The organism is Microbacterium sp. LjRoot205 (assembly GCF_056175745.1).
Genome location: NZ_JBGFFH010000003.1, coordinates 56,027 through 406,750, shown reverse-complemented (window position 1 = coordinate 406,750; position 350,724 = coordinate 56,027). Strand labels below are relative to the sequence as shown.

Here is a 350,724-nt window from a genome sequence, read left to right as displayed (position 1 = left end):
GGCCACCAGGGCGAGTGACGTACAGGATCACGCCGATCGCCAGTCCGAGGATGCCGCCGAGCAGCAGCGCGAACGAGGTCATGTACAGCGTCTCGAGCGCGGCTTTCCAGAGCTCGGGCCACAGTTCGTTCAGACGATCCATCAGCTGGCCTCCTCTCGGGCGATCTCGGTGACTTCGACGCGTTCACCGATCGCCGCGAGCGCGGAGTCGACGGCCTTTTCGTCGCCGCGGATCGCGAGCGTGAGATGGCCGAATGCCCGACCACGGATGTCGTTGATCCCGCCGTACACGAGCTCGAAGTCGAGTCCGGCGGCAGCCAGGTCGAGAAAGACCTGCGCCTGCGATGAGTCGCCGTCGCGGAACGAGAAGGTGACGAGGCGGCCCCGGTGCCGCTCGCGCAGCACGCCGAGCTCGGCCGGTGAAGGGATTCCCTTCACGACCGTGCCGACGAAGCGCTGCGACGCGGGGTTCTGTGGGGCGGAGAAGACGTCGAACACGTCACCCTGCTCGATCACGCGACCGTTCTCCATGACTGCGACCTTGGTGGCGATGGTCTGGATGACGTCCATCTCGTGTGTGATGACTACGATGGTGACGCCCTGCTCCCGATTGACGCGTTTGAGGAGGTCCAGCACCTCGTGCGTCGTCTGCGGGTCGAGCGCGCTCGTCGCCTCGTCTGCGAGCAGGATCGCTGGGCGGGTGGCAAGAGCACGGGCGATGCCGACGCGTTGTTTCTGCCCGCCGGACAACTGCTCGGGGAAGGCCTTGGCCTTGTCGGCGAGCCCGACGAAGCCGAGGAGCTCAGTGACGCGAGCCTCGATGTCGGCCTTGGACCAGCCGGCGAGCTTGAGCGGATAGGCGACGTTGGCCCTGACGCTGCGCGAGGCGAACAGATTGAACTGCTGGAAGATCATGCCGATGCCGCCGCGAATCCGCCGCAGCTCTTTCTCTTTCAGCGACGTGATGTCTACGCCGTCGACGGAGATCGTCCCGCCTGTCGCCGGCTCGAGGGCGTTGATCAGGCGGACCAGCGTCGACTTGCCGGCACCGGAGTAACCGATGATGCCGAAGACGTCGCCTTTCTCGATCGACAGGGTTACGTCGTCGACGGCGATGATCTCGGGATCCCCCGGGGTGCGGGAGGGGTATGCCTTGGACACGTTGGTCAGGCTCACGATGGGCATTGTGCTGCTCCGGTGGGGTGTCGGGAGACGACGAATCGGGTGACGCGCGATGCGCCACCCGATTCTCGCATCAGTCGGCAGTGATCCTCCCGACAGGCCTATTTCTTGTCTGCGGCGTCCTTCTGAACCTTCGCGAGCGACTCGACCAGATCCGCCACCGGAACCTGGAGGGGAACCGCGACATCGCCCGATGACTCCTGAAGGCCCGCCTGCACGTCCTCGTTCGTCTGGAAGATCTCGACCAGCTTGAGGTACGTCTCGTTGTCGGCATCCTCGGCGCGGGCGGCGAAGATGTTCACGTACGGCAGCGCACTGGCATCCTCAGGGTCGTCCTGTGCGATCGCGTCATCGAACGACAGGCCTGCGTCCTCGACGAAGTCGTTGTTGATGATCGCCGCGGCCACGTCGGGCAGCGAGGTCGGGATCAACGCGGCCTCGAGCGCGGTGATCTTGACCTTCGACTTCTCGGTGTCGACCTGCGCCAGGTCGGAGTACGGGGTGCCGCCGTCCTTCAGCTCCACCAGACCGGCCTGCTGCAGCACGTTGAGCGCGCGCGCCTGATTGGACGCGTCGTCCGGAACGGCGACGGTCTCGCCCTTGGGGATGTCTTCGACATCGTCGTACTTCTGGGAGTACAGACCCAGCGGGTAGATCGCGGTGGAGCCGATCGGCGTCAGGTCAGAGCCCGAGGCGTTGTTGTACTCGGCGAGGTAGACGATGTGCTGGAACTGGTTGAGGTCGATCTCGCCTTCGGTGAGCGCGGGGTTCGGCTGCTCGTAGGAGCCGAAGTCGACGAGCTCGACCGTGATGCCCTCGTCAGCGGCCGCCTCGACGAAAGGAGCCCACTGGGCGTCACCCTTGCTGACGACTCCGACCTTGACGGTCTCGTTCTCGGAGTCGCCGCCGCCTGCGCCGGCGTCGGATGATGCGGTGGCGCAGCCTGCGAGTGCGACGAAGAGCGGGACCGCGGCGAGCGCGGCGATGACGGATGTGGTCCGACGGGATGCTGTGATGGACATGAGTGTTCGGGTTCCTCTCTTGGGGGACTCGAATACGTTAGGCAGGGCGACGCAGTGCGCGACAATCGAGCGTCACAGAGCGTCACAGCTCTCAGTCGTAGTCCTCGATGCCCTGCAGCCTGACCTGCTCCAGGTCGAGTCGCGCCGAGATGCGACGCACGACGAGGTCGTCGACGGTGCCGTCCCTGCGCAGTCCGAGCAGCACCTCGCGCTTGCGGTCGAGGAGGGCGAGCTTGAGACGCGTGTGCTCCTCATGGCGCAGCAGCGGCGAGCGCTGCATGACGTCGACGTCGACCGACGTCGCGAGCATCTGCAGTGTCCTCACCTCGCCCTCTGTGCCGTCGTCATCGTCGACGATGCGCGTCGCATCCGGCATCCGCACCGTCGTCGGCGCAGCATCCGCTCCTGCGTCCCCCGTCTCGGATATCGAGCCGCGGCCGAGGGGATCCGGCTCGTCGAGCATCACATCGAGCGCCTGCGCCTCGGCGTCGACGATGGCCTGTTCGCGGGCCAGGGCGCGCGCGTTCGAGAACTCGAGCATCTGATAGCCCTCGGCCCGCACCTTGTCGCGGATCTCCTGTCCGACGCCGTGCTCGACCGCGAGGTCATCGAGGGCTGCGAGTGCCGCGCCCGAAATGGTGCGCTCGGCCAGCTCGTACTCCTCGTCTTCGGCGTGGTCGACCGGGAATCGGGCCCAGCGCACGATGGCCGGAAGGAGCGGCCCCTGCACGAGCAGGCTCAGCAGGATCACCCCGGCGGTGACGAAGACGATCTCGTCACGCCCCGCGATCTCGCCTTCGGTCGCACTGGCGGCAGGCACGGACAGCGCGATCGCGAGCGAGACCGCACCTCGCATGCCTGCGACGGTCGACACCGCCATCGAACGCGCCCGCGCACCGCGCGACGGGCGAGCGGGGTTGCGTCGCTGGAACGGGGCGTTCATCACCTGGAAGAGGTAGCGCACCACGAGCAGCGTCATCCACACGGCCAGCGTGATCAGTACCAGACGGCCGATCGCCGCGGCCGAGATCTCGTGCGCGACGAACTGCACCTCGAGCCCGATGAGGACGAAGAGCGCGCCGTTGAGCAGGAAGACCCCGAAGGGCCAAGCCGCCGCGACCTGACGTCGAGACGAGGCGGTCGTCACCCGAGGCGACACATAGGCGACGATCAGGCCGGCGACCACGACGGCGAGGACGCCGGACGCATGCACGATCTCGGCCAGCAGGAACGCCGAGAACGGGATCAGCAGAAGTGTGACGTTGATGACGATCGTCGAGGAGGTGCGACGCAGCAGCAGGTATCCGAGCGCGGCGACCACGACACCGGCGGCGATGCCTCCGACGTACGAGGTGAGCACCGACATGGTCACCGACAGCGGCGTCACGTTGCCCCCGAGGGCCAGCGAGATGGCGATCGCGTAGAGCACCAGGGCGGTGCCGTCGTTCGTCAGGCTCTCCGCCTTGAGCTTCATGAACATGCGCGTCGGCAGCAGGCGTCCGAGGGCGGCGACGGCCGTGGCGTCCGGTGGGGCGACGGCAGCGCCGAGAATGAGGGCGGTCTCCCACGGCATCCCGAACAGCAGCCCGATGCCGGCGACGGCGAAGGCGGATGCCACGACGAGCAGCGTGCTCATCGGCAGGATGTAGCGGAAGTCGCGGCGGATCGACCGCAGCGAGGTGGTCAGGCTCTCCCAGAACAGCATCACCGGGAGGAACAGCAGCAGCACGGTCTCGGGCGGCAGCTGGATCTCGCGCAGCTGCGGCACGAAGCCGAGCAGCAGACCCAGGATGACGAGCACGAGCGGCAGTGCGAGCCGCACACGCGGCGCCAGCATCGTGCCAACGAGGATCGTCAGTCCGATCAGGACCGTGACCTCGAGTCCTTCCATCTGAACCTCCCGGGTACCGCAGGATCAAGCTGTGCGATCCCAGATGGCATCGAACCCCGCCCAGAGCACAGCGCATCGCACTGCCACCGTATTCCCGCTACGGCCGAATGGCGAGACCCCGAATCAGTCGAGTTCTTCGGTCAGCTCGAACCAGCGGAGTTCGAGCTGCTCGATCTCGGCCTGCTGATCGCTGATCGCCTTCATCTTGTCGCCGAGGCCCGCGAAGTCCGACTGGTCGTGTTCCGCGAGAGCGGACTTCGCCTTGTCGACCTGCTGGGTGAGCTTCTGGATGCGGCGCTCGAGCGAAGAGACCTCCTTCTGCGCCGAACGCAGGGCGGCGCCGTCGAGGCTGGAGGCCTTCTTCTCGGTGTTGACGGCAGTCTGAGACTTGCCGGGCGCCGAGGTCTGCAGCTGACGCAGCCGCAGGTATTCGTCGACGCCGCCGGGCAGATGCCGAAGGTGGCCGTCGAGGATCGCGAACTGCTGGTCGGTCACGCGCTCGAGGAAATACCGGTCATGGCTGACGACCAGCAGGGTTCCCGACCACGAGTCCAGAAGATCCTCGATGGCCGCGAGCATGTCGGTGTCGAGATCGTTGGTCGGCTCGTCGAGGATCAGCACGTTGGGCTGGTCGAGGAGCACGAGCAGCAGCTGCAGTCGACGCTGCTGGCCTCCCGAGAGATCCTTCACCGGGGTGGAGAGCTGGGCGGAGTCGAAGCCGAGCCGTTCGAGCAGCTGCCCGGGCGTGAGCTCCTGCGCCTTCGAGCCCGAGCCCATCGTGTACGAGGTGCGCAGCCGCGAGATCACTACTCGCACCGGCTCGCGCCGCACATCTTCGAGTTCGTCGAGGCGCTGGGTGAGCGTCTTGACCTTCACCGTCGATCCGCGCTTCACGCGGCCGACGGTCGGCTCGACGGTGCCGGCGATGAGACCCAGCAGCGTCGACTTGCCAGCGCCGTTGACGCCGAGGATGCCGGTGCGCTCCCCCGGCGCGATGCGCCATTCGACGTCACGCAGCACCTCTCGCGTGCCGCCGTCGACGGTCGGATAGGTGACTCCGACATCGAGCAGGTCGACGACGTCCTTGCCCAGGCGCGACACCGCGAGCGACTGCAGCGAGATCTTGTCGCGGATCTCGGGCACGTCGGCGATGAGCTCGTTGGCGGCGTCGATGCGGAACTTCGGCTTCGCGGTGCGAGCAGGGGCGCCTCGGCGCAGCCACGCGAGCTCCTTCTTCGCGAGGTTCTGTCGCTTGGCCTCGGTGGCGGCCGACATCCGGTCGCGTTCGACGCGCTGCAGAATGTATGCGGCGTACCCGCCCTCGAAGGGCTCGACGATGCGGTCGTGCACCTCCCAGGTCTCGGTCGAGATCTCGTCGAGGAACCATCGGTCGTGAGTCACGACCATGAGCGCTCCGGAGTTCGGGCTCCACCTCTTCTTGAGGTGCCCGGCCAACCAGGTGATGGCTTCGACGTCGAGATGGTTGGTGGGCTCGTCGAGCGCGATGACGTCCCAGTCGCCCGTCAGCAGCTTGGCGAGCGAGACGCGACGACGCTGACCACCGCTGAGAGAGCCGATCTCGGCATCCCACGGCAGATCCTTCAGCAGTCCCTCGATGACGTCACGGATGCGGGGGTCGCCCGCCCACTCGTATTCCGGGGTGTCGCCGACGACCGCGGCGCTGATCGTGAGGTCGTCGCTGAGGGTGTCGGCCTGGTCGAGGACGCCGATGGTAGTTCCGCCGCGCACCGTGACGCGGCCCGAGCTCGGCTCCTTGAGGCCTGCCAGCATCCCCAGGAGGCTCGACTTGCCGTCGCCGTTGCGGCCGACGATGCCGATGCGGTCACCTTCTTCGATGCCGAGGGTCACGGAGTCGAAGACGACCCTCGTCGGGTATTCGAGATGAAGGGCTTCTGCCCCGAGAAGATGTGCCATATCACTCCCCAGGGTAGTCGGGCACGCTGGGTGAGCCGGTCAGCTGAGCGCTGCGGTGACAGCGGGAGCATGGCGCGCCTCCATCTCGGCATCCCACACGCCCAGGAGCTGGAAGGTCGCGATGCGGAACGCGAGGGCGCGGATGATGTGCTGGCGCCCGTCTGCTCTGTCGTCTGCGAGCCTCAGCATGTCCGCCGGTGCGAGACGATGCCAGCACGCGGCATCGGCCAACACGATCGCGTCGGCGAAGCCGACCGGACGCCAGTAGGGAGCCCAGTCGATGATCACCGGGGGCTGCCCCCGTTCGAACATCACGTTGCCGAGAAGATCGCCGTGGATGATCTGGGCCGGGGCGGCGACGGGCCTGAAGGCGTCAGCGAGTCGCCGGAGTGTGTCGCCGGGCGGCAGGTCCTCTTCTTGCCAGGCGATCCTGTCCGACCGCGCCCAGGGGTCGCGCGCGGCATCGAGGAAGTCCGGACGATCGAGGTCGGCGACGGCTCGATGGAACGCGGCGGCGGCGGCGAGCACGTCGGCCACGCGGGTCTCATCCGTGTGACCGGGCAGCCACTCCCAGGCCTCCCAGCCGGCGACCGTCCACGCTCCGGATGCCGACGGGATCGGGCGCGGCGTGCGGAATGCCGAGGTGTGCGGCAGATGCGCGAGGACGTTCGCCTTCCACAGCGTCTCTCCGTCGCCGGCCGAGGGGCGCAGGACTGTGTCGGCCGCACGCCAGGTGAGACCGCGGCCTCCGTGGAGGTTCCGGAGTTCCTCGTGATCCGCGGCGGGGATCCCGAAGTCCGCGAGCACCGCGTTCGAGGGTGGCATCGCGGTCGTCATGATCCGAGGCTATGACAGCGCGTGCGGTGGCGGTGGGCCGAAGAGTTCGGGGAGGGACGCGGTGAATGCGTCGAAGTGGCTGTACCAGATGGCGTGCGCGGCCCCGGGGATGCTGCGGACATCAGCGCCGTTCGCCGCGAATCTGCGGGCGTCGTCGTCGCTGACCCATGCGCTCGGTTCTGCCCGCAGGACGATCGAGCCGGCCTCGGGGAACCAGGAGTGATCCGTGTCGCAGGAGATGGACGCTGTCGTCGCCGGGTCGAAAAGTGCGGCGGCGCGAGCCTCCACCTCGGCATCCTGCGCGGAGTAGAAGGGGCGGGATCTGAGCAGATCTTCCGGAGACAGGCGCGCTCTGCGGTCGCGCGCATACTGCGCCGTGAGAGCCGCGCGGTCGTGTCCCCCGGTCAGAGAGAGCGCCGCGTCGACATACACAGACAGGTCGGGCTGCAGCATCTCGGCCGCCGCGGCGAGGACCGTCGCTCCGTAGGAGTGGCCGATGGCTGCGAGCGGGCGCCCGGGGGCGAGGTGCCGGACCGTCTCGACCACCGAGGCCGCGGCACGCTCGATCGTGAGCTGCGGGTCGCGCTCCGACAGGCCGTGACCGGGCAGATCGAGAGCGATCACGCGGTGGCCGTTGGCTGTGAGCGGCGGGATCAGGCGCCACCAGCTCTCGGACGACCCCATCATTCCGTGCAGCAGGAGCACCGTGCCTGGGCCTGTTCCGGTGTCGATCGCGTGGAGGAGCATCCCGTCAGTGTTGCACGCTTCCGTTACTCTTCCGTGATCATATCCAGATCGGAATGTTTCGTATTAATCTTCGAATGTCGGTGGTCTCTGATCTACTTATGACATGACAGCACTGCTCGACGCGACGGACGCACAGATGGCGACACTCGCCGATCTCGTCGACGCGCTGCAGGTCGCGGAGGCGACCCTGAGCAGCATGAGCGCCGCACGCGACGGGCTGCTGGCGATCGCCGGGCGGCTGGCGATCGACATCGCCAAGCAGGGCGATCACCCCGACAGAGGCGACCACTCTCTTCGCACCGTGGCTGCCGAGATCGGTGCAGTGCAGCGCGTCAGCGATCGCACGATCGAGCGGCGGATGGCGGCCGCAGAGCTGCTGGTCGACCAGTTTCCGGCCGTGTGGGCGGCACAGGGGGCGGGACGGATCAGCCCGGCTCATTCCCGGGTGATCGTCGACGCGGGGTCGGGCATCGAGTCGCCCAGCGACCGTGAGAAGTACTCCGCGGTCATCCTCCCTATCGCCGAGGCGGAGTCGCCCAACCGTCTGCGTGCGTTGGCCCGGCGAGTCGCCGAGCGGTTCGCTCCGACGACCGTGTCGGAGAGACACCGTCGAGCGAGGTCGAAGCGGCGCGTCTGGGTGACGGACGGCGACGACGGAATGGCGGCTCTGCACACGCACGCGCCCGCCGCGCTCGTCCACGGCGTGTTCGACCGTCTCTCGCAGATGGCGCACGCACTGCGCAACGAGAACCTTCGCGCGAGGCGACAGGCAGCTCGCGACGGCAGCGAGTTCGAGCCGGACGATCGGACGGTCGATGAGATCCGTGCCGATCTGCTCGCCGATCTCGTGCTCAGCGGGCAGCCGACAGGTCACGACAGCGAAGACGGACTGCTCGGAGCCATCGACGCCCGGATCGAGATCACCGTTCCGGTGACGACGCTGATGGATGATGACGCGCACGCCGCGCCTGATGCCGATGCGGCACCGCCCGCCGAACTCGACGGACGGACCCCGATCGATGTCGACACGGCGCGCAAGATGGCGGGCCAGACGAAGGGGTGGGACCGGGTGCTGACGCATCCGATCAGCGGTCGAGTGCTCGCGGTCGACCGGTATCGACCGAGCCGTCACCTGCGCAGGCACCTGCGTGCGCGGGACCAGCGATGCCGCTTCCCCACCTGCGGGATCGTGGCTCGCAAGTGCGATCTCGACCACAATCATGCTGCCTCGACGGGTGGCGCGACCTGCGAGACGAACCTCGCGTCCTTCTGTCGCCGACATCATGTTCTGAAACACCACTGCCCCTGGCAAGTCGAGCAGAAGCCAGGCGGAGTCGTGGAGTGGACAAGTCCCACCGGCCGAATCTATGTCGACACTCCTCCTGCACCGAACACGGTGACCTTCACCGTGACGGAGGATGCTGTGCCCGCGCCGTTCTGAGGTGTGCGCTCATGCTGGTTCTGACCTGTGGAGAACTGCGACGCGGTTGAGCAAGATTTCACTACGGTGGCGCGGTGACCCCTCCTCGCTCATGGCCCTCGCCAACGCTCCCGACTCGACCGATATCAACAGCTGCCCCCGGGATGAGACGGCGATGACGACGCATCGGAGAAGTGCGGGTGTCGTGATCGTCGGGCTCACGCTGGGCCAGGTGCTCGGGTGCGCTCCGGCGTCTGCCCCTGCTCCCACGCCGACACCCGCCTTCGCCAGCGAAGAAGAGGCGTTCGCGGCGGCGGAAGAGGTGTACCGGGCGTACTTCGACGCCCTGAGCGCTCGGGTGCGTGGTGAATCAGAGCCAGACCCACAAGAGTTCCTCACATCCATCGCGCTCGAAAGTGACATCGACGCTCAAAGGTCACTGCGCGAGTGGGGGTTACGGGCTAGCGGAGAAGCAAAGATCTTGTCGTTCCGCGGCACCGAAACAGGCGGTGACGAGCCGACCACGACGGTTGAAGGGATCGTGTGCATAGACGTATCCAAGTTTCGAGTCGTTGACGCGGGCGGCATCGACGTAACGCCTCCTGACCGAGGCGACGTTGTTGCGCAGCGTGTGGAGTTCGCCGGCGACCGCAATCACCTACTGATCGCTCACGAGGATTCCGCGGACGAGGAAGCGTGTTGACCAGTGCAGTGACAGCGATGCTGACGCTCATGCTTATGCTGGCCGCACCAAGTGCCCCTGCCGAGCCCGCTTCGGCCTGCACCACGTCCTCGCAGATGATGGGCCTGTGCGGCTCCACGGATGGCTCGTCTCTTGCGATCTCGGGCACGCAACAGCAACCCAGCATCGATCCCGGTACGAGCTCGCGACAGAGCAACGGCGGGCCTGGCAGCCCCGGCAGCCCAGGCGGTCCATCCGGCCCCGGCACGCCCTCGGGGCCGAGCCAGGAGGCGATCGACCTCGCGGCGTGCATGGACGACTCGGGCACCACGCGATGCGCACCCCGCCCGAACCGGCCCGCAGCCCCGGCGACGGCCCCGCCGGCGACGGGCACTCCGACGATCACCATCTCCGACCTCGCGCGGTTCGCTCCGGCATCCGTCCTCGCCACCGCCGAACCCGGAAACGTCGGGATCGCTGGGATGCCGACCAACTTCACCGCCGCTGCGACACCGCAGATCCAAGGCGGCGAGCTGTTCGGCGTGCCACTGCGCGTGCGATTCGTCCCGGCTGCATACGACTACACCTACGGCGACGGAAGCTCGGCGACACTGACAACGCCGGGGCGGACGTGGGAGGCGCTCGGCCAAGCACAGTTCACACCGACCCCGACCAGCCACGTCTACCGCGAACCCGGCGCGTACCCGGCGCGGGTGGACATCCGATACGCCGCGCAGGTGGACCTCGGCGGCGGATGGATCGACGTTCCCGGGCAGCTCACCACCAGTGGCGCCACGCAGGAGATCCGCATCCTCGAAGCCCGCACCGCGCTCGTCGCCCACACCTGCGACGAGAACCCGGCCGGCGTCGGCTGTTGAAGGACGCACCACAGCAGCACGCCAATAAGAAAGACCCCATAGCCCCGAAGGTCCGAGCGGCCCTGTTCTGCCAGATGACTGATCGCTTTCTCGCACGACTCGACGATCTCGAGGAGGCTCGGCCTTCCGAGAGCGAATTCGCCTACGGCGCTCTGCTCCTCGAGAGGCAGCCGCCGACCGATCCCCTCCGGCCTAAACTAGACAGGTGCCATGGAGTCGCCGGGTGTTCTCGCTCTCACTAGGCGACCGCAAGGCAAAGCTGGTGCAGTCGAGAAGGCGACCCGGTCGCTTCGAGCTCAGCGTGGATGGAATTGCGCAGTCCGTCGTCTCGATCACCGAACCCACCTCCCTCGAGTACAGCTACACCCAACACATCGCCCGCGCAATGGATGCCGCCGCCGAGCCGGAAGCGCCGCTGTTCACCGTGCATCTGGGGGCCGGAGCACTCACGCTGGCACGCTACGTCCAGGCGGCGCGCGCCGGGTCACCTCAGCTGGTGGTGGAGTTCGAACCCGCGCTCTACGCCGCCGTCATCGACGCGCTGCCATTGCCTCCCGGGTCTGACATACGAGTCATCCTCGGTGACGCTCGGACGGTCGCGGACGCCGCTTTTCCGAATGAGAAGACATCGCCGGTGCAGTCATCTCCATCCCCCGGACTTGACGACGCAGTGAGTTATCGCACCGCGATCGACACCGACTGGGTGGAGGCGTGCTTCACCGTCGTCGATCTCTGGGATGCCGCCGTCATCCGGCATCGTGTGGCCAGCCAGGAGTTCTACCGCCGGGTCGCCGCGCGCTCCGCAGCAGCGGGCGTGGTCGCCGTGAACCTGCTCGACGGGCATCCGTTCGAATACTCACGACGACAGGCCGCGACCCTGAGCACCGTGTTCGATCACGTCGCTGTCGTGCTTGACACAGAGCCGGAAGATGCGGAAGGGCCACTCGGCAACGTCGTCATCTTCGCAAGCGATGAGCCGCTGGACAAGGTGACCGCCTCCGTTTTGCTCGACACACCGCGACCTCATCTCCTCCGCGATGGCCCTCTGACGTCGTGGATCGCTGAAGCGCGCATCATGACAGATGCCGACGGCACAGACTCTCCCGATCCCGACGACCCCCTCTGGGGCTAGCGCACCGTGTGCGGACGTCCTCCGACAGGACGTCCGCTTCCCGCCAGCGGCTCGCCCGCGCGAGGTGTGAAAAGTCGACCCGACATGGCGAAGAGCCGCCCGGACCCGAAGGTCCGGACGGCTCGTCGTTGTTCGAGCGGAATCGCTTACTGGTACGACTTCACGATCTCGAGGAGGCTCGGCACGTTGGCGTACGCCTCAGCGGCGTTCTCCTTCGTGACGATGATCGGGTCGAGCAGGTATGCCGGAACGATCTTCGCGCCGTTGTCGTACGACTCTTCGTCGTTGACATCGACGGTCTCGCCCGCCTGCAGCTGGCCGACCATCTTGATCGACTGCTCGACGAGCAGCGCGGTGTCCTTGTTGATCGTGGAGTACTGGATGCCCTCCATGATCGACTTCACCGACTCGACCTCGGAGTCCTGACCCGTGACGACCGGAACCGGCTTGCCGGCCTGCTGCACCGACGTGATGATGGCACGAGCAAGGGTGTCGTTCGGCGACAGCACACCGTCGACCACGGTGTCACCGCTGTACGACGAGGTCAGCAGCGTGTCCATGCGGTTCTGCGCGTTCTCCGGAAGCCAGCCCTCGGTCGCGGTCTGCGCGATCTCGGTCTGACCGGACACGACGACGAGGTTGCCGTTGTCGATCTCCGGCTGGAGCACGTCCATGGCGCCGTCGAAGAAGACCTTCGAGTTGGCGTCATCCGGCGAGCCCGAGAAGAGCTCGATGTTGTACGGAGCCTCGTGGCCCGCACGCTCGGCGAGTCCGTCGAGCAGAGCCTGGCCCTGCAACTGGCCGACCTTGAAGTTGTCGAACGCGACGTAGTAGTCGACGGCCTCGGTGTTCTCGATCAGACGGTCGTACGCGATCACGTACGCGCCGGCATCCTTGGCGGCCTGCACCTGGGTGGCGAGCTGCTTGCCATCCTTCGCGCCGATGATGATGACCTTGGCACCGTTGGTGACCATGGCCTGGATCTGGTTCTGCTGCTCGGCGACCGTGTTGCTCGCCGGAGCGTACTGCACGTCGGCCTTGAAGCCGGCCTCTTCGAGGCCGTCCGTGAAGAGCTGACCCGCGAGGACCCAGTTCTCACTGGTCTTGTCGGGAAGCGCGACACCGATCGGGGAGCCTGCTTCGAAGCCTGCTTCGGCCTCTTCGCCGGATCCCGTGTCGGTTCCGCCGCCGCGCTCACCGGAGCAGCCCGTGAGTGCGAAGGCAGCCGTCGCGACGAGCGCTGTCGCTGTGACGATGATCTTCTTCATGTGATCTCTTTCTGTGTGATGTGACGGATTCTGCGTGCGAGCACTGCGCGGAGATTCCGCTTACTCGGCCCTTGTCTTGTCGACGGGAGGGGCTTGGTAAGTCCTGTTGGGTTCGAACGTCTCGGTGGCCGGGTCCTGCTGGCGGCTCGAGCGACGCATCATGAAACCGATGAGAGACGGGCGGCCCTGCTGCTTGTTCCAGACGTCGATGCCGACCGCGAGCAGGAGCACGAGGCCCTTGATCATCGAGACGACGTCGGCACCCTGGCCGAGCAGAGCGAGACCGTTGTTGAGGAACGCCATGACAAGACCACCGATGATCGATCCGATCACGGTGCCGATGCCACCGGCGACGGCGGCGCCACCGATGAACACGGATGCGATGGCGTCGAGCTCCCAGCCGGTGCCGTCGTTCGGTCCGGACGCCTGCGAACGGGCGACGAAGATCATGCCGGCGAGGGCGGCCATCATCGACATGTTCATCATGACGAAGAAGTCGACCCAGCGGTCCTTCACACCCGAGAGGCGTGCGGCCTGACGGTTGCCACCCACTGCGTAGATGTGACGGCCGAACACGGTGTTGCGAGTGATGAACGAGTAGATGATGACCAGGGCGAGCAGGATCAGACCCGGAACCGGGAAGCTCGTGCCGGGGCGACCGGTCGCGAACATCCACGCCGCGGCGAGGACGACGACCGAGAGCAGCACGACCTTGACCACGCTGACCCACAGAGGCGCACTGTCGGAGCCCATCTTGTGCTGCTGGCGACGGGTGCGGATCTCCCAGAAGACCAGCCACGCCACGGCGACCAGGGCGAGGAGCATCGTCGGCACGTTGAAGTCGAGCGGAAGCCCGACCTCGGGCAGATAGCCGGTGCCGATCACCTGGAAGCCCTTGGGCACCGGAATCGTCTGAGCGTCACCGATCCACTGCTGCGCGCCGCGGAAGAAGAGCATGCCGGCGAGCGTCACGATGAACGCGGGCACCCCGACATATGCCACCCAGAATCCCTGCCAGGCACCCACGAGGGCACCCACACCGAGGCCCAGGAGGATCGCCGCCGGCCAAGGGAGGTTCCAGTCAGCCATCGACTTCGCGACGATGATGCCGGTGAACGCCGCCACCGAGCCGACCGACAGGTCGATGTGCCCCATGATGATGACCATCACCATGCCGATCGCGAGGATCAGGATGAACGAGTACTGGTTGATGACGTTGATCAGGTTGCCCGAGGTCAGCGTCGCGCCGTTCGGCCCGTTGCGGAGCAGCGTCAGGATCTCGAAGAGGGCGATGATGACGATGAGGCTGCCCAGGATGCCGAACTGGCGCAGCGACGAGGTGCCGTTGCTTCCGAACATCTTGCGGATGTCGCCGAAGTGGAAGCCGCGCTTCGTTGTCGTGAGGTCGGTGGTCATGCTGATGCTTTCTGAGTCGCGGAGGTCATGCTGCGCATGAGGGCCTCGGGTGTCGCCTGGTCGGCCGGGATGCAGTCGGTGACCCGACCTTCGAAGACTGTGTAGATGCGGTCGGAGATGCCGAGCAGTTCGGGCAGCTCGCTGGAGATGACGATGACTCCCTTGCCCTGCGAGGCGAGCTCGTTGATGATCGCGTAGATCTCGTACTTCGCACCCACGTCGATGCCGCGGGTGGGCTCGTCGAGGATCAGCAGGTCGGGGTCGGTGAACATCCACCGCGCCAGCACGACCTTCTGCTGGTTTCCTCCCGAGAGCTTGCCGACGCCCTCTTCGACGCTCGGCGTCTTGATGCGCAGCGCCTTGCGGTAGCGCTCGGCGACCGAGTACTCCTCGCGCTCGTCGACGACGCCGCGCTTCGAGATCTTCGACAGCTTGGCCGCCACGACCGACCGCTTGATGGTGTCGAGCAGGTTGAGGCCGAGCACCTTGCGGTCCTCGCTCACGTACGCCAGTCCGTGCTTGATGGCGGACGAGACGTCGGGGATCGAGATCTCCCGGCCGTCCTTGATGATCTGTCCGCCCTGGAAGTTGCCGTAGGAGCGGCCGAAGATGCTCATCATGAACTCGGTGCGGCCCGCGCCCATCAGCCCGGCGATGCCGACGACCTCGCCGCGGCGGACGTTGAGGTTCGATCCCTTGACGACCATGCGCTCGGAGACGGTCGGGTGCTGCACCCACCAGTCCTTGACCTCGAAGAACACCTCCCCGATCTCGGGGGTGCGGTCTGGGTATCGGCTCTCGAGCGAGCGTCCGACCATCCCGCGGATGATCCTGTCCTCGTTGATCTCACCGCGCGAGATGTCGAGCGTCTCGACCGTGCGACCGTCGCGGATGATCGTGATCTCGTCGGCGATCTGCTCGATCTCGTTGAGCTTGTGGCTGATCATGATCGACGCGATGCCCTTGGCCTTGAGGCCGAGGATCAGATCGAGCAGGTGCTGCGAGTCGTTCTCGTTCAGCGCCGCGGTGGGCTCATCGAGGATGAGGAGCTTGACGTCCTTGTTGAGGGCCTTGGCGATCTCGATCAGCTGCTGCTTGCCGACACCGAGCGTCTTGATGGCCACGTCGGGGTCTTCACGCAGGCCGACGCGAGCCAGCAGCTCGACCGTGCGCTGGCGCTGTGCGCGCCAGTCGATCTTGCCGAAGCTGCGGATCTCGTTGCCGAGGAAGATGTTCTCGGTGATCGAGAGCTCGGGGATCAGCGCGAGCTCCTGGTGGATGATCGCGATTCCGGCCTGCTCGCTCGCCGCGATGTCGCGGTAGCGCTGCTCCTCGCCGTAGAGCAGGATGTCCCCCTCGTACGTGCCGTAGGGGTACACGCCGGAGAGGACCTTCATCAAGGTCGACTTCCCGGCGCCGTTCTCCCCGCAGATCGCATGGATCTCGCCTGCGCGGACGGTGATGGACACGTCGGACAGCGCCTTGACACCCGGGAACTCCTTGGTGATGCTGCGCATCTCCAGGATGGGGCCTGACACGACCGGCAACGTTGCTGTGGTGCTCACAAGATCTTCCTCGCGACGGGCGGTCACCTTCGATGTGACCGTTCACATTGGATTACATAGTCTACGCTCGCCGAGACGCTGTCAAGACCACGAGCCAAATTGTGGCTCTATCGAGGTGCGGACGATTCCCTCGTGCGCAGGGTGGTCTGGAGCGGCCCGAACTCGGGCACCTGCTCACCCCGGATCTGCGCGAGCAGGATCCGCACCGCCCGACGCCCGAGCTCGGGGAAGTCCTGATGCACGGTGCTCAGAGTCGGCGCGACATGCGCGGCGACGGGGATGTCGTCGAAGCCGACGACGCTCACATCCTCGGGCACGCGGACGCCGGCATCCCGGAAGCCGTGCATCAGACCGATGGCCATCTGGTCGTTCGCGACGAACACGGCCGTGAAATCGCGGCGGCGCGACAGTTCCTTGCCCGCGAAGTAGCCGAAGTCGGCCGTCCAGTCGCCGCGGATGGGCGGGAAGGTCGGAAGATCGGCTTCGCGCAGCGCGTCCAGGTACCCGCGCATGCGCGACTCTGCCTCGATCCAGTCCTGGGGCCCTGCGATGTGGATGATGTCGCTGTGTCCGAGCCCGATCAGATGCTCGGTGGCGGCGCGGGCACCGGCGACCTGGTCTGCCGACAGTGTCACCCCGTCGGAGCCCGAGGCGGTCTGCAGCGACACGAACGGCATCTCGACCGCCATGCCCTTGAGCACATGGAAAGCCCGCACCTGCGGGGCGAGCACCACGATGCCGTCGACCTGCTCGCGCGCCAGCTGCCGCAGGGCGTTGCCGATCGCCTCCGGCGTCGTGGCCGAGAGGTTCAGCGTCGAGACCGAGTACCCCTCCTCGCGGGCGGCATCCTCGATCCCGACGATCGAGGACGTGGGCCCGAACTCCCCCACGGTCGCCGCGAGGATGCCCAGCATGTTGGACTTGCTGGTCACGAGCGCCCGCGCTGCGAGATTGGGCCGGTAGTCGAGCACCGCGATGGCGTCGAGCACCTTGGCCTTGGTCTCGGGGCGGATGCTGGCGTGATCGTTCAGCACCCTCGAGACCGTCTGGTGCGACACCCCCGCGAGTCGAGCGACGTCGCGGATGCTCGGCATCCGGGCACGCTCGGAGGCAGTCGACATCACAGACCTCCTTGTATGTGCACGGTCACATCGTCACTTCATTATGTACGCCAGGCGCGCCGAACGCACGTCGCCGACGTGAGGGGGCGGCGGGGCGGGTCAAGCGAGGATGCGCGCGCCCGGCACCGGGCCATGCACGTGCAGCGACTCGAGCCCGTGCTCGCGCAGCAGCGACTGCACTTCCTGCGCACCCTCGGGGCTCGCGCAGAGGAGTGCGACGGTGGGCCCTGAACCGGACACGATCCCCTGCAGCGCACCGGCATGGATGCCACGCAGGATCGTCGTCTCGAGTTCCGGCCGCTCGTGCAGGGCGGCTTCCTGCAGGTCGTTGTAGATGCTCTCGGACAGCAGATCCGGGTCTCCCGAGCGCAGCGCCTGCAGCACGGGCGCCGGAACCTCGAGCGACAGCGGCGGATCGTCGGCGAGCGCGCCCTCGGCATCACGCAGGGCATCGAGCCGCGCGTACACGACCGGCGTCGACAGGCCCTCGTCACTCGGGACGAGCACCCAGTCGAAGCGTCCCCTCGCCAATGCCGGGTTCAACTGGTCTCCCCGACCGGTGCCGACGGCGGTGCCGCCGTGCAGCGCGAAGGGCACATCGGCACCGAGGCGTGCTGCGAGCTCGTGCAGGCGCGCCGTCGAGAACCCGGTGCCCCACAGCGCATCGCAGGCCACGAGGGCGGCAGCGGCATCCGCTGACCCGCCTCCCATGCCTCCGGCGACCGGCACGCTCTTGCGGATCTCGAGCGCCACCCCGCCGCCGTACTCGGCTGCGGTCGCGAGCAGCTTCGCCGCCCGCATCGCGAGGTTGCGGTCGTCCAGCGGCACCGTGTCGGGATCGTCCACGCCCGACACCGTGATCGAGAAGTCGTCGGCGTGCCGGGCGATCACGTCCTCATAGAGCGACACCGCCTGGAACACGGTAGCCAGCGCGTGGTACCCGTCGTCGTGACGGCCGCCCACGCCCAGGTAGACGTTGATCTTGCCTGGCGCGCGCACGTGCACGGAATCGACGGGGGCGGCGAAGCTCATCTCGGTCTTCCCGTCACAGCTCCGTGGACGACGCCCACAGGTCGACGTCGATGGCGCCGGCCGCCTCATCGATGCGGCTGAGCTCGTCGGCCGTGAATGCCGGTCCGTTGACGGCGGCGATGTTCTCGTCGAGCTGCTCGGGGCGCGACGCCCCGACCAGTGCGGAGGCGACCACCGGGTTGCGCAGCGTCCACTGGATCGCCATCTGAGCCAGCGACTGCCCCCGCCCCTCGGCGATGGCGTTGAGCGACCGGAGCGTCTCCACAGCGGCATCCGACAGCGGAGCATCGGGCAGCGACCCGCGCTTCTGGGCCCGGGCTGCGGTGCCGTCACCGAGGTACTTGTCGGTGAGGAGCCCCTGCGCCAGCGGCGTGAAGGCGATCGCGCCGACGCCGGACTGCTCGAGCTTCTCGGTGAGCCCGTCTTCGACCCAGCGGTTGAGGATCGAATAGGCGGGCTGGTGGATGACGAGCGGGGTGCCGAGCTCGGTGGCGACGGCGACGGCCTCGGCCGTGCGCTCGGCGCTGTACGACGAGATGCCCACGTAGAGCGCCTTGCCCTGACGCACGAGTGTGTCGAGTGCTCCGATGGTCTCGGCGACCGGGGTCACCGGGTCTGCACGGTGCGAGTAGAAGATGTCGACGTGGTCGAGACCCATGCGCGTGAGCGACTGCTCGGCACTCGCGAGGATGTACTTGCGGCTCCCGAGGTCGCCGTACGGCCCCGGCCACATGTCCCAGCCCGCCTTCGACGAGATGATCAGCTCGTCGCGATAGGGGCGGAAGTCCTCGGCGAAGATGCGACCGAAGTTCTTCTCGGCGGAGCCGTAGGGCGGCCCGTAGTTGTTCGCGAGGTCGAAGTGGGTGATGCCCCGGTCGAACGCGTGACGCAGCAGTGCGCGCTGGTTGTCGAGCGGGATGTTGTCGCCGAAGTTCCACCACAGGCCCAGCGAGATCGGCGGCAGGTAGAGCCCCGAGGAGCCGACCTGGCGGTACTCGAACTGCTGGTAGCGGCTCTCGTCGGCAGCGTACGGCCGGTGGAGCTCAGGGACATTGGGACGGAAGCGGGGAGACTCGGTCACCGTGCCAGGTTAGCCGGTGATGACGGTGTCTTCGATCTGGGCGACGTGCCGCGCAATACGGTGATAGTCGTCGACCGTGAGATCCTCGCCGCGGGCGGTCGGCGCGACTCCTGCCGCGATCAGGATCTCGGATGCCGCGGCCGAGCTGCCGAAGAGCTCGGACAGCGCCTGACGCAGCATCTTGCGGCGCTGGTTGAAGGCGGCATCCACGATCTTGAAGGTGAGTCGGCGTTCATCCTCCGTGCCGCGCTCGCCCTCCGACCGGTCGAAGCCGACGAGGAGGCTGTCGACGTTGGGCACCGGCCAGAAGACCTGACGGGACACGGTGCCCGAGAGCCTCCATTCGCCGTACCAGGCCGCCTTGACGCTCGGGGTGCCGTAGATCTTCGACCCTGGCTTGGCCGCGATGCGCTCGGCGACCTCGGCCTGCACCATCACGACGCCGCGCTTCAGGTACGAGAAGTTCTCGAGGAAGTGCAGCAGCACGGGGACGGAGACGTTGTAGGGGAGATTCGCGACCAGCACGGTGGGTTCGCCGGGCAGCTCGGTGATGCGCAGCGCGTCGGCATCGACGACCGTGAGCCTCTCGGCGGGAACGCCGTGCTCGACCGCGGTCTGGGCGAGTCGGGCTGCGAGCCGGTGGTCGATCTCGACGGCGGTGACGGATGCCCCGGTCTCGAGGATCGCGAGGGTGAGCGAACCGAGCCCCGGCCCGACCTCGACGACCCGCTCCCCCGGCTGCACGCGGGCGGCGTGCACGATCTTGCGCACGGTGTTCGCATCGACGACGAAGTTCTGTCCGAGCTTCTTGGTCGGGGTGACGTCGAGCTCAGCGGCGAGGCGGCGGATCTCGGTGGCGCCGAGCAGGGTGACTGTCATTGCTCCATTGTCCCCCACCCCTCACCGGTGTCCGAACCCGCCAGTAGTCTTCTGTGGTGCCCTCCCTCGGTGAACTGATCGCGCCCCGTCGGATGGGCAGGGATTTCCGCTGGCTGCTCGCATCGTCGTGGACGAGCAACGTCGGAGACGGCGTCGCTCTGGCGGCCGCTCCCCTGCTCATCGCCTCGATGACGTCATCGCCGATCCTCGTCGCCGCCGGCGCGATCATGCAGTTCCTTCCGTGGCTGCTGTTCGGGCTGCACGCCGGTGCGATCGCCGACCGGTTCGACCGCCGACGCCTCGTGATGTTCGCCAACGCGGCGCGGGCCGTGGTGCTCGCAGGTCTCTGCGCGTTCCTGCTCACCGGCACGGCGAACATCTGGATCGTGCTCGCTGTGGCCTTCCTCTACGGCACGGCAGAGGTCTTCGTCGACACGGCGGGAAGCACGCTGCTGCCGATGCTCGTGAAGCCCGCCGATCTGGGCATCGGCAACGCGCGTCTGCAGGCCGGGTACCTCGTCGCGAACCAGTTCGCGGGTCCTCCGCTGGGAGCCTTCCTCTTCGCCGCGGGCACGGCGTGGCCCTTCCTGCTCGAGGTCCTCTGCGTGCTCCTCGCGGTCGTGCTGATCTCGCGCATGGCCCGCACGCCGGTTCCGCCCCGGGCGACGGGCGACGCCGAGAAGACGCACGTGCACACCGACATCGCCGAGGGCCTGCGGTGGCTCTGGCAGAACCCGCCGGTGCGGATGCTCGTGCTCATCATCCTGGTCTTCAACGTGACCTGGGCGGCCCCCTGGGGCGTGCTCGTGCTCTACGCCACCGAGCACCTGAACATGGGCGCCGTCGGCTATGGAGCGCTGACCACGGCGTCCGCCGCCGGTGGCATCCTCGCCACGCTGTGCTTCGGGTGGCTCGAACGACACGTGTCGTTCGCGACGCTCATGCGCGTCGTGCTTTCTCTCGAAGTGCTGATGCACCTCGCCTTCGCGCTCACCAGCACCGGGTGGGTCGCGCTCGTGATCATGTTCGTCTTCGGCGCCTACGCGTTCATCTGGGGCACGATCTCGACGACCGTCCGTCAGCGCCTCGTGCCGCCCGAGCTGCAGGGCCGGGTCGCCTCGGTCAATATGGTCGGCGTGTTCGGCGGCATGGTGATCGGACAGGCACTGGGCGGCGTGATCGCGCAGTTCTGGGGTCTCACCGCTCCGTGGTGGTTCGCGTTCGTCGGCGCTGCGCTCACACTGCTGTTCGTGTGGAAGCCGATCTCGCAGATCGTGTCGGCGAAGCCGGTCTCCGACACGCAGGCGATCGAGACTCAGTCGAACGAGCCGTAGACCCGCAGGGTGTTCGCGGCGAGCTGGGCAGAGAGCTCGTCGACCTCGATGCCGAGCTCGGCTGCCATGAAGCGCACCGTGATTGGCACGAGATACGGGGCGTTCGGCCGGCCGCGCAGCGGCGTCGGGGTGAGGAACGGCGCGTCGGTCTCGACCAGGATGCGATCCAGCGGTGTCACCTTCAGCGCGTCGCGCAGATTCTGCGCGTTCTTGAACGTGACGTTGCCCGCGAACGACAGGTGATATCCGGCATCCGCACAGATCCGGGCCATCTCGTCGTCACCCGAGAAGCAGTGGAACACGGTCCGGTCGGGGGCACCCACCCGCGTCAGCGTCTCGAGGACCGCGTCATGCGCGTCGCGGTCATGGATCTGCATCGCGATGCCATGCTTCTTGGCGAGCGCGATGTGCGCCTCGAAGGACTCGAACTGCGGTGCTCGGCGCTCGGGCTCGGTGCGGAAGAAGTCGAGCCCCGTCTCGCCGATCGCCCGCGTGCGGGGGTGCGCGGCGAGCTCGTCGATCACCGCGATGGCCTCATCGAGGCGCCCATCTTCGGCGTAGGCAGGCGCGTCGTTCGGGTGGATCGCGACAGCCGCGAGCACACGGGAGTCCGATTCCGCCGCCTCGACCGCCCACCGAGAAGACTCGATGTCACCCGACGCCTGCACCACCCCGGCGATGCCCACGGCCTGGGCCCGATTCAGCTGCTCGGTCAGCGACAGCGGCTCATCGCCGTCGAGGATCTCGAGATGCGCGTGGTTGTCGTACACGGGCACGGACAGCGGCTCGGGGGCCGCCGGATACCGCAGGTTCTTGCGTCCCTCGCCGTCTCGCTGCTGCACGTACGTCATGCTCAGGCGTTGGACTCCACACGCGGGAACAGCGGGCTGAGGCCGTTGACGCTGGTTCCGGGGCGCAGCGCTCCCCAGGCTCCGGCCTCACGGATCGGCTGATCCTGCAGACGTCCGAGGCTCTCGGCAGCGCCGAGGGCGACCCAGAGCTTCTCCGTCGACTGCGGCATCACCGGCGAGAGCAGCACCGCGAGCGCACGCAGGCCCTCGGCGCAGGTGTAGAGCACCGTGCCCAGACGGCCGCGCTGAGCCTCGTCTCCGCTGTTCGCCTGCTTGGCCAGCGCCCACGGCTCGTTCGCGGTGATGTAGCCGTTCAGCGCATCGACGATCGTCCAGATCGACGAGATGGCCTCGTCGATGCGGAACTGCTCGATCGCGGCATCCGCGTTCGACGCCGCATCCGCGACGATCCTCTGGATCTCGAGATCCTTCTCGGTGTAGTCGGCGGGGGGCGGCACGATGCCCTCGAAGTACTTCTCGATCATCGCCGTGGTGCGCGAGGCAAGGTTGCCGAAGCCGTTCGCGAGCTCGGCCTGGTAACGGGCCGAGAGGTCCTCCCACGAGAACGACCCGTCCTGACCGAACGCGATCGCGGAGAGGAAGTAATAGCGGTACGCGTCGGAGCCGAAGACATCGGTGATCTCGGTCGGTGCGATGCCGGTGAGCTTCGACTTCGACATCTTCTCGCCGCCGACCAGCAGCCAGCCGTGCGCGAACACGCCCTTGGGCACGTCGAGCCCGGCGGCCATCAGCAGCGCGGGCCAGATCACCGCGTGGAAGCGCAGGATGTCCTTTCCGACCACGTGATAGGCGGGCCAGCGGCGGTCGAACGTCTCCGGATCGGAGCCGTACCCGACGGCGGTGGCGTAGTTGAGCAGCGCGTCGACCCACACGTAGATGACGTGCGACTCGTCCCACGGCAGCGGGATGCCCCAGTCGAACGTCGAGCGCGAGATCGAGAGGTCCTTCAGCCCCTGGCTGACGAAGGAGACGACCTCGTTGCGCGCGGAGTCGGGGCGCACGAAGTCGGGCTGCGTCTTGTAGAGCTCGAGCAGGCGGTCCTGGAACTCGCTGAGCTTGAAGAAGTAGTTCTTCTCCTGCAGGAGTTCGAGGGGCTTCGAGTGGATCACGCACACCTTCAGACCCTCGAACGGACCTGTGCCGTCGACGATCTCGGACTCGGGCTTGAACTCCTCGCAGCCGACGCAGTACAGCGCCTCGTACTCGCCCGCGTAGATGTACCCGCGGTCGTACAGACGCTGGAAGAACGTCTGCACATTGGTCTCGTGGCGCTCCTGCGTGGTGCGGATGAAGTCGTCGTTCGCGACATCGAGGGTCTTCAGCAGCGGGAACCACGCCTCGGTGACGAGCTTGTCGACCCACTCCTGCGGGGTGACGTTGTTCGCCGCCGCCGCGCGGAGCATCTTCTGGCCGTGCTCGTCGGTGCCCGTGAGCATCCACGTGTCATCGCCGCCCTGACGGTGCCAGCGCGCGAGCGCGTCGACCGCCACCGAGGTGTACCCGTGACCGATGTGAGGCACATCGGAGGGGTAGTAGATGGGCGTGGTGATGTAGAACGATTCGCCTGCGGGCATGGGGACAATTCTAGGTGGGATGCAGGGGGTCGTTACGCTCAGGCGACCGAGACCTCGATGCGATGCCACCCCTGAGCGCCGTCGGGCACGACGTCGGCCGGATCCGAGGTCTGCGTCTCGCCGTCGGCGCTGATCGCCCGGCACTCGATCGTGTGCGCTCCGCTCTCGGCCGACCAGTCGAGGCGCCACTGCACCCAGGTGTCGTCGGAGATCGCGGTGGCGAGCTCGGCCCGACGCCATGCGCCCTCGTCGATCCGCACCTCGACGCCCTCGACTCCCACATGCTGCTGCCATGCCATGCCGGCGATCACGGCGTCACCCGCCTCGATCCGAGTCCCGCGACGGGGCACGTCGATGCGCGACTGCAGGTTGATCGGTCCGCGCTCCGACCACCCGCGGTCGGTCCAGTACGCGGTCGCCCGGTCGAACCGCGTGACCTCGAGGTCGGTCACCCACTTGGTCGCAGAGACATAGCCGTAGAGCCCCGGCACCACCATGCGCACCGGAAAACCGTGCTCGATGGGCAGCGGATCACCGTTCATGCCGACCGCGAGCAGGGCGTCGCGGTCGTCGGTGAGAGCCTCGAGGGGTGTCGAGGCCGTGAATCCGTCGGACGAGGTCGACAGCACCATGTCGGCGTCCGGGTCGACGCCCGCCCGCGCGAGGAGCTCGCGCACCGGATGCCCGAGCCACAGGGCGTTGCCGATCAGGTCTCCGCCCACCTCGTTCGACACGCACGCGAGCGTCACATGCGACTCCTGCATCGGCAGGGCGAGCAGTTCGTCCCACGTGACCACGATCTCTCGGTCGACCATCCCATGGATGCGGATCGACCAATCGGCCGGGTCGATGCGCGGCACGATCAGAGCGGTGTCGATGCGGTAGAACTGCGCATTCGGGGTGACGACGGGCGCAAGCCCCTGGATGTCGAGTTCTGCGGCGACCGGCACTGCCGGCGCCGGCGTGGCGGCCTTCGGCAGGCGCAGTGTGGACCGCACCGCCTCGATGGACCGGGTCACGCCGCGGGCCGCGTTGCCGATGGCGAGCGCCACGATGCCGGTGGCTGCGACGCCGACGGTCCACAGGAGGAACTGTCGGCGCTCCTCATGCTCGGCGCGGAGATACGGCACCGGGTGCACCTTGCGCATGAGCAGCCGCAGCGCGACGACCGCCGTCACTCCCGCGACGAGGCCGGGGAGCCAGGCGAACGGTCCCGCACCAGGACGGATCATCGCGGCCACCAGAGCGAGCACGCCGAGAGCAGCGAGGATCGTCGACCCCACTCCCGCCCGGCGGGATTCCAGGATGCCGGCGAGCGCCGCCAGTCCTGCCAGCACGATGGCGATCCCGGTGAGGAGCGCGACCTTGTCGCCGGTGCCGAACAGCGCGATCGCGGTGTCCTTCGCCCAGCTGGGCGCGAGGTCGATGAGCCCGCTGCCGATCACGGCGAACGGACTCGCGCTCGGTTCGACGATGGCGGCCACCAGCTCCGCCAGGCCGACCGCGACGACCGCCGCACTCAGCCCGGCGGCCGCCGATCGGAGCCTGTCACYGCGCGTCGTACGGGTTGCATGGCTCATGATCCGAGGGTAACCCCGGGGCAGAGCCCCGGGGTCGTCCGGCTCAGAGCCCGTTACGACGCGCGACCTCGCCGAGCCAGGCGAGCGACGGCTTCGGCGAGCGCTCGAACGTCTCGTGGTCGAAGCCGATCAGGCCGAAGGTCGGACGGAATCCGCTCGCCCACTCGTAGTTGTCGAGTGCACTCCAGTGCTGGTACGCCTTCACCTCGATGCCGTCGGAGATCGCCCGGTGCAGACCCTCGAGCGCGCCCTGCGTGTAGGCGATGCGACGAGTGTCGTCGGCGGTCGCGATGCCGTTCTCGGTCACGAGCACCGGCACTCCACCGCTGCGCTCCCAGGCGCTGCGCACGCCCATCTCGAGCGCCTCGGGGAAGAACTCCCACCCGGTGAGCGTCGTCTCGACATCGTCGGCGACCGGCCGCGGCCCCTCGGGTCCGATGAAGGTGCGCGTGTAGGCCTGCACGCCGACGAAGTCGTCGCCCGCCGACTGGTCGAGGTACCAGTGATCACGCGGGTCGCCGTACTCGGCGAGCATCTCGTCTGCGCCGGGCTCGCCGGTGGAGTGGAAGGCCTGCGTGGCGATCGTCCATCCGGCCTGCACGCCCGAGACGGAGTGCAGGATCTCGGTCGCACGGTGGTGCGCGTCGAGCAGCGTGTCGGCGACAGCGAGGTCGGGGTTCGGCAGTCCGAACGCGACGAGGTTGGCCGCATCCTCTCCCCCGGCGAGCATCGCCGCGATGTTCGGCTCGTTGATCGTGCAGACGTAGGTCACGCCCTCGAGGATCGGCAGCACCGTCTCGACGTAGCGCGAGAACAGGTCGACCGCGTCGTCCGCACGCCAGAAGCCGTCCTTCTGGAACCACTGCGGCACGGTGAAGTGCATCAGGGTCACCGTGGGGTCGAGCCCGTTCTCGCGAGCCGTGTCGATCATGCGGCGATAGTGATCGAGCATCGCCCGCGAGACGAACCCGCGCTCGGGCTCGATGCGGGCCCACTCCATAGAGAAGCGGTACGAGTTCAGACCGGCATCCGCCAGCAGCCGCATGTCCTCCGGGTACCGGTGGAAGTGATCGGCGGCGTCGCCCGAGGGCTCCACCATGGGCGAGCCGGGAGCATGCTCCATGGCCCACCAGTTGCTGGTCGTGTTGTTCCCCTCCACCTGATGGGCTGCGGTCGCAGCACCCCAGAGAAAGCCGTCAGGGAATGTGAGCACGAGTGCTCCTTTCGTCTTGCGATGGTCTTCGGTCAGCGTTCGGCCCGCGCCGGGTTCGGCACCGCATCCAGCAGCTGGACCGTGTACGGGTCCTCCGGATGCTGAAGCACCTGAGATGTCTCGCCGCGTTCGACGACGCGGCCGCTGTTGAGCACGAGGATGTTCTCGGTGACGAGACGCGCGCTGAGCAGGTCGTGCGTGATGTAGAGCATGCTGATGCCCCACCGTTCGCGCAGATCCTCGAGCAGCGCGAGCACACCGGCTCGGAGCGACACGTCGAGCATCGACACGGGCTCGTCGGCGATCAGCACCTGCGGATCACTGGCCAGCGCCCGGGCGATGACGACACGCTGACGCTGGCCGCCCGAGAGCTGGTGCGGCAGCTTCGCCGCGAACTGCTCGACCGGCGTCAGCCCCACCGTCTCGAGCAGCTCGAGCACGCGAGCCCTCGCCTCCTGCCCTCGCAGCGGCGTGTAGTTGCGGATCGGCCGGCTGAGCGCGTACTCGACCGTGTGCAGCGGATTCAGCGCGGCATACGGATCCTGGAACACCATCTGCACGTCCTTGCGCAGATCGCGGAGGCCCTTGCGGCCCAGCGTCGCGACGTCGACGTCACCGAAGCGCACGGTGCCCTCGGTCTGCTTCTCGACCCCGGTGATGAGCTTCGCGATCGTCGACTTGCCCGACCCCGACGCACCCACGAGCGCCAGCGCCTCACCGGGCTCGAGACGGAACGACACGTCGTCGACCGCCGTCACGGGCTTCTCCCCCCGACGGGGGGCCGGGTAGCGCTTGGAGACGCCCTCGACCACGATCGCGGCATCGGCTCGTCGGGTGTCGCGCTGCGACACCGTGGGCAGGGTCTCGGTCAGATCGGTGCGCGAGTGCCCCTCGCGACGCCGGGTGCCGAGGTCGACGAAACCGGGGATCGAGATCGACTCGGCCCGAGGGTCGGCGTAGTGGCTCAGCAGCATCCGCGTGTACTCGTCCTGCGGCCGGTGCAGGATGTCGAGGCTCGGCGCGTCTTCGACGATCCGCCCCTCGTGCATGACCATCACGCGGTCAGTGGCCTCGAGCACGATGCCGAGGTCGTGACTGATGAGGATCGCGGTGAAGTGCTCGGAGCGCTGCAGGTCGCGGATCGTGTCCATGACCGCGTGCTGCACGAGCACGTCGAGCGCGGTGGTCGGCTCGTCGAACACCATGAGCTGCGGCTCGAGCGAGAGAGCCAGGGCGATCGACGCGCGCTGGCGCATTCCGCCCGACAGCTCTCCCGGGTACCGCGACAGCACGAGAGGGTCGAGACCCACCTTGCCGACCAGTTCCTTCGCCCTCGCATCCCGGGCGTCTCGGGCCACATGCCCGTGCGCGGCGAAGATGTCGCGGAAGTGGTTGCCGATCGTGCGGACGGGGTTCAGCGCGTTCATGCCCGACTGCAGCACCATCGCGAACCCGCCCTGACGCTGTCGACGCAGCTCCTCGGCGTCGAGGTCGCGGATGTCGCGGCCGTCGAACAGGATCCGCCCGTCACTGATGCGAGCCGGCGGCTTCTGCAGCCGTGTCAGCGCGAAACCGAGCGTGGACTTGCCCGAGCCCGACTCGCCGACGAGGCCGACGAACTCGCCCCGACGCAGCGTGAACGACACGTTCTCGACGGCGGTGACCGGCGTCGCACCCGGGGAGGCGTACTCGACGGACAGGCCCTGGACATCGAGCAGGACGTCGTTCGTGGTCGCGGGGGTGTTCGCTTCCATGGCGCTCATCGTCCCTTCCCCTCTCGCAGGCGCGGATTGGAGATGCCGTCCACGCCGAAGTTGATCAGTGTCAGGCTCAGAGCGAGCAGGGCGATGCAGAGACCGGGGGCGAACAGCAGCAGCCACTGTCCGGTGAGCAGGGAGTTGGAGTTCTGCGCCCAGTAGAGCATCGTCCCCCAGCTGACGATGCTGGAGTCGCCGAGCCCGAGGAACTCGAGTCCGGCCTCGGCGAGGATCGCCGCAGTCGCTGCTCCGAAGAGCGTGCCGGCGATGATCGACGTCATGTTCGGCAGGATCTCGCGGAACACGATGCGCGCCCGGCTGTCACCCGAGAACTGCGCCGAGGTGACGAAGTCGTTGCCTCGCAGCGACTGGGTCTGGCTGCGCAGCACGCGCGCGCCCCACGCCCACCCGGTGACGACGATGACCGCGATGATCATCAGGATGCCGCCGTTCTGCAGGTACGCGGCGATCACGATCATGAGCGGGAGACCGGGGATCACGAGGAAGAGGTTGACGATGAAGCCGACCACCTCCCCCAGGAAACCGCGCATGTAGCCCCAGCTGAGACCGATCAGCACGGCGACGATCGTCGAGAGGATGCCGGCGGCCATGCCGACCAGCAGACTGACCTGCGAACCGTAGATCAGCTGGCTCAGCACGTCCTCGCCTGCAGCGGTGGTGCCGAGCCAGTGCGCGGCCGATGCATCGGCGTTGCGCTCGAACGTGTTGACCTTGGGGCCGTACGGGGCGAGCAGCGGTGCGAACACCGCGACCACGACGAACAGCCCGAGGATGATGAGGCCCAGTCGGGCCTTGCCGTTGGACCAGAGGGTGCCCACCATCCGGGCGAACGAGCGCCACGGGCTGGGAGCCGCGATCCGGTCGGAGGGAACCTTGACATTCATGGTGGAGGTCATCGGCGGGTCCTTGGATCCAGCACGCCGTACAGGATGTCGACGAGGAAGTTGGCGATGAGCACGCTGACGGTGATCATCAGGAAGAGCGCCTGCATGAGCGGGTAGTCCTGCCCGATCACGGCGTTGAAGAGCAGATAGCCGATGCCCGGGTATCCGAACACCTGCTCCACGAGGATCGATCCGCCGACCACACCGCCGAGCGTGAGCCCGAAGCCGGTGAGGTTCGGCAGGATCGCGTTGCGCGCGGCGTAGCGGAGGGCGATCGTGCGACCGTGCAGACCGTTCGCCTCGGCGAAGGTCACGTAGTCCTCACCCAGCGTGTTGATCATCGCGTTGCGCATGCCGATGATCCACCCGCCGAGCGAGGTCAGCAGGATGGTCAGCGCGGGGAGAACCGCATGCTGCGCGAGGTCGACGATGAAGTCCCAGGTGAACCCGGGCGTGGTCGTCGCCGCATACGCTCCCGTCGTCGGGAACCAGTGCAGCACGTAGCCGAAGAAGAACAGCAGCAGCAGCGCCGTCCAGAAGTACGGGAAGGTGCTGAGGAACGACCCCGTCAGAGTCGGCAGGCTGTCGAGCCATGTGCCGCGGCGCCAGGCCGCGGCGGTGCCGATCAGGGTGCCGATCACGAACGCGAGGATCGTGACGATGCCGACGAGGCCGATCGTGTAGGGCAGTGCGGTCGAGACCATGCTCGAGACGCTCTGCGGATAGAACGTGTACGAGACACCGAAGTCGAGTCGTGCGACCTGACCGAGGTACGCCACGTACTGATCCCAGATCGATCCGGTCGGCACGCCGAGCTGGGCCTCGATCGCGGCCCGCGTCGCATCCGACACCGGACCGTTCTGCGAGAGCTTCGCGATCGCGGCGTCTGCCGGCGAACCGGGCATGAGGCGCGGAAGGAAGAAGTTCAGCGTGATCGCTGCCCACAGCGTGAGCACGAACAGGCCGACCTTCTGGAGGACGTACTTCATCGGTCATCCTCCTTGACGCGCTCGAGCCGGGTGAAGATGCCCAGCGGCGCCGAGTCGTAGTTCTGCGGAATCATGTACGGGTCGTCCTCTGTGGGCCAGCCGGTGAACTTGGAGTCGTTGAAGAGGCCCCAGATCCCGCCGTAGTAGAGGCCGATGACGGGCAGGTCGTCGTAGACGATGCCCTGCAGCTCCTCGACGATCTCGGTCTGGCGGGCGGGGTCGACGGTCTCGCGGTACTCCTTGAGCAGGGCGTCGGCCTCGTCCGAGCGGTACCGCTCGAAGTTGTTCGCGGTCGCCTCGCCGGACGGCACGTAGAACTCGCTCGAGAGCAGGTTGTTGAACGCCTGGTAGACGTTGCCGTTGCCCATGCCGCCGATGGCCATCTCGAAGTCGCCGTTGCTGATGGCGCTCTGATATCCCGCCGGCTGCGGGAGCTTGAGAGTCACCTTGACGCCGACGTCTGCGAGCTGGCTCTGCACGGTCTGCGCCGCGCGGGTCCAGTCCGAGAAGCCGTTGGCGGTCGTCAGCGCGAACTCGAGCTGCGTGCCGTCGGCGCCCACGAGCCGGTCACCGTCGAGGGTGTACCCCGCCTCGGCGAACGCGGCGAGTGCGGCATCCGTGTCCTGGGTGATCATGCCCTGGTCGGGGATGCTCGGATCGAGGTACTCCTCCTGGTTGGGGAGGATGAGCCCGGTCTGCCCGGCGGGTTCCATGTACCCCTCGGATGCGGTCTCGGCGATCTCCTCGCGATCGAGCGAGAGGGCGATGCCGCGGCGCACGTTCACGTCGTCGAACGGAGCGACCTCGAGGTTCGGCATGAGCGCGATGACTCCACCCGGCGGGAACCACCAGGCGTTGTGCTCGCTGGCCGCACCCCAGGTGCCCTCGACGTCGGAGATGAACGAGTAGGCCCAGTCGTAGCCGCGGGTGACGGTGTCGAGCTGCGAGTTCGTGGACGGCAGGATGATGTGCTCGATCTCGATCTTGTCGGCCTGCCAGTAGTCGGGGTTCTTGTCGACCGAGTACTGCTGGTCGTTGTAGTTGCCGAGCACGAACGGTCCGGTGCCGACCGGGTTCTCGTTGCGGTAGGTACCCGGATCCTTCACGTCGGCCCAGAGGTGCTCGGGCACGATCATGGTCTGACCGAGGATCGGCAGCGACGGGGCGTCGTCTGTCTGAAGGTGCATGATGACGTCGTCGCCGTCGACCTCGACGGTCTCGAGGTGCTGCCAGGCGCCCTTGATGTCGAGCGAGGGATTGTCCTTCAGCAACTGGAAGGTGAACGCCACGTCATCGGGCGTCAGCTTCTCGCCGTCGCTCCATTCGACGTCGTCGCGGATCGTCATCACGACCGTGCGGGCGTCGGGCTGCGACCATTCGCTCGCGAGCCACGGGTTCTCGGTTCCGTCGAGCGGGTTCACCAGGATCAGAGGCTCGTAGATCCACCTCGACGCCGTGCGCGTGTTGGTGAGGTACGGATTGAAGTTCCGCGTGAAGAACGGGTTCCCCTTGTCCGCATTGATGAGCATCGTGTCGTCGCCGATCGATGGATCGGGCTGCGAACTGATCTGGATGCTGCAACCGCTGAGCACGACGGCTGCTGCCGCCAGTCCCACGATCGCGGCTCTCCGCCAGCGCCGGAGCATGTGCGTCTTCGCCACACTGCCACCTCATGTCGTCTGTGTCATGAAGGGGGTCCCGGGGGTCGGGGCGCCCCGCGGCCGAAGCCGCATGAGTGATTGTAAGCGCATACATTTTGCGAGCGCAAGCCCTCGACCACCGCACAACGAGGGCGACTTCCCCGCCGTGACGAGGATTGGAGCGGTGCCAAACCTGTCTTTATCGCGGTGAATCGCGCAGCGAGCGCACCATGCTCCGCAGCGCCCGGAGCGCAGCCGCCTGCTCGTCGTCGGTCATGCCCGCGAGCATCCGCACCTCGACGGATCGCACCGCGGCCGTGGCCTGCGCCAGACTGCTCCTCCCCCGCGGCGTGAGCGTCGTCGGCAGCGCCTTGCCCACCGGAGCCTCGGGCGGTCTCGTGACGAATCCATCCCGCTCGAGCGCCTGCAGCAGCACGTTCATGGACTGCCGCGTCACGAACGCTCCGCGGGCCAGCTCGGAGTTCGAGAGGCCGGGCCGCTGGGCGAGCAGTTCGAGACACGAGTAGTGCGTGATGGTCATGCCGAGCGGACGCAGCACCTCCTCCATCGCCGAACGCAGCGCACTGGAGGCCTCCTTCAGGAGGTATCCGAGCGATGTGTCGAGGTCGATGCCGCCGCCGTCTTGACTCATGTCAGTATTCTGACATACATTGATCCGTGTCAGATAACTGACATCACAGGAAAGAGCACATCATGCCCGTCACCGGACCCGACTTCATCTCCCTCCAGACTCGCGACCTCGCCGCGTCGCAGGCGTTCTACGAGCAGTACCTCGGCCTCGTCCGCTCGCCGACGGGGCCGCCGCATGCCGTCGTCTTCGAGACCGCACCGATCGCGTTCGCACTGCGCGATATCGCCCCCGGCACAGACCTCGACGGCGTCGACCAGCCGGGGATCGGCGCCGCGATCTGGCTGCATGCCAGCGACGTGCAGGCGATCCACGACGCTCTCGCCGCCGCAGGGCACACGATCGTCGCGGATCCGATCGACGGCCCGTTCGGCCGCACCTTCACGTTCGCCGACCCCGACGGCTACCGCATCACGCTGCACGATCGCGCCTGAGCGGGTCGTCGGACCGCTCAGGCGGGGCGCTGCGAGCTCTCGCGGACGAGGATCTGCAGCGGCAGGCGCACCGTCATCGGCTCGGCATCCGGCTGCTCCAGTCGTCTGGCGAGCAGCTGCACGGCGGCGCGGCCGAGGTCGATCATCGGCTGACGCACCGTGGTCAGTGTCGGCCGCGAGAGCGCGGCAGCCTCGATGCCGTCGAATCCGGTGACCCGCACGTCGTCGGGAACCCGGATGCCGGCCGAGCGGAACGCATCGATCGCCCCGAGAGCCATCTGGTCGTTCGCCGCGACCAACGCGGCCGGTGCGCCGCGGGCGATCAGCTCCTCGGCGGCGCGGCGTCCCGATGCGCGCGTGAAGTCACCGCGCAGCACCGTCACATCATCCGCCGCGATGCCCGCCTCGGCTATGGCGGCAGCGAAGCCCTCCCAGCGCTGAGCACCGTCGGGCGAGTCCTCGGGGCCTGCGAGGAAGGCGAGGCCTCCCGGGTCGGCCTGCGCGAGCACCAGACGCGTGAGCTCCGACATCGCCTCGGCGTTGCTGACGGTCACGTGGTCGTAGCTGTCGCCCCGCGCCGGCCCCGAGAGCACGACCACCGGGATCCGCTGGGCGAGCCGAGCGAGCACGTCGTCCGGCACGCTCTGCGCCAGCACCATCAGCCCGTCGACCCGGCCGGCGATGTCGCGCACCGTCTCGCGGGCGGGGTCTCCCCGCCCGACGCCGATCATCAGCACGAACCCCTGCTTCCAGGCCTCCAGCTCGGCACCGCGCAGCACCTCGTCGAGGAAGAGCATGGTCGGATGCGGCGCCCCCGCGTCGGCAGAGGCCTGCTCGACCGTGAAAGGCGGCACCTCGGCCTGATCCCCGGCGAGCACATCGAGCACGGGAGCGTCCTCCGAGGCATCGAAGCCCGGGAAGTACAGCCCCAGCACGCCGGTGCGGCGTTCGGCCAGGCCGCGCGCGCTGCCGCTGGGCACATAGCCGAGGGCAGCCACCGAGTCGAGCACCCGCTCGCGGGTGACCGGACGCACCGCATCAGGCTGCCGCAGCACACGGGAGACCGTCGCGATCGACACGCCCGCGCGCTCTGCGACGTCGTAGACGGTCGCCTTCTTGGTCACGCTCGGTCCTCCTCCGGTTGCGTGTGCACCAGGGTACCCGGGGCGAGACTCACCGTCGGCGCGCGACGAGCGAGCCGTGGGGCCTGGCGCTGATCTCGGCCTGCTCCCGGCCGCGGGTCTCACTCGACACGACCGCGAAGCCTGCATCGGCGAGAAGCTCCGCGAGCGCGTCGGCAGACCAGAAGAATGCCGGAGCGACGGCGTGCGCGAACGACTCGCGCGGCTCGCCGTCGAAGAATCCGATGAGGATGCTGCCGCCGGGGGCCAGCACGCGACGGAACTCGGCGAGGATCTCGGGCAGGTCCGCCGGAGGCGTGTGGATCAGCGAGTACCAGGCGAGGATGCCGCCGACGGAACCGCCGTCGAGCGGCAGGTCGCGGAACGTCCCGAGATCGAAGGGGACATCGGGGTGCCGTGTCCGCGCGGTCGCGATGAACTCCGCCGACAGGTCGACTCCCCGCGCCTCGCGCCCGCCCGTGCCGAGGAACCCGGTCCAGTGCCCGGGCCCGCATCCGGCATCGAGCAGCCGTCCAGGGGTCGCGTCACGCCAGGCAGCGATGACCGCCGCATCACGTGGATCCATCTGCTCGATCGCGCCGGCCAGCTCGACGTACTCCGCGGCCCTCGCGTCGTAGGCGGAGCCGACCGCGGCGTCAGTGCCCTGCACCATCAGCTGCGGGCGGCGAGCGCTGCCTGATACAGGTCGCGCGACGACAGACCGGTGGCGGCGGCGACCTCGGCGCACGCCTCTTTCAGGCGCACCCCGGATGCGACGAGGCTCTGCACCTGCGCGAGCGCGTCTTCCGCAGACGCCTCACGATGCGGCGCCCCCTCGACGACGACGACGATCTCACCCTTGACCCCCGCCGTGGCCCACTCGACGAGCTCGGCCGAGGTGCCTCGACGTACCTCCTCGTAGAACTTGGTCAGTTCACGGCACACGGCGATGCGGCGGTCGGCACCGAACGCAGCGCCCATGTCGGCGAGCGACGACGCCAGCCTGGCGGGCGACTCGAAGAAGACCATGGTGCGGGGCTCTGCGGTGAGCGCCCGCAGGGTCGACCGCCGCTCCCCCGGCTTGCGGGGCAGGAACCCCTCGAAGGTGAAGCGATCGGTCGGGAGCCCGGAGATCGAGAGGGCCATCAGCACCGCACTGGGTCCGGGGATGGCCGTGACCGTCACGCCCTGCGCGACGGCTTCGGCCACGAGACCGTAGCCGGGATCGCTGATGGCCGGCATCCCCGCGTCGCTCACCACGACGACGTCGGTCTCGATGGCGAGGGTCGCGAGCTCTGCCGCCTTCTGCTTCTCGTTGTGATCGTGCAGCGCGATCAGCCGCGGACGGTTCGCGATCTGCAGAGCCTGCATCAGCTTCTGCGTGGTGCGGGTGTCCTCGGCGACGATGACCTCCGCGTTCTCCAGCACTTCGACGAGGCGACGCGAGACATCCCCCAGGTTTCCGATCGGTGTTGCGGCGAGGATGATCACCCGCCCAGCTTAGGCGGGCCCCATCGGCGGAGTGTCTAGGCTGGTGCGGTGACCGCGCCCCTGCCCCTGCTGCCTCCCCCCGAGCAGCGACCGACGCGCTACGAGCGACTGCGCGACCGCGTGCTGCAGGACCCCGACTGGGGGCGCATGATGCGCTGGTTCGCACCTCTCGTGGTGACCGCCCTGGCTGCGGTGCTGCGCCTGGTCAACCTCGGGCACCCGCACCAGCTCGCGTTCGACGAGACCTACTACGTCAAGGACGCCTGGTCGCTCTGGACTCTGGGATACGAGGGCACCTGGGGCAAGGACGCGAACGAGGCGTTCATCACGCTGCAGCAGCTGCCGCTGTCGGATGCCGGGGCGTTCATCGTGCATCCGCCTCTCGGCAAGTGGCTCATCGCCCTGGGGATGGCTGTCGGCGGCCCCGACAACACGGTGGGCTGGCGCATCGCGACGGCTCTTCTCGGCGCGGCCACCGTGCTGCTGACCTACCTGGTCGCCCGCAGACTGACCGGCTCGATCGTCGTGGCCACCGTCGCCGGCTCTCTGCTCGCCATCGACGGCCTCAGCATCGTGATGAGCCGCACCGCGCTGCTCGACGGCCCGCTGACGTTCTTCCTGATGCTCGGCGCGCTGTTCATCCTGATCGACCGCGACCGGTCGATACCTCTGCTCGAACGCAGCGCCCCCGACTCCCCCGAGCCGATGTGGGGCCCCGTGCTCTGGCGGCGTCCCTGGCTGATCGCCGCGGGTGTCGCGCTCGGCGCGGCCTGCGCCGTGAAGTGGTCGGGGCTCTACGCTCTGGCGGCGTTCGGCCTGTACACGGTGGTGACGGATGCTCTGGCGAGACGCCGCGCCGGAATCGTCCTCTGGCCGACCGCGGCGGCGTTCCGTCAGGGGCCGGTCTCCTTCGTGCTGCTGGTCCTGCCGGCGCTCGCCACCTACCTCGTGAGCTGGACGGGGTGGCTCGTCACAGCCGGCGGCTATGCCCGTCAGAGTGACCCGAACCCGCTGATCGCGCTGTGGAACTACCACGAGGCGATCCTGAACTTCCACGTCGGCCTCAGCAAGGGGCACCCCTACGCGAGTCCTGCGTGGGAGTGGCCGCTCCTGCTGCGGCCCACGGCGGTCTGGGTGGGCAGCGATCCGGGGCCCTGCGGTGTCGACCACTGCATCGCGGTGATCTCGACGATCCCCAACCCGATCATCTGGTACGCCGGTGTCGCCGCCGCCCTCTACCTGATCTACCGGCTCGTGCGCGGGTGGATCGAACGCACGCCGGTCGGCCCCGCGTTCACGTTCCCGCTGGTCGGGCTCGCGGCGACCTACGTACCCTGGCTGCTGTTCCCCGAGCGCACGATCTTCCAGTTCTACACGGTCGCCATGGCGCCGTTCCTCGTGATCGCGCTCGCCGTCGCGCTGCGTCAGATCGCGGGGCGACGAGACGATCCGCTGCATCGCCGCCAGTCAGGCGAGCGCACGGTGCTGATCTTCCTCGCCGTGGTGCTGCTCGTCTCGGTGTTCTTCTACCCGGTGTGGACCGGCATGAGCGTGCCCTACGACTTCTGGCTGCTCCACAACTGGCTGCCCGGCTGGATCTGACCTGTCAGCCGGCGTCGCCGGCGACGTGCTCGACCAGCGGCAGCACGCGCCCTGACAGGTGGGTGCGCATCGCGATCGATGACGCCGTGCGCGAGACCCCCGGCACGAGAGCCACCCGGTCGAGCACCTCCTGCAGCTGGGTCGCATCGCGAGCGACGAGTCGCAGCTGCATGTCGCTCGCACCGGTCACGGTGTGCATGTCGACGATCTCGGGCACCGCATCGGCGAGCGCCGTGGCGACATCGTCGTGACCCACCTTCTGGTCGATCTCGACGAGGCAGAACGCGACGACCCCGTAGCCGAAGCCCGCGGGGTCGATGCGTGGCACGATCGCCTCGATCACCCCGCCCTCATGCAGGCGCGCGAGACGGCTGGTCGCGGTGCCCCTGGCGACCCCCAGACGTCGCGCGCACTCGAGGATCGGCAGCTGCGGCGACTCGGTGAGCATGCGGATGAGCTCGGCGTCGAGGCGGTCGATGTGCACGGTCAGTCCACCACCGCGCTGTCGCGCTCGCTGGTGACACCGGGGCGGGAGGCGTTCCGTGTGAGTCGCGCGACGATCAGGAGCACGACGGTCAGGCCGATGGTGAGCAGCAGCTGCACGCGCGCGGCGCCGTCGATCATCGTGAGCGCGATGACACCGGCGAGGAGCGCCAGGCACAGCCACGACAACCAGGGGAAGCCCCACATCCGCATCGGCATGTCCTCCCCGGCCCGATCGGCACGGCGGCGAAGGATGATCTGCGACACGGCGGTCGCCGTCCAGATGACCAACAGCGTGGATCCTACGACGTTGAGGAGCGCGGGGAGCACCACGTCGGGGAACGCCCAGTTCAGTCCCACGGTGACGAAGCCGAACGCGACGGAGGCGAGCACGGCGACCACCGGCACGCCCTTCGACGTCGTGCGGGTCGCAGCGAGCGGAGCCAGACCGCGCTCCCCGAGCGAGTAGGCCATGCGAGATGCGCCGTAGATGTTCGCGTTCATCGCCGAGAGCAGCGCGATCACCACGATGAGGTCCATCACGAGCCCGACGCCGGGCAGCTGCAGGGTATCGAGCACGGCAGAGAACGGCCCGTCCTTGACGGCGGGGTCGTTCCACGGCAGCACCGACACGATGACGAAGATCGAGCCGACGTAGAAGATCAGGATGCGCACGAGCACCTCGCGCACGATCCGACGGATGTTGCGCGCGGGGTCGTCGGACTCGGCAGCCGCGATCGCGACGACCTCGGTGCCGCCGAACGCGAAGACCACGATCAGCAGCGCGGCGGCGATGCCGGTCAGTCCGTTCGGTGCGAAGCCGCCGTTGTCGACGAGGTTGGCGATGCCCGTCGCGGGAACACCGGGGATGAAGCCGACGATGGCGCACACGCCGACGACGAGGAACACGATGATCGCGGCGACCTTGATCGCGGCGAACCAGAACTCGAACGTGCCGTAGTTGCGCACCCCGAAGAGGTTCACCGCGGTCAGTGCCACCACGAAGACGAGCACCCACACCCAGGCCGGGATGCCGGGGATCCAGGCAGAGATGATCCCTCCGGCTCCGGTCGCCTCCGCCGCGATCACCACGACGAGCTGGATCCAGTAGAGCCAGCCGACGGCGCTGCCGGCGCTGCGTCCCATGGCCTTCTGCGCATACGAGCTGAAGGCACCGGAGCTCGGCCGGGCGGCGACCATCTCGGCGAGCATCGCCATGATCAGCACCACGATGCCACCCGCGACGAGGTACGAGATCAGCACAGCGGGGCCGGCGATGCTGATCGCCTGGCCCGAACCGACGAACAGCCCGGCGCCGATCGCGCCGCCGAGTCCCATCATCGAGATCTGCCGGCGGGTCAGCCCGGGGTGCAGACCTTTCGTCGTGGTCGTCGTGGTCGGAACCTCGGTCATGCGCGTGCCTCCTGCAGTGCGGTCTCAGCCTGGAGCGCTGACTGCACCCGGTCTATGTCCTCCATTGAACCCGATGAGATGCGGATCCCCTCACCGGCGAAGACCCGCGTGATCACCCCGCCCTCGTTCAGCAGGGACTCGAGTTCGTCGGTGCGGTCGCCCGCGGGGACCCAGACGAAGTTCGCCTGCGAGGTGACGGCGGGCCAGCCGGCGTCGACGAGCAGCGCGCACAGGCGATCGCGGTGCGCGACGACCTCGTCGATGCGCACCGCGAGCTCGTCCTCCGCATCAAGGGATGCGAGCGCTCCGACCTGGGCGAGGTCGGTCACCCCGAACGGCACGGCGACCTTGCGCTGACTGTCGGCCACCGCGAGCGGCGAGAGTGCGTAGCCGATGCGCAGACCGGCGAGGCCGTACGCCTTCGAGAAGGTGTGCAGCACCGCGACGTGCGGATACCGGTGGAAGAGCTCGACGCCCGCCCCGTGCGACCCCGTGCGGTCGAAGTGCACGTAGGCCTCGTCGATCACGACGAGCACGTCGCGGGGCACCGCCGCGACGAATGCCTCCAGCTCTGCCGCTCCGACGACCGTTCCGGTCGGGTTGTTCGGGTTGCACACGAAGATCAGCCTCGTGCGCGGGGTGATCGCGGCGAGCATGGCATCGAGATCGTGGGCATGCTCGGCGTTCAGCGGCACCGCGACAGGAGTCGCTCCGGCGATGCGCACGAGTGACGGGTAGGCCTCGAACGACCGCCACGCGAACATGACCTCGTCTCCCCCACCGGCCACCGCGTGGATGAGCTGAGAGGCGATCTCGACGGACCCGGCACCCACGGTGACGGCCGCCGGCTCGACGCCGTAGCGCTCCGCCAGGCGCTCGCGCAGAGCGGCGGCGCTCATGTCGGGATAGCGATGGATGGTCGCGAGGCGCTGCTGCACCGCCTCGACGACGGACGGGAGCGGCGGGTGCGGAGACTCGTTGGAGGAGAGCTTCGAGGCACCGGCCGGGGCGGAACGCCCCTGGCGGTAGGCAGGCACGGCGTCGAGTCCGGCACGGGTGGGAAGAGTCATCGTCTGAGCGTCCTTGCTGAGATGCGGTGGCGTCCGGGCGGCGCCTGCTGTCGCGCAACACTAGACCGGATGATGAGAGGTGGGCAATCGGTGCAGCATCCGGTGCGCAACGCGCGCAACTGGCGGGGTGGAATCGCGGAACCGGCGAGCAGACTGCACAGTCATACGCGGGGCGGCGGGCACCGCGCGGGAACACCCGCGCAACGCTCGCTGAGTGCTCACCGCGCGAGAGGAAGCTCGGCGGGATCGCTCACGGGGAGCCGGCACACGAACGATCGGCAGTCGAACGCCTGCTCGCCCGCACTCCCCTTGCCCTCGAACAGCTCGAAGCCGGCGTCCGCGAATGCCCCCGCCTGCTCCGGGGTGACGATCGCGACGACATCGGCGTCTGCCCGACGAGCGGCGGACGCGAGGGCACCCTGCGGCGCCTCGGTGACGACGACGACCTGCCTGGGGGCATCGACGAGCCCCGCGGCGACCCGCAGCAGACTGCCGTGCGCGAACGGCTGACCGATCGCCGAGCCGGCGTGCTCGCGCACTCGCGCTGCCGCGGCTTCGCGATAGCGGTCCCCTGCACCGAGCCGCCAGGCCGTGAGCGATGCGGCGGCGACCGCGGCCGCATCCGAAGGCAGGTCTCCGTCGGTCTGATCGGGCGCGGCCGCGATGCCGTGCTCAGCGAGCAGCGGATCGCCCTGGAGGCCGGAGAGGACCACATCGAGCAGGTCGCGACCCTCGACGGCCCACCGAGGATCGCCGGTCGCGGCGGCGAGCGAGAACAGCCCGTCGGCGAGCAGCGCGACATCAGCGGAGGTCGCGACGGCCTGCGACGCGACGCCGTCGAGAGACGCGCGCACCAGAGCGCCCGCCGTGTCGCGGTTCACCCGCAGCACGTATGCCGCGGCATCCTCCGCCTCGGCGACCCAGGTGGGCTCGCCGAGCCTCGACCCGGCGCGCGCCAGCGCCCCGATGGCGAGCCCGTTCCAGCCCGTGATGACCTTGCCGTCGACAGCCGGGGGCTCGAGTCCCGCCCGTTCGGTCACCGGTCGCAGGTAGTACCCGCCCTCGCTGCGCTGACCGTCGATCAACGACTCCGAATCCTGAGCGGCACCGAAACCGCCGCCCTCGCGGCGCAGAGTGCCCACGAGGAAGTCCGCGATACCGCGCGCGGTCGACTCGTCCCCCGCATCCAGTGCCACGAGCAGCAGCTGGGCGTTGTCGGTCAGCATCCGCTCGTAATGCGGCACGGTCCAGTCGCGCTGCGTCGCGTAGCGGAAGAAACCGCCGTCGGCATCGCGCAGATCGGATGCCGACATCGCGGCGAGCGCCCGATCGGCCGCGGCCGCGGCATCCGGAGCCTCCCGCCGCACCAGCGGCGTCTGCAGCAGGCCCAGGGTCGTCGCGACGGGGAACTTCGGGGCGCCGCCGAACCCGCCGAACTGCCGATCCTCGCGTGCAGCGATGGCCTCGGCCGCCCCGGCGAGCGCCGCGGCGTCAGGCAGATCCGAGGGCACGGCGGCCCCCGCTCTGGCGAGCGCATCGGTCACGGCATCCGCCGACTCCTCGGCCTGCACCCGGCGCAGGGTCCAGGCCTCGTTCACGGCCGCGAGGACATCGCGGAACGCGGGCAGCGGCTGTCGCGCCTCGGGCGGCCAGTAGGTGCCTGCATAGAACGTGCGGCCCCGCGGAGTCGTGAACACCGTCAGCGGCCACCCCAGGTTCTGCGTGAACGCCGACGCTGCGGCCATGTAGGCACCGTCGACGTCGGGGTGCTCCTCGCGGTCGACCTTGATCGCCACGAAGTCGCGGTTGATCAGGGCGGCCGTGTGCGGGTCGGCGAACGACTCCCTCGCCATCACGTGGCACCAATGGCATGTCGAATAGCCGATGGAGATCAGCAGCGGCACGTCGCGCCGCTGCGCTTCGGCGAAGGCCTCCGGCCCCCAGGGATACCACTCGACGGGGTTGTCCGCGTGCGCACGGAGGTAGGGGCTGAGCGTGTCGGCGAGCCGGTTCGTCATACGCCCACGCTACGCCGGTCGGGCCTCGACGAGACGGTCAGGAGACGAGCAGCTCCACGGGCCGGGAAGCGGCGTAGCCGACGAGAGGCAGCGCGCGGTCTGCGGCGAGCTCGATCCGTGCGCGGAGCACGTCGGATGCGATCACATAGCCGTCGAAGTCGGTGTCGCTGGCGTAGACGCCGAGCGGCAGCGTCAGCGCCTGGAAGAAGGCGAACAGCGGCCGCAGCTGGTGCTCGATGATCAGCGCGTGGCGCTCTCCTCCTCCGGTCGCCGCGAGCAGCACCGGCTTGCCGACGAGCTCGTACTGGCCGACGAAGTCGAACAGATGCTTGAACAGGCCGGTGAAGGACGCGCGGTAGACGGGGCTGCCCACGATCAGCAGGTCTGACGCCTCGATGGCCACGAGCTTCTCCTCGACGCTCGCCGGCAGCTGGTCGCGACGAAGCGCCCCCGCGAGCGACGGACCGATGTCGGTGAGCTCGATGACCTCGATCTCGACCTCGGCGCGCTCGGCGATCGCCCCCGCGATCGCACGGATGAGGGCCGTGGTCTTGCTGGGCTCGTGCAGAGAACCGGAGACGGCGACGACGCGGTAGGGAGCAGTCATGCCGTTGACGCTACTCACGACGACGCCCCGTGTCGCGCGAAGCGACACGGGGCGTCATCTGTCGAAACGGGACGCCTCAGTTGACGTCGTCGGGGTGCGAGCCGACACGGCCCGAGCCGTCGAGCGGGTCGAGCGCGTCGATCTTCGCGATCTCGGCGTCGGTCAGCTCGAAGCCGAAGACGTCGAGGTTCTCGCGCAGACGCTCTGCCCGCACCGACTTCGGGAAGACGATGAAGCCCTTCTGCAGGTGCCAGCGCAGAACGGCCTGGGCGGGGGTGACGCCGTGCGCCGCTGCAGCCTCGGCGATCGCCGGCGTGCCGAACAGGTCGTACTTGCCCTGGCCGAGCGGCCCCCACGATTCGATGCGGATGCCGTGCTCGGTCGCCCAGTCCACGACGTCGCGCTGCTGGTAGGCGGGGTGCAGTTCGATCTGGTTGACCGCCGGGGTGACGCCGGTCTCGGCCACGACGCGCTCGAGGTGCGGCACCAGGAAGTTCGAGACGCCGATGCTGCGCGTGAGGCCGGCGTCGCGCAGCTCGATGAGCTTGGCGAACGCGTGCACGTAGTCGTCCTTGGCCGGGGTCGGCCAATGCACGAGGTAGAGGTCGACCGCATCCAGGCCGAGCTTCTCGAGGCTCTCGCCGATCGCCGCACGCGGCTCCTCGCCGTGGTGCCGGTCGTTCCAGAGCTTGGTGGTGATGAACAGCTCGTCGCGGGCGATGCCGGATGCGGCGATGGCCGCGCCGACGCCCTCTTCGTTGCCGTAGATGGCGGCCGTGTCGATGTGGCGGTAGCCGATCTCGAGCGCCTCGCTCACGGCGCGCTCGGTCTCGTCGGCCGGAACCTTGAACACCCCGTAGCCGAGCTGCGGGATGGAATGGCCGTCGTTCAGTTCGAGTGCAGGAATCGTCATGGTCCCACCCTACGACCTGTGATGACAGGTGGCCCAGGGGGAACCGCGGCCATCCTCGTCGCAGCCCAGCCGACGAGTCGTTCGAGCGGCCCTCGTCCGAACAGGATCGACCACAGCGTCGTGGCGAGAAGGAGCACGATCGCTGTGGCGGCCCAGAACGCGTTGCTCGAGAAGAAGCCGCCGGGTCCTGCGATCAGCGCGACCGACGCGACGTGCACGCTGTAAGCCGACAGCGGCATCGATCCCAACGCCCCCAGCGGAAGCAGCACCGCGCGCAGCGGTCCGCTGAGCAGCACGCACAGCGCGATGACCGACAGGGCGAACCCGCCGGACCCCAGGATCTCGGCCGTTCCGCCGGAGTGCGGATCCACGGCGAAGATCGCCCGGACGACGGCCCCAGCCGGGTCCGCCGCGGCCAGCGCATCGGGGTAGGTGCTCCATCCTGCGGCGCCCTCTCCGCCTGTCATCCACGAGGAGGATCTGATGCCGCTGACACCTCCGACGAGGCCGAGCCCGTAGCCGACGAGCATGAGCCCCACGCCGACGCCGAACGTGATCGCCGCGGTCTCGAGCTTCTCGACGTGCAGGCGCCCGAGAGCCATGCCTGCGAAGACGAACGCGAGCCACGCCGTGATCGGATACGAGCCGTAGAGCACGAGGCTGATGCCCGCTCCGGCGGGGTACAGCGTGAGGGCGGCCAGCAGCGCGAGCACGGCCGGCGCCGCGAGCGCCAGGATGCCGGCGGCGATCAGCAGCTTCCAGGGCTGCCACCGGAGGAACGGGATGACGGCCACGTAGAGAAGGCCGTAGAGGGCGAGGATCACCGCGATCGGCGTGTTCAGCATCTCGAGCGCCAGACCGATCAGGAAGATCACCGCTCCGCGACCGACGAGCTGCAGGCGGATGCTCGGCATCCGCTCGGGGTCCGGAAGAGCGCTGCGCCCGGTCATCAAGGCGATCGAGATTCCGGCGAGCACCGCGAACAGGATCGACGAGCGCCCGTGCACCAGGTCGGTCCACGTCGACAGGTCGAACGGATCGAACGCCTCGGTCTCGCCGATGTGCGCGCCGGCCATGCCGAGGATCGCGAGGCCTCGGGCGACGTCGAGGCCGAGGATGCGCGGGGGCCGCCCGAACTCACGAAACCACCGCGTTGCAGGAAGGGGCTTCGACACAGTGCTCACGGATGAATCGTACGATGGGAGTTCTATGCCTTCCCCCGTGATCTTCTATCCTCCCGAGCTGCCCGTCAGCGCTGCGCGGGACGAGATCGCCGACGCCATCCGCGACAACCAGGTGGTCATCGTCGCCGGAGCCACCGGGTCGGGCAAGACGACTCAGCTTCCGAAGATCTGCCTCGACCTCGGGCGCGAGCGCATCGCGCACACGCAGCCCCGTCGACTGGCCGCCCGCACGATCGCCGAACGCGTCGCTGAGGAGCTGCAGGTCGAGCTCGGCACCCTCGTCGGTTACAAGGTGCGCTTCACCGACAAGGTGTCGGACGAGACGCGCATCGCGCTGATGACCGACGGCATCCTGCTCAACGAGATCCACCGCGACAGGCTGCTGCGTCGCTACGACACGATCATCATCGACGAGGCGCACGAGCGCTCGCTCAACGTCGACTTCCTGCTCGGCTACCTCGTGCGAATCCTCCCCGAGCGCCCCGATCTCAAGGTGATCATCACCTCGGCGACGATCGACCCCGAGAGCTTCGCCCGGCACTTCGCCTCGCCCGACGGCGTGCCTGCGCCGGTCATCGAGGTGTCGGGACGCACCTTCCCCGTCGAGATCCGCTATCGGGCCCAGACGGACGAGACGGAGAACGCCGAGGAGGCCGACGAGGTCACCGCTATCGTCGCCGCGCTGCGCGAGCTCGACCGCGAGGAACCGGGCGACGTGCTCGTGTTCCTGCCAGGCGAGGCCGAGATCAGGGACGCGGCGGATGCCGTGCGCGGCGCCTATTCGAAGGATCGCTCCCCCACCGAGGTGCTGCCGCTGTACGGCCGGTTGTCGGCCGCCGAGCAGCACCGGGTGTTCGAGAAGAGCCGCGTCGCCGGGGTGCGGCGCCGCGTCGTGCTCGCCACGAACGTCGCCGAGACCAGCCTCACGGTTCCCGGCATCCGCTATGTGATCGACACCGGCACCGCGCGCATCTCGCGCTACAGCAACCGGTCGAAGGTCCAGCGGCTGCCGATCGAGGCGATCTCGCAGGCATCCGCGAACCAGCGCTCCGGCCGTGCCGGGCGCACGAGCGACGGCATCGCGATCCGCCTGTACAGCGAAGAGGACTTCGAGAGTCGGGCGGAGTTCACGGAGCCCGAGATCCTGCGCACGTCGCTCGCCTCGGTCATCCTGCAGATGCTGTCGCTCGGGTTCGGCGACATCACGGCATTCCCGTTCCTCACTCCGCCGGACTCCCGCGGCGTGAAGGCCGCCGTCGATCTGCTCACCGAACTCGGCGCCGTGACCGGGAGCGGCGACACCCCTCGCCTCACCCGCATCGGCCGGGACATCTCGCGCATCCCGATCGACCCCCGCTTCGCCCGCATGCTCATCGAGGCCGGCCGGCCCGGCGGGGCGGATGTCACGCGCGACGTTCTCGCGATCGTCGCCGGCATGTCGATCCAGGACGTGCGCGAGCGTCCGTCGCAGGAGGCTCCCCAGAGCGTGCGCGACGAGGCCGACCGGATGCACGCGCGATTCGCCGACCCGACGAGCGACTTCCTCTCGATCCTGAACCTCTGGAACCACCTCAGAGAGCAGCAGCGCGAACTCGGCTCGAGCGCCTTCCGTCGACTCTGCCGGTCGGAGCACCTCAACTACGTCCGCGTACGCGAGTGGTTCGACGTGCATCGCCAGTTGCGGTCGCTGGTGAAGGACAAGGACTCAGGGCGCTCGGGCAGCGCGGATCCGGAGGCGATCCACCGCGCCCTGCTCGCGGGTCTGCTGTCGCAGATCGGCATCCTCGACGAGCGCAACACCGGCAAGGGCATCGATCCCAAGAAGAAGAGGATGGCGGAGTACCGCGGCGCCCGCGGCATCCGCTTCTCGATCTTCCCCGGCTCCGCGCTGCGCAAGAAGGCCCCGCAGGCGGTCATGGCCGCCGAGATCGTCGAGACCTCACGCACCTACGCCCGCACGGTCGCCGCGATCGATCCCGCCTGGGCCGAGGCGCTCGCGGGCGACCTCGCGAAGCGCCAGATCACCGAGCCGCACTGGTCGAAGGATGCGGGGGCCGCTGTCGCCTACGAGAAGGTGACGCTGTTCGGGGTCGAGATCATCCCCCGCCGTCGCGTGCAGTTCGCCCGCATCGACCGCGCAGCCTCGCGCGAGATGTTCGTGCGGCATGCGCTCGTCGAGGGCGAGTGGGACCCGACCCGCATCGACAAGCGGGTCAGCGCGTTCTGGCGCAGCAACGCCGAGCTGCGCAAGCGCCTCGAGAAGCTCGAGGAGCGCGAACGCCGCCGCGACATCCTCGCCGGCGACGAGGCGGTCTTCCGCTTCTACGACGAGCGCATCCCGGCCGACGTCTTCGACGTGCGCTCGTTCGAGAAGTGGTGGCGCGAGACCCTGGCCGCCACACCGAAGCTGCTCGTGATGCGCGAGGCGGACCTGCTCGACGACGAGAGCAGAGCGGATCAGAGCGAGTTCCCCACCCGATGGACCCAGGGCGATCAGGTGCTCGGACTCGCCTACCGCTTCGAACCGGGAGCCGCGGACGACGGCGTCAGCGTCGTGATCCCGCTCCCCCTTCTCGCGCAGATCGAGGATCGCGGGTTCGACTGGCAGGTACCCGGCCTGCGAGCGGAACTCGTCACCGGACTGCTCCGCGCGCTGCCGAAGGCGATCCGCCGCCATGTGGTGCCCGCGGCCGACTGGGCCGACAAGTTCGGGGTCGAGCTCGCCGGAGACGGGCCGGAGTCGCACGGCGGCCTCCCGAACCGCACGCTGAAAGAGGCGCTCGCACGCCTCATCCAGCCCCTCGCGAATCAGCTCGTGTCCGCGGCGGACTTCGAGGACGACCGGGTACCGGCGCACCTGCGCATGAACTTCCGTGCCGTCGACGAGCGCGGACGCGTCGCAGGATCGAACCGCGACCTCAGCACCCTGCAGGCGGAGCTCGCCGATCGGGCCCGCAGCAGCGTTGCCCGGTCGATCGCAGCCCCGCCCCGCCGACCGGGGCCCTCTAAGGGTCCGCAGCCGGCAGCGGCGGCCGCCGCTTCCATCGAGCAGGAAGGCCTCACCGCCTGGACGTTCGGCGAGCTCCCCGAGGTGCTCGACACCCGCGTCGCCGGCGGTGTCGTCCGCGGCTATCCGGCGATCGTCGATCAGGGCAAGACCGTCTCGGTGCGCGTGGAATCGACAGCCGACGCTGCGATCACGGCCACTCGCGCGGGCGTGCAGCGACTGGTGCTGCTCGGCGTGCCCTCGCCCTCGTCGTATGTGCAGCAGCACCTCACCAGCCAGGAGAAGCTCGCACTCGCCGCGTCGCCGTATCAGTCCGCGGCAGCCCTCATCGAAGACTGCCGTGCCGCCGTGGTGCAGAAGCTGATCGACCGCGAGGCTCCCGGCGGGATCGTGCGCACCCAGGTCGAGTTCGAGCGCGTGCGCGACGCCGTCTCGGCATCCCTCGTCGACGAGCTGTTCGCCTGCGTCTCGCTCGTCGCCCGCATCCTCACGAAGGCGCGTGACGTCGAGCGCGGCATCAGGTCGCAGAACTCGCTCGCTCTGCTCGGGCCGCTCAACGACATCCGCACGCAGCTCTCCGGCCTCCTGCACCCGGGCTTCGTCTCTGCCGCGGGCGTCGATCGCCTCGCGCACTTCCCCCGGTACCTCGACGGGATGCTCGACCGGCTGAAGACCCTGGCGAACGAACCGGGCAAGGACCGCACCCGCATGAGCGAGTTCGAGCGCATGGCGAAGGTGTTCGAGGATGCCGGTGGGACGATCCCGCTCGAGCCCGGAGCCCCCGCTGCGCTCGTCGAGACCCGCTGGCTGCTCGAGGAGTATCGCGTGAGCGTGTTCGCGCAGCGGCTCGGCACCGCCCAGCCCGTCTCGCCGCAGCGCATCATGAAGGTGCTGGCATCCCGGGGGTAGCCTGAGGGCATGGCTCGCGCGATCGTCTACACAGAGTTCGGTTCCCCTGATGTGCTGCACCTGATCGAGGTCCCCGATCCGATCGCGCTCGACGGCGAGGCCGTGGTGCGCATCGAAGCGGCAGGGGCCAACCCGATCGACGCCAAGCTGCGCAGCGCGAAGCGGCCATCGCCGCCGATCACCGAGCCCCGCGCCGTCGGCTTCGACGGCGCCGGGGTGATCGAGTCGCTCGGCGACGACGTCGACGGCTTCGCCGTGGGCGACCGCGTGGCCATCCGCGACACCCTCGGCACCTACGCGAGCCTGCTCGCCGTGCCGGTCGAGAAGATGGTGGCGCTGCCCGATGCGGTCACCGCGGCCGAGGGCGCCGGCATCGGCATCCCGGCCGGCACCGCCTATCAGGCCCTCCGCTCGCTCGGGCTCGCGGAAGGCGACGTGCTGCTCGTGCACGGCGGCTCCGGCTCGGTCGGCCAGGCGGCCGTGCAGTTCGCCGTCGCCTGGGGCGCCACCGTGATCGCCACCGCCAGCCCTGCTCGACACGATCAGCTGCGCGAACTCGGCGCCACACCCGTCGCCTACGGGGACGGGCTGCTCGAACGAGTGCGCGAGGCCGCTCCGGACGGCGTGACCGTCGTCCTCGACTGCGCAGGCACCGACGAGGCGATCGACGTCTCGCTCGAGCTCGTCGCAGACCGCGACCGCATCGCGACGATCGTGCGCGGCCCGGATGCCGCGTCGTTCGGCATCCGCGCCTTCTCCGGCGGCTCCCCCACCCCGCTCTCCGAGCAGGAGCTCGCGTGGCGGGCCGAGGCGCTGGGCGCGACCGTCGAGCTGCTGGCGGCCGGCGACTTCGTCATCGAGCTCGGACCCGAGCTGCCGCTCGCCGAGGCGGCGCAGGCCCATGAGCTCATGGAGTCCGGCACCGCCTCGGGCAAGATCGTGCTGATTCCGTAAAGCCTCAGGACCAGGCGCCGGCCGCAGTGGATGCTGTGGCCAGCGAAATCGAGTTCGCGGTGATCAGTCGGCGCGTGGCTTCGGCGGGCTGGTTCTGAGTCCTCGCCTGGTTCAGGCGGCAGCGACCGGGCGGCCGAGCGAGAGCATCAGTCGGTTCGCCCAGTTGAAGAACGCTGCCCCGTGGATGACGTCGGCGATCTCGAGATCGTCGAGGCCCGCCGCGCGCAGACGGGCGATCTCGTCGGCGCCGAACGCATTCGGGGTGTCGGTCAGCGCGACGGACGCCGCCACCACGGCGTTCCACCGCTCGCCGAGGTCGGCATCCACGCCCTCGTCGAGCAGGCGATCGACGTCGTCGACGCGCTTGCTGTGGTGCGCCGCGAAGCGCGAGTGCACCGAGGCGCAGAACACGCAGCCGTTGCGTCGGGATGCGGCCGTCGCCGAGAGCTCGCGCTCGGCGCGAGGCAGCCCTTCAGCGGCGTTGTAGAAGATGTCCTTGTCGACGAGCGTGCGCGCCTTGAGCACCTCGGGGTCGCGCGCGAGCAGACGGAAGTAGTCGTTCTTCGCGCGCGAGGCGTCGACGAGTCCGTCGTAGTGGCGCTCGGTCAGCTCCTCCTCGGCGAGTGGCGGGAGGTGAGGAGTCCAGCCGACCTCGGCCCGTGTGAACGCCTCGGGGTGCGGTGCGATGTCATGCAGCAGAGCGGTCATGCGGCGATTCCCTTCTGAAGTGCGGTCAGTCCTGTGACCACGCGCTGCTGGAACGCGAGGAACGACACCAGCTGCGACAGCGTCACGATGCCGTCGGCCGACCACCCCGCATCCACCAGCCGCTGGATGTCGTCCGCCGACGACTCCCGCGGACGGAACACGAGCAGGTGCGTGTGCGCGAGGGCCGCGGCGAGACGGTCGCCCAGCACTTCTGCGACCTCGGCCGACGGGGCGTAGCGCTCACCGTCGGTGTTCTCGGCCTGCAGCCCCGCCTCGGTGTAGGAGCCGAACGGCCCGGCGACCGCGGCATCCGTTGCCTCGGCGATCACGACCGCCGCGCGCTGCGGGTCCGCCGTCAGCGCCCGGTCTGCGTAGAACCTCCCTGTGGCGTCGTCGTCTCCGGCGAGGCGCGTGGCGAACGCGGCGATCAGCTCGCGCTCGGCCTGCGACACCTCCGTCGTCGAAACCGGCGCGAAGAGCGCATCGAAGCTCGCCTGCAGCTGCTCCCTGGTGACGGGGCGACGGCGCCGCAGCGCATCGAGCTCGGGCGTCACCCCCGCGATCTGATCGACGATGTCAGTGGTCATGCCTTCTCCTTGATGGTGTCGGTGCGGGTGTAGTCGAGAGCAGGGGCCACCTGCTCTGCGAACAGCTCGATCGAGCGCAGCACGTGCTCGTGCGGCGCGTCGACCGAGTGGACCTGGAATGCCACCTCGGTGGCTCTCGCGAGGGTCGAGTCGGAGGCGAGCGACTCGGCGACCTGCTCGGGGGTGCCGAGGTGGGTGTCGAGCGCGAGGATCAGCTCGTCGAGGTCGTCGCCGGGGATCGTCTGCCCCTGACGACGGAAGCCCTCGGCGGCACGGCGCAGGCCGACCTCCGCGAAGCGCAGGGCCTCGGCGCGGTCGTCTGCCACGAACACAGTGCGCGAGGCGGTGATGCGCGGAGCGGTGCCGTCGGGCAGAGCTTCGAGATACGCGTCGATGATCGGATCCTGCAGCGCCGAGAGCGGGGCGTTCAGCGCGTCCGTCGACCGCGGCTGGGTACGCGACAGCAGCAGGCCGTGTCCGTGGGTGCCGGCGCGGTGACCGCCTGGCGACGAGAACGTGGCCTGCCAGATGCGGTCGGCGAGGCTGCCGGCATCCGGATAGAGAGTGTTGTCCGCGCCGATGTCGCGCCCCGAGAGCGCGTCGAGGAGAAGTCGGAGCTTGCGGTCGTAGGTCGGCGCCTTGTCGCGCACGTCCTCGCCGAACGGGATGAACGACGCCGGCGTCCCTCCGCTTCCCAGCCCCAGATCGATGCGGCCGCCCGAGAGCAGATCGGCGACGACGGCATCCTCGGCGACGCGCACCGCATCTTCGAGCGGAAGCGTGACGACGCCGGTGCCCAGGCGGATGCGCGACGTCTGCGCGGCGACGTTCGCCAGGAACACGAGCGGTGAAGGGAGCCCGCCCTCCGCCGCACGGAAGTGATGCTGCGCCACCCAGGCACGTCCGACGCCGTGACGCTCGGCGTGCTGGATCTGCTCGGTGGCGAGCGCGTATCGCTCGGCAGGAGACGCGTCATCGAGCAGACGTGTGAAGAAGGCGATCGTGGGTCCGGTCATGCGGGCTGCTCCGTTCGTCCGGGGACGGCTGCGAGCAGCTCCCTGGTGTACTCGTGCTGAGGGTCGTGGAAGAGGTCCTCGGTGTTGCCCTCCTCGACGATGCGCCCGCGGCGCATGACCGAGACCGTGTGGCTGATCCGGCGCACGACGGCGAGATCGTGCGAGATGAACAGGTAGGTCAGGCCGAGTTCCGACTGCAGCGAGGTGAGCAGTTCGAGGATGCGCGCCTGCACCGTCACGTCGAGGGCCGAGACCGCCTCGTCGAGCACGACGATCTCGGGGTCGATGGCGAGAGCCCTCGCGATCGCCACCCGCTGCCGCTGACCGCCCGAGAGCTCGCCCGGCGTGCGTCGGGCGACGTCGCTCGGCAGCGACACCCTGTCGAGCAGCGCCAGCGAGCGCTCCCTGCGTTCGGCGCGCGAGCCGACGCCGAAGTTCTGCAGCGGCTCGGCGACGATGTCGACGATCTGCTGCCGCGGGTCCAACGACGCGAACGGGTTCTGGTAGACGAGCTGGATGCGGCGACGCAGGGCGCGCAGGCGCTGCCCCGACAGCCCGGTCACATCCTGTCCGTCGATCTCGATCGCACCGGCATCCGGCTGATGGAACCGCGTGACCAGTCGCGCGGTCGTGGTCTTGCCCGACCCCGACTCCCCGACCAGGGCGTGCGTCGTTCCCCTGCGCACCCGGAACGACACGTCGTCGACCGCGCGGAAGCGCTCACGCCCGGCGACCGCGAACTCCTTCACGAGTCCGGTCGCGGTGATCGCGAACGGGTTCTCCGCGGCCACCGCCGCAGCATCCCTCAGGAATGGCGGTGCCTCCGGCCGACGGAAACCGGTGGTGAATGCCGGAGCGTCGGCGAGCAGCTGCTTCGTGTACCCGTCTGAGGGTGCTGCGAGCACCTGCGCGCTCGCGCCCTGCTCGACGATGCGCCCGTCCTTGAGCACCACCAGTCGCTGCGCGCGGTCGGCGGCGACTCCGAGATCGTGGGTGACGAGCAGGATGCTCGTGCCCTCCTCGCGGCGCAGCTCGTCGAGCAGATCGAGCACCTTGCGCTGCACGGTGGCATCCAGTGCGCTGGTCGGCTCGTCGGCGATCAGCAGGCGGGGGCGCAGGGCGATCGCGGATGCGATGAGCACGCGCTGGCGCATGCCCCCGGAGAGCTCGTGCGGGTACTGGCGCACGCGCAGATCAGGGTCGTCGATGCCGACCCGCTCAAGCAGCTCGATCGCCCGCGCCCGGCGCGACCGACGGTCGCGGTGGCCGTGCAGCCGCAGCACCTCCTCGACCTGTGCGCCGATCGTGCGCACGGGATCGAGCGAGGTCACCGGGTCCTGCGGGACGAGACCGATCTCAGGACCGCGGATGCTGCGCAGCGCGCGATCCGACCAGCCCGAGATGTCGAGATCGCCGAGGCGCACCGCACCACCCTCGACCCTGCCGCCGGCCGGCAGCAGGCCGAGCAGGGCATGCGCGGTGGTGGACTTGCCCGACCCTGACTCGCCCACCAGCGCGAGCGCCTCCCCCTCGGCGATCTCGAACGAGACGCCGTGCACGACCTCACGCCGACCCTCCCTGGTGGCGTACGAGACCCTGAGGTCGTCGACGGCGAGAACGGTCATCGTGATCTCCTTCCGATGCGGTGCGAGATGCGGTTGGCGCTGAGCACGACCGCGACCACGACCAGACCGGGCAGCGCGGTCAGCCACCAGGCGGTGGCGGTGTAGTTGCGACCCTCGGCGATGAGCAGACCCCATTCGGGGGTGGGCGGCGGAGCCCCGTAGCCGAGGAAGCCGAGTGTCGAGATCGCCAGGATCGCGGTGCCGAACTGCAATGCGGCGAGCGCCACGATCGGGGTGAGCGAGTTCGGCAGCACATGCCGGCGGAGCACCGTGAGGAACGTGCCACCGCTGCCGTACGCCGCCTCGACGTACTCGCTGCGACGCACCCGCGCGACCTCCGACCGCATCAGACGGGCGAACGCCGCGACGCTGCCGAGACCGACGGCGATGGCCGCGTTCACCGTGCCGAAGCCGAGCAGGATGATCACCGAGAGCGACAGCAGCAGGCCGGGGATCGCCAGCAGCACGTCGACCACGCGCATCAGGATGTCGTCGACGACGCCGCCGACGGCTCCGGCGATCGCGCCGAGGATGGTGCCCAGCGCGAGGCCGAGAGTGACGGCGATGAGGGCGCCGGAGAGCGAGTGCACGGCGCCGTGCACGACGCGCCCGAACAGGTCGCGCCCCAGGGTGTCGGTGCCGAACCAGTGCGCCGCGCTCGGCGGCAGCAGCTTGTCTGCAGGGGTGCCGGTGAGCGGGTCACCCGGGGCGAACGCCCCGGGGATCACCGCCCAGAGCACTGCGAGAGCGATCACGGCGACAGCGAGGTACAGATCCCACTGTCGTGCCCCGAGTCGCCGAGGTCGGCTGCTCGGGACGGATGCCGTGGCACCCTGCTGCGGAGGCTCGACGGCGGGGTCGGCGGATGCGGCGATGGCTGCGACGGTCATGCCGAGACTCCTGTCTTCGAGAGGGCGCGCTGGCGGGGATCGATCAGCGGGGTGACGAGGTCGACGGCGAAGCTGATGAGAACGAAGCCGAGCGCCGACAGCAGCACGACGCCCTGCAGCACGGGGATGTCCTGGTTGGACACCGCCTGCTCGGTGAGCCTGCCGATGCCGGTGCGGCCGAACACGGTCTCGGTGACGACCGCTCCCCCGACCAGTTCGCCGAAGAGCACGCCGGCGATCGTGAGCGTCGGCAGCGCCGCGTTGCGCGCCACCGAACGGGTGAGGACCCACGATGGCGGTGCGCCCTTGGCGCGCACCACGGTGATGAAGGGCTGCGCCTGCACCTGGTCGATCGCTCGCACCAGCACCTGTGCGAGTGGCGCCGAGATCGGCACGGCGAGCGTGAGCACGGGCAGGATCAGCCCCGCGACCGGGTCGGCGCCGACGACCGGCACCCAGCCCAGGCCGAACGAGAAGACCTGGATGAGCAGGATGCCGAGCCAGAAGACCGGCACGGCGACGAACAGACCCGGCACCTGGCGGATGCCGTCGCGCAGCCAGCTGAACGGTGCGAGCGAGGAGAGTCCTGCGACGAGCACCGCGATCAGCAGCGCCACCACGAGTCCGAGCGACGCGAGCAGCAGGGTCGACGGCAGCGCCTCGGCGAGCATCGTCAGCACCGGGGTACCGAACTGCGTCGAGAAGCCGAAGTCGCCGCCGAGGAACCCGAGCCCCGCATGCAGGTACTGCTGCCACCACGGCAGGTCGGTGCCGTACGTGGCGCGGATCCCGTCGAGCTGCTCCGGCGACAGCCCGAGGCTGGGGTCGGAGAACTTGATCAGGATCGCGTCGCCCGGCAGCAGCTGCAGCAGGAAGAAGGTGGCCGTGAAGGCCGCGATCAGGACGATCGCGGCCTGCCCGGCCCGTCGGAGGACGAAGTTCATCGATGCACCGTGTCGCTCGGGCTCAGTGCTCGGAGAGCCAGACGCCCGAGAAGGTGGGGCGACCGACCGACTCGAAGTCCACGCCGTGCACATAGGTCGCGGTGCCGTAGACCTGCGGCTCCTCGAACAGCGGGATGACGTACGCCTGCTCGGCGATGTAGTCCTGCACGGCCTGCGAGGCCTCGGCGCGCTTCGCGGTGTCCGGCTCCGAGGCGACCGCCTCCAGCAGAGCGTCGAGCTCGGCGTCGTTCGAGATCAGCACGTCGCGGTTCTTCGTGTGGTACTGGCTCTTGATCACGTCGAAGTCCGCGCGTCCGACCATCGAGTGGTAGAACCCCGTCTTCAGCGGGTCACGCGTGTCCTCGGCATACGAACCCGCATCCGCCGGCTTCACCGTGAGCTCCACACCGACCTTCGCGAGCTGCTGGGCGACGAGTTCGAGCGTCTGCTTCGAGAGCGGCTGCGGAGCGGCCTCGTAGACGGTGATCGACAGACGCTCTCCGTCCTTCTCGCGGATGCCGTCGGATCCCTCCGTCCATCCGGCCTCGTCGAGCAGCTCCTCGGCCTTCTCCGGGGCGTAGGCGTAGTGCTCGGACTCGTCCTTGTAGCCGAGTGCCTCCTGCGACAGCACCGAAGTCGCGACCGGGTAGTTCTCGGTGAACAGGGTGTCGACGACCTCCTGAGCGTCGACGGCGGCGACAAGGGCCTGACGCACCTTGATGTCGGCCAGAAGCGGGTTCTCGGGGCGCAGCGCGATGGAGTTGTTCACTCCGCGGGTCTGCGGCGCGTAGAGCGTGAAGCCCGCGCTCTCGACACGATCCTCGTCGAAGGCCTGCACGTAGCGCACGTAGTCCGCCTGACCGGCGAGCAGTGAGCCGATGCGCACCGAGTCCTCGGGCGTCACGAGGACATGCACGGCGTCGACGTAGGGGCGCCCCTGGTTCTCGGCACTCTCGGGTGCCCACGCGTAGTCCTCGCGAGCGGTCAGAGTGAACTCGGTGCCCAGCTTCTCGTCGGTAACCGTGAAGGGCCCTGCGCCGACGATGGCCTCGGCGTTGCCCGCACCGAAGTCCTCGATCGTGCCGTCGAGCGTGTCGGAGGAGAGGAGTCCGGAGTTGATGGTGGAGGTCGCCTGCAGGAACCCCGGGGCCGGGGCCGAGAAGCGGAACGTGACGGTGTCGTCGTCGACGACCTCGCTCGACGCGTAGTTGTYGATCGCCTCCGAGACGGTGAGTCCGCGCTCCGGATCGCCCAGGCCGTAGGTGTCGAAGTTCTTCGCCACGGCTGCGGCATCCACCGGGGTGCCGTCCGAGAACGTCACATCCGGCTTCAGGTTGAACGTGTACTCGGTGGCGTCGGCGTTCACGGTCCAGTCCGACGCGATCCACGGCTCGATCTCGAGCGAGTCCGGGTTCTGCCAGGTGAGGCGGGCGGTGATGTTGTTGACCACGCCGCCATTCGGATAGAACCCCGCCTGCGGCGGATACAGGTTCGTGAACGTCTGGTGCTCGAGGTACGTGAGCGTGCCCCCGGTGATGGGGTCGCCGCCGGCGTCCGACTCGCCGGAGGGAGCCGGAGACGAGGCGCACGCCGCGAGGCTCGCGGCGAGGACGAGCGGAAGCGCGACTGCTGCTGCGCGGATGAGACGGCGGGTCATGCGGTCCTCCTGGGAAGGGATGCTGTGGTTCCTGGTGTGCGGGTGATGGTCACGCTAGGGACTCCCCGAGCCCCGCCGCGAATGGAGTCGTCACGCGCGGACGTGACCTGTCATGAGGCGTCATGACAGGTCACCGGGCGCAATCCGGCGTAATGATCCAGGGGGTCACCGGGTGGCGAGCGCGGACGAGGCTGCGTCTCGTCGGCCGACACCGAGACGGTCGCGCAAGGTGCCGGTGCTGCCCTCGTCCGCGCGCCTGAGCAGGCCACGGCGACGCAGCTCTGGCCCCGCAAGGCGCGTGAACGCCTCGAACTGCGCGGGCTGGAAGGCCGACAGCACGTTGAAGCCGTCCGCCGCACCCTCGTCGCGCCAGGTCTCGAAGTGATCGGCGATCGTGGAGGCATCGCCGACCACGAAGGCTGCGGGCACGGCGTGCGCCGCCACCAGATGGCGCCAGGTGAGCGCGTGCGAGCTGCCCTGCCCCTCGACGTGCAGTCCCGCGATGCGGGCGAGTCGGTCGATCAGCGCGGCGCCGGCGTCGCCCAGTCGCCGCGCATCATCCGCTGATACCTCGTCGTCGAAACCGGCCGCGCGCAGCCGGTCGTCCGGTGCCACCCCGAGCGCGTCGGCCAGTGCCGCGACCGATCGGTTCGTCGGGAAGGCCGCGCGCGACGGCTGATGCCCTTCGGCGAGGGGCACGAGGGCGAGCAACCGTTCGACGATGCGGTGCGCCTCGGCATCCGAGTCGGCGACGACGGGAAGCACGGGAGCGATCACCGCGAGCGCCTCGGGCGAGCGCCCGGCGGCGGCTGCGATGTCGCGCAGGTCACGCCGGGTGGCGATCGCATCCGCGAGGTTCGGGGCCGCGATCAGTGCCAGGTCTGCCTCGGTGGCCGCGAGCACACGCGACCGAGCAGACGTCCCCGCGTGCACGATCGGGATCTGCCCCTGCGGCGGCCTGGCCACGTTCAACGGACCGGAGACCCGCAGATGCTCCCCGTCCAGGTCGGCGCCACGGAGGCCGTCCGGGTCGATCAGCACGCCGCGCTCGGCATCCGCGATCCAGGCGTCGTCACTCCACGAGTCCCACAGGCGTCGCAGCGCCGCGACGAACTCCTCGGCGCGGTCGTATCGGGTCTCGTTGTCGGCGTGCGCGTCTCGGCCGTGGTTGCCCGCGGCGCGAGGCTCGGCGCCGGTGACGAGGTTGATGCCGGCGCGTCCACGGGTCAGCACGTCGAGGGAGGCGAGCGAGCGAGCGGTCGCGTAGGGGTCGGCGTAGGTCGTGTTCACGGTGGCGATGAGGCCGATGCGCGACGTGACGCCGGCGAGGAACAGCACCGCACTCACCGGGTCTATGCGCGCCAGCAGATACGGGTCGCGGAACTCGAGGTCGGGCCCGGTGGCCAGCCAGTCGCCGAAGAACAGGTAGTCGAGCCCGGCGTCCTCACCCTCGCGCGCGATGTGACGGAGGATGTCGGCATCCGACGAGGGGTCCCGGTGCGCTCCTGGCTGACGCCAACCCGACGGATAGGCGCCGAGAGTGCGCACCATGGCGCCGATGATGAGGGGTTCGGTCATGCTCCCGAAAATACGAGCGCCGTGGGCGGCCGCCAATCGCCGGGGAAGCTCGGAGACACGCAGCGCAATACGCCGACACATCCTCGCGGCGATCCAGCTGTCGGTGCGACCCTCTACGCTGAGACCATGACTGGTCTTCGTTGGGGAATCCTCGCGACCGGCGGCATCGCCGGCGCGTTCGCATCCGATCTGCGCACGGCAGGGCTCGACCTCGTCGCTGTCGGCTCGCGCTCGCAGGAGTCGGCCGACGCGTTCGCGGCCCGCTTCGACATCCCCCGCGCGCACCCCACGTACGAGGCCCTCGTCGCCGACCCGGACGTCGACATCATCTACGTCTCCACGCCGCACCCGCTGCACCACGAGAACGCCCGCCTCGCGCTCGAGGCCGGCAAGCACGTGCTGGTCGAGAAGGCCTTCACCCTCAACCGGGGCGAGGCCGAAGACCTGCAGCGCCTCGCCGCCGAACGCGGGCTGCTGGCGATGGAGGCCATGTGGACCCGGTATCTGCCGCACATGGTGCGCATCCGCGAGATCATCGCCGACGGAACGCTCGGAGAGATCCGCGCCGTCACCGCCGACCACACCCAGCTTCTGCCGGACGACCCCACCCACCGCCTGAACGCTCTCGAGCTCGGCGGCGGTGCACTGCTCGACCTCGGGATCTACCCGATCTCGTTCGTGTGGGACGTCCTGGGCGCCCCGACCGCCGTCCATGCCGTGGCCCGGCTCATCGAGACCGGAGCGGATGCCGAGGTCGCCACCGTCATGACCCACGAGGGCGGCGCGATCTCGACCACTCTCTCCTCGTCGCGAGCCGCCGGCCCGAACGCCGCGAGCATCGTCGGCACGAAGGCCCGCATCGACATCGATCGCGTCTGGTACACCCCGACGACCTTCCGCGTCGTGCTCCCCGACGGCACAGTCGTCGAGGAGTACGTGTCCGAGGTGGCCGGCCGCGGCATGCAGTATCAGGCGCATGCGGCCGAGCGCCTCGTCGCCGAGGGCGTGCTCGAGGGCGACATCCTGCCGATCGCCGAGAGTGTCGCGATCATGGGCACGCTCGACGACATCCGCGCCCAGATCGGGGTGCGCTACCCGCGCGAAGGAGTCAACCATGGCTGAAGCCAACGACGCCCGTGTCGCCGTCTATCTCGACTTCGACAACATCGTCATCTCCTGGTACGACCGCGTGCACGGACGCAACGCCTACGGCAAAGACCGTCAGCGGATCACCGAGAACCCGACCGATCCCGAGGTCACCGAGCGGCTCTCCCGCGCCATGATCGAGGTCGGGGCGATCATCGACTACGCGGCGTCCTTCGGCACACTCGTGCTCACGCGTGCCTACGCCGACTGGTCGTCGCCGGTGAACGCCGTGTACCGCTCGCAGCTCGTGGCCCGCGCCGTCGATCTCGTGCAGCTCTTCCCGGCCGCCGCCTATGCGAAGAACGGCGCTGACATCCGCCTCGCCGTCGACGCCGTCGAGGACATGTTCCGTCTGCCCGACCTCACGCACGTCGTGATCGTCGCCGGCGACAGCGACTACGTCCCCCTCGCGCAGCGCTGCAAGCGCCTCGGCCGCTACGTCATCGGCGTCGGCGTCGCGGGGTCCACGGCCAAGTCGCTCGCCGCGGCGTGCGATGAGTTCGAGGCATACGACTCGCTGCCCGGTGTGGTGCGCCCGAGCAAGACCGCTCCGGCCACCGTCGTCGCGGTGCCGGAAGCCACAGTCGAACCCGCCGTCGAGCCGGCCGCAGAGCCTGCCGCGAAGACGAGGACGAGGCAGCCTGCCAAGACCGCCAAGGCCAAGGCAGCCGCCGCCACGGCTGCGAGCGCGACTCCGGCCAAGGTCGACGAGCACGCAGAGGGCACTGAGCAGGGTGAGGCGACAGAGCTGCTGCATCGCGCGCTGCGCCTCGGGCATGACAAGGCCGACGCCGACGAATGGCTGCACAGCTCGGCCGTGAAGACGCACATGCGCCGCATGGACCCCTCCTTCAGCGAGAAGGCCCTCGGCTACCGGTCGTTCTCGGACTTCCTCAAGTCGCGCGAGAGCATCGCAGAGCTCGAGGAGACCGGGCACGAGCGTCTCGTGAAGCTGCGCGACTCGGCCTGACCCCGCACGACTCGACCGGCCTGTCACGCCACCGGACGGTCACTCCTCGAAGTCGTATTCCTGGAAGGCGGCGACCTCGGGCACCCAGCGCTCCGACACGAACGCGGTGTGCGCAGGGTGCGCGTCGTAGGCGCGGTACGCCGCTCGGTCCTGGAACACCATCGAGAACTGGTGCTCCAGGTCGCTCTTCGGGCTCACCTGGCGACGGATCGTGAAGTCCTCGACCCCGGGGATCGACGTGAGCACGGCTCTGGCGGTGGCGAGGAACTCGCGCTCCTCGGGGCTGCCCGCCTCGTGCACGAGGCGGAAGACGACGGTGTGCTGGATGGTCATGCGGTGTCTCCGGTCGTCTGGTTGCTGAAGGCGGCGTCGAAGGACGCGGTGGGCACGGGCCACAGCAGCGACCGCACGTAGGCGAGCGCCTGCGGGGCCCCGTGCAGGCGGTCCATTCCGGCATCCTCCCACTCGATCGAGATGGGGCCCGCATACCCGATCGCGTCCAGCGCGCGGAACGAGTCCTCCCATGGCACGTCGCCGTGACCGGTCGAGACGAAGTCCCACCCGCGCCGGGGATCCCCCCATGGCAGGTGCGAGCCGAGCACTCCCGCACGCCCGTTGTGCGGCCGCATCCGGGTGTCCTTGCAGTCGACGTGATAGATCCGGTCGGCGAAGTCGACGATGAACCCGACCGGGTCGATGTTCTGCCACATCATGTGCGACGGGTCCCAGTTGAACCCGAACGCCTCGCGGTGGTCGATCGCATCCAACGCCCGCACCGACGACCAGTAGTCATAGGCGATCTCGCCCGGATGCACCTCGTGCGCGAAGCGCACGCCCTCGCCGTCGAACACATCGAGGATCGGGTTCCAGCGGGCGGCGAAGTCGTCGAAACCGGCCTCGATGACGGATGCCGGCACCGGCGGGAACATCGCCAGATACGGCCAGATCGACGAGCCGGTGAACCCCACGACGGTGTCGACGCCGAGCTTGCGCGCCACTCGAGCCGCGCGTCTCATGTCCTCCGCCGCGCGGACGCGCACGCCCTCCCCCTCCCCGTCTCCCCACACGTAGTCGCGCAGGATCGCCCGGTGACGGAAGTCGATCGGCGCATCGCACACCGCCTGCCCCGCGAGATGATTCGAGATCGCGAAGATCTGCAGTCCGTGTCGGTCGAGGATCTCGAGGCGCGAGGCGACGTACGCGTCATCCTCGTCGGCCCGCCGCAGGTCGAGGTGATCGCCGGAGGCGGCGACCTCGAGGCCGTCGTACCCCCACTCCGCCGCGAGGCGCGCGACCTCCTCGAAGGGCAGATCTGCCCATTGGCCGGTGAACAGGGTGACCGGGTGCGTGGTCATGGACACTCCTTCGTATCGCGTGACGGTTCAGGCGCCGAGCACTCTCAGCGCCTGGATGCTGCGTGCGGCGAGTTCGTCCTGACTCTCCGCGAGTGGTCGCCACACGGACGCGGCGACCGCGATCGTCGCGTTCTCACCCGTGAAGCTCTCGAGCCCGAGCGGACCCCGATACCCCGCGTCGTCGAGGGCTCGCAGGATCTCCGGCCAATCGGTGTGATCGTCGCCGACCGCTCCCCGATCGCTGCCGCACACCTGCACGTGGGCGATCGCCGACCCCGCCGCGCGGATGGCCTGCGTCGGCTTCTTCTCCTCGATGTTCAGGTGATAGGTGTCGAGAGCGAGCCCCACGCCCGCACCGAGCAGCGGCGCGAGCGCGTCGAGGCTCTGCTCGACGGTGTTGAGCACGCTGGTCTCATAGCGGTTGAGCGGCTCGATGGCGAGGGTGACCCCGGCATCGGCGGCATCCGACGCCAGCGGTTCGAGGTTCTCGCGCAGCTCCCGCACCATCTGGGCGCGTTCATCCGCCGACATCCGCCAGGTCGCGCCCGTGGGGGCGTAGAAGGGGCCGGCGACCACGGCGGAGCCGAGCGTCGCCGCTGCGGCGATGCACGCTCGCAGGTAGTCCTGGGTCGCGCCGACGTCGCCCGCCTGCGCGAGCAGCGAGCGCCCCGGCCCCATGGCTCCGATGACGATGGCGCCGAGGCCGAGATCGTCGAGCACGTCGCGGGATCGCGCCGGATCCCAGTCCCCGATGCTCTCGAGCGGCAGTTCGAGCGCCTGATACCCCATGTCGGCGGCCTTGCGCGCGAGCGGTCCGAGCGTCGCGTCGGTGAGCGGAGACGTCCACACCCACGTGTTGACGGCGATCGTGCGAGGCATCCTGCTCCTTCGGGGATGACGCGAGTGCTCCCACCCTCCCATCCGCGGGACGCGGAGGGAAGGGCGGGAGCATCACAGAGGGTTACGGGATCTGACGTTCCTGCCACACCGTCGGGTAGCCGGGGAGGTTCTCCCCGCCGAACTTCGCGTAGTGCCCGTCAGGCATGCCCTCGTTGGCGGCGAGGTAGTCGTCGAGCTCTCCCTCGGTGATCGGCTTCTGCGGCAGCACCCACTCCTTCGGCACCTCTTCACCCGCGAAGATCATCTGCGCGGCGAGCAGGGGCGTGCGCCACTGGAAGTTCGAGTAGACCGGAGCGAGACCGGTGAGACCCGTGTCCTTCCACTTGCGGAGGAAGCTCATCTCGTCTTCACCGGTCATCACCGGGTAATCGGCGCCGGCGTCCTCGAAGGCCTCGATCGCGGCGACAGCGCCGTCACCGGCATCCATCCAGACGCCCTGGACATCGCCCTTGGCGAGCTCGTCGCTGATGATGCTCTTGATCTCTGCCGGGTCCGCACCTGTGAAGTAGTCCACCGCCTCGATACCCGCCTCGTCGAAGAGCTTCTCCGCCGCGGCCCACCGGTGCTCGAGCACGTCGACGCCGGGGAGGATGCGGAGCGCCACGACCTTGTCGCCCTCTTCGAGGTTGTCGATGAGGAACTCGGCGGTGTCGATGCCCCACGCGAATCCGCCGATCGGGTGGATGAACGTGACGGGGCAGTCGGTGTCGACGCCGCGGTCGAACACGATCACCGGCTTGCCGGTCTCGCATGCCCGCTCGACGGCCGGGGTCATCGCCGCGGTGCTGTTGGGCGAGATGAGGAAGACGTCGCAGTCGCCCTCCGAGATGAAGTAGTCGATGTCGGCGATCTGCGTGTCATCGGAGTCCTGCGCGTCGCGGGTCTCCATCTCGCTGATCGCGCCGGCCTCCTGCAGAGACTTCAGCTGCTCGTTCATCGTGATCCAGCCCGTCTGCCGCCACGGGTTCGAGATCGAGGCGTTCGCGAAGCACGCCTTCTTGGCCCCTTCGCTCGCGAACTCCGAGGTGTCGACCATCTCGGCGTTGATGTGCTGGAGGTACGGCTCGTCCGCCGGGCCCTGGGGCTCGACGCCCCGCTCCTCCATCTGCTTGTCGAAGAGCTCCTGGTCGAACCACTCGGTGGTCTCCGCCGACTCCTCCGGGTTCTCCGACTCCGCCGGCGCCACGGACGGGTCTGTCGTACACCCGGCGAGCGCGATGAGGCCGAAGAGAGCCACCCCTGCGGTGGCGATCTTCATTGATCGTCGCATTGCTAATCTCCTCTGGTTTCTGTGTGGATGGTGCTGGTTGTTGCGGGTTCTGCGGTCTGTGCGGGTTCTGCGGTCGGGAGATCGAGAGAGGTCTGCGGGCCTCGCTTGCGCCGTGCGCGGAAGGCCACGGCGGAGTATGCGACGGCGGCGATGATGATGATGCCCTGCACGGCGTCTCGCAGCGTCGACGGGACACCGGCGATGTTCAGCAGCATGAAGAGGGCCTCGAGAGCGAAGGCACCGGCAGCCGCCGCGACGATCCAGCCTCGACCGCCGCCCAGAACGACGCCACCGAGGACGACGGCCGTGATCGCGACGAATTCGTAGCCGCGGCCGACCGAGGGGTGCACCCCGGCGTATCCCACGAGCAGCACGGCCGAGAGCGTCGCCGACAGTGACGAGATCACGAAGGCGCGGGTGGTGACCCAGGCGCTGCGCGCACCGGCGAAGTCGACCGCCGTGGCGTTGTCGCCCACCGCGATGAGCAGCTTGCCGAGCGGGCGCTTGGTGATCCAGATGCCGAGGGCGAGCCAGCCGATGAGGATGAACACCGCCCACGGGATGAACTCGAGCAGCGGCACATCGCGGATGCCGCCGCGGCCGATCTCGCGGAAGCTGTCTGCCGGGTTTCCCGTGGCCGCTCCGCCCGTCCACCACATGACGCCGCCGAGAAGGGCGAGCATCATGCCGAGGGTGACGATGAAGGAGGGCACCTTGAGGAGCGTCGTGATGACCCCGTTGACGAGTCCGACGACCACTCCGAAGACGATCATGAGCAGCAGCACGGGAATCGTGCGCGAGTCGTCCTGCCCGACGAGGTTGCCGGCGATGATCACCTGGGCCGTGATCAGCGAGCCCTGCGACAGGTCGAACTCGCCCGCGATGATGACGAAGTACTGACCGATGGCGACGATCGCGATCGGGGCGACGCGCTGGATGAACCTCATGACCTGGCCCGGCTCGGCGAAGCTCGGGTTGAGGATCATGACCGCCACGAGCAGGATCACGAGCAGCAGGAACACCGCGCCCCGAGGGCTCACGAGTGTGCGCAGCGCGTTCATGCGCGTCCTCCTTCCGCCACGGGGTTCGTATCGGCGAGCTCCGATGCGGCGGCCGCCATCTCGGACTCGGCCGCCTTCGCGGCGTCGTCTCCCCCGGTTCTCGTGCCGCCTGCTCCGAAGCGCGGGCGGCGGCTGACGATCGAGCGCCGGCTGTAGACCGCCACCGCGGCGACGATCACGACGCCGCGGACGACGTCCTTCAGGAACGGGTTGACCTGCATGACGCTCATGACGTTGTCGACGACCGCGAGGATCGCGACGCCGCCGATCGCACCCCAGATCGAGCCGCGTCCGCCCAGCAGCAGCGTGCCGCCGAGCACGACCGCGGCGATCGACAGCAGCGCGTAGCCGCCCTGCTGGCCGACGGTGGGGCTGCCGACGCCGAGACGGCTGGCGAGCAGCAGACCGGCGAGCCCTGCGAACACCGAGCACAGCACGTGCGCGGCGATCAGCGGCGGCTTGGTGCGCACCCCGGACAGGCGGGCGATCTCCGGGTCGCCGCCGACCGCGTAGAGGTGGGCGCCGGTGCGGGTGCGGTTGAGCAGGAACCAGACGAGCACGGCGAGCGCGATCATGATGATCGTCGAGACGGGAACGGGCCCGACGCCGGTGGCGCCGATGAGCTGGAACTCCCAGGGCACGCTGCCTGCCGAGCCCTCGAAGTTGGTGTTGAGGATGCCCTGCAGAATGAGCCCCACGCCGAGGGTGGCGATGAAGCCGTTGACCTTGAGCACGGTGACGATCAGGCCGTTGACCAGGCCGATGCCTGCGCAGACGAGCAGGGTGAGGGCGACGGCCGCCGGCACGTTCGAGGGGTTCCCGTTCATGATCGTCGCAGCCAGCAGGCTCGAGAGACTCACGACGTAGGTCACCGACAGATCGAGCGATGCTCCGAGCACCACCAGGGTCTGGCCGATCGCGACGAGTCCGAGCACGCTCATGCCGGTGAGGATGTCGCGGATGTTCCCGGGGCTGAAGAAGTTGCGCCCCACGGTGCCGACGAGGATGGCGCCGACGATGAGGGTCAGGATCAGGATGCCGAGGACGATGACCGTCGAGTCGATCCGAAGCCGCTTCATCGTGCACCTCCGTCGATGGTGGCGCCCGTGGCCGCGCCGAGGATCTCATGCTCGGCCGACCCTGCGGGCAGCTCGGCGACGAGCTCGCCGTCATGCATCACGAGGATCCGATCGCTCATGCCGATCACCTCGGGCAGCTCGCTCGACACCATCAGCACCGCCTTGCCCTGAGCCGCCAGCTCGCGCATGAGCTGGTACACCGCGTACTTCGCACCGACGTCGATGCCGCGGGTCGGCTCGTCGAAGAGCACGATCTGCGGCTGGGTGAGCAGCCACTTGGCGAGGACGACCTTCTGCTGGTTGCCGCCGGAGAGGAACCGCACCTCCTGGTCGACGCCCCTCGAGCTGATCTCCAGGGAGCTGAGCACTCCGGGCACCTCCCGCCTGGACGAGGCGGTGCGAGCAGCGAAGACGCTGCGGGTCACGAGCAGGGCGTTGTCGAGCACCGACTGCCCCAGCGCGAGCCCCTGGGCCTTGCGGTCCTCCGAGACGAGCGCGAACCCGGCGCGCACTGCCGCCCTGGCGCTCGTGATGCGCGCCGGTGAGCCGTCGACCCGCATCGAGCCCCGCACGAACGGGTCGATCCCGAAGACGCCTTCGACCAGTTCGGTGCGCCCGGAGCCCTGGAGTCCCGCGAGTCCGACGATCTCCCCCGCGCGCAGGGTCAGCGACACCCCGTCGACGAAGGCGTTGCCGCAGCCGTCGAGCTCGAGACGCGGCTCCCCCACGACCGTGCCCGCCACGGCATCCGGGTAGTACGACTGGATCGAGCGGCCGACCATGCGGCGCACGAGCTCCTCGGTCGTCAGCGCGCCCGTGTCGTCGGTCGACACGAGAGCGCCGTCCTTGAGGATCGTGATGCGGTCGCACAGGTCGAAGATCTCCTTCAGCCGGTGCGAGACGTAGATCACCGCCACCCCGCGCGAGGTGAGCCGACGGATGATTGCGTAGAGCAGCTCGACCTCGCGATCGCTGAGTGCGGCGGTCGGCTCATCCATCGAGATGACCTGCGCCTCGAACGAGAGCGCCTTGACGATCTCGACGATCTGTTGCTCCGCGACCGTCAGCGACCCGACCCGCGCCTGGGGGTCGATGAACGAGACACCGAGATCGGCGAGCAGCTCGCCGGTGCCGCGGACCATCGCCTTCTGATCCACGAACCCGGCACGGCGCGGCTCGCGTCCGAGGTAGACGTTCTGCGCGACCGTGCGCTCGGGCAGCAGGGTGAACTCCTGGAAGACGGTCACGATGCCGTCGTCCATCGCCTGTCGAGGGTGCGCGTACCGCACCTCTCCGCCGCGGTACCGCACGACGCCGTCGTCGGCGGGTTGCACCCCGGCGATGATCTTCATGAGAGTCGACTTGCCTGCACCGTTCTCGCCGACGAGGCCGTGCACCTCGCCCGGACGCACGTCGAAGTCGATGCCCTTCAGCACCTCGACGCCGAAGAACGACTTGCGGATGCCCGACACCTCGAGCACCGGCTGGGTGATCGTCGCGGTCATGCCGCCACCTCCGTCCATCGTCCGTCAGCGGCCGCGGAGGCGAGGACCGCCTCGGTCAGCACGGCCGAGCGGAACCCGTCTTCGAACGTCGGCAGTCCCTCGGGGTTCGCACCGCCGATCGCCGCGTACACGTCGGCGATGAAGCCGTTGAAGGCATCCTGGTAGCCCATCGCGTGCCCCGAGGGCACCCGCTGCAGGCGGGCCGATTCGGGCGCGGCCGTGGCGGGATCGCGCAGCAGCAGTCGTGACTCGTCGCGCATGCCGATCCACAGCTCCTCCGGCCGCTCCTGCTCGAAGCGGAGTGTCTGCCTGGATCCGTGCAGCTCGAGCGTCAGAGCGTTCTTGCGTCCGGCCGCCATCTGCGAGATGAGCAGCGTGCCGAGGGCACCGGACTCCGTCTCGACGAGGATCGCGACGATGTCCTCGGTGTCGACCGCCTGGCCCGCTCGCTCGTCGAACACCCTGCGGGTGCGCGCGCTCAGCGCGCTGATGCGCTGGCCGATCACGAACTCGATGAGGTCGCACAGATGCGAACCGATGTCGGCGAACGCCCGGGACGACCCGCCGGATGCCGAGCGCACCCGCCAGTCGTCGTCGGTGGGATGCAGCATCCAGTCCTGCAGATACGAGCAGTCGAGCGTGAGAAGCTCGCCGATGTCTCCCCTGGCGACGCGGGCACGCGCCTCGCGCACCATCGGGTGGTAGCGGTAGACGAAGGGAACCGCGCCGACCCGCCCTCGCGACGCCGCGGTCTCGGCGAGCCTGCGGGCGTCTGCGGCGTTCGTGGCCAGGGGCTTCTCGCAGATGACGTGCTTGCCGGACTCGAGCGCTCGGAGTGCCAGTGCGGCGTGTGTGGCGTTGGGGGTGCAGATGTGCACGACGTCGATGTCGTCGGCGTCGAGGAGCGCGGCGGCATCGACCTCGGCGCGCGCGGCACCCAGTTCGTCTGCGGCCAGTCGTCCGCCCGAGGCGGAGCGGGTGGCGACGGCGCGGAGCTCGCCGCCCGCGTCCCTGGCCGCGGTGCGATGCACGCGTGCCATGAATCCCCCGCCGAGGATGCCGGCTCGGATCGTCCCGAGACCGGTGTCAGTGACATCCGTTGTCATGCGGGTGAGTCTGACACAGGCGCTCCGACTTTTGCTAGACCTCCGTCAAAAGTTCTTTGTAACGAATCGGAAGTCGATCGAGCCCTGTTCCAAGTCTGTGGTTTACTGACGCAATGGTCGACGCACTCCGCACCGCCGCGGCAGCGAACCCCGGCGCCGGCGAGATCTTCCAGATCCTTCGCGACGGCACCGCTCGCACCAAGGCCGAGCTCGCAGCCATCACCGGCCTCGCCCGTTCGACCGTCGCGCTGCGCGTCGACGCCCTGCTCGCCGCGGACCTCCTTCGCCCTGCGGGCGAGGCCGTCTCGACCGGCGGGCGTCCGCCGGCGCGGCTGGCCTTCAATTCCCGCGCCGGAGTCGTGCTCGCCGTCGACCTCGGCGCCACCCATGCCACGATCGCCGTCGCGGATCTCGCCGGCGTGATCCTCGATTCGCGCACACGCACGATCGACATCGCCGACGGACCGGACAATCTGCTCGACGTGATCCTCGCCGACGGGGCGACCCTGCTCGAGACTCCGGCGGCCGTAGGCATCCCGCTGCTCGGCATCGGGATCGGCGTGCCCGGGCCCGTCGAGCACTCGACGGGTCGGCCGACCAACCCTCCGATCATGCCCGGCTGGGACCGCTTCGACGTCCCCGGCTACGTGCAGCGCACGTTCGACGTGCCGGTGCTGGTCGACAACGACGTGAACATCCTCGCCCTCGGCGAGCACGCGACGATGTGGCCGCACGTCGACGACCTGATCTTCGTGAAGGTCTCGACCGGCATCGGAGCCGGCATCATCGCCGGCGGGCAGCTGCAACGGGGGGCGCAGGGCTCAGCCGGCGACATGGGGCATGTCCAGGTGCCGAGAGTGGCCGGGTCCACCAGGGAACCCGGCGACGAGCGCGACCTCGAGGCGCTCGCGAGCGGGTCGGCCCTCGCGACGGCGCTGCGCGGCGCGGGGCACGAGGCGCACAGCCCGGCCGATGTGATCGAGCTGGTGCGCTCCGGCAATGCCGCAGCCATCGAGGCGACACGGCAGGCGGGACGCGATGTGGGCGAGGTCCTGGCGACGGTGGTCAATCTGCTCAATCCGTCGATCATCGTGCTCGGCGGCAGCATCGCCAGGGCCGGCGAGCACCTGCTCGCCGGGGTGCGCGAGGTCGTCTACAGACGGTCCATCCCGCTGGCGACCCAGCATCTGGCCATCGTGCAGTCGCAGGCGGGCGACAGGGCCGCCGTGCTCGGGGCCGCGATCATGGTCGCCCGCGAGGTGCTCTCACCCGCGAGCGTCGACCGCTATGTGGTGACGAAGGCGCGCTGACCGCGCCCTCGTCACCACATCGGCCGATCTCAGAGCGTCGCCTCGAACGGGTCGAAGTCGGCGTCGAGTGAGCCGACCTCGTCGATCGTGCTCGCGACCTGCACGAAGCTGCGCGATTCGGCGGCCTCTTCGATCGACAGCAGGGTGTCGAGCACGTGGTAGCCGAACTCACCGGTCGCGACATGCGGGCGGTCGGCGGCGATCGAACGCGCCATGTCGAGCAGACCGACGCCGCGACCCGAGAGCACGCCTTCCTGGACCACGTCGACGACCTCCTGCGTCATGGGCGCCGGCGGCACGAAGGCCTGCGTCAGCGGCCGGGTGATGGTGATCTCGCCTCCGAAGGTGTTCGGGTCGGGGATCACGATCGTCCCCTCGGTGCCGGTGATCTCGACGATGCCCGTGCGCAGCAGCGGCGAGTCGGTGCTGTACAGGCTCTGCGCCTGTCCACCCTGCTCGAAGTCCATCAGCACGCTCAGCGTCGACGGGATCTCGACGGGGAACTCCTGACCGGCGAGCTCGCCGACCTGCACGGTGCGGGTCGGGCTGCCCTGGAGACCGAGCGCGGCGACGGCGGCGACCGGTCCGAACACGTGCACGAGAGCCGAGACGTAGTACGGCCCCATGTCGAGCAGCGGCCCCGCGCCCTTGGCGTACAGGAACGCGGGGTTCGGGTGGAAGATCTCCGGCCCCTGCCATTGGAACGTGGTCTGGGCGAACAGCGGACGACCGATGTCACCCCGGGCGATGGCGCGCTTCGCCGTCTGCACACCCGGCCCAAGCACCGTGTCGGGCGCGACGCCGACGCGCAGCCCCGCGGCATCCGCCTTCTGCAGCAGGCGCAGCGACTCGTCGCGGCTGACGCCGATCGGCTTCTCGGTCCACACGTGCTTGCCTGCGGCGAGGATCGCCTCGGACACCTCGACATGCACCGCGGGGATCGTCAGGTTCACCACGATGTCGATCTCGGGGTCGTTCAGCACGAGCTCGACGCCGCCCGCCCGCGGGACGCCGTACTTCTCGGCCTGCGCCCTCGCGCGCTCCTCGAGCAGGTCGCCGATGGCGAGCACCCGCACGTCGGGGAACGTGGTCAGGTTCGACAGGTACTGGTCGCTGATGTTGCCCGCGCCGATGATGCCGACGCCGACGGGCCCGTTGCCGATCGCCATCAGCCGGCCACCTTCTCGTCGAGGTAGACGCGGCTGCGCTCGATGGCGTCCCAGAGGTCACCGTCGAAGTGGTCGAACTCCACGATCGCGAGCTCGAGTGCCGGGGCCGCGGCGATGGCCTCGACCAGCGGGACCACGCCTTCTCCTGCCGCGACCTGGTCGGCGGGCGGGTAGGCGCTCAGCAGCGAGGGATCGAGCGTGCCGTCCTTGGCGTGCACGGCGATGACCCGGTCGCCCAGACGCTGCAGAAGTGCGACCGGGTCGACGCCGCCGCGGGCGACCCAGTACAGGTCGACCTCGAGCACGACGCGCTCGTCGAGCAGGCCCGCGAGCACCTCGAGTCCGGTGACGCCGTCGAAGACGGCCTCGAGCTCGTGGGCGTGGTTGTGATAGCCGACGCGCACGTCGACGGTGGCACCCACGGCGGCCGCCTCGTTGAGCAGACGTGCGGTCTCCTCGATCTGCTCGACCGTCTCCCAGCGCGCGGGCTCGGTGTACGGGTCGATGACCGTGTCCATGCCGAGCACCTTCGCGGCGGCGAACACCTCAGCGGGCGAGGGCACGGGAAGCGTGGTGCCGCTGCCGTCCGGGTTCACGAACGACTCGGAGGCGAGGAACGCGTGACCCGAGGGCGCGGTGAGACCCGCGTCGGCCAGCGCATCGGCGAGCGGCTGCGCACGGCGCACGAAGTCATAGGGCTCGACGGCCGTGAAGCCTCGCGCGGCGACCTCTTTCAGTGAGCCCTCGAGGTCGGTCTCGAGCTGATCCTTGATCGTGAACAGCTGGATGGAAGTCTGAATCGCCACGGGGTCTCCTTCGGTCGTCGGTGACGTGCGGGCCGTCTTCGCCCGTCTGTCCGAGCACGCTATCACCAAATACCTCCGCGCGGAAGTTTTCATGTCGTTACACTCTCACCATGACCGACGATCAGGATCGCCCACGGCAACGCGGTGCGTATGCGAAGGGCATCGCCCGTCGCCACGAGATCCTCGATCGCGCCATCGAGGTCTTCGCCGAGCGCGGGGCCGACCGCACGAGCCTGCGCTCCATCGCGAGCGCCGTCGGCGTCACCCACTCAGCCCTCACGCACTACTTCGGGTCGCTCGAAGAGCTGCTCGTCGCGGTCTACCAGGAGAGCACGGCACCAGAGCGCCAGCATCCCGACGCTTTTCAGCCGGATGCGACCCCCGTCGAGCGGATGATCGAGTCCGCGCGCACCAACCGCGAGGTCCCCGGTCTCGTGCAGCTGTATTCGATGCTGGTCGCCGCCGCTCTCGAAGAAGGGCACCCGGCCGCCCGCGAGTTCGCGACGACCCGATTCGCGCGGTTGCGAGCGGACATGGCCGCGGTCGTGCGGGAGCAGCAGAGCACCGGACGCATGCGGGAGGACGTGGATGCCGAGGCCGTCGCCGCCCTGGTGGTTGCCGCCTCCGACGGCCTGCAGACGCAGTGGCTGCTCGATGACACCGCCCCGCAGCACGAGGCGCTCGCGCTGCTCGACCGGCTGCTGCGGCCGACCGCTCGATAGGGTGAAGGCGTGACAGCACCAGGCACGGATCGACGTTCGCCCTACGAGCGCGCGCTCGGCGACCGCATCTCGGAACTCCACCCGAAGACCGCCTGGTACTTCCGCACGATCCCCGAAGGCCACGTAGGTGTCGGCACCGGGGTCTTCACGACCGCGGGATCCCGTCACCGCTGGCTCTGGCCCGTGTTCCGCATCGCGGAGTCTCTCGGAGTCGCGTTCGCCGGGTGGGAGCACGACGTGCCGTTCCGCATCGAGAACCGCACGGTCGCGGGCGAGGCCCTGGCGGTGAGGCACTTCGACCTTCCGGGGCGCACGTGGGTCATGCCCGACATCGTCTCGCTCGGCGCGAACCGCATCCTGCGCAACGAGATCGGCCCTCATCGCACGGTCGTCACGACCTTCGACATCGACGTGCGCGACGGCGCGGTCGTGCTGACCATCCGCCGCGTCGGGATGCGTTTCGGGCGGCTGCGCATCGCGGCCCCGCGTTTCCTTCGTCCGCGCATCGGCCTCGTCGAGCGCTGGGACGAGCAGCGTGAACGGCACCACGTGAACATGACCATCGATGCCCCTCTGCTCGGTCGCGTCTACGAGTACACCGGCTTCTTCGAGTACGCGATCGAGAGCGAGACTCCGTGACAGATCCGACACCCCTCGCGTCAGGCCCCGTCGTGATCGGCGGCTCGACCGGTTTCATGGGGCAGTACCTGATCCCGCACCTGCAGTCAGCCGGGCGGGAGGTCATCACGATCTCGCGCTCGGGCGCCGACATCTCCTGGGGCGACCAGGCGGCGATCGATCGAGCCGTCGACGGCGCATCGCTCGTGATCGGCCTTGCGGGCAAGAGCGTGAACTGCCGCTACACGCCCGAGAACCGCGCGGCGATCTTCCGTTCGCGTCTCGACACCACCTCGTCGCTGAGCTCCGCGATCGCAAGAGCCGCGAGTCCTCCCCCGCTGTGGATCAACTCGTCGACGGCGACGATCTACCGCCATGCGGAGGAGCGACCGATGACCGAGTCGTCGGGCGAGATCGGATCAGGGTTCTCCGTCGAGGTCGCGAAGGCATGGGAGCGCGCCCTGTTCGCCGACGATCTGCCGCACACGCGTCGGGTGGCCCTGCGCAGCGCGATCGTACTGGGCCACGGAGGCGTGCTCGGCCCGCTGAAGAACCTGGCACGACTCGGCCTCGGCGGGGCGCAGCACGACGGCCGGTGGCCGATCAGTCGCGCGCGCCGGGCCGCCGGCACCGCGCACCGCCCGGGAGCGCGCCGCGGTCGGCAGCGGTTCAGCTGGGTGCACGTCGAGGACATCGCCCGCATCATCGACTTCCTCGAGGTCACGCCGACGCTCGATGGCCCTGTGAACGCCGCCTCCCCGAATCCGACCGACAACGCCGACTTCATGGCGACCGTCCGGCGGGTGCTCGGAGTGCGCATCGGACCGCCGATGCCCCGGTGGATGCTCGAGCTCGGCGCCATCGCCATCCGCACCGAGACCGAGCTGATCCTCAAGAGCCGATGGGTGATCCCCGAGAAGCTCACGGTCGCCGGCTTCGAGTTCGCGTACCCGGACCTCGAAGACGCCCTGCGGGAGTCGTTCGATCTCGAGCGCGTCCGCTAGCGAGGCGCGTCAGTCGTCCCGCTCGACGAGTCACCGCCGCCCTCGCGCCTGCGCTTCTCGATCTCCTGACGCAGCCGCCACTCCTCGATCTCGCGATCGAGATCGGCGATCTGCTGCTCGGTGCTGCGGGCGTCGACGGGCGGTGTCGGGCGCGGTTCAGGTCGAGCAGCCGCAGGTCGAGCAGCCGGCCGCATGCGGGGGATCCGCGGGATCCGAAGACCGGCCTCGGAGTACTCCCTGCCGATCGCGAACCACAGCAGACTGCCAATGAGGGGCAGCAGGATCACGATGATGACCCACGCCATCTTCGGCAGGTACCTCACCTGCGCGTCGTCTCTCCGGATGATGTCGACCATCGCGCCGACCATCAGCGCGATGACGAGGAGCGAGAACAGGAACGGCATGCGTTCAGGGTAGACGACCGGGCCGCGTCTTGCCGCTGCTAGGGCAGCAGGTGACCGGCCGCGCGGAACAGCTCGTACCACTCGGCCCGGGTGAGCTCGATGTCGGCACCCGCTGCGGCATCCTGCACGCGCTGCGGAGTCGTGGTCCCGAGCACGACCTGCATCTTGGCGGGGTGACGCGTGATCCACGCCGTCGCGATCGCGATCGGTGCGACTCCGTACGACGCCGCCAGACGATCGATCACCCCGTTGAGCTCCGCGTACTCGGGGTTTCCGAGGAAGACGCCCGTGAAGAATCCGCCCTGGAACGGCGACCAGGCCTGGATCGTGATGCCGTTGATGCGGCAGTACTCGACGATGCCGCCACCGTCGCGGACGATGCTCTGGTCTTCGCCGGCCATGTTCGCGGCGACCGGCTGCGCGAGGATCGGCGCGTGCGTGATCGAGAGCTGCAGCTGGTTGGCGACCAGGGGCTGGGTGACGGCGGTGCGGAGCAGATCGATCTGTCGAGGGGTGTGGTTCGAGACGCCGAACGCGCGGACCTTGCCCGCGGCCTCGAGCTCGTCGAACGCCCTGGCCACCTCTTCGGGTTCGACCAGCGCATCCGGGCGATGCAGAAGCAGCACGTCGATGTGCTCGGTGCGCAGCGCCGCGAGCGACCCCTCGACCTGGCGGACGATGTGATCGTACGAGAAGTCGAACGTGCCCTCAGCGGGGTTGATGCCGCACTTGGTCTGCAGCACGATCTCGTCGCGCTCGGCGGCGCTCAGCCCCAGCGCCTCGGCGAAGCGGCCCTCACAGAAGTGCATGCTTCCGCCGTAGATGTCGGCGTGGTCGAAGAAGTCGATGCCCGCGCCGCGGGCCGTGTCGTAGAGTTCGCGGATCTGCGCGTCATCCTTGTCATCGATGCGCATCATTCCGGCGACGACGGCGGGGGCAGTGGCGGATCCGAACGGGATGGTCTTCATACCCCCACGCTAGTGCGGACGAGGGGTGAGCTGTGCGACTGCGATGCCGAGCGCCTGCGCGATCTCGGCCAGATCGGTGACGGTGAAGTCGACCTCGCCCGCGAGCTTCTGGCGCAGCTCGGTGCCGGTGATGCCCACGCGCGCCGAGAGCCACTGGCTGCTGCGCCCAGCCCGCAGCAGTTCCTCTTCGACCGCGTCAGCCACCACACGTCGCACATCTGTCGTCATTCATAGACAGTATCGCCGCAGGCGTAGCACATCAAGCATCGATGGCGCCAGTATGACGGCATCCTGGCTTCATCTCGGTGCTATCGTGACTCACGTGAAGACACCGGGTGAGCAGTTCAACGCGGCAGTCGGCCGCCAGCTCCGTGCCGAGATCGGCGCCGCAGGCAGCAGCATCGCCGCGATGGCACGCGAGATCGGCATCGCCAGGAGCGCGCTCGACAATTACGTCACGGGCAAGCGTTCCATCCCGGTCCCCATCGTGTACGCGGTCAGCGCGTCGCTCGACATCGCTCCCCACATCATGATCACCCGTGCAGAAGAGCGGCTTCGCTCCGAGGTCGAGCGCGGCGGCGCCACCATCACCCCGCTCCACCCCCGCACCGATGTCCGTGGTCGACGCGAGGATCGATCCGAAGTCGCGTTCGAGTCTCCCCTCGCCCACGCCGACGACACCGACGATCTCTACGACTGACGACCTGCGACGAGGAGGACCATGGAGGCCCTCCTCCGCCTGCTCGAACAGAACGGGCTGCACCTCGTCGAACGCCGAGGTCGGTGCCACGGCGGCTACGAACCGCAGACGGCGACCATCCGCGTCTCCCCCGGACTCAGCCGGAGAGCGACCTGCAGCGTGATCGCCCACGAGCTGGCGCACGCCGTGCTCGGCCACACTGCCACGGCAGACCCGTCGATCCGTGCGCGACAGGAGCGACGCGCCGACGAGTGGGCTGCGCGCCTGCTGGTCAGCGCCGACGCCTATGCCGAGGCCGAGAAGGCGCGAGGCACCCACCCGGCCAGCCTCGCGTTCGAGCTGGGGGTGACGATCGAGATCGTGACCGCCTACCAGCGGCTGCTCCGCCGCGTCGGCGACGCCACGTACGTCGGCGCGAAGATGGGCCGAGGCCAGTGGGAGCACCGCACCCTGATCGCGGGATCCGCCACCGGGCGCCGCGCTGATTGAATGGCTGCATGACCTTCCGCACCACTCCGGCCCCGATCACGCTCACCGGACGCCTCGTCGAGCTCCGCCCGCTGGAGACCTCGCATCACGACGGACTCCTCGACGCGCTGCGCGAGGGCGATCTGTGGAAGCAGGCCTGGTACACCTCCGTGCCCTCTCCCGACGGACTCGCCGCCGAGATCGACCGTCGCATCGGTCTGATCGAGAGCGGTGGCATGATCCCCTTCACGGCGTTCGACGCCTCGGGGCGCATCCTCGGCCTCACCTCGTACTACGACCTCGAGGGTGACGTCCCACGGCTGCACATCGGGTACACCTGGAACCGCCCGTCGGCGCACGGAACGGGCACCAACGCCGAGTCGAAGCTGCTGCTGCTCCGGCACGCATTCGAAGAGCTCGGCGTCTTCCGGGTGGGCCTGACCACTCAGTGGGTCAACTTCCAGTCGCGCGCCGCGATCGAACGCCTGGGAGCGAAGCAGGACGGCGTCATGCGCGCGATGAGCCGGTACCGCAACGGCGCACTGCGCGACAGTGTCGAGTTCTCGATCATCGAACCGGAATGGCCCGCAGTGCGGGCCAACCTCGAGGCGAGGCTGGCCAGACGACGCTGATCACTCGGTGGCGTTGCCCGACCAGTTGTCCTTGCGACGAGTGGCCGAACCACCTGCACGCATCATGAATGCGAGCGACAGGCTGGTGATGAGAAGTCCACCGACGAAGACGATCGCCTGGAAGTCCTCGAGCGACTGCGCGAGCCCCATGAGCCAGATGCCTCCGAGGAAGAGGATCATGAAGAAGATGAAGCTGAGGATCACGGGATCTCCTGTCGTAGCGGCCGTCATCCAGGATACCGTCTAGCGCACACCTGCCAGCGACGGAACCCCCTGGGCTATCGGCGTCGACGATGATTTCGTGCAGGGATGACCGCACAACTGACTGCCCTCGCCATCTCCTGCACTCTCAAGCCGTCCCCCGCGGAATCGAGCACCGACCTTCTCGGTTCGCAGATCCTCTCAGCGCTCGCCGAGCACGGAGTGACCGGCGAGCTCGTGCGCGCCGTAGACCACGTCATCAGCCCCGGCGTCGAGGCCGACATGGGCGGAGACGACCAGTGGCCCACGTTGCGCGAGAAGGTTCATGCCGCCGACATCCTGGTTCTCCTGACGCCCACCTGGATGGGACAGCAGTCGAGTGTCGCCCAGCGGGTGCTCGAACGCCTCGACGCGGAGCTGAGCGAGACGGACGACGCAGGACGACCGATCCTCTTCGACAAGGTCGCGATCGCCGGCATCGTCGGCAACGAGGACGGCGCACACCACATCGCCGCGATCCTGTTCCAGTCTCTGAACGACGTCGGATACTCCGTGCCTGCCCAGGCATCCGTCTACTGGAACGGGGAGGCGATGCAGACCGTCGACTACAAGGATCTCGACGAGACCCCCGAGAAGGTCGCGCAGGCGACGGCGACAGCCGCGCGCAACGCGGCGCGCCTGGCAGGCCTGCTCAAGGCGGACGGCTACCCGGCCGACTAGGTCAGGACTTCGCCTTGCTCCCGTCGGCGATCTTCGCCTGCACGTAGTCGTCGATCACGAGTTCCCCGGTCGCGTTGAGCGCGTGCATGATCTCCTCGACGCGGGGCTTCTGGATGGCCTGGGGTTCCGCTGACGTGAAGAGGAACTGCAGGGGGATCGCCGGGTGGATCCATACCGTGACGCGCCCAGGATCGCCGCCCTCGGAAGGAAGCCAGGTCATCATGAAGCTCTCCTGGCGGCGGAGTTTCGTGCCGACGACGACCTTCAGATGAGCCAGTGTCTCGTCGTCGATGAGGATCGGCTCCGATGTGCCGTCATATCGCAGTCTTCCCATGAAGGAAACCGTACCCCGGGGTACGCGTCATCGTGTACACGCAGGCGTGATCAGACGCGACGGAACGTCACGACCTCATCACGGCGAGACCGTTCGACGCGCATTCCCGCGAGTTCGAGCCGGCGGAAGACCCGGCGCGGCAGCGCGGGCAGCTCGCCGGTGCGGCCCGGCGACGGTGCGGCGAGCCCGGCGATCAGCGAGAGGTCGACGCCCGCACCCCGCACCTCGATGCGGGCGTAGTCCGAGCGGGTTCGCCAGACGAGGTGCTGCAGGTGACGGAACGGGATGCGGTGCGTCGCTGTCCCCGCACGGATGCGCAGCTCGTCAGTGCCGAATGCGACGCCGCACGAGAGCGTACGACGGCGCAGCACTCCTCTGAGCAGCAGATAGATCGGCAGGCCGACGACGACGCCCATCAGGATGATCGCGAGACGGGCCCCGACCCGCATCACCGCGTCGTCGAAGGCGATGAGCAGAGCCGTTCCCGCGAGGCCGACGGCCAGGACCACGCCCACGATGGCGAGCGTCAGCGTCCGCATCCGCAGGTCGAGGGCCGTGAACTCGACGCCGGAGCCGTCGCGGCCCTCCTCCCGCTCCCACTCGGGTGCGGCGGGAGGCGGTCGTCGCTTCGCATCGCGTCGCCTGATGAGATCGGTGAGGCGCGAGAGGAGCCCGAGCCAGATCCACCCGGCTGCGGGGCCGGCGGCGATCTGCAGCACGACGACGACCGCGCGCACCGGGTCGGGCAGCCCTACCAGCAGCGCGTCGTCGGACTCGATCACGAGGATCATCGCGGCAGTCAGGCCGACCGCGACACCGAGATGCACCGCGACGCCGGTGCGCACCGGGCGCATCTCCATCGTCGCGTTGACGAACGAGAACGCGACGCTCCAGCCACCGAGCAGCATGAGCAGGAACGGGAAGAAGCTCAGGTCGTCGCCCGCGATGGTCCAGACCATCGCGGCGATCAGGAACAGCAGTCCCCATGCCAACGGAGCACGCACGAACCGGCGACCGATCTCGCGCCTCAGCCGCCTCTCCGAGGTCGTCTCGGGCGCGGTGTCGGTCATCGCAGCAATCCTAGGACGAGACCCGACGTCATCGCGGGCGCATCGGGTCGCGTGCGGCAGTACCGTGGATCCATGACCGCTCCTGTTGATCCGACACACACTCCCGCCTGGTCCGAGCTCGCCGCACTGCGCGAGTCGATCACCGCCGATCTGCGGGGCTGGTTCGCCGCCGATCCGGACCGCGCTGAACGTCTCTCGTTCCCGCTCGCGGACCTCCATGTCGATCTGTCGAAGAACCTCGTCACCGATGAGGTTCTGGCCGCGCTGCTGCGCCTCGCCGAGCAGACGGGTGTCGCCGAGCGCTACGCCGCGATGCTCGAGGGGAGCCATCTCAACACGTCCGAAGACCGGGCTGTGCTGCACACCGCACTGCGCCGACCGGCCGGGGCCTCCCCCGCGYTCGTCGTCGACGGACAGGACGTGGATGCCGATGTGCATGCCGTGCTCGACTCGCTCAGCGCGTTCGCCGCCCGGGTTCGCGCCGGCGAGTGGCTCGGCATCACCGGCAAGCGCGTCACCCACGTCGTCAACATCGGYATCGGCGGCTCCGACCTCGGGCCGGTCATGGTGTACGAGGCTTTGAAGCCCTACGCGGATGCCGGCATCGAGGCCCGGTTCGTGTCGAACATCGATCCGACAGACCTCGCGCAGAAGACCTCGGACCTCGACCCCGAGACGACGCTCTTCATCGTCGCGTCGAAGACCTTCACCACGCTCGAGACGCTCACCAACGCCCGTCTGGCGCGCGATTGGCTGTGGGCCGGGCTCCAGGCCTCCGGCGCCATCTCCGACGACGACGACGACGCCCGCACCGACGCCGTCGCACACCACTTCGTGGCGGTGTCCACCGCGCTCGACAAGGTCGCCGCGTTCGGCATCGATCCGACGAACGCGTTCGGGTTCTGGGACTGGGTGGGCGGTCGCTACTCGGTCGACTCCGCGATCGGGCTGTCGCTCGCCATCGCGCTCGGTCCTGATGCGTTCCGTGAGCTGCTGGCCGGTTTCCACGCCGTCGACGAGCATGTGCGCACGACCCCGCTCGAGCGCAACGTCCCCGTGCTGATGGGCCTGCTCAACGTCTGGTACGTCAACTTCCACGGTGCTCAGTCGCACGCAGTGCTGCCCTACGCGCAGCAGCTGAGTCGGTTCCCGGCCTACCTGCAGCAGTTGACGATGGAGTCCAACGGCAAGTCCGTCCGGTGGGACGGCACCCCCGTCACCACCGACACCGGCGAGGTGTTCTGGGGAGAACCGGGCACCAACGGCCAGCACGCGTTCTATCAGCTCATCCATCAGGGCACGCGGCTGATCCCGGCGGATTTCATCGCCTTCGTCAACCCGGCGTACCCGCTGACCGACGACGGTCAGGACGTGCACGAGCTGTTCCTGGCCAACTTCCTCGCACAGACCAAGGCCCTGGCCTTCGGCAAGACCGCCGAAGAAGTCGAGGCCGAGGGAACCACGGGAGCACTCGTGGCCGCGCGCACCTTCCCCGGCAACCGCCCGACCACCTCGATCTTCGCGCCCGCTCTCACGCCGCGGGTCCTCGGCCAGCTCATCGCCCTCTACGAGCACATCACGTTCACCCAGGGCACGATCTGGGGCATCAACTCGTTCGACCAGTGGGGCGTCGAGCTCGGCAAGCAGCTCGCCATGCAGATCGCACCGGCGATCGGCGGCGACGAGTCGGCGATCGAGGCGCAGGATGCGTCCACGAAGGCGCTGCTCGCGTACTACCGCGCGAATCGGAAGTAGGTGGAGGCGGACGAGACGCGGATGCCGTCGCCCGCGGGTCGCGATTCGCCCGTGCGTGCACGTCGACGAGGTCTGCTCGTCGGCGCCGCACTCGTGGTCGCGGCGGGACTCGTCACGCACTTCGTCGGCAGCGGCCCGATAGCGGASCTGGCCGGCGATGCGCTCTATGCGGTGATGATCTACCTGTTCATCGCCATCGTGTTCCCTCGCGCCGCCTGCTGGGTCGTCGGCGTGACCGCGCTGACCCTGTGCACGCTCGTCGAGTGCTTCCAGCTCACCGGCCTGCCGGGGCTGTGGGCGGAGAGCTTCTGGCCGGTGCGGCTGGTCCTGGGCATCGGCTTCGACGCGCGCGACCTCGCCGCATACGCGGTGGGCGCCGGCGTCGCGACCCTCGTAGACGTCGCGGTCAGCCGTCGTCGCAGGGCACGCACCTGACGGACAGCGAAAGACCCCCCGGGCGGTGCTCGGGGGGTCTTGCTGTCTGTGGACCTAAGGGGACTCCGCCATCCTCGCTGCGCTGCGGTGGCTCCCCGAATCACTCAGCCGTATAGACAGACGAGAGCCCCCCGTGCTTCGCTCGGGGGGCTCTCGTCTGTCTGTGGACCTAAGGGGATTCGAACCCCTGACCTCCTCGATGCGAACGAGGCGCGCTACCAACTGCGCCATAGGCCCTGACGTCTTCTACGCTATCACGCTCGAAGACCCGCTCGCGCCGCGAAGATCAGCCGGCTGCGCGCTTCGCAAGGAGGTCGCGGACGTGCGCCTCGATCTCGGCATCGTCGACATATCCCATCTTCGCGAAGGGAGAAGATGCCGCCGTCGCGGCGGCGGGGATCTGCACCGGCGTCGCGGGCGCCAGACGCTCGGCGCGCTCGCGCAGCTCGGCGAGGCGAGCCGCGGTCCGGCGCTCCTCCTGCGCATCGAGCTCTGCTCGCGCGACCTGCGCACGAGAGCCTGCGACGGTCACCAGCGGCTCGGGCAGTGGACGCGGAGTCCATGTCGCTCGACCCTGGTCGTGCAGTTCGGGCGCCACTCTCTGCACGGGCTGCTCGGCCTCCCGAACGGAGCGTCGGGCTGCACGAGCGGCGACCGACGACATGCGCTGCAGGGCGTAGCCGGCCACGACGATCATCGCTCCGCCGATCCACAGCAGCAGCTGGGCCTGACCGGCGATCAGCTGCCACACGCCCAGCCCGGCGATGACGAGACCGAGAAGCAGAGTCGAGGTGGCGACGATGCGCACGCGGCGACGAGCGCGTGCCTGGCGCATGACAGGATCAGCCCTCGTGGCCGCGAGCTCTTCACGGAGGAGCATGAGCTCGGCGGCCTCCTTCTCGGACTGCAGGCGCTTCGCGAGCTTCTGCTGCGCGAGGGCCGTCCGCGCATTGAGCTCGAGGCGCACCTCGCCGGGAGTCTCGCTGGTCTCGGCGAGCACCCGCAGGGCCTGGTTCAGCCTGACGGCGTTGCGCTCGGCGGCGTCGTACTGGAAGCGTCCGCGCCATGACGGCAGCAGATAGAGCATCCACAGGAGCACAGCGACGAGGACTATCACTCCCCCGCTCAGCACTGGCCCGTCCATGTCGACAACGGTACGGGAACATCGATGGTCACGACGCTCAGTGGCAGCGTGTGTCGCGACGAGTTCTGAACTCAGCGGCGTGTCAGAGCGCGAAACGGTCGGAAGGAGGGATCGTCGCGGCGTCCGGGGGCACTTCGCCGTTCAACCAGCGGGCCAGCACGCCCTGCGGCACATCCTCACGTGTCAGGGCGAATGCGTAGTGATCGCGCCAGTCCCCATCGATGTGGATGTACCGGCGACGCAGCCCCTCATAGCGGAAACCGAGCTTCTGCACGACCCTCAGGCTCGCGACGTTCTCGGGGCGGATGCAGATCTCCATGCGATGCAGTGCGTACTCGGTGAAGCACGCGTCGGTCGCGAGCGCGACGGCCGTCGGCGTGATGCCCTTGCCGGCGAACCGCTCGCTCACCCAGTAGCCGATGGTCGCCGAGCACAGCGACCCCCTGGCGACTCCCCAGACGTTGAGCTGCCCGGCAATCTCGCCGTCGTACTCCATGACGAACGGGTAGCCAGCGCCGTCTCGGTACTGCTGAAGCAATCGACGGATGCTGAGCCGCATGTCGAACGAGACCGAGCCGTAGGGGACGGTGGCCTCCCACGGCTGCAGCCACGAGCGGTTGCTCAACAGCTCATGCTGCAGAGCCCTCGCGTCGCGTGAGCGCACGAGGCGCAGCTCGATGAGACCGTGCCGCATCCCCGTCGCCTGATCCATCCGTGCGCCCCGCGATGACGCCTAGAGGCGTTCCGCGAACTCCTTCAGCCACGGGCGCAGCTCGGGGCCGAGGTCGTCGCGATCTGAGGCCAGCTGCACGATCGCCTTGATGTAGTCGACGCGGTCACCGGTGTCATAGCGGCGGCCGCGGAAGATCACGCCGACCACGCCGGGGCCCTCGGGCCTGGTCGCCAGCACCTGCAGCGCGTCGGTCAGCTGGATCTCTCCGCCCTTGCCGGGTTCGGTGTGCTCGAGCACCTCGAAGATCGACGCGGGAAGAACGTAGCGACCGATGATCGCGAGGTTCGACGGAGCGTCTTCGGCGGCCGGCTTCTCGACGAGGTCGGTCACGCGCACGGCATCCGATCCTTCGATGTCCTCCACGGCTGCGGCGCCGTACATGTGGATGTTCGCGGGGTCGACCTCCATGAGGGCGATCACGGCGGCGCCGGAGCGCTCGTGCTCGGCGATCATCTCGGTCAGCAGCTGGTCGCGCTCGTCGATGAGGTCGTCGCCCAGGAGCACGGCGAAAGAGCTGTCGCCGACGTGCGTGCGGGCACGCAGCACCGCGTGACCGAGGCCCTTCGGCTCGCCCTGACGGACGAAGTGGATGTCAGCGAGATCACTCGAGTGGATGACCCGAGCCAGACGACCCGTGTCGCCCTTCTCCATCAGCTTCACCTCGAGCTCGGGAACCGAGTCGAAGTGGTTGGAGATCGCGTTCTTGTTGCGGCCGATGATGACGAGGATGTCGTCGATCCCGGCTGAGGCGGCCTCTTCGACGACGTACTGGATGGCCGGCTTGTCGACGACCGGCAGCATCTCCTTCGGCATCGCCTTCGTCGCAGGCAGGAACCGTGTTCCCAGTCCTGCGGCGGGAATGACAGCCTTCATCTTCCTAATACCCATCCACACAGCCTAGTGGGGATGCCGCCGTAGACTCGGAGGCATGCCTCACGACGTCGAGCACGAGAAGCGCGCGCTTCGCGCCGAGCTCCGCGAACGCCGCCAGCTGCTGAGCGACGCGCAGCGGGAGATCGCGGCATCCGCCATCACGCAGCGACTCGACGAGCTCGTCGCATCGCTCGGCGCCCGGTCGATCTCGTGCTTCCTCTCGACCACGACCGAGCCGGGCACGAGGGAGTTCGTCACCGGGGCTGTGCGCCGCGGCATCCGGGTCCTGCTTCCGGTGACCCGCGCAGACGGTCTGCTCGACTGGGCGGTGGCGACCGATGACGACGACGTCGCCGAGGGGCTGTTCGGACTGCCCGAGCCGACAGGCGAGGTCCTCGGGCCGATCGCCGTGAACGACGTCGACCTGATGATCATCCCTGCCGCCGCGGTCGACCGCACCGGGATGCGCATGGGCTGGGGGCGCGGATACTTCGACAAGACCATCGGATCGATGGAGAAGTGCCCGCCTGTCTACGCAGTCATCTATGATTCCGAGGTACTCGACTTCCTGCCGAGGGAGGTGCACGATCAGCCGGTGTCCGGCGTCGTCACTCCCACGCAGACCCTCCACCTGTCGCCGACGCGACGCTGACCCGCGAGGATCGCCATGCCCACCTATGCCTACGCCTGCCGTTCGTGCGGCCACGCCTTCGACGCCGTGCAGAGCTTCTCGGACGACGCTCTCACCGTCTGCCCCGAGTGCGGCGGCGAGCTGCGCAAGCAGTACGGATCGATCGGCGTGACGTTCAACGGATCGGGCTTCTACCGCAACGACTCGCGCGCGGGTTCTGGCGCATCGACGTCCGCACCGGCATCATCGAAGTTGGAGCCGGCGAAGAGCACCACTCCGGCGCCCGCGTCGACCAGCACCTCATCCTGACCACATCGACTCTTCGGAGGCACTCACCATGCTCAAAGGCTTCAAGGACTTCATCCTCCGCGGCAACGTGATCGACCTGGCCGTCGCCGTGGTCATCGGCACCGCGTTCACGGCGATCGTCACCGCCGTGGTCAACAGCATCATCACCCCGCTCGTCTCCCTGTTTTTCAAGGCAGACGCGACCGGAAACTTCGGGCCGCAGCTGCAGAGCATCTACGGCGACACGGTCACGTTCCCCATCGGCGACCTGATCTCGGCGGTCATCAGCTTCCTGTCGGTCGCCCTGGTGGTCTACTTCGTCTTCGTCCTGCCGATGAACACGTTCAAGGCGCACGTCGAGGCTCGCAAGGGCACGCCCGCCGAGCAGCCGGAGGAGGAGCCGGCCGCCGCGACCGAAGCCGAGCTGCTCGTCGAGATCCGCGACCTGCTCGCCAGGAACAGCTCGCGCAGCTGACGCGGCATCGTCCTACGACGAAGCGCACGGCCCTGATCGGACCGTGCGCTTCGTCGTATCCCCTGCAGAAGGCGCAGGGGCAGGTGTTCAGTAGTGCGGCGGCACGTCCTGCATCAGCTGATCGTCGTTCGGACCCTTCGGGCCCTTCGGCCGCTGGGGGTCCTTCACGACCCGTTCCGGGTCGGTGTCGGTTCCCGGCACGGGTGTCAGCCGGGCACGTCTCGACCCGGCGATGCGCACGACCTTCTGCCGGGGTGCGTCAGGGTCGCGCTGGTCAGTCATTCTGCGGATCGGTGAGATCGATCGGCTGCGTGTCGTTGTCGGCGCGAGCCGCGGATGCCGAGATGCCCAGGACACCGGCGATGCGCGAGGCCGCGGTGACCGGGTCGCTGTAGAGATCGAACGCATGCACGCGCACGTAGTGCCAACCGAGGCGACGCAGCACATGCGGGCGCAGTCGGAGCGTCTCGCGCAGCGACTCGCCACGAGACTCCGGGTCGGACTCGATCACGACCGCCTTGCCGTTGTGCTGGGCGACGAGCGGCAGCAGGCCGCGATAGTCCACGTCGACGGAGGCGCCGAGGCGGCGCAGCTCGCGTGCGAGTGCGAGCGTCAGCGGATCGGCGAGGTCTTCGAGGCGCGCATCGCGTGCGCGGGTGGCGAGGCCGCCCAGGATCGACATCAGCGTGGCCGCGCCGAACTCGAGTCGACCGTCGTCGAACGAGGAGGGGCGGATCGACGAGACGATGACCATGGACCGCCGGGCGCGGGTCATTCCCACGGTGAGCAGCCGCTCGCCGTCCGGCGTCGAGAGGTCACCGAAGTCGCTGAGCACCCGGCCGTGCTTGGTGAGGCCGTAGCCGAGCGAGAAGATCACGCGGTCGCGACTCTCGGCGACGGACTCCTCGAGCGTGAGCACCGCGAAGGGCTCGGCGGTGTCGCGACCGACGAAGTCGGCGACATCCGATCGTCCGGCGAAGGCGGAGGTGACCGCCGCGCGCACGCGCTCGGCGTGACGCCTGCTCGCCGTGACGACCATCAACGACTCGTCCGGGCGATGCACGGCGTGCTCGACGACCAGAGTGACGACGCGGGCGACCTCGGCCTCGGGGCTCTCCACCGCACCCGATACGGGGTCGGGCGCTCCCGTGCCGCCTTCGACGTAGTCGACGGTGAGGCTGCCGCGTCCCAGATACGACCCCGCCCAGGGCAGGGAGACGATCTCGCCGCCGTAGAACGCGTCGTTGATGAGTTCGGCGAGGTCTTCGCCGCCGGCGCGGTAGCTGCGCGTGAGGGTCATCACCGGCAGCAGCTCGGACAGCCGCTCGAACACCGACACGGAGTCGAAGGGAACCTCGTGCTCCCACTCGGAACCCGGGTCGACCGCGACGTGGAACGCGGTCGGCAGCTGCGTGACCGGGTCTCCGAACGCCACGACCTGGCGCGCACGGCGGATCGCCGGGGCGGCTTCCGCCAGGTTGATGGCGGCCGCGTCGACGAGGAGAACCGTGTCGAACTCGACCGAGTCGGGTATCTGCGGCACGAGGTAGGGCGACGAGATCCAGACCGGCGCGAGCACGTCGACGAGCGTCGGCGCGGAGCTCACGATCTCGGCCGTCGTCGTCGCGGGCTGCTTCAGTGCGCGCCTCAGATTCTGGGATTCCTGCGGCTCGTCGACGATCGCGATCTTCCACTGGTTCGCGAGCTGCCATGCGAGAAGCGGACCTGCCATCGCGGCATGCGCCTCGTCGACGAGACGGAAGTCCCGCTCGAGCCGATCGACCACCGCCGTGTTCGCGCCGAGCAGCGCCCGGTCCTCCTGCAGAGCGCGCTCGAGCAGCGTCTGCCACCAGGCGAACTCCAGCTCGTCCCCCACGCGCGACTCGGCCACGTGCCGAACGGACAACTCCGCCAGCAGCGGCTCGAGACCGAGTTCGGCCAGTCGATCGCGCAGCTGCGCGCGCTCGACGAGGTTGTCGAAGACATCGGACTTGGCCGCGAGGCCCGCGAGAGTGCGCACGAGACGCGCCACGGGAAGCGTCGAGAGCGGCTCCCTGCGTCCGAGCGCGACGTCCAGCTCTGCGAGCTCGGCCGTGACGCGCTGCCAGGAGGCGTAGACGTCGGCGAGGCCGAGCGGCACCTCGGGTGCGACACCGGCTTCCACGAATCGCTGCCACTGGGTGCGCTGCGCCTGGATGCGGAGCAGCGACTCATGCATCTCGGTGACGTGCACTCCGGGGCGGACGTATTCCTTCGCGAGTCGACGCAGACGGCGCCGGTTGGCTCCGGACATGGCCGGCGCATCGCGGCGTGAACCGTGGGCCTGGATGAGCTCCCCCAGCGGGCGCTCGAACACGGTGGGGCTGAACCGGTCGAGGGAATCACGGATGCCCTGCAGGAGCCGCAGGTACTCGCCGAGCTCGTCGATGGTCGAGAACGGACGCATGTGCGTCTGGGCGATCAGCGCATAACCCCGCTCGAGCAGGGCAGGCACGCTCTCGGAGTGCAGGCGCGCCGCCAGCTGATGCGCGGACTTCGCAGCCTCGGTGCTCGAGAAGGTCACGCCGTACCAGGGTGAGTCGTTCGGGCCGAAGCGGAACTCGCCCAAGCGCGCCGCGTGCGCGAGCGCTGCGGCAGCCGATGAGCGATCGTCGGCGAGACGGCGGAGGGTCTCGGCGCTGAGCCGCGCGGTGGTCGACGGCGGAGTGGGCAGGGAGGCGAGCCTCGTGAGGTGACGCGTGGCGTCGAGCACCGACGAGTTCGTTCCCGCGACCGGAGCGGTGAGCGCGTGCCGGTAGTCCCGCAGCACGGCGCGCAGACGGACCAGCGCGTCATCGACGTCGCTGACCTTCGGAGCGGTCGCCTTCTCGTTCCGGCCGATCGCGCGCACGAGGTCGCGGCGCACGCTGGCGGGTGAGACCGCCAGGCTGTCGAGACCGATGCCCGCGAGGCGGTGCCTCACCCCGTCGAGGGTCGAGCGCCGAGCCGAGACGACGAGCACGCGCTTGCCGGCGCGCACGAGCTCGCCGAGCGCATTGATCACGGTCTGCGTGCCGCCGGTGCCGGGGAGAGTCGCGACGGTCAGCGAATGGCCGGCCGCGATCTTCGCGAGAAGGGCCTCCTGCTCGGCATCCGCGTCGAGCAGCAGGTTGTCGGATGCCGGTGCGCGGTCATCCGGTCCGGTGTGGTGCGGGTCGGGTCTGCGGGCGGAGACCTGTTCGCGGTCGCCGACGTGTCCGGCGAGAGCGTTGAGCACGACGTGGTCGAGGCTGCCCCCGTCGCGGGACATCGCGCCGCCGACGTCGGCGAAGGTCGAGACCACGAGCCTCGGCAGCACGGTGAAGGTGTCGATCGATCGCGTCGTGGCACGCAGGCTGTCGATCACGGGTTGGGGCTTGAAGATCCCGCCGTCGTAGGCGAGGGCGGCGAGCGCTGCGGCGTCGATCGTGATGCCGAAGTGCTCGCGCGCGATCCGCACGAGCTCCGGGTTCACCTCGAAGGCACCCTGCAGCTTGAGCTCGAAATCGGAATGGTGCCGTCGGATCGCCAGCGGGCGAAGGAGCACGGGTGCCGAGAACTCAGCCCCGCCGATGCGCCATCCGGCGACCCCGACCGCGAGGTGCACGGCTTCGATGCCGCGGACGGTGCGCAGCTCGGTGTTCTTCGCGGTGATCCGCTCGGCGGCGAGCCTCGCGGTCCGCAGACCGACCTCGTCGCGGTAGAGGTTCGACAGCAGGGTGGACTTGCCGGTGATGAACTGGGGAAGGCTGCCGGGGTGGGCCTTCGAGATGTCGATGCCGGACTCGACCGTGTCGCGGAAGTTGACGAGCGGCGATGAGCCGCCGAGGTCCGCGGCTTCCGCACGCAGCCGGGTGCGCTCCGCTTCGGCGGCATGCGCGATGCCGATACCGGAGACCGGCTCGTGCAATTCGCCGAGGGTCACTGCGGCATCGGTCGCCGCGTCATCCGCAGCCTTGCCTTCACGTCGCCACACACCTCACACACTAAGCGCGCCTCGCCCCGCAGCCGGTATCCCTGGCGGGTTTCACCGGATTTCCGCCCATCAGGGGGCTGGATCAGGTGCATGCGGACTGCTTCTGCACGCCAGCCGTGAATCAGCGGCGTCTCCCCCGGTCGCGCCCGTGATGATGCCCGCGCTCGATCGCTGCGGTCAGTATGGAGGCATGACCTTCCGCTACGACTTCGCACCGACCCCCTTCGGAGACGCACTCGCCGTGTTCTCCGACGAGGGGCTCGTCCGATTCGACCTCTCGGAATCGGACGATCCCTCGGTCCCCTGGGTTCTCGAGAACGTCTCGGGCCAGCTCGGCGCCGTCCCCGATCCCGACCCCGGAGCAGCCGACGACGTGACCGAGCTCCTCGACGCCTACTTCGACGGCGCGCCGGTGCGATTCGAGGATCATCTGGAGTTCGATTGGCGCCTCGTCAACGGGTTCGCTCGCACCGCTCTGCAGACGATCAGCACGATCGAGTGGGGAGAGACGATGAGTTACGGCGAGATCGCGGTGCTGGCCGGTCGTCCCGGCGCCGCGCGCGCCGTCGGCACCGCGTGCCGCCTCTCCCCCTTCTCGATCGTCGTCCCGGTTCACCGCGTGGTGCGGTCCGACGGARCGGCGGGGCAGTACGGCGCGCATCCGGAGCGCAAGAGGTTCCTTCTGGATCTCGAGTCGCACAGCTGACCGCACACGACGTGGACCCCGACGAGTAGGCCGTCGGGGTCCACGATCGCTTCATCGCCGGATCAGTGATCCACGGCTTTCTCTGCTCCGAACCCGGTGAGCGACCGCACCTCCATCTCGGCGGCCAGGAGCGGCGACTCCTTGGTGCGGCTCGTGACGGTTCCGAGCCAGCCGAGGAAGAAGCCGAGCGGGATCGATACGATGCCCGGATTGTTCATCGGCCAGAGGACGATGTCGATTCCGGGGATCATCGACGTCGGCGAACCGGAGAACACCGGCGACAGGACGATGAGGATGATCGCCGCCGCAAGACCGCCGTACATGCTCCAGACCGCGCCACGGGTGTTGAATCGCTTCCAGAACAGCGAATACAGGATCGTCGGCAGATTCGCCGAGGCGGCGACCGCGAAGGCGAGCGCCACGAGGAAGGCGATGTTCTGCCCCTGCGCGCCGATGCCGCCGATGATGGCGAGGATGCCGATCACGACCACCGTTCGTCGCGCGACGCGCACCTCGCCGTCGGGGTCGGGCTCGACCGGGTTGCCCGCGGAGTCCTTCTTGCCCTTCTGGATCACGTTCGCATAGATGTCATGCGCGAACGAGGCGGCTGCCGTGATCGTGAGTCCGGCCACCACGGCGAGGATGGTCGCGAAGGCGACCGCCGAGATGAAGCCGAGCAGCACCGGTCCGCCCAGATAGAGCGCGAGCAGCGGGGCGGCCGAGTTCGGTCCGCCGGGTGCTGCCGCGATCACATCCGCGCCGACGAGCGCGCCCGCTCCATATCCGAGCACCAGCGTGAGCAGATAGAAGCCGCCGATGAGCCAGATGGCCCACACCACTGAACGACGAGCCTCCTTGGCGGTGGGCACCGTGTAGAAGCGCATCAGCACATGCGGGAGCCCGGCGGTTCCGAGCACGAGGGCCATGCCGAGAGACACGAAGTCCCAGGGGTTAGCCCCGTACTGCAGCCCCGGTCCGAGGATGGCATCGCCCTTGTCGGAATTCGCCACCGCTCCCTCGAGCAGCGTGTTGAGACTGAACCCGTTGATCGCCAGCACCCAGATCGTCATCGCGATGGCACCGCCGATGAGCAGGAACGCCTTGACGATCTGCACCCAGGTCGTGCCCTTCATGCCGCCGATGAGGACGTAGACGATCATCAGCAGACCGACCACGGCGATCACGATCGACTGCCCGATCCGGCCGTCGATTCCGAGCAGCAGCGAGACCAGGCCGCCGGCACCCGCCATCTGCGCCAACAGGTAGAAGAAGCACACGGCGAGCGTCGTGATCGCGGCCGCCATGCGCACCGGGCGCTGCTTCAGACGGAAGGACAGCACGTCGGCCATCGTGAACTTGCCGGTGTTGCGCATGAGCTCCGCGACGAGAAGCAGTGCGACGAGCCAGGCGACCAGGAATCCGATCGAATACAGGAATCCGTCATAACCGTTGATCGCGATCGCTCCGCAGATTCCGAGGAACGACGCCGCCGACAGATAATCGCCGGCGATCGCGAAACCGTTCTGCGGCCCCGTGAACGAGCGGCCGGCGGCATAGTAGTCAGCCGCCGTCTTGTTGTTCTTGCTCGCCCGAATCACGATGAAAAGCGTCACCGCGACGAAAGCCAGGAAGATCGAGATGTTGAGGACGTGATTGCTCTCGGCCGTGACCGGCTGGGTGGCTGCGTGAATGATGTTCATGCTTCTCCCTGCGCCTTCTCGAGCTCTTCACGGATCTCCGTGGCGATCGGATCGAGCCGCCGGTTGGCGAACGCGACGTAGCCCATCGTGATCGCGAAAGTGGTGACGAATTGCCCGAGCCCCATGAGCAGTCCGACGGTGATATCGCCCCACACCCTCTGCGACATGAAGTCGATCGCGAATGCGGCGAGCAGGACGTAGACGAAATACCAGATGAGGAAGAACGCCGCGAGCGGGAAGATGAACGATCGCTGCGTCTTCTTCAACTCGCGGAATCGTGGTGATTGCTCGACAGCGATGTAGTCGATCGCTCCCGGCGAATCAGCCGTCTGATGGTCGGTCATGGGGCCTCCTTGCCTCATGTGCTGCGGCTCGCCCCGGTTTCCCAGGCGAATGATAGGGTCGACGCTACGAAACGGGGAACAGCGCCGTCACCCCCGAAAGTAGGTAGTCGTGACCACATCGACCCGGATGGAATCAGAGACCGAGCTCGTCGCCAGAGCAGTGCGCGAGCTCGCTCAGCGCACCCGGTTCCCGGTCGCCTTCGGTGGGCTCATCGACGAGGGTGTCGTCAGCGTGACCAGCATCGTCGGAAACCGCACCCGCAGTCTCGACGGGCTGCGAGTGAGACCCGAGCGCGGCCTCGGAGGGCGGGCGATGATGGAACTGCGCCCCCGCATGACCAGCGACTACGGATCCTCCCAGCAGATCACCCATGACTACGACGTGTTCGTGCTCGGCGAAGGACTGCGGACCCTGCTCGCTCTGCCCATCGTCGTGAGCGGTCGCCCTCGAGGCATCCTCTATGCGGGAGCCTGGGACAGGACACCCGTCGGAGGCGTGACGACCGCTCCGGCGATGCAGGTCGCGCAGTCCGTGGCTGAGGAGCTCCGCGTCCGCGACGAGGTGGAGCGACGACTTCGTTCGGTGGCACCGGCATCCGATTCCGTCGCGCCGCGTCATCGCGAAGAGCTGCGCGAGAGCTTCGCCGAGCTTCGCAGCATCGCGGCGTCCGTCGATGACGCCGAACTGCGCGCGCGAATCGCGCAGGTGGAACAGCGTCTCGTGATGCTCGCCGAGGATGCTGTCCCGCCGGGGACCGGACCGATCTCGACCGTTCATCTCTCCCGTCGGGAGACCGATGTGCTCGCGTGCGCGGCCCTCGGGGCGACGAATGCGGAGATCGCCGGTCAGTTGGGCCTCCGCGAGGGCACGGTCAAGGCCTACCTCGGCACGGCCATGTCGAAGCTCGACGCGTCGACCCGCCACGCTGCTGTGGCCAAGGCGCGCCGCGCCGGGCTGCTCCCCTGAGCCGCCGGCACGCGCGGCATCAGGGCTGCACAGGCGCTGCCCAGCGCTGACGGCTATCGTGGACACCGGTCGGTGAACCCCGGCCCCGGACGAGGCAGACCAGTACCCGGTGAGCGAAAAGACTGGTCCGAAAGGACCGTCATGTCGTGGATCGTGCTGATCGTCTCCGGTGTTCTCGAGGCCGTGTGGGCGACTGCCCTGGGCAAATCCGAGGGACTCACCAAGCTCTGGCCGAGCATCATCTTCGCGGGTGGTCTGATCCTCTCGATGATCGGACTCGCATTCGCGATGCGTGATATCGCGACCGGAACCGCATATGCCGTATGGGTCGGAATCGGTGTGACACTCACCGTCGTCTGGGCGATGGTCACGGGTGACAGCGAGGTCTCCTGGGTGCGCATCCTGTTGCTTCTCGGACTCGTCGGATGCATCGTCGGATTGAAATTGATCGACCCCGGTCACGAGTAATATCCTCAGGCTCGTCAATTCGGAGTATTGTCATTTCCATGGCAAGAAGAATTGTGCACCAGCTGGTAGACGACATCGACGGAAGCGTTCTGGATGTCGGTGAAGGCGAGACCGTGCATTTCTCGCTGAATGGAACCTCGTACGAAATCGATCTGAATACCGCTCACGCAGAAGAATTGCGCGCGGCACTCGAGCCGTATATCTCGGCAGGGCGTCGGGCCGGCTCCGCCGTGTCGGCGCGATCGGCGGCACCTCGCAAGCGTGCCGGCCGCAATCCGGAGGTCGCCGCGATCAGGGCGTGGGCCAACGACAACGGCTACACGCTCTCAGAGCGGGGACGAATTCCTGCTCCGGTCGTCGAGGCGTACAACGCCGCGCACTGACTCACTCGGAGGTCGCGACTCCGGGTTGGGCCCACGGCTCATCCCGGAGCGTGATCTCCTTCGCCATGTCCGACAGGAATCGGATGACGACGTCACGCTCGTCCGCCGTCAACCGCGCCGCTGAGTAGAAGCGCTTGGCCTGCTGACGACCCACCGTCTCCATCGCCGCCTGTCGCGTCTCCGGAGTGATGGTGATCGCCAGAGCACGCCGGTCGGTCGGATGCGGTGCGCGCCGGATGTGGCCGCCCTTCTCCAGGCGGTCGAGCAGCTTGGTCGTCGACGCCGTCGAGATGCCGAGGTGGGTGGCGATGCCCCCAGGAGTGGCCGTCGCACCGCGGTTCGCGCAGACGATCAGATAATGCAGCGCTCGCATGTCCGTGTCGTTGAGGCGCATGTAGCGGCGCGAGGCGAGCGACAGCTTCTGCTCAGCGTCCCTGAGCTCGCCGAGTGCTCCCATCACCAGCGCGATCTGGCGCAGGTCCTCCGGTGCGACTCCCGACCGGTCGATCAGGGTGCTCCGCGGATCCGCGGACTCGACGTCGTAGATCGCCGCGTGCGCGACGCCGTCCGGCGAGCCCGCCTCCTGTCGAGAGAGGACGTCGGACGCGCCGCTTCCGCGGGGGGTGGCGTCGGGTCCGTCGTGCATGACATCATGCTACACACGAATGTTTCATGTTATGTTGATTATTAGCTAAGCTAGCGAAAATCGAGGAGGTTCCCCCGTTGGATGAGGTCACCCTCCTTTCTGCAGACGGAGTCGCGATCGGCACCAGTGCGAAAGACACGGTCCACACGACCGATACCCCTCTTCACCTGGCCTTCTCCTGCCACGTCTTCGATCGTGAGGGGCGTCTTCTGGTGACGCGACGAGCGCTCGCGAAGCGCACATGGCCCGGCGTCTGGACCAACAGCTTCTGCGGTCACCCACGCCCCGGCGAAGACATGACCGACGCCGTGCATCGACGCGCACAGGACGAACTCGGGCTCCGCCTCACCGACGTCTCCCTGGTGCTGCCCGACTACCGCTACCGGGCCGTCGACGCGAGCGGAATCGTCGAGAACGAGATCTGCCCCGTCCATGTGGCCATCGCAGACGGCCCCCTCTCCCCTGACCCCGACGAGGTCGCCGAGTGGGCATGGGTCGACCCGGCGGAGTTCGCCGACTCCGTGATCGGCGCTCCCTTCGCCTTCAGCCCCTGGCTCGTCGAGCAGCTCCCCCAGCTCCGCGACCTCGGGGTGGTGTGACCATGACCGTGACCGTGACGCAGGCCGCGCCGCGAGAGGACCTGAGCCCTCGAGTCGAAGAGATGCTCCGCCAGCGCTTCGCCCTGCACTGCGAGAACGCAGAGGCGTATGGAACCGAGTTCGCTGCGCTCTGGCGCGCGACCGCAGACCATGCACTCGGCGGCAAGCTCGTTCGCCCGAGGCTGCTGCTCGACATCCATCGCGCACTCGTCCCGTCCGCCGACGACAGCGCGACGGTGGCCGCCGTCGACATCGCGACGCACATCGAGCTGCTGCACTACGCCTTCCTGCTGCACGACGATGTCATCGACGGAGACCTGACCCGCCGCAAGCGACCGAACCTGATCGGAGAGCTCGCGGCGAGCACGCCGGCCACCTCCGAGGAGGACTCGCTGCACTGGGCAAGATCCAGCGCGATCCTGATGGGCGATCTGATGCTCTCGGCCACGATCATGGGTTTCGCCCGGGCAGAGGTCTCGGCGCACGCACGACGACGCCTGCTCGATCTCGTCGAGCAGACCATCCTCGAGACGGTGGCCGGCGAGCACACCGACGTGGCGCTGAGCCACGGGATCATCGCGTCGGACGTCGACACCGTCCTCACCATGAGCGTCTACAAGACGGCGACCTACTCGTTCTCACTGCCTCTGAGAGCAGCGGCGCTCCTCGCCGACTCCTCCGATTCGGCCGAAGCGACGCTGCAGTCCGTGGGCCGCCACCTGGGTCTCGCATATCAGCTGCAGGACGACCTGCTCTGTGTCTTCGGAGACCACCGCACACATGGCAAGGATGCGTTCTCCGATCTGCGGGAGGGCAAGGAGACGGCCCTCATCGCCTTCGCCCGATCGACGGGCACCTGGGAGCGCATCGCGCCCCGATTCGGTTCCGCGGATCTGAGCCTCCAGGACGCCACCGCGATGCGCGACCTGCTGCGCGAATGCGGAGCCGAGCGATTCGTCGTCGGCCTCATCGGAGATCAGCTCGACGCGGTCTACGCGCTGTTGTCAGAGGCGGAGCTCGCCGGCGAGATCAGCTCGGATGCCGCGCGGTCGATTCTGGTCTCCGCGTCTCGCCTCGAAGGACGACAGGCATGAACCCGACCCCTCACGACGCGTCGGGTGCGAGTCTGGGACGGTTCAACCGCGCCGCCGACACAGCATCCACCGAGGTCATCCGCACATACTCGACGTCGTTCGGGCTGGCGACCCGACTGCTCGGGGAGAGACATCGCCAGCATGTGCGCAACATCTACGCCATGGTTCGCATCGCCGACGAGATCGTCGACGGCGTCGCCGCGCAGGCAGGACTCGACGAGTCCGCGCAGACCGGCGCGCTCGCGTCTTATGTGGCCGAGACCCACCGGGCGATGGATGTCGGATACAGCACGGACCTCGTGCTGCACGCCTTCGCGCGCACGGCGAGGGAGTGCGGGATCGGCGAGGATCTCACGCAGCCGTTCTTCGACTCGATGGCCGCAGACATCGCGGGCGACACCGGCTTCACCGCCTACGACGCGGCGGCGCACGAGCGCTATGTCTACGGCTCGGCCGAGGTGGTCGGACTGATGTGCCTGCGGGTGTTCCTGCGAGAAGACACGCGCACCACCGGCGAACTCGAGACCCTGACCCACGGAGCACGACAGCTCGGCGCCGCGTTCCAGAACGTCAACTTCCTCCGTGACCTCGYCGACGACACCGAGCGCCTCCAGCGCGGCTATCTCGGCGACGGCGGCCGCCTCACCGATGCCGACCGCGACGACTGGGTTCGCACCATCACGGCGCAGCTCGACGATGCGGCACGCTCGATCCCCTTGCTGCCCAAAGACGCTCGCGCCGCCGTGCGCAGCGCCCACGCGCTGTTCGCCGCCCTGACGAGACGCGTCGCGAAGACTCCGGCCTCGAGCCTCTACGAGCGCCGGGTGCGCGTGCCGGATCCGATCAAGGCGCTGCTGGCCACGCGGTCCGTGCTCGTGACGGCGCTGGAGCGGAACCGATGAGCCGGGTCGCGGTGATCGGCGCGGGAGTCGCCGGTCTCGCTGTCGCAGGACTGCTCGCCCGCGACGGTCACGACGTGACCGTCTATGAGAAGAACAGCCGCGTCGGTGGTCGCGCGGGCACCATAGAGCGCGACGGCTTCCGGTTCGACTCCGGGCCGTCGTGGTACCTCATGCCCGAGGTGTTCGACCACTTCTTCGAGATGATGGGCACCTCGACGCAGGATCAGCTCGACCTGACGCTCCTCGATCCCGGGTACCGCGTCTTCCAGGCACCGGAATCGGACGGGCACCCATCGCCCTCCGTCACCGTGCCCTTCGGGCGCGCGGCGGTATCTCGTCTGTTCGAGTCCCGCGAGCCCGGCTCGGCGCAGGCGCTCGACGCGTATCTCGACTCGGCGCACGACGCGCGCGTCATGGCCGAACGCTACTTCCTCTACAACCCGTTCACGCGGCTGCGCACGCTGATGACGCCGGAGGTGCTGCGAGCCCTTCCTCGTCTCTTCACCCTTCTGGGCACGCGCCTGCAGTCGTTCGCCGCTCGGCGCTTCCGAGACCCGGTGATCCGTCAACTGCTCGGATACCCCGCGGTGTTCCTCGGCACCGATCCCCGCACCGCCCCGGCGATGTACCACCTCATGAGCGCTCTCGATCTCGACGAGGGCGTCAGCTATCCGCAGGGCGGGTTCTGGCGCGTCGTCGAGCGCATCGCGGAGCTGGCCGAGGCGGCGGGCGCCAGGATCGTGCTGGATGCCGACGTCACGGCGATCAGCACCGGCATCCGGTCGGGCGCACCCACTGTGACGGGTGTCGAGTGGCGCGACTCCGACGGAGTCGCGCACACGGCAGACGCCGACATCGTCGTCTCCGGCGCCGATCTGCATCACACCGAGACGGCGCTGCTCCCACCGCACCTTCGCACGTACCCCGATTCGTGGTGGCAGCGGCGCACCAGCGGACCAGGTGCCGTGCTCGTGATGCTCGGCGTCCGCGGCTCTCTGCCCGAGCTGCCGCACCACTCGCTGTTCTTCACCGAAGACTGGGATGCCAACTTCGACGCCATCTTCGGCGATGCGCCCGAGATCCCCTCCCCCGCCTCGACGTACGTCTGCCGTCCGAGCGCCACCGACAGCACCGTCGCCCCCGAAGGGCACGAGAACCTCTTCGTGCTGGTGCCGATCCCTGCCGACACCGCATTGGGCGCGGGCGGCTCCGACGGCGGCGGATCTGCGGCGATAGAGCGGGCAGCGGATGCCGCGATCGACCAGATCTCGCGCTGGGCCGGCATCGACGACCTGCGCGAGCGCATCGTGGTGCGTGAGACGAAAGGTCCCGCAGACTTCCTCGAGGACTACAACTCGTGGCGCGGCGGGATGCTGGGACCGGCGCACATCCTCTCCCAGAGCGCGATGTTCCGCGCTCAGAACGAGTCGCGCCAGGTGACGGGGCTGTACTACTCGGGCGCCACGACCGCACCGGGGGTCGGCGTGCCGATGTGCCTGATCAGCGCCGAGATCGTTCTCAAGCGGATCCGCGGCGACCACTCCAGTGGACCTCTCGACGTCTCGGCCACCGCTGAGTCTGCGAGCGGAACCGCGTGATGGGCTTCGTATATCCGGTGGTCCTGCTCGCCACCCTCGGATGCATGCTGCTGCTCGATCGGAGATTCCGGCTCTTCTTCTGGCGCGACGCCGTCTCCGCGTCCGTCGTCACGGCCGTCGGGCTCGCGTTCTTCCTCGTCTGGGACGTCGCGGGCATCGCCGGAGGGATCTTCTTCCGTGGCGAGTCGGCCATCGCGACAGGGATCGTCCTCGCCCCCGAGCTCCCGATCGAGGAGCCGGTCTTCCTTCTCTTCCTGGTCGTGTGCACGATGATCGTCTACACCGGCGCCGTGCGCATCCTGACGAGACTGACCCGACGCCCGAGCGAGGTCGCACAGTGACCTACCTCGAGCTCTCCGCGTGGTTCGTCGGCGCCGCGGTGGTGGCGGCCATCGTGCTGTCCGTCGTCTCGGGCCGGCATCGCGCCCACCTCGGCGCCGTGGCCGTGACCGTCGTCGTGCTCTTCATCCTCACCGCCGTGTTCGACACGGTGATGATCGCGACGGGCCTGTTCCACTACTCCGCCGATCATCTGCTCGGCGTGCACATCGGTCTCGCGCCTCTCGAGGACTTCGCCTATCCGCTCGCCGGGGCGGTGCTGCTGCCGACTCTGTGGGCGGCGCTGCGCGCCCGTCGACGCGCTCGTGACGACGTCAGAACCGCCGACGAGGATCCCTCATGACCTCGTCGGCCCGCGGATCCGTCGGTCGCGACATCGCGCAGATCGTCCTGTCATCCCGTCCGATCAGCTGGATCAACACGGCATTCCCCTTCGCGGCCGCATACCTTCTCAGCACCCGCGAGATCGACCTCACGCTGATCATCGGCACGCTGTACTTCCTGGTGCCCTACAACCTGGCGATGTACGGCATCAACGACGTGTTCGACTACGCGTCCGACCTCGCCAACCCGCGCAAGGGCGGGATCGAAGGCGCGCTGCTCTCCCCCCGCATCCACCGGGCCACACTGTGGGCGGCGGTCGTGACGAACATCCCGTTCCTCGTCTACCTCGTGGTGGTCGGAAACCCCGCGTCCTGGTTCTGGCTGGCGATCAGCGTGTTCGCCGTGATCGCCTACTCCGCGCCGGGGCTCCGGTTCAAGGAGCGGGCATTCCTCGATTCGACGACCTCGAGCCTGCACTTCGTGACCCCGGCGATCGTGGGTCTCGCCCTGGCCGAGGCATCGGCCACGCCCACGGCGGTCATCGTGCTCATCGCGTTCTTCCTGTGGGGCATGGCGGCACACGCCTTCGGCGCGGTGCAGGACATCGCACCCGACCGCGAAGGCGGGATCGGCTCGATCGCGACCGTGATCGGAGCCCGTGCGACGGTGCGGCTGTCGATCGCGCTCTGGGCGCTGGCCGGCGTCGCGATGCTGTTCACCTCGTGGCCGGGTCCGCTGGGCGCTGCGCTCGCGCTGCCGTACATCGTGAACGCCGCGCCCTGGTGGAACGTCACCGACGAGACCTCCGCGGGCACCAACCGCGCCTGGCGGCGTTTCATCTTCCTCAACTACTTCGCCGGGTTCCTCGCGACGATGATCCTCATCCTCGCCTGGGTCTCCTGACGCCCCATCCCTGTTCCCCGCCCTGCACCTTCCGAGAGGAACCCGATGTCCCGCCCTGAGAACGCGCCCAACCCGCCGACCCGAGTGCGCACGCGGCGACACTCCTGGGCGCGCATCCTCATCCCCGTCGCCCTGATCCTGGTGTGGCTGGTCGGGGCGGGGCTCGGCGGCCCGCTGTTCGGCAAGGTCGATGAGGTCTCGTCGAACGATCAGACGAGCTATCTGCCCGAATCCGCTGATGCCACCCAGGTGCAGAAGCTCCTCGGCGAATTCAACGACAGCGACGCCATTCCTGCGATCGCCGTCTTCGTGTCCGATGACGAGCTCTCGGAGTCGGATCTGCAGACCATCTCGGATGCCGTCGCCGACGCCCCCTCGGTGGAGGGTGTGAGCGAGGATGTCTCCCCCGCTCTGACGTCCGAAGACGGCAAGGCGGTGCAGGCGTTCATCCCCATCGAGGGCGACGCGGAGCTCGCCGATGCGATCGACGCGCTCGGCGCTCAGCTGCGGGAAGCCGCTCCTGGCGGCGTCACCGTCTACATCACGGGTCCCGCGGGCTTCAGCGCAGACCTCGTCGCCGGGTTCGCCGGCATCGACGGACTGCTGCTGGGCGTCGCCCTTCTCGCGGTGCTCGTCATCCTGGTGCTGGTCTACCGCTCGTTCCTGCTGCCGATCGTCGTGCTCTCGACCAGCCTGTTCGCGCTCTGCGTGGCATTGCTCGTCGTCTGGTGGCTGGCCAAGTTCGAGGTGCTGCTGCTCAGCGGACAGACCCAGGGCATCCTGTTCATCCTGGTGATCGGAGCGGCGACCGACTACGCCCTGCTCTTCGTGGCGCGGTTCCGTGAAGAGCTCCGCGTCGTTCAGGACAAGGGAACAGCCGTGCTGGCTGCGTGGAAGGGCTCTTTCGAGCCGATCGTCGCCTCCGGCGGCACCGTGATCGCCGGCCTTCTGTGCCTGCTGCTCAGCGACCTCAAGTCCAACAGCACTCTCGGGCCGGTGGCCGCGATCGGCATCGTGTTCGCGATGCTCGCAGCGCTCACTCTGCTTCCTGCGCTGCTGCTGCTGTTCGGCCGCGCGGTGTTCTGGCCCCGGCGTCCGAAGTTCGAGCCCGAGGTCGTCGCCGAAGAGCACGGCATGCGCAAGACCGGGCTGTGGGCGCGCCTGGCCGGCATGATCACCAAGAGCCCCCGCGCGATCTGGATCGTCACGACTCTCGTGCTGCTCGCCGGCGCCTCCGGCGTGCTGCAGCTCAACGCCGTCGGCGTGCCGGCATCCGACCTCGTGCTCGGCGCCTCGGAGGCCCGCGACGGACAGGTGGCCCTCGGCGAGCACTTCCCCGGCGGCTCCGGCAGCCCGGTCTACGTGGTCGTCGCAGAGGACAGGCTGCAGGATGCCGCCGACGTGCTGCTCGCCGACGACGGCATCGACGGCGTCTCGGTGACGGCGGCCGATTCGCCGAGCGGTGCGGCGACGGTCAACGAAGACGGACTCGTCGCGGTCGGCCCTCCAGGTACCCCCGTGCCCGAGCCGACGGTGGTGGATGGCGAGGTGCTGCTGCAGGGCACCTTGACCGACGCGGCGGACTCCGATGCTGCTGCTGCCACGGTGCGCGAGCTCCGCGTCGAGTTGCACGAGCTCGACGCACTCGTGGGCGGTGTGACGGCGACGGCGATCGACACGAACGACGCGTCGATCCATGACCGCAACCTGATCATCCCCGTGGTCCTCGTCGTCATCATGCTCATCCTCATGCTGCTGCTGCGCTCGATCCTCGCCCCGGTGCTGCTGATCATCACCACCGTGCTGTCGTTCGGCACAGCCATGGGCGTCTCGGCGCTGATGTTCAACGGCGTCTTCGGCTTCCCCGGCGCCGACCCTGCCGTGCCGCTGTACGGGTTCGTGTTCCTGGTCGCACTGGGGATCGACTACAACATCTTCCTGATGACCAGAGTGCGCGAGGAGTCTCTCGAGCACGGCACTCGCGAGGGAGTCCTCCGCGGGCTCTCGATCACGGGAGGCGTGATCACCTCCGCCGGTCTCGTGCTCGCTGCGACCTTCGCCGCACTCTCGGTGATCCCGATCCTGTTCCTGGCACAGCTCGCGTTCATCGTGGCGTTCGGCGTGCTGCTCGACACGTTCGTGGTGCGCTCGCTGCTCGTACCTGCGCTCGCCTACGACCTGGGTCGAGTGATCTGGTGGCCGTCGAAGCTGTGGCGGAGCGGTCGCGACTGAGGGGTGCCCTCGACTGGATTCGAACCAGCGACCTGCCCTTTAGGAGAGGGCTGCTCTATCCTGCTGAGCTACGAGGGCGAGGATTCCATTCTAGAGGAACCCTCGCCCCCGCCTCCCGCTCACGCCGCGAGGGCGAGGTACGGCTCCCACCTCGGGTCGCTCCGCTCGGTGCCACGCACCGTCCACGCGGTTCCGTGAGGAGGACGCGGCGCGAAGCGCAGCTCCCAGCGCATCTCCTGCGGAGTGCGGTCGCTCTTGGTGTTGTTGCAGCGCAGGCAGCAGGCGACGAGGTTCTCCCATGAGTCGGCTCCGCCCCGCGAGCGCGGCATGACGTGGTCGATGGTCGACGCCGCCTTGCCGCAGTAGCCGCAGCGGTGATTGTCGCGGCGCAGGACGCCCCGCCTCGTCACCGGCACCCGTCTGCTGGCGGGAATGCGCACGTAACGCGAGAGGACGATGACGGCGGGGCGGTCGTAGACGCCATGGCTGCCCCAGACGGGGTCGTCTTCCACGCGTTCGATCACGGTGGCCTTGTCATTCATGACCAGGACCAGGGCTCTCTTGAACGACACGATCGCGAGCGGTTCGTATCCTGCGTTCAGTACAAGTGTGCGCATCGTCATCCTCTCGATCCGCCGGGACGGCTTCCCGGCACTCTCGACTCACACGAAGCCGCACGGAGCGGAGGCGTTCGCAGGGATGAAAAAAGGCGCTGTCTACAGACAGCGCCTCATTCGCACGGCAACGCCGTGGTGTCCCTGCGGACGATGCAGAAGGACGTGACGACCGAGGTCATCCATGGTTCGGATGCTCGATATTCGCTCCATCAGCTTCTCCCGCCTATGCGACAACGGGTTCAGGCTAACCCATCAGGAGAGCACGAGGGCGAAACTGCGGGTGAACTCCCGGAGGCGTGTCCGCGAGCAGGAGAGGTGAGTGGCTCGATCAGCCCGCGTTGGCGCCGAGCCAGGCGATGGGCTCCATGAGCCCGCCGTTGACCCAGACCTCGAAGTGCAGGTGGTTGGCCGTCGAACGCCCGGTGCTGCCGACGAAGCCGATCAGCTGACCGGCGGCGACGGTCTGTCCGGCCTGGACCTGGCGCGAGCCGTAGATCATGTGGCCGTACGTGGTCTGCACACGCTGGCCGCCCACGACGCTGTCGAGCATGACGGCGACGCCGTATCCGCCGATGCTCTCCGCCGAGGCGCGCACGACGCCGGCAGCGGCGGCGTAGATCGGCGTTCCGGCCGGAGCCAGCATGTCGGCACCCTGGTGCGCACCGCCGACTGTGCGGCTGACGTTGTACGAACCCTGCGGAAGCGGATAGCGGACCTCGCCGGAACCCGGCGAGACCAGCGCGTAGTTGCCGATGTCGAAGCTCGACGAGGACGAGGCGGTGACGGCCTTGGCGGCGGCCGCAGCACGGGCCGCGGCGGCTTCCTCCGCCTTCTTCTTCTCGATCTCACCCGGAGTCGTGGCGGTGAAGGTGCCGCGACTGAGTGGTGCGGCCGTGGCGTCGGAGGCGACGACCAGAGACTGGGCGTCGACGGCAGCCATCTGCTGCACCGTCGTCGCCGCCTCGGCGGGCTTCGTGGCAGCGTAAGCGGGAAGAGCGACAGCAGCGACGAGAGCACCGACGGCCCCGAAGATGGCGATCGAACGCAAGGGCTTGACGACCTTGCGGGCGTCGACGCGGCTGCGGGAGCTGCGAGCGACTGCTCGATCTTCAGTTGTCTTCATGGGCGATTCGATGTCTTTGGCCAAAACTTGATCCTCCAGCGCCTGCGCGCTCGGGTAGCGCTGGCTCGTCGGCACTCTGCTCTCGTGGCACGAATGTAGCTCGGGTACGTTGTGCGGTCTGACCGGGAGGTCGACGAGCCTGGAAGGCGAGTCCTCTCGGGTGTCATCAGCGGGCTTCTTCGACGACCTGTCCGAGGTTACCGGAAGATAACGATTCTGTCACCCCACGAACCTGGCAATCCTCGGAGAGGCGGAATCACGCGGATCTGAGGGCCGATCGGCCTCGTGGATCAGGCAGGTTCGCCGACCAGGAAGATGTGGGAGGCGAGCTCGACGGGGAGCTCAAGACCGTCTTCCTGGCCCTCCATCTGGATGAGGACGTATCCCTCGTTGAAGCGATAGTCCCCCTTCGCGCCGGGCACGACGCCCGCGTCGCGGAGCTGCTCGAGCAGCTCAGGATCGACCTGCGCGGGCTCGGCGAGACGACGCACGGTTCCGTCGATCGGAGCGCCCGCGGCGTTGAGCTTCTGCACGAGTCCGATGACACCCTCGTCGAAGGTGCGTGCCGGGGTGTCGCCCAGCTGGTCGAGCCCGGGGATCGGGTTGCCGTACGGCGATTCGGTCGGGTGACCCAGCAGCTCGACGAGTCGACGCTCGACCTGCTCGCTCATGACGTGCTCCCAGCGGCAGGCCTCTTCATGCACGTACGCCCAGTCGAGACCGATGACGTCCGAGAGCAGACGCTCGGCCAGGCGGTGCTTGCGCATGACGTTGACGGCCTTGCGACGGCCAGCGTCGGTCAGTTCGAGGGTGCGGTCCTCGGAGACGACGACGAGACCGTCGCGCTCCATGCGCCCCACCGTCTGGGAGACCGTCGGACCCGAGTGTCCGAGACGCTCGGAGATTCGCGCACGCAGCGGCACGATGTTCTCCTCCTCGAGTTCGAGGATGGTGCGGAGATACATCTCCGTGGTGTCGATCAAGTCCGTCATGTGGCCCTCCGGGTCTTCTTAGGCAAGCCTACATTCCCACGCGGACATCAGGGCGTCATGCGGTGAGGGCACTCGGGGCTCACGCCGTAGAATCGACGCATGGCGATCGAGATTCCCCGTGACCTCCTGCCCGCTGACGGCCGCTTCGGCTGCGGTCCCTCGAAGGTGCGCACTGCGCAGCTCGACGCGCTGCTCGCCGCGGCCCCCACCCTGCTGGGCACCTCGCACCGCCAGGCGCCGGTCAAGAACCTGGTCGGCAGCGTCCGTGAGCAGCTGGCGGCTCTGTTCCGGCTCCCCGAGGGATACGAGATCATCGTCGGCAACGGCGGTTCGACGGCGTTCTGGGATGCTGCGGCCTTCGGCCTGATCGAACGACGCAGCCAGAACCTCGTGTTCGGCGAGTTCGGCGGCAAGTTCGCCGCCGCCGCCGCCGCTCCGTGGCTCGAGGCGCCCGATGTGCGCAAGTCCGAGCCGGGTTCGCGCACGGCCGCAGAGGTCGTCGAGGGCATCGACGTCTACGCCTGGCCGCACAACGAGACGTCCACCGGTGTCGCGGCCCCCATCGAGCGCGTGATCGCCGACGGCGCTCTGACCGTCATCGACGCGACCAGCGCTGCCGGCGGCATCGACTTCGACGCCGCCCAGGCGGATGTCTACTACTTCGCGCCGCAGAAGAACCTCGGCTCCGACGGGGGCCTCTGGTTCGCCGCGGTGTCGCCTGCCGCGGTCGACCGGATCGAGCGCATCGCCGCCTCCGACCGGTACATCCCGGAGTTCCTCAGCCTGAAGAACGCCGTCGACAACTCGCGACTCAACCAGACGCTGAACACGCCGGCGCTGACGACCCTGCACCTGCTCGACAGCCAGCTCGGCTGGATCCTCTCGAACGGCGGCCTGTCGTGGGCCGGCGCCCGCACGGCGGAGTCCTCGGCGGTCCTCTACGACTGGGCCTCGGCATCATCCGTGGCGACCCCGTTCGTCACGGATGCGGCACACCGCTCACCCGTCGTCGTGACCATCGACTTCGCCGACACCGTCGACGCCGCAGCCGTAGCCAAGACCCTGAGGGCCAACGGCATCGTCGACACCGAGCCCTACCGCAAGCTCGGCCGCAACCAGCTGCGGGTCGCGACCTTCGTGTCGATCGAACCCGACGACGTCCGACAGCTCACTCGCTCTCTCGACTACGTGCTCGAGCAGCAGGGCGCCTGACGCCAGGGAGTCGACGAGAAAAGGGGCCGCGTTCACACGCGGCCCCTTTTCACGTTCGACTCAGTGGACGGTCATTCCTCGTCGTCGGAGTCTTCGTCGTCGTCATCGTCCTCGTCGTCGGAGTCGTCCTCGTCGTCGGAGTCCTCGTCGTCATCGTCGTCGTCCGAGTCGTCGTCGTCCGCGTCATCGTCTTCGTCCGCACCAGCCGAGTCGTCGAGTTCGTCGACGTCGACTCCGTCGAGGTCTCCCGCATGCAGCACACGCGGCTCGGCGGCGAGCTCGTCTTCGTCGATGTCGTCGTCGTCGTCCTCGTCGATGTCGTCGTCCTCGTCGATGTCATCGAGATCGTCGTCGGATTCGTCGTCGTCGACCGAGCTCGCGTCCTCGCCTTCCGCAGCGGCCGCGGCCGCCTGCGCCGCGAGCTCCACCTGGTGGGCGCGGTAATCGGCGAGACGCTCGGCCCACGGCACCCATTCGGGTGCGAGGAGCGCTCCGTCGCCCGGCAGCAGCTCGAGCTCGAGCACCGTGGGCTCCTCATCATCGACGCGCGCGACCGTGACCGTCCAGAACCAGCCCGGATACCCGGGAAGTCGGTTCTCGAAGCGCAGCGACACAGAGCCGCCCTCTTCGGGGATGTAATCGGCTGCGGGTCCGACGGTCGACGGCGGAGTGATCTCGTGCAGTGCGGCGAGCGCGAGATCATGAGCGTCGATCAGACGCTGGTCCACCTCAGGCTTCGAGGTCATCGGCTACCTTGCGCAGAACTGCCGCGATCTTGCGGCCTTGGGCCGACGAGGGGTACCGGCCGCGTCGCAGATCGCCGCCCATCCCGTCGAGGAGCTTGACGAGGTCCTCGACGATGATCGCCATGTCGTCTGCCGGCTTGCGCTTCGCCTTCGCGAGGCTCGGCGGGGCTTCGAGCACCCGCACGGACAGCGCCTGGAGGCCGCGCTTGCCATCGGCGACACCGAACTCCACCCGTGAGCCCGCCTTGACCGCCGCGCCCGTGGGCATGGCTGAAGCGTGCAGGAAGACGTCTTGGCCGTCATCGCTGGCGATGAAGCCGAAACCCTTGTCTTCGTCGTAGAACCTGACCTTGCCGGTGGGCATGGGAGAAACCTCGCTGAGTCGGTGTGGAGCTGGATCGGACGCACGCGTGCGACCACCTCCAGCCTACCGGTCGCGGGGCGGGGAATCCGTAGGTCACGATGCGGAACCGTGAGCCCCTGCAACGACTAGGCTGAGACGGATGAGCACCAAGAGTCCCGAACCTGAGGTTCCCGTTCGCCGCATCGATCGCATCCTGGCGTTCACGGCACTCGGACTCGCCGCGGCATCCATCATCTGCTTCTTCGCGATCATCATCGGCACTGCCGTCGGCATGGAGCAGCAGGACTTCGGCACCGGTGCCTGGCCGTTCATCGCCGCGATCCCCTACTGGGGGCTTCCGGCCGCGTTCGTCATGATCATCGTGCTCCTCATCATGAGCTTCATCCGCAAGGGGCGCGCGGCATCGCGGCCCTGAGGAATCCGTCATGAGCACGCACGCCCGACCGCTGGCCGAATGGCTCTCCGAGGCGAGCGATGAGCAGCTCACCACTCTGTTCTCGGTCCGGCGCGTGCGCGCGGATGCCGGCTGGCAGGACTTCTTCGATGCCGCCGAGGCCCTCCTCGATCCCACGTCGATCGCGCGGATCCTGCCCCTCCTCACGCACGGCGAGGCCGTTTCTCTTCTCGCGGCCGCGGCCACCCCTGTCACAGAGCACTCCCCCCAGCGGGCGACGCTCGAGAGTCTCGCACTGCTGCGCCCCGACGGCGCACCCTTCCCGCCGGTCGTCGCCGCCATCGCCGATCGACCGGAGCCGGCTCCGCTCAGCCTCTCGGCGCCGACGCCCGCGACCGATGCCGAGAGCGCCCATGCGGCCGAGCGGGCGTTCACGACGGTCTCCGCCCTCGCCGATCTGCTGCTGCTCGCGCGAGAGAAGCCCTTCGCACTTCTCGCCGGCGGCAACGTCAGCGCCGGAGAGAAGCGGCAGCTCAGCGAAGCGGGCGTCGCCGCTGAATCGATCGACGGGCTGATCGAGATCGCGATCGACTCGGGCCTCGTCGCACCCGATGCTCGCCGGCTGCGCACCACGCCGCGGACCGAGGAATGGCTGCGATCGCCCGTGGCCGATCGGTGGAGCGCGCTCGTGGAGGGCTTCCGCGATGCTCTCCCCCGAGGGGTGCGGGCGTCGGACGGCGGCTGGTCGTCCACGACGGCCTGGGCGCAAGCGCACCCGTGGGACCCCGCGTGGGCCGACCGCAGTGACGCGCTGCTCGAGTGCGCTCGTCTGCTCGGGCTCATCACCGACGGCGGCAGTGAACCCGCATGGGCGGCTTCGATCCGCCGAGGCGAGAACGTCGACGCCGCTGCGCTCGTCGCGCTGCTTCCGAACGAGGTCGATCGCATCTTCCTCCAGAACGACCTGAGCGCGATCTCGCCCGGCCCTCTCGCTCCCGGGCTCGACGTGCGGCTGCGCACGATCGCCGCGCGAGAGTCCGCAGCCCAGGCCTCCACCTACCGCTTCACCCCCGAGTCGATCGCGCACGCGCTCGTCGCCGGCGAGACCGAGCAGTCGATCCTCGAGTTCCTCGAATCGCTCTCGCTCACCGGCATCCCTCAGCCGCTCCGCTATCTCGTCACCCAGACGGCGCAACGACACGGCCTGGTTCGCGTGTCGATCGACCCCGAGACCGGTCGGACGCGCATCGAGAGCAGCGACCAGCACCTGATCGAGGCGATGGCCGTCGACCAGGGGCTGCGACCGCTCGCCCTGACGAAGCACGTCGCCTCTCTGACGACGCGCGTCGGGCGCGACACCGTCTATTGGGCACTGACTGACGCTCGGTACCCGGCGACGCTCGTCGACGACGACGGACGCGCGATCGCCCGCGAGCGGAATCCGATCACCGAGGCGACGCCCGACCCCGCGCCCGACTATTCCGCGCTCATCGCCGCGATGCGCTCGCATCAGGGGCCGGACGCGGACGCCGCCTGGCTCGACCGCGAGCTCGAGGCCGCTGTCCGAGCGAAGGCCGTGCTGCGAGTGAGCGTCGGAATGCCCGACGGCTCGACGAGAGAACTGATCCTCGAAGCCACCGGGCTCGGCGGAGGACGCCTCCGCGGCCGAGATCGCGCGGCAGATGTCGAACGCACGCTGCCGGTGTCGAGCATCCGCGCCGCCGTCGTGATCGCGCAGTAAACTGGACAGCTATGTCTGATGGACCCCTGATCGTCCAGAGCGATCGCACAGTGCTGCTCGAAGTCGCCCACTCCGACGCTGAGAGCGCCCGCCACGAGCTGGCGATCTTCGCCGAGCTCGAGCGCGCGCCAGAGCACATCCACACCTACCGCATCACGCGGCTCGGACTGTGGAACGCGCGTGCCGCCGGGCACACCGCCGAAGACATGCTCGAGACGCTCGACCGCTGGTCCCGCTTCCCCGTGCCGCCGTCGGTCGCCGTCGACCTCCGCGAGACCGTGAACCGGTATGGCCGCCTCGTGATCGAGCGAGACGACGAAGGCACCCTGATCCTGCGCTCGACCGACCCGGCCGTTCTCGCCCAGGTCGCGAACAACAAGCGCATCCAGCCGCTGCTGATCGGGCACCCGGCTCCGGACACCTTCGTGGTCGACGCGTGGGCGCGCGGGCAGATCAAACAGGAGCTGCTGAAGATCGGCTGGCCGGCCGAGGACCTCGCCGGGTACACCCCCGGCACACCGCACGAGATCGAGCTCGCCGAGGACGGCTGGCAGATCCGCCCCTACCAGCAGGATGCCGTCGACGCGTTCGCGAAGGACGGCTCGGGCGTCGTGGTGCTGCCCTGTGGCGCGGGCAAGACCATCGTCGGTGCCGCGGCCATGGCGGCGACCAAGACGACGACCCTGATCCTCGTGACGAACACCGTCTCGGCACGGCAGTGGCGCGACGAGCTGCTCAAGCGCACGAGCCTCACACCCGAGGAGATCGGCGAGTACTCCGGACAGGCCAAGGAGGTCAAGCCGGTCACCATCGCGACCTACCAGATCCTCACGGCGAAGCGGAAAGGCGAGTACGCCCACCTCGCCCTGCTGGATGCCCTCGACTGGGGTCTCATCGTCTACGACGAGGTGCACCTGCTCCCCGCGCCCGTGTTCAAGCTGACCGCCGATCTCCAGGCTCGGCGCCGGATCGGCCTCACCGCCACGCTCGTCCGCGAGGACGGTCGCGAGGGCGACGTGTTCAGCCTGATCGGCCCCAAGCGCTTCGATGCTCCGTGGAAGCAGATCGAGGCCCAGGGGTTCATCTCCCCCGCCGTCTGCTACGAGGTGCGCGTCGACCTGCCGCCGGACGACCGGCTCGAGTACGCCGCCGCGACGGACGACGAACGCTACCGTCTCGCCGCTTCCGCACCGGCGAAGATCGCGGCCGTGCGAGAGCTCATCGAGAAGCACAAGGACGAGCGGATCCTCGTGATCGGTCAGTACCTCGACCAGCTCGACTCGCTCTCGCAGTCGCTGAACGCACCGCAGATCACCGGCGCCACGCCCATCGACGAGCGCGAGGAGCTCTATCGCGCCTTCCGCGAAGGTGAGATCTCACTGCTCGTGGTGTCGAAGGTCGCGAACTTCTCGATCGACCTCCCCGAGGCATCCGTCGCCATCCAGGTGTCGGGTTCGTTCGGCTCGCGACAGGAGGAGGCCCAGCGCCTGGGCAGGCTCCTGCGTCCCAAGCAGTCCGGCCGCACGGCGAGCTTCTACACGCTGGTCGCCCGTGACACGATCGACCAGGACTACGCCCAGAACCGCCAGCGGTTCCTCGCCGAACAGGGCTACAGCTACACGATCATGGACGCCGACGCCCTCGCCGCCTGACCGCCTGCGGGCCCTCCCCGCAGCATCGCTACGCGGAGGGCGAAAGCGCCGCTCCGACGGATAATCAGCATCCGCATGGCCGAAGTCACCATAATGGGGACATGACTGATGCGCGCATCCTGGTCGTCGACGACGAACCCAACATCCGCGACCTGCTCTCGACAGGTCTCAGCTTCGCCGGGTTCCAGGTGAAGACGGTGGCCAACGGCGCCGCCACCATCTCGGCGGTGCTCGAGGAAGAGCCGGACCTCATCATCCTCGACGTCATGCTCCCGGACATGAACGGGTTCAGCGTGACCAAGCGCCTTCGCGGCGCCGGTTTCACCGCTCCGATCCTGTTCCTCACCGCGAAGGACGGCACCGACGACAAGATCGAGGGGCTCAACGCCGGCGGCGACGACTACGTCACCAAGCCGTTCAGCCTCGACGAGATCGTCGCCCGCGCCCAGGCGATCCTGCGCCGCACCATGCAGGCCGACGAGGAGTCGATCATCCGTGCCGGCGAGCTGTCGATGGACCAGGACACCCACGACGTGCATGTCGGCAAGGAATCGATCGAGCTGAGCCCGACCGAGTTCAAGCTGCTGCGCTACCTGATGCTGAACCCCAACCGCGTCCTGTCGAAGGCGCAGATCCTCGACCACGTCTGGGAGTACGACTTCAACGGGGATGCCGGCATCGTGGAGAGCTACATCTCCTACCTCCGTCGCAAGATCGATCCGCACACCGAGGAGTCGGTGATCCAGACGAAGCGCGGCTTCGGATACATGCTCAAGGTCGGCAAGTAGTCCGGCTCGCCGCCGCACGCTGACGCCGCACAGCATCCGTCTCCAGGGAGGTCCGCATGGCGCACAAGCCTGACGCGATCACCAAGTGGTGGCGGTCGATCAGCCTGCGCGCCAAGGTGACGGGCGTCACGGTCGCCGTGCTCGCGTTGGGCCTGCTCGCGGCGGGCCTCGGCACCGTGCCGATCCTGCGCAACTCGCTGGTCAGCAACATCGACGCTCAGCTCCCTGCTCTGGTGTCTGCCGATCTCGCGAACCGGTACTTCGAGGTGACGGTCGAAGACGGCAAGACCGTCTACACCCCCACGGACTCGCCCCGTGACTTCTTCGTCGCGATCTACGACGCTGAGGGCGTGCTGCAGACGACCACAGGCAACTCCGACAACGGGGCACCGCTCTTCCCCTCGTCGTACTCGCCCCTCGACGTGCAGGCCAACGAGGACACCCGGTTCACGATCGAGGGCACCAAGGGATCGAGCTTCCGGGCGGCTGTGGCACGGGTGCCAGGAGAGGGCGACGGATCGCTGCGGATCCAGATCGTCGCGATGCCGCTCGAGTACGCGGATCGCATCATCAGCCAGTACTTCGGCATCTACATCACCGTCGCGTTCGTCACCATTTTCCTTGCCGCGCTGCTGACCCGAGGGCTCGTGACACTGACGTTCCGACGGCTCGGTCAGGTCGAGTCCACGGCCATGTCGATCGCCGCGGGCGACTTCACACAGCGCCTCACCGATCTCGAGCCGACGACCGAGGTCGGCCGCCTGAACAGCGCGATCAACACGATGCTCGATCGAGTCGACGGTTCGCTCGCGCAGCGGGACCGCACCGTGCAGCACATGCGTCGCTTCATCGGCGACGCCAGCCACGAGCTGCGCACGCCTCTGGTGAGCGTGCGCGGGTATGCGGAGCTCTACCGGATGGGTGCGATCAAGGGCGAGGAGGACACCGCCCGTGCCATGGAGCGCATCGAGAAGGAGGCGATCCGCATGGGCGTGCTCGTCGAGGATCTGCTTGCGCTCGCGCGTCTCGACGRAGAGCGCGAACCCGAGATCGAGGCACTCGACCTCCGTCCCATCGCCCGCGACGCCGCCCTCGATCTGCGTGCTGCGGCTCCGGCACGCACCGTGACCGTCGTCGACCGCACGGTCGAGGCCCCGCTGATCGACCTCACGACTCGGTCGACGCCTGTCGTCCCCGCCGCACCCGAGACTCCCGCTCCGCGTGGGCTCTCCCGCGGCACGCTCGCCCGTCTGCGGCGTCGCTCGCGAAGCTCCGCGGCGAACGTGCCAGCGATCGACTTCACCGAAGCCGCGGACATCCCCGTGCGCACCCCGCCGATCGTGCTCGGCGAGGAGAACAAGGTGCGTCAGGTGGTCACGAATCTGCTCGGCAACGCGCGTCGCTTCTCGCCTGAGGAGAGTCCGATCGAGATCGTCGTCGACGCGGACCGCGTGCGGGGCACGGCGAGCATCGCGATCGTCGACCACGGCGAGGGAATCCCTCCCCAGATCCGCGAGCAGATCTTCGAGCGCTTCTGGCGCGCCGACACCTCACGAGCACGCGAGACCGGTGGGTCCGGGCTCGGGCTCGCGATCGTGTCATCCATCGTGAAAGCGCTGCACGGAAGCGTCGCGGTGTCCGAGACGCCGGGTGGCGGAGCGACCTTCACCGTCACGCTGCCGCTCGCCCCCTCACGCGCCACGCCCGCCCACCTCCTCGAAGACACTCAGCCCCTCGAGCGGCTGGATCTCTGACCGCACCTCGCTTCTCGCGCGGGTGCTCCTGCTCGGCGCTCCTGATCGGCGGTCCTGCACGGCGCCGCGCCCATGCGGGTTCTCCACAGCGGGCGTCGGGACGTGCGCGCGCACCCGCATCCGGGGATCTCCTCTCCCCTATCGTCGGAGCACCAATCGAGAGGAGTTCCCATGTCCGTCATCACCGTCGACACCGAAGCCGTAGGTGCCGCCCAAGGCGCGGCGCTGGCCACGATGGAGCGTCTGCAGACGGAGTCCGCGACGCTCATGTCGCAGCTCACGCAGCTGCAGGCGACGTGGGTCGGCACCGCGTCGGCCGCGTTCCAGTCATGTGCTGAGGAGTGGCGTGGAGCGCAGCTGCACGTCGAGCAGGTGCTCGAATCGATCGGGCATTCGCTGGGCAGCGCGGCGACGCAGTATGCAGACGCCGATCAGTACTCGGCGAGCCTGTTCCGCTGATTCACGGTTCGAACACCCGCGAACGCAGAAACGCCCCGACCGAGGTCGGGGCGTTTCTGTCAGTGCTGATGGATCAGAAGTCCATGCCACCCGACGGGTCACCCATCGGAGCAGCAGCCTTCTCAGGCTTGTCAGCGACGACGACCTCGGTGGTGAGGAAGAGAGCCGCGATCGACGCTGCGTTCTGCAGAGCCGAGCGGGTCACCTTCGCCGGGTCGATGATGCCCGCGGCGAACATGTCGACGTACTCGCCCGTTGCCGCGTTGAGGCCCTGGCCCGAGGGGAGCTCGGAGACCTTGTTCGCGACGACGCCGGGCTCGAGGCCTGCGTTGAGGGCGATCTGCTTCAGCGGAGCCTCGATCGCGACGCGAACGATGTTCGCACCGGTCGCCTCGTCGCCCGTGAGCGAGAGAGCGTCGAGAGCCTTGGTGCCCGACTGGATCAGCGCGACGCCACCACCGGGGACGATGCCCTCTTCGACGGCTGCCTTCGCGTTGCGAACGGCGTCCTCGATGCGGTGCTTGCGCTCCTTGAGCTCGACCTCGGTTGCCGCGCCCGCCTTGATGACGGCGACGCCACCTGCAAGCTTGGCGAGGCGCTCCTGCAGCTTCTCGCGGTCGTAGTCGCTGTCCGTGTTCTCGATCTCGCGACGGATCTGCGTGACACGACCCTCGATCTGGTCTGCCTCACCGGCACCCTCGACGATCGTGGTCTCGTCCTTGGTGACGATGACCTTGCGAGCACGACCCAGCAGGTCGAGCGTGGCGTTCTCGAGCTTCAGGCCGACCTCTTCGGTGATGACCTGACCACCGGTGAGGATCGCGATGTCCTGCAGCTGCGCCTTGCGACGGTCGCCGAAGCCGGGAGCCTTGACGGCGACCGACTTGAAGATGCCCTTGAGCTTGTTGAGCACGAGAGTCGCGAGAGCCTCGCCCTCGACGTCCTCGGCGATGATGACGAGCTCCTTGCCGTCCTGGATCACCTTGTCGACGATGGGCAGAAGGTCCTTGATGTTCGAGATCTTCTGGTTCGCGATGAGGATGTAGGCGTCTTCGAAGACAGCCTCCTGACGCTCCGGGTCCGTCACGAAGTACGGGTTCAGGTAGCCCTTGTCGAAGCGCATGCCCTCGGTGAGCTCGAGCTCGGTGCCGAAGGTCTGCGACTCCTCGACGGTGACGACGCCCTCCTTGCCGACCTTGTCGATCGCCTCGGCGATGAGCTCGCCGATGGCGGGGTCAGCAGCGGAGATCGACGCGGTGGCGGCGATCTGCTCCTTGGAGTCGATCTCCTTCGCGCTGGCGAGGAGCTCCTCGGTGATGGCCGCGACGGCCTTCTCGATGCCGCGCTTCAGCGAGATCGGGTCTGCGCCGGCTGCGACGTTGCGCAGGCCCTCGCGGACCAGAGCCTGAGCGAGCACCGTGGCGGTGGTGGTTCCGTCGCCGGCGACGTCGTCGGTCTTCTTGGCGACCTCCTTGACGAGCTCAGCGCCGATCTTCTCGTACGGGTCGTCGAGCTCGATCTCCTTGGCGATGGAGACACCGTCGTTCGTGATCGTGGGGGCGCCCCACTTCTTCTCCAGCACGACGTTACGACCGCGCGGGCCGAGGGTCACCTTGACAGCGTCGGCGAGGATGTTGAGGCCGCGCTCGAGGCCGCGTCGGGCCTCCTCATCGAAAGCAATGATCTTTGCCATGAGTTTTTTCGTCCCTCCTGGACGTAGACGTTGGGTTTAGCACTCAGAGTGAGAGAGTGCTAACGCCATTCTGGCACTCGACCCCATCGAGTGCAAGCTGCGCGGACGGACCGCGCGGCGGTCTACGGGGCAGGAGTGTCTGCGGGCGTCTCCGGCGCGGTCGTCGCACGATCGAGTCCGATGACGACCGTGAGCTGCTTCGCACCCGTGTCGTTCAGATCGGAGTAGAAGTCGCTCTGCTCGACCGCGGCACCGCCGATCAGGTTCGCGAGGCCGAGGGCGGCGAGCTCATCCTCCTCGGCGACGTAGTAGACGGTCGTCGTCGAGAAGTCCTGGCTCGCGCTGTCGCTCGCGAAAACGACGTCGGCGGCCCAGCCGTTGTTGATGAGCAGGTCGCGCATCTGCTCGTCCAGCCCCTCGTCGGGTGAGGCGTTGAGGATCATCACCGAATAGGTGACGTCGACGACACCGGTCTCGACGGGCGTCGGGCTCGACGAGGGGACGGCCTCCGGGAAGAGGGTGATGCGTCCCATCACCACGAGCGAGCCGAAGATGCCGCCGATGATGAGCACCAGAGCGGCCACGAACGACCACAGGAGCACCACCCAGCCGTTCATCCCCGGGGCTTCGGCGCGGTGCGCTCCGACGCGTCCGGACGATCGGGGGACGTCGTCGAATCGATCTCGGCTGAGCTTTGACACTCCTCGATGCTAATGGCACCGGCCCGTGAATCCGCTTCCGACGACGCCGCTGCGTGGCGCGAGCCTCGTCAGCCCACGAAGCCCGGAGTGCGTGCGGCGCGCTGGAACGATCTGGCGTCACGGATGCGGCGCAGCCGTCGCACCAGCATCGGGTCGTACTCCAGGGCTTCCTCCGACTCGATCAGACGGCCGAGGAGCTGGTAGTAGCGGGCGGCGCTCATGCCCAGTTGGGCGCGGATGACCTCTTCCTTCGCGCCGCCGTGCCGCGGCCAGGCGGTCTCGAGCGCGAGGATCGTGCGATCCCGCTCGCTCAGATCTCCCAGCATGTGACCAGATTAGGTCGAGGAAGCGGCGATTCCGGTGCGCCACTCCCACCATCTGCCGAGCGGATCGGCTGCCGCGCGCACGTCGCCGTCGAGCGCCACGACGAACCCGGTCCACTCCTCGGCGACCACGGCCGGCTGCCAGACGTCGCCCAGCACTGCCGGAGGATCGATCGTCACCCAGCGGGCATCGAGACCCCTGATGCGCTCGACGAGTGCTGTGCGTGCCTCTCGCGGAATGTGCACGAGCACGCCCGGCGTCGTGATCACGAGAGTGGCACCCGGTGGCGCCTCGGCTGCGAGCGCGTCGATCCTCTCGAGCGCGTCGCCGGCGATGAGGCGGGGCGGATCCGCTGCGGCGATGTCGAGCGCCGCTCTCACCCGCTGTTCCCGCCCTTCCTCCCCCGGCCAGACGAGCCCCTGCAGCCAGCGACGGTCTCGGTCGTCTCGGGCGTCGAGAGGCGCGAGGTCGATGCCGGCGCGCCAGACGATGTCCGGCATCCTCATGGCGGGGAGGCGCCCGTCGACTCTGCTCTGCAGCACGACCGGGCTCGGCCCGTCGTGCGGGTCGAGTGCCGCGCGCACCTGACCGTCGGAGCCGACGAAGCGGTACGAGTAGCGATCGGGGTACAGGCACAGGCCCGCGGAGGCGCCGACCTCGAGCAGGGCGATCGGTCCATCGATCTCGGACAGCACAGGAAGCAGCGGTGCGAGTCGGAGCGGCTCGTTGGTCTGCAGACGCCGGCCGCTGCATTCGCCCACGATCTCGTCGGCACGGGAGAGCACGAACGCGCGCCACGCGTCGTAGCGGACGAGGCCGACGCCCAGCATCCGCGTCACGGCGAACACGAGCGGGGGCTGCCTGCGGTTCTCAGGGATCCGAGCGAGCACCCGCTGCACCTCGGGGTCACCGGCCACGCCGGAAGCCCAGTCGACATAGAGATCGCTGCGCCCCGGCGCCTCCTCATCGGCGAAGCGGCGATAGCGCAGCCGCACGGCATCCGTCATCCATCCATTGTCTCGTGACGCCGAGCCCCTCTGAACGCGAGAGAATGGAGCAGACCCCAGGAGGACCTATGTCGTACAGCGTGGACAAGACCGAAGAAGAGTGGCGCGAAGAGCTCGGCGAGGAGCAGTATGCGGTGCTTCGCGAAGCCGCGACCGAGCGCGCCTGGACGGGCGAGCTGCTCGACGAGGGCCGCGCCGGCCTCTACACCTGCGGCGCGTGCAACGCCGAGCTGTTCAAGAGCGGCACCAAGTTCGACTCCGGATGCGGGTGGCCGAGCTTCTACGAGTCGATCCGCCCCGACGCAGTGCAGCTCATCGAGGACACGACCCTGGGCATGGTGCGCACCGAGGTGCGCTGCGCGAACTGCGGATCGCACCTCGGGCACGTCTTCCCCGACGGCTTCGGCACGCCCACCGGCGACCGCTACTGCATGAACTCCATCGCCCTGAACTTCACACCTGAAGAGTCGTGAGCGCCCTCGAGGCCGTTCGCGCACGGCAGTCCTCCTCGAAGGTCACCGACGAAGCGCCGTCGCGGGACGAACTGCTGAAGCTCGTCGCAGCTGCCGGACGCGTCGCCGACCACTCTTCGCTGCGCCCGTGGCGCCTGATCGAGCTGCGCGGATCCGACCGAGAGCTGCTGGGGGCCGCGATCGCCAAGGCCGAGGGCGACAAGTCCCCCTCCACGAAGCCGCTGCGCGCTCCGCTGCTGATCGCGGTCGTCGCCAGCTACCGCAAGAGCGAGAAGGTCCCCCGCTGGGAGCAGGAGGCCGTCGCCTCGGGTGTGGCCCACATGCTCAGTCTGCTGCTCGACGAGGCCGGCTTCGGCGTGCTGTGGCGCACGGGTCACTACACGCGATCGAAGGCCGTCGCGAAGGCCCATGGCCTCGGCAAGGACGAGGAGCTGCTCGGATGGCTGTACGTCGGCGGCAAGCCCTCGGGCCGCAGGCCCGGTCGCCGCAAGCCCGTCGATGCGCGGGGCCTCGTGACGCGGATGCCCAAGCCCAAGCCCCAGCCGACGCCCGAGCCGAAAGCCAAGAAGAAGGCGAAGAAGCAGAAGAAGCAGTAGGTCAGTTCCGTCTGCTGCGGGGCAGCGCGACGGCGACGGATGCCACGGCGACGACCACCATCCCGATGATCTGCCAGGGTGCGGGGCCCGCCGCGGCCGGCCAGATCAGGTCGATGATCACCGAGGTCGCGAGCTGGCCCAGCACCGACCCGAGCCCCATCAGCAGCACCCCTGTCTGCGCGACGATGAAAGCGCCGAGCAGGATGTACGCGGCGCCGAGGAATCCACCGAGGTACAGCCACGGCTCGGTCGGCGGCGCGTCTGGTGCGCCCCGCACCGCGATGCTGATGCCGGCGGCGACCAGCAGCGCGATGGTGCCGGCGATGAAGCTCATGAACGTCGCCGCGAGGGGCGAGCGCACGCGCTGCGACAGACGGCCGTTGGTCGCAGCCTGCCAGGCGATGCCGACGCCTGCCGCGAACGGCAGGAGGAGCATCCAGAGCGGTGCCGTGGCCAGGACATCGCCGCTCAGCGAGATGCCGACCGCGGCGAGCGCGAGCGCTCCGCCCAGCACGCGCCCCGGCGTGATCGCGACGACCCCGGCGGGACCGAACCCGATGCGGTCGAGCACGAGCCCGTGCAGGGTCTGTCCTGCGACGACTCCGACCGTGAACAGCGAGACGCCGAGCACCCCGGCCGTGATGCCCTGAGTGGAGACGGTGAGTGCACCGCAGGCACCGCCGAGCAGCATCCAGAACGGGATCGTCCGATCGCGGATGCCGCCGAGCAGACGTCCGACGCCTCGACGCGCGGAGGGAATGCAGACGATCACCACCGCAAGGGCCGCGAGTCCTACGGAGAAGGAGATGAGGCCGGCCACGATGCCGTTGCCGACCTCGACGCCCAGCACGCCGTTGATGCGCGCCTGGATGGCCGTCATGACGCCGATCGCCACTGCTCCGCCGAGCGCGAGGGGCGGAGACAGTCGACGGGCCTGGGTCACCTGTCGACCCTAACCGAGAGATGATCGCCATCTCGCCGTGCGCACGATGTCGGCGGCCGGGCGTACCCTGACGGCATGTGCGCGAGTTACGGACTTGACCCCCGGTTCACCGACACCGAGCTCCTGGCCGCCGCCGACGAGGCGGTGCTCGAGGGGCTGCGTGGCTGGGCTGAGCAGAACGCGCGTGAGACCGTGCGCCCCACAGGCAAGAATCTGCGCAACCTCAACCCGATCGTGGTGCACCCCGAGGCCGAGCCCGTGCTCGAACCCGCCTGGTGGGGGTTCCTGATCGGCGGGGAACCCTCGAAGTTCCCGTCGATCAACACCCGATCCGAGCGCCTGCAGGAGCGCCCCGGCGGATTGAAGACCCGTGCTCTCGTGCCGGCGACGAGCTGGTACGAGATGAAGAAGCCCGAGCGCGTCTGGCACGAGTTCGTCGTCGACGACGGTGCGCTCTTCGGAATGGCCGCCGTCACCCAGCGGGGGCGCACCGCCGATGGCGAGTCCTTCACCTGCTACTCGATCGTGATGCGCCCGGCTCCCCCTCACCTCGCCGGCATCCACGATCGGATGCCGCTGCTGATCCCCGCGGCGTTGAGCGACGACTGGCTGACCGCCGAGCCCACGAAGGAGATCATCGACGAGGCCCTGCTCGCCGCGGCGGCGATCGACGAGCGCGTTCAGGCCGCGCCCCGCGCCGACGACAAGGGCGCCGATCGGCTGTTCTGAGCATGGACTCGACCCAGTTGGGCGCCGCCGCCGCTGCGCGCGCCGAAGAGCTTCCCGGTGCGGAGCGCGACAACCCGTTCGGCCCCGAGTGGGACGTCTACAAGGTGCGAGGGCGTGTCTTCCTGCTGATCCCTCTCGACGGCACCGGGCGCGTGACGCTCAAGTCCCACCCCGAGGACTCCGTCGCGTTGCGAGAGACGTTCGCCGACATCGTGCCCGGCTACCACATGAACAAGAAGCACTGGATCACCCTGATGCCAGGGGCATCGCTCGACGAGGAGCTGGTGACCGAACTCGTCACCGAGTCGTACCGACTGGTGGTCGAGAAGCTCCCCCGAGCGCAGCGGCCGATCGACCCTGACCTGTTCGGGCGCCCTGCCGACTGAGGCGCCCGGACCACGGCATCCGCCGAGAGGATGACTCCGAGTATCCGTGGAACGGTACCCAGGGAGGACGCGGGGGCGATGGCGTGGTCGATAGCGTCGTAGACATGATCACAGCAGAAGGCCTCACGAAGAGATTCGGAGACAAGACAGCCGTCCAGGACGTGTCGTTCACGGTGCAGCCGGGCACGGTCACGGGGTTTCTCGGGCCCAACGGCGCGGGCAAGTCCACGACGATGCGCATGATCGTCGGCCTCGACCGGCCGACCTCGGGCATCGCCACCGTCGGCGGACGGGAATACCGCAAGCTCCGCGCCCCGCTCACCGAGGTGGGAGTGCTGCTCGATGCCAAGGCCGTGCACACCGGCCGCACCGCGCGCAATCACCTGCGTGCGATGGCGGCGACCCACGGCATCCCGGCATCCCGCGTCGACGAGGTCATCGACCTCGCGGGCATCGGCCCCGTGGCCCGCAAGCGCGCGGGCAAGTTCTCGCTCGGCATGGGGCAGCGGCTCGGAATCGCCTCCGCCCTGCTCGGCGACCCGCACACTCTGATCCTCGACGAGCCGGTCAACGGCCTCGACCCCGAGGGCGTGCGGTGGGTGCGCCAGTTCGTGCGTCACGCGGCGTCCGAGGGACGCACCGTGCTGCTCTCGAGCCACCTGATGAGCGAGATGGCGCAGACCGCCGATCACGTGATCGTGATGGGCCGGGGAAAGGTGCTCGCCGACGCCCCGCTCGAGGAGCTCGTGCGGGCCTGGACGACCAACACCGTGCGTGTTCGCACGCCTCGAGCCGCCGACCTCGCTGCCGCAGTGGGCGGCCCGTCCGTCGAGATCGTGAGCTCCGCCCCCGATCTGATCGACATCGTCGGCCTCCCCGCGTCGCGCATCGGCGACCTCGCCGCAGAGCGCGGCATCCCCCTGCACGAACTCACCCCGACCACCGGATCGCTCGAAGACGCCTACCTCGCCCTCACCGGCGACTCGGTCGAGTACCGCACGAAGGAGATCTCATGACCGTCCAGGCTCCTCCCCTCCGCCGTCAGCATGTCGACACCGATCGCCGGCTCACGTTCATCCGCGCCGTGCGCGGCGAGTGGATCAAGCTGGCCACGCTCCGTTCGACCTGGTGGTCGATCGGCATCGCGGCGATCCTCACGATCGGCATCGCCGTGCTCATCGCGCAGGCGATCGACATGCCGGGCTTCGAGCCCATCCAGGCCGTCGTCATGCCGATCCAGTTCACGATGCTGCTCGCCGGCATCCTCGGCGCGATCTCCGTGACGGGCGAGTACTCGACCGGGATGATCCGTTCGACGCTCGCGGCCAACCCGAAGCGCGGATCGGTGCTGGGCGCCAAGGCGGTCGTGGTCGGCCTGTTCATGTTCGTGTCGTCGCTGGTCATCTTCCTGGCGGCGGCCGTGGCGGTCTCCGCGGTCGTCGCCTCGCGGGATCAGGGCATCGACTGGGGCGACCCCGCAGCATCGTTCCTGCCCATCGTGGTCTCGTCGCTCGCCATGGCGGTGTTCGCCCTGATCGGGGTGGCGTTCGGGTTCATCCTGCGCTCGGGCGCCGGAGCGATCGCCGCGACGGTCGGCCTGCTGTTCGTGCTGCCGATCGTCGCGAGCTTCTTCGCCGTCGCCGGCGAGGCCTGGGCCTGGGTCATGGACGCCGCGGGCTACCTCCCGGTGGCCGCAGCCCAGAGCGCGATCCTCCCCGAGGGCGCTGCGCTCGAGGCTCCGGTCGCCTACCTCACGCTGGCAGCCTGGGTCGCCGCGGGCATGCTCGGCGCCTGGGCCGTGCTCCGCACGCGCGATGCGTGACCGCGAGATCGCGAGATCGATGAACCCGCGTAGAGTCGCCCGGTGACCCGCACGCGCAGCCGCAGCACCTCAGTCCGCGAGGACGAGGGGCTGCGGCTGCCGCGTCCCCCGGGCGTTCTGCGCCGTTTCTGGGCGCGGCATCCGGTGTTCGCCGATGTCCTGATCACCCTCGTGTGCCTGTTGCTCTCGCTCGTGCCGGCCGGTGTCATCACCCGCGACCTTCCGATGCCCCTCGCCATCGGCGTCGCGATCCTGGTGCCCGCGTCCGTCGTCGCAGCCTGCGCCACGCTTCTGTGGAGGCGTCGACGGCCGCTCGTGCCGTTCGTCGCGTCCTTCGCACTCGAGGCCGGGTTCCTCTTCGCACTGCAGCCGATCGGCTCGCCGCTGCTGCTGGTCACCTGTTACTCGCTCGCGGTCTACCGATCCTCGCGGGCCGCATGGACGGGATTCGGCATCGCCCTCGGGTCGCTCGCCGCGCTCGGCGGACTGCTCACGCTCACCGGCGTCATCACTCTGCAGATCGCCGCGAACGCCGTCGTGATGTCGCTCGTCCTCGGGCTGATCGGCACTCTCGTCGGCGTGAACGTGGGTGGACGCAAGCGCTACCTCGCTGCCGTGATCGACCGCTCCCGTCAGCTGCTCGTCGAACGCGATCAGCAGGCGCAGCTGGCCGCGGCCGGCGAGCGCGCCCGCATCGCCCGTGAGATGCACGACATCGTCTCCCACTCGCTCACCGTGATCGTCGCACTGTCCGAGGGAGCGGCTGCCACCCCGGATCCGGGCCAGGCACGATCGGCGGCGTCCTCGGCCGCAGAGACGGCTCGCAGCGCACTCACCGAGATGCGTGCGATGCTCGGCGTCCTCCGGGCCGACGATTCGCCGCTGCCCCTCGCTCCGCTCGAGCCGACGCCCCCGCAGGAGACGGTCGCTGCGGCACAGCGAGCCGGCTTTCCGGTGTCGCTCTCGGTCACCGGGGCCGCCTCGCTCTCCCCCGCTCAGGCACACGCCGTCGGGCGCATCGTGCAGGAGGGCGTGACGAACGCCATGAGGCACGCACCCGCGGCGACGTCGATCGAGGTCCGACTCGTGCACGCCCCGGATGCGGTGACCATCGAGATCGTGAACGACGGTGTCACCGGCCCTGTCGGCTCATCGGGGTTCGGCCTGCGCGGGCTCGCCGAGCGCGCAGCGCACTCGGGCGGAACCATCGTCTCCGAACCCGTCGACGGCGGGCGGTGGATGCTGCGCGCAGAGCTCCCCATGACGCCACCTGACCTGCCAGACCACGACCCGAAGGACGGACCATGACCGAGCCGATCAGGCTGCTGCTCGTCGACGACCAGGCCCTCATCCGCGTCGGATTCCGGATGGTGCTCGACGCCGAGGACGACATGGTCGTGGTCGGCGAGGCCGCGGACGGGCACGACGCGATCGCCCAGGCGACCGAGCTGCGCCCCGACATGGTGCTGATGGACATCCGGATGCCGGGGCTCGACGGGATCGCCGCGACCGCGGCCATCGTCCGCGAGCACCCGCAGACCCGCGTCCTGGTGCTGACGACGTTCGATCTCGACGAGTACGCCTTCGGTGCGATCCGCGCCGGAGCGAGCGGATTCCTCCTGAAGGACGCACAGCGGCACGAGATGATCGCGGCGATCCGTGCGATTCACAGGGGCGATGCCGCGCTCTCGCCTCGGATCACGCGGATGCTGTTGGAGCACGTGACGCCGACGCTCGGTGCGACGCCCGCACCACAGGTCCATGCGATCGACGATCTCACGGCGCAGCTCACCGACCGTGAGCGCGACGTCTTCGTCGAGATCGCGCGCGGGCTCACGAACGCGGAGATCGCCCAGGCGCTGTTCGTCAGCGAGTCCACCGTCAAGACCCATGTGGGCAGGATCCTCTCGAAACTCGGATCCCGCGACCGCATCCACCTGGTGATTCTGGCGCACCGACTCGGTCTCGTCGACGACGACGCTCTGCCCCCCGGCCCCTAGGTCGGGGTGGAGGGCAGAGCGAGCGGTGTCAGGCCTTCGCCGGGGTCCACTCCGAGACGCGGTTCAGAGCGTCGACCTCGTCAGGGGTCAGCTCGAGACGCGCGCCGGCGAGGAGATCGGGAACCTGCTCGACCGTGCGGGCGCTCGCGATGGGGGCGGCGACCGTCGGCTGGGCACGCAGCCAGGCCAGCGAGGTCGCAGCGATCGAGGCTCCGTGCGCGTCACCGATCTCCTCGAGGGTGTCGATGATCCGCAGCCCCGCCTCGGTCGCGTACTTCGCCGCGCCGGAGGCACGCGGAGACGTCTGCCCTTCGACGTCGACCGAGCGGTACTTGCCGGTGAGGAAGCCGCTCGCCAGCGAGTAGTAGGGCACGAGGCTGAGGCCGAACTCCTGGGCGACCGGGATGATCGTCTCCTCGACGTCGTTCCGGTGCACGAGGTTGTAGTGCGGCTGCACGGCGACCGGCAGCGCGACTCCTGTGCGGCGGGCGATCTCGACCCACTCGCGGATGCGCTCTGCCGTGTAGTTCGACACCGCGACGTGGCGCACGAGACCGTCGGAGACGAGCTCGCCGAAGGCCGCGACCGTCTCCTCCAGCGGAACCGTCTCATCGTCGAAGTGCGCGTAGTAGAGGTCGATCGTGTCGACACCCAGGCGAGCGAGCGATGCTTCGGCGGCCCGGCGGACGTTCGACGCCGAGAGGCCCTTGTAGTCCGGGTGCTGGCTCACCTTGGTCGCGACGACGACGCCCTTCGGCTGGCGAGACGCGAGCCACTCGCCGATGATCGTCTCGCTCTCGCCGCCTGAGTTGCCGGGCACCCAGGCGCTGTAGCCGTCTGCCGTGTCGATGAAGTCGCCACCCCCGTCGACGAACGCGTCGAGCACCGCGAACGATGCCTCGCGATCGGCCGTCCAGCCGAATACGTTGCCGCCGAGCGAGAGCGGGAAGACGTCAAGGTCACTGTTTCCGATACGAGTCATACTCGGGACAACCCGTCACCCCCGCGCACTATTTCGTGTGTGACGTCGCGTGTCACTCGCCCCGGAGCACTCCTTCACCGGCTCCGCCTCGCAGCGCGTCCTCGGCGTGCACCCGCCGCTCGCCGGTGAGGCGCGGTAACTTGGTGACTTCACGCGGGGTCAGCTCGCTGCAACCTGCGGATGCTGCGCATGCCGCACAGCTGGACGCCTGCGACGGGAAAGGAACCGCCGGTGACTCGTTCTGTTCCGCCGCCTTCCGGACTCGTTCGAAGGCGACGGGGTGTGCGATGGCTGATCGCGCTCACTGCGACCGCCGTGGTCGTCATCGGGGCCCTCGTCGCCGTGATCGCCATAGGCCAGAGGCCGTGGCTCACCACCGACGTGACGATCTCCTTGAGCTATGTCGGCGACGACGGGCGAACCTACTCCTGCACATACGACTACAGCACGTCGGAACGCGTGCGGATGCCTGCCGACATCGCCGAGAGCATGAACGAACGTGACTGGTCCGACACAGGTCAGCTCATCTACGAATGGGCGAAGGACCATCCGGCGGAGCACTGGACGACAGAGGATGAACTGCCCGCCGACGACCCCGAATCGACGCGAGCGGACGCGTCGTGGGGCCTGGCCATGGACCGGTACGTCGAGTTCCCTCCATGGTTGATCGACACGGACGACGGTGGCGAGTACGCGCTGTGGTCGAGAGCACGACCGGGGAGCGATTGCGAAGACGGCCTGCGGTGAGCCTCTCGCCGCGAGGCGGAGGCATGGGCAAAGCTCCTCGCCCAGACACGAAGAAGGCCCGCGTCCCCGGTGCTGTCAAGGGGACGCGGGCCTTCGCGTCTGGTGCCGACTACAGGACTCGAACCTGCAACCCCCGTATTACAAGTACGGTGCGCTACCAATTGCGCCAAGTCGGCGGACGCCTCCCAGCTTAGCGATGGGCGGCGGGGGCCGACGAACTACGACGCGGGAGTCTCCGAGGGAGCGGGCTCCGTGGTCTCGGTGGGCGTCGGGGCCGGCGTCGGGGTCTCCGTGGCGTAGTAGGCGTCGCTGGCGACGGTGAGAACGAACTGCGAGAACTCGCTCGGGTCGTCGAGCGCGCCCACATAGGCCTCGCCGTTCACGACGATCATGGGAGCGGCGGTGAGCACGAGATCGTCCGAGCCGACGAGCGGGCCCTCGAGAGCGCGCGAGGTGGCTTCCTTCGCCCACGTGACGTAGTCCTGGTCCTCGATGCACGATCGGACGCTCTTCACGTTGTCCGAGCCGACTGCGCCGGCGATGTCGGCCAGCTGCGCATCCGAGAAGCCGTCGGTGTTCACCTCTGGCTGATCGTCGAGCAGGTCGTGGTTGAACGCGTAGAACTGCGCGGGCGAGTGCGTGGCGACGCAGGCCGCGGCTGCCGCGGAACGCAGCGAGTACTTGGTGCCGTTCGAGCTCGCGGTGAGCAGGGCGACCGGGTGGTAGGTGACGGTGGCCGCTCCCTCGGAGATCCAGTTGACGAGCTGACGCGCGTTCGCGCGCTCGAACTCGCCGGCATCCGGCGACAGGTAATCGACGTAGATGTGGATGTCGACCGTGCTCGAGGTGGTGGGCTCCGGGGTCGGCGTGGCCTCGCCACCCGCTTCCGTCTCTCCCGGGCTCGGGGGTGCGACGGTCGAATCCGACATCGCGGACGCACTGATGTCCGAGACGAGGATGCCGTCGTCGTCCATGCCGCCCGGCGTGAGCTGGGGCTTCGACACCTGCGCCGAGACGGCGAGGGTGATGGCGGTGCCGATGGCGCCCACGGCGACGATGGCGATCGCGCCGAGGATGATCCGTCGCATCACGCGCGCCCTCGACTGCTGGGCGTGCACCTTCTGGGCCTTCTCCCGCACGGCCTCACGCGTGTTGCGAGGGCTGGGGACGTTCGGCGTCTCGTCGCTCGACATCGTTCCTCTAGACAGTCTCAGGGGGGCAGGGTGGCCCCGGACGCCACTCGGGCGGCGAACGCCGCGAAAGGCGGCCGAGATCGATGTTAACCAGCCAGGCTGAGAAATACCCAGATGGACGAGCTTCTGCCATACTGATTCCGACCCGATGAGGGGTCACGGTGGATCGCTCCGCCGCTCTATCACTACGGATCGTCCGGCACGTACCTGCCGGTGAAGGAGAAACACAATGGCATCTGTGACTTTCGACGAGGCCACCCGCCTCTACCCCGGCGGAACCCGCCCGGCTGTCGACAAGCTCAACCTCGAGGTCGCCGACGGCGAGTTCCTCGTCCTCGTCGGCCCGTCCGGCTGCGGAAAGTCCACCTCGCTTCGCATGCTCGCCGGCCTCGAAGAGGTCAACGCAGGGCGCATCCTGATCGGTGACCGCGACGTCACCGACGTGCCGCCGAAGGACCGCGACATCGCGATGGTGTTCCAGAACTACGCGCTGTACCCGCACATGACCGTCGCCGAGAACATGGGCTTCGCGCTCAAGATCGCCGGCGTCGGCAAGGAAGAGCGTGCGACCCGCGTTCTGGAGGCCGCGAAGCTGCTCGACCTCGAGGAGTACCTGACCCGCAAGCCGAAGGCCCTCTCGGGTGGTCAGCGTCAGCGTGTCGCCATGGGCCGTGCGATCGTCCGTCAGCCCCAGGTCTTCCTCATGGACGAGCCGCTGTCGAACCTCGACGCCAAGCTCCGCGTCCAGACCCGTACGCAGATCGCGTCGCTGCAGCGTCGTCTCGGCGTCACCACGGTCTACGTCACGCACGACCAGACCGAGGCGCTCACCATGGGCGACCGCATCGCCGTGCTCAAGGACGGCCTGCTCCAGCAGGTCGGAACGCCGCGCGACCTGTACGAGAAGCCCGAGAACGTGTTCGTCGCCGGCTTCATCGGCTCGCCTGCCATGAACCTGTTCAGCGCAGACCTGGCTGAGGGCGGTGTGCGCTTCGGCACCGAGKTCGTCCCGCTCGACCGCGACACGGTCGGCCGCGCCAACGGCTCGCAGGTCACCGTGGGTGTGCGCCCCGAGGACATCACCGTCGGCCCGGCCGACGGCAAGGGCCTCTCGGTCGTCGTCGACCTCGTCGAGGAGCTCGGCGCCGACGGCTACCTCTACGGTCACACCGAGATCAACGGCAAGCGCGCCGACCTGGTCGCTCGTGTCGACGGCCGCAGCCACCCCAACGCCGGCGAGACCGTCACCCTCGCGGCGAACGCGGGCCACGTGCACGCGTTCGACATCGAGTCGGGCGTGCGCCTGAACGACAAGCCGATCGTCTCCGCCTGATCGGATCCACGGACGCGGSGCGGGCTGACTTCGGTCGCCCGCGCCGCTTCTTCTTTTCCCCCACCGACTGGAGAGACATGCAGGATGCGCTGCGGATCACCGCGAGCTCGATCGATCCGGGACTGCTCGCGCTGCCCTGGTCGACACCGCTCGCCAAGTGGCCGTCCGAGTTGATCGTGTCGCTCCCGAAGGGGCTCTCGCGCCATCTCGTGCGGTTCGCCGATCTGTCGGGCAAGGTCGTCGCCGTCAAGGAGACGACCGATGAGATGGCGAGGCGCGAGTACGAGATGCTCGGCAACCTCGCCAGGCTCGACGTGCCCTGCGTCGACCGCGTCGCAGTGATCGCCGGGCGCTCGGATGCCGACGGCGAACCGCTCGCTGCCGCCCTCGTCACATCGCACCTGCGGTTCTCCATGCCCTACCGTGCGCTCTTCACCCGCGTGCTGCGCCCCGACACCGCCACGCGTCTCGTCGACGCCCTGGCCGTGCTGCTCGTGCGCCTGCACAACGTCGGCTTCTACTGGGGCGACGTGTCGCTGTCGAACACGCTCTTTCGCCGCGACGCCGGTGCGTACGCGGCCTACCTCGTCGATGCCGAGACCGGCGAGCTGCACGAGGAGGGACTGACCGACGGCCAGCGCGCCTACGATCTCGACCTCGCCCGCACCAACATCGCCGGCGAGATCATGGACCTCGCCGCCGGCGGGCGCCTGGAGCACGGCGTCGATGCGGTCGCGATCGCCGACGGCATCGTCTCGTCATATCGCTCGCTGTGGGCCGAGTTGACCGCGCAGGAGTCTTTCGCCTCTGCCGAGACCTGGCGCATCACCGAACGTGTCGAGCGTCTCAACGCCCTCGGGTTCGACATCGATGAGATGTCGATGTCGACGACCTCCGACGGCACCGTCGTCGAGATCCAACCCAAGGTCGTCGACGCGGGACACCACCAGCGGCGCCTGATCCGTCTGACCGGCCTCGACGTCGAAGAGAACCAGGCTCGACGCCTGCTCAACGACCTCGATGAGTTCCGCGCGCGCTCGACCAAGCAGTGGGCCGACGAGGAGATGTACGCGCACGAGTGGCTGACCCGCGTCTTCGAACCGGTCGTCCGTGCGATCCCCTGGGAGCTGCGGGCCAAGCTCGAACCCGCCGAGGTGTTCCACCAGGTCCTCGAGCACCGGTGGTACCTGTCACAGGCCCAGGGACGCTCTGTTCCGCTCGCCGAGGTGCTGACGAGCTACATCAACGAGGTGCTGCGGCACCGCCGCGACGAGGCGACCATCATGGGCCCGCCCACCGAGACGATGAGCCTGCCCGTCGTCACCGGCACGAATCCGGTCGCCGATGACGACGACGAGGTCGACTGGCGCGACCTGGTCTGACCGTGCAGCCTCAGTAACCGACCGTGAAGCGCTCGCGGTGGTGGTTGCCCTGCTCGATCTCGTCGACCACGGCGACGGCGAAGTCGCCACCGGAGATGAACGACTTGCCGTCGGCGTCGCGCACGATGACGTCGCCGCCATCGCGGTAGTGACCGGTGCGCTCGCCCTCCACCCAGGGTCCGAAGACCTCGGCGGGGTGGATGAAGAACCAGTCGAGCGAGTCGTCGGTCTGCTCCAGCAGCGCGAGCGAGTCGATGCCGACCTGCGCCTCGTGCTTGTACTCCTCGGGGAAGCCCTGGTCGAAGAGTCGGGGCCCTCCGGGGGCGATCAGGCTTCCGCCCGCGCCGCCGACCACGCCGAGGCGCGTCTCGGTGCCGCTCAGCTTCTCGACGAGGCCGCCGAGCGCATCGAGCACCGAGTTCTCCATGTCGCCGCGAGGAGACAATGCCGACACGACGGCGTCAGCACCGTCGAAGACGTCGCCCAGGCTCGCGAGGTCGAGCACGGACCCCTGGACGTTCTGCGCACCCTCGACCGGGTTCGACGGTGCGGAGCGAGAGACCGAGACGACCTCGTGCCCGCGGCTCACCGCCTCCGAGACGATGTGGCGGCCGGCATAGCCGGTCCCCCCGAGCACGACGATGCGAGCCATGAGCTTCTCCCCTACTTCTTCGCGTTGCGGATGGTCGACACCTGGTACAGCGCGACCGAGGTCGCGATACCGGCGTTGAGCGACTCGGTCACAGCAGAGATCGGGATCGACACGATCTGGTCGCAGGTCTCGGCCACGAGGCGCGACAGGCCCTTGCCCTCGGAACCGGTGACGATCACGACAGGACGGTCTGCGAGCTGCAGCTCGGGCAGCAGCACGTCGCCGTCGCCGTCGAGGCCGAGCACGAACACCCCCTGCTTCTTGAACTCCTTGAGCTGCGTCGTGAGGTTCGTCGCGAGAGCGACCGGCACACGCGCTGCCGCGCCGGCGCTGGTCTTCCAGGCCGCGGAGTTCACACCGGCCGAGCGACGCTGCGGCAGGATGATGCCGTGGCCGCCGAAAGCACCGGTCGAGCGGATGATCGCGCCGAGGTTGCGCGGGTCGGTGATGCCGTCGAGGGCGACGAACAGCGGAACCTCGCCCTTGTCGATCACTGCCTCGAGCAGATCCTGCGGGTGGGCGTACTCGTAGGGCGGAACCTTGACGGCGACGCCCTGGTGCACTCCGTCGTACCCGGCCATGCGGTCGAGCTCCTGACGCGTGACCTCGAGCACCGGGATGCCGCGGTTGGTCGCGAGCGACAGCATCTCCTTCACGCGGTCGTCCATCTCGACGCGCTGCGCGATGTAGAACGCCGACGCGGGGATCTTCGCACGCAAAGCCTCGAGCACCGAGTTGCGGCCGGTGACGACCTCGACCTCGGTGGTGTTGTCCTTCGCACGTGCCGAGCGGTTGGGGTTGCCGCCGGCGGTCTGACGCTGCCCCGGCTTGCCCTTTCCGCCGGACGCCGCGTAGCGCTCGGCCGCGGCCTTGCGCTTGCCGGCAGGGTGCCATGCGCGGTCCTCGGCCTTGGGGGTCGGTCCGCGGCCCTCGAGCGCCTTGCGCCCGAGTCCGCCTGTGCCCTTGCTCGGGCCCTTCTTCTTGCCCTTGCCCGCTGAGGGGTTGCCTGGCTTAGCCATCGATACTCCAATGAGTTCCGGCCGGAGAGTCCTCCAGCGTGATTCCTGCGGCGGCGATCGCATCACGAATGCGATCGGCCGCCGCCCAGTCCTTGTCAGCGCGCGCCTGCGCACGCTGCGTGATCATCGTCTGCACGAGCGCGTCGAGAGCGGACGCCTGCGCGTCGCCGCCTCCCGACGCCTCACCGACACGATCGAATCCGAGCACGTCGAGCATCGCGATGACCTCGTGCCTCGCCGAGGCCGCACCGTCGATGTCGCCCGCGTCGAGCGCCGCGTTGCCTGCGCGCACCGTGTCGTGCAGGACCCCGAGCGCCTGGGGAATGCCGAGGTCGTCATCCATCGCGGTCGCGAAGGCGTCGGGCATCGGGGTGGACTCCGCCCATCCGATCGTCCGGGGGAGCATGCGCTCCGCGCGTTCGACGAACGTGCGGATCCGCCCCAGCGCCGCCTCGGCCTCGGTCCACGACGACTCCGAGAGGTCGAGGCTCGACCGGTAGTGCGCGGCGGCGAGCGCGTAGCGCACGACCTGCGGGTCTCGCTCGGCGAGCACATCGCGAGCGAGCGTGAAGTTGCCGAGGGACTTCGACATCTTCTGCCCGCCCACCGTCACGAGGCCGTTGTGCACCCAGTACCTCGCGAAGCGGTCTCCGGCAGCGGTCGACTGCGCGAGCTCGTTCTCGTGGTGCGGGAAGCGCAGATCGAGGCCGCCGCCGTGGATGTCGAACTCGGGGCCGAGGTAGCGCTTCGACATCGCCGAGCACTCGATGTGCCAGCCGGGGCGGCCCGCACCCCAGGGAGACTGCCACGTGGCATCCGCCTGCTCATCGGCCTTCGCGCCCTTCCAGAGCGCGAAGTCCTGAGGGGTGCGCTTGCCTCGGGGGTCGGCGTCCTCCGCTGCCTCCATGGCGTCGATCGACTGATTCGTCAGTGAGCCGTAGTCCGACCACGAGCGCACGTCGAAATAGACATCTCCCGAGCCGTCCGGCGCGGGGTACGCGTGACCGCGCTCGATGAGGGTCGCGATGATCTCCTGCATCTGGGGCACGGAGGCGGTCGCGCGGGGCTCGTAGGTCGGCGGAAGGATGCCGACTCCGGCATACGCCGCGGTGAACTCCTGCTCCATCCGGTACGCCAGCGCCCACCAGGGCTCGGTGTCGGTCGCGTTCGCGAGCACCTTGTCGTCGATGTCCGTGACGTTGCGCACGAACGTGACCCGGCCGTACCGGTGCGTCAGCCAGCGTCGCAGCAGATCGAAGCTCAGAGCTGCGCGGACGTGCCCGATGTGGGGGCCTGACTGCACGGTGGGTCCGCAGACATACATCGTGACGTTCTCGGGATCGAGAGGCACGAAGTCGCGCAGCTGCTGTGCGCGGGTGTCGTAGAGGCGGAGAGTCACCGCACAAGCTTACCGGGCCGCCGATCCCGTTGACTGGGTGTGACCCCGGGCCCTCGAACTGCCTCGCCGACCCTCAGTCGACCGGGAACACCTGCCCGGTCTGCACTCCGAGCACGCTCTTCGCGTACGCCTGTCCGACGCGGTGCGACGACACGGGCACGAAGCCGGGGAACGACGAGTGATACGACGGCGCATCCTCGAGCACCGACGGGCTCACGGCGTTGATGCGGATGCCGCGGGGCAGTTCGGTGGCCGCCGCGAGCACGAAGGACTCGACGGCCCCGTTCGCGAACGACGCGGCAGCGCCCGCCGCGATGGGCTCACGCGCGAGGATGCCGGAGGTCAGGGTGAACGACCCGCGGTCGCGCACGAAGGACGTGCCGATGCGCACGACGTCGAGCTGCGACAGTACCTTGCCGCGGAAAGCGGATTCGTAGTCTCCACGGGTCAGCCCGTCGAGGGGCCGGAACGGCACCTCCCCCACCGCGACGATCACAGCATCGACCTGGCCGACTGTCGCGAACAGGCGTTCGACGGAAGCCGGATCCGTGACGTCCACGGAGGGCTCGCTGCTGCGCGACGCGGCGATGATCTCATGACCGTCCAGGGCGTGGACGGCGGTTCGTCCGACCTGACCGCCGGCTCCGATGACGAGAATCCTCATGACGCCTCCTTCTCCGCATGCGACTGCCGCACGACGATGTCCGACAACGACGGCGGATGCCGACGCATTCCCCGATGCCGTCCGCAGCGTCAGGTCGGGTGGACCATGGCGACCGCGGTCACCGCGATGCCCTCACCGCGCCCGGGGAACCCCAAGCCGTCGGTGGTGGTGGCCGTGACCGAGACCGGCGCGCCGCCGAGTGCCGCCGAGAGCACCCGCTCAGCCTCGGCACGGCGGCCGCTGAAGCGCGGTCGATTGCCCTGGAACTGCACCGACACGTTGCCGATCGCATAGCCCGCTTCGTGGAGGAGCTCGCGGGTGCGGGCGAGGAAGACCTCTGCATGAGCACCGGCGTACTCGGGGTGCGCGGTGCCGAAGTGCTCGCCGATGTCGCCGAGCCCCGCGGCGCCCAGCAGGGCATCGACCATCGCGTGGGCCACGGCGTCGCCGTCGGAGTGACCCGAGAGCGCTCGCTCACCCGGCCACTCGATGCCGGCCAGCCACAGGTTGCCGTCTCCGCCGAACGCGTGCACATCCGTGCCGAGCCCGACCCGGGGTCCGGTCCATGTGGAGTCCGGTGCGGAGTCCGGCGCGGACGTCGGCGTCTGCACGTCCGCCAGCAGATGACGGGCGCGCTCGAGGTCGGCCGGCGCGGTGATCTTGAATCCGCGAGGCGACCCGGCGATCTGTCGCACGAGATGCCCGGCCGCCGCGAACAGCGCCGCATCGTCGGTGTACTCGATGCCCGACGCGGCCGCCGCTTCGTATGCGGCCTCGAGCAGAGCCCGTGGGAACCCCTGAGGAGTCTGCGCCGCGGCGAGCTCGGAGCGATCGACCGGCGCGATGACGGCATCCCCCTCGACCCGCTTCAGCGTGTCGACGACCGGGAGCGTCGGGATCACCCCGCTCTCGCCGTCGATGGCCGCCGCCACCGCATCGATGATCTCGGGGGGCGTCAGAGCGCGCGCCGCGTCATGGACGAGCACTCGCGTGACATCTCCCCACAGCGCTCCGAGACCGGCGGAGACGGACTCCTGCCGCGTAGCCCCGCCCGTCACGACCCTGCCGAGATCGATGCGGTCGCCGGCGGCTGCGCGGACCTCGGTCTCGGCGTCGCCCTCGAACCCGGCAGGCGCGACGACGATGACCTGGGCGGGGGCGGCGGCGAAGACGCCGTCGAGCGCGTGGCGGAGGATCGAATGCGTGTCGATGCCGACGAACGCCTTGGGCGCTCCGGCATCCAGTCGGGTGCCGGAACCGGCGGCGACGACGATGATCGCGGTGTCAGGAACGGGAAGCATGCTCACCAGGTTCACGTTACCGGCGCGCACGAAAAAAGGCGGATGCCGAAGCACCCGCCTTCTCTCAGTCCACTCAGGACGCGAGGACCTCGTCGAGCAGTGCGCTCGCCTTGTCCTCGTCGGTCTTCTCAGCGAGCGCGAGCTCGGAGATGAGGATCTGACGCGCCTTGGCCAGCATCCGCTTCTCACCCGCAGACAGCCCGCGGTCCTGGTCACGACGCCACAGGTCGCGCACGACCTCGCTCACCTTGATGACATCGCCGGAGGCGAGCTTCTCGAGGTTCGCCTTGTAACGACGCGACCAGTTGGTCGGCTCTTCGGTGAACGGCGCACGAAGCACCTCGAACACAGCGTCGAGGCCCTCTCGGCCGATGACATCGCGGACCCCGACGAGATCGACGTTCTCAGCGGGCACCTCGATGATGAGGTCCCCCTGGGTGACGTTGAGCTTCAGGTATTTCTTCGCCTCACCCTTGATGATGCGCTCCTTGACCTCGATGATGGTCGCAGCGCCATGGTGCGGATAGACGACAGTTTCGCCAACCTCAAAAAGCATAAAAACTTGTCCTTTCGGCAACCTCAAGGATACCACAGGGGGAATGCGCTAAGGTTCGCGCCTCCACGTCCTCAGGGGGCACCCCGCATGCGCATAGAATGGATGCGGATATCCCGTCGGACCTCAGGAGGACCCGTGAAATCGCGCCTTGTTGCGTCTGCCGCCATCAGCGCCCTCGTTCTTCTCGGCGCGACCGGCTGCACGTTCATTACGCCGCAGTCGACGGAGGTCCAGTACTCGGCCTCGGACGGCGTCAACGTCTCGGACTCGGACGGCCCGATCGACGTGCGCAACGCGTTCATCGTCGCGAACGAAGACGGCTCCGTCGGCAACTTCGTCGCCGCCGTCGTGAACCCGACCACCGAGAAGGCCACGCTCACGATGACGATCGACGGGCTCGACCCGTTCACCGTGTCGGTGCCCGCAGGCAAGACCGTCAGTTTCGGTGCCGACGAGGAGCCGCTGCGCATCGAAGACCTCGACACGATGCCCGGTGCGACGATCGAGATCCACTTCCAGTCGGGTGACGGCGCCGGCACCAAGACCGAGGTCCCGGTTCTCGACGGCGCGCTGCCGTACTACGCCGACCTGGTGCCCAGCGCCACGAAGTCGACCCCCACGCCCGAGCCGGTCCCGTCCGACACGGCCGCCCCCGCTCCCTCGGAGTGATCCGGCGCACACGCTGAAGAAGAGGCCGTCACCCCCGGGGTGACGGCCTCTTCTGTACGGCACTGGGGCTCAGCCCTCGCTCAGCCCTCGAAGCGGTAGCCGAGGCCCCGGACGGTGACGAGCATGACCGGCTCGCCCGGGTTCTCCTCGATCCGCGAGCGGATGCGCTTGATGTGCACGTCGAGGGTCTTGGTATCGCCGAAGTAGTCGCTGCCCCACACCCGGTCGATCAGCTGGCCGCGCGTGAGCACGCGACCCGAGTTGCGCATGAGCACCTCGAGAAGTTCGAACTCCTTCAGCGGCATGTTGATCTGCTGACCGGCGACCGTCACCGTGTGGCGGTCGATGTCGAGTGAGACGCGGCCGCCGTCGAGCACGCGCTCGTCGAGCTCGCTGTCGGCCTGGACCACGCGGCGCAGCACAGCACGCATCCGAGCCAGCAGCTCACGCGACGAGTACGGCTTGGTGACGTAGTCGTCGGCGCCGAGCTCGAGCCCGACGACGATGTCCACCTCCGAGTCCTTGGCCGTGACCATGATGATCGGCACGGCAGAGGTCGAGCGGATCTGCCGGCACACCTCGGTGCCCGGCATGCCGGGCAGCATCAGGTCGAGGAGCACCACATCGGCGCCGCGCTCGCGGAACGCGGTCAGCGCCCCCGGGCCGTCCTCGGCGATCTCGACCTCGTACCCCTCTCGGCGCAGCAGGTAGGCGAGCGGGTCGGCGAGGTCGGGCTCGTCTTCGACGAGAAGGATGCGGGTCATGCGTTCTCTCCGTTTCGGACGCGAGCTGCGGCCTTCGCCGCCTTGCGCTCGCGCTTCTTCTTGTTCTTCTTGTCCCTGTCGATGCTCGGGGGAGCATCGATCGTGGGAAGCCTGATGGTGAAGGTCGAGCCTCGTCCGGGGCGCGACCAGAGGCGCACCTCGCCACCGTGGCGCTGTGTGGCGTGCTTGACGATCGAGAGTCCGAGTCCGGTTCCGCCGGTGCGGCGCGACCTCGCCTCGTCTGCACGGTAGAAGCGCTCGAAGATCCGCTCTCGATCCGCCTCCGCGATGCCGATGCCCTGGTCGGACACCGCGATCTCGACGACACCGTCGTCGGCCTTCACTCCGATGCCGACGCGGGACCCTCTCGGGGAGTACACGATCGCGTTGGCGATCAGGTTGCCGAACGCCTCGATCAGGATCTGCGAGTCACCGCGCACCCAGACTCCCCGGTCGCCGCCGCGAGCGAGCTCGACCCCGGCCGAGTCGGCCTGCACGACATGCGCCTCGAGGGCGGTCGCCAGCACCTCGTCGATCGAGACGGGGCGCACGTCCGACAGCGCGTCGTCGGTCTGGAGCCTCGACAGACTCATGATGCGGCCGGTCAGCTGACCGAGACGAGCGGCCTCGGCCGAGATCCGGGTGGCGAAATGGCGCACCTGCGCAGGATCGTCCGCCGCGGACTCGATGGCCTCGGCCAGCAGGGTCACCGCCCCGACCGGGGTCTTGAGCTCGTGGCTGGTGTTGGCGACGAAATCGCGGCGCATCTGATCCAGGCGCTCCTGCTCGGTGACATCGCGGATGATCAGCAGGGTCATGCGGGGGCTGATCACACTCGCGCGTGCCGAGACGAGTCGGGGATCGAGGCTGAGCCCGCCCCGTGTGATGCGCAGAGATTCGGTCGCCGAGCCGCCGTCGTTGCGGCCGCCGCGCACGAGCTGACGCAGCTCGGGATTCTCCAGCGGTGCTCCCACCTCTATGCCGAATCGCGTGGCTGCTTTGGAGACGGCGAGCACGAGCCCCGAGGAATCGACCACGCAGGCTGCGTCGTCCATGCTGCCCAGCACCGCGGTGACGCCCGCCGGAACGGCGAGTGACGTCTCGTCGGCGACCCGTGCCCTGGCGCGGTACGCCCAGGCGATGAGAAGCGAAAGGCCGATGCCGATCACGAGGCCGACGGCCAACGCGAGCAGCGCGATCTGCGGCAAGGTCATAACCACAGCGTAGAGTGCGTTCACCGCCGGATCGGCGGGTTCTCCCGTGCTGGCAACAACGCGAGAAGTACTATTCACGTGCTGGGCACCGTTCGTTAACCTTCGAAGCAGACAATCGCTTTCGGGCCTGTGCGGGAGCGCGGACCTCTCCTCCCGCGCGGACGACCCAGCCGTCTCGCGCTGTCACCACAGTCGAGACCCGAATGAAAGGTTGCGCCCACATGCGCGAAGTCTTCCACCAGTCCCTCGAGGACCTGCAGTCCCGTCTCGTGGAGATCGCCGACCTCGTCACGGTCTCGATCGACAAGGCGACGCGTGCGTTCGCCACCAGCGACGTCGAGCTCGCCGAAGAGGTCATCGCCGACGACGCGAAGATCGACGAGCTGGCGGTCAAGCTCGACGAGCAGGCCATCGAGATCCTCGCCCGTCAGCAGCCCGTCGCCCGCGACCTGCGCATCGTGGTGATCGCGCTGCGTGTCAGCGCCTCGCTCGAGCGCATGGGCGACATGTCAGAGCACATCGCCCAGCTCGCTCGCCTCCGCTTCCCGGAGCGCGCGATCCCGAAGGGTCTCAAGGGCACCTTCACCAAGATGGGCGAGCTCGACGTCGAGATCTCGCGCACTCTCTCGGAGCTGCTGCGCACCCAGGACCTGCGCCTGGCCGACACCATCCGCAACACCGACGATGACATCGACGAGCTGCACGCCAGCGTGTTCGAGAAGGTGCTCAGCGACAACTGGAAGGGCGAGGCGACCGCGACGGTCGACGCCACGCTCGCCAGCCGCTACCACGAGCGCTTCGCCGACCACGCCGTCGCCGTCGCCAAGAAGGTCGTGTACCTCGCGACCGGTGACTGGCGCGTCGAAGAGGAGGACATCCCCCTCGCAGCCGAGCAGCAGCGCGAGTTCGGTCACGCCTGAGGCGTCACGACAGAGAAGAAGGGGGCGGATGCTGACAGCATCCGCCCCCTTCGTCGTCCGGTGCTACTTCTTGCCCTGCGCAGCCACGGCGGCGGCGCCTGCGGCAGCGGCCTCGGGGTCGAGGTAACGACCGGGGCCGGTCGGGACGTTGTTCTCGTCGAGCTCGTAGACCAGCGGAATGCCGGTGGGGATGTTGAGTTCGGCGATGTCGTCGTCGCTGATGCCCTCGAGGTGCTTCACCAGGCCGCGCAGCGAGTTGCCGTGGGCGGTGACGAGAACCGTCTTGCCGGCCTCGAGGTCGGGGACGATCGCGTCGTTCCAGTACGGCAGCAGGCGGTCGATCACGAGCTTCAGCGACTCGGTGCGGGGCACCTCGCCGTCGATGTCGGCGTATCGCACATCGCCGACCTGGCTGAACTCGCTCTCATCGTCGAGCAGGGGCGGCGGCACGTCGAACGAGCGACGCCACAGCTGGAACTGCTCGGGGCCGAACTCCTCGAGGGTCTGCGCCTTGTCCTTGCCCTGCAGGGCGCCGTAGTGACGCTCGTTGAGGCGCCACGAGCGCGTCACGGGAATCCACAGGCGGTCGGCTGCGTCGAGCGCGATGTTCGCGGTCTGGATCGCACGGCTGAGCAGAGAGGTGTGCAGCACGTCGGGCAGGATGCCGGCCTCGGCCAGCAGCTCGCCGCCGCGCTGAGCCTCCTTCTTGCCCTGCTCGTTGAGGCGGACGTCCACCCAGCCGGTGAACAGGTTCAGTTCGTTCCACTCGCTCCGGCCGTGACGGAGCAGGATCAGGGTGCGCTTCGAAGTCATGACGTCAGTTTATCGGCGCAGCTCGACGCGTCCACGCCCGTGCCCTGCGAGGATTGACGCATGGCGTCATCTCCTCTCGGTCGGCCGACCCGCGGCACAACCGGGACGAACCGGCTGCGCCGCAACGATCGATGGATCGCGGCGAGCCCCGCGTTCCGCCGAGCCGAAGACCCGCTGGTGATCGACCTCGGCTACGGCGCCAGCGGTGTGACGGCGTTCGAGCTCGCGACCCGTCTGCAGCGCGTCCGCGCGGATGCCGAGGTGCGTGGCCTCGAGATCGATCCGGAGCGAGTGGCCACCGCGAACCGCCAGCTCGCCGAGGTGCAGGCTGCGCGCACGCCCTTCTCCCCCGACCTCCGAGTCTCGTTCGCCCGTGGAGGGTTCGAGGTGCCGCTGCCGGCCGGACGCCGACCCGCGGTCATCCGGGCCATGAACGTGCTGCGGCAGTACGACGAGGGCGACGTCGCGAGCGCCTGGCGCACCATGTCGACTCGGCTGTCTCGTGACGGGCTTCTCGTCGAGGGCACCTGCGATGAGATCGGGCGCGTGTCGAGCTGGGTCGACGTGGGCCCGACGGGAGCGCCGCTGCGATTCACGATCTCGCTCCGACTCGCCGACCTCGAACATCCGAGCATCGTCGCAGAGCGCCTGCCGAAGGCTCTCATCCACCGCAACGTGCCTGGCGAGCGGATCCACTCCCTGCTCGTCGACCTCGACCGCGAATGGGACCGTGCAGCACCGCTGTCGACTTTCGGCGCGACGCAGCGGTTCCTGGCCGCGGTCGCGGCGCTCCGGGATCAGGGGTGGCCGGTGCTGGGCGGCAAGACCAGGTGGCGACTGGGCGAGCTCACGCTCCCCTGGGATGCGGTGGCTCCGCTCCCCTGACGGGTGCTCCCCTGACGGGTGGGCCCTGCACGCCTCGCTCAGCCCGCCTGACGGGGATCCGGGGCGCTGGGGCGACGGGACAGCCGGGTGAGGCGCGGGATGTCGGCCATGGCACCCGCATCCGCCGGCACGATGACCTGCTGGGTCGCGGCGATGTCTGCGCCCTCGGCTCGGACGACGAGATCGCCCACCGGCGTGCGACGAGACAGGATCGCGAGCGCGATCGGGCCGTCTTCATGGTGTCTGGCGACGGAGGTGATGTGCCCCACCTCGTCGTCACCGGCGAAGACCGCATCGCCGACTGCCGGCAGCACCGCCTCGCTGCCGTCGAGGTGCAGCGCCGCGAGCCTGCGAGGCGGGTGTCCGAGGTTGTGCACCTTGGCCACCGTCTCCTGGCCGCGGTAGCACCCCTTGTTCAGGTGCACCGCGGTGCGGATCCAGTCCGATTCGTGGGGCAGCGAGCGCTCGTCGACCTCGGCCGACCACCGCGGACGCCAGGCGGCGACGCGCAGTGCCTCGGCGGCGAGGAGCCCTGCCACCTCTTCGGACGACAGGGTCGCGGCGAGCGCGTCGGCGGCGTCGGTCGTCGCGATCGCCACTCTCCACGCGAGCTCTGCGCCCGGGTGATCGGTGACCTCGGCGTACTGATGACCACCCGCGCTCACGCGCTGCCAGGGGTCGGCCCAGATCAGCGGAGCGCCGGACGGAGCGGATGCGGCAGCAGTCGCCCGCTCAGCCGCAGCGCCACCGTCGACGAAGCCGAGCAACGCCAGATCAGGGCGCACAGCCACGGTCGCCTGGGTGCGGAACTTCATGCGCGTCAGCCAGGTCGCGAGCGCCTCCGCGTCGTCGGCGTCGGCGATCAGCCAGGTCGACGAGCCGTCGTCGACGACCCCTGCCGCGTGCTCCACGCGCCCCTGAGGGTCGAGCACCAGCAGCTCCGTGCTCTCGCCGGGAGCGAGTCGCCCCACGGACTGAGAGGTGATCGAGTCCAGCCACCCCAGCCGTTCGGGACCGGCGACTTCGATGACCGTCCGGTCGCCGAGCGGAACCAGGGCCGCGCCGTCTGCGAGACGGCGCTGCTCGCGGAAGGCGTCGCCGAAGTGCGCGATCCCGTGCTCGGCGATCACAGCTCCCGGGAAGTCGGTGAATCCGGTCATGTCAGACCTTCGCGAGTCGAGCGGAGGCGTGAGACCGCATCGGCGTGCCGAGGGCCGCGATGTCCCAGGCCCAGAGAAGGTGGTTGTCGACCAGGCCGTACATCCGCGTGGCTGCGCCGTACTCCTTGGCCCCGGCTCCGCGCACGATGGCGTCGGAGGCGATGTCGATACGCGGACCGTTGATCTCGCCGAGGTAGAGCTCGAGCGTCCCGTCGGCGTGGGCGATCGAGACCTCGATCGGGAAGCCGCCTAAGGGAGCGCGCAGTTCCTCCACGTCGTCGACGCTGCGCACGACCTGCTCGGCGCGCGGCGGCAGCAGTGCGGGGCCGGCGTCGGAGTCAGAGGCCGGCCGGGAGAGACGCCAGTAGCCGCTCTCGGCGACGAGCGGGATCGAGTCAGCACCGTCTTCGCCCGCCAGGATCGCCGTCGCGGAGTAGTTCAGGAAGGGGCCGCCGTCATGGCTGAAGCTCACCCGGTGGGTGAACTCGCCCTGCAGACGGTCATCGCCGACCGGATAGTCGATGACCCCGGTGCCCTCCCAGACGCCGATCAGCCACGAGAGCGGCGCGAGGTCGGCCGGGAGATCGGTGGGCAGCTCGAGCACGATGCTCAGCGCTGGCCGCGGAAGAGGTTCCGCAGCACGACGACCGAGACGAAGGCGATCGCGAGGCTCGCCAGGCCCAGAAGACCGATGAAGAAGAGTTCGAGCGCCATGAGGTCCATGGCCTCCACTTTACCCTCCGGCAGGCCGGGTGTCTCGTCCGCAGATCAGGTGACGAGAGCGGCGAGGCCGAAGCCGACCGAGATCACGCCCATCAGCAGCAGTGCGCCGATGGTGCTGGCGCCCACGCGGAAGATGAAGCCCTGCGTGCGCCCGTACTGCAGCTGCACGGCGAAGGAGAGGAGCACGATCGCGCCGAAGACCACGAGCAGCCACGGCACTCGCCACTCCTCGGCGACGAAGATGCCCACGCCGATCGAGGCGACGAAGGCGACCGCCCAGACGATGAGCACGCCGACGAAAGCATTACGCGGTGCGAGCGCTGGATCCGTCATGACTCCATTGTGACCCATCGGCGCCCGGTATCATTGCGGCACGGCGTACCCCGCCGTCCGGAAGGAGTGCGTGTGGCCCAGGTCCTGGTGTTGACCAATGCTCCGGTCTCGGAGCAGGTCCTGCCCGCACTCGAGCTCCTCAGCCATCGAGTGCGCCAGATCCCGGCCGAGCCCGCCCAACTCGTGAGCGCCCCCGAATACGACATCGTGATCGTCGACGGGCGTCTCGACCTCGTCGGCGCGAAGTCGCTCTGCCGCCTGCTGCGAGCCACCGGTCAGGATGCGCCGCTGCTGCTCGTCGTGACGGAGGGCGGGATGAGCGCGCTGTCCGGAGACTGGGGCATCGACGACGTGCTCCTCGCCACCGCCGGCCCGGCCGAGACCGATGCCCGCGTGCGGCTCGCCCTCGCCCGCCGGGACGAGGTCGCAGAGCCGACGCGCGTGCAGGCCTCCGGCGTCACGATCGACGAGCAGTCGTATTCGGCGAAGCTCAGAGGGCGCCCGCTGGACCTCACGTACAAGGAGTTCCAGCTCCTGCACTTCCTCGCCACGCACCCGTCGCGGGTGTTCACGCGCGAGCAGCTGCTCAGCGAGGTGTGGGGCTACGACTACTTCGGCGGCACCAGAACCGTCGATGTGCACGTGCGACGCCTGCGGGCGAAGCTGGGCGACCAGGAGCAGATCATCGGCACGGTCCGCAATGTCGGGTACCGATTCAACGTCTACGACGAGGAGACGGTCGCCGCATCGCGGTGACGCACGCACCGTCAGTTCACACGCGCGTCACCTCACGGTGCTTAGATGTACCCCATGATCGATCCCGCACTCGCCGACGCAGGTCTCGGTGACGCTGAAGATGACGACTTCGATGCCGTCGAGTCCCCCGACTCGCTCCTCCCCGACCACCGCTACCACGATCGCGAGCTGAGCTGGCTCGCTTTCAACCAGCGCGTGCTCGAACTCGCGGAGGATCCGTCGCTCCCCGAACTCGAGCGTGCGAACTTCCTCGCCATCTTCGCGAGCAACCTCGACGAGTTCTTCATGGTGCGCGTCGCCGGACTCAAGCGCCGCATCCTGACCGGTCTGGCGGTGCCCACCAACATCGGCCGCTCCCCCGCCGACGCCCTCGCCGACATCGCCCGTGAGGCGCACGCACTGCAGCTGCGTCACGCCGACGCCTGGAAGTCGCTCGTGCGTCCGGCGCTGGCCGAGTCCGGCATCGAGATCACCGAATGGGCCGAGCTCACCGACGAGGAGCGAGCCAAGCTCTCCGAGTACTTCGGCGCCCAGGTGTTCCCCGTGCTGATGCCGCTCGCGGTCGACCCGGCGCACCCGTTCCCGTACATCTCCGGGCTGTCGCTGAACCTCGCCATCCGCATCCGCAACGCCCGCACCGGGCGTCAGGAGTTCGCGCGCCTCAAGGTGCCGCCCATGCTTCCCCGATTCGTCGAGGTTCCGGGCTCCGGCGAGATCAAGCGCTTCCTCACGCTCGAAGAGCTCATCGCGAACCACCTCGGCGATCTCTTCCCGGGCATGGAGGTCCTCGACCACCACGCCTTCCGCCTCACCCGCAACGAGGATGTGGAGATCGAGGAGGACGAGAGCGAGAACCTCATCCAGGCGCTCGAGGCCGAGCTGCTCCGCCGCCGCTTCGGTCCGCCGATCCGCCTCGAGATCACCGACGACATGGACGAGGTCACGATGGACCTCCTGGTGCGCGAGCTCGAGATCACCGACCAGGAGATCTACCGACTCCCCGGACCGCTCGACCTCCGAGGTCTCTTCGACCTGTCGCGCATCGATCGCCCGGATCTCCGCTACCCGCCGCATCTTCCGACCACGGCGGTCGCCTTCCAGCCGACCGGGAGCAACACCCGAGCCGACATCTTCAAGGCGATCCGCAAGTCGGACGTGCTCGTGCACCACCCGTACGAGTCGTTCACCACGAGCGTCGTCTCGTTCCTCGAGCAGGCGGCGCGCGACCCGCACGTGCTCGCGATCAAGCAGACTCTCTACCGCACCTCGGGCGACAGCCCGATCGTCGAGGCGCTGATCGACGCCGCCGAAGCGGGAAAGCAGGTGCTGGCGCTGGTCGAGGTCAAGGCCCGCTTCGACGAGGCGAACAACATCGTCTGGGCGCGCAAGCTCGAGAAGGCGGGCGTGCACGTCGTCTACGGCCTCGTCGGACTCAAGACCCACTGCAAGCTCGCGCTCGTCATCCGTGAGGAAGACGGGGTGCTGCGTCACTACTCGCACATCGGCACGGGCAACTACAACCCGAAGACCAGCCGCATCTACGAGGACTTCGGGCTGTTCACCACCGACGCCCAGGTCGGCAAGGATCTCACTCGCCTGTTCAACGAGCTCAGCGGATACGCGATCGAGAAGAAGTTCAAGCGCTTGCTCGTCGCGCCGCTCCACCTGCGCAAGGGCCTCGTGCGCCAGATCGACCACGAGCGCCGCAATGCCGAGAACGGCAAGCCGGCGAGCATCCGCATCAAGGTGAACTCGATGGTCGACGAAGAGGTCATCGACGCCCTGTACCGCGCGAGCGCTGCCGGCGTGAAGGTCGACGTGTGGGTGCGAGGCATCTGCAGTCTGCGCACCGACCTCGAGGGGATCAGCGACAACATCACCGTCCGCAGCATCCTCGGTCGTTACCTCGAGCACTCGCGCATCTTCGCGTTCCACAACGACGGCGACGCGCAGGTGTACATCGGCAGCGCCGACATGATGCACCGCAACCTCGACCGCCGCGTCGAGGCGCTGGTGCGCGTCACCGACCCCGGTCACATGAAGGACCTGCTCGACTTCTTCGACCTCGCCATGGACCCGGGAACCACCTCGTGGCACCTCGGCGCCGACGGCGTCTGGACCCGGCACGCCACGGATGCCGCAGGCAAGCCGCTCATCGACCTGCAGGACAAGACCATGGGGTTGGTCCAGCGACGCCGTCGCGCACGGGCGGTTCGATGAACGACGATTCGAGCACCAGAGCAGCACGGTCGAAGTGGACGGACAAGGCCGTGTACGCGGCCGGCGCGGTCGTCTGGCGACTCATCGACGGCAAGCTGCGGATCCTTCTGATCCATCGCACCAAGTACCGCGACGTTACGCTTCCCAAGGGCAAGGTCGACCCCGGTGAGATGCTCGCCGAGACGGCTGTGCGGGAGGTGCACGAAGAGACCGGCATCCGCGTCTCGCTCGGAGTCCCCGTCGGCGTGAGCCGTTACCATCTGCCCTCCAGCAAGCAGAAGGTCGTGCACTACTGGGCGGCCGAGGCCACGTCCGACGCGATCCGCGCCTCGACGTTCGTGCCGAATCGCGAGATCGCCGCGCTCGAATGGGTCAGCGTCAAGAAGGCGCGCGACCGGCTGAGCTACCCGGTCGACATCGAGATCCTCGACTTCTTCGCTCAGCTCGTCGATGACGGCGTGCTGCGCACGTTCCCGATCATCGCCCTGCGCCACGCGAAGGCGCTCTCGCGCGGCGACTGGGACGGCCCGGATGCCGAACGTCCTCTGACCGATCGAGGCCTGCATCAGGCGAAGTCGATCGTCGGCCCCCTGCGGGCCTTCGGCGTGCGCAAGATCATCACGAGTGATGCCGTGCGCTGCATGCAGACCGTGACCCCGCTCGCGAGGGCCCTCGATCGGAAGACCGTCACCACACCGAAGATCAGTCAGGACGCGTGGGAGGACGGCGAAGACGATCTGCGTTCGATCGTCGGTCGCCGCGTGCGGTCGGGCAAGCCGGCAGTGCTGTGCAGCCATGGCCCTGTGCTCCCGGGAATCCTGACCGAGATCGCCCTGGCCACCGGAACGGTCCGCGGCTCCTATGTCAGCAGCGCGGCCGACCTCGAACCGGCCGCCTTCTCGGTCGCGCACCTCTCGGCCTCCAACCCGGGGTCGGGGATCATCGCGATCGAGACGCACATCCCCAAGGTCTAGCGCGCTGCGAAAGACGACGAAAGGCCGCATCCGTCAACGGATGCGGCCTTTCGCATGCCCCAGAGAGACGCGCGCCGTTCACCTGCCGTTCACCTGCGCGGGAGAGTCTCGTTAACCGCCGCACATAGCGTCACTGTGTGCCCTGCACCGGGCCCCACCACATCAAAGATCGAAGGATCCACAGTGAAGATCTCCCGAATCGCACGTATCGGCGCCGTCGGCGCCGTGGCCGCTCTCGCCCTCGCCGGCTGTGCCGCGAACGAAGGCGGAACCGGCGGAACCACCGACGCGCCGAGCGAATCCACTCTCTCCGGCACCATCGAGGCCACCGGAGCCTCCTCGCAGGAAGCAGCCCAGCAGTCCTGGGTCGCCGCATTCCAGACCGCCAACCCCGACACCACGGTGAACTACACCGCGACGGGTTCGGGCACCGGCCGCGAGAACTTCATCGCCGGTTCGTCGAACTTCATCGGCTCCGACCGCGCGTTCAACGCCGACGAGCTCGCCGCGGGCGGCTTCGGCTCGTGCGCCTCCGACGAGATCGTCGAGATCCCCGTCTACATCTCCCCCGTCGCCGTCGCGTTCAACCTCGAGGGCGTCGACGAGCTGAACCTCGACGGCGAGACCATCGCCAAGATCTTCGCGGGCACCATCACGAAGTGGAACGACGACGCGATCGCCTCGCAGAACGAGGGCGTCGAACTGCCCGACCAGGCCATCGTGACCGTGCACCGCTCCGACCCCTCGGGCACGCAGGAGACGTTCACCAAGTACCTCAGCGCCGTCGCCCCCGACGTGTGGACCTACGAGCCCAGCGACGAGTGGCCCCTGCAGACCGGCGAGGCCGGCGACGGCACCTCGGGCGTCGTCGACGCGATCACCAACGGCTCCGGCTACATCGGCYTCGCCGACGCGTCGCGCACCTCCGAGCTCGGACAGGTCGCCGTCGAGGTCGAGGGCGAGTACGTCCCCTACTCGGCAGACGCCGCAGCCGCGCTCGTCGAGGCGTCGCCGCTCGAGGAGGGCCGCTCGGACCACGACCTCGCGTTCGCCGTCGACCCGGCCGCAGCACCCGCCGGCTCGTACCCGATCGCACTCGTGTCCTACCTCATCGGCTGCGTCGAGTACGACGACGCCGAGACCGCCGGCCTCGTGAAGGCGTACTTCCAGTACGTCGCATCGGCCGAGGGTCAGGATGCCGCAGCCGAGGCCGCGGGCAGCGCGCCGATCTCGGACAGCCTGCGCGACCAGATCAGCACCGCGATCGACGCGATCGTCACGGAGTGACCGAAGGCTCAGCCCACCGCTGAGCCCCGGTCCGACGCCCCCGGGTGTCGGTCGAGAGGACTCGACCGACACCCGGGGGCACCCGCATGAAAACCCCCGAAAGTCCCTCAGAGCCTGGAGTCGCTCCGATGTCCACAACCACAACGGGTCCCGATACCACCCGTTCAGCCGGGACACCCCCCAAGCTGCGTCGACGGGGAGACCTCGTCTTCTCGGGCACCGCGCTGGCCGCGGGAATCATCATCCTCGTCACGCTCGCCGCCGTGGCCCTGTTCCTCATCGTGCAGTCGATCCCCGCGCTCTCGGGAGACACGAGCGGCAACCACATCCTCGAGGGTCAGTCGTTCCTGTCCTGGGTCTGGCCGTTCGTCTTCGGAACGCTGTGGTCGAGCTTCATCGCCCTCGTGATCGCCGCTCCCATCGCGATCGGCATCGCGCTGTTCATCTCGCACTACGCGCCGCGGCGCCTCGCCGGGTTCCTCGGCTACATCATCGACCTGCTCGCGGCGGTCCCGTCGGTCGTCTTCGGCCTCTGGGGAGCCCTCACCTTCGCCCCGATGCTCGTGCCCTTCTACAAGTGGCTCAACGAGAACCTCGGCTGGATCCCGATCTTCAGCGGCACGCCCTCGGGCACGGGAAAGACGATCCTCACCGCATCCCTCGTGCTCGCCGTCATGATCCTGCCGATCATGACCGCGATCTGCCGCGAGGTGTTCCTGCAGACGCCGAAGCTCCACGAGGAGGCGGCGCTCGCGCTCGGGGCCACCCGCTGGGAGATGGTCCGCATGGCCGTCCTGCCCTTCGCACGCAGCGGAATGGTGTCGGGCGCCATGCTCGGCCTCGGACGCGCGCTCGGCGAGACCATGGCCGTGACCCTCGTGCTCTCGCCTCTCGGCATCGTCACGTTCAACCTGATCAACCCGGAGAACCCCACGACGATCCCCGCGATCATCGCGCTGCGGTTCCCCGAGGCCCACGACGAGGGCGTCAACACGCTCATCGCGGCGGGTCTGATCCTCTTCATCGTCACCTTCGCGGTCAACTTCGTGGCCCGCTGGATCGTCTCGCGCCGTGCTGAGTTCTCGGGAGCCAACTGACATGACCGCCACCCTCACGCCCTCGCCGTCATCCGTCGCCGCTCCGGTGCACAGCACGTCGGCAGGTCATCTTCCCCGGTGGGCGCCCTGGGCGCTGCTGCTGGCCGCCTTCGTGGTGTCGGCCACGATCTTCGCCTTCGTCAACGCGGGCAACGACCCCGCCGACTTCAACATCGCACTCACCCTCGTCGTCGGCCTCATCTTCTACATGGTTCTGATCTTCGTGATCTCCACCGTGGTCGAGAGCCGTCGCCACGCGATCGACCGCCTCATGACGGCGCTGGTGTCCGGCGCCTTCGTCGTCGCGCTCCTCCCGCTCATCTCGCTGCTGTACACCGTGGTCGTCAACGGCCTCATGCGGTTCGACGGCGAGTTCTTCAGCTTCTCGATGCGCAACATCGTCGGCGAAGGCGGCGGCGCGGTGCACGCCATCTGGGGCACGCTCCTCATCACCCTGGGCGCCACGATCATCTCGGTGCCGATCGGTCTGATGACCTCGATCTACCTCGTCGAGTACGGAGAGGGACGCAAGCTCGCCCGCGGCATCACGTTCCTCGTCGACGTCATGACAGGCATCCCGTCGATCGTCGCCGGTCTGTTCATCTACTCCGTGTTCTCGCTGATCGTCGGTCCCGGCACCCGCATGGGCATCATGGGCTCGCTCGCCCTCTCGGTGCTGATGATCCCCGTGGTCGTGCGCGGTTCCGAGGAACTCCTGCGGATCGTCCCGAACGAGCTCCGGGAGGCCGCCTACGCGCTCGGTGTGCCGAAGTGGCTGACGATCATCAAGGTCGTCCTGCCGACCGCCATCGCCGGAATCCTGACCAGCATCATGCTCGCCATCTCACGCGTGATCGGTGAGACCGCGCCGCTGCTGCTCACGGTCGGCATCGTGCAGGGCATGAACCTGAACATGTTCAGCGGGCAGATGGCGACGCTGCCCGTGTTCTCGTACATGCAGGCCAAGTACCCCGGCATCCCCGTCGATGCCTATCTCGACAGGGCCTGGGCCGCCGCCCTCACCCTGATCGTCATCGTGATGGTGCTGAACCTGCTGGCCAGGATCATCGCCAAGGTGTTCGCCCCCAAGATCAACGGCCGCTGAGCCGTCTTTCCCGACTGAAGAAGAAGGATCACACGTGTCCAAGAGCATCGAAGTCAACGACCTCAACGTCTACTACAGCGACTTCCTCGCCGTCGAAGGCGTCAGCATCGAGATCAAGCCCAACACCGTCACGGCGTTCATCGGCCCGTCCGGCTGCGGCAAGTCCACGTTCCTGCGCACCCTCAACCGCATGCACGAGGTCATCCCCGGCGCTCGTGTCGAGGGAGAAGTGCTGATCGACGGCAAGAACCTCTACGGCGCCGGCGTCGACCCCGTGCTGGTGCGCCGTCAGGTCGGCATGGTCTTCCAGCGTCCCAACCCGTTCCCCACCATGTCGATCAAGGAGAACGTGCTCGCGGGCGTCAAGCTCAACAACACGCGCATGGCGAAGAGCGATCAGGATGCTCTCGTCGAGAAGTCCCTGCGTGGCGCGAACCTCTGGAACGAGGTCAAGGACCGCCTCGACCGCCCCGGTTCGGGTCTCTCGGGCGGCCAGCAGCAGCGTCTGTGCATCGCGCGTGCCATCGCCGTCTCCCCCGACGTGATCCTGATGGACGAGCCCTGCTCGGCGCTCGACCCGATCTCGACCTTCGCGATCGAGGAGCTCATCGCCGAGATCAAGTCGGAGTACACCGTCGTCATCGTGACGCACAACATGCAGCAGGCGAGCCGCGTGTCCGACCGGACCGCCTTCTTCAACATCGCCGGCACCGGCAAGCCCGGAAAGCTCATCGAGTACGACGACACCCGCACGATGTTCACCACCCCGTCGGTGCAGGCGACCGAGGACTACGTCTCGGGACGCTTCGGATAAGCATCCGGTCTCAGACCGAGAGAGGGCCCGGCGCTTCGGCGTCGGGCCCTCTCTCGTTCCTGCGACCGGGCGCGCCTCAGTCTCGGGGCGAGAGGAGGTACTCGTTGAGCTCGGCCGTGAGCGCGCGATCGACGGGCAACTCGACTCCGTCTACGGCGGTGATCGGGGCGGCGAGGCGGACGCTGGAGACGAGCCAGGCGGCGTCAGCACGCGACAGATCGGATGCCGGCACCTGCGCATACTCGGCGACGAATCCGCGCGCGGTGAGGTGCTCGTAGACGCTGAGCTGCGTCGTACCGTGCAGGATGCCGCCGTTGGGCGCCGGCGTCACGAAACGCTCGCCGAAGCGCAGGATCAGCGACGCGGTCGGTGCCTCGAGCACGAAGCCGTCACGCGAGAGGAAGATCGCGTCGTCAGCTCCACGTCGGTGCGCTTCGCGAAGCGCCGCCATGTTCACCGCATACGAGAGGGTCTTGGCCCCGAGCAGCAGCCACGGTGCCTTCTCAGCCACGTCGAGGTCGTACCCGCGGTCGAGGGTGACCACGCGGATCCCCTGCTCGCGCACCGCCGAGAAGTCGGATGCCGGTGCGGCCGTGACCCAGGCGGTCGGTGTGGGGCCGTGCTCGACGCCACGGCTGAGGATGAGCTTGATGACGTACTCGCCCTGTTCGCAGTGGGCGGCCGCTCGCTCGATGGCCTGGTGCCACTGCGCCTGATTGGGGAGCGGCAGGTCGCACAGCTGCGCCGAGTGCGCGAGCCTCTCGAGGTGCGGCACGACCTCCTGCGCATGCCCGTCGATCACGCCGATCGACTCGAACACTCCGTCGCCGCGCTGCGTGCTCAGCTCCCCCACGCTCAGCGCCGGTGCGGCCGCATCGACGAGGGTGAACGTGTCTGCGAAGTCGGAGCGGGCGACGTCGGCCGCCGCAGGATCGATCATCAGAGCAAAGCGCCGTGTCATGATCCGAGCCTAGGGCCCCGGGAATACCTTCAGCGCGAACTTGTTACACTGGAGTGGCCGGGCCGCATAACCCCGGGCTCCAATTTTTGCCGCTGCGAGCGGCCTTCCGCCGAGAGGCGTTTTTGCGGCCCGGTCTTTTCATGCCCGGGCACGGACCCGGACCCGGACCAGAACCCGGCCGCCGCGTCGATTCAGGCCAATGCGCCCGAGCGCCACAGCACGGCAGCGGCAGACAGGTCCTGCGCATAGCTGCTCAGGCGCAGGGCGCGAGTGGTGAGCTCGCTCGCGCGCGACGGTTCGGTCGGCTCGTAGTCGTCCGCCGCGTGGGTCGCGCCAGAGGCCTGGACCCGGCAGAACGCCGCGGCCCGATCGAGGGCGACCGCGAAGTCCCCGCGGAACGCCCCGCGGAGGATCGTGTCGATCAGGGCGACGAGCTCGTCGGGGTTCGCCGGTACCGGCGCTCCGGCGATCACGGCATCCACGGATGCGAGCTCCACTCTGCCCCGCTCGTACAGCAGGGCCGCGGTGTGCGGATCGCCGTGGATGGCCAGCTGCAGGAGGTACAGCCGCCACAGCGCGCCCGGCAGAGTGCGAGACGGAGCCTTCGACCAGAGCTCGGCGATCTCGTCGATGCCGTGCTCGTCGGTGAAGGCGACGAGCCGGTCGGCGCTCACGCCGCTCTCATCGGCGCGCACGCGGGTCAGCAGAGCGGATGCGGTCGCATGCGCGACGCGCGTCTCCTCGGCGGGATCGTGACTGCCCACGATGTTGTCGAAGGCACTGGTGGGCCGGCGCACCGGACGGGAGAACTGCTCAGGCATCAGTCCAGGGTACGCGCGATCCGAGACATCAGGCCGTCGGGATCACGACGACGGGATCGGATGTCGGCAGGCCCGAGGGCGAGCCTCCGTCCTGCTCCACCGTGACGGCGATCACATCACCCGCGTGCATCTCGCCCGCGAGCACCGCTGTCGCTTCGCCGTCGTCGGCCGCGAACACGCCTGCCGACACCGGAGTGTCACCGCGCACATACCAGAGCTCGTAGGTCTTGCCCTCGGCGAGCGACGGGATGCCGTCGGTCACGAGCACGGACTTGCCGAGCGACGCCGACCAGTGCGCGGTCGCAGTGCCGCCGCTCTCGAGCGACACGCTGGCCTGCTGAGCGTCACCGGCCGCCTGGATGTCCTCGAGTGCGACGACACTCGCCGGTCGGTTGATGTAGGTGTTGATCGCGACGGCGCCTGCCCCCACACCGACGAGCAGCGCGAGGCATGCCGCGAGCGCGAAGAGGAAGCGGAGGCGGTGTGCCGGAGCCTTCGGGGCGTCGTCGCCATCGCGTGCGGCGGTCGCTGAGTCCGCCACGGGCGCGGCATCTGCCGTCTCGCCGGGCGCCGGGTCGGGCATCGAGTCGGGCGCCGAGTCCGAGAGAACGACATCGCCGCTCTGCGGCGTGACGGCGATACGTGCGAGCAGAGCGGCACGAATGTCGGGCGAAGGAACGGCCTGCGCCACTCCGTCGGCGAGGAAGCCGGCACTGTCGGCATCGGCATCCACGATGCTCTGCCATTCCGGGTGCGCTGCGAGTGCGGCGTGATACCGCTGCTGGTCATCGGGCGACAGCGCGTCGAGCGCTGCTCCTGCCGCGAGTTCTGCGAAGTCCTTCTCGTTCATGCCGTCACCCCCATAGCTGTCCTCAGTCGCGAGAGCCCATCTCGCATCCGTGTCTTGATCGTCCCCAGCGGCGCCCCGACGAGAGCTGCCACTTCGTTCTGACTGTAACCGCCGTAATAGGCCAGGACGAGAGCTTCGCGCTGCACCTCGGGAAGGCCTGAGAGCGCGTGAACCACCTTCTCGCCCTCGATGCCCAGCTCCACCGTCTCCGCCACACTGTCGTGCGCGACCCCGATGTCCCTGAACCCGGCTCGTACGTCTCGGTCCGCGCTGGACTGGGACGCCCGAACCCGGTCGACCGCACGACGGTGCGCGATCGTCATCACCCAGGTTCTTCCCTGACCCTTGTTCGGAGCGAACTTCGTAGCGGATTGCCAGATCTCCAAGAAGACCTCTTGGAGCACCTCTTCGCTCTGCGAGCGATTCACGAGGACCCTGAGGATGAGGCCGAAGACGCGTGACGACAGAGTGTCGTAGAGCTCCGCGAATGCGCGCTGATCACCGTCGCCGATGCGAAGGAGCAGGTCAGCGACAGCATCCCGAGCCGTACCGTCTTCGGGTACGTCCATTCCATCGATGACCATCTCTAACAGCATGCCGCATTCACCCCGCTTTCCCGTGCAGCCGCCACCTGAAAGTGACGGAAACGAGTCCTCTTAAGTGCTCCTCGTCGAAACCTGTTCGCGGCAGACCCTCGAAACGGATTGGATTCGGCGGCTCGGAAAAAACTTTGACGTTTCTCCCATCCGATCCCGGTGGGGCTCCGAACGACTGTCAACGCCACGGAGAGGCCGTGGCAGTGTTCTGAAGGAGCTTGAGATGTTCAGCACCAAGAAGAAGGTCACCGCAGCCATCACCCTCGGCCTTGCGAGCGCATTCCTGCTCTCCGCATGTTCCATGGGCGGCACCACCGAAGAGCCGGCAGAGTCGACGGCCCCCGAGTCGTCCGAGACGATGGCTCCCGAGACCGAGACGATGGACCCGGCCGCGAACCTGGTCGGCCCCGGCTGCGCCGCATACGCAGAGGCTGTTCCGGACGGCGCAGGATCCGTCGAGGGCATGTCGCTCGACCCGGTCGCCACCGCAGCATCCAACAACCCGCTGCTCACCACGCTCGTGGCCGCAGTCAGCGGACAGCTGAACCCCGACGTCAACCTCGTCGACACGCTGAACGGCGACGAGTTCACCGTCTTCGCACCCGTCGATGACGCTTTCGCGAAGATCGACCCGGCCACCATCGAGGCACTCAAGACCGACAGCGCCACGCTGAGCTCGATCCTGACCTACCACGTGGTCCCCGGCCAGGTCGCACCTGACGAGATCGCCGGCATGCACACCACCGTCCAGGGTGCTGACCTCGAGGTCACCGGCAGCGGCGACGACCTGATGGTCAACGACGCCACCGTCATCTGCGGTGGAGTCCAGACCGCCAACGCGACCGTGTACCTCATCGACACGGTCCTGATGCCCCCGGCCGAGTAAGGCCCGGGAACGCCGAGGCGGACACTCGGTAAGCCGTCCCACCTCTCGGGGGAGGTCGGTGGGATGGAGAAGGAGCCGCTGACGACACGTCGTCAGCGGCTCCTTCTTTGCGCCCTAGACTGGAGGGGCGGGCCTCTAGCTCAGTTGGCAGAGCATCGGACTTTTAATCCGCGGGTCGTGGGTTCGAGCCCCACGGGGCCCACCGTTTATCACCACCGGCCGGATCCGGCCACCCCCTTCACTCCGTCGGCACCCTGCGAGAGAGTCGTGGCGTCCCCATCCGGGACATTCACCCCACGAAAGGACGCATCATGGCGACTCTCACCGACAGCCGAGTGGCATTCCTCGCGACAGACGGATTCGAGGACAGCGAGCTGACCAGTCCGTGGGAAGCGGTGCAGGGCGAAGGCGCGAGCGCCACGCTCATCGCACCGGACGGACAGCAGATCACCGGCAAGAACGGTCACGTGCAGCACGTCGACCTCACATCCGAGACGGCGAAGGCCGACGAGTTCGACGCTCTCGTGCTCCCGGGCGGCGTCGTGAACGCCGACCACCTGCGGCTCGACAAGGCATCGATCGACCTCGCCCGCTCGTTCTTCGAGCAGCACAAGCCGGTCGCGGTCATCTGCCACGGCGCGTGGATCCTGATCGAAGCCGGCGTGGTCGACGGACGCACGCTGACCAGCTACCCGAGCCTCGCGACCGACCTCCGCAACGCCGGAGCCACCTGGGTCGACGAGGAAGTGGTGGTCGACGAAGGTCTCGTGTCCAGCCGCACTCCCGACGACCTCCCTGCTTTCAACGCGAAGCTGATCGAAGAGGTCGCCGAAGGGAAGCACGCAGGGCAGACCGCGTGATCTGAATTGCCGGCGGTCCGGTGTCAGGCGCCAGCGCGCGCCCTGTGACGCCGGACCGCCGCTCTGTTCGCACAGCGCACGGAGCAGAATCGCTGCCGCCCGTTGCGGGTCACGTCGACGACCACGTTCGTGCAGGGTGAGGCCTCGCAGCGACCCAGTCGGTCCATGCCGCGGGTGACGAGGTGCAGCGACGTGCCGACCGCGAAGACGGCCCGGAGCACATACGGCAGAGATCGCACATCGTCGCGGTAGTGCAGGTGCCAGCCTTCGCCGTCGTGGTTCGTCAGGCGCGGGTATGCCGCAGCTTCCGCCATCTGCGCGTTGAGGATCTCCGCGCGAGAGTCCGGGTCCGCCGCGTCGACGATCCGCAGCCAGTCGTCGACCACCTCTCGGACCCGTTCATGGTCGTCGGCGGCGGGAGGGAACGTCATCGTCATCCCCATCTCGAGGGTGCGCTCCTCGATTCCCGCTCGATCGACGGGGAAGTCATCGGCGAGCGACGCGGCCAGGAGAACCGCATACTCACCGTAAGGGTTGAGATGCATAAGGCCATTACATCACGCTGGATGCATGACCACGTTGCACACTCTGCCGATCCCTCGCCAGACCGCCACCGCACACGAGCACGCCTGGGTCGCCGACTCGCGGCATCCGACCAGCGAAGGCGTCGTCGTGTACGTCCGCTGCGCCGGCTGCGGCACGCAACGCGTCGACCTGCAGGCGCACCCGCTGATGCCTCCCTCGGCGATCAGCCGCGAGACCTCGGACTGAACCACTGATCAGACAGCGACGATCTCGCCGTTCCGCGGCACCCAGTCCTGCTCTCCTTCGCGGAGAAAGGCGAGCGGGATCCCCCGGCCGTCCTGCTCGATCGAGTCCGAGACCTGGACGTGCAGATGCGGTTCGGTGCTGTTCCCGGAGTTGCCGCATTCGCCGATCACCTCCCCCACCGACACTCGATCGCCGAGCCGCGGCCTCACGCTCCCTGCCCGCAGATGGGCGAGCAGCACGAGGGCGTCACCACGACGGATGACGATGTGATTTCCGGCGATCCCCGGCGCACCCGCGCGGACACGCGATCGCTGGGTCAGCGCGTACCGCAGCTGCGCACCGAACGAGCGCCGGGCGACATGGTCGTGCTCCCCATCGTGAACCCGCACGACCTCGCCCGACACCGGCGCGAGGATCGGACGTCCGAAGCCGACGAACGCGGCAGCAGGCTCGGTCCCGAACATGCTCCCGAGAGTGCGAGGCGCGCTGCGACCGCTCGAGTCGACCGGCACGAAATCGATCGCGTGCGAGCTGCCGAACAGCTCTGTGCCGTGGCTGGGGACGCGCGACGCCGGGCTGTTCTGCACGATCCACCGCCCCGTGAAGGGCAGGGCCAACGTGAACGACTCCCTCTCGCTCATGCGGTCAGCTCGGCGAGCTTCCGGACCGTGCGGAGGTTGCGCGCCGTGCCTGCGACGCCGAGCGCACGATCGAGGACGGCCTTGGTGAGCCTCGTGCTGTGCACACCGCCCTCGGCGTAGTCGATCCACAGATCGTCGCCGACCAGTGCGATCCGCTCCCCCGGCACGAGCCGCTCCTGCAGTGCCTCGACGGCCCCGGGCGCGGCCGGCCCCTCGAGGAACATCGCGTGCAGCAGCTTCTCCGACGCTCCGCCGAACGGATGCGCGTCCAGGGCGTGCACGAGGTCGTCGTGAGTCCTCAGGATGACGGGGGTGTCGACGTCGAACTCGTCGGCGATCAGCTCCCGGACCCGAGCGCTCACCGACGTCGGATCATCCGGATGGTCGCACACGATGTTCCCGCTCGCGATGTAGGTCGAGACCTCACCCAGCACCGGAGCGAGCACCTCGCGCAGCTGTGCCATCGGCACTCGATTGCGGCCCGAGACGTTGACCGCTCGCAGTAGCAGGACGCTGCGTGTCACGCAGAGTCGCTCTCGACGAGCACGGCACCCGCATGGGCGAGTTCTGCGAGAGCCGCCGCACTCGGCTCCGGTGCGACACCCGCGATCAGGTCGGTGAGGATGCGCACTCGGACTCCGTGCGCCACCGCGTCGAGCGCAGAGGCCCGCACGCAGTGGTCCGTGGCGATGCCGACGACGTCGGCCTCGAGGACACCCGCGGCGGTGAGGATCGCGCCGACGGTGTCTCCCGTTTCGGTCGCGCCCTCGAACATCGAGTAGGCGGGGCGACCCTGCCCCTTGTGCACATGGTGCGTGACGGCATCGGTCACCAGCAGCGGGTCGTAATCGGCGCCGGGCGTGCCTGCGACGCAGTGCACGGGCCACGTGTCGACGTAGTCCGGCGCCTCTCCGAAGTGGCCACCGTTGTCGCCTTCAGCGTCGTGCCAGTCGCGCGAGGCGATGATGACGTCGTACTCCGTCGCGTGTGCGGCGAGGAACGCTGAGACAGCGGATGCCACGGCATCCCCGCCGTCGACGGCCAAAGCGCCGCCCTCGGTGAAGTCGTTCTGCACATCGACGATCAGAAGCGCTCTGCTCATGGTCTGAGCGTACGCCGCCCTCGCGGGTCTCCCCAAGGCAGGAAACCAAAAGGCCCCGAGATGTTGTTCACATCACGGGGCCTGCTGGAGCCGCTTGTCAGAATCGAACTGACGACCTTTTCATTACGAGTGAAATGCTCTGCCGACTGAGCTAAAGCGGCGCGATCATCGATATTACCCGTTCCGGAGCCGCACCGCGAATCGAGCCACGATCACTCGCAGCGGACGTCGCTCTCGGGCACGACATCGTCGAGGAGGAACGCCTCGACGGCGCTGTCGACGCACGTGTTGCCCTTGTTGTATCCGGTGTGGCCTTCGCCCACGCGGGTGATCAGCACGCCCTCGTCGAGCTGCTCGGCGAGCGACTCGGACCACTCGTACGGGGTCGCCGGATCGTTGGTCGTGCCGACCACGAGGATCGGGCCCGCACCCTCGGCGTTGATCTCGCCTCGCGTCCCGGTCGGCGGGTAGGGCCACACCGAGCAGGAGTCGGGACCGTTCCAGTACGGAGCGATGGTCGGTGCGCCGTCGGCGATCCTCTTCTCGGTCGCCGCCTCGGCCGCCGGGTCGTCCTCGACGGGATAGTCCATGCAGTTGTATGCCCGGAAGGCTTCGCTCGAGTTGTCGAGATAGGTGCCGTTCTCACGTCCGTTGTAGAAGTCGGCGAGGAAGAACGCCGTCGTCGGATCGCCCTGCAGGGCCTCGTCGAGCGCCTGCGTGAGGTACTGCCAGCTGTCCGCCGAATACAGGGCGGCGATGATCGCGGTCATCAGCGAGTCCGCGCCGAGCATGCGCCCGTCGCCGTTCTCGAGCGGAGACGCGTCGACGCTCGCGAGCAGTGCACCGAGATCGGCCATGGCCTCGTCGACCGTGCCGTTGAACGGGCACTCGCCCGAGTCGAGGCAGTTCTGCATGTACGCGCGGAGGGCCGATTCGAATCCGAGCGCCTGGGTGGCACCGACATCGAGCCCCGAGACGGCCGGGTCGATCGCGCCGTCGAGCACGAGCCGGCCCGCTTTCTCGGGGTACAGGTCGGCGTAGGTCGCACCGAGGAAAGTGCCGTAGGAGTAGCCGAGGTAGTTCAGCTGCTTGTCGCCGAGCACCGCGCGGATCAGATCCATGTCGCGTGCGGCGTTGATCGTGGTGACGTAGGGCAGGATGCCGCCGCTGTTCGCCTCGCACGCGTCGGCGAACTCCTTGTGGGCCTCGAGCAGCTCGGCCTCCCACTCCGCACTCCCCCGCTTGCCTGCGGGGATCGTGTAGAGGTAGTCGTCCATGCCTGCAGCGTCGAAGCACGTCACTGCGGTGGATTCTCCGACGCCGCGGGGGTCGAATCCGATCACGTCGTAGTTCTCGATGAGATCGGCGCCGACCGCGAAGTCGAGACTGTCGCGGATGAGCTCGACGCCGCTGGCGCCAGGACCACCGGGGTTCGTCAGCAGTGAGCCCTGAGCCGTTCCCGTCGCCTGGTGGCGCACGACGGAGAGGGTGATCTCGCCCTCGCCCGGGTTCTCCCAGTCGAGCGGAGCGGTCACCTCGGTGCAGTCGAACCCCGTGCCGCACTCGCTCCAGGTGAGCGTCTGGCCGTAGAACGGCAGCAGGTCTTCTGCCACGCCGTCGGTGTCTGGCGCGTTCGTGGTGGACGGCTTCGGCTCGGCCTGCTCGGGGATCATCGAGTACAGGCACCCGGAGAGGGCGACCGAGGCCGCGGCGAGGCTGGCGATCACGGCGACGGCACGTCGGATGCGGGAAGTCGGTCGATTGTTCACGGTGTCCTCCCGCTCGTGACAGTCACGAGCAAGCTCTCGAGGGCGAGCAGCGGTGCGACGTTGCGCTCCAGCGACTGGCGTGTGTCGGCAAGGTGGTCGAGTACGACAAGAGTACGGGTCTCCGGCCAGGCCGCAGCCAGCGCGGCCAGGTCTTCACGAAGCTCGCGATTAATCAGCTCGTCGTCTCGGCCGAACTGCAGCATGACGACATCACGGAAGAGAGACTGCAGATCGGTGAGGACTCTGTCGATCCCGTCACGCAGACTTCGGGTCGCACGCTTCTTCTGGTCGTCCTCCAGCGCGGAGATCTGCGTGCGCAGGGCCGGCGGAACGGCCTGCCCCTCGGCGATCCCGACCATACGCAGCAGGGATGCGCGCTCGGCCGCGTCGCGCTCGGCGGTGAGCGCCTTGGCGTCGTCAGTGGCCGCCTGGATGATGCGGCCGGCGACCTCGACGGCGTCGCTGACACCGCGAACCCCCAGCACAGACCGCAGGGTCTCGTCACGGCGGCGGCGGGCAGCCTCATCGGTGGCGAGTCGCTGGGCCATGCCGATGTGCCGTTGCGCATGACGAGCGGCCTGCTCGGCGATGCCCTCATCGACCCCTGTGCGCAGCGTGATCAGACGTGCCACGTCTGCGACATCGGGCTCGCGCAGTCGCAGTGAGCGCACGCGCGAACGGATGGTCGGCAGCAGGTCGGCTTCGCTCGGGGCGCAGAGTATCCAGACCGTCTGCTCTGGCGGCTCTTCGAGAGCCTTCAGCAGCACGTTGGAGGTGCGCTCGACCATGCGGTCGGCGTCTTCGACCACGATCACGCGATAGCGGCCGGCAGACGGGGCGAAGTACGAGCGCTCGACGAGCGCACGAGCCTCCGCGATCGTGATGATGACCTTGTCGGTGCGCAATGCCGTCACATCCGGATGCGTTCCCGCGAGAACCTGACGCATCGACGCCTCGTCATCGGGGTGGTCCGCCACGAGCGCTGCGGCGAAGGCGTGCGCGAGCGTGGAGCGCCCCGACCCGGGCGGACCCGTGATGAGCCAGGCGTGCGACAGCGCGGAGGGATCGGATGCGGCGTTGCGAAGCGTGTCGACCGCGGCATCCTGTCCCCACACATCGGCCCACGGGAAAGGTGCGGCGACAGTCTGGGGCATGCCCTCAGCCTAATCGGGAGCACCGACGTGCGCGGCAACCGTCCCCGTCTGCGAGGGGCGCCCAGGCGGACGGCGTGCTGTGCGGAAGGCTCAGCCGATCAGCGTGGCGACCCGCTCGCGGATCTGCTCGGCGATGACCTCGGGCGTCGCTGCGGCGTCGAGAACCAGGAAACGATCCGGCTCGGCCTGCGCCAGAGCGAGGTACGCGTCGCGGACTCGCGCGTGGAACTCGTTCTTCTCGGCTTCGAGTCTGTCGAAGGGCTTGTCAGCCGAGTCGAGTCGCACACGCGCCGATTCGGGGTCGAGGTCGAGCAGCACGGTGAGGTCGGGCAGCGCGCCCTCGGCGGCCCACAGCGACAGGTCGCGGATCTCGTCGCCGTCGAGCACTCGCCCTGCGCCCTGATAGGCGACGGATGAGTCGAGATAGCGATCCTGCAGCACGACCTCACCGCGGGCGAGAGCAGGCCGGACGACCGTCGCGACGTGATGCGCGCGGTCGGCGGCGTAGAGAAGAGCCTCGGCACGCGGCGCGATGTCCCCACGATGGTGCAGCACGATGTCTCGGATCAGCTGGCCGACCTCCGACCCGCCGGGCTCGCGGGTGCGCACGACGGTTCGCCCTTCATCCGTCATCCACTGGGCGAGGAGGTTCGACTGCGTGGTCTTCCCCGATCCGTCTCCGCCCTCGAGGGTGATCCAGATTCCGGGACCTGATGTCACGAACCGGCCTTCTTCGCGGCGTTCGCGGCACGCGTCGCCGCGGCCTTCTTGGCTGCTGCAGACCGCGCGGCGGCCTTCTCGGCATCCGTCCCGGTCGACTTGGCCGGCGCCTTCTTCGCCGCAGGCTTCTTCGCGGCCGGCTTCTTGGCCGCCGGCTTCTTCGCGGCCGGCTTCTTGGCCGGCGCCTTCTTCGCGGCTGCACCGCGCTTCGGGGCCGGGCCCTTGGCGCGCTTGTCGGCGAGCATCTGCACGGCGATCTCGAACGTGATGTCTTCGACCTTCTGACCGCGAGGGATCGTCACGTTCGTCTCTCCGTCTGTGACGTAGGCACCGAAGCGACCGTCGCGGATGCGGATCGGCTTGTTGCTGACGGGGTCGGCCTCGAACTCGGCGAGCGCGCTGGACGCACGGCGGGACCCTGCGCCGTATTTCGGCTGCGCGTAGATCTCGAGCGCCTTCTCGAGCGTCACGTCGAAGATCTCCGACTCGCTCTCGAGCGATCGGGAGTCCGTGCCCTTCTTCAGGTACGGACCGAATCGGCCGTTCTGTGCGGTGATCTCCTCGCCGCTCTCGGGGTCGGCGCCGACGACCCGCGGCAGGCTGAGCAGCTGCAGGGCGGTGTCGAGGTCGATCGTGTCGACTGACATCGAGCGGAAGAGTGAGGCGGTGCGCTGCTTGGGCGCGGCCGCCTTCTTGGCTCCCCGCTTCGGCTTGGGAGCGTCGACGACCTCACCGGTCGCCTCGTCGACGGCGGCATCTTCGGACACCGGGTCGTTCTCCTGCACATAGGGACCGAAGCGTCCGTCCTTGACGACGACGATCTTGCCGTTGTCCGGGTTGGTGCCCAGCACCCGGTCGCCGGCGACCGGCGCGTCGATGAGCTCCTGCGCCTTCGCAGCGGTCAGCTCGTCGGGGGCGAGATCCTCGGGCACGTTCACGATGCGCGGCTTCTCGTCGGGCGCCTCGGGGTTCGCGACCTCGAGGTAGGGACCGTATTTGCCGAAGCGCAGCGTGGCGGTGTCGGTGATGGGCGTGGAGTTGAGCGCCCGCGCATCGATCTCGCCGAGGTTGTCGACGGTCTGACGCAGGCCGACGTGCGAATCGGAGCCGTAATAGAAGGAACGCAGCCACTCGACGCGCTTCTGCTCGCCTCGCGCGATCGCGTCGAGGTCGTCTTCGAGCGCCGCGGTGAAGTCGTAGTCGATCAGGTCGGCGAAATGCTCTTCGAGCAGACGGACCACGCTGAACGCGAGCCAGGTCGGCACGAGGGCCTGGCCGCGCTTGGTCGCGTAGCCACGGTCGATCACCGTGCCGATGATGCTGGCGAACGTCGAGGGGCGGCCGATGCCGTGCTCCTCGAGTGCCTTGACCAGCGATGCCTCGGTATAGCGCGGCTTGGGGGTCGTGCGGTGCCCCTTGGCCTCGGACTCCGACATGCGCAGCTCGTCGCCGACGGCGACGACCGGGAGCGACTGGTTCTCGTCGGTGTCCCTGTCGTTGCGCTTCTCGTCGCGTCCTTCTTCATAGGCCTCGAGGAAGCCCTTGAAGGTGTACACGGTGCCGGACGCGGTGAACTCGGCGTTGCGCCCCGCGGCGTCGACCGCGATGGTGACGGTCGTGGTCTCGTACTTCGCATCGGCCATCTGACTGGCGACGGTGCGCTTCCAGATCAGGTCGTAGAGACGGTGCTCCTCGCGGTCCAGCTCCGAGGAGACGGACTTCGGGGTGCGGAAGTTCTCGCCCGAGGGACGGATCGCCTCGTGCGCCTCCTGCGCGTTCTTGCTCTTCGACTTGTAGGCGCGCGGCTTCAGCGGCACCGCGGTGTCGCCGTAGAGGGCGACGGCCTGGCTGCGAGCGGCTTGCACGGCCTGGGTGCTCAGCGCGACGGAGTCGGTTCGCATATAGGTGATGTAACCCTTTTCGTACAGCCGCTGCGCGACGCTCATCGCCTGCTTGGCGCTCATCGAGAGCTTGCGGCCTGCCTCCTGCTGCATGGTGGAGGTGGTGAACGGCGCGTAGGGGCTGCGGGTTCCCGGCTTCGCCTCGACCTTCGTGACCGAGCCTGTGCCGGCGGCGTCGACGGCGAGTGCGAGCTCAGCGGCCTGCTTCTCGTCGAGGATGACGACGGCCTTCTTGAGCTTTCCGTTGTCGTCGAAGTCGGTGCCTCGGGCGAGCTGGCCGCCGTCGACACGCACAAGACGAACCTTGAATGCTGACGACGACGAGGCGAGCGCCTCGACGTCCCAGTACTCGGCGGAGACGAACGCCATGCGCTCGCGCTCTCGTTCGACGATCATGCGGGTGGCGGCGGACTGCACGCGTCCGGCAGACAGGCCCGTCTTGACCTTGTACCAGAGCACGGGCGAGACGTCCCAGCCGTACAGCCGGTCGAGGATGCGGCGGGTCTCCTGCGCGTCGACGAGGTCGGTGTCGAGCTCACGGGTGTTGCCGATGGCCGCCTGGATCGCGTCCTTCGTGATCTCGTGGAAGACCATGCGCTTGACGGGGACCTTCGGCTTCAGAGTCTCGAGCAGGTGCCAGGCGATGGCCTCGCCTTCGCGGTCCTCATCAGTGGCGAGCAGGAGCTCGTCGGCGGTCTTGAGCGCACGCTTGAGTTCGGCGACGGTCTTCGTCTTGCGATCGGAGACGACGTAGTAGGGATCGAAGTCGTTGTCGACGTCGATCGAGTACTTCCCGTACGCCTGCTTGTCGGCGGCGGGGATGTCCTTCTTGTCTGCGAGGTCGCGGATGTGGCCGACGGAGCTGAGCACCTCGTAGCCATCGCCGAGGTATCCCTGAATCGACCGCATCTTCGTCGGGGACTCGACAATGACGAGCTTCTTGCCTTCAGCCAAGGGAGCGTCCTTTCTTCGAAGCACACCATACACACCGCCGTGATGGGTTGGTCACAGTGGTCGCCTGCATTTTCGCCGGAAAGTGCTCGTGCCGCCGTCAGGATCCCTCGGGTGGCCCAGCACGGGCTCGGGAGACGGCAGCGAGTCCAGCGTACGCCGCGTTCACCTGCACAGTCGCCACGAAGCCCTCGACGGCACACTCGGTGAGGGCCGCGCCTGAGGCAGCCGCGACCCGCGCGGCGAGGGCGCACGGGTCGTCGGCCGTGACGATCGCACCGCTGGCCGCGTCGGCCGCGGCGAGCGCCGCGGCGTCGGCGGCCCCCGCAGCCCGCTGCGCCGTGACGGCGGCTCCCCCGACCGCGGCGAGCCCCAGCGAGAGCACCGCTGCGACCGAGAGAACACCGGCCGCGAGAGCAGAGCCCGCCATCAGCCGCCCTCCGCTGCGATGGTCGACATCAGAGTCCTCCGGAGAGTGCACAGCTGGACGCCTGCAGCGGGATCCGGACGAAGCCGCCGATCGCGACGTCGGCGTGCGCCTTCACGCAGACGAGGTCTCCGGATGAGCTGCTCGACATTCCGGCGCCAGGAACCGCGGTCGACACCGCATGTGAGGCCCGGCCCGCGTCCTCCCCTCGGCCGAGGAGGCGCGCGGCGTCGGCCGATGCGTCCTGGAGCGCGACCTGACGAGCGGCCGCGCCCAGCGCACCGGCCCCGAGCAGAAGAGTGAGGACCACCGCGGGCAGCGCGAGTGCGAGCTCGGCGGCCACCGACCCCCGCTCGCCGTCACGATCGGCGCTCATCACGACACCGTGAGCGCCCGACGCACCAGGTCGGTGAGGATGCCGCGCACCTCATCCGACCTCATGATGACGACGAGCAGCCCGGCGAAGGCCACGGCGGCCATCGTCGTGATCGCGTACTCGGCGGTGGCGGCGCCGCTGTCGTCTCCGAACAGCGTCGCGGAACGGCGCCGAGTGAGCGGAGGGAGTGTGTTCATGGGTTCCTTCTTTCCGTGTGCGGATGCGCGTGCATCCTGTGGTCGGCGGCCGTCAGAGCGGCAGCGGGGTCGAGAGGAGCACGCTCAGCAGCAGCGGGGCGACTCCCAGCAGAAGAAATGCCGGCAGCGTGCAGACTCCGAGCGGGATCAGCAGCGTCGTCGAGAGCTTCGCCGCGCGGAGGCGGCCGTCGATGCGGGATGCGTGCCGCTCCTGCCCGGCGGAGGCGCGGAGGAGTTCGCCGGCCGGCACCCCCGCGGCGTGCGACAGCTCGAGCACCGCGCGGACTCGCGCGTCATCTCCGCGATGAGACGCGGGACTCTCCGCGACGAGGCGCAGGGCCCGATCGATGGAGGCGCCGCCGGAGAGAGCGACGGCGATGAGCTCCGCCTGCATCCCCGGAGTGCCCGGCTCGGGTCGCGCGTTCCGAAGCAGTCGGTTCGTCCAGCCTCGGGCAGCGAGCACGAGGAGAAGCCCGGCCACGACGCAGGCCGCTCCCGCAGGCGTCCCGAAGATGACACCGAGAGTGTCGAAGCCGAGGGCGAAACCGAGCAGCAGACCGGCGAACGGCATCCACAGGAGCAGCCGCGCGGTTCCCGCCGGTTCAGCGAGAGCGATGCGCACATCATCGGCGGCGGACGCGGCGTCGCGAAGCGTCTCCGCGATCATGCGCAGCACATCGGCCAGAGGCGCCCCGACGGTGGTCGCCACCTCCCACGCCGCAGCGAGGTCTCGCCACGGGCCGCCCTCGGCCTCGATCGCGGCGATGAGCGAGACGCCGCCGTCGACTCGCTCCACAACCGATGCGGCGTGCGCGTCGCCGATCGAGGCGAGGTGCCTCCAGGCGACCAACGGCACCGCTCCGGCCTGCAGCAGCACGGCGAGCGTCTGCACCGCGGTCGCCGCGTCTGTTCCGGCGTCGGGGGCGCTTCTCCGTCGAGCGCTCACCACGGTCGCACCTCCTCGATGCCCAGCCGGTCTCCAGTGAGCGCGAGCACCCCCGCCTGCGCGATGCGTCGCCGCCCTCCGGGCGCCCTGTCGAGGTGCAGAACGATCGTGAACGCGCTCACCGCCTGGCGCGCGAGCGCCGTGGCGTCCATGGATGCGAGCGCGCCGAGTGCCTCGAGCCGGGCCGGCACATCGCTCAGACCGCTCGCGTGGAGGGTTCCGGCGCCGCCATCGTGTCCGGTGTTCAGAGCTGTCAGCAGCTCCCTCACCTCCTCGCCTCGGCACTCACCGACCACGAGACGGTCGGGGCGCATGCGCAGCGACTCGCGGACCAGCCGTGCGAGACTGATGCCGCCGGCGCCCTCGAGGTTCGGCTGTCGCGCCTCGAGAGCGACATGGTGGGGGTGCTGCGGGCGCAGCTCGGCGACGTCCTCGATCGTGACGATGCGCTCGGAGGTCGGCGCGGCCGACAGCAGCGCCGACAGCAGAGTCGTCTTGCCTGTGCCGGTGCCGCCGGTGATGAGGATGTTGGCGCGCTCAGCCACCAGACCGAGGAGCCAGCTGTGCTGCCTGGCGTCGAAGGCGCCGAGCTCCGCCAACGCATCGAGATCCGCGGCGCGCACTCTGGGCACACGGATCGATAGAGCCGTCCCCGAGGTCGAGATGGGCGCGAGGATGGCATGCACCCGGATGCCGGACTCGAGCCTCACATCGACGCACGGTGCCTGGTCGTCGAGATGGCGACCGCCGAGACCGACGAGCGCGACCGCGAGATCGCGAACCTCCCGCTCGGACGCGCTCCACCCGTGCACCGCCTCGGCGCCGCGCCCCCGGTCGATGAACAGCCCTGAGGCGCCGTTGACGAAGATGTCGGTGACCTCGTCGTCGGCGCAGTGCTCTGCGAGCGGACCGAAGACGGGATCGACCTGCAGCGGCGTGCGACCACCCCGTTCGGCGCCGTCGACGAGAGGCAACGTGCCGCGCGGCTGGATGACGAAGGGATCGGGCATCCCCCGAAGCTAGGCGCCGCGCTCAGCGCGCGACCCCCGCGTCGAGCGGCTCGGACGGCGTCTGTGGGCAACCCCGCCCGGGCGTTCAGCGTGCAGAGCAGGTCGCGAAGACGGACATGAGGAGTGAGCCCGACGTGGGAGCGCTCCCGAAAAAGAGAGGGCGGCATCTCACGGGGGGAATGAGATGCCGCCCACGGCGTCCCTCATGGGGGAATCGGGCACGCCAAGGCCAGAATGATAATTCGGCTGTCGTCGAGTGTACGCAAGGCGACCGTCCTGACAAAACCGGCCGGACTACCTACTTTCGGCAGTATGCGATGTCCCTGCCCGAGGCTAGATTCGCCCTGACCTGATCGCGTGCAGACGCGTTCATGCCCGCACGACCTGCCACGCCGCAAAGGAGCGCCTGCCGATGAGCAGCCAGATCGATCATCTTCTCGATGAGACCCGCCAGTTCCCGCCCTCCGAGGAGTTCGTCGCGCAGTCGGTCTCGTCCCCCGCGCTGTACGAGAGCGCTGCTGCAGACCGCGAGGCCTTCTGGGCCGCGCAGTCCGCCGAACTGCTCGAATGGCACAAGCCGTTCACCCGTGTGCTCGACTGGTCGACCCCTCCGTTCGCGAAGTGGTTCGACGACGGCGAGCTGAACGTGGCCTACAACTGCCTCGACCGCCATGTCGAAGCGGGCAACGGCGATCGCGTCGCCCTGCACTGGGAAGGCGAACCGGGCGACTCACGCACCATCACCTACGCAGAGCTCACCGACGAGGTCAAGCGCGTCGCCAACGTGCTCGAGGGCCTCGGCGTCGGCCACGGAGACCGCGTCGCGATCTACCTGCCGATGATCCCCGAGGCGGTCGCGTCGATGCTCGCCGTCGCTCGCGTCGGAGCCATCCACTCGGTCGTGTTCGGCGGTTTCAGCGCCGACAGCCTGCGGTCGCGCATCGACGACGCGGGCGCCAAGCTCGTCATCACCGCCGACGGCGGATACCGCAAGGGCCGCGTCTCGGCGCTGAAGCCGGCCGTCGACCAGGCCCTCGCGGACCGCGGAGACGGCGAGCAGCAGACCGTCGAGCACGTGCTCGTCGTCAAGCGCGGCGAGAACGAGGTCGACTGGCAGGACGGCCGCGACCTCTGGTGGCACGAGGTTGTTCCTGCCGCGTCGCCCGAGCACACCGCCGAGGCCTTCCCCGCCGAGAACCCGCTGTTCATCCTCTACACCTCGGGTACGACGGGAAAGCCCAAGGGCATCCTGCACACCTCGGGCGGGTACCTCACCCAGGCCGCGTACTCGCACAAGTACGTGTTCGACCTGCACCCCGAGACCGACGTCTACTGGTGCACGGCCGACATCGGATGGATCACCGGGCACAGCTACGTCACCTACGGCCCGCTCGCGAACGGCGCGACCCAGGTGATCTACGAGGGCACACCCGACGCCCCGCACCCCGGCCGCTGGTGGGAGATCATCGAGAAGTACAAGGTCTCGATCTTCTACACTGCGCCGACCGCGATCCGCTCGTTCATGAAGATCGGCCGCAGCGTCCCCGCGAAGTTCGACCTGTCGTCGCTGCGTCTGCTCGGCTCGGTCGGCGAGCCCATCAACCCCGAGGCCTGGATCTGGTACCGCGACGTGATCGGTGCGGGCAAGACCCCCATCGTCGACACCTGGTGGCAGACCGAGACGGGCGCGATCATGGTCTCGGCGCTCCCCGGCGTCACCGCGACCAAGCCGGGCTCCGCGCAGGTTCCGCTCCCCGGCATCTCGATCGACGTCGTCGATGAGACCGGCGCCGAGGTGGGCAACGGCAACGGCGGCCTCCTGGTGGTCACCGAGCCGTGGCCGAGCATGCTGCGTGGCATCTGGGGCGACCCTGAGCGCTACAAGGAGACGTATTGGGAGAAGTTCGAGGAGCAGGGCTACTACTTCGCGGGCGACGGCGCTCGCCTCGACGATGACGGCGACCTGTGGCTGCTCGGGCGGGTGGACGACGTGATGAACGTCTCGGGCCACCGCCTCTCGACTGCCGAGATCGAGTCGTCGCTCGTCGCTCACGAGGCGACGGCAGAGGCCGCCGTCGTGGGCGCCGCCGACGAGACCACGGGCCAGGCGGTCGTCGCATTCGTGATCATCAAGGAGAGCTACCTCTCGGCCCATGACCCTGCCGGTCTCGCTCAGCAGCTGCGCCTCTGGGTCGGCGAGCAGATCGGTGCGATCGCACGCCCCCGCGACGTGTACATCGTCGGCGAGCTGCCGAAGACCCGCTCGGGCAAGATCATGCGGCGCCTGCTGCGCGACGTCGCTGAGGGCCGCGAAGTCGGCGACACCACGACCCTCGCAGACACCGCCGTGATGAGCATCATCTCGGCTCAGGTCAAATAGGGCGGATGCAGAAACGCCCCCTCCCGATCCGGGAGGGGGCGTTCTTCATGTTCGGGTCAGGCGAGGATGAACGTGACCTCGACCTCGACCGGGCTGTCGAGCGGCAGCACCGGCACGCCGACAGCCGCGCGCGCATGACGACCGGCGTCGCCGAAGATCTCGCCGAGCACGAGGCTCGCACCGTTGATGACGCCGGGCTGGCCGGTGAAGTCGGGCGTGGACGCCACGAACCCGCCGAGCCGCAGCACTCCGCCGATCCTGTCGACCCCGCCGGCGGCGTCGGCGGCCGCAGCGAGGGCGTTCAGCGCGCAGGTGCGGGCGTACTCGTTCGCGTCTTCAGCGCTGACCTCGGCGCCGACCTTGCCCGTCGCAGGAAGCTGACCTGCGGTGAACGGCAGCTGACCGGAGGTGTAGACGAGCCCGGCATGGACGACCGCCGGAACGTAGGCGGCGACGGGTGCCGCCACCGCCGGAAGCTCGATGCCGAGCTCGGTCAGACGCTGAGAGAGGCTCACGCGGCGCCCCCTTCGAACTGGCGCGACGCCTCGGCAGCGGCCGCGAGACCGGCGTTGCCTGCGGCATCCGCCGACACCGGACGCTTGAAGTAGGCCACGAGCCCGCCCTCGGGCCCCTGGATGACCTGCACGAGCTCCCAGCCCTGCTTGCCCCAGTTGTTGAGGATCGCAGCGGTGTTGTGGATCAGCAGCGGGGTGGTGAGGTACTCCCACGTGGTCATGGCTCTCCTGTCTGGCGGCATCCGCGATGGCGGCTGCGTCAAAGGCGGTATTCAGGGAACTCCCCTACGATCTAGCGTATGCCTCAAAAGAATCGCACGGTGAAAGGTGCGCTCGGCGGAGTCCTCGGACTCGTCGGGCTGAGCACCGTCGCCGGTCTCCTCGTCGCGGCCAGCGTCACCCCTGTGCTCGCCATGACCGGTATCGCCGGGTCGCAGGCCCTCACCATCTTCGAGGACCTCCCCGAGAACCTCCAGGTCGGCGCTCCGATGCAGCAGTCCACCATCTACGCAACCGGTCTCGATGGCAACCCCGTCGCTCTGGCGTCGTTCTACGAGCAGAAGCGCATCCCGGTCGCCTACGACCAGGTGGCACCCGTGATGTACGACGCGATCCTCTCGAGCGAGGACAAGAACTTCTACACGCACGGCGGGATCAACCTCGGCGCGACGATCAAGGCCGCAGTCGGGAACGTCGCGGGCACGACCGATCGAGGCGCCTCCACGATCACCCAGCAGTACGTGAAGAACGTCCAGGTTCAGGAGTGCGAACAGGACGTCGACCCCGGAGCCGAGGACTACTCGACGCAGATCGAACAGTGCTTCCTCGATGCGGCAGTCGCGAAGGGCGGCGAGGGCGTCGAGCGCAAGCTGCAGGAGATGCGCTACGCGTTGAAGATCGAGAAGGAGTACTCGAAGAACGAGATCCTTCTCGGCTACCTCAACATCGCCAACTTCGGCGGCACCATCTACGGCATCGAAGCCGCAGCGAACCGCTACTTCTCGACCACCGCGGCGAACCTCACCCTCGCTCAGGCGGCCACGATCGCCGGCATGGTCCAGGAGCCCAACAGGTTCCGCATCGACCGCCCGGGCGGGATCTGGACCGATGACGCCGGAGTGGCGCACAACGGAGATGCCGACGGCTACAAGGACACGAAGGACCGCAGGGACTACGTCCTCGACCGGATGCTGCTCGACGCCAAGATCACGCAGGCCGCGCATGACGAGGCTGTGGCCACGCCGATCACCCCGGTGCTCAGCGAGCCCCAGCAGGGTTGCGGGGCCGCAGGCGACAACGCCTACTTCTGCCAGTACGTGAAGGCCGTCATCGAGAACGACGAGGCCTTCGGCGCCACCGCGGAGGAGCGTCGCGCGAACCTGCGTCGCGGAGGCATGGAGATCTACACCTCGCTCGACATGCGCGTGCAGCAGACCGCGATCGACGCGGTGAGGTCGCAGGTCCCGCAGGCGATGCCCGGGATCCTGGTCGGCGGCACCGGAGTGTCGGTCGAAGCATCCACCGGTCGCATCCTCGCGATGGCCCAGAACACCGTCTTCAACGAGACGACCGAAGCCAACCTCGCCGCCGGCGAGACCTCACAGGTCTTCGCTGCCGACAAGGCGCACGGCGGCTCGACCTACGGGTTCGAGACCGGATCGACGTACAAGCTCTTCACCCTTCTGAGCTGGCTCGAGTCAGGACACTCGGTGAACCAGGTGCTCGACGGCCGCCTCAAGACCTTCAGCCCCTTCACGAAGTGCGGCGACAGGGTCACGAACAGCGCCAAGATTAACAACTTCGGGAACTCAGGCGGGTCGGTGGGCAGCGTTCGGCAGTTCACTGCGCAGTCGCTGAACACCGGCTTCCTCGCGATGGCGCAGCAGCTCGACCTCTGCGACATCAACGAGGTCGCCAAGAGGCTCGGCGTCCACTACGGCAACGGCGATGACATCACGGTCGGTGGAACCACCTCCAACACCGCCCCGAACGATCCGTTCCCGACGGTCCTCGGCTCGAAGAGCGTGGCCCCGCTGCAGATGGCAGGCGCCTACGCGACTGTCGCCAACAACGGCGTCTACTGCGAGCCGCGCGTGATCGACCGGGTCATCGGTGAGAACGGAGCGGAGATCACGCCTCCTGCGCAGAACTGCTCCCAGCAGCTCACTCCCGAGGTGGCAGCCACCGCGGCGTTCGCGCTGCGCGGCGTGATGGAGGGGAACGGCACGGGAACGCGGGCGAACCCGTTCGACGGCACCCAGCTGATCGGCAAGACCGGTACCGCCGAGAAGGAGCACACGATGCTCGTCGAGTCGAGCACCAAGGTCACCACTGCGGTGTGGGTGGGGAACATCGACGGCCGCGTGCCGCTGAACGACTTCCGCAACGGCGATGGCACCCGACTCGGCGACATCCGCTACGGTCTCGCCAGGGCGATCCAGGGAGCCGCGAATGCCGTCTACCCCGCTGACCAGTTCCCCCGGCCCGACGACAAGCTCGTTCGTCAGGTGCTGACGGACGTTCCCGATGTCGTGGGCAAGTCGGTCGGCGAGGCGAGCTCGCTCATCGAAGCAGCGGGCTTCACCGCAGCCGTCGGCCCGGCCGTCGACGGCCCCGCAGGTGACGTGATCATGGCTCAGGACCCGTCCGGACAGGCCCCCAGCGGCGCGACCATCACGATCTCACCCAGCAATGGCCAGGGTGCGACCGTGCCGGACATCACCGGGCAGTCGAAGTCCGAAGCGCAGAGCGCGCTGTTCGGCGCAGGGTTCTCGTCGATCGATTTCGACGGATCGTGCAACGGACAGAACGCCTCCGTGACCTCGACCGACCCGGCAGCGAACACCGCGACCACCAAGAGCACCTCCATCAAGGTCAGCTGCAAGTGACGTCACGCCATGCGGCACACCCGGCCCTCATCGCGCTCGGCGCGGTGGGGGCCGCTGGTGCTGCGGCCGCCGTCTGGGGCATCGGCATCGAGCGCTACCTGTTCACGGTGCGCGAGGCGACGGCATCCGCTCTCGCGCCCGGCTCAGCCCCGCTGCGCGTGCTGCACATCTCGGATGCACACATGGCTCCGTGGCAGCATCGCAAGCAGGACTGGCTCGCCTCGCTCGCGCAGCTGAAGCCCGATCTCATCATCAACACGGGCGACAACCTGGGGCATCGCGATGGCCTCACGGGGATTCGCCGAGCCTTCGAGCCCCTCGCCGGCATCCCCGGCGTCTTCGTGCACGGCTCGAACGACGTGATCGGCCCGTCGCCGCGCAATCCGATCCGGTACTTCGCGGGCCCGTCGGAGCGACCGCGAGAGCTGAACTTCCTCGACACCGATGCGATGGACGCCTACTTCACCGACGAGCTCGGATGGACGAGTCTGAACAACGCCGCTGCGCGGCTCACGGTCGCCGGCAACCCGCTCGACCTCTTCGGCGTGAGCGACGCGCACTGCGACTGGGATCGCCTCGAGGATCTGCCGGGGGCGATCGACTCCCTCGGACCGCGACCCTCCGACACGACCGTGCTCGGGGTCACCCACGCGCCGTATCAGCGCGTACTGAACGGCTTCGTCGACCTCGGTGCCGATGCGGTCTTCGGCGGTCACACGCACGGCGGCCAGGTCTGTCTGCCGGGATTCGGTGCTCTCGTCGCGAACTGCGACATCCCTCTGAAGCAGGCGAAGGGCCTCAGCACGTGGACGCAGGGCGACCGCACGGTTCCGCTCAACGTCAGCGCCGGCTGCGGGCACTCGATCTACGCACCGGTGCGATTCGCATGCCGCCCGGAGGCGACGCTGCTCACGCTGACGGCGCGCGGTTGACGCCTCGATTCGGTGCTGAGAGCTTTTCGCTGTAGACTCGGAGGGTTGCAAAACGGGGTGTGGCGCAGCTTGGTAGCGCGCTTCGTTCGGGACGAAGAGGTCGCAGGTTCAAATCCTGTCACCCCGACCAGTAACACCGGAAGGCCGTCCTCACGGGCGGCCTTCTCTGTATCCGTCCCGAGGTGAAAGGCACCGTGTGAGTCGTCTGCTCCCTCCCCCGCGCCGGCTCACCCGCGGTATCGCGCTCGCTCTCGGCATCCCGTTCTTCGTCGGTCTGGCGCTGCTCACACTCACGCCCGAGCGCGTCGAGAAGTCGATGCCGAACCTGCTCGATCTCGTGCTCTCCTCCGCGCACCGCCTCGGGTGGGAGTCTCTCGATTTCACGCGCCTGGAGATCATCGCCAACGTGCTGGTGTTCGTGCCCATCGGCATCCTCGCGTTCCTCCTCGTGCCGCGCCGCTTCTGGCCACTGGCGATCGTGCTCGGACCGGCGCTATCGCTCTCGATCGAAGTTCTCCAGCGGCTCGTGCTGCCCCACCGTGCGGCCACCCTCACCGACGTGGTCGCGAACTCCGGCGGCGCCCTGATCGGAGTCGCCCTCGCGATCATCGGCACGCTGCTCTTCGCACCGCGTCTCTCTCAGCATCGCCCGTCTACGCTGGAGGCATCATGACCTCGCCTGCACTCGTCGCCTTCGACCTCGACGACACCCTCGCCCCGTCGAAAGAGCCCATCGACGCGCGGATGGTCTCGCTGCTGCTCGCGCTGCTGCAGAAGGTCGATGTCGCGATCATCTCGGGCGGCAACGAGGCGCAGTTCCGCGCACAGGTGGTCGCTCGGCTCGGAGCCATCGATGACGAGTCCGCCGCACGTCTGCATCTGCTGCCGACCTGCGGCACCCGATACCTGCGGCACGACGGCTCGGACTTCTCACCTCTCTACGCCCACGACCTCACCGCCGAGCAGAAGTCCGACGCCTTCACCGCACTGCGCGAAGAGGCGGAGCGCCTCGGACTCTGGGAGGCGCAGCCCTGGGGCGAGATCGTCGAAGACCGAGGATCTCAGATCACCTTCTCGGCGCTCGGGCAGAAGGCTCCCCGCGAGGCGAAACACGACTGGGACCCATCGGGTGCGAAACGTGAGGCGCTTCGAGACGCCGTGGCCGCGCGACTCCCCGACCTCGAGGTGCGATCCGGCGGCTCGACCTCGATCGACATCACCCTCGCCGGCATCGACAAGGCGTTCGGCATGAAGCAGCTCGCCGAGCACACGAGCATCCCGCTCGGCTCGATGCTCTTCTACGGCGACCGGCTCGACGAGGGCGGCAACGACTACCCCGTGCTGGCGATCGGAGTGCCCTCCGTGGCCGTGGAGGGCTGGGAGGACACCGCCGACAAGCTCGACGAGCTTCTGCGGACTCTCTGACCCTCGACGTCAGCATCCGCGCACCCCGCGCGGAGGAGTTCTAGCATGTCGGTATGGAACCGCTGCTGATCGTCGTCTGGACCGCGGGCGTCGCGAGCGCGGCATGTTGGCTGCTCTCACTCGTGACCCGTGACACCTCCTGGGTGGACCGTGCGTGGTCGATCGTGCCCGTGGTCTACCTCTGGATCTTCGCGGGATCGGCCATCGCGAGCGGCGAGGATGCCGGTCGCCTGGTGCTGATGGCATCCCTCGTGACCGCGTGGGGTGTGCGGCTGACGTTCAACTTCGCCCGCAAGGGCGGGTACGCCGGCATGGAGGACTACCGATGGGCGATCCTGCGGCGCCGGATGAAACCCTGGCAGTTCCAGATCTTCAATCTGCTGTTCATCGTCGTCTACCAGATGACGCTGCTCGTGCTGATCACTCTGCCCGCCGAGATCGCGCTGCAGAACCCCGCCCCGCTGAACGCGTGGGACCTCGTCTTCGGCGCCCTCTTCCTCGCGCTGCTGGTCGGCGAGACGCTCGCCGACCGCGAGCAGTGGGAGTTCCACCGGCGAAAGAAGCAGGCCGGCGGCACACTGGCCCCTGGCTTCGCCACGGAGGGACTGTTCCGCTACAGCCGCCACCCCAACTTCTTCTTCGAGCAGAGCCAGTGGTGGGTGCTCTACGCGATCGGGGCGAGCGCCGCCGTGGCATCGGGTGCAGGCTTTCTCGGCGGCGCGATCAACTGGACGATCATCGGCCCGATCCTGCTCAGCGTCCTGTTCGTCGGGTCGACGATCTTCACCGAGTCCATCACTGCAGGAAAGTACCCGGCGTACGCCGACTATCGCCGCAGCACGTCGATGCTCATCCCCTGGCCGCCGCGGGCGCGGCCGGTCACCGAGCCCGCGGCCTGACTCCGAAGGACGTCAGCGCACCACCGCGTCGGAGGCCGTGCGCGTCACCGGCACGAGGCGGGTGAGCTGCGTGACGTGCGAGGGCTCGAGCTCGGCGAGCGAGGCGACGCCCAGAAGCCGCATGGTGCGCTCGATCTCGGTGCGCAGGATCTCGATCGTCCGATCGACACCCGCACGCCCACCCGCCATGAGGCCGTAGAGATAGGCGCGACCGATCAGGGTGAAGTCCGCGCCGAGCGCCACCGCCGCCACGATGTCCGCGCCGTTCATGATCCCGGTGTCGACCATGACGGTGAAGTCGTCGCCCACCGCCCTGCGGACCTCGGGAAGGAGGTGGAACGGGATGGGCGCGCGGTCGAGCTGGCGCCCGCCGTGGTTGGAGAGCACGATGCCGTCGACGCCGGCGTCACGCAGCCGCATCGAGTCCTCGACGTTCTGCACTCCCTTGATCACGATCTTCCCGGGCCAGATGTCGCGGATCACGGCGAGGTCGTCGTAGCTGATGGTCGGGTCCATGGCGGCGTCGAGCAGCTCACCGACCGTGCCGCCGGTGGTGCTTAGCGAGGCGAACTCGAGCTTGGGCGTCGTGAGGAAGTCGTACCACCACCATGGCCGAGGGATCGCGTTGATGATCGTGCCGAGAGTCAGCTGCGGCGGGATGCTGAAGCCGTTGCGCTTGTCACGCAGCCGCGCGCCGGCGACAGGCGTGTCTACCGTGAACTGCAGGGTGTCGAAGCCCGCTGCCGCTGCACGACGGGTGAGCTCGTACGAGATCTCACGATCGCGCATGACGTAGAGCTGGAACCAGTTGCGGCCGTGCGGGTTGGCAGCCTTCACGCCCTCGATCGACGTCGTGCCGAGCGTCGACAGCGTGAACGGGATGCCGGCCGCCGCTGCGGCCCCCGCACCGGCGACCTCGCCCTCGGTCTGCATGAGACGCGTGAACCCGGTCGGGGCGATGCCGAACGGCAGAGCCGACGGGCCGCCGAGGATGTCGACCGAGGTATCCACCGACGGAGCCGGACGAAGGATGCCGGGGTGGAACTCCACGTCCTGGAACGCCTGCCGAGCACGCGTGAGCGACAGCTCGCCCTCGGCCGCGCCGTCGGTGTAGTCGAACGCCGCCTTCGGGGTGCGACGCTTCGCGATCGTGCGCAGGTCTTCGATCGTGAGCGCCGAGTCGAGACGGCGCTTCTTGCCGTTGAACTCGGGCTTCTTGAACTTCATCAGGTCGAGAAGCTCTGCGGGGTTGGGAACCTGGCGCTGGACCATGGCTTTCCTCTCAGTCAGTGGGTCGGGTGCTGCGGGTCAGCCCCGCCGCGGTGTAGTAGCCGGTGATGTGTGCGCGCACGAGGGACCGGGCCGTCGTGGCGTCGCCCGCTTCGATGGCGTCGATGATGGCCCGGTGCTCGGCGCGGAGGACGTCAGCCATGGCGCCCCAGTCGTCGATCGCGGCGGCGCCCTGCTGCACATACGACTCGATCGCCGTGCGCAGCCCCGCCATGATCGCCGCGACCACGGTGTTGCCGCTGGACTCGGCGAGTGCGAGGTGCAGCTGTGCGTCGAGCGCGAGGAACTCGGCGGGCGTGAGCGCGTGGGCGTCCATCGCCTCGAGCACTCGGTGCGCGCCGACGAGATCGGGGGCATCCTGACCTGCCAGCGCGGCGGCCACGGCGTCTTCGAGCAGCAGACGGGTCTGCACCACATCCGCGAGCGGGAATCCCTGTGCGGCGACCTGGAGAYGCAGCAGCGTCGACATGCCGCCGGTCGGCGTGGCGATCACGATCGCACCGGACTGCGGCCCTGAGCCGGTGGACGTGCGGATCAGGCCCATCACCTCGAGCACGCGCAGAGCCTCGCGAACGCTGGAGCGGCCGACCCCGAGGTCGGCGGCGAGGTCGCGTTCGGAGGCGAGTCGATCGCCGGGGCCGATTCGCCCGTCGAGGAGATCTCGCTCGACGTGCTCGAGCACGAGGCGCCAGGCGCGAGCAGGCTGCTCCGGCATCCACTCTCCTCGTCGTTCGCGTTCGGTGGCGTCAGCAAGGCGCCCTGTGTGGTCTGACCACAGTAGCGCGTGTGGTCAGACCACGCAATCGCCGTCCACAATTCAGCAGGAACACCGCGATCGGGGCCGCATCGGGCCGCGGCGCGTGATTCCGCGAGAGCTCATGCTGAACTGTGGACGGCAGCCCGTCGTCACGGCACACAGAACCAGCGCACAGCATCCACCGGACGCGCTGCGCCGGGTTGTCGAGCGGGCTCTCAGCCCAGGCGCCCGCCGGACTCCTCGAGGTAGCACGCACCGCACAGCGACTCGTACGTGGTGATCTCCGGCGCCGCCGACCCGTCGGCGCCCTCGTCGATGGCGACCTGATCGCCGTCGAAGACGAAGCGCCCGCCGACCACCCGGCCGTTGAAGACGGCCTTGCGCCCGCAGCGGCAGATGGTCTTCAGCTCTTCGAGAGAGTGCGCGATGGCGAGCAGCCGCGCGGAGCCGGGGAACGCGTGGGTGAGGAAGTCGTTGCGGATCCCGTAGGCGATCACCGGGATGCCGTCTTCGATCGCGATGCGGAAGAGATCGTCGACCTGCTCAGAGGTGAGGAACTGCGCCTCATCGATCAGAAGGCACGCGACGTCGAGCGCTCGACCTGTGAGGTGCTCACCTGCAGCCGCGCTGCGCACCGCCGTCCGATGCTCGGCGAACAGCGCACGGGCGTCGACATCGGGGGCGATGAGGAAGTCGACCTCTCGGGTGACGCCCAGACGGCTCGCGATCTCGGATGCGCCCTTGGTGTCGATCGCGGGCTTGGCGAGCAGCACGTGCTGACCGCGTTCCTCGTAGTTGTACGCGGCCTGGAGCAGCGAGGTGGACTTGCCCGAGTTCATCGCCCCGTAGCGGAAGTAGAGCTTCGCCACCGGGGAGCTACTCGTTGATGCCGAGAGTGGCCGCTGTCGCCGCGGTGGACTTCGCCGCCAGCTCTGGATCCTTGTTCAGCTGCTCGCCGAACGTGGGGATGAGCTCACGCAGCTCGGACTCCCACCCGGGGTACTCGTCGGGGAAGCACTTCTTGAGCAGATCGAGCATGATCGGCACGGCAGTGGAGGCACCGGGCGACGCACCGAGCAGACCGGCGATCGAGCCGTCGGCAGCCGAGACGACCTCCGTGCCGAACTGCAGGATGCCGCCCTTCTTGGGATCCTTCTTCATGACCTGCGCGCGCTGACCTGCGTCGATGAGGGTCCAGTCCTCGTCCTTCGCGGTCGGCATGAACGTGCGCAGGCTGTCGACCTTCTTCGCATGGTTCTTGAGCAGCTCGCCGACCAGGTAGGTGATGAGGTCGGGGTTCGCGAAGGCGACCCGCAGCATCGGCCACAGGTTGTGCGTGCGCACCTGCGACACGATGTCGAGCATCGAGCCGTTCTTGAGGAACTTGGGGCTGAACGTCGCGAACGGCCCGAACATCAGCGAGGCCTCGCCGTCGACCACGCGCGTGTCGAGATGCGGCACCGACATGGGCGGTGCTCCGACGGACGCCTGCGAGTAGACCTTGGCCTTGTGCTGGGCGACGATATTCGGGTTCGAGGTCTTGAGGAACTGCCCGCCGATCGGGAACACGCCGTACCCCTTGATCTCGGGGATGCCCGACCGCTGCAGCAGCTTGAGAGCCCAGCCGCCCGCGCCGACGAACACGAAGCGCGCCTTGATCTGGTTCGGCGTGCGCCCGATGGTCGTGCGGTAGTTGATGAGCCAGGTGCCGTCCTTCTGCTTCTTCAGGCTCTTGACCTCGTGGTTGGTGCGCAGCGTCACACCCGATTCGGTGAGGTGATCGAACAGCTGGTGCGTCAGTGCACCGAAGTCGACGTCGGTTCCCGCGGGCACCCGCGTGGCGGCGAACGGCTCGCCCTTGCGGCGCTGCTGCATCAGCAGCGGTGCCCACTTGTTGATGACGCGCGAATCCTCGCTGTACTCGATGCCGTCGAACAGCGGCTGCTTCTTGAGGACCTCGTAGCGGTCCTTGAGGTACTTGACGTCCTTCTCACCGCGGACGAACGTCATGTGCGGGGTCGCGTTGATGAAGGTCGACGGCGCGTCGAGCACTCCCCTGTCGACCAGCGACGACCAGAACTGGCGGCTCTGCTGGAACTGCTCGTTGATCGAGACGGCCTTGGCCGGGTCGAGCGGAGCACCCTTCTGCTGCGGCATGTAGTTCAGCTCGCAGAGGGCCGCGTGGCCTGTGCCCGCGTTGTTCCAGGGGTTGGACGACTCCTGAGCCACATCGGAGAGTCGCTCGAAGGCGACGATCTTCCAATCCGGCTGCAATTCGTGCAGCAGGGTACCCAGGGTGGCGCTCATGATGCCACCACCGATCAAGACGACATCGACGGTTTCGGTCACCGGAACAGTCTAGTTCGAGGTCACGGCACTGCTGACCACGCGGGCCGGCCTGACCAGACCGGTTCCGCATGACGGAGATGCGGTCAGGCTATGACGGCCAGGCGCTTGGCGAGGATCTCGGCGATCTGCACGGCGTTCAGCGCCGCTCCCTTGCGCAGGTTGTCGTTGCTGATGAACAGCACGAGACCCTTGTTCTCGGGTGCGGACTGGTCGGCGCGGATGCGGCCCACGAAGCTCGGGTCCTTGCCCGCGGCCTGCAGCGGGGTGGGCACCTCTTCGAGGACGACGCCGGGCGCTGCGGACAGCACTTCGGTGGCGCGCTCGGGGGTGATGTCTCTCGCGAACTCGACGTTGATCGAGAGGGAGTGGCCCGTGAAGACCGGCACACGCACGCATGTGCCGGCGACGCGCAGATCGGGAAGCTCGAGGATCTTGCGGCTCTCGTTGCGCAGCTTCTTCTCTTCGTCGGTCTCGTTCTGGCCGTCGTCGACGAGGTTGCCCGCGAACGGGATGACGTCGAAGGCGATCGGGGCGATGTACTTCTCGGGCTCGGGGAAGTCGATGGACGAGCCGTCGTGCACGAGACGCAGTGTGTCGCCCTGGGCGAGCACGCCCTCGACCTGGCCGAGGAGCTCCTGGGCACCGGCGAGACCGGAGCCGGAGACGGCCTGGTAGGTCGAGACGATGAGCCGCTCGAGGCCGGCTTCGGCATCCAAGGCCTTCAGCGCCGGCATCGCGGCCATCGTGGTGCAGTTCGGGTTCGCGATGATGCCGCGAGGGCGGTCGTCGATCGCATGCGGGTTGACCTCGCTGACGACGAGCGGAACCTCGGGGTCGTTGCGCCAGGCGCTGGAGTTGTCGACGACGACGGCTCCGGCCTCGGCGAATCGCGGAGCGTACGCGCGGCTGGCGGTCGCACCGGCCGAGAAGAGGGCGATGTCGATGCCCCCGGCATCCGCGGTCTCGACGTCTTCGACGATGACCGTCGCTCCGCCGAACTCGATGGCCGTGCCCGCAGAGCGCGACGACGAGAACAGGCGCAGCTCGCGGATCGGGAAGGATCGCTCGATGAGAATCTCGCGCATCACGGTGCCCACCTGGCCGGTGGCGCCCACGATGGCGACGGAGAGTCCTGAGTCGGAGATGCGGGTCATGATGTTCCTTGGCGTCGTGCAGTGCTGCATGCGAGGCTTCGGGCGCGACGTCGGGGTGCGGATGCCGCGCCTGGCGCCGATGTCAGGGTTTCGGTGAGTCTATCGTGCCGTGCGCCGGTCGAGGACCGTCGCGGCCGCCGACCCGCTGGGCGGCGGCCGGTGGGCCGGCGCGGTACGACCGGCTGGACGATTCCCGCCCGGCGGTCAGCACGCGGGCGGAGCGTCCGCCCAGCGGGGAGATCCCCGCCGTCCGTGCTCGATCAGCGGCCGGTGCCGGCGTGGACGGTCGCCTCGGCGTCGCCGTCGAGTCCGTACGCGGTGTGCACGGTGCGGGCGGCCTCGGCCAGGTCTGTGTCTCGGAGCACGACCGAGATGCGGATCTCGGAGGTCGAGATCATCTCGATGTTGATGCCACCGGCCGACAGCGCTTCGAACAGCACCGCCGAGACACCGGAGTGCGTGCGCATGCCGGCGCCCACGACCGACAGCTTGCCGATCTGGTCGTCGTGCACGAGGTTCTGGAAGCCGACCTCGGTCTGCTCTCCCGCGAGCGCCTTGAGCGCCGCGGCCGAGTCGGCCTTGGGAACCGTGAACGAGATGTCGGTGCGGCCGGTGGCCGACACGTTCTGCACGATCATGTCGACGTTCGCACCCGATCTGGCGACGATCTTGAAGATCTCCGCGGCCTTGCCCGGAACATCGGGGACGCCCGCGACAGTGATCTTGGCCTGGCCGAAATCGGTGGCGACACCGGCGACGATCGGTTCTTCCATGGCTGCTGCTCCCTCGGCTTCGCGAGGGTTCTTCATGCCCTCGCCCAGAACGTATGTGCCCTCGGACGACGAGAACGTCGAACGGGCGTGAATCAGGACGCCGTGACGGCGTGCGTACTCGACGGCGCGGATGTAGAGCACCTTGGCCCCGTTGGCGGCGAGTTCGAGCATCTCCTCGCTGCCGATGTGATCGAGCTTCTGCGCCTTCGGGATGACGCGGGGGTCAGCCGTGAAGATTCCGTCGACGTCGCTGTAGATCTCGCAGACATCCGCATCGAGGGCCGCGGCCAGAGCGACGGCCGTCGTGTCGGAGCCGCCACGACCGAGCGTGGTGATGTCGCGGGTGTCGCGGTTGAAGCCCTGGAACCCGGCGACGATGACGATCGCCCCCTCGTCGAGGGCTTCGCGCAGGCGGACGGGCGTGACATCGACGATGCGCGCCGCGCCGTGCTGCGAGTCGGTGATCATTCCGGCCTGGCTGCCGGTGAACGAACGCGCCTCGAAGCCCATCGAGTGGATGGCCATGGCGAGCAGCGCCATCGAGATGCGCTCACCGCTCGAGAGCAGCATGTCGAGTTCGCGCGGGGCGGGGATCGGCGCGACCTCGTTGGCGAGATCGAGCAGCTCGTCGGTCGTGTCGCCCATCGCGCTCACGGCGACGACGACGTCGTGCCCCGCTCGTCGCGTGTCCACGATGCGCTTGGCGACGCGCTTGATGCTCTCTGCGTCGGCGACTGAGGAGCCGCCGTACTTCTGCACGATGAGGGCCACGTTCACTCCCTGGGATGTCGGGCGGATCCGCCCACCCTCATTCTACGATCGGCGCATATGCGCTTCGTCGCATGTGACGCTGCGGGCGAAGTCAGGGGTGGGCCGGCACAGCTTCGGACCTCGTGACGGACAGGCCGGTCTCCGGAGTCACGCCGCGGCGCGTCGGCCACGGCATCCGAAGTCGTGCTCGGCGGCGAAGAGGTCAGGGAGCCGGCGGAAGTGGTGTGACGGCCAGAGCGGGGCCGGCGGATGCCTGCGGGCGGAGGCGTCCGCCCGTGGCGGCGAACCAGCAGCCCACGATGATGAGCGGGAATCCGAGGAGCAGTCCCGGGGCCAGGGGCTCGGCGAGGACGATCGCACCGAGGATGATCGCCACGACCGGGTTGACGTAGGTGAACAGCGGCGCACGAACAGGGCCGACCTCACGAATGAGCGCGAAGAAGGCCAGGAAGGCGACAGCGGTGCAGATGACGGCCAGCGCCAGGAGCGCGAAGATCGAGGGAAGCGTGGGCACCTCGTGCTGCGTGAGCAGACCGATGGGCAGATAGATCACGCCGATCATGAGCAGGGACAGCGTGATGGTGCCGAGCGAGGGGACGTCGTTCAGCTTGCGCGCGACGATGAAGGGCGCGATCGCATAAAGGATGGCGACCAGCAGCACCTCGCCGGCCGCGAGCAGACTGACCTCGCCGCCGAAGAGTCCTGGGCCGGCGACGACGATCGCGACGCCGATGAAGCCCACGAGAAGACCGATCCCGCGCGCCGGGCGCAGGACGCCCCGGTCTCCTCCGCCCAGGGCGATGAGGGCGGCGAACAGCGGCACGGTGGCGACGAGCAGACCGGTCATGCCGGAGGGCAGGGTCATCTCGGCGTGACCGAGCAGCACGAACGGGCCGGCCATCTCGACGAGCCCGAAGGCGAGGACCCAGGGCCAGTGCTTCCACGCCGCTCTCAGCGCACCGCCTCGGAGAGCGAACGGCAGCAGCAGCAGGGCCGCGATGAGAGTGCGCCCAGCGACGATGGCGGGAGGCGAGAGCGACTCGACCGCGATGCTGATGAACAGGTAGGGCACACCCCACAGCAGCGCCATGGCCCCGAAGAGCAGCCAGCCGCGTCGTGTGAAGCCGCCCTGGGTGCTCACAGCACGCGCCGGCCCTCGAATGCGCGGCCGAGGGTGACCTCGTCGGCGTACTCGAGGTCGCCGCCGACCGGAAGGCCGGAAGCGAGGCGGGACACCGTGATCTGCATGGTGGTGAGCAGGCGGCTGAGATAGCTGGCCGTCGCCTCACCCTCGAGGTTGGGGTTGGTCGCGAGGATGACCTCTTGCACCGTGGCATCGGCGAGACGAGTCATCAGCTGCGCGATGCGCAGGTCGTCCGGCCCGATGCCGGCGATCGGGCTGATCGCACCACCGAGCACGTGGTAGAGGCCACGGAACTCGCGGGTGCGTTCGATCGCGGCGACGTCCTTCGCGTCTTCGACCACGCAGATGAGGGCGGTATTGCGTCGGGGATCGCGGCAGATCGCACAGCGATCCTGCTCTGAGACGTTGCCGCAGATCTCGCAGAAACGCACCCGCACCCGCACCTCGACGAGAAGCTCGGCGAGCCGCGCGACGTCGAACGTCGGCGTCTGCAGGATGTGGAATGCGATGCGCTGCGCGGACTTGGGGCCGATTCCGGGGAGCCGGCCGAACTCGTCGATCAGCTCCTGGACGATTCCGTCATACATCAGGAGAACCTCGTCGGGGGCTCGTAGGGCTCTTCGCGAACGAACGTCGCGCCGAGCACCTGGCGGATCACGGCCTCACCGTAGCGCTGGACTCCCCCGGCGGGGGTGCGCTCGGTGATCACCGGGGCTGCTGCGGCCGAAGCCACTCTGCGCACCGGGGCTGCCTGCACGGGCGTCTGCCCCGCGGATGCGGAGGGAGACGCCGACTGCGCGCGGGCGGCCGCCGGTGCGGCCTGCGATGTGGGCGCAGGCTCGTAAGACGGGTCGTAGGGCGGCTCGTCGTCGAAATAGGGCGGCTCGTCGTCGAGGGGAGGCGGCGGCTCGTCTCCTCCGGAGGGCCGATCTTCGCCGGGGGGCGTCGGTGTCGCCATCGGCGCTGAGGCAGGAGCGGCCTGCACGGTCGTCGCCGCGGCGGGTGCCGGAACTGCCACCGGCACGGGCACAGCGACCTCGGATGCCGGGATCGACGCGACCGCCCATTCGGTCACCGGAGCGGCGGATGCACCGTGTGCCTGAGGTGGCGACGTCCGAGCAGCGGGCGTCTCAGCGCGCTGTACGTCAGCAGAAGAAGTCTGCGGAGGCGAGGGCTGAGCGCGCTGTGAACCCGCTGACGCAGGCTCCGATGCGGGCGCGTCATCTGTCGGGCGCGCCGCCGAGGGCGACGAGGGCTGGCGAGGCGCACCACCCGCGGGCATCGGCGCAGGCAGGTACTTGACGCGCACACCGAGTTCCTGCTCGATGGCTCCACGCAGATGGTCGGACGGACCGGAACCCGGCGTCGTCCCCTTGAACTTCGCCACGTCGTGCTGGCTGGCGAAGCCGAGGGTGAGCACCTCGGTCTCTGTGACGAACGCGAGTGGCTGCACGGCGGTGGCCAGCAGCCACGACGTGCGGCTGACGCTCTCGAGTCGCTTGAGCACGGCCGGCCAGGCGGCGGTGATCTGCTCGAACGCGACCGGCCCCGACGGCGGGGCGGTCTCGGCGGTCGGTGCGGCCGGCGGCGTCGATGTCGCGTCACCCGATGCCGCGGGCTCGGCGTCCGCGTTCTCGACCACCGCGTTCTCGACCACCGCGGTCTCGGCCACCGTGGTCTCAGCCACGGCGTCCGACCCGACGTCAGCAGACCCGACGTCGGCCGACTCGGCGACGCGCTGGGTCCCGGCAGCGGGCGCACCGGCCGCAGCGGGTTGGACAGCCGCAGCACGGGGAGCGGCAGCGGGCTGAGTCCCCGCAGCAGGAGGAACCGTCGCGCGTGCCGGTGCCGCGGAGGCGCTCTGCGAGGACGGGACAGCGGCGGCCGTCTCCGCTCCCCCTCCTGAGGCGAGCACACGAGCGACCATCAGCTCGAGGTGCAGTCGGGGCGACGTCGCGCCCGACATGTCGTCGAGCGCGGCGCTGACGATGTCGGCCGTGCGCGACAGCCGCGCCGATCCGAAGGAGTCCGCCTGGGTGCGCATGCGAGCGAGCTCGTCGTCGGCGATGCCGCGAAGCACGGAGGATGCCCCGGCACCGACTGCGGCGATCACGATGAGGTCACGCAGGCGTTCGAGCAGGTCGTCGACGAAACGACGGGGGTCCTGGCCGGTCTGCACCACACGGTCGATGGCGGGGAACGCCGCGGCCGCGTCGGCGGCGGCGAGCGCGTCGACGATCTCGTCGAGCAGCGCCGCGTGCGTGTAGCCGAGGAGAGCGACCGCGCGCTCGTAGGCGACGGTCACCGTCTCGGAGCCCGCGGGCGAATCGGACCCGGCGATCAGCTGGTCGAGCAGCGAGAGCGTGTCTCGCGGAGAGCCGCCGCCTGCCCGAACCACCAGGGGCAGCACGCCGCGCTCAGCGACCACGCCCTCTTCACCGCACAGCTTCTCGACGTACTCGAGCATCGCGGCCGGCGGCACCAGACGGAACGGATAGTGGTGCGTGCGCGAGCGGATGGTGCCGAGAACCTTCTCGGGCTCGGTCGTCGCGAAGATGAACTTGACGTGCTCCGGCGGCTCTTCGACGAGCTTCAGGAGAGCGTTGAACCCCTGCGGCGTCACCATGTGCGCCTCGTCGAGGATGAAGATCTTGTAACGGTCGCGGCTGGGAGCGAACGTCGCCCGCTCGCGCAGGTCGCGGGCATCGTCGACGCCGTTGTGGCTGGCCGCATCGATCTCTACGACGTCGAGTGATCCGCCGCCGGCGCGCGACAGCTCGACGCAGCTCGGGCAGGTGCCGCAGGGCACATCGGTCGGCCCCTCCGCGCAGTTGAGGCAGCGGGCGAGGATGCGCGCAGACGTCGTCTTTCCGCATCCACGGGGTCCGGAGAACAGGTAGGCGTGGCCGACACGGTCGCCGCGGAGGGCGGTCATCAGAGGTTCGGTCACCTGGGACTGCCCGATCATCTCGCCGAACGACTCGGGGCGGTAGCGGCGGTAGAGGGCTGTGGTCACCAGAACAGCCTACGGCGTGCCACGGACGTTCCGGCAGCCGGGCGCCGACGATCGTGCGGGTGATCCCCGACGCGCCGCTCAGGCCGCCGACGAGCGGCGAGGAATCAGGAAGACACGGCCTCGAAGACGCCGCCGACGACTTCGACGACCCCACCTGTCGCGTCGACGAGCTCGCCGACCGCGCTCACGAGATGCACGACGCCGCCCACCAGCTCGATCACGTCGATCACGGCCCCCGCCACCTCCATGGCGCCATCGATCCCCTCGGCGACACGCAGCTCCCGCGACTCGGTCTGCAGCACAGCCGTCCACGAGCGTTCGAGGCCGAAGAGCACCGCATAGGGCAGCAGTCGCTCGTTGAGCAGGAACCTCTGGAGTCGTGCGCTCGAGGCCTCAGCAGAGACATCCGCCCTCAGCTCTGCTCCCCCGGCGGATTGCGAGAACCGCAGCGGCTCCGCCTCGGCGAGGGCGATGTACTCGCGCATCCCGGCGAGATGCGCGCGCATCGGCTGCGCGGCCGGGCGGAATCGGCGCCACGGCCGCGGTGCGACCGCGATGGCGGCGATCGCGACGACCAGACCGGCGATCAGCACCACGTAGAGCGCGGCGCCCGGTTCGCTCACCGCCCAGGCGGCGACGAGCAGGAGCAGGCAGACCCCGATCACCAGCACGGCAGCGACGCGGATCAGGAACGTGGCCCACCCGCGTCGTCCCCGGGCGATGAGCCCCGCGGACGCGAGTCGCTTCTCCGTCTCGTCGAGGACTCCGCGCACTCGGCGGTGCAGCGCCCGAGCATCCGAGCTGAACCGTCGCACTCGCCCCGGAGTGTGATCCGGACCGAACAGCGCCTCGAGGACGCTGAGCTCCTCGGGCGTGAACGTCGCGCCGTCGACGATCTCCATGCCGACAGGCGCACGCTTTCGCGACCCGCCCGACTCCGCCGCATCTGCATCGACCAGCAGCCGCACCTTGCGGCGCACGGCCAGGTCGATCAGAGCGGCGGCGACCGCCTTCCGATCCGCATTCAGCAGCAGTGCGTCGTACAGCACGGTCGCGCCCTCTGCGGGCGTGAACCGCGCCCCGGGCGACGCCACGCGCTGCGCGGAGCGCGCACGCTCGACCACGGCGAGCACCAGCAGGAGCAGCGCGGGCGCCAGCCCGAACAGCGCTGCAGTGATCAGCACCCTCAGTCGATCGATTCGATGATGGGGATCGCGGTCGTGATCACCGGGACGGATGCCGACAGGCGCGTGCCGTCTTCACGAAGAGCGTCCGCGAACTGCCGCAGCGACGGGCGGCCGGGGATCAGCGGTCCCTGGTCCGCGAGCGGCACGACGACCTCGCGATCGGTCGTGGCGATGTATGCGACGTCGCGCACCGTGAACGCCACCGGGTCTCCGCTGTCCACGCGGACGCGCAGCTCGTCCGTCGTGAGCGTGATCTGCAATGCGGATCCCTGCCACTGCAGCGGGTACGACAGCGACGGCCAGTCGGCGGGCAGCCGCGGGTCGAAGCTGAGCTCGCCGGCGTAGTCGCGCATGCCGCCGAAGCCGCACACGAGAGCCGTCCACACGCCACCGGCGGAGGCGACGTGCACGCCGTCTGCCGCGTTGTGGTGCAGGTCGTGCAGGTCGACGAACAGCGACTGGCGGAAGTACTGCAGAGCGAGATCCTGGTAGCCGACCTCGGCGGCGAGGATCGACTGCACGACCGCCGACAGCGTCGAGTCACCGGTGGTCAGCGGGTCGTAGTAGTCGAAGTCCGCCTTCTTCTCCTCCGGCGTGAAGTGGTTGCCCTGCAGGAACAGTGCGAGCACGACATCCGCCTGCTTGAGCACCTGGAACCGGTAGATGACGAGCGGGTGGAAGTGCAGCAGCAGCGGGCGCTGCTCCTTCGGCGTGTGGGCCAGATCCCATACCTCGCGCTCGAGGAACAGCGAGTCCTGCGGGTGGATGCCGAGGCGCTCGCTGAACGGGATGAACATCGCGTCGGCGGCGCGCTCCCATCCCTCCGCCTCGCCCTCGGCGAGCCCGGTGCGCTCGATGACCCTGGCGAACTCCTCGCCGTCGGCCTCCTGCGCCTCTCGCACGACCCTCGCCGCGTAGCGCAGGTTGTAGCGTGCCATGACGTTCGTGTAGAGGTTGTCGTTGACCACCGTCGTGTACTCGTCGGGCCCCGTCACACCGTGGATGTGGAAGGTCTCGATGCCGTCGTCGTCCTTCGTGTCGGCGACGAGCCGCGAGGTGCGCCAGAAGCCGAGCGTGGCCCACAGGCGAGCCGTCTCGATGGCGATGTCGATGCCCTCACGGCGCAGGAAGTCCTCGTCGCCGGTCGCACGCACGTACTTGCCGAGCGCGAAGCTGACGTCGGCGTTGATGTGGTACTGAGCGGTGCCGGCCGCGTAGTAGGCCGACGCCTCTTCGCCGTTGATCGTGCGCCAGGGGAACAGCGCGCCCGCCTCATTGAGCTGCGCGGCCCTTCGGCGGGCTGCAGGCAGCATGAGCACTCGCGCCCGAAGCGCGTTGCGTGCCCACTGCGGCGACGTGTAGGTGAGGAACGGGAGCACATAGATCTCGGTGTCCCAGAAGTAGTGGCCGCTGTATCCGGATCCCGAGACGCCCTTCGCAGGCACACCCGTTCCGTCGGCGCGCGCCGACGCCTGAGCGAGCTGCAGGAGGCACCAGCGGGTCGCCTGCTGGATGTCGTCGTGCCCGCCGATCTGCACGTCGCTGCGACCCCAGAAGGCGGCGAGCCACTCGGCTTGCCGGTCGAACTGCGCCTGGACGCCCTCGAAGGCGACGCGGTCGAGCGACCGACGGCAGCGATCGACGAGCTCGCGAGCCGGCACGCCCCGGGAGGTGTGGTAGCTGACGAGCTTGGTGACAGTGATGGGCACTCCGGCCTTCGCCTGCACGCGGAACACGTTCTTCGAGATGTCGGCCTCGATCAGCGTGCGCGACGTGTAGTCGTTCTCGGTCTCGATGATGTGATCGGCGACGACGGCGACCGTCATTCCGGAGTCGGCGACGCTGTACGACAGCGCCGAGCGCAATCCGTCCTGCCAGTACTCGCCGGGCTCGAGCACGCGCTCGGCGATCTTCTCGGCCTTGCGCGGATCGAATCCGCCCTTCGCCTGGTTGGGGGTGCCCGCGTAGACGCCGGCGCCGTCCTGGCGGTTGATCATCTGGCAGCTGACGGTGACGGGGGCGTCGGCGTTCTCGACGACGACCTCGAGACGGAGCACGGCGAGGTGTCGCTCCTCGAAGCTGACGATGCGCTCGTCGCGCATGCGCACACGCTTGCCCGACGGCGTCTCCCACACCACGACGCGCTCGAGCACGCCGGTGCGCATGTCGAGCGTGCGGCGGTACTCGCGCACGTCGGCCTCGTCGAACGAGATCGGCTCGTCGTCGACGTACACGCGCATGACCTTGGCGTCCGGTGCGTTGACGATCGTCTGCCCGACCTCGGCGAAGCCGTAGGCCTGCTCGGCGTGCCGGATCGGCCAGGTCTCGTGCAGACCGTTGATGAAGGTGCCGTGCTCATGGGCGCCACGACCCTCGATGTGGTTGCCCCTGAGCCCGAGGTAGCCGTTGCCGACGGCGAACAGGGTCTCGGCCACTCCGTCTTCGGAGTATCGCGTCTCGATGAGTCGCCAGGGGTCGACGGGGAAGCGGTCGCGGTCGATCATGCGGGGTCCTCGTTGTCGGAGCGGGTGTCCTGGTCGGCGGAGTCTGAATCGGAGCGCGCACCCTCGTCGGCGGCGGCGTCGACGAACACGTCGAGATCGCTGACCACGACGGTGGCACCGGCGGCGCGCAGCGCGTCGGCTCCGGTGCCGCGGTCGACGCCGACGACGACCCCGAACCCGGCGGCGGCCGCGGAGGCCGCTCCTGAGGTGGCATCCTCGACGGCGATGCTGCGGGCCGGATCGACGCCCAGCGCCGCGGCACCGGCGCTGAACATGTCGGCGGCGGGCTTCGAGGCGAGGTTGTCGCGTTCTGCGACGACACCGTCGACCACGACGCGGAAGAACGAGCGGAGGCCGGCGGCGGCGAGCACCTCTTCGGCGTTCTTGGAGCTGGAGACGACGCCGATCGGGATGCCGGCGGCGTGCAGCTTCTCGACGAGCGCCAGCGAGCCGGGGAACGGTGCGATGCCCTCGCCCCGCAGGGACTCGGCGAATGCGGCGTTCTTGCGATTGCCTATGCCGCAGATCGTCTCGGCCTCGGGCGGGTCGTCGACCGCTCCCCAGGGGATCTCGACGTTGCGGCTGCGCAGCAGGCTCGCCACGCCGTCATAGCGCTTCTTGCCGTCGACGTAGTCGAAGTAGTCGGCATCCGAGTACGCCGGCGTGATCCCCCAGCGTTCGAACACGTCGTCGAACACGACCTTCCAGGCGCGCATGTGCACCTCGGCGGTCGGCGTCAGCACCCCGTCGAGGTCGAACAGGACGCCTTCGGCGCGGAGCAGATCGGGCAGAGCTTCGGGCACAGGAGCCTCCAGGAGAAGGACGAGGGGTTGTTCCGGCACCTCTCCGTGCCACTGTGCAAGCGTAGTGCGGCCCGGCGCCGGGCGGTAACCCCCGAGGCGTGTCGATCAGAGCAGGCGAGAGGTCTGTCTCGCGATCTCGAGCTCTTCGTCGGTGGGCACGACGAGCACGGTGACCCGAGAGTCGTCGGTGGAGATCCGTCGGATGCCGCGCTGCCGCGCGGTGTTGCGCCCCTGATCGATCTCGACGCCGGCGAATCCGAGCGTGGCCATCGCCTCTGCGCGCACGACGGCCGCGTTCTCGCCGACCCCCGCGGTGAAGGAGATCACGTCGACACCGCCGAGCTGGGCGATGTACGACCCCGCGTAGGCGCGCAGGCGGTGGATGTAGACGTCGAACGCGAGCGTCGCCGCCGCGTCTCCGGCATCCCTGCCGGCGAGGATGTCGCGCATGTCGCTGTGCCCTGCGAGTCCCTTCAGGCCGCTGCGCGAGTTCAGCAGCACGTCGAGATCGTCGATCGAATATCCGGCTCTCCGCGACAGATGCACCAGAGCCGCGGGGTCGAGGTCTCCCGAGCGGGTTCCCATCACGAGTCCTTCGAGCGGCGTCAGCCCCATCGACGTCTCGACCGATCGTCCACCGTCGATCGCGGTCACCGATGCGCCGTTGCCGAGGTGGAAGACGATCTGCCGCAGTGTGCCGAGGTCGCGTCCGAGGAACGCGGCCGCCGATTCGCTCACGAACTGGTGGCTCGTGCCGTGGAATCCGTATCGACGCACCCGGTGCTCGGCGGCGAGCTCGGCGTCGATCGCGTACGTGTAGGCGGCCGGAGGGAGGGTCTGGTGGAAGGCCGTGTCGAACACGGCGACATGCGGGACGCCGGAGAACACCGCCTTCGCCGCGACGATCCCGGCCAGGTTCGCCGGGTTGTGCAGCGGGGCGAGCACCGAGAGCTCCTCGATCTGCTCCTCGACGTTCCGAGTCACGAGCGTCGGCGCATAGAACCGCGCCCCTCCGTGCACCACGCGGTGACCGACCGCGACCGGAGGATGCTCGTCGAGCAGCGGACCATGCTCGGCGAACTGCTCGAGCATCACCGTGAAGGCCGCGCCGTGATCGGCGACGGGGCGCTCGGAGTCGTATGAGGCGTCGAGCATCGCCACGACCGCATCCGCAGTGGTGTCCGGACGGACCGTGTGCCGGACCGCGCTGAGGTCCTGACCGATCCGCTCGATGAGTCCCGCGGCGAGCTCGTTCTCGTTCTCGATGTCGATCAGGCTGTACTTGAGCGACGAGGACCCGCTGTTGATGACGAGGATCGCGCTCACGCCGTCGCTCCTTCGGACTGCGCCTGGATGGCGGTGATCGCCACGGTGTTGACGATGTCGTCGACCAGCGCACCGCGCGACAGGTCGTTGATCGGCTTGTTGAGCCCCTGCAGCACCGGGCCGATCGCGACGGCGCCCGCCGAGCGCTGCACGGCCTTGTAGGTGTTGTTGCCGGTGTTGAGGTCGGGGAAGACGAAGACGGTCGCGCGGCCGGCCACCGCGGAGTCGGGGAGCTTCGCCTTCGCCACCGCGGCGTCTGCGGCGGCGTCGTACTGGATCGGTCCCTCGACGAGCAGCTCCGGGGCGCGCTCGTGCACGAGGGCGGTGGCCGCGCGGACCTTGTCGACGTCGGCCCCCGATCCCGATTCGCCGGTCGAGTACGACAGCATCGCGATGCGGGGCTCGATGCCGAACTGCTGCGCGGTCGCCGCAGACGAGATCGCGATGTCGGCCAGCTGCTCGCTGGTCGGATCCGGGATCACCGCGCAGTCGCCGTACACGAGCACGCGGTCGGCGAGCGCCATGAGGAAGACGCTCGACACGACGGTGACTCCCGGCTTCGTCTTGATGATCTCGAACGACGGACGGATGGTGTGTGCTGTCGTGTGGGCGGCGCCCGAGACCATGCCGTCGGCGAGCCCGAGGTGCACCATCATCGTTCCGAAGTACGAGACGTCGGTGACGGTGTCGGCCGCCTGTGCCAGCGTGATGCCCTTGTGCGCGCGCAGCCGCGCATACTCCGTCGCGAAGCGCTCGACCATCTCGGGATCGGTCGGGCTGATCACCTGTGCCGCCGAGATGTCGACGCCGAGCTCGACGGCGCGCGCCCGGATCGCCGACTCGTCGCCGAGGATCGTGAGGTCCGCGACCTCGCGCGCCAGCAGAGTGGCGGCCGCGCGGAGGATGCGATCGTCATCGCCCTCCGGCAGCACGATGCGCCGACGGTCGGAGCGTGCGCGCTCGATGAGTCCGTACTCGAACATCAGCGGAGTCACGACGCGCGACTCGGCGAGCCCCAGCTGGGTGGTGAGCTCGGCGATGTCGACGTGGGTCTGGAAGAGCCCCAGCGCGCGATCGTAGCGGCCGCGGGACTCGGGAGAGATGCGACCCCGCGCTCCCATCACGCGCACCGCGGTGTCGTAGGTGCCCAGGTCCGTCGCGATGATCGGCACGGTCGAGGTGAAGCCGTCGAGCAGCTGCACGATCGGCTCGGGAAGAGGGAAAGGGCCGTTGAGGATGATGCCCGCGACCCGCGGGAACGTGCCGGAGGCATCGGCGAGCAGCGTCGCCAGCAGCACCTCGGTGCGGTCGGCGGGGATCACCACCACCGACTCCTCCGTGAGCCGGGGAAGCACGTTGACCATCGACATGCCCGCGACCACGATCGTCAGGGCCTCGCGGCCGAGACGATCAGGGTCGCCCTTGATGAGCCGGCCGTCGACGGCCGCGAGGATGCCGTCGATCGACGGCGCCACCAGCGTACGGTCCTCGGGGATCGCCCAGACGGGCGTGGTCTTCTGCGGACGCAACGCAGCGACGGCCTCCTCGATCCCGTCGAGCTGCTCGGGGTCGGCTCGATTCACGATCACCGCGAACAGCTCGGCGCGCTCGACCTCGAGTTCGGAGAGCGCGAGCGCCCCGATCTGCCCGACCGCGGCGGGAGTGCGGGCGGTGGTGGTTCCCAGCTGCTCTGCCTGACGCTGCTGATCGCGACCGCTCAGCACGAGCAGCACGGGCGCAGCCAGGTTCGCGGCGATCCGGGCGTTGTACCCGAGCTCTGCGGGGCTGGCGACATCGGTGTAGTCGCTGCCGATAATGACCACGGCGTCGCACTGCGCCTCGACGGCCTTGAACCGAGCGACGATCGTCGAGAGCGCCCCGTCGGGATCGTCACGCACATCGTCGTAGGTCACGCCGATGCAGTCCTCGTAGTCGAGGTGCACTCCGTCGTGCGCGAGCAGCAGCTCGAGCACGTCGTCGCGCTCGGCGACCGACCGCGCTATCGGACGGAAGACGCCGACCCGGGGCGTGACGCGCATGAGCGCATCGAGCACACCGAGGGCGATGGTCGACTTGCCTGTATGGCCTTCGGCCGAGGTGATGTATATGCTCTGCGCCACAGCTCCACCCTAGGTGCACGACCTCATGATCTCGCTGGGTTGACAGCCGTGCGAAAACGCTCAGCAGGGCGTGGAGAGAGCGTCGACCACAGCCGTGGCATCCGACGCGTAGCGCGTGTAGTAGGTGGGGTCGACGTTGATCTGCACCCGGTGGATCGCGAGGGACGGATCCATCGACTGCCAGTCGGGCACCCTCGCGAGACGTTCGTAGAACAGCGTTGCGGCGGTCGCCGGGTCCATGCGCTGCTCGGCCGACCCCCACCAGTGCTGCTGCTGGAAGAGTCCGATGCTCGTCGTTCGGCTGCCGTCGGGGTTGGTGAACCCGATCGTCTCCCAGTCTCCGTAGTCGATGTTGTTCAGGCTGCTCTCCCCCATCGCCGTCATCACCCCGAGGATCTGACCGTCGCGACCGAAGCCGAGCGCGGTCGCCGTCTGCATGATGGTCGCGGCATTCTCGAGCTGCTCGCCCTGCCACCCCGCCACGCCCGACTCGGGGAACGTGGTCGGATCGGTGATGCAGATCGCCAGCGGTTTCTCGTGAGCGAGCCCCAGCGGGATCAGCACCGCGGCGAGCGCGACGACGATCACGGCCGCGACGGACAACGCGATGCGACGCAGCAGCTTCGCTCGGCGCATCCGCTGCTGCGCTCCACGACGCGGCGACGCACGACGCGTGCGCGACCTCTGACGGGTCGGCGCCTTCCCTCTCGCCGACTTCCTGGCTGTCGGCTTTCTGCCGACCGGCTTGTTTCCGGTCGGCTTCTTTCCGGCCGGTTTCTTGCGAGTCGCGGCTCCTCGGGTGCTCCTGGTCGTGCTCATGAGCCTCGGGTCGTGGTGCTGCCTCTGCCGACGAACGCGGCGAGGCCGCCGCCGATCGCGCCGAACAGATGCGCCTGCCACGAGATGCCCTCGCGCACGCCGACGACGCCCGCGAGCATGGATCCGCCGTAGAGGCCGATGACGATGAGCGCGACGATCGCGTAGAGAACGCGGTGTGCCACTCGTCCCGGCGCGAAGACCCGCATCACGGTGTATCCGAAGTATCCGAAGACGAGGCCYGACGCCCCGACCGTCAACGCCCCCGGCGCGTTCACGAGCCACGTGCCGAGGCCGCCGATCACGGCGGCGAACGCGGTGACGGTCCAGAACCGGCGTGCGCCCTCGACGGCGACGAGGCAGCCGAGCACGAGAAGCGGCACGGTGTTGCCGATCAGGTGCGCCCAATCCGCATGCAGAAGAGGACCGACGACGATGCCGCCGAGGCCCGAGAGATCCCACGACCGGAGCCCGAAGCCCGTGAAAGAGCCGGGGAGGACCGCGTCGACGAGCTGCACAGCCCACATCAGGGCGACGAGCAGAAGAGGCGCTGCGAAACGACCGAGAGCACTGGAGCGCGGGGAATCGGCGGTGCTGATCACATCTGGCCTTGTCACGTCACGATCCTGTCAGGACTGGCCCGGAGGACGCTGACAAAAAGAAAGTGACTCTCCGCGCACCCAGCAGAGCCCGGTTACCCTTGCTGCGTTTCCGCCCTGGGGGAATTGGCCTGGATGCCGCCACGCGGAGAGCCGTCGACAAGTCTAGCCGATGTCGGCACCCGCTCTTTGACAGACTGGGCAGGTCATGGATCCCGTCACCGCCACTCCCCTGTCGAGGTGGCGCTTTCCGGGCACACTTCGCACCTACCAGGCCGAGGTCCTCGAGCGTCTCGCACCGGGAGGAGCGGGTCCGCTGCACATCGTCGCCCCGCCCGGCTCCGGGAAGACCGTGCTCGGCCTGCTGCTCGCCGCACGCGAAGGCCATCGCACCCTCGTGCTCTCGCCGACGGTGACGATCCGCCAGCAGTGGGTGCGCACCGCTGGGGCGCTGGCACCGCAGGCCGCGGCCGTCTCGGACGACCCCGCGCGGATCGGCGATCTGACGGCACTGACCTATCAGCTGCTCAGCGTGACCGGAGACGGCTCGCCGTTCGACGACCTCGCGCGCTCGGTGTGGGTGGAGGAGCTCACGGCGAGCGGGCGCGTGGAGGCGGACGCGGCGACGTGGCTCGCCGAACTGGCGATCGACAACCCGGGGAGGTACCGCTCCGGCATCCGCACCCGCTCCCGGCGCCTGCGCTCGCACTTCGCGAGGCGACGGCCCGCCGAACTCGCCCGCGTGCTGCATCCGAACGCCGTCGCCCTGATCGATCGTCTCGTGGCCGCGGGTGTGCGCACGGTCGTGCTCGACGAATGCCATCACCTTCTCGATCACTGGGCCATCGTGGTCGCGTACCTCGCCGGTCGCATCCGCGAGAGCGGCGTCGAACCGCTGCTGATCGGCCTGACCGCGACCCTTCCCTCTCCCGACGACGAGACCGAGTTCGAGAACTACAGCCAGCTGCTCGGCGAGGTCGACTACGAGGTGCCGACCCCCGCCGTGGTGAAGGAGGGCCATCTGGCCCCCTATCGCGACCACGTGATGTTCACCGAGCCCACGCCCGCAGAGGCCGGATTCATCCGTCGTCACGAGGCCCTGCTGCACGAGATGATCACCCGGGTGCTGTCGACGCCCGACGCGGTGTCGTACCTCGAGCATCAGCTGCAACCGGCAGAGGACTCCGACGGCGAGGGAACGCCGCTCACACGCCTCGACCGTGCGTTCTCTGCAGACTTCCCCCTCACACGATCCTGCGCTGTCGTGCTGCGCGAGGTCGCGCCGCGGCATCCGCTCGTCGCCGCGATCCCACCGGTGCTGCTCGAGCGCTGCACCACCCACGACCTGCTCACGGTGCTCTCGCGCTTCGCCCAGGTGCGACTGCTGTCGGACCCCGCCGCCGCGCGACAGTGGGAGTACGTCCGACGCTCTCTGGCCGACTTCGGCTATTCCCTCACCGACCGCGGCATCCGTCGAGGCCGCAACCCGGTCGAGAGCACCCTGGCATTCTCGGCGGCGAAGGATCATGCGACCGTCGAGATCCTCCGCCGAGAGCTCGACGGCGACGACGGCGACCGCATCTGCGCCGTCGTCGTCACCGACTTCGTCGAGCACGGCAACAACCGAGGGCTGTCCGGCGACGCTCCAGCCGGGGCACTGCGCACGTTCGATCTGCTCGCCGTCGACGACGCCACCGCGGCGCTCCGGCCCGTGCTGCTCACCTCCGGGCACCTGCGCGTCCGCGCCGACGATGCGGCCGACCTCGCGCGGGCGCTGGCCGAGCTGATCGGCGAACACGTCGAAGTCGCCGCGGGCATCGGGCCCGTGCGCGACCTTGAGGTGCGGGGCGTCGGAAGCGGACGTCTCGTCGGCGCGGTGTCGGAACTGATCCGCCGAGGCGACGTGCGGCTGCTCGTCGGCACCCGCGGACTTCTTGGCGAAGGCTGGGACTGCCCGGCCGTCAACACCCTGATCGACCTCACGACCGTGGCCACCTCATCGGGCACACAGCAGCTTCGGGGCCGCACCCTGCGGCTGGATCCGGACTGGCCGGAGAAGGTCGCGCACAACTGGTCGGTCGTCTGCCTGATCCCCTCGGATGTCGACCTCGACGACTCGTCTGAACCGGCTCGACTGCGCCGCCGTCATTCGCACCTGTGGGGTCTGAGCGCCGACGGCGACGGTCGGATCGTGAGCGGACTCGGCCACGCGCTCCCCACCGCGGTCGCCGAGGCATGGGAGCGAGTACTCGACAAGGACACGTCCACCTCCATCGGCGATCTCGACGCACTGCTGCGCGAACAGTGGCCGACCCGGAGCAGCACCAGGAGCGAGTGGCGGATCGGCGAGCGATATGAACCGCGCGAACGCGAGGTCGTGGCGGTGCGTCGCGCCCCGCGCGCACCGCTGCTGCGCACTGGGCAGGCAGCGGGTGCCGGCGCTGTGGGAGCCTTCGTCGCCGGAACGGCCGGAGTCGGCGGGCTCGTCGGCGTGCTCATGGCGTCGGGAGCCGATGTCGCCCCGCTGCTGTGGGCCGCGCTCGCGCTCGGCGGTGGAGCCGCCGCTGCCGCCGTCTCATCGCTGCGGATGCTCGCCCGGCTGCTGCGCGACCGTCGGCGGCCCGCCGGGATCTACCGGGCGGCAGCGATCGCCGTCGCCCGCACCCTGCACGACGCGGACCGGATCGGCCCCGTCGACGACGCCATGATCGTGGCACGACCGGACGATGCGGATCCGACCCGGATCCGCATCGAACTGGGAGGCTCAGCCCACGACGCGCGCGTGATCGCAGACGCCGTGGAGGAGCTGTTCGCGCCGGCGCGCACTCCGCGTTTCCTGCTGCGAATCGACGCCGCCGGCCTGCCACGTCTGCGACTGCTCGAGCGGCTCGCCGATCGCCTCTCGCCCGGACGCACTCTGCTGGCGGTGCCTCGGCTGATCGCTCGCCGTCGCGGTGACGCCGAACGCTTCCGCGAGCACTGGCAGGCGCTGATCGGCACCTGCACGCTGCACGAGCTCACCGGGGTCCAGGGGCTCGCGCTGCTGCGGATCGCCCGCAGCGCCGACGATCGACTCGACGCCGCGGAGCCCCGCGCCCGCGTCTGGGGCTGACGGTCGCGTCGCGGACCGCACCCCGCCCCCGAACCCGGACCCGGACCCGGAGCACGGTTCCCACCCCATCCGTAGACAGCCGGGTTACGATCAGATCACGCGCACCGCAGCGCCCACGCGAGAGGGAACGCATGCCAGAGAACCCGCCCCTGACCCCGGCCGTCGTCGATGCCGAGCAGTTCGCCGCGCAGACGTCTGCCATCGTCGAGTCTGTCGGACGGGTCATCGACGGAAAGCCGGATGCCGTGCGGAGCGCTCTCGTGTGCCTGCTCGCAGAGGGCCACCTGCTGATCGAAGACGTACCGGGAGTCGGCAAGACGGTGCTGGCGCGCGCGCTGGCCGCGAGCGTGGATGCCACTGTGCGCCGCATCCAGTTCACCCCCGACCTCCTCCCCGGTGATGTGACGGGCGTGAGCGTCTACAACCCCGTCGACCGGGAGTTCGAGTTCAAGCGCGGCGCGGTGTTCGCGCACATCGTGATCGCCGACGAGATCAACCGCTCTTCTCCGAAGACGCAGTCCGCGCTGCTCGAAGCCATGGAAGAGGGGCAGGTGACCGTCGACGGATCGACGCACATGCTTCCCAACCCCTTCCTGGTCGTGGCGACCCAGAATCCTCTAGAGATGGAGGGCACCTACGCGCTGCCCGAAGCTCAGCGCGACCGCTTCATGATGCGCATCTCGATGGGCTACCCCGACGCGGCGGCCGAAGCCCTCATGCTCCGCCAGCGCGACACGGTGAACCCGCTCGCCGCGGTGCGAGCCGTCGCGAACGCGGGGTCGGTCTCGGGGCTGATCGCCTGGGCTCGCTCGGTGCACGTCGCCCCGGCGCTCGAGGAGTACACGGTCGCTCTCGCCCAGGCGACCCGCGCCGACCCCAACCTGCACCTCGGCGCGAGTCCGAGGGCGACCCTGCAGCTGATCCGAGCCGCGAAGGTCTGGGCGGCGCTCGATGGACGCGACTTCGTGATCCCCGACGACGTGACGGCGCTGATCGTCCCTGTTCTCGCGCACCGTCTTCTTCCGGCCCGCGGGGCGCACCGTGCGGGCGCCCAGCCGGTAGAAGCGGCCCTGCGACAGATCGTCGAGCGCGTGCGGGTGCCCGTGACGGCGCGCTCCTGACCCTCAGCTCGCCATGCCACACCGTCGAACCCTCACCCTTCGGGGCACGGGTGCGCTCCTCTCCGGTCTCGGCTGCCTGATAGCGGCGAACATGGTCGGCGCGCCGATCCTGCTCTACATCGGCGTCCTCCTGCTCGCGCTCACCGCCTTCTCGGTGCTCGTCGTGCGGGTGCCGCGCCGTGCGGGCACGGTCACTCGTCAGATCTCGACCGACCTGCTGACGGTCTCGGAGACCTCTCGCGTCACGCTGCGCTTCACGCTGCGCGCCCTGCGCGTGCCGCGAGGTCTCTGGCGCGATGTGCTCCCGCCCGCGGTCACCGGCGATTCGGCCGGCGAGTACCCGTCGGAGACCGGCCAGCTGAGCTACCTGATCACCGGTGTGCGGCGCGGTGTATGGCCGATCGGTCCACTGGTGCTGCGAACGGTCGACCCGTTCGGCCTCGCCCAGCGCGAGCAGGCATTCGGCGAGACCCGCTCCGTGACGGTCGTGCCCGAGGTGTTCACACTCGCACCGCTGACCGTCAAGGTCGGCGCCGCCGGCGGCACAGCGCACACCTCGTCGAGCCGACTCGGGCAGGGCAGCGACAATCTGTCGCCGCGCCGCTACATTCCCGGCGACTCGATGCGTCGCATCCATTGGAGGGCGACCGCGCACCGCGGGCAGCTGATGGTGCGCCAGGAAGAGGAGGAGTCGAGCCCCGACGCGCTCGTGATCCTTGACCGAAGCGCGGCGCGCTGGGCACGCCCCGGTGACGACGAGGATCGAGCGTTCGAGACCGCCGTGTCGATGTGCGCCTCCGTCGCCGTGCACCTCGTGCAGGAGGGATACGGCGTCGACGTGATCGACAGCAGCGGCACGCTCCTGGGCACCCTGCGCGGTCACGAAGACGACCGCGACGGTCTGCTCGTCGCCCTCGCGCTGGTCGGCCCGCGCGGGGACGCACGCGACATCATGACCCTGGTCGGCGGCACCCCTCCCGGTCCGCTCGTCTACATCACGGGCGAGATCGACGAAGAGGATGCCGCCCTGCTGCGTCCCTCCGGTGCCGCGGCCCCGATGCTGTTCGCGACCGCGCCGCAGCGCGGTGCCGCAGCGGCAGCCGAGCAGCACGGCTGGCGTTTCGCGCGACTGGGCGACGATGTCGCAGAGGCGTGGGAAGACGTGCTGCCCGACCGCATCGGCGGCCCCGCCGAGCAGCGGGGGGCGACCGATGTCACGAGCTGAGCGAAAGGCCGAGCGCGGATCCCGCCTGTCGTGGCACCGCGAACACGAGCTGCCGGCCGGCACGGTCGTGCCGTCGGTGCTGGCCGCGGCCGCCGGGCTCGTCGCGATGTGGCCGTTCACGTCGGTCATCGAGCCCGGCACGTGGTCGTTCGCGGTCCTGGCGGTGGTCGTCGTCACCGCGCTCACCGGCATGGCGTCGCGCACTCTGACGCGCGGCCGTCCGACCTGGGCGCGCGACCTCGTCACCATCGCCGTGCAGATCGTGGCGGTGATAGGCACCGTGACCCTGCTCGTCGCCGGCGACACCGCGGTGTTCGGCCTCATCCCCACCGACGCGACCTTGTTCACATTCCAGGCGCTCGCGGCCGCGGCGTGGGAGGAGATCACGTTCGGCTCTGCGCCGATCGCCGCCTCCCCCGGACTCGAAGCCGTGATGGGCGTGGGCTTCGGCATCGTCGCCATCCTGCTCGACCAGCTGGTCGCACAGCGCGGAGCGATCCTCGCCAGCCTTCTCACGGCCGTCGTCGGATCCGTGCCGATGATCGTCACCCTCGGCGGAGTCAACGTCGTCTGGTTCGTGATTCTCGGCATCCTGATCCTCGCCCTGCTGGGGTACACGGCGGCTCAGAACCCCGAATCGCCCCGACGCACATCGGCGGCGGTGGCCGCGGGCGTCGGCGTCGCGGCGCTCGCGGCGACCGTGATCGTCGCACCGGTCCTGCCGGTGTCGGCAAGCCTCGCGGGCACAGGCACGGGCGTCACGGTCGATGCGTCACTGCGGCTCGGCGATGACCTGCGCCAGCCGAACCCGGTCGAGGTGCTCACGTTGGCGACGACGGCGGACACGGCGCCCTACCTGCGACTCACGACGCTGTCGACGTTCAACGGACGTGTGTGGGAGCCGGATCGCGGCGACCTGCAGGCGCAGAGCGAGGGGTTCGGCCCCGCCGAGTGGACGGACGACATCGCGACCACCGACCAGAACACCTCCATCAGGGTGATCCGGATGTCGAGTTCCTGGCTTCCGGTGCCCTACCCCGCCACGAGCGTGCAGGGTCTCCCCTCGACCTGGAGGGTGAGCCCGGAGAACCGCACTCTGGCATCTCGCAGCGCGGATGCCGTCGGCAACGACTACACGGTGCGGTCGCTCGAGGTGTCACCGACCCTCGAGCAGATTCGCGCGCTGCCCGCCGCTGCACCGATCGTCGATCCCGGCACGGAGCCCGTGGAGCTGCCTGAGGTCATCGGCGAGACGGCGGCAGGCGTCACCGCTGACGCCACGAACGACTACGACCGGCTGATCGCACTGCAGTCGTGGTTCCGCAGTCAGTTCTCCTACTCCCTGGAGACCCCGGTCGATGAGGGTTTCGACGGCACCGGCGCGGACGCGGTCGCGCGGTTCCTCGACGTGAAGTCGGGGTACTGCATCCACTTCGCCGGCGCGTTCGCGCTCATGGCGGAGAGCCTCGACATGGAGGTGCGCATCGTCGTCGGCTACCTGCCCGGCGCCCTGACCGAGACCACGCGCGGCGACGAAGCCGTGTACTCGGTCTCCAGCGACCAGCTGCACTCGTGGCCCGAGGTCCTCTTCCCCGGCGTCGGATGGGTGCCCTTCGAGCCGACCGCCTCTCTCGGGGTGCCCACGTCCTTCTCCGCCGCGGCGACCGCAGGCGGCGGTTCGGGCGGTGCTGCCACACCGGCTCCGACCGCCGCCCCCAGCACCGAGCAGACGTCGGGGCCCGAGCTCGAGCGTGAAGACGCGGGCGACAACGCCGGGGCGACCGGAGAGCTCCGGCGACTGGACCCGACCCCTGTCGTGCTGACGACGCTCGGCGTGCTGGTGGTGCTGCTGCTGCCCGCATTCGCTCGTCTCGCACTGCGCATCGCCCGGCGCGGACGCGCACGAGGCGGTGACGCAGGGGCGGCCTGGACCGAACTCCGGGCGACCATGCAGGATCTCCGCCTGCCGCTGTCGGATGCCGAGACGCCGCGCATGCGCGGCGACGATCTCATCAGAGACAGCCGGGTGGATGCCGACGCCATGCGAGTCCTCGTCGAAGCGGTCGAGCACGCCAGCTACGCGCGCCCCTCGGCGAGCGCGATGCGAGATCTCGACGCGGCTCTCGTCGAGGTGACGGCTCAGCTGCGCCGCAGTGTCGACAGGTGGACGAGACTGCACGCGTTCCTGCTTCCGCGATCGCTCTTCGCGAGCCGACGCACCGACGTGCCGCTGCTCACCTGAGCTCGCGCGTCGCGGCCCGGCGAGGGCGCACGCGATGAGATCAGGCCGCGTGCAGGTCGCAGCGCACGGTGTCGCACGATTCGCAGACCACGAACTGGGTGCGGCACGCCAGATCGGGGCAGTTCGCCGTGCGCTTGGTCGCCGTGCCGCAGCCGGCGCACTCGCCGATGACGGCCGCGTGATCCGTGAAGTCGACGGATCCGCGCTTGTCGAACACGTAGAGCGAGCCCTCCCACAGGCCGTCGTCGCCGTACTGCTCGCCGTAGCGGACGATGCCGCCTTCGAGCTGGTACACCTCGCCGAATCCGCGCGCGGTCATCAGGCTGGAGAGCACCTCACAGCGGATGCCGCCTGTGCAGTAGGTGACGACCGGCTTGCCCTTGAGGTCGTCGAAAGCACCGGAGTCGAGCAGCTGCACGAAGTCGCGTGTGGTCTCTGTGTCGGGAACGACGGCTCCCCGGAAGCGGCCGATCTGCGCTTCGAGCGCGTTGCGGCCGTCGAAGAAGACGACGTCGTCACCCCGCTCGCCCACCAGGTCGTGCAGTTCCTCAGGGGTGAGTCGGGTGCCGCCGCCGACGACGCCCTGCTCATCGACGCGCAGCTCGCCCGGCGCTCCGAACGACACGATCTCGTCGCGCACTTTGACGCTCAGCTTGGGAAAGTCGAGACTGCGACCATCGGCGTCGACGCCGGTGCCCTCGCTCCACTTGATGTCCGCGTCCGAGAACGGAGCATAGGACCGGAACGAACGCGCCCATTTCTTGAGCGCCGGCAGGTCACCGCCGAGAGTGCCGTTGACTCCGTCCTTCGAGATCAGGAGCCGGCCACGCAGCCCGAGCGCTTCGCCGAGGTCGCGCTGCCACACCCGGATCGCGTCCGGATCGGCGAGCGGGGTGAAGACATAGAAGAGAACGATCTTGGGTGTTGCCACCCGGCGATTTTACGTCGGCCACCTGACCGCCCGCCCTCGCGGGGCGGCTCGGGACTGCTACTTCACATCGCGGTTCATGAACGACAGCCCCGCAGCGACCAGCGCCCCCAGCACCCAGGCGGCCGTCACCAGCCCAGCCGTCTGGCTGTCGATCCCCTCGTCCGGCAGGATGCCGAGCGCGGAGACATCGAACCGCAAGGCTTCGAGCATCGCGAGGAGAGGGAGGTAGACAGCGCCGGATCTCCAGAAGATCACCACGAGAACCGCCACGCTCATGGACATCGGAGCAACGAACAGAGCGACGAGATGGGCCTGCACGACGATTCCCACCCCCAGCCCCCAGAGTCCGGCCAGTGCGCCGAGACCCAGCGTCGATCCGAGCGAGGACCACTCCTGCGGAAGACCCCCCATGGCCACCGACAGCGCTGCGCGTCCGCCCACGGCTCCAGCGAGAGCCACGATCGCTCCGCCGACGGCGGAGGCAGGCACCCTGACGAGAAGAGTCGCCCACCGAGGCTGCAGCATCAGACGCTGAGCGACGACGCCGTCTCGCCTGTCGACGGTGTATCGGAAAGAACCGTAGGCGGCCGCGAGAACTGCTCCATAGGTCGCGAGCACCGCTTCGTACGGCGCCGCGAAAGCGGCTCGGACGTCAGGCGGTGCATCCGCGAGTTCCGGCGGGATGTTCGTCGCCACCGAAAGCGACAGCACGAGCCCTGCCACCGTCACCCAGAACAGCACGACATCGCGCGCGAAGCCGCGGGCGTGAGCTCGGAGGGCCCGGCCGATCACGCGACCTTCCTTCGCCCCATGCCCCATGCTGCGGCGACCAGCACGACAGCCCACGCGAGCGCGAGGCAGAGGGCGGGACCGAACTCGAGCAGTCGGTCCTGGTATCCGGGAACGCCCAGCGCGGCCAGAACCAGCCCGGGCGAGAACTTCGCCAGCTCCGGCGCAGTGCGCAGCAAGGCGAACTCCACGACCATGGGAAGGACGAGGACGATCGCTGCGGTCACGTAGTAGTTCCTGGTGATCCAGCCGATGGCCCCACCGATGAATGCGCCGAGAACCACCCCGGCGAGCGCGCCCGCGTAGATGCGCCACGCGCTGCCGGTGAGCGCGAGCGTCGATCCGTTCCGAGCCAGGAAGACGGAGACGCCCACCGTCCAGACCACGAAGATGCAGAGCGACAGCGCGACCGCGACGACGGCACCGGCGACGATCTTCCCCGAGAAGGCACGAGCGAACCCGACCCCGGTGAGCGTTCTGTCCATCGAGCCGTAGTAGCACTCGCGGGTGACGCCGTAGGCGCCGACGAACGCCGCGGAGACGGCCGACCAGGCGAGCGGCTCCAGAAGCAGGGCGGTGGCCGTCGCAGGATCGAGGCCGGCGAGGTCGAAGCGCGAACCGTCCGAGAACAGCACGAAGACGGGCATCAGGACGGCCACCAGGTAGACCGCCAGGATGGACGACCCGCTCACCGAGCGCAGGGCTTCGCTTCGGACGGTGTCCTTCATGCGGATGCTCCTTCAACGAGATCGAAGTACTTGCTCTCGAGCGAGTCGGCGTCGCTCGTCACGAGGTCGCCGAGCCTCCCGGCGAAGAGCGCGCGCCGCTTGATGACGACGACCTCGTCGACGACCTGCTCGAGCTCAGCGAGCTGGTGGCTGGCGATCAGGACGGTGCCGCCGCGTTCCGAATAGCCGCGCAGGAATCTGCGGAGCCAGCGGATGCCGTCGGGATCGAGCCCGTTGGCCGGCTCGTCCAGGATGAGTGTCCGTGGCGAGCCGATGAGGGCAGCAGCCAGCCCGAGTCGCTGGGTCATCCCGGTCGAGAAGGTCTTCACGCGGCGACGGGCATCTGCCGCGAGACCGACCTCCTCGAGCACCTCGTCGACTCGGCCACGAGGCGCCCCGGCCGCGAGCCGGCAGATCTCCAGATGCCGCCTGGCCGTGATGCCGCCCTCGAATCCGAAGCCGTCCATGTGGACGCCGACGTGAGACGCGGGGTTGTCGAGCTCCGAGAACGGCCTGCCGTCGATGAGGCTGTCGCCCATCGTCGGCCTCAGCAGGCCGACGATCGTTCGCAGCGTCGTCGATTTGCCTGCGCCGTTCGGCCCCAGAAGACCCACGATCGACCCGTACGGCACGGCGAACGACAGCTCTTCGACTGCGGCCCGATCTCCGTACTTCTTCGTGAGTCCTCGAACCTCGATCGCGTGATCGTTCATGCTCATTCCTTTCCCACCTCTCCGCTCTGAAGAGATGACAGTGGCATCTCCACACCGGTCACCCAGAGCGTCTGCCACAGACTTCTCACACCGAGTTCGACTCGCGCCTGCCCGGTCGCAGGCAGGGAGCGGCTCTCTCCGATCACGTCCACCCCGGCGATGATCACTGCGGCGACCGTCGCACCGTCCGCCGTGATCGGGAACAGCGCCTCGAGCGGCACACGCGTCGGCTCCGGCTCCCGCGACATGACAGTTCCTCTACCGACCTGCTCGTTCGCGAGGATGCCGTTGCTCATCAGGACCACACGCGCACCCTCAGGCACGTCTGTCTCGACTGCCGCCGCGGTTTCGCCGGCATGCAGAAGGATCACACGGTCGCCGTGTGCGACGAATCCGAACGTGGCTGTCACCGGCACGGGAATCACGGCCCCGGCGATCACGATGCCCGCGACCAGTGCGGTGACGACGGAACAGAAACGGAGCCGCGCGACACCCGACCGCAGCACGCGACGAAGGGCCTTGCTGAGAAGCACGACGCCGGCGAGCGCGACGACGGCCTCGAGCGCGACGACGAGCACGCCGAGGACCGGTCCACCGCCGGCAAGCGCTCGAGCTATGCGTGCGACGGCGAAGACCACCAGCACGGCCGGGGTGACGAGACTCGCGAGACCGAACGGCACACTCCACCACGTGTTCAGGGTCTTGGTCATCCGCTGAGCTCCGAACAGCAGACCGGTCAGGAAGTTCGAGCCGTCGAGGATCGCGCGGCCCCGGAGGTTCGGCTCGTCCAGAGCGCTCATGAGCGCGATGTACCCGTCGAACCGCACGAAGGGGATCAGATTGAGGAGAACGATGGCGCCGCAGGAGACGGCGAGGAGCAGCACTGCCTGGTGGGTCAAGGGGTGACGGAGCATCAGCGCCGCGAGAAGCGCGGTCGCGCCGACGACAGCGTGCACCGCAGGCCCTGCCAGCGCGATCGCGACGCGCTGGCGGCGTTCGGGGAGCCGCCATCCGTCCGTCACGTCCACGAAGAACGCGGGACTCAGGTAGAAGAGCATGAAGCCCGCCCGGCGCGGTCTGCCTCCGAACCTCGTGAGCGTGAGTCCGTGGGCGCTCTCGTGGAGCAGGGTCATGAGCGAGAGCGCTCCGACGAGATACACCAGTGCGATGAGCGGCACCGGCGAGGTGAGGGCGTCCCACAGCTCCTCCGCCTGAGCAACTGCGGCGAGAAGTCCCAGACAGATCAGCACCGCAGCGGACACCTGCATCGCTCGGCGTGGGAGCGGGACGATCAGTCGGTCCAGACGACCGAAGATGGCGGGCGCGCGAAGCGTCGCGATCTGCAGAGTGAATGGGGGCCGATAGACCAGGCGGCCGGGTGGGAGCTTCTCGCCGCCCTCGAGGAGCCCACAGGTGTGGAAGCGCTGAGCCAGTTGCAGAAAGAGCTCCCACGACTCGGAAGGGGCGAAGCGCCGGTGCAGATCCTGTAGCGCCGTTTCGCCGTTCATCGCTCGCATCAGGTCGACGACCGCTCGAGAGACCCTCGATGACGGCACACCGTGGATCATCGCGATCCACGTCCCGTCTTCGGCCGCCTGTTCGAAGTCGACTCCGGAGGCGAGGCGAGGGCGCGCGTCGGCACTGAGCGCGTCTTCCACCGAGTGAGACTGTCGGCGTCGAGGGAGGCTACCGGGAGGCATCGTCATCCCTCGCCCCCGAGTGTCCCGCGAATGTCGTGGTGAGCAGAACGATGTCCTCTCCGCCGAGCGTCCGAACGGGAGAGACGGCCGGAACGGCGAACCCCGCGTGAACGAGCTCTCGCGAGAGGAGCACGTGGTCGAGCACTCTCAGACGGCTCGTGAGAACTGTCACGTCGCCGCCCTCCACCAGGTCGGCGACGCGAACCCAGTTGACGATGCGCGCCGCGCCATCCTCTTCCACCTGCTGAGAGAACACATAGGTCTCCGCGCCGTCAGGACCGGGGACCTCGATCTCGCAGTCTGTCGACACAGAGAAGCTCTCCGCGGAGGCGTTTCCGGCAACCGTGAAGGCGAAGACGCCGTGAGCTGTGAGGTGGCGTCGCACAGTGGCGTAGAGGAGGGACCGCCCCACACGATCGAGCAACGTGATGGAGGTCGCTCCGATGATCACGAGCCCGAACTGCTGCGGCAGCGAGAAGTCGCGCATGTCCGCGACGACGCACTCGAGCGTCGCGTGGTCCGGCAGCGTCCGACGCAGACGGGAGAGCATGTCGTCGGAAAGATCGATCGCGGTCACCCGCTTGCCCGATCTGACCAGCGGGACGGTCAACCTCCCACTCCCCGCCGCCACATCGAGGATCGGTCCTTCGGTTCCTCTCGCGAGCGCGAGCATCTCTCTGATCTCCGCACGGTCGGACCCGACCAGCCGGTCGTAGAAATCAGTGCCGGCACCCGAATACAGATCCTGCTCCTTGGGCACCGCTCCGACCGTGCGGAGCCTCGCCACTACGGCTTCAGTAAGAGAACTGGACATTCACGCATCACCTCTCAGCGGGGAAAACGGGGTGCGGGCGCGTCGAACCCACCCGCACCCCTTCGGTCAGGTCGCGATCGCTGCCGCACCGCCGATGATGGCGATGATGGCGATGATGTAGCTCGCGTGCTCCCACCATTCGAGTGGTGCATCGATGTGGTCGAGCTCCACGAACTCGAGCGACTCCGTCTGCATCTGCTACCTCCTCGGTATGCCTTGCGAAGGCGGTTTCTATGTCAGCGCGATGATTCCGATGATCACGCCGACGGCGAATCCGCGGGTCCAATCAAGGGCGTCATCCGGCGCCTCCATGGCCTCCAGTTCGGTGAACTCGAGGGTCGGCATTGCTGCGTGCATACTCACCTCCCTCCCCTTTCGTCTTGTCTGCTCGACAGGATCACGTCGCTGCGGCAGCGCCGATCCCGATCAGCACCAGCGCACTGATCGCGCCCTGATAGAAGCTCTCCCAACTGGGGGCATCCATTCCCTCCAGCTCTTGGAACTGGACACTCGTGTGCACGCTTTCGTTCATCTCATTCACCTCCTTCGCTCCAGTAGGAATCACGGAGCAGATCGCAGATGTCGTCCGCGAAGAGCCCCGCGAGCATCGGGTAGCGGTTTCCCCACGCCGTTTCCGCGGCGGCGGAGATGCGATGGATCGTCTGGGCGGTGGGCCGTGGCGGAGTCGGGATCCCCCAGCGGTCGATGAGCGCGGCGATACCCGCTGGGGGGTCGAGGGGCAGTGCCACCCGCCCGGCTACACCCGTCCAGAACTCTTCGAGGCTCTCGCGATCTCCCCACCGCGGGTCTCCCGAGCACACTCGACGCCAGACCGCCGCGATGACCGCAACCGTGGCGACCATCTTGCGAACCTCTAGAGCGAAGGCGACTTCGTTGGCCACATACCAGTGGCGGGCGCTGTAGGGATCCTGCCCTCTCAGCGCCCCGCTGCGCTGAGTCGCCGCGCTCAGACGGGCGAGACGCAGGCGTGAGGCGGCGGCATTCACCTCGCCGGAGGCCGTTTCGAGAAGGGCGCCTCCGATCACGACCGCGTCGCGTCGCCCTCTGGCACTTCGCCGTGAGCTCGTGGATGCGCCTGCGAGACGGAGGAACGCCTCGAGTGCGCCCTCCCTGACCGAGGCCGGCGTGAGGGTCATCAGATTGCAGGGATCGATGATGGCGTGTCGGGGTCTCAGGGAGCGCCCGACGATGAGCCGATAACCTCTTTCGTGCTTGAGGATGCCGACGCTGTTCGTCTCCGACGAGGTACCGAGCGTCGTGGGCACCGCCACGACGTCCACGGCCGGCCGGGCATCCGGCAGGAATGTCAACGCCGACCTCGACGCGCGTTCGACGGCGAAGTCGAAGGTTCGCCCCGGGGCGAGCGAGAGCGATACGATTTTGGTGGCATCGAGAATGCTCCCGCCGCCGACGGCCACGATCACGCTCGGGGGCCGACGAGCGATCTCCTGCGCTATCCCGACGACAACTGCGACGGTCATGGAGTGAGCGTCCACCTCGATGGTTCTGGCCGAACGGTCGACGTCGACGACGTGTGTTGCGACCGACGAATCCGCGATCACGAGGGTCTCGCGATCGGCGGTGAGCCGCGTGGTCGTCTGCCGCGTGATGCCGCGCCCGTGCCAGAGCGTCGGAACCCGACCGGCGAACTCAGAGCTCACGCTGATGCTCCTGCACCTGCGCGACGCCGGCGCGCACAGCCGAATCGATCTCGAGAAGTTCAGTCGCGCTGAACCCGTATGCCGGCATCAGTTCGATGGCGCTGGGGCCGGGCTGCACGAGCACACCCTTCTCCGCGATGGCGGCCACGACACGGAGAACTTCGGCGCCGGTGAGCTGACTCGCATCCTGGTTGCGAAGGGTCAGCCCCACGAAGCACCCCCGCCCTGTCACCTCAGCGACGACCCCGTCGGACTTCAGCCGAGTCGCCAGGTGCCACAGGTCTGCCGCCAGCGCTCGCGTGGTCGACTCCACGTCGATACGGCGCAGCTCTTCGATCACCGCGACGATGGCAGCCGCACACGCCGGCGTCCCCGCCTGCGTCTCGCCATGGACGAAGGTCCAGCCGCCGCGCACGAACTCGGACGCCACGCGAGCGCCCACCAGCAGCGCAGCGGCGCCCGTTGCGCCGTTCGTCAGCGCTTTCGACAGAACGAGCACGTCTGGCGGGGCAGCCCACTCATCTGTGGCGAACATCGTGCCGGTGCGTCCGAAGCCCGTCGCGACCTCGTCCGCGACGATCAGGAAGCCGTATTCCTCTCGCAGGTCGAGGATCCGGGATATGAAAGCGTCGGACAACGGGTGCGCGCCGCTGCCCAGGACGGGCTCCACGACCACTGACGCGACCCTGGAGCCTTCCCGCTTCAGCAGCGCCTCCAGCTCCTCTCCGTCATCGCTGTGAGACACATGCCGCACCGACCTCCGGTCGACGGAGTAGACGGATTGCAGGAGGTCGTCTCCGCTCAGTGCGTGGCTGCCGTACATCGTGCCGTGATAGCTGCCTTTCAGACCCACGACCAGCGAACGCGACGCGGCTCCTTGCTGCGCCCAGTACTGCCGTGCGAGTTTCATCGCGGAGTCGTTCGCTGCCCCGCCCGACGTGCAGAAGATGACACGGCTGTACCGGCTGGGGTCGGCAAGTTCGATCAGCGCTTCGGCCGCGACCTCGGCGTATCGATGCGGTGCGCGGAACAGGGTCAGGTACGAGGCGTCGTGCGTCGCTCTGCTGACGGCGTCAGCGACCGCACGATTTCCGAAACCGAGAGGAACGTTCCACAGTCCGCTCGTCGCGCTGAGGCGTGTGGATCCGTCCGCGAACTCGATGCGATTTCCGGCGGCCCTGACAGCGACCCGTTCTTGCGTGAAGGTGGCGTCTGCGGGGAGCATCGACGTCCACAACGCGTGCGGAACACTCATCGCCCGCTGCCCGAAGCCGTGTGGCGTGACGCGTGGGCCCGTGTGCCGAAATGGATGTTGAGTGCGGTGGCAGCGTCGCGGCACAGGGCGTTCGCGTCAGACTCGGACAAGCCGCACTCCCGAGCCAATCGATCGACCGCGATCTCAGGTGTGCTCGAGGTCTGAGTGGCATCGACGACCTTGGCTGTCATCGGCGACAGCAGCTGCCGACGCAACGTCGTCACGTCGGCGAGCACGAAGCCGTCTGAGGTCTCGAGCAGGAACGGATCCGAGGCCGACGGTTCGGCGTCGGCGCGGGCATCATCGACGAACGACCAGCCGAATCCCGAGATCTTCTCGACGCCGTTCGCCAAGCGGAGCATCGTGATGAGGTCCGTCGCGTGCAGATAGCGACCGATCCAGCCGCGGCCGGTCAGGCCCTCGATGAGTGCCTGTCTGGGCACCATGCCTCCTAGCGCCACAGCCCGAGGCAAGCGGGACTCGATCACGGTCGCCAGCTCGTCGACCTCGCCGATGACCTCGCCCTGCAGACCGACGCTGATCCGACCGTCCGAGCCCACCCTGATCGCGCTCGGAGTCGCGAGTTCGCCCGGTGCCGCAAGCGCGCGGCGGTTCGCGAGCAGCACCCGCGGGTCGATCAATGACGACGGGAAGACTCCCGTGCGACGAGCGAGATCGGCGTCGTCGAGGAACGACTGCCAACCGGTCTCGTCGAAGAAGCCCACCGTTGTGGGTCCGATGATCTGCACGAACGCCGCAGCGACGTAGTCCTGGAGCTCGACGCCGCGTTCGCCGAAGAACAGCTCGTCACCGACCTCACTCAGCGCACCCGTGAAGCGAATGGCATCGGCCGGTCCGTCATAGGGGCCGCTCTGCGCGTGCAGCAGAACCGCGTCGTCTTCGCGGGCCACCGCGGCGACTGTCTCCGCTGAGGCGCCGCTCTCGACGAGGAACACCCGCGAGTACTGCTCCTGCTCACCGGTGATCCATTCACGGAGCGCCCGTGCCCCGACGAGCTCCGGTTCGTGCCTCTTCCGCGATGCCTCACTCGTGCTGATGTGCATTTCTCCCCAGAAATGTCGGGATGCCTTTCGGGCATCGGCGCGTCCTCATATGAGGCTATATATTCATCAAATGTGCTGCAATATTTTCCATTTAGGATGAGAAATGCGAAGTCAGAGCTCGGTTTCCGCCCGCGGAGGCGGCCTCAGGTGGTGCTCGACGACGACCTTCGGCCCGGGGGAACCCTGGTGCCGAGAAGGCGCCCCACATGGCGATGGAGCGCGGGGACGAGATGCTCGTGCTCCCCTGCGTCGGCACGGGTCAGCAGCTTCGTCATCACGTACAGCTGCGACACGATGCCGCCTTCCGACTCCAGGTCGCGCCGGAAGCGTCGGGCGATCTGATCGGCGACGTGCGGCACTGCCAGCGAGTGACCGAGCAGAAACGCGGCGTCGTAACCGCGCGGCGCGAGGCCCCACGCCTCCCAGTCGGCGATCGCGAACGGATCGCGGTGGATGTTGTTCCAGTGCAGGTCGCCGTGGCTCGGCACCCAATCATCCGAGTCGATGTCCATCTCGATGCCGAAGAAGACGCTGATCCGCCGGCGCATGATCTCAGGGTCGAGCACCATCCGATCCGTCCTCGCATCCGACAGGGCTTCGAGGTTGCGCTCCAGCTCTCCCCACCACGACTCGTCGAGCGCAGGCGCTCCTGCGAGCACGGCGTCCGTCGCGCACGCTCGCCCGGGCAGCAGGGTCATGAGTTCGGCGCGATACACGAGTGGCCCTTCCTCCCACGCCCGCACCTCGAGCAGGCGCGGCTTCGCGACCCCGTCGATCTGCGAGGCGTCCCGATTGCCGGTCCACCAGGAACCACGCGCCCGATCTCTGGCAGACCAGACGACGCGCAGCCAATACCGCCCACCCGCGCGTTCGACCACCGAGCCGATCGACCGATCGCGCCACCCGAAGCGGGCGCGACCGATCGCATTGAGTCCGAGGTCTGCGAGCGACCGGGAGTGAGCAGTGCGCAGTGCCACGCGCAGAGCCGAGCCGGGCGCGGCCGTGGTTTCGACAGTCGTCATCTAGTACCTTCCGGGACAGTAGCGCCCGATCGACGCAGGAGTGATTTCATATGACGACATTGCGTCCACTCCCGAGGCTAAGAAGGGCGTCGGTGCGAGCGCAAGACGAAGACACATCGCATATCGGTTCAACGGAATCCCGCGCGATGGCGGCAGCACCGGCATCCGAGACGCCTGGTCGGGGCCGTCCGCGCGATCGGATAGACTGTTCAGGTTGTTCCCTGGTGACGTGTCCGAGCGGCCGAAGGAGCACGCTTGGAAAGCGTGTGTTGTGCAAGCAACCGCGGGTTCGAATCCCGCCGTCACCGCCGAAAAGCACGAAGGGTCCCCGCGCCAGCGGGGGCCCTTCGTGCTTCCATCGAGCACCGGGGATTCGGGGAGGAGCGAGCGCAGCGAGCACCGGAGTCCCGCCGTCACCGGCATCCACCCCGAGATCCGCACCCCGTCAGGCGGAGTTCGTCCCCTCGGGCGGAAGCGCGCACAGCACGCGTCCGCCCATCTGCAGATCAGACGAAGCGCACTCCGAAGCTCTGTCCGCCCGGCTCTGCAGGCAGGGGCGTCAGGCCGAGGCGCTCGTAGAAGGCGGCGGCACCGGTGTTGTTCGGGTCCATACCCAGGTGCAGCCCGCGCACTCCGCGGCGGGTCAACTCGGCGAACAGCGTCTCGATGAGCTGTCGTCCCAGTCCCTGCCCCTGCGTCTCGGGCAGCAGGTCGATGTGCAGGTGGGCGGGGTACTCCGCGGCATTGCCGTTGCGTCCGGGCGCTTGCGCGTAGCCGTGCTCGATCATCCGCTCTTCGCGGGTCGTCGGCTCGACGGGCTGCGGATACCGGTCCTGCCGCGTCGGCCACCACTCGTCGCGGAACCAGGTCGCGAAGGCGTCCGTGTCGTCGGTCGCCACGATGTAGCCGATCACCCGCTCGTCGTCGGTCTCGACGACCCAGGCGAGGTCGGGGTGCCTCTCCGCATAGGGCACCGCGAACAGGTCGCCCCAGAGCGAGTCATCGGAGAACCGGCCGGTCGCGTCCGCCCCGGCATCCGCTGTCCTCACGCACACCTCGTAGAGGGCATCGCGGTCGGACGGTCGATACGGACGGATGCGGGACACTGCTGCTCCTCGATGAGTGGGGTGGGCTGTCAGCCTACCGAGGTGACCGCCGGATCGTCTCGCCGCGACCCCGTCACCCACGGCAGCAGCCACGCTCCGAGCACCAGCACGACGCCGGCCCCGACCAGTGCGCCGCCGAGCGTGTCGGTGGCCCAGTGCACCGATAGCAGGGTGCGCGAGACCGCCATCGCGACGACCCACGCTATGCCGAGAATCGCGGTCCACACCCGCGGGAACACGAGCCACAGCACCATCGCGATCGTCGCTGCGTTCGCCGCATGCCCTGAAGGGAATGAACCGAAGTCGCTCGCCACGATCATGTCCTCCGGACGCGCCCGGCCGAACAGGTGCTTGAGCAGCTGCACCGCACCGGCGCTCACGAGGAACGCCACGGCGGCGAACACGGCCGCCTGCCATCGGCGCGCGATCAGGAGCGCGATGATCACCAGCAGGGGCACGAGGAGGATCGCGACCCAGCCGCCGCCGATGTGATCGAGCAGCAATGCGAACGACAGCATCCAGTCGGAGCGCGACGCGCTGATCGTGTCATTCCACCAGGTGTCGAACCCTGGCGGCTCGGTGTACCCGAACACTATCGCCGCTCCGAGGAGCGTCGCCGCGACGAGCATCCCTGTTCCCCACCACAGCAGCGTTCGTGATCTCATCGAACCATTCTGCCGGTCGGAAGCTGAAAATCAGGGAGCCAGCATGCCGACAGTCCGCGGTCGCACGATCAGCCACAGCGAAAGGATGCCGATCGCGGCGCATCCGACCATGACCGATGCCATGCTCGTGGCGGTGATTCCGGTGCCGTGCGAGATCCATCCGACGACCGGCGAGACGAGTCCCGCGACGCCGAAGTTCGTGGCGCCGATGACCGACGCCGCAGTGCCTGCCGCCTTGCCGTGGCGGTCGAGCGCGAGCACCTGCACGTTCGGGAAGGTGAAGCCGCAGGCCGTCATGAAGACGAACAGTGGGATGACCGTGCCCCAGAGGCCGAGCCCGAGCTGGTCGGTCACGATGATGGCGATACCGGCGAGCAGCAGCACGGCTGTGGAGTACGCCATCACCCATTGCGGGCCGAATCGTGCGGCGAGTCGCGAGGCGGTCTGGACGCCGGCGACGACGCCGAGCGAATTGACCGCGAACAGCAGGCCGTACTGCTGCGCATCCAGCCCGTGGGTCTGCTGGAACAGGAACGGCGATGCCGACAGATAGGAGAACAGGCCGGAGAAGGTCATGCCGCCGATGATCAGCACGCCGATGAAGACACGGTCGGAGAACACCGAGCGGTAGCGCTGCAGGACGGTCGCGCCGCCCTTCTCCTGGCGACGCGCGATCGGCAGCGTCTCGGGCACGAACACCACGGTCGACACCAGCATCACCACGCCGTAGAGGGCGAGCACGACGAAGATGCCCCGCCACGGCATGAACGTGAGCAGCCACGACCCGATCAGCGGAGCGATCACGGGCGCGACGCCCGAGACCAGAGCGAGGCGCGACAGCATCACGACCAGACGACGACCGCCGAACAGATCGCGCACGATCGCCATCGCGACGACGCCACCTGCGGCGGCTCCCACTCCCATGAGCACGCGGGCGCCGCTGAGCAGCGGAAGGGTCGGGGCGTATGCGGCGGCGACGCTGGCCAGCACATGAAGCGCGGTCACGATGATCAGCGGAATGCGCCGACCCACCTTGTCGCTGAGCGGGCCCACCACGAGCTGGCCCAGTGCGAACCCGATCATCGTGCCGGTCAGGGTCAACTGGATGGCGGCGGCCGTGGTCTCGAAGTCCTGCTCGAGCACCGGGAAGGCAGGCAGGTACAGGTCGATCGTGAAGGGTCCGAGCGCGGTGAGAGCACCGAGCAGCACGATGTACAGTGCGCGGCGGCCGTTCGAGATCGAGTCGCCGGGGTGCAGCATGATCGGGGCCGTGGCGGGGTTCGACCCGAGGGTGCGGATCGCCCCCGTCGCCGACGGGATGCGGATGCTGCCCGTCGCCGTCCGCTCGGGCGCGGGGGTCGTCGAGATGGAATCAGTGCGTGGAGCGTCGGGCACGACGGTCCTTCCGGAGTTCTAGGGGCGTGTTCGAGGAGGGGGCGCTCGAAGGATGTGTTCGCGTCGCAAGGGCCACCGAATCGGCGAACGCTGTCGAATCGATTCGAATCGGGCGAAGAGTCCATGTTACAGCCCGCCGGCGCACACCCGCATGCCGCGAGGACGGATGGATGCCGAAACGCGCGGTCTCCGCATGCATTCGTCTTCTGAGCCAGCGCCCGCATGGTGATCCGCGCCCCGCGACCGCCGACCTCGGCGGACGGCGGACCCGGCGGACAGACCTCCGACCGCCGACCGACGACCGACGACCTGCGATCAGCGGAGGCGCGCGAGTCCCTGCTCGAGATCGGCGATGAGGTCGTCGACGCCCTCGATGCCCACCGACAGGCGCACCACGTTCTCGGGCACGGCGAGCGCGGTTCCTCTCACCGAGGCGTGGGTCATGTCCGGCGGATAGCCGATCAGCGACTCGACGCCGCCGAGGGACTCGGCGAGCTGGAAGAGCTCGGTCGACTCGGCGAACGCCTTGGCGGCATCCGCACCCGCCGACAGTCCGAGCGACAGCATCCCGCCGAAGCCGCTCATCTGCTCTGCGGCGATGTCGTGCCCCGGGTGCGAGGCGAGCCCCGGGTAGTACACGGTCGCGAACTCGGGGCGCGCCGTGGCCCACTCGGCGATGGCCTGTGCGTTCTCGGAGTGCTGGCGCACCCGCACCGCGAGCGTCTTGATGCCGCGGGTCGTGAGCCAGGCGTCGAGCGGGGCAGAGACCGCGCCCACGGCGAACTGCTGGAACTTGACCTGCTCGAAGAAGCGGTCGTCTCCGAACACCACCGCGCCGCCGAGGACGTCGGAGTGTCCGCCGAGATACTTCGTCGTGGAGTGCACGACGAGGTCGGCGCCGAGCGAGAGCGGCTGCTGCAGTGCCGGAGAGGCGAAGGTGTTGTCGACGACCGCGATGGCACCGGCGGCGTGCGCGATCTCGGCGACGAGCGCGATGTCGACGATCTTCAGCAGCGGGTTGCTGGGTGTCTCGACCCAGACGATCTTCGTCTCGGGGCGGATCGCCGCGCGCACCGCGTCGACGTCGGACAGTTCGACCGTCGAGAACTCGATCCCCCACGGTGCGAGTACGCGGGCGAACAGGCGGTAGGTGCCGCCGTAGACGTCGTTGCCGAGCACGACATGGTCGCCGGGCTTCAGGATGCCGCGCAGCAGCGCGTCCTCTGCTGCGAGCCCCGAGGCGAACGACAGGGCGTTCGCGCCGCCCTCGAGCGCCGCGAGCTGCGTCTCGAGCGAGGAGCGCGTCGGGTTGCCTGCGCGGTTGTACTCGTAGCCGTCGCGGAACCCGCCGATGCCGTCCTGCACATGGGTGGACGCCTGATAGATCGGCGGGATGATCGACCCCGTGGTCGGGTCGGGTGCCTGACCGGCGTGGATGGCTCGGGTGGCGAAGGCATGCTCTGACATGCTCCTCAGCCTACGTCCGCCCCGGGGAGGTCGGCTGGCCCTGTTACGCCGGGCGTCAGCGCGAGAGGTACGAGAGCAGATCCTGCCGGGTGAGCACGGTGTGCGGCTTGCCGTCGAGCGTGACGAGCAGCGCGTCGGCGTCGGCCAGAGCGGCCCTCGCCTGCGCGAGAGGGGCATGGATGCCGAGAAGCGGCAGCCGCTCCCCCACGTGTGCTCCCACGGCATCCGCCGGTTTGGCGTCGCCGCGGAACAGCAGGTCGAGCAGACCCTTCTCGTCGACCGTGCCGACGACCTCGCCCATCATCACGGGCGGCTCCGCGCTCAGCACCACCAGCTGCGAGACGTCGTACTCGGTCATCATGCCGATGGCCTCGAGCACGGTGTCGGTCGGGTGCGCGTGCACCAGATCGGGGATCCCCTCCCCCAGCCGGGCGGTGCGGGCGGCCAGCACGTCGGCCACCGTCTCGCCCTCCTCGACCTCGCTGAAGCCGTAGGAGCGCATCCAGCCGTCGTTGAAGATCTTGCTGAGGTAGCCGCGTCCGCCGTCCGGCAGCAGCACCACCATCACGGCATCCGCCGGCAGGTCGCGAGCGACCCGCAGCGCGCCGACCACGGCCATGCCGCTCGAGCCGCCGACGAGGATTCCCTCTTCACGCGCGAGTCGCCGGGTCATCGCGAACGACTCCGCATCGTCGACCGCGACGATCTCATGCGGAACCCTCGGATCGTAGGCGCCGGGCCAGATGTCCTCGCCGACCCCCTCGACCAGATACGGGCGTCCCGTGCCACCGCTGTAGACGCTGCCCACCGGGTCGACTCCCACGATGCGCACGCGATCTTCCGACACCTCACGCAGATAGCGACCGGTGCCCGTGATCGTGCCCCCGGTGCCGACGCCGGCGACGAAGTGCGTGATCAGTCCGTCGGTGTCGCGCCAGATCTCGGGACCGGTGGTCTCGTAGTGGCTGCGGGGTCCGTTCGGATTCTCGTACTGGTTCGGCTTGAACGCCCCGGGGATCTCGCGGGCGAGCCGATCGCTGACGCTGTAGTACGACTCCGGGCTCTCTGCCGCGACCGAGGTCGGCGTCACGACCACCTCGGCACCGTATGCCCGCAGCACGTCGATCTTGTCCTCCCCGACCTTGTCGGGCAGCACGAAGACGCACTTGTATCCGCGCTGCTGGGCGACCAGTGCGAGGCCGACGCCGGTGTTCCCGCTCGTGGGCTCCACGATGGTGCCGCCCGGCTTCAGGTCGCCCGAGGCCTCGGCGGCATCGATGATCCTCGAGGCGATGCGATCCTTCGCGGAACCGCCGGGGTTGAGGTACTCCAGCTTCACCAGCACGGTGCACGCGACGCCCTCGGTGACGTGCTGGAGCTTCACGAGGGGCGTGTCGCCGACGAGATCGACGATGGAGTCTGCGTACTTCATGTTCACAGCGTACGTGCGACGATGCCGCGACCGGGGCTGTGTTGCGCCCGATCGCGGCATCGTGTGCTCGACCTCTCGTACCGACCCGATCAGCCCTTCGTGGACCCCGCCAGGAGTCCTCGCACGAAGTACCGCTGGAGCGAGAAGAACACGATCAGCGGGACGATGATCGACACGAACGCACCTGCAGTCAGGAGGTACCAGCCCTCACCGCGGCCGGTGATCTCGGCGAGCACCTTGGTGATCGGCGAGGCGGCGCCGTCGGCGAACACCAGGGCGACGAGCAGGTCGTTCCACACCCACAGGAACTGGAAGATCGCCACCGACGCGATCGCCGGCATCGTCAGCGGCAGCACGATCCGGAAGAAGATCTGGCCGCGGGATGCACCGTCGACGCGCGCGGCTTCGATGATCTCGCCGGGGATCTCCGACATGAAGTTGTGCAGCAGGTAGATCGCCAGCGGCAGCGCGAACATGGTGTGGGCGATCCACACCTGCGCATAGCCGCCGGAGGCGTCGAGTCCCTGCGTCACCTGCACGCCGAACAGGTTGATCCCCCGCGAGAACGATGACAGCAGCGGCACCAGCGCCATCTGGATCGGCACGATCTGCAGTGCGAACACGAAGATGAACAGCGCGTTGCGTCCCTTGAAGTCGATCCACGAGAACGCGTACGCCGCCATCGCCGCGATCATCAGCGGGATGAGCGTGGCCGGGATCGTGATCACGATCGAGTTGAAGAAGGACTCCAGGATCGTCAGCTGCGTGGTGCCCGACTGCAGCACCGCCACGTAGTTGTCGATGGTGAACTGTGGATTGGTGAAGAACGTCCACCACCCGGTGGTCTCGATCGCATCCCTCTCACGGAACGACGAGATGAACAGTCCGAGCGTCGGGATGGTCCACACCACGGCGATGACGATCGATGCGACCGTCGCCCACGGGCGGCTGAGCCGCTTGCGTGCACGGCCTGCCGACGCTTCGAAGCGTCCGGCGGTCGTGATCGCCCTGGTGCTCTGGCCGGTGTCTGAGTTCACGGTGTCGGTCATCGGATCTCCCGCTGCTTCTTGATCTGGCGCGCGTTGTAGATGACGATCGGGAGCACCAGGATGAACAGGATGACGGAGAGCGCAGCGCTGCGACCCGCCTCGAACTTGGAGAACTGCGTGTACATCTCGTTCGCGAGCACGGATGTGCCGTAGTTGCCACCGGTCATGGTTCGCACGATGTCGAACACCTTCAGCGAGGCGATCGAGATCGTGGTCAGCACGACGATCAGCGCCGGTCGGATCGACGGGATCGTCACCGAGCGGAATCGCTCCCAGGCGTTCGCGCCGTCAAGCTCGGCCGCTTCGAGAAGCTCGGTGGGCACGCCCTTGATGGATGCCGAGAGGACGACCATCGCGAACCCGGTCTGCACCCAGATCAGCACGACGATGAGCGCCAGGTTGTTCCACGGACCGTTCAGCAGGAACTGCTGCGGCTCTCCGCCGAACCAGACCAGGATCTGGTTGAGCAGACCGATCTGCTCGAACTCCGGACCGCGATAGGCATACACGAAACGCCAGATGATGCTCGCGCCGACGAACGAGATCGCCATCGGCATGAAGACCAGCAGCTTGTAGATCTTCTCGCCGCGGGTCTTGTCGATGAAGACCGCGTAGGCCAGACCGACCATCGTCGAGAGCGTCGGAACCAGCAGCACCCAGACGATCGTGTTCACCACCGAGGTGACGCCGTCGGACTGCGTGAAGATCCAGAGGTAGTTCGAGAAGCCGACGAAGTCGCTGCCGGTCGAGTTCCAGAAGGACGCGTAGACGGTCTGGATCGACGGAAGGATCAGTCCTGCCACCAGCAGCAGCATCGCCGGCGCCATGAAGGCGACGAGCTGGATCAGGTACCCCGCTCCGTCGCGGGATCGGTAGTCGAGGAAGAAGAACAGCGCTCCCACGGCGACTGCCACTCCCATCGCCCAGTAGTACGAGTTGAAGAACCACATCACCGCGAATGGGATGAGGAGGCACATCGCGAGGCGAATGCCGGTGTAGAGCGCGCCCTTTCGCGGCGCGATGTCGACGAGCAGCAGGATGACGACGACGACCACCGCGAAGGCGAGGACGACGGCGAGAGCTTGGACGATCGGGGGCAGAGACCCGATCCATTGGAAGAACACAGTCGCGTTCATGGATTCCCCTTCATGAGACGGAGCTGATCAGCGGACGGCGCGCCCATGCGTGGTCCGAGTGCGAGAGGGTGGGCCGCCCATCGGGGCGGCCCACCTCATCCGATCAGCTGGAGGGCCAACCGGTCTCGATCTGGGTCAGCACCTCGTCAGTCGAGGTCCCGTTGATCCAGGCGACCATGCCCTTCCAGAAGGTTCCGGAGCCGACGGCTCCGGGCATCTGGTCGGATCCGTCGAAGCGGAACGTCACCGAGTCGTCCTGCAGCAGCTTGATCGACTCCTGCAGGATCGGGTTCTCGACGGCTTCGATGTCGACGCCCTTGTTCGCAGAGGTCACGCCGCCGAGCGCGAGACGGCTGTCCGCCCACTCGGGGCTCGAGAGGTACTCCAGCACCTTCTGCGTCGCCTCGTCGTCGCTGAACGCGCCGACGATCTCGCCACCACCGGTGATGAACGTCTCGTCCTCGCTCTGGCTCGGAAGCAGGAAGGCCCAGACGTCGCCCTCCTCGGAGATGTCCGTGCCCTCGGGGAAGAAGCCCGAGAGGAAGGACGCCTGGTGGGTCAGCGCGCACTCGCCGCTGGCGACTGCCGGGGCGACATCACCGAATGCGGTCGAGTTGATCGAGCGCACGTCACCGAAGCCGCCGTTGACGTAGGCCGGGTTGAGCAGGAGTTCACCCGTCGCGTCGAACGCCTCCTTGATCTGCGGGTCGGTGAACGGGATCTCGTTCTTGACCCACTGGTCGTAGACATCTGCTCCGGCGTTGCGGAGCACGAGGTCCTCGATCCAGTCTGTTCCGGGCCAACCCGTCGCGACGCCCGACTCGAAGCCGGCGCACCACGGAGCCTTGCCACTCGTCTCCTGGATCTTCTGAGTGAGCGTGAGCAGCTCTTCCCAACTCGTCGGCTCCTCGACACCCCATTCGGCGAACTTCTTGGGCGAGTACCAGACCCAGCCCTTGACGCTCGCCATGAGCGGTGCGCCGTAGAACTCGTCCTCGTAGGTGCCGAAGTCGACCCACCCCTGCGTCCAGTACTCCTTCGCGTTCGCCTCGACCGCTTCGGGTGCTGGCTTCAGGAAGTCGCGGGCGGCGTAGTCCGCGAAGAGTCCGGGCTGCGGGAAGATCGCGATGTCGGGCGGGTTGCCGCCCTGTGCGCGCGTTCCGAGCTGAGTCTCGAAGTCCTGGCTGCCCTCGTACTTGATCTCGATGTCGTTCTCTTCTTCGAAGTCCGCCCAGGACTCCGCGAGGAGTTCCGCTTCTCCCTCGACGATCGTGCCGTAGATCGTGACGGAGTTATCGCCGCCACCACCGCCTTCTCCCCCGCCGTCCGTGCCGCCGGGAGCACCACAGCCGGCGAGCGCGATGCCCGCGACTCCCAGCAGTGCGATTGGCGCGTAACGCCGGGAACGCTGTGACAGACCCATGTGAATTCTCCTCTTCGAGTTTCACGGTTCCCACGTCATCCTGCGCCGCCCCTCGGCGCAGAATCGGGAACCGATTCCAGGACAACCTACCGGGGTCTCACGCCGCGACACAATAAGCCAGGATCACAAGCTCGCAACCTTTCGTGATGTCCGATGCTCGGACGTGGGAGCGCTCCCGAGCAATTCGTATGGAACCGGTTCCTTTCCCGCCGCTGAACGGTTACGCTTTCATCGGCGTGGAGGCGGGGACTCGCGTCGAAAGGCATGGTCGAGGAGGACCGATGAGCACGATCGCGGACGTCGCGGCGCGCGCAGGCGTGTCGAAGGCGACGGCGAGCCGAGCGCTCAGCGGACGCGGATACGTCTCCGACGGCACCCGTCAGAGGGTCGCCGATGCCGCCGATGAGCTCGCCTACGTCGCCCACTCCTCCGCGACGAGCCTCGCCACGGGGCGGACGCAGACCGTCGGCGTCATCATGCCTCCTGTCGACCGCTGGTACTTCTCCGAGCTGCTGGCCGGGATCCAGGAGTCGCTGTTCGCTCTCGACTACGAGCTCGCCCTCTACGGCATCCGCGAAGGCAGCGAGACCCGCGAGCGCCTCTTCGACACGGTGCTGCCCGGCCGGCGGTTCGACGGGATCATCGCCGTCGGCATCCAACCCAGCGCGCAGGAGCTCGAGCGGCTGCATCGCTCAGAGCGGCCGCTCGTCAGTGTCGGCCCCTACAGCGAAGGGTCGAGCGCGGTGTCCATCGATGACGTCGCCGCCGCTCGCATCGCCACCGAGCACCTCATCGAACTCGGCCACACCGACATCGCATTCGTCGGTGGTTCCACGGATCCGGACGACCTCAGCTTCGGCGACGCCCAGCGTGTCGAGGGATACCTCGAGGCACTCGCTGCAGCGGGCCTCGAAGCGATCGCCAGGATCGCGGATGCGCGCCCGACGATGCCCGGCGGCTACGCCGCCGCCGTCGAGCTGCTCGGTGATCGCCGAGGGCGACCCACCGCGATCGTCGGCGTGTGCGATGAGGCGGCGATCGGAGCGATGATCGCGGCCCGGCGCCTGGGGATCGCCGTCCCCACCGAACTCAGCATCGTCGGGGTCGATGACCACGAGCACGCCGAGATGTTCGCGCTCACCACCATCAAGCAGTCGCCACGGGAGCAGGGGCACGAGGCGGTGCGGCTGCTGCGGCAGCAGATAGACCAGCCGGACTCGCCACGAGAGCGCACTGTGACAGCATCCGCCCTGGTCGTTCGCAGTTCCACCGCGGGTCGACGCTGACCCGCGACCTCGCTCGCGAGGCCTCTCACCGGCCCCGGACGCACGAAAGCCCCGGGCGGACCCGGGGCTTTCGTGAAGCGTTCAGACGCATCCAGGTCGAGGCGCACGCGCCGCGACCTGGAACGGATTACTTGAGGGTAACCGTGGCGCCTGCCTCTTCGAGAGCAGCCTTTGCCTTCTCGGCGGCTTCCTTGTTCGCGCCCTCGAGCACGGCCTTGGGAGCACCGTCGACGACAGCCTTGGCCTCGCCGAGGCCGAGCGAGGTGAGCTCGCGGACGGTCTTGATGACCTGGATCTTCTTGTCGCCGGCAGCCTCGAGGATGACGTCGAAGGAGTCCTTCTCCTCAACCTCTTCAGCAGCGCCGCCGCCTGCGCCTGCAACGGCGACGGGGGCAGCAGCGGTGACCTCGAACTTCTCCTCGAACGCCTTGACGAAGTCGTTGAGCTCGACGAGGGTCAGGCCTGCGAACTGCTCGAGCAGCTCCTCAGTGGTGAGCTTAGCCATGATGTATCTCCTAGATAGATGGGTTTGTTGAACGAGATCGCAGGTCGCTCACGCGGCCTCAGCGGTCTCCAGCTTTTCGCGAAGAGCATCGATGGTGGCGGCAGCCTTGCCCATCGTGGCCTTCATCATGCCCGCAGCCTTCGCCAGCAGAACCTCACGGCTCTCGAGCGCGGCGTACTTGTTGACCTCGTCGGCGGTGAGGGCGTTGCCCTCGAAGATGCCCGACTTGATCACGAGAAGCGGGTTGGCCTTGGCGAAGTCACGAAGAGCCTTGGCAGTGGCGACGAAGTCACCGTGCACGAACGCGACGGCCGACGGACCCTTGAGGTCGTCGTCCAGCGCGGTGATGCCAGCCTTGTTGGCGGCGATCTTGGTCAGCGTGTTCTTCACCACGGCGTACTCAGCGTCCTGACGGATGCTGTTGCGCAGCTCCTTGAGCTGGGCAACCGTCAGACCGCGGTACTCGGTCAGCAGAACGGCAGTCGAGTTCTCGAATGACTTCGTGAGCTCGGCAACCGATGCGTCCTTCTGCGCCATGGTCACTCCTTGGTGTGTACGAGGCGCCCCACGGAGGTGAGGCGCCGGTTCCGACCGCTGGCAACAGAAAAGCTCCGGCGCAAGCGCACGGAGCTTTGAGAAGTTCGTGTCCTGCGCGGGCCCCTGCTGAGCAGAGCTTCGATCCTCATGCGCTTGCGCACACGACGATGACCAGCGGTCTTCGGTTACGACAACTGTACCCCACGGCATCCCCGGCCCCAAATCGGTCGGGATCACCGACTGTGCGCGGCGCGACCTCCGTGGCCCGCGAGCGCGTCGGCGGCGCGGATGAGACTCAGGTGCGAGAGCGCCTGCGGGGTGTTGCCGGCCTGCCGCGCGTTCGCGACGTCGTACTCCTCCGACAGCAGTCCGAGGTCGTTCGTCATCCCCATCAACCGCTCCATCAGATCGCGCGCCTCGTCGACACGGCCACTCGTCGTATACTGCTCGACCAGCCAGAAGCTGCACGCGATGAAGGGATGCTCATCGCCGTCGAGCCCGTCCACACCCGACTCCGTGCGGTAGCGGCGGAGGAATCCGTCGGTGAGCAGGGTGCGCTCGATCTGCTCCACCGTTCGCAGCATCCGCGGATCGTCAGGGTCGCAGAACCCCACCTGAGGCAGCACGAGCAGCGACGCATCCACCTCGATCGAGCCGTAGTGCTGAACGAAGTACCCGTGGTCCGCGTCGACTCCGTGCTCGTCGATCTCGCGCCGCAGTCCGTCACGGACGCCCGCCCATCGATCGGCGTCGCCCGGGAGGCCATGCTCCTGCACGGCCCGGACGCCGCGGTCAAGCGCAGCCCACATCATGACCCTCGAATGCGTGAACCACTGCGGCTCGCCCCGGAYCTCCCAGATGCCGTTGTCGGGACGCTGGATCGAGGCGATCACCTGCTCGATGAGCGCCCGCTGGAGGGGCCAGGAGAAGTCCCCTTCCTCGAGGCCGGCGATCCGGGCCGCCTCCAGAGCGACGAGCACCTCGCCGATCACGTCGCCCTGGTACTGGTCGACCGCGCCGTTGCCGATCCGCACCGGGGCCGCACCTCCATAGCCGGGCAGACTCGTGAGCTCTCGTTCGATGAGGTCGCGCTCTCCCGCGATCCCGTACATGATCTGCACCTCGTTCGGCTCACCGGCCACGGCTCGGAGCAGCCATCGCCGCCAATGGTGCGCCTCGGTGAGGAACCCGTGAGCGATGAGGGCTTCGAGCGTCAGGGCGGCGTCCCGCAACCAGACGAAGCGGTAGTCCCAGTTGCGCGAGCCGCCGAAGTCTTCGGGAAGCGATGTCGTGGCCGCAGCCACGATGCCACCGGTGTCCTTGTTCGTGAGTGCCCTCAGCACCAGCAGAGACCGCACGACCTCTCCGCGGTACGCGCCGTCGTGCTGGATCCCGCTCGCCCACGCCTGCCACCAGGATCGTTCCGGCGATCGCGTCGTCGACGTCGAGTGCCGCCGGCGCGTGCTCGTGCGAGGGGAACCAGCTGAGCGTCAGGTCACGGACCTCCTCCGCGGCGACCGTGAACGTCGCACGGTGCCGGTGGTCCTCCGCGACGAGCCGCACGCCGCGCACGGTCACGGCTTCGGGTCCGGCCGTCGCGCGCAGCGCCGGCTCCTCATTCGTGCCCACCTGCCGCACCCACGGGAGCCTGCGGGAGTAGTCGAAGTGCAGGCGCAGCTCGGTGACGAATTCGACGTGGCCCGCGATGCCGACGACCCTGCGAACGACATCGGTGCGCGAGGACTGCAGCGGCATGAACTCCTGCACCTCTGCGATGCCGTCGGCCGTCTCCCATCGGGTGACCAGGATGAACGTGTCCGACACGTAGTGGCGCTGCGAGGTCGCGGCGGCATCGAGCGGCCGCAGGCTCCAGCATCCGTTGCTCGCCTCTCCGAGCAGGGCTCCGAACAACGACGGCGCGTCGAAGCGAGGAAGGCAGAGCCAGTCGATACTGCCCTCCTTCGAGACGAGCGCGCCGGTGCGGCAGTCACTGAGCAGGGCGTAGTCCTCGATGGGAGCGGGCATCGACCGATTCTGGCACGACCGTCCGTCGAGAGGACGGGATACGGTGAGACCATGACCGATGCGACGACGCTGGTGATCCTCGGGGCCGGTGGCGACCTCACCGCCCGGCTCCTCCTCCCCGCGCTGGGACAGCTGCTGACACGGGAGCCCTCCCGCGCGGTTCGCATCGTCGGCGCCGACCGCGAGGAGTGGACCGACGCGGATCTCGAGTCCGTCGTCCGCGCGTCGTTCGCGTCGATGGATGCCGAGGACGCCGCGTCCCGCGTGGACGTGACGTACACGCGGACCGACATCACACATCCGGACGACCTCCGCGCACTGTTGAAGGACTGCACCGGGCAGGTCGCGCTCTACTTCGCCGTGCCGCCCGCCGTGGCCGCGGCATCTGTCGCGACTCTCACCCCCGACATGCTGCCGGCGGGCGCGATGCTCGTCATGGAGAAGCCCTTCGGCACGGACGAGGCGAGTGCCGAAGAGCTGAACCGGACGTTGACCGATCTCGTGCCCGAGAGCCAGGTGTTTCGGGTCGACCACTTCCTCGGCCGCTCGACCACGCTCAACCTCCTCGGAGCGCGGTTCGCGAACCGCATCCTCGAGCCGCTCTGGTCTGCCGAGAGCATCGAGTCGGTCGACATCGTCTACGACGAGTCGCTGGCGCTGGAGGGACGCGCGGGCTACTACGACAAAGCGGGCGCACTGGTCGACATGATCCAGAGCCACCTGCTGCAGGTGCTCGCCGTGCTCGCGATGGAGGAGCCGGCGACTCTCGATGAGATCGACTTCCGGGCCGCGACCTCTGCGGTGCTGCGTGCGACCGCGGTGTGGGGCGACGACCCCGCTGGGTCGTCGCGCCGAGCCCGATACACCGCAGGAGAGATCGACGGCGCGGCGAAGCCGTCGTACGTCGACGAGCCGGGGGTCGACCCCGACCGCCAGACCGAGACGCTCGCCGAGGCGACGTTCGAGGTGCGGAACGCCCGATGGGCGGGGATCCCGTTCCGGCTCCGCTCCGGCAAAGCCCTCGGCACGCCTGCAAGGGAGATCGTCGTGCGCTTCCGTCCGGTCCGCCACCTGCCACGGGGACTCACGGGCACGTCGGACGGCGCGGTGCTGCGGTTCTCGTTGGGACCGGACCGGATGTCCCTCGAGCTGAACCTCAATGCGTCCGAGGACCCGTTCGAACTGGAGCGGGCCACGTTGTCGGCCGAGCTCGGAGAGGGTGCACTCAAGGCGTATGCCGAGGTCCTGTCCGGCGTCTTGGACGGCGACCCGATGCTGGCAGTGCGCGGCGACGCCGCCGAACAGTCCTGGCGCATCGTGGCTCCGATCCTCGAGGCGTGGCGGCAGGGCGATGTGCCGCTCGACGACTACGTCGCCGGATCCTCCGGCCCCGAGGTGTGGCCTGAGCTCGGCTGACCCCTTTCCGACGCGGAGAGCGCCCGGGGGATGCCACGGAGCGGCGTGTGCGGGAGGGAGAGTCGGCGACCGGGGTTACCCTCGATAGGTGACCCCCGAACTCCAAGCTCGCATCGTCGCGGACTCCCGCGACCGCGTGGCCTGGATGAGGGCACGCTCGCGCGGGATCACCGCCACGGACGTCGCCGGACTCACGAGCGAGAGGTCGATCGCGCGCGCGGCCGACTCGARGCTCGGCGGTGGCCCCCGCTTCGGAGGCAACGCCTATACCGATCACGGGAGACGCCGCGAGCCCGAGATCGCCGCCTGGGTGGCGGCGACCCACGGCATCCTGCCGTCGTCCGCCCTGTTCCGCGCCGAGGTCGAGCACCGGCACCTGGCGACCCCCGATGGCATCGCCGTCGACGCGGACGGCCGCGTGAAGCTCGCCGAGATCAAGACCACGAACAAGGCGTTCCGTGGCATCCCCCGCACCTACCTCCGCCAGATCTGGTGGCAGCAGCACGTGCTCGGCGCCGAGCGCACTCTCTTCGTCTGGGAGGAGCACGTCGACTTCGCTCCGATCCACGATGAGCCCCGCTGCGTCTGGATCGATCGCGACGACCGCGAGATCGCGAAGCTCGTCGGCCTCGCCACCGACCTCATCGACGAGCTGTACCGACGAACCACCGGCATGCAGGTGCCCACCCGGATAGCGGATGCTGCGGCAGCGGCCGCCGCCAGTCGCCGCGAGCACCTTCGCGAGCGCGACGCCTTCCGCGCGCTCGCTCTCGCCGACTAGACGCCGTTGGCGGGAGTGCAGGTCGGCGCGCCCGCGATCAGCGGAGCGTTGTAGGTGGCTGTGGTGACTCCGGGAGAGGTCCACCCCGAATACGTCGTCCGCATCTCGAGGATGACGTCCGCGCCCAGCAAAGACCCGAGCAGCCCCGAGAGCAATCCTGTCGTGATGTCCGCCGTGTACCTGCCCTGGGCATCCGGCCCCGTGACCACGGGGGCGATCACCGTCGTGCCGACGCGCCACTGCACGTTCGCCGATGTCATGGTCGAGTACGGTGCCGCAGCGTTCGGCCACTGGAAGACGATCTTCATGAACGAACCGCCCAGCACGGGCGGCCGGATGCACGAGGAGAAGCTGGTGATCTGAGGTGGAGCGAGACGCAGTGCGGTGATGGTCGTCCGGGCGTGGTCGCTGTCGGTGAAAGCCGCCTCGGTCATCTGAGCCGACGGTGCCATGCCGATGCCCAGCAGAAGAGCTGCCCCCGCGACGCCGGCGAGGACGCGCCGCCCACGTCGGCCGGTCATGCCCCGTCCTCCCTCTCGACGAGGACACGGCGGCGGCCCGCCACGAACAGCAACGTTCCGACGGCGCCCACGGCGATGGCCGCGCCGATCGTCCAGGGCGCGAGCGGTGAGAGGCCGGTCGTCGCGAGTCCCCCGTCCGGGCCGATCACGGCCGACTCCCCGGCGCCGCGCGCATGCACCCGCACCTGCGTGCTTCCGGCGTCGTCGCCGGCCAGAGAGATGACGAGCCTCAGGTGCGCGACCTCCGTGTCCGGCATCTCGAGGAGGTCCACCTCCGCGCCGTCTCGGGGAATCGGCCAGCCGGTTGTCAGCTCTTCCACGCCGCCGGCACAGCCGGTCTCGTCCCACACCAGCTCGCACCGGTAGGCATCCACGATGAGCGACGCATCTCCCGACGCGCTCACGCCCACCGCCACGACTCCCGGGTCGGGCGCCTCCGCACTCACCGTCACGTCCCAGTGCACTGGCTGTCCTGGCAACAGGCTCGAAGCAGCGTCCCAGTCGGCGACCGAGACCAACCGCAGAACATCTCCCTGCACCACCTGCGTGGACGGCGACGCCCACGCAGGGCCCGCGAGAAGCGCTCCGAGAACGACCGCCGAGGCGCTCGTCGCGCATGCGGCCCGCCGGTTCATCGGCCGGCCCCCGCCGTGTGGGTCCGCACGCGACGATCCTTCGACGAGCGCGGCCAGAACGCCCAGACGACCAGGGCCGTCGCGCCGAGGGTGAGGCCGCCGAGCACGTAGGGGTTGCCCATCGCGACGATCACGGTGGCGATTCCCGGAACGGAGAACAGCACGACTCGCACCGTCTGCACGGTGTACGGGTACGGATCGTCGGCTGCGTTCGCGTCTCCTCGCATCGTGATCACACGCTCATCCTCGTTCGACCCCGGAGTGATCGACGTGATCCGGTGAGTGACAGGCAGGTCGCCCGCCCTATCGACGGTGACGACGTCGCCGACCTGCACCTGCGAGGCGGCGACGCTCTGGACGACCGCGACGGAGCCTGCCGGAATCGTCGGCGCCATGGATCCGGTGCGGAACATGATGAGGGTGATGTTCGCCGTGAGGGCCACGACGACCAGCACCATGCAGGCGACGCCGGCGATCGCCGAGAGCCAGAGAAGGGCGTCGGCGAGCACGCGCCCGAGACCTCGACGGGTCGAACGCCTCGGAACGGATGCCGACGCTGCGGGCGCGGAGGGCGACGCGTCGACGGTCGCCGTCTGCTCACGCAGGCTCCGCCTCGTGGGTGCGCTCATCGTTCCTCCTCAGACATCATCCGTAGCTCTGCCCGCGCATCAGCTGGAGGTGCCGACGACCTGCCATGTCTGGATCGCCGTCAGTCCCTGAGCTCCGTTGTCGGTCGCAGCGGGCAACGTCACCGCGAAGCAGTAGTTCACCGTCGTCCCGCCGTTCGCCGAGACCGCCTGGGTTCCGGTGCCGCCGACCGACATCAGCGAGTTGTCGGGAACGACCGCGGTGCCGGCCGTATAGGTCGTGCCGTTGCACGTCGTCCCGGCGATCGCCCGCACGCCGTAACGCAGGTAGGTGCCGAGACCGGTTCCCGCCGTCGAGGTCACGCTCAGCTGCAGCGTGCCCGCGACGGATGGGTTCGCGGTGCGCACGCTGAACAGCGAGTACACGGTGTTTCCCGGAGCCATGGCCGAGAACGGTGCGCTGAACGACAGCGCTGCCGGAGTGCCGACGGGGTGGCTCGAGAACGTCGTGCCGTCGGTCGCACCCACGATGTCGAACCGCCCCGCGGTGAATGTCGCGTTGCCGTGCTCGGAATCGTTCCAGGCGGCGAGGGTCATGGTCGCGCCGACGCCGAACACCAGGCCGCCCGCGAGAACGGCTCGAATCCGACGGGAGAGCAGCCGCTTCGCCTCCCGCACGCCTCTGCGGGTGACAGCCATGATCAGTCCGCAGTCGAGGTGGCCGTGAACTCCCATGTCGCGGTCGCGGTCGCACCCTGCGTGAGACCGGCACCGGCTGTCACCGCGAAGCACAGCTGAACGGGCGTTCCCGCGGTCCCTGCCGGGGTGCCCTCGGTCAGCGGAACCGAGGTGGCTCCGGTCTGAGCGCTGAGTGTCGTTCCCGATGCGACGACCGTCCCTGCGGCGGTGGCATCACACGCATCACCCGCGTCGATCGCTGTGACCGTGTACGAGAGGTTCGCCTCGTTTCCGCCCGTTCCCGCGGTGATCCCCGACGGGACGAGCGTGGCGCTGTTCGTTGTGGTGCTGTCGAGCCGCACCCAGAACGGCGCGTAGACGACGTCGCCCGGCGACATCGACGATGCGACAGCCGGCAGCTCGAAGACGAGCGCTGCGGCCGTCTGCCCCAGGTCGACGTTGTGGTTGGCATATCCGGTCGTGGCACTCGTCGTCGAGCCCTCGAGGTTGAACGAGCCTGCGGTGAACGTGCCGGTCGCGAACTCCGAATCGTTCCAGGCCGCGAGCGTCACCCCGATCCCTACGCCGAGCACCAGCCCACCGGCCAGAACTGCCAGAACTTTGCGTTGCGTATCCTTCTCAGCCATGGCATTCCCCCTCAGGAATTCATGAACCGCAGATGCCTGGGGATGGCCGCCCTTCTGCGGCCCGCATCCGAGTGTTCATATCGTTCCCGTCAGCTTTGTCCAAGGAATGTCTTATTTCAAGGGGTCTGTGATCACGATCAGGCGTCCACATCGGTATTTCATGACTGAATGTCTGTGACGATCGAGAACCGATCGGCTGGTTGTCGTGCCCGAACTCACCCTCGACGGGTCCTGCCGTCAGCGCGACAGCACCCGCCGCGCCTCGTCCGCGACCTCGGCGGCGATGGTGTCGAGCAGCCGAGACCGCAGATTCCACTGCTGCCAGTAGAGGCTGACGCGCAGCGGTGGTCCCCCGAGCCGCACCAGCTCTTGATCGCCCTGCAGCAGTGGCACCATTCCCCAGCCGAGCCCCAGCCGGACGGCGAGCGCGTAATCATGCGACGCCGGCACGTAGTGCCTGGGGACCCCGTGCTGCGCGACGCCCATGGCGCTCAGCCACTCATGCTGCAGCGTGTCGCGTCGATCGAAGTCGACGAAGGGCGCGGCGGCGAGAGCCTCGGCCGTGACGCCGTCGCCGAACCAGCGCCGGGCGAACGCGGGCGCGGCCATCGCGTGGTACTCCAGCACGCCGAGCGACGAGACGGAGCATCCGGCCACGGGTTCCGCCTCACTGGTGACCGCCCCCATGACGGTGCCCGACTCGAGCAGACGGGCCGTGAAGTTCTGGTCGTCGCGATGCAGGTCGAAATCGAGCTCGTGCGTCGCAGAGAGTCTCGCCAGCGGGCTGAGGAACCACGTCGCCATCGAGTCCGCATTGACGGCGAGAGGGATGCGGGTGCGCGGCGCGTTCACGTCGTCGAGGCCGAGCGCGGTGAGGGCGTCGTGTTCGAGCAGGGCGATCTGCCGCGCCAGTCGAACGACCGACTCACCGGCCTCTGTGAGGCGCGCCGGCTTGGCGCGCACCACGAGCACGCGTCCGAGCTGCTCTTCGAGGCTCTTCAGCCGCTGGCTCACCGCAGAGGGGGTCACCCCCAGTGCTCGGGATGCCGCGTCGAAGGTTCCTTCGTCAGCGACCGCGGCAAGGGTGGCGGCGAGTTCGGGGTCGATCTTCACATTAGTGATGCTAATGGTAGACAAGGAATACGAACTGGTGTTGATGTCGACTCGGACCTAGCGTGGGATCATGCTCCCCGTGTTCTCCGGCCTCGGCCTCGGCCTGTCCCTGATCGTCGCCATCGGCGCTCAGAACGTCTTCGTCCTTCGTCAGGGCATTCGCCGTGAGCACGTGCTGCCCGTCGTCATCATCTGCGCCGTCTCGGACGCCCTGCTGATCGCCGCGGGCGTCGCCGGACTCGGATTCGTCATCTCAGCGGCTCCCTGGCTCATCGTCGTCGCTCGCTGGGCGGGTGCCCTGTTCCTGCTGGTCTATGGGATCCTCGCGGCTCGTCGAGCGTGGCGGGGCGGCGAGCAGCTGCGGGTCGACCCGGCAGACGGTGAAAGAGCGACTGGYCGATCGAGCGGCCCTGCCACGGCGACCGCGACTCGCACTGCGCTCGCTCCGGTGGTCGCGACGGCGCTGGCGCTGACCTGGCTGAATCCCCATGTCTATCTCGACACCGTGCTGATGCTCGGATCGATCGCGGCCACCCACGGCGAGGATCGCTGGCTGTTCGCGGCCGGAGCGATCATGGCCAGCATCCTGTGGTTCACCGCGCTGGGGTTCGGCGCCCGCTACCTCGGTCGCTGGCTCCGCACCGAACGCTCATGGCGCATCCTCGACGCCCTCATCGCGATCGTCATGATCACGTTGGCTGTCAGCCTGGTGCTGCCGGTGCTCGGCGCCTGAGACGCCTCGAGGCCATCCACCCCGGCGTCTCGGCACGGCCTGCGGTCACTCGCCGTCGAGGGGCCTCATGATGCGGGTGAGGAATCTCTTCGTGCGCTCGTGCTGCGGGGCGCCGAAGATGTCGCCCGGGGCGCCCTCTTCGACGACGACGCCCGCGTCCATGAACAGGACATGGTCAGCCGCCTCGCGCGCGAAGCTCAGCTCGTGTGTGACGACCACCATGCTCCAGCCCTCATCGGCGAGCTCTTTGATCACCAGCAGCACCTCCCCCACGAGTTCGGGATCGAGCGCGCTGGTCGGCTCGTCGAAGAGCAGGAGGTCGGGGCGCAGCGCGAGAGCGCGAACGATGCCGACACGCTGCTGCTGCCCACCGGAGAGCTCGTGCGGGCGGGCGTCCGCCTTGTCGGCGAGCCCGACCCTGGCGAGGAGCACCTGTGCTTCTGCGACGACCTCGGCCTTGGGGCGGCCCTGCACGCGCCACGGCCCCTCGATCACGTTCTCGAGCACCGAGAGGTGCGGGAAGAGGTTGTGGTGCTGGAAGACCATCGCCGAACGATCACGCAGCGCGAGTCGCTTCTGTGCCCGCGTGCGCTTCGACACCGGCGCCTCAGGGGCGAAGTCGATATCGGGCCCGCCTGCGACGACGATCGTGCCTGCATCGGGCGTCTCGAGGCCGTTGAGTGCGCGCAGGACGGTCGTCTTGCCCGACCCGCTCGGTCCGATCAGCACGACGACCTCGCCGCGGTGCAGCGTCAGATCGATGCCGCGGAGCACCTCGTTGTCGCCGAAGCGTTTGTGCAGGCCGCGCACCGTGAGAAGAGCGTCTGCGGTGGACGTGTGGGGCGTGCGTGCAGCATCAGCGAGCGACATTGCGATCCAGTCTCCTCTCGAGTGCGCTCTGACCGAACGACAGCACGAGGCACAGCACCCAGTAGACCAGGGCGGCCGCGAGATACAGCACCATGAACTCCAGAGTCGCCGATGCGATCTGCTGCGCGACCTTGAAGAGCTCGGTCACAAGGATCAGCGAGGCGAGCGAGGTGTCCTTGACGAGCGAGATGAACGTGTTCGACAGGGGCGGCACCGAGACCCGTGCGGCCTGGGGAAGGATGACGCGGGTGAGCGTGCGCGTGCGATTCATGCCGACCGTGTACGCCGCCTCCCACTGCCCCTTCGGGACGGACAGGATGGCGGCGCGCACGACCTCTGCCCCGTAGCCGCCGACGTTGAGCGACAGCGCGATGATCGCACTGGGCCACGGGTCGATCTTGAGTCCGATCGACCCGAGCCCGTAGAAGATCACGAACAACTGGACGATCATCGGCGTGCCTCGGATCACCGAGATGTAGAACCTGGCGATCCCCGACAGCAGCGGATTGACCGAGATCCTCATCAGGGCGACGCCGATCGCGAGCACGAGCCCCAGCGCGAACGACACGAGCGCGAGCGGCACCGTTACCGTCACTCCCGCCAGGGCTATCGGCCCGAGTGAATCGAAGAACAGCTGCCAGGGATTCTCCATCGGCTACTGCGTCACGTCTTCGCCGAAGTACTTGTCGCTGATCTCGGCCAGGGTGCCGTCTGCCCGCAGCTCTTCGAGCGCGCCGTCGACGGCCTCGACGAGGTCGGTCTTGTCCTTGGTGAACACGAACGCCTGCTCGCCCGCCTCCTCGGTCTCGGCGGCGATCTTCAGACCGGACGGGCTGTTGGTGATCTCGTAGTCGAGGAAGGTCAGCTTGTCGTTGACGGTGGCGTCGACACGGCCCTGGCGGAGCAGCTCGACGGCCTGCGCCCAGCCCTCGACGCCCTCGACCGTGGCACCGGACTCGGTGGCCAGCTCATACCAGTTGCTGGTGAGGGACTGCGCGGTGGTCTTGCCTTCGAGGTCGTCGAACGAGGAGATCGAGTCGTCGTCCTCGGCGACCACGATGACGCCGGGCGAGACGGTGTACGGAGTGCTGAACAGGTACTTCTCCTGCCGCTCCTCGTTGATGCTGACCTGGTTCGCGATGAGGTCGAAGCGCCCGGCGTCGAGGCCCGCGAAGATCGCGTCCCACTGGGTCTCCTGGAACTCGATCTCGAGGTCGAGCTTGTCGGCGACAGCCTGGATGATCTCGACGTCGAAGCCGGTGAGGTCACCCGTGCCGCCGTCGCCGTGGAAGCTGAACGGACGGTAGGTCCCTTCGGTGGCGACCGTGAGCACGCCGTCGTTGACGAGACCGAAGTCCGAGCCGGCCTCGCTCGAGCTGCTCTCAGCGGGGGTCGTGCTTCCGCTGCAGGCGGTGAGTGCTGCTGCGGTGACGACCAGTGCGGTGACGGCGATGAGGCGACGGGACATGTGACCCTCCTGGGGTGCGATGAGGCGCGATTGCTGTGGCGCGGAACTCATTCACAGTACGCGGCATCCGACCCGCATCCCAACATCCGATGACGCTCGATGTCGTTCTGGATGCAGAAAGGCCCCCGCAGAATGCGGGGGCCTTTCCGGAATCACACTCAGATGGCGTTGACGTCCAGCGGGATGCCGGGGCCGAACGTGGTCGACACCGCACCCTTCTGGATGTAACGGCCCTTCGAGCTCGACGGCTTGAGGCGGACGATCTCCTCGAGCGCTGCGCCGATGTTCTCGTCGAGCTGCTCAGCCGAGAACGACGACTTGCCCACGACGAAGTGCACGTTGGCGTGCTTGTCGACGCGGAACTCGATCTTTCCGCCCTTGATCTCCTCGACGGCCTTGGCCGTGTTGGGGGTCACCGTGCCGGTCTTCGGGTTCGGCATGAGTCCACGCGGACCCAGGACCTTTCCGAGACGACCGACCTGGCCCATGAGCTCCGGGGTCGAGACGGCCGCGTCGAACGCGGTCCAGCCTGCGGCGACCTTCTCGATGAGCTCGGCGCCGCCGACCTCATCTGCACCTGCGGCGATCGCTGCCTCGGCCGCGGGGCCGGTGGCGAAGACGATGACGCGGGCGGTCTTGCCGGTGCCGTGGGGCAGGATGACGGTGCCGCGCACCATCTGGTCTGCCTTGCGGGGGTCGACTGCGAGCTTGAGCGCGACCTCGACGGTCGAGTCGAACTTCGACGAGCCGGTCTCCTTCGCGAGGGCGACTGCCTCGCTGGGAGTGTAGAAACGGTCTGCCTCGATCTTCTCGGCGGCAGCCTTGTAAGCCTTGGACTTCGTAGCCATGATTATTCTCCTCAGCCCTCGACCGTGATGCCCATGGAACGGGCGGTGCCGGCGATGATCTTCGAGGCAGCCTCGATGTCGTTAGCGTTCAGGTCGGCCTGCTTGGTCTCGGCGATCTGACGGACCTGGTCCTTGGTGATCTTCGCGACCTTGACCGTGTGAGGCGTCGACGAGCCCTTGGCCACACCGGCGGCCTTCTTGATGAGCTCCGCGGCCGGCGGGGTCTTCAGGATGAACGTGAAGCTGCGGTCCTCGTAGACGGTGATCTCGACGGGGATGACGTTGCCGCGCTGCGACTCCGTCGCGGCGTTGTACGCCTTGCAGAACTCCATGATGTTGACGCCATGCTGACCGAGCGCGGGGCCGATCGGCGGCGCCGGGTTGGCTGCACCGGCGTTGATCTGAAGCTTGATCAGGCCGGTCACCTTCTTCTTCGGTGCCATATCCTCTTCCTTTCATCGAACGGATGCGGGTGCATCCGCTCTCCCGCGAACCCGGCATCTCCGGGCTGCGGTCGTCCGCGCGCACGCCGAAGCGGCACGCAAACCACACAAGTCTACCTGATCCGGAGGCATGCCTCCTACGCAGGAACGGCCGCCCCGGAATGGGACGGCCGTTCTCTGAGGCGTATGTCAGATCATCTTCGTGACCTGGTCGAACGACAGCTCGACCGGGGTCTCGCGCTCGAAGAGCGACACGAGCACGGTGAGCTTGCCGCTCTCGGGCTTGATCTCGCTGATCGAACCGGGAAGACCCGCGAACGAGCCCTCCTTGATCGTGATGGTCTCGCCGACCTCGAAGTCGACCTCGGCGGGAAGCGGACGAGCGACCGCGAGGCCGCCCTTCGACGCGATGTTCTTGGCCGTTGGGACGTCCTTGACCTCGACGAGCGACTTCAGCATGTTGAAGGCCTCTTCGAAGCGCAGCGGGGTCGGGTTGTGGGCGTTGCCCACGAAGCCGGTGACGCCGGGAGTGTGTCGCACGACCGACCAGGTGTCTTCCGTGAGCTCCATGCGCACGAGCACGTAGCCCGGGATGCGCACGCGGGTGACCATCTTGCGCTGGCCGTTCTTGATCTCGACCACGTCCTCCATCGGGACCTCGATCTGGTAGATCTCGTCCTCGACCTCGAGCGTCGACTTGCGCTGCTCGATGTTGGCCTTGACCTTGCGCTCGAATCCGGCGTACGAGTGGATGACGTACCACTTACCCGGGAGCATCCGGAGGTCCATGCGGAAGGCCTCGTACGGGTCTTCCTCGGCGTCGGCGTCGGCGGCGTCGGCGCCTTCCTCAGCCTCGACGGCTGCGGCCACGGGATCGTCGTCGTCGGCGTCGACCACGGGGCGGTCGTCCTCGCCGTTCACGTCGGGGCCGTCGTACGGGGTGACCTCGTCGGCCGCCTCCGCTGCCTGCTCGGCGGTCTCTTCCGCCACAGAGTCGTTGAGGACCTCGGCGGCGGCCTCAGACTCAGCCGCTTCGTCCAGGTTGAGAGCGTCGTTCACGATAGCGTCCGCCTCCGGGTCGTTGATGTCGATGTCGGTGTCGTCGTCCTGCGCGTCGACGTCGTCGTCTCCGTCGACGTCCTCGATGTGGAGGGCGACATGTTCGGCCGAGGTGACCGACTGCTCCTCCGCAGCGAGCACGTTGCCCTCCTGGGCCTCGTCCTCTTCGCTGGACTGCTCGGCAGCCGTCGCCCAGTCGGCGTCGTCGGAATATCGTTCAGACACGTTGTTTCTTTCCAATCACTGCGGCCAGGGCCGCGAGGGCGTCAGGCGCCCGGGACCCCGAAGACGATGTGCGTCACCCAGGCGAACAGGGTGTCCAGTCCGTAGACGATGCCCATGACGATGAGAACGAAGACGAGCACCACTGCGGTGAACTTGACCAGCTCTTTGCGGGTCGGCGTGACGACCTTGCGCAGCTCTGCGATGACCTGACGGAAGAACAGGGCGATCCCTGCGAAGAAGCCCGCGATGCCACGCTTCTTCTCGCGGGTGGCGCCGGCCGCGACGACCTCGCCGCGCGGTTCGTCCTGATCCATCCTGAATGTACCTTTCGTGTGTCAGCGTGTGCTGACGCGCAGGGCGGACAGGAATCGAACCTGCAACCTGCGGTTTTGGAGACCGCTGCTCTGCCAATTGAGCTACCGCCCTAGAGACCGGGAGGTCTCGGGGTGTCGTCTCCATCCTGCCACCGCTGTCGGACCGGAAGGACCGGGCACGGCGAAAGAATGCAGACAACAACTGCTGGTCAAGCATACGGCATCCGCCGGTCGGTGCCGAACCGGGCCCGCTCTCGTCGTTGTTGTTAGGCTCGGCGAGCGGACGAAACGGGAGGGGGCGCAGTGAGCGCTGACGTGCAGCAGTTCCAGGTGGACCTGCGCGGTGTCGTCGACCTCCTGAGCCGCCACATCTACTCGAGCCCGCGCGTGTATCTGCGCGAGCTGCTGCAGAACGCCCGCGACGCCATCACGGCACGACGCGAGGTCGACGGCGGGGGCGGGAGCATCCGCATCACCGCGCTGACGGACGACTCCGGCGAGTTCGTGCTGCGAGACGACGGAGTGGGCCTGAACGCCGCCGAGGTGGGCGATCTGCTCGCCACGGTCGGACGCAGCTCGAAGCGCGACATCTTCGATCTCCCTCGCAGCGACTATCTGGGTCAGTTCGGCATCGGCCTGCTCAGCTGCTTCATGGTCGCCGATTCGATCGTGATCCGCTCGCGCAGCGCACGGGGCGGTTCGGCCGTCGAGTGGACGGGCAGCGCCGACGGCACCTTCCGCGTCGTGGAGATCGACGACGACCTGCCCGTCGGCACGAGCGTGCACCTCAAGCCCCGATTCGACGCCGACGAGCTGCTGCGCCCCGCAGCCGTGCGCGAACTGGCCACCGCCTTCGCCGAGTTCCTGCCCGTGCGGGTGACGCTCGAGTCCTCGAACGGCGCCATCGACATCACGAGACGCGCGCCCTTCCTCGACGCCGTCGACGACATCGACAGCGCAGTGCAGTACGGACGCGACCTGCTGGGTGCCACTCCGCTCGACGCGATCGAGCTCAGCGAACCCGCCACGGGCACTCGAGGGCTCGCCTTCGTGCTCCCCTACGCTCCCCCACCGGGTGCCCGTCAGGCGACTCGCATGTACCTCGGCAGGATGCTGCTCGGCGAGCGGGTCGACGACGTGCTGCCCGAATGGGCCTTCTTCGTGCGGGCGGTCGTCGATTCAACCGGCCTCGCCCCGACGGCGAGCCGCGAGTCGCTCGTCGACGACGCGGCGCTCGAGCGCGTCCGCGAGCAGCTGGGCGCCGGCATCCGCCGCTGGGTGCTCGAGCTGGGGCTGCGCGAGCCGCACAGACTGGCCCAGTTCGTGGCGATCCACGAGGTCGGTCTGAAGTCTCTCGTGCGCCACGACGACGAGCTGGCGACGTTCATCACCCGTTGGCTCACCCTCGAGACGACGCACGGCACGATGCGCATCGGCGATCTCGTCGAGCGGTACCCGCACGTGCGCTACGCGCAGACGGTCGACGAGTTCCGCCAGGTGGCCGGCATCTCGCCCGGCTCCGAGGTCCTGGTCAACGGCGGCTACCTGTACGACGCAGACCTCGTGCGGATGCTGCCGGACCTCTACCCCCATGTCACGATCGAGCTCGTCGACGTCGCGGGTGAGCTCGACCGCCTCGACCCGCCGCCCCTCGACGACCGCGATGCCGCGATGGCGCTGGAGGAACGAGCGGGCCGCGTGCTGACGGCATCCGGATGCTCCGTCACGGTGCGCTCGATCGACCAGCCGGAGCTCGCAGCGCTCTACGTCGCCGATCCGGAGGTGCTGCGCCGGATCGACCGCGGTCGCACGAAGGGCATCACCGGATCGCTGTGGGGCGGCGTGCTCGACCGCATCGACTCGACAGTCTCGGCCTCCCGCGACGACGATCTGAGCGCGCGCCTCTGCCTGAACTGGTCGAACCGCGTCGTGCGGGCGCTCGTGCGCGTGCAGGACGACGCGGTGTTCGCCCGCACCGTGCAGCTGCTCTACATCCAGGCTCTGCTGGCCGGTCACCATCCGCTCTCCGACGCCGATCGTGCACTCATGACGACGGCGCTCTCCGACCTCGTGTCGCTGTCGGCCGGCATCGAAGAGGACTCGATCCCCTTCGGCGACGCCGTCTGACCGCAGCTCTGCCATCCACTCCGTCCGAAGGATCCCCATGACACGTCCGAAGAAGCGCTTCACGCAGCTCATCGAGGAGATCGACCGCACTCCGTGGGGCCCGGCGGAGCAGGCGCTGGTGGCGGATGCCGTCGCACTCGCCGTCGAGCTCGGCGACGAGCGGCTCGAGTACGAGGCACGGATGCGGCAGACCGCGTCGGCGAACATGAACGGCGCGACCGACGTGATGCTGAACTCCTTCGCGTGGTGCCTCGCCAGGCACGACGCCGACCCGCAGCGGTTCCCCGCCGATCTCGAGTACGGCGGCGCCGATCTGATGTGGCAGTTCAAGTGGATGGCCTCGTCCCTGCGTTCGTCTCCCGCCTTCTCCGTCGAGCAGATCGCGGCGGTGCTCGACGACATGGAGACGCACTACCGCACAGCCGGGCTCGGCATGAGCGGGGTGCTCACGGCCCGATTCGAGGACGCCTGGGACGCCGGGCGCATCGACGACGCCGAAGCGCTGCGCGTGCAGCTGGAAGCCACGCCCCGCGATGACCACAGCCACTGCGACGCGTGCGGGCGCAGCCAGTTCGCCGGGTTCTTCGCAGAGACCGATCGAGACGCCGAGGCCATCCGGCTCGTCGAGGAGATGCTCGAGGGCGGATTCTCATGCGGCGAAGAGCCGGAGCATGCGCTGTCGCGCGTGCTCGTGCCCTACCTGCGCGCTGGGCGCCTCGACGAGGCGAAGAGCGCGCATCTGCGCAGCTACCGTCTGGCGAAGGACAACCCCGACAACCTGCGCATCGTCGCGAACAACATCGTGTTCTCCGCCCTCACCGGCAACGAGGCCAGGGCGCTCGCCCAGGTCGAGCGCCATATCGCGTGGCTCGCGCACGACGGCCTCAACGTCGACGCGCACTTCGCGGCGCTGGCCGCATTCGCCTTCGCCCTCGACCGCGTCACCGCAGCAGGCCACGGCGACGCCCCGGTGCGCGGTGCCGACTCCCCCTCGCTCATCGCGTTCTTCGGCGAGCACGATGGGGCGTGGGGCGCAGCCGAACTCGCCGCCGCCGCATGGGGCGCTGCCGAGCGCATCGGCTCCCAGTTCGATCGCCGCGACGGCACCGAGGGCCACGCACGCAGCCTCGCCCGCATGCGCGCTCTCGCAGACGAGCACTACGACGTGCCGATCAGGTCTGACGCGTTCGCCACCACCCCGGACTCGGCCACGCCCGGCGATCCGGACGCCTGGTTCGACCGGGTCATGGATCTCGCCCAGTTCGGGGCGGAGCACGAGACGCTGCAGGCTCTGCCGCATGCCCTGGCGGTCGAGGACCCCTCGAAGGTCGCTCAGCTCATGTCGATGCGCCTCGGCATCCTCATCGCGCTCGATCGCGCCGACGAGGCCGCCGACCTGTTGCCGGCACGGATCGATGCCTTGCGCGCCGCCGGCCTCGATGCACAGGCCGATCTCGAGCAGCGCGTGGGTCTGGCGACCTTCGGACTGAACACCGCCGATGCCGCAGCGGCGCTCGAGGACGAGCTCGCGAACGCCGAGTCCCTCCCGGCCTGGTCGCGGGGAGATGTCGCGATCAGCCGGGCCTCGCTGCACATGCAGGCCGACGAACCGGATGCGGCGCTCGACATGGCGGAGATCGCCGCCCGGGCGTTCGCCGACGCGGACGATGTGCGCCTCTCGAACACGACGACTCTCGTGGCCATCGCGGCGGTGCTGCAGAAGGGCGACATCGAGGCGGCATCCGCTCTGCTCGATCGCTTCCTGGCCCAGGACGATCTCAGCGTCGGTCACCGCGCCCAGGCCCTGCAGACGCGTGCCAGGGTGCGCGGAGGCAGCGAAGACTACGCGCGAGGCGCGGCGGATGCCGATGAGGCGTCCCGGCTGCTCGCCGGGCTCGGCGCGACCACGGCGCTGGCAACGGCGCACCTGCTCGCCGGGGCGCTCTGGGAGGACGCCGGCGACCCCGAGAAGGCGGTCGCCCGCTACCGCGTCACCTCGCGTCTCGTCGCCCAGGAGGGCGGCGACCAGGCAGGGGCGGACTTCCGCCTCGCGCGGGCGATGCTCGCCGCGGGTGACGCCGAGGTGGCCGCCGAGCTGTTCGGTCAGGTGCTCGAGCGTGAGGAGCAGGCCGAGGTGCCTGCCGCTTCTCGGGCGATGACCGCATCGCTCCTCGCCCGCTCCCTGGGTTCGGCCGGCGAGTTCGGTCAGGCGGTCGGCGCGTTCGGGTATGCGGCCGATCTCTTCGGTGAGGCGGAGGAACACGCCGATCAGGCCATGGCGTTGACCGAACGTGCGAAGATCCTCGCCCGATTCGACGAGCACGACGACGCGATCGAGTCGCTCGAAACGGCATCCGAGATCGTGCGCAAGGCCCCTGAGGCGGTCGGCGCCCTCGCCGACGTGCTGCACAACCTCGGGCAGGCCTACGGCGCGAAGCAGGACGACCGCGCCTTCGCCCTGTTCGACGAGGTCGCAGCGCTGGCTCAGGAGCACGAGGCGGGGTGGCTGCTCGCCGACGTGACCGATTCGCGAGGTCGGGTGCTCGCTCAGTTCGGACGGATCGACGAGGCTGTTGCCGCTGCTCTCACGGCAGCCGACGGATTCGCGGCGATCGGGGATGCGGGTTCGGCGGGCGGCTCCGAGCTGTTCGCCGCGCGCCTGCTGGCCGGCGACGACCGCGCGACTGACGCCGTGCCGGTCTACCGCAGCGCGCTCGAGCACGCGGTGGAGCATGCGCCGCTGCGTCAGGTGTCGGCGCTCGAGCTCGGCAACGTGCTCGAGTCGCTCGGTCGCCAGGTCGAGGCAGCCGAGGTGCGCGCGCTCATCGAGAGCTAGGCGCGGGTTCGGAGCCTTCGCTTCGCCACGGTTTCGACACCGTGGCAGCACCTCACCGCGAGCTGCCCGCTCGTCGGGAGGAGATCTTCCCCTCGGGAGGAGGAATCGGGCCGATTCCTCCTCCCCAAGAGGCGTTGTCCTCCCGAGCGCCCGAGGCTCAGAGGAACTGACGCCAGTTCGCGCGCGCGAGGTCGAGCAGTTCGTCTCCCTTGCCCGACATGACCGTGCGGATCGCGTACAGCGCGAAGCCCTTGACCTGCGCGGCCTCGATCGCCGGCGGCATCGACAGCTCCTGCCGCTCGGTGACGACATCGAGCAGCGCGGGGCCGTCGTGTGCGAGCACCTCGCGGACGGCATCCGGCAGATCCTCGCTGTTCTCGACGCGGCGGGCGAAGATTCCCATGGCCTCGGCGATCGCCGCGAAGCTCGGGTTGTCGAGCGCAGTGCCGTAGTTCACGAAACCGGCGGCCTTCATCTCGAGCTCGACGAAGTTCAACGACGAGTTGTTCACCACGATCGTCTTCACGGGGAGCTTGTTCTGCGTGAGCGTGAGCAGTTCGCCCAGCATCATCGCGAGTCCGCCGTCGCCGGCGAGTGCGATGACCTGTCGATCGGGATGCGAGACCTGCGCGCCGATGCCGTGCAGCAGGGCATTGGCCATCGATCCGTGCGTGAACGAGCCGATCAGCCGTCGATTCTCGGTCATCGACAGGTAGCGGGCGGCCCAGACGGTCGGCGAGCCCACATCTGCAGTGAACACCGCGTCATCTGCCGCCTGCTCATCGAGCAGTCGCGCGAGGTATTGCGGGTGGATCGGCCGACCGGCCTTCGTCGGTGTCGCGAGGTCGTCGAGCTTCGCCCTGGTCTTGCGATAGTGCGCGGTCGAGTCATCGAGGTGATCGCGGTCGCTCTTCTCCGCCAGCCTCGGCAGCAGTGCCTCAGCGGTGGCGCGGACATCACCGACCAGACCGAGATCGAGCGGATGCCGCTTGCCGAGCTGTGAGCCGCGGATGTCGACCTGGATGGTCGTCGCGTGCTCGGGATAGAACTGCTCGTACGGGAAGTCGCTGCCCAGCACGAGCAGCGTGTCAGCCGCCTCCATCGCCCGATAGCCGGAGGCGAAGCCGAGAAGGCCCGTCATTCCGACGTCGAACGGGTTGTCGTACTCGATGAACTCCTTGCCTCGGAGCGCATGCACGATCGGCGCGCCGAGCCGATCGGCGAGTGCGATGACCTCGTCGTGGGCGCCCTCGACACCGGCTCCGGCGAGGATCGTGGTCTTCTTCGAGGCATTGAGCAGTGTCGCCGCCCTGGCGAGTTCGTCGCCGCTCGGCACGATCACGGGGTGGGATCGCTCGATGACCACGGCTCGGTCGTCGGCGATCTCGGCCAGGGCGACGTCGCCGGGGATCACGAGCACCGCGACTCCGCGCTGCTCGATCGCCGCGCGCATCGCGATCTCGAGAAGGCGCGGCATCTGCTTGGGGTCTGCGACGTACTCGACGTAGACGCTGCACTCGCGGAAGAGCTCCTGCGGGTGGGTCTCCTGGAAGTACCCCGTGCCGATCTCGGTCGTGGGGATGTGCGCCGCGATCGCGAGCACGGGGACTCGTGAGCGGTTGGCGTCGTAGAGGCCGTTGATCAGGTGCAGGTTGCCCGGTCCGCACGAGCCGGCGACGACGGCGAGGTCGCCCGTGAGCGCCGCATCCGCCGCCGCCGCGAAGGCCGCCGACTCCTCGTGCCGCACGTGCACCCAGCGGATGCCACCGTCCTTTCGGAGGGCGTCGGTGAAGCCGTTGAGGGAATCACCCGGAAGGCCGTAGACACGGTCGATCCCGTTGGCGCGGAGGGTCTTGACGATGTTCGCTGCGACGGTTGCCATGCTTCCAACCTACGCCCGGGTGCGCATGCGGGCTCCGGCATCCGTCGAACCCCGGGCGCGTCAGGCACCGGCCACCGTGCGCACGAAGGGACGGATGCCGAAGCATCCGCCCCTCCTGTCGTGCGCGTCGCTCAGCCGATGCGGATGAGCTTCTTGTTGACGAACTCGTCGGCCGCGAGGTGGCCGAGCTCGCGCGAGGTGCCGCTGCGCTTGATGCCGCCGAACGGCAGCTCCGGGCTGTCGGCCAGCACGAGGTTGACGTAGACCATGCCCGCCTCGATGTTGTCGGCGACGCGCTCGGCCTGTTCGGCGTCGGTGGTGAAGACGTAAGACCCGAGACCGAAGGTCGTGTCGTTCGCGAGAGCGACGGCGGCGTCCTCGTCGGCGACCCGGTAGACGACCGCGGCGGGGCCGAAGAGCTCCTCGCGGTAGACGTTCATCTCGGGCGTCACATCGGCCAGCACGGTCGGCGCGAAGAACGCTCCGTCGCGAGTTCCGCCGGTCAGCAGCGTCGCGCCCTGCTCGACGGCCTGGTCGATCTGCTTCTGCAGGTTCTCGGCCGCCGTCTCAGATGAGACGGGCCCGAGCACGGTGTCGTCGAGTGTCGGGTCCGAGGGCTGCACGGCCGCCATCGCGGCGGTGAACTTCTCGACGAACTCGTCGTACAGGCCGTCGACGATGATGAAGCGCTTGGCGCCGTTGCACGCCTGTCCGTTGTTGTCGAGACGCGCGTCGACGCCGGCCTGCACCGTGGCGTCGAGGTCGTCGGTCGACAGCACGATGAAGGGGTCTGAGCCGCCCAGCTCGAGCGCGACCTTCTTGAGGTTGCGCCCGGCGATCTCGGCGACCGCGGCGCCTGCGCGCTCCGAGCCCGTGAGCGAGACGCCCTGCACGCGCGGGTCGGCGATCATGTCGGCGATCTGCTCGTTCGTCGCGAGCACGTTCTGGTAGGCGCCCTTCGGGAATCCGGCGTCGTGGTAGATCGCCTCGATCGCGGTCGACGACTCGGGGCACTGCGGCGCGGGCTTCAGCAGGATCGTGTTGCCGACGATCAGGTTCGGCGCCGCGAAGCGGACGATCTGGTACGCCGGGAAGTTCCACGGCATGATCCCGACGAGCGGTCCGAGCGACGACTTGCGGACGATCGCCGAGCCCTCTCCGAGGATGGCGATCGGCTGGTCGGCCATGATCGCCTCGGCCTGGTCTGCGTAGTACTCGGCGATGTCGGCGGCGAAGTCGACCTCTCCGAGTGCCGCCTCGCGCGGCTTGCCCATCTCGCGCACGAACACGTCGGCGAGCTGCTCGCGACGCTCGCGGTGCAGCTCGGCTGCCCGACGGAGCAGCGCTGCGCGCTCAGCCACGGTCGAGGAACGCGACCAGTCGCGGTGCGCGGCGTCGGCGGCCGCGACCGCCTCCTCGATCTGCGCATCCGTGAACGTGTCGAAGGACGCCAGCGTCTCTCCGGTGGCGGGGTTGATGACGGCGTAATCGGTCATGTTCTTCTTCCTCTCGTTCGGTTCCCGGTCGTCGAGCGCGGAGCGGAGCTCCGCCCGCCCGACGACCGGAAGGATCAGGAGATCGGGATCAGGGTGTACTTGGTCGACAGGTACTCGTGGATGCCCTCGAGACCGCCCTCGCGGCCGACGCCCGACTGCTTGACGCCGCCGAAGGGGGCAGCTGCATTCGACACGACACCGACGTTCAGACCCATCATGCCGGTCTCGAGCTTGTCGATCATCCGCTGCCCGCGCTGCAGGTTCTCGGTGAACACGTACGAGACGAGCCCGTACTCGGTGTCGTTCGCGAGGCGCACGGCGTCGTCCTCCGTCTCGAAGGTCGCGATCGCGAGCACCGGGCCGAAGATCTCCTCCCGAAGGATCGCGGAACCTGCGACCACGTCGGTGAGCACGGTCGGCTCGTAGAAGGTGCCGGTGCCCTCGAGCGCCTTGCCTCCGGCGAGCAGCGTTGCTCCGCGCTCGACGGCGTCATCGACGAGCTCGCCGGCCTTCGCGACGGCGTCTTCGTCGATGAGCGGTCCGATGGCCACGCCCTCTTCCGTGCCGCGGCCGATCTTCATCGCCTTCACGCGCTCGGTGACCTTGCGGGCGAACTCGTCGGCGACGTCCTGGTGCACGATGAAGCGGTTGGCGGCGGTGCAGGCCTGGCCGATGTTGCGGAACTTCGCGGCAAGCGCGCCGTCGACCGCCTTGTCGAGGTCGGCATCGTCGAAGACGACGAACGGGGCGTTGCCGCCGAGCTCCATCGACACGCGCAGCACGCCCTCGGCGGCCTGGGCGATGAGCTTGCGGCCCACCTCGGTCGAACCCGTGAACGACAGCTTGCGCAGACGCGGGTCGGCGATGATCGGGGCCGACAGCGCCGACGACTTCGACGTCTGCACCACGTTGACGACACCGGCGGGAAGGCCCGCCTTCTCGAGCAGCGAGGTGAAGAACATCGTCGTCAGCGGCGTGAGTGCCGGTGGCTTGATGACCACGGTGCAGCCGGCTGCGAGGGCAGGGGCGATCTTGCGCGTCGCCATCGCGAAGGGGAAGTTCCACGGCGTCACGAAGAACGAGGGGCCCACAGGACGCTGCGAGACGACCATGTGGCCGGTGCCCTCGGGATTGATGCCGTAGCGGCCGCTGATGCGCACCGCCTCCTCGCTGAACCACCGAAGGAACTCGCCGCCGTAGCCGACCTCTCCTCGTGCCTCGGCGAGCGGCTTGCCCATCTCGAGCGTCATCAGCAGCGCGAGGTCCTCCTTGTGCTCCTGCACGAGGTCGAACGCACGGCGCAGGATCTCGCTGCGGGTGCGCGGTGCGGTCGCCGCCCACGAATCCTGCGCAGCGACGGCCGCATCCAGCGCACGGATGCCGTCGCCGGGGGTCGCATCCGCGATCGTGCGGATCACCGCTCCGGTCGCCGGGTCGATCACGTCGAACGTGCCGCCGGTCTCGCCGTCGATCCACTCTCCCCCGATGAAGAGGCCGGTGGGGATGCTGTCGAGCAGCGCCTGCTCAGTCTGAGTGCTCATGGAATCTCTTTCTGTGGGGAGGAAGGAATGCGGATGCCGCGGATGCGTTCAGCGTCTGCGGATGCTCGCGGGAGCATCCATGCTGAGCGTCTCGCCGCGGAAGAACGCCGGGCGCTTGATCGACTGCCAGATCATGATGACGATGCCGATCGCGATGATGCCGACGCCGAGGACGAACACGAGCCCGACCCCGCCGATGCTCGAACCGCTGCCGTACGCGGGGTCCATCGAGTCGATGAGCGTCGTCACGAACAGCACGGCGAGGATCGCGCCGCCGACGAGCGGGAACAGGAACGTGAAGAAGAAGCTCCTGGCAGAGTCGAACCACTGCTTGCGGAAGTACCAGACGCACGCGAACGCGGTGAGGCCGTAGTAGAAGCAGATCATCATGCCGAGCGACAGGATCGTGTCGGTGAGCACGTTCTCGCTCACCAGTCGCATCACGGCGTAGAAGACCGAGGCGACGACGGCCGAGACGATCGTCGAATAGCCGGGCGTGAAGAAGCGCGGGCTGACCCGTGCGAACTTCTTCGGCAGGGCGCCGTAGTGCCCCATCGCCAGCAGCGTGCGGGCGGGCCCGACCGCGGTCGACTGCAGCGACGCCGCCGAGCTCGACAGCACCGCGAGCGAGACGAGGAACGCGAGCGGGCCCAGGATCGGGTCGGACAGCGCGAAGAACACGTTCGCCGAGATGTCCTCGTTCGCGAGCCCGTAGTCGCCCGTGCCGACACCGGCGAACATGATGAGACCGATCGCGAGCAGCAGGTAGAGGCTGACCACGACGACGACGGTGACCATCGCCGCACGACCGGGAGTCTTCTCAGGGTCCTTCGTCTCCTCGTTCATGGTGAGGACGACGTCCCAGCCCCAGAAGATGAAGATCGACAGGGAGAGGCCGGCGGCGAAGGCGCTGAACGACGGCACCTCGAACGGGTTGAACCACGACCAGGAGAACGCCGTGGGCTCGGGGGCATCGCCGGAGACGGCCTTGACGATCGCGACGGTGGCGAAGATCACGAGCACCAGCACCTGGAAGCCGACGAGGATGTACTGGAACTTCTGCGTCGTCTGCATGTCGCGGTACGACACGAGCGTCGCGCCCAGCATGAAGAGCAGGCACACGACGACGTTGATGATCGGGTTGAAGGCCAGGTCGGCGATCTCGGGGTTGCCGCTGAGCTGTGCGATCAGCAGGAAGAGGAACTCGACGGCGATGCCGGCGAGGTTCGACAGCACGATCACGGTGGCGGCGATCAGGCCCCACCCCGTCATCCAGCCGATCCACGGGCCGAAGGCTCGCACTCCCCAGGTGAACGAGGTGCCCGAGTCCGGCATCATGCGGTTGAGCTCGCGATAGCCGAACGCGGTCAGGAGCATCGGGATGAAGCCGACGAGGATGATCGCCGGAACCTGCGTGCCGACGACCGCGACGGTCGGGCCGAGCGACGCGGTGAGAGTGTATGCCGGGGCGATCGTGGAGACGCCGATCACGACGGCTCCGAGGACTCCGACGGCCCCCGCGCGCAGGCCCTTCTGCGAGATGCCGGTCGTCACACCGGATGCGGGCTCCGTCGCCCGGTTCGAGCTGGTCATCAGCGGACTCCTGCTTCGGCGCGCGTGCGCGGGACGACGATCATGGGCACGGGCAGTTCGTGCAGCATCTTCGCTGCGGTCGAGCCCAGGAACAGGCGGCGCGGCTGCGCCAGGCGGCTGGAACCGACGAGGACGACCTCGCCGGGCAGCCACGACAGATGAGCGACGGCGTCCTCGACCGTGTCGCCGGGGGCTTCTTCGACCTCGGCCTTGAGCTCTTCGGGCAGCAGACCCTTGGCGATCTCGAGAACTTCGTTCGCGTGCTCGTCGCCGACCACGCGGATCGCCCCGGTGTCGAGACCGGGGGGCACGTCGAACGGCACGAGGGAGACCAGACGCAGACCGACGCGCGACTCGGTCGCGATCGCAGCGGCCTCGTCGAGGAGATTGTCTGCGCCGGCGCGGTTGCCGACCGCCGCCGTCACCCGCGGGAGCACGTGGTCGTCCTGCTCCGCCGTGCCGGCCGGGGCGAGCGCGACGGGGATGGTCGACGAGTGCAGCAGCTCAGAGGCGACGCTGCCGAGACGGTGGCGTCCGAAGATGCTGCCGCCGGCGGTGCCGATGACGATCAGCCGCGCATCGAACTCCTCGCCGGCGGCGATGAGCCCTTCCGCGAACGACTCGGCGAAGCGCACGTGACCCGTGCGGGTGAGCTCCTGCGGCAGTCGGACGACGGCATCCTCGAGCCACTCCTTCGCCTGCCGTCGGATGTGCTCTTCGTATGCCCGCTCAGGCGGAACGGCCGCGTTGCGGGTGCCCTCAGAGGGAAGAACGATCACCAGGTGCAGAACCGCACCGAGGCTGCGCGCGAGCCGTGCGCCGAGCGCTGCGGCATCGGCTCCCGCATCCGTCGCCGTGTAGCCGACGACGATCGCGCCGGTCATCCGTCGACCTCGGCGGTGTCGCCCGCGGCACGCGTGGCTTCGACGATGGTCGATGCGACGAGGTGCCCCATGCGGATCGCGCCGTCGACGTGCTGGTATCCGGCGCCCGCCATGTCGCTGCAGGCGAAGTGGATGGGTCCGACGGCCGAACGCAGGTCGGCGCCGTAGCGGTGCAGTCCGCCCATGTCGAAGCTCGCCGCGTACGCGCCGCGGGTCCATTCCTCCGTGCCCCAGTCGCTCTCGTAGTACACGACCGGGTACTTCGCCTCGTCGCCGTAGTAGTGCGAAAGGGACTCGAGGATCCGCTCTCTGCGCTCCTCTGCCGACAGCGTGAACAGGTCGTCGGCGTTCTGGTCGCTCACGAAGCCGACCAGGGTGCCCCGCTCGTCACCGTGGTTGGTGTTGTCGTACGCCTCGTGCGCGAGCTCGTAGGGGCTGAACGCGGTGCCGCTGAGGCCCTGTTCGCGCCAGAACGGGCGGTCGTAGACGGCGTGCACCTTGATCACGAAGCCCATCGAGATGTGCTGGTGCATCTGGTGCTGGCGACGGGGCAGCGGCGGCACGAAGGCGATGCGGCTGTAGAGGATCGGGGCGTGCGCGAGGATCGCGAAGCGCGCGCGCACCGTGGTGTCATCGGTCGTCGCGGTCACACCGTCGGCACTCCATTCGAGCGACCGCACCGGCTGGTTCAGCAGCACGTCGTCCCCGAGGCGCTCGGCGAGCAGCAGCGGCACCTTCTGCAGGCCGCCGACGACGCGCTTGTCGAGGATGAAGTCGGCGTCGACGAGGTTCGAGTACGAACCGGCGGAGGCCGCCATCAGCAGCGACTGCAGCAGCGAGAACGAGTGCGTGGGCTTCGTGAGCATCGCGGATCCGGTGGCGAATGCCAGGTTGCGCACTGCCTCGTCGTCGTCGGTCTGCGCGCGCAGCCACGCATCCCACGTGACCGAGTCCCACTCTTTCGCCTTCGCGTGCTCCCAGGGGCGGTCGGGGTCGATCTCGGCGACCATGGCGTCGAGACGCTCGGTGATCTCGGCGATGACGGCCTCGGTCTCGGCGGACACCGGGAACATCTCGCCCGTGAAGCGGTGCGTCTGTCCGTCGGGGCCGACGTACACGCTGTCGCCCTCGCGATAGCGGCTGTAGGTCTCGAGCCCCAGCTCCTCGATCGTGTCCTTCAGGGCATCCTGATCGGGCGAGACCCACTGGCCGCCGATCTCGAGCATGGCGCCGTCGATGACGTCGGTCCACAGACGGCCGCCGACGCGGTCACGCGCCTCGAGGACGGCGACCGACAGGCCTGCCTTGCGCAGGTCGTTCGCGGCCGTGAGCCCTGCGGCTCCGGCTCCGACGATCAGCACGTCACGAGTGATCTCAGCCATCTGCTTCTCCTTCATCGGAAATGTGTGTGCCGGCCGCGACTCGAAATCCCCCGATCCTCGTCGCGGCCGGACGTGTGGTGGCGGTCACGACTGAGCGCGACCTCTGGTCTGTCAGGCCGCGTTCGCGGCGAGTGCGGCCGCGACGACGTCGAGGCCCTCGTTGAGCAGGTCGTCGCCGATCGACAGCGGCGGCAGGAAGCGGATGACGTTGCCGTACGTGCCGCAGGTGAGGACGATGACCCCCTGGGCGACGCACGCCTTCGCGACAGCAGCGGTCAGAGCGGCGTCAGGCGCCTTGGTCTCGGGGTCGACGAACTCGGCCGCGATCATCGCGCCATGACCGCGGATGTCACCGATGCGGGCATCCTTCTCCTGCATGGAGCCGAGACGCTGCACGAGGATCTCGCCGATCTCACGGGCGCGCTCGATCACGCCGTCGTTCTCGAAGACGTCGATCGCGGCGAGCGCTGCGGCGCAGGCGATCGGGTTGCCGCCGTAGGTGCCGCCGAGGCCGCCCGCGTGCGAGGCGTCCATGATCTCGGAGCGCCCGGTGACGGCGGCGAGCGGCAGACCGCCCGCGATGCCCTTCGCGGTCGTGATGAGGTCGGGCTCGATGCCGAAGATCTCGCTCGCGAACATGTGGCCGGTGCGGGCGAAGCCGGTCTGCACCTCGTCGGCGATGAAGACGACGCCGTTGGCGCGGCACCAGTCGGCGACCGCCGGCAGGAATCCGTCGGCCGGCACGATGAAGCCGCCCTCGCCCTGGATGGGCTCGATGATCACGGCGGCGAGGTTGTCTGCGCCGATCTGCTTCTCGAGCTGCAGGATGACGCGGGCCGCAGCCTCGCCGCCCTCGAGCCCGTCGCGGAACGGGTACGACATCGGTGCGCGGTAGACCTCAGGGGCGAACGGGCCGAAGCCGCTCTTGTAGGGCATCGACTTGGCGGTCAGCGCCATCGTCAGGTTGGTGCGGCCGTGGTAGCCGTGGTCGAAGGCGACGACCGCCTGGCGACCGGTGTGCTTGCGAGCGATCTTGATCGCGTTCTCGACAGCCTCGGCACCCGAGTTGAACAGGGCGGTCTTCTTGGCGAAGTCACCGGGGGTGAGACGGTTCAGCGCCTCGGCCACCTCGATGTACGACTCGTACGGCGAGATCATGAAGCAGGTGTGCGTGAACTGCGCGGCCTGGGCGGCCACCGCTGCGGCGATCTTGGGGTGGGCATTGCCGACGGTCGTCACGGCGATGCCCGAGCCGAGGTCGATCAGCGAGTTGCCGTCGGCGTCGACGACCACTCCCCCGCCGGCCGCGACGGCGGCGACGGGAACGGTGTGCCCGACGCCTGCGGCGACGGCATCCGCCTTGCGGGCGAGGATCTCGGCCGATCGGGGGCCGGGGAGTTCGGTCACGAGGCGACGTTCCTGGGGGAGGTCGGGTCCGCCGAGGGGGACTGCAACAGCTGCGGTGTCGAGGAGAGCCATGTTCGTGAGCGTACGACCGGATCCGCCGTGGGCGCATTCGCCCGGCTGTACAATCTCGAAGAGATCATCGCCCGACCGTATAACGCGCTGACCGCGGAGACGAGAGAGGAGCGTCGCATGGATGACACCGAGCAGCCCACCCTGCGCGCCCTTTTCCGACGTCGTGACCTCGGACTCGGCCTGATCTCGGCCGAAGAAGACCTTCCGGCCGGCGCCCTCGATCGTCCACTGCGCTGGGTGCACAGCTCCGACCTGGCCGACCCGACGCCGTTCCTCGCCGAGGATCTCGCTCTGCTGACCACAGGCACCCAGTTCGACGCCGGCACCGACGTCGATGTCTACGTGGGGCGGCTCGCGGATCGCGGGGTGCTCGGCCTCGGATTCGGCACGGACGTGCACCGCGCAGGGATCCCCGAGGAGCTGATCCTCGAGTGTGAACGCCGCGGGATCCCCCTCTTCGAGGTGCCCTATCGCACGCCGTTCATCGCGGTCGCCCGCGCACACTCCGAGGCCATCGCCGCTCAGGCATATGCCCGCAGATCATGGGCGCTCGACACCCAGCGCGCGCTCGCACTGGCGGCTCTCCGCCCGCGGGGACTCGACGCGACCGTCGCCGAACTCGGCCGTCGCCTCGGCGTCTGGGTCGGCATGTACGACGCGGCCGGTGCTCTGCAGCTGTCGCACCCCCGGTCAGCCGTGTCTGCGGGCCGCCTGACCGAGCTCGGCGAACGCGCCACCGAGATCCTCACCCGCGGACTCGAAGCAGGGCAGTCGCTGACGATCGACGATGAGACGTTCACGCTCTTCACGGTCGGCCGCGGCGGACACCTGCGGGGAGTGATCGCGCTGGCCGTCGATGCGCTCGACGCCGAGGCGCGCACGGTCGTGACCTCGGTGATCGCGATGGCCGGGCTCGCCCTCGAGCAGAGCGACCAGCTCGCCCGCAGCAAGCGTCGGCTGAACTCGCAGCTGCTGAGCTCTCTGCTCGATGACGACCCGTCCCTTGCACGGAAGGTGCTCGGCGGCATGCCGTCGGCGCCCGTCGTGGTGGCGATCGCCGCGGACGCTCCGACCGGACCGTTCGCCGACTGGTGGGACCGCCGCCGCGCCGAGCACGGCACCGCCAGTTTCCTCGCCGAGTCGCCGGAGGGCGTCGTGCTCTGCGTGTCGATGGCCGACGACGCACTGCTCGACGAGGTCGCCGCACGTTTCGGCATCCGCGTCGGCGCATCGGGCTCGGAGTCGTACGACGCGTTCTCGCGTGCCCACGCTCAGGCGCTCGCGGCCCTGCGCCAGCAGTCCGGCACAGGGGTCTTCCACTTCGCCGATGCGGCGGGATCCAGCATCCTCAGCGCGCTCGCGACCGACGAGGCCCGCCTGGTCGCGGAGTCGCGCCTGGCTCCCCTGCGCGACCACGATGCGCGATCCGGCGGCGACCTGGAACGCTCTCTGCGAACCTGGCTCGAGCACGATGCGAAGGCCGATCCGGCGGCCGCTGCTCTCGGGGTGCACCGTCACACGTTGCGGTCGCGGATCACGCAGGCCGGCGCCCTGCTCGGCAGCGATCTGTCGTCGTTCCCCGCCCGCGCAGAGCTGTGGGCGCTGCTGCAGACGGCTCGGGACTGACGCCTTCGGCGTCGCTACTCTCCCGCACCCTCGCCGAGGTTGTCGGAGACGACCTCGAGCGCATGAGCCCGCGCCTGCACGGCATCCGCGCCCCGCTCCGCCGTGACGGCCGCGGCGAACACCTCGGCGAACACCAGATATGCGACGCGCGAGGTGTGCTCGAGCTCGTCGCGGAAGCTCACCCCGGTCGGGGCGATCACGAGCGACAGCGTCGCGGCCTCGGTCAGCGCCGATGAGGCGAAGGAGGTGAGGGCGATCACCGTCGCACCGCCCCGGGCTGCCGCGGTCGCGACGCGCAGGCTCGCCTCGTTCGCGCCCGATCCGCTGACGATGAGGCAGACGTCGTCGGGTGTGAGATGACGTGCGGCGATCTGCTGCGCGATGGCATCCGCGATGAACTCCGCCGCACGACCCGACGCGGTCAGCCGCATGGCGAGGTCGTTCGCGATGGGCGAGGACAGACCGTTCGCGAGCACGAGCAGCCGGCGAGCGGACGCTGCGAGCCGGACGGCCTCGCTCACGGCATCCGCGTCGAGCAGGCTCGCGAGGGCCGGAAGGGATGCCGCGACGCGATCGATCTCGCCCCGCATCCGCCCGAGCGCGCCCGGCCCGTGGTCGATGCCCGCCTCCCCCGGCCCGCTGCCGAGTTCGGAGGCGAGCGCGACGCGCAGCTGCGGGTATCCGCGGTAGCCGAAGCTCTGGCACGCGCGCACGACCGTGGCGCGGCCGACACCCGCTCGGTCGGCGAGCTCCTGGGCGGTCCATTCGACCACCGCCTCCGCCGACTCGACGATCAGCTCGGCGACGCGGCGTTCGGCGGGCTGCAGGGTGTTGAGCACCGCGACGATTCGAGCGGTGGGTGGGGCGCTAGGAGAGAACACGGGCGCGGGCTCCCTCCATGATCCGGCGGCGGATCGCGCCGGACACGGCATCGATCAGCATCGTGACAGCGACGACCACGATGAGCAGGACGCCCACCGTCGACCACTCACGGTACTGGGTATAAGAGGTGAGCATGTCACCGATTCCGCCGACGCCGATCAGACCGAGCACGGCCGACGAGCGCACGTTGATCTCGAAGCGATACAGCCAGAACGACCAGAACGCGGGCTCGACCTGCGGCCAGACACCCCAACGCAGCACCTGCAGGGTACCGCCACCGGCCGCGCGTGCGGCCTCGATCGGCCCGGACGGCACGGCCTCGACCGCTTCGTATCCCCACTTGCCGAGTGTGCCGATGCCGTTGATCGCCAGCGCGAGCGCACCCGTGAACGGCGTGAGCCCGGTGACCGACAGGATCACGATCGCGATGATGATCTCGGGAACGGCCCGGATGAGCGAGAACAGGCCGCGCAGCAGCGCGCGCAGCCAGGCGGGGCCGAATCCGCGCGCGGCGAGCAGGCTGATGGGGGTCGCGAGCAGGATGCCGAGGATCGTACCGACCCACGCCATCTCGATGCTGCGCCAGGTCTGCCAGAGCGCCTCGGGCAGCTTCTCCCAGTTCGGGCTGCCGAACATCAGGAACGTGTAGCGGACGATCTCCGCAGGCAGGTCGGCGAGACGTGCCCAGTTGATGTCGATCGACCAGAAAGCCAGCACGACGATGGCGGTGACGATGATCCACGAGGCAACGAGCCACGGGCGTCGCGGCCTGTCGGGGATGACGGTGATGGCAGGAGGCGGAGTGAGCACGGTGGTCATACGAGCCTCCGTCGGATGGCGTCGGAGACGAGGTCGATCACGATGACGACGATGAGGATCTCCAGGATGATGAGCGAGAGCTGGTCGTAGCGGTAGAACGTGCGGACGGCGTCGATGAGCAGGCCCATGCCGCCGGCGCCGACCAGACCGAGCACCGTCGAGGCGCGGACGTTGAGCTCGAAGACGTAGAGGGTCTGGTTCGCGAACGCCGGCCAGGCGTCCGGGAGCGCGAGCGTGCGGTTGATCTTCGTCTGAGTGGCTCCGACCGCGCGGCCCGCCTCGAGCGGACCCCGGTCGTTGGTGTCGATCGCCTCCGACACGAGCTTGACGATGATTCCGACATTGAACAGCAGCAGCGCGAGGATGCCGGGGAGCGCGCCGACACCCACCATCGCGACGAGGATCGCCGCGTAGAGCAGGTCGGGGACGCTGCGGATGACGTTCAGGATGCCGCGCACGATGATGCGCGCCGGAGCGTTCGGGTTGGTGGCGCGAGCCGCCCAGAAGCTCAGCGGCAGCGAGATCACCGCGCCGATCGCCGTCGCGATGACGGCCATCTGCAGCGTCTCGATGAGCGGCGGGAGCGTGCGCGGGAAGAAGCTCCAGTCGGGCATCAGCAGCTTGATGATCTTGTCGGCGCCGTTCTGCCAGTTGCGCGCGATCGCCGAGAGGTCGACCCCGATGCCGATGCCGGGCAGGCACATGACCACGGTGATGGCGACGATGGCCATCAGGATCACGGGCCCACGCCACGCGCCGGACGGCCGCCGAGGTATCTCGAGCGGTGCCGGTGTCGCCTCGGTCACGTGTCGAGCCGATCGTCGGCGGTGAGGGATCGACCGTAGATGCTCTCGAAGTCGGCATCCGTCGCGCTCGCTGCCGGACCGTCGTAGACGATCCTCCCCGCGCGCATGCCGATCATCCGCGCTCCGTATTCGCGGGCGAGGTCGAGCAGGTGCAGGTTGACCAGTACGGTGATGCCGAGGTCCCGATTGATGCGGCGGAGGTCGTTCATGACACCGTGCGCGGTCGGCGGGTCGAGGCTCGCGACCGGCTCGTCGGCCAGGACGATGCGCGGCTCCTGCGCCAGTGCGCGTGCGATGGCGACGCGCTGCTGTTGCCCACCCGAGAGGTCGGATGCGCGCGAGTGGATCTTCGGCAGGATGCCGACACGGTCGAGCGCCTGATAGGCCAGCTGCCGGTCGGCGTCGGGGTAGGCGCCGAGCAGGGTGCGCCACAGGGGCGTGTGGGCCAGACGCCCGACGAGCACGTTCTGCAGGACGCTCGCCCGGCCTGCGAGGTTGAACCCCTGGAACACCATGCCGATGTCGCCGCGCAGGCGTCGCAGAGTGCGGGGCGAGGCTCCGCTGACGCGGTGCTCGCCGACGTCCAGCGTTCCGCTCGTCACCGGCACGAGGCCGTTGATCGTGCGGATGAGAGTGGACTTGCCCGACCCTGAGAGGCCCACGACCGCGACCATCTCTCCGGCGTCGATGTCGAGCGAGACACGGTCGAGACCGACCGTCCCGTTCGGGTATCGCACCGTGACGCCATCGAGACGGATGGACCACGGCGTGGACGCCGCAGCCTGGGCTGCGGCGTCCACGTGCTGGATCTGATCGGACAATTTACTGGAGCCCCAGTGCCTGGGCTGCGCGGGCGACGACGTCGAGCGACTCGGGATCGGCGGGCGCGAGCTTCGTGATCGAGTAGATGCTCGTGAGGATCTCGGAGCCCTCCTCTGTGTTCGAGAAGTCTTCGAGAGCCGTGGAGATGCGGTCCTGCAGCTCGGGCGACAGGTCGGACGACAGCGCGACGCCGTCATTCGGGATCTCCTCGGTCAGGGCGAAGACGACGACTTTCTGGCCCACATCGGGGGTGTCCTTCTGCACGATCGTGCGGGCATCCCAGAAGCTGAAGCCGACCTCGGCGTCGCCGTTGTAGACCGCCAGCACGGACGCGTCGTTCGCTGTCACGGGGATCTGCTGGATGTCGGTGTCGGTGTCGAGTCCAGCCTCCTGCAGCGCGAGGACCGGGTAGATGTAGCCAGCCGGCGAGCCGGGTCCGAGCAACGCGACCTTCGCGCCCTCGACCTTGTCGATGCTGTCGAGACCGGCAGGACCCGACATGGCGTCGGCGCCGTTGCAGAACAGCATCCCGTCGCGCTCGACCGGCTCGTCGTCGCAGTACTTGTCGGGGTTGTTCGTCATGAACTGCGCGGGGTAGGTGATGTTGCCGTTGCGCTCGGTCTGCAGCACGACCGATGCGTCGTACATGTCGTTGGCCTGCCACAGCTGCAGCGACGGGAGGAACCCGATCTGCGCCTGACCTGCTCCCATCGCCTCGACCGCGGCCTGGTAGTCCTTGGAGACCACACCCGTGACCTCGATGCCGAGCTCCTCGGTGAGGTAGTCGGTGAGCGGAGCTGCGGTGTCGACGAGGCCGTCCTGGTCCTGCGAGGGGACGAGCGCGAGCACGAGCGATTCGGGGTCGGCAGCGGGGGCGGCGGACTCGTCGGGCTCGGCGGTGTCGGTCGAGCAGCCGGTGAGCACGACGGCGAGCAGGGCGCCCGCGGCGACGAGCCCCGCGGCGGTCCGGCGGAAGGGGGAGGTACGCATTGTCATCCTTCGATGGGGTGGTGGGTGTGAGGGAGGGTGGAGTGGTGCGGGTTCAGGAACGCAGCCATGCGGTGAGCTGAGGGATCAGCGTCGCGAAATCGGCAGCGCGATAGGTGGGGGTCGCGTGCGGGTCGGCGAATCCGCCGATCAGCGCGGTCTCGTGGCCACGGGCGTGGGCGGGGGCGAGGTCGTTGTGCCAGATGTCTCCGATGCTCAGGACCCGCGCATCAGCGGGCAGGTCAGCCAGGAACGCATCGAGACCGGCCGGCTTGCCCGCACTCGTCACGATGCGGTCGAAGAGCCCGGCGAGGCCGAGCGCGTCCAGCGCCTGGTCGATGCGGATCGCCGGTGCGTTGGTGACGAGGACGAGCTCCGCGTCAGCCGCAGCAGCGGCGAGGAAGACTGCGAGGCCGTCGGGTGCGGTGATCGGAGCCGCTGCGGTGGCGAGTTCTGCGCGGCTCGCGAGATACGCGGCGCTGAGCATCCGGGCATTCGCACCTCGAGCAGCCGCAGCCCGCCGCACTGCGTCGTAGCCGTCGAGGGCCTCACCGTCAGCAGCGGAGAGCGTCTCGCGGATGCCGTCGACGAAGCCGTGGTCGTCGTCGAGAGCGGCGGCCACCTGCGTGGCGTAGGCGAGAACGGGCCCGTCGCCGAGCGCGATCGTGCCGTCGAAGTCGAAGAGGAGAATGGAGTTCACGGTGTTCTTTCCGCATCCGCACTCTGATCTCGCGGACGCTCCGTCCAGCATGGTCAGTCATTGTGGACAGAAAGTCCCGATCGTGTGAACGCCGTGTGAACACTCCGTCCATCGGAGTCTTGTAGCGTGAACGCCGTGTCCGGAATCGACGACCTCACGACCGCTGCGATCCGCGCGCAGTCCGACTCGGCGACGGCCGCGCGCACAGCCCTCGACAGTCTTCCGTGGCTCGTCGCCTCGCTCGAGGACGACCGTGCCCACGGACGCTTCGACGCCTGGGGCCGATCGACCGTGATCGACGAGAACATCGGCGCGGCCGTCATCTCTCCGGCGCTGTTCGACGAGTTGCACCGCCGAGCGGGCGTGAGGGCGCAGTGGCCCGTCGGCAACGCCGGCCTCCTGCACTGCTACGGGTATCTGCTGTCACTCGTCGAGACGCCATACGGGCTCAAGCGCGACCGCTGGGTGACAACCGCTCTCGCCGAGGCATGCGCTCTCACACCCGACGCGTTCCTTCCCTGGCGCGAAGACGCCACACTGCTCGACAGGGCAGGCACCGCCGCATCCGAGATCCTCCACAGCGCATCATCGTCGCGCACAGCGACCGTCGACGGGCGACACACCCGCGTCGGGGTCACCCGCGAGCAGGGACCCGCGGCTTTGGTCTACGCGGTCGCCGCCGCCTCCGAGACCACTCCGCTGCTGATCACGATGTTCCCCGTCGCCGACGCGGGCGTCGTCCTGACGGAGTTCGCGAGCACTCCTCGCCTGCGCTGGAACGCGGTGTGATCCACATACATCAGGCGCGCCGGTCACGATGCCGATCGGCGTCGAGTGGAACTTCGTCGCCTTCGCACTCGTGGCGATCGTCGCGGCGGTGGCCGTATCCCTGGTGCCGAAGAAGCCCGCGACTCTCGGCTGAGGCACGTCAGCGCGGTGCGTGCGCCTCGAGGAACTCGTAGACGTCCGTCGTGTCGACCCCGGGGAAGGCACCGGTCGGCAGCGTGGCGAGCAGCGTGCGAGGAGTCTTGACGTTCGGCCAGGAGTTCTCGCGCCACCGCCCCTCCAGGTCGGCCGGCGCGCGGCGGCAGCAGACCTCGACCGAGTGCTTCGAGACCCCCCGATGCGGGGTGTCCCGGCCGACGAACCACTTCGTGTCGTCGAAGCGCACGCCCACGCTGACCGAGTGCAGCCCCTCGCTCGACGCCTCGACACGGGCGGTGCACCAGTAGGTGCCGTTGCCCGTGTCGGTGTACTGGTAATACGGGTTGAAGCGGTCGTCCTCGTCGAACACGACACGGCTCGTCCATCGGCGACAGCACATCTGTCCCTCGATCGAACCGAGCCTGTCCGTCGGGAAGTTCACGTCGTCGTTCTCGTATGCCTTCGTGATCGTCCCCGACTCGTGCACCTTGAGGAAGTGCACCGGGATGTCGAGGTGGCGGGTCGCGAGGTTCGTGAACCGATGCGCCGCCGTCTCGTACGACACCGAGTAGGCGTCTCGGAGGTCTTCGATCGAAATGGCCCTGCGGGACTTCGCATCCTTCAAGGCGGGAACCACGTGGGCCTCGGGAACCAGCAGCGCCCCGGTGAGATAGTTCGTCTCGACGCGCTGGCGCAGGAACTCGGCATAGCTGCGCGGTTCGGCATGCCCGAGGATGCGGCTGGACAGCGCCTGCAGCACAGCCGTTCTCGCATCGCCCTTGGCCGGCACACTGCTCGACAGATAGAGCCGCCCGTTCGCGAGGTCGGCGACACTGCGCGTGGTCTGCGGCAGATCGGGCGCGTAGTGCAGGGTGAAACCGAGATAGGCGGCGATCTCGGATGCGGTGCGCTGCGTGAGCGGTCCACCCGGGTGCCCGACCGCCGCGAGTATCTCGGCGGCCTTGCTCTCGAGGTCGGCGAAATGGTTGTCCTGCCTGCGCATGAGGTGACGCAGCTCGACGTTCGCTCGCCTGGCCTCCTCCGGGGTCGCGGCCCGCTCGTCTCTGAGCCGGTCGATCTCGCCGTGCAGCGCGAGCAGCGCCTTCAGCGCATCCGTCGGCATGCTCTTGGCGATGCGGAAAGGCTCGATCCCGAGCGCCTGGAACGTCTGGCCTTTCATGGCGCGCTCGAGGGCGATCTCGATCGCGCTGCGCTCGTCGAGTGGCTCACCCTCGAGCAGCGCATCGATCGTGACACCGAGAGCGCGCGCGATCGCTTGAAGCTGGGTGAGCTTCGGTTCGCGCTTGCCGGTCTCGATCATCGACATCTGGCTCGGTGCTCGATCGACGGCCGCCGCGAGGTCGTCGAGGGTCATTCCCCGCGCGGTGCGCAGCTGACGGATGCGTCGACCGATCGTGAGGGAGTCGGCGTCCTCTTCGACCGCTGAAGTGCTCATGCGGCCGATTCTGTCACAGAAACAGAATTTCGCGCGATCTTCACAAGCCGAGTGGCCGGTTTCAGGGTAGATCTTCACGCACAGTGGAAACACGCCACCCGGCTTCACGGTCCGGGCATCCAACGGAGGAGACACCATGACGAACACCGCTCAGAACCCCGCACCTCGCCCCGCCGGTCTGCGCGCCGGCGACCAGGTTCAGACGGCCGCCGAGCTCCGGGAGATCTGGGAGACGGATCCCCGTTGGGACGGCGTCCAGCGCACCTACTCGGCCGAAGACGTCATCCGCATCCGCGGCTCGGTGCGCGAAGACGCGACCCTCGCCCACCGCGGGGCCGAGAACCTCTGGAACCTGCTGCACACCGAGGATTACGTGCGGGCGCTCGGCGCCTACACCGGCGGCCAGGCTGTGCAGCAGGTGCGGGCAGGCCTCAAGGCCATCTACCTCTCGGGGTGGCAGGTCGCCGCCGACGGCAACCTCGCCGGCCAGACCTACCCCGACCAGTCGCTCTACCCCGCGAACTCGGTGCCGGCGGTCGTGCGTCGCATCAACAACGCGCTGATCCGTCAGGACCAGCTCGAGCACGCCGAGGGAGAGATCACCCAGGACTGGCTCGCCCCGATCGTCGCCGATGCCGAGGCCGGGTTCGGCGGGCCGCTCAACGCCTACGAGCTCGCGCAATCGCTGATCCAGGCGGGCGCCGCGGCGATCCACTGGGAAGACCAGCTCGCGAGCGAGAAGAAGTGCGGCCACCTCGGCGGCAAGGTGCTCGTGCCCACTCAGCAGCACATCCGCACGCTGAACGCGGCACGCCTCGCGGCCGACGTGTCGGGTGTCCCGACGGTCATCATCGCCCGGACGGATGCTCTCGCCGCCGACCTGCTCACCAGCGACGTCGACGAGCGCGACCAGCAGTTCACCACCGGCGAGCGCACGACCGAGGGCTTCTACCGCATCCGCCCCGGCATCGAGTCGGTCATCAGTCGCGGCCTGGCGTTCGCGCCGTACGCCGACCTGCTGTGGGTCGAGACGGGCGAGCCCGACATCGAGCTGGCGCGTGCGTTCGCCTCGGCGATCCACGAGCAGTTCCCCGGCAAGATGCTCGCCTACAACTGCTCCCCCAGCTTCAACTGGAAGCGCCACCTGTCGGACGCCGAGATCGCGACGTTCCAGCAGGAGCTGGCCGACCTGGGCTACAAGTTCCAGTTCATCACGCTCGCCGGCTTCCACGCCCTGAACCACTCGATGTTCGACCTCGCCCGCGGCTACGCCGATCGCGCCATGAGCGCGTACGTCGAGCTGCAGGAGGCCGAGTTCGCCGCAGAGGCGAACGGCTACACCGCCACCAAGCACCAGCGCGAGGCGGGCACCGGCTACTTCGACGTCATCTCGACCGCGCTCAACCCCGACAGCGCGACCCTCGCCCTCGCCGGCTCCACCGAAGCCGCGCAGTTCCACTAAGCCATTCCAAAGGACTCAGATCATGACCACTCCCACCGCTCCCCCGACCACCGCGCCGATCCAGACGACACAGCAGGGCCCGGCCATCAGCGTCACCGGCCCGCTGCGTGAGCGCTACGACGAGATCCTCACCCCCGAGGCGATCGCGTTCCTCACCGAGCTGCACCACCGCTTCGCCGCTCGCCGTCACGACCGGCTCGCCGACCGCATGCGCCGCCGGTTCGAGATCGGCAACGGGCACGACCCGCGCTTCCGTGACGACACCGCGCACATCCGTCAGGATGCCGACTGGCGTGTCGCCGGCCCCGGCCCCGGACTCGAAGACCGTCGGGTCGAGATCACCGGACCGACGGATCCGAAGATGACGATCAACGCGCTGAACTCCGGAGCGCGGGTGTGGCTCGCCGACCAGGAGGACGCCACGAGCCCCACGTGGAAGAACGTCATCGAGGGTCAGCTCTCGCTGCGCGACGCGATCCGCGGCGAGCTCTCCTTCACCGGACCTGCGAGCGACGCAGGGCCGGGCAAGGAGTACCGCGTCACCGCCGAACGCACGCCGACGATCGTGATGCGTCCTCGCGGCTGGCACCTTCCCGAGAAGCACCTGCAGTTCACCGATCGCGCGGGGCGCCGCACTGCGGCATCCGGTTCGCTCGTCGACTTCGGACTGTACTTCCTGCACAACGCTCGGGAACTGATCGCGAACGGCCGCGGACCGTACTTCTACATCGCCAAGCTCGAGTCGAGCGAAGAGGCGAAGCTGTGGGACGACGTGTTCACTTTCAGCGAGGAGTACATCGGCATCCCGCACGGCACGATCCGCGCGACGGTGCTCATCGAGACCCTGCCCGCGGCGTTCGAGATGGACGAGATCCTCTTCGAGCTGCGTGATCACTGCGCCGGCCTCAACGCCGGACGCTGGGACTACATCTTCTCGATCATCAAGAACTACCGCGGCCGGGGCGCGCGCTTCGTGCTTCCCGACCGCAGCGAGGTGACGATGACCGTTCCCTTCATGCGGGCGTACACCGAGCTGCTCGTACAGACCTGCCACAAGCGGGGCGCCTACGCGATCGGCGGCATGAGCGCCTTCATCCCGAACCGGCGCGACCCTGAGGTGACGGCACGGGCGATCGAGAAGGTCTCGGCCGACAAGAAGCGCGAGGCCGGCGACGGCTTCGACGGCACATGGGTGGCGCACCCCGACCTGATCCCGACCGCGCAGGCCGAATTCGACGCCGTTCTCGGCGATCGACCTAACCAGGTCGACCGTCAGCTCCCCGAAGTCACGGTGACCGCGTCGCAGCTGCTCGACCTGCACATCGGTCGCCCGATCACGGCTCAGGGCGTGCGTGACAACGTGTCTGTGGCGATCCGGTACCTCGAGGCGTGGTTGCGGGGCCTCGGCGCGGTGGCCATCGACAACCTGATGGAGGATGCCGCGACCGCCGAGATCAGTCGCTCACAGGTGTGGCAGTGGATCCACCAGGACCGCACCACGGAGGACGGCACGCCGATCACCGCCGAGTACATCGAGGGCTTGATCGGCGAGGTGCTCGACGAGGTCGAACGACGCGACGACGACCGATTCGACGACGCGGCATCGGTGTTCCGCGATGTCGCGCTGCACGAGGAGTTCCCGGCGTTCCTGACGCTCGGCGCCTACAGCCGCTTCCTCGTCGAGGAGGCCTGACACTCTGCACAAGGGCCCCTCGGATGCCGCAGTTCGGCACTCGAGGGGCTCTGTCACGCGACGCCGGACGTTCGCCGAAGGGTCGGATCCGCCCCTCGAGAACGGGCGTAGCCTGAGATCATGAGCGACGTCTGGTCCGACATCTCCTCCGAGTTCCTGCATCTGTATCCTCGCGGGCGACGGCTGGTCGTCGTCGCCGGAGCGGATGCCGAGCGCTCACGCCGCGCAGCGGACGACCTCGCCTCCGCCCTGACGTCCGCGGGTCAGCAGGTCGAGCGGAAGCACAGCTCAGACGGCGACGAGCAGGCTCTGCGCGCCTACATCATCGCTCCGTTCCGCGCCGCACCCGACAGCGGCACCGTTCTCATCGTCTCGGGTCCGCCCGAGTTGCTCAGCACGACAGCGCGCGGACTCTGGAACTTCATCGTGTGGCAGCTCGCCGGCGACGAGACGCCGCACTCGATCGCCACTGCGATCGTCGATGTCTCAGACCCCGATCATCCGACCCGACGCTTCGCCGACTACTGCGCACTGCCCTCGTCGTTCGGCGCCTGACAGCATCCTCCGCAGCCGGGTTCGCGGGTGCCTCGGCCCCCCGACCGAGGCACCCGCACGTCCGCCGGCGCTGCGCGCCGACGATCCGTCGTGCCCGACGCTCTCGCGCCTTCCCCCGAGCTTCCGGACGGGCGATCCCGCCTCGTCCGGAAGCCGTGACGGCGGGCGTGTCGGAAGCCGCGGCTTCTCCCTCACCTGCCGTCATGGCCCGCCTGGGGACACGGGCAGGTTCAGGTTATGCACGGGCCGGCCGAACCAGAAGCGCTCGCGATCGACCTGTCACCGGGAGCACGAACTTCGGCACTCAGTGCGCCCGATGGCGCCGGATTCGCGGTCGGGCGTCACTTCGCGCACCGTGCACACCACGTCTCTCGCGCGCCGGTTCAGAGCGTTCTTCGCCTGCGCCCCGCCCGGTGCAGGCATTGACATGCGGAAGATGACCGCGGATCGACTCATTGCGGCCACGAGCGGACCGACATGGTGGCGATGGATCAGACGGACGGCCCCTGCTGCTCATCGCTGAGGAGCATCGCCTCTGCCAGACGCGCTGGTCGACTGCGCGCAGCGAGACGGAAGGCACTGGGACTGTGCCCGACGTGGCGCGAGAACTGCGCGCGCAAGGCTGCCGCATCGGAGAAGCCCGATCGCTCGGCGACCGCGGAGAGGTCTTGCGGGGGAACGGACAGCAGCTCCTCTCGTGCAGTGATCAGTCGTCGTCGCAGCAGGCGCGCCGCAAGACTCTCGTCGGTTCCCGCATACAGCCGGAACAGCTGGCGTCGGCTCACGTGGAGTTCGACCGCGAGATCCTCGATGCCGAACGACGCGTCGCGATGGCGTCGCTCGATGATCCTTCCGGCCTCGGCGCGGAGTTCGCTGGCCCTGTCCATCTCGCCGTCACCGGGGAATTGCCGGAACAAGCCCCGCACCATCGCGAGCAGTGCGGCCTCGGTGCCGGCGAGCGCGCCCACACCCTGGTCAGGATCCTGGGCCCACTCGAACAGCATCCGCGCCAGAGACGCACCGGCCGCGCGGGTGAGCGGGGTATCCGGAAAGATGTCGGCTCCGCGGGCCAGGACATGCCGATAGCCCGCGACAGCAGCGGCGGGCACGACGACTCCTGTCGTGTCGGTCACACCGAGCTGCTCGACGGCCGATGGCCCCAGGCTCGACATGAATCCCATTCTCCCGACGACCATGGACTGCACTCCCGCGGCCGTGTGCAGGCGCTGTCCACCCTGGCTCACCATTCCGATGATGATGATGTCCTCGTCTTCGAGGGTGGCGCCGTCGTAGCTCACGGTGTGAGCTGTCTCGAGTGTGCTGTAGAGCATGGTCATGCCGATGGACCGACGAAGGAGCGCGGCTTCGAACGCGTCGGGATCGTCGGATCTCATCGCCCCGAAGTTCGACAGCTGGAGCATCCCGTGATGGCCGTCGAGCCGGATCACCTCGGTGCCGAACCACGCCGGCACCCCACCGTCTGCTCCTCCTGCTGGCGGCGACCACAGTCCGCCTGAGAGCCGACCCAGCCATGCGGCCATCTCCGCATCATCGAGTACTCGTGCCATCGCATCCCCCAGCGGGTGCGAGCGGCCTTCTGCGCCCGCCCCAATCCCCGCCCTCACGATAATTCCGCTCGATGAGGCACAGCAATATATACGTTCGACCGAGCCCCGCACGACGTCGACGCCGCGCACCGAGGCGGCGGATGCGCGGTCCGACGGCGGGTGACGTCGGCAGCTCAGCGGAAGGACGCGGCGACCGAGTTGCGGTGATAGTCGAACACGATGCTGGTCCGGGTCGAGGCGACGCTGCTCTGCGCAGAGAGGTGCTCGAGCACGAATTCGCGCATCTCCGAGGAGTCCGCCACGGCGATGTGCAACAGGAAGTCGTCGTCTCCGCCGAGGAAGAACACCTGGATGACCTGCGGCAGCACCCGCACCCGGTCGGCGAACTCGACGATGCTCTCCCTGCGCCCGCTGGGACGCAGGGTCACGCCGATGATGGCCTGCAGTCCGGCGCCCAGCATCCGCTCGTCGACGCTCGCGTGGAAGCCGCTGATGACTCCCCGCTCGACGAGTGCGCGCAGACGGGCGTGCGCGGTCGACGGTGCCACTCCGAGCTGGCCTGCGAGCTCTGCGTTGGTCATCCGGCCGTCCGCRCTCAGCAGCTGTACGATCCTGGCATCGACCGCGTCGAGTGCCGGCGCCCGAAGGGTGTTCGCCTGAGGGGCTTCGGATGACGTCTCCATGCGAATGATTATGCAGGATTCGCGGGTGAAACAAATGTTCTTCAGAGAATCTGACGAATCGTCGACGTTTCTGCGATTCTGAGATGCACTCACGCAACCGTCACTTGGAGGATCGATGAAGATCGGCGTGCCGACCGAGGTCAAGAACAACGAGAACCGCACCGCGCTCACCCCCGCGGGTGCAGATCGGCTGGTTCACGAGGGCCACCGCGTGCTCGTGCAGTCGGGAGCGGGAGTCGGCTCAGGCATCTCCGACGAGGCGTACCGGATCGCCGGCGCCGAGATCGTCGAGACCGCCGAGGAGACCTGGGGCGAGGCAGACCTTCTCATCAAGGTGAAGGAGCCGATCGCCCAGGAGTACGGATTCCTGCGCTCGGACCTCACCCTCTTCACGTATCTGCATCTCGCCGCAGATCAGGCGCTGACGACCGCGCTCGTCGACGCGGGAACCACGGCCGTCGCCTATGAGACGGTGCAGCTGCCCGACCGCAGCCTGCCTCTGCTCGTGCCGATGAGCGAGATCGCCGGTCGCCTCTCTGTGACGATGGGCTCATACTCACTCATGCGATCCGCGGGGGGACGCGGAGTACTGATGGGCGGCATCGCAGGGGCCCCGCGCGCCAAGACCGTCGTGATCGGCGGCGGCGTCGCCGGCGAACATGCGGCTGCGAACGCGCTCGGCCTCGGGTCCCAGGTCACGGTGATCGACATCTCGCTTCCGCGTCTGCGCGAGCTCGAGCACCGTTACGGCGGCGCTCTCCAGACGCGTGCGTCGAGCCGGTACGACATCGCCGAAGAGCTCGCGACGGCGGATCTGGTGATCGGATCGGTGCTGATCCCCGGTGCCGCAGCGCCGAAGCTCGTCACCGACGACATGGTCGCCGGAATGAAGCCCGGCTCGGTGCTCGTCGACATCGCGATCGACCAGGGCGGATGCTTCGAGGGATCCCGTCCGACGACGCACGACGACCCCACCTTCGCGGTGCACGACTCGATCTACTACTGCGTCGCGAACATGCCCGGCGCCGTGCCCGAGACCGCCACGAGGGCGCTGACCAACGCCACCCTCCCCTACGTCTCCGCCATCGCGGGCAAGGGCTGGGAGCGCGCTGCGGCAGACGACGCCGCACTCGCCAAGGGCCTCAACGTCCAGGGCGGACGCATCACCCTGGATGCCGTGGCGAAGGCCCACGGCCTCACGTCCGCCTGAGCAGCTGCGGACACACCAGATAGTCCGTGCGGGGTTCACGGCCGGGTGCGATCGTCGGCGCCGTGCTGATGCCGGCGATCGCGATCTCGACTGCGCTCACCGACGAGTTCCGCCCGCACGAGACGCTGCGCCCGTCGAGTCCGCGGCGAGCGCCGGAAAGAACAGCGATTCTTGACGGCATCCGACCCGTCATCCGGTCGCCCCACCCGAGTACGCTCGTAGTCGTGACCGAACGCGCTCCTCTCTCTCGCAAGCTCTCCGCCATCGCCGAATCCGCGACCCTCAAGGTCGACGCCAAGGCGAAGGCCCTCAAGGCCGAAGGCAAGCCCGTCATCTCCTATGCCGCGGGCGAGCCCGACTTCGCGACGCCGCAGTTCATCGTCGACGCAGCGGCCGAGGCTCTCGCCGACCCGGCGAGCTACCGCTACACCCCGGCTCCGGGTCTTCCGGCGCTGCGGGAGGCCATCGCCGCGAAGACGCTGCGCGACTCGGGACTCGAGGTCTCACCGAGCCAGGTGATCGTGACCAACGGCGGCAAGCAGTCGGTGTACCAGGCATTCCAGGCAGTGGTGAACCCCGGCGACGAGGTGCTTCTTCCCGCTCCGTACTGGACCACCTACCCCGAGGCGATCCGCCTCGCCGACGGCACCCCCGTCGAGGTGTTCGCGGGCGCCGACCAGGACTACAAGGTCACCGTCGAGCAGCTCGAGGCCGCTCGCACCGAGCACACCACCGCGCTCGTGTTCGTCTCCCCCTCGAACCCCACAGGCTCCGTCTACACGGCTGAAGAGACCAAGGCCATCGGCGAGTGGGCTCTCGAGCACGGCATCTGGGTCATCTCCGACGAGATCTACCAGAACCTGACCTACGAGGGCGTCAAGGCGACCTCGATCGTCGAGGCCGTGCCCGAGGTCGCCGGCCAGACGATCCTCGTCAACGGCGTCGCGAAGACCTACGCGATGACCGGCTGGCGCGTGGGCTGGATGGTCGGACCGGCGGATGCCATCAAGGTCGCCGCCAACCTGCAGTCGCACCTGTCGAGCAACGTGAACAACGTCGCCCAGAAGGCCGCGATCGCCGCACTCAACGGCCCCCAGACCGAGGCCGAGCAGTTCCGCGAGGCGTTCGACCGCCGTCGCCGCCTGATCGTGTCGGAGCTGTCGAAGATCGACGGACTCGTCGTGCCCAACCCGCTCGGCGCGTTCTACGTCTACCCCGACGTGCAGGGTCTGCTCGGCCGCACCTGGGGCGGCAAGACGCCGACCACTTCGCTCGAACTCGCCGACCTCATCCTCGAGCAGGCAGAGGTCGCTGTGGTTCCCGGCGAGGCGTTCGGTCCCTCCGGCTACATCCGCATGTCGTACGCGCTCGGCGACGACCAGCTCCTCGAGGGCGTGCAGCGCCTGCAGCGTCTGTTCGCCTGAGTCGCACTCCCACTCTGCCGCGACACCCGGGACCCCCTCACTCCACATGGATGTGAGGGGGTCTCGGCGTCAGGGCGGACTCGATGATCAGAGCCCCGCTCGCGCTCATTCCTCGTCGTGGAATCCGATCAGCCAGCGGATGCCGTAGCGATCGATGACCGTGCCGTCGTAGTCGCCCCAGGGGCGCTTCTGCAGGGCGTCGATCACGCGACCGTCCGAGGCCAGCTGGTCGTACCAGCTGGTCAGCGTCGAGGCATCCGCGGTGCCGAGCAGCGACAGGAACATCCCGCTCATCTGCACCGCGTCGTCGTCGGCTCCGGCATCCGCACCCGCGAGCCCGACCGGCCCCGCGAGCTGGCCGTGTGCGATCGCATCTCCCGGCCCGTCGTGTCGTCCGGCACCGGCGTAGTCGAGGAGCTGAAGCTCACCCCCGAAGACCGAACGGTAGTGCTCCAGCGCTTCGGCTGCGTTCCCGGGGAACAGAAGGTAGGGGATCGGTCCGCTCATTCCGCGAGTGTACGGCGAACGGGCGACGTTGTCAGTCGGGCACGGCGCTGCGATAGCGCCGGGGCTTGCCCTCGCCGAGGTCGATCAGGCGCTCGACCTGCCGCAGCTCGATCTCGACCCCGAGCAGCGCGTCCAGCGCCACGCGGATGGCGGGCTCGTCTCCGCCGATGATCACGGCGTGCACGCGACCGGAGGCAGCCTGCTCGATCGACCACCCCTGGGCACCGTGTGCCTGCAGATGCTGCGTGAGCTCGACACAGGGAACGAGAGTGCCGTCGCCGGCCCGGAACCGCGTGTTCTGGCGCCCCTCGAGGTCGGCGATGCCGAGCACCCCATCGTCGAGGTGCACCAGGCGCCCGTAGTCGCCCGTGCGGTACCTCACCAGCGGCAGCAGGGGGTTCTCTCCCGCGGTCACGACGATCTCGCCCATCTCGCCGAGAGGCAGCGCGACCTCGCGCCGGGGATCCCACACCTCGACGTGCACGCGGCGATCGAGCACCCGGAACGGCCCGTCGTCGGTGCGCGCGGCGATCGGGCGCGTCTCGTGCAAGCCGTACACGTCGACCACGGGACACTCGAACGCCGCGTGGAGTCGTGCACGCAGCGCAGCCGACAGCGCCATCGCGCCGGAGAAGATCACGGCGGGATGCAGCACGGCGTCGAGTCCGGCGTCGAGCAGCTCGRCGAGGCTCGTCGGGTGTCCGCTGAGGATCTGCGGGTCCGCCTCGGCCAGAAATCGGGCGCGGGCATCGAGACCGCTCCACGCCGTCGGATGCAGATTGAGCCGCGCCATCGCCCGGTGTGCGAAGCTCGAGATCATGGACACGTAGGTGAAGGCCTGACGCTGGAAGACGAGGTTCGCCACCGCCACCCGCTCGCCGTCGGCCGTCACCGTGGCCCCCGCAGACGCCGCGAGCGCGACGAGCAGGTGGAAGCCGCGCGCGACCTCCTCGACGTCATCGGGGATGAGCAGCGCCGCGCCCGTCGAACCGGAGCTCGTGCCGTGCAGCATCCGGGAGAGATCCGCATCGAGCGGCACGAACGCCGCGAGGTCGTCGACGAGGTCCGACCGCGAGATCGTGGGGAAGTCGTCGAGCGCGGCATCTGTCGGCATCCCGCGGTACCGCAGCGTGCGTCGCGCGGCGGCGAGATGATCGACCAGCCAGCCGTCGGTCGAGAGCGGATGCCGCACCCGCTGCACCTGTTCTGCGGTGAGGCGGTCGCCCGTGGCATGCGTCCAGTGCGGAGCATCGGGATGCTCTCGCCAACGGGTCAGTCGAGCAGTGCCTGCGGCGTCGATCGTCGGCCAGCGCTCGGCATCGGAGAGTACCGCGGCCTCCCCCGGTGCGTATTCGGCGAGCGCGAGCGCCCCTCGGAGGTCGGGGTCACTCACTGGAGTACCTCGCAGCCGCCTCCTTGCGGCGTGCCTCTGCGAGCTTCCGAGCGATCTCGGCCCTGTGCCGGTGCCCCTCGAATGCCTCGGCGAGCGCCCGGTTGCGGGCGAGCGAGTCGCAGGCCGCCAGCAGGGAGGCGGCGGTCGCGGCATCCTCGCCTGCCGGAAGGAACCCGCACCAGAGCAGGAACGTGCGCGCGGCTTCGGTGCGCCGTTCATCGTCTGAGGTCCAGTCCGACGGCGACGCGACCGGGGCCACGCGCAGTGCGAGCGCGTCGACCGCGAGGGCGGCCCAGCCGCTCGCGAGTGCCGGCTCGAGCGGCTCGAGGACGTCTTCGCTGGCGACGAGCCACAGGCCGATCGCGGCACCCTGGCGCACGCGCGGGTCTTCGTCGAATGTCGAAGCGCTGATCTGCCCGGCCAGGATGTCTCCGGCGAGCGCTCGCAGCGAGATGCGCTCATCGAGGAACTCCTGAGGGATGCGGGAGATCCGCGTCGCGACGGACTCCAGCGACGGCCCCGGCCTCGCGCGAGCCCAGGCCGCGGCCTCTCCGTCCGAGCGCTCGCTCCAGGCGGCGAGCAGCGCCTCGGTGTCAGCCATGCAGCGCCGCCGCCAGAGCCGCGCACGCAGCCGGTGCATCGGCCATCGTCCGGAGGTACACCACGTCGTAGCCGTCGCGCTCGGCGAGCGTCGCGACCTGGCGTCGGGGGTCCATGAGCACGAGCGTACCCGTCGTGAGCACCTCGCGAACGGTCCTGGCGACGCCGGCGTACGGTTCGTTGCCCACCCCGAACATCGATACGAGTCCGTCGTCCGACAGCACCACCACATGACGGGGCGCGTCTTCTGCAGCCGCGGGAAGACCGGCGTATCTGGCGGAGTACAGGTCGAGCGGGAACGACGTCGATCGACCGAAGAACAGCGAGATCGCGGCGATGATCTCCGACGGATCGCGGCCGAAGCGCGGCATCCCCGCCACGTCTCCGGTTCCCGAGAAGCTGGTCACCCTGACCCTGCCACCGCCGCGGAGGATCGACAGCGCGAGGATCGTCCCCGCGAGCACCGCGGGTGAGCCCTGTCGCGGATGTGCCATGGAACCCGAGGAGTCGATGTAGAGGTCGAGTTCGAGACTCGTCTCCTGCACGAGGGGCTCGTCGGCGAGCTCGGAACGCCGGCGTGTGGTGACGCCGGGGATCACAGTGCCCGAGCGCATCGTCAACGGCCAGTCGAGGTCGGCGAGCGCATCGCCCACCTCCCACAGTTCGACAGGACCGGGGATGCCGCCGACCGGCCTCATGGGTGCGGGGCGGGTGTAGGGGCGCACCCACCGGGCCGCCTCGTTGCGGTACCAGGCCGAGAGCACGGCGTCCTCACCGCTCTCCCGATAGAGCGAGAGCGTCCGCGCGATCGTCAGACGCTGGCCGTCCTTGCCGGAACCCGCATCCGATGCGTCATCTGCAGCGTCCTCGCCTTCGGGGTCGAGCACCATGCCCGGATGCCGAGGCAGGTCGTCTCGCAGGCGCTGGTCGGCGAGGATGCGGCCGAGCTCCTCGGCCGTCGCCGGTGCGTCGTCGACACCGCATCCGCTGACCGGCTCGCCGGCACCGCTCTCAGCAGCACCCTCGAGCTCGGCCAGGTACGGCGCGGCGATCACGCCGAAGCGGGCGGCACCCGAGACCGGGTCGGTGCTGAAGGTCCGCACGGCGTCGGCGATGAAGGCCGCGTCGACGGCGGGGTTGGTGGCGGTCGCGCCGGCGAGCTCGGCAGCCACCCGCGCGCTCTCCGCCTGTGCCGCACGCAGCAGTCGCTCCTTCTCACGGTGCTTCTCGGGGATCCGGCTCAGCGGCACGAGGTTCGTCTGCGCGAGAGCCCGCGCCGGCCGCGGCGGCGGGTCGAGCTCGCAGAGGGTGCCGGACGGCAGCTGCCACAGCAGCTCGTACGCTCGGCAGTACACCCACCAGAGGCGGTCCGTGCTTCCCTGGGGCGCCGGGTAGAGCGCTCGACCGAGGCGCACGATGCCGAGATCACGCGTGGCGGTGCCCGCACTCCCCTGCTCGGCACGCTGCAGCTGCGCGAGCCGCGTGTTGACCAGCAGATCGCTCCACAGGTTCGACAGCCGCCGCGCTCCCTCCCCCGGATTCGGGCGCAGCGACACGGCGGCGATCGCCTTCGCCATCTGATGGTCGATCTTGAGCGAGTCGATCCGCGTGCTGGGAGCGAGCACGTGGTGGCCGATCTCGTGGGCGAACATGCTCCACAGCTCATCGGCCAAGCCCCGCTCGGCGAGGTAGCGAGGGTCGACGGTCACCGACGGTGGAAACGAGAACCAGGCCGGCGCACCGTGCTCGTCGGCTGCGCCCGGACGCACCGCCGGATCGTCGAGCCGCACCCGCCAGAGATCCAGAGCCCGTTCCCACGCCGCGCGGGCGTCGTCGGTGAGCGGCACCCGATCGACAGGAGCCTTCACTCCTGCTCCCGCACATGCACCCAGGCGAGATGGGTGTCGGGTCCGATGACGATGCTCACCCCGTCGTCGCGGGTATGCACCTCGCTGGGCGCCTCGGAGAGCACGGAGAGACGCGCACCCCAGACGTCGCTGTCGAGTCGCCACCACGAACCCGCGACGAGGATCGCGAAGGCTCCGGCGTCCGCCAGAGTGTCGACGCGTTCGGGAGGCCGGATCCACGCGCCCCCGATTCCGCGGAACCCCCCGACAGCGAGCACATACCCGCGCTGGTCGGCGCGACCGGGCCACCAGAAGCGATCCTTCCGCTGCCTGCGACGGAACTCGTCGAGCACGTCGACGCCGAGTCCGAGCGTCGCCGCAGCGGCCAGACGTTGCTCGGGGGTGTCGAGATGCTCGAGCCGATCAAGTGCGTCGACGCGCAGACCGAGAGCGCCCGACCGCCACGCGGCGACCGACACGAGATCGAGCGCCCGGTCGCGGTCGGTCGCCGCCGCCGAATCCTGCGCCAGTCCCGCGGCGAGCGCCCTGGCGAACAGCAGCGGAGTGCCGTGCGCGGCCCGCACCGAGGTCGACGCCAGCGCGGTGTCGAGTCCGGCGGCGGAGAGATCGGGCAGGTCAGCGGGAGGGAACGGAGCCGGCGCATTCGCCAGCTGCACGGGGATGCGATTCACCCGCGCAGCTCCTGCCAGCGCACATACGCCGTGTACCGCTGATGCAGATACTTCAGCGCGATCACGTCGTCGAAGTCACGACCGTAGAGCTTGCCCACCGTCGCGATCCGGCGCAGCTGGGCCTCGACGGCGGTGATGCGGCGGGATGCCTCGAGCGCCGGGAGGCCATCGAGCCCGCGGTCGAACTCGCTGAGCAGGGCAGCGACCGCATCGTCGGCGTCGCGCCCGAGGGCGTCGTATTGGCGGCATGACTGCGTGAACAGGTCGGCCAGCCAACTCACCGTGTCGGTGCTGAGCTCGCGCTCCGCCCCGACATCGAACCGCGGATGTGTGGCGTTCGGCAGCAGCTTTCCGCGGAGCACGAACGGCAGCACCGCCGCGACGTCATCGATTTCGACGGCATCCGCACCCCGGAACCACGCGATCGCCTTCGCGTAGATGATGAGCGTCTGCAAGGCGCGCACCGACAGGCCGTTGCGGGTCTGCGCGCCGAGGTCGATCTCGAGGTCGGCGCCGCTGTTCGCCTCGATCACCTCGCCGACCCGGCCGCCTGCGGTGGTCACCACGTCTTTCGTGCGGTATTCGAAGCGGCGCCCGCCGTGCTGCACGAACTCGAAGTGGCTGAGGAAGAATCGCAGGCGCTCGCGCACGGCATCCGGAATCGGCACCGCGCGGATCCGCGCGCGCATCTCGGTCTGCTCGGCCGAATCGAAGGTCAGCTCGGCTGGCACATGCTCCTCGGGCTTCTCCCCCGCCTCCACGCGGGTGATCAGCTCATCGAAGAATCGGCTGTTGAATCCGGCCGCCTGCACCGTGACGTCCATCCGGTCGCGAAGGGCTTGGATCACGGGGAAGGTACCGCCGCCCGCATCGTCGTTGGCCGTGAAGAACCAGCTCTCCACACCGCCGTCCGGCGCGGTGCGGCGCATCTGGTCGTGGCTCTCGACATACCCCTCGGCCACCATGGTCAGCAGCGCCGACTGGGTCTTGGTGGGGATGCGGTTGTACTCGTCGATGATCTTGACGGGCAACCCGAGCCAGTCGCGCCAGGCGATGCGGATGTCGGTGAGACGCTCGGCGGCGACCAGGTCGCGAGGAAGCGGGATGCCCACGAGGTCGCTGACCGTCAGCTGCGGCTGCCCCTGCTGCACGCTGCGCCGCACGTCGTCGGAGGCGGTGCCGGCCAGCACGCCCATGAGCACGGCGACCGTCGTCTTGCCGCGCCCCGGACCTCCGATGAGCAGGCACTTGCCCCCGACAGCGAAGGTGAGCAGCGGCACGAGGACGTTCGACGAGAACGACGCCTGCGTCGGGAGGGACACCGCGGCGCCGGCATCCCCCAGCCCGATCGACAGCGGCTCTCCGTGGGAGAACTCCATGTCGTAGTAGGGCGAGATGACTGCGCGGTTGACGATCCAGTAGTAGACCTGGCGCAGCTTCTCATCCAGCGGCACCGTGCTGCGCGCGGCCGGGCGGAAGAGATCCTCGGCTGTCAGAGACTCGACGCCGTGGCCGCTGCCGGGGTTCGTGGGTGAGGCGGACACTCGGTTCCAGCGGTCGGGCATGCGATCATCCTAACGATGTCGATCGGGCGTTCTGCTGGAGCGCCCGCTGCTCGTCGAGGGGCCGAGCTTCGAGCGGAAGGGCGAAGCTCAGGTGCTCGGCGAGGAGCGGTGCGAGCGCGGATGCCGCGGCGTCGACCCGTCTCGAGACATCGCCATGCACCTCGAGCCATGGCACGTCCTGCGCGGCGAGCACGTCGCGGAAGCGCTGTTGCATGTCGTGACGGATGTGCTCGCCGTCGCGCAGGCCGTCCTGCTCGAAGGGGATCTCGTCGCCGGTGAGCACGTAGAGGAGCGGCGGGTGCGCGGCTGCCGCCTCATGCAGGCGCGGCGCCACCGCGCCGACGTAGCGCTCATGCCACAGTGCCGTCGCGAGCACATCGGTGTCGCACACGAGCACCGGCATCGGCACCTGCCTGAGCGCCTGCTGCTCGAGGGCGATCTGCCGGTCGACGATGAGGTCGAACTCATCGCTGCGCCACGGCGCGGTCAGCCCGCCCTCGCGGATGACGGAGTGCTCGCGGCCGTACTCCGGCACCCAGAGYGTGCCCAGCCGATCGGCTAGCGCTTCGGCGAGAGTCGTCGAGCCGGTGGATTCCGCGCCCAGCACCACCACGCGCGCGGTCAGCCACGCGCGCACGGCCGGGGCGAGCTCATGCCAGTTGCCGGCGACGTCGGCACGGATCGCCGTGCCGGAGACGGGATTGATCCGGCGCCCCTCGTCGATCTGCACCCAGCGCGCGTCGAGGCGCCTGGCCAGTTCGCCGCCATACGAGTCGCACGAGAAGACCGTGTCGACCGGGCCGTCGAGCAGCGAGGCGATCAGCGCCATGTGCTCGCCCCACGCTGCCTGCGACTCGAAGTCGACCGGGGCGTCGTCCATCGCCGCGACGACGCGCGCGCCGGGGTGCGACTCGCGGATCCAGCTCGCGCGCACCTCCAGCGGGATCGACTCCACCGACGCGCCCAGCACCTGCACGGTGACCCGGTCGCTGTCGCGCTGCGCCCGACGGATCAGGTGCGAATGCCCGCTGTGAAAGGGATAGAACTTGCCGAGGACGAGACCGTGTCCGCTCATGCGCCTCGCCTCACGCTCGGGCGGACGGCGCGACCGCAGGGGTCTCGCGGTCGGCGACGGCCGCCTGACGCCACGAGCGGTAGCCGATCACGCACAGGGCGATGAAGAGCACGTACAGCGCCGCGATGACCCAGAGACCCGCGGCGATCGAGAGGCCGACGAAGGCGATGTCGACGCAGATCCACACGAACCAGTTTTCGATCCACTTGCGGTTCAGCATGTACTGCGCCACGAGACTCGCCGCAGTGGTCGCCGCATCGGCGATCGCGACCTGCGAGTCGGTGAACGTCGTGAGCACCCACACCAGCACGGCGGTGCCCGCGACCGCGGCGAGAGCCAGCCATGGCCATGCCCGACGCGGCGTGTTGACGACATACGTGCGGCTCTGCTCCGCACCGCGCGTCCATCGCCACCACCCATGCAGACCCATCAGCAGGTAGACGACCTGGAGGGCCGATGTCGCGTACAGCCCCGCGCCGATGAAGACGACGAACAGCACCACGTTGTTGGCGATGCCGATCGGGTAGTTCCAGACGTTACGGCGGCCGGCGAGCCACACGCAGACCGCGCCCGTGACGAAGCCGAGAACCTGAGGCCACTCGGCCTGGAGCCACTCGAACACGGGCCGCTACAGTTCGACGCCGAGAAGCACGGGCTCCGGCTGCAGCACGAGCCCGAACTCCGCATGGACGCGGCTCTGGATGAAGCGGGCGAGCTCTGAGACCTCGGCGGCCGTCGCGCCGCCGCGGTTGGTGAGGGCGAGGGCGTGCTTGGTAGAGACGGATGCCCGTGACCTCGGCAGCTTGAAACCCTTGCGGATCCCGGCCTGCTCGATCAGCCAGGCGGCACTCACCTTCACGTCGGGCGCTTCTGGCTTCGCGGCGGGAACATAGCCGTCGTACGAGGCGAGGGGGATCACCGTGACGGTGTCGAGGTCAGGGGTCACCGGCCACCGCGGGCACTCGGGCGGAAGGGCGCGGGCGACGACCTCGGGCACGATCGCATTCTGGAAGAACGAGCCGACGCCGTGCGTGTCGGGGTCGTTCTCATCGAGCAGCATCCCCTTCGACGCGCGCGTGGCGAGGATCCGCTCCCGCACCCACGTGAGCGGCACAGGGGCGTCGGAGTCGAGCCCCAGCGCCCTGCGCAGCTGCTCGCCGCGGACGACGCGCTCCTCGGCGACGAGAAGATCGACCGTGACCGACAGGATGACGGCACGGCGCTGCGGCACACCGCCGTAGTGATGCTTGAGCACGGAGGTTCGGAACCCGAGCCCGAGCTCGGATGCCGGGACGACCGACACCTCGCCCGTCGCCTCGTCGATGAGCTCGACCTCGACCAGGGTCTCTTGGATCTCCTGACCGTACGCACCGATGTTCTGCACCGGCGAGGCGCCGACGGTGCCCGGGATTCCGCTCATCGCCTCGAGTCCGGCATACCCGTGCTCGACGGCGTAGGCGACGAGATCGTCCCAGCCGTGCCCCGCCTGCACACGAAGGCGGATGCGTCCGGCATGCGGCGACGGGAGCTCCTCGATGCCGCGGGTGAGGATCCGGATGACGGTTCCCTCGAACGGTTCGTCACCGATGAACAGGTTGGAGCCGCCGCCGAGGACGAACCACTCGTCGCCGCGTGACCACACGTCGGTGAGCGCATCGACCAGCTCGGCGGAGGTCGACGCCTCGAGCATCCGCTCGGGGGCCCCACCCGTTCCGAGGGTCGTGAGAGTGGCCAGCTTGAGCGGCTCGACCTCGCGCACCACGCCGTCGCCCATCAGGAGGCGACGCGCAGCTGCGCCTTGACGAGGACCGTCGTCTCGCCGAACGTGACCTTGAGGTCGATGCGCGTCGATTCCTCATCGACGGCGCCGACGGTGGCGACGACGTGAAGGTCGGCTCCGTGTGCGGGGTCGACCACGACCGGCTTGGTGAATCGCACGCCGTAGTCGAGGATGCGGGTGCCAGGTTCGAGGGCCGCGACGACCACCGACGAGGCGATGCCCATCGTGAGCATGCCGTGCGCGAGGACGCCGGGCAGACCCACCTCGGCGGCGATGTCGTCACGGTAATGGATCGGGTTGAAGTCGCCCGACGCTCCCGCGTAGCGCACCAGCGACTCGCGGGTGATGTGCACCGTGCGCTCTGCGACGACGTCTCCGACAGCGAACGGCATCACTCTGCTCCTTCTTCGGCGCCGACCAGCAGCACGCTGGTGGCGGTGACGACGTGCTCGCCGGCGGCATCCGTGATCTCTGCCGCGCTGGTGATCATGGCGTTGCCACCCATCATGCGGATGGCGGTCACGCGCAGCCGGCCGGTGAGCTCGTCGCCCGCCACGATCGGGCGCGAGTAGGCGAACTTCTGCTCGGCGTGGATCGTGCGCGCCAGCACGATGCCCGAGTCCGGTTCGGCGAGCAACTGCTGCAGCGTGAGATCCTGAATGACCATCGCGAAGGTCGGCGGCGCCACGACGTCGGCGAAGCCGGCCGCGCGCGCAGCCTCGACGTCGGTGTGCTGCGGAGCGTCGGCGAAGACCGCGCGCGCGAACTCGCGCACCTTCTCGCGACCGACGAGATAGGGGGACGTCGGCGGGAACTCCCGGCCGAGAAGATCTTGGTTCACTGCCACCCCTCGATCCTACGTTCTCGGTCGTGGAGCTCGGTGACCGAAGGCCGGTTCAAAAGCTGCTCAGTCCTTCTTCTTGCGTCCCTTGATCGCCTTCATGGCCATCTGCACGGCGATGACCACGAGGTATGCCGCGAACAGCATGTTGCCGACCTGCGGGTCGATCAGCGTGGCCAACCACGCGCCGAGCGCGGTGGTGGTGCACGCTGACACTCCGACGAGCGCCGCGGCCACGAGGTCGACGTTGCGGTTGCGCAGGTTGCCGATCGTGCCGGAGATCGCGGTGGGGATCATCATGAGCAGCGACGTGCCCTTGGCGACGAGGTCGCTGGTGCCGAATGCGAGCATCAGGATCGGCACGACGATCACGCCTCCGCCGACCCCGATGAGCCCTGCCAGGATGCCGGTGGCGACGCCGACCAGCACGAGGGCGATCCCGTTGAGCAGCTGCAGCTCGAACTCCGCGTCTCGCGAGGGGATGACCAGGAACAGGCTGACGATGACGACGACGAGGAAGCCGACGAAGAACCAGCGCAGCACGGTCTGCGAGATCTTCGGCAGCATCCGGGTGCCGATCTGCGCGCCGACGACGGAGCCGGCGGCGAGGATCAGCGCGGGGATCCAGGCGACCGATCCGTTGATCGCGTACGAGATGACGCCGACCGTCGCGGTCGGGACGATCGCGGCGAGCGACGTGCCTGCGCCGAGCCGCTGGTTGAAGTGCAGGAAGAGCACGAGCAGCGGAACGATCACCGTGCCGCCGCCGACGCCGAAGAGGCCGGAGAGGAGGCCCGCGATCAGGCCGATGCCGATGAATGCCGTATAGGCGCGAGGCCCTCTGCTCAGGGTCTCTGCATCAGTCACCGGATCAGCCTACTCGCAGGCGCCCTCCCTTACTTGCGCCGCACTGCGGGGGCCCGCTTCCCGACCGCTGCGCGAAGGATCCCCCTGGGACCCGGTCTCCTCCTGTGCGACACTGGATCGCATCAGACGGCGTCGTCGATGACCCGGATCGAAGGAGATCTCATGGTGCGCAGTTCCTATCCCGATGTCGAGATCCCGGCGGTCTCGATCCACGACTTCCTGTTCGGCGATGTCGCGGACGACCGCCTCGACGCGATCGCGATCGTCGACGGTGTCAGCGGTGCCACCACGACCTATCGCCAGCTGATCGCACAGATCGGCCTGTTCGCGGGCGCCCTCGCCGCACGTGGAGTGGGCGTCGGAACGAAGGTGGGCGTGTTGTGCCCCAACATCCCTGCCTTCGCGACGGTCTTCCACGGCATCCTGCGCGCAGGGGCGACGGCCACCACGATCAATTCCCTCTACACACCCGATGAGATCGCGAATCAGCTGACGGATGCCGAGGCGACATGGCTCATCACCGTCTCACCGCTGCTTGCCGGGGCGAAGGCGGCAGCCGCGGCTGTGGGCCTCGACGACGACCACGTCATCGTCCTCGACGGCGCCGACGGGCATCCGTCGCTGCCCGCCCTGCTCGGCGAGGGGCGCACTGCACCCGAGGTGAACTTCGATCCGGAGACACATCTCGCGGTGCTCCCGTACTCCTCGGGCACCACCGGTCGCCCCAAGGGCGTCATGCTCACGCACCGCAACCTGATCGCCAATGTCAGCCAGTGCCGCTCCACGATCTCTCTCGGTGACGACGACCGCGTGCTCGCCGTCCTGCCCTTCTTCCACATCTACGGCATGACGGTGCTGCTGAACTTCGCGCTGCGTCAGCGCGCGGCTCTGGTCACGATGCCCAGGTTCGATCTCACGGACTTCCTTCGCGTCGTCCAGGAGCACCGGACCAGCTGGGTATTCATCGCGCCGCCGATCGCCGTCGCCCTCGCGAAGCACCCGCTCGTCGACCAGTACGACACCTCGGCGATCAAGGTCATCTTCTCCGGGGCCGCTCCCCTCGACGGCGGCCTCGCGTCTGCGGTCGCTGATCGCCTCGGCTGCACGGTGTGCCAGGGGTACGGCATGACCGAGACCAGCCCGGTGACCCATGCGATCCCCTACGACCGACCGGACATCGACCGGTCGTCGGTCGGCATGCTGCTCGCGAACACCGAGGCGCGGCTCGTCGCAGAGGACGGCACCGACGTCGATGCGCCGGACGAGGGCGCCAGCGAGCCGGGGGAATTGCTGATCCGCGGACCCCAGGTGATGGCCGGCTACCTGAACAGGCCCGAGGCGACGGCCGAGATGCTCGATGCCGACGGCTGGCTGCACACCGGCGACGTCGCGACAGTGACGCACGACGGCATCTTCCGCATCGTCGACCGGCTCAAGGAACTCATCAAGTACAAGGGCTACCAGGTCGCGCCGGCGGTTCTCGAAGCGGTGCTGCTGGAGCATCCGTCCATCGCCGATGCGGCTGTCATCGGCGTGCCGGACGCCGATGGACAGGAGGTCCCGAAGGCGTTCGTGGTGGTGCAGCAGGGAGCGGAACTCGATGCGGATGCCGTGATGGCACACGTCGCCGCGCACGTCGCACCCCATGAGAAGGTGCGACAGGTCGAGTTCACCGACACGATTCCGAAATCGGCATCCGGAAAGATCCTGCGCAAGGATCTGCGCACGCGCTGATCCCCGCGCCCGGAGACGAAGAAGCCCGCCGTCCCTTTCGGGGCGGCGGGCTTCTTGGAACGAGCGAGGTGCTTACTCGGACTTCTTCTCGACAGCGTCCTCGGCGGCAGCCTCGGCTGCCTCTCCCTCGGCCTGCGACTCGGCGCCGGCGTCGGTGGTCTCCTCGACGGGAGCCTCCTCAGCGGGAGCCTCCTCGACGACCTCGGCGGGCTTCTCAGCCTTGGCAGCCTTCTTGGTGGACTTCGCCTTGGGGGTGACGGGCTCGAGAACGAGCTCGATCACTGCCATGGGGGCGTTGTCACCCTTACGGTTGCCGACCTTCGTGATGCGGGTGTAGCCACCCTCACGGTCTGCGACGAGCGGGGCGATCTCGGTGAAGAGCACGTGTCCGGCGTCCTTGTTGGAGCGCAGCACGGTCATCGCACGACGACGCGCGTTCAGGTCGCCGCGCTTGCCGAGCGTGATGAGACGCTCCGCGAGCGGACGCAGGCGCTTGGCCTTGGTCTCGGTCGTCTTGATCGACTTGTGGATGAAGAGCTGCGCCGCCATGTTGGCAAGCAGCAGGCGCTCGTGTGCGGGGCCGCCTCCGAGGCGGGGACCCTTAGTGGGCTTGGGCATAATCGTCTAACTCCTGGTCAGAAAGGTCGGGTTTCAGAAGGACTCGTCTTCGCTGCCGCCGTAGAAGTGGGCGCCGTCGAAACCGGGCACCGAATCCTTGAGCGACAGACCGAGCGAGATGAGCTTGTCGCGCACCTCGTCGACCGACTTCTGGCCGAAATTGCGGATGTTCATGAGCTGCGTCTCCGACAGGGCGACGAGCTCGGAAACAGTGTTGATGCCCTCACGCTTCAGGCAGTTGTAAGAGCGGACCGAGAGGTCGAGGTCCTCGATCGGCATCGACAGCTCGCTGGAGTTCACTGCCTCCACCGGTGCCGGGCCGATCTCGATGCCCTCAGCCTCGACGTTCAGCTCGCGAGCGAGACCGAACAGCTCGGTGAGCGTCTTCGCAGCCGACGCGACAGCGTCGCGGGGGCTGATGGCGGACTTGGTCTCGACGTCGAGGACGAGCTTGTCGAAGTCGGTGCGCTCACCCGCACGGGTGGCGTCGACGCGGTAGCTGACCTTGAGAACCGGCGAGTAGATCGAGTCGATCGGGATCTGACCGGCCTCGGCGTACTCGTTGCGGTTCTGCGTCGCCGAGACGTAGCCACGGCCACGCTCGATCGTGAGCTCGAGCTCGAACTTCGCGGTCTCGTTGAGCGTCGCGATGACGAGCTCGGGGTTCTGGACCTCGACACCGGCCGGAGCCGAGATGTCAGCGGCGGTCACTTCGCCCGAACCGGTCTTGCGCAGGTAAGCAGTGATGGGCTCGTCGCGCTCCGACGAGACCACGAGCTGCTTGATGTTGAGGATGATCTCGGTGACATCCTCCTTCACGCCGGGGATGGTGCTGAACTCGTGCAGCACGCCGTCGATGCGAACGCTGGTGACCGCGGCGCCGGGGATCGACGACAGCAGGCTGCGACGAAGCGCATTGCCGATCGTGTATCCGAAGCCGGGCTCCAGAGGCTCGATGATGAACCGGCTACGGTTCTCGACGATCTTTTCCTCGGTCAGTGTGGGACGCTGTGCAATAAGCACTCTGTGTTCCTTTCGATCACATGCCCGCTATATGACATGTGGTGGGGTGAGGTTTTGAGTTTTGGGAGTCGATGCCCGCGCTGGCGGGCGTCGAGCCGCTCGGCCCCGAAGGACCGAGCGGCTCAACAAGCCGGATCAGACGCGGCGGCGCTTCGGCGGGCGGCAACCGTTGTGCGCCTGCGGGGTGACGTCCTGGATCGAGCCGACCTCGAGGCCGGCGGCCGTCAGCGAACGGATCGCGGTCTCGCGACCCGAGCCCGGTCCCTTGACGAAGACGTCGACCTTCTTGACGCCGTGCTCCTGCGCCTGACGGGCAGCCGACTCGGCGGCCAGACCAGCGGCGTAGGGGGTCGACTTGCGCGAGCCCTTGAAGCCCACGCCACCCGACGATGCCCAGCTGATGACAGCGCCGGACGGGTCGGTGATCGAAACGATGGTGTTGTTGAACGTCGACTTGATGTGGGCATGGCCCAGCGCGATGTTCTTCTTTTCCTTGCGGCGCGGCTTGCGCGCGGCGGCCTTGGGTGCAGCCATGAAAGTGTTCTCCTAGTCCCTGGGGGCCGCGCTTAGCGGGCCTTCTTCTTGCCTGCGACGGTGCGCTTCGGGCCCTTGCGGGTACGGGCGTTGGTCTTGGTGCGCTGACCACGGACCGGGAGGCCACGACGGTGGCGGACGCCCTCGTAGGAGCCGATCTCGACCTTGCGGCGGATGTCTGCTGCGACCTCGCGGCGCAGGTCACCCTCCACCTTGTAGGTGCCTTCGATGTAGTCGCGGAGGGCGATCAGCTGGTCATCGCTGAGGTCCTTCACGCGGATGCTCTCGTCGATCTCCGTAGCCTTGAGGATCTCGACCGAGCGGGTACGGCCCACGCCGTAGATGTAGGTAAGGGCGATCACCACGCGCTTATCGCGCGGGATGTCAACGCCGGCAAGACGTGCCATGCGGTTCTCCTGAGTGTTGTGGAGGTATGGAGCAGGATCGGTGCTCGGGCCTCCGCCCCGAGGTGTCCCCCACTCTCGTGGGATCTGATCCTGCCGTTGTGTGTATTGAGTTGTGAGTCAGCTCCGAAGAGTCCGCCGGCCAGGCCGACGGGCGCTCAGCCCTGGCGCTGCTTGTGGCGCGGGTTGCTCTTGCAGATGACCATGACGCGGCCGTGGCGGCGGATCACCTTGCAGTGATCGCACATGGGCTTGACGCTGGGGTTGACCTTCATGATGTTTCCTATTCGCTGTCTTCACCGGGCAGGCTGAGTGCCTGGGGTGTTACTTCTCGACCGATCAGCGGTAGCGGTAGACGATTCGTCCACGGGTGAGGTCGTAGGGGCTGAGCTCCACGACGACACGGTCTTCGGGGATGATGCGGATGTAGTTCTGCCGCATCTTGCCTGAGATCGTTGCAAGGACCTTGTGTCCGTTGGAGAGCTCAACGCGGAACATCGCGTTGGGCAGAGCCTCGGAGATCACGCCCTCGATCTCGATGACACCGTCTTTCTTAGCCATAGCCTCGCTGACGCTTCTGCAGACCGGTCGATCTGCGGTGGGTGATGGGATTGCGGTGCTTCTTGCCGATTCAGACACGCCGAATCAAGGCGCAAGGCACCAAGGATCTATGTTATCCGACAACGGGAGTTCCGGCAACCTGGCCAGGYTGCCGGAACTCCCGTTGTGCGAATGACGCGGATCAGCCGAGGATCTTGGCGAACTCCGTGGCGATCTCGCTGTTGTCGATGCGGGTGCCGTTGATCTCGACGGTCGGGGTTCCCGAGATCTCGTGCGCCTTGGTCTGGGAGTCGGCGAACTTGTTGTAGGTGCCGTCGGCGATGCAGTCCGCCGCGGCCCCCGCTCCTGCCTGCTCGGCGAGGGCGCTCAGCTCCTCAGCGCTGAGTCCGGCGGAGTTCTCCTCGGGCTGGTTCGCGAACAGCAGGTTGAAGTAGTCCAGAGTGGCGTCGGGAGCCTCTGCGGCGACGCAGTACATCGAGCCGGCCGACAGCGAGGAGAACTCCCCGGTCGTCGAGAGCCTGTTGAGGATCGACACGGGGTGGATGTTGAGCGTGATCTTGTCATCAGCGGCTGCTGCCTGCAGCTGCTCGCCGTAGGCGTCCTCGAACTGTCCGCACACGGGGCACATGAAGTCGACGTAGGTGTCGATCTCGTCCTCGCCGGAGCCGAACGAGATGGCCCCGGTCTCCTCGTTGACGATGGAGCTCTGCGGGGCGGTGCCGGGGTCGGTGGCCTGGTTGTTCAGGGACACGACGACGAAGGCCAGCACGGCCAGCACGACCACCACTGCCGCCGAGACGCCGATCACGAACCAGTTGGTGTTGCTCTTCGCGGCTGCCATTGCTTTCCGTTTCTGTCGAGGCCCGACGTGGCGGACCCGGCCTGAAGTCTTCGGGTGCATGCGCACCTATACACCCATTGTGCCCGGAGAAACCTATGCGCACGTTGTGATCGCGTGCAGGATCACAGTTCGCGCCGCGTCTGAGGGCGCAGAGAGGTCAGGCGATGGGCGTCGGCGTCACGCCGAAGGACGCGAGGCCTGCCGCTCCCCCGTCGGGGGCGGTGAGCACCCAGATGCCGTCCTCGTGCAGGGCGACGCTGTGCTCCCAGTGCGATCCGTCGGTGCCGTCGACCGTCGAGACCGTCCAGTCGTCGTCCTCGACGAAGGTCTCGTCACTGCCGGCGGTCACCATCGGCTCGATGGCCAGCACCAGACCGGGCTTGACCTCTGCACCGGGATCGGGCGTCCGGTAGTTGAAGACGCTCGGAGCCTCGTGCATCTTGCGACCGATGCCGTGGCCGACGTACTCGCGCAGGATGCCATAGGTCTCCCCCGAGACGGCTGACGGTCCCTGAGCCTCGATGTAACCCTGGATGGCGGCGCCGATGTCACCCAGGTGGGAAGCGGACGCCATTGCGGCGATACCGGCCCACATGGACCCCTCTGTCACGCGCGACAGCTCCTGTCGCTGCGCGACGAGCTCGGGACGCGTGTCATCGGGAACGACCACCGTGATCGCGCTGTCGCCGTTCCACCCTTGGAACTGCGCGCCGCAGTCGATCGACACGATGTCGCCTGCCTGCAGGATCCGCTCGCCGGGGATGCCGTGCACGACCTCTTCGTTGACCGAGATGCACGTGGTGTGCTTGTAGCCGCGAACCAGCTGGAAGTTCGACTCGGCGCCACGGGCGAGGATCACGCGGTTGGCCTCGGCGTCGAGCTCGAGGGTCGTGACCCCCGGTCGGATCAACGGCCGGACGGCGTCCAGCGCCGCGGCAGTGATGAGGCCGGGCTCGACCATCGCTCGCAGCTGAGCCGCATTCTTGTAGATCGACTTGCGGAACATCGCGCGGTGTTCAGGCCGCGAGACGCAGGCCGCGAGCGACGAGAGCCGCGAAGACGCGCTCGGTGATCTCGTCGAGCGAGCCGACGCCGTCGATCCGGTCGACGATGCCACGGGGCCCGTAGACCTCGAGGATCGGGGCCGTCTCGTGCTCGTAGATGTCCAGGCGGTGCGCGATGGCCTCGTCGGTGTCGTCCGAACGGCCCTGCTCGGCCGCACGGAGCTTCAACCGCTCGATGCTCTCCTCGCGGGGAACGTCGAGAAGGATGACGGCGTCGAGCGACTCGCCGCGAGCGGACAGGAACGCGTCGAGATGCTGCACCTGGGCGGCGTTGCGCGGGTAGCCGTCGAGGAGGAAGCCGTTCGCGGCGTCGTCCTGCGACAGGCGATCGCGAACGATCTCGCTGGTCAGCTCGTCGGGAACGAGGTCTCCCTTGTCGAGGACGGCCGTGACCTGCTGGCCGAGCGGCGTTCCCTCTTTGATGTTCGCGCGGAAGATGTCTCCGGTCGAGACGACCGGGATGCCGTACGACTCGGCGATGCGGACACCCTGGGTGCCTTTGCCCGAGCCCTGCGGACCGACGATGAGAAGACGAGCTGATCGAGTCATCGGAGGAGCCCTTCGTAGTGACGCTGCTGCAGCTGGGCGTCGATCTGCTTGACCGTCTCGAGACCGACACCCACGATGATGAGGATCGACGCGCCACCGAACGGGAAGTTCTGGTTGGCGCCGACGGTGGCGAGAGCGATCAGCGGGATCAGCGCGATCAGACCGAGGTAGATCGACCCGGGAAGCGTGATGCGGGTGAGCACGTAGTCGAGGTACTCGGCGGTGGGACGACCGGCACGGATGCCGGGGATGAACCCGCCGTACTTCTTCATGTTGTCTGCGACCTCGACCGGGTTGAAGGTGATCGCGACATAGAAGTACGTGAAGCCGATGATCAGCAGGAAGTACACCGCCATGTAGATGGGGCTGTTGCCCGTCGTGAAGTTCGCGCTGATCCAGGTCACCCATGCGGCCGGCTCGGAGCCGTCCTGCGGAGTGTTGAACTGCGCGATGAGCGCAGGGATGTACAGCAGCGAGGAGGCGAAGATCACAGGGATCACGCCGGCCATGTTGACCTTGATCGGGATGTAGGTGTTGGTGCCGCCGTAGGTGCGACGACCGACCATGCGCTTGGCGTACTGCACCGGGATGCGCCGCTGCGACTGCTCGACGAACACGACGAGCGCCATCACGATGATTCCGACCAGGAGCACCAGGAGGAAGACCTCGAAGCCCTTGCTCTCCCAGATGAGCCACATGGCTCCGGGGAAGGTGGCGGCGATCGAGGTGAAGATGAGCAGCGACATGCCGTTGCCGATGCCGCGCTCCGTGACGAGCTCGGCGAACCACATGATGAGCCCGGTGCCTGCCGTCATGGTCATGATCATGAGCAGCTGCGCCCACCACACGTCGTTGGTGAGGAGGTTCTGGCATGCCGCGATGTCGGTCGTGCCGAAGAGCTGACCGCTGCGGGCCACGGTCACGAGCGTGGTCGACTGCAGCAGCGCCAGCGCGATCGTGAGGTACCGCGTGTACTGGGTCAGGCGGGCCTGGCCGGCCTGGCCCTCCTTGTGCAGAGCCTCGAAGTGAGGGATCACGACGCGGAGGAGCTGCGTGATGATCGTCGCGGTGATGTACGGCATGACGCCGAGCGCGAAGATCGAGAGCTGGAGGAGCGCGCCACCCGAGAACAGGTTGACGAGCCCGAGGAGTCCCTCTGTCCCGGAGTTCAGCGCGAGGCACTCCTCGACGTTCGGGAAGTTCACGAACGGAGCAGGCACATTCGAGCCAAGCCGGTAGATGGCGACGATGGCGAGGGTGAAACCGATCTTCCGACGCAGGTCGGGCGTGCGGAAGATCCGCGCGATGGCGCTAAACAAGGACGTCCTCCTGAAAGGTTGCCGATCCCTGAAGGACGGCTGAAAGAACAGGCTAACCCATAAGAGGGGCCGGAGAATCTCCGACCCCTCTCATGAAGTGGTTACTTGACGGATCCGCCGGCCGCCACGATCTTCTGCTCGGCAGAACCCGAGACCTTGTCGACCGCTACGGTGAGCTTCACGGCGATGTCGCCGTTTCCGAGAACCTTGACCTTCTCGTTCTTGCGAACGGCACCCTTGGCGACCAGGTCGCCGATGGTGACGTCGCCACCCTTGGGGTACAGCTCCGCGAGCTTCTCCAGGTTCACGACCTGGTACTCGACGCGGAACGGGTTCTTGAACCCGCGCAGCTTCGGGGTGCGCATGTGCAGCGGCATCTGCCCACCCTCGAATCCGACGCGAACGGTGTTGCGAGCCCTCGTACCCTTGGTACCGCGACCCGCGGTCTTGCCCTTGGAGCCCTCACCGCGACCGACGCGGGTCTTCGCGGTGTTGGATCCGGGAACCGGACGCAGGTGGTGCACCTTCAGCACACCGGGGCGGGATGCCGGAGCATCCTTCTTCGGCGCAGCCTTCTTGGCAGCGGGCTTCTTGACGGCGTCGGCCTTTGCCGAAGACGCCTTTGCAGGTGCCTTCTTGGCGGCGGGCTTCTTCTCGGCTGCGGCCTTGGGAGCGGCAGCCTTCTTCGGGGCCTTCTCGGCCTCGACGGCTTCGTTCTTCTCAGCCATTAGTCGATCTCCTCAACCTTGACGAGGTGGGCGACGGTCTTGACGTAACCGCGCGTCTGCGCGTCGTCGGGGCGAACGGTGCTGTCACCGATGCGCTTCAGACCGAGGCTGCGCAGCGTGTCACGCTGGTTCTGCTTCTCGCTCACCTTGGATTTGACCTGCGTGACCTTCAGGCGCGCAGCCATCAGGCACCTACCTTCTGTGCGGCGATGGCGTCAGCCTCCGCACGGACAAGACGCGCGGGTGCGACCTGGTCGAACTCGAGGCCACGACGTGCGGCGACCGCACGGGGCTCCTCGAGCATCTTCAGGGCCGTCACCGTCGCGTGCACGATGTTGATCGTGTTCGACGAGCCGAGCGACTTCGAGAGCACGTCGTGGATGCCGGCGCACTCCAGCACGGCGCGGACGGGACCACCGGCGATGACACCGGTACCGGCAGCGGCCGGACGAAGAAGGACGACGCCTGCTGCAGCCTCACCCTGCACGGGGTGCGGGATGGTGCTGCCGACGCGCGGCACGCGGAAGAAGTTGCGCTTGGCCTCTTCGACACCCTTGGCGATCGCCAGGGGGACCTCGCGAGCCTTGCCGTAGCCGACGCCCACCAGACCGTTGCCGTCACCGACGACCACGAGAGCGGTGAAGCTGAAGCGACGACCACCCTTCACGACCTTCGAGACGCGGTTGATGGTGACCACGCGCTCGAGGAACTGGTTGTCCCCACGGTCGCGGGAGTTGCGGTCACGGCCACCCTGGTTGCGGTCACCACGGCCACCGCCGCGGCGGTTGTCGCGCTGAGACGGCTCTGCCTGCGTGGTGCCGGTGGCAGTCTCGGAAGTGGCAGCTGCCGCTTCGGTCACTTCGTTCTCCTTGTTGTCACTCACAGTGCCAGACCCCCTTCGCGGGCGCCGTCGGCGATGGCGGCGACACGACCGGCGTAGCGGTTGCCGCCACGGTCGAACACTGCCTCGGAAACGCCGGCAGACTTCGCACGCTCGGCGAGAAGCTCGCCGACCTTGCGGGCCTTGGCGGTCTTGTCACCCTCGAGCGAGCGCAGGTCGGTCTCGAGCGTCGATGCCGACGCCACGGTGTGACCCTTGCTGTCGTCGACAAGCTGCACGAAGACGTGGCGAGCCGAGCGGTTGACGACGAGACGCGGACGCGACTCGGTGCCGACGACCTTCTTGCGAAGGCGGGCATGACGACGCGCGCGGGCGTCAGACTTTGACTTGAGAGCCATGGTTACTTACCACTCTTTCCGGCCTTGCGACGCACGATCTCGCCGGCGTAGCGCACACCCTTGCCCTTGTACGGCTCGGGCTTGCGGATCTTGCGGATGTTCGCAGCTGCCTCGCCGACAGCCTGCTTGTCGATACCACTGACCGTGAGCTTGTTGGTGCCCTCGACCGTGAGCGTGATACCGGCGGGCGGGTCGATGAGGACCGGGTGCGAGAAGCCGAGGGCGAACTCGACCGAGCTGCCCTTCTGTGCCACTCGGTAACCGGTTCCGACGACCTCGAGACCCTTGGTGTAGCCCTGGGTCACGCCGATGATGTTGTTGTTGATGAGCGTGCGGGTCAGGCCGTGAAGCGACCGGGACTCGCGCTCGTCGTCGGGACGGGTGACGAGAACCTGGTTCTCCTCGACCGCGACCTCGATGGGCTTGGCGACCGTCAGGGTGAGCTCACCCTTGGGGCCCTTCACCGCGACCTCACGGCCGTCGACCGAGATGGTCACGCCCGCGGGAACGTCGATGGGAAGTCGTCCAATACGCGACATTTTCGATTACCACACGTAGGCGAGAACTTCTCCGCCCACGCCCTTCTGCTCTGCCTGACGGTCAGTGAGAAGACCGGAGGAGGTGGACAGGATGGCCACGCCGAGTCCGCCGAGGACCCTGGGCAGCTCGGTGGACTTCGCGTACACGCGGAGGCCGGGCTTCGACACGCGCTTGATGCCCGCGATCGAACGCTCACGGTTGGGACCGTACTTCAGCTGCAGGGTGAGGTTCGTGCCGACGCGAGCGTCAGTCGTCTCCCATCCGGCGATGTAACCCTCCTGCTGGAGGATCTCGGCGATGTGCGTCTTGAGCTTGCTCGACGGCAGGGTCACGGAATCGTGATGCGCCGAGTTCGCGTTGCGCAGACGGGTCAGCAGATCTGCGACCGGGTCTGTCATTGTCATTGTTGTTTTCCTTTGTTCATGAGGTTCCGGCTGCCGTTACACGACAGACGGCCTGCGATGACACGCAATCTTCAATTGTACGGGATCGGGCGGGGCGCTGTGCGCCCCGCCCGAAACCGCTTACGCCTTGGCGTCTTCCGTACGGAAGGGGAAGCCGAGGTGACGCAGAAGCGCGCGACCTTCGTCGTCCGTCTTCGCGGTGGTGACGACAGTGATGTCGAAACCGCGAACCCGGTCGATCTTGTCCTGATCGATCTCGTGGAACACGCTCTGCTCCTGGAGACCGAAGGTGTAGTTGCCGTTCCCGTCGAACTGCTTGCCCGACAGACCGCGGAAGTCGCGGATGCGGGGCAGAGCGAGCGAGACGAGACGGTCCAGGAACTCCCACGCACGGTCACCGCGGAGGGTGACGTGTGCGCCGATGGCCTGGCCCTCGCGCAGCTTGAACTGCGCGATCGACTTGCGAGCCTTCGTGACGAGCGGCTTCTGACCGGTGATCTTGGTGAGATCGTCGATCGCGCCGTCGATCACCTTGCTGTCGCGGGCCGCTTCACCGACACCGGTGTTCACGACGACCTTGACCAGACCGGGGATCTGCATCACGTTGGTGTAGCCGAACTCATCCTGCAGCTTCTGCTGGATCTCGGCCTTGTACTTCGCCTTCAGGCGGGGCTGGATCTTGCCAGCCACCGCAGCGTCGGTGGTTGCCATCAGAGGTCCTTACCTGACTTCTTCGCGTACCGCACACGAACGGTGCGCTTGACGCCGTCCTTGGTCTGCTCCTCGACCCGGTGGCCGACCTTGGTCGGCTTCTTGGTCGAGGGGTCGACGAGTGCGACGTTCGAGATGTGGATGGAGGCCTCGACAGTCTCGAGGCCGCCCGTCTTAGTGCCACGCTGCGTCTGACCGACGCGCGTGTGCTTGGTGACGTAGTTCACGCCTTCGACGATGATGCGGTTCTTGTCGGCCAGGATCTCGAGGACCTTGCCCTGCTTGCCGCGATCTCCGCCACGCTCCTGCGTCGCTCCGGTGATGACCTGAACCAGGTCACCCTTCTTGATCTTCGCCATGACTTAAATAACCTCCGGCGCCAGCGAGACGATCTTCATGAACTTCTTGTCACGAAGCTCGCGACCGACCGGTCCGAAGATACGGGTGCCGCGGGGCTCCCCGTCGTTCTTCAGGATCACGGCGGCGTTCTCGTCGAACTTGATGTACGAGCCGTCGGGACGACGCGTGGACTTGACCGTACGGACGATGACGGCCTTGACCACATCGCCCTTCTTGACGTTTCCGCCCGGGATCGCGTCCTTGACGGTCGCGATGATCGTGTCACCGAGACCGGCGTAACGACGGCGCGAGCCGCCGAGCACACGGATGGTGAGCAGTTCCTTCGCGCCGGTGTTGTCGGCGACCTTGAGGCGGGATTCCTGCTGGATCACTTGGCCTTCTCCAGAATCTCAACCAGACGCCAGCGCTTCGTGGCGCTGAGCGGGCGGGTCTCGTTGATCAGGACGAGGTCGCCGATGCCGGCGGAGTTCGCCTCATCGTGCGCCTTGACCTTCGAGGTGCGGCGGATGACCTTGCCGTAAAGCGGGTGCTTCACGCGGTCCTCGACCTCGACCACGATGGTCTTGTCCATCTTGTCGCTGATGACGTAGCCACGACGCGACTTGCGGTACCCACGGGCATCCGCATCGCGAACATCGTGTGCTGCGTGCTCAGCCTCGACGGCAGCTTCCTTCTTGGTGGCCATCACTCAGCCTCTTCCTTCACGGCGTCGTCGGCGGAGTCCGCCTTCTTCGCCTTCGACTTGGTCGCCTTCTTGGCCGGAGCCTCGACGGGAGCGGGCGTCGCACGGATGCCCAGCTCACGTTCGCGGATCACGGTGTAGAGACGCGCGATGTCGCGCTTGACGGCGCGGATGCGGCCGTGGCTCTCCAGCTGGCCGGTGGCCGACTGGAAACGGAGGTTGAACAGCTCCTCCTTGGCCTTACGCAGCTCCTCAACGAGGCGCTGGTCTTCGAACGTGTCGAGCTCTGCCGGAGCGAGCTCCTTGGTGCCGATCGCCATTACGCGTCGCCCTCCTCGCGCTTGATGATGCGTGCCTTGAGAGGCAGCTTGTGAATGGCACGGGTCAGTGCCTCGCGAGCGAGTTCTTCGCTCACGCCTGAGACCTCGAAGAGGACGCGACCCGGCTTGACGTTGGCGACCCACCACTCGGGGGAACCCTTACCGGAACCCATGCGGGTCTCGGCAGGCTTCTTCGTGAGGGGACGGTCGGGGTAGATGTTGATCCACACCTTGCCGCCACGCTTGATGTGACGCGTGACCGCGATACGAGCGGACTCGATCTGACGGTTCGTCACGTAGGCAGGCGTGAGCGCCTGGATCCCGTAGTCGCCGAAGGAGACCTTCGTGCCACCAGTCGCCTGGCCGCTGCGACCGGGGTGGTGCTGCTTACGGAACTTGACCTTGCGGGGAATAAGCATCAGGCAGACGCTCCTTCTGCGACAGGGGCCTCGTTGCGCGGCGCGCGGCGGCGGTCGCCACCACGGTCGTCACGACGGGACTTCGGTGCGTTGGCCTGCTCGCGAGCAAGCTCCTTGTTGGTCAGGTCACCCTTGTAGATCCAGACCTTCACGCCGATGCGGCCGAAGGTGGTCTTCGCCTCGTAGAAGCCGTAGTCGATGTTCGCGCGCAACGTGTGCAGCGGCACACGACCCTCGCGGTAGAACTCCGAGCGGCTCATCTCGGCGCCGCCGAGGCGGCCGGAGACCTGGATGCGGATGCCCTTGGCGCCAGCGCGCTGAGCGCCCTGGAGACCCTTGCGCATCGCACGACGGAACGCCACGCGAGCAGAGAGCTGCTCGGCGATGCCCTGTGCGACGAGCTGAGCGTCAGCCTCGGGGTTCTTGACCTCGAGGATGTTCAGCTGGATCTGCTTGCCCGAGAGCTTCTCGAGGTCGCCGCGGATGCGCTCGGCCTCGGCGCCACGACGACCGATCACGATGCCCGGACGGGCGGTGTGGATGTCGACGCGGACGCGGTCACGGGTGCGCTCGATCTCGATGTTCGAGACACCGGCGCGGTCGAGCTGCGTCTTCAGCAGGTTGCGGATCTTGATGTCCTCGGCGACGTAGTCGGCGTAACGCTGACCCGGCTTCGTCGAGTCCGAGAACCAACGCGACACGTGGTCCGTGGTGATGCCGAGGCGGAAGCCGTACGGGTTTACTTTCTGTCCCATTACTTGCTCGCCTTCTTGTTGCTGTCGCTTGCAGCGGCCGGGGCCGCCTCAGGCGTCGAGAGCACGACCGTGATGTGGCTCGTGCGCTTCTTGATCTGGAAAGCGCGACCCTGTGCACGGGGGCGGAAACRCTTGAGCGTCGTGCCCTCGTCTACGTAGGCGTTAGCCACGTACAGGTCCTGCTCGTCGAGGTACTCGCCGTCACGATCCGCCTTGACCTGCGCGTTGGCCATGGCCGACGCGACAAGCTTGTAGATCGGCTCACTGGCGCTCTGCTGTGCGAACTTCAGGATCGCCAGAGCCTCCTGGGCCTGCTTGCCCTTGATGAGCGCGACGACACGACGAGCCTTCTGAGGGGTCACGCGGATGTGTCGCACGCGTGCGATGGACTCCACCATTTCTCTCTCCTCTATCGCCACCGCGTCAGCGGCGGCGGCCCTTCTTGTCGTCCTTCTCGTGGCCGCGGAAGGTGCGGGTGGGCGCAAACTCGCCCAGTTTGTGGCCGACCATGGTCTCGGAGACAAACACAGGAATGTGCTTGCGACCGTCGTGGACCGCGATCGTGTGACCCAGCATGGCCGGGATGATCATGGACCGGCGAGACCAGGTCTTGATGACGTTCTTGGTGCCGGCTTCGTTCTGCACGACCACCTTGCGAAGCAGGTGATCGTCGACGAAGGGGCCCTTCTTAAGACTGCGAGGCATCTTCTCTTACTCCTACTTACGCTTCTTGCCGGCGTTACGACGACGCACGATGTACTTGTCGCTTTCCTTGTTGGCGTGACGGGTGCGACCCTCAGCCTGGCCCCACGGGGAGACGGGGTGACGTCCACCGGACGTCTTGCCCTCACCACCACCGTGCGGGTGGTCGACCGGGTTCATCGCGACACCACGGACGGTCGGGCGGACGCCCTTCCAGCGCATGCGGCCGGCCTTGCCCCAGTTGATGTTCGACTGCTCGGCGTTGCCGACCTCGCCGATGGTCGCGCGGCAGCGCGAGTCGACGTTGCGGATCTCGCCCGAGGGCAGACGCAGCTGGGCGAAGTTGCCATCCTTGGCGACGAGACGGACGGATGCACCGGCCGAACGTGCCATCTTCGCGCCGCCACCGGGACGGAGCTCGATCGCGTGGATGACGGTACCCGTCGGGATGTTCTTCAGCGGGAGGTTGTTACCCGGCTTGATGTCGGCACCAGCGCCCGACTCGATGACGTCGCCCTGCTTCAGCTTCGCCGGCGCGAGGATGTAGCGCTTCTCGCCGTCGAAGTAGTGCAGCAGCGCGATGCGAGCCGTGCGGTTGGGGTCGTACTCGATGTGAGCGACACGGGCGTCCACGCCGTCCTTGTCATTGCGACGGAAGTCGATGACGCGGTACTGGCGCTTGTGGCCACCACCGATGTGACGGGTCGTGATGCGGCCCTGGTTGTTGCGACCACCGGTCTTCGAGAGCGGGCGCAGCAGCGACTTCTCCGGCGTCGATCGGGTGATCTCGGCGAAGTCAGCCACCGACGAGCCGCGACGGCCCGGGGTCGTGGGCTTGTACTTGCGAATAGCCATTATTGTCCTTATCCCCCGGATCAGCCGATTGCCGTGAAGATGTCGATGGTGCCCGACTTCAGGGTCACGATGGCACGCTTGGTGTCCTTGCGCTTGCCTGCGCCGAAGCGGGTGCGACGAGCCTTGCCGACGCGGTTGAGGGTGTTGACCCCAGCGACCTTGACGCCGAAGATCTTCTCGATGGCGAGCTTGATCTCGGTCTTCGAAGCGCGCGGGTCCACGAGGAAGGTGTACTTACCCTCGTCGATGAGACCGTAGCTCTTCTCGGACACGACCGGCTTCAGGATGATGTCGCGCGGGTCCTTGTTCAGGGCCGTCTGGAGAACAGCTGCCTGCTCGCTCATGCGGAGACCTCCTGGTTGGCGCCGGACTTGGAGGCGATGAAGCCCTCGAGCGCGGCCTGGGTGAAGACGATGTCGTCGGAGACGAGCACGTCGTAGGCGTTGAGCTGGTCGAACGTCAGCACGTGCAGGTTCGACAGGTTGCGGATGCTCTTCAGCGTCACGTCGTCGTTGCGCTCGATCACGACGAGCACGTTCTTCGACGAGACGACGTTGGTGAGGAAGTTCACCGCGGTCTTGGTCGAAGGCGTGCCGTTGATGCCGAAGGTCTCGATGGCGTGGATGCGGTCGCCGCGGAAGCGGTCGCTGAGCGCACCCAGGAGGGCGGCCGCGATCATCTTCTTGGGCGTGCGCTGCGAGTAGTCGCGCGGCTTGGGGCCGTGCACGATTCCACCGCCGGTCATGTGCGGCGCGCGGATCGAGCCCTGACGGGCGTTACCCGTGCCCTTCTGCTTGAAGGGCTTGCGGCCGGCACCCGAGACCTCACCGCGACGCTTGGTCGAGTGGGTTCCCTGGCGAGCCGCCGCGAGCTGCGCGACGACGACCTGGTGGATGAGCGGGATGTTCGTCTTGGCGTCGAACAGCGCGGCGGGAAGCTCGATCGAGCCAGCCTTCTTGCCGTCTGCGTTGAGGACGTCAAGCGCGAGAGTGGAGTCAGCCATGATCAGGCACCCTTCACTGCGTTGCGGACGTAGACGATACGGCCACGAGCACCGGGGACGGCGCCCTTGACGAGCAGCAGACCCTTCTCGATGTCGATGGCGTGCACCGTGAGGTTGAGGACGGTCACGCGCTCGCCACCCATACGGCCGGCCATGCGCATGCCCTTGAAGACGCGGCTCGGGGTCGACGATGCGCCGATGGAGCCGGGCTTGCGGTGGTTGCGGTGCGAACCGTGCGAAGCCGAGACGCCCTTGAAGTTGTGACGCTTCATGACACCGGCGAAGCCCTTGCCCTTGCTCGTGCCGACGACGTCGACGAGCTGGCCTGCTTCGAAGGTGCCGTCGACCGTGAGCTCCTGGCCCGGCGTGTAGTCGCCGGCATCCGCGGTGCGGATCTCGGTGACGTGACGACGCGGCGTGACGCCGGCGGCCTCGAAGTGGGCGGTCAGCGGCTTGTTCACCTTGCGCGGGTCGATCTGGCCGTAGGCGATCTGAACGGCGTTGTAGCCGTCCTTCTCGGGGGTACGGATCTGCGTGACCACGTTCGAGGCGAGCTCGATGACGGTGACGGGAACGAGCTTGCCGCTCTCGTTCCAGACCTGGGTCATACCGAGCTTGGTGCCCAGCATGCCCTTGGAAATCTTGGAGTTGATATCAACCATGTCCGACCTCAGAGCTTGATCTCGATGTTGACATCGGCAGGCAGGTCGAGACGCATCAGCGAGTCGACAGCCTTGGGCGTCGGGTCGATGATGTCGATCAGACGCTTGTGGGTGCGCATCTCGAAGTGCTCGCGGCTGTCCTTGTACTTGTGGGGCGACCGGATGACGCACACGACGTTCTTCTCGGTCGGCAGGGGCACGGGGCCGACGACCGTTGCGCCCGCGCGGGTCACTGTGTCGACGATCTTGCGTGCGGACGTGTCGATGACCTCGTGGTCATACGACTTCAGGCGAATGCGGATCTTCTGTCCCGCCATTGTCTGCTCTCTCTCTTTAAGCGTCTTACCGACCTGGGCCGGGTGACCCAGGGGCATTGGACGCACGTCGGCGCTGTTCGCGCCTCGGCACTCAGACGGCTCTCGCGAGTCGATCTGCTGCACCACTGTTCTGCTGTCATCCCGCACGCCTCGCAGCGAGCGGGTGTCCGACCTCCGCCGCGCACGGCGAAGCCCTCGTGATGAAGATGTCGGGATCGTTCTGCCACCCGCGGCCTAGGTCCCTGCGCGTCTGCGCCGCCTATGCACTGTCGTGATGGTGATCCGGCCACGCTGAGCGCGCCGGAATGTCGAACCTGTCTATTCTGCCACGGCCGATTTCACTTGCGCAAACCCGGGCGTGTCGCATTCGCTGTGCATCCGCTGGACTCGTCCGTCCGGGGTCGGATCGACGTGCCCGCGATGCCCCGAGCGATCGTCAGAAAGGCGGTGAGAGCGGGGCGAGGCATCCCCATGCCTCGCCCCGCTTGGGGAGGGCGTTCAGTGCGAGGGGGCACACCGAACGCGAGGAGCCCGGCGTGAAGGGACGCCGGGATCCTCGACCGAGGGCGCGGCGAAGCGACCGCCGCGCGGGCGGGATGACGTCTGAGCGCACAGAGTGCGCGCGTCGCACGATGATCCCCAAAATCGTTATCCCCAGTTTGACGCGGCGAACCGCGTGAGTGCGGGAGGTCGAACCCCTTCGACATCCCTGATCGCAAGTTCCCCAGGCGATCGTCATCCATTCTAAGGGGACGCTGTCGTGAAACGCGATACCGCCGGGCGGAATACTTGGTGCCGGATGCAGAAGAGCGGCGACTCCCCCGATGGAGGAGTCGCCGCTCTCGGTCTCAGTCGAGAGTCCTATTCGTTGCCGACGGCCTTGTCGGCGGTGTTGCGGATCTCGTCGATCTTGTCGGCGGCCCCGGGCGCGATCTTCTTGGCGAAGTCGGCGACGCCGTCGAGGACCTTGTCGCTGATGTCCTCGGCCTGCTCGCTCTTCACTGCCTCGGCGATCTTGTCCTTGTTCTGCTCGTACAGATCTCTGCCCTTGTTGACGGTCTCATCGATACCCATTGCGGGCCCCCTTGTATCCGTTCTGATGCGCCGGGTCCCCGACGCACGTTCATTCTGCACGCAACGGGTTTCCGGTGGAAGTATTTCGGACCGGAACGTCATCCGACGCCACCTGCCGCGGTGGCCCCGACGCCGGCACCCGAACGGAGGACGTCGGAGCTACGACTGCCAGTAGTTCTTCTTGAAGACGACCTGCTGCACCCTGATACCCGGATTGAGAGCGCGGATGTCGGCGTACAGACGCAGCGGACCCGAAAGGAAGTACGGCAGGGTGTAGAGACCGTATGTCGGCGAGTTCGCCGCCGTCGCATTCGTCGCCGGGACCTCGAGCATCGGTTGAGGTGATGTGCTGACAACCGCTCCACTCGCGTTGAGAGTCTGTGCGACGACGCGTACCTGGAATCCCTTGGTGACCCCTGTCGCCGTGAGATAGAGCGAGAGCTCGCCCGTCTCCTTGATGGTCGCGCTGCTCTCAGCCAGCCAGAAGGCACCAGGGGCTACCGGGATGCGAGCCCACGCCCCCTCCGGCAAGACGGCGTTCCACGACAGTGTCGATGACTTATGAGTGGGCACAGGATCCTCCGCTGGGGGCTGGTAGGGACCGGTTTCGACGTAGTTCTCGAAGTCGACCGAGTTGGTGAATCCCAGCTGCAGCGGCGTGCCGCCGATCCAGAGGGAGACGTGGACATGGGGACCGTAGCCTGCATCACTGCCGAAACCGGATGCGCCCGAGTACGCGATCACCTGTCCGCGGGCGACGCGCGCACCCAACGGGACCGTGCTCGACTGCAGATGCAGATAGCGGATGTAGTTGCCGTCGTCTGCCCGCAGCGCCAGGTAACGTCCGGTCGCGGTCGTCGTGGAATCCTTCCGATCCACGATCACGCCGTTGGCGGCCGCCCGGATCTGCGTGCCGGTGATGACCGCATAGTCGGTGCCCGGCTCGCCCGACGGCGGATTGCGGTTCTTGTGCCCCTGCCAGGAGCTCGAGATGCGCACGTCGCCACATGGGCGGAGGTAGGTCCCCGCCGCAGTCGCGCTGAGGCCCGGGGAGAACAGATCCCACCCGATGGCCGACGCACCGAGCGCCGTGCCCGCAGCCACCAGCATCACGCGCCGCGAGAAGATGGGCTTCGGCGTGGGGCTGCCCGAGAGCTCAGCGTCAGCCGCGCCGCACACTAGCGATCGCCGCCTTCGTTCTCGCCACGGATCAGGTTCTCGATCTGCTCTTCCGGGAGCGGCTCGAGCGACGCCGACGACATGCCGAGCACAGGCGCCGAAGGCGAGCCGCCGATCGTGCACTGCGCCTGCGCCTCCAGCCCGGAGGCCTGAGCCGGGACCAGCACGAGCCATTCGGGCGAGACCAACCTCTGCTCGATGCGGGTGTCTCCGATGGTGAAGGCGACGTCGGCAGGGAACGCCGAGAGCGTCGCGTCGACGCAGATCTGCGCCAGCTCCTCGCCGGCGAAACCGCCGAAGTCGCCGGACGGAGTCTGCGTCGGTTCCGGGGTGGCCGAGGGCTCGGAGGTGGGTGCCGTCACCGACGGGGTGGGGCCAGGAGTCGAAGCCGTCGATGTCGGCACCGGGCTCGACGTGCTCGGCAGCGCAGCGCAGCCCGAGGCACCACCGATGAGGACGACAGCCAGAGCACTCGCGGCGACACACCGAGCAAGGGGGGATCTCATGATTTTGAATGTACCCAGCGCTGGGCCTCAGCCGTGGATGCGACGCGGACAGTCGCCGGGAATCTTCGCGCCCCGTACTCAGTGCGCAGTCGCACCGGGGGCGACCACCGTGCGGACGGTGCGGAACAGGATGATGAGGTCCTGCATGAGCGACCAGTTCTCGACGTAGTACAGGTCGAGACGGATGGTCTCCTCCCACGAGAGCGAGGAGCGTCCGCTGACCTGCCACAGCCCGCTCATGCCGGGCTTGACGAGCAGGCGTCGATGCGCGAAGTCGTCGTAGAGCGCGACTTCCGTGGCACGCTGGGGTCGCGGACCCACGAGACTCATGTGCCCGAGGAACACGTTGACCAGTTGGGGCAGCTCGTCGATGGAGTGCCTGCGGAAGAAGCGCCCGACCCTCGTGATGCGCGGGTCGTCGTTGATCTTGAACAGCGGCGTGCCGGCGTCGCCCTGCAGATCGAGGAGAGTCGCGAGCTGGTCGTCGGCGTCGGCGACCATCGATCGGAACTTCAGCATGCCGAAGGTCTGCCCGCCGCGTCCGATCCGCTCCTGACGGAAGAAGATGCCACCCGGCCCGTCGACGCGGATCGCGATGGCGGCGATGAGGAAGACCGGCGACATGACGACGAGCAGCAGCGAGGACCCGACGATGTCGAAGGCCCGCTTGAGGAAGCGCTTGGCGCCTTCCATGCGCGGGAAGTCGACGTGCACAAGCGGCAGACCGGCGACAGGTGTCGCATGCATGCGAGGCCCCGCGATATCCGTCAGCACGGGGGCCATGATGAGTTGGATGTCTCGGTCGGAGACGGAGTACCCGAGGCGGCGCATCGTCAGAGGGTCGAGATCGTCGGATCCGACGATGATCAGCGCGTCGAAGCGCACCTCGTCGAGCACCCTCTCGACGTTGGCGATGTCACCGAGCACCTCGAAGCCCGAGATGTCGGCAGCGGAGGTGCTCTCGGTGATCACCCCGAGGATCTCGTACCCGCTGCTCTTCGCCCGCCGGATCTCGCGCCCCACGAGGGCGACCTTCGACGGCTCGCCGATCACGACCGCCCTGTGCAGGTACTGCCCCGTCTTCTGTCGTCCGCGCAGCCACTGTCGGCACATCCACCGCGACAGCAGGAGCAGCAACAGCCCGAGGGGGAAGACGACGGCGACGAGCGCGCGCGAGAGCTCCATGCCGAGGAAGAAGGCGACGGCGACCGTCACCGCGAACACCGCGATCGACGCGTTGAAGATGCGACGGTACTCGTCTGCTCCGTGCCCGACGGTGTGACGATCGCGGGAATCGGTCGCGTCGAGAGCGATCAACCAGAGGATTCCGATCACCGCGAGCACCAGGAGATAGGACACTCGAGGCCCGCCCGGCCAAGAGACTCCGGTGAGCAGACTCGGGAGCACGATGAGGGCAGAGATGATCAGCGCGAGCAGCACGACGATGACATCGTTATAGAAGAGACGGCTCGCGTACAGCCGAGTCCATGCAACGCGCCTCGCCTTCTTCGCCGGAAGCGCGGCGGTGCTCCTCGGCCAACGCGAGGCGCTGGAGCCACCGTGCTCGAGTTGAACGACGACGACTCTCACCCCCCTTGACCGCGCTGACGCTAGAACGCGAGCAAGTATATCGCTCCGCCTCAGGGCCCGGGGAAGACCTCAACCGGCGCAGTCGTCGGTCACGACGGGCTTTTCGCCCCGCACCATCGGATTCGTCTGCAGCGCGAGCGGCCCATAGTCTCCGTCCGATCCGACGAAGGTCGCCGTCACATCGATCGAGTCGCCCGGGTCGAACCAGGCCTCGAAAGCGACGACCGGCCGGCCGAGGTCATCGATGTCGCGGTGCATCACCGAGACCTCGTCGCCGTTGAAGGTCGCGTCTGTCAACGTGGTTCCCGGAGGACCGTAGATGAAGATCCAGTCGCGGAAGCGAGCGCCGAAGGTCATGCTCTGCACATAGCGGGGCAGTGCCTCGGCCTGCCGCTGGGTCAGGGGCAACGTGAGCGAACCGGTGGCGGTGAACGTCGTGTCGCCTGCCTCGCAGGTCGCCGTGGCCGTCGTCGCGGTCTCCGTGAAGTAGTCGATCTTCGACCCGTTGCTGTTGTTGAAATAGATGCCGACGGTCGTCGCATCGGAGTTGTCCGTCGGCAGAACGCCGCTGATCCTCTCGCCGTCGATCGCTGCGGCGACCTGAGCGTCATCGCTCCAAGCCAGCACACTGCCCTGCGATGCGCTCTCGGTGATCGCCCACATCATGTCCTTCAGATCGAAGTCGCCGGAGGCGATCTTGTCGAAGACCGCGGCCGCCGTGTCGGCGAAGAAGCCGTCGACGAGCTCGGGCTCCTTGTAGGAATCCCAGCGCCCGTAGACCTCACTCAGCAGCAGCGACACCGCGTTCTCTTCGGAGAGGACTTCACCCGACGCCAGCTCGATCGGCCCTGTCGCCTTGAGGATACGAGACAGTGCGAGAGGGTCGATCGAGATCACGCCGGTGATCTCGTCGTCGGCGATGTCGCGCTGCCACCAGGCGCGCATGATCTTCGCCGCGGTGGGGAAGTCAGGGCGGCTCATGCTCGTGTTGATGTGGTCGACGAGATAGCTCGTGTACAGCTCGATCGCGCTCGGGGGCACGTCGACGTCGACGGCGACGCCGTTCTGGTAGTTGCCGCTGTCACCCTGCGCCCCGATCGCGATCGACCCCTCGTCGACCTTCACGAGGGTCTGTGCGGCGGCGCTGCCTCCGAGGGCGAGCGTCTCGGCGTTGTTCTGGAAGACGAGCAGGTAGTTGCGTTCGCCGTCACCTCCGAGCAGCGTCGGGAGAACCGCGATCATGGGAGCGGCCGCCGACATCACCTCGTCGACCTGATCGACGCCCTCGCGCACGACGGAGACGAGGAAAGGAGACTTCGAAACGGACTCCAGCCCGTCAGCGAGTTCAGTCACGTGCTGTGCCTGATCGTCGGTGGCATCGAGAAGCCGCTCGGTGATCGAACCCTTGGAATCCTCGTCGCCCATCACGGGCAACGCGACACCGTTGACGAGCGCATCGAGCGACTGCGCCGCGAGGCGGACCCCTCTGAGGTTGTCCCCCACGACCGGGACCCACTCCATGACCCACCAGACGGGGTCGGATGCTGCGGCACCCGCGCTGGCGGCGCTTTCGGACAGTTCAGGAAGCACATCATTGACGTCGCCGCCGCCCTGGATCTCCGCGATGAGATCCTGACTCTCGACGAGGCCGTTCTTCACCGTGATGGCACGCAGCCCGACCCAGCACACGGCGACGAGGAACGCGATGACGATCAGGATGACAACGGTCCAGATGCGGCGCCGCCGACGCTGACGGCCCGATCTCGGTTCGTCGATGCCCTGCGCATCCTGACTAGCTGCGCTCATGACCGGCTTGCCTTTCGTGCGGGAGTCGTCTGGTGAATTGTACTGGCGCCACCTGGGGCCGCCTCCGCGGCTCTCACTCTGCTTCCGATGAGATGAAGACCGGGGACGCGCCGAGGGTCAGCGTGACCTCGCCGTCCTCGGGAACCACTGACTGCGTCTGCCCGGACATGTCTGTGACCGTCAGCGGGACATCCGTTGCGAAGGTGCGCTGCACTTCTCCCTGCTTCGCCCAGGCGATGCGGGTCTCGTCGTCTCCTGATCCGAACACCTCGACCGTGGTCGTGTCATCCGATTCGTCTGAGACGAACGCTTTGTCGCGCAGCTGCGTGATCATCAGCGCCTGAGCGAAGGCTCCGGGCTTCGGAGCCAGAGCGACGACGTCGGCTCTGGGCCCGTTCTCATAGAGCCCGAAGTTCGACTCGCCCGCGGCGGGGTCGGCAGCGTCGTTGACGAGGTCGTACCAGAAGTACTTCTCGACGCCGTTCGCGAAGGCCAGGGCCTGATTGCGCACCATCATCTGCCCCTGCTCGAGCAGGGAGACGCCGTCGTAGTGCGTGGGGAATCCCATCTCGGTGACCCACACCGGGCGCGTCTCGCCCGCGACCTCCTGCATGTCTGCGTAGGACTGCTGCACGGTGCCGGCGATCAGATCGGCGTCGCGGTTGATCCATGACTCGTAGGGGTGATAGCTCGCCGCGTCGGTCACCGCCATGCCACCGGCCTGCCAGAACCCGGTGAACCATTCGCTGTCGTAGAGCGCTGTGGAGCCTGTGACGATGGGGAGATCCGGATACGCCGTGGTGACGTGGTCGCGCACGGACTGCGCGATCGGCACGTAGCAGGCGGGCGCCGGCCCGCAGGCCGTGTCGTTCTCGCGATGGTTGAACTCGTTCAGCACTTCGAGACCGACGAGGTCGAACCGGTCGGCGACGGCCTTCGCGTAAGCGCCGTACGCCTGGATCGCCTCCTCGTTTCCTGGCGCCTTCCTGGCGCCGTAGAGCCTGTTGCCGTAGACGACGAGGCCCAGCAGCTTCACGTCGTTCGCGTGCATGCGCTCGAACTCGCGCACATAGTTCTGGTCCCACACGTATTGGCCGGCGACCTTCTCGTTCCGCTCCCACGAGATGTCGTTGCGCACTTCGGCGAAGCCGATCGCGGCCGCCAGAGATCCGGTGCCGGCGAAGGCCTCCTTCTCGACGTGGGATCCCACGCCGAAGCGTCCGTCCTGGCTCACGGAGAAGCCGTCGGCGTCGATCACGGCGACATCCGTCTGGATCTGCCGCCCTGAGGAGTCGCTGACGGCGACGGTGTAGTGCCCCTGCGACACCCCGGTCAACGGCAGGGCCAACAGAGGGCCTGCGGAACCGAACTCACCGGTGATCGGCTCACCGCCGGCCGTCGATGTGGCGCTCCACTGCACAGGGCCCTCAGCGAGGGAGACCGCGAGCAGTGCGGACTCGTCCGTCATGATGAGAGAGTCGTTGACGATGCCCGCCGGAGTCTGCACAGCTTCGAACGATCCGTTGGGCACGAGGTTGTCACCGCCGGCCGCGGTGATCGACACCTCGTCGATCCCGAACCCGCGCACGGCACCGGAGAGCACGACATCGAACGTGGATGCGGCGGCCTGATCGGCCGCCGATGTGAACGGGAACTCGATCGTCTCCCACTCCGCATCGAGCTCGGGAAGCGTGAAGGTCTGGCCCGCCGCGTTCAGACGGACGCCGGTCTCGGTCTTCTCCTCGGCGAGCACCCGCACCGAGACGCTGAGCGTGTACTCCGTGTCCGGAGCGAGTGCGACCGGAGCAGACGCGGCGATGATGTCCGCATCGTCAGCCGGAGCATCCACCCGCAGAGACACCGCGCCCTGCGCGGCGTCTCCGACTTCGGGAAGAACCGTGCCGACCACTCCGCGATCTGCGAGGGTCCATCCGTCGATCGATGCCCGTGCCACGTTCGTCACCGGAACCACGGCCGGAGACTCGGTCGCGACCGGCTCGGGAGTGGCGTCAGGCGATGCCTCCGCGCGAGGCTGCGCCTGCTGTCCGGAGATCACCATCGCAGCCGCGGCACCGCCGCCGACAAGGAGCACGGTGACCGCGCTCGCGATGATGATCGTCTTCTTCGTCGCGCGCAGAGCCATCATGTCCTTTCCCCCGAGTGTTCGTCTCCAATGTATCGGGTCGCACTCGGGACGAAGCTGACAGCCGCCCGGGGCTCACCCGCCGAGAACTTCCCTAGACTCGACGCATGCTTGCAGAGGCCCAGCCGACACTGCGCGCCCGCGTGCCCTGTGGTGCGAGGTCGGCGCTGTGAGCGGTGTGCTGGTGCACGAATGGCTCGCTCCGAGAGGCGGCTCCGAGAATGTCTTCGAGGCGCTGAGCCGGGTCTTCCCGGACGCAGCCCGCTATTGCCTGTGGAATGAAAGCGAAGGCCGCTTCGTCGTCGATGGCGAGACATGGCTGGCCCGCACACCGCTGCGCGGACGCAAGGCCGCAGCCGTCGGTCTGATGCCGCTCGCCTGGCGGACTCTTCCGGGCGTCGATGCGGACTGGATCCTCACGAGCTCGCATCTCTTCGCACACCATGCGAGATTCGCGGGCTCCGGGCGCGGCGCCCCGAAGCTCGTCTACGCCCACACCCCGGCGCGCTACATCTGGAACCCCGAGCTCGATGTGCGCGGCGACACGTTCGCCGCGAGGGCCGCCGCGAACATGCTGAAGGGGCTCGATCGCAGGCGTGCTCAGGAACCGGTCGCGATCGCCGCGAACAGCGTGTTCGTGCAGAAGCGCATCGCCCAGGCGTGGCATCGCGAGAGCACGGTGATCCACCCTCCCGTCGATGTGACGGCTTTCCTCCGTGCACCGGAACCGGACGAACGCGATGAGGCCGCCCTTGCGCTCCTGCCTGAGACATTCCTCCTCGGCTTCTCCCGGTTCATTCCCTACAAGCGCCTTGATCTCGTGATCGAGGCCGGCATCGCCGCCGACGTGCCCGTCGTTCTCGCGGGTGCGGGACCGGACGAGGCACGTCTGCGCTCGTTCGCCGAGGAGCGCGCACCCGGTCGGGTCTTCTTCGTGCGGTCGCCGGGAGCGGAGCTCTACCGGGCGCTGCTGCAGCGCTGCATCGCCCTCGTCTTCCCCGCGGTGGAGGACTTCGGCATCGTCCCCGTCGAGGCCATGGCAGCGGGCCGACCGGTGATCGCCCCCGCCGTGGGTGGGACGGGCGAGACGATCGTCGACGGCAGCACCGGCGCGTTCGTCGAGCACTGGTCGACCGACGAGCTGCGCCGTGCGGTCGAGGTGGCCGCCGGCGTCTCACCCGAAGCCTGCCGAACGCAGGCGGAGAAGTTCTCCGAAGCCGTGTTCGCCGATCGCATCAGGGAGTGGGTGGCGGAGTCTGTCGACGGCGCACGCCAGCCGGAGACGAGGAGCGCGTGACCGTTCTCGTCGACGACCGGTATCGCGGCACGCACGGCATCGGCCGCTATGCCGCGGAGGTCCTCCCCCGGCTGTCTCTGCCCTGGGCACCCCTGCATCTCGGTGGCACCCCGTTCTCCGCGGTCGACGCGTTCCGCTCCGTGGGTGCCGCCGCCGCTCCCGGCGCTCTCGTCTACTCGCCCGGCTACGGTGCGCTCCTCCGTGCTCGAAAGCAGCTGCTCACGCTGCACGATCTCATCCAGCTGAGCGCCCCGGGGCTCGACCGCTGGAAGTTCGCGGCCTACTACTCCGGTCCGGTCAGAAGCGTCGTCCGCAGAGCAGGCGCCGTGCTCACCGTCTCCGAGACATCGGCCCGAGCGCTTCGTTCGTGGGTGAACGACGACGATGTCGAGATCGTCAATGCGGGCAACGGGTGCTCTGACGCCTTCCACCCCCGCGCAGGCGCGCTGCAGCAGTCCGATCCCTACGTGCTGTTCGTCGGCAACGGCCGCGCCCACAAGAATCTCGACGTGGTCCTCGACGCCCTGGTCTCGGCGCGCGACGTGCGCCTCGTCGCCGTGGTTCCCGAGCGCGAGATCGCCGACCTCGAGACCAGGGCCACGCAGCGGCTCGTCGACGCCCGAGTGCGCTGGGTGAGCGGAGTCGACGACGAGAGGCTCGCCGATCTCTATCGGGGCGCTGCGGCGACCGTGATGCCCTCGACGCTCGAGGGGTTCGGCCTTCCGGCCCTGGAGTCGGTCCGCTGCGGCACCCCTGTCGTGTACTGGGCAGGGTGCGAATCGGTCGCGGAGATCGTCGGAGACCGCGGTCACGCGGTGTCCTCCCCCGGCGATGCGCAGGAGTGGGCGCACGCGTTGACCGAGGCCGTGGCCGCCCGGCGACGGGTCGCACCACCCGAGGGCTACGACTGGAATCGCACCGCGGGGATCGTCTCTGAGACGATCACCCGACTGCTCGGCTGACTAGGTTCTGCGTCGCTCGACCGACCAGAGGAAGTCCTCGAGCGAATCGGTCTTGCGCTCCCACGATGCGGAGGATGCCGCGTCCATGCCGGCGTGGTTCGGCGACGGGTGTCCCAAGGCGCGTTCCAGCGCGGCATCCGCACCCCGGTCGTCGTCGTACACCTCGATGCCGAGATCGGATGATTCGCGGATGCCGGGCGTCTCGCGCGCCACCACGGCCAGACCCGCCGCGAGGTATTCGTAGAGCTTCATCGGGCTGCGGCCGGCATTGAGCGGACTGTCGGAGAGCGGCAGAAGGCCGACGCGCGCCGTGTGCAGCAACGCCGGAACCTCGGCGTAGGGAACGGGCCCGACGATGTCGACGTTCGACGGCACCGTGTGCGGCGGGCGGGCGTCGGGACCGGCGATGACGAAGCCGACGTCTGGTCGTGCTCGCGCCCAGGCGACGACGCGCTCCCAGTCGAATCGGCCGTCGAGCGCACCGACGTAGACGCACCGCGCCGCACGGGCGCGATCCTCGCCGACCTCCGGTGCGAAACGGACGACCTCAGCGCCGTTGCCCAGCACGAGAGAGGGGGTGCCCAGGGTGCCGAGTCCGCGCAGGACTTCGTCGGAGGTGGCGATCACGCCGTCGACCTCGTCGAGAATGCGTCGCTGCAGGGCGTGTTTCACCCCATCGGGGTAGAGATCGGTGGGCCGATAGATCACACGATGCGAGAGCGATCGCACAGAGGCGTCCCACAGCAGCGGCTGATCGATGAGCACGGCGTCGAATCCCCCGGCGATGCCTTCGTGCTGCAGCATCCGGGCGACGCGGGGAGCTCCGACCGGCGCTGGCAGGATCGTGCGCGGGACGACCTGCAGCACCCCGTCATCGTCTCGCCGAGCGCGACGTGGCACGCCTGCCAGCTGCTGACGATCGACCCGTCCGGTCAACCGATGGATGAGCGAGATCGGGGTGCTCAGATGCACGACGTCCGCTCCACGTTCGGACAGCACACGGGCGTAGTGGTGGCTGCCGACACGGAAAGCGCCGAAAGGATGACTGTGCGAGAGGAACAGGATGCGCGCGGGCGCGGCTCGCACCGCCGAGTCGGTCATGCTCGCACCCGACGCACAGTGTCGCGGATCTCCTGCTGAATGCCGTCGAGCGTCGCCGCCGCGATGCGCACGCGTGCGGAGACCTCCGCCGCGCGTTCGGGCGCAGGGAGAAGCGCCGCGCGCATGCGCGTCTGGTCGCTCGCGGACGAGTCGACCGAAACGCCGTGCAGCCCGATGGCCGCGAACGCCTTCGTGATCTTCATCGTGGGGCCGGGAACCAGTTCGACGGGAACCGCCCCGCTCAGAGCGGCGAGCACGAGCACGTGCATGCGGTCGCTGACGACGACCTGCGCCGCCTCGTAGCGCTGCCGGAGGCTCTCCTCCTGTACGAGGGGATCGGTATCGCCCCAGGCGTCGAACTCGCCGCCGAGCAGCTGCGCGAGCTCACGCGCTCGGCTCTCGTCTTCGCGCACCTGCACGACGGTGCGGATCGAGAGGCCTGCACGCTCGGCGGTCTCACGCACTGCATCCAGCCACTCCGCATCCGGCAGCGGGCGCGCACCCCGCAGACTCACCAGCAATTCGGAGCGCTCACCCCAGGGGAGCCCGGCGCGTGTCCCCGCCGAGAAGCCGATGTCCGGTGCGAGCCTGCCGCACCGCGCGGTCGCCAGCGTCGCTTCGTCACGCCACAGCGTCACCTGCGAGAGGCGAGCCGCCAGGCGATGAATGGCGAGAGCAGGCCACGAGGGCGCACGGATCCCCCTCGGTGGACGGACGACCACCCCGCCCTTGAGTCGGACGATCAGAGTCTCGGCCAGGAAGACGAGCTCCCTGAGACCGTTGCCGCGGTCGAGCGGGATCTCTCCCGCTTCGAACACCAGCACGGGGTGACGCGGAGCCAGAACGAGAAGCCGGAGCCAGCGCGGCACCGACTTCTTGGTCCGCAGCACGAGGGACCCGGCAGGCACACCCAGTTGTCTCAGCCACACATCGGGTGCATCTCCGGTGTAGGCGACCAGCTCGTCACTCGTGCCCACCGCCCATGCGAGCGTCTCGCGGCGGATGAGCGCGTCGCCGAGGTTGCCCGCGGGGCCCGTGAGCGACACGAAGGTTCGAGTGGCGCGGGGCGCTCTGGACGATCGTGGAACCCGGCGGCGCATGAGGTAAATCTAGTCTGTTCGCCGAGGCGAGCCGTTCACGGATGCCGCGCGCTGTGGTGCTGGCGCGCCGCGTGCTCAGGGTGTGGTCGCGCCGGTTCCGGGATCGAAGACGGGCGGCTCGGTGATCGGCGGGGTCGTGGGCTCCGGCGTCGGCTCGGTGGGCGGCGTGCTCGGCTGGGGCTCGACAGGCACTTCAGGAGCCGGCGGGGTGACCGGCTCGGGCTCCGCCGGCTGGGAGGGTCGCGGCTGCGACGGGGAGTCGTCGTAGTCGGGCTCTTCGGTCTCGACCGGCAACACGCGCGTGACCGTGACGGGAGCACTGACCCGCACGCCATCCTCGTTCTCAGCGGTCACCGTGTAGACGACGGTCTCGGTCGCGCAGGAGAACGGCACGGCGCGATCGGTGAGATTCGCCGGCAGGGCTGCGGCGAGCGGCAGCTCGAGCGCGTCGACCTGGGTCTCAGCCGCCGCGATCGCGACACTCTTGGCATCGTCGATCTGCCAGCTCAGCAGCACCTGACCTTCGGCTTCTTCCGAGGCGCACTCGACAGTGGCCGTGTTCGCGGTGAAGCTCTTGATCACGGGGTCCGCCGCGGGGGTGGACGGCTCGGGCGTCGGACGCGCGGACGGCTCGGCGCCGACCGGTGCCGCGACGCTGCTCAAGGTTCCGATGATCGCGCCGGCGGCCACCGCGAGAAGCACGGCGACGCCGGAGAGCACCATCAGCAGGACGCTGCGCTTCCTCGTGCGCCTCTCTGCCCGACGATGCCGGTCGCGCCGGGCGAGCGCGCGCGGCTCCTTCGCTCCGGAAGACAGCGCTTCAGCTGCGGATGTGCCACCCGCCGCGCGAAGGCTCTGCTGCTCGACACCGTCGGCATCGAAGCCCACAGCGATGGGGGCGTTCTTCGTCGAGGGCCTGGGCGCCGAGGCTGCGCCGACGGCGTTGGACCCCGGGTTCTTGGTCCAGGCGACGTACTCGTCGATCACGTCGTCGGTGGGGCCATCGGCGATGAGCTCGCCCTTGTGCACCCACAGCACCCGCTCGCAGGTCTCCTTCAGCGAACTGGTCGAGTGGCTGACGATCATCACCAGACCGGCACTGGCGCGCAACTCGTTGATGCGTTTCTCGCTCTTGGTCCTGAATCGCCGGTCGCCCACGGCAAGCGCCTCGTCGATGAGGAGAATCGAGTGCGCCTTTGCCGACGCGATCGCGAATCGCAACCGCGCCGCCATGCCTGAGGAGTACGTGCGCATGGGGTGATAGATGAAGTCGTTGAGTTCGGCGAAGTCAGCGATCTCGTCGACGTGCTCGGCCGCCTCTTCCGGAGTGAAGCCCATCGCCAGCAGTCCGAGGCGGATGTTGTTCTCGCCCGAGAGCTCAGGCACGAGAGCCGCGTTCACTCCGAGCAGCACGGGGCGCTCTCTGGCGAAGATGCGCCCCTCCGAGGGCGGGATGAGCCCGGTCATCGCCCGGAAGAGCGTCGACTTGCCCGAGCCGTTGTGCCCGACGACGCCGATCGACTCACCCTCCGTGGCGGTGAAGCTCACCCCGCGCAGCGCGGGGACGGTCTGCAGGTCCCGTCCGCCTTTGAGTGAGCGCAGACTGAACAGGGATTCGCGGGTGGTCATCCGCTTGCCCGATGCGTACACGCGGTAGTTGATGTGCACGTCGTCCGCCACGATCATGGCGCGGGGCACCTGATCGGCGATGACGGTCTGCTGGCCGGGGAGAAGGAGATCAGTCACTGAGGCCATACTTCGGTTCGGCTTGCCAGAAGTAGATCACGCCGCCGACGATGACCACGAGGGCCCAGATCGGAGCAGCGATCCACGCGAGCAGCGGAGCGGTGTAGCCCTCGAGCAGGACGTCGCGCGCGATGGCGATGAACTCGTAGATCGGGTTGAGGTGCACGATGGTGAGCAGCGTCGGGTAGTCGGCGAGCGCTCCGTCGACATCGAAGAAGATGCCGCTTGCGTAGAACAGCACACGGGTCACGATCGGGATCAGCTGCTGGACATCTCTCGTGCGCACGGAAACTCGAGCGACGACGAGCGCCACCCCGAGGTTGAACACGCCCATGACCGCGAAGACCGGGACGATGAGCAACCATGACCAGGAGATCGGCTCGCCGAAGATGAGCAGAAGGATGCCGAGCAGCAGAACGACCGGGATCATCCGCATCGCCTGCTCGGCGATCACGGAGATCGGAAGCAGGATGCGCGGGAAGCCGAAGCTCTGCACGAGCTTTGCGTTGCTGGTGATCGCCTTCGAGCCGTTTCCGAAGCAACCGGTGAAGAACTCGAAGACGAAGACGCCGACGATGAGGAACTGCACGAAGTTCTCTGGCCTCGCGGCGCCCGAGAGGATGAAGTGGAAGATCACGCCATATGTGATGGCGAGCGAGAGCGGCTTGAGGACGATCCAGAGCACGCCGAGGCGATTCGGCAGCAGACCCGAGATCAAGCGGCTGCCCGCGAGCCGCACTGAGAAGGCGCGAAGTCGCCACGTCTCTGCCAGATAGTCACGCAATCGGGGGCGTGTGCCCACCTCAGTCAGACCGGCGGTCGCGGGCACAGCCATCGCTCCCATTCGGAATCCTCTACCTCTCTCTACCCCGATGCGCGGTGAGTGTGCACCCGGGCGGCATATCGGATTATGTTACCCCACACGCCGATTCCGCCACCCGGGAGGCGACTCAGTCGCGGCCGTAGATGTCGCGGGTGTAGATCTTGTGGGCGACGTCGTCGAGCGCATCCGTCGAGCGATTGGCGATGATGACATCGGCTCGGGCCTTGAACTCGTCGAGGTCGCGCACGACCTCCGAGTGGAAGAACTCGTCTTCGTCGAGGGACGGCTCGTAGACGACCACCTCGACGCCCTTCGCCTTGATGCGCTTCATGATGCCCTGGATCGACGACGCCCTGAAGTTGTCAGACCCCGACTTCATGACGAGGCGGTAGACGCCGACGGTGCGGGGCTCCCGGGCCAGGATGTCGGTGGCGACGAAATCCTTGCGGGTGCTGTTGGCATCGACGATCGCGGCGATGAGGTTCTGCGGCACCTTGGAGTAGTTCGCGAGCAGCTGCTTGGTGTCCTTCGGCAGGCAGTATCCGCCGTAGCCGAAGGAGGGGTTGTTGTAGTGCGACCCGATGCGCGGGTCGAGTCCCACGCCCTCGATGATCTGCTTGGTGTCGAGCCCGTGCACGACCGCATAGGTGTCGAGTTCGTTGAAGTACGCCACGCGCAGCGCCAGATAGGTGTTGGCGAAGAGCTTGATCGCCTCAGCCTCGGTCGACTCGGTGAGCAGCACCGGCACGTCGGTGGCGATCGCGCCCTCGAGCAGAAGTTCGGCGAAACGCTCTCCGACGGGGCCTCGGTCTCCGACGACGATCCGCGAGGGATAGAGGTTGTCGTGCAGCGCCCGCCCCTCTCGCAGGAACTCCGGAGAGAAGACGATCTTCGACTCCGGATGTGCCGCCTTCATCCGCGCGGTGAACCCCACCGGCACGGTCGACTTGATCACGATCGCGGCATCGGGAGCCACCGCGAGCACGGTGTCGATGACGTTCTCGACCGAGGACGTGTCGAAATAGTTGGTGACCTCGTCGTAGTTCGTCGGCGTCGCGACGACGACGAACTCGGCACCCCGATAGGCCGCGTCAGCATCGACCGTCGCCGTGAGGTCGAGTTCGTGCGTGGCGAGGTAGTCCTCGAGCTCGACGTCGGCGATCGGCGAGACCCGACGACTGAGCATCTCCACCTTCGCAGGGTCGATGTCGACGGCGAACACCTCGTGGTGCTGGGCGAGGATGACGGCGTTGGACAGGCCGACGTATCCGGTCCCTGCGATGGCGATCTTCATGCCCTCAGGCTATCCCGGCCCGCGGATAGACTCGTCCGCGATGACACTGCGCCCTCTGCTCACCATCGTCATGCCGGTCTCGGGTGACGATGCGACCGTCGCGACTGCTCTCGAGAGCGCCCTCGCGCAGACCCTCGTCGACATCGAGATCATCTGCGTCGACGATGCGTCGACCGACGGCACCGCCGCCGTGCTCGAGCGGTTCCGGCAGCGCGACCCCCGCGTGCGCGTCGTGCGCCATGAGCACAACCTCTCGGCGTTCCAGGCACGCCGCACCGGGGTCCTCGCGGCGAGCGCCGAACGCGTGATGTTCCTCGACGGTGACGACGAGCTGACGCCGGATGCCGCAGCGACCGCGGTCGCGCAGGCCGAGGCGACGGATTCCGACATCGTCGGGTTCGGCGTCACGGTCGTCGAACGAGACGGCCGCACCGGTAGTCCCTACGAGGTGCGACTGCAGCCGCCGCAGCATCCGCTGGTCGGCAAAGACGTTCTGAGCGGGCTCTTCCCGGTCAGCAAGCCGGCACAGGGCCAACTCTGGCGATTCCTGTTCCGCACGAGCGTGCTGCGCGAGGCATACTCCCTGGTGGCCGACGACCTCTCGCTGCCCCGAGTCAACGACCTCCCGCTGCTCTTCCTCGCGGCGGCGATCGCGACCAGCTACACCGCCGTTCCCGACAAGCTCTACCGCTACCATTTCGGGCGCGGCGGCAGCGGCCATCGCGTCGACACCGTCGGACGCGCGCAGTTCTACTCGGGGGCGATCACCTCGGTCGATGCGATCGGGCCGGCTGTCGAGGCACTCGCCGCGTCACATGCCGACCCGGCCCTCGTCCGCGACACCTACGAGTCCGTGCGCCTGTCGATCATCGGGTACGTGTGCTTTCAGCTCGTCGAGCACAGCGACGACGCCGTGCTCGACAGCGCTCTCGCGCATCTGCACACCGTCGCGAGCGGAAAGGACATCGTGCATGCGGCCGCGCGGTTCTATCCGGGGACGCTGAAAGCCCTGAAGTTCCACACGACGTGGCAGGGCCTGCCCGAGGGTTCTGCGCGCAGCATCCTGCTCGTCACATCGACGCTGCGCACCGGGGGCGTCTCGGCCGTGCTCACCTCGCAGGCGCGATATCTGCACGAAGCGGGTTATCGCGTGACCGTCGTGGCGCGCAACGGCGGGAGCGACGCGAGCGTGCTGCCGGTCGGCATCCCGTTCATCGAACTGGCCTCACGTCAGCTCCCCGCTCAGCTCACGCAGTGGGCTGAGATCTGCCGAGCGCAGGAGGTCGATGTGATCATCGACCACCAGGTGCTCTACATGGACACCTGGCCGGAGTTCGCCCTCGTGGCGCGAGCCGAGGGCGCGGCGACGATCGGCTGGCTGCACAACTTCGTCGCGCGCCCCGTATACGACGGCAACGATCGACTGACACTCATCGAGCGGTGCAGCCCCACTCTCGCCCAGCTCGTCACGCTGTCGCCACTCGATGTCGCCTACTTCCGGCTGCGCGGCATCGACCACGTCGCGTACCTGCCGAATCCCCCGTCGCCGCTGATGCTCGAGTCGGCGGCTCACTCGGGTGCGAAGCCCGCGCCGTCGGGTCGGCTCGAGCTGGTGTGGTGGGGACGACTCGAGCAGCGCACCAAGCAGGTGCGGGAGCTCGTCGAGGTGAGCGTGCAGCTGCGCGCTCTCGGTGTGCCGTTCAACCTCACGATCATCGGCCCCGACTGGGACGACGTCACCGCGAAGAAGCTCAACGCGCTCGCACGGCGTCGGGGCGTCGGCGACGCCGTCACCGCCGTCGGGCCGCGGCGAGGAGCTGCCCTTGTCGCCGCGATCGATGCTGCGGATGCGTTCATCTCGACGAGCATCATCGAGGGGTACCAGCTCACGATCGCCGAGGCACAGGCTCGGGGGTTGCCGGTCTTCATGTACGAGCTGCCGTGGCTCACCCTCGTGCAGGAGAATCAGGGCCTCGTCGCCGTACCTCAGGGCGACGCACGAGGGCTCGCCTCCCGGCTCGCCGAGACGCTCGCGGATCCCGAACGCTATGCGCAGCTGTCGCTGGCGTCGTTGGATGCTGCGTCACGGGCGCGCGACCACGACTTCGCTCAGCTCTATCGCGACGTGGTCACCGGCGCGCTCCCGCCGAGGTTCTCGCCGCTCCCGACTCTCGACGATGCCCGGCAGCTGCTCGGCCTGCTGGTGTTCTTCGCCCAGCGTGCGAACGGGCGCCCCGTCACGTCGACCGACTCTGCGGCCTGGCGCAAGCGACTGTGGCAGTCCGCAGCCCCGCTGGGACGCGCGACGCTGCGGCGCGTTCCCGGCTTGCAGCCCCTCGCGCACCGCGCGAAGGGATGGCTCGGCGCACGCTGAGCCATCCAGTCCGGCGTTAGGCCACGGCATCCATCGCCGCGTGGATGCGCGCTGTCAGGTCTGCGATCTCGGCACGGGCAGCAGTCACAGCCGGCGCGAGCCTCGGAAGGTGAGTCTCGAATCGAAGGGCGAAGTCACCGAACTGGTCGTACCGACCCACGAGGTCCCCGAGCCCCACCGCCGCCAGCAACCGCGAGATCTTGTTCGGGTCGCTTCCCGAACCGATCGGATAAGCGCCCTCGGTCGCGCCGATGATGAGGCCGTGTGCCCGGTCGCTGACGACGGCGAGCGACTGCCGATACACGCCGCGCACGTATTCGTCGAGCACGTCGTGCCGCATGCTCGAGGGCATCACGTACTCGCCGCCGAGAGCGCTCGCGAGGTGCACCGCTCGCGGCGCGTCACGCGCCACCTGCGCCACGGTGACGATCCGGGTCTGCGTCGCAGCCGCGAACGCGCGCACGTCCGCGAGCCACTCCTCCCCCGGCCAGGCGCGGTCGAAGCGCATCGTCACGGCGATGAGCGGCCGCTCGGTTGCCGGCGCCCAGTCGTCGACAGACGCACCCTCTGAGTACGCCCAGTCCGGCGCGAAATCGCCGAAACCGGCACCATCGCGAGACCCCCGGTCGCGCCACGACATCACCGAGGCCTCACGCATGACCGGATCGAAGGCGACACCCTGCAGCCTGTCGACGTTCTTGATGCCGATGCCCGCGAAGATCAGCGCCCCTCCTGCGTCGAGAGCGCGCGCACACTCGGCAGCACGCGCCAGGACAGGAAAGTGACCCGTGCGCGGGTTGATCTCACCGGCGTTGAACGCAAGCACCGGACGAGCCGTCGCGGCTTCGGCAGCTGACCAATCCGCTCGAGAGTTGTAGACGGTGAGGTCGGTCGCAGGCGCGAACCCCGCCATGAAGTCGCTCGTCGCTTCCCCGAGATGGAGATGCACATGCCGTCCCTGGCCTCGCAGAGCGGCGAGATATGCCAGCCGCAACGCAGAGTCACCGAGGTTGTCGTCCTGCCCGCTGAGGTGGGCGAAGACATGCTGAGTCGGTTTCACAATCACTGCACCCCACTATATGGTGGCTCTGTGTTCTCCGTGCCCGTTCCCAGGACGGGGGCAGCGACTGAACAGGGCGCGACAGAGGCTTCCGTTCCGACGGTGCTCGTCACCTCCCGTCCCCCTCGTCATCGGGTCGACTATGTCGACCAGCTCATCGGCGACGACTCCGAGGGGCGAGCGCCGAAGGATGCGGTGTTGGAGTTCCGCACCGATCCCTTCCGCGCACACGGGGTGGATGTGATCCATCTGACCGATATCGCCACGGTCCTCGGAGACCATGGTGCCCGTGCGCGCACGAGGCGCGCGAAACGCTTCGTCAGGTTCCTGCGGCGACGACGCATCGCACTCGTGCGAACACTCCGCGGAGAGGAGGCGAATCGCGGCATCTCTCGAGCCGAGGCAATCGTGGACGGCGCCGCCACGACGGTGCTGGCCCTGTACCCCATGACCGCGGCGGATGGACGACCGGCGCAGGTCGTAGCCCACAGTCACCTGCGCGACCGGTTCCTCGGCTTTCCTCGGCAGGAGTCCGTGCCAGGGYGCCTGCTGATCACGGCGGTCACGACCCTGCATCCATCGTGCCGAACCGCGCTCGCCGTGTTCGGCATCGCAGACCTCCCCAACTGGACGCTGCGCGTCGCAGGCAAGGTGCCGGTCGGGCACGAGGAAGCGTACATGCGCACCGTCGCTGATCACCCCGAATCGATCTCCTTGAGGGACGAGCTCATCTCCGATGCCATCTGCGTCTCCGAGGTGAGTCAGGCCGAGATCGTGATCATCGGCGAAGCCGAAGCCTACGGGTCGCAGAGCATCCTCATGCTCGCCCTGTCCCTGGACCGACCGATACTCGTCGAAGACACGGAGCAGACACGGTCGCTTGCCGAGGAGGTAGGCGCCTCCTGGGTGCGACGTCACACCGGTCCGCTGACCGCCGATGTTCTCGAGAGAACACTCGCCGCGTTCCGAGCGGATCCTCCCACCGGTCGACCGAACCTCGATTCGCGTGCCCCCAACCTGATCAGCGCGCAGTACAGCGCCGTCTATCGCGGCGCCGCAGCGGCGCGCTGACCCGCACCCACTCCCATGACGACGCCCACCACTCCCCTCGTCTCGTTCATCATCGCTGTGGACGCGGCCGCAGACGCCGTCGACCGCAGCATTCGGTCCTGTCTCGCGCAGTCGCTCGCCCAGATCGAGGTCGTGTGCGTCCTCGCCGACGGGTCCGACTCCGTCGCGACGGACCTCTCGTCCGATGAACGCGTCGTCACCATCATCGAGCCTTCTGATTCAGCTCACACGCAGCTCCGTCGGGCGGGCGTCAGAGCTGCGAAGGCGCCGTACGTGCTGCTGCTCGAACCGGGAGACGCAGTGCAGCGTGGCACGGCGCTGCGCCTGCATCGACGCGCCGAGGAGACAGATGCTGAGCTCGTCGGATTCGCCCTCGATGCGACAGAGGCTCGCCGCCACCGCGGGAAGCACTCTGCCGACGCCGGCCACCTTCACGGAGCCGACATCGTCCGCGCCCTCGTTCCGCGAGACACTGCGGCCGAGCTGGATATCTCGCGTCACCTGTTCCAGACTCGCCTGCTCAGACAGGTATACGCCGCAACTGCCCCTGACCACCTCGTCGATGAGCGCGCCACCGTGCTTCTCGCCTATGCATCGGCCGCCTCGTACGCGGCCGTCAGCACGGTGGAACATGTCGACCGCGCGTCCCACAGCACTGTCGAGGCTGCGCCGGAGCGCCGCTTCGAGCGAGCACTGCATGGCATCACCTCGTTCCAAGCCGTCGAGGCGATCATCCGAGAGCGGGCACGTCACAGCTCCGACCCCGAACCGCTGCTCGACGGCTACTCCACGGCCTATCTCACCGTCATCGGGGAAGCGCTCGACGCCTTGGCCGCGCTACCAGAGGAGATGCGCGCTCGCGGGTATGAGGAGTTGCATGCCTGCGTCGCCGACCTCGACCTCATCTCGTCCGCCGTGACGTTCGCTCCCGACGCGATCCCGGCGCTCACCGCTCACGGGGAACGCCTCGAACTAGGTCGCACTCCGGTGCGCAGCGTGCTGTTGACGACCAACGTCCTGACCACGGGCGGGGTCTCCGGCGTGCTGCTCACCCAGGCGCGGTTCCTGATCGGAGCGGGGTATCGGGTGACGATCGTCACGCACCGCGCCGGCAGCGCCGAGTCGCTCGTTCCCGAGGGGGCGACGCTCGTGCAGCTGAGCGGCACCAGCCGACGTCAGCGCGTGACGCAGTGGGCGCAGCTCTGCCGCCGCTTCGACGTCGACGTGGTCGTCGATCACCGAATCCTGTACTCGCGCGACTGGCCGTCTTTCGCGCTGGCCGCCCGCACAGCGGGGGCGGCGACCATCGGCTGGGTGCACAACTTCGCCGGGCGTCCCACTTACAACGGAAACGACCTGCAGTCTCTGTTGCAGACCCACCTTCAGGCGCTCGCGCATCTGGTGGTGCTCTCTCCACTGGATGTGGCGTTCTGGAAGCTACGGGGCATCCGCTATGTGAGCTACCTTCCGAACCCGCCGTCGCCCTTCCTCCTCGCCGCAGAGGGAGCACGCGGCGAGAAGCCGGCGCCGATCGGCCGGCGTCTGGAGCTCGTCTGGTGGGGTCGACTCGAAGAGCACACCAAGAAGGTCACGCAGCTCGTGGAGGTCGCGTCGGCACTGCAGCGGCTCGGGGTCGATTTCCGCCTGCGGATCGTCGGACCCGATTGGGCGGACATGAGTGCGGATCGCCTGCGGGCTCTCGCGGCGGCCCGAGGAGTGGCCGAGCGTGTCGAGGCCACTGGGCCGCAGCACGGCGCGGACCTGCTCGAAGTGATCGACTCGTCCGATGTCTTCGTCAACACGAGCATCATCGAGGGCTACCCTCTGACGCTGCCCGAGGCGCAGTCGCGCGGCCTTCCGGTCGCGATGTACGACCTGCCGTGGCTCTCCCTCATTCAGGGCAACGCGGGAGTCATCACCACCCCCCAACAAGATCCCGAAGCTCTCGCCGGGGCGATCGCCGACCTCGCCGCCGATCCGGCGCGATACGAGTCGATGTCCCGCGCCTCGGTGGCAGCGGCTGCCGACGCGACCTCGCACGATTTCGCTCAGCTCTACCAGCAGCTGCTTCGCGGGGAGCTCCCGACCGACCACTCCCCCGAGCCGACGCTGGAGGACGGACGCAAGGTGCTCGAGCTCCTCGTCTTCTTCGCCGAACGAAGCACCCCACCCCCTCGTCCCGTACCGGATCGGTCACCGACGATCACCCCCGCGCTCCGCACTCACTCGCGAACTCTGGCTCTCGGCAGTCGCATCGAACGTCGGCTGGCCCCGCTGGGCCGACGCGTCATCGATGCAGCCCCGTGGGTGCGACCGGCAGCGACGAAGGTCAAACGCATGCTTCTGCGCCGATAGCGAGAGACCACATGAACGCGACTCCCCTCGTATCCATCGTCGTCCCTGTCTTCAACGACGCGGACGTGATCAGCAGCGCACTCGACAGTTGCGTTCGGCAGACTCTCACAGCCATCGAGATCATCGTCGTCGACGACGCGTCGACGGACGACACCGCCGCGATCGTCGAACGCCACATCGCGAGCGACCCTCGTATTCGACTGATCCGTCAGGAGCAGAACGCGTCGGCGTATCAAGCACGTCGCGCCGGGATCCTCGCGGCGAAGGCCGAACACCTGCTCTTCCTCGACGGCGACGATGAGCTCGCCGAGGCCGCCGCCGAGGCGGCGCTCGCGAAGGCGACAGCGACCGGCGCCGATCTCGTGCAGTTCGGGGTGGATGTGGTGCATCTCGACGGGCGCACCGGCGGGCTCTTCGAGTCGCGTCTGCAGCCGAAGCACCCGACGCTCTCCGGAAGCGACGTGCTGCGTGAACTCTTCCCGCTCGACCGCCCCGCCCAGGGGCAGCTGTGGCGTTACCTGTTCCGCACGCGCATCCTCGCCGATGCATACGCCCTCACGCCTGCAGATCTCGTGCTGCCGAGGGTCAACGACCTGCCGATCATGTTCCTCGCAGCATCGCTGGCCAGACGCCTCGAGTCGATCCCCGACCGTCTCTACCGCTATCACTTCGGGCGCGGCGGGAGCGGTCGGAAAGTGCGCGATCTCGCCACCGCTTCGTTCTACGCGGGCGCCATCCGATCAATCGATTCGATCGAGCCCGCGGTTCGACGGATCGCCCGCACGAGCGACGACTCCGATCTCGTGCTCTCGAGCTACGCATCCGTCCGGCGCGCCATAATCGGCTACACCACGCGCTATCTTGCGGAGCACACGCGAGTGGATCTGCAGGGCGCGGTGTTCGCCGACCTCTTTACGCGTGCGTCTGCCGGTGACATCGTGCAGTCCACCGCACTGCACTGGCCCGAGGCGATAGACACACTCGCCGCGCACGGTGACGCGATCCCCCTTGCACCTCGGACGGTGCACAGCATCGTTCTCGCCACCAATCACCTCCGCACCGGCGGGATCTCGGGCGTCGTGATCTCTCAGGCACGTGTGCTGCAGGAGGCCGGGTTGCGGGTGACGATCGTCGCGCGTGAGGCGGGGAGCGATCTCTCGAGCCTTCCGGCCGGGGTGGGGTTCGCTGAGGTGTCGGCGGACACCCTCGCCAGCGCGATCGCCCAGTGGGCCGAGGTGTGCGCGCACCATGAGGTGGATCTCGTGATCGATCATCAGTGGCAGTACTCGACGTCATGGCAGGCCTTCGCCCTCGCGGCGCGCGCAGAGGGAGTCGCCACCATCGGCTGGTCGCACAACTTCGCCGGCCGATCGCTGTTGCTCGGTCTCGCACGACTCGAATCCGCCCCCCGCTATTTCGCTCTGCTCTCGCATCTCGTCGTGCTCTCCCCCCTCGACGTCGTCTTCTGGAAACTGCGAGGGATGCCGCGCGTGTCGTATCTGCCCAATCCGCCGTCCCCGAACCTGCTCACCGCTGGGATCGTGGCCGCCCCGAGGCGCGCGCCTGCTGGCCGCCGGATCGAACTCGTCTGGTGGGGGCGCCTGCAGGAGCGAACCAAACGTGTGAGCGAGCTGATCGACGTGGCTGAGCACCTCGACCGGATGGGCGTCGATTTCAGGCTGCGGATCATCGGCCCTGACTGGCGCGACATGACGGCCGGCCGGCTGAACGGACTGGTCAAGGAACGGGGACTGGGCGAGAGAGTCCAGGCCGTAGGACCCCTACATGGCGCAGCGCTCCTCTCGGCGATCGACTCCTCCGATCTCTTCGTGAACACCAGCATCATCGAGGGCTACCCGCTCACCATTCCCGAAGCGCAGTCGCGCGGTCTCCCCGTCGCGATGTACGATCTGCCGTGGTTGGCCGTGACCCACGGAAACGACGGCGTCTCGGCGACGAGGTGGGGGGATGCTGAGGCGCTCGCCCGGCGGGTCGCCGAGATCGCTGCCGATCCATCCCGCTACGCACGCATGTCACGCGCGTCGCTGGTCGCGGCTGGTCGCGAGCTGTCCCACGACTTCCCCTCGTGGTACCGCGAGCTGGTCTCCGGCACGCTACCGTCCGCGCTGTCGCCTGAACCGACTCTCGCCGACGTCCGGCAGATCGTCGACCTGTCCATCATGTTCGCCGAGCAGCATGCGGCAACGCGCGCGCCTTCTCGGAGCACGAGGCAGCGCGACGGAGGCGAAGGCGTCGGAACGAGCAAGCGGGGTGCGTTCGCACGACACATCTCGCGAAAGATGACCCCCGCGGCGCGGGCTGTGCTCGCGCGCGCACCATGGCTGAGGCCTGCCGCTGAGCGCGTGAGGCGTGCGATCGCCTCGACATGAGTGCGGACGACATCGAATAGCATCAGACAGAACGTCATATATCAGGGGGAATCGCGAGTGTCGGTAGCAGGATTGAAGAAGACGGCGCGGGCTCAGTACATCGAGGCACGCCGCGTGTACGCCACGGGCGCGTTGCTCAGGAGCGGGATTTTCGACCACTCCTACTACTCGGAGATCTTCCAGCTCAAGGGGCTGACACCTCGACAGGCGCTGCAGCACTATCTCGCTCACGGCATCGGATCAGGGTATTCGCCCCACCCGCTGATAGAGATCGAGTTCTTCCCTTCGACCATCCGTAATGCGACTCGCGCGCGAGACGGCCTGGCGACGTTGCTCAGCTATCTGCGCAGCCCCAACGCGCGAACACACGCATGGGGGCCGTTGTTCGATCCACGACTCACAGATGAAGACCCCCTCGAGCTGATCTCCCGTCTCCGCCCGGACCAGCTGCTCCCCGTACCTGAGGGCTTTGCGGGCGCCGTTCCGACTTTCGGTGAGGCACGCAGGGCGGCCCTCGATTTCGCGGAGACCCACCGAGACCAGATGGCCGCCGCGCTGCCTCCGCGACGCAAGAGCTGGGACCACGAAGAGACACAGCAGTGGATCACGAGCGTCACATCGGCGGGTGCGCCCTCCCGGGCGCTCGTCTCCGTGATCATGCCGGTTCTGAATCGAGCCGATCTCGTGGGTGTGGCGATCGAATCCGTGCTCGCGCAGACTCATGATCAGTTCGAGTTGATCGTCGTCGATGATGGGTCGACCGACAACACGCGTGACGTCGTCGCGGAATACGCCCGCACCGACCCTCGGGTGCGCCTTCTCGCGGGGCCACACGCGGGCGTCGGAGCCAGCCGCAACACCGGGCTGGGACAGGCACGCGGGGAGTTCATCGCGTTCCTCGACAGTGACAACAGCTGGACCCGCAGATTCCTCGAACTGTCGTTGGCTGCCCTCGACGCGGCTCCCGACGTCGTCGCGTCCCATGCAGGACTGCGACTGCACGGCGACGACGAGGTCGCCTATCGAGGAGGCGATGCGCAGCTCTCCGACCTTCAGCTCGGGAACTCCGTCGACCTGAACGTGCTGGTCGTCCGAGCGCAGGCCCTGCAGACCACTGGCGTCTTCGACGTCACGCTGCGCCGCTGGGTGGACTATGACCTCGTCCTTCGGCTGGCGAAGCTCGGACGGCTCGAATACCTCCCGTTCGTCGGATGCGAGTACGACAACAAGAGTGCCGACGGGCGTATCACTCAGAATGAGTCACAGCATTGGCAGTGGGTCGTCACTGAGCGCAACCTCATCGACTGGCAGGCCACGCGACGGTCCGTCGTAGATCGCGTCGCCGATCGCACGAGTCTCGTGACCGTCGTCGCCGGATCGACAGGGCATGCAGCTCGCTCCATCGACCGTCTCCTGCAGTCCTTCGATGACGATCTCGAGGTCGTCATCATCGACAACGGTTCACGTGCTGCGGTCGGTCGGCATCTGACCCTCCGTTACATGAGCGAACCGCGAGTCCGGTACGTTCGCCTCCCGGCGAACAACAACTTCGCCCTCGCGGCCAACTACGGGTTCTCCCTCACCACGGGCGCTCAGGTCGCGTTCCTCGACCCTGATGCGGATGCCCGAGACGGTTGGCTCGAGGCACTGTCGACGAGGCGGCGGGAGCGCGGGGCAGCCGGTGTTCAAGCCCTCCTGGTGAACCGGGACTACACAGTGCAGCACGCCGGCTATGCCTTCTACGATGAACTGCCCCTGCCGAGTGGGCTTCTCGCGAATCTCACAATCGACGACGCCGCAGTCGTACGGACTGATGACCTGACCGCCATCAGCGCCAGCGCCAGTCTTTTCGACGCCGCGATCTTCGCCGAGCTCTCGGGGTTCGATCCGATGTATGCGAATGGGCTCGAAGACGTGGACTTCTGCCACCGGGCGAAGCGCGAGATGCCCACGGCTCGATTCGAATGCGAACCGCGAGCGATCGTCGTTCATCAGCCGGGCACCAGTGCCTATCGCGAACGCCGACAGGTGCAGAATCGCCGCACCTATCTCGAGCGTTGGCACGGACAGAGCACACCCGACGACCGAGACCGCTACGGCGCTCTGGGTATGACGGTCGCCGGCTTCGCGCCGACCTTCAGCCCTGGGCAGCCGACGGCCAATCCAGTGCTGCTGAGAGAGTCGCGTCGTCTGGAGTCCGCATCCGCGACGTCGCCCACGCAGTTGCGCTGGGCCATCAAGACCGGCGTTCCGTGCACGCGGGGCGGCGATCACTGGGGCGACATCCCGTTCGCGGCCGATCTCGCACGTGCACTCAGGTCTCAGGGGCAGCAGGTGGTCACAGATCGGCACGAGGCCTGGACCCGGTCGACCTCGTACCTCGACGACGTCGTGCTGACACTGCGAGGACGCCACGCGATCCCTCCGCAACCCGGGGCTGTCAACATCCTCTGGGTGATCAGCCGACCGGAGCTGGTGACTGTCGACGAGGTTCGCGGATACGACCTCGTGTATGCCGCCTCGGAGAAGTGGGCCGCGTGGATGTCGGCACGCTCCGGTCGAACCATCGAGCCGCTTCTGCAGGCGACGTCGCCTGAACGCTTCCGGCCCGACCTGGACCCGGTCAGTGAGCCCGACGATCTGATCTTCGTCGGCGGAAGTCACGGGCACGAATTCGGACGCGCCATCGTGGGGATGGCTGTGCAGGCCGAAGCTCCTGTGGGCCTCTGGGGTCCCGGCTGGCACAAGTTCGCGCCCGAGCGGTATGTGCGCGATGGGTATCTCGACACCGATCGCCTGCCGCACGCCTACAGGTCGGCGAACATCGTTCTCAATGACCACTTCTCCGACATGGCGGAATGGGGTTTCATCAACAACCGCACGTTCGATGCCCTCGCCTGCGGAACACCGCTGATCAGCGACGCCATCGACGGCCTCGAGATCTTCGAAGGTGCCGTGGTCGTCGCGGACTCGGTTGAGCGTATGCGCGAGCTCGTCACCGATCGAAGCTGGATGCCGTCGACCGAGCAGATGACCGAGATCTCGTCGAGGATCCGAGCGGATCACTCGTTCGACTCACGCGCTCGCACGCTTCTCGAAGCGGCGCTGTCGCGGCGCAGCTGACGCTTGTATAGTTCGTGACAGCGTCGCCGGTCACAAGACCCCCCGAAGGTTCCGCGCCCGTCCCGCACGTGCCCGGTTCGACGAGCAGCTCCGGCGCCTCGGCCCGCTCTGACCTGAATGGCCGCATCCTGCAGGAAGACTTGGAGACCTAGTGCGAATTGCTCACTTCGGCACATTCGACGTCGCCAACTACGGCGATCTCCTGTTCCCCCGTCTTCTGGAATGGCGACTCGCGGACATCGCGGATGAGATTGTTCATATATCGCCGGTCGGCGGTATCCCGGTCTACCGCGATGTTGCCGTCAGTCATTCTCTGGCTGAGGTACAGCGAGCAGGAACCGAATTCGACGCCGTCGTTGTCGGCGGCGGGAACATCATTCATGACAACGGGACCAACCTCGCCACCTACAAGAGCGTGAGCAGGGTGGCGTACCCGCGATTGTGGCTCGGTGCCACGCAACTCGCAACGAGACAACGGATTCCGTTGGTGGTGAATGCTCCTGGCGTTCCCAAAGTGCCGGGCAAGGTGGCGACTCCCTTGATGCGTCGCTTCGCCGCCAGAGCCGACTACCTCTCTGTTCGTGACACCTACAGCCAAGAGGTACTCCGATCCATCGGTGTCCCGGGAGTCACGGTGGTGCCGGATTCCGCGTTGGAACTCCGCGACATGTTCACCGCGAGTGCCCCTGCGAACCTGGACGTGCCGCCGCGCCTGGCGGCGATGTTGGACTCCCGGTTCGCAGCTGTGCACATCAATGCCCGTTACAAGGGCGGCGATGTCACGTCGCTCGCCAGACGTCTCGATGAGCTTTCAGCGACACTTCAGGCGACGATCGTACTCATCGCCATAGGGCCGTGCCACGGCGACGACGACTTCGCCGAGACGGTGGCTGCACAGATGCAATCCGATCCCGTCGCGTTCAGCGCGCCGAAGGCTGTAGAGGACATCGCCTACGTGATCTCTCGCTCCTGCGCGTACATAGGCTCGTCCATGCACGGGTTCATCACGGCCGCGTCGTTCGGAGTTCCCGGACTGATCGTCGCCAGCCACGCCGCCCAGCACAAGTTCCGGGGAGTCCTTGCTCACCTCGACGCCGAGGAACGCCTCGTCTCGAGCTGGGACGAGGCCCTGAATGTCCTCGGATCCCGCGGTGAGAACGCCGCACTGGCCCCCATGGATATCGAGCCGGCTCTCCGCAGAATCGACGAACACTGGGGTGAGCTTCGAAGCGCGTTGCAGGGCGCTGCCCGGACGGTCGCCGTCCGGTAGCGACCGTGCCGGGTCAGGGCCCGCAGCGCGGACACCCGCTGTCGGCCCGTGCGAAGGAGCCGACTCGGTCGCCCGCGATAATCCGCCCTAGTGCGGGGCTCTCGCGGTGATCACGGCTGATCTCAGGAATTGATCGAAGCGCGGCTGCTGATCCGAGAGCATGCCGTTCTCGACCAACCAGACCCGGCCGTCAATACGCGATCCTTCGGCCTCCACTTCGGCGGACATGCGACGGAGGGCGTCAACCCATGCCTCGTGCGAGTTCGCGACCACTGTGATCCCGGGGATTGACGTCTCCCGGTACGGCCCGACGGCGCTGCCGATGGTACGCAGTCCCATGGCGAGATGTTCGAGAAGCTTCAGGTCAGCCAGGGACGTATCCAGCTCCGTGCCCGTCAAGGGCGCGATCGCGAAGTCGCTTCGCTCGGCGCATTCATGTAGCCATTCGACGGACTCGGGGAACTGCCGAGCGCTCTCCGGCACCTCGACGCTCTGCAGCCACGGACGACCGTCTCGCAGAGATTCCACCTCGTCTTCGTGGGCGATTCCGATCAGCATGAGTTCGAAGTCGGGGCGTGTGGCCGCGAACGCATCGAGGGCGGGGAGCACGAGATCGAGATTCGCCCGGTGTGTACGGTCTCCGAAATAGAGGGCGCGGACTTTGCCGTCTCGCACCCGCGAGCTGACCGGCACGCTCCACAGACGATCACTCAGCGCGGCGGGGAAGACCTCAACTGGTGCATCCATGTCCGCCAATCGGTCACGGCCCGCTTCTGTCGACACCGAGAAGGCCGTCGCACTTCGCAGCAGCCCCATGGGCGCAGGTGCATCCGCGTCATCTCTCAGGCGCGCACCGCTCTCGGAGTCTGCAGGCATCAGCTCGCCGACTTCCTCGATCACGAGCGCTGCGCCGGCGGCGTCGAGCGCCGTGATGAGGTCAGTGACCGCTGCGGCGGGTACCGCGTCGCGCTGCACGATCAATCCATCGACCAGGCCTTGACGCACAGATGCGATCGCGCCGTCGGGGGTGACCCGCAGGAAGTCCACATCGCGGGCCACCGAGTTTCGCGTGCGCTCCCACAGACGGGCATATGTCGACGCAGGGGCTCGCGTGAGGTCGCGTGAAGAACGGGAAAGAACACCGACTCGGAGCGTGTCAGACGAATCGACTTCGGATCCGGCGAGAACTCGACGATAGATATCGAGATACCGGACCGCCATCTGCTTCGTCGTCCAGGCGATACCCCAACCGTGCTGCCAATCGCTGACACCGCGTAGAGCCTTCACGCGTGCTTCACGATCGTAGAGCGCCTCCGTCATCTGGCTGAGCAGCGAAGGCCCGTCCATGCCGTCGAGCACCCACCCCGCGGTGAAGCGTCTCACGCGCTGCGCGACGTTGGGGAAGTCGAGAACGAAGACGGGAATGCCGACGCTCCACATCTCGGTGAGGGTATGGCAGTAGGTTTCGTCCCAGATCGAGAGCACCGCTCCCGCGTGGGGCGCGATCTTCTCGACGAGTTTGCCGAAGTTCTCACGCTTGTAGGCGCCGTGGTAGACGACGCGTGATCCCTTGGATTCGAACTTCTCTTTTATCGGTCCGAGAATGTGCCACTCGATCTGTCCATGGGCATCGGCGTCCGCCATCGAGCGCAGAATCTCCGCTCCCTTTGCCGCGTTGATGCCCCCTGGCACCAGAATTCTGAGGGGCTCTCCGTATACCGGGCGCGCGGCGACGAACCTGAGGACGTCGAAGTCTCGGCCGTGTTCGATGACACTGAACCGTTCGGGATCCATCTCGGGAAAGTGGTAGAGGATCAGGTCGCGGGCGCTTTCCGACGTGGTGACGAATGCGTCGCACATCCGGATCGCACGCCAGAAACGATCCTGCCACCACTGCAGCCAGTCGCCTGTCGGTGTCGGGTAGTCCTGTACCGGCCAGCCGGAATCGCGGTACACCGAACCGGACCCGACGTACTCGTCGCCCAGGTACGTGCCCCGATCATCGATCAACTTCAGATTGGGAGACAATGCGTAGTAGTCGTGAAACGACACGACGACCTTCATCCCGAGCTGAGTCGCGATCCCCGGCAGCGACAACGAGTGCCACAGAAGATGTCTGATGTGTACGATGTCGAAGTCACACTGCCTGAGCCACGTCCCGATCACGCTGTCGTACTCGGGCGAGATGTGACCGATCGGCTCGAGCTCGTGGTCCAGTTCGTGTGTGTGCACTGGGTGCAGCTCGCCGTCGACAACCCGGCTCAATGTCATCTCCCGCGAATCGCAGCGCAGCACCCAAGGCTCCACGGCATCGTCGAGCGCGTTCATGAGGTCCGCATTCGTCTGAGGCGTCCCACCCGTCGTCGTCGAAATGACATAGAGGACGCGCGGAAGCGCCACAGTGCTCGTGGATGCCACGGTCAGCGCCACGTGTGCGCGGTTTCGCGCGATCGCAATCTCCGGACTCTCTCGGAAAACGCGGATCGCATGCTTGTATTCAGGGTATCGAGCGTCTACAACCGCTCGGCCCGCGGCGAGCAGCTCGGTCTTGCTATCACCGAAGCTCTTCGATCGATCGTGGAAGACATAGGTGCTGTCATCGATGACATGGATCCAACCGGCTCGGCCTGCGCGCATGCAGAAGTCGTTCTCTTCGCCGTAACCACGTGGAAAAGCCTGCGCATCGAGCGGTCCGATCTCCTCGATGCAGAGTCGGCTGATCCACATGCAGAAACCGTTGCCGGTGGGAACTCTCGGATACACCCTCACCGACTCTCGGCGGAACGCGCGCGCATAGGCGATCTCGTCGACCCCCGCCGGCAGTGGATTCTCGTTTCCGATTCGCGGCGCCGAGAACGCTCCGGCTCGGTCAGACATGGCGGTCACTGTCGCGGTCCGAGGCGAGTTGGCGGCGGCCGCGAGCATGCCGTCGAGCCATCCGGGTGTCACTCGCGCGTCGGAGTTCAGGAGCACGACGTCGTCGTCCCCGGCTTCGACGATCCCCCGGTTGACAGTCCTCGTGAATCCCATGTTCGTCTCGTTGGCGAGGATTCTGATCCTCGTGTTGTCGCGGTGGCGAGCAAGTACTTCCTTCACCCGTGCATCAGGTGAGCAGTCGTCGATCAGCAGGATGCTGGCAGATCCAGGGGTGTGAGCCAAGAGACGCTCTATACAAACCGACAGATCGTCCGGCGCGTTGTAGATCGGGACGATGATGGTCACCCCACGGTGCGAAGGCTCCTCGAAGCGGACGCTTCCCCCCTGTGACTGGCGCGGGTGCGAGCTGAAGCGATAGTCGTCGCTCGTCGTCTGGTCCGGGAACCGCAGCGAAAGTGCGTGCTCAGCACCGTCAGAGACCCATCGGTGCAGCGGATTGGCGAATCTCACTCCGCCCTGACCGTTGGCGAGACCAGCCTTGCGCAAGTCATTTCGGGGTAGCGAGTTCTTGACCGTCAGATATGGATGACCGTCGAGAAGCACTTCCACATCGAAGACGTCGTCCGGCCAGTTCTCATTGATGGCCCATCCGCGCACGTCAGCGGCGTCGGTGACTTCGAGGCTGCCGCGGTACGAGTCTTTGAGGGCTGCGGTGCTCACCTCTCTCTCGAGCATGATCGACCCGTCTGCGGGATCGCGGAGCGACACCACGACAGATTCTGACGAGGTGCGGAATCGGCCGATGGGAACGTTGAATCCCCATGCTCCCGCTCCGTCTTCCGTGGCGAGCTCCGGAACTGCGCGGTCGCACATGAAACCTGAAGCCACGCGATGTTCGTCCAGGTACACGTCGGCAACGACCGGGTCGTTCCTGCCGTTCAGCTTCACCCAGCCGCTCAGCGCCCCCTTCTTGGGCTCGCGGATGGCACCGCGCCAGGGCGTGCCGCTGAAAGGCGCCCCGAACTCTCGCTCTGCGATCACTTCGCCCGATCCGCTCGCCAACACTGCGACCTTCACCCGATCCCCGAAGGTCGCGGATGCGGGGAGTTCCCACACGAAGCCGTGCCTGCCGTGCGTGTCACCGGCGGAAACCAGGTCCTTTCGCAACCGATCAGCGGGGACGTTCTCGGCAACGAGCAAGCCGTCGAGCTTGATGTCGAGGCGAAGGCTCGCTTCGTCATCGTGACGACGAGCCCAGCCGAATACACCCCGCCCGTTGAAACCGTCGATCACTCCGATCAGTGCTGTCATTTCGGCAGCTCCACCCCTCCTAGTACGGCGCGCAGAAGACCTGCCTTAACGGATCACGAGCCCAAGCCAGAGTATCGCACGGCCTTGCCCGACCAGGATCCGCACCCCCCTGTGGTGTCCCTCGGGCAGCTCGCGAGGGAAGGTCGGGCGCCAGCGCACGCATGTACGCTACTGAAGGCAGACACGCCTACACACGGAGATATGGGGAGTGGCTGAACAATGAGCGACTACGTGTTCATCAGTGATCGGACCGGCCAGGCTGCGCAGATCGTCGACAACCGGGCGTCTGCCCTGATCGCGGCGCTGGGGTATCGCGCTGAAGGCACGGAGCGGTTCGTCTCAGCGAACCGACGCATGGCAGCCATGCAGTTCTCACGCTCGACTCACCTCTATCGTGCCGGCGACCAGAGGCACACGGATCGAGACGGAGCCGTCACCCTCCTCAAAGGCCACGCGATCAGGCGCGGGCGGGACGACGCGCATCTCCTACCTGCCGAGGCGATCGCCCGCGAGATCAGAGGCGGAGGCTCGCCGACCCTGCGCGAACGCCTCGCCGGCGACTACGGTATCTGTCACTTCGATGGAGATGACGCGGCCTTCGTCAGCGACCCCCTGTCCATGGTTCCGCTCTTTTACCACCAGGCGTCAGACGGGACAAGCATCGTCGCGACGCGGCCCCGTCTGATTCAGGCTTTGGTGCCGCACTTGGGCTTCGATTTCAGAAGCCTCGCTTGGCAGGCCATCGCCTTCTGGCCGCTGGGCGAGGACACCCTCGTCAGCGGCATTCGTCGCGTTCCGCAAGGCGGCTGGCTCGGGGTCAAAGACAGCCGAGTCCTGGTCCATCAGCGCCCCCTCTCGTATCTGAATCGGCAAGACGGCGGCGAGATGCGGGCAGAACTTCAACGGGACCCGGAGGCGGTGCTGGACCGTGTGATCGGCGAGATGGCTGCCTCGCTCAGAGCAGTGTTCGACACGGGAGCGAGGGTGAATCTGGCGCTCACGGGTGGTCGCGACTCACGAGCCATCGCCGCTCTGGCCACCATGACCGGGCCGCTGCCAACCACCCTCTCGGCTTTCTCGAACGGTGTCCCTGACCACCCAGACGTGGCTGTCGGACGTAGCGTGGCGGACGCTATCGGCGCGGAGTTCACCAACAACATTCCCAAGCCGGCGAGCTTCTCCTCCGGAGACATATTCAGGCAGCGACTTGGAGCGGTCTTCCGCTACGACGGAATGCTGCCGGTCTGGGATGGTGGAGGAAGCCCGGGCATTTCGCCCGCGGTCCTGCTCCAGGGCCACGTGGGTGAGGTGTATCGGGACAAGTGGTTCAGCACTCCCTATGATTCCCCCGAGGACTTCGCTCGTAGGATGTTTGCAGGAAACAATGTCGACCCCAACGATCTCTTGCGGACCGACGCTGCCGCCGAGCTCAGAGAACAGCTGGCTGACCGTGCACGCTACTACGTCGACAGCGGTGCCAGCGTGGCTCAGCTCGGAGGGGTCTTCCGCATCGAGGGCATGCAGTCTTGGGAAAGCGCTCAGTTTTCCCAAGGGGCGTTGTGGGCGAGCCACCCGGTGCATCCTCTCTACGACCCGGATCTGATCGACCTCTCCTTCCTGGCGCCGCAGGAATGGCGCAACGACGAGCGCATTCATTACGAGATCATCAAGAGAAGCGCTTTCAACCTGGTCGACTTGCCGTTCGCTGAACACGGTTGGCATCAGGGTCTGGAACTGAACGCGGGTTGCAGTGCCGTCCATGTCCCCCCCGTGCGGAACACTCGCCAACTTGTATCGGCATCGGGCTGGCAGTCCGCGCTGTTCTTCAAGTCCCCCTTGCAGAGGCGCTTTCTTCAGATCATCGACGAATGCGGATCGAGTCCGCTATGGGACTACTTCGACAAAGAGAAGACACGATCCGCGATCACCACCGCGCGCGCGGACATCCCCTCGATCAAGATGACCCGGCTCTATTCGCTGCTGACGTCCCTGTGCTACTCGCACGGCTACGAGCTCCCGCTCAAGTTCAACGCGGCGGCGGGAACGGAAACCCTCGAGGCCCGAACCGTATTGCGCGCGAAGTCAGGAACCACAGCGCTTTTCGACGGACGTCAGAAAGGAGCGCTTGTCGATATGTCTGCCTCCGACACGCTCGATGGCGTTCCCGTAGTGGACGTGCCCGACCTCGTCATCGATGCCGCGACTGGAAACGACGCGGCTTTTGCGAGAGACACCGACGTCTACGATCTTCATCTCGAACTACGGCAGGCAGCCAGCGAGAACCGGAGACTCGAAGCCGAGCTACGCACAGCACGGCGCGAACTGGATTCGTTGCGGAAGGGAGACACGCGGACGGCGTGATCAAGCGCCTGACTGTCTTCGCAAACGAACACGAGAGTCCACCGGCACGGGTGGCAGCTGCCCTCGATGGTGGGTTCCCCGATCGGGGACGTCGCCAACCCGCCAGAATGCCCTCTTACGACCGGGACGTACCGCGCGGAACCCGCCGGTCGGCAAGGAACGCTCGCGACTGCGCGGCGCGCGGTGAGCTGATGCTTCTCCAGGCCTCGAGGAACTCGGGCTCAAAGGGCTCTGCGATACCACGTGACGCACGGTAGAGCGCGAACGGCAAGGCGTTCTCGTCCGAGTAGACGCGAGAAAGGTAACGCTCGGCGTTCCCGGTGAAGATAAGGTCAGGCTCGATCAGTTCGACCATCTCGCGGTGATAGAACCTGGTCCTCAGACACACCACCCGGGTGAAGACTCCACTCAGATGTTTCAGCATCAGCCTGAAGAAGGAGTCTCCGAACAACAGGACCGTCTTGTTGATCGGCGCTTCCGGACTGAGGAGGATGTCGATCATCCCGTCGTTGAAGCCGCCTCCGCTGTTGAACTCCTGCACTTCCCAATCAGGATGGAGCTGGAGTGCCTCTTGAAAGCGCTCCGGATTCAACTTGCTCCCGAGATCTCCTGACCACCGGCGTGGTCGCATGATCCGACTCGCGACTCGATCGAGTGCCTCGGGCGCCTCCACCCCGACAGCCGCCATCATCTCGCGCAGGACGACGAGCGAGCCTGTGTGCGACAGATGGGTGTCAAGAGGCAAACTGCTGTTGGGCTGCTGCCGAAGCTGGTTCACGGGATAGACGACGCGCGGAACCATCGTCGCCGGAAGCTGCTCCAGATACGTCTCTCCCAACCGGACGACCGGTTGGAACGGAAAGTCCTCAGTCAGGACGGACTGCTTGTCTGGGAAGATGACATGCGCGTAACCCACACCTCGCGTGGTGGTGTCGGCAGCGCGAGCCTCGAGGTTGCGAGAGAAGACGCGAACGGACTCCGGCGCCGGTGTCAGCTCGCCGGTCGCATACTTGAGCGGCTGCTGATTTCCGCCGGCGAGAAACGCGACTCCGCTGCTCGACACCAGAACGTCGTTCTCGATACGCCAGTCCGAAAGGGTCCCTCGATCTTGATCTCTGGCGTTCATGGCGTACCTCCGGTCAGGATGCTGGTTGTCCAGCCCACGAAATCCTATCGGCCTGCCTGTAGTCGAACTGGCCCCCGCGCTGCACCGGACCCGTAAGCACGGCTCGCGCCGCTACACAGGAATCCGCACGGTAGGCGCGTCACCGGTCTCCCAGAAGTCCGCGTCCAGCACACGGGTCACCGGATCGGGCTCCTCAGCCCACACCTGCGCCTGCGCGTGCGGCGCCGGCTGTGACGCGCGAGCAACCGCGCGCGCCGCGTTCTGCCGCTGCAGTTCGGCCGCAGCGGCACGACGTTCCCACAGCTCGCGTTCGATCATGGTGCGATCCCTGGCGTGAATCATCGCCCTGAGGATCATCGCCAGCAACAGGCCCGTGTATCCGCCGATCGTGTTCGCCAGCACGTCGAGCACGGTCGATACGCGCTCGTCGAGCGCGATGCCCTGCGTGAACTCGATCGCTCCCGAGAAGGCCGGCAGCAGGAAGATCGCGACCCACCACGCTTTACGTGCGAGTGCGAGACCGAGCAGGAAGCCGAGCGGCACGAACATGCCGATGTTGGCGGCGAACTCGAGTTCGTTGTAGTCGAATCGCTCGGGCACGCCGAGGTTGTGCAGCGCACGGAGCACACGCCCCGCGATGCTGTCGAACTCGAGCTGCTCAGGCTGCGGCCACATCGTGACCAGCAGCACGAACGCGGAGTACACGATCAGCAGCAGCGTCGAGATCCACAGCCGCGCGTGGCTTCGCGGCGGCGGGGGTCCCACCTGGATCTGTGTCATGGTCGCGTTCCTCTCTCACGCCCGAGGTCGGGCGACGGCGATGCCCGCGGGCAGGCTCGGGCCATGTTATCCGTCACGAGTCGCGTCTCACCGCGAAGTCGCCGAGAACCCGCGCGCACATGACATGTCCGCACCCGGGTACGACAAAGGGGCCGGACCCGAAGGCCCGACCCCTGTGCGACAAAGCAGATGCTTACTTGATGATCTTCGTGACCGTACCGGCGCCGACGGTGCGTCCACCCTCACGGATGGCGAAGCCGAGGCCCTCTTCCATGGCGATCGGCTGGATCAGCTCGACCGTCACGTCAGTGGTGTCGCCGGGCATGACCATCTCGGTGCCCTCAGGCAGCGTGATGACGCCGGTGACGTCGGTGGTGCGGAAGTAGAACTGCGGGCGGTAGTTCGTGTAGAACGGGTTGTGACGCCCACCCTCATCCTTCGACAGGATGTACGCGGTACCGGCGAAGTCGGTGTGCGGCGTGACCGAACCCGGCTTGACGATGACCTGACCGCGCTCGACGTCCTCACGCTTCGTACCACGGAGCAGGAGACCACAGTTCTCGCCGGCCCATGCCTCGTCGAGCTGCTTGTGGAACATCTCGATACCCGTGACCGTGGTCTTGACGGTCGGACGGAGTCCGACGATCTCGACCTCGGAGTTGATGGCCAGCGTGCCACGCTCGGCGCGGCCGGTGACGACGGTTCCACGACCGGTGATCGTGAAGACGTCCTCGACGGGCATCAGGAACGGCTTGTCCTTGTCGCGCACGGGGTCCGGAACGTTCTCGTCCACGGCCTCCATGAGGTCGAGGATCGACTGAACCCACTTCTCGTCGCCCTCGAGGGCCTTGAGAGCGGAGACGCGGACGACAGGAGCGTCCTCGGCGAAGCCCTGCGAAGCGAGCAGCTCGGAGACCTCGAGCTCGACGAGCTCCAGGATCTCCTCGTCGTCGACCATGTCGGACTTGTTCAGCGCGACGAGCAGGTACGGCACGCCGACCTGCTTGGCGAGCAGCACGTGCTCACGCGTCTGAGCCATCGGGCCGTCGGTGGCGGCGACCACGAGGATCGCGCCGTCCATCTGAGCAGCACCGGTGATCATGTTCTTGACGTAGTCGGCGTGGCCGGGGGCGTCAACGTGCGCGTAGTGGCGCTTCGGGGTCTCGTACTCGATGTGCGAGATGTTGATGGTGATTCCACGCTGGCGCTCTTCCGGCGCCGAGTCGATGGAAGCGAAGTCGCGCTGCACGTTGGTGTCAGACGGGAACTTGTCAGCAAGCACCTTCGAGATCGCTGCGGAGAGCGTGGTCTTGCCGTGGTCAACGTGACCGATGGTTCCGATGTTGACGTGCGGCTTGGTCCGCTCGAACTTGGCCTTAGCCACTGGGTCCTCCTCAGGACGTCATGTAGAGGGTGCCGGGCACTGGTTTGCGACCGGTTCTCTACGGGTGTGAATCTCAGTTTAGTAGAGAGGGAATGTGAAGTTGTAGGTGACCTGGGAGCCGAGCCGAAACCCGGCTCCCAGGAAAGTGTTACTCGCCGCCCTGGTGCTTCTGGACGATCTCGTCGGCCACAGCGCGGGGAACCTCAGCGTAGCTGTTGAACTCCATCGAGTAGACGGCGCGACCCGAGGTCTTCGAGCGCAGGTCGCCGATGTAGCCGAACATCTCGGACAGCGGCACGTGCGCACGGACGACCTTGACGCCGGCGGCGTCTTCCATCGACTGGATCTGGCCGCGACGCGAGTTCAGGTCACCGATGACGTCGCCCATGTACTCCTCGGGAGTACGCACCTCGACCGCCATGAGCGGCTCGAGGAGCGTGGGGTTGGCCCGACGAAGAGCCTCCTTCATACCCATGGATCCTGCGATCTTGAACGCCATCTCCGAAGAGTCGACGTCGTGAGCAGCACCATCGACGATCGTCGCCTTGACGCCGACGATCGGGTATCCGGCGAGCACGCCGACGTTCATCGCATCCTGGAAGCCGGCATCGATCGAGCCGATGTACTCACGCGGGATGCGACCACCGGTGACCGAGTTGACGAATTCGTACGTCTTCTCGTCGTCGAGGTCGAGCGGCTCGATGTTGAACTGGATCTTCGCGAACTGACCCGAACCACCGGTCTGCTTCTTGTGCGTGTAGTCGTACTTCTCGACGCCCTTGCGGATCGTCTCGCGGTACGCGACCTGCGGCTTGCCGACGTTGGCCTCGACGTTGAACTCGCGCTTCATGCGGTCGACGAGGATGTCGAGGTGCAGCTCGCCCATGCCCTTGATGGTCGTCTGACCGGTCTCGGGGTTGAGCTCCGTGCGGAAGGTCGGGTCCTCCTCAGCGAGCTTCTGGATGGCGACACCCAGCTTCTCCTGGTCGGCCTTGGTCTTCGGCTCGATGGCGACCTCGATGACGGGCTCGGGGAACGTCATCGACTCGAGGACGACCGGCGAGGCCGGGTCGGTCAGGGTGTCACCGGTGGTGGTGTCCTTCAGACCGATGACCGCGTAGATGTTGCCCGCGGTGACCGAGGGGACCGGGATCTCCTTGTTGGCGTGCATCTGGAAGATCTTTCCGATGCGCTCCTTCTTGCCCTTGGTCGAGTTGACGACCTGGGCTCCGGAGTCGAGCTGGCCCGAGTAGACGCGCACGTAGGTGAGGCGACCGAAGAACGGGTGCACCGCGACCTTGAACGCGAGAGCGGCGAACGGATCCTTCGCGTCGGGGTGACGCTCGATGATCGTGTCGTAGTCCTTAGGGTCGTGAGCCTGGATCGAGCCCACGTCGAGCGGGTTCGGCAGGTAGTCGACGACCGCGTCGAGCATCGGCTGGACGCCACGGTTCTTGAACGCCGAGCCGCAGAGGACCGGGTAGATCTCGGAAGCCACGGTGAGCTTGCGGATCGCGCCCTTGATCTCGGCGACGGTCAGGTCTTCGCCACCGAAGAACTTCTCGAGCAGAGCGTCGTCGGTCTCGGCGACGGTCTCGAGGAGCTGCTGACGGTATTCGTCTGCCTTGTCCTTGAGGTCGGCCGGGATCTCCTGGACCTCGTAGGAGGCGCCCATGGTGACGTCACCCTTGGAGTCACCAGCCCAGACGAGAGCACGCATCTCGACGAGGTCGATGACGCCGACGAAGTCGTTCTCTGCACCGATGGGCAGCTGGATGACCAGCGGCTTGGCGCCGAGGCGGTTGATGATGGTGTCGACGGTGAAGTAGAAGTCCGCGCCGAGCTTGTCCATCTTGTTGACGAAGCAGATGCGGGGGACGTTGTACTTGTCAGCCTGACGCCACACGGTCTCGGACTGGGGCTCGACGCCCTCCTTGCCGTCGAACACTGCGACAGCACCGTCGAGGACGCGGAGCGAGCGCTCCACCTCGACCGTGAAGTCCACGTGACCGGGGGTGTCGATGATGTTGATCTGGTTCTTGTTCCAGTAGCAGGTCACGGCGGCAGACGTGATCGTGATGCCGCGCTCCTTCTCCTGCTCCATCCAGTCGGTGGTCGAGGCACCGTCGTGGGTCTCGCCGAGCTTGTGGTTGACGCCCGTGTAGAACAGGATGCGCTCGGTGGTGGTGGTCTTGCCGGCATCGATGTGAGCCATGATGCCGATGTTCCGAACCTTGCTCAGGTCGGTGAGCACGTCTTGTGCCACAGGAGTGTCCTTATCTTTTTGGCAGTCGTACTGCGAAGAGGGGGTGCCTGCCCCCGGCGTGTGGCCGGGGGCAGGCGAAGCTGTTTACCAGCGGTAGTGAGCGAACGCGCGGTTCGACTCGGCCATCTTGTGCGTGTCCTCGCGGCGCTTGACCGCTGCACCGAGACCGTTCGACGCGTCGAGGATCTCGTTCTGGAGACGCTCGGTCATCGTCTTCTCACGACGACCCTTGGCGTAGCTGACGAGCCAGCGCAGCGCGAGGGTGTTCGCGCGGTGCGGCTTGACCTCGACCGGAACCTGGTAGGTCGAGCCACCGACGCGGCGGCTCTTGACCTCGAGAGTCGGGCGCACGTTGTCGAGCGCCTTCTTCAGAGTGGCGACGGCATCCTGACCGTTCTTCGCCTCGACGCCCTTGAGGGCGTTGTAGACGATCGACTCGGCGAGCGACTTCTTGCCGTCGACCAGGATCTTGTTGACCAGCTGGCTGACGATCGGAGCGCCGTATACCGGGTCGTTGACGACGGGACGCTTGGGGGCGGGACCCTTACGAGGCATTGGACTCAGCCCTTCTTTGCGCCGTAGAGGCTGCGAGCCTGCTTACGGTTCTTGACGGCCTGGGTGTCCAGGGCGCCACGGACGATCTTGTAGCGAACACCGGGGAGGTCCTTGACACGACCACCGCGGACGAGCACCAGCGAGTGCTCCTGGAGGTTGTGACCCTCACCCGGGATGTACGCGGTCACTTCGGTGCCGTTGCGGAGCTTCACACGAGCGACCTTGCGCATCGCCGAGTTCGGCTTCTTCGGGGTGGTGGTGTAGACGCGGGTGCAGACCCCGGCCTGCTGCGGGTTCGACTTGAGTGCGGGCGCCTTGGTCTTGGTGACCTTGGGCGAGCGACCCTTGCGAACCAACTGCTGAATGGTTGGCACGTTCTCTCCTCATAATGCTGCACGGTGACAGCGTGATGGGTTTCACATCAGTGACCCACCGGCACGCCGGAATCGACGTGCCTTTGTGGTGGTGGGTATGCCGTGGGGGCGGACCGGCATGGTGCCGACGCCCAGCGCGCACGTCGAGACGTGCACACACCTGATCAAGTGTAATGCCACGTAACGTGGTGGTCAAATGAGGGCTGCAGCGATCTACGACTGATCCGCGTCGAACGGGGAGTCGAGCGAGTCGGTGAGTTCAGCCAGCAGCGCCTCGATCTGCGGCTCGACATGCTGCGAGATCGCAGCCTGGATGTAGATGCGGTGGCGCAGCAGGATGCCGCAGATCTCGCGACCGACCATGTTCGCGTACTCGTCGGCGAGGGCG

General features: G+C 68.0%; 337 protein-coding genes, 8 tRNA genes, 1 other RNA gene, 1 pseudogene and 1 riboswitch (1 of these 348 running past the window's edge). Of the genes and pseudogenes, 103 read left to right on the top strand and 244 right to left on the bottom strand.

Annotated elements, in window-relative coordinates:
* Positions 1–141: 141 nt before the first annotated feature.
* The 6 genes from AC04ME_RS10005 to AC04ME_RS09980 all read right to left on the bottom strand — a co-directional run bounded on the left by AC04ME_RS10005 (position 142) and on the right by AC04ME_RS09980 (position 7,614).
* Positions 142–1,185, bottom strand: a complete 1,044-nt coding sequence (locus AC04ME_RS10005) for a methionine ABC transporter ATP-binding protein (protein ID WP_475434782.1) — start codon at positions 1,183–1,185, stop codon at positions 142–144.
* 98 nt (positions 1,186–1,283) lie between these two features.
* A complete protein-coding gene (locus tag AC04ME_RS10000) occupies positions 1,284–2,204 on the bottom strand; it encodes a MetQ/NlpA family ABC transporter substrate-binding protein (protein ID WP_475434780.1) in 921 nt (306 codons plus the stop codon).
* 91 nt (positions 2,205–2,295) lie between these two features.
* Positions 2,296–4,095 carry a Na+/H+ antiporter gene (locus AC04ME_RS09995; protein WP_475434778.1) on the bottom strand — a complete coding sequence of 600 codons (1,800 nt, stop codon included), beginning with the start codon at positions 4,093–4,095 and terminating at the stop codon, positions 2,296–2,298.
* A gap of 123 nt (positions 4,096–4,218) precedes the next feature.
* Positions 4,219–6,030 (bottom strand): ABC-F family ATP-binding cassette domain-containing protein, encoded by a 1,812-nt coding sequence (locus AC04ME_RS09990; RefSeq protein WP_042537418.1) that lies wholly within the window; start codon positions 6,028–6,030, stop codon positions 4,219–4,221.
* 39 nt (positions 6,031–6,069) lie between these two features.
* Positions 6,070–6,867: a hypothetical protein gene (locus tag AC04ME_RS09985; protein WP_042537416.1), complete on the bottom strand. Its 798-nt coding sequence runs from the start codon at positions 6,865–6,867 to the stop codon at positions 6,070–6,072.
* A 9-nt stretch (positions 6,868–6,876) separates the two neighbouring features.
* Positions 6,877–7,614, bottom strand: coding sequence for an alpha/beta fold hydrolase (locus AC04ME_RS09980; protein WP_475434776.1), 738 nt, complete (start codon positions 7,612–7,614; stop codon positions 6,877–6,879).
* A gap of 103 nt (positions 7,615–7,717) precedes the next feature.
* Between AC04ME_RS09980 and AC04ME_RS09975 the strand changes: the two genes are divergently transcribed.
* From AC04ME_RS09975 to AC04ME_RS09960, 4 genes are all read left to right on the top strand, one after another.
* The gene (locus AC04ME_RS09975; RefSeq protein WP_475434774.1) at positions 7,718–9,055 is read left to right on the top strand and encodes an HNH endonuclease signature motif containing protein; all 1,338 of its coding nucleotides are present in this window, start codon (positions 7,718–7,720) and stop codon (positions 9,053–9,055) included.
* Positions 9,056–9,146: 91 nt separating this feature from the next.
* Positions 9,147–9,737 carry a hypothetical protein gene (locus AC04ME_RS09970; RefSeq protein ID WP_475434772.1) on the top strand — a complete coding sequence of 197 codons (591 nt, stop codon included), beginning with the start codon at positions 9,147–9,149 and terminating at the stop codon, positions 9,735–9,737.
* A gap of 29 nt (positions 9,738–9,766) precedes the next feature.
* Entirely contained in the window at positions 9,767–10,594 is an 828-nt protein-coding gene (locus AC04ME_RS09965; protein ID WP_475434770.1) for a hypothetical protein, read from the top strand.
* Positions 10,595–10,799: 205 nt separating this feature from the next.
* Entirely contained in the window at positions 10,800–11,726 is a 927-nt protein-coding gene (locus tag AC04ME_RS09960) for a polyamine aminopropyltransferase (RefSeq protein ID WP_475434768.1), read from the top strand.
* 146 nt (positions 11,727–11,872) lie between these two features.
* On the opposite strand, the gene AC04ME_RS09955 is transcribed toward AC04ME_RS09960, so the two are convergent.
* The 7 genes from AC04ME_RS09955 to rsmA all read right to left on the bottom strand — a co-directional run bounded on the left by AC04ME_RS09955 (position 11,873) and on the right by rsmA (position 20,088).
* On the bottom strand, positions 11,873–12,994 hold the full coding sequence (locus AC04ME_RS09955) for a substrate-binding domain-containing protein (protein WP_042537406.1): 1,122 nt from the start codon (positions 12,992–12,994) through the stop codon (positions 11,873–11,875).
* 60 nt (positions 12,995–13,054) lie between these two features.
* Positions 13,055–14,410 carry a multiple monosaccharide ABC transporter permease gene (mmsB, locus tag AC04ME_RS09950; protein WP_042537404.1) on the bottom strand — a complete coding sequence of 452 codons (1,356 nt, stop codon included), beginning with the start codon at positions 14,408–14,410 and terminating at the stop codon, positions 13,055–13,057.
* Positions 14,407–15,927 carry a multiple monosaccharide ABC transporter ATP-binding protein gene (mmsA, locus tag AC04ME_RS09945; RefSeq protein ID WP_042537456.1) on the bottom strand — a complete coding sequence of 507 codons (1,521 nt, stop codon included), beginning with the start codon at positions 15,925–15,927 and terminating at the stop codon, positions 14,407–14,409. The genes mmsB and mmsA overlap by 4 nt, the downstream gene beginning before the upstream one ends.
* Positions 15,928–16,082: 155 nt before the next feature.
* Positions 16,083–17,096, bottom strand: coding sequence for a LacI family DNA-binding transcriptional regulator (locus AC04ME_RS09940; RefSeq protein WP_042537402.1), 1,014 nt, complete (start codon positions 17,094–17,096; stop codon positions 16,083–16,085).
* Between the two features lie 99 nt (positions 17,097–17,195).
* Positions 17,196–18,128 (bottom strand): 4-(cytidine 5'-diphospho)-2-C-methyl-D-erythritol kinase, encoded by a 933-nt coding sequence (locus AC04ME_RS09935; RefSeq protein ID WP_042537400.1) that lies wholly within the window; start codon positions 18,126–18,128, stop codon positions 17,196–17,198.
* Between the two features lie 13 nt (positions 18,129–18,141).
* Positions 18,142–19,209, bottom strand: coding sequence for an aldo/keto reductase (locus AC04ME_RS09930; RefSeq protein ID WP_079113229.1), 1,068 nt, complete (start codon positions 19,207–19,209; stop codon positions 18,142–18,144).
* Between the two features lie 9 nt (positions 19,210–19,218).
* Positions 19,219–20,088 carry a 16S rRNA (adenine(1518)-N(6)/adenine(1519)-N(6))-dimethyltransferase RsmA gene (gene rsmA / locus AC04ME_RS09925; RefSeq protein WP_309690095.1) on the bottom strand — a complete coding sequence of 290 codons (870 nt, stop codon included), beginning with the start codon at positions 20,086–20,088 and terminating at the stop codon, positions 19,219–19,221.
* A 56-nt stretch (positions 20,089–20,144) separates the two neighbouring features.
* Between rsmA and AC04ME_RS09920 the strand changes: the two genes are divergently transcribed.
* Positions 20,145–21,422 (top strand): MFS transporter, encoded by a 1,278-nt coding sequence (locus AC04ME_RS09920; protein ID WP_228385542.1) that lies wholly within the window; start codon positions 20,145–20,147, stop codon positions 21,420–21,422.
* Here the strand turns inward: AC04ME_RS09920 and AC04ME_RS09915 are convergent.
* The 9 genes from AC04ME_RS09915 to AC04ME_RS09875 form a co-directional block, all read right to left on the bottom strand.
* Positions 21,404–22,273 carry a TatD family hydrolase gene (locus AC04ME_RS09915; RefSeq protein ID WP_475434764.1) on the bottom strand — a complete coding sequence of 290 codons (870 nt, stop codon included), beginning with the start codon at positions 22,271–22,273 and terminating at the stop codon, positions 21,404–21,406. The two genes, AC04ME_RS09920 and AC04ME_RS09915, sit on opposite strands and share 19 nt — an antisense overlap.
* Before the next feature lie 2 nt (positions 22,274–22,275).
* Positions 22,276–23,868, bottom strand: coding sequence for a methionine--tRNA ligase (metG, locus tag AC04ME_RS09910; RefSeq protein ID WP_042537390.1), 1,593 nt, complete (start codon positions 23,866–23,868; stop codon positions 22,276–22,278).
* Positions 23,869–23,906: 38 nt separating this feature from the next.
* Positions 23,907–25,448, bottom strand: coding sequence for a molybdopterin-dependent oxidoreductase (locus AC04ME_RS09905; protein ID WP_475434761.1), 1,542 nt, complete (start codon positions 25,446–25,448; stop codon positions 23,907–23,909).
* Between the two features lie 43 nt (positions 25,449–25,491).
* A complete protein-coding gene (locus AC04ME_RS09900) occupies positions 25,492–26,661 on the bottom strand; it encodes a glycoside hydrolase family 1 protein (protein WP_042537386.1) in 1,170 nt (389 codons plus the stop codon).
* Positions 26,662–26,693: 32 nt separating this feature from the next.
* Positions 26,694–28,415, bottom strand: a complete 1,722-nt coding sequence (locus tag AC04ME_RS09895) for an ABC transporter ATP-binding protein (RefSeq protein ID WP_309690106.1) — start codon at positions 28,413–28,415, stop codon at positions 26,694–26,696.
* Positions 28,416–28,420: 5 nt separating this feature from the next.
* Complete coding sequence (locus tag AC04ME_RS09890) at positions 28,421–29,335, bottom strand: ABC transporter permease (RefSeq protein WP_042537384.1); 915 nt, start codon at positions 29,333–29,335, stop codon at positions 28,421–28,423.
* Positions 29,332–30,312, bottom strand: a complete 981-nt coding sequence (locus AC04ME_RS09885) for an ABC transporter permease (RefSeq protein ID WP_042537382.1) — start codon at positions 30,310–30,312, stop codon at positions 29,332–29,334. The genes AC04ME_RS09890 and AC04ME_RS09885 overlap by 4 nt, the downstream gene beginning before the upstream one ends.
* Positions 30,309–31,973, bottom strand: coding sequence for an ABC transporter substrate-binding protein (locus AC04ME_RS09880; RefSeq protein WP_228385543.1), 1,665 nt, complete (start codon positions 31,971–31,973; stop codon positions 30,309–30,311). Before AC04ME_RS09880 ends, AC04ME_RS09885 begins: the two co-directional genes overlap by 4 nt.
* A gap of 178 nt (positions 31,974–32,151) precedes the next feature.
* On the bottom strand, positions 32,152–32,604 hold the full coding sequence (locus AC04ME_RS09875; protein WP_309690110.1) for a MarR family winged helix-turn-helix transcriptional regulator: 453 nt from the start codon (positions 32,602–32,604) through the stop codon (positions 32,152–32,154).
* Positions 32,605–32,666: 62 nt separating this feature from the next.
* Between AC04ME_RS09875 and AC04ME_RS09870 the strand changes: the two genes are divergently transcribed.
* Positions 32,667–33,035: a VOC family protein gene (locus AC04ME_RS09870; RefSeq protein WP_309690113.1), complete on the top strand. Its 369-nt coding sequence runs from the start codon at positions 32,667–32,669 to the stop codon at positions 33,033–33,035.
* Between the two features lie 17 nt (positions 33,036–33,052).
* Here AC04ME_RS09870 and AC04ME_RS09865 read toward each other — a convergent pair whose 3' ends face one another.
* Genes AC04ME_RS09865 through rsmI form a run of 3 tightly spaced genes read right to left on the bottom strand, consistent with a single transcriptional unit; the run spans position 33,053 to position 35,647 of the window.
* Positions 33,053–34,159, bottom strand: coding sequence for a LacI family DNA-binding transcriptional regulator (locus AC04ME_RS09865; RefSeq protein ID WP_228385544.1), 1,107 nt, complete (start codon positions 34,157–34,159; stop codon positions 33,053–33,055).
* A 49-nt stretch (positions 34,160–34,208) separates the two neighbouring features.
* On the bottom strand, positions 34,209–34,829 hold the full coding sequence (locus tag AC04ME_RS09860) for a class I SAM-dependent DNA methyltransferase (RefSeq protein ID WP_079113239.1): 621 nt from the start codon (positions 34,827–34,829) through the stop codon (positions 34,209–34,211).
* Entirely contained in the window at positions 34,829–35,647 is an 819-nt protein-coding gene (gene rsmI / locus AC04ME_RS09855) for a 16S rRNA (cytidine(1402)-2'-O)-methyltransferase (RefSeq protein ID WP_475434757.1), read from the bottom strand. The genes AC04ME_RS09860 and rsmI overlap by 1 nt, the downstream gene beginning before the upstream one ends.
* 48 nt (positions 35,648–35,695) lie before the next feature.
* Here rsmI and AC04ME_RS09850 point away from each other — a divergent pair, with 48 nt between their 5' ends.
* Entirely contained in the window at positions 35,696–37,249 is a 1,554-nt protein-coding gene (locus tag AC04ME_RS09850; RefSeq protein ID WP_475434756.1) for a dolichyl-phosphate-mannose--protein mannosyltransferase, read from the top strand.
* Between the two features lie 4 nt (positions 37,250–37,253).
* On the opposite strand, the gene AC04ME_RS09845 is transcribed toward AC04ME_RS09850, so the two are convergent.
* The 7 genes from AC04ME_RS09845 to AC04ME_RS09815 all read right to left on the bottom strand — a co-directional run bounded on the left by AC04ME_RS09845 (position 37,254) and on the right by AC04ME_RS09815 (position 44,937).
* Complete coding sequence (locus tag AC04ME_RS09845) at positions 37,254–37,733, bottom strand: Lrp/AsnC family transcriptional regulator (RefSeq protein WP_056373472.1); 480 nt, start codon at positions 37,731–37,733, stop codon at positions 37,254–37,256.
* Between the two features lie 2 nt (positions 37,734–37,735).
* Positions 37,736–39,145: an amino acid permease gene (locus tag AC04ME_RS09840; RefSeq protein WP_056373475.1), complete on the bottom strand. Its 1,410-nt coding sequence runs from the start codon at positions 39,143–39,145 to the stop codon at positions 37,736–37,738.
* Entirely contained in the window at positions 39,142–40,215 is a 1,074-nt protein-coding gene (gene hisC / locus AC04ME_RS09835; RefSeq protein WP_475434754.1) for a histidinol-phosphate transaminase, read from the bottom strand. The genes AC04ME_RS09840 and hisC overlap by 4 nt, the downstream gene beginning before the upstream one ends.
* A gap of 218 nt (positions 40,216–40,433) precedes the next feature.
* Positions 40,434–42,233: a thioredoxin domain-containing protein gene (locus AC04ME_RS09830; protein WP_475434752.1), complete on the bottom strand. Its 1,800-nt coding sequence runs from the start codon at positions 42,231–42,233 to the stop codon at positions 40,434–40,436.
* A 37-nt stretch (positions 42,234–42,270) separates the two neighbouring features.
* Complete coding sequence (msuE, locus tag AC04ME_RS09825) at positions 42,271–42,840, bottom strand: FMN reductase (protein ID WP_042537450.1); 570 nt, start codon at positions 42,838–42,840, stop codon at positions 42,271–42,273.
* 76 nt (positions 42,841–42,916) lie between these two features.
* Positions 42,917–43,753: an aldo/keto reductase gene (locus AC04ME_RS09820; RefSeq protein ID WP_042537356.1), complete on the bottom strand. Its 837-nt coding sequence runs from the start codon at positions 43,751–43,753 to the stop codon at positions 42,917–42,919.
* Positions 43,750–44,937 (bottom strand): heparan-alpha-glucosaminide N-acetyltransferase domain-containing protein, encoded by a 1,188-nt coding sequence (locus AC04ME_RS09815; protein WP_231567455.1) that lies wholly within the window; start codon positions 44,935–44,937, stop codon positions 43,750–43,752. The genes AC04ME_RS09820 and AC04ME_RS09815 overlap by 4 nt, the downstream gene beginning before the upstream one ends.
* Before the next feature lie 25 nt (positions 44,938–44,962).
* Between AC04ME_RS09815 and hrpA the strand changes: the two genes are divergently transcribed.
* Both hrpA and AC04ME_RS09805 read left to right on the top strand, forming a co-directional pair.
* Complete coding sequence (hrpA, locus tag AC04ME_RS09810; RefSeq protein ID WP_042537352.1) at positions 44,963–48,853, top strand: ATP-dependent RNA helicase HrpA; 3,891 nt, start codon at positions 44,963–44,965, stop codon at positions 48,851–48,853.
* 9 nt (positions 48,854–48,862) lie between these two features.
* On the top strand, positions 48,863–49,807 hold the full coding sequence (locus tag AC04ME_RS09805; protein ID WP_052492839.1) for a quinone oxidoreductase family protein: 945 nt from the start codon (positions 48,863–48,865) through the stop codon (positions 49,805–49,807).
* Between the two features lie 111 nt (positions 49,808–49,918).
* On the opposite strand, the gene AC04ME_RS09800 is transcribed toward AC04ME_RS09805, so the two are convergent.
* The 8 genes from AC04ME_RS09800 to AC04ME_RS09765 form a co-directional block, all read right to left on the bottom strand.
* Positions 49,919–50,515, bottom strand: a complete 597-nt coding sequence (locus tag AC04ME_RS09800; RefSeq protein ID WP_042537350.1) for an alkylhydroperoxidase domain protein — start codon at positions 50,513–50,515, stop codon at positions 49,919–49,921.
* Positions 50,512–51,102 (bottom strand): CMD domain protein, encoded by a 591-nt coding sequence (locus AC04ME_RS09795; RefSeq protein WP_367823406.1) that lies wholly within the window; start codon positions 51,100–51,102, stop codon positions 50,512–50,514. The genes AC04ME_RS09800 and AC04ME_RS09795 overlap by 4 nt, the downstream gene beginning before the upstream one ends.
* Complete coding sequence (locus tag AC04ME_RS09790; protein ID WP_475434748.1) at positions 51,099–52,118, bottom strand: putative FMN-dependent luciferase-like monooxygenase; 1,020 nt, start codon at positions 52,116–52,118, stop codon at positions 51,099–51,101. Before AC04ME_RS09790 ends, AC04ME_RS09795 begins: the two co-directional genes overlap by 4 nt.
* Positions 52,115–53,743 (bottom strand): dipeptide ABC transporter ATP-binding protein, encoded by a 1,629-nt coding sequence (locus AC04ME_RS09785; RefSeq protein WP_475434747.1) that lies wholly within the window; start codon positions 53,741–53,743, stop codon positions 52,115–52,117. The genes AC04ME_RS09790 and AC04ME_RS09785 overlap by 4 nt, the downstream gene beginning before the upstream one ends.
* Entirely contained in the window at positions 53,740–54,633 is an 894-nt protein-coding gene (locus AC04ME_RS09780) for an ABC transporter permease (protein WP_475434745.1), read from the bottom strand. The genes AC04ME_RS09785 and AC04ME_RS09780 overlap by 4 nt, the downstream gene beginning before the upstream one ends.
* Positions 54,630–55,577, bottom strand: coding sequence for an ABC transporter permease (locus AC04ME_RS09775; RefSeq protein WP_309690143.1), 948 nt, complete (start codon positions 55,575–55,577; stop codon positions 54,630–54,632). Before AC04ME_RS09775 ends, AC04ME_RS09780 begins: the two co-directional genes overlap by 4 nt.
* A gap of 22 nt (positions 55,578–55,599) precedes the next feature.
* Positions 55,600–57,234: a TIGR04028 family ABC transporter substrate-binding protein gene (locus tag AC04ME_RS09770; protein ID WP_475434743.1), complete on the bottom strand. Its 1,635-nt coding sequence runs from the start codon at positions 57,232–57,234 to the stop codon at positions 55,600–55,602.
* A gap of 165 nt (positions 57,235–57,399) precedes the next feature.
* Entirely contained in the window at positions 57,400–58,812 is a 1,413-nt protein-coding gene (locus tag AC04ME_RS09765; RefSeq protein WP_475123166.1) for an NtaA/DmoA family FMN-dependent monooxygenase, read from the bottom strand.
* A 126-nt stretch (positions 58,813–58,938) separates the two neighbouring features.
* Between AC04ME_RS09765 and AC04ME_RS09760 the strand changes: the two genes are divergently transcribed.
* Together AC04ME_RS09760 and AC04ME_RS09755 are read left to right on the top strand one after the other, a co-directional pair.
* Positions 58,939–59,934: a Gfo/Idh/MocA family protein gene (locus AC04ME_RS09760; protein WP_475434741.1), complete on the top strand. Its 996-nt coding sequence runs from the start codon at positions 58,939–58,941 to the stop codon at positions 59,932–59,934.
* Positions 59,927–60,928: an NYN domain-containing protein gene (locus AC04ME_RS09755; RefSeq protein WP_475434740.1), complete on the top strand. Its 1,002-nt coding sequence runs from the start codon at positions 59,927–59,929 to the stop codon at positions 60,926–60,928. Before AC04ME_RS09760 ends, AC04ME_RS09755 begins: the two co-directional genes overlap by 8 nt.
* A gap of 39 nt (positions 60,929–60,967) precedes the next feature.
* On the opposite strand, the gene AC04ME_RS09750 is transcribed toward AC04ME_RS09755, so the two are convergent.
* The 8 genes from AC04ME_RS09750 to AC04ME_RS09715 form a co-directional block, all read right to left on the bottom strand.
* A complete protein-coding gene (locus tag AC04ME_RS09750; RefSeq protein ID WP_475434739.1) occupies positions 60,968–61,261 on the bottom strand; it encodes a Dabb family protein in 294 nt (97 codons plus the stop codon).
* The gene (locus AC04ME_RS09745) at positions 61,258–62,283 is read right to left on the bottom strand and encodes a sugar phosphate isomerase/epimerase family protein (protein ID WP_475434738.1); all 1,026 of its coding nucleotides are present in this window, start codon (positions 62,281–62,283) and stop codon (positions 61,258–61,260) included. The genes AC04ME_RS09750 and AC04ME_RS09745 overlap by 4 nt, the downstream gene beginning before the upstream one ends.
* A gap of 27 nt (positions 62,284–62,310) precedes the next feature.
* Positions 62,311–63,162 carry a sugar phosphate isomerase/epimerase family protein gene (locus AC04ME_RS09740; protein WP_311878414.1) on the bottom strand — a complete coding sequence of 284 codons (852 nt, stop codon included), beginning with the start codon at positions 63,160–63,162 and terminating at the stop codon, positions 62,311–62,313.
* An 82-nt stretch (positions 63,163–63,244) separates the two neighbouring features.
* Entirely contained in the window at positions 63,245–64,453 is a 1,209-nt protein-coding gene (locus tag AC04ME_RS09735; RefSeq protein WP_042537324.1) for a substrate-binding domain-containing protein, read from the bottom strand.
* Positions 64,454–64,455: 2 nt separating this feature from the next.
* A complete protein-coding gene (locus tag AC04ME_RS09730) occupies positions 64,456–65,514 on the bottom strand; it encodes an ABC transporter permease (RefSeq protein WP_311878412.1) in 1,059 nt (352 codons plus the stop codon).
* Complete coding sequence (locus tag AC04ME_RS09725; RefSeq protein WP_475434735.1) at positions 65,511–66,593, bottom strand: ABC transporter permease; 1,083 nt, start codon at positions 66,591–66,593, stop codon at positions 65,511–65,513. Before AC04ME_RS09725 ends, AC04ME_RS09730 begins: the two co-directional genes overlap by 4 nt.
* Positions 66,590–68,098 (bottom strand): sugar ABC transporter ATP-binding protein, encoded by a 1,509-nt coding sequence (locus AC04ME_RS09720; protein ID WP_475434733.1) that lies wholly within the window; start codon positions 68,096–68,098, stop codon positions 66,590–66,592. Before AC04ME_RS09720 ends, AC04ME_RS09725 begins: the two co-directional genes overlap by 4 nt.
* Positions 68,095–69,204: a Gfo/Idh/MocA family protein gene (locus tag AC04ME_RS09715; protein WP_042537319.1), complete on the bottom strand. Its 1,110-nt coding sequence runs from the start codon at positions 69,202–69,204 to the stop codon at positions 68,095–68,097. Before AC04ME_RS09715 ends, AC04ME_RS09720 begins: the two co-directional genes overlap by 4 nt.
* 113 nt (positions 69,205–69,317) lie before the next feature.
* Here AC04ME_RS09715 and AC04ME_RS09710 point away from each other — a divergent pair, with 113 nt between their 5' ends.
* Complete coding sequence (locus AC04ME_RS09710; protein WP_042537317.1) at positions 69,318–70,514, top strand: ROK family transcriptional regulator; 1,197 nt, start codon at positions 69,318–69,320, stop codon at positions 70,512–70,514.
* 29 nt (positions 70,515–70,543) lie between these two features.
* Here the strand turns inward: AC04ME_RS09710 and AC04ME_RS09705 are convergent, their stop codons facing one another.
* Together AC04ME_RS09705 and AC04ME_RS09700 are read right to left on the bottom strand one after the other, a co-directional pair.
* Positions 70,544–71,683 carry a Gfo/Idh/MocA family protein gene (locus tag AC04ME_RS09705; protein WP_056373521.1) on the bottom strand — a complete coding sequence of 380 codons (1,140 nt, stop codon included), beginning with the start codon at positions 71,681–71,683 and terminating at the stop codon, positions 70,544–70,546.
* Complete coding sequence (locus AC04ME_RS09700; protein WP_042537313.1) at positions 71,683–72,489, bottom strand: sugar phosphate isomerase/epimerase family protein; 807 nt, start codon at positions 72,487–72,489, stop codon at positions 71,683–71,685. The genes AC04ME_RS09705 and AC04ME_RS09700 overlap by 1 nt, the downstream gene beginning before the upstream one ends.
* A gap of 110 nt (positions 72,490–72,599) precedes the next feature.
* Between AC04ME_RS09700 and AC04ME_RS09695 the strand changes: the two genes are divergently transcribed.
* From AC04ME_RS09695 to AC04ME_RS09685, 3 genes are read left to right on the top strand one after another with little or no spacing between them, the layout of a single operon-like run.
* The gene (locus AC04ME_RS09695) at positions 72,600–73,211 is read left to right on the top strand and encodes a TetR/AcrR family transcriptional regulator (RefSeq protein WP_475434729.1); all 612 of its coding nucleotides are present in this window, start codon (positions 72,600–72,602) and stop codon (positions 73,209–73,211) included.
* 9 nt (positions 73,212–73,220) lie between these two features.
* The gene (locus AC04ME_RS09690) at positions 73,221–73,850 is read left to right on the top strand and encodes a DUF4166 domain-containing protein (protein ID WP_367823432.1); all 630 of its coding nucleotides are present in this window, start codon (positions 73,221–73,223) and stop codon (positions 73,848–73,850) included.
* Complete coding sequence (locus AC04ME_RS09685) at positions 73,847–74,833, top strand: epimerase (RefSeq protein WP_475434727.1); 987 nt, start codon at positions 73,847–73,849, stop codon at positions 74,831–74,833. The genes AC04ME_RS09690 and AC04ME_RS09685 overlap by 4 nt, the downstream gene beginning before the upstream one ends.
* Here AC04ME_RS09685 and AC04ME_RS09680 read toward each other — a convergent pair.
* The 3 genes from AC04ME_RS09680 to AC04ME_RS09670 are packed head-to-tail and all read right to left on the bottom strand — an operon-like array spanning position 74,830 to position 76,433.
* A complete protein-coding gene (locus tag AC04ME_RS09680) occupies positions 74,830–75,237 on the bottom strand; it encodes a PLD nuclease N-terminal domain-containing protein (protein ID WP_042537307.1) in 408 nt (135 codons plus the stop codon). The two genes, AC04ME_RS09685 and AC04ME_RS09680, sit on opposite strands and share 4 nt — an antisense overlap.
* Positions 75,238–75,275: 38 nt before the next feature.
* Positions 75,276–76,205 carry an aldo/keto reductase gene (locus AC04ME_RS09675; protein ID WP_042537306.1) on the bottom strand — a complete coding sequence of 310 codons (930 nt, stop codon included), beginning with the start codon at positions 76,203–76,205 and terminating at the stop codon, positions 75,276–75,278.
* 9 nt (positions 76,206–76,214) lie between these two features.
* Positions 76,215–76,433: a helix-turn-helix domain-containing protein gene (locus AC04ME_RS09670; protein WP_309690185.1), complete on the bottom strand. Its 219-nt coding sequence runs from the start codon at positions 76,431–76,433 to the stop codon at positions 76,215–76,217.
* A 94-nt stretch (positions 76,434–76,527) separates the two neighbouring features.
* Between AC04ME_RS09670 and AC04ME_RS09665 the strand changes: the two genes are divergently transcribed.
* From AC04ME_RS09665 to AC04ME_RS09655, 3 genes are read left to right on the top strand one after another with little or no spacing between them, the layout of a single operon-like run.
* On the top strand, positions 76,528–76,905 hold the full coding sequence (locus AC04ME_RS09665; RefSeq protein WP_228385547.1) for a helix-turn-helix domain-containing protein: 378 nt from the start codon (positions 76,528–76,530) through the stop codon (positions 76,903–76,905).
* 21 nt (positions 76,906–76,926) lie between these two features.
* On the top strand, positions 76,927–77,394 hold the full coding sequence (locus AC04ME_RS09660) for an ImmA/IrrE family metallo-endopeptidase (protein WP_475434726.1): 468 nt from the start codon (positions 76,927–76,929) through the stop codon (positions 77,392–77,394).
* Between the two features lie 8 nt (positions 77,395–77,402).
* The gene (locus AC04ME_RS09655; protein ID WP_042537304.1) at positions 77,403–78,005 is read left to right on the top strand and encodes a GNAT family N-acetyltransferase; all 603 of its coding nucleotides are present in this window, start codon (positions 77,403–77,405) and stop codon (positions 78,003–78,005) included.
* On the opposite strand, the gene AC04ME_RS09650 is transcribed toward AC04ME_RS09655, so the two are convergent.
* Entirely contained in the window at positions 78,006–78,209 is a 204-nt protein-coding gene (locus AC04ME_RS09650; RefSeq protein WP_042537303.1) for a hypothetical protein, read from the bottom strand.
* Between the two features lie 105 nt (positions 78,210–78,314).
* Here AC04ME_RS09650 and AC04ME_RS09645 point away from each other — a divergent pair, with 105 nt between their 5' ends.
* Positions 78,315–78,926, top strand: coding sequence for a flavodoxin family protein (locus AC04ME_RS09645; RefSeq protein WP_475434725.1), 612 nt, complete (start codon positions 78,315–78,317; stop codon positions 78,924–78,926).
* A 1-nt stretch (position 78,927) separates the two neighbouring features.
* Here the strand turns inward: AC04ME_RS09645 and AC04ME_RS09640 are convergent, their stop codons facing one another.
* Complete coding sequence (locus AC04ME_RS09640) at positions 78,928–79,260, bottom strand: DUF7882 family protein (RefSeq protein ID WP_042537301.1); 333 nt, start codon at positions 79,258–79,260, stop codon at positions 78,928–78,930.
* A gap of 50 nt (positions 79,261–79,310) precedes the next feature.
* Positions 79,311–80,330 (bottom strand): hypothetical protein, encoded by a 1,020-nt coding sequence (locus AC04ME_RS09635; RefSeq protein ID WP_475434724.1) that lies wholly within the window; start codon positions 80,328–80,330, stop codon positions 79,311–79,313.
* Positions 80,331–80,402: 72 nt separating this feature from the next.
* Here AC04ME_RS09635 and pgi point away from each other — a divergent pair, with 72 nt between their 5' ends.
* Both pgi and AC04ME_RS09625 read left to right on the top strand, forming a co-directional pair.
* The gene (gene pgi, locus AC04ME_RS09630; RefSeq protein WP_475434723.1) at positions 80,403–82,085 is read left to right on the top strand and encodes a glucose-6-phosphate isomerase; all 1,683 of its coding nucleotides are present in this window, start codon (positions 80,403–80,405) and stop codon (positions 82,083–82,085) included.
* A gap of 21 nt (positions 82,086–82,106) precedes the next feature.
* Positions 82,107–82,520, top strand: coding sequence for a ribosomal maturation YjgA family protein (locus AC04ME_RS09625; protein WP_475434722.1), 414 nt, complete (start codon positions 82,107–82,109; stop codon positions 82,518–82,520).
* Positions 82,521–82,684: 164 nt separating this feature from the next.
* On the opposite strand, the gene AC04ME_RS09620 is transcribed toward AC04ME_RS09625, so the two are convergent.
* The 4 genes from AC04ME_RS09620 to galU form a co-directional block, all read right to left on the bottom strand.
* A tRNA-Ala gene (locus AC04ME_RS09620) sits at positions 82,685–82,757 on the bottom strand.
* 49 nt (positions 82,758–82,806) lie between these two features.
* Positions 82,807–83,664, bottom strand: a complete 858-nt coding sequence (locus AC04ME_RS09615) for a hypothetical protein (RefSeq protein ID WP_475434721.1) — start codon at positions 83,662–83,664, stop codon at positions 82,807–82,809.
* An 82-nt stretch (positions 83,665–83,746) separates the two neighbouring features.
* A complete protein-coding gene (locus AC04ME_RS09610) occupies positions 83,747–84,358 on the bottom strand; it encodes a GNAT family N-acetyltransferase (protein WP_042539893.1) in 612 nt (203 codons plus the stop codon).
* Positions 84,359–84,397: 39 nt separating this feature from the next.
* Complete coding sequence (gene galU / locus AC04ME_RS09605) at positions 84,398–85,285, bottom strand: UTP--glucose-1-phosphate uridylyltransferase GalU (RefSeq protein WP_042539866.1); 888 nt, start codon at positions 85,283–85,285, stop codon at positions 84,398–84,400.
* A gap of 40 nt (positions 85,286–85,325) precedes the next feature.
* Between galU and AC04ME_RS09600 the strand changes: the two genes are divergently transcribed.
* The 3 genes from AC04ME_RS09600 to mscL are packed head-to-tail and all read left to right on the top strand — an operon-like array spanning position 85,326 to position 86,664.
* Positions 85,326–85,922 carry a 5-formyltetrahydrofolate cyclo-ligase gene (locus tag AC04ME_RS09600; protein WP_042539864.1) on the top strand — a complete coding sequence of 199 codons (597 nt, stop codon included), beginning with the start codon at positions 85,326–85,328 and terminating at the stop codon, positions 85,920–85,922.
* A 15-nt stretch (positions 85,923–85,937) separates the two neighbouring features.
* The gene (locus tag AC04ME_RS09595) at positions 85,938–86,210 is read left to right on the top strand and encodes an FmdB family zinc ribbon protein (protein WP_475434720.1); all 273 of its coding nucleotides are present in this window, start codon (positions 85,938–85,940) and stop codon (positions 86,208–86,210) included.
* Between the two features lie 28 nt (positions 86,211–86,238).
* Positions 86,239–86,664 carry a large conductance mechanosensitive channel protein MscL gene (gene mscL / locus AC04ME_RS09590; protein WP_475434719.1) on the top strand — a complete coding sequence of 142 codons (426 nt, stop codon included), beginning with the start codon at positions 86,239–86,241 and terminating at the stop codon, positions 86,662–86,664.
* 87 nt (positions 86,665–86,751) lie between these two features.
* Here the strand turns inward: mscL and AC04ME_RS09585 are convergent, their stop codons facing one another.
* A complete protein-coding gene (locus AC04ME_RS09585; RefSeq protein ID WP_475434718.1) occupies positions 86,752–86,946 on the bottom strand; it encodes a hypothetical protein in 195 nt (64 codons plus the stop codon).
* Positions 86,939–90,658 (bottom strand): AAA family ATPase, encoded by a 3,720-nt coding sequence (locus tag AC04ME_RS09580; RefSeq protein ID WP_396654523.1) that lies wholly within the window; start codon positions 90,656–90,658, stop codon positions 86,939–86,941. The genes AC04ME_RS09585 and AC04ME_RS09580 overlap by 8 nt, the downstream gene beginning before the upstream one ends.
* A gap of 190 nt (positions 90,659–90,848) precedes the next feature.
* Between AC04ME_RS09580 and AC04ME_RS09575 the strand changes: the two genes are divergently transcribed.
* Positions 90,849–91,364 (top strand): methylated-DNA--[protein]-cysteine S-methyltransferase, encoded by a 516-nt coding sequence (locus AC04ME_RS09575; protein WP_475434717.1) that lies wholly within the window; start codon positions 90,849–90,851, stop codon positions 91,362–91,364.
* Positions 91,365–91,426: 62 nt separating this feature from the next.
* Here the strand turns inward: AC04ME_RS09575 and AC04ME_RS09570 are convergent, their stop codons facing one another.
* Together AC04ME_RS09570 and AC04ME_RS09565 are read right to left on the bottom strand one after the other, a co-directional pair.
* Positions 91,427–93,064 carry a solute symporter family protein gene (locus tag AC04ME_RS09570; RefSeq protein ID WP_475434716.1) on the bottom strand — a complete coding sequence of 546 codons (1,638 nt, stop codon included), beginning with the start codon at positions 93,062–93,064 and terminating at the stop codon, positions 91,427–91,429.
* On the bottom strand, positions 93,061–93,408 hold the full coding sequence (locus AC04ME_RS09565; RefSeq protein ID WP_042539853.1) for a DUF485 domain-containing protein: 348 nt from the start codon (positions 93,406–93,408) through the stop codon (positions 93,061–93,063). The genes AC04ME_RS09570 and AC04ME_RS09565 overlap by 4 nt, the downstream gene beginning before the upstream one ends.
* Positions 93,409–93,517: 109 nt before the next feature.
* On the opposite strand from AC04ME_RS09565, the gene AC04ME_RS09560 reads away from it, so the two are divergent.
* The 3 genes from AC04ME_RS09560 (at position 93,518) to AC04ME_RS09550 (ending at position 95,226) form a co-directional block, all read left to right on the top strand.
* A complete protein-coding gene (locus AC04ME_RS09560; RefSeq protein WP_042539851.1) occupies positions 93,518–94,375 on the top strand; it encodes a LuxR C-terminal-related transcriptional regulator in 858 nt (285 codons plus the stop codon).
* A gap of 64 nt (positions 94,376–94,439) precedes the next feature.
* A riboswitch (guanidine-III (ykkC-III) riboswitch) is annotated at positions 94,440–94,506 on the top strand.
* 10 nt (positions 94,507–94,516) lie between these two features.
* Positions 94,517–94,843 (top strand): DMT family transporter, encoded by a 327-nt coding sequence (locus AC04ME_RS09555; protein ID WP_042539849.1) that lies wholly within the window; start codon positions 94,517–94,519, stop codon positions 94,841–94,843.
* A 38-nt stretch (positions 94,844–94,881) separates the two neighbouring features.
* On the top strand, positions 94,882–95,226 hold the full coding sequence (locus AC04ME_RS09550) for a histone-like nucleoid-structuring protein Lsr2 (protein WP_042539847.1): 345 nt from the start codon (positions 94,882–94,884) through the stop codon (positions 95,224–95,226).
* A 1-nt stretch (position 95,227) separates the two neighbouring features.
* Here AC04ME_RS09550 and AC04ME_RS09545 read toward each other — a convergent pair whose 3' ends face one another.
* On the bottom strand, positions 95,228–95,872 hold the full coding sequence (locus tag AC04ME_RS09545; RefSeq protein WP_079113264.1) for a MarR family winged helix-turn-helix transcriptional regulator: 645 nt from the start codon (positions 95,870–95,872) through the stop codon (positions 95,228–95,230).
* A gap of 77 nt (positions 95,873–95,949) precedes the next feature.
* Here AC04ME_RS09545 and idi point away from each other — a divergent pair, with 77 nt between their 5' ends.
* From idi to AC04ME_RS09505, 8 genes are read left to right on the top strand one after another with little or no spacing between them, the layout of a single operon-like run.
* A complete protein-coding gene (gene idi, locus AC04ME_RS09540) occupies positions 95,950–96,471 on the top strand; it encodes an isopentenyl-diphosphate Delta-isomerase (protein WP_079113265.1) in 522 nt (173 codons plus the stop codon).
* A gap of 2 nt (positions 96,472–96,473) precedes the next feature.
* Complete coding sequence (locus AC04ME_RS09535; protein WP_475434715.1) at positions 96,474–97,565, top strand: polyprenyl synthetase family protein; 1,092 nt, start codon at positions 96,474–96,476, stop codon at positions 97,563–97,565.
* Positions 97,562–98,467 (top strand): phytoene/squalene synthase family protein, encoded by a 906-nt coding sequence (locus AC04ME_RS09530; protein ID WP_475434714.1) that lies wholly within the window; start codon positions 97,562–97,564, stop codon positions 98,465–98,467. The genes AC04ME_RS09535 and AC04ME_RS09530 overlap by 4 nt, the downstream gene beginning before the upstream one ends.
* Entirely contained in the window at positions 98,464–100,065 is a 1,602-nt protein-coding gene (gene crtI, locus AC04ME_RS09525) for a phytoene desaturase family protein (protein ID WP_475434713.1), read from the top strand. Before AC04ME_RS09530 ends, crtI begins: the two co-directional genes overlap by 4 nt.
* A complete protein-coding gene (locus AC04ME_RS09520) occupies positions 100,065–100,406 on the top strand; it encodes a lycopene cyclase domain-containing protein (protein ID WP_042539838.1) in 342 nt (113 codons plus the stop codon). Before crtI ends, AC04ME_RS09520 begins: the two co-directional genes overlap by 1 nt.
* A complete protein-coding gene (locus AC04ME_RS09515; protein WP_056373570.1) occupies positions 100,403–100,747 on the top strand; it encodes a lycopene cyclase domain-containing protein in 345 nt (114 codons plus the stop codon). Before AC04ME_RS09520 ends, AC04ME_RS09515 begins: the two co-directional genes overlap by 4 nt.
* On the top strand, positions 100,744–101,631 hold the full coding sequence (locus tag AC04ME_RS09510) for a prenyltransferase (RefSeq protein WP_475434711.1): 888 nt from the start codon (positions 100,744–100,746) through the stop codon (positions 101,629–101,631). The genes AC04ME_RS09515 and AC04ME_RS09510 overlap by 4 nt, the downstream gene beginning before the upstream one ends.
* Positions 101,632–101,676: 45 nt before the next feature.
* On the top strand, positions 101,677–103,863 hold the full coding sequence (locus AC04ME_RS09505; protein ID WP_475434709.1) for an MMPL family transporter: 2,187 nt from the start codon (positions 101,677–101,679) through the stop codon (positions 103,861–103,863).
* A 4-nt stretch (positions 103,864–103,867) separates the two neighbouring features.
* On the opposite strand, the gene AC04ME_RS09500 is transcribed toward AC04ME_RS09505, so the two are convergent.
* The 4 genes from AC04ME_RS09500 to AC04ME_RS09485 form a co-directional block, all read right to left on the bottom strand.
* Positions 103,868–103,941 (bottom strand) — tRNA-Arg (locus AC04ME_RS09500).
* Positions 103,942–103,982: 41 nt separating this feature from the next.
* Positions 103,983–104,480, bottom strand: coding sequence for an HNH endonuclease (locus AC04ME_RS09495; RefSeq protein WP_042539885.1), 498 nt, complete (start codon positions 104,478–104,480; stop codon positions 103,983–103,985).
* Positions 104,481–104,808: 328 nt separating this feature from the next.
* A complete protein-coding gene (locus AC04ME_RS09490; protein WP_042539830.1) occupies positions 104,809–105,603 on the bottom strand; it encodes a M23 family metallopeptidase in 795 nt (264 codons plus the stop codon).
* A gap of 290 nt (positions 105,604–105,893) precedes the next feature.
* Positions 105,894–106,595, bottom strand: coding sequence for an iron-dependent transcriptional repressor DtxR (locus AC04ME_RS09485; protein WP_042539828.1), 702 nt, complete (start codon positions 106,593–106,595; stop codon positions 105,894–105,896).
* Positions 106,596–106,694: 99 nt separating this feature from the next.
* On the opposite strand from AC04ME_RS09485, the gene serC reads away from it, so the two are divergent.
* Positions 106,695–107,807, top strand: coding sequence for a phosphoserine transaminase (gene serC / locus AC04ME_RS09480; RefSeq protein WP_042539826.1), 1,113 nt, complete (start codon positions 106,695–106,697; stop codon positions 107,805–107,807).
* 71 nt (positions 107,808–107,878) lie between these two features.
* Here the strand turns inward: serC and AC04ME_RS09475 are convergent, their stop codons facing one another.
* Complete coding sequence (locus AC04ME_RS09475) at positions 107,879–108,553, bottom strand: DUF3027 domain-containing protein (protein WP_475434706.1); 675 nt, start codon at positions 108,551–108,553, stop codon at positions 107,879–107,881.
* Complete coding sequence (locus tag AC04ME_RS09470; RefSeq protein ID WP_042539821.1) at positions 108,537–108,917, bottom strand: cold-shock protein; 381 nt, start codon at positions 108,915–108,917, stop codon at positions 108,537–108,539. The genes AC04ME_RS09475 and AC04ME_RS09470 overlap by 17 nt, the downstream gene beginning before the upstream one ends.
* Before the next feature lie 139 nt (positions 108,918–109,056).
* Between AC04ME_RS09470 and AC04ME_RS09465 the strand changes: the two genes are divergently transcribed.
* The 6 genes from AC04ME_RS09465 to AC04ME_RS09440 all read left to right on the top strand — a co-directional run bounded on the left by AC04ME_RS09465 (position 109,057) and on the right by AC04ME_RS09440 (position 115,705).
* Positions 109,057–109,332, top strand: coding sequence for a hypothetical protein (locus AC04ME_RS09465; protein ID WP_056373582.1), 276 nt, complete (start codon positions 109,057–109,059; stop codon positions 109,330–109,332).
* Positions 109,333–109,342: 10 nt separating this feature from the next.
* The gene (locus AC04ME_RS09460) at positions 109,343–111,052 is read left to right on the top strand and encodes a helicase-associated domain-containing protein (RefSeq protein ID WP_475434703.1); all 1,710 of its coding nucleotides are present in this window, start codon (positions 109,343–109,345) and stop codon (positions 111,050–111,052) included.
* Positions 111,053–111,063: 11 nt separating this feature from the next.
* Positions 111,064–112,704, top strand: coding sequence for a DNA repair helicase XPB (locus AC04ME_RS09455; protein WP_056373586.1), 1,641 nt, complete (start codon positions 111,064–111,066; stop codon positions 112,702–112,704).
* Between the two features lie 101 nt (positions 112,705–112,805).
* Positions 112,806–113,492: a response regulator transcription factor gene (locus tag AC04ME_RS09450; RefSeq protein ID WP_042539813.1), complete on the top strand. Its 687-nt coding sequence runs from the start codon at positions 112,806–112,808 to the stop codon at positions 113,490–113,492.
* 56 nt (positions 113,493–113,548) lie between these two features.
* Positions 113,549–115,246 carry a sensor histidine kinase gene (locus AC04ME_RS09445; protein WP_475434701.1) on the top strand — a complete coding sequence of 566 codons (1,698 nt, stop codon included), beginning with the start codon at positions 113,549–113,551 and terminating at the stop codon, positions 115,244–115,246.
* A 171-nt stretch (positions 115,247–115,417) separates the two neighbouring features.
* Positions 115,418–115,705, top strand: a complete 288-nt coding sequence (locus AC04ME_RS09440; RefSeq protein ID WP_042539808.1) for a WXG100 family type VII secretion target — start codon at positions 115,418–115,420, stop codon at positions 115,703–115,705.
* A 73-nt stretch (positions 115,706–115,778) separates the two neighbouring features.
* Here AC04ME_RS09440 and groL read toward each other — a convergent pair whose 3' ends face one another.
* From groL to AC04ME_RS09420, 4 genes are all read right to left on the bottom strand, one after another.
* On the bottom strand, positions 115,779–117,398 hold the full coding sequence (groL, locus tag AC04ME_RS09435) for a chaperonin GroEL (RefSeq protein WP_042539806.1): 1,620 nt from the start codon (positions 117,396–117,398) through the stop codon (positions 115,779–115,781).
* A gap of 122 nt (positions 117,399–117,520) precedes the next feature.
* Entirely contained in the window at positions 117,521–118,099 is a 579-nt protein-coding gene (locus AC04ME_RS09430) for a LytR C-terminal domain-containing protein (protein ID WP_331452205.1), read from the bottom strand.
* 68 nt (positions 118,100–118,167) lie between these two features.
* Positions 118,168–118,425, bottom strand: a complete 258-nt coding sequence (locus tag AC04ME_RS09425; protein WP_042539804.1) for a DUF3263 domain-containing protein — start codon at positions 118,423–118,425, stop codon at positions 118,168–118,170.
* 9 nt (positions 118,426–118,434) lie between these two features.
* Positions 118,435–119,430: a DUF2332 family protein gene (locus AC04ME_RS09420; RefSeq protein WP_311878350.1), complete on the bottom strand. Its 996-nt coding sequence runs from the start codon at positions 119,428–119,430 to the stop codon at positions 118,435–118,437.
* A 68-nt stretch (positions 119,431–119,498) separates the two neighbouring features.
* On the opposite strand from AC04ME_RS09420, the gene msrB reads away from it, so the two are divergent.
* On the top strand, positions 119,499–119,903 hold the full coding sequence (msrB, locus tag AC04ME_RS09415; protein ID WP_042539800.1) for a peptide-methionine (R)-S-oxide reductase MsrB: 405 nt from the start codon (positions 119,499–119,501) through the stop codon (positions 119,901–119,903).
* On the top strand, positions 119,900–120,499 hold the full coding sequence (locus AC04ME_RS09410; protein WP_079113275.1) for a nitroreductase family protein: 600 nt from the start codon (positions 119,900–119,902) through the stop codon (positions 120,497–120,499). The genes msrB and AC04ME_RS09410 overlap by 4 nt, the downstream gene beginning before the upstream one ends.
* Before the next feature lies 1 nt (position 120,500).
* On the opposite strand, the gene AC04ME_RS09405 is transcribed toward AC04ME_RS09410, so the two are convergent.
* On the bottom strand, positions 120,501–121,442 hold the full coding sequence (locus AC04ME_RS09405) for a DMT family transporter (RefSeq protein WP_309690253.1): 942 nt from the start codon (positions 121,440–121,442) through the stop codon (positions 120,501–120,503).
* Positions 121,443–121,517: 75 nt separating this feature from the next.
* On the opposite strand from AC04ME_RS09405, the gene AC04ME_RS09400 reads away from it, so the two are divergent.
* The 6 genes from AC04ME_RS09400 (at position 121,518) to AC04ME_RS09375 (ending at position 126,379) form a co-directional block, all read left to right on the top strand.
* Positions 121,518–122,171 (top strand): SOS response-associated peptidase family protein, encoded by a 654-nt coding sequence (locus tag AC04ME_RS09400; protein WP_475434696.1) that lies wholly within the window; start codon positions 121,518–121,520, stop codon positions 122,169–122,171.
* A gap of 2 nt (positions 122,172–122,173) precedes the next feature.
* Positions 122,174–122,557, top strand: a complete 384-nt coding sequence (locus AC04ME_RS09395; RefSeq protein ID WP_367823484.1) for an MmcQ/YjbR family DNA-binding protein — start codon at positions 122,174–122,176, stop codon at positions 122,555–122,557.
* Positions 122,558–122,661: 104 nt separating this feature from the next.
* Positions 122,662–123,573 carry an ABC transporter ATP-binding protein gene (locus AC04ME_RS09390; RefSeq protein ID WP_042539792.1) on the top strand — a complete coding sequence of 304 codons (912 nt, stop codon included), beginning with the start codon at positions 122,662–122,664 and terminating at the stop codon, positions 123,571–123,573.
* Positions 123,570–124,379, top strand: a complete 810-nt coding sequence (locus AC04ME_RS09385) for an ABC transporter permease (protein WP_042539790.1) — start codon at positions 123,570–123,572, stop codon at positions 124,377–124,379. Before AC04ME_RS09390 ends, AC04ME_RS09385 begins: the two co-directional genes overlap by 4 nt.
* Positions 124,380–124,421: 42 nt before the next feature.
* On the top strand, positions 124,422–125,687 hold the full coding sequence (locus AC04ME_RS09380) for a sensor histidine kinase (RefSeq protein ID WP_052492915.1): 1,266 nt from the start codon (positions 124,422–124,424) through the stop codon (positions 125,685–125,687).
* The gene (locus AC04ME_RS09375) at positions 125,684–126,379 is read left to right on the top strand and encodes a response regulator (protein WP_079113279.1); all 696 of its coding nucleotides are present in this window, start codon (positions 125,684–125,686) and stop codon (positions 126,377–126,379) included. Before AC04ME_RS09380 ends, AC04ME_RS09375 begins: the two co-directional genes overlap by 4 nt.
* Before the next feature lie 28 nt (positions 126,380–126,407).
* Here AC04ME_RS09375 and AC04ME_RS09370 read toward each other — a convergent pair whose 3' ends face one another.
* Positions 126,408–127,361, bottom strand: coding sequence for an aldo/keto reductase (locus AC04ME_RS09370; protein ID WP_079113280.1), 954 nt, complete (start codon positions 127,359–127,361; stop codon positions 126,408–126,410).
* 282 nt (positions 127,362–127,643) lie between these two features.
* On the opposite strand from AC04ME_RS09370, the gene AC04ME_RS09365 reads away from it, so the two are divergent.
* Complete coding sequence (locus tag AC04ME_RS09365; protein ID WP_231567499.1) at positions 127,644–128,108, top strand: hypothetical protein; 465 nt, start codon at positions 127,644–127,646, stop codon at positions 128,106–128,108.
* 100 nt (positions 128,109–128,208) lie between these two features.
* Here the strand turns inward: AC04ME_RS09365 and AC04ME_RS09360 are convergent.
* Positions 128,209–128,284, bottom strand: a tRNA-Thr gene (locus tag AC04ME_RS09360).
* A gap of 42 nt (positions 128,285–128,326) precedes the next feature.
* Complete coding sequence (locus AC04ME_RS09355) at positions 128,327–129,301, bottom strand: DsbA family protein (protein ID WP_042539781.1); 975 nt, start codon at positions 129,299–129,301, stop codon at positions 128,327–128,329.
* A gap of 229 nt (positions 129,302–129,530) precedes the next feature.
* Between AC04ME_RS09355 and AC04ME_RS09350 the strand changes: the two genes are divergently transcribed.
* Together AC04ME_RS09350 and AC04ME_RS09345 are read left to right on the top strand one after the other, a co-directional pair.
* On the top strand, positions 129,531–130,634 hold the full coding sequence (locus tag AC04ME_RS09350; protein WP_475434691.1) for an ABC transporter ATP-binding protein: 1,104 nt from the start codon (positions 129,531–129,533) through the stop codon (positions 130,632–130,634).
* Between the two features lie 77 nt (positions 130,635–130,711).
* On the top strand, positions 130,712–132,016 hold the full coding sequence (locus tag AC04ME_RS09345) for a DUF4032 domain-containing protein (RefSeq protein ID WP_042539777.1): 1,305 nt from the start codon (positions 130,712–130,714) through the stop codon (positions 132,014–132,016).
* A gap of 10 nt (positions 132,017–132,026) precedes the next feature.
* On the opposite strand, the gene AC04ME_RS09340 is transcribed toward AC04ME_RS09345, so the two are convergent.
* The 6 genes from AC04ME_RS09340 to AC04ME_RS09315 all read right to left on the bottom strand — a co-directional run bounded on the left by AC04ME_RS09340 (position 132,027) and on the right by AC04ME_RS09315 (position 137,607).
* Positions 132,027–132,668: an NAD(P)-dependent oxidoreductase gene (locus tag AC04ME_RS09340; protein ID WP_475434689.1), complete on the bottom strand. Its 642-nt coding sequence runs from the start codon at positions 132,666–132,668 to the stop codon at positions 132,027–132,029.
* Between the two features lie 11 nt (positions 132,669–132,679).
* Positions 132,680–133,687: a 23S rRNA (guanosine(2251)-2'-O)-methyltransferase RlmB gene (gene rlmB, locus AC04ME_RS09335; protein ID WP_042539772.1), complete on the bottom strand. Its 1,008-nt coding sequence runs from the start codon at positions 133,685–133,687 to the stop codon at positions 132,680–132,682.
* Positions 133,680–135,086, bottom strand: coding sequence for a cysteine--tRNA ligase (gene cysS / locus AC04ME_RS09330; protein ID WP_475434687.1), 1,407 nt, complete (start codon positions 135,084–135,086; stop codon positions 133,680–133,682). The genes rlmB and cysS overlap by 8 nt, the downstream gene beginning before the upstream one ends.
* A 73-nt stretch (positions 135,087–135,159) precedes the next feature.
* Positions 135,160–135,750 carry a short chain dehydrogenase gene (locus tag AC04ME_RS09325; RefSeq protein WP_042539768.1) on the bottom strand — a complete coding sequence of 197 codons (591 nt, stop codon included), beginning with the start codon at positions 135,748–135,750 and terminating at the stop codon, positions 135,160–135,162.
* A gap of 89 nt (positions 135,751–135,839) precedes the next feature.
* Entirely contained in the window at positions 135,840–137,051 is a 1,212-nt protein-coding gene (ispD, locus tag AC04ME_RS09320) for a 2-C-methyl-D-erythritol 4-phosphate cytidylyltransferase (RefSeq protein ID WP_475434788.1), read from the bottom strand.
* 73 nt (positions 137,052–137,124) lie between these two features.
* A complete protein-coding gene (locus AC04ME_RS09315; protein WP_042539766.1) occupies positions 137,125–137,607 on the bottom strand; it encodes a CarD family transcriptional regulator in 483 nt (160 codons plus the stop codon).
* Positions 137,608–137,742: 135 nt separating this feature from the next.
* Between AC04ME_RS09315 and AC04ME_RS09310 the strand changes: the two genes are divergently transcribed.
* Entirely contained in the window at positions 137,743–138,276 is a 534-nt protein-coding gene (locus tag AC04ME_RS09310; RefSeq protein ID WP_056373619.1) for a hypothetical protein, read from the top strand.
* Positions 138,277–138,356: 80 nt separating this feature from the next.
* Here the strand turns inward: AC04ME_RS09310 and AC04ME_RS09305 are convergent, their stop codons facing one another.
* Both AC04ME_RS09305 and AC04ME_RS09300 read right to left on the bottom strand, forming a co-directional pair.
* Complete coding sequence (locus AC04ME_RS09305) at positions 138,357–139,040, bottom strand: response regulator transcription factor (protein ID WP_042539762.1); 684 nt, start codon at positions 139,038–139,040, stop codon at positions 138,357–138,359.
* A complete protein-coding gene (locus AC04ME_RS09300; protein ID WP_056373621.1) occupies positions 139,037–140,254 on the bottom strand; it encodes a sensor histidine kinase in 1,218 nt (405 codons plus the stop codon). Before AC04ME_RS09300 ends, AC04ME_RS09305 begins: the two co-directional genes overlap by 4 nt.
* Before the next feature lie 221 nt (positions 140,255–140,475).
* Between AC04ME_RS09300 and phoU the strand changes: the two genes are divergently transcribed.
* Entirely contained in the window at positions 140,476–141,174 is a 699-nt protein-coding gene (phoU, locus tag AC04ME_RS09295) for a phosphate signaling complex protein PhoU (RefSeq protein WP_042539758.1), read from the top strand.
* Between the two features lie 63 nt (positions 141,175–141,237).
* On the opposite strand, the gene AC04ME_RS09290 is transcribed toward phoU, so the two are convergent.
* A complete protein-coding gene (locus AC04ME_RS09290) occupies positions 141,238–141,987 on the bottom strand; it encodes a phosphoglyceromutase (RefSeq protein WP_042539756.1) in 750 nt (249 codons plus the stop codon).
* Between the two features lie 60 nt (positions 141,988–142,047).
* Here AC04ME_RS09290 and AC04ME_RS09285 point away from each other — a divergent pair, with 60 nt between their 5' ends.
* Complete coding sequence (locus AC04ME_RS09285) at positions 142,048–142,872, top strand: class I SAM-dependent methyltransferase (protein WP_475434683.1); 825 nt, start codon at positions 142,048–142,050, stop codon at positions 142,870–142,872.
* Between the two features lie 38 nt (positions 142,873–142,910).
* On the opposite strand, the gene ygfZ is transcribed toward AC04ME_RS09285, so the two are convergent.
* From ygfZ to AC04ME_RS09270, 3 genes are all read right to left on the bottom strand, one after another.
* A complete protein-coding gene (ygfZ, locus tag AC04ME_RS09280) occupies positions 142,911–144,032 on the bottom strand; it encodes a CAF17-like 4Fe-4S cluster assembly/insertion protein YgfZ (protein WP_475434681.1) in 1,122 nt (373 codons plus the stop codon).
* Between the two features lies 1 nt (position 144,033).
* Complete coding sequence (locus AC04ME_RS09275) at positions 144,034–144,636, bottom strand: heme-binding beta-barrel domain-containing protein (RefSeq protein ID WP_475434679.1); 603 nt, start codon at positions 144,634–144,636, stop codon at positions 144,034–144,036.
* 164 nt (positions 144,637–144,800) lie between these two features.
* Positions 144,801–145,088, bottom strand: a complete 288-nt coding sequence (locus AC04ME_RS09270) for a hypothetical protein (RefSeq protein WP_042539747.1) — start codon at positions 145,086–145,088, stop codon at positions 144,801–144,803.
* 72 nt (positions 145,089–145,160) lie between these two features.
* Between AC04ME_RS09270 and AC04ME_RS09265 the strand changes: the two genes are divergently transcribed.
* From AC04ME_RS09265 to pstB, 7 genes are all read left to right on the top strand, one after another.
* A complete protein-coding gene (locus AC04ME_RS09265; RefSeq protein ID WP_042539745.1) occupies positions 145,161–145,844 on the top strand; it encodes a winged helix-turn-helix transcriptional regulator in 684 nt (227 codons plus the stop codon).
* Between the two features lie 54 nt (positions 145,845–145,898).
* Positions 145,899–148,064: an RNA degradosome polyphosphate kinase gene (locus tag AC04ME_RS09260; protein WP_042539743.1), complete on the top strand. Its 2,166-nt coding sequence runs from the start codon at positions 145,899–145,901 to the stop codon at positions 148,062–148,064.
* Positions 148,061–149,038 (top strand): NUDIX hydrolase, encoded by a 978-nt coding sequence (locus AC04ME_RS09255; protein ID WP_475434676.1) that lies wholly within the window; start codon positions 148,061–148,063, stop codon positions 149,036–149,038. Before AC04ME_RS09260 ends, AC04ME_RS09255 begins: the two co-directional genes overlap by 4 nt.
* 183 nt (positions 149,039–149,221) lie before the next feature.
* Positions 149,222–150,325 carry a phosphate ABC transporter substrate-binding protein PstS gene (locus AC04ME_RS09250; RefSeq protein ID WP_475434674.1) on the top strand — a complete coding sequence of 368 codons (1,104 nt, stop codon included), beginning with the start codon at positions 149,222–149,224 and terminating at the stop codon, positions 150,323–150,325.
* A 128-nt stretch (positions 150,326–150,453) separates the two neighbouring features.
* Positions 150,454–151,422, top strand: coding sequence for a phosphate ABC transporter permease subunit PstC (gene pstC / locus AC04ME_RS09245; RefSeq protein WP_042539737.1), 969 nt, complete (start codon positions 150,454–150,456; stop codon positions 151,420–151,422).
* Position 151,423: 1 nt separating this feature from the next.
* Positions 151,424–152,527: a phosphate ABC transporter permease PstA gene (gene pstA / locus AC04ME_RS09240; protein ID WP_042539734.1), complete on the top strand. Its 1,104-nt coding sequence runs from the start codon at positions 151,424–151,426 to the stop codon at positions 152,525–152,527.
* A 34-nt stretch (positions 152,528–152,561) separates the two neighbouring features.
* On the top strand, positions 152,562–153,341 hold the full coding sequence (gene pstB, locus AC04ME_RS09235) for a phosphate ABC transporter ATP-binding protein PstB (protein ID WP_042539732.1): 780 nt from the start codon (positions 152,562–152,564) through the stop codon (positions 153,339–153,341).
* A 76-nt stretch (positions 153,342–153,417) separates the two neighbouring features.
* Here pstB and AC04ME_RS09230 read toward each other — a convergent pair whose 3' ends face one another.
* From AC04ME_RS09230 to sigK, 4 genes are all read right to left on the bottom strand, one after another.
* Positions 153,418–154,302 carry an aminodeoxychorismate lyase gene (locus tag AC04ME_RS09230; RefSeq protein WP_079113291.1) on the bottom strand — a complete coding sequence of 295 codons (885 nt, stop codon included), beginning with the start codon at positions 154,300–154,302 and terminating at the stop codon, positions 153,418–153,420.
* A 191-nt stretch (positions 154,303–154,493) separates the two neighbouring features.
* On the bottom strand, positions 154,494–155,123 hold the full coding sequence (locus AC04ME_RS09225; RefSeq protein WP_042539728.1) for a hypothetical protein: 630 nt from the start codon (positions 155,121–155,123) through the stop codon (positions 154,494–154,496).
* A 28-nt stretch (positions 155,124–155,151) separates the two neighbouring features.
* Positions 155,152–155,973 (bottom strand): anti-sigma factor, encoded by an 822-nt coding sequence (locus AC04ME_RS09220; protein WP_079113292.1) that lies wholly within the window; start codon positions 155,971–155,973, stop codon positions 155,152–155,154.
* Positions 155,970–156,569, bottom strand: a complete 600-nt coding sequence (gene sigK / locus AC04ME_RS09215; protein WP_194285951.1) for an ECF RNA polymerase sigma factor SigK — start codon at positions 156,567–156,569, stop codon at positions 155,970–155,972. Before sigK ends, AC04ME_RS09220 begins: the two co-directional genes overlap by 4 nt.
* A 223-nt stretch (positions 156,570–156,792) precedes the next feature.
* Between sigK and AC04ME_RS09210 the strand changes: the two genes are divergently transcribed.
* From AC04ME_RS09210 to AC04ME_RS09200, 3 genes are all read left to right on the top strand, one after another.
* Positions 156,793–157,455 carry a fasciclin domain-containing protein gene (locus AC04ME_RS09210; protein ID WP_042539725.1) on the top strand — a complete coding sequence of 221 codons (663 nt, stop codon included), beginning with the start codon at positions 156,793–156,795 and terminating at the stop codon, positions 157,453–157,455.
* Positions 157,456–157,584: 129 nt separating this feature from the next.
* A tRNA-Lys gene (locus AC04ME_RS09205) sits at positions 157,585–157,657 on the top strand.
* 109 nt (positions 157,658–157,766) lie between these two features.
* A complete protein-coding gene (locus AC04ME_RS09200) occupies positions 157,767–158,315 on the top strand; it encodes a type 1 glutamine amidotransferase domain-containing protein (protein ID WP_042539723.1) in 549 nt (182 codons plus the stop codon).
* 23 nt (positions 158,316–158,338) lie between these two features.
* On the opposite strand, the gene AC04ME_RS09195 is transcribed toward AC04ME_RS09200, so the two are convergent.
* Positions 158,339–158,860, bottom strand: coding sequence for a CGNR zinc finger domain-containing protein (locus AC04ME_RS09195; RefSeq protein ID WP_042539721.1), 522 nt, complete (start codon positions 158,858–158,860; stop codon positions 158,339–158,341).
* Between the two features lie 25 nt (positions 158,861–158,885).
* Between AC04ME_RS09195 and AC04ME_RS09190 the strand changes: the two genes are divergently transcribed.
* Positions 158,886–159,086, top strand: coding sequence for a hypothetical protein (locus AC04ME_RS09190; RefSeq protein ID WP_475434669.1), 201 nt, complete (start codon positions 158,886–158,888; stop codon positions 159,084–159,086).
* An 8-nt stretch (positions 159,087–159,094) separates the two neighbouring features.
* Here the strand turns inward: AC04ME_RS09190 and AC04ME_RS09185 are convergent, their stop codons facing one another.
* The 13 genes from AC04ME_RS09185 to AC04ME_RS09125 form a co-directional block, all read right to left on the bottom strand.
* Positions 159,095–159,727, bottom strand: a complete 633-nt coding sequence (locus tag AC04ME_RS09185; protein WP_475434667.1) for a peptidoglycan DD-metalloendopeptidase family protein — start codon at positions 159,725–159,727, stop codon at positions 159,095–159,097.
* Positions 159,724–160,251, bottom strand: a complete 528-nt coding sequence (locus tag AC04ME_RS09180; RefSeq protein WP_475434665.1) for a DUF1697 domain-containing protein — start codon at positions 160,249–160,251, stop codon at positions 159,724–159,726. Before AC04ME_RS09180 ends, AC04ME_RS09185 begins: the two co-directional genes overlap by 4 nt.
* Positions 160,248–160,829 (bottom strand): isochorismatase family protein, encoded by a 582-nt coding sequence (locus AC04ME_RS09175; RefSeq protein WP_475434663.1) that lies wholly within the window; start codon positions 160,827–160,829, stop codon positions 160,248–160,250. The genes AC04ME_RS09180 and AC04ME_RS09175 overlap by 4 nt, the downstream gene beginning before the upstream one ends.
* Positions 160,830–160,914: 85 nt before the next feature.
* Positions 160,915–160,990, bottom strand: a tRNA-Thr gene (locus tag AC04ME_RS09170).
* Positions 160,991–161,041: 51 nt separating this feature from the next.
* A complete protein-coding gene (locus tag AC04ME_RS09165) occupies positions 161,042–162,598 on the bottom strand; it encodes an alpha/beta hydrolase (protein ID WP_475434661.1) in 1,557 nt (518 codons plus the stop codon).
* The gene (locus AC04ME_RS09160; RefSeq protein WP_309690395.1) at positions 162,595–163,752 is read right to left on the bottom strand and encodes a DNA polymerase III subunit delta'; all 1,158 of its coding nucleotides are present in this window, start codon (positions 163,750–163,752) and stop codon (positions 162,595–162,597) included. The genes AC04ME_RS09165 and AC04ME_RS09160 overlap by 4 nt, the downstream gene beginning before the upstream one ends.
* A 90-nt stretch (positions 163,753–163,842) precedes the next feature.
* Positions 163,843–164,472, bottom strand: coding sequence for a dTMP kinase (gene tmk, locus AC04ME_RS09155; RefSeq protein WP_042539707.1), 630 nt, complete (start codon positions 164,470–164,472; stop codon positions 163,843–163,845).
* Complete coding sequence (topA, locus tag AC04ME_RS09150) at positions 164,469–167,327, bottom strand: type I DNA topoisomerase (RefSeq protein WP_042539705.1); 2,859 nt, start codon at positions 167,325–167,327, stop codon at positions 164,469–164,471. Before topA ends, tmk begins: the two co-directional genes overlap by 4 nt.
* A gap of 97 nt (positions 167,328–167,424) precedes the next feature.
* Positions 167,425–167,754 (bottom strand): hypothetical protein, encoded by a 330-nt coding sequence (locus AC04ME_RS09145; RefSeq protein WP_056373669.1) that lies wholly within the window; start codon positions 167,752–167,754, stop codon positions 167,425–167,427.
* 28 nt (positions 167,755–167,782) lie between these two features.
* Entirely contained in the window at positions 167,783–168,127 is a 345-nt protein-coding gene (locus tag AC04ME_RS09140) for a TadE family type IV pilus minor pilin (protein WP_367823533.1), read from the bottom strand.
* Positions 168,127–168,324, bottom strand: coding sequence for a DUF4244 domain-containing protein (locus tag AC04ME_RS09135; RefSeq protein ID WP_042539672.1), 198 nt, complete (start codon positions 168,322–168,324; stop codon positions 168,127–168,129). Before AC04ME_RS09135 ends, AC04ME_RS09140 begins: the two co-directional genes overlap by 1 nt.
* 52 nt (positions 168,325–168,376) lie before the next feature.
* A complete protein-coding gene (locus tag AC04ME_RS09130; protein ID WP_042539698.1) occupies positions 168,377–169,270 on the bottom strand; it encodes a type II secretion system F family protein in 894 nt (297 codons plus the stop codon).
* A complete protein-coding gene (locus tag AC04ME_RS09125) occupies positions 169,267–170,280 on the bottom strand; it encodes a TadA family conjugal transfer-associated ATPase (protein WP_475434657.1) in 1,014 nt (337 codons plus the stop codon). The genes AC04ME_RS09130 and AC04ME_RS09125 overlap by 4 nt, the downstream gene beginning before the upstream one ends.
* 412 nt (positions 170,281–170,692) lie before the next feature.
* On the opposite strand from AC04ME_RS09125, the gene acs reads away from it, so the two are divergent.
* Positions 170,693–172,660 carry an acetate--CoA ligase gene (gene acs / locus AC04ME_RS09120; RefSeq protein WP_309690408.1) on the top strand — a complete coding sequence of 656 codons (1,968 nt, stop codon included), beginning with the start codon at positions 170,693–170,695 and terminating at the stop codon, positions 172,658–172,660.
* Between the two features lie 56 nt (positions 172,661–172,716).
* On the opposite strand, the gene AC04ME_RS09115 is transcribed toward acs, so the two are convergent.
* Positions 172,717–173,175, bottom strand: a complete 459-nt coding sequence (locus tag AC04ME_RS09115; RefSeq protein WP_056373681.1) for a RidA family protein — start codon at positions 173,173–173,175, stop codon at positions 172,717–172,719.
* The gene (locus tag AC04ME_RS09110) at positions 173,172–173,396 is read right to left on the bottom strand and encodes a DUF4177 domain-containing protein (protein WP_042539664.1); all 225 of its coding nucleotides are present in this window, start codon (positions 173,394–173,396) and stop codon (positions 173,172–173,174) included. Before AC04ME_RS09110 ends, AC04ME_RS09115 begins: the two co-directional genes overlap by 4 nt.
* 78 nt (positions 173,397–173,474) lie before the next feature.
* Here AC04ME_RS09110 and AC04ME_RS09105 point away from each other — a divergent pair, with 78 nt between their 5' ends.
* The 6 genes from AC04ME_RS09105 to AC04ME_RS09080 all read left to right on the top strand — a co-directional run bounded on the left by AC04ME_RS09105 (position 173,475) and on the right by AC04ME_RS09080 (position 179,319).
* Positions 173,475–176,063, top strand: coding sequence for a transglycosylase domain-containing protein (locus tag AC04ME_RS09105; protein WP_042539662.1), 2,589 nt, complete (start codon positions 173,475–173,477; stop codon positions 176,061–176,063).
* Positions 176,060–176,995 (top strand): metallophosphoesterase, encoded by a 936-nt coding sequence (locus tag AC04ME_RS09100; protein WP_042539660.1) that lies wholly within the window; start codon positions 176,060–176,062, stop codon positions 176,993–176,995. The genes AC04ME_RS09105 and AC04ME_RS09100 overlap by 4 nt, the downstream gene beginning before the upstream one ends.
* 53 nt (positions 176,996–177,048) lie before the next feature.
* Positions 177,049–177,125: transfer RNA gene (locus AC04ME_RS09095), tRNA-Pro, on the top strand.
* 66 nt (positions 177,126–177,191) lie between these two features.
* Positions 177,192–177,668, top strand: a complete 477-nt coding sequence (locus AC04ME_RS09090; protein WP_475434654.1) for a VanZ family protein — start codon at positions 177,192–177,194, stop codon at positions 177,666–177,668.
* On the top strand, positions 177,665–178,420 hold the full coding sequence (locus AC04ME_RS09085) for an HAD-IIB family hydrolase (RefSeq protein ID WP_042539658.1): 756 nt from the start codon (positions 177,665–177,667) through the stop codon (positions 178,418–178,420). Before AC04ME_RS09090 ends, AC04ME_RS09085 begins: the two co-directional genes overlap by 4 nt.
* A gap of 53 nt (positions 178,421–178,473) precedes the next feature.
* Positions 178,474–179,319 (top strand): DUF1295 domain-containing protein, encoded by an 846-nt coding sequence (locus tag AC04ME_RS09080; protein WP_475434651.1) that lies wholly within the window; start codon positions 178,474–178,476, stop codon positions 179,317–179,319.
* 12 nt (positions 179,320–179,331) lie between these two features.
* On the opposite strand, the gene AC04ME_RS09075 is transcribed toward AC04ME_RS09080, so the two are convergent.
* From AC04ME_RS09075 to ffs, 17 genes are all read right to left on the bottom strand, one after another.
* The gene (locus AC04ME_RS09075) at positions 179,332–180,591 is read right to left on the bottom strand and encodes an alpha-hydroxy acid oxidase (protein WP_079113326.1); all 1,260 of its coding nucleotides are present in this window, start codon (positions 180,589–180,591) and stop codon (positions 179,332–179,334) included.
* 10 nt (positions 180,592–180,601) lie between these two features.
* A complete protein-coding gene (locus AC04ME_RS09070) occupies positions 180,602–181,324 on the bottom strand; it encodes a FadR/GntR family transcriptional regulator (protein ID WP_475434650.1) in 723 nt (240 codons plus the stop codon).
* Positions 181,325–181,581: 257 nt separating this feature from the next.
* A complete protein-coding gene (locus AC04ME_RS09065; protein ID WP_475434648.1) occupies positions 181,582–182,235 on the bottom strand; it encodes a thymidine kinase in 654 nt (217 codons plus the stop codon).
* Positions 182,236–182,242: 7 nt separating this feature from the next.
* Positions 182,243–183,715 carry a malate:quinone oxidoreductase gene (locus AC04ME_RS09060; RefSeq protein ID WP_475434646.1) on the bottom strand — a complete coding sequence of 491 codons (1,473 nt, stop codon included), beginning with the start codon at positions 183,713–183,715 and terminating at the stop codon, positions 182,243–182,245.
* A gap of 83 nt (positions 183,716–183,798) precedes the next feature.
* Positions 183,799–184,869, bottom strand: a complete 1,071-nt coding sequence (locus AC04ME_RS09055) for an aspartate-semialdehyde dehydrogenase (RefSeq protein ID WP_475434644.1) — start codon at positions 184,867–184,869, stop codon at positions 183,799–183,801.
* 260 nt (positions 184,870–185,129) lie between these two features.
* On the bottom strand, positions 185,130–186,413 hold the full coding sequence (locus AC04ME_RS09050) for an aspartate kinase (protein ID WP_042539694.1): 1,284 nt from the start codon (positions 186,411–186,413) through the stop codon (positions 185,130–185,132).
* A 202-nt stretch (positions 186,414–186,615) separates the two neighbouring features.
* Positions 186,616–187,554: a DMT family transporter gene (locus AC04ME_RS09045; protein ID WP_475434642.1), complete on the bottom strand. Its 939-nt coding sequence runs from the start codon at positions 187,552–187,554 to the stop codon at positions 186,616–186,618.
* A complete protein-coding gene (recR, locus tag AC04ME_RS09040) occupies positions 187,551–188,144 on the bottom strand; it encodes a recombination mediator RecR (protein ID WP_056373698.1) in 594 nt (197 codons plus the stop codon). Before recR ends, AC04ME_RS09045 begins: the two co-directional genes overlap by 4 nt.
* Positions 188,144–190,573, bottom strand: coding sequence for a DNA polymerase III subunit gamma and tau (locus tag AC04ME_RS09035; RefSeq protein WP_475434640.1), 2,430 nt, complete (start codon positions 190,571–190,573; stop codon positions 188,144–188,146). The genes recR and AC04ME_RS09035 overlap by 1 nt, the downstream gene beginning before the upstream one ends.
* A 104-nt stretch (positions 190,574–190,677) precedes the next feature.
* Entirely contained in the window at positions 190,678–191,757 is a 1,080-nt protein-coding gene (locus AC04ME_RS09030; protein ID WP_475434638.1) for a DUF2207 family protein, read from the bottom strand.
* 2 nt (positions 191,758–191,759) lie between these two features.
* Positions 191,760–194,264, bottom strand: coding sequence for a glycoside hydrolase family 65 protein (locus AC04ME_RS09025; RefSeq protein ID WP_475434636.1), 2,505 nt, complete (start codon positions 194,262–194,264; stop codon positions 191,760–191,762).
* Positions 194,261–195,067, bottom strand: a complete 807-nt coding sequence (locus AC04ME_RS09020) for an HAD family hydrolase (protein ID WP_475434634.1) — start codon at positions 195,065–195,067, stop codon at positions 194,261–194,263. The genes AC04ME_RS09025 and AC04ME_RS09020 overlap by 4 nt, the downstream gene beginning before the upstream one ends.
* Positions 195,068–195,172: 105 nt before the next feature.
* Entirely contained in the window at positions 195,173–196,393 is a 1,221-nt protein-coding gene (locus tag AC04ME_RS09015) for an acetate/propionate family kinase (protein WP_475434632.1), read from the bottom strand.
* Entirely contained in the window at positions 196,390–198,513 is a 2,124-nt protein-coding gene (gene pta, locus AC04ME_RS09010; protein WP_309690437.1) for a phosphate acetyltransferase, read from the bottom strand. The genes AC04ME_RS09015 and pta overlap by 4 nt, the downstream gene beginning before the upstream one ends.
* 60 nt (positions 198,514–198,573) lie before the next feature.
* Positions 198,574–199,332, bottom strand: coding sequence for a hypothetical protein (locus AC04ME_RS09005; protein WP_475434630.1), 759 nt, complete (start codon positions 199,330–199,332; stop codon positions 198,574–198,576).
* Positions 199,329–199,946 (bottom strand): rhomboid family intramembrane serine protease, encoded by a 618-nt coding sequence (locus tag AC04ME_RS09000; protein WP_455905329.1) that lies wholly within the window; start codon positions 199,944–199,946, stop codon positions 199,329–199,331. The genes AC04ME_RS09005 and AC04ME_RS09000 overlap by 4 nt, the downstream gene beginning before the upstream one ends.
* 43 nt (positions 199,947–199,989) lie before the next feature.
* Positions 199,990–200,086: signal recognition particle sRNA small type (ffs, locus tag AC04ME_RS08995), an RNA gene on the bottom strand.
* A gap of 50 nt (positions 200,087–200,136) precedes the next feature.
* Here ffs and AC04ME_RS08990 point away from each other — a divergent pair.
* From AC04ME_RS08990 to AC04ME_RS08975, 4 genes are all read left to right on the top strand, one after another.
* Complete coding sequence (locus AC04ME_RS08990; protein ID WP_475434628.1) at positions 200,137–203,040, top strand: hypothetical protein; 2,904 nt, start codon at positions 200,137–200,139, stop codon at positions 203,038–203,040.
* A 131-nt stretch (positions 203,041–203,171) separates the two neighbouring features.
* The gene (locus tag AC04ME_RS08985) at positions 203,172–204,161 is read left to right on the top strand and encodes an AAA family ATPase (RefSeq protein WP_042539622.1); all 990 of its coding nucleotides are present in this window, start codon (positions 203,172–203,174) and stop codon (positions 204,159–204,161) included.
* 13 nt (positions 204,162–204,174) lie between these two features.
* Positions 204,175–205,386, top strand: a complete 1,212-nt coding sequence (locus AC04ME_RS08980; RefSeq protein WP_042539620.1) for a DUF58 domain-containing protein — start codon at positions 204,175–204,177, stop codon at positions 205,384–205,386.
* On the top strand, positions 205,373–207,628 hold the full coding sequence (locus AC04ME_RS08975) for a transglutaminase TgpA family protein (protein ID WP_475434626.1): 2,256 nt from the start codon (positions 205,373–205,375) through the stop codon (positions 207,626–207,628). The genes AC04ME_RS08980 and AC04ME_RS08975 overlap by 14 nt, the downstream gene beginning before the upstream one ends.
* 40 nt (positions 207,629–207,668) lie before the next feature.
* On the opposite strand, the gene trhO is transcribed toward AC04ME_RS08975, so the two are convergent.
* The 13 genes from trhO to AC04ME_RS08910 form a co-directional block, all read right to left on the bottom strand.
* Positions 207,669–208,559: an oxygen-dependent tRNA uridine(34) hydroxylase TrhO gene (gene trhO / locus AC04ME_RS08970; RefSeq protein ID WP_042539616.1), complete on the bottom strand. Its 891-nt coding sequence runs from the start codon at positions 208,557–208,559 to the stop codon at positions 207,669–207,671.
* A gap of 57 nt (positions 208,560–208,616) precedes the next feature.
* Positions 208,617–209,351: a hypothetical protein gene (locus AC04ME_RS08965; RefSeq protein WP_475434624.1), complete on the bottom strand. Its 735-nt coding sequence runs from the start codon at positions 209,349–209,351 to the stop codon at positions 208,617–208,619.
* Positions 209,348–210,076, bottom strand: coding sequence for an ABC transporter permease (locus AC04ME_RS08960; protein ID WP_475434622.1), 729 nt, complete (start codon positions 210,074–210,076; stop codon positions 209,348–209,350). The genes AC04ME_RS08965 and AC04ME_RS08960 overlap by 4 nt, the downstream gene beginning before the upstream one ends.
* A complete protein-coding gene (locus AC04ME_RS08955) occupies positions 210,073–210,789 on the bottom strand; it encodes an ATP-binding cassette domain-containing protein (protein ID WP_079113341.1) in 717 nt (238 codons plus the stop codon). Before AC04ME_RS08955 ends, AC04ME_RS08960 begins: the two co-directional genes overlap by 4 nt.
* A gap of 2 nt (positions 210,790–210,791) precedes the next feature.
* Positions 210,792–212,447, bottom strand: a complete 1,656-nt coding sequence (mpaP, locus tag AC04ME_RS08950; protein WP_475434620.1) for a daptide biosynthesis intramembrane metalloprotease — start codon at positions 212,445–212,447, stop codon at positions 210,792–210,794.
* Positions 212,448–212,475: 28 nt separating this feature from the next.
* Positions 212,476–213,303, bottom strand: a complete 828-nt coding sequence (gene mpaM, locus AC04ME_RS08945; protein WP_079113343.1) for a daptide-type RiPP biosynthesis methyltransferase — start codon at positions 213,301–213,303, stop codon at positions 212,476–212,478.
* Positions 213,304–213,369: 66 nt separating this feature from the next.
* On the bottom strand, positions 213,370–213,498 hold the full coding sequence (mpaA3, locus tag AC04ME_RS08940; protein ID WP_475434618.1) for an MpaA3 family daptide-type RiPP: 129 nt from the start codon (positions 213,496–213,498) through the stop codon (positions 213,370–213,372).
* Positions 213,499–213,534: 36 nt separating this feature from the next.
* Positions 213,535–213,660, bottom strand: a complete 126-nt coding sequence (gene mpaA2, locus AC04ME_RS08935; protein ID WP_258184265.1) for an MpaA2 family daptide-type RiPP — start codon at positions 213,658–213,660, stop codon at positions 213,535–213,537.
* Positions 213,661–213,700: 40 nt separating this feature from the next.
* Positions 213,701–213,835, bottom strand: coding sequence for an MpaA1 family daptide-type RiPP (mpaA1, locus tag AC04ME_RS08930; RefSeq protein WP_257788257.1), 135 nt, complete (start codon positions 213,833–213,835; stop codon positions 213,701–213,703).
* Between the two features lies 1 nt (position 213,836).
* A complete protein-coding gene (gene mpaC, locus AC04ME_RS08925; RefSeq protein ID WP_475434616.1) occupies positions 213,837–214,985 on the bottom strand; it encodes a daptide-type RiPP biosynthesis dehydogenase in 1,149 nt (382 codons plus the stop codon).
* Complete coding sequence (mpaD, locus tag AC04ME_RS08920) at positions 214,975–216,240, bottom strand: daptide-type RiPP biosynthesis aminotransferase (protein WP_475434614.1); 1,266 nt, start codon at positions 216,238–216,240, stop codon at positions 214,975–214,977. The genes mpaC and mpaD overlap by 11 nt, the downstream gene beginning before the upstream one ends.
* Positions 216,237–217,304, bottom strand: coding sequence for a daptide biosynthesis RiPP recognition protein (gene mpaB, locus AC04ME_RS08915; protein ID WP_475434612.1), 1,068 nt, complete (start codon positions 217,302–217,304; stop codon positions 216,237–216,239). Before mpaB ends, mpaD begins: the two co-directional genes overlap by 4 nt.
* Before the next feature lie 143 nt (positions 217,305–217,447).
* On the bottom strand, positions 217,448–218,326 hold the full coding sequence (locus tag AC04ME_RS08910) for a hypothetical protein (RefSeq protein WP_475434610.1): 879 nt from the start codon (positions 218,324–218,326) through the stop codon (positions 217,448–217,450).
* 223 nt (positions 218,327–218,549) lie between these two features.
* Between AC04ME_RS08910 and AC04ME_RS08905 the strand changes: the two genes are divergently transcribed.
* Positions 218,550–218,634 (top strand) — tRNA-Ser (locus tag AC04ME_RS08905).
* A 198-nt stretch (positions 218,635–218,832) separates the two neighbouring features.
* On the opposite strand, the gene AC04ME_RS08900 is transcribed toward AC04ME_RS08905, so the two are convergent.
* From AC04ME_RS08900 to AC04ME_RS08865, 8 genes are all read right to left on the bottom strand, one after another.
* A complete protein-coding gene (locus AC04ME_RS08900; protein ID WP_475434608.1) occupies positions 218,833–219,432 on the bottom strand; it encodes an N-acetyltransferase family protein in 600 nt (199 codons plus the stop codon).
* A 29-nt stretch (positions 219,433–219,461) separates the two neighbouring features.
* A complete protein-coding gene (locus AC04ME_RS08895) occupies positions 219,462–220,097 on the bottom strand; it encodes a phosphatase PAP2 family protein (RefSeq protein ID WP_079113349.1) in 636 nt (211 codons plus the stop codon).
* Between the two features lie 30 nt (positions 220,098–220,127).
* Positions 220,128–221,492 carry a multidrug effflux MFS transporter gene (locus tag AC04ME_RS08890; protein WP_376708819.1) on the bottom strand — a complete coding sequence of 455 codons (1,365 nt, stop codon included), beginning with the start codon at positions 221,490–221,492 and terminating at the stop codon, positions 220,128–220,130.
* Between the two features lie 315 nt (positions 221,493–221,807).
* On the bottom strand, positions 221,808–222,959 hold the full coding sequence (locus AC04ME_RS08885; protein ID WP_475434606.1) for a cystathionine gamma-synthase: 1,152 nt from the start codon (positions 222,957–222,959) through the stop codon (positions 221,808–221,810).
* Positions 222,960–223,014: 55 nt separating this feature from the next.
* Positions 223,015–224,391, bottom strand: coding sequence for a cystathionine beta-synthase (locus AC04ME_RS08880; RefSeq protein WP_475434605.1), 1,377 nt, complete (start codon positions 224,389–224,391; stop codon positions 223,015–223,017).
* Positions 224,392–224,480: 89 nt separating this feature from the next.
* Entirely contained in the window at positions 224,481–225,440 is a 960-nt protein-coding gene (locus AC04ME_RS08875; protein WP_079113352.1) for a carbohydrate ABC transporter permease, read from the bottom strand.
* A complete protein-coding gene (locus tag AC04ME_RS08870; protein ID WP_042539585.1) occupies positions 225,437–226,576 on the bottom strand; it encodes a carbohydrate ABC transporter permease in 1,140 nt (379 codons plus the stop codon). The genes AC04ME_RS08875 and AC04ME_RS08870 overlap by 4 nt, the downstream gene beginning before the upstream one ends.
* Before the next feature lie 103 nt (positions 226,577–226,679).
* A complete protein-coding gene (locus AC04ME_RS08865; protein ID WP_042539583.1) occupies positions 226,680–227,999 on the bottom strand; it encodes an ABC transporter substrate-binding protein in 1,320 nt (439 codons plus the stop codon).
* A gap of 281 nt (positions 228,000–228,280) precedes the next feature.
* Here AC04ME_RS08865 and AC04ME_RS08860 point away from each other — a divergent pair, with 281 nt between their 5' ends.
* Entirely contained in the window at positions 228,281–229,285 is a 1,005-nt protein-coding gene (locus tag AC04ME_RS08860; RefSeq protein ID WP_079113353.1) for a LacI family DNA-binding transcriptional regulator, read from the top strand.
* A gap of 127 nt (positions 229,286–229,412) precedes the next feature.
* Here the strand turns inward: AC04ME_RS08860 and rplL are convergent, their stop codons facing one another.
* The 3 genes and pseudogenes from rplL to AC04ME_RS08845 form a co-directional block, all read right to left on the bottom strand.
* The gene (gene rplL / locus AC04ME_RS08855) at positions 229,413–229,790 is read right to left on the bottom strand and encodes a 50S ribosomal protein L7/L12 (protein WP_042539579.1); all 378 of its coding nucleotides are present in this window, start codon (positions 229,788–229,790) and stop codon (positions 229,413–229,415) included.
* A 48-nt stretch (positions 229,791–229,838) separates the two neighbouring features.
* On the bottom strand, positions 229,839–230,327 hold the full coding sequence (rplJ, locus tag AC04ME_RS08850) for a 50S ribosomal protein L10 (protein WP_042539577.1): 489 nt from the start codon (positions 230,325–230,327) through the stop codon (positions 229,839–229,841).
* Between the two features lie 233 nt (positions 230,328–230,560).
* Positions 230,561–232,352, bottom strand: a pseudogene (locus tag AC04ME_RS08845) (glycoside hydrolase family 15 protein).
* Between the two features lie 51 nt (positions 232,353–232,403).
* Here AC04ME_RS08845 and AC04ME_RS08840 point away from each other — a divergent pair.
* Positions 232,404–233,768, top strand: a complete 1,365-nt coding sequence (locus tag AC04ME_RS08840; RefSeq protein ID WP_475434602.1) for a glucose-6-phosphate dehydrogenase — start codon at positions 232,404–232,406, stop codon at positions 233,766–233,768.
* A gap of 88 nt (positions 233,769–233,856) precedes the next feature.
* Positions 233,857–234,549, top strand: a complete 693-nt coding sequence (locus tag AC04ME_RS08835; RefSeq protein ID WP_475434600.1) for a YqaJ viral recombinase family protein — start codon at positions 233,857–233,859, stop codon at positions 234,547–234,549.
* Here AC04ME_RS08835 and AC04ME_RS08830 read toward each other — a convergent pair.
* From AC04ME_RS08830 to AC04ME_RS08805, 6 genes are all read right to left on the bottom strand, one after another.
* Positions 234,546–235,070 carry a hypothetical protein gene (locus tag AC04ME_RS08830; RefSeq protein WP_475434598.1) on the bottom strand — a complete coding sequence of 175 codons (525 nt, stop codon included), beginning with the start codon at positions 235,068–235,070 and terminating at the stop codon, positions 234,546–234,548. The two genes, AC04ME_RS08835 and AC04ME_RS08830, sit on opposite strands and share 4 nt — an antisense overlap.
* Complete coding sequence (locus AC04ME_RS08825; protein WP_311878290.1) at positions 235,067–235,705, bottom strand: hypothetical protein; 639 nt, start codon at positions 235,703–235,705, stop codon at positions 235,067–235,069. Before AC04ME_RS08825 ends, AC04ME_RS08830 begins: the two co-directional genes overlap by 4 nt.
* A complete protein-coding gene (locus AC04ME_RS08820) occupies positions 235,702–236,334 on the bottom strand; it encodes a signal peptidase I (RefSeq protein ID WP_052492908.1) in 633 nt (210 codons plus the stop codon). The genes AC04ME_RS08825 and AC04ME_RS08820 overlap by 4 nt, the downstream gene beginning before the upstream one ends.
* A gap of 39 nt (positions 236,335–236,373) precedes the next feature.
* Positions 236,374–236,991 carry a SipW-dependent-type signal peptide-containing protein gene (locus AC04ME_RS08815; RefSeq protein ID WP_079113358.1) on the bottom strand — a complete coding sequence of 206 codons (618 nt, stop codon included), beginning with the start codon at positions 236,989–236,991 and terminating at the stop codon, positions 236,374–236,376.
* Between the two features lie 2 nt (positions 236,992–236,993).
* Entirely contained in the window at positions 236,994–237,617 is a 624-nt protein-coding gene (locus AC04ME_RS08810; protein WP_079113359.1) for a SipW-dependent-type signal peptide-containing protein, read from the bottom strand.
* A gap of 237 nt (positions 237,618–237,854) precedes the next feature.
* Positions 237,855–238,730, bottom strand: a complete 876-nt coding sequence (locus tag AC04ME_RS08805) for a LysR family transcriptional regulator ArgP (RefSeq protein ID WP_475434596.1) — start codon at positions 238,728–238,730, stop codon at positions 237,855–237,857.
* 70 nt (positions 238,731–238,800) lie between these two features.
* Between AC04ME_RS08805 and AC04ME_RS08800 the strand changes: the two genes are divergently transcribed.
* Positions 238,801–239,463 (top strand): LysE/ArgO family amino acid transporter, encoded by a 663-nt coding sequence (locus AC04ME_RS08800; RefSeq protein WP_079113361.1) that lies wholly within the window; start codon positions 238,801–238,803, stop codon positions 239,461–239,463.
* A gap of 45 nt (positions 239,464–239,508) precedes the next feature.
* On the opposite strand, the gene AC04ME_RS08795 is transcribed toward AC04ME_RS08800, so the two are convergent.
* The 8 genes from AC04ME_RS08795 to AC04ME_RS08760 form a co-directional block, all read right to left on the bottom strand.
* Positions 239,509–240,333, bottom strand: coding sequence for an amino acid ABC transporter ATP-binding protein (locus AC04ME_RS08795; RefSeq protein WP_475434594.1), 825 nt, complete (start codon positions 240,331–240,333; stop codon positions 239,509–239,511).
* The gene (locus AC04ME_RS08790) at positions 240,320–240,985 is read right to left on the bottom strand and encodes an amino acid ABC transporter permease (RefSeq protein ID WP_042539555.1); all 666 of its coding nucleotides are present in this window, start codon (positions 240,983–240,985) and stop codon (positions 240,320–240,322) included. Before AC04ME_RS08790 ends, AC04ME_RS08795 begins: the two co-directional genes overlap by 14 nt.
* Positions 240,986–240,988: 3 nt before the next feature.
* Entirely contained in the window at positions 240,989–241,801 is an 813-nt protein-coding gene (locus AC04ME_RS08785) for a transporter substrate-binding domain-containing protein (protein WP_475434592.1), read from the bottom strand.
* Positions 241,802–241,959: 158 nt separating this feature from the next.
* On the bottom strand, positions 241,960–242,649 hold the full coding sequence (gene rplA, locus AC04ME_RS08780; RefSeq protein WP_042539551.1) for a 50S ribosomal protein L1: 690 nt from the start codon (positions 242,647–242,649) through the stop codon (positions 241,960–241,962).
* 11 nt (positions 242,650–242,660) lie between these two features.
* Positions 242,661–243,092, bottom strand: a complete 432-nt coding sequence (gene rplK, locus AC04ME_RS08775; RefSeq protein ID WP_042539549.1) for a 50S ribosomal protein L11 — start codon at positions 243,090–243,092, stop codon at positions 242,661–242,663.
* A gap of 189 nt (positions 243,093–243,281) precedes the next feature.
* Positions 243,282–244,376: a transcription termination/antitermination protein NusG gene (nusG, locus tag AC04ME_RS08770; protein WP_475434590.1), complete on the bottom strand. Its 1,095-nt coding sequence runs from the start codon at positions 244,374–244,376 to the stop codon at positions 243,282–243,284.
* 41 nt (positions 244,377–244,417) lie between these two features.
* Positions 244,418–244,690, bottom strand: a complete 273-nt coding sequence (secE, locus tag AC04ME_RS08765; protein ID WP_042539545.1) for a preprotein translocase subunit SecE — start codon at positions 244,688–244,690, stop codon at positions 244,418–244,420.
* Between the two features lie 39 nt (positions 244,691–244,729).
* A tRNA-Trp gene (locus AC04ME_RS08760) sits at positions 244,730–244,802 on the bottom strand.
* Positions 244,803–244,993: 191 nt separating this feature from the next.
* Here AC04ME_RS08760 and AC04ME_RS08755 point away from each other — a divergent pair.
* Together AC04ME_RS08755 and AC04ME_RS08750 are read left to right on the top strand one after the other, a co-directional pair.
* Entirely contained in the window at positions 244,994–246,817 is a 1,824-nt protein-coding gene (locus AC04ME_RS08755) for an HSP90 family protein (RefSeq protein ID WP_475434588.1), read from the top strand.
* A gap of 37 nt (positions 246,818–246,854) precedes the next feature.
* Complete coding sequence (locus AC04ME_RS08750; RefSeq protein ID WP_475434586.1) at positions 246,855–249,653, top strand: tetratricopeptide repeat protein; 2,799 nt, start codon at positions 246,855–246,857, stop codon at positions 249,651–249,653.
* Between the two features lie 157 nt (positions 249,654–249,810).
* Here AC04ME_RS08750 and poxB read toward each other — a convergent pair whose 3' ends face one another.
* The 7 genes from poxB to gabT all read right to left on the bottom strand — a co-directional run bounded on the left by poxB (position 249,811) and on the right by gabT (position 259,910).
* A complete protein-coding gene (gene poxB / locus AC04ME_RS08745; RefSeq protein ID WP_042539539.1) occupies positions 249,811–251,535 on the bottom strand; it encodes a ubiquinone-dependent pyruvate dehydrogenase in 1,725 nt (574 codons plus the stop codon).
* Positions 251,536–251,666: 131 nt separating this feature from the next.
* The gene (locus tag AC04ME_RS08740; protein WP_475434584.1) at positions 251,667–253,031 is read right to left on the bottom strand and encodes an NAD-dependent succinate-semialdehyde dehydrogenase; all 1,365 of its coding nucleotides are present in this window, start codon (positions 253,029–253,031) and stop codon (positions 251,667–251,669) included.
* 74 nt (positions 253,032–253,105) lie between these two features.
* The gene (locus AC04ME_RS08735; RefSeq protein ID WP_056373784.1) at positions 253,106–254,572 is read right to left on the bottom strand and encodes an NAD-dependent succinate-semialdehyde dehydrogenase; all 1,467 of its coding nucleotides are present in this window, start codon (positions 254,570–254,572) and stop codon (positions 253,106–253,108) included.
* Between the two features lie 48 nt (positions 254,573–254,620).
* Positions 254,621–256,165: an APC family permease gene (locus tag AC04ME_RS08730; RefSeq protein WP_475434583.1), complete on the bottom strand. Its 1,545-nt coding sequence runs from the start codon at positions 256,163–256,165 to the stop codon at positions 254,621–254,623.
* On the bottom strand, positions 256,165–257,049 hold the full coding sequence (locus AC04ME_RS08725) for a universal stress protein (protein ID WP_056373788.1): 885 nt from the start codon (positions 257,047–257,049) through the stop codon (positions 256,165–256,167). The genes AC04ME_RS08730 and AC04ME_RS08725 overlap by 1 nt, the downstream gene beginning before the upstream one ends.
* The gene (locus AC04ME_RS08720) at positions 257,046–258,431 is read right to left on the bottom strand and encodes a flavin monoamine oxidase family protein (protein WP_475434581.1); all 1,386 of its coding nucleotides are present in this window, start codon (positions 258,429–258,431) and stop codon (positions 257,046–257,048) included. Before AC04ME_RS08720 ends, AC04ME_RS08725 begins: the two co-directional genes overlap by 4 nt.
* A 111-nt stretch (positions 258,432–258,542) precedes the next feature.
* On the bottom strand, positions 258,543–259,910 hold the full coding sequence (gabT, locus tag AC04ME_RS08715; RefSeq protein WP_042539530.1) for a 4-aminobutyrate--2-oxoglutarate transaminase: 1,368 nt from the start codon (positions 259,908–259,910) through the stop codon (positions 258,543–258,545).
* 117 nt (positions 259,911–260,027) lie between these two features.
* On the opposite strand from gabT, the gene AC04ME_RS08710 reads away from it, so the two are divergent.
* Entirely contained in the window at positions 260,028–261,536 is a 1,509-nt protein-coding gene (locus AC04ME_RS08710; RefSeq protein WP_475434579.1) for a PucR family transcriptional regulator, read from the top strand.
* A 14-nt stretch (positions 261,537–261,550) separates the two neighbouring features.
* Here AC04ME_RS08710 and AC04ME_RS08705 read toward each other — a convergent pair whose 3' ends face one another.
* From AC04ME_RS08705 to AC04ME_RS08680, 6 genes are all read right to left on the bottom strand, one after another.
* Positions 261,551–262,375 carry a MurR/RpiR family transcriptional regulator gene (locus tag AC04ME_RS08705; RefSeq protein ID WP_231567495.1) on the bottom strand — a complete coding sequence of 275 codons (825 nt, stop codon included), beginning with the start codon at positions 262,373–262,375 and terminating at the stop codon, positions 261,551–261,553.
* Positions 262,376–262,403: 28 nt separating this feature from the next.
* On the bottom strand, positions 262,404–263,237 hold the full coding sequence (gene phnE, locus AC04ME_RS08700) for a phosphonate ABC transporter, permease protein PhnE (RefSeq protein WP_056373794.1): 834 nt from the start codon (positions 263,235–263,237) through the stop codon (positions 262,404–262,406).
* Positions 263,234–263,968, bottom strand: coding sequence for a phosphonate ABC transporter, permease protein PhnE (gene phnE / locus AC04ME_RS08695; protein ID WP_475434786.1), 735 nt, complete (start codon positions 263,966–263,968; stop codon positions 263,234–263,236). Before phnE (AC04ME_RS08695) ends, phnE (AC04ME_RS08700) begins: the two co-directional genes overlap by 4 nt.
* Before the next feature lie 71 nt (positions 263,969–264,039).
* Positions 264,040–264,864 carry a phosphonate ABC transporter ATP-binding protein gene (phnC, locus tag AC04ME_RS08690; protein WP_231567494.1) on the bottom strand — a complete coding sequence of 275 codons (825 nt, stop codon included), beginning with the start codon at positions 264,862–264,864 and terminating at the stop codon, positions 264,040–264,042.
* Between the two features lies 1 nt (position 264,865).
* On the bottom strand, positions 264,866–265,855 hold the full coding sequence (phnD, locus tag AC04ME_RS08685) for a phosphate/phosphite/phosphonate ABC transporter substrate-binding protein (RefSeq protein ID WP_475434576.1): 990 nt from the start codon (positions 265,853–265,855) through the stop codon (positions 264,866–264,868).
* 52 nt (positions 265,856–265,907) lie between these two features.
* A complete protein-coding gene (locus tag AC04ME_RS08680; RefSeq protein WP_475434575.1) occupies positions 265,908–266,552 on the bottom strand; it encodes an HAD family hydrolase in 645 nt (214 codons plus the stop codon).
* 126 nt (positions 266,553–266,678) lie between these two features.
* On the opposite strand from AC04ME_RS08680, the gene AC04ME_RS08675 reads away from it, so the two are divergent.
* Positions 266,679–267,341 carry an amino acid deaminase gene (locus AC04ME_RS08675; protein ID WP_475434573.1) on the top strand — a complete coding sequence of 221 codons (663 nt, stop codon included), beginning with the start codon at positions 266,679–266,681 and terminating at the stop codon, positions 267,339–267,341.
* A 139-nt stretch (positions 267,342–267,480) separates the two neighbouring features.
* Here AC04ME_RS08675 and AC04ME_RS08670 read toward each other — a convergent pair whose 3' ends face one another.
* Positions 267,481–268,932 carry a helix-turn-helix domain-containing protein gene (locus tag AC04ME_RS08670; RefSeq protein ID WP_042539518.1) on the bottom strand — a complete coding sequence of 484 codons (1,452 nt, stop codon included), beginning with the start codon at positions 268,930–268,932 and terminating at the stop codon, positions 267,481–267,483.
* A 136-nt stretch (positions 268,933–269,068) separates the two neighbouring features.
* Between AC04ME_RS08670 and aceA the strand changes: the two genes are divergently transcribed.
* From aceA to AC04ME_RS08655, 3 genes are all read left to right on the top strand, one after another.
* Positions 269,069–270,394 (top strand): isocitrate lyase, encoded by a 1,326-nt coding sequence (aceA, locus tag AC04ME_RS08665; RefSeq protein WP_475434571.1) that lies wholly within the window; start codon positions 269,069–269,071, stop codon positions 270,392–270,394.
* Positions 270,395–270,416: 22 nt separating this feature from the next.
* Positions 270,417–272,087: a malate synthase A gene (aceB, locus tag AC04ME_RS08660; RefSeq protein ID WP_042539514.1), complete on the top strand. Its 1,671-nt coding sequence runs from the start codon at positions 270,417–270,419 to the stop codon at positions 272,085–272,087.
* Positions 272,088–272,207: 120 nt separating this feature from the next.
* Positions 272,208–272,642: a hypothetical protein gene (locus AC04ME_RS08655; RefSeq protein ID WP_475434569.1), complete on the top strand. Its 435-nt coding sequence runs from the start codon at positions 272,208–272,210 to the stop codon at positions 272,640–272,642.
* 491 nt (positions 272,643–273,133) lie between these two features.
* Here AC04ME_RS08655 and AC04ME_RS08650 read toward each other — a convergent pair whose 3' ends face one another.
* A complete protein-coding gene (locus AC04ME_RS08650; RefSeq protein WP_082508721.1) occupies positions 273,134–274,210 on the bottom strand; it encodes an AraC family transcriptional regulator in 1,077 nt (358 codons plus the stop codon).
* A 173-nt stretch (positions 274,211–274,383) separates the two neighbouring features.
* A complete protein-coding gene (locus AC04ME_RS08645; RefSeq protein ID WP_309690576.1) occupies positions 274,384–274,893 on the bottom strand; it encodes an Lrp/AsnC family transcriptional regulator in 510 nt (169 codons plus the stop codon).
* Positions 274,894–275,008: 115 nt separating this feature from the next.
* Here AC04ME_RS08645 and ald point away from each other — a divergent pair, with 115 nt between their 5' ends.
* Together ald and AC04ME_RS08635 are read left to right on the top strand one after the other, a co-directional pair.
* The gene (gene ald / locus AC04ME_RS08640; protein WP_475434566.1) at positions 275,009–276,103 is read left to right on the top strand and encodes an alanine dehydrogenase; all 1,095 of its coding nucleotides are present in this window, start codon (positions 275,009–275,011) and stop codon (positions 276,101–276,103) included.
* A gap of 224 nt (positions 276,104–276,327) precedes the next feature.
* On the top strand, positions 276,328–277,527 hold the full coding sequence (locus AC04ME_RS08635; protein ID WP_309690579.1) for a pyridoxal phosphate-dependent aminotransferase: 1,200 nt from the start codon (positions 276,328–276,330) through the stop codon (positions 277,525–277,527).
* A gap of 105 nt (positions 277,528–277,632) precedes the next feature.
* Here the strand turns inward: AC04ME_RS08635 and AC04ME_RS08630 are convergent, their stop codons facing one another.
* Genes AC04ME_RS08630 through AC04ME_RS08575 form a run of 12 tightly spaced genes read right to left on the bottom strand, consistent with a single transcriptional unit; the run spans position 277,633 to position 288,694 of the window.
* A complete protein-coding gene (locus AC04ME_RS08630; RefSeq protein ID WP_042538820.1) occupies positions 277,633–278,034 on the bottom strand; it encodes a VOC family protein in 402 nt (133 codons plus the stop codon).
* A 31-nt stretch (positions 278,035–278,065) separates the two neighbouring features.
* Complete coding sequence (locus AC04ME_RS08625) at positions 278,066–279,427, bottom strand: AMP-binding protein (RefSeq protein WP_475434564.1); 1,362 nt, start codon at positions 279,425–279,427, stop codon at positions 278,066–278,068.
* Positions 279,420–280,028: a hypothetical protein gene (locus AC04ME_RS08620; RefSeq protein ID WP_042538888.1), complete on the bottom strand. Its 609-nt coding sequence runs from the start codon at positions 280,026–280,028 to the stop codon at positions 279,420–279,422. Before AC04ME_RS08620 ends, AC04ME_RS08625 begins: the two co-directional genes overlap by 8 nt.
* Complete coding sequence (locus AC04ME_RS08615; RefSeq protein WP_475434562.1) at positions 280,021–281,895, bottom strand: VWA domain-containing protein; 1,875 nt, start codon at positions 281,893–281,895, stop codon at positions 280,021–280,023. Before AC04ME_RS08615 ends, AC04ME_RS08620 begins: the two co-directional genes overlap by 8 nt.
* A complete protein-coding gene (locus AC04ME_RS08610; protein WP_475434559.1) occupies positions 281,892–282,566 on the bottom strand; it encodes a potassium transporter Kef in 675 nt (224 codons plus the stop codon). The genes AC04ME_RS08615 and AC04ME_RS08610 overlap by 4 nt, the downstream gene beginning before the upstream one ends.
* A complete protein-coding gene (locus tag AC04ME_RS08605; protein WP_475434557.1) occupies positions 282,563–284,131 on the bottom strand; it encodes an AAA family ATPase in 1,569 nt (522 codons plus the stop codon). The genes AC04ME_RS08610 and AC04ME_RS08605 overlap by 4 nt, the downstream gene beginning before the upstream one ends.
* Positions 284,132–284,135: 4 nt before the next feature.
* Entirely contained in the window at positions 284,136–285,206 is a 1,071-nt protein-coding gene (locus tag AC04ME_RS08600) for an AAA family ATPase (protein ID WP_475434555.1), read from the bottom strand.
* A 10-nt stretch (positions 285,207–285,216) separates the two neighbouring features.
* Entirely contained in the window at positions 285,217–285,828 is a 612-nt protein-coding gene (gene pnuC / locus AC04ME_RS08595) for a nicotinamide riboside transporter PnuC (RefSeq protein ID WP_042538808.1), read from the bottom strand.
* Between the two features lie 6 nt (positions 285,829–285,834).
* Entirely contained in the window at positions 285,835–286,980 is a 1,146-nt protein-coding gene (locus AC04ME_RS08590) for a UDP-N-acetylmuramate dehydrogenase (RefSeq protein WP_475434553.1), read from the bottom strand.
* A complete protein-coding gene (locus tag AC04ME_RS08585) occupies positions 286,980–287,378 on the bottom strand; it encodes a MaoC/PaaZ C-terminal domain-containing protein (RefSeq protein WP_475434552.1) in 399 nt (132 codons plus the stop codon). The genes AC04ME_RS08590 and AC04ME_RS08585 overlap by 1 nt, the downstream gene beginning before the upstream one ends.
* Positions 287,378–287,833: an FAS1-like dehydratase domain-containing protein gene (locus AC04ME_RS08580; protein WP_056373836.1), complete on the bottom strand. Its 456-nt coding sequence runs from the start codon at positions 287,831–287,833 to the stop codon at positions 287,378–287,380. Before AC04ME_RS08580 ends, AC04ME_RS08585 begins: the two co-directional genes overlap by 1 nt.
* 60 nt (positions 287,834–287,893) lie before the next feature.
* Positions 287,894–288,694, bottom strand: coding sequence for a sulfite exporter TauE/SafE family protein (locus tag AC04ME_RS08575; protein WP_042538802.1), 801 nt, complete (start codon positions 288,692–288,694; stop codon positions 287,894–287,896).
* 162 nt (positions 288,695–288,856) lie between these two features.
* Between AC04ME_RS08575 and AC04ME_RS08570 the strand changes: the two genes are divergently transcribed.
* Positions 288,857–290,428, top strand: coding sequence for an AMP-binding protein (locus tag AC04ME_RS08570; RefSeq protein ID WP_475434551.1), 1,572 nt, complete (start codon positions 288,857–288,859; stop codon positions 290,426–290,428).
* 72 nt (positions 290,429–290,500) lie between these two features.
* Here AC04ME_RS08570 and rplQ read toward each other — a convergent pair whose 3' ends face one another.
* From rplQ to AC04ME_RS08390, 36 genes are all read right to left on the bottom strand, one after another.
* Positions 290,501–291,046: a 50S ribosomal protein L17 gene (gene rplQ, locus AC04ME_RS08565; RefSeq protein ID WP_042538800.1), complete on the bottom strand. Its 546-nt coding sequence runs from the start codon at positions 291,044–291,046 to the stop codon at positions 290,501–290,503.
* Positions 291,047–291,079: 33 nt separating this feature from the next.
* Positions 291,080–292,069: a DNA-directed RNA polymerase subunit alpha gene (locus AC04ME_RS08560; RefSeq protein WP_042538798.1), complete on the bottom strand. Its 990-nt coding sequence runs from the start codon at positions 292,067–292,069 to the stop codon at positions 291,080–291,082.
* A 135-nt stretch (positions 292,070–292,204) separates the two neighbouring features.
* The gene (gene rpsK, locus AC04ME_RS08555; RefSeq protein ID WP_042538796.1) at positions 292,205–292,603 is read right to left on the bottom strand and encodes a 30S ribosomal protein S11; all 399 of its coding nucleotides are present in this window, start codon (positions 292,601–292,603) and stop codon (positions 292,205–292,207) included.
* Positions 292,604–292,635: 32 nt separating this feature from the next.
* Entirely contained in the window at positions 292,636–293,010 is a 375-nt protein-coding gene (gene rpsM / locus AC04ME_RS08550) for a 30S ribosomal protein S13 (protein ID WP_042538794.1), read from the bottom strand.
* A 155-nt stretch (positions 293,011–293,165) separates the two neighbouring features.
* Entirely contained in the window at positions 293,166–293,282 is a 117-nt protein-coding gene (gene rpmJ / locus AC04ME_RS08545) for a 50S ribosomal protein L36 (RefSeq protein WP_033106073.1), read from the bottom strand.
* Positions 293,283–293,346: 64 nt separating this feature from the next.
* On the bottom strand, positions 293,347–293,568 hold the full coding sequence (gene infA, locus AC04ME_RS08540; RefSeq protein ID WP_017201569.1) for a translation initiation factor IF-1: 222 nt from the start codon (positions 293,566–293,568) through the stop codon (positions 293,347–293,349).
* Between the two features lie 181 nt (positions 293,569–293,749).
* Positions 293,750–294,409: a DsbA family protein gene (locus AC04ME_RS08535; protein WP_042538792.1), complete on the bottom strand. Its 660-nt coding sequence runs from the start codon at positions 294,407–294,409 to the stop codon at positions 293,750–293,752.
* A gap of 157 nt (positions 294,410–294,566) precedes the next feature.
* Entirely contained in the window at positions 294,567–295,415 is an 849-nt protein-coding gene (map, locus tag AC04ME_RS08530) for a type I methionyl aminopeptidase (protein WP_475123177.1), read from the bottom strand.
* A 10-nt stretch (positions 295,416–295,425) separates the two neighbouring features.
* Positions 295,426–296,022, bottom strand: coding sequence for an adenylate kinase (locus AC04ME_RS08525; protein WP_042538788.1), 597 nt, complete (start codon positions 296,020–296,022; stop codon positions 295,426–295,428).
* Positions 296,019–297,341, bottom strand: a complete 1,323-nt coding sequence (gene secY / locus AC04ME_RS08520; protein WP_042538786.1) for a preprotein translocase subunit SecY — start codon at positions 297,339–297,341, stop codon at positions 296,019–296,021. Before secY ends, AC04ME_RS08525 begins: the two co-directional genes overlap by 4 nt.
* A 101-nt stretch (positions 297,342–297,442) precedes the next feature.
* Positions 297,443–298,069 (bottom strand): 50S ribosomal protein L15, encoded by a 627-nt coding sequence (gene rplO, locus AC04ME_RS08515; protein ID WP_079113390.1) that lies wholly within the window; start codon positions 298,067–298,069, stop codon positions 297,443–297,445.
* Positions 298,069–298,254 (bottom strand): 50S ribosomal protein L30, encoded by a 186-nt coding sequence (gene rpmD, locus AC04ME_RS08510; RefSeq protein ID WP_042538783.1) that lies wholly within the window; start codon positions 298,252–298,254, stop codon positions 298,069–298,071. The genes rplO and rpmD overlap by 1 nt, the downstream gene beginning before the upstream one ends.
* Positions 298,254–298,928: a 30S ribosomal protein S5 gene (gene rpsE, locus AC04ME_RS08505; RefSeq protein ID WP_052492887.1), complete on the bottom strand. Its 675-nt coding sequence runs from the start codon at positions 298,926–298,928 to the stop codon at positions 298,254–298,256. Before rpsE ends, rpmD begins: the two co-directional genes overlap by 1 nt.
* A 20-nt stretch (positions 298,929–298,948) precedes the next feature.
* Positions 298,949–299,308: a 50S ribosomal protein L18 gene (gene rplR, locus AC04ME_RS08500; RefSeq protein ID WP_042538778.1), complete on the bottom strand. Its 360-nt coding sequence runs from the start codon at positions 299,306–299,308 to the stop codon at positions 298,949–298,951.
* Between the two features lie 2 nt (positions 299,309–299,310).
* Complete coding sequence (gene rplF, locus AC04ME_RS08495) at positions 299,311–299,847, bottom strand: 50S ribosomal protein L6 (RefSeq protein ID WP_042538776.1); 537 nt, start codon at positions 299,845–299,847, stop codon at positions 299,311–299,313.
* 6 nt (positions 299,848–299,853) lie between these two features.
* Entirely contained in the window at positions 299,854–300,252 is a 399-nt protein-coding gene (rpsH, locus tag AC04ME_RS08490; protein ID WP_042538774.1) for a 30S ribosomal protein S8, read from the bottom strand.
* Positions 300,253–300,372: 120 nt separating this feature from the next.
* The gene (gene rplE / locus AC04ME_RS08485; protein ID WP_042538772.1) at positions 300,373–300,963 is read right to left on the bottom strand and encodes a 50S ribosomal protein L5; all 591 of its coding nucleotides are present in this window, start codon (positions 300,961–300,963) and stop codon (positions 300,373–300,375) included.
* Positions 300,963–301,322, bottom strand: a complete 360-nt coding sequence (rplX, locus tag AC04ME_RS08480; RefSeq protein WP_042538767.1) for a 50S ribosomal protein L24 — start codon at positions 301,320–301,322, stop codon at positions 300,963–300,965. The genes rplE and rplX overlap by 1 nt, the downstream gene beginning before the upstream one ends.
* A gap of 3 nt (positions 301,323–301,325) precedes the next feature.
* Positions 301,326–301,694 carry a 50S ribosomal protein L14 gene (gene rplN / locus AC04ME_RS08475; protein ID WP_042538766.1) on the bottom strand — a complete coding sequence of 123 codons (369 nt, stop codon included), beginning with the start codon at positions 301,692–301,694 and terminating at the stop codon, positions 301,326–301,328.
* Positions 301,691–302,008: a 30S ribosomal protein S17 gene (gene rpsQ, locus AC04ME_RS08470; protein ID WP_042538763.1), complete on the bottom strand. Its 318-nt coding sequence runs from the start codon at positions 302,006–302,008 to the stop codon at positions 301,691–301,693. The genes rplN and rpsQ overlap by 4 nt, the downstream gene beginning before the upstream one ends.
* Positions 302,008–302,325, bottom strand: a complete 318-nt coding sequence (rpmC, locus tag AC04ME_RS08465) for a 50S ribosomal protein L29 (RefSeq protein WP_017829202.1) — start codon at positions 302,323–302,325, stop codon at positions 302,008–302,010. Before rpmC ends, rpsQ begins: the two co-directional genes overlap by 1 nt.
* Positions 302,325–302,744, bottom strand: a complete 420-nt coding sequence (rplP, locus tag AC04ME_RS08460; RefSeq protein WP_042538761.1) for a 50S ribosomal protein L16 — start codon at positions 302,742–302,744, stop codon at positions 302,325–302,327. The genes rpmC and rplP overlap by 1 nt, the downstream gene beginning before the upstream one ends.
* Positions 302,744–303,499 (bottom strand): 30S ribosomal protein S3, encoded by a 756-nt coding sequence (gene rpsC, locus AC04ME_RS08455; protein WP_042538759.1) that lies wholly within the window; start codon positions 303,497–303,499, stop codon positions 302,744–302,746. Before rpsC ends, rplP begins: the two co-directional genes overlap by 1 nt.
* A complete protein-coding gene (rplV, locus tag AC04ME_RS08450; RefSeq protein ID WP_475434546.1) occupies positions 303,499–303,897 on the bottom strand; it encodes a 50S ribosomal protein L22 in 399 nt (132 codons plus the stop codon). Before rplV ends, rpsC begins: the two co-directional genes overlap by 1 nt.
* Positions 303,898–303,922: 25 nt before the next feature.
* Entirely contained in the window at positions 303,923–304,204 is a 282-nt protein-coding gene (rpsS, locus tag AC04ME_RS08445) for a 30S ribosomal protein S19 (protein WP_017829205.1), read from the bottom strand.
* A gap of 12 nt (positions 304,205–304,216) precedes the next feature.
* Positions 304,217–305,056 (bottom strand): 50S ribosomal protein L2, encoded by an 840-nt coding sequence (gene rplB, locus AC04ME_RS08440; protein ID WP_042538755.1) that lies wholly within the window; start codon positions 305,054–305,056, stop codon positions 304,217–304,219.
* Positions 305,057–305,076: 20 nt separating this feature from the next.
* The gene (gene rplW / locus AC04ME_RS08435) at positions 305,077–305,400 is read right to left on the bottom strand and encodes a 50S ribosomal protein L23 (protein ID WP_042538754.1); all 324 of its coding nucleotides are present in this window, start codon (positions 305,398–305,400) and stop codon (positions 305,077–305,079) included.
* Positions 305,397–306,059 (bottom strand): 50S ribosomal protein L4, encoded by a 663-nt coding sequence (gene rplD, locus AC04ME_RS08430; protein ID WP_042538752.1) that lies wholly within the window; start codon positions 306,057–306,059, stop codon positions 305,397–305,399. Before rplD ends, rplW begins: the two co-directional genes overlap by 4 nt.
* Positions 306,060–306,061: 2 nt before the next feature.
* Positions 306,062–306,721: a 50S ribosomal protein L3 gene (gene rplC, locus AC04ME_RS08425; protein ID WP_042538750.1), complete on the bottom strand. Its 660-nt coding sequence runs from the start codon at positions 306,719–306,721 to the stop codon at positions 306,062–306,064.
* A gap of 8 nt (positions 306,722–306,729) precedes the next feature.
* Positions 306,730–307,038: a 30S ribosomal protein S10 gene (gene rpsJ, locus AC04ME_RS08420; RefSeq protein WP_005050520.1), complete on the bottom strand. Its 309-nt coding sequence runs from the start codon at positions 307,036–307,038 to the stop codon at positions 306,730–306,732.
* 861 nt (positions 307,039–307,899) lie between these two features.
* Complete coding sequence (locus AC04ME_RS08415) at positions 307,900–308,112, bottom strand: hypothetical protein (RefSeq protein WP_475434545.1); 213 nt, start codon at positions 308,110–308,112, stop codon at positions 307,900–307,902.
* Between the two features lie 159 nt (positions 308,113–308,271).
* Positions 308,272–309,291: a M23 family metallopeptidase gene (locus AC04ME_RS08410; RefSeq protein WP_042538746.1), complete on the bottom strand. Its 1,020-nt coding sequence runs from the start codon at positions 309,289–309,291 to the stop codon at positions 308,272–308,274.
* On the bottom strand, positions 309,291–309,797 hold the full coding sequence (locus AC04ME_RS08405) for a hypothetical protein (RefSeq protein ID WP_475434543.1): 507 nt from the start codon (positions 309,795–309,797) through the stop codon (positions 309,291–309,293). The genes AC04ME_RS08410 and AC04ME_RS08405 overlap by 1 nt, the downstream gene beginning before the upstream one ends.
* A 78-nt stretch (positions 309,798–309,875) precedes the next feature.
* Complete coding sequence (locus AC04ME_RS08400) at positions 309,876–311,387, bottom strand: sugar transferase (RefSeq protein ID WP_475434541.1); 1,512 nt, start codon at positions 311,385–311,387, stop codon at positions 309,876–309,878.
* A gap of 69 nt (positions 311,388–311,456) precedes the next feature.
* A complete protein-coding gene (locus AC04ME_RS08395) occupies positions 311,457–313,193 on the bottom strand; it encodes a DUF4012 domain-containing protein (RefSeq protein ID WP_475434539.1) in 1,737 nt (578 codons plus the stop codon).
* A 73-nt stretch (positions 313,194–313,266) separates the two neighbouring features.
* The gene (locus tag AC04ME_RS08390) at positions 313,267–315,339 is read right to left on the bottom strand and encodes a glycoside hydrolase 5 family protein (protein WP_475434537.1); all 2,073 of its coding nucleotides are present in this window, start codon (positions 315,337–315,339) and stop codon (positions 313,267–313,269) included.
* A gap of 166 nt (positions 315,340–315,505) precedes the next feature.
* On the opposite strand from AC04ME_RS08390, the gene AC04ME_RS08385 reads away from it, so the two are divergent.
* Together AC04ME_RS08385 and AC04ME_RS08380 are read left to right on the top strand one after the other, a co-directional pair.
* A complete protein-coding gene (locus tag AC04ME_RS08385; RefSeq protein ID WP_042538740.1) occupies positions 315,506–316,633 on the top strand; it encodes a glycosyltransferase in 1,128 nt (375 codons plus the stop codon).
* Positions 316,630–317,595 (top strand): glycosyltransferase family 4 protein, encoded by a 966-nt coding sequence (locus tag AC04ME_RS08380; protein WP_042538738.1) that lies wholly within the window; start codon positions 316,630–316,632, stop codon positions 317,593–317,595. Before AC04ME_RS08385 ends, AC04ME_RS08380 begins: the two co-directional genes overlap by 4 nt.
* Here the strand turns inward: AC04ME_RS08380 and AC04ME_RS08375 are convergent, their stop codons facing one another.
* From AC04ME_RS08375 to AC04ME_RS08355, 5 genes are all read right to left on the bottom strand, one after another.
* Complete coding sequence (locus AC04ME_RS08375; protein WP_475434534.1) at positions 317,596–318,696, bottom strand: glycosyltransferase; 1,101 nt, start codon at positions 318,694–318,696, stop codon at positions 317,596–317,598.
* Positions 318,693–319,742, bottom strand: a complete 1,050-nt coding sequence (locus AC04ME_RS08370; RefSeq protein WP_042538734.1) for a polysaccharide pyruvyl transferase family protein — start codon at positions 319,740–319,742, stop codon at positions 318,693–318,695. The genes AC04ME_RS08375 and AC04ME_RS08370 overlap by 4 nt, the downstream gene beginning before the upstream one ends.
* 129 nt (positions 319,743–319,871) lie before the next feature.
* A complete protein-coding gene (locus AC04ME_RS08365) occupies positions 319,872–321,542 on the bottom strand; it encodes an ABC transporter ATP-binding protein (protein WP_231567484.1) in 1,671 nt (556 codons plus the stop codon).
* A complete protein-coding gene (locus tag AC04ME_RS08360) occupies positions 321,535–322,386 on the bottom strand; it encodes an ABC transporter permease (protein ID WP_475434531.1) in 852 nt (283 codons plus the stop codon). The genes AC04ME_RS08365 and AC04ME_RS08360 overlap by 8 nt, the downstream gene beginning before the upstream one ends.
* A gap of 106 nt (positions 322,387–322,492) precedes the next feature.
* Entirely contained in the window at positions 322,493–323,659 is a 1,167-nt protein-coding gene (locus AC04ME_RS08355) for a nucleotide sugar dehydrogenase (RefSeq protein WP_042538732.1), read from the bottom strand.
* A gap of 40 nt (positions 323,660–323,699) precedes the next feature.
* On the opposite strand from AC04ME_RS08355, the gene AC04ME_RS08350 reads away from it, so the two are divergent.
* On the top strand, positions 323,700–326,033 hold the full coding sequence (locus tag AC04ME_RS08350) for a glycosyltransferase (RefSeq protein WP_475434529.1): 2,334 nt from the start codon (positions 323,700–323,702) through the stop codon (positions 326,031–326,033).
* A 16-nt stretch (positions 326,034–326,049) separates the two neighbouring features.
* On the opposite strand, the gene AC04ME_RS08345 is transcribed toward AC04ME_RS08350, so the two are convergent.
* The gene (locus AC04ME_RS08345) at positions 326,050–327,099 is read right to left on the bottom strand and encodes a hypothetical protein (protein WP_079113402.1); all 1,050 of its coding nucleotides are present in this window, start codon (positions 327,097–327,099) and stop codon (positions 326,050–326,052) included.
* A 96-nt stretch (positions 327,100–327,195) separates the two neighbouring features.
* Between AC04ME_RS08345 and AC04ME_RS08340 the strand changes: the two genes are divergently transcribed.
* From AC04ME_RS08340 to AC04ME_RS08320, 5 genes are all read left to right on the top strand, one after another.
* Positions 327,196–328,164, top strand: a complete 969-nt coding sequence (locus AC04ME_RS08340; RefSeq protein WP_475434526.1) for a hypothetical protein — start codon at positions 327,196–327,198, stop codon at positions 328,162–328,164.
* A 15-nt stretch (positions 328,165–328,179) separates the two neighbouring features.
* Positions 328,180–330,519, top strand: coding sequence for a glycosyltransferase (locus tag AC04ME_RS08335; RefSeq protein WP_475434524.1), 2,340 nt, complete (start codon positions 328,180–328,182; stop codon positions 330,517–330,519).
* A gap of 11 nt (positions 330,520–330,530) precedes the next feature.
* Positions 330,531–332,909: a glycosyltransferase gene (locus tag AC04ME_RS08330; protein ID WP_475434522.1), complete on the top strand. Its 2,379-nt coding sequence runs from the start codon at positions 330,531–330,533 to the stop codon at positions 332,907–332,909.
* Between the two features lie 57 nt (positions 332,910–332,966).
* Complete coding sequence (locus tag AC04ME_RS08325) at positions 332,967–336,032, top strand: glycosyltransferase (protein WP_475434520.1); 3,066 nt, start codon at positions 332,967–332,969, stop codon at positions 336,030–336,032.
* 151 nt (positions 336,033–336,183) lie between these two features.
* The gene (locus tag AC04ME_RS08320; RefSeq protein WP_475434518.1) at positions 336,184–337,302 is read left to right on the top strand and encodes a polysaccharide pyruvyl transferase family protein; all 1,119 of its coding nucleotides are present in this window, start codon (positions 336,184–336,186) and stop codon (positions 337,300–337,302) included.
* An 87-nt stretch (positions 337,303–337,389) separates the two neighbouring features.
* On the opposite strand, the gene AC04ME_RS08315 is transcribed toward AC04ME_RS08320, so the two are convergent.
* Positions 337,390–341,490, bottom strand: coding sequence for a glycosyltransferase (locus tag AC04ME_RS08315; RefSeq protein WP_475434516.1), 4,101 nt, complete (start codon positions 341,488–341,490; stop codon positions 337,390–337,392).
* Positions 341,491–341,709: 219 nt separating this feature from the next.
* Between AC04ME_RS08315 and AC04ME_RS08310 the strand changes: the two genes are divergently transcribed.
* Positions 341,710–343,851, top strand: a complete 2,142-nt coding sequence (locus tag AC04ME_RS08310; protein ID WP_475434514.1) for a hypothetical protein — start codon at positions 341,710–341,712, stop codon at positions 343,849–343,851.
* Positions 343,852–343,966: 115 nt separating this feature from the next.
* Here AC04ME_RS08310 and AC04ME_RS08305 read toward each other — a convergent pair whose 3' ends face one another.
* The 7 genes from AC04ME_RS08305 to AC04ME_RS08275 all read right to left on the bottom strand — a co-directional run.
* The gene (locus AC04ME_RS08305) at positions 343,967–344,977 is read right to left on the bottom strand and encodes an alginate O-acetyltransferase AlgX-related protein (RefSeq protein ID WP_475434512.1); all 1,011 of its coding nucleotides are present in this window, start codon (positions 344,975–344,977) and stop codon (positions 343,967–343,969) included.
* Positions 344,978–345,088: 111 nt separating this feature from the next.
* Positions 345,089–345,757, bottom strand: a complete 669-nt coding sequence (locus AC04ME_RS08300; RefSeq protein WP_475434511.1) for a VanZ family protein — start codon at positions 345,755–345,757, stop codon at positions 345,089–345,091.
* Between the two features lie 193 nt (positions 345,758–345,950).
* Entirely contained in the window at positions 345,951–347,141 is a 1,191-nt protein-coding gene (gene tuf / locus AC04ME_RS08295) for an elongation factor Tu (protein WP_042538710.1), read from the bottom strand.
* Between the two features lie 148 nt (positions 347,142–347,289).
* Complete coding sequence (gene fusA, locus AC04ME_RS08290) at positions 347,290–349,407, bottom strand: elongation factor G (protein ID WP_042538708.1); 2,118 nt, start codon at positions 349,405–349,407, stop codon at positions 347,290–347,292.
* 84 nt (positions 349,408–349,491) lie between these two features.
* Positions 349,492–349,962, bottom strand: coding sequence for a 30S ribosomal protein S7 (rpsG, locus tag AC04ME_RS08285; RefSeq protein WP_042538706.1), 471 nt, complete (start codon positions 349,960–349,962; stop codon positions 349,492–349,494).
* A gap of 5 nt (positions 349,963–349,967) precedes the next feature.
* On the bottom strand, positions 349,968–350,336 hold the full coding sequence (gene rpsL / locus AC04ME_RS08280) for a 30S ribosomal protein S12 (RefSeq protein ID WP_042538704.1): 369 nt from the start codon (positions 350,334–350,336) through the stop codon (positions 349,968–349,970).
* A gap of 213 nt (positions 350,337–350,549) precedes the next feature.
* Positions 350,550–350,724, bottom strand: the final stretch of a protein-coding gene (locus AC04ME_RS08275) for a spermidine/putrescine ABC transporter substrate-binding protein (RefSeq protein ID WP_475434508.1). The gene runs 473 nt beyond the window's last position; only the last 175 of its 648 coding nucleotides appear in the window; the start codon falls outside the window, past its right edge; its stop codon occupies positions 350,550–350,552.

Coding starts and splice junctions, on each gene's coding strand:
- AC04ME_RS10005 (WP_475434782.1), bottom strand. CDS start 1,185: ATGCCCATCGTGAGCCTGACCAACGTGTCCAAGGCATACCCCTCCCGC.
- AC04ME_RS10000 (WP_475434780.1), bottom strand. CDS start 2,204: ATGTCCATCACAGCATCCCGTCGGACCACATCCGTCATCGCCGCGCTC.
- AC04ME_RS09995 (WP_475434778.1), bottom strand. CDS start 4,095: ATGGAAGGACTCGAGGTCACGGTCCTGATCGGACTGACGATCCTCGTT.
- AC04ME_RS09990 (WP_042537418.1), bottom strand. CDS start 6,030: ATGGCACATCTTCTCGGGGCAGAAGCCCTTCATCTCGAATACCCGACG.
- AC04ME_RS09985 (WP_042537416.1), bottom strand. CDS start 6,867: ATGACGACCGCGATGCCACCCTCGAACGCGGTGCTCGCGGACTTCGGG.
- AC04ME_RS09980 (WP_475434776.1), bottom strand. CDS start 7,614: ATGCTCCTCCACGCGATCGACACCGGAACAGGCCCAGGCACGGTGCTC.
- AC04ME_RS09975 (WP_475434774.1), top strand. CDS start 7,718: ATGACAGCACTGCTCGACGCGACGGACGCACAGATGGCGACACTCGCC.
- AC04ME_RS09970 (WP_475434772.1), top strand. CDS start 9,147: ATGGCCCTCGCCAACGCTCCCGACTCGACCGATATCAACAGCTGCCCC.
- AC04ME_RS09965 (WP_475434770.1), top strand. CDS start 9,767: ATGCTTATGCTGGCCGCACCAAGTGCCCCTGCCGAGCCCGCTTCGGCC.
- AC04ME_RS09955 (WP_042537406.1), bottom strand. CDS start 12,994: ATGAAGAAGATCATCGTCACAGCGACAGCGCTCGTCGCGACGGCTGCC.
- mmsB (WP_042537404.1), bottom strand. CDS start 14,410: ATGACCACCGACCTCACGACAACGAAGCGCGGCTTCCACTTCGGCGAC.
- mmsA (WP_042537456.1), bottom strand. CDS start 15,927: ATGCGCAGCATCACCAAGGAGTTCCCGGGTGTCAAGGCGCTGTCCGAC.
- AC04ME_RS09940 (WP_042537402.1), bottom strand. CDS start 17,096: ATGTCGACTGCCTCCGAGCGTGCCCGGATGCCGAGCATCCGCGACGTC.
- AC04ME_RS09935 (WP_042537400.1), bottom strand. CDS start 18,128: ATGAGCTTCGCCGCCCCCGTCGATTCCGTGCACGTGCGCGCGCCAGGC.
- rsmA (WP_309690095.1), bottom strand. CDS start 20,088: ATGACAGTCACCCTGCTCGGCGCCACCGAGATCCGCCGCCTCGCCGCT.
- AC04ME_RS09915 (WP_475434764.1), bottom strand. CDS start 22,273: ATGACGTACGTGCAGCAGCGAGACGGCGAGGGACGCAAGAACCTGCGG.
- metG (WP_042537390.1), bottom strand. CDS start 23,868: ATGCCCGCAGGCGAATCGTTCTACATCACCACGCCCATCTACTACCCC.
- AC04ME_RS09895 (WP_309690106.1), bottom strand. CDS start 28,415: ATGGAAGCGAACACCCCCGCGACCACGAACGACGTCCTGCTCGATGTC.
- AC04ME_RS09890 (WP_042537384.1), bottom strand. CDS start 29,335: ATGACCTCCACCATGAATGTCAAGGTTCCCTCCGACCGGATCGCGGCT.
- AC04ME_RS09885 (WP_042537382.1), bottom strand. CDS start 30,312: ATGAAGTACGTCCTCCAGAAGGTCGGCCTGTTCGTGCTCACGCTGTGG.
- AC04ME_RS09875 (WP_309690110.1), bottom strand. CDS start 32,604: ATGAGTCAAGACGGCGGCGGCATCGACCTCGACACATCGCTCGGATAC.
- AC04ME_RS09870 (WP_309690113.1), top strand. CDS start 32,667: ATGCCCGTCACCGGACCCGACTTCATCTCCCTCCAGACTCGCGACCTC.
- AC04ME_RS09860 (WP_079113239.1), bottom strand. CDS start 34,829: ATGGTGCAGGGCACTGACGCCGCGGTCGGCTCCGCCTACGACGCGAGG.
- AC04ME_RS09840 (WP_056373475.1), bottom strand. CDS start 39,145: ATGACCGAGGTTCCGACCACGACGACCACGACGAAAGGTCTGCACCCC.
- hisC (WP_475434754.1), bottom strand. CDS start 40,215: ATGACTCTTCCCACCCGTGCCGGACTCGACGCCGTGCCTGCCTACCGC.
- AC04ME_RS09830 (WP_475434752.1), bottom strand. CDS start 42,233: ATGACGAACCGGCTCGCCGACACGCTCAGCCCCTACCTCCGTGCGCAC.
- msuE (WP_042537450.1), bottom strand. CDS start 42,840: ATGACTGCTCCCTACCGCGTCGTCGCCGTCTCCGGTTCTCTGCACGAG.
- AC04ME_RS09820 (WP_042537356.1), bottom strand. CDS start 43,753: ATGACGATTCCTGCACTCGAACTGAACGACGGCCATTCCATCCCGCAG.
- hrpA (WP_042537352.1), top strand. CDS start 44,963: ATGCCTTCCCCCGTGATCTTCTATCCTCCCGAGCTGCCCGTCAGCGCT.
- AC04ME_RS09805 (WP_052492839.1), top strand. CDS start 48,863: ATGGCTCGCGCGATCGTCTACACAGAGTTCGGTTCCCCTGATGTGCTG.
- AC04ME_RS09800 (WP_042537350.1), bottom strand. CDS start 50,515: ATGACCGCTCTGCTGCATGACATCGCACCGCACCCCGAGGCGTTCACA.
- AC04ME_RS09795 (WP_367823406.1), bottom strand. CDS start 51,102: ATGACCACTGACATCGTCGATCAGATCGCGGGGGTGACGCCCGAGCTC.
- AC04ME_RS09790 (WP_475434748.1), bottom strand. CDS start 52,118: ATGACCGGACCCACGATCGCCTTCTTCACACGTCTGCTCGATGACGCG.
- AC04ME_RS09785 (WP_475434747.1), bottom strand. CDS start 53,743: ATGACCGTTCTCGCCGTCGACGACCTCAGGGTCTCGTACGCCACCAGG.
- AC04ME_RS09780 (WP_475434745.1), bottom strand. CDS start 54,633: ATGACCGTCGCAGCCATCGCCGCATCCGCCGACCCCGCCGTCGAGCCT.
- AC04ME_RS09775 (WP_309690143.1), bottom strand. CDS start 55,577: ATGAACTTCGTCCTCCGACGGGCCGGGCAGGCCGCGATCGTCCTGATC.
- AC04ME_RS09765 (WP_475123166.1), bottom strand. CDS start 58,812: ATGACCGAACCCCTCATCATCGGCGCCATGGTGCGCACTCTCGGCGCC.
- AC04ME_RS09760 (WP_475434741.1), top strand. CDS start 58,939: ATGACTGGTCTTCGTTGGGGAATCCTCGCGACCGGCGGCATCGCCGGC.
- AC04ME_RS09755 (WP_475434740.1), top strand. CDS start 59,927: ATGGCTGAAGCCAACGACGCCCGTGTCGCCGTCTATCTCGACTTCGAC.
- AC04ME_RS09750 (WP_475434739.1), bottom strand. CDS start 61,261: ATGACCATCCAGCACACCGTCGTCTTCCGCCTCGTGCACGAGGCGGGC.
- AC04ME_RS09745 (WP_475434738.1), bottom strand. CDS start 62,283: ATGACCACGCACCCGGTCACCCTGTTCACCGGCCAATGGGCAGATCTG.
- AC04ME_RS09740 (WP_311878414.1), bottom strand. CDS start 63,162: ATGCCTCGCACGATCGCCGTCAACACGTGGGTGTGGACGTCTCCGCTC.
- AC04ME_RS09735 (WP_042537324.1), bottom strand. CDS start 64,453: ATGCGACGATCAATGAAGATCGCCACCGCAGGGGTGGCTCTCTTCGGC.
- AC04ME_RS09730 (WP_311878412.1), bottom strand. CDS start 65,514: ATGAACGCGCTGCGCACACTCGTGAGCCCTCGGGGCGCGGTGTTCCTG.
- AC04ME_RS09725 (WP_475434735.1), bottom strand. CDS start 66,593: ATGAAGCGGCTTCGGATCGACTCGACGGTCATCGTCCTCGGCATCCTG.
- AC04ME_RS09720 (WP_475434733.1), bottom strand. CDS start 68,098: ATGACCGCGACGATCACCCAGCCGGTGCTCGAGGTGTCGGGCATCCGC.
- AC04ME_RS09715 (WP_042537319.1), bottom strand. CDS start 69,204: ATGACAACGGATGTCACTGACACCGGTCTCGGGACGATCCGAGCCGGC.
- AC04ME_RS09710 (WP_042537317.1), top strand. CDS start 69,318: ATGGTCGACGCACTCCGCACCGCCGCGGCAGCGAACCCCGGCGCCGGC.
- AC04ME_RS09705 (WP_056373521.1), bottom strand. CDS start 71,683: ATGGCGATCGGCAACGGGCCCGTCGGCGTCGGCATCATCGGCGCGGGC.
- AC04ME_RS09695 (WP_475434729.1), top strand. CDS start 72,600: ATGACCGACGATCAGGATCGCCCACGGCAACGCGGTGCGTATGCGAAG.
- AC04ME_RS09680 (WP_042537307.1), bottom strand. CDS start 75,237: ATGCCGTTCCTGTTCTCGCTCCTCGTCATCGCGCTGATGGTCGGCGCG.
- AC04ME_RS09675 (WP_042537306.1), bottom strand. CDS start 76,205: ATGAAGACCATCCCGTTCGGATCCGCCACTGCCCCCGCCGTCGTCGCC.
- AC04ME_RS09670 (WP_309690185.1), bottom strand. CDS start 76,433: ATGACGACAGATGTGCGACGTGTGGTGGCTGACGCGGTCGAAGAGGAA.
- AC04ME_RS09660 (WP_475434726.1), top strand. CDS start 76,927: ATGGAGGCCCTCCTCCGCCTGCTCGAACAGAACGGGCTGCACCTCGTC.
- AC04ME_RS09655 (WP_042537304.1), top strand. CDS start 77,403: ATGACCTTCCGCACCACTCCGGCCCCGATCACGCTCACCGGACGCCTC.
- AC04ME_RS09645 (WP_475434725.1), top strand. CDS start 78,315: ATGACCGCACAACTGACTGCCCTCGCCATCTCCTGCACTCTCAAGCCG.
- AC04ME_RS09640 (WP_042537301.1), bottom strand. CDS start 79,260: ATGGGAAGACTGCGATATGACGGCACATCGGAGCCGATCCTCATCGAC.
- AC04ME_RS09635 (WP_475434724.1), bottom strand. CDS start 80,330: ATGACCGACACCGCGCCCGAGACGACCTCGGAGAGGCGGCTGAGGCGC.
- AC04ME_RS09615 (WP_475434721.1), bottom strand. CDS start 83,664: ATGGACGGGCCAGTGCTGAGCGGGGGAGTGATAGTCCTCGTCGCTGTG.
- AC04ME_RS09610 (WP_042539893.1), bottom strand. CDS start 84,358: ATGCGGCACGGTCTCATCGAGCTGCGCCTCGTGCGCTCACGCGACGCG.
- galU (WP_042539866.1), bottom strand. CDS start 85,285: ATGGGTATTAGGAAGATGAAGGCTGTCATTCCCGCCGCAGGACTGGGA.
- AC04ME_RS09600 (WP_042539864.1), top strand. CDS start 85,326: ATGCCTCACGACGTCGAGCACGAGAAGCGCGCGCTTCGCGCCGAGCTC.
- AC04ME_RS09595 (WP_475434720.1), top strand. CDS start 85,938: ATGCCCACCTATGCCTACGCCTGCCGTTCGTGCGGCCACGCCTTCGAC.
- mscL (WP_475434719.1), top strand. CDS start 86,239: ATGCTCAAAGGCTTCAAGGACTTCATCCTCCGCGGCAACGTGATCGAC.
- AC04ME_RS09585 (WP_475434718.1), bottom strand. CDS start 86,946: ATGACTGACCAGCGCGACCCTGACGCACCCCGGCAGAAGGTCGTGCGC.
- AC04ME_RS09570 (WP_475434716.1), bottom strand. CDS start 93,064: ATGAACATCATTCACGCAGCCACCCAGCCGGTCACGGCCGAGAGCAAT.
- AC04ME_RS09565 (WP_042539853.1), bottom strand. CDS start 93,408: ATGACCGACCATCAGACGGCTGATTCGCCGGGAGCGATCGACTACATC.
- AC04ME_RS09555 (WP_042539849.1), top strand. CDS start 94,517: ATGTCGTGGATCGTGCTGATCGTCTCCGGTGTTCTCGAGGCCGTGTGG.
- AC04ME_RS09550 (WP_042539847.1), top strand. CDS start 94,882: ATGGCAAGAAGAATTGTGCACCAGCTGGTAGACGACATCGACGGAAGC.
- AC04ME_RS09545 (WP_079113264.1), bottom strand. CDS start 95,872: ATGCACGACGGACCCGACGCCACCCCCCGCGGAAGCGGCGCGTCCGAC.
- AC04ME_RS09535 (WP_475434715.1), top strand. CDS start 96,474: ATGACCGTGACCGTGACGCAGGCCGCGCCGCGAGAGGACCTGAGCCCT.
- crtI (WP_475434713.1), top strand. CDS start 98,464: ATGAGCCGGGTCGCGGTGATCGGCGCGGGAGTCGCCGGTCTCGCTGTC.
- AC04ME_RS09520 (WP_042539838.1), top strand. CDS start 100,065: ATGGGCTTCGTATATCCGGTGGTCCTGCTCGCCACCCTCGGATGCATG.
- AC04ME_RS09510 (WP_475434711.1), top strand. CDS start 100,744: ATGACCTCGTCGGCCCGCGGATCCGTCGGTCGCGACATCGCGCAGATC.
- AC04ME_RS09505 (WP_475434709.1), top strand. CDS start 101,677: ATGTCCCGCCCTGAGAACGCGCCCAACCCGCCGACCCGAGTGCGCACG.
- AC04ME_RS09495 (WP_042539885.1), bottom strand. CDS start 104,480: ATGCGCACACTTGTACTGAACGCAGGATACGAACCGCTCGCGATCGTG.
- AC04ME_RS09490 (WP_042539830.1), bottom strand. CDS start 105,603: ATGAAGACAACTGAAGATCGAGCAGTCGCTCGCAGCTCCCGCAGCCGC.
- AC04ME_RS09485 (WP_042539828.1), bottom strand. CDS start 106,595: ATGACGGACTTGATCGACACCACGGAGATGTATCTCCGCACCATCCTC.
- serC (WP_042539826.1), top strand. CDS start 106,695: ATGGCGATCGAGATTCCCCGTGACCTCCTGCCCGCTGACGGCCGCTTC.
- AC04ME_RS09475 (WP_475434706.1), bottom strand. CDS start 108,553: ATGACCTCGAAGCCTGAGGTGGACCAGCGTCTGATCGACGCTCATGAT.
- AC04ME_RS09470 (WP_042539821.1), bottom strand. CDS start 108,917: ATGCCCACCGGCAAGGTCAGGTTCTACGACGAAGACAAGGGTTTCGGC.
- AC04ME_RS09465 (WP_056373582.1), top strand. CDS start 109,057: ATGAGCACCAAGAGTCCCGAACCTGAGGTTCCCGTTCGCCGCATCGAT.
- AC04ME_RS09460 (WP_475434703.1), top strand. CDS start 109,343: ATGAGCACGCACGCCCGACCGCTGGCCGAATGGCTCTCCGAGGCGAGC.
- AC04ME_RS09455 (WP_056373586.1), top strand. CDS start 111,064: ATGTCTGATGGACCCCTGATCGTCCAGAGCGATCGCACAGTGCTGCTC.
- AC04ME_RS09450 (WP_042539813.1), top strand. CDS start 112,806: ATGACTGATGCGCGCATCCTGGTCGTCGACGACGAACCCAACATCCGC.
- AC04ME_RS09440 (WP_042539808.1), top strand. CDS start 115,418: ATGTCCGTCATCACCGTCGACACCGAAGCCGTAGGTGCCGCCCAAGGC.
- groL (WP_042539806.1), bottom strand. CDS start 117,398: ATGGCAAAGATCATTGCTTTCGATGAGGAGGCCCGACGCGGCCTCGAG.
- AC04ME_RS09425 (WP_042539804.1), bottom strand. CDS start 118,425: ATGCTGGGAGATCTGAGCGAGCGGGATCGCACGATCCTCGCGCTCGAG.
- AC04ME_RS09420 (WP_311878350.1), bottom strand. CDS start 119,430: ATGACGGATGCCGTGCGGCTGCGCTATCGCCGCTTCGCCGATGAGGAG.
- msrB (WP_042539800.1), top strand. CDS start 119,499: ATGTCGTACAGCGTGGACAAGACCGAAGAAGAGTGGCGCGAAGAGCTC.
- AC04ME_RS09400 (WP_475434696.1), top strand. CDS start 121,518: ATGTGCGCGAGTTACGGACTTGACCCCCGGTTCACCGACACCGAGCTC.
- AC04ME_RS09395 (WP_367823484.1), top strand. CDS start 122,174: ATGGACTCGACCCAGTTGGGCGCCGCCGCCGCTGCGCGCGCCGAAGAG.
- AC04ME_RS09390 (WP_042539792.1), top strand. CDS start 122,662: ATGATCACAGCAGAAGGCCTCACGAAGAGATTCGGAGACAAGACAGCC.
- AC04ME_RS09385 (WP_042539790.1), top strand. CDS start 123,570: ATGACCGTCCAGGCTCCTCCCCTCCGCCGTCAGCATGTCGACACCGAT.
- AC04ME_RS09375 (WP_079113279.1), top strand. CDS start 125,684: ATGACCGAGCCGATCAGGCTGCTGCTCGTCGACGACCAGGCCCTCATC.
- AC04ME_RS09370 (WP_079113280.1), bottom strand. CDS start 127,361: ATGACTCGTATCGGAAACAGTGACCTTGACGTCTTCCCGCTCTCGCTC.
- AC04ME_RS09355 (WP_042539781.1), bottom strand. CDS start 129,301: ATGTCGAGCGACGAGACGCCGAACGTCCCCAGCCCTCGCAACACGCGT.
- AC04ME_RS09345 (WP_042539777.1), top strand. CDS start 130,712: ATGCAGGATGCGCTGCGGATCACCGCGAGCTCGATCGATCCGGGACTG.
- AC04ME_RS09340 (WP_475434689.1), bottom strand. CDS start 132,668: ATGGCTCGCATCGTCGTGCTCGGGGGGACCGGCTATGCCGGCCGCCAC.
- rlmB (WP_042539772.1), bottom strand. CDS start 133,687: ATGGCTAAGCCAGGCAACCCCTCAGCGGGCAAGGGCAAGAAGAAGGGC.
- AC04ME_RS09325 (WP_042539768.1), bottom strand. CDS start 135,750: ATGAGGATTCTCGTCATCGGAGCCGGCGGTCAGGTCGGACGAACCGCC.
- ispD (WP_475434788.1), bottom strand. CDS start 137,051: ATGCTTCCCGTTCCTGACACCGCGATCATCGTCGTCGCCGCCGGTTCC.
- AC04ME_RS09315 (WP_042539766.1), bottom strand. CDS start 137,607: ATGCTTTTTGAGGTTGGCGAAACTGTCGTCTATCCGCACCATGGCGCT.
- AC04ME_RS09305 (WP_042539762.1), bottom strand. CDS start 139,040: ATGACCCGCATCCTTCTCGTCGAAGACGAGCCCGACCTCGCCGACCCG.
- AC04ME_RS09300 (WP_056373621.1), bottom strand. CDS start 140,254: ATGACCTTGCCGCAGATCGCGCTGCTCGCGTTGGCCGTCGGCCTCGTG.
- phoU (WP_042539758.1), top strand. CDS start 140,476: ATGCGCGAAGTCTTCCACCAGTCCCTCGAGGACCTGCAGTCCCGTCTC.
- AC04ME_RS09290 (WP_042539756.1), bottom strand. CDS start 141,987: ATGACTTCGAAGCGCACCCTGATCCTGCTCCGTCACGGCCGGAGCGAG.
- AC04ME_RS09285 (WP_475434683.1), top strand. CDS start 142,048: ATGGCGTCATCTCCTCTCGGTCGGCCGACCCGCGGCACAACCGGGACG.
- ygfZ (WP_475434681.1), bottom strand. CDS start 144,032: ATGACCGGATTCACCGACTTCCCGGGAGCTGTGATCGCCGAGCACGGG.
- AC04ME_RS09270 (WP_042539747.1), bottom strand. CDS start 145,088: ATGACGGATCCAGCGCTCGCACCGCGTAATGCTTTCGTCGGCGTGCTC.
- AC04ME_RS09260 (WP_042539743.1), top strand. CDS start 145,899: ATGATCGATCCCGCACTCGCCGACGCAGGTCTCGGTGACGCTGAAGAT.
- AC04ME_RS09255 (WP_475434676.1), top strand. CDS start 148,061: ATGAACGACGATTCGAGCACCAGAGCAGCACGGTCGAAGTGGACGGAC.
- pstC (WP_042539737.1), top strand. CDS start 150,454: ATGTCCACAACCACAACGGGTCCCGATACCACCCGTTCAGCCGGGACA.
- pstA (WP_042539734.1), top strand. CDS start 151,424: ATGACCGCCACCCTCACGCCCTCGCCGTCATCCGTCGCCGCTCCGGTG.
- AC04ME_RS09230 (WP_079113291.1), bottom strand. CDS start 154,302: ATGACACGGCGCTTTGCTCTGATGATCGATCCTGCGGCGGCCGACGTC.
- AC04ME_RS09225 (WP_042539728.1), bottom strand. CDS start 155,123: ATGCCTGAGCAGTTCTCCCGTCCGGTGCGCCGGCCCACCAGTGCCTTC.
- AC04ME_RS09220 (WP_079113292.1), bottom strand. CDS start 155,973: ATGAACGAGAAGGACTTCGCAGAACTCGCGGCAGGAGCAGCGCTCGAC.
- sigK (WP_194285951.1), bottom strand. CDS start 156,569: ATGCTGTTAGAGATGGTCATCGATGGAATGGACGTACCCGAAGACGGT.
- AC04ME_RS09210 (WP_042539725.1), top strand. CDS start 156,793: ATGTTCAGCACCAAGAAGAAGGTCACCGCAGCCATCACCCTCGGCCTT.
- AC04ME_RS09200 (WP_042539723.1), top strand. CDS start 157,767: ATGGCGACTCTCACCGACAGCCGAGTGGCATTCCTCGCGACAGACGGA.
- AC04ME_RS09195 (WP_042539721.1), bottom strand. CDS start 158,860: ATGCATCTCAACCCTTACGGTGAGTATGCGGTTCTCCTGGCCGCGTCG.
- AC04ME_RS09190 (WP_475434669.1), top strand. CDS start 158,886: ATGACCACGTTGCACACTCTGCCGATCCCTCGCCAGACCGCCACCGCA.
- AC04ME_RS09185 (WP_475434667.1), bottom strand. CDS start 159,727: ATGAGCGAGAGGGAGTCGTTCACGTTGGCCCTGCCCTTCACGGGGCGG.
- AC04ME_RS09175 (WP_475434663.1), bottom strand. CDS start 160,829: ATGAGCAGAGCGCTTCTGATCGTCGATGTGCAGAACGACTTCACCGAG.
- AC04ME_RS09160 (WP_309690395.1), bottom strand. CDS start 163,752: ATGCCCCAGACTGTCGCCGCACCTTTCCCGTGGGCCGATGTGTGGGGA.
- AC04ME_RS09145 (WP_056373669.1), bottom strand. CDS start 167,754: ATGGCGGGCTCTGCTCTCGCGGCCGGTGTTCTCTCGGTCGCAGCGGTG.
- AC04ME_RS09140 (WP_367823533.1), bottom strand. CDS start 168,127: ATGAGCGCCGATCGTGACGGCGAGCGGGGGTCGGTGGCCGCCGAGCTC.
- AC04ME_RS09135 (WP_042539672.1), bottom strand. CDS start 168,324: ATGAACACACTCCCTCCGCTCACTCGGCGCCGTTCCGCGACGCTGTTC.
- AC04ME_RS09125 (WP_475434657.1), bottom strand. CDS start 170,280: ATGCCCGATCCCTTCGTCATCCAGCCGCGCGGCACGTTGCCTCTCGTC.
- acs (WP_309690408.1), top strand. CDS start 170,693: ATGAGCAGCCAGATCGATCATCTTCTCGATGAGACCCGCCAGTTCCCG.
- AC04ME_RS09110 (WP_042539664.1), bottom strand. CDS start 173,396: ATGACCACGTGGGAGTACCTCACCACCCCGCTGCTGATCCACAACACC.
- AC04ME_RS09105 (WP_042539662.1), top strand. CDS start 173,475: ATGCCTCAAAAGAATCGCACGGTGAAAGGTGCGCTCGGCGGAGTCCTC.
- AC04ME_RS09085 (WP_042539658.1), top strand. CDS start 177,665: ATGACCTCGCCTGCACTCGTCGCCTTCGACCTCGACGACACCCTCGCC.
- AC04ME_RS09080 (WP_475434651.1), top strand. CDS start 178,474: ATGGAACCGCTGCTGATCGTCGTCTGGACCGCGGGCGTCGCGAGCGCG.
- AC04ME_RS09075 (WP_079113326.1), bottom strand. CDS start 180,591: ATGGTCCAGCGCCAGGTTCCCAACCCCGCAGAGCTTCTCGACCTGATG.
- AC04ME_RS09055 (WP_475434644.1), bottom strand. CDS start 184,869: ATGACCCGCATCTCCGACTCAGGACTCTCCGTCGCCATCGTGGGCGCC.
- recR (WP_056373698.1), bottom strand. CDS start 188,144: ATGTATGACGGAATCGTCCAGGAGCTGATCGACGAGTTCGGCCGGCTC.
- AC04ME_RS09025 (WP_475434636.1), bottom strand. CDS start 194,264: ATGATCGACCGCGACCGCTTCCCCGTCGACCCCTGGCGACTCATCGAG.
- AC04ME_RS09005 (WP_475434630.1), bottom strand. CDS start 199,332: ATGAGCACGACCAGGAGCACCCGAGGAGCCGCGACTCGCAAGAAACCG.
- AC04ME_RS08990 (WP_475434628.1), top strand. CDS start 200,137: ATGGATCCCGTCACCGCCACTCCCCTGTCGAGGTGGCGCTTTCCGGGC.
- AC04ME_RS08985 (WP_042539622.1), top strand. CDS start 203,172: ATGCCAGAGAACCCGCCCCTGACCCCGGCCGTCGTCGATGCCGAGCAG.
- AC04ME_RS08980 (WP_042539620.1), top strand. CDS start 204,175: ATGCCACACCGTCGAACCCTCACCCTTCGGGGCACGGGTGCGCTCCTC.
- AC04ME_RS08975 (WP_475434626.1), top strand. CDS start 205,373: ATGTCACGAGCTGAGCGAAAGGCCGAGCGCGGATCCCGCCTGTCGTGG.
- AC04ME_RS08960 (WP_475434622.1), bottom strand. CDS start 210,076: ATGAAGGACACCGTCCGAAGCGAAGCCCTGCGCTCGGTGAGCGGGTCG.
- AC04ME_RS08955 (WP_079113341.1), bottom strand. CDS start 210,789: ATGAACGATCACGCGATCGAGGTTCGAGGACTCACGAAGAAGTACGGA.
- mpaM (WP_079113343.1), bottom strand. CDS start 213,303: ATGTCCAGTTCTCTTACTGAAGCCGTAGTGGCGAGGCTCCGCACGGTC.
- mpaA3 (WP_475434618.1), bottom strand. CDS start 213,498: ATGCAGACGGAGTCGCTCGAGTTCGTGGAGCTCGACCACATCGATGCA.
- mpaA2 (WP_258184265.1), bottom strand. CDS start 213,660: ATGCACGCAGCAATGCCGACCCTCGAGTTCACCGAACTGGAGGCCATG.
- mpaA1 (WP_257788257.1), bottom strand. CDS start 213,835: ATGAACGAAAGCGTGCACACGAGTGTCCAGTTCCAAGAGCTGGAGGGA.
- mpaD (WP_475434614.1), bottom strand. CDS start 216,240: ATGAGTGTTCCGCACGCGTTGTGGACGTCGATGCTCCCCGCAGACGCC.
- mpaB (WP_475434612.1), bottom strand. CDS start 217,304: ATGCACATCAGCACGAGTGAGGCATCGCGGAAGAGGCACGAACCGGAG.
- AC04ME_RS08910 (WP_475434610.1), bottom strand. CDS start 218,326: ATGACGACTGTCGAAACCACGGCCGCGCCCGGCTCGGCTCTGCGCGTG.
- AC04ME_RS08895 (WP_079113349.1), bottom strand. CDS start 220,097: ATGAGATCACGAACGCTGCTGTGGTGGGGAACAGGGATGCTCGTCGCG.
- AC04ME_RS08885 (WP_475434606.1), bottom strand. CDS start 222,959: ATGTCAGAGCATGCCTTCGCCACCCGAGCCATCCACGCCGGTCAGGCA.
- AC04ME_RS08880 (WP_475434605.1), bottom strand. CDS start 224,391: ATGAAGTACGCAGACTCCATCGTCGATCTCGTCGGCGACACGCCCCTC.
- AC04ME_RS08875 (WP_079113352.1), bottom strand. CDS start 225,440: ATGACCGACACCGTGAACTCAGACACCGGCCAGAGCACCAGGGCGATC.
- AC04ME_RS08870 (WP_042539585.1), bottom strand. CDS start 226,576: ATGAACGCGACTGTGTTCTTCCAATGGATCGGGTCTCTGCCCCCGATC.
- AC04ME_RS08865 (WP_042539583.1), bottom strand. CDS start 227,999: ATGGGTCTGTCACAGCGTTCCCGGCGTTACGCGCCAATCGCACTGCTG.
- AC04ME_RS08860 (WP_079113353.1), top strand. CDS start 228,281: ATGAGCACGATCGCGGACGTCGCGGCGCGCGCAGGCGTGTCGAAGGCG.
- rplL (WP_042539579.1), bottom strand. CDS start 229,790: ATGGCTAAGCTCACCACTGAGGAGCTGCTCGAGCAGTTCGCAGGCCTG.
- rplJ (WP_042539577.1), bottom strand. CDS start 230,327: ATGGCGCAGAAGGACGCATCGGTTGCCGAGCTCACGAAGTCATTCGAG.
- AC04ME_RS08840 (WP_475434602.1), top strand. CDS start 232,404: ATGACCGATGCGACGACGCTGGTGATCCTCGGGGCCGGTGGCGACCTC.
- AC04ME_RS08830 (WP_475434598.1), bottom strand. CDS start 235,070: ATGACCGGCCGACGTGGGCGGCGCGTCCTCGCCGGCGTCGCGGGGGCA.
- AC04ME_RS08825 (WP_311878290.1), bottom strand. CDS start 235,705: ATGAACCGGCGGGCCGCATGCGCGACGAGCGCCTCGGCGGTCGTTCTC.
- AC04ME_RS08820 (WP_052492908.1), bottom strand. CDS start 236,334: ATGAGCGCACCCACGAGGCGGAGCCTGCGTGAGCAGACGGCGACCGTC.
- AC04ME_RS08815 (WP_079113358.1), bottom strand. CDS start 236,991: ATGGCTGTCACCCGCAGAGGCGTGCGGGAGGCGAAGCGGCTGCTCTCC.
- AC04ME_RS08810 (WP_079113359.1), bottom strand. CDS start 237,617: ATGGCTGAGAAGGATACGCAACGCAAAGTTCTGGCAGTTCTGGCCGGT.
- AC04ME_RS08795 (WP_475434594.1), bottom strand. CDS start 240,333: ATGTCGCTCGCTGATGCTGCACGCACGCCCCACACGTCCACCGCAGAC.
- AC04ME_RS08790 (WP_042539555.1), bottom strand. CDS start 240,985: ATGGAGAATCCCTGGCAGCTGTTCTTCGATTCACTCGGGCCGATAGCC.
- AC04ME_RS08785 (WP_475434592.1), bottom strand. CDS start 241,801: ATGTCCCGTCGCCTCATCGCCGTCACCGCACTGGTCGTCACCGCAGCA.
- rplA (WP_042539551.1), bottom strand. CDS start 242,649: ATGGCTACGAAGTCCAAGGCTTACAAGGCTGCCGCCGAGAAGATCGAG.
- rplK (WP_042539549.1), bottom strand. CDS start 243,092: ATGGCACCGAAGAAGAAGGTGACCGGCCTGATCAAGCTTCAGATCAAC.
- secE (WP_042539545.1), bottom strand. CDS start 244,690: ATGGATCAGGACGAACCGCGCGGCGAGGTCGTCGCGGCCGGCGCCACC.
- AC04ME_RS08750 (WP_475434586.1), top strand. CDS start 246,855: ATGACACGTCCGAAGAAGCGCTTCACGCAGCTCATCGAGGAGATCGAC.
- poxB (WP_042539539.1), bottom strand. CDS start 251,535: ATGGCAACCGTCGCAGCGAACATCGTCAAGACCCTCCGCGCCAACGGG.
- AC04ME_RS08740 (WP_475434584.1), bottom strand. CDS start 253,031: ATGACCGATTACGCCGTCATCAACCCCGCCACCGGAGAGACGCTGGCG.
- AC04ME_RS08735 (WP_056373784.1), bottom strand. CDS start 254,572: ATGAGCACTCAGACTGAGCAGGCGCTGCTCGACAGCATCCCCACCGGC.
- AC04ME_RS08730 (WP_475434583.1), bottom strand. CDS start 256,165: ATGACCAGCTCGAACCGGGCGACGGAGCCCGCATCCGGTGTGACGACC.
- AC04ME_RS08725 (WP_056373788.1), bottom strand. CDS start 257,049: ATGACCGGCGCGATCGTCGTCGGCTACACGGCGACGGATGCGGGAGCC.
- AC04ME_RS08720 (WP_475434581.1), bottom strand. CDS start 258,431: ATGGCTGAGATCACTCGTGACGTGCTGATCGTCGGAGCCGGAGCCGCA.
- gabT (WP_042539530.1), bottom strand. CDS start 259,910: ATGGCTCTCCTCGACACCGCAGCTGTTGCAGTCCCCCTCGGCGGACCC.
- AC04ME_RS08710 (WP_475434579.1), top strand. CDS start 260,028: ATGGATGACACCGAGCAGCCCACCCTGCGCGCCCTTTTCCGACGTCGT.
- phnE (WP_056373794.1), bottom strand. CDS start 263,237: ATGACCACCGTGCTCACTCCGCCTCCTGCCATCACCGTCATCCCCGAC.
- phnE (WP_475434786.1), bottom strand. CDS start 263,968: ATGGCCATCGTCGCCATCACCGTGGTCATGTGCCTGCCCGGCATCGGC.
- phnD (WP_475434576.1), bottom strand. CDS start 265,855: ATGCGTACCTCCCCCTTCCGCCGGACCGCCGCGGGGCTCGTCGCCGCG.
- AC04ME_RS08670 (WP_042539518.1), bottom strand. CDS start 268,932: ATGAGCACTTCAGCGGTCGAAGAGGACGCCGACTCCCTCACGATCGGT.
- aceA (WP_475434571.1), top strand. CDS start 269,069: ATGACGAACACCGCTCAGAACCCCGCACCTCGCCCCGCCGGTCTGCGC.
- aceB (WP_042539514.1), top strand. CDS start 270,417: ATGACCACTCCCACCGCTCCCCCGACCACCGCGCCGATCCAGACGACA.
- AC04ME_RS08655 (WP_475434569.1), top strand. CDS start 272,208: ATGAGCGACGTCTGGTCCGACATCTCCTCCGAGTTCCTGCATCTGTAT.
- AC04ME_RS08650 (WP_082508721.1), bottom strand. CDS start 274,210: ATGGCACGAGTACTCGATGATGCGGAGATGGCCGCATGGCTGGGTCGG.
- ald (WP_475434566.1), top strand. CDS start 275,009: ATGAAGATCGGCGTGCCGACCGAGGTCAAGAACAACGAGAACCGCACC.
- AC04ME_RS08630 (WP_042538820.1), bottom strand. CDS start 278,034: ATGAGCGGACCGATCCCCTACCTTCTGTTCCCCGGGAACGCAGCCGAA.
- AC04ME_RS08620 (WP_042538888.1), bottom strand. CDS start 280,028: ATGGCTGACACCGAGGCGCTGCTCGCCGCCTGGAGCGAGCGCTCGGAC.
- AC04ME_RS08605 (WP_475434557.1), bottom strand. CDS start 284,131: ATGCCCGACCGCTGGAACCGAGTGTCCGCCTCACCCACGAACCCCGGC.
- AC04ME_RS08590 (WP_475434553.1), bottom strand. CDS start 286,980: ATGGGCGACGGCGTGGTGCGCGAGGTCGAGCCGCTCAAGCTGGCCACT.
- AC04ME_RS08585 (WP_475434552.1), bottom strand. CDS start 287,378: ATGCCGTTCGCTGTCGGAGACGTCGTCGCAGAGCGCACGGTGCACATC.
- AC04ME_RS08570 (WP_475434551.1), top strand. CDS start 288,857: ATGGTGCGCAGTTCCTATCCCGATGTCGAGATCCCGGCGGTCTCGATC.
- rplQ (WP_042538800.1), bottom strand. CDS start 291,046: ATGCCCAAGCCCACTAAGGGTCCCCGCCTCGGAGGCGGCCCCGCACAC.
- rpsK (WP_042538796.1), bottom strand. CDS start 292,603: ATGGCTGCACCCAAGGCCGCCGCGCGCAAGCCGCGCCGCAAGGAAAAG.
- rpsM (WP_042538794.1), bottom strand. CDS start 293,010: ATGGCACGTCTTGCCGGCGTTGACATCCCGCGCGATAAGCGCGTGGTG.
- rpmJ (WP_033106073.1), bottom strand. CDS start 293,282: ATGAAGGTCAACCCCAGCGTCAAGCCCATGTGCGATCACTGCAAGGTG.
- infA (WP_017201569.1), bottom strand. CDS start 293,568: ATGGCTAAGAAAGACGGTGTCATCGAGATCGAGGGCGTGATCTCCGAG.
- AC04ME_RS08535 (WP_042538792.1), bottom strand. CDS start 294,409: ATGGCAGCCGCGAAGAGCAACACCAACTGGTTCGTGATCGGCGTCTCG.
- map (WP_475123177.1), bottom strand. CDS start 295,415: ATGTTCCGCAAGTCGATCTACAAGAATGCGGCTCAGCTGCGAGCGATG.
- AC04ME_RS08525 (WP_042538788.1), bottom strand. CDS start 296,022: ATGACTCGATCAGCTCGTCTTCTCATCGTCGGTCCGCAGGGCTCGGGC.
- rplO (WP_079113390.1), bottom strand. CDS start 298,069: ATGGCTGAGAAGAACGAAGCCGTCGAGGCCGAGAAGGCCCCGAAGAAG.
- rpmD (WP_042538783.1), bottom strand. CDS start 298,254: ATGGCTGCGCGCCTGAAGGTCACGCAGGTCAAATCCAAGGTGAGCGAG.
- rplR (WP_042538778.1), bottom strand. CDS start 299,308: ATGGCTCTCAAGTCAAAGTCTGACGCCCGCGCGCGTCGTCATGCCCGC.
- rplF (WP_042538776.1), bottom strand. CDS start 299,847: ATGTCGCGTATTGGACGACTTCCCATCGACGTTCCCGCGGGCGTGACC.
- rpsH (WP_042538774.1), bottom strand. CDS start 300,252: ATGACAATGACAGACCCGGTCGCAGATCTGCTGACCCGTCTGCGCAAC.
- rplE (WP_042538772.1), bottom strand. CDS start 300,963: ATGGCAACCACCGACGCTGCGGTGGCTGGCAAGATCCAGCCCCGCCTG.
- rplX (WP_042538767.1), bottom strand. CDS start 301,322: ATGGCGAAGATCAAGAAGGGTGACCTGGTTCAGGTCATCACCGGAGCG.
- rpsQ (WP_042538763.1), bottom strand. CDS start 302,008: ATGGCCACCAAGAAGGAAGCTGCCGTCGAGGCTGAGCACGCAGCACAC.
- rpmC (WP_017829202.1), bottom strand. CDS start 302,325: ATGGCGATCGGCACCAAGGAGCTCGCTCCGGCAGAGCTCGACACGTTC.
- rplP (WP_042538761.1), bottom strand. CDS start 302,744: ATGCTTATTCCCCGCAAGGTCAAGTTCCGTAAGCAGCACCACCCCGGT.
- rpsC (WP_042538759.1), bottom strand. CDS start 303,499: ATGGGACAGAAAGTAAACCCGTACGGCTTCCGCCTCGGCATCACCACG.
- rpsS (WP_017829205.1), bottom strand. CDS start 304,204: ATGCCTCGCAGTCTTAAGAAGGGCCCCTTCGTCGACGATCACCTGCTT.
- rplB (WP_042538755.1), bottom strand. CDS start 305,056: ATGGCTATTCGCAAGTACAAGCCCACGACCCCGGGCCGTCGCGGCTCG.
- rplW (WP_042538754.1), bottom strand. CDS start 305,400: ATGAGCGAGCAGGCAGCTGTTCTCCAGACGGCCCTGAACAAGGACCCG.
- rplD (WP_042538752.1), bottom strand. CDS start 306,059: ATGGCTGACTCCACTCTCGCGCTTGACGTCCTCAACGCAGACGGCAAG.
- rplC (WP_042538750.1), bottom strand. CDS start 306,721: ATGGTTGATATCAACTCCAAGATTTCCAAGGGCATGCTGGGCACCAAG.
- rpsJ (WP_005050520.1), bottom strand. CDS start 307,038: ATGGCGGGACAGAAGATCCGCATTCGCCTGAAGTCGTATGACCACGAG.
- AC04ME_RS08415 (WP_475434545.1), bottom strand. CDS start 308,112: ATGGGTATCGATGAGACCGTCAACAAGGGCAGAGATCTGTACGAGCAG.
- AC04ME_RS08405 (WP_475434543.1), bottom strand. CDS start 309,797: ATGAGATCCCCCCTTGCTCGGTGTGTCGCCGCGAGTGCTCTGGCTGTC.
- AC04ME_RS08395 (WP_475434539.1), bottom strand. CDS start 313,193: ATGAGCGCAGCTAGTCAGGATGCGCAGGGCATCGACGAACCGAGATCG.
- AC04ME_RS08390 (WP_475434537.1), bottom strand. CDS start 315,339: ATGATGGCTCTGCGCGCGACGAAGAAGACGATCATCATCGCGAGCGCG.
- AC04ME_RS08375 (WP_475434534.1), bottom strand. CDS start 318,696: ATGACCGACTCGGCGGTGCGAGCCGCGCCCGCGCGCATCCTGTTCCTC.
- AC04ME_RS08360 (WP_475434531.1), bottom strand. CDS start 322,386: ATGGGAGCGATGGCTGTGCCCGCGACCGCCGGTCTGACTGAGGTGGGC.
- AC04ME_RS08355 (WP_042538732.1), bottom strand. CDS start 323,659: ATGAAGATCGCCATCGCAGGGACCGGATACGTCGGCCTGTCCAACGCC.
- AC04ME_RS08350 (WP_475434529.1), top strand. CDS start 323,700: ATGACACTGCGCCCTCTGCTCACCATCGTCATGCCGGTCTCGGGTGAC.
- AC04ME_RS08335 (WP_475434524.1), top strand. CDS start 328,180: ATGACGACGCCCACCACTCCCCTCGTCTCGTTCATCATCGCTGTGGAC.
- AC04ME_RS08330 (WP_475434522.1), top strand. CDS start 330,531: ATGAACGCGACTCCCCTCGTATCCATCGTCGTCCCTGTCTTCAACGAC.
- AC04ME_RS08315 (WP_475434516.1), bottom strand. CDS start 341,490: ATGACAGCACTGATCGGAGTGATCGACGGTTTCAACGGGCGGGGTGTA.
- AC04ME_RS08310 (WP_475434514.1), top strand. CDS start 341,710: ATGAGCGACTACGTGTTCATCAGTGATCGGACCGGCCAGGCTGCGCAG.
- AC04ME_RS08305 (WP_475434512.1), bottom strand. CDS start 344,977: ATGAACGCCAGAGATCAAGATCGAGGGACCCTTTCGGACTGGCGTATC.
- AC04ME_RS08300 (WP_475434511.1), bottom strand. CDS start 345,757: ATGACACAGATCCAGGTGGGACCCCCGCCGCCGCGAAGCCACGCGCGG.
- rpsG (WP_042538706.1), bottom strand. CDS start 349,962: ATGCCTCGTAAGGGTCCCGCCCCCAAGCGTCCCGTCGTCAACGACCCG.